We start from the raw sequence: 461373 nt of genomic DNA, 5'->3' as shown, positions 1-461373 counted from the left end.
ATTTACCTCGTGTGTTCTGTCAATTGACGCACCTGCAGGAAGCTCAATATTTACAAAGATGATCCCTCTGTCTTCATCAGGAACAAATCCGGTTTTTACAATAGAAGAAGACCACCATATTCCGGCTATAGCCAAAATAAAAATCAGCACAGTCACCCATTTATTACGGTACAAGAAATGTACTGAGCGCCCATAACGATTGATCGTAGCTTTAAAACCACGGTTGAAAGCATCAAAGAAACGCTGAAGGAAATTCTTTTTATGACCTTCGTCGTCGTCATGACCTTTTAAGAATAAAGCACAAAGCGCCGGACTCAAGGTTAACGCGTTGATCGCTGAAATTCCTATCGCAACAATAAGTGTGATACCAAACTGCTCATAGAAAACACCCGTAGGTCCTTGCACAAATGTAACCGGAATAAATACCGCCGCCATCACAAGGGTGATCGAGACGATTGCTCCAGATATTTCGTACATTGCAGTTGTTGTAGCTTTTTTAGCGCTTTTCTCACCTTCATCTAGTTTTGCATGAACAGCCTCGACAACAACGATCGCATCATCCACCACAATACCAATTGCGAGAACAAGAGCGAACAATGTTAAGAGGTTGATAGAATATCCGAATAAATTCAGGAAGAAAAATGTACCTACAATAGATACAGGTACCGCGATCGCCGGGATCAATGTTGATCTAAAATCTTGCAAGAAGATAAATACAACGATAAACACAAGAATAAATGCCTCTATAAGTGTGTGAACTACTTTATCAATAGATGCATTTAAGAAGTTATTTGTGTCATATGGTATAAAGATCTCTACACCTTCTGGTAGATTAGCACGCACATCTTCAAGCTCAGTTTTAATGGCGTCAATGATCTCTTGTGCATTAGAACCTTTAGTTTGAAAGATACCCATGTTTACTGCTGGATATCCATTTGTATTAGAAGAACCTGAATATGACTGCGCTCCCAGCTCGATCTCTGCAACGTCTTTTAATCTTAAAAATTGACCTTCGCCCAGTGCTTTGATGACAATGTCGCTATATTGATCTTCAGTTTTAAAACGACCACCATATTTTATAGTGTATGAAAAAGATTCACCATCATTTTCTCCTAGAGAACCTGCGGCAGCTTCTAAACTTTGTTCATTTAAAGCAGCTGTAACATCAGAGGGTATAAGATCATAAGCGGCGAGTTTTTGTGGATCTAGCCAAATACGCATCGCGTAATCTTTAGACCCAAAGACATTCACATTACCTACACCGTTTACACGCTGTATTTCTGGAATTACGTTGATCTTTAAATAGTTCTGAAGAAAGGTGTCATCATAATCTTCATTAGTGCTATAAAAAGACATGAACATCAGCGCACTGGTCTGTTGTTTTTGTGTGGTTACACCCGTCTGGATCACTGCCTGTGGTAAAAGCGAATTTGCTCTGGCAACTCGGTTTTGCACGTTTACTGCGGCAATGTCAGGATCAACCTCTTGATCAAAGAAAACGGTAATTGCTGCTGTACCATTATTAGTTGCTGTAGAAGTAAGATACGTCATTCCTTCTACACCGTTAATTTGCTCTTCAAGAGGTATTATTACACTCTCAAGAATAGTTTCTGCATTCGCCCCTGGATATGTTGCGCTTACCTGTATAGTAGGCGGCGCGATATCTGGATATTGAGTAATAGGCAAAGAAGTAAGACCTAAAACTCCCAGAATAACAACGATTATGGAAATAACCGTTGAGAGAACGGGGCGTTCTATAAATTTTTGTAACATGATATTTCTTGTTTGGTCAGGGGTTTATCTAAAGACTTTGTTTAGCGGTTGCGCAATGCTATCAAAAGGTTTTTCCTGCGGTTGGATCTTTGTCTGTCCACGCAGTGAACTCACACCTTGAGCAACGATCTTATCACCTTCTTTAATCCCAGAAGTCACCACATATAGATTATCTACATCACCAGCTATTGTGATTTTTGCAGCGGTTGCTGTGTTAGTTTGATCAAGTTTGTAGACATAAATACTTCCTTGTTGATCATAAGTAGATTCTTTAGGTACAACTACAGCATCAGTATATACTTTTGGGATTTGGATCTTTCCGCTGTTACCGTTTGTAAGAATGCGCGAAGGGTTGTCAAAAACAGCTCTAAAAGAAACAGAACCAGTATGCTCATTTACCTGTGAGTTTATGGTTTCAATTTTACCTTTCTGGCTGTATTCGCGACCGTTTGCAAGTAGTAAACCTACTTGCGGCATTTTCTCGATCTTTTCTTCAATGGTTGCGCCATCGGCGTTTTGGATAAAATCCAAATACTCCTTCTCATTCATTGAGAAATACGCATAAACTTCGCTAATGTCTGAAACTGTCGTTAAAGGTTCCTGACTTGATGGACTTACTAAAGAACCAGAACGCAGATTGATAGATCCTACATAACCATCTACCGGACTTTTTATCGTCCCATAACTGATGTTTGCAGCAACACTATTGTAAGAACTTTGTGCCTGCTGTAGTCTTGCTTTTGCAGTTTCAAGTTGTACTTCGCTGATGATGTTTTTTGCAACAAGAGGTTTTAATTTATCAACTTCTACTTGTGCTGCGTTCACATTAGCTTTCGCAGCAGCGGCATCCTCAGTAAGCGATTGTGTTTCTAGTTTAAAAAGGATCTGGCCTTTGTTCACATGTTGCCCTTCATCTACAAGCACATCTGTGATATAACCAGAAATTTTAGCATAAACTTCAGCATTTACAACACCTTCTATTTTTGCAGGATAAGAAGTGTTTCCTGTTATTGTTTTAGTGGGCAAAGTCACAACCGGTAGGCTAGGAGCTTGCGCGGCTTGCGGTTGTTTTGCTTCGCTTTCACCGCAAGAAGTGGTGATAAGGCTTACGCCAAAAATCGCCGGGAGTATATAAAGAAAGATTCTAGTTTTCATTTAAGGGATTTTTTAATTGTTTTTTGATTGTTCTATTAGTTTTTCGCGCAAGCGCTGAATCGTTTCGCTCGCTTGATCTAAAAAGGTTAAATATTCAGTATGGTAAACAAGGTCAAATTGCGGTTGCTCGCCTTCTGGCAAACTTTCGTTAACTAACTTTTTAAAGCAGGTAACCTCCAGATGTAATTGGCGCTCTTCCTCCCAGTTGCGCAACATCTCATCCACCTTGAGTAAAGTTGCATTAGGGTTTAGAATAAAGTACTTCTTACGATCGCCACACACTGTGTAATACGTGATCTTCTGCTGAGTTTGCAAGGTGTTGAGGTGGGTAGAAACAGTACTTTTGCTAGCCTGCAGACTCTCTACAAGATCGTCAAAGGTGCAACCTCTATTTCCACTAAGTATCAACGAAGAAAGTAAACGTGCCGCCACAGGTGCGATCTGGTCTTTTTGTTCAAGGTGAACGCCCAGACGCTCTATTAAACGCTCTTTTTTCTTAAGCAAAGTATCATCCATAAAGAAAATTTAAGCGGCAAAATTACGTTTGGTTCGGAATTAACCGAACTAATCAAAATTAAAGTTTTGTTAAATAAAATAACTTAACTTCACTAAAAGGTTTGCGATGGCTAAAAAAGCAATAATTCTAGGAATAACAGGGCTTGTGGGAGATGCGCTTTCGCGAAAGCTACTCAAAGACGATAACTATAGCGAAGTCATTAGCGTGCATCGCCGTAAGTCAAAAATAGATCATCCTAAACTCACAGAGATGATAGGTTCTATAGATGCTCTTGAAGAACCGCTGAATGCAGATGTGGTTTTTTGCTGCATCGGGACAACGCAACAAAAGACGAGCGATAAAGAGCAATATCGCGCCATAGATTATGGAATTCCGCTACAAGCGGCGCAATATTGCAAAGCACAAAATATCCCGACACTTATTGTAATTTCGGCACTGGGTGCAAATCCAGACAGCAATGCTTTTTACATGCGATTAAAAGGCGAAATGGAACGCGATGTGCTCAAAGTGGGCGTGAAAAACACGTATTTTATGCAGCCTTCATTGATCGCCGGTGATCGTGAAGAGAAACGTTTTTTAGAAAAAATGGGAGTTGTTCTCATGAAGATCATGAATCCGTTTATGTGGGGGCCGTTAAAAAAATACAGAAGCATCCATCCAGATGCGATCGCTGCAGCGATGATCGCCGTAGATAAAAACGGGTATGAAAAAGCAAGAATACCCTCAGACCAAATACAAAAATTAGCAGATGTCACTTATTGAGATAGAGAGAAAATATTTAGTCAAAAACACAGATTTTAAGGCTTTCGCCAAAAGTAAAATAGAGATACAGCAAGGTTATCTTAATAGCGATCCGGCGCGCACTGTGCGTGTGCGAACCTATGGCGAGGAGAACTTTCTTACCATAAAAGGAAAATCTAACGCCACCGGCACAACCCGCTTTGAATGGGAAAAACCCGTGGAGCGCACCGAAGCTAAAGCGCTTCTTGAAATTTGTGAAAAAGGCGTGATCCAGAAAAACAGATATCTTGTTCCTGCGGGCAAACACACCTTTGAAGTTGATGAATTTTTTGGTGAGAATGAAGGCTTGATCATCGCCGAAATTGAACTCAACGATGAGCATGAAACTTTTGAAAAACCAGATTGGCTTGGCGAAGAAGTTACAGGTGACAGCCGGTACTACAATTCGCAGCTCAGTCAAAAACCCTATACGTCATGGTAAAACGAGTATTTTTTATTTTGACTTTAAGCCAAATGCTATTCACTGCGTGTAAAGAAGATAAAACACTAGAAAATGAGCCGCCCGCGCTGGTAAAAAAAAACGGTACACAGGTGGAGAAAGAAAGTTATGCTGCTCTTTCTAAACGATTGAAGGACGACGGTTTTGAGATCTTCACCTATTTTGATGAAGCGGTGGGAGACACGGTCGTGATGCAGCAATATTTTATTGCGTTCTTAAAAAATGGACCAGATCGTACGCAAAGTAAAGCGGTGGCAGATAGTTTGCAGGAGCTGCATCTTGCGCACTTAGGCAGGATGTATGAGGCGGGCTATGCAGATATTTCTGGACCTTTTGGCGATGATGGCGACATTCGCGGTATCACAATTTATAACGTGCCTACTCAAGCAATGGCAGATAGTCTGGCAAATATGGATCCTATGGTAAAAGCAGGAAGATTAAAGATCGAAATTCACCCGTGGTGGGCTGCAAAGGGATTTCCGTTGCGATAATCAGGAATCCTAACTTGTAGATATCTCGATCATTTGAGCAATTTCATTGCCCTCTTCATCCACGACGGTGAGTTTATATTTGCCCGGTTCAGGTTGTATCGCAAGCTCATGAAATGTTTCAGTCTCACCGATAAAAGTATCGTCTAAATACCAATATACTTTTGTTTCTGTATCGCGGTGCGCCAGTTTAAAAACCACCTCGTTGATCTCTTCATCAAAATTCTTGGGTAATACAATCGCTTCATTTTTCTTTGGGAAAATAAACTCCATAAGTTGTTCATTTTCTCTAGCGCAACCTGACTTAAATGGTGGCAATGGCTCATATTCTGGGTGCAAAGGCGCATAATAATATTCCATTGCTGGGGGCAACGAGAACCACTGTTTTGCCTTCATTTGCGCTAGTGGATAGCAAGAATTATTCACTCTAAAATTTTCTTCAGCATCCATAAAGATCTGCTGATGATACGGGCAAACATTGGTTTTTACACCTTCATTTGGGATCCATTGCGTTGTTGTGCTTTCGCAAAAAGGACCTGCTAGATGTCCACTTTTTGAGCAAATCTCTGCTTCTTTTAATTCGTCATAAGGCATGGCAAACCAGTTGCCAGAATCTGGTAACACATTTAAAACATCAAACAGAACCGGCGCAGCACTATCTACTCCTGAAAGTCCCGGGCGGCCCTCGCCATCTGCATTTCCTGCCCATACACCTATGGCGTATTTTGGCGTTACTCCCACAGCCCACGCATCTTTAAAACCAAAACTTGTCCCTGTCTTCCAAGCGATGGGTTTAGCATTTTCAAAGAAATTCCAGTTGAGCTCCCCCGTAGGTCTATTCACTTTTCGCATCGCCTCAAAAGTTTCATAGATCGCACCGGCGTCATATAATTTTGATCGGTTTACGATCTTTCCAGGTTTGTAGATTTCGCTTTCGCGAAAAATACTTTCACCATATTCATCGGTTCTGTATTCACTTGACGAAGAATTGAAAAAATTTAGCGACGAAGCCATTCCGGCGTAAGCCTGAGTAATCTCAAGCAAAGAACTCTCGCCGCCGCCTAAGATCATTGAAAGCCCATAATAATCTGCCGGATTTTTGAGTCCGTCGAGACCCAAAGATTTTAATTTGTCATAAAACCGTTCTAAACCGTGTTGCTGCAACATGCGAACCGCCGGAATATTCAAGGAACGAGCAAGCGCTTCAGACGCAGGAACTGCACCGTTGAATTGTTTGTCAAAGTTCTCAGGATTGTACCCATTTACCGTTAAAGGCGTGTCTGCAACAAGCGCATCTGGGAGCATTTCGCCATCATCAAGCATCGCCGCATAAAGAAAGGGTTTGAGAACGCTTCCCGTACTGCGATAAGACTCGATGAGGTTCACATAGTTTTGATGCGCAGAAGTCGTGGGAGCATTTGCTGTGTAGGCTAATACTTTGTGTGTTTCTACATCAATAACTAAGACCGCAAGATTGTGAATCTGGTTCTGGCTAAGCAAACGATGATGATCTGCCACAATACTATTTACACGTTGCTGAAGGCGATAATTGATCGTGCTTTCAAAGTATTCTCCTTTATGCGATCTTCTGATCTTCTCAGTAAGATGCGGAGTATGATCTGGCAACGGAAAAGGCTTTCCTGGCAACTCTTCATCTAGCGCAAGATCTAGTGTTTGCTGATCTATGATCTGATTAGCAAACAATTTATTCAGTAGAAAATCACGCTTGTTTTTGAAGATTTCTTCATTCTTCCCAGGGAAAATCAACGCAGGAGCATTAGGTAAAACTGCAAGTGCAGAGGCTTGTCCCCAGCTCAATTCTTCTGCAGGAATACCAAAATACCTCCAAGAAGCCGTTTGTAATCCAACTACATTTCCGCCGAAAGGCGCATGAGAAGCATACAGCGCTAATATCTCATCTTTAGAATATGCGGCTTCTAACCGCGTAGCTTGAAATATCTCAACGAGTTTTTCTAGGTAGGTGCGTTTTTGATTTTTTCGCGAAAGCCTTATTACTTGCTGCGTTAATGTACTACCACCACGGCGCGAATCGCTATTGATATTTTGCCAAACGGCCTTAACGATCGAGACTGGATTGAAGCCCGGATGGCTGTAAAAATACTCGTCCTCAAAGTTTAAAATACATTGCTGAAATCTGTGAGGAACGCTGTCCATTTCTGGGAAGCGCCACTGCCCGTCATCTGCGATACGAGCGCCAAGCATAACACCTTCTTTACTCGTCACGACCGTAGCCGTGGGATCTTTAAAAAGTGTAGATGGCAGACAAAAAATCCAGATCACAAAGGTTAAAAACGCCAGTGTGAACGAGATTTTTTGCTTTCGCGAAAGCGAAATAGACCTACCTAAAATCTTCACTTATTCTACCACTTTGATCCATCTGCCTTTGTTGCGAGCAAAATAGTTGTCGTCATACATCGCCTCAGCTTGTGAACCCGGTAAATAGTAAGTTCCCAAGTAAGAAGCGTTGAGTTTTACAGTGAATGTAACTGATTTTTTTGCATCAAGATCAAAGAAGAAATTGGCTCTGTCATCTCTAATATCAATATAATCTGCCTGGCCTGTGGTGGTCGTGTTGAGGTCTGTAAAACTTGTATTCACGATCTCCCAGCCGCTAGGGAATATTTGGCTTAAAGCCAAATTATCTATGTCGTTTGCCGTGGTGTTTGTCACGACAATTTTTGCAGTAAAGCTAGAGCCTTGACGCAATGTCGAAACATCCATCGCGTTATCGCCGCCATCTAAAAATTGCGTGGAAACCGTTAAAGATTTTTGAGAAGCCAACTCTTCGCCCACGGGTAATTTCCCTTTTTGAGTGAGGGTGACATACACTTTGTTATCCTTGCTGTTTTTTATAGCGATCGTTGCTGTTTCTTTGTCCACTTCCAGATCACGGATCGCTAAGGCTTGCGGAGTTTCGATCTTAACTTCTTTGCCGTTTATGGTGTAGCTCAATTGCATAGATTTGCCGCCATTTGCCTCAACCATCTTAGAAATTGAAAGTAATGCATACGACGTTTCTTGCGTGCTTAACCATTGCGTTGATGATAATCTCGTTGCTAAAGATTCTGCTACTGTAAGCATTTTGTCATCCTTCAAGATCACCATGGTTTCAAGCGCCATCGCTTGATTTCTAAATACAGAACCATAGGTGTAACGGTCGTTTTCTGAGCTGGTAAAGTCAATATTTGCATTTTGTGCCAGACTCGCCGCAACATCTTTTTTGCCAGCCAAAGCATAAGCCGCAGCCAGTCTCCATCTAGCCTGGTTGCTTAAATTGCTCGACTCACGAAGGCGGTTCATCGCTGCTAATTCTGGTTGGCCAGCAAGCGCTAACGTATACAATCTATATGCCTGCGTATGGCTCGTATTATAAGGTCGCGCATTGTTGCGCCACTGGCGAGCAGCATTCTTCTGATAACGCAGCCAATTGCTTAAAAATGTCAGTGGCAGCGAATATCCTTTTTGCTTTGCTTCAAGCATAAAATGTCCGGCGTAGGTTGTTCCCCATTCGTCTGGAGTGCTTTGTCCGGGCCAGTAACTCAAGCCACCGGCAGGAATTTGAAAATCACTCAAGCGTTGGATCGTTGCTTTTACGTTCTTTTCTATTTTTTGCTTTTCAGCGAAAGTGAGATCAACAATATCTCTTAAGAACAACTGCGGGAAGGCGCTAGAAGTAGTTTGCTCAACGCAACCGTAAGGATAATTCATCAAATATTCCAGTCTCGCAGAAAGATCCATTGGTGGAATAGTAGAGAACTCTAAAGTTGCCTCGTTTGTTCCTGCTACGCCAAAGGGTTCATAAACCATTTGTAAATCGCCATTTTCAGCAAGGGTTTTACTGGTTTTGTTTATCGAGATCGGATTTGGGTTTTCCACATCAACTTCTAGATCGTAAGAAGCAGATTCTCCATTGCCATTTGCCGTGATGGCGATGGTTTGAAATTCATCTGTTTCTTGAACTTCATATTTAAAATTCACGATCTGCTCACCCGGCCCATTAAAGCTTATCTGCTGACTAGTATTGCCCACAGGTTTTAAAGCTTTACTGGTTTTTACAGTGATTTTAGCCGACTTCACTTTGTCTTCCATAGCAAAAACAGTAACCGGTAAAGTCACGGTCTCGCCTGGCGATAGCTTTTGTGGAAGCGATGCTAATACCATTAATGGTGTTCTTACAGGCGTGGTTTCTTCGGTTTTGCCATAAGCGCCTTTTGAGTTATCACCTGCAATGACCATCGTACGCACAGAGCCCACATAATTAGGCATTGTAATAGTATGTGTTTGGCTTTCGCCGGAAGGCAACTCAAACGGACCTAAAAATTTAACGACAGGTTTAAAGCGATCTGCTTTTCTGTTTTTTGCGCCGGCAGCCACGTCACCACCACCTACGGCATAAATATTATCCACCTTGCCGCCATACGCACCGATGACATAATCAAAAACGTCATAGGTTTTAACGCCCAGCGCTTCTGGTGTGTAAAACGCGTTGTGAATATCTGGAGTCGCAAAGCGCGTGAGATCAAGTAAACCTTCGTCAACCACAGCCAGCGTGTAGGTCATGGGTTTATTATCTTTTTCAGAAACGGTGACGTTAAAATCTTTTTCTGGTTTGAGGACTTTTGGCATTTTTATTTCAGGATGAAGAACCGTCGCCGGGTTCTCTACCGCCAGCGGAATAACACCATATAATCGAATAGGCAGATCATTTTTTGTCTGCTCGTGTGGTTGCAATAGTGAGATGTTCACAAAGGCATTAGGCGCCATAATATCAGTGATCTTGATCTTTGCGCTGGTCTCACCTTTATGTGTATCGATCCATTGCATGTCTAGCACTTCTGTACCATTTTCTATACTAACTAAGGCTTTGCCATCGCTTCCAGAAGGGAAAGTAACAATGGCTTCGTCGCCCACTTTGTAACTTTCTTTGTCTGCAGAGAAAACCAGCATTTGAGCATTTTCTGCTCCGCTTTCGCCAGGCGTTTTCCACCAGTTGCGATAAAAATATGCTGTACGCCCAGTAGCGTGACCAGATTTTTTATCGATCACACGCACTAGATAACGGCCGCCATCATCATCAGGAATATTGATGTCAAAATTTGCTTTACCATCACCAGAAGTTGTTAAAGAAAATTCTTTATATGGCTTGTATACTGCGCTATTCTCATAGCGAGAAAGGTTGTCTCTGCTGCGATTCCACCACCAGCGCCACTCGATCTTAAATACTTTTACTTCAACCTCGCGATTGCCTGCAGGTTTACCTTGAGCATCAACAGTAACTACATCAAAATTTGTTTTTTCATCTGTGTAAAACGAGCCATAACGATGTGTTTCAGGAGAACGCAGACCTACAAAATGACTATACGGCGCTAGCTTTTTCGTGAAAACGTCCATACTAAAATCGCCTCCTCCTTCATAGACTTTCGTCAAAAAGACTGCTTCTAGCATTCCTGGTGCTTTGCTATTAATGTCTAGTTTTTGCGAGAACGGTAAACTTCCCTGCGCTGAAAGTTCTTTTTTGATAATAGGAACTGTAGAACCATAGAAAATGCGAACAGGATCTGTAAAATCATAGTTTTTGTAATCGTCAAAAGCCGAGTTTGCATTGCGCAGCGTTACTTCCATCTCAGCATCTAGATTGCGGGCTGGCGCGCCGTGTAACCAAGTACTGCTAATTGTTCCTGCAATGGGTTTTGAAGCATCAAGAATCTCATCTTTAAAATCAAGTTTGATCTTTAGACGATTAGGTTTTACGGTTGCGACGCGCAAGGTTTTTGTGAATTGCGCTCCGCCCAGGCTTACAGTTGCTCGCCATCCACCAGTGGGATCAGTGGCTTTTGTGGGAATTGGGAAGTAGAAAAAGTTGTTCTTAGCTTTTGAGCTATTATCATCCATGTTGATGATCTTTCTTTCTACAAGTTTGCCACGGGCGTCGTTTACTTCTAGTTTTAAAGGATGTCCTTCTGGTAGTGGATTTGCCTCATCATTCAATGCAAACGTCAAATGAATGGTGTCGCCTGGTCTGTGAACACCTCTTTCAGTATATAAAAAGCCTTTAAGTCCGCGTTGTAAATACTTCCCTGAAACGTCAAATTTGCTCATAGAAAGCGCATTGCCATCACCTAATTTAGCGTAAGCATAATCATTTCTCTTTTCTGCGACAGCAAAGGCGATTTTGTTTTTACTGTCATAATACGCAATACCATCAGCATCTGTAGTTGTGGTTTGTATAAGCTGCTGCTGATAATTGTAAAGGTGAACTTTAGTAAAAGGTTCTGGCTTTGCTGTAAGTAGATTTGTGGTCGCAAACGAGTAACTTTTATTGTCTCCTTCTTTAACTATAAGTCCAAGATCTGACGCAAGAATATTTGTGGTAACTACACGATCTTCATTAAAAAAAGCATCATGACAAGGATTGTTGCGCTGTTGCCAATTGTATGTGTAGTCGCGCCATTCGTACAACTCATTGTCCCAATATTGCTCTTCTAGTGCATCTTCTTCTAGCGCGGTAAGATCACTTTCATCAGCATATAAAAGTTCATTATCCTGCGCCGACTCTAGTGCTTCATCATCGCAAGCGTAGGTGCTGTAGCCTTTTTTAAAGCTCAATTCTACACGGTAGATCGCGCCTTTTTCAGCATTAAAGATCTCCGAAAGATCCAGCGCATGTGCACGCCATGCACTATTATCTGTAATACCATCTTTTTTAAGCGGGATCGTTTTTTTTGCGATGCGTCGTCCTACCTCACGGATGTAGTAATTATTTGTTGTGTTAAGGTCGTTGTCTTGTAAAAACTGCAAAACATTATCTTCAAAGATCTGGATGACGCGCACATCTACAGCGTTGAGATTTACAGTTTCAAAATAAAGCGGAGTATTCTTAGCATTAGGCAAGATCACACCTTTAGAGATCATTCTTACCTCTGGTTTTAATTGATCAAAAGACAGCGTCTCGCTAAAAGTCTTTTTTAGGCTGTAGCCAAAATCACTCTTCAACCCTTGAAAAACACTGATCAGTTTATCGCCCATAACTCGCGAAGAAGGATAAACCCTTAGCACGTTTCCTTCGGGTTCAAAGCGTAAGTCAGTTTGTCCTTCAATAGTTACAAGACCATTAAAATCTTGATCTTCTTTAATAGGATCAGAAAAATTGATCGTGAGCACAGATTGTGGCTCAATGCGGGTTGTAACATCCACGATGGCAAAAGTGTTCTTCCCGGGTATATTAAGTTCACGTTCTCCTTTATTTTCGGCATTAATGGCTTCGCCGTCCCATTGTACTGTGATTTTAGAATCTTCAACCTTGCGTGCAATACTGTCAATAGTAAAGGTGAAATATTTAGCCGTTTCCTCAGTTTCTGGCCATACTATAGATAGTTCTTTTCCCTCTTGTTCTGTTTTCAGGAGTTTTTTGGCTGCAGCCAAATCAATAAAATCTGCAGTCTCGATGCTTCCCTCGATGTATTGCCACTCTTTGCTGTACGACTGTAAATTGCTAAGGTTTACTTTGAAATTTGGCGTTATGGTTTTAAAACCAAAGGTGTATGTTCTGTAATCCTTAGGTAGATTTTCATAAAACCTGTGAAGCATCAAAGTTACTGTGTACTCAGTATCTGGCTCCAGATTCTCACTGGGCTGAAAGGTTAGCGTTCTACCGTTTTCGATAATAAGTTTTCCCTCAGTTTTTGGGCTGATCTTAATGAAGTTTTCTGGCAATTCTTGCGTTAGTTCGTATTGCTCTGCAGTTTTTGCAAGACCTATTTTAATGGGCGTAGTAACAGACTTCGTACCGTATGTGTTATAGCTTAGGTAATCTTTGTATTTAAAAAGATTATCTGTTTCTTTCTTTTTTGAGCAGGACGATACAGCCAGCGCGATGACCAGTAAAAGGAGTAGTGTTTTCTTCATTATCTTAATTAAAACGGAGTGGGAGGGTTAGAACTTTAACGCAGTTTAAGTTACAATTCTTGTGTTGATTTCTAAAGATTAAATTTCGCCAAATTCATACTCACGTTCTACATGGCAAATCCTTATTTTATAATACTTGTACCATTCAGATCTTCCTTTGATCTGCGCAAATTGATGCTCTGCATTTTCCTTCCAGTTTTTGATGCTTTGTAGATCCTTCCAATAAGAAATAGTGATACCTACTTCTTCGCGGGCATGTTCTAGATCAAGAAAGCCCGGCTGCTGCCGGGCAAGTTCTTCCATTCTTTTGGCCATTGAGCCATAACCAGAAATATCTTCTTTTTGAATACTGGTGAAGATCACCGCATAATAACTACTCATTGTCCTTATATATTCCCAAAGTTAAATTGCCATCTGCGTCCATGTGTGCGCGATACATTCCTGCGGTGTTAAACTCCATTGAGACGTTACCATCGTGGTCAAGGCTTACCACGCCGCCGGTTCCGCCCATTTTGGTCAATTTTTCTTGTATTACATTTTGTGTGGCTTCCGCCAAAGTCTTACCTGCATATTCCATTTGTGCAGAGATGTCGTAGGCTACTTGGCCTCTTATAAAATACTCGCCCCATCCCGTTGAAGAAACTCCGCAAGTTGCATTGTTTGCATACGTTCCAGAACCTATAATTGGTGAATCACCTATTCTGTTCCATCTTTTGTTTGTCATACCACCGGTAGAAGTTCCTGCGGCAATGTTTCCGTTTTTATCTAGTGCTACACAACCTACGGTTCCAAACTTTTGATCTTTAATAAAAGGATCTACAAAAGCGGTGCTCGCATCGTGATCTAATTCGGTTTTTTCTTGTTCAAGGATACGTTGTAAAGATTGGTATCTTCTCTCTGTGTAGAAATAAGAAGGATCAACGATCTCTAAACCATGATCTGCGGCAAACTCTTCTGCGCCTTTACCACTTAGAAGTACGTGTTCGCTATTTACCATTACTTCATACGCCAGATCAATAGGATTTTTAACTGTAGTAACGCCGGCAACAGCTCCGGCATTAAGATTAGATCCGTCCATTATAGAAGCGTCTAGTTCATTTTTGCCTTCATGAGTAAATACAGCTCCTTTAGCAGAGTTGAATAGCTCTGAATTTTCCATGACATTTATGGTCTTTCTCACGGCTTCAAGGCTAGTTCCGCCATTTTTAAGGATCTCGTGTCCGGTTTCAATGGCTTCAGTAAGTATGGTTTTGTATGCTTGTTCTAGAGAATCTGTCATGTTCTCTTTTAAAATGGTTCCTGCTCCTCCGTGAAGTACTATTCCAAAGGTAGGTTCATCTGTTTTTGCGCTTTCTTTTGTTGCAGTTTCTGCTTGTTTATCAGACTGCTTTTCGGCGCAAGCCAAACATAATAAAATGAGTAATAGCGTAGTAAGGGTTTTTTTCATGATCGTGTGTTGGTTTTGAATATATGAAAGTACTAAATGTTCTTAAAAGTCCACTTGTGCTCAATTAAGATTATATAATGGAGTTATGTGCTAAACTTCTGGTTCTTAATTATATAAAATGTAATATTTCAAAAGATATTATTTGTAGGAATAACGATTAATTACCAATTAAAATCGACGAAATGCATAAATTGATTTAGTAGGGTGTTTTTAAACTGCAAAAAATATGTTAATAAACATCGATGAAATGCACTAAAACACGCTATAAGTGTTAAATTTTACTGTGTAATCGATGAAATGCACAAATTTTACGCTGAAGTGCTTGTGAGAATAAATTATTCTCTTCATATTTGCCCTGTACATAACTCATAAACCCCAAATTATGAAACTGATTATAACCAAGGCTTTCGTAGCCATAGCTTTCCTTTGCCTTTTTGCAAGCTGCTCACAAGACGAGCTAGAGGTAACTCCCACTGAAAAAGAAAACGTTGAAATTTCTGCTGATCTAGTTGTAGAAAATGGATTCGCACAAGAAGTCCTTGCAGAGATCAATAACTACAGATCTTCTATAGGTCTTAAATCACTAGCGATGAACACTGACCCTAAAGTTCAAGCGCTAAACCACACAAAATACATGGCTTCTAAAAACAAAATAAGCCATGACAATTTCTTCGAGCGTTCTGATTATCTTAAAGCTAAAGGTGCTATCACTGTTAGCGAGAATGTAGCCTTTGGTTACTACACTGCAGAAGACGTTGTTAAAGCTTGGCTTAACAGCCCAAGTCACAAAAAAGCTATTGAAGGAGACTTTACCCATACAGGTCTTTCAGTAGTTGAGAATGAAAGAGGAGTTCCATACTTTACACAGATCTTTATTAAGAAATAATTACTCAAAATATTCTGTAATATCTCATAACCAGTTTACCAACTTATAACAAAGATCTCAGTTTTTTACAATTGAGGTTATGAGAGTTACACTTAAACAGCAGGCGGGGGCCTGCTGTTTTATTTTTAGGACTTTTTTTGGCGAAAGCTATATTGTAACTTTACTATAAACAAGAAAACTATGGCGATTGCAAAACCTTTTAACCTTAATAAATGGCTTGATGAAAACCGCGACAAGCTAAAACCACCCGTTGGTAACAAGAACTTATATAAGGACGCAGATGATTATATCGTGATGGTCGTTGCTGGTCCCAATGCTCGCAAGGATTATCACTACAATGAGACCGAAGAACTTTTTTATCAGCTAGAGGGCGAGATCGAAGTTCATGTGCAGGATGAAGGTGAGAAAAAAACCATGAAACTAGGTCCTGGTGACATGTACTTGCATCCGGCGAAGGTGCCGCATTCACCAGTAAGAAAGGAAAATTCAATAGGTCTTGTGGTTGAGCGCAAGCGTGCAGACCTAGGTGCAAAAGATGGCCTGCTGTGGTTTTGCGACAATTGTAACCATAAATTATATGAAGTGTACTTCCCGCTTGAGGATATAGAGCAGGATTTCTTGAAGCACTTTAAGCACTTTTATGGTAGCGAAGAACTAAGAACGTGTGACAACTGCGGCACCGTGATGGAAGCCGATGAGCGTTTTGTGGGTTAAACCCAAATGCAAAATAATATTGATAATACTAAAGCCGAAGCATGTAAAAAGCATCGGCTTTTTTTATATTCGTGAGCAAACGATACATTTTTTACTAATACTTCAAAAATTATGGCTGCATCTACTGCCTTTAATATACAAGAAGTGCTTACCGCACTTGAGATAGATCCTTTAAATCATGGTACTTCTACCGGGAGCAAAACCTATGGAGCTGGCGATGAGCTGGCTTCTAATTCGCCGGTAGATGGTAAGGGTATTGCAAAAGTTACGCACACCACCGCCCAAGAATACGAGACCGTGGTACAAACTGCTGCCGAAGCTTTTAAGACTTGGCGCCTTATGCCCGCGCCACAACGCGGCGAGATCGTACGCCAGTTTAACGAAGAACTGCGCAGATTAAAGGAACCTCTGGGCAAGCTTGTATCCTATGAGATGGGTAAAAGCTACCAAGAAGGTCTGGGCGAGGTGCAGGAGATGATAGACATTTGTGACTTTGCCGTGGGACTTTCACGCCAGTTGCACGGACTTACCATGCACAGTGAGCGCCCGGGGCATCGTATGTATGAGCAATACCATCCGCTGGGGATCGTGGGGATCATCTCTGCCTTTAACTTCCCGGTTGCGGTGTGGAGCTGGAACACTGCCCTAGCATGGGTATGTGGCGACGTGTGCATCTGGAAACCTTCTGAGAAAACACCGCTTACCGGTATCGCATGCCAAAAAATAGCCGCCCGTGTCTTTGCACAAAACAACCTGCCAGAGGGCATCAGTTGTTTAGTAAATGGTGATTTTCGCGTAGGCGAAATGATGACAAAAGACGAGCGAGTGCCGCTTGTTTCTGCCACGGGATCTACGCGTATGGGTAAGGAGGTTGCAAAAACTGTTGCCGGTCGTCTGGGCAAAACATTGCTAGAACTGGGTGGTAACAACGCCATCATCGTGACGCCAGATGCTGATATTAAAATGACGGTGATAGGAGCGGTCTTTGGTGCGGTGGGCACCTGCGGGCAGCGTTGTACCTCTACCCGCCGCCTCATCGTGCATGAAAGTATGTATGACAAGGTGAAGGATGCCGTGGTTGATGCTTATAAGCAGCTGCGCATAGGCAATCCGCTGGATGAGAACAACCACGTGGGGCCGCTAATTGATACTGATGCAGTAAAAATGTACAGTGATGCATTGCAAAAGGTACAGCAAGAAGGCGGTAACATCATCGTGCCTGGCGGAGTGCTAGAGGGCGAGGGTTACGAGAGCGGTTGCTATGTGAAGCCCGCGATCGCAGAGGCAAAAAACGAATATGACATCGTGCAGCACGAGACCTTTGCGCCCATACTGTATCTTATTAAGTACAGCGGCGATGTAGATGATGCGCTGGCGTTGCAAAACGGAGTGCGACAGGGGCTCTCTAGCGCCATCATGACAAACAATCTGCGTGAGGCAGAGCGCTTCTTAAGTGTGGCGGGCAGCGATTGCGGCATCGCTAACGTTAATATAGGTACTAGCGGTGCAGAGATCGGGGGTGCCTTTGGCGGCGAAAAGGAAACCGGCGGTGGCCGCGAAAGCGGTAGCGATGCCTGGAAGATCTACATGCGTCGCCAGACCAACACGATAAACTACACTACAGAGCTTCCGCTGGCACAGGGGATTAAATTTGACTTATAATTTTTTGGCTTAAAGCCAAAGAAAAACACATTGCATAGGTATGTCCACATCACGGCATGCCTATGTTGTTTTAGGGAGTTGGGCAACTCTATGTAGAATGTTGCGCAAGACTTCACAGAGAGTTGCGCAACTCTTTTTAATTTAATGCATATGATTTTTTAAAATGATGCGGTAGAACTTTCAGAGTGATAGGGATGTTTTGATGATTGAATAGTAATATGTGGGCTATTTATAAACATTCAATGGTTTGGGGTATAGGTAATTAGTGTGTAGATGAGTATTTTTGGCTTTAAGCCAAATAGCTATAAACCAAAATATTACTACCCACTGATGAATGATCTTACCCGTATTAAGGAACAATTGCAAAGCATTGCGGCGGTGCTTCGCAAGCCAGAAACTGATTACTATGAGCTGAAAAATGCATTGACAGTCTATGAAGAGATCGTGCTGAGATTGGCAGGTGTAGACTATGCGCAGGAGGATAATCGCACTGATATACATTGTGAGAATGGCAAGGCGCTGGGTACGACCTGGGCGGCGATGTGCATACAGGATTTAGTACGTACTAAGGTTTTTGTAAAAGGGTTGTTTGAGGCGGTTGAAGATGTGCGGCGTAAGAAGCCGGGTGCTGTGCATGTGCTGTATGCGGGCACGGGGCCTTTTGCTACTTTGGCACTGCCGCTTATGGCTACGCTTGCGCCACAACAGGTAAAATTTACGCTGCTAGAGATCAACAAGCAGAGCTTTGACTGTGCAAAACGAGTGGTAGAAACACTGGGGTATGGCGATCATGTGGTGCAAATGCTGTGTGCAGATGCCACTACTGTTGCTTTGCCTGATGCGCATTCTTATGATATTTTGCTAAGTGAGACCATGCAGCATGCGTTAAAGAAGGAGCAACAAGTGCCTATTGTGTTGCATCTTTTGGGGCAATTGCGGGAGGACGCTATTTTGATTCCGCAGTGTATACAGTTGGACGCTGCCTTATTAGATATAAAAGATGCAACTATAGATTTGCCTTCTTTTAGTGAAGAAAATTGCAAACGGTTGGGTTCGTTTTTTCAATTGAACCGCGAAAATTTGCCTGCTCTTGCGCAGCATACGCTGCATAATGGCGCAATACATTATGATAAGCACACGTACAAAATACCAGCAGATGCGCTGAAAGAATTTAATACCGTGGCGGTACTTACCGAGATACAGGTATATAAAGAAAACAGGATACACCTCAACGCCAGCGGACTCACCATACCGTATATATTGACCATGGCTACCGCAAGTGATGATGATGCCGTATTGGATATAAATTACATGGTATCTGAAGAGCCAGGAATAGTTTTTGAGCTTAAAAAACAAACCATAGCCTTATGAAATATTATGTTCTCTTTCTATTCTCTCTACTTATCTTATCATGCAAAGATGGGGGTAAGAATGTTGACACTTCCGCGAAAAATACACAGCCAGAACCTATTACTGATGAAGCGCCCGCTCAGAGATCTGGCGACACTTTGCTTAATGATGATCGTTATTTGATACTTAGTAAAAAGGATGGTGAGGTGCTTGTGCTTTCAGCATCAGCTGCAGAAGATCATATAGAGCTAGAGATTTTAGCCATGTATGGTGATGAGGTAGTTTTGGGTAGCGGGTTGACTTATGAAGACGTGACGGTGTATCGCAAGTACACCCCTGCTAAAAAATTTGAAGACTTCCCAGCAGCGCTGTATACAGGGCCGCTTGCCGAGCCAGACTTTAGCAGTAATGCGTTTGCAAGACAGTTTAAAACCCGCATAACCGAAGGTTGTGAGGCGGGTATTAATTATGCAGGTCAATATACTTTAGTGACATGGGGATGCGGTTCGCCCTGCCAGGTCGGGGTGGTTGTAGATCGTAAAACCGGTAAGATATACGAGGGGCATCAAACTTCATTAGGCTCAGAATTTAAAAAAGATAGTAAGCTTATAATTCGCAATATTGGCGCGCTTGACAAAGACACCGGCCTTATTGAGCCATGTTCGTACTGTGAAGTAACGCAAGCCGTGTGGACTGGAGAAGGCTTTGAGGAGGTGGAGTAAATGGAGTGTAATTTTTCCTTCTATCCCGCAAACAGATAAAACAATACAAAGAATAGGATCACGGCCAGTACTGCAAAGTATTTCTTTTAAAGAAGATAGTGAGCAAATATTTAGTTCTACGGCAGTAACACAATAGGAAATACGGCAATTGCCGTATGGTCATAATTATAATGTAATAAGACATTTACTTAAAAATTATGATCATGAAGAAACTGGTGTATTTAGTCGTTGCGTTTTTAATGTTTAGTTGTTCAAGTGATGATCCTATGAGTGACCTACCAGATGAGGAGCAGGTGCGCGGTGAGAACAATGGCAACCCTAATGGTTTAAAAGAAGTAGACCGCACCGCAGATGTGTGGACGGTGGTAAAAGACAGCAGAATAGGCCCTATTGCAGATACACACCACTCAAGAGTGTGGCAAGCCGGTTTGCTAGATGGGCAGAGAATACACCGTGTAGGCATTAGCACAGGGTATCAATACACAGAAGACTTGATGTTCTTTAATGATAATACGTGGTCTAAATTTATACCTACACACGGATATATTTATGGGATGGATGCTTCTGCAGGCGTGTTTGGTGCGGGGGTACGAGGTAAACGCTTGTCTACAGGATTACCAGAGAAGATGTTTGCCAGAGAATATAATAGCGCTACAAAGAAGTTTGACGAGTATGAACAAGAGGGATTAGGCAAGACTTGGTCTGATATTGAAGTGCTTTATGCGCAAGGCGCATGGCATGCACTTGTTCATGATATGGAAACGCATGATATATTTGATTATGTATGGGATACAAACACCAAGCTATGGACTGAAAAAGCACAGCTTACTCCCACTACCAGATTGATTCCTGATTTTGCTGCAATTGTGGGGCAAAACGGCGAGATCATCATTACAGGTAAAGAGAATACTAATGAAACAGCATACAATCAGGTAGCATATCTTTATAAAGGAGGTGAGTTTACCGAGTTTTATAGAGAAGATAATTTCTTGCCAGGCCGGGCAGACAATCGCCCTTGGCATATGGTCTGGGTAAATAATGAGTATTACGTTGTAAGTGCAGGAGGTATAACAAATGTTGCAACGGGGGAAAGCTTTGGCGGTAATGTTATGGCTCATACAGTTACAAATGGCAAACTAGTTGTTCTTTATGGTACTTTAGGTGCGCTAGATACTACCACGATCACCGGAGTTTCAGTATTTGATTTTGCATCAAAGGAGCATATTGTCTTAGGTGTAGAAAATGATGGTAGTCATTTAGACAGCCGGGTAGGAGAACCACAAGACCCACGCGGTTGGTCTTTTTATATAGAGGGCAATGAATTACATATGATAGCAAATACCAATCAAGGAGTGGGTGGTGCAACAGGAAGAATCGTCACAGATGCCTATCATTACAAGATTTCGCTTTAAGCGAAAAGGACTCTTATAAAAGAACCCACTTCAATGGTTTTATGAAGTGGGTTCTTTATTATTAATACTGTGCCAGAATGAGCTGTGATCTTAGCGTTTAGTTCTATCCCGCAAACAGATAAAACAGTACAAAGAATAGGATCACGGCCAGCACCGCAAAGAATATCTTCCAGAAAGAATACGGCCGCTTCCCAGAAAGGTGACCGTTCTCACCATTGACAAAAAAGCTATAATCTTTGCCTTTATAGCGATAACTGCTTATATAAACCGGCAGTAGGATGTGCTTAAAGGTCTCATTTTCTAGCTGCATATTGAGACTACTTACGCGTTGCTCGTCACCACCTATGTCGCGTCTCGCCCATACATGAGCGATGTTGCGCATCTCTTCCTGAGATTCTAGGTGTCCGTTGTTAAGCGGTATGGTATATTTCTCTGTCACAAAGCCAGAAAGAAAACTACTCTGAAAGGGTTGCAGCTTAGAGAGATTCCATTGAGCGATGCCCTGCGGTATCTTCCCTGTGTGCTGTTTTGAGGCATTGATAAGTGTATCATCTACAAAGCCGCTTACGCTTCCGCTGGCGGGCGTCCATCGTGTACGGCGTTCTTGCCTTGTGCGGGTGTTACCCTTGCTGTCGCGGTAGGTTTGATTTACATAATAATAGTCGCCACGTTGACCACGGTATTGCGCATAAAGATTAGCATCAAACGTCCAGTATGGTAAATACAGTCCTTTAGTAGATTGCGGTTTTAAGGTTGCTTTCTTAAGGTCATTAGGCGCCCACCAGAGTTTACTTACCCATTTTTTGAAGATCTGTAAGGCTTCTTTTTGCGTAAGCTGAAAGGGTAATACCGCGCCGGGTAATATCCATTCTTCTGTGGTGGCGTCTTCTTTAATAAGCGGTTCGCCGCAATACACACAGTTTAGCGACTTGTAGTTTTCTTCCACATGCTGATTGGCACCGCAATTCTTACAGTGAAGAATACTTATCTCTTCGCTATTAGCCTGCGCGCCCTTCTCTTGCAAAAACTGGCGTAAAGGCAACTCCTTAATAGGGTCTACCTCAAGACTTATCTTCTCCTCGTGCCCGCAATACTCGCAGGTTACAGAAGTAGTGCCGGGTTTGTACTTGAGTTCTGCACCACAATTAGCGCATGCCTTTTTAATTTCAGATTTATGAATGGTAGATTCCTGCAAGATGTGGACTTTGCTTTATACTTCCGTGAAAACGTTTACCGCCAGATTACTGTGGTGGTAGTGGCGGTGGCGTGTTACCTCCTAAGAAGGATTTAAGCTCCTCAACCTCAGAGAGCGGTTTCCACTCGGCCATGCCTTGTTTCCACACCAGTGAATTGCGGTTAATGGTGCGCGAAGCAAAAAGTGATTGCATCTGCTCAAAGCTAGCCGGCCCTTGCTGTGCGCCGTTCACGGCATAAAAATATTGTACTGCGGCAGGCATAGGTGGTGGCGTGGCATCTGCCGGCTGTTGTGGCTGTGCTGCGCGGGTAACCTGTTGCGGTTGCGCCATTGCTGCGCCCATTTGCTGCGCCATGGCAAAGCCCATACCCATACCCATTCCTGCGCCAGCGGTACCACCTTCGCTATTTGCAGCGGCCTCGATAGCTTTTGCAGTCTTGAATTTGGTCAATTTATCCAGGTCAAGTTTGTCAAGACGGCTGTATTCAAAGATCTCTTTCTTAAGTTCTTCGGGCATGGAGACGTTCTCGATAAAGAAACGCTCAAGCGAGATACCCACACCTTGAAACTCTGGCTGCATCACTTCCTTGCAGGTGTCAGAAAGTTCGGTGGTGTTTGCCGCGTATAATTCTATAGGAAGATTTGCCTCGCCCACAGTATCAGTAAAGCGGGTTGCGATAAGGCTTTTAAGATGTTCGTTGATCTCAAAGTTTGTAAACGTGCCATCAGTTCCTACAATGTCTTTGATGAATTTTCCGGCGTCGCTTACGCGAAAAGCATACGTACCAAATGCACGGATCTCAACAAGACCAAAACGGTCGTCGCTAAGCGTGATAGGATTTTTTGTTCCCCATTTCTCATCTGTAAAAAGGCGGGTGTTCACAAAATAAACCTCAGCCTTAAACGGACTGTCAAAACCGTACTTCCATCCCTTAAGTGTAGATAGAATAGGAAGGTTTTGCGTACTTAATGTATACGTTCCTGGTCCAAAAACGTCAGCCAACTGGCCTTCGTTGATAAAAACAGCCGTTTGCCCCTCGCGAACGATGAGCTTTGCGTTGTTCTTTATTTCGTTCTGGTAACGTTCAAAACGGTGGACAATGGTATCATCTGTGTAGTCCAGCCACTCGATGATATCAATAAATTCATGACTTAATTTCTCTTTGATCTTATCAAATATTCCCATGTTTTGAAGTTTAGATTACGTTTATATGTAGCAGCTTAATCGGTTTTGTTTCAATAACAACGAAAAAAAATTAAACTAACTAGGATAAATTTCGGGTACTTTATTGTCTTGTACAACACTTAATTCATAGATTTTTTCTTTTGGCGAAAGCCAAAAAAAGCGATGACTAGCACCGCTTGATATTTTTTTAATTTCTGCCATTTTCATCTGGGTAGAGTTCATTTACAGGATCGCTTTGCCAGTATTCTTTAGTATCAACGTCAATAATAGACAACGGATTTTTATAAGCGGCGCCGGTGTCAACATTCCATACGTTCATCATTTGCGTGGGTACAGATCGCCCTATGCGCGTGAGTGGTGTATGACCAATATACATTTCATCAAAAATGGTTAAACGCTTTGGGTAAAGTGGATCATCAGGACTTAGATTTTTATCGGTGGCACAAGCAAGTTCCCACAGCGTTCTATCCCAATAATACGTGATCTCATGGTATTCATGCTCGGGACCTTTAATGTTTTGAAATCCCGCATGCGCGAAAAATTTATTGCTAGGTAAGATGATGTAATTATCTAATGATTCAAAAAAGCGTTTGTGGATCTCTATATGCGCTTTAGAATATCCTTCATAAGATTGTACTGTTGCTTTACCACCATGAAAAAGCCAACTTTCATTGTGTTTTCTTTCTGTGAGCCATTGGTAAGCAAGATCATCGTGATTACCGCGAAGCAATGTGATGTTATGAGTACTTTTTAGTTCGATAAGAAAGTCGATCACCTGGGCGCTTTCACTCCAGCCGTCTACATAATCTCCTAAAAATATGATATGATCTTCGGGTGTTACTTTGGCTTTAGCCAAAACCTGTTTTAATGCTTTTAGAGCTCCATGAATATCGCCTACTGCGAGTGTTCTACCCATTTAATTGTATTTAACTTTTCTAAGGATTCGCATGTTGTCTTTAAACGAATCATAAAATTTTTGACCTAAACTTTTTAAGTATGGTTTGCTTTCTTCAAGCTTGTTTATTGCTTGCTCAAAACCGTTGAGATAGCAAATAAGATAGGTGGAAGATAGATTATCTAGATCTTGCCATTCACCTTTGTTCAGCGTTTTTTTCGCCTTGAGCTTTTTTAAGATCGTATTGTTGTTGTTATAAATATGATGCAGCAACTTCTTATCAAATTGTGGCGGCTCAAAAACAAGTTTACTGTCAATTTTATAATTGCCATTGTCATGAAAATTGATCTGCAGTTCTTCTAGCGGATAGTATTTGTAATTGCCCTGCAAGCCCAGATGAACATATTCAAGAATCTTGAAATGATCATCGTTATACTCAATGCTCACTTCGTCTAAAGCTGAGTAAAATAGACGCACTTGCTCGTTGATCAATTCAATATCTACCCTGCTGTAATACATGCTTTCTTTGACGCGTTTTGGGATTCCTGCCCAGCAAACCACAAATTGTTCTTTAAAGACTTTATAAGAGGTAAAAAGATCATTGTGGCGATGGTTAATAAAATCGATCACACCATCTAGAGTGAGTTCGATATTATTGCGGGCATGTTTTTCAATCTGAGCAACGGTCTCGCTATTTACATCCTCGATCTCAATATCAAAAACCTTAGACATTGAGATACTTCCATCTCTAAAAAATACGCTGCCACCCCAGTATTTCCAGATGTTTTTGCGCAGCGAGGTAAGTTTACCTGTAGGTCTTATGGTTACTAAACCCACTACCATATCTGGCGACAGATGCGGAAACGGGATATTCTCATAAGATATTAACGGCGGATTATTGAGATATGCGTTGACTAAATTCTGTATCCTGCTGTCATCAAAAAACGGGACTCCGATGATCTCATTGGTATCATCTTGCACGCCAACTACAATAAAACTATTGTTCTTAGGATTGCTGTTTGAAAGGGCACAAATGTGCTTTAGAAATTTTGCTTTGCCTTCTTTATTACTTATATCGATCTTAAGTTTCTTATCGTAAAAACTGTTCTCGTCATTATGTGCGAGTAAGTTTTTGATAAGAAGCCGTTTGTTGATCAAAGCTTATTTCTATTAGTATTGTTATTATTAAGAGGTTCTAATCAAATTTATAACCTTTCTTCTCGGACTTCTTTAAGTAAGTGATAAATTTTCCTATTTGATCTATTAACTCTTGAGTTTTAAAGTAAAGCTTATCAAATTCATCTTGAGAAATATATTCTCTATCTAAACATCTCATTAATTGAGACTGTGTTTCGCAGCAAGAACCTTTTGCGATACCTAAGAAATTGATAAATTCTCTATTGCCTCCTCGTCCAAAACCTTCTGCAATATTATCCATTACAGAACCTGAAGAGCGGTTAATTTGCTTTCTTAGTTCAAAGTCGGTTTTAAGGCGTGTATTATTAATAATTGACCATATTTCTTTTGAGATGCTTCTTGATAGAATAAAAATATCAAGTTCCTGAAAATTATTATAGTGAGCCATTGAGATAAGAATAACAATAGCAATAAAAATAATAATATTTATTCTTTGTTAACCACCGTTGAACTTGCTTGATCAGTACACATAACCACTAGGTCTGCGATGTTCACGTGATAAGGGCGTGTTACCACAAAATGAATGATGTCTGCAATATCCTCCGCTTTAAGCGGTGTAAAACCTTGGTAAACCTTATCGGCTTTTTCTTTATCGCCTTTAAAACGCACTTCGCTGAACTCTGTTTCTACCATTCCTGGGTGTATTGCACCCACTCTAATGTTGGTCCCATTTAAGTCAATGCGCATTCCTTGATTTATTGCATCAACGGCATGCTTGCTGGCGCAGTACACATTTCCTTTTGGGTAAACTTCTTTTGCTGCTGTTGAGCCTATGTTTATAATATGACCTGCGTTGCGCTCTTTCATTTGTGGCAAGATCGCTTTTGTAACATAGAGCAATCCTTTTACGTTGATATCAAGCATAGCATCAAAGTCATCTAAAGTCGCATCTTGAAAAGTATCCAACCCATGCGCATTACCAGCATTGTTGATAAGGATATCTATCTGCGAGAAATCTTCCGGTAGAGATGCTATTGCAGTGTTTACTTCCTGTTTGTTTCTCACGTCAAAGTTTAACGTGTGCACTTCAGTTAATGAAGCTAATTCATCTTTCAAAGCATCTAATCTTTCTTGGCGTCTACCACAAAGTATCAAACGGATTTTATGCTTTGCAAAATATTTGGCTGTAGCCATACCTATACCACTACTTGCTCCAGTAATGAGTGCTGTTTTTCTTTTCATAGTTAAATATATTAAGGGGTTTTAACGATTTGCTAAGTTAAAAACTCACAAGCTTAGTTAAGCTTAGTTAACGAATTTGTTTGTAAGAGAAGTTGGGTGCCATATTTGCCAAACCAAATTATTAATGAACTAATTTATACTACGATGAAAAAACTATTTGTAATGTTTGTTGCAGGAGCGATGGGACTAGGTCTTACAAGCTGTAGCGATGATAACGATAATAACAATTCTACTCAGGGAACTTCTAGAATGTCTGTAAAGCTTGTAGATGCTCCTGGAGACTATGATGAGGTTAATATTGATGTTGAGGATGTTGTGATTAAATATGAAACGGCTGTTGATCTAGATGGTGAAGTTGAATATGAAGAAAACGAGATCGCAATAGGGGATGTAAACGCAGGTGTTTACAATATGCTAGAACTAACAGGTGGTGAGTTCGTACTACTTACTGATGATGAAGTGCCAGCAGGGAGAATTAGCCAAATAAGATTGATCTTAGGTTCTGATAACACAGTAGTTGTTGACGGTCAAACGTATCCTCTTGATACACCAAGCGCACAGCAATCTGGTCTTAAGCTTAACGTAAATCAAAATCTTGAAGCTAACACAGCTTATGCTTTTACACTGGATTTTGATGTAGATGCATCAGTTGTTGCAAAAGGTAACGGTGGTTATTCACTTAAACCAGTAATAAGAACGTATGCAGATGAAGTTAGTGGTCAGATCACTGGTACACTTTTAGGAATTCGTCAAGCGACTGTAACAGCTGTTAACTCGGCTGGTCAAGAGTTTACGTCTTATACAAACGAAATGGGTAACTTCATGATAGGTGGTCTTCCAGATGGAACTTATGACGTGATGATCAATGCTGAGATCGCTGTAGGAATCAATACAACACTAAATATTGATGATGTAGTTGTAGCTGATGGAGAAGTAACTAGCTTAGGAGAAATTACAGTAGAAGAGTAATTCAATCCATAAAAAATTAATTATTAAAAGGGTAGCCGTAAGGTTACCCTTTTTTTCTTTGGCTTAAAGCCAAAAAATACATAATTGATCAATTTTTTTTGCTTCATCTTGCAACATTGTAAATCGAGGTTCGTCTTTGAGCTGGAAGCTCAGTCTTTGAGTGGTGCAACACCCCGAAATAAACTTGAATATTAGCCGTTGGTTTGCTAATTTCCGCATTCTTAATTTTCAAAGGAAGATAAGTAACCACGGGACGGGAAGATTGCCCAGAGATTAAGATACAAGACACATTAAAAAACTTTTTTAAGAAATAATACTATGGAAGGAACACAATCTAGTGTGGATATAGGTGCCATAAATGAAAAAATACAACAGGAGAGTGCTTTTGTAAAGATCCTCACCATGGAGATGAACAAGGTGATCGTGGGTCAAAAGCACATGGTAGAACGATTGCTTATAGGGCTTTTAGGACGTGGTCATATTCTTCTAGAAGGTGTGCCAGGACTTGCAAAAACACTTGCGATCAATACACTTTCTAAAGCAGTTCATGGATCTTTCAGTCGTGTACAGTTTACACCAGACTTACTTCCTGCTGATGTTGTGGGTACTTTGATCTACAACATGAAAGACAATGACTTTAGCATAAAGAAAGGACCTATTTTTGCAAACTTCGTTTTAGCAGATGAGATCAACCGTGCGCCTGCAAAAGTGCAGAGTGCTTTGCTAGAGGCGATGCAAGAGCGTCAGGTTACCATAGGTGATGAAACTTTTAAGCTTGAAGAGCCATTTCTTGTAATGGCAACACAAAACCCGGTAGAGCAAGAAGGTACGTATCCACTTCCAGAAGCGCAGGTAGACCGTTTTATGCTTAAAACGGTAATAGATTATCCAAAGCAGGCAGAAGAGCAAATGATCATTAGAGCAAACCTTAAAGGTTCTTTTGAGAAAGTGAATCCGGTAGTTACTATTGAGCAGATCTTAAGAGCTCAATCTGCAGTGCGTGAGGTGTACATGGATGAGAAGATCGAGAAATATATTCTTGACATCATTTTTGCAACTCGTTATCCAGAGAATTACAAACTAGAGAATCTTAAACCGTTGATCAGTTTTGGTGCTTCTCCTCGTGGTAGTATAAACCTTGCACTTGCGTCAAAATGTTTTGCGTTCATTAAAGGGCGTGGATATGTAATTCCAGAAGATGTGCGTGCCGTTGTGCATGACGTATTGCGTCACCGTATCGGGATCACGTATGAAGCAGAAGCCGAAAATATCACTACAGAAGAGATCATCAATAAGATCGTTAACGAGATCGAGGTGCCGTAGACATGCATTCAGAAACAAGTTGTCGGGTAATCGACAATCGCAAACTGCAAACTGTTAACTGAAAAGATGGATACAAAAGAGCTTTTAAAAAAAGTACGTAAGATAGAGATCAAGACACGTCGTTTGTCTGATCATATTTTTGGGGGAGAATATCATTCTACCTTTAAGGGGCGTGGTATGACCTTTAGTGAGGTGCGTCAATATCAGTTTGGTGATGATGTAAGAAATATTGATTGGAATGTGACCGCGCGCTACAACGAACCATACATTAAGGTTTTTGAAGAAGAGCGCGAACTTACCATGATGTTAGTTGCAGATGTGTCAGGGTCAGAGTTCTTTGGTACAGATGAGCAATTTAAATCTGAGATCGTTACAGAGATCGCTGCTACTCTTTCTTTCTCTGCGATGCAAAACAATGATAAGATCGGGTTGATCTTGTTTAGCGATCAGATAGAGCTTTTCATTCCGCCGAAAAAAGGTAAATCTCACGTGTTACGCATAATTCGCGAGTTGCTAGAATTTGAGCCAAAAAGCAAGAAAACAGACATCTCGCAAGCGATTAAATTTCTCTCAAACGTGATGAAGAAAAAAGCCATTGTTTTTGTGCTTTCAGACTTTATCGCAGATGATTATAAAGACACCCTTAAGATCGCCGCAAATAAGCATGACATCACAGGCATACGAGTTTACGACCGCCGTGAGGAAGAAATACCCAGTCTGGGCGTAGTGCAAATGCAAGATGAAGAAACGGGCGAGTTACTGTTAGTAAACACCGGTTCTAAGAAGGTGAGGAATAATTATGCTAAGTTCTACAAAGAGAAAGTAGATTATTTTAACGAGAGCTTTCAGCGCAGTGGCGCCGGTGTTATAAGCGTGCGCACAGATGAGAGCTATGTAAAAAAATTGTTGGGTTACTTTAAAAGAAGGGGCTAGAAAAAGAAAATGAATAAACACAACAGCTACATAAAAAACTTCAGGAAGCAGGTGTTTCCGGTGGTGGCTATGCTTTTTATTTTTTTGGCTACAGCCAAAAGAACACAAGCGCAACAAGTAGCCGCATCCATAGATTCTACCAGCATTAAGATAGGTGAGCAGATCAATTATACGATAGAGGTTGAAGCAGACACCACAGATCTTGTGATGTTTCCAGAGGGTCAAACCTTCTCGCCACTTGAGGTGATCGAGTCCTATGGCGTAGATACTTCTTTCGCTGCAGCGAAATATAAACTCATAAAAAAATACGGGCTAACGCAATTTGACAGTGGGTCGTACACCATCCCAAGGCAGCGCATTATCATCAATGAAAAACCATTCATGACAGATAGTATGCGTGTTGAGGTGGCTAATGTGCAAATAGACACCACAAAGCAAAAACTCTATGATATCAAGAATATCATTGAAGTAGAGAAAGCATCTGGAGCATGGGTAGAGTATTTGCTTTGGATCTTAGGAATACTTCTAGTGATCGGTCTTTTCTTATTCTTGATCATTCGTCGTAGCAAGAAAAAAGCTGAAGCTGAGCGCAAGTTGCCACCATTTGAGCAAGCGATCACTTCGCTTCACATGCTTGATGAAGAATACAAAACTCCGGGAGCAAACGATGATCCTGTAGTTACAAAAACATACTATTCTAAGTTGACAGACATTGTGCGCCGCTACCTTGTAGAAGAACATGTGTATGACCGCTCAATGGAGAGTACATCTGCAGAGTTGATAGAGCGTTTACATGAAGAGCGTGCAGAAGGTAAAATAGAGTTGAGTCGAGAGACGATTAATAAACTAGAAGAAGTCTTACGTCGTGCCGACTTAACAAAATTCGCTAGAACCTTACCGCGCGAAGGTCAAGCACAAGCAGACCGTCTAGCCATGGAGCAGGTGGTAAAAGAAACTAAAGAATCTTTACCAGAACCTACAGAAGAAGAACTGTTGCTAGATGAAGAATATCGCAAAGCTAAAGAGGCAAAACGCAAGCGTAAACTAATAATCACCGGTATTGTAGGTACAATGGGAATTTTAGTGATCGCGCTGGGAGTGCTTATCGCTATTAAAGGCTTTGATTATGTAAAAGATAATTTAATAGGACATCCATCTAAAGAATTGCTAGAAGGAGACTGGGTTCGCAGTGAATATGGTGTGCCGCCAATGATCATTTCTACGCCTAAGGTTCTTAATCGTGTAGATTTGCCATTGCCAGCGCAAATGCAGGGTAAAGCAGAGATGACATCATTTATGTACGGCAGTATGTATGGGAAGTTTTATATCATGCAATCTACCACGCGCTATGGCGGTGATCAAGAGGTTGACCCGCAGGTTGTGGTAAATGGTAGCATATCAATGATGGAAGCTCAAGGCGCAAAAAACATGCTTGTGAAGAGTGAGAAATTCACAACGCCTAACGGTGCTGAAGGAGTTAAAACTTTTGGTTCTGCAGAGTTCCCAGATGAGCTTGATAAAGAAAAGTACGAAGAAGGCGAGTACACGATATTAACCTTCACCGCAAAAGGCGTTCTGCAACAATTAGTGATCATGCACAAAGAGGGTGATCAATATGCGCAGCAAATCGCAGACAGAATTATAACTAGTGTTGAACTTCAAAATAAAAAGAACTAATGTTTGACAATTTTGAATTCATGCATCCACAGTTTTTCTGGTTATTACTGGTGTTGCCGGTTGCGGCGGCATGGTATTTCTGGAAACGCAATAAAATTACTCCAGAGGTAAAACTTTCAAGTTTAAAGGGATTTAAAACGGGTTCTGGCTTGTTAGCCAAAATGCGTCCGCTACTTTTTGTGATACGTCTTTTGGCTCTAGCCTTATTAATAACAGCTCTTGCAAGACCGCGCACAGTAGATGAATCTACACGAACAAAAACCACAAGAGGTATTGATATCGTGATCTCAATTGACGTTTCGGCGAGTATGCTTGCGCGAGATTTGAGGCCTAATCGCCTAGAAGCGCTTAAAGAAGTTGCATCTCAATTTATTTTAGAACGTCCTAATGATCGTATAGGTCTGGTAGAATATGCTGGCGAAAGTTACACTCGCACGCCTATTACCAGTGACAAAAGTATTGTGCTAAGTTCGCTAGAAGATATTAAGTACAACAGTATTATAGAAGGCGGTACAGCGATCGGGATGGGACTTGCAACTTCTGTGAATCGTTTAAAAGATAGTAAGGCAAAAAGCAAAGTGATCATCTTGATGACAGATGGTGTTAACAATGCTGGTTTTATTGATCCGGTGACGGCGAGTGAACTTGCGGTAGAATTTGGCATCAAAGTGTACACTATTGGTCTGGGAACAAACGGGACTGCGCTTTCGCCTATTGCTTTGCGCCCTGATGGTGGTTTTCAATATGGAAACATCAAAGTGGAGATCGATGAAAAACTACTAGAAGAGATCGCAGAAAAAACCGGCGGACTCTACTTTAGAGCGACAGACAATCAAAGTCTGGAAGAGATCTACGACGAGATCAATAAATTAGAAAAAACTGACGTTGAAGAATTTAAGTATACTAATCATGAAGAAAAATTCAGACCTTTTGTAATTCTCGCCGGTCTGTTATTGCTTTTTGAATTGTTATTGAGATATACTGTATTTAGATCATTTGTATAGCATGGGATATTTGTTTGAAGATAAGATTTGGTTTTGGGCATTCCTGGTAATACCGGCGGTTTTACTACTGTATTTTGCTGTGGTGATCTGGAAGCGTAGCGCACAAAAGCGTTTTGCGAGCAAGCACCTCATGGGCAAATTAGCTCCTGCGCAATCTAAATTTAAATCGCTTTTAAAGGTTATTGTTATTTGTCTTGCGCTGGCGTGCATCACAATGGGCTTAGTAAACCCTAAGGTGGGAACAAAACTAGAAACGGTAAAACGTGAAGGCGTTGATGTTGTTTTTGCAGTGGATGTCTCCAAAAGTATGCTGGCCGAAGATATCGCGCCTAGCCGCATAGAAAAGGCAAAACAATTGGTCTCGCAGATCATAAACAATCTGGGGAGCGACCGCGTAGGGATCATTGCGTATGCCGGTAGCGCGTTTCCGCAATTGCCTATTACAACAGATTATAGTAGCGCAAAAATGTTCCTAAGTTCGATGAATACAGATATGCTTTCTAGTCAGGGAACAGCGATCAGAGAAGCTATTGAACTTGCAAAAACATATTACAATGACGAGGAGCAAACTAATCGCGTGCTTGTCATTATTTCTGACGGTGAAGATCATGAAGGCGATGCAGCTTCGGTGGCAGAACAAGCCTCAGAAGAAGGGATCAAGATCTTTACCATAGGTGTGGGAACAGAAAAAGGTGAACGTATTCCGCTTAAGCGAAATGGAATCGTGCAGTCTTATAAAAAAGATCAGAATGGCGAGACCGTGATCACAAAACTCAATGAAGAAACCTTAAAGACCATCGCATCTGAAGCAAACGGTGAATACATTAATGGTAACAACACCCAAAACGTTGTTGACACCATGAAAGATTACCTCAATAAGATGGATAAAAAAGAGTTTGAAGCAAAGCAATTTGCAGATTTTGAGGATCAGTTTCAGTGGTTTATATGCGCGGCATTATTATTGTTATTTTTAGATGTATTTCTACTGGAGAGAAAGACTGCGTGGTTGCGTAAGCTTAATCTCTTTAACGAGAATAAAGATGATGAGAAGTAAAAAAATGATGAAGATAGAGCGCATGAACAAGCAGGTGAAAATCATTTTTTCAACGCTTTTGCTCTTATGTGCAGGAAATCTTTTTGCACAGGATGAAGATAAAAAACCAGACCCGGCAATTGCTGAGGCAAAGAACTTTGTAGCAGAGGGTAACGAGCAGTTTACAGAGAAAGAATTTTCTTTGGCGGAAGCCTCATACAGAAAAGCTGTAGCAAAAGATCCTGCGAATGTTTCTGCAAAGTATAACATGGGTAATAATTATTACCGCAATAAGAAATTTGACGAGAGTTTGCAGCGCTATTTGCAAGCCGCTCAAGTTGCACAAACAAAGACTGAGAAGCATAAGGCATTTCATAATTTAGGAAACGCATACTTTCAACAAAAGGATTTTAAGCAGGCAGTAGAGGCTTACAAAAATGCACTTCGCAATGACCCTACTGATGATGAGACGCGTTATAATTTGGCTTTAGCCAAAAAAGAAGAAGAGAAAAACGGCGGCGGTGGCGGTGATGATCAAAATCAAGATCAGGACAAGAACAAAGACGAAAACAAGGATCAGAATAACGAGGGCGACGGCGATCAAAAAGAAAATGAGGACGGCAAGCCTAAGGAAAATGACGAAGGTGAAGGCGACGAGAACGAGGATAAAAAAGATGAAGGCGAAGATCAGCAGGATAAAGGAAAGCCTAAAGATGAGCAAGGCGATAATAAAAAGCCAGAAGGCGAAGGTGATGAGAAGCAGCAGCCTCAACAGCCGCAGCAAGGTCAATTATCTCCTCAGCAGGTTAAAAACTTGCTAGAAGCGATGAAGAATGAAGAGAATAAAACTCAGGATAAAATAAACGCTAAGAAGGTAAAAGGCGCAAAAGTCAAGACAGATAAAGATTGGTAAATTTGAGTTGTAAAACACATAGATCCACGATGATGAAGTTGAAGTTTGGATTTTTAATGGTATTGCTTTTTACAGGGCTCAATGTGTTGGGTCAGGTAAAATTTGACGCTGTTGTGAGCAAGAAAACACTGGGCGTTAATGAGCGCTTGCGGGTAGATTTTGAGATGAATCAAGATGGTGATGATTTTAGACCGCCGTCGTTTCAGGGATTTACCGTTGTAGGCGGGCCTAACCAGAGTGTGAGCCGTCAATGGGTTAATGGTAAAAGCAGTTTCTCAAAAGTATTTTCGTATTTCTTACAACCTAATACACGAGGTAAACTTACTATCGCTCAAGCGGAAATTACCATAGATGGTGAAGTGTATAAAACCTTGCCAGTAACGGTAGATGTTACTGCGGCGGTTAATAATCCCACAGATGAAAATAATGAGGATTTCACGGTTTCTGACGCGGTGCATGTAGTTGCCGAAGTTTCTAAAGCAAATCCTTATCTCAACGAAGCGTTTACTGTAACCTACAAATTATTTGTCTCTCGTAGCACGGGTGTAAATGGCTGGAATGTTATTGATGAACCCAAGTACGCCGACTTCTGGAGTCAGAGTATAGACGAGAAGCAGTTTAAAGTTTATGACGGCAGTTATAAAGGCGAGCCTTATCGCTACGTCATCTTAAGAAGAACGCTGCTGTATCCTCAAAAAACTGGCGAACTCAATATTGAACCCATCACCTTAAATATCAATGTAGATGTACCTACAACTAGAAGAGATATTTTTGGGATGGCGGTTACAAGACCTAAGCAAATCACAGTTGCTGCAAATAATCAAAAGATCAATGTAAAAGAGTTACCTCAAGAAGGTAAACCAGCAGATTTTACAGGTGCTGTGGGAGATCTAGATTTTAATGTTGAGGCAAGCAAAACTACGCTAGACGCTGGCGAAGCGCTAGATCTTGAGATTTCTGCAAATGGTAATGGTAACCTTAAACTTTTTAAATTACCAAAGCCTAACCTGCCTAAGTCTCTTGAAGTTTACGAGCCAGAACACGGCGAAGATGTGCGTACTAATTATACAGGAATGAGCGGTAATATTCAAGATCGTTACACCGTTGTACCGCAGAGTAAAGGTAAATATCCTATTCCGCCTATTTCATTTTCATATTTCAACCCAAAGACTGAAAAATATGAAACCATTTCATCTGAAGAAATACTTATAGATGTAGAGAATGGCCCGATGAATGCTGTTGCTTCTAACGACGGTAATAAATCGCCAGTAACTTCTGGAGATCAATTTAAATACATCGCAACCAGCACAGACCTTGAGCCTGTTTCGCAAGAAACGTTCTTTGGTTCTAAGACATTTTGGGGTATGGTTGCAGCGCCATTATTTGTGATTCCGCTATTCATATTTGTGGGTAGAAGACGCAAAGCGTATCAAGCAGATGTTGTGGGTAATAGATTGAGAAGAGCAGATAAGCTTGCGCGAAAATTTCTCAGCGAGGCTAAAAAGAATCTTGGTGATCAGAAGGCATTTTATCTCGCCCTTGAAAGATCGTTGCACAACTATCTCAAAGCAAAACTCAATATCCAAACAAGTGATATGAGCAAAGAGCGTATAAGCAAGTTACTTGCAGAGCGTGGCGGTGAAGAAGCATCGATAGAGGCGTTTGTCAAACTGCTAGAAAGCTGCGAATTTGCAAGATATACACCTGCAAGTACAGTCACCATGCAAGAGGATTACAATAAAGCCTCACAAACAATTTCAGATCTTGATAAGCAATTATAATGATGATGAGTAGAAAGAAGATTGCTTCGGTTTTTATCCTGCTTTTGATAAGTAGTTTTGCGCTGTTTGCTCAGAGTCCGCAGCAGTATTTTGAGCAAGGTAATGACGCGTATTCAAAACAAGATTTTCAAGGCGCGGTAGACAATTATAACAAAGTGCTAGATGCAGATGTGCATAGTGCTGAGGTCTATTTTAATTTGGCGAATGCCTACTACAAATTAAATAGGATCGCGCCTAGTATTTACAATTATGAAAAGGCCTTAGAGCTTGATCCAGGCAATGCTGATATAAAAAATAATCTTGCTTTTGCAGAGAATATGAAGATCGATGCGATCTCAACTTTGCCGCAAGGTGTTTTTAAAAGGTGGTACAATGCGCTGCTCAAAACCTTTAGTCTAGATGGATGGGCAATTCTCACGGTAAGCCTTATTCTGCTGGCGATGGTGAGCTTTATTTTGTATTATTTTACCTATGCCACTGGTCGCAAGCGTTTGTTTTTTACATCAAGTTTTATCGCGCTTGGTCTGGGAATTTTTGCATTATTTATGGCTTTTAATTTTCAGGCTAGAAGCCAAAAGGACCAATTTGCTATCGTTTTTTCTAAAGAAGCACAAGTTAAGAGCGGCCCTAATCTTGCCAGTGAAGAAGCTTTTATTTTACACGAAGGAACAAAAGTGGGCGTTATTGAGGCAGACGGCGACTGGAAGCGTATCAAACTTGCTGATGGCTCTGAAGGCTGGATTCCTGCTAGCGATATTAGAGAATTATAGAAATTTTTATAGATTATACCGTAGTTGACAACATTTTTGTTAATTTGGCTTTCTCAAACGATTGAATAGTGAAATTTAAACAACTTCTTTTTCTATTCACCTTTGTTGCTTTCTTGGCGACACCTGCTGTTATGCAGTTAATTCAAGATGAAGATGACATCAAGATATCGTCTATCATCGAGGATGAAAAAGGAGAAGATGTTTCAATTGAACTTAAAGAGCAAATAGATCTATTTTCTAAGCATGATCTTTTTGCATCCATATTACTACACAGTGAAGAAGAGAATGTGATCATTGGTTTTTTAGAATTAAAAACTAATGGTTTTCATGATCCTCTATTTCAACCTCCCAGAACAATTTAATCCAGATTGTTTTATTCTTTTTACGTAAGAGTCTACCTTTAATCGACTCTTAAATCATTATTTAATTTAAAAACATACTTATGATTACTACTGCAATAGACAAGGTAGAACAGGATAAATTGCGTCCAGATGCTGTGCTTAAGGATCTTATGGAAGGTAATGAGCGATTTGTGAATGGTGCAATGCTAGAGAGAGACTTTTCGGCTCAAATTGAACAAACAACGGGTGGGCAATGGCCTAAGGCTGTTATACTAAGCTGTATAGATAGTAGAGTGCCTGTAGAGACCGTTTTTGATCAGGGAATAGGAGATATTTTTGTGGCTAGAGTAGCAGGTAATTTTGAAAATACAGACATACTAGGAAGTATGGAGTATGGCTGCAAAGTGGCAGGAAGTAAACTTATTCTTGTGCTAGGTCATGAAGCTTGTGGTGCTGTTAAAGCTGCTTGTGATGGTGTAGAACTTGGTAATATCACGCCTATGCTTGCAAACATAGAATCTGCCGTGCGTACAGTGCAAACAGATGGTGAGCGCAATTCTACAAACGGAGCTTTCGTTGCTGATGTTGTTGAAGAGAATGTAAAGCAAACCATTCAACGTATTTATGATAAAAGTATCATCTTAAGAAAGATGGTCGAAAAAGAAGAAATTAAGATCGTAGGTGGTGTTTACTCTATCAAAACTGGTAAAGTGACATTGCTAGACTAAAAATTCGTATTGCTACTAATAAACTTTTAAAACCTTAATCAATGTTCAAGAATATAAAATCAGATTTTCCTGCTAGTGTAGTTGTCTTTTTTGTGGCTATACCATTATGTTTAGGAATTGCATTAGCCAGTGGAGCACCGCTCTTTTCTGGATTAATAGCCGGTATTGTAGGTGGTATTGTAGTTGGAGCATTAAGTGGATCTAGCCTAGGTGTAAGTGGTCCTGCTGCTGGTCTTTCGGCAATTGTGCTTACGGCGATCACAGCATTGGGAGGTTATGAAAATTTATTAGTAGCAATTGTTATTGCCGGTGCGATCCAGATTCTTTTTGGAGTTTTAAAAGCCGGTATCATTGGGTATTATTTTCCGTCGTCTGTGATTAAGGGAATGCTTACTGGTATTGGTATCATTATTATTTTAAAACAAATACCGCATTTTTTTGGTTACGATGCAGATCCAGAAGGTGACTGGGCATTTTTTCAGATGGATGGTGAGAACACCTTTTCTGAGCTAGGAGCTATGCTAGGAAATATCAGTGCTGGAGCAACACTTATCGCTTGTATAGGTATGGCAATTCTTATTCTGTGGGAAGCTGTTTTATCAAAAAAAGGAAAATTCTTTAAACTCGTGCAAGGTCCTCTTGTTGCTGTAGTAGCAGGTATAGTTTACTATGTTTTTACACAAGACACAGAACTAGGAATTGCAAAAGAGCATCTTGTTGCTGTACCAGTTCCAGAAGGTATTGACTCTTTCTTGGCGCAATTCACATTTCCTAATTTTAGTATAATAGGCAGTGGTCAAGTTTGGGTAACGGCATTTACTATTGCGCTTGTAGCAAGTTTAGAAACGCTGCTTTGTGTTGAGGCGACAGATAAATTAGACCCGCATAAACGCGTTACTCCTACTAACCGAGAATTATTCGCGCAAGGAGCTGGGAATATGGTTTCTGGTTTAATAGGTGGTTTACCAGTGACTCAAGTAATTGTGCGTAGTTCTGCAAATATTCAATCTGGGGGACAAACAAAAATGTCTGCTATTATTCATGGACTTTTACTGTTGATCTCAGTAATTCTCGCTCCTAATGTGCTAAATCTTATTCCACTTTCAGTGCTGGCGGCGATATTGTTCTTAGTGGGTTATAAGTTAGCAAAGCCTGCACTTTTCGTGAAAATGTATAAGCTAGGATGGAAGCAGTTCATACCTTTTGTAGTTACTGTGGCAGGTATTGTGTTTGCTGATCTTTTAATTGGTATCAGTTTAGGTCTTGCTGTAGGAATTGTAGTTATATTGATAAAAAGCTATCAAAACTCTCACTTCTTACATATCGTGAAAGGTGAAAATGGCGCAGATGTTACAAATATGACTCTTGCAGAAGAGGTTACTTTTATCAATAAAGGTGCGATCATTAAAGAACTTGATAAGCTAGAAAAAGACAGCTTTGTAGAAATAGATGTGCGAAAAACCAGATATCTTGATAATGATATTATTGAGATCTTTGATGATTTTGCCATCAAGGCAAAAGAGAAAAACATCAATGTTAAGATCATCTCGGAACGTGGTGAAATTGACAACCCTGAAGATTACGCATCATTTTTTAAACAGGATAAAGTCCCTGAGTTAGAAATGAAAAAACCGTATCTCGATAATAAAGCTGGATCTTAATCCAGCTTTATTTTTTTAAATGCTTTGCTCTTCGTAAGCCGGTTCTTCTTCTTGCTCGTCATAATTGTATTCTTCTACCTCTTTTAAAATATTAGGTAATACAAGTGGAGCAACATTTTGCACATATGGATAAAGAACAGATTCTTCCTTTGTTTCTTCGTCTAGAAATGAAATGCTGTTGTGAAGCGAGTTAATAAACATGATTATTACGCTTAGAATAAAGGCAGTTTTCAAAATGCCAAACAGCGCTCCTAAAATTTTATTGAGCATCCCTAGCATCGCCATATCAGCGATTTTTGTGAGTACTTTTCCCGCAAGGGTAATAACAACTACTATAATTATAAATGTAATTGCAAATGCTGCAAGGTTGATTGTTGCCGCGCTCCAGTTTACCTTCTCACTGAGATAATCTACAGCGTAATATGAAAAATGGATCGCACCATAAATTCCGGCGATCAATGCGATGAGAGAAGCTAGTTCAACAAAAAAACCATTTTTTAGTCCGCGGAAGAGTCCCCAGAGCAATAAAATAGCGAGAATGATATCTATGTAGTTCATGCGTTAAATATAACGCTTTCCTAAACAAGCATATTATCTTTGTCGCATGACAAGAGATGAAGATTTAAAGAAAAGGTGGGAGGATGTTGTCACCTTACTTTCAGATAGGTTTGCAGATGGTGATCGTCTGGATCTGGATGCGATCATATATTTAATAGGTGTGCAGGAGTTTGGGAAATTTGATCGCAAGTTTAAAAAAGACGACAAGATCAATCTTATGCATATTGCGATCTGTAGATTGCTAGAGCCTTATGGGTATTATGAATTTGACTTTCAGGATGAAGATGGCTGGCCGCATTATAAAATGCTAGAGCAATTGCCGCCGTTAAAAGCAGGAGAACAATCTGTGTTAATGAAGCAGGCGATCGTAAATTATTTTCTAGATAAAGAAGTTATACGCTAATACTTTGTAATGTGCTATCCAGCTTAAGCCTTTTACTTCAAAACTTCCCTAACGACAGCGGGCCGATCTATAAAGAAACCATCGCAGGAAGACTGCCGGTAGAGCCATTTAATACCTTCAGCAATCTTATTTTTCTGTTTATTGTGATCTACTTTGGCCGCAAGGTTTATAAAGATTATCGCAATCATAGATTTCTGGCTTTTGTGCTGCCTGTAATTGCGTTGAGCTACGTAGGCGGTACGATCTATCACGGTACACGATCGCATGAATTTTGGCTTAAGCTAGATTATTTACCCATACTTTTTTTAAGCCTGGCGGCGGTGTTCTACTTTGTTTACAAATGGCTAGACAAATGGTCATCTCGTATAGTTTTATTCCTTGTGATGCTGGGGTTGTTTTTTGGCTTGCGGGCGCTGCCCTTGCCAAAAGGACTACAAATCACCTTGGGCTATCTTATAATTGCAGCAACGTTAATTATTCCGGTGTTGGGCTTTTTGGTGAAAACCAAATGGAAAAATACAACATACGTGATCGTAGCATTTACTGTCTTTTTTATCGCGGTATTATTCAGATTTCTTGACAAAAGGATAGAGCTCGATTTTTTCTGGATGGGAACACACTGGTTGTGGCACTTGCTGGGCGGAGTAGCGGTCTTCTTCTTAATACTATATATTTTTAAGGACAAGCAACAACAAGCCACAGGGAATGCTTAAATTTGCGCTTTGAGAAAAAGATAGCCATGCTTGAAAAGATCAAGGAACTAATTGCCGAAGCAGATGCTTTTAACGCAAAAACCCTCGATGAGGTTGAGAAGTTTAGAATTAAGTTTTTAGGGAAGAAGGGTCTTCTTAATGAATACTTTGCTGAGTTTAAAAATGTGCCTAACGAACTAAAAAAGGAGTATGGGCAAACCATTAATAAACTTAAATCTACTGCTCAGGATAAAGTAAATGCTTTAAAAGATTCTTTAGAGTCGCAAGACGACAAAGGAGGATATGGAGATTTAACGCGTCCTGGTGAGCCTATTTCTTTAGGTTCTCGTCACCCTATATCGCAGGTAAAAAATCAGATTATTGATATTTTTTCAAGAATAGGTTTTAATGTGTCTGAGGGTCCAGAGATCGAAGACGACTGGCATAACTTCACCGCATTAAATTTACCCGAATATCACCCAGCACGTGATATGCAGGATACCTTTTTTATTCAGACAGATCCAGATATCTTATTGCGTACGCATACTTCTTCTGTGCAAGTGCGCTATATGGAAAATAACAAACCGCCCATTCGTACCATTTCTCCAGGACGTGTGTATAGAAATGAGGCGATCTCTGCACGTTCGCACTGCTTTTTCCATCAGGTAGAAGGATTGTATATTGATAAAGACGTTTCGTTTGCAGATCTTAAGCAAACGCTTCAATATTTTACAAAAGAACTTTTTGGCAAAAGCAAAATTCGCCTGCGCCCGTCCTATTTCCCGTTTACTGAGCCTAGTGCAGAGGTAGATGTGTATTGGGGTCTTGAGACAGAAACCGATTACCGAATGACAAAAGGAACCGGCTGGTTAGAGATCATGGGCTGCGGAATGGTAGATCCTAACGTTCTTAAAAACTGCGGTATCGATCCAGAAGAATACAGTGGTTTTGCCTTTGGTATGGGTATAGATCGTATCGCATTATTGCTGCATCAAATCCCAGATATTCGCTTGCTTAGCGAAAACGACATTAGATTCTTAGAACAATTTCAAGGCATATGAAAAAGTACCTCGTCATCGCAATCCTACTCATCGTTTTAGCGATCGTAGCGTATCTCACGTTTATCATCGCGGCTATCAAGATCATCATAGGTAGCATATTTTTAGGAATAGGAGCGCTGGCGTTGATCGCACTTTGGATCATGTGGAAGGTTCACGATTAATGAAAAAAGATATTGAAATCCCGCAGGTAGAGAACGTTCATGTAGCGGCCGTACGACAGTTTAACAAAGAACATCGCACACATGACTGGAATGCCTATATCATCAACAACACTGGCGCACCGCTAGAAACGATTTTAATACGTTCTAAGGGGCTTTCTAAGACTAAAGTCACAAGTGAGCTTAGGCACAAATTAGAGCTTCTTCCGGCTAAGGCTTACGCCAAAATCGAGTTTATAGAAGACAGTGTCCTTGCCTTAGACAATACATTTCAAGTCACCTTTTTTCAAGACGGAAAATTGTTTGACAAGAAATTTGTCTTTAAAGCAGGAAGCATCAAAGAAGCAAAAACTGTCGAACTCCCGGTAATTCCAGAAGCTGGTATCCTAGCTGAATAATTTTTTACTTAATCTAACTTCTCAGTAAGTTTTGAGAAGGTCTTTTTAGGATCTTTTCCTTTGTATAAGACGTTATAAACGGCGTTGAGAATAGGTGTTTTTGCGCCTAGTTTTTCATTGAGCTCAAAAACGCATTTTGCGGCATAATACCCTTCGGCAACCATGCTCATCTCCATCATGGCGCTTTTTACGGTATAGCCTTTTCCTATCATATTACCGAACATTCGGTTTCTACTGAAGATAGAATAACCTGTTACAAGCAGATCTCCTAGGTAAGCAGAGTCGTTTATATTTCGCTTAAGCTTATGTGTCTTTTTAATGAATTTCTTCATTTCGCGGATAGCGTTACTCATAAGCACACTCTGGAAGTTATCTCCGTAGCCTAAACCGTGAGCGATACCACAAGCGATGGCATAGATATTTTTAAGCGTTGCGGCATATTCTGTACCTATGGTGTCGTCACTTATTGTAGTGCGAATGTATTCGCTGCTTAGATGCTTTGCCACGATCTTTGCTTGCTCTTCGTCTGTACAGGCGATGGTAAGGTAAGAAAGTCGCTCAAGCGCTACTTCTTCTGCATGGCAAGGCCCAGTGATCACGCCTATATCGTCAAAGGGTATTTCATACTTCTCATGAAAGTGATGACCTACGATAAGTCCGCTTTCTGGCACAATACCTTTAATGGCCGAAAATAACTTTTTACCTTGAAGTGAAACAGTGACTTTCTCTAACTCCTGGCCTACAAAAGCAGATGGAATGGCAAAGATCAAGTAGTCTGCATACTCGATGATCTCATTGATATCGTTACTAAGTTTAAGGTTATCTGGCTTAAACTCAACCGCGCTAAGATAATTAGGGTTATGAAACTCTTTCTTGATGTGCTCTATGGCATATGTACTACGCATATACCAGGCAACCTCTTCAAGATTTTCTGTAAGCATCTTTACGATCGCTGTGGCCCAACTTCCGCCGCCAATGACACCAAATTTTATCGCCATCGATGTAGTCTTTGTCTATTTTTTTCAAAATTACCCTTTTTCTTGGGTTAATTAAAACACTGTTAATCAGGTTTATGAATTTTTTGGCACGTCGTTTGGTTACTGTAAAATGTAATTGTCCGGTATGTTACCCTTTTGAGAATCCTTTTGGCGCAAGCCAAAACATTTTTTAAAGCGTTTTTAAAATGATTATGAACTTAAAAATTAACGCGTATGAAACCTAAAAGACTACTCTCGATATTTTTTCTTTTTTCAATTGTTTTATCGTCTTGTACGGTAGACTTTTATGACGAAAGTTACCCGCCAGATGCTCCTAATTTTTCTTTGTATGATGTGATGACATCTTATGAATTATGGTATCTAGATGTTGATCAAACCAGCGGCGGTGCTTACATCCCATTTATGGAGAAGGCATTTACGTTATCATTTAGAGGTGATGATGTGTGGGCAAATAATAATCTGGCTGGCATAGGTGATCAAGGCAACGGCTACGGGATTCCGGTAGGATTTTTTGACACCTTTGACTATGATCTGGACATTGATCATGATATAGATGGCTTTTACAGCTTTGAGGTAACTGTTCTAAATTCTAGCACGATTGAGCTGTATAATAGAGCTGGTAACACTTCTTATATTTTAAAAGGCTACCAGCGCAATGACTTTGATTATGACAGATTGTTCTATGACAACATTCATTATTTCTTACAAGAATATGTGGCTTGGGAGAAGATCTCAACTAGCGTAGAAGGCGCTTTTAATGAATTTGACTCAGAGAATTATTTACAGTTCTTGCCAGCAGGATCTGGCAGCAATTTTCAAAGTTCTCAAGACAAAAACGGTATGTCTGCAAATATGGTGTATTGGGATTATTCAGGTATTTATGATATAGATAATGTGCCAGGAAATCCGCTGTTGAAGAGGCTTACGTTAGATTATGACTATTTTGACAATGAGTTTTTTGAGCTTACTATAATAAATGATAATACAATAGAGTTATATCATTCCTCGTCGGGTACTTCTTATCGCTTTCGCGGAAGAAACTACATACAGTACAAGCTTGCTGATGAAGGTAAACCCAGAGAGAAAAATGCAGTTATAGACGCTAAGATCGAAGATTTAAAGGCGTCTAAGAAATAAAGACTTTTGGTTGGTTATTTAGTTAAGAAACCGCTCGCTGATTTTTAGTGTTAATTAGTAGGGCGGTTTCTTTTTGCATAAAATTTTTCACGATTCTTTAGTAAAGTTTTGGCGTATAGATAAGATAGTGCGGCTGCGCACTTTTGTAATTTGCCATGCTAATCAACTAAATTTTATGCTATGAGTTTATTTTCATTTATAAAAAATGCCGGAGAGAAGATCTTTGGCTCTTCATCAGAAAGTAAGAAAAAAGAAGCCGCCGCCGAAGCTGAAAATGCTGCAGAGGCAATCGCAGAAGCAAATAAAAAAGCAGCTGCAAGAATTGAAGAGACAATTGCAGATCTAGGCCTTGAAGTAGAGAATTTAAAGGTTGTGATCAATGGTGAAACGGCAACGATCACCGGTCTTGCAAAAGATCAACCTACGAAAGAAAAGGCCGTGTTACTTACTGGTAACGTAGAAGGGATCTCTGAGGTTGATGATCTTCTTGAAGTTAAAGAAACCGGTCCGCAAGCACAATTCTACACTGTAGTTTCGGGTGATTCTTTGAGTAAGATCGCTAAGAAATATTACGGCAATGCGATGAAGTATCCTGTAATTTTTGAAGCCAATAAGCCTATGTTGTCTGATCCAGATAAGATCTACCCTGGTCAGGTTTTAAGAATTCCAGAATTGTAAGAGAGATGGTGTAGGATTACTTTTTGCCGTATGGCGAAAAAAACAATTACCTGTAAAAGTTCATCTCATCAATGTATTGCCACGCTTCTTCTGTAAGTAGTGGCTTTACATTTTTACCTGCTTTGATAGCCTTGCGTATAGCTGTCGCCGAAATTTCAATAATTGGTGCGTCAACAACGTGTTTGATCTTAGGGTGATCTTTAAATTGATGTTCTACCTCACCTTCTGAAACCCTGGGATAAACATAAATATCATGGAGTTCTAAGATAACCTCATGATTTTTCCATTTATGAAAGGACTTCAAGTTGTCTTCTCCCATAATGAGGCTAAACTCCTTATCAGGATATTTTTCTTGAAGATAGATGAGCGTGTCTGAAGTATAATTGGGTTGGGGTAAGTTAAACTCAATGGTGCTGGGCTCGATCTTATCATAATCTTCTAGCGCGCGCTGCACCAGTTGGTAGCGATGATGATTATCGAGTAAAGTCTTTTTCTTCTTAAAAGGATTATGCGGAGTGATAACAACCCAAATCTTATCTAGATCGCTAAACTCTACCATGTGATTTGCAATGATGAGATGCCCTATGTGTATGGGATTAAATGTCCCGAAGTACAACCCTATCTTCATATTGCAATTTTATTTTTCAAGCACAAAATTTGATACTAGATCGTATGCTTCATTAAGCGCGGTATCAAGATCGTTGTTCTCTATAATGTGATCAAATTGTGGCGCAGTTGCAAGTTCTATACTTGCTTTAGCGATGCGCATATTGATGCGATCTTCGCTTTCGGTTTTGCGTTTTTTGAGTCTGATCTTGAGCTCTTCAATACTTGGTGGTTTCACAAAAACAGCAAGCGTACGCTCTGGAAAGAGCTTTTTAATATCAAGGCCACCCACAACGTCAATATCAAAAATAACGTGTTTGCCGTGGCTCCAGATGCGCTCTACCTCGCTCTTTAATGTGCCGTAAAAATTATCGCGGTACACTTCTTCCCATTCAAGAAAATTTTCATCCTTGATATTTTGTTTAAAGTCTTTAAGCGATAAAAAATAATAATCCTGACCATGAACTTCGTTCTCGCGAGGATCGCGAGAAGTCGCCGAAATACTGAACTCAAGGTTAAGTTCTTCTTTGGCTAAAAGCCATCTTACAATTGTGGTTTTGCCACTTCCTGACGGTGCTGAAAAAACTAAAAGCTTACCGTTTCCTTCCATTAAAGTACGTTTAGAAGTTGTTCTTTGATCTTTTCTAACTCATCTTTCATGCGCACTACTACACGTTGCATAGGCGCATAATTAGACTTTGATCCTATGGTATTGATCTCGCGACCTATCTCCTGACTTATAAAGGCTAATTTCTTACCATTACTTTCAGGTGAAGTGAGCGTTTTTTTAAAGTAAGTAAGGTGATTGCGCAGTCTTACTTTTTCTTCGTTTATGTCGTACTTCTCAAGATAATAGGTCAACTCTTGCTCAAAACGATTTTGATCAACCTCTACCTTAAGATCTGCGACGGCTTTATTAAGCTTTTCGCGTAAGCCAGAGATTCTTTCTTCATCAAGAGTCTCAACTTCCTCTAGCGCATTTGCGATGTTGTCAACATGTAGTTCAAAATCTTGCTCTAGCGCTTTGCCTTCTTCAATTCTAAAATTTTCAATAGCTTCTAGCGCCTCGTTAAGACCAGAGAGTATGCTGTTGTATTCTTCTTCATCCAGTTCTTCACGCTCAGTTTTAAGCGCATCTGGAAGGCGAATTGCCATTTTAAGCAATTCAATTTCATCTGCATTTACAATTTTGCCTAGTTGTTGCATATAGGTTTTAACCGCAGCTTCGTTGATAGAAGAGCTGGTTTCTTCACCATTAAGCTCAACATAAAGACCTAGATCTACCTTACCGCGTCCTAGTTTTTTTGCGACGATGTTACGCATTTCTAATTCCTTCTCACGATAGGTAGAAGGGATCCTGGCGTTAAGATCCAGGTTTTTACTGTTAAGACTTTTTACTTCTACAGTAATTTTTTTGCTAGGTAGCTGGGTAACGGATTTCCCAAAACCGGTCATCGACTTGATCATTCGGCAAAATTTATAAGTGGCAAAGATAGCAATTACAAAAGGTATTGTGGCTGTTTCGCTTTCGCGGAAGCTACTAAAAGAAAAAACCGCTATAAAAGCGGTTTTCTTATGTTGTTTTTTTAGAAATTAATCTTCTAATTCTCTTAGCCAGATATTTCTAAAACTTACGGTATTGCCGTGATCCTGAAGGATGATAGGTCCATCTTCATGAGGCTTAACCTGTGGGTGACCTATGTATTCTGTAGTTCCCTCAAGTTCTATATGATCTTGAACAAGAACACCATTGTGAATTACAGTCACGGTTCCTTTTTTAGTGCGCTCGCCATTTGCATCATATTTAGGCTCGTGAAAAATGATGTCATAGGTTTGCCATTCTTTAGTAGGCTTTGTTGCATTTGCAAGCGGAATGTGTTGCTTGTAAAGTGAAGAAGCCTGCCCGTTAGAATATGTTCTATTCTCGTAGCTGTCTAGCACTTGCACTTCATAAAGCCCTTGTAAAAAGATACCGCTGTTACCACGACCTTGACCTTCGCCTTCTACCTTTTGTGGCGCTTGCCACTCAACGTGAAGTTGAAAACTGTCAAAATTATCTTTTGTGCGAATTGCTCCTTTGCCTGGCGCTACAGTAAGACTACCGTCACCATTCACCGTCCATGCAGCTTCTGCATTCTCGTCTGAATCGCTTTGCCATGCACTAAGGTCTTTACCATTAAAAAGCACAGTTGCATCTGATGGAACACCGTTTTCATCAAGCGTTACAACCGCTGGTTCTGGTTCCCAAACTTCAGTTACCTTAGGATCTGTAATTTTTTCTTCCTGCTGCTTTTCTGCCACTTGGGTAGAATCGCTCATCGCTTCGCCTTCAGTTGCTTCTTTTTTATCATCAGCCTTTTCTGCGCAAGCAAAAATTGAGAAAGCTGCTGCTAGGGTTAGAATTGTTTTTTTCATTATTAAAGTTCTTTGATTTTTATGTTTTTAAACGAAACCTGACCGCCGTGATCCTGAAGAGCTATGTGGCCAGTTTCAACTTTTGCAAAATCTCCCCAGTTTCTAAACTTACTGTTTTTTACAAGCGTGTCCCATTCTTCACCTTTTACAGGGAAAGTCACAACCTGAGTACCATTCATCTCTATGATGCCTTCGTTTGTGTCATAGTTAATAGTGATCTCATAATGGTTCCACTCGCCAGCTGGATTTGCTTTTTCTGAAGCTCCTATGATATCATATAAAGCACCAGACTGGTGTGATCTTCCATTTTTACCATCAGGGTGACCATCGTCATCTAGAATCTGAATTTCTGGTCCTGTTGCGTATGGCTCATGAAATTCTGGTTTTTCTTGTACAGCCCACATGAAACCGCTGTTTCCACCTTGTGCGATCTTCCAGTCAAAAGCGATTTTGAAGTTTCTAAACTCCTGCTTAGTGATCAAGTTTTCTGAATGTCTGCGATCTTCTCTAGGTGTAAAAACCATTACATCGCCTTCAATCTTCCATTGATCAGAAAGTTCTTCTTTGTTGTATGCTTTAAATGCATCAAGGTTAGACCCGTCAAAAAGCGTGATCCATTTTCCGCCTTTTGAGCCGGTGGTGCTTTTGCTGCTATTGCAACTTACAAGTGCAAGGCTAAGAACAATAGCGCCTACTATTAATTTTTTCATTTTTGGTGGTTTATTTAAGTCCTAAGATTCTTTTTAGTTTAGCATCATCAATGGCTGCTCCTGCAAAGTCGTCAAACTTCTTATCAGTAGCTTGGATAATGTGGCTGGCGATAAATGGTGCTCCTTGCTGCGCTCCTTGTTCTGGAGATTTAATGCAGCATTCCCATTCCATCACAGCCCATACATCACAACCATACTCTGTGAGCTTTGTAAAGATAGTTTTAAAATCTACCTGACCATCACCCGGATGACGATAACGACCTGCGCGGTCTATCCAATCACCGTATCCACCAAAAGCTCCTTTTTTCCCCGTAGGTTTAAACTCTGCATCCTTAACATGGAACATCTTAATGAACTCATGATAATGATCTATATACTCGATATAATCTAATTGCTGTAAAACAAAGTGGCTAGGATCATAAAGAATATTTACGCGTTTATGATTACCTGTTGCTTCTCTAAAACGCTCAAAGGTAACACCATCATGCACATCTTCTCCTGGGTGAACCTCATAACAAAGATCTACACCTTGATCTTCATATACATCAAGAATAGGCTTCCAGCGGTTTGCTAGTTCTTCAAAACCCATCTCAACTAGACCTGGAGGTCTTTGTGGCCATGGATGAAAAGTATGCCACAATAATGATCCACTAAAAGTTCCTGAAACATCGATCCCAAGATTACGAGAAGCTTTAGCAGCATTTTTTACTTGCTCTACCGCCCACTCTGTTCTTTTCTTAGGATTGTTTTTGCATTCATCTGGAGCAAAATTGTCAAACATCTCATCATATGCAGGATGTACCGCTACAAGTTGCCCTTGTAAGTGCGTACATAATTCTGTGATCTCAAGACCATAGCTGTTTACTTTGCCTTTAAGTTCGTCGCAATATGTTTTGCTTTCTGCGGCTTTCGCCAAATCTATTAGTCGAGTTTCCCAAGTGGGGATCTGAATACCTTTATATCCTAAGCTGCTGGCCCATTTACAAAGCCCATCAAGAGAATTAAAAGGCTCTTTATCGTCCATAAATTGCGCCAGAAATACTGCTGGGCCTTTAATGGTTTTCATAAGTTGATTGGTTTTTGGTTATTTTGGGTTTAACCCAAAAAAATTATTCTATTAAAGAGACCCAAGCTGCGTTGTTATCGCTAGAAGCTACTGCACCATAAATAAACTGCATGCCTCTTAAACCGTCTACTACGGTAGGGAAATCTAGCTCCTCTGAAACTGGATTACCTTCTTTAACGCTAAGAACCTCTCTAGCAAAGTTATTGTATAAAGTTGCAAAAGCCTCAAAATATCCCTCTGGATGTCCTGATGGTACTCGTGTGTATCGTGTAGACTCTTCATAAGTGCCATAGCCTCCCGGAGTGTAAATTTCCTTAGGACGATCTACCCATTTTGCGATAAGCTCTGTGGGTTTTTCTTGATGCCATTCTAAGCTTCCTTTAGTTCCATAAACTTTAAAAGAGAAGGCATTTTCTTCACCAGTGGCTATTTGAGAATAAGAGATTATCCCTTTTCCGCCGTTTTCTAGTCGTATAAGAATGTTGCCGTCGTCGTCTAATTGTCTGTTTTTACCAAAGCCAGTAAGATCTGCAGCGATCTCAGAAATTCTGAGTCCGGTAACTTCTTCAACCATATTTGCGGCATGCGTACCTACATCTCCAAGTGAACCACCAATTCCTGATTTATTAGGGTCTGAGCGCCATCCAGATTCATTAGTGTTAATGTAATCTTCTGTAGACATCCAGCCTTGCAGGTAGTTTACAACCACTTTACGGATGTCACCAAGGTCGCCTTTTTTGACCATTTCTTTAGCCTGGCGAACAATGGGATAACCCGTGTAAGTGTGTGTAAGGCAAAGCACTTTGCCACTTTTTTCGGTGATCTTTACTAGATCATACGCTTCTTCAAGCGTAAGCGTGATAGGTTTATCACAAACCACATGAAAACCATTTTCCAGCGCCATTTTTGCCGGTGGAAAATGCATGTGGTTTGGTGTAATGATAGTTACAAAATCCATGCGCTCATCTTCGCTGAGCTGGGATTCTTTTTCTATCATTTCTTTATAATCAGCGTAGCTTCTTTTTGGCGAAAGCCCAAGATACTCTGCTGTTTTTAAACTTTTTTCTGGGTTACTGCTAAATGCGCCGCAAACTAACTCTATCTTATCATCAAATGCAGCGGCCTTGCGGTGTACGTCGCCCATAAAGGCGTCGAGGCCACCGCCTACCATTCCCATTTTAAGTTTTTTCATTGACTATACTTTTTCTCCTTTGTATTCTATTTTTTCATTTTTGAAAGCAAGAAGGAAGAAAACAAATACTACTGCGGCAAAAATCGCAGGGTAAATCCAGATCTTCTCCCAGTTGTGCAATTCGCCTACAAGATAGTTATCGGTGATTTGGCCTGCAACCCAAAATCCTATTAACATTCCTACTCCATAAGTAGCAAGTGTAATTAGACCTTGTGCGGCACTTTTGTTTCCTGCGCCGGCTTTTGAGTCTGTATAGATCTGACCAGACACAAAGAAGAAGTCATAACAAATACCGTGAAGTGCAATACCTACTAATAACATAAATGAAAGCTCGTCTGCATTACCGTATGCGAACAGTAGATAACGCACCGCCCATGCGATCATACCAAAAAGTAAGGTTTTCTTGATCCCAAAACGCAATAAGAATACAGGAAGTAATAACATAAATAGAACTTCTGAAAGCTGACCTATTGCTTGTTTTGCGGTTGCGTTTGTCATTCCTATTTCTGTAAGGAATGGGTTTGCATTTTGATAATAGAAAGCTAGTGGAATACAGATCAAAATTGATGATACAAAGAAGATCAGGAAGTTTTTGTTCTTAAGCAATGTAATTGCAGAAAGACCAGTTTTTTCCATAATAGATGCATTCTCGCCAGATTTGTTAGGTGGAGTTTTAGGCAAGAAGAAGCTAAATAACCCAAGAAATGCTGAAGCTACTGCTGTCATCAAGAAGGTGTTTTTAAGTAAACCTTCTGTAAGACCTTCTTGAGAATCCCAACCTAAGAAGCTGATCAAAATTCCTGCAAGAATCCATCCTATTGTTCCAAACACACGAATGAACCCAAAATCTTTTGATGGATTTTTCATTTGTCTAAATGCAACAGAGTTTACTAGCGCAAGCGTTGGCATGTACGCGATCATATACCCTAGAACATAAGGATAGAAAGCGCCAAAATCTTCGGCGTAAGCCATCTTATACATTAAAAATGCTCCAACTAAGTGAAGCACACCAAGAATTCGTTCTGCATTAAAATATTTGTCTGCAATAAGACCTATTATAAAAGGCGCAATGATCGCACCCCAAGATTGTGTAGAAAAGGCCATTGCACTTTGTGCACCTGTTGCTTCAAGGTTTGTTCCTAAAAAAGTACCTAAGGTCACAAACCATCCTCCCCAAATAAAAAATTCAAGGAACATCATTAAGGAGAGTTGAATTCTAACTAGTGGTTTCATGTATCTATTTTGAGTTTATTGTTTAGTTTACGTTTTGAGCGTCTTTGATTAAAAGTTCTTTGGTGCGCATGATCCCTTCTTCTGGTTCTAGGTTGCTACCTTCATATTCTATACCTACGTAGCCATCATAACCAGCGTCTTTTACCAGTTGAAGCATGCGTGTAAAATCAATTTTTGTCTCCTCACCATCTTCATCAAAGTTGTATGCTTTTGCGCTTACGCCAAAAGCCTTCGGCATCATCTCCTCAACACCTTTGTACATATCGTACTCATCCTCGCATCCATTTGCGGTATACGTCATACAAAAGTTACCAAAGTCTGGCAGAGTACCAACATTATCTTTGTCAACTCCATTAATAACTTCCATAAGCTTCTCGCCGTCAGAACTGAAGCCTCCGTGATTTTCTACGATCACATTGATATTTTTTGTAGCCGCATAGTCTGCAAGTGCGCTAAGCCCTGCGATAGAAGCCTCTTTCCATGCTTCAGGTTCTTTGGCTCCAGCCAAATTTACACGAATAGAATGACAACCTAGGTATGCTGCGGCATCAACCCATTTTTTATGATTGTTAACGGCCTCTGTGCGTTTTGCCTCATCTTCTGATGAAAGATCTCCCTCTGCATCAACCATGATCAAAACATTTTGAATACCATATTCATCTGTTTTTGCTTTCATTTTAGGAAGAATAGAATCTAAGGCCTCTTCTGGCGAGTCAAACTCATTCATCATAGGAGTATACAGTTGACTAACGTATTCTATACCAGTAAAACCCATTTCTTTTGCTTTTTTGGCAAAGTCAAGTGGATTCATTTTACCACTACGTATAGGTTCTTGTAAAGACCATTGAGCAAGCGAAATTTTGAAGAAAGGTTCCTTCATTTCGCTTTCCATTGCTTCATTTTGAGACTTTTCTTCTTGAGGTTTTGTATCGTTTTTACACGAAAACATTAAAAAAACGGTTAGAACCGTTAAAATCAATTTCAATTTCATGATGGCTAAGTTTCTTATTTTGTGGCTATAACGTTATAGAATGATTCTAAATATTGCCAAATATTGAATGTCTAAATTATACTTTTTTTATTTCCTAAAAAAAATAACATAGAATTTATATATTTGAGAACATACCTTAATAGAAATTAACAAAAACATAATTTACGTGAACACACAACCTGAAGAGATGTACGACGCTATCGTTGTAGGTACAGGAATAAGCGGCGGATGGGCCGCTAAAGAGCTATGCGAAGCTGGTCTTAAAACCCTGGTTCTAGAACGTGGGCGCATGGTTAAGCACATTGAGGATTATCCTACGGCCAATATGGATCCATGGGATTTTAAATTCAAAGGACAACAAACCCGTGAAGAGGCTGCTAAACAATTTAAGCAAGCCCGCACAGGGTATACTACTAACAAGGCGCACAGTCACTTTTTTGTGAATGACCTGGATCATCCGTATAATGAGACTAAGCGTTTTGACTGGATGCGTGGGTATCACGTAGGAGGTAGAAGTATTATGTGGGGAAGACAAAGTTACCGTTGGAGTGATTTTGACTTTGAAGCTAATAAGAAAGAAGGAGTAGCTGTAGACTGGCCAGTGCGTTATAAGGATATCGCACCATGGTATGATAAAGTTGAAGAATATATAGGTGTAAGTGGTTCTAATGATGGTTTACCACAATTACCTGATGGTAAATTTGGTCCTCCTATGGCGATGAACTGTGTGGAGGAGGAAATGAAAAAGAACATTGCACAGAACTATAAAGATAGAATAGTTACAATAGGTCGTGCTGCGCATATTACAGGAACAAAATCCTTTGAAGGGCGTTCTAGTTGCCAGTATCGAAACCGTTGTATGAGAGGTTGTCCGTTTGGGGCATACTTTAGTAGTAACTCATCTACATTGCCTGCTGCAGAGCGTACAGGTAATATGACACTTAGACCATTTAGTATCGTTCATGAAGTAGTTTATGATGATGCAACAGGTCTTGCTACAGGAGTAAAAGTTATTGATGCAGAAACTAACGAGAAGTTAGAATTTAAATCTAAAGTTGTTTTCTTATGTGCTTCTGCGATCGCATCTGCTTCTATCTTGATGCAATCTAAGTCAGATCGTTTTCCTAATGGTTTAGGAAATGATAGCGGTGAGCTAGGTCATAACATTATGGACCACCACTTCCGTGTGGGTGCTTCTGGTAAATACAATGGCTTTGAAGACAAATATTATAAAGGAAGACGTGCAAACGGTATCTACATTCCACGTTTTAGAAACTTAGGAGGTGATACAGATATGCCAAACTTCAAGCGTGGTTACGGTTATCAAGGTTCTGCTAGTCGCGGTGACTGGACAGAAGCTGTTGCAGAGCTAGGTTATGGACCAGAGCTTAAAGAAGCCATAGGTAAACCAGGTGGATGGACCATTGGTATTACTGCTTTTGGCGAATGCCTACCATACCATGAGAACAAGATGACGCTAGACTATGATAAAAAGGATAAGTGGGGCTTACCTACAATTACCTTTGATGCAGGATGGAAAGAGAATGAGTGGGAAATGCGTAAGGATATGAAACAACAGGCAGTTGATATGCTAGAAAAGGCAGGTTGTACTGATGTTTATGCGTATGACGCTCCAGGTGCTCCAGGTCTTGGTATTCACGAGATGGGAACTGCTCGTATGGGTAGCGATCCTAAAACATCTGTTGTGAACAAGAACAACCAAGTGCATACAGTGCCTAACGTATATGTTACAGATGGTGCGTTCATGACTTCAGCAAGTTGTGTGAACCCATCACTTACATATATGGCCTTTACTGCAAGAGCAGCAGCACACGCAGCAGAACAATTAAAGAACGGTAAATTTTCGGCATAATGATGAATAGAAGACAAGTTTTAAAGAATCTAGGTTTAGGAGCTGGTTATGTTGTTGCAGCACCCACTGTTTTAAGCCTTTTACAAAGCTGTAAAAATGAGCCTGGCTTTGAGTGGGAACCCGTTTTTCTTACTCCGGCTAATGGTTATGCGCTTCAACAAGTTTTAGAAGTCATTATTCCAAAAACAGATACTCCAGGAGCTACAGATGTTAATATTGCACAATTTATTGATGCATACCTTGACGAAGTTGCAGGAGAGCAAGAGCAAAAAGATTTTAAAGCTGGTGCAGATGCATTTGCAATAAACTTTAAAAGCAACTTTAATAAATCTGTAGACGAAGGCGAGCCAGAAGATTTTGAGAAGGCTGTTGCGATGTACTTAGGTGCAGAAAAAGAGAAGAGAGATGATTATGTAAAAAGACTATCTGCTACGCAAGATCCAGAGGCGCCAGAAGGAGCTGAGATCGATACAGAAGCTTCATCATACGGTTATCTTGAGAATGTGAGAAATCGTGCGATCTGGGCTTGGAAGAACAGCGAAGCGGTAGGAGAGAATGTGCTTTGGTACGATCCTGTACCAGGACAACTTATCGGCTGTATTGACCTGGGCGAAGCAGGAAATAACGGTAAGACGATGTCTTTATAATGAAAAGACGAGATTTTATACAAAAAGGAACCCTTGGGGGTTCCTTTTTAGCTTTTGGTGGGGCGCATGCCTTTTCGCTTAAAGCGAAAAGTGATTTGCCAGAACATAGTTTTAAACTCAAGTACGCTCCGCATTTAGGAATGTTCAAGAACATGGCGGGAGAAGACCCAATAGATCAGCTAAACTTTATGGCAGATCAAGGTTTTACTGCCTTTGAAGATAACGAGATGCGCAACCGAAGCATTGATCTTCAAAATAAAATGGCTGCAACAATGCAAAAGCGAGGCATTGAAATGGGTGTTTTTGTAGCGCATAAAATTTACTGGACAGAGCCCAGCCTTACCAGTGGAAAGCTGGATAAACGCGAAGAATTCTTGTCTGAGATCAAAGCGAGTGTTGAGGTTGCAAAGCGAGTGAATGCAAAATGGATCACTGTTGTACCTGGTTATGTAGATCAAAAACAGAATCTCGCATATCAAACCGCACATGTTGTAGAAAGTCTTAAACAAGCTGCGGAAATTCTTGAGCCACATGAAATAACAATGGTGCTAGAACCACTTAATTTTTACAATCATCCTGGCTTGTTCTTAAAAGAATCTCCACAAGCTTACGAGATCTGCAAAGCTGTAGATAGCCCTTCGTGTAAGATCTTATTTGATATTTATCATCAGCAAATTCAAGAAGGTAATTTGATACCTAACATTGAAAAATGCTGGGATGAGATCGGGTATTTTCAAGTGGGGGATAATCCTGGAAGAAATGAGCCTACCACCGGAGAGATAAACTATGAGAATGTATTCAAGTTTATTTATGATAAAGGATATACCGGTATCGTAGGGATGGAACACGGCAACTCAAAAGCTGGTAAAACTGGCGAGCAGGCTGTAATTGATGCATACAAAAAAGTGGATATCGATTAAGATATCCACTTTTATTTTTTGGCTTTAAGCCAAATATTAATTCTTCTTAAGGTCCATATATACGCCATTTGTCCACCCGAAACCGTCTTGAGTAGGGTATTCACCACCACCGGCAACAAGGGTTGTATCCATAACGTTATATTTCTCTAGCATCTTACCAGTGCGTTTATAAACTTGCTCGTTAAGTCTTAACCAGCGCATTTTAATAGCATCTGCAAGATTATTAAGGTTGTGTTTTTCAAGACCTCTTATGGCTAGCCATTGATGCGGCGGCCAACCGTTAGGGCTATCCCATTGCTGCCCATTGTCAACAAGAGAAGTTACTAGTCCGCCAGGTTTTAAAAAGTCTTTTTTAAGCTCAGCAGCCACGCCATTTGCTTGCTCTTCTGAAGCTAAATCAAAATACACAGGATATACCATCGCAAGAGATTTCACAGAAGTGAAACCTGTATTGTCCAGATCATAATCTTTATAAACTTGCTCTTTAGCATCCCATAAATAGCGGTTAATCGCAAGTTCACGAGCACGAGCAGCCTCAGTCATTTCTTGAGATTTTAGCTCGTCGCCTGTACTTTTGTAGGCTTTCGCCAAAGTAACTTCGAGATTATACATTAGCGCATTAAGATCTACAGGAAGAATTCTTGTGGTCTTAATAGTCGCAAGATTTTGAGGGTCTTCAAACCATCTACTGCTAAAATCCCAGCCACTCTCACAAGCCGCCGAAATATTGAGATACACATCTTTTGCATCTCGTCCCTCAGCTTCTTGAGCGGTCAAGATATCTTCGCGATAGCTCTCTGCTCTAGGCGTGCTTGTGTTGCTGAAGTAACGGTTAAGAATACTGCCGTCTGCTAATTTTACAACACGAGCGTTTTGATCACCATCAGCAAGATTTTCAGAGCCCTTCATCCAGAAATCGTATTCTTTTTGCAGTGCGTCTTTATATCTAGAATAAACGGCTGTATCACCATTAACTCCGGCAAGTAGATTTACCATCTCTGCAAAGAATGGTGGCTGACTTCTACCTTTGTAATACGTACGGTTACCGTTAGGGATAAAACCTATTGTATTGATCTGATACGCAAAATTATCAAGTATATTCTCTATCAATTCATTCTCACCAGCTTCTTGCAGACCTAGAAGTATAAAGTAGCTATCCCAGTAATATACTTCTCTAAATCTGCCGCCTGGCACGATATAAGAATTGGGAAGTGCTATTCTAGAACCTGTTTCGTGTTCATCTGCGTCACGCATAAGATATGGCCACAGCGCAGTGATGTGTTCTGCCACAGATCTTGTAGTGTCGCTATGAAAGCCGCTGGTAGGCGTATCTGGGAGTTCAAAATTCTCTGTGATGAACTCCCTAAGATTTACCTTAATATCAGATTGTTTTTTTGCTTCTTGATACCATTTTAAGATAGAGTCTGCAGGGTGCTTAGGATCACTATCTACAAATGTTTTACCATCAGCAAAAATATGTTGCATTTGTACGTCTTCAAGCAGTTCGCCATAACGATCTATGGGATCTTCAGACTTTTTAGGAAATTGTTCTTCTTCGGCAGGTAAGTTTGTGTTGTTCTCCTTACCGTCGTTTTTACAGGAAGATACTATCACTAGAAATAAAAATGCAATTAAAAAATGGGGTTTTCTCATAGGGGTAGATTTCGCGTAAGCTTACTCTACAATAAACTTGCCGTTCATCATGCTGTAGTGACCTGGGAAGCTACAGATAAAAGTATATTCTCCTGCTTCTGGAGCGTCAAAAGTGATTGTAGTCTCCTGACCACCACCTATCATTTTTGTGTGAGCGATAACTGCATCAGTTCCTTCTGGGATGTAGTTGTTATCTCTTGCAGTAGCTGCTTTTGCTGCAAACTCAGACATCTGTGTGTCTTGTGTAAGAAGTACAAAGTTATGACCCATAACTTCTACCGGCTGCTTACCAGTGTGTCTTAGAACAATTTTTACTTGTTTTCCTGCTGGTACTTTGATCTCTTTTGTGTTAAACTGCATCTGGTCGTTAGCAAGTAGCACAACTTCAGTTACGTTAGGATCTTCTTTTTTTGTAGTTGTAGAAGAGCTTGTTTTAAGTTTTACTTCTTCTTTTTGATCATCTTTCTTGTCACCGCCACCGCAGCTGATAAAAAGTACTGTTAATGCAGAAAGGGCAATTGTTTTTAGAATTTTCATTGTTGTGAATTTTGTTTTGGCTTAAAGCCAAATGAAATGTTTGTAGTGTGTTTTAAATAATAGTTTTCTCTTTTTTAACAGGGCAAAAAAGGAAGCGGTAATATACGAACGATTTTATGCGACTGCAATTAAAAATATGTTAGCGTAAAAACTCTAGCGCCCGTTCTTCGTTGTAATAAAATGGTGTGCGCTTTACAAAACCTACATGGCCGCCAGTCTCTGGCAACTCTAAGAAAAGATTGCTATTTGCTTCGGCTTGTTTGTGTGGGTAGCAATTGCCGCTCATAAAGGTGTCGTCTTTAGCGTTGATAAGCAGCGTAGGTTGCTGTATGTTTTGCAGAAATTGCGCGCTGCTACTTTTGGCATAATAATCCATTGCGTCTTTAAAACCGTGTGCTGGCGCGGTGTACAGATTGTCAAAAGCTTCAAAGGTCTTTATCTTTTTAATTTGCTTAGGATCAAGGTCTGTTTCAAATTTTGCGAGTTTGTTTTTAAACTTACTGCGCATGGTAAGCAAAAAGTTGAAGCGGTACAGTAGATTGATATTTTGATTTAAACAATCTAAAGATTCTTTAAGGTCCACCGGTGTTGAGATCGCTACTCCTTTATTGATCGTAGCAGGTAGTTTCCTGTCTTCTCCCAGATATTTTAAAATAAGATTACCGCCCAGACTAAATCCTACAAGATCAATGGTGCGGTATTTATCTTTCTGTAAAACGTGATTTACGATCGCTTCTACATCATCTGTTGCGCCGCTGTGATAGGTTTTGTAACTCAGGTTTTCTTCGCCACTGCAGCCACGAAGATTTACAGAAACATTGTCAAAGCCATTTTGATTCAGGATTTTTGCCATGCCCAGAACGTATGGTCTTTTTGAGTTGCCTTCAAGCCCGTGAAAGATCACCGCAACTTTGTCTGATTTTTTTTCGCCATGAGCGAAACTCCAATCTACATCAAGAAAATCACCATCATCAAGCCATAGTCTTTCTCGCTCATGTATCACGCCGGTAACTCTTCTAAACTGCGACGCGTAAATGGTGTTTACATGCGGGTTTCTAAAAGTTCTAGGAGCTTTGTATGAAGAATTGATGATAGGCATTGATGAATTTTGAAACTAAAGTATGATGCAAAGATGGTTCTTACAACCGTTTTAACTGTTATGCGTGCATAATATTTGTAATTTTGATGAAAACTTCAATTTTATGTTCACAAAACAGTTTGAAATTCGCTGGAGCGATATCGACGCAAACAGACACCTTGCAAATAGCGCTTACATAAGTTTTATGAGCCATACGCGCATGAGCTATCTTATGGAAATAGGTTTTGGCCAGCTAGAACTTAATGAGCAAGACCTTGGGCCGGTGGCATTTTATGAGCATATTTTTTACTTCAGAGAGGTTTTTCCGGGTAAACCTATCACGGTTTCTTTGCAATTGCGTGGACTATCAGAAGACGGGATGTTCTTTGAATTTGCCCATAATTTTTATGATTATAAAGGCAGGAATTTTGCTTCATGCGAAATGATGGGCGCCTGGATCAATTTGCAAGATCGCAAGCTTGTGGGCTTGCCAGAAGAAATGCTTGAGCGCTTTAGAGAGCTAGAAAAAACCGAAGATTTTAAGGTGCTTACTAAAGAAGATACGCGCCGCTTTAACAAAAAGCCAAAAGACCTTACGCTTTAATTTTTTTAGGCTTGCGCGTTGATAGATAAACGCCTGTGAAAATAAATGCAGCAGCGATTATCCTGATCATGCTAAGGCTGTCTGCGCCTACGATCACTGCAAAAAGTACTGCGATCAACGGTTGCAAGTAGATAAATGCACCAATGGTTGATGCTTTAAGCGTTTTGAGCGCGTAGATGTTTAGTAAATAGGTCATAAACGTCGTTCCCAGAACTACAAACCCCATGATAAGCATAACGTCTGTGCTAAGAGAACTCCATTGTACCGTCGTAAATTCTTGAATAGTAAACGGAAAATTGATCACAACTCCTATGAGAAAAAGCCACTTCATCAAGGTGATGGTGCTGTATTTTTTGGTAAGCGGTTTTACTAATATCAAATACACCGCATAAGCCGTCGCATTTACAATAAAAAGCAAATTTCCTAGCGCGATATTTGGAGCGTTTTGTTGTTGGCTTTCGCCAAAAAGTATCAAAACCAAAGCCCCGATCAAACCCATTGCAATACCTACGATCTTTACCCAACCTATCTTTTCTTTTAAAAATAGCGCTGAAAGTAACAACAGCATTACAGGAGAAATGGTGATTACAACAGAGCTGTTAATAGGCGTTGAAAGTTGCAAACCTTTAAAGAAGGCAAGCATATTAATCGCCATACCAAAAACAGCACAACCCAATAGACGTGGCCAGTCTTTACGGTCTATTTTTTCGTTTTTAGTAAAAATACTAGCGATCCAGAATAATATACTCGCACCTAAAACGCGTAGAAATATAAACCCAAACGGCTGAATGTGCGTGGGCATTATATCCTTTGCAAGCGTATGGTTTATACCATAAATAAAGCTGGCAGTCGTTGCTGCGGCTAATGCGAGGTAACGTTTATTCATGTATGGATTATTATCCGTTTATCGCTTCGTTTGCAGCGGCAACGGTTTTCTTGCTGTTACCTACAAAGATTTGATCATCGTTTAAGATCACAGGACGCTTTAAAAAAGTATAATGATCTAGCAATAGATCTTTAAAATCTGCTTCTTGAAGTTCTTGAGTGTTCAAGCCACGTTCTCTATATAATCTTGCTCTTTTGTTAAAAAGGGCTTCGTAGCTATCAGTTAGTGCATAAAGTTCATCTAACTCAGTTGCGGTGATAGGATTTTCTTTGATCTCACGACGTTCAAAACTTGCAGGAAGATCTAGCTCTTTTAAGATTCTAGAGCAAGTATCACAGGTAGATAGATAGAAAACTTTTTGCATCATTTTATTTTTTGAGTTGCAAAGGTACTTCACCTTATTTCAATAACCCATATCACTTACAAAAACGGTATTTTTGTTACAAATCAAACAATAGATCATGATCGACTTTGCAATAGACGGAACGCTTAAAAATAGATTGGCTTTTAAAAAATATCTGGACGATCTAAGCCTTGAGCAATTAAACAAAATCCCAGAAGGATTTAATAACAATATCATCTGGAATATTGCGCATACAATGGTAACGCAGCAATTGCTGGTTTATAAGTTAAGCGGACAAAAACCTCTTGTAAATGATGAGATGATCGCTGCTTACAAAAAAGGTTCTAAGCCAGAGCGTGACGTTACTCAAGAAGAAGTTGATGAGATCAAAAAACTACTTTTTTCTACTATTGAGCAAACAGAGGTAGATTACAAAAAAGGGATTTTCAAAGATTTTCAGTCGTATAGTACATCTGTGGGCGTGACGCTAGAAAATGTAGACCACGCGATCTCTTTTAATCTATTTCATGAAGGTTTGCACAGAGGTTCTGTTCTTGCGTTGCTTCACGTTATAGATTAACAGCAAGTAAGTCTTTAATTTCGTTGAGCTCAATGCGTAGCTCGATAATCCCTTCCGCGTAAGCGGCAACCTCATAAGGATTGTAGATCAAGACGATCTCATTATCTTGAAATCCTATGTTTTCGGGTAATGCGAACACGTCGTCTTCAAACATATAACCGGTGTAATTAATGTATTGATCTGCGGGTATATCTTGTTGCGCTCTGAATTTTTTTTCGGCTATAGCCAAAAAAGCCTTTTTGTCTTTAAAGAGTGCATCGTTTGCTAATTGCTTGCCCGTTTCTTTATTAAAATTTAAAAAAGAAGTGCTGCCATAACCATGCGCACCGCCCCAGTAGCTGTAGCTCTCGATCGCTAGAGAAAGTAAAGCGGCAGATTGATAAGAAACAGAAGTGGTGGCTTCCATTTCATAGCCTGTTTCCGTTTCGGGGAAGTCGGTTTTAAAATCTCTGAAGTCTTTTATAAAGCTGTCAATTCCTTGATCTAGCGTTTCAACTTGATCTTCTTCTTCAGGAGACATGATAAAATAGGCGGTCAACCTTTTGTTCAAAGCATCATTAACGGTTTTTGAGAGGTTAGAATCTCCTTTCGCCGTAAGGCTATTGATATTAATTGTAGGGCAGAGTGAGTCTTTGCACTGTTCTAGAGAACTTTTGTCTATGGCCGTTTTCTCAAAGCTCATCATCACCGGTTCTTCCTTCTCTTCTGGCTTTGAGTCTTCTTTACAACTTATAAATAGAGCGAAAATGATCGCTGTGTATCCTATGCTAAAAAATCGTCTTGTGTTAATCATGGCATAAAGGTAGGAGCATTTTTGGCAATAGCTCTCGAGCTTTCTATTTTTACTTAATCTTTAACACTGCAAATTAAGCGTATGAAATTCAACACAAAGACCATTCACGGAAATCATAAAGAAGTAGATCCTGCATACAACAGTGTGATGCCGCCTATTTATCAAACGTCAACCTATGCACAATCTACGCCGGGCGGTCATAAAGGTTTTGAATATTCGCGAAGCGGTAATCCTACTCGCGCCATTCTTGAAGATACGTTGGCAAGTATTGAGAATGGTGAATTTGGACTAGCCTTTGGTTCTGGTCTTGCGGCGATTGACGCTGTGATGAAGCTCTTTAAACCGGGCGATGAGATCATTTCCACAAACGATCTTTATGGTGGCTCATATCGTTTGTTCACGAAGATCTTTGAAGATTTCGGACTCAAATTTCATTTTGTCCCAATGGATGATGCGTCTAAAATTGAGTCCTACATCAATGAGAATACAAAACTCATCTGGGTAGAAACGCCTACTAACCCGATGATGAATATAATTGATATAAGGGCGGTTTCGGCTGTAGCCAAAAAGCATAATTTGCTATTGGCGGTAGACAACACCTTTGCTACGCCATATTTGCAACAGCCGCTGGAACTTGGCGCAGATATCGTGATGCATAGCGCTACAAAATACATAGGAGGTCACAGTGATCTTGTGATGGGTGCACTTGTTATTAAAGAAAAAGAACTTGCAGATAAACTCTACTTTATTCAAAATGCGAGCGGTGCCGTTTGCGGGCCGCAGGATAGTTTTCTCGCTTTACGCGGAATAAAAACACTGCACGTACGCATGCAACGTCATTGTGAGAATGGTCGTGCTGTCGCAGAATTTTTAAAAGAACATCCTAAGGTTGATAAAGTGTACTGGCCAGGTTTTGAAGATCATCCTAATCATGCGACCGCTAAAGATCAAATGAAAGATTTTGGAGGGATGGTATCTTTCACCACAAAAGAAGATTCTCTTCAAGGTGCAGTGCAAGTTGTAGAAAAGCTTAAAGTCTTTACCCTCGCTGAAAGTTTGGGTGGTGTAGAAAGTCTTGCTGGTCATCCTGCAAGTATGACGCATGCAAGTATACCTGCTGAAGAGCGTGCAAAAACAGGAATTAAAGATTCTTTGATTCGCTTAAGCGTAGGAATAGAGGATATTGAAGATCTGCTAGAAGATCTTAAAAGCGCTTTAGCTTAATAATTAAGGTAAATAATATAACCTACCATCAACCACATGATAGAGTCGTCAAATTTGTTTGGTGGGTAAAATTGTGGGTCAGGATTAAGGCCATCTACCCAGTTTGAGAAATATTTGTGGTAGCGCAACTCAAGTAAGATGTCGTTAAGTTGACCAACTTTAAAACGCAATCCGCCACTGGCAGTTACAGCCCAAGTGTTTTGTCTTGTATCATCAAGACCACCCAAGATCCCATCGCCCACTAAAAAAGCATTGTAATAAATATCTTCTGGTGTGGCTCCCGGAACGTCTTGTATTGATGAGAAGTCTGGTTTGAAATTCACGTAGTGTGCGCCAATACCAACGTAAGGATGAACAAAAGAGGCTCCAGCATTAAAATCTCTAATACTAAAAGGATGAAACTCAATTTGCGCACCAGCTTCAAAAACGTTGCTTTTACCCATGTGATCTCTAAGGTCGCGACCTTCATCTGTATCTTTTTCAGATAACGGACCTTCATGCGTAAGATTTGTAATATGGTAGTCTAACTCTACTCTTACCATAAAGTGATCATTAAAATAGCGATCTCTACTATAGCAATCACAGTCAGCACGATAAGCAAAGTTGAAGTAATGAAAAACACCTACACCAAGACCTAGGTTGCTAACGTTTGTGTCAAAGTTATTTCTTAAACCAAAGTCTGATTGAAAAAGCAGCGGACCAGCAAGAACACCCACTTCACTGGAGAACATTGATTGTGCCCTTGTTACCATAGGTTTAAGGGCAAGAACCAATACTATAAGTAGGATTCTGGTTTTCATACGTCTGGGGCAAAAACTTGCGGGCAAAGATAGAAAATCTCATTAATCAACCCTCTTAAAATATTAGGTTAAATTCATCTTAACATACATTGGCAAAATCACCTCTTTATAATTAAAGATTCTTTAAAAAAACATATATAAAATTCAAGATAATGTATATTTGCACCGCAAAATAAGGCTTAAAATTTCAACTATATAAAACGTTTGCGAAATGACTGAAAGCGTAAAGAAGTTTGTTGATTCTGTTGAAAAACGAAATCCAAATGAACCTGAGTTCCTTCAGGCGGTAAGAGAGGTTGCAGAAACTGTAATTCCTTTTATTGAAGAAAACCCTAAATATCAGGATGCTAAGTTGCTTGAGCGTATGGCAGAGCCAGAGCGAGTGATATTGTTTCGTGTGCCTTGGGTAGACGACAGTGGAGAAATTCAGATTAATAAAGGGTACCGTGTAGAATTTAATTCTGCAATAGGTCCATATAAAGGTGGTTTAAGATTTCACCCATCAGTAAATCTAAGTATTCTTAAATTCCTTGGTTTTGAGCAAGTGTTTAAGAATAGCCTTACCTCATTACCTATGGGTGGAGGTAAAGGTGGATCAGATTTTAATCCACGTGGTAAAAGCGATGCAGAAGTTATGCGTTTTTGCCAAAGCTTTATGACAGAGTTATATCGTCATATTGGCCCTAACACAGATGTACCAGCAGGAGACATAGGTGTAGGTGGTCGTGAGATCGGGTATATGTTTGGTCAATACAAGAGAATTAAGAATGAATTTACAGGTGTTCTTACCGGTAAAGGTCTTTCTTACGGTGGTTCTAAGATCCGCCCTGAAGCTACAGGATATGGTAACGTGTACTTCACAAAGTATATGTTGAAGACTCGCGGCGAAAAGATCTCTGGTAAAACTATCGTGATCTCAGGTTCTGGTAACGTAGCACAATATGCGGCTGAAAAAGCAATGCAACTAGATGGTAAAGTGGTTACACTTTCAGATAGTGGTGGTTACATTTATGATAAAGACGGTCTAAACAAAGAGAAACTTGCCTTTGTTATGGAACTTAAAAATGAGCGTCGTGGTCGTATTAAAGAATATGTAGACCAATATCCAGATGCAGAATATCATGAAGGTAAAGCGCCATGGGATGTAAAATGCGATATCGCATTACCATGTGCAACACAAAACGAACTTGATAAAGCTGATGCTGAATTGCTTGTTAAAAATGGAGTGATGAGCGTAGGTGAAGGTGCAAACATGCCTTGTACACCAGAAGCTGTTGAGGTATTCATCGCAAATAAGATCTTGTTCTCACCAGGTAAAGCGTCTAATGCTGGTGGTGTAGCAACTTCTGGTCTAGAGATGTCTCAAAACAGTTTACGTTACAACTGGAGTGCAGAAGAAGTAGATCAAAAGCTGCATGAGATCATGTACGATATTCACAATGCGTGTATGGAGCATGGTAAGCAAGAAGATGGATTTATAGACTATGTAAAAGGTGCAAACATCGCAGGCTTCGTTAAAGTTGCAGATGCTATGCTAGCACAAGGTGTGGTATAAAACACGCACAACATAATATTATGATGAGCCTCTGCAATAGCAGGGGCTTTTCTTTTACAATAATTGTACTTTTGGGCGTTATAGGTTTAGCCCTAAGTATATGCTTAAAAAACTGTCACTTATCCTCATTTTGCTTTTTTGCCTTTCGGCGAAAGCACAGGATTTTTCAGATAGCTGGAAGGGGTATTTCTCATACACAACCATTGAGCATGTGGCTTATGGCAACGATCTTATTTTCGCTGCAGCGAAAAACAGCATTTTTGCTTACGATCTCGTAACAGATAAAACCACAGAATTCTCTACAATACAAGGCTTGATGGGTGAAGAGATCTCTGCTATTTATTACAGCCAAAGCATAAACGCCCTATTTGTAGGCTACGTTTCTGGGAAGTTTGATGTGGTGCGCGAAGATGAAAATGTACTTACCGTCGTAGATATTAGTAACAAGCAAACCATTTTACCGCAGGCAAGGCGCATCAATCATTTTATGGAATATGACGGCTTTGTCTATATTTCATCAGGTTTTGGGATTTCACTTTTTGATCTTGCTCGCTTAGAGTTTGATGATTCTTACTTTATTGGTGATGCCGGCGAATCACTTACTATCAATCAAACCGCTGTTGTGGGCGATTATATTTACGCTGCTACGGCGGCAAATGGCATTCGCAGGGCGCTGGTGCAAAATGATGATCTTATAGATTTTGCAAACTGGTCTCAGGTTGCTGGCGGTAGTTGGTATGGCGTCGCAAATCTTAACGAGCAGCTGTATGCGATCAATACTTCTAATCAGTTGCAGCGTTATGATGGCAATACTTTTGTCTCGGTTGCGAGTTTCTCTGGGAGTTATAGAGATTTTATGCCTTTCGGCGAAAGCCTAACAATTACGTTCAATAACACAGTCTATATTTTTAATGCTTCTGGATCGCAGATCGCGAGCGTACCCGTTTTACCAGAATATGATGCGACTTACAATACAGGTATTGCGGTAAATGAAACGATCTATCTAGGAACAAACGACAACGGACTCCTAATTAGCAGCACAACAAATCCCACGCAAGCTTTGCAAGTTGTGCCAGATGGTCCGTTGCGCAATGATCCTTTTAATATTGAGGCGCATCCTGGTGGTTTGTATGTGGTTTATGGTGATTATTCTAATACGTACAACCCTTTTCCATTAAAGCGCCGCGGATTAAGTCATTTGCATATTGATAGTACTTGGGTAAATATCTCTTATGACGAGGCTTTGCAGGCAAATAATTTAACGAATATCACTATTGATCCAGAAGATAATGATCATGTTTTTGTGAGTTCGTATAACTCTGGTTTGTTAGAAATTCAGGATGATGTGCCGGTGGCGCTTAGCGATGAAACAAATAGCGGCCTTAGCGATATACAAATCAATCCTACAGATGTGCGAATCAATGCGGCGGCTTATGATCGTGACGGTAATCTATGGATGACAAACAGCCTTGTAGATAATGGTATCGCTCGCAAAAGCGGCGGAAATATTCAGGGAATAGACGTGAGCGATATTCTTGATGGGCCGGCAACTAACTATAGTTCGCTAGTTGTAGATCGCGCGGGTAATGTGTTTTTTGGGACACATAATTATGGTCTTGCGGCATACAATCCTAGTAGCGGAGCGTTTGTTTTGCTTACAGAAGAAGGCAATAATCTGCCGTCAAAGAGAATAAGATCTCTCGCTATTGATAACAACGGTGTACTCTGGATCGGTACAGAATTAGGCTTACGATTGTTATACGGGCCAGCGCAGGTTTTTGATAACCCAGATGTGCAAACCCAACCTATAATTATTTTGCAAGATGGCCTTGCGGCGGAATTACTCAATGAGCAATTTATTTACCACATTGAGGTAGATGGTTCTAATAACAAATGGATAGGGACATTAAACAGCGGAGCATTCTACTTTTCTTCAAGCGGGCAGGAAACGCTGGCGCAATTTGATCAATCCAATTCTCCCTTGCCATCTAATAACGTTCAAGATATAAGCATAGATTCTGAAAGTGGTGAAGTGTATTTTGCGACTCCGCTTGGGTTGGTTTCTTTTAGCGGCACAGCGGTAGATCCATCAGATGATCTAGAACAAGTGCGTGCTTACCCTAACCCCGTTCGGCCAGATTTTCGTGGCAACGTAATTATAGATGGTCTTACTGCGAGAGCAAATGTAAAGATCACAGATATTACTGGTAATCTTGTGCATGAAGAAGTGGCAGTGGGTGGAAGCATACAGTGGGATACAATAGCTTTTGGGAAATATAGAGTGGCCTCTGGAGTGTATTTAATTCTAGTGACCAGCAGCGATGCCAGCGAAACGAAGGTTGCAAAACTTATGATCATTCGCTAATGCTGGTTAAAACAAAAGCCATAGTGATCTCGGCAATAAAGTATGGTGAGGCAGACCTTATTGCAAAACTATACACAGAGAGCGACGGACTCAAATCGTACTTGCTGCGCGGTGTTTTAAAGTCTCGTAAAGGCAAATTACGCACTGCGATGTTTCAGCCGGCTACGCAGCTAGAAATTGAAGCAAATCATAAGAATAAAGGTAATCTTGAGAATATAAGAGACGCTAAGGTTTTGCATCCGTATGTGAGTTTGCATACAGATTTTTCTAAAACAGGGATCGTTATGTTTTTAAGTGAATTGCTTAAAGGAGCGATACAAGAAGAGGAAGCAAACCCTGCGCTTTTTGCTTATCTAGAACATGCTTTTCTTTGGCTTGACCATCATGATAAAGTCGCTAATTTCCACCTGCTTTTTATGCTGAAGCTTACGCGGTTTTTAGGCTTTTATCCAGATGAGAATCATGAGGAGTTATCCTATTTTAATTTAGAGACAGGGATGTTTCAAGCGTATGAAGAGCATTATTGTATTGAAGGACAACCGTTGCTTTTGCTCAAAGATCTGCTCGAGACAAGTTTTGAAACTTTAGCAGCGCTTAAACTCAACAAAGAGCGTCGCACCTCATTTTTAGAAACCTTGTTATTATACTATGATTTACATTTGCAAGGATTCAGAAGGCCACGATCGTTAGAAGTTCTAAGTAGCCTTTTTTAAAAACCCCTAAAGTTCAAAAAGCATTTATGAGAAAATTTCTCTTCATTCTCACTTTTTTCATTTGCAAAATCGGTTTAGCGCAGGAGGTCACGATCTTAGATCAATCTAGCGGTAACCCAATTGCTGAAGCTACTTTGGTGAATACAGACCAGAGCAAATCGGCCATCACAAATGCAAATGGTGTTGCAGATATTACCGCTTTTAGTGATGATGAGGCGATCACGATTTCTCATGTTTCGCATGAAGCGAAAAAAACAACCAAAGCTAAGATCCTCGCCTCAGGAGGTATTATCTTCTTGCAAACTGGCGAACTAGAGACAGTGGTTTTAAGCGTTTCAGGGTTTGAGCAGTATGATCGCGAAGTTTCTCAAAAGGTATTGAGACTTAAACCAGAGGATGTTGCTTTTCGCAATCCGCAGACCGCTGCAGACATGTTGCAGGGAAGCGGCGAAGTGTATGTTCAAAGAAGTCAGTTGGGCGGCGGTAGCCCTATGATCCGTGGGTTTTCTACTAATAGATTGCTTATCACGGTAGACGGTGTGCGCATGAATACAGCGATCTTTAGAAGTGGTAACCTGCAAAATGTGATCAATGTAGATCCTTTTGCGTTAGAAAATACAGAGGTTATTCTTGGGCCAGGTTCTGTGGTTTATGGTAGCGATGCGATAGGTGGTGTGATGAATTTTTATACTAAAAAACCTGTGTTCTCTTTTCAAGATGGTATTGCTTTTAGCGGTAACGCGATAACAAGATATTCTACCGCAAATAATGAGAAAACAGCACATGCCGACTTTAATATAGGTCTTAAGCAATGGGCTTTTTTAACCAGCGTGAGCTATTCAGATTATGATGATCTTAAAATGGGGAGCCAAGGGCCAGACGATTATTTGCGTCCCACTTACGTGAAAAGGATAAACGGCGAAGATGTTGAGGTTAACAATGATGATCCTAAAGTGCAAAAATTTACCGGGTTTAACATGCTTAACCTGATGCAGAAAGTGCGCTTTATGCCTAACGAAACCTGGGATTTTAATCTAGGTGTGATCTATAGCACGACTTCAGATTATCCGCGATATGATCGTTTAACGCGTACGCGAAATGGACAATTACGCGCTGCCGAGTGGTATTACGGTCCACAGAATTGGTTCTCAACTAACCTCCAAGTCACTAAAAAGGGATATGAAAATCTCTATGACGAAGCCAAATTTACAGCGGCTTTTCAGGCATTTGAGGAAAGTAGACACGATAGAGATTTTGGATCAGATATTCTGTTCAACACCAGCGAGAAAGTAAACGCATATTCACTAGGACTCGATTTAAAGAAAGACTTTGGCGAAAATCATCTTTTTTACGGTTTAGAATACGTTCTTAACACCGTAGCTTCAGATGGTGATCAACTCAATATTATCAATGTTGAAACTGCGCCTACCGCAAGTCGTTATCCTGATGGTGCGACCTGGCAAAGCATGGCGGCGTATGCTAGTGGTAATTTCCGCGTAAGCGAAACAACAACCCTTAATACAGGACTGCGCTATAACCAGGTGATGCTCAATGCCGAATTTGACGATACGTTTTATGATTTTCCATTTAGTGAGGCAGATATCAACACGGGGAACTTAAACGGTTCTGTGGGACTGAATTACCAGCCCAGCAATTTCTTTACCGGTAGAGTAAATCTTTCTACCGCGTTTAGAGCGCCTAATGTGGATGATGTGGGTAAGATATTTGACAGCGAGCCGGGTAGTGTGGTTGTGCCTAATCCTGATCTTAAGGTAGAGTATGCGTACAACGCAGATGTAGATCTGTTGTTCAATTTTAATGATATGGTACGTCTGGATGTCGCGGCTTTTTATACCAAGCTAGACAATGCATTGGTGCGTCGCGATTATAGCCTTAACGGCGAAACGACTATAGATTATCAAGGAGAACCTAGCAACGTGCAGGCGATACAAAATGCAGCGCAGGCAGAGTTATACGGTTTTGAACTGGGCGCAGAGATCGTGTTTTGCGAGAGTATGTATTTGCGCAGTCAGCTTAACTGGATCAATGGTAGCGAAGAATTAGACGATGGTACAGAAGCGCCTGTGCGTCATGCAGCGCCGCTGTTTGGTAATACGCATCTGGTTTTTGAACAAGGTAAATTTAAGGTTGACGCTTTCGCGGAATATAACGGTCAGTTTGATTATGATGATCTGGCGCCATCGCAGCAAGGCAATGCATATTTGTATGCGCTAGACGGTAATGGTAACCCTTATGCGCCGTCATGGTACACGTTAAATCTTTCAACACAATACACTTTAAGTGAAACATGGAGTTTTACTGCTGCACTAGAAAATATTACAGATCAGCGTTACCGCCCGTATTCTTCTGGGATCTCTGCACCGGGTAGAAATCTTATCTTGGGTGTGAGGTATGGGTTTTAGTTTTTTGATAAGACATTGTTCTTTATTACATGATAGGCTTTAATTCCTAGTATAATTTGTAATAAAAGAATAAAAACAACCATCGAGACAATAAGTGTCAAATACAATTCAGACTTAACCTTATTGAAGTAAAGAAACCCAATTAGAATAATAGCCATAAAAGCAAATGATCTTTTATTTGGATAAGGGATCATTTTTTTTAATGTTCTATTTTCAAATTTCAATAGGAAATACGGAGAATAATATTCTGTGTAGTTTCCCGGTTTATAACAAATTATATATTCATTTTCTTTTTTCCACCTTGTCGAGATTGATGAGCCATTTTTTAAAAACACTTTTTTAGTTTCTCCGAATTGTGAAGGTTTAAATTCTTTTGAAATAGGCGAGTACAAGTAATTAACCATTGTCATTATTGGATTAATACTTAATCATTAATCATTAATTTCTTTTACACTATAAACTTTGTGCCCTAAAGTTAAATAACTAATTCTCTGGAGCTTTCCACTTTCATTATGTTCAAACCTTTTGTAAAAAAGGTCATTATAAGACTCATTTTCCCCATTCATTATTTTCAAGTCAGGTTCAATCTGGTTATTTGTTTTACTTAGGTTCAGGGTGTAGTCAAATGTGTACCAATTATTGGTTGAAAAGTGACCAAATTCATATAGCTTTTGATCCTGATAATACAATTCAAAAATTCGATGACCGTATTCATTATCAATTCCCGATAGTTTTTTCCCATCAGCAAAAATTGTATTACCGCTATTTTGATTCACAACTTTAAAATCATTTATATTTAGGCTTGAATCAACTTTTAATTTAAAGGAATTAAAGTCAAAAATTTGCGAAGATATTATGGTTGCAATACTGTACTCATCTTTTACTTTTTCAGCATAATGCATAAAAACGATGTAGCATGATAACAGGGCTATTAGAATTAATAGTGATCTTTGGTTTTTCTTCATGTGTTGACTTTGCAAATTGCAATGGTTTTTCTGTCTGATAAAAGATAGAGGTAATAGACTTTGTCATACTTGTTATCCGTAATTAATGATTGGGCCATATTAATTATATAGAGGTCATTTTCGTAGATGTAATCTTTTAACTCAATGTTGAAGTAAAATGTACCTTCTTTAAAATTGTCATTTGTCAATACCGAATTTTCCAAGCTTCGGAAATCAGATGTATCTACCGTAAAGAGGCTGTATTCAGCCATTGGTTCAAGAAAGCCACTTTCCTTTCCTGATTTAATTAAAGTCAGTTCATAGTCTCTATCAAACTCAGCTATTTTATTTACATCATCAAAAAGCTCGGTCTCTGTTTGACAACTTATAAATAATAGCGAGGCTAATATGAAGAGAAGTCGGTTCATTTTAATGCTTTAAAAAGATCTCGTATAACCGTCAGTTGCGGTTTTCTTTTTTTCTTCATAAGTGCCTAGATAATCTTCAATTGCCTGTTTGTTATTTAGGTCAACAGTTTTGCTAAGGTTCCAGTCTTGAAGCAATAAGTTCCATTTCTTCCCTATTTCATGAAGACATTCAGAAAGCTTTTTTCTGTCTATACTCCAATGATTTGTCATCCAAATGCCTTGCACAATTTCGTCTTTAAAGTCATAGTATATTGCCGAATAGTCCTTACCGAAAGCGATACAATCCTTATGTAGTTTGCGATAAGTTTGTCCGTAACCCGTTATTACGTTTTGCAACCTTTCAAATCCAAGAATTTCAAGTTTGTGCTCTAGATCATTTGGTTTTATTGATCGCTGCTTTAATTCAATTTTGTTGTCATCACTCCGCACATAAATGTCTGTATAACCTGAGCCGTCAAAATGTTCATTGGCAAAGTCATTCACCTTTTTTGATTCTTCTTCCAAAATAGCAAGGTTGTCATTCGGGACAATCTCAACTTGTCTGTAATCATCTTCATGATAAAAGATTGTAAGGCCTTCGATTGTTGATTCGTGGTCATTAGGTCGAGTAGACTTCTTGTTTTTAAATATGTCGAAAAGCCCCATTTTTTAATCGGTTTTAACGGTTTGGCTATGCTTCCGTTGCATGAAAATCCGCTAGTCCATATAGTAATCGGGATTATGCCAGACTTAAAGATAGTAAAGTTGCCTAAATAAACTGTTGGGAAAACCACAGCAATGAATTGTAGTGGGTGTTGGCTTTTACACACCCTTTTTTTTAGAATCAAACCTATGAATTATTAGCAGCTTTGATGCGCAGTAGATACTAAAAAAACCACTACTTACAGATTTTTAAAATTCGGAAATATCCTCTTTCCTTTAAAATATTGACTTGTGTAACTGCTAATATTTTTATTGTTATTTCAATCTGTAAAATAGAATTGCCCAAATCACAATTTCGAGATGATTTTTTTATTTTTGGTCAGATTACAGAAAACAATTTTGACTGCGCTTTTATTACTTTATTTCCTTAAGTCCGATTTGTTTTAAATAGGTATATGTTTCGTCATAAAACTTGGATTCTCTTGTTAAATCTTTTTTTGATCCCTCGGGAATATATATAATCATGCCTTGTCTCGCTCTTGTTAGTAAAACTCGATATGTATTTTTTAAATATTCTTTTGAAACTTCTTGTTTGATGTTTTGCCATTTAGTCCCTTTGAAATTTTGATAATACCATTCATTATTATTTAAATAGAAATTAGCTCCCCATGCTAAGCAAGTCCAATCAATTTCAAGGCCTTGAATGTCAAATTCAGTGGCAATTTCTTCTAGGAAATAAGAAGATCGTATGTCATTCTTATCATTTAAAAACCAATTGGGTGCAGAAATTTCATTTTTAACGTCAATACCTAAAGCTCTTAATCTTCTTGCTCCTGAGGAAGCCACAATTCCAATTCTCTCGCTTCCTTTTGCTTTTGCATTCAGCCATTGTTTAGCTGATTTAAGATTTCTAGTTACTACTATTGGGTAAACTGTATTTATTTGGCTGTATAAGTGAAAAGCTTCTTCAACTTTCAACTCAAGTAGATTATGAATGAACTCAGCGAGTTTTTCTGATCTAAAAGACCTAACAGAAACAGAAAGATGTAATTCTCCTTCAGAGTTTGCATTATGATTTAACCAATTTCGTGTTTCAAGGGTTTTCATATAATTGCTGTTGCTGGAGATTGAACTGGAAAAATAAATATCCCAATTTGAATAGCTTTTCTTTAGTGAGTTGATCCATTCTTCTAGACCTGCTTCACCTGTATTTATTTCCTGACCACCGCCAATTAAACAAATAATTGAGCACCAATCATCATGTCTGTCCATTACATCTATCAAAAACTCTGGCTCTGACATATTGAAATTTTCTATACCTTTTTTACGCCTCATGAATGAGCTAACTTGACTTTCATTCCAAGCTCTTTGGGCTTCATCAAAAACAACTACTTTTTCTGTCGGTTTTTTGGCATGTTTTAAGTATTCATCTCTAAAATGGTGAATGTTTTGAATAAAAGCACTTGTCTCTCTTTGCGCAGATTTTTTGGTTATTGGACTTCCTTCTAGTTTTGAACTTAACACTAAGTCTCTCGCAAGGGCTTCCCTTAAAACATCTACTAAAGGACCATTGCCTGAAAGAAAAACAGCATGTTCGTCTTCATCGGCTTTCATCCTATCATTAGCAATATTTAATCCTGCAAGAGTTTTACCCGCTCCTGGAACACCAGTAACAAAGCAAATGGCTTTTCTCTTATTGATTTTAGCATTTTCAATTATTGAGTTTAAGCAATTTGCTGTTTTAGATAAGTTTATTGCTCCTGAATCTGATCTTGATATTTCTTCAACCTTGTGACCTTTATATAAGGCTCTTGCGGCTTCTACTATAGTTGGTGTAGGTTTGTAAATAGAGGTTCCCCATTTATGATGGTCAAAAGAATATTCTTTTTGATCTAAAAAATTAAAGAGTATTTCTCGTAAGTTTTCCTTGTTAGATTTTGCTACTTTTTTGTGATCAAGAATGTCATTGATTGAATTATAAACCTTTTCAGCATTTGTTGCAATTAGAACTGGAATCAAAATTTCATTGTGACTTCCTTCATGGAAATTCTGCAAATCAAGTGTATAATCGAGAACTTGTTCTTGGTCATGAAAACTATAATTTTGGCTCCCAACTTTGAATTCTAATAGAAAAATTTTGTCTTCTAGTATTACGACATTATCAACTCTTTTACCCATTCTTGGGATTGCAAATTCAAAATATATCTGGCCGGACAAACTTTTGAGTTGGTCTTTTAATATGTCAATTTGCTTTAGCCAAGCATTTTTTTGAAGATCCTCAAGTTGTCTATTTGTGTGGTTAATGCTCAGTTTTCCAAGAATCGAATTTCTATCTTCAAGTATAAAACTTGATATTGAATTTTTGTAATATGCTCGATTCATTTATTGGGTTTATTTTTTTGTATTGTAAAGCGCATCAACACACTTCAGTCAATTCAAGATCTTACTGCTCACTAATATACACATATCCCTTAAATACAAGCATTTTCATTTTATTCAATTATTTACAACCATTTGTAAACGACTATAAACGAAAGTAAATCGGTAACTACCGGCTATCGCTTGCATGCCGCCACATCTTTGCAGTGTATCAATTGTTTAACGATAAAATTTAAAACTATGAGTACGCTAAGAAACAAAGTACAGTTGATTGGAAATTTGGGCAACGACCCAGAAATTGTAAATCTTGATTCAGGTAAAAAGCTGGCAAAATTTAGTATCGCCACAAATGAATCTTACAAGAATAACAAAGGTGAGCGCGTCACAGATACGCAATGGCACAATGTTGTGGCTTGGGGTAAGACCGCTGGCATTATTGAGAGTTACGTGACAAAGGGTAAAGAAGTGGCTATAGAAGGTAGACTTACTTCTCGCAGTTATGAAACTAAAGAAGGCGAGAAGCGATACATCACAGAGATCGTATGCGATGAACTCCTGATGTTAGGTAAATAAAATGGTATTTTTGTACGTAAACAAAGCAAGCACTGCGCTTATGATAAGCTGTGCTTGCTTTGTCTTTTATATTAATTATATCTTGTGCATTAAGGCAAAACCCCATGACTATGAATGAAACTGTACTCCTGCAATTACTGAAAAAACATTTTGGTTTTTCTGGTTTTCTTGCTGGTCAGCAGGCTATCATTAACGATGTTATGGCTGGGAAAGATACCCTCGCGATTATGCCTACCGGTGCGGGTAAATCGTTGTGTTATCAGTTACCAGCATTAGCGTTAGAAGGAACCGCCATTGTAGTCTCGCCGCTAATTGCGTTAATGAAAGATCAGGTAGATGCGTTGCGCGCTAATGGTATTTCGGCAGCGTATTATAATAGTACACAGCCGGCCTCTGAACAGCAGGAAATAATAGATAAAGTGCGAACTGATGCGCTTGATCTTATCTATGTAGCGCCAGAGAGTTTGTCGCTTTTACAACCGGTTCTTCAGGAAGTAAAACTTAATCTTATCGCCATAGATGAGGCGCATTGTATCTCATCATGGGGACATGATTTTAGACCAGCCTACACACAGTTAGCTTACCTTAAAAATGTTTTTCCCGGCATTCCTGTCATTGCGCTTACTGCAACAGCCGATAAGCCTACGCAAGAGGATATAAAAGTGCAATTGAACATTCCGCAAGCTGGGGTGCATTTGTCTTCTTTTGACAGGAAAAATATTTATCTAGAAGTTCGCCCAGGGCAAAACAGGATCAATCAGATTCTCAATTTCATCAAAAAAAGACCTACCGAAAGCGGTATTATATACTGTTTGAGCCGCAAAGGCACAGAAAAATTAGCTGATAAATTAACGGCAAAAGGCTATGCCGCGGCGGCTTACCATGCCGGGCTTTCGCCGGAAGAGCGTGCAACGATACAAGAGGATTTCATCAACGATCGTACACCTATTGTTGTGGCTACGATCGCCTTTGGGATGGGTATAGACAAGAGCAACGTGCGCTGGGTGATCCATTATAATATGCCGAAGAACATCGAAGGCTATTATCAAGAAATAGGTCGTGGTGGTCGTGACGGTTTGCCTTCTACGTCGCTTATGTTTTACAGCTATGCAGATGTTGTGCAGCTCAGTCAGTTTGCGATGGGTAGCGCAAAAGAAGAATACCAGTTGGCCAAGCTAGAACGCATGAAGCAGTTTGCTGAAGCGTTGAATTGCCGCCGGAGAATGTTACTCGGTTATTTTGGTGAACACGTGTATCAAGATTGTGGTAACTGTGATAATTGTAAAACGCCTCCGCAGTATTTTGACGGCACGATAATAGCTCAAAAAGTATGTTCTGCAGTAGCTAGACTTAAGGAGCAAGAGTCTATCACAATGGTTGTAGATGTACTTCGTGGATCTAATAATGCTCAGGTTTTTGAGAAAGGTTATCAGCAAGTAAAGACCTTTGGAGCGGCAAAAGATATTGCTTGGCTCGATTTGCAGCAGTATATCATTCAGTTGATCAATCAAGGAGTGTTAGAAATTCATTTTCATGAAAATGGTAGACTCACGCTCACGCCGCTAGCGAGTAAAATTCTGTATGAGGGTAAAAATGTGCAACTGGCAACACTTGTAAAAGAAGATGCAAAAGCTGAAAAATTTATAAGAGAAACAGAGCCCGAAAGCGCGGTGCTTGATACGCTTAAAAAACTGCGATACACTATCGCAAAAGAAGATGGTATCCCAGCGTATGTGATTTTTAGTGATGCATCATTAAAAGCGTTAGAGAAACAAGTTCCGCATACGCTAGAAGAATTTGCAGATATCAAAGGTGTGGGTGAGGCTAAACTCGAGAAATATGGTGAGCGATTCTTAGAAGTGCTCAAAGAATTTGACCAACCCAAAGCTCCGGTAAAAAAGAGCAAACCAAAAGCAAAAAAATCTAAATCCACCGCTCAAAAAACAGCAGAACTCTACAACAACGGACTCAATCTTGAGCAAATTGCAGAGGAGCGATCACTGGCGGTGAGTACTGTTTTCAGTCATTTGATACAGCTTTCAGAAGCGGGAGAAGACATTGACTTTTCTGGATTGATAGATCAAGAAGATCTTGACAAGATCGCCGATGCACAAGACAAAGTAGAAGACGGCACAAAACTTAGGTCATATTTTGAGTATTTCAACGAGGAGATCCCTTACTGGAAGTTGAGATTAGCCCTTCATTTACTCGCTGATTCTGCTTAGAGGGTTTTGGCTTTAAGCCAAAAAGTGTTTCTCAAAATTCTAGCATAATTTCCTAGTAAGATTTAAACGCCTATCTTTTATGCTGTTTACTATCTTTAATCTATGACTAGACTTCTTAAAACCTTGCTTCTGGCTGTGCTTTTTGTTTTTGGCGCATGCCAAAAGGAAACAAAACTTGAAAAACAAGCTGCTCTTTACAACCATTATTGCGCTTCTTGCCACATCGCCCCGCAGATAGATGAACTGCCCGCGGCCACATGGCAAAAATATGTGCTACCAGATATGGCGGCTCGTATGGGGATCAAGATCCACGATTACAACCCGTATGAAAAGATGAGCAACTCTGAGATGGAAGCGCGCATGCGTAGCAATGTGTATCCTGCGCAGCCGCTCATTAGCAAAGAAGATTGGGATCTTATAGAAGATTATGTTGTGTCGCAAGCACCAGACTCGCTGCCGGCTATTGAACAGCCAGCGTTAACCATGAATATTCCCGGTTTTGAACCGCGGCCTGTCGCTTTTGATGAGCAGCCGGGCGCGTTGATCACTTATTTGGGTTTTGATAAAGATGCTGGCAAGATCATGACTGGCGACATGCAAGGCAATTTTGTAAGCTATGATGCAAAAAATAATATGGCTTCCGCCAAAAATCTTCAAGGTTCACCCATTGTAGATCATGATAAAACCGCTCAAGGCGAAATGCTCACACGCATCGGCATTATGAATCCTGCTGAAAGGCCTGAAGGTGTTTTAGAACTTCTAGAAGACGAAAAAACTTTAGTTGATAGTATGCATCGCCCGGTGAATACGCTTGTCACAGATCTTAATAATGACGGTAACGAAGAATATATTGTGAGTGAATTTGGCCATCTTACCGGCCAGTTAACGCTCATTCAAAAAACCGATTCTACTTACAAAAAACGCAGCATTTTATATCAACCGGGATTGATGCGCGTTTTAGATCGTGATATGAATGGCGACGGTAAACTTGATCTTATCGCGCTCACAACTCAAGGCGATGAGAGTATCACCGTTTTATATCAAGAAGAAGATTTGCAGTTTAGAGCAGAAAAAATATTGCGCTTTAGCCCTGTGTGGGGAAGCAGTTGGTTTGAACTAGTAGACTATGATGGCGATGGTGATCAGGATATCATCACTGCGCACGGCGACAATGCAGACAAGAGTATTATTACAAAACCATATCACGGCATACGTATTTATCTTAATGATGATGGGCGCTTTCGCGAAAGCTACTTTTACCCAATGCATGGTGCGACGCGTGTGATGGCTCGTGATTTTGATAAAGATGGCGACATTGATCTTGCGGCGGTAAGTACATTTCCTGATTATGAGAATAATGCAGACCGCAGTTTTGTGTTTTTACAAAACCAAGGCGATGATACTTTTAAAACCTATACCTTCCCGCAGGTGCAGGATGCTAATTGGTTTCTTGTGGACGCGGCAGATGTAGATAATGATGGTGATGAAGATATTGTTTTGAGTACTTTTTCATACGTTTTTGTTCCGGTTCCTGAAGAAATACAAGAGCGCTGGTCACAGCATAATATTGATATTATGGTGCTTAAAAACACTTTGAACGATTCCAAATAGGCGTCTGAAGTTGCAAAACCCATTAATTTTGAGCAATATTTGCCGCATCATGAACAAAACTTTAATGCATAACATTCCATTTCTGCGTGTGCAGATAGGTTACGGGTCAGCAAAAACTGACTGGTATGGGGCGTTATGTATTCATGATTTAAGAGGATTGATGTAGATTTTACAACATATGTGAATAGATAACGCCCTGCAAAACAAATTGCAGGGCGTTTTTTTTTAATCAAAGATCAATAGGAAGTTTTTTTGATCACATAGCGACCCAAGTTCAAAAACCATTGACTATCAAGTTGGTGAAAATAGAACGAAAATCCGCAATAAACGGACAGGAAATCTATTGTCTTAAAATTAATTAAGTTATTGATTATCAATAAAATAAATTTAAAAAATTGTTTGTGGAATTAAAAAATGTGTTCATCTTTGCACCGCATTCAACACAATGCAAAACAACAATTAGAAATCATTAATAACGAAGCGATGTTTTATACAAAACCTTTAGGATGGATTGCGCAACGCGATCTTCATAGCGACCAGCTTCGGTATTTTTCTTAGATAGCATTATCTTCATGAAAAATCCGGAGCATAGATAAAGTTCCGGATTTTTTTATGCCCTTTCGGCACGGCAGCAACCGCTGTCACATGATCTGGAACGTAGCAAAAAACTTTTGGCGAAAGCCATAACAATAAACGTAACAGATTGTGGAAACAATACAAAATACATATTTGATCAAGGCGCTTGCGGCCTATCCTTACGAGCTTGAAGAAGCGGTAGAATCCTTGAATTATGCGTTGTCCTATGACGCAAATAATGTGCAGGCGCTTTGCTTGATGGGCAGGATCTATAGCGATCATTTGCGCGATGTGGCTACAGCCAAAGAATATTATGCGGCGGCCATGGCTAGTAATATGGAGTATGCGGCACTTTACCCAGCGTATGGGCGTGTGCTTATCATAAATGATGACTTTGATGAGGTGAAGAAGTTGATTGATTTTGGCTTGACCATCAAGGGCGCAGATAAGGCAGCATTGCATTTAGTGCAAGGTCAGGCGTATGAAGCGCAAGGGCTTTATGAGCAGGCGAAAGCTTCATTTAAAACGGCAAAACGAGAAGGCTTGAACAATGATTTTATCTCTTTTGTAGAAAATGAGTTGGCTCGAGTCAAGAAAAAAATGCCAAAAAAGAAGAAGTCAAAAAAATCCCGAAAGAAGAAAAAATAGGGGGTGAAGTAGGTGCTGTAGTTCAAAGGCTAGAACATTTGCCAGCGGCGAAAGGGTGAGGGTTCGAGTCCCTCCTGCACCTACTTCTAAACAGGAACAATAGCAAAGGCGGTCAATGCGCCAGACTGAAAATCTGGAGATAAAGGTTCGATTCCTTTTTGTTCCACTTTAAGCGGCCCTGTGAGGTGTATCTGTATTGCACCCTTGCATAAAATGCTGCCCGTGGGTATGGTGTTTTTATGTTCAGCGGTTTAAAGGATTTTAGGGTGTTTTATCCATAAAAAGCATCCGCAAACATTGAGTGTCGCGGGTTCGAATCCCGCTCCCAGAGTAATTCCTGGGATAGTTCAGTTAGGTAGAACATCAATAATCAAGTGCGCAGGTTCGACTCCTGCAGAACCCTTTTAAGGTTCTCTACTGGTTAGAGCGGCAAGCTGGGGCATCTTATAAAACTGCTCCACCATGAGACAGACCGTAACTCTGTTCCCGCAAGGGAGAATTTGCAAAAACAATGCGCGGTGCGTCGGTTTTTATTTGGCTTTCGCCAAAAGTAAACACTTGTTGCACAGCCTTGAATCTTTGACAATTCTGAATGTGCAAGGCAACTTTCAATGAATAGGATTTTAAGCTCTCGAACTTAAAAATCTGAAAGTGAAAAGTTTCTGGAAGATTCAGGATCCTTGAGGGTTCCGCCGTAAGGCAAGGATGCGTCGTGGCATTGTTTTATTAAGAAGTAATTATTTAAAAATAAACTTTTGCGAGTGGCCGGCATTTTCGCAGAAGCGATAAAAGGAGAAATCCATAGTGTTTAATTTAAAGTTGAAAATCATGTTTAAAAGAGTACAAGTAAGGGCCGGTACCGTGGGATTGGTCTTTAAAAAAGGAGAATACAAGCGCGTGTTGACTGAAGGTATGCATTGGGTAGGCCTTACAGAACATGTGGTTGAAAAGAGCATGGCCTTGCAGTTTACTGCTGGTATTGCAAATGAAGTTTTATTGCGTGACAAAAAGCTCGCAGCAATGCTAGAAGTTATACGCGTGAGCGATGGCGAGATGGTGCTTGTTTTTAAGAACGGAGTTTTTGTGAACTTGCTACAAGCTGGAGAATATATGTTTTTTAAAGGTCTGATAGCATGGAGCTTTACCCGTGTTGACAAAAGCAAGATTTACATCACAGAGAGCATCAATCCTATACTGTTCAAGAACTTTATCTTGAGTCAGCAAATCAGGGTTTTTGAAGTAGCTGCTCATGAAAAGGGTCTGCTTATGGTAAACGATGAATTTGTAAAAATCCTTGAAGGAGGTACGTACAGATTTTGGCAAAATGAGAAGACTGTAAAAGTCTTGAAAGCAGATATGCGTCAAGTTCAAACCGAAGTGCCTGGTCAAGAATTATTGACTAAGGATAAGGCTTCAATCAGGGTAAACTTTGACATCACTTACCAAGTGGTGAATATAAAGCAAGCCTTGCTAGAAAACAGCAACTTCACGAAGCAGTTGTATGTGATGGTTCAGTTGGCTTTGAGGAAATTCATAGGTCAAATGACGCTTGACGAATTGCTTGAGAACAAAGTTGAGGTTGCTCAAGAAGTTTTTGAGCAAACAAAACTGGAGGCTGAAGTTTTAGGTGTAACCTTGAAGCAATGCGGTATGAGAGACGTTATCCTTACCGGTGAAATGAAACAGATCATGAACCAGGTTTTGATAGCACAAAAGAAGGCTCAGGCTAACGTCATCACCCGTAGGGAAGAGACGGCCAGCATAAGGAGCTTGCTCAACACTGCAAAGTTGATGGAAGAGAACGAGATGCTTTTCAAATTGAAAGAAATGGAATTTGTGGAGCAGATCGCAGATAAGATTGGCGAAATAACCTTGACCGGTAACGGCGGGATGTTAAATCAATTGAAGGAGATATTTACCGCTGGTAAATAAGTAAACCGCTCAGGTGATGGGCGGTTTTTCTTTTGGCTTTAAGCCAAAAAAATACCCCTCTAAAAAGAAGGGTATTTACTATATAATATTTGTTTGATCTATCTCTTTGCAGAAGATTTTAAATACTCGCGGTTCATACGCGCGATGTTCTCAAGGCTAATACCTTTAGGACATTCTATCTCACAAGCACCTGTATTTGTACAGTTACCAAAACCTTCTAGATCCATCTGGCGCACCATGTTCATAACACGTTCTGGAGCCTCGATCTGACCTTGTGGTAACAAAGCAAATTGAGAAACCTTAGCAGATGTAAATAGCATTGCACTTGCGTTTTTACAAGCGGCAACACAAGCACCACAACCTATACAAGTAGCAGCATCAAAGGCAAGATCTGCATTCTCCTTGCGCACTGGGATGTTATTTGCATCCTGAGTGTTACCAGAAGTGTTTACAGATACATAACCACCAGCTTGTTGAATACGGTCAAAAGATGAGCGGTCTACAACAAGATCCTTTATTACAGGAAACGCCGTCGCACGGAATGGTTCAATAGTGATGGTGTCACCATCGTTAAACATACGCATGTGCAATTGGCAAGTAGTCACAAGACGGTCTGGACCATGTGGCTCACCGTTGATCTGCAAGCTACAGCTACCGCAAATACCTTCGCGACAGTCATGATCAAAAACCACAGGTTCTTCACCTTTATTGATAAGTTCTTCATTAAGAACATCAAGCATTTCTAAGAAAGACATGTCACCGTCAATATTGTCAATTGGGTAATCTACCATTTTACCCTTTGCGGTTGCGCTTTCTTGACGCCAAATTTTAAGTGTAAGTCTCATATATCAATGAGTTTTATTTAATGCATTTTGGCTTAAAGCCAAAATGACTTATTTGTAACTTCTGGTTTTAACTTCGATGTTTTCAAAATTAAGATCCTCTTTGTGAAGCACTGCTTCTCTAGGATTCCCTACAAACTCCCATGCAGCTGCATAGGTAAAGTTTTCATCGTCTCTTAATGCTTCACCTTCTTCGGTTTGATACTCTTCTCTAAAGTGACCACCACAAGATTCGTTACGGTGAAGTGCATCTTTAGCAAAAAGTTCTCCAAGTTCTAGGAAGTCTGCTACACGACCTGCTTTTTCAAGTTCTGGGTTCATGCCTGCTTCTGCTCCAGGTACTTTTACATTTTCCCAGAAATCTTTGCGCAGTTCAGCGATCTCTTCCATTGCTTCTTGTAAGCCTTGAGCGTTACGAGCCATACCACACTTGTTCCACATGATCTTACCAAGTTTCTTGTGGTAATAATCTACAGAGTGCTTTCCTTTTGCGCTGGTAAGTTTTTCTATACGCTCGCGTACAGCTTTCTCAGCAGCGTCAAATTCTGGTAATTCTGTTGAGATCTCACCTGTTCTAATATCTTTAGAAAGGTAATCACCTATTGTGTATGGAAGTACAAAATAACCATCAGCAAGACCTTGCATCAATGCAGATGCTCCCAGACGGTTTGCACCGTGATCAGAGAAGTTTGCTTCTCCTGCTGCGTAGCAACCAGGAATTGTAGTTTGCAGGTTATAATCTACCCAAAGTCCACCCATAGTATAGTGTACCGCAGGATAGATCTTCATAGGTGTTTTGTATGGATTCTCATCTGTGATCTTCTCATACATCTGGAAGAGGTTACCGTATTTTGCTTCTACGATATCTTCTCCTAGTTTTCTTATTTGTGCGTCAGATGGATTGTGAATACCAGAAGTGTGCGCTTTTTCTTTACCATAACGCATGATCGCGCTGCTAAAGTCTAAGAATACAGCTTCTCCTGTTTTGTTCACACCATAACCAGCATCGCAACGCTCTTTTGCAGCACGTGATGCAACATCACGAGGTACAAGGTTACCAAATGCAGGATAACGACGCTCTAAGTAATAATCTCTATCTTCTTCTTTGATGTCAACCGGTTTAAGCTTTCCAGCTCTTATGGCTTCAACATCTTCCATTTTCTTAGGAACCCAAATTCTACCATCGTTACGTAGTGACTCAGACATCAAAGTTAATTTTGACTGATGATCACCAGAAACAGGAATACAAGTAGGGTGAATTTGAGTAAAGCAAGGATTTGCAAAATATGCACCACGACGGTGTGCTCTCCATGCTGCCATAACGTTACTTCCCATTGCATTTGTAGAAAGGAAGAAAACATTACCATAACCTCCAGAAGCGATCACAACAGCGTGAGCAGAGTGACGCTCTATCTCGCCAGTTACAAGATCACGAGCGATAATACCACGAGCTTTGCCATCTACAAGTACAAGATCTAACATCTCATGACGGTTGTAAGACTCGATCTTACCACGGTTGATCTGGCGGTTCATTGCAGAGTAGGCACCTAATAAAAGCTGCTGCCCTGTCTGACCTTTAGCGTAAAATGTTCTTGATACAAGTACACCACCAAAGGAACGGTTGTCTAACAAACCACCATATTCACGTGCAAAAGGAACACCTTGAGCAACGCACTGGTCAATAATGTTTGCAGATACTTCAGCAAGACGATAAACATTTGCTTCACGAGAGCGGTAGTCACCACCTTTTACTGTATCATAAAAAAGACGGTAAACAGAGTCACCATCTCCTTGATAGTTCTTTGCTGCGTTGATACCACCTTGAGCGGCAATAGAGTGCGCGCGACGAGGAGAATCTTGGTAGCAAAATGTCTTTACGTTATAACCTAGTTCTGCAAGTGTTGCAGCAGCACTACCTCCTGCAAGACCAGTTCCCACAACGATAACATCAATGTTACGCTTGTTTGCTGGATTAACCAGATTAATATCGTTTTTATGTTGAGTCCACTTATCTTTAAGTGGGCCTTTTGGTATTTTAGAATCTAGGATTGCCATACGATTAATGCAATTGATTAAAATGGTGATAGAGTGCGATAAACACGAATCCTGCAGGAATTACAATAGCGTAGATTCGGGCTGCTTTAGTCCAAACGTCCTTAGCGTAGGCACTTTTCCATCCCATAGATTGAAATGATGATGCAAACCCATGGTAAAGGTGCAATGCAAGAAACACAAATGAGATCACATAAAGACCTGTTCTTACAGGACTTTCAAACTTGTGAACTAATTCTTCAAAATAGCGTGTTTCTACAGGTGGGTTAGCTTCTACATATTTGTAAATGATTTCTGGTACCCAGAAGTCATAAAAGTGTAGTGCTAAGAATCCTAAAACAACAAGACCAGTGTAGATCATGTTGCGAGATACCCACATACTGTTTTTGTTTCCTTTAAAGTTCTTGTACTTCACAGCACGCGCTTTGTTGTTACGAGCCTCAAGGATGAAACCCATTACAAAGTGAAAAATCACACCAAAGATCAATACCGGTTGTAAAACCGCTTGTACAAGGATGTTGGTTCCCATGAAGTGAGACCATTCATTAAAAGTATCAGGGCTTAAAACTGATGAAAAGTTAATGGTAAAGTGCTGACCAAGAAATAGAACCAAAAACAAACCAGAAAGTGCCATTGATACCTTTCTAGCGATCGAAGAGGAATTTACTCCCATTTAAATGTTTTTTTGATTTACGGAGAGCAAAAATACGGCTCAGGCTCGGGTTTCCCAAACTTTGGGAAGGTTTTGCTTCTTATTTAAAATAAGTTTAAGCAAGCATGCGATAATGGTTGCGAAATACCATTTTTTACTAAAAGCTTTTACGTGTTTATGGCTTTCGCCAAAAGGCAAATATTAACCCTCCATGCTTTTAAGTTGTACCTCTAGCGCTTGTGTAGAAAGTCGCACTTCTATGAGCAAAATGATGAGCGATACAACAAGAAATATTAGGCTTACGCCAAAAATAATATTGGCAAAAACCATCATCTCAACATAGATCAGGAACATACATACCGCAGCCAGCAGAAAGCTTAAAATGGCTGCGGTTTGCATTCCTTTAATGTATGATAATCTTTTGCGCAAAAGATAGATTTGCTGCTTTAATGGCGATGCTGAAGTTTCTTCAAACTGTTTATGTAACTGCCTGATGAGTGAGGCGATGGCCAGATAGCGCGCATTATACGCTAACATCGTAAGTGATATCGCCGGAAAAAGCAATGCGGGTATACTTAAGGTTAGCTGCATATTTTGTTAGTCTATTTCTACGCTTCCTGGTACTGGCATTCTAGCCCAACCGCGACTCTCGGTTATTTTGAGTGTTGTTTTGGTGGTTTTGCCAGCCATCTCAATTTTTACGGTGTATTCGCCTACTGGTAAATAATGTTTGCCGTTACCGGTTTTGTTTGATATTTCTTTTTCTTCTGTGTTCTCCAGATGATATTCGGCGAAGTTTAAACCTTTATCTGCTTCTACTTCCCATGTGCTTTGAGTTTTTCCTTCACTGTCTGAAACTGTGATGGTAGCTGTGCCACTTTGTGGAGCGTAAAAACTTATTTCGGTTTCTGGTTCAAAGGCGTCATACCACGATCCCCAGCTTGATCCCCAGCGTGGTGAGAAACGTACTTCTTCTATATCAAATACTTGAAATTGTTTTTGATCGCTTTTCGCGAAAGCGTGAATAGTCTCAAGATCTGCGATATAAATAGAGCGGCCGTGCGTACCCACGACAAGGTCATTCTCTTCTTCTTGTATCACAAGATCGTGAACCGCTACGCGTGGCAATCCATTTTTAAACGACTCCCAACTAGTGCCATGATCAAAGCTAACGTACACTCCGTTGTCTGTACCTACGTAAAGAATTGAAGGGTTTTTAGGGTCTTCTTTGATTACATTAACCGGGCTCAATGGCAGATTGCTGCTGATGTCTTTCCAGGTTTTACCCATATCGTCGCTCATGTAAACGTATGGTGTGAAATCGTCCCAGCGGTAGCCGTTAAGTGAAGCGTAAACGCGATCTTTTTTATGTTGAGAAGCAACAAGGCGACTTACCCAAAGATTCTTTGGCAAACTTGCAGAGATCTTTTGCCAGTTTGCGCCGCCGTCTTTTGTCACGCTAATGAGGCCATCGTCACTACCGGTGTAAATTAAGCCAAATTGAAATGGAGATTCGCTTATAGTGGTAAGTGTGCCATACGCTACATTTCCCTTTTTACCGCCATAGGTAAGATCATCAGAAATTGTTTCCCAATCGTCACCTTGATTAAATGAGCGATGCAATTTGTTCCCACCAAAATAAAGAATGTCTTGATTGTGTGAAGAAAGCAAAATAGGTGTTTGCCAGTTAAAACGGTATGGCGATTCGCCCAGATTATGCTTAGGCTGAATGTATTTTCTATCGCCAGTTTTAAGGTTAATTCTAGAATAACTACCAAACTGCGATCCTGTGTAAATAATATCAGAATCTCTAGAATCTATCTGTACTTGCATGCCATCACCGCCAGCAAGTTCCTTCCACGGGTATTCGCCTTCACTTTGCCATCTTGTGTTCATCTCGGCATTGTGCGCTCCTTTCCAAACTCCGTTGTCTTGCAGCCCGCCATACACATTGTAAGGCTTTTCATTGTCAACATTGATGTAATAAAACTGCCCTACAGAAGGTGTGTTGTTTTTAATCCAAGTTTCGCCATCGTCATAAGAAATGTTCACGCCACCGTCGTTACCATTAATGATATGGCCGGGTAAATTGGGATCAACCCAAATAGAGTGATGGTCAGAGTGCATATTGTCACCGCTTATCAACTTCCAGGTTTTACCTGCATCGTCAGAACGGATAAGCGGCACACCGCCTGTATAAATTTTGTCTTTATTGCTAGGATCTACAGCGATCTGAGCAAAGTAATAACCATAGCTATAGAAAAGTCCATCAATATACTCTTCGTTCATTTTTTTCCAAGTCGTGCCGCCATCGTCGCTGCGGTAAACTTCTGCGCCTATTACCGGCGTGTCAAACATTACCGAGTTTGCATCCTCAAGATATTTTACAAGATCAAGCGGTGTGATCTCTTCATCTTTAACCATTTGCTTTACATTCTCAGCCTTGTATTTAGATTGAAAACCATTTTGTCTCAAATAAGCTTCAACTTTTTTATCATCAAGCGCTAAGAATTGCTTTGATTTCATTGTTCTAAGATCATCCTTTGTAAGAATGTCTTTGTCTTCATCATCTTCCTTTTTTTCTTCCTTACGGTGAAATTGACTATCGTGAATCGCATAAATGGTGTTGCTGTCAAACATTGCAAGACCAATACGTCCTACGCCTTCGCCAGTAGGAAAGCCACTGTCTTTTGTGCTAACGACCTTCCAGGTTTTACCAGCATCAGTACTTTTGTAAATACCTGAAGTAGCACCATTACCTTTAAAATTCCATGCTTTGCGATCCTTTTGCCAGGTAGCCGCAAACATGGTGTTGTAATCATCAGGTGAAGCAACTAGTTCTATAACGCCAGTAGCATCATCAATAAAAAGTGTTTTTTCCCAAGTTGCGCCGCCATCTGTACTACGGTAAATACCGCGCGCTTCGTTGCGAGAGTAAAGATGACCTACTGCTCCTACAATAACTTCGTCTGCATTATCTGGATTAACCAGAATGCGACCTATGTGGTGTGAGTCTGGCAGGCCAATGTTTTGCCAAGATTCACCATGATCTGTAGATTTTAAAATACCAATACCGGCATAAGAAGAACGAGAAGAATTGTTTTCACCAGTTCCTACGTAGATCGTTCCAGAAGGCCAGTGCACATCAATGTCGCCCACATTTTGCGTAGGCGCGTTGTCCATTAATGGCGTGAATGATGTTCCGTTATTTTTTGTGTGCCACACTCCAGCGGTAGAATATGCTACATAAAATTCAGTTGGATTTTCTGGATTTACAGCAATATCCACAACACGGCCGCTCATGATAGTAGGGCCTACGTTTTTAAACTTTACATTTTTAACGATAGAGTTTTCTTCAAGCTTAGCTTGTGTCTCAAGCGATTGGATCACTTTTTTAGCGTCTGTAGCTGGAGTAAGATCTGTTTTCTGGGCATTTGCTTCCGCGAAAGCGATAAGGGAAACAACAGCAAAGGGGAGAATGCTTTTTAATTTCATTTTTTTGACGGTCAATTTGTGCTCATGAAAATAGCAAATTAATTCTACATAGGCGTGGCAGGGTTTAACAGGATTATAGCAGCATTTGCGGGGTATCTTTGTATTTTTGGCGAAAGCCAAATAAACACAATGAAATACGACTTAATAGACAGAGAGTTATTTATTAAAAACCGAAAGAATTTTATGGCGCAGATGAAGCCTAATAGTCTGGCGGTGTTTAATTCTAACGACATTTATCCTATAGGTGCAGATAGCACAATGCCTTTTCAGCAGAATAGGGATCTTTTTTATCTGAGCGGCGTAGATCAAGAAAACAGTATTCTTGTGGTTTTTCCTGATTGCCCAAAAGAGAAACACCGCGAGGTGCTTTTTCTTACTGAAACTAACGATCACATCGCTGTGTGGGAAGGTGAGAAACTCACTAAGGAAAAGGCAGAAGAGGTGAGTGGTGTAAAAACCGTTTACTGGAAACAGGATTTTGAGAAGATCTTTTATGAAATGATGTCTCAGGCTGAGAACATCTATATCAATACAAATGAGCATTACCGTGCAAATGTGGAAACCGAAACTCGTGAGGCACGTTTTAATAAATGGGTGCGCGAGCAATATCCGGCTCATGCTGTTGCAAAAAGTAATCCTATCATGCAACGTCTGCGCTCTGTAAAAGATCAGATCGAGATAGACATCATGCAGCAAGCATGTAATATCACCGAAAAAGGTTTTAAACGCGTACTGCAGTTCACTAAACCTGGAGTTTGGGAATACGAGATCGAAGCAGAATTTATGCATGAATTCTTGCGTAACCGCAGCCGCGGATTTGCATATACGCCTATTGTTGCCAGTGGTAATAACGCAAATGTGCTACACTATGTAGTGAACAATCAGCAGTTGCAGGCAGGTGATCTTATGTTGCTAGATGTAGGTGCAGAATATGCAAATTACAGCAGCGATATGACGAGAACCATTCCGGTTTCTGGGAAGTTTACAGATCGCCAGAAGGATGTGTACAACGCTGTTTTACGCGTGAAGAAAGAAGCTACTAAGATGCTTACACCTGGTAATCTTTGGGCAGATTTTCATGTGGAAGTTGGTAAACTAATGACGTCTGAATTGCTTGGTCTTGGATTACTAGACAAAGCAGATGTGAAAAATGAGAATCCTGATTGGCCAGCGTACAAAAAGTATTTTATGCACGGTACATCGCACCACATAGGTCTTGATACGCATGACTACGGCTTATTACACGAGCCAATGCAGGTGAACAATGTTTTTACCGTTGAGCCAGGAATTTATATCCCTGATGAAGGTTTTGGTATTCGTCTAGAAGATGATGTTGTGATCCAGGAGAGTGGAGAGCCATTCAACTTAATGCGCAACATTCCGCTAGAAGTTGAGGAGATAGAAGAGTGGATGAATAAGTAGTTTTTTGGCTTTAAGCCAAAAAATAAAAGCAATAAAAAAGCCTCGCATTTGCGAGGCTTTTATTTTATTAGAACCATGCTGACCACGGAATTCTACTTAACAAGCACAAAAGCGCAAGTGTGTAAAAGATCGAAAGGATCTTGAATTTAGGTCTGCTGGTTAATTTCTTCTTTTGCTTACTGTAACCTATGGTCACAAGTGTGATCGTGATGATCATCATAAGTGGATGCTCAATTACATAAAGGCGCAATGTATCATTACTCATCACTTCGCTCATGCCTACTTCGCTAATCGCATCTATGGTGTATGGAGAAACGAAGTAAAGAACAATACCTATCAACAATTGGATATGCGTACAGATCAAAGTGAATAATGCAAGCCTGAAGTCCTTAGGCGCAAACTCTCTATCGCTAAAATAGCCTATTAAAGAATTGATCGTTGTGATGACCATCACGGCCAAAACTAGATATGCCCAGTAAGAATGTATGAATTGAACAGTGCTATACATATAGGTTGATTTTTCAGCAAATTTAGATTATTCCCATGTATTTTCAGCAGCCTGGCCACCCCAAATAAGAGTCGCAAGGTATGGGTTGTCAATAAATGGGTTTCTGTCTCCCTGAGCACCTTCTATCACTGCGTTGCGTTGCTTTTCAAAGTCAGAAACAGGATCTTCTCTATTCCATTTTAAGAAAAGTTCAAGCGTTCCCACTTTTTCAAACGTTTCGCCATAGCGCACATTAAGATACATCACCATACGCGCTACATCGCCTCTCCACTCATCACCCGGATACCAAGTGTTGCCATTAATTTTTTGATATGTACCAGAACCATCAACAAAAGGATAATTAGAACGTTGACCATTCACTTGATCGTCTGCAGATCTAAGATGGTGCAGATCTGTAACGGCATCTTCTGTAGCAAGTTTTGATTGAGGGTAGATGTGCTCTGTATTAAAAGTTTGCGGAGTGTGAGAGTTGCTGCCAGAAGTATACTCTCTTTTGTCGCGGCTTTCGCCAGAATACATAAGGATCACGTTTGCGGCATTACTAAGATCTGCATCTGCATCATAAAGATAGTTGTGACGCTGACCATAAGTAAGAATTGTGGTGTGACTTGCGATCGTAAGTTCTCTTATCACATCAAAGTTTGAATCTTCATCTGTTGTAAGCGGAATATTTCCGTAGTAATACTCAAGCTCTGATGGAATGTTGAATGAAATAGGTTCTACAACTTCAACAGTAACTACAGCTGAAGAACAAGTAGGCGTTTCATCATCATCGCAAATAGTGTAAGAGAAGCTGTCTGTTCCTACAAAACCAGTTGTTGGAATATAGGTCACAGTACCATTCGCGTTAAGCGTTACACTACCAGTGGTTGAAGAATTATCTATAGAAGTTATTGCAGCATCATCTACAACAACATCATTATCTAGAAGGTTGCTTATCTCAATTTGATTGTCTTTACTTACTACAATTTTATCATCCTTTGCTTCTGGAGAGCCTTCATCAATTACTGTAATAGTTATTGTTGCTGTTGCGCAAGTAGGCGTTTCATCATCATCACAAATGGTATAAGTAAAGATGTCTTCACCAGCAAAACCATTAGGAGCGGTATATGTGATTGATCCATTTTCATTAAGGACAGCAGTACCTTTAAGATCGCTGGTTTCTATTGAACTAATATCTGAATTGTCTAGAAGTTGATCATTCTCAAGGTAATTGTTTATTTGAAAAACGGTGTTTTCCTGAACATCATAAGAATCATTGGTAGCTACAGGTCCAGATTCAGTCACAGTAATAGTAACTGTACCTTCTGAGCAATTTGCTGGTATCTCAGCATCACATAGCGTGTATGTAAATGTATCTTCACCTATAAAGTTAGAAGCCGGAGTATACGTGTAAGTTCCATCACGATTATCTTCTATGGTACCACCTTGAGAAGATTGCGAGTCAATATCTGTGATTCTCCCATAATCATAGATGGTGTCATTTTCAAGAAAGTCATCAATAGTAATGGCTTCATTTTCTCCTGTTGTGTAAGAATCGGCAGTAGCTACCGGTGCTTTTACTTCTGGATCTGGATCAGGTTCTGGTGTTGTGTTGCTGTCGTCACCGCTACTACATCCTAGCATAAAGATTGCTAAAGCGAAGTTTAGAAATTTGATGCTTTTCATTTTAAATAATTTCTTTTTCATTGTAATAATAATTGCATTTCAATATAGCTATAGAAAAGAAAACCTCCTACGGGATGTAGGAGGTTTAACTTATAATCTATTCGATAATTACTGCATTACCCAATCTCCGTCAGTTTTTATAACTAGGAATGTTTCAGTAGTATTTGATCCATTATAGATATCAAATGTTACAGCATATTTTTGTCCATTCTCTGAAGATCCATCGATCTCATTAAGAAGCAAGTTTAGTGCTTCAAGGATCATATCATCACTCCAGTATGCGTCATTACCTGTACGTCTATCAAGGTTGTTGTAACGCAACATACTTGATGTTTGGTTAGGGTATTTAGCCTCAAGTTGAGCACCAATGAAGGTGTAATCTGCTAAAGAAAGCGTATACGCAATAGTGTTATCTGGAACCCAAGTTGTACCATCATGACCAAATTGTAATGAATTTTCAACAACGCTAGGAATGTTTACAAAACTTCCATTCTTGAATATAAAGTTTGCATATTCAGTAGATACAGAACCATCGTAAAAAGCATATGCTACAGTTGCGAAATCTCCTTCTTGAGCGTATGGAAACTCTCTTCCTAGGAAGATTTGAAGTTTATAAATAGCCTCATCTTCATCATCAAAGTTAGGATAAGATTGTCCCATTGCAGTATAATCTTCAGTCTCTAGCATGAATGGAGCATTCCATGTGCCATTTGCGTAAGCATATACAGAAGAAGTTTCAATTACAGATATAGATGCATTGGTATCTACGATGTAAGAATCACCTTGTTTTACAACAGAAATTACTTCCTCGCCAGCAGAACCTGTGTATACATCGTAAGTAATCTCAAATTTAGCACCTTCTGCTGCATCTGGATATTTTTCACCTAGAAGAAAGTTTACTGCTTCAAGAATCATTGCGTCACTCCAGTAAGCATCGTCATCAGTTCTACGCTCAAAGTTATCAAACTCAATAGCACTAGCCGCTGGTTCTGGATAAGTTGTAGCAAATTCATTACCAATTTGAATAAACTCATCATCTGAGATTTCAAAAGCAGTTCCGCCTACAGCAACGTATGCATTTCCATTAAATTGAACAGTCATGCTATCAGCACCACCTGAACCATTATAAGTTGCGTAAGAAACACTATATTTTTGGTTAGTAACATTGTCGAAATTATCACTTAAAGCAATGTTGATTGCTTCAAGAATCATTTCTTCAGACCAGTAACTATCTCTTGTGTCTCTTATTTCAAAGCTGCTATATTGCGCTGCATTTGAAGCTGGGTCTGGATACTTAGTGGCAAGTTCTTCACCAATTAAATCAAAATCATCAGCGTCTAAAGTATACTGAATTTCGTCAGCAAGTACTTTGTAAGTGAGATTTACATAATCACCGTTTTCTGCTTGTGGATATTTAAAATCAAGAATGTCTTGAATATCACCAAGGCCTGCCGCGTATGAAGTAGAAAGACCAGCAGAAGCATAATCTGCATCAACTACTGAATAATTTACAACACGAATAGGATCGTAGATTTTAAAAGTTACATTAGCTAAAGATCCCTCTCCTAGTACTGGGAAGTTATCATTAAGAACTTGTGGGATTAAAGCTTTAGCATCATCCACACTACTAAAGTTCCCAAAAGATAGCTCTAAAGCCTCGTAATCATCGTCAGTAAGCGTGTAATCTAAAACTGTACTGATTCCTGGCTCGTTTGCTGCTAACTGATCATTAATATCCTCTACAGGATCACAGCTAGCTACTAAACCAGCCGCAAAAAGCGCGGAAAATAAATAGTTTAATTTTTTCATTTCAATTTTTTTTAGAAATTAATTTTTGCTCCGATAGTATAAGTTCTACCGGCACCATAATACACTAATGCAGTTTCAGCAACAGAGTTGTTACCATCTTGTGCATCAGAGATGTATTCAGTGTTCAACACGTTAAATACGTTAGCGTTGATCTGAGCGTCAAATCCTCCAAAAGTAAATTTGTGAGTTAAACCAAGATCTAAAAGACCATAAGCTGGCATTTCCCAAGTTTGTGGTAAACCTTGTGCACTACGACCAGTTGGGTCATAATCTGCATAATAGTCAGATGCGTAGTTAAATGAAGCTCTTACAGAAGTAGAAGAGAATAACGCATAATCAGCACCTAAAGCAAATGTAGTTTGCGCAGAGTTACCCACTTTTACACCATCAAGGTAGATGTTGATTGGGTCACCAATAGGGTTTTGCTGATCGTCAAATACTTGAACGTCATTTACATCATTTGCAAATTGCCAGTCACCTATAGAAGCCATACCAGTAAGAGTAAGTGCTTCAATTGGGCGGTAAGACATTTCAAGTTCAACACCTTGGTGATTTTGGTTAATACCTAAGATGTTAGCAACATATTGTATGTTGTCAGCTGTTCTTGTGATGGTATAAGATCTATCCATCCACTGAGTACGGTAAACGTTAAGGTCAACTTTAAAGTTATCACCTCTAAAACCGTATCCAACTTCTGCACTAAAGATCTTTTGGTTTTCAGCATCTTCGTTTGCTACGTTACGGTTGTTAAGGAAAACAGCATCATTAAACGGTGCACGCTCAAAGTAACCTACGTTAGCAAAAACGTTGTGAGATTCGTTAAGACGATAGTTTACACCACCTTTAGTACTGAATGCTGCAAAGTTTACCCAGTCAGTTTCTCTTAATGGATCATCTGGAGTATACTTATAAAGGTCTTCTCTCTTGTAAGCAGTGTTGTTAGCCGCTACAGAAACTACTGCAGAAAGTGCGTCTTTGTTATATTCCGCTTGTGCGAAAAGACCTGCCCAGTTAGTATATCCAAAGTCATAGTAGTTATACTTGTCACCTTCTTTTACAATTTTGTTAGGATTGTTTACGTCATTGTTGTCAACGTAGAATGAAGCTCCTAATAGATCAGTAAGTTCTGTGTAGTGCTCTCCTTTGTAAAAACGAAGATCAAGACCAGCTGTAAGATCGATATATTCTGAAAGTTCAGTATTGAAAGTTGAAAGAGCGCCATACCAAGTGTGGTTGTTTCTTGAAGCTCTTAAGAAAGTCTCAGCGCTAGCTGCTTGTCCTAAAGCTTTGTTCTCTTCAACGATTTTGTCAAGGTTTACTGGGCCAAATACTTCATCACGATAGTTTGTATCGTATTTTCCGAATTTGTTCACACCAGCAGTACCACCACCTCCACCAGTACCAAATGAATAGTACACAGCAGTTGTAAGTGAAGAAACGTCGTTAATAGTCCAATAGTGGTTAAGCGACATTTGTGGTTTGTGGTAGAAGTTATCTTCTATGTTCACTAACTGGCCATTTTTATAACCATAGTCAGTGTTTGTGCGAATACCGCGCTCACTTCTTCTGTAATCATCAATAAGAAGTCTGTTTTGACGCTGTCCGTGACGTTGTGGAGCACCAAATGCAGTGAAAGATAATTCGTGATTCTCGTTAATTCTTTTTGCAACGTTAACGAAGTAAGAATAAGCATCAATTGTAGTAGCATCTACAAATTGCTCACCTGTAGTTCTTGAAAGGCTTACAGTAGCAGCCCAATCGTTTTCCATTAAACCTGTAGAAAGTGTGAAGCCATACTTAGTGTAACCATCGTTACCAGTAGCCATCATCACGTTACCACCTTGATCAATGTCAGTAGATTTTGTAACAACGTTTACAGTACCACCTATAGAAGGAAGACCAATCATCGCTGCACCAAGACCTCTTTGTACCTGCATGCTACTTGCTACATCAGCAAGACCAGCCCAGTTAGACCAATAAACACGACCATTTTCCATGTCGTTTACAGGAACACCGTTAATCATTACAGCAACGTTTTGAGAGTTAAAACCACGAATACGTAGTTCTGCATCTCCAAAACCACCACCACCACGTGTTACATAAACACCAGGTGTAGTTTTAAGAATTTCAGGAAATTCCTGGCTACCAAGTTCTGTTTCAATTTGCTCAGCTCTTACAGTTGATACTGCAACAGGAGTTTTTCTATCAATTGCAAGAGAGTACCCTTTTACAATAACCTCATCAAGAGAGTTAGAGTCCATCGCAAGAGTGATAGTACCTAGATCTGTTTTACCATTTGCAACGTCAAAAGCAACATTTTGAGTTACAAATCCTACGTAAGAAACTCTCAAAGATCCAGTGTTTTCTTTAGCCTGGATTTTGAAAAAACCATCAAAGTCTGTAGTAACTCCAGTGGTAGTTCCTTCAATAATAACATTTACTCCTGGTAGAGGTGTGTTGTTTTCACCGTCTACAACCTTACCTGTTATAGTTCCTTGTCCGAAGCTTACTGCTGAAGTAAGAACAAAAAACGCTACAACTAGTAGTCTGGAAACATTTTTCATTAGTGAGTGTTTAGAATTAGATTTTGCGGCAAAAGTCTTACTATCTGCCAAAATAAATATTAAGGCAATGTTAAGAATAACATCTAAAACAAACACTATGTATAATCGGCTTTAACGTGCTAAAACGTTGTCGATAAAAGCTTTAACATTTTAACGAAAAATGTTAAATGTTAATTATTTCTTATATCTTTTTAAAAGTGAAGTAGTTGAAGAATCGTGCTCGCTGATCTCTTTTGAAGTAATATCTGTTAAAATATTCTTCGCAAGTTGTTTTCCGAGCTCCACACCCCATTGATCATAGCTATAAACATTCCATATTATACCTTGAACAAAGATCTTATGCTCGTACATTGAGATAAGAGCGCCTAGAGATTTTGGCGTAAGCTTATCTATAAGTAAGGTGTTTGTAGGTTTGTTTCCTTCAAAGACTTTAAAAGGAGCTAATTTTTCTATGGCTTTCGCCGAAAGGCCATCTTGCACAAGCTCGGCTTTAACTTCATCAGTAGTTTTACCATTCATTAAGGCCTCTGTTTGCGCAAAGAAGTTGGCCATTAATTTATCATGATGATCCTGCTCGCCGTGCAGTGAGTGCTTATAACCGATGAAATCTGTAGGGATCAATTTTGTTCCTTGATGGATCAATTGAAAGAACGCATGCTGAGAATTTGTTCCTGGTTCTCCCCAAACGATCGTTCCGGTTTGATAGGTTACAGGCTCGCCGTTGCGGTCTACGCTTTTACCATTACTCTCCATAAAAGCCTGCTCTAGATAAGCAGAAAAACGGTGTAAATATTGCGTGTACGGAATCAAAGCTTCGCTCTCTGCGCCGTGGAAGTTGTTATACCAAACGCTGATCATCGCAAGGATAACCGGGATATTTTCGCCGAAAGGCGTATTCTTAAAATGCTCATCCATCTCATGAGCACCTTCTAGAAGTTTTTCAAAATTATTAGGCCCAACTGAAAGTGCGATGCTCAATCCTACAGCGCTCCACAGAGAAAAACGACCGCCTACCCAATCCCACATCGGGAAGATGTTTTCGCTCGCGATACCAAAGTCTGCCACAGCTTCAAGATTTGTTGAAACGGCAACAAAATGTTTAGCGATCGCTTCTTTGCTTGCATCATCTGCAAGTGCAGCTTTTTCTAAAAACCATTTTCTTGCTGTCTTAGCATTTGTGATGGTTTCTTGTGTGGTGAAGGTTTTAGAAACAATTACAAAAAGCGTTGTTTCTGAGTTAAGATCTTTAAGTTTCTCTTGAGAATGATCACCGTCAACATTTGAGATAAAATGAACTTTAAGGTGATTTTTATAATATTCTAGAGCTTCAGTAACCATCGCCGGCCCAAGATCAGACCCGCCAATACCTATATTTACAATGTCTGTGATCGCTTTGCCGGTAAAACCTTTGTGCTCACCGCTTATAACCGTATTGCTAAATCTTGCGATCTTAGCTTTAACATCAGTAACCTCGCTCACCACATTCTCGCCGTCAACCATTGCAGTCGCTGTACTTGGCAAACGCAAAGCAGTATGCATTACTGCGCGATCTTCAGTTTCGTTGATATGGCTTCCGCCAAAATAGTCCTTAATCGCTTCATCTAGCTTCATTTCTTCAGCCAGTTCTAATAGCAATTGTACAGTGTCTTCTGTGATGAGGTTTTTGGAGTAATCCACATAAAAATCTTCCCACTCCTGCGAAAATTTTGAAGCGCGATTGCCATCTTTAAAAAGCTCACGCATATTAAGACCTTGAGAAGCCTTAAAGTGTTCTTCTAGTTTTTTCCAGGTTGTTGTAGTGGTTGGATTTATGTTTTGCATGGTTATAAGATTTCCTCAAAGTTAAGACTGTCTAGTCTATTTTTCAGTGGATTTATTGTATTATAAAATTCTGGTCTTAATGCTTCTTCTAGCGGCTCACTATCTGGAAGATCTTGTTTAAATGGATCTACTTGCTCACCATTTTTCCAGAAACGGTAACAAACGTGTGGGCCACTGGTATTTCCTGTCATCCCGATGTATCCTATCACATCGCCTTGACGCACATAATCGCCCACTTTTACTGCGCGCTTGCTCATGTGCAAATACTGTGTTTCATAAGTGCTATTGTGGCGCACTTTTACATAATTACCGTTACCGCCACGATATTCACTTTTTATAACGGTACCATCTGCAGTTGTCATGATAGGAGTTCCTACAGCGCCAGCAAAGTCTGTACCACGGTGAGGACGTATTTTATTACCGTAATATGCGATGCGTCTTTTAAGATTGTAGCGCGAAGAAACACGGTTAAACTTAAGCGGACCTTTTAAGAAAGCACGTCTTAAGTTGTTTGCCTCTTCATCATAAAAGTCGATGGCATTAGGTAAGCTGTCATTTTGATATCTAAAGGCATACACAGGTTTGCCTTTGTGCTCAAACCAACTCGCCTTGATCTGGTCTATACCAGCTGGGATGGTGTCATTGATATATTTCTCAGTATAAATTACCTTGAATTTATCTCCTGCTTGCAGGTGGAAGAAGTCAATAGTCCAGGCATAAATATCTGCGATCTTGTACGAAAGTACAACGCTAAGTCCTAGCTCATCAAAGGTAGAAGACATGTTATCGTTTATAACGCCGTGCGCAGTTTTTTCAACGATGGTTACAGGCTTCTTTTTTGCTTCCACTTTAAGTGAATCCTGAAAATCTACTACAACATAATCTATCTTATTTTGCTCGTAGATAAAAACCTTTGCTTTGTCTGTAGTGTCTTTTGCTTTAAGCAAAACGTATGGTTTACCTATATCAATTTTGCGCGTGTCAAAAACAGCTAAAGAAGAATCTGTAATATGCTGAATGGTGCCGTAGTCAATACCGTTGTCAAAAAGTATTTTCCCGAAGCTATCGCCACTCTTAACGGTGTCTCTCACAACGTTGTAGTTGTCAAAGACATACCCGTATTCTTTATTGATCTTAGGCTTAGTCTCTAGTTTTGGAGTTGGTTTTTCTTGTTTCGTTTCGTCATCAGCACACGATAGGATCGCAAGTGCCGCCAGCATCAGAAGAAATTTTTTCAATTTAGGGATTTTTGTGCTTTGCTAATACGTTAATTAAACATGCTCGCCCCAGCTATCACGCTCTTCTTTAGACCATAAATCAGGAAAGAAAATACGTTTTTGATACTTGGGATGCATATATTTTACCCAGTCGCTGCCTCCAGTAGCCTCCATAGGTTCTTCGCCTTGATTTAGGTAATACTTTGCAGCCCTAAAGTGAGACATGACCCATTTAATATTGACCGTATGGTCATAATGACGCATCGCATCGCGCAATGTTGCATCATTTTGATCCTTTTCTGGAAGCGTTTTAAAACGGGCGTACAAATTTAAATTTTTAAACTTAACTAGAAAACGCAGAAAATCCTCCTTATATTTTAGTTCAAATTCAGAAAGTGTGTATGATTTCTTGCCGGTTTTAAAATCCTTGCCGGCCGCTTGCCAGTATAACATTTCAAAGGCTTCATCCAGAGACATCTGGTCAGTGTACTTTTCGCGAAAGCGAGCATCTATAAGATTTACAAGATCTGTGCTGCCAAATTCAATAAGACGATATTGCGCGCTTTGAAAACCGCTCGCAGGACTTAGCGTAAGTCTAAATTTAAGATATTGCTCCATCTCCATGCCTTCGCGCATAATGGTAAACGAGCCCGTGAGCATGTCAAAGTATCTGCTTATTCTTTGCAGCCTTTCGGCGAAAAACTGTGCGGTAAGTTCTTGTTTTGTTGCAACCTGCTCGATCTCCCAGAGGATCATTTTAAATAGCAACTCATTAACCTGATGGTACATGATAAACACCATCTCATCAGGATACATCGTGCGTTGCACTTGCAAATTGAGCAAAGCATCCGTCTGAATATAATCCCAATAATTCATGGGTTTTGCATGTAAAAAACCTTCCAAATGTGATGAAAGGTCATGCCCCATGGCATCAAATTTTTGTGCAAGTTTATCTATCTGTTCCCGTGCGTCGTCTGGGATTTTGCTCATTAATCTATAATTATCTGAAACGGATTTGCTAAGCCTTTAAAGGCGTCAATATCTGCCTTTAGCGAACCCACAGCAAGACTGGCCTTGAGTCGCAAAGGTATTTTATTTTTATCATCACTTACCCAGATGGTAAGGCTTTCTTTTTCTTTAAAAACGCGTCCCGCTTGTACATAAGGTCTAAACTTTAGCGCTTTGATCTTTCCTAGTTTTGTGTCGATCACTTCTCTACCCAGAAATTTAAGCTTGAACTTAAAATTCTCTTCGTCAAAAAACATATTAAGCACCGTCTCATCGCCCACTCGTAGATTTTCGGTATCAATTTTATCTCTTAGGTAGAAGAAAGAAGAGATAAAATCATGCACCTGCGCCTCTGTGGTATGGGTTGATTTTTTGTTATGCTTCTTATCGTTTACATAAGCCTTGTTTGCCGCTTGATCAAAGTCAATGACTTTATCTTTTGTGTGGCCGCCTTCATCGATCTTTCTTATAAAACGATATGGCAAGATGGTATTTTTATCTACATAGGATTCATAGTAATCTTCCACATTAAAAAATAATGCAGATAGACCGGTAGTTTCGCCATAGCCTTTAAGATGGTAAACAGGTTTGCCGTTAAGCACCTCGCTATCCACATCTAGCGTTGCATATCCTGCAGTCACAAGACCGTAATGAATGCGAAATTTGAACCACTCACCATCTTTAAATGCACGGGTTTGCGCTTTCGCGGAAGCGATAAAAACCAGAGCGATCAATATTGTATAAATCTTTTTCATAGCTGTAATAATTAGGCTTACGCCAAAGTAATTACAAGATGTGTTCCAAAATTAGCCAAAACGATTTAATAGCCTTTTCTTAAAGCACAAAAAAACCCATCTCGATCTTAAACGAAATGGGTTTTATTTAATTGCGATTTTTTAATAATTAAAGCGTTCCTCTTAAAGCCTGCTCACGCTCGATAGATTCAAAAAGGGCTTTGAAGTTTCCTGCGCCAAAACCTTTAGCACCCATACGCTGAATGATCTCAAAAAATAGCGTAGGTCTGTCTTGTAATGGTTTTGTGAAAATCTGCAGCAAATAGCCTTCTTCATCAGCATCCACAAGGATTGAGAGTTCTTGAAGTCTCTTAAGGTCTTCTTTCATCTTGTCCATGTGTGTGCCTAATCTTCTTGGGATATCGTCATAATACGCTTGTGGAGGTGGAGGTAAAAATTCTACTCCGCGTGCTTTTAAAGCGGCAACGGTTTTTACAATATCATCTGTGGCCACGGCGAGATGTTGCACGCCCGGACCTTCATAAAAATCAAGATATTCTTCGATTTGAGATTTTTTGATTCCTTCAGCAGGTTCGTTGATTGGGAATTTGATCCTTCCGTTGCCATTGCTCATCACTTTACTCATCAAAGCAGAATATTCTGTGGTGATCTGCTTGTCGTCAAAAGTGAGAAAGTTTACAAATCCCATTACTTCTTCATACCATTTTACCCATGTGTTCATTTCGCCCCAGCCTACATTACCTACCATGTGGTCTATGTATTTTAATCCGGTAGGCTCAGGGTTATAATCTGAGATCCATTGGCGAAAGCCAGGTAAAAATTGACCGTTATAATTTTTGCGCTCTACAAACATGTGAACGGTCTCGCCATAGGTATAAATCCCAGAGCGAACGACCTCGCCATGTTCATCATTTTCAACCTTGGGCTCCATAAATGGTTTTGCGCCGCGTTTTGTGGTTTCTTCAAAAGCGCTACGGGCATCTTCTACCCAAAGCGCAACAACCTTCACACCGTCGCCATGCTTTACAATATGGTCATTAATGGGAGAATCGCTGTTGAGCGGCGAAGTCAAAACCAGTCTGATCTTATCTTGTTTGAGCACATAACTCACGCGGTCTTTTTGACCGGTTTCTAGTCCGCTATAGGCGAAGGATTGAAAACCAAAAGCTGTCTTGTAAAAATGCGCTGCCTGCTTTGCATTACCTACATAAAATTCAACATAATCTGTACCTAGAAGCGGCAAGAAATCCTGCGCTCCATCAAATATTTTTTCTAGTCCGTAGTCAACGGATTTTAAATCTTCTTTCATGATTTTTCAATTACTCGATTATCGATTAATCAATTGAGCTAATTAGCAAATTCGATAATTAGCGAATGACTTTATTTTAAATTTCTTTTACTTGTGCCTATTATGCTATTCAGCAATTTTATAATCCCGCTAAGTTTGGTAATTAGGCTTTCACATTCTGGATAAGAGTCTATGTTTTGACATAAAAATAACCAGTATTCTGTCTCATCAGCTTCTTTAGAAGCAATTTTCATTTTATGAACAAAATCAGCTTTACTCTCAGCATTCTGTGCTTCTTTAACATTAGCTCCTATTGAAGTTGCTGATCTTAAAAGTTGTCTTGCTATGACAAATTTCTTTTTGCTTTCAAGTTCTTCAGCATACTTAACTGCTTCAATCGAAAATTCAAACGTCAGCCTTAGTATGGCATTATCCTTATATTTTTCGCTTAAGCTAAATTTCATTCTCATGAATTTGTTGAATTAGCTAATTTGCTCATTTTCAAATTCACTAATTATTTATTCAAGCCACGATTTATAATACGTTTCGTCTGCAATTTCCATGGCGTCTTCACAAACCATAAGCGGTTTAAAAGTGTCTACCATAACTGCGAGTTCTTCTGTTTCTGTTTTACCTATGCTGCGCTCTACCGTGCCGGGATGTGGCCCGTGCGGAATACCCGCTGGATGCAACGAAATATGTCCTGCCTCGATATCATTGCGGCTCATAAAATCACCGTCTACATAGTATAGAACTTCGTCGCTATCAATGTTGCTATGGTTGTAAGGCGCCGGGATACTTTCCGGGTGATAATCATATTTACGCGGACAAAAACTACATACCACAAAAGCATCTGTTTCAAAGGTTTGATGCACCGGTGGCGGCTGATGAATGCGGCCCGTGATAGGTTCAAAATCATGAATTGAAAATGCATACGGATAATTATAGCCATCATAACCCACAACATCAAAGGGATGCGTGGCATAAACCATATCAAAGATTTCATCCTGCTTTTTGATTTTCATCAAAAAATCTCCCGTCTCGTCATTTGTTTCTAGCTCGTATGGTCTTCTCAAATCACGTTCGCAAAACGGCGAATGTTCTAGCAATTGACCAAACCAGTTGCGATAGCGCTTAGGCGTGTAAATAGGTCGGCGGGATTCTACGATGAACAAACGGTTGTCGTCTGTGTCAAAATCCATTTTATAGATCACACCACGCGGGATCAATAAATAATCTCCGTATTTAAAATCTAAATTTCCCAGATGCGTACGCAACTTACCACTGCCGCGATGCACAAAAATAAGTTCGTCTGCATCGCTGTTTTTATAAAAATATTCTTGCGTTTTATCCTGTGGCGCGGCAAGAATTATGGTGCAGTCGCTATTAGTCAAAATAGGTTTGCGGCTGTCTAAATAATCCTTTTCAGGCTTGACCTGAAAACCTTTAAAGCGGTAAGACTGTATGTGGTTTTTCTTGGCGATTTTTGGTGATGCATCACGGCTTCCGCGTATTTCTTTTACTTGCGTGGGGCGGTGCTCATGATACATATTTGTGTACATGCCATCAAAACCTATGGTGCCAAAAAGCTGCTCGTAATACAAGTCTCCATTGGGTTTTCTAAAAATGGTATGTCGCTTGTGCGGGATTTTTCCCAGTTTATGATAAAAGGGCATGGGGTTTTATTTTTTTGGCTTTAAGCCAAATTAATCCAACTCTAATTGAAGCATTCTCATTTTTTTGAGCAATCTCTTACCAAATATCGTAAAATTGAAACGGTTTTAGATCAATATTTTCTTAAAACCAAAATCCTAGGCTGAAATGCCAGTGCGTTTCATCAATTTCTGGAGAATAGGTGACGCGTGTTTGTAGCGGACCAAGAAAAGTCTCCAGACCATAACCTATGTAATAGCCGGTATAATCTGGCGTGCTGAGCCAGTTGCCGGTGCTAAAAAGATCATCCTCAAAATTGGCAATGTTCGCTCCAAAGGTGAGGTGGTTTTTACCATAAAAATTATAGTCAAAATCTAGCGTGGTCATCACATAGGAGTTGGCAATATTACTCACAAAATCATAGCCATAAAACGGGATGAGATTATTCACAGGATTATTACCCCAACCGCCCAGAATAAAGTCTAGCGATTTTGTCTGATTACCGCCTAATTTAAAGCCGCCTTCATTGCTTATAACTGCCGAAAAATCTTTGAGAGGAGAAAAAGCATATTTAAATTTTGCTTTACCTATTGAGAACTCTTCAAAGTCGTTAAAGCGATCGCTAGATAAAAGATAAAGGTGAAAATCTCCATTAAAATAAACACCGCTAGTAGGGAAGTATTTATCATCAAAGGTGTCTAACTCTAATTTTCCGTATGCGCTGAAATAATGGTTGTCTTCAAAAACAAAATCTTTGTCTGCTTCGTCAGATCTCAGCGTTTGGGTTTCAACGGCGAGGTAGTTATGCTCAATACCCAGATCAAGTGAGAATTGCTTTTCAAAAAGGGTTTGCAAGTAAAACTGATTGTTAAACGTAGAATATTCTACATCCACGCTGTTAAGGTTAGAAAGTGAAGTCTCTAGAAGTTGATCTACAAAATCTGCATCTATTCTTTTCTCAAAACTGTTGTAAGAAGATCTAATCCCAAAACCTAGGTAAAAACCGTTATCGCTAAAGTAGTCTATGTTATATCTTATATTATCGCCCACCACAAAATCTACTGAAAGCTCGTCATTGCGAAAAAGCAATCTCTTTTTTGTGAAGTTCACTAGAGCAGCACTTTTATAAAGATCATCATAATGCAGCGCAGCACTTATAGAAGTTGTGCTTTTACTTTCTCTTACATTTAGTCCTAGGTGATATGAGTCGTCATCATATTCTTCTAAGCTATAATTAATGCGTTTAAAATTTCCTGTGGCGCTTAGGTTGTTTATTCCCTGATAAAGTTTGTCGTAAGTTGTAGTTGTGGGAGTTCTTAATTTAAGTTTTCCTAAGATGTATGATCTGGTGTAATATTCGTTACCATTAGTTGCGATAGATTTTAAGGTGATGCTATCCTTTGATGCGATCTTTAATTTAGGCTTCTTGTAAAAGGCATATTGGCTTTGAGCTACTTTTTCTAGTGCAGCTTTGCACAATTGGGCTTTCTTTTCGCCACAAGCGATAATATCATTTCCTTTTTCAAAATCTACGACCGAGTAATCGTCAATATCTGGCCTGATGTAAATGTCTGTGAGTTTGATCTTTTCTTTCATCGCCTCAATGGTGCGATAATTATTTACCTGCACAAGAATTTCGGGCGCGCTGCCTAGCTCTTCGCGTGTTTTAAGATCATCTTGAACATCTACACCTATGATGAAATTCGCACCGCGTTTTCTCAATTCTTCCACCGGGTAATTATCAAGCACACCGCCATCTATAAGTAAACGGCCATCCATATCAATAGGACTAAATAACGATGGCAAAGCGCCACTGGCTGTGATCGCTTCAGGTAGAGCGCCGCTGTCTAAAACTATCGCCTGACCTTTTACCACATCTGTTGCGATACAAAAAAATGGTACTGGAAGTTTACTGAAGTCTCTCGTATCCTTCACATGCATGGTGAGTTTTGCTAGCAAATTATACATGTTCTGACCCTTTGACAAAGCAGAAGGAATTGATACTTTAAAATTATCAAACGGAAGCGTTATCGCATAACGCTCAGAATTCTTCTTCTCATTAAAGCTTTTAGAACTTCGCGGTAGTTGATCTTGAATCAATTTTTGGAAGTCGATCGCATGAAAAATAGAATCAAGCTGAGAAGCTGTGTAGCCAGAAGCATAAAGGCCACCCACGATCGCGCCCATGCTTGTACCGCCTATGTAATCTATCTCGATTCCGGCTTTTTCAATCTCTTTTAAAACACCAATGTGTGCCAGACCTTTTGCCCCACCACCGCTTAAAACCAGACCAATTTTAAGGTCGTCACCCTTTGGGATATTGCTAAGATCTATGTCAATAATATCCTGAGCTTTTACGCTTAAAGCGAAAAGAACAAAAACGAGAGCTATGTGTTTTTTAAGTGTCACTTTTATGGTAATGGTCATGTATGATCCTTGCGCGCGATGGGCCGACAATTTCAGAAAGACTTTCTAAAGAGGCTTCTTTGATGCGTTTTACAGATCTAAATTGTTTTAATAATTCTACTACCGTTTTTTCTCCTATTCCTGAGATTTCTTCAAGTTCTGTATTTAATGCAGAACTGCTGCGTTTATTTCTATGAAATGTGATCCCAAAACGGTGGGCTTCATTCCTTAGTTGCTGAATGATCTTTAAACTTTCACTTTTTTTATCTAAATATAACGGAATACTGTCTCCCGGATAAAAAATCTCTTCCAGACGCTTTGCAATGCCTATGATGGCGACCTTTCCGCGTAAGCCTAATCGCTCAAGAGCTTTTACTCCAGAAGAGAGCTGACCTTTACCACCATCTACGATAATAAGCTGTGGAAGATCTTCGCCTTCATTAAGTAAACGCCTGTATCTGCGGTGAACTACCTCTTCCATAGACGCAAAATCATTGGGCCCTGTGACAGTCTTGATATTAAATTTACGATAATCCTTCTTGCTGGGTTTGCCGTTTTTAAAGACAACACAAGCCGCAACAGGATTTGTACCTTGAATGTTTGAGTTGTCAAAACATTCTATGTGGCGCGGTTCTTCGCTAAGACGTAGATCTGCCTTCATCTGCGCCATGATACGGTTTGTATGGCGGTCTGGGTCTACGATCTTTACTTGCTTAAAGCGCTCCATCCTGAAGTACTTTGCATTGCGCTCACTTAGTTCTACAATGCGTTTTTTGTCGCCCAGCTTAGGTACGGTAACTCTAATTTCTTCGCCTATGTCAACCTCAAACGGCACATAGATCTCAGGAGATTGTGAAGTAAATCGCTGCCTGATCTCAATGATCCCGATCTCAAGTAATTCTTTGTCGCTCTCGTCTAATTTTTTCTTGAGTTCTAATGTGTGCGAACGAATGATCGCCCCGTGCGAAAGTTGGAGGAAATTTACATATCCATAGCCTTCATCACTTACAATACTAAAGACGTCAACATTGTTGATCTTAGGATTTACAACAGTACTTTTTGACTGGTAATTCTCAAGGATCTCAACTTTATCTTTAATGCGTTGTGCGTCTTCAAACTCTAGATTTTCGGCGTGTTCTTTCATCTTTTGTTTAAAACGCACGAGAGAATCTTTGAAGTTTCCTTTTACTATTTCGCGTATAGCGTCAATGTTCTCATGATACGTTTCTGCAGAGATCAGATCTTCGCACGGGCCTAAACAGTTGCCTAGATGATATTCTAAACAAACTTTGTATTTGCCGTTCTCGATTTTCTCAGCCGAAAGGTCATAATTACACGTGCGCAGAGGATACAGGCTTTTTATAAGATCTAGCAACGTGTGCACGGTTTTCATGCTGGTGAACGGCCCATAATATTCGCTGCCGTCTTTAATAAGCCTGCGCGTAGGAAAAACTCTAGGGAAGCGTTCATTCTTAATGCAGATCCAAGGATAACTCTTGTCATCCTTAAGCATCACATTATAGCGCGGCTGATATTTTTTTATCAAGTTGTTCTCTAGTAAGAGCGCATCTGTCTCACTATTTACAACAATGTGGCGTATCTCTTTGATCTTTTTGACAAGCAAGTGCGTGCGCGCATTGTCATGATGCTTTGTGAAATAGGATGAAACGCGTTTTTTTAGATTTTTTGCTTTACCTACATAAAGCAATTTCCCGTTCTTATCATAATATTGATAAACACCAGGACTATTGGGAAGAGTTTGTAATTGTACGCTAATTTCAGGAAGCTTCATCGCTCAAATTTACCCAGAATTGTGCGTATCTAAAATGGCTTTTTAAATACTTTAATAGATATTTTTTAACTTTTAAAAAGTAATGCGCCGTTAAGCATTTTAAGCATACTTTAGCGCCCGTTTTAACAAAGGCTAGTGGCTTTTTATTAAATTGCATATTGTGGAAAAAAAGATAATAGGCAGGACAGACAAAGTAGACTTCCCAAAATTGGGTTTTGAAGACATTGATGTCAAGATCGATACAGGTGCTTACACCTCGTCTATACACTGTGCGCACATTAGAGAAGAAGATGATGAGTTGCACTGTACTTTTTTAGATCCACAACACCCCAATTATAACGGCAAACCCATGGTCTTTAAAGATTATGATATCACTGCCGTGAAAAGTAGCAATGGAGAAGTGCAGTATCGCTATGTTGTGCAAAGCAACATTCGTATTTTTGGTAAGATCTTTAAGATCACCCTTACCTTAAGTTCTAGAGAAGATATGCGTTTTCCGGTTTTGCTGGGGCGAAAATTTCTCACAAAAAAACTTATCGTAGACACAGAACTCACAGATGTTTCCTACAACCTTAAGCTAAATGAAAATAAAGATATTATCCAGAAATAGCCATCTATATTCAACCGCAAGACTTATAGAAGCGGCTAAAAAAAGGAAACATGACGTAGAAGTAATAGATCCATTAAAGTGTGATCTTATTATAGAAAAACGTAAACCCACCATTTATTATAAAGGTCGTTACCTTAACGATACAGATGCTATCATTCCTAGAATTGGAGCTTCAATTACCTATTACGGTACAGCAGTTGTGCGTCAATTTGAGATGATGGGGTGTTTTACAACAACCGAGTCTCAAGCGCTTGTAAGAAGCCGAGATAAACTAAGAAGTCTGCAGATCCTATCCAGAGCACGTTTGGGTTTACCCAAAACAGTTTTTACAAACTACTCGCGTGATGTTTCTGAGATCATTGATCACGTAGGCGGTGCACCATTGATCATAAAATTGTTAGAGGGAACACAGGGATTAGGCGTTGTACTTGCCGAAACTAAGAACGCTGCCGAAAGTGTGATAGAAGCCTTTAATGGTTTGCAAGCTCGTGTGATCGTTCAAGAATTTATTAAAGAAGCAAAAGGTGCAGATATTCGCGCATTTATAGTTGATGGTCAAGTTGTGGGAGCGATGAAGCGTCAAGGTAAAGAAGGAGAATTTAGAAGTAACCTTCACCGCGGCGGTTCTGCAAGTATCATTCAGCTTACTGATGAAGAAGAAAATGCAGCGATCAAAGCAGCAAAAGCGATGGGCTTAGGAGTTGCTGGTGTTGATATGCTACAAAGTGACCGCGGACCGTTAATTCTTGAGGTGAACTCATCGCCAGGTCTTGAAGGGATCGAGGCAGCAACAGGCAAGGATATCGCAAAAAGCATCATCCGTTATATTGAAAGAGGAATCTAATCATGTCTTGGATAGACGATAATAATATCCTTCATATTCTAGGAGAGAAAATTCCGCCAGGAGGTAAGCGCACCATAAATTTCAATATGGCGCGTCTTTATACTACCACTTCCGTGGAAGTGCCTATCGTCATAAACCGATCAAAAAAACCAGGTCCTTGCATACTTTTTACAGCAGGAATTCACGGCGATGAGATTGGCGGCGTAGAGATCGTACGTCAAATAATCGCAAAAAAGATCAATAAGCCAGCCCGCGGAACTATTATTTGTATCCCAGTGCTTAATATTTTTGGCTTCTTGAATATGACACGAGAATTTCCTGATGGGCGCGATCTTAATCGTGTTTTTCCAGGATCAAAGCATGGTTCTTTAGCAAGTAGATTTGCCTATCAATTTGTAGATAAGATCTTGCCAGCTGCAGATTTTTGTATAGACTTTCATACTGGCGGCGGTAGTAGATACAATGTTTCGCAAATAAGAGTAGAAAATGGTGATGACGAACTGTATAAATACGCTGCGATCTTTAGCGCGCCGTTTATATTGTATTCTAGAAACATCCCAAAATCCTATCGATCTACCTGCGCAAAAATGGGTAAACCTATTCTCCTTTTTGAAGGTGGAATGTCTAAAGTGAGTGATAAAGAGATTGCAAGAGAAGGCGTGCAAGGCGCCATGCGAATTTTAGATCATTTTAACATGCTTAACAAAGAGTATGATGTACCAGCTTCACGCGAAAAAATGGTGCTTGTGCATGACAGTAGATGGATACGAGCAAAATACAGTGGCTTATTGCATCTGCGTAGTTCTTGCGGAGATTATGTGGAGAAAAATCAGGTCATAGCAAGAATTACAGATCCTTATGGTAGCTTTAGTCACAAGGTAAAAGCGCCGCACGATGGTTATATCATCAATGCAAATGAGGCCTCTTTGGTCTATCAAGGCGATGCGATTTTTCATATTTCAATAAGTGATGACCTTACTGATGACAAAGGCACAATTACGAGCTAAATATAAAGGTCTTCGGGATAGCCTTTCGGCGAAAGCCATAGAAGAACAAAGCATCGCGATCGCAAATAATGCGCTTAAGCTTGACATCTGGAATCACGAAAATTACCACATATTCTTACCTATTGAAGGAAAAAAGGAAGTGAATACAGAGTTTCTCTTAAGTGTTTTAAACGGTAAGGATAAAAACGTTATTTTGCCAAAGAGTGATTTTGAGCAAAACACGATGACGCATCACTTGCTTTCTGATAATACCAGACTTAAAGTGAATGCCTGGGGAATTCCTGAACCGCAAAATGGTTTAACGGTTGATCCTAAGCAAATTGATGTGGTTTTTATTCCTTTACTGGCTTATGATAAAACCGGTGGCAGGTTGGGTTATGGCAAAGGTTTTTATGATAGATTTTTGAGCGATTGTAAGGTTGAGGTGCTTAAAATAGGACTAAGTTTTTTTGAGCCAGAAGAAAAATTGCCTGCTGATAGTCATGATATTCCGCTAACCCATTGTATCACAGCTGCTGAAATTTATAAGTTTTGAGCGCATAAAGTATATATTTATTATCTTCGTTGTCCCCATTTAAGAACCTATATGTAGTATGACCACTCAAAAACGAGGTCGATTACTCTCGATATTCGGTAATTCTCAAGAACCTCAAACTGACAATAAGCAGGAAAAATTCTTTTATGAGCAGCTAGCCATGATGGCGGGTGCAGGCGGTTTTGTTATAAACTTTGAAGAGAAATCTACCTATTACGATCGTCAGCTAAGAAATATTATTGAAGTTCCTAGTAGTTATAGACCTTCTTTTAAACACACATTGCACTTCTTTGATATGGATTCTCACGAGACCATTATTGAAGATTTTGAGAAACTTAAAAAAGGAGTTTCTTATCAGCATGATGTGAAGATGGTTACTTATAAAAATCGCACCTTCTGGGCGAGGATCGTTGCAAAACCTATGCTTGACAAAAAAGGCAATGTAAGCGGTTTGCGCGGTGTGATCATGGATGTAGATGATTTGCGTAAAAAAGAAAAAGCGTTAGAGAAGTCTAATTCTGTCATTGAGTCTAACAATAACCGACTTTTTAAATTTGCCAATTACGTTTCTCAGGATCTTAAATCGCAGGTTAATAATCTAGAGCTTACTTCACAATTAGTTGATGAGCGCAGACTTGTAGATGATCACAAAGATCTTTTTAAGAATTATGAGCAAATCGCTGCAGGTTTAGGACGCACGGTGAGACAGCTTAATGAGGTGGTTTCTATACAAAACAGAGCTAATGAGAAGCGAGAAGCCGTGATCTTAGAAGAGCTTCTTGAAGAATGTGTTGGCGAATTACAACATCTTATCAATAAAGAAGAGGCGTATGTATATTCAGATTTTTCTGAGGTGCCTTCTGTAGAGTATATTGAAGATTTTCTACATAACATATTCTACACGCTTATCAAAAACGGTATTCTAAGCAAGAACGCAGGTAGAAAACCAGAGATCAAAGCATACAGCATTAATGAAGATGGTAAGGACAAAATTATCATAGAAGATAACGGCGGCGGCATGGATCTTCAGAATGATAGTGACAGGATCTTCCACATGACAAAGTCTGTAGAAAACGACGGTTATAACCAGTCGGTTGGGTTATTTATTGTAAAAAATCAAGTTGAAGCTCTAGGTGGATCAATAGCAGTTGTGAGCAAACTAGGGTATGGTACAAAGTTTATAATCACGGTTTAAACTCTTGGGTTATGGAAAAAGCTACTTCAAAAAAAGTTAAACAGATCTGCTTAATTGACGACGATCCTATTTTTACTAAAATGCTGCAAAGGCTAATTACTTTGCACGATTTTTCGTCAGATTTTATATCATTTAACAACGGTAAAAAAGCGATGGACTTTTATCTGGAAGCACAAGCAGAAGCTCCAGATATGATCTTGTTAGATCTTAATATGCCGGTGATGGATGGATGGCAATTTCTTGATGCGCTTACCGCGAAAAACATTCACAAACTGTCTAAGACGCCTATCTATGTTGTTACCTCTTCAGTACATTCAGTAGATGTTGAGAGAGCTGCAGCGATCAATAGAGTGAAAGAATATGTAGTAAAGCCTATTACCTTAGAAAACTTGGTTAAGCTACTTCAAACTACATTTCTAGATAACGGTAAGAATATAGCTTAAGCAGTCTCAGTACTTTCTTTAGACTCGATAGCTTCTGTGGGTTCATCTTTGGCGAAAGCCTTCTTATTAAAAACAAGAAGTAAACCTACTCCCACGCTGATCGCTGTATCTGCAATATTAAAAACGGCATTGAAAAATGTAAACTTCTCACCCTCATAAATAGGGAAGTAAAGCATGTCTACCACCTTGCCGTGAAACCACGTGCCATAACCACCTTCTTCAGGAAACATTGTCGCAACCTGACCTTCGCTACCGTTAAAGATCACACCATAAAAAATAGAATCTATAATGTTGCCAAAGGCACCAGCAAAGATCAAAGAAATAGCAACGATAAGGATTTTTGGGCTGTTTTTTCTAACGCTATCATAAAGCCAATACCCAATTATAGGAAGAATACAAATTCTAAAAACAGTAAGAATGATCTTGCCGTAATCTCCAGGAATTTTAGTTCCCCAGGCCATTCCTTCGTTTTCTACAAAGAGTATTTTAAACCAACTAAAGACTTCTACATCTTCGCCAAGAATAAAATTTGTTTTGATATATATTTTACTGATCTGATCGATCAATAGGATAAGAACGATAATACCTATTGCCTTCTTTAACGACATCGCAAGTTTTTAAAAACAGAATGGCAAAAATAACTAAATTATTTAGACCGTATTACTTTAATATCGCCATCAATAGACCTCAGTTTCAAAGTGGCAGTAGTAGTGGTCGTTTCTGCAATATCTAGTTTGCCGTTTCTCGTGCTGGCTTCAATAGCTTGATCAAAAATATGAGCGATAATATTACCGCGCTCAGTATTTACAATACCGCTTCCGCGGAAGGTTTTTAAAAAGCAATTACCGCTCGAAAGATTAAAGTTCACATAGTTATAATTACCACTCGCTGTCACCGAAGCCAGGGCTGAGGCAACTTCGATATTAAGATTTTCGGGGATGGTAAGATGTAGGATAATTGAGAGTACTTTATGCGCAGCGAGCTTATCATCTATCTTTTTAAATGAAGGTGATCTAGCTGTATGAATTTCTAGGATTCCGTTTTTAATTTCTGTTTGGATCAGTAAAGTGTCAAAGGTTTCACCTTCTACTTCCGTATGGATCTTTATATCATCAGCTGTTCTTTCAGTTTCAATTTTAATGTCAAAAACAAGGTCTGTATCGATAAATATCCCTTCTATCCCAGATGCAGGAATTTGCTTCTCCAGAGTTTTTTGGCTTAAAGCCAAATGACTCCAAAGACAAATCATAACAACGCTTACAATTCTTAAAATCTGCATATTATTTATAAAACAAAAAACGCTCCAGGACATGCCCGAAGCGTTAAATATAATTTTAAAGTAATGGTGTTCTGCTTATTTCTGCATGTTTTTTGCCTCGATGCTCAATGTAGCGTGAGGTACAAGTTTTAGCCTTTCTTTATTGATAAGCTTACCTGTAACACGGCAAATACCATAGGTTTTGTTCTGTATTCTTACTAGAGCGTTCTTAAGGTCTCTAATAAATTTTTCTTGACGTATGGCTAGTGCAGAGTTTGCTTCTTTGCTCATCGTTTCGCTACCTTCTTCAAAGGCTTTAAACGTAGGCGAAGTGTCATCAGTACCATTATTACCGTTATTCATATAAGCACTTTTAATAAGATCTAGATCAGACTGAGCCTTATCGATCTTTGCTTGAATAAGTGCGCGGAATTCTTCTAATTCTGCGTCGCTGTACCTTTCTTTAGTGTCTGTAGCCATAATACATCAATGTTTAGTGATAGAAAGCCTTGTCTCTACATCGTCAAAGGCAATTTCTATGCCATTATCAACAGTTTCTGCAAGGTCAAGGGTTGCAGTAAGTGTTTCACTCTTAATATACTCAAGATTGCTATTAACGGCATCCTCGACCTTGCCGTCTTTTTGTATCGCAACATTAATCTTGTCAGTCACTTCAAAACCAGAATCCTTACGTAGGTTTTGAATACGATTCACTAATTCTCTGGCTATACCTTCAGATTTTAGCTCATCAGTAAGAGTAACATCAAGGGCAACCGTTAAACCAGCATTGCTTGCAACAAGCCATCCCTCAATATCTTGTGAAGATATTTCTACATCTTCAAGGCCCAAAATAACGCTTTTTCCATTAATGTCAAGCGTGTAAGCGCCCTCTTTTTCAAGGGTTTTTATATCACTTGCTTCAAAGGTATTTATGGCACTGGCTATCAGCTTCATATCTTTGCCAAAACGTGGGCCTAATGCTTTAAAATTAGGTTTTATCGTCTTAACTAAAATCCCTGAAGCATCGTCAATTAGCTCAATTTCTTTCACATTAACCTCAGATTTGATCAAATCCTGCACGGCAAGAATCTCTTTTCCTTGCTCTTCGTCAAGAATAGGGATCATAATGCGTTGCAACGGTTGACGCACCTTTATTTTTTCTTTCGCTCTAAGCGAAAGGGTTAAAGACGCAATTTCCTGAGCTTTCTGCATCTTGCTTTCTAGCTTGGTGTCAATAAACTTAGGATCACTCACTGGGAAATCTGCAATATGAACACTTTCAGCCGAATCTTTTTGCACAAGACCGTTAAGATCGCGGTACAAACGCTCTGCAAAAAATGGAGCTACGGGCGCCATTAATTTGGCTACAGCCAGAAGACAGTCAAACAATGTTTGATATGCTGAAAGTTTATCTGGGCCATACTCGCCCTTCCAGTAACGTCTTCTGCTCAAGCGAACAAACCAGTTACTCAAATTCTCTTGCACAAAGTCTGAAATCGCGCGTGTCGCCTTTGTAGGCTCATAATCTGCGTAGAATTCATCAACCTTGCTGATAAGCGTATGCAGTTCTGAAAGTATCCAGCGATCGATCTCGGGGCGATTTTCATAAGGAACTTCAGCCTCGCTATAATTAAATCCGTCTAGGTTTGCATACAAGGCAAAGAACGAATAGGTGTTGTACAACGTACCGAAGAACTTGCGCTGCACCTCTGTGATACCGTCAAGGTCAAACTTGAGGTTATCCCATGGGTTTGCATTGCTTATCATGTACCAGCGAGTCGCATCTGGACCAAAGGTATTAAGCGTTGTAAATGGATCTACAGCATTGCCAAGACGCTTAGACATTTTCTGCCCGTTCTTGTCAAGCACAAGTCCGTTAGAAACCACGTTTTTATACGCAACATCGTCAAAAGTCATGGTTGCGATAGCGTGCAGCGTGTAGAACCAACCGCGCGTTTGGTCAACGCCCTCCGCGATAAAGTCGGCTTTGCGCCAGGTTTTTTCAACCATTTCTTTATTCTCAAACGGGTAGTGCCACTGTGCATACGGCATGCTTCCGCTATCAAACCAAACGTCAATAAGATCAGCTTCGCGTTTCATAGGTTTGCCTTGCGGCGAAACCAACACAACTTGATCCACCACGTTTTTATGAAGGTCGATCTTGTCATAGTTCTCATCGCTAAAATCACCAGCTACAAAACCTTCAAATGGACTTTTGTCCATAAATCCGGCCTCGATGGATTTTGCGATCTCTGCTTGCAGCTCTTCAACCGAACCGATGATAATTTCTTCTTTGCGATCTTCTGTTCTCCAGATAGGCAACGGAATTCCCCAATAGCGCGAACGCGAAAGGTTCCAGTCGTTTGCATTGGCAAGCCAGTTGCCAAAACGGCCTTCTCCGGTTGCTTTTGGTTTCCAGTTGATGCCTTGGTTAAGTTCATGCATGCGGTCACGCACGTCAGTCACTTTGATAAACCAAGAATCCAATGGATAATACAAAATAGGTTTATCTGTTCTCCAGCAATTAGGGTAGCTGTGAACGTATTTCTCAACCTTAAAGGCTTTGTTTTCTATTTTTAATTTGATTGCGATCTCAACGTCTATTGACTTTTCAGGAGCTTCGCCATCATCGTAATATTCATTCTTAACGTATTTGCCTCCAAATTCCTTAAGCTCTGGTCTAAATTTACCTTGCAGGTCCACCAGCGGAACAAGATTATCGTTCTCATCTTTTACCAGCATCGGCGGAATTTCAGGCGTAGCCTGTTTCGCTACAAGCGCATCATCTGCACCAAAGGTAGGCGCGGTGTGCACGATACCTGTACCATCTTCAGTGGTTACAAAATCTCCAGAAATGATTCTAAAAGCATTCTCAGGATTGTCGTGCGGCTGCACATAATCTATCAATTGCTCATAACGCAAACCTACCAGTTCGCTACCCTTGCATTCTGCTAGGATCTCGTATGGGATTTTTTTGTCGTTTTCGCTGTAGCTTTCAAAAGCGGTTTCATCTTCAGCAACAAAATATTTCTTGCCAAATTGCTTCGCAACAAGCGGCTTTGCGATAACAACCTTGATAGGTTCAAAGGTATATTGATTAAACGTGCGAATCAGCACATAATCAATTTTGTTCCCCACGGTAAGCGCCGTGTTAGAAGGCAGCGTCCATGGTGTGGTCGTCCAGGCTAGGAAATATACATCGCCTGCGCCTTTATGGCTTTCGCCGAAAGGTGAACTCTTAAACGCGTCATTCTCCACAGCCTTAAACTGTGCTGTCACTGTGGAGTCAGTCACATCTTGATATGTTCCTGGTTGGTTCAACTCGTGTGAACTCAGGCCAGTTCCCGCTTTAGGAGAATACGGCTGAATGGTGTAACCCTTGTAGATCAGGTCTTGCTTGTAGATATTCTTAAGCAACCACCATACAGTTTCCATGTATTTTGGCTTGTAAGTGATGTAAGGATCTTCCATATCCACCCAATATCCCATTTGCTCTGTGAGGTTGTTCCACACATCAGTGTAGCGCATCACGGCATTACGACAAGCTTCGTTATATTCTTCAACGGTAATTTTCTTACCGATGTCTTCTTTTGTGATACCAAGTTCTTTCTCAACACCCAGTTCTACGGGTAGTCCGTGCGTATCCCAACCCGCTTTACGCTTAACCTGAAACCCTTTTTGCGTTTGAAAACGACAAAAAATATCCTTGATGGCACGTGCCATAACGTGGTGAATTCCCGGCATTCCATTTGCAGATGGCGGGCCTTCAAAAAAGATATATGGGTCCTTGCCCTCACGGCTCGAAATACTTTTTTCAAAGATTTCATTTTCTTTCCAGTAAGACAGGATTTCTTGTGCTACGTTTGGCAGGTCAAGCCCTTTGTATTCAGGGAACTTTGCGCTCATGGTATGCTTTTTTAATAAGAGGTGCGAAATTAAGCATTTTTGAGCAGAAAAACGCTCTTAAAATCTGCAGGGATTAAAGCAGGCGACTTCCCTGTTTTTGAAGTACTTTTATTTACATAACGCTTTCGCGGAAAGGACTCGTAAACTTGAAAATTTTTTATTTAAACTGATGAGTTTTGGCGAAAGCCAAACCTTAGCGATAAATTTTAAAGTGGCCGTTGTTTAGTTCCTCTAAAATTGATTATCTCAATTTGCTTATTGTCGAGATTTAAGCGGTAGATAATGTAGTTATTCTTATCTACAAAACCTTTGTGGAGATTTGAAAAATGCTGCGTAGTAGGACAGATTTCGGGGTGTTTGCTTATATGCTTTAGAAGTTCTTTGAGGTTGTGTTCAAGATTTAAAATTTCATTGATAGTCCATTCTTCCTCAAGGTAGTTTAAGACATTTTGTAGTCCTTGGTTTGCTTGAGGAGTCCAGACAATCTTTAATGCCATTTTTCAAAATGATTCATGATGGTTTCATTGTCTATAAGCTCACTTTCGTTTGCTTGTTCAAGACCTTTTTTAACTTCCTGTTGCTCTTCTTGTGACATCTCGTCAAACCAGTCTGTATGCTCTTCTTCAAAAACTTTTTTAAGCTTGTTCAAGACACTCTTTTTCTCAGTTTTGAGTAAAAGATTCATCAGCTCTAATTTTGTGGCTTCTATGTTCATCACCAATTTTTTAACACTAACAAAGATAGCTTTTTCTTGGTAATTTATTATTGATCCGGTGCGTGTTGTTTTATAAATGAAGAGTAGCTTTTGTTATAAAAATCAATAAATTGGCTTTTGCGAAAAGGACTAAAACATGGAACATTTAAAATATCCCATCGGTAAATTCACCGCGCCAGAAATGATCACTCCAGCCGATATAAAAGCCTGGACAGAAACTATAAAAACCTTTCCAGAAAAAGTTAGGGCAAAGGTTGAAAATTTGGCGGAAGCCGATTTACAAAAAACCTATCGCCCCGGTGGGTGGACGTTGCGCCAACTCGTGCATCACTGCGCAGATAGTCACATGAATGCGTTTATACGGTTTAAACTTGCGCTCACTGAAGATACGCCGGTGATCAAACCGTATGACGAAGCAAGCTGGGCAGAAATGCTAGATTATCTAGAAATGCCTATTGAAACTTCCCTGAAAATTCTTGAAGGTTTGCATGCGCGCTGGGCATTTTTATTAGAGAATTTGACGGAAGATCAATTTCAAAAGCAGTACACGCACCCTGAACATGGTAAGAGTTTTACATTAGCTTTTACTGTGGGCATGTATTCTTGGCATTGTAACCACCATTTAGCACATATGGATCTTGCTATTGAGAATTAATAAATTGATTTTTATTATTTTAGACAAAAGTCAAAATAAAAAATGAACAAGGCTTGTCCAGAATGTGGAGAGAAGATCATAGGTCGTGCCGACAAGAAATTCTGCAGTGACTCTTGTCGTAATTCGCATAATAATCGCAACAATCGTGATAGCAAAAATCTCATGCGCAACATCAATAATAAGTTGCGTAAGAATTACCGTGTTCTTGAGGCGTTGAACCCAGAGGATAAGACAAAAGTTCCGCTTGCAAAACTAGCAGATGCTGGTTTTGACTTTAATTACTTCACAAGCATTTATACCACAAAAAAAGGAACGATCTATTATTTTGTGTATGATCAGGGTTATTTGCCGTTAGAAGGTGATTTTTATGCGCTTGTAAAAAGAAAATAGACTTACTTCCAGGTTTGCCCTTTGAGATTCAATGCGGCTTTTAGCACATCTTTTTGACTTATTTGTCCTATTAATTTCCCGTTTTCTACGATTGGGAAACGACGGTGCTTTTTCTCGATAAATAGTTTTGCCGCGTCAAAAACATTCATTTCGCCATCAATTGTATCTACATGGCAATTCATGTTTTTTTCTACCGTAGCTTCATTCATGGGCATATTGTAGTAGCGGCTATCGCTAATTTGTTTCATACAATCGCCCTCACTAATGATGCCTAGCAATTCGTTGTTTTCATTAACCACAGGACCTCCTGAGATACGATGTTTTATAAGTTGTTCCATAACCTCAAAGACGTGTTGATCTGGCCTGAAGGTGATCAACTTGCGAGACATATAATCTGAAACTCTAATGTTTGTGGGCGCTTCCACAACGGTGGATCGCTTTCCCATAAAGCTTTTAATACCCATATACTTGATTTTTTGGCTCCTATAAGTTAACATAATTTTCCGAAAACGTTTGAAGTTCTCCCAGAATTTAACGTAAACATCAATTGTAGTTTGTGTATGCCGTTACTTCCTGCTACCTTTAATCACATCAATACATGTATATGAAAAAACATGCTGCTTCTGCATTATCGCTGCTATTCATCATAGGTTTGGTAGCGTTTACTTTTTATACCTCAAAGCCTCAATCTATAAGTGTAGAAGACACTCCGGCTGATCAATTCTCAACCGCAAGAGCATTTGATTATCTCAAGAATATCAGCGCAAAACCACATGCTGTGGGCACAGAAGGCCATGATGAGATCCGTGATTATATCGCTGGCGAATTAGAAAAAATGGGTCTTGAAGTTGAGCTTCAAGAAGGTTTGGGCTATAAACCGGGCTGGGGAGCAATGAGTGAAGCGACAAATATAATCGCTCGCATTAAAGGCTCAGAAGATGATAAAGCTGTGCTGCTAATGTCGCATTACGATAGCGCTCCGCACACGGCAAGTTATGGAGCGAGTGACGCCGGTAGTGGTGTGGCTGCGGTTTTAGAAACGGTGCGCGCATTTTTGGCGAAAGCCAAAACCCCAAAAAACGATATCATAATATTATTTACAGATGCCGAAGAATTAGGTCTTAACGGCGCATCGATCTTTGTAGATGAACACCCGTGGGCAAAAAATGTGGGCGTTGCGCTCAACTTTGAAGCGCGTGGTAGCGGCGGTCCATCAAGTATGATCGTTGAGACTAATGGCGGTAATGAAAAGTTGATAAAAGCTTTTGCAGATGCGGGCCTTTCTCATCCATACGCAAACTCGCTAATGTATAGTATTTATAAGCTGTTGCCTAATGATACAGATTCAACAGTATTGCGCGAAAATGGTGATATCGATGGATTTTTCTTTGCCTTCATAGGTGATCATTTTGACTATCACACGGCGATGGATCGATACGATAGACTTGATCCAGAATCGTTAGAGCATCAAGGTAGATACGCCAGTACGCTGCTTACTTATTTTGCAGATGCAGACGTGGATCTTAAGAGCGATACAGATTATATTTACTTTAATGTCCCGGTGCTAAAGATGATCTATTTTCCGTTCTGGATGATCTGGCCGCTGGTTATTGGTGCATGGATCCTGTATGTTTTAGTTATCGCTTACGCGAAAAGGAAACAGCATTTTTCTTGGGGTGAAGTAGGTCGTGGATTTTTACCATTTCTAATTTCCTTGATCGGTTGCGGACTGATAACGTATTTTGGTTGGGCGCTGATCGAAAGTTTTCATCCCGCCTATGAAGATATTTTGCAAGGATTCACGTATAATGGCTATATCTACATTTCGGCATTTATTGCTTTAAATCTTGCCTTTTGCTTCTGGATCTATAAGCTTTTTCAAAAACCGCAACAAGCAGCAAGTCTCACGATCGCACCATTATTTTTCTGGCTAGTAATTTCAACGTTGATGGCTTTGTATTTGCCAGGAGCAGCGTTTTTCGTGATTCCGGTTTATTTTGGGATTTTGTGTGTTTATCTCATTGCGTCTGGTCGCATGAAAAATCTTTTTGGACTGACACTTTTATGCGCGCCAGCGATCTTTATTTTAGCGCTTTATATTAAAGAATTTCCTGTTGGTCTAGGGTTAAAAATGCTTGTAGCTAGTGCGATATTTTTGGTTTTACTTTTTGGTCTTTTACTACCTGTTTTTGGTTTTTACCGCTTCCGCGGAAGACTAGCAGCGATCTTTGCGCTCGTTGCGATAGGCTGTTTTGCTTCAGCTGAAAGTAAAGCAGATTTTAATGAAGAACGACCATTTCCTACAAGTCTTAATTATGTGTATGATGTAGATTCAGATCAAACGTATTGGGTAACGACAAATACGGTTTTAGACAATTGGCTCAAGAGTATTTTGGGCGAAGACCCAAAAAGCGCAGCAAGCTTTTTTGAAGGAGAAGGAACCGGTAAATACGGCACAGGGTATAGTTTTGCAAAAGAAGCCGAAAAACGTGCCGTTGCACCGTCTAGTGTTTATGTTGCGAGAGATACTGTGATGGGTGATGTGCGCGAATTGCATTTTACCATTTATCCGCAGCGGGCTGTGGGCGATATGATATTAGAGGCAGACGTTAAAACGCAGTTTAGAAAATTAATATTTAATGGTAAAGAGGTAGAAAAGGAAGCTTCGGCAGATCATGTTTTTGAAGGTAGAACGAGTAAAAGATTGCTTTCTTACAGAGTGTCAGACCGCGCTCCGCTAGATGTGATTGCAGTGGTTGATAAAGATGCAGATGTGCAATTTGAACTTAGAGATTACAGCTATGATCTGATGGAGAATAGAGATTTTGGCCTTGAGCCAAGACCGGCAACTAGCATCCCGATGCCCTTTGTAAATACAGACGCCATTATCACAAAACAAACGATACAATTTGAGTAATACGATAGCAATTGCAGGAATGGGTTGGCTAGGAATGCCACTGTACACCCGCTTAAAGAATTTGGGTTTTACGGTAAAAGGTTCAGTCACTACAGATGCAAAAAAGACTGATTTAAAGAAAAAGGGTTTTGATGTTTATAAAGTCCTAATTACAGAAAATGAGGTGCAGGGAGATGTGAAGGATTTTTTGGCTTCCGCCAAAATTCTCTTTGTGCTTATCCCACCAGGTTTGCGTCGTGGCACGGGACATAATCATGCCTTGCGCATGGCAAGATTTCTTCAAGAAGTTGAAAGTTCTTCAGTAGAAAAAGTAGTGCTCATCAGTAGTACGGGAGTTTACGCTGATCATCAAGGCAAAGTGACTGAAAAAGATATTCCGCAGCCGGAGACAGAGTCTGGAAGGCAGTTGCTAGAAGTAGAGCAAATATTCTTCAGGTCATCGCTAGAGTGTACGGTTGTGCGTTTTGGTGGTCTTTTTGGCGGAAGCCGAAACCCAGTGCGTTTTCTTGCAGGAAGAAAAAATCTTAGCAATGGTGATGCGCCAGTAAACCTGATTCACAGAGAAGATTGCCTGAATATTCTAACGGCGATCTTAATGAAAAATGCCTACGGACATATTATCAATGCCGTTATACCGCAACACCCATCAAAAAAAGAATATTACACCGCAGAGGCTGATAGGCTAGGCCTTGAACATCCAGATTATAGTGAGAATACAGATGAGGTTTTTAAACAAATAGACAGCGTTATACTTGATGAAGTGCTGGGTTATGAGTTTCAAAATCATTTACTTTAAAATAACAAAAACCCGGCTGGTGGGGCCGGGTTTTTTGATCTGCCTCAAGACAGATAATTCTAACACTAACTAACAAAGTTTAAACCAACGCTTCACTCAATTGAAAAAGTTGCTGGTTAAGGTATCTCAAGGCATTTACCTTCTCGCTAGTGGGAACAAGAAGGGAAATATTGTTATTGCTTCCACCGTATGATATCATACGCACAGGAAGATTATTAAGTAAACCAAATGCTTTATAAGAGGTTTGATCTTCAATAAGATTTTCTCCTACGATACAAATGATACTATGGTCTTTTTCTACCGTGATCTCTGCGATCACTGAAAGTTCTGTTACAATGGCATCCAGTTGAGAATCGTCATCAATAGTAAGTGAGATCGCAACCTCACTAGTGGTGATCATATCTATGCTGGTCTCGTGACGGTCAAAGACTTCGAAGATCGTTCTTAAAAATCCGTGTGCTCCTAGCATGCGATTACTACGAATCTTGATCGCTGTGATTCCGTCTTTTGCTGAGATCGCTTTTAAACCACGGTTGTGATACTCATTAGAAATCTGTGTACCGTGCGCTTGTGGGTCAAATGTATTTTTTAACCACACCGGGATATCTCTGTCAATTACTGGAGCAACCGTTTGTGGATGCAGGATCTTTGCGCCAAAATAAGCAAGCTCTGCAGCTTCGTTATAAGTAAGGTGGTCAATAGGTCTTGTTTGATCTACATAACGTGGATCATTATTATGCAGCCCATCAATATCTGTCCAGATCTGTACTTCAGCAGCGTTGATCGCGGCACCAATTATAGTTGCTGTAAAATCGCTACCGCCGCGTTTAAGCGTAGATATAGTTCCCATCTCATTGCGGCATACAAATCCTTGTGTGATGTATATTTCAGATGGATTTTTATCTAAAATAGGTTGTAGTCTTTTACCCACTTCAGCGATGTCTGGATTCTCAACGCTACCTACAAACATGAAGTCTTTCGCGTTAAGCAAAACATTATTTATACCCTGCTGATTGAAAAACTCTGAGATCATCGCAGTGCTCATGCTTTCGCCAATGGTCACTATCTCTGCATAGCTAGACGGCGTCGCAGTGCCATAAGCTAGTTCGCTAAGTTGATCAAGATAATCATCTATTGCAAGCAAGATCTTACTTGCAGTTTGCGAAGATTTAAAAAGTTGACTTACGGCGTCAAAGTGTTTTCTTCTTATCGCTTCGATACCGTTGCGTATCTGCTCTTCATTCTGTTGAACTTGCCCTTCATAAATCTGTACCAGTAAGTTGGTCACACCGCTCATTGCACTTAGTACAACGATCTTAGCACCTTCTGTCTGGTTAAGAATTTCTCCCACACGCTGAATGTTATCTGCGCTTCCTACTGATGTTCCTCCAAATTTAAATACTTGCATTGCGATAATTTTTTTGCATAATTACTTCAGGCTTAACACTAAATGAAATAACTCAACAATTTTATATAAATTTGCACAAATTGTTAAATATATAACAATGCGTACGATTTCATCATGTGTAGAGGATCTGATAAAACATCAGCCTTTTGTAGAAGACGCGCTTTCGCGAAAAATAATCAACTTCAGTGCCCTGGCAGAAGACTTTCAGCCGCGGGTGGAAGAAATGGTGGGGAAGAAGGTAAACGTAGGAAGTATCGTAATGGCCTTGCGCAGGTATTTTCCGCAGAAGCGTCTTAGTGAAAAAATGGTGCGTAATCTGGGAGATGTTACTGTGCGCAGTGGTATTACAGAATTCACTTATTTAAATAGCGCATTGATATTAGATAGTCAATCACGATTGCTAGAGGAAGTAAAAAGCATCCCGAAGGCTTATTTTACATACTCGAGTACTTTTCACGAAAGTAATATTCTTGTTTCTAACGATCTTACAGAGATCGTAGAGCGTTGCTTTGCCAGCGAAAATAAGATCACCGTTAAAGCTGATCTTTCTTCAATTTCTATAGAGTTGCCTGAAAATAACTCAAAAACCGTGGGTCTTTATTTTTACATTTTTAAGCTGCTGGCGTACGAGGGAATTCCGGTTTTTGAGGTGATCTCAACGTCTAATTATTTTACCCTTTTTCTTGAAAAAGAATACGTGAATCAAGCTTTTGCGCTTATTAACGAAATAAAGGATTAATAAAAAAGCCCCTGCGATTTGCAGAGGCTTTAGTTTGGTTATTCTTTGGTTATTACCAAATTCTCACACGTTGCTCTTCTGGGATAAACATGCTGTCTCCTTCTTTAATACCAAATGCATCATAGAACGCATCGATGTTTTGAAGTGGTACATAAGCTCTGTACATTCCTGGTGAGTGTGGATCTGTTTTAATACGTGTGCGAAGTGCATCTTCACGCATTTTTGTTCTCCAGATCGTTGCCCAAGAGATAAAAAATCTCTGCTCTGCAGTAAGACCATCTATTTTTTCTGGATGACCGTGCTCTTCATAATATTTTTGAAGACCTACGTAAGCAGCAGTTAAACCACCAAGGTCACCAATGTTTTCACCTAATGTGAATTTACCGTTGATGTAAACGCTATCAAGAACTTCAATGCTGCTGTATTGCTCAGCAAGTGCATCACCACGTTTTGTGAATGACTCAAGGTCAGCGTCTGTCCACCAGTTTTTAAGGTTACCATCACCATCATAACGCGCACCGCTATCATCAAAAGCGTGAGAGATCTCGTGACCTATTACAGCGCCTATACCACCATAGTTCACAGCTTCGTCAGCTTTGTAGTTGTAAAATGGAGGCTGAAGAATCGCTGCTGGGAATACGATCTCGTTATAAGATGGGTTAAAGTATGCATTAACCGTTTGTGGAGACATACCCCAAGTAGTTTTGTCTACTGGCTGGCCATAGTCTGCAAGATTATCTGCACGACCCCATTTTCTTACCGCTTGAAGATTCTCATAGTAAGAGTTTCCTTCTTTGATCTCAACATCAGAGTAGTCTTCCCATTTGTCTGGGTAACCTATCTTCACAGTAAACTTGTTTAGTTTATCAATAGCTTTAGCTTTAGTTGAGTCTGTCATCCAAGCAAGACCATTGATACGATCTTTAAAAGCATCCTTGATATTGTCTATCATTTCTACTGCTTTTTCTTTTGCTTCTGGTGGGAATTTCTCGTCTACATAAACCTGACCAATAGCTTCACCCATCGCTCTATCTACAGTTGCAAGCGCACGCTCATCTGCTGGTTTTGGTTTAGGAGTACCATTTAAGTAGTTATTGTAGAACTTCCAGTCTGCGTGCTCCATCTCTGTTGTAAGAGAACCTGCAGCGCTGTTTAAAGTTGCCCACTTAACTAATGTTTTAAGATCTTCAATGCTACTAGAAGCAATTACATTTTGAAGTTCTTTCATGTATTCTGGTTGAAGAACGATCACTGTGTCAACCTCTTGCTTAAGGCCTATGTCGCTAAACATTTTCTTCCAGTCTATTGCTGGAGTTAATGCTTGCAATTCTTTAACGCTCATTGGGTTATTCATCTTGCGAGCATCACGACGCTCAACTTTAGTAAGCATAGATTCTGCTAGTTGAGTCTCGATCTTAAGGATTTGCTCTGCCTCACTTTTGGCGGAAGCCTCATCCTCACCAATATATTGAAGCATATTTGTGATGTGCTCAACATATTTTTGTCTGATCTCTTGAGATTTTGCATCCTGATCTGTGTAGTAATCACGATCTGGAAGACCTAATCTCCCTGGGCTAATGTAACCCGCGTTCATGTTACTGTCTGTAAAATCTGCGCGTACATAAAAACCTGCAAAAGGATTAGAAACAGCGCTATTTGCAGAGGTTACTGTTTGTAACTCTAGCGTGTTGCTGATGCCTGCAATAGCGTCTAATGCTGGTTGTAATGGTGTGATGCCAGCCTCGTTTCTTGCAACAGTATCAAGTTCTGATTTGTAAAGGGCGATAGCTTTACCTTGATCAGAATTGATATCGTATTTGTTTGTTTCTTGAGCGTTGTTCACGATCTCAAGAACGTCATCTACTGTAGATTTACGCAAAACACTAAAACCACCCCAAGTAGATTCTTCTTCTGGGATTTCAGTGTTTTTCATCCAGTTTCCATTTACGTAGTTGTAAAAGTCATCCTGTGGACGCACCAATGTGTCCATGTTTGCCAGGTCAAGACCTGGAGCAGCAGTAGCCTGGGCTTTATCATCAGCGCCATCTTTACAGCCTACCACTGTAGCTGCAGCAACAGTCATTACTGCAAGAGATTTAAAAATAATTTTCATGTTGTAATTAGGGATTAAAAAATTCTAGTTGTTTGTTTGATGAAACGGCAAAACGTTACTGTTTTGCTCTTAATTCTTTGATCATTTTTTCATCAAAATCTTTCTTGATCTTCACAACCGCATCTACATCAGCATTAGGTATCGCGATCGAAAGTACATAATGGGTGATCTTCCACTCACCATCTTTTTTGAGTAAAACTCCGCTGCCACGACAAATACCCATTTGCGTGTCTAGCAACTCATCAAACCAAGCGGTTTTTTTATGTTGGCCTACATAAATATTGCGTTCTAAAGTGGTAAAAGACCAAGCTTTGCCTTTATCAAAATACGGTTTTGAAAACGCTTTAAAATCTTTGTTCTGCCAGTTTTCAGAGGCGTCTGTGCCTATAAAGACACTGTTTTTTGTCATTAGACCAAAGTAAGCGTCAAAGTCTGCATCAGCGGCTGCTTTATGCCAAGCTTCAAGTTGTGTGTTTATGGCTTCTTTTTCGTTTTGAGCAGATATATTTTGGCTTAAAGCCAAAAAACTAAAGATCAAAATAACGTACTTCATGATCATGATTTTTTAATAGAGTCAACCTTTTTTAATTGTTGAGGTCTGGCAGATTGTGGGATGTTTTGTGAGTTTGGGATCTCTTGCCTTTTAAGCGGAGCTTGTGGTCTGCTGAATTGCGGGATCACCGAAGTTGTATCATTTGCGTCCTCACGATATTCTTCTAGCAACTCCTCAACCGACTTTTGAAACTGTATGTTGATCCTGGTCTTAAGATGCTGAAAAGCTTCACTAAGTTCTGTAGCTTCATTAAAAACCATGGCGGTGTCAACTTCATCTTTTTTTGCTTCTTGAACAAGTGAGCCGGCTTTAGTTTCTAGAACTACGAGTCTAGATTTTATTGCAACGTTATCTAAACTGTCTGGTAGATTGATGCGCATTTTTTTGATCTCTTTGATCCACTGTATGCCTTCTTGTTTTATGTAAGCGATCTTGACCTTGCCTAACGTTTCGATCTCTTGAGCGGTTTCAACAAAACCGGGCCACTCTGTTGTTATTTTTTCGCCTTCAGGCAAAAGTTGCACCTTGTTAACGGGATGTGTGAACGCGATCTCTAACGTGTCAGTCGCTTTTGTGGGATCTTCTTGCACTGCTTTTTTTTCTTCGCAAGAGGAAAAAAGGATTGTGATAAGTAAAAATATATAGAAGCTGTTCTTCATTACTGCTTTAAAGTTCCAAATGTAAGCAAAGAAAAAAACAAAAAAAGCCTTCATGAATACTCATGAAGGCTTTTATGATGGGAAAGGGATAAATTTTATGAATTCTCTTTTGAAGCCATTGAGTTTATAGTTTTGTTGAGGTCATCAAAAGCATCTAGAATCTCATTTATATGTCTTTGAGCAACACGCTCCTGCAGTTCTGTTTTTTCAATTTTTGCATAGAAGTCTGTTACTTGACTGTCAATTTTTTGTATTCTTTCTTCTACTTCTTCATTTTGCAAAGTTTCTGGGATTTGCACGCCCATAGCTTCTACGTTGTTTATCATAACAGGCATTAGGTTCAAAGAATTTAGTGCGTTTGTGTTACTCACAGTTGCTAAATTCTTATACAGCTTGTTATAGGCTGTCCAGTTTTGTACTTCTTGTTTTGCCTTAGGATTTAAGGGTTCAACTTTATTAACGGTCAACTCTAGATTTGAAGTAGAATTGTGTTTTTCAGAGCATGATCCTAAAATCATTACAGTAAGCAAAACCATGATCAATCTTTTCATCGTGGTTTAAAATTTGGGGTTTGTAATGACAAAATTACCATGAATGCTATAATGTGATGACATAGAGAGATTTAAACTTTATATAAAGTTTCTTGAGATTTTAAGAAGCTAATCCATTAACTCAAAAAAAAACTTTAAAATTTTCTAAAAATGGCAAAAAAAAAGTGCCGCAAGTGCGGCACTTTAATAGTGTTAATAAGTTGACTAAAGTCTTATTACATATTTGTTTTAGCCTCTGCTTTTGCTTCCATCTTTTTAGATTTCTGCTTAATTGTTTCGTTGATCTCCTCGTTAAGGTCATCATACGCTTCAATAAGCTCTTCTACTTGACGGTCTATTTCATTTTCGTTTACACCTTCTTTGTCAAGTATCGCTTTAAGATCAGCAACCTCTTCATTAATATCTTTAATGTCTTCCTCAACTTCTTCAGTCATTAATAATTGTGGAATGGTGTTCTTAAGATTTGCAGCTTCTGTTACTAGACGGTCACCATAGGTTGGGATATCTGCTTCAGGAACTTCAATTTCTTCCATTGTAACGTTGATGGTATTAAGCTCTTCCCAAGATTGGATCTCTGCACGCACTTCTGGGTCTACTTCATACTCATCATAATCCATAGATTTAAAGTCAATGGCATAACTCTGCTCTAGACTTGCGTCTGCATACTGCATCTCATCAGGATTTTTTTCTCCTGTGGTTGTGTTCACTTCTAGATTGTCTTCTGCCTGCGCTTCTTTGTCTGATGCGTTATCCTTACATCCTACAAGTAAAAGTCCGGCTGCTATAAATGTCAATGTTATCTTTTTCATAATGATTCAATTTTAAAATATTGAATGACAAATGTAGCAGGAGAATTAAGCGGCGTTGCAAAGTTTTTGGCCAAAATATTGCTAAACTTCATCTAGTTTTTTAAGAAAAAGATTGCGTTTTGTTAAACCTAAATCCTTAGCTGTTAAGGTTCTTTGAAAATTGCTGTTATGGCACGTGAGTAGTGGTAGTTTTTTTCTTTTGGCTACAGCCAAAAAACGAGAAAAAAGTATCTTTGACGCATGAGAAAAACTATGAAAAAAGGTATCCTGATCCTGGGAGCTTGCGGTCAGATAGGTACAGAGCTTACGCAGTCTTTAAGAAAGCGATTTGGCAACGAGCGCGTTATTGCCAGCGATATTCGTTGTGGTAATAGCAGCTTTGTGAATGATGGTCCTTTTGAGATCATTGATGCGATGGATTATGAAGCGATCGAGGATGTGATCTTTAGATATAATGTAGATACGGTTTATCTCATGGCTGCGATGCTTAGCGCTGTTGCAGAAAAATTCCCAGAGAAGGCATGGAATCTTAATATGAACTCTCTCTTTAATGTGCTAAATCTTGCTAAAGAAGGTAAGATCTCTAAAGTGTTCTGGCCATCTAGTATTGCTGTTTTTGGTCCTACTACGCCGCGAGTAAATACACCACAGGTGACAGTGATGGAGCCAACCACTGTTTATGGGATAAGTAAACAAACCGGTGAGCGCTGGTGTGAATATTACAATAAGAAATTTGGTGTAGATGTACGAAGCATACGTTACCCTGGTCTTATAAGTTACGCTACGGAGCCGGGCGGTGGTACAACAGATTATGCCGTTGAGATCTTTCATAGAGCTTTAAAACATGGTAACTATCGTTGTTTTCTTAACGAAGAGACAACTTTACCTATGATGTTTATGGATGATGCTATTAGAGCAACTATAGACATTATGGATGCTGAAGAAGAAGACATAAAAATAAGAAGTAGCTACAATCTTGCAGGAATTAGCTTTAATCCAGAAGAAATTTCTGAAAGTATTAAGAAGCATTTACCTGATTTTGAGATATCTTATGAGCCAGATTTTAGACAGGAAATTGCAGATACCTGGCCACAATCTATAGACGATAGCAAAGCGCAAGAAGATTGGGGATGGGAAAACAAGTTTAGCCTGGATAATATCACGCAAATAATGTTAGATAGCTTAAAGCCAAAATATGAAAACTGATTTTACAGAAAGAGAACTGGATAGAATTATTGAAATGGCGTGGGAAGATCGCACGACCTTTGAAGCGATTGAATTTCAGTTTGGTATTTCTGAAGATGAAGTTATAAAAATAATGGCTCGTGAGATGAAGCCTTCCAGCTTTAGAATGTGGCGCAAGCGCGTGCAAGGAAGAGCTACAAAGCATGAGAAATTGAGAGATTTTAAAAAGGGAACTTTTAAAAGCAGTAGACAAAAGCATATCTCTCAAAACAAAATAGCAAAACGCTAAAAATATAAAAGCCACTCATTTGAGTGGCTTTTTAATACTGTTTAAATGATAATGTGTACTTAATCGTTGCTCACAACTGGCTCAGTGATCTTCCATGTGCTTACATTAGTGATCTCTGAGTTGTTATAATCAACTTCTTTAAGAGTTTCTTCAGACCAGAAGAACCATTTTCCTTCTTTTTCACCGTTGTTGTATTGAGCAACAGCGATCTTCTTACCGTCAGTATCAAAACTCTTCCAAGTACCGTGTAGGTTTCCGGCCTTGTTATAATAGCCAGTTTGACTTACTTCTCCATTATCATAGTAAAAAGTTGCCTTAATAAGTTTACCTTCTTTTTCATAAGTAGGCTTAGGCTTGTCTTGCGCATTAGCAAACATCATTCCTCCAATAAGAGCACAGATAACTAGTAAATTTTTCATGATATACAGGGTTTCAGTTAAACATTACGTTACAAATATAACTATTATTTAAATATGACGTAACATTCAGGTAACATTAAATTAACATTGAAATTATAATTAGCTATAATTCAGTTAATTAAATGTTTTTTATTTGTAAACATTTAAGATTACACGCAGTGTCAAAAGGCTTTGAATGCCTATTTTTAAGAAGCAGAAGAGATATAGATAACTTTCGGTTAACATACATGCAGAAAATATATCTCAAATTTGCTGACTAAATTTGATAACCATTAATGGACAATATTTATCTTATTATGCTGATCGCGCTGGCTATACTTGCCATCGCAGATTTAGTGGTGGGAGTGAGTAATGATGCTGTAAACTTTCTTAACTCAGCCATTGGCTCAAAGGCCGTTTCTTTTAAAACCATTATGATCGTCGCCAGTGTCGGGATCATCTTTGGCGCACTTGCTTCTAGCGGTATGATGGAAGTAGCCAGAAAAGGAATCTTCGTCCCGGGTCAGTTCTATTTTGACGAGATCATGGTCATTTTTATGGCGGTCATGCTCACAGATATTCTTCTTCTAGATTTCTTTAATACGCTTGGGATGCCAACATCAACAACGGTTTCTATCGTTTTTGAGTTGCTTGGTGCCGCATGTTGTATGACTTTTATAAAACTCGCTGGTAGCGACGATACTTTACTTCAATTAGGTAATTATATCAACTCAGATAAAGCGATAGAGATCATTCTAGGTATTTTACTTTCAGTGGTTATTGCCTTTACGGTAGGAGCTTTAGTTCAGTTTATATCAAGACTCTTCCTTACTTTTCACTATGAGAAAAAGGCTAAATGGGCTGCGGCTGTTTTTGGCGGGATCGCAATTGCTGCGATCAGTTATTTCATAATCATTAAAGGACTTAAAAGCGCCAGTTTCATTGAAGGCGCTTTCTTAGATTGGGCAAATAATAACGTGTGGCAGTTTATAGGATTAAGTGTCATCGCATGGACGCTTATTTCATACGTTCTTGATGCCATTTTTAAGATCAATATTTATATCGTGGTTATCGTTCTCGGGACGTTTGCGCTAGCTATGGCTTTCGCCGGAAATGACCTTGTGAACTTCATTGGTGTACCAATGGCCGCTTACAACTCATATGAGATCTGGTCTGCCAGTGGTGTAGCTGCTTCAGAATTCACCATGGAATCTCTTGCTGAAAAAGTGCCAACACAACCTATGCTGTTACTTCTTGCAGGTATTGTAATGATACTTACGCTTTGGTTCTCTAAAAAAGCAAGACGCGTAGTAAAAACATCTGTAGATCTATCAAGACAGGATGAAGGTGCAGAGCGTTTTAAACCAAATACGATCTCAAGACTTTTAGTACGCGGAGCGATCCAGCTAAACTATGCTGTGATGAAACTTGTTCCTAAATCTACACAAGAAAAGATGAACAAGCGCTTTGAGAAAAAGGTTCACACACGTGTTGCAGCAATTGATCTACCAGCATTTGACCTTGTGCGTGCGGCAGTAAATCTTATGATCGCCAGTGTTCTTATTTCTGTGGCTACTTCAATGAAATTACCACTTTCAACAACCTATGTTACTTTCATGGTAGCAATGGGTTCTTCTCTGGCAGATAGAGCTTGGGGAAGTGAAAGCGCGGTTTATCGTGTTGCCGGTGTGCTTAACGTGATCGGTGGTTGGTTCCTTACTGCGATCTGTGCATTTACAGCGGCTGCTTTAATGGCATTTATCCTTTATCAAGGAGGTACACTAGCATTATTCTTATTGTTTGCAGCTGCAATAGGTATTTTAGTACGTAACTATGTAAATCATACAAAACGTTCTAAGGCAGAGGCAGAAGAAGGAAGACTACTTCGTGCGGTAAGTAACAGTATTCAAGGGATCATTAACGAGAGTACTACTAATGTTGCAAACGCTTTTAAAAGAGGTAATAAAGTTTACAACGGTACGATAGAAGGTCTAGCAAAAGTTGATCTTTCGCGACTGCGAAAAAGCAAAAAAGGAATTACAAAACTTAACGCAGAGGTTGAAGAACTGCGTAGCAACCTGTATTATTTTATCAAGAATCTTGATGAGAGTCACGTGCAGGCAAGTAGATTTTATATTGATGTTTTGGGGTATTTGCAAGACGTTACACAAAGTATAGACTTTGTTACTTCGTCTAGCTTTAATCACCTTAACAACAATCACAAAGGACTTAAATTCACGCAGCTTAAAGACCTTAAGGAACTTGAGCATAAGATCGGGGAGCTTTTTGATAAGATCGAAGAAACGTTTAAAAACAAGAAATTCGATCAGATCGTAGATATCATTGAAGAAAAAGAAAGCCTTCTAGGTAGCATCTCTTCTAAGATCGAGAAGCAAGTAGAGCGCACGCGCAATACAGATTCTAGTCCTAAAAATACCATGCTTTACTTCAGTCTTCTTCAAGAGACAGAAGATCTTGTAAAAGCTACAATGAATCTTTTAGAGCATTACTACGTAGAGCATAAGAAGCATTTGTAACGCTTTCGCGAAAAGCATAAAAACAGAATAAAGCAGTCTCGCAAGGGCTGCTTTTTTATTTTTCTGCCAGCAATATCAAAGAGTATCATTAACACTTCTTTGGCTGAAAAGCCATACAGAGCATAGTATATTTAACATTACAATTTTAAATACTACAACGATGTCTCTATTTGGCAAGGTGAAGCAAACCCTTAAACTTTTAAAAACCGTAGATCTTGAAGCGATAAATAAGCTTTCGCAAAAAGTGGATCTCCCTGAAGTAATGGCCGCAGTAGGTAATCTAGATGATAGCCAACTTAAAGGGTTGATGAAAATGCTAAATCACAGAGCTAAAAAAGGCCAACACAAATTGCCACCCATTGATGGAGATTTTTATGATCTAAGTTTAAAGTTGACTAAAGAAGAACGCGAGATCCAATTAAAGATCCGCAACTTCATGGAAAAAGAAGTTGATCCCATCGCAAACAAATATTGGAATCGCGCCGAATTCCCTCATGAGATCATCCCTAAGTTAGCAGAGCTTAACGTTTGTGGTATTGCTTACAAAGGCTACGGTTGCCCTAATCAGTCATTTTTAATGGAAGGGATCTTAGCGATGGAGATCGCAAGAATAGATGTTTCTATTTCTACGTTTTTTGGTGTGCATAGTGGTCTTGCAATGGGTTCTATTTATTTATGCGGAAGCGAAGAGCAAAAGCAAGAATGGTTGCCAAAAATGCAAAAATTCGAGAAAATCGGTGCCTTTGGTCTTACTGAGCCAGAAGTAGGTTCTGGTGCAGCTGGTGGTCTGGGAACAACGTGTAAGAGAGAAGGAGATGAGTGGGTTCTTAACGGTCAGAAAAAATGGATTGGTAATGCAACATTTAGTGATATTACCATTATCTGGGCACGCGATGTAGATTCTAATCAGGTTAAAGGTTTTATAGTGCGCAAAGAAAATCCTGGCTTCAAGGCTGAGAAAATGGAAAATAAAATGGCGTTGCGTACGGTGCAAAATGCATTGATCACGCTTACAGATTGCCGCGTGCCAGAAAGCGACAGACTGCAAAATGCAAACTCGTTTAAAGACACTGCAAAAGTGCTTCAAATGACGCGTGCAGGTGTTGCGTGGCAAGCTGTGGGTTGTTCACGTGGTGCTTATGAAAATGCCGTAAAATACACTAAGAAGCGTGAGCAATTTGGTAAACCTATCGCAAGCTTTCAGCTGGTGCAAAATCACCTTGTGGAAATGCTTTCAAACCTTACTGCGATGCAAACGCTTTGTTTTCGCTTAAGCGAAATGCAAGACGCCGGAATTCTTAAAGACGAGCACGCATCGCTGGCTAAGGTGTTCTGCTCACTGCGCACACGCGATGTTGTGAGTCAGGCGCGAGAAGTGATGGGCGGTAACGGTATTTTGCTAGAATATGACGTGGCTCGCTTTGTGGCTGATGCAGAGGCGATCTATTCTTATGAAGGTACAAAAGAGATCAATTCGCTTATCGTGGGCCGCGCGATCACGGGTTACAGCGCTTTTGTGGGGTAATTAATAAGCCGAGTAAGAAGTGGGATACAAATAGGTGCTGGTAATGTGATTTACCGTGTCTTGATATTCTGCTTCTGCGCTTAATTTTTTCCAAACTGGCGAGCTGCCAAATGCCTGCCAATGCGCATCGCGTTCTGCTTCGTTCTCAAAAGTCACCATGTAAACAAGGTTTGGCATTTCTGGACCTATGATCGCTTCGCTATAAAAAACCGCGTTAAAACCTAAAGCGTCAAAAAGTTTTATTTCGCCGCCAGCGTTAAACATTTTCACCTTGCGAGCAAAGTAATCTTCTGTGGGCGATTGGTAACTGCGCAGCTCATAAATACGATTCTCACGCGGGCCGGTAACTTGCGACGGTTGCATCACGGGCATATCTTCAAAGGCTTTTAAAAGTGTAGAAGAGATACGAGCGTAAGGCGCATTATCTGCTTTTGCATTGAGGTAGTTTTTACCGCTTTCGCGAAAGCTACTAAGACCTGATAACTTATCCTGCAACGAGGTAAATTCTTCTAGTGAATCAAAAGGCAAAAGAACATAAAGCTGTTGCAAACTATCTGAGATTTTCACAGGTTTAAAAACACCTACTGGGCCAATTCCTATTTCTTTTAAAGCTGGTAAATAGGCGTTTTCAAGAAAATTTTCGGTGGTTTTAAGTTGCTCATCAGTGTTGAAAGTGTACGTTTTTAACTCATAATATTGTTGAGCGGTTTGCGCATTTGCGTTGATCATCACAAGTGTAAAAAGCGCAGCGACAAAAAATATTTTTGAATTCATAATTAGGGTTTTTAAGTCTGATCTGTGGTGTGATTTTTCTTTTGGATTCATCCAAAAAGATATTCTACAACATCGTTTACTTTAGCAACTCTCACGATCTGGATGGCGTAAGATTGCTTAGGTAATTTGCAATATTTTGAAATTATTATTGTCCCGAATCCGAGTTTTTCGGCTTCAAGGATGCGTTGATCAACTCTTGTAACGGGTCTGATCTCACCGGCTAAACCAATTTCGGCAGCAAAGCAAATGTCTTTCGCAATAGCGATATCTTCATTACTTGAAAGTATTGCGGCGATCACAGCAAGATCAATCGCAGGATCGTCAACTGAAATTCCGCCAGTGATGTTGAGAAAAACATCTTTTGCGCCCAGTCTAAAGCCGGCTCTTTTTTCGAGAACGGCAAGAAGCATGTTTAAGCGTTTTGCGTTGTAACCCGTTGCGCTTCTCTGCGGCGTTCCATAAACCGCAGTGCTCACCAGCGCCTGAATCTCAATCATAAGCGGGCGCATACCTTCTAAAGTCGCAGAGATCGCAGTACCGCTAAGGTCTTCGTCATTTTTAGAGATCAAGATCTCAGATGGATTTGATACTTCTCTTAAACCAGCACCTTGCATCTCATAAATTCCAAGTTCATTTGTGCTTCCAAAACGGTTTTTATGTGCGCGTAAAATGCGATATACATGATTGCGGTCGCCTTCAAACTGCAGCACGGTGTCAACCATATGTTCCAAGATCTTGGGTCCGGCGATGGTTCCATCTTTTGTAATGTGACCTATAAGAATTACCGGTGTCGCGGTTTCTTTAGCAAATTTTATAAGCTCTGTAGTGGTCTCGCGAATTTGCGAAATACTACCAGCGCTGCTCTCAATATAATCTGTATGCAGTGTCTGGATTGAGTCTATCACGACAATGTCTGGCTCAATTTCTTCAATCTGTCTGAAGATGTTTTGCGTTTTTGTTTCGGTAAGAATGAGGCAGTTTGCAGCTGATGGATTGATACGGTCAGCGCGCATTTTAATTTGTTGAGCACTTTCTTCACCAGAAACATAAAGCGTTTGATAGGGCAAACTAAGCGCGATCTGTAGCATCAAAGTACTTTTGCCAATTCCTGGTTCACCGCCTAGAAGCGTTAAAGATCCTGGGACGAGGCCACCGCCTAATACACGATCAAGTTCATTATTGCTGGTTTGTAGTCTAGCTTCAGAAGTTGAGGCGATCTCACGAATGGGAACTGGTTTCGCAACCTTTTTGGCGGAAGCCGTATTAGACTGTTTCCAGTCTTTTGTATCTTTTTTTTCTACAACTTCTTCTGCAATGGTGTTCCATTGTTTACAAGCGTTGCATTGTCCTTGCCATTTACTGTATTGAGCGCCACAGTTTTGGCAATAAAAGGTGGTTTTAACTTTGGCCATAGCCAAAAATAGCTATTTAATCGTATCCAAGAGCTCTTTTAAGTCTTGAGGCTCTCATTTGTAAAAGATCTTCTGAAATTCCGCCGATCTCGTTCATGGGATAAGCGCTTTCATAGGTTTTAAGCGCTTTTTTCTTTTCGCCAAGACCTTCTTGAGCTAGGCCAATGTAGTAATATCCCAGATTTGCTCCTGGGTATTCATCTTGTGCTAATTTGCCTAGTTTGAGCAAATCTTCCCAATTTGATTTCTTCTCGAGCGCTTGAGAAATGGCTAGAAAATCATTAACTCTGATGGTTTCTCTAAGTTCAAAAAGATCTTCAATGGTTTTGTATTTTTCTTCTAGATAGTCGTAAGCTGAGCCATCTAAGTTCAAAATAACATCTTGATATTCTTCTCGAGTGATAGGTTTAAAAACAGAGAAAATATTTTCTAGCGCACGCGGAATCGCTCTTGTTGCAAGGGTGTAATGATTTGCGCCTTCAAGGTTTTCAAAGTAATATTTAAAGTTAGGTTTGTCTAAGCTTTTTAATCGTGTATTTAGCGCCTCAATTCCCTTTTTTAAATTGCCTAGATCACCGCTAGCCGTGGCTTGATAGTAAAATATCTTACTTTCAGAATTACCTATGTTTATGGTAAGCCACTCTGGCATTTCTTCAACCAGATCAGGGCTTAACGAGATGTAAGCGTTAAATAAAGGGTTGTCTTTTAAAAGGTAATAGTTGGCAAAATTTGCTGTGATATCATGGCCCACGACCATGTTGAAATTTGAAATTCTATAATTTTCTGAGATGTAAGCATAAAGATCTAAGCCCACAAATTCAAAAAAAGCTGCGCCTTCCTCAATAGGTAAATGCGTGTCTGGCGAATATTTTGTGTCTTCCTGGCGGTTGTCGTGCACAACTCCCACAACGATAGCCTCTGGCATATCTTCCCAGTAACTAAAATAATCTACGTTGCCAGCAACCGGTTCAAAAAGATAATTACCGTCTAGAACAACAATTAAAGGATACGTTTTTTTTGTATTGCTGTTGTAGCTGCGTGGTAGTTGCAGCTTGATTTTTCTAGGTTCGTTATATCTGGGAGAGGGAATTTCTAGGTACTCTACTTGTGCTTGGCTTACGCCAAAAAACAACAAAAGCAAAAGCAGCGAGCAAACACGTTTCATACGTTAGGTTCTTGTTAGTGTGGCTAAAGTATGGAAATTTACCGATGCGTCAGAGGATTAACTGTCGCTTTTCATTTTGTTCTTACCATTTAAAATAGGAAGAAATACAAATGAAAGTCCGCCGAGAACCAGTACAAGTAGCGTTTGTGTGCTCCAAACAAGCCAGCCAAAAGCTTCACCAGCTTCGCGTGTAAAATTAAAGAAAATAAACAGCGCACCAATGGCCCAAGGATAACTCCCAATACCACCGTTTGTAATAGAAATAGCAAAAGAACCAATCACAAACGCCGCGAGAATGATGCTAAAATCTGCTTCAGAGATCACGGGAATAGTAAATTTCACCACCCAGAACATCAGCACATACATTACCCAGATAAAGATGGTGTGAAAAATAAATGCTGCTTTATTTTTCATGGTGAGAATACTTTTCATCCCGTCAACAAGACCTTTGATGAAGTTGCTCACTTTTTGAATAAAAGCGTTTTTTGATCTTTTTATTATTTTGGCGAAAGCCAAAGTGAGGATCACAAGACCGGCAAGAATAGCAAGCGTGTAAAATGGATTTATGTCTTTAGAAGCAAAGTAGCTATAAAACTCAGAGGTGTTCATGACAAGCGCGGCGCCTATCACGACAAGCAACATAAAAAAATCTGCAATTCGCTCTGAAATGATAGATCCAAAACCTTTCTCAAGCGGAATGTTCTCATAGGTTGTGAGCGTTGCTGCGCGCAAGACTTCTCCAGAACGAGGGATGCCCAGATTTGCAAGATACGCCACCATCACGGCCATAAATCTATTTGCAAAGGTGGTTTTATACCCCATTGCGTTGAGCATAAACTTCCAGCGATATGCTCTTGAGAGATGGCTTAAAGCGCCAAAAACGCAAGACAGAATAAGAAAACGTGGGTCAGCATTTTTAATGTGATTCCATAAAGTTTCTTGCTCTGCAGGCGTTAGTGTTGCCAGCATATACCAGATGAGGCCAAGTCCTAAAAGTAACGGGATTACCGTTTTTAAGATCTTTATGGTTTTTTTACTGGCCAAGCTTATTTAAGCAGGTTTGTTTCTTCATCAGGAAACACAAGTGTAGGCTTAAATTGTTTTGCTTCTTCAACACTCATAAAAGCATAAACAATAAGAATAAGGGTGTCTCCTTTTGCAACTCTGCGGGCAGCGGCACCGTTAAGCGTGATTTCTCCGCTTTTTCTAGGGCCGGGAATTGCGTATGTTTCCAGACGCTCGCCATTAGTTACATTTACTATTTGTACGCGTTCTCCTTCAATGATGTTTGCGGCTTCCATAAGTTCTTCATCTATAGTGATGCTACCTATGTAATGAAGCTCTGCTCCTGTACATTTAACGCGATGTATTTTTGATTTTACTACGTTGACTAACATGGGGTAAAGTTATGCTTTTTTAGTTTAGGCGTAGATTGTCTATAAGCCTTACGTCTCCTGCAAAAACTGCAATAAACGCTCTGTAGGTTTTATTATTATCTATGGTGTGCGCTGTGTTAAGCGTTTCTTCATCTGCGATCTCGATATATTCTAGCTCGAGTTCTTCTTGATCTTCAAACTGCGCTTCTGCCCATTGTTTGAGTTCTTTTGGCGAAAGCCAAACAAACTTCTCTTTAAGAGTGGTGAGCGTTTTAAAAATAAATGGAGCTACTGCTCTTTGTGCTGGTGTGAGGCGGGTATTTCTTGAGCTTAGCGCCAAACCGTCTTCTGCACGGCTTATGGGACACGGAATGATCTGTGTGTTTATTTGCTCAATTTCTACCAGTTTTTTTACGATCTGCAACTGCTGAAAGTCTTTTTCGCCAAAAAATGCTTTGTTTGGCGTTACGATCTCAAAAAGGTGTTTAAGAACAGTGCCTACACCATCAAAATGTCCTGGTCTAAACTTGCCTTCCATCTTATTTTCTAGCTCTCCGAAGTTAAAATGCAACGATTTTACCTCGTCGCCATACACTTCTTTTGCATCAGGAATAAAAATGATTAGGCTGTTGCCAAAGGGTTGCAAAAAATCTATATCTGCCTGAGTATTGCGAGGATATTTCTCAAGATCATCTGCATTATTAAATTGCGTAGGATTTACAAAAATACCTACTACAACCCTGTCGCACTGGGCGATGGCTTGATCAACCAGGCTGCCGTGACCGGTGTGCAATGCACCCATGGTGGGCACGTAGCCTACGGTAAGATTATTTTTGCGCCAGTTTGCAACTTGCGTTTTTATTTCACGTCTTTGGGTAAATACCTGCATACAACATTATGCTAAATGGGGCGCAAAATTAGTATTTAACTGGCAATCTGCATAAATTTTAGTAATTTTGCGTGTTTTTTAGCCTAATCGTTTTAAAAGGATTTTATGAAAGATAAGAGGATATTGTACGTATCATCTGAAGTTATACCTTATTTACCAGAAACAGAAATTGCTTCTATGTCGTTTGATGCACCACAAATGGTGAACTCAAAGGGAGGGCAAATCAGGATCTTCATGCCGCGGTACGGCAATATCAATGAGCGAAGACATCAACTTCATGAAGTTATTAGGCTTTCTGGGATGAATCTTGTTATTAACGACTTTGATATGCCGTTAATAATTAAAGTAGCTTCAATACCCAAAGAGCGTATACAGGTATACTTTATTGATAATGAAGAATACTTTAAGCGCAAAGCTACCTTTACTGATGAGAAGGGTAATTTGTTTGAGGATAATGACGAGAGAGCGATATTTTTTGCAAAAGGGGTTGTTGAGACCGTTAAAAAATTGAACTGGGCTCCAGATATCATTCACGTTCATGGATGGCTCGCATCGTTACTACCGCTATATCTTAAGCAGTATTATGCAAGTGAACCTTTATTTAAAGAGAGTAAGATTGTTACTTCGGTTTACAATTCTGGCTACGAAGGCACGTTAAACAATGAGATGATCGATAAGATCGCTTTTGACGGTGTAGATAAAGGAGATATCGCAGAGCTTGCAGAACCTACTTATCCTAATCTTATGAAAGTGGCTATTAAAAATAGTGATGCCGCGATCATAGGTTCTCAGGAGTTAGATGATGAGATAGTGAATTACCTTAATACAACAAAAATACCAGTCCTTCCATTCAAGAAAAAGGAAGAGTTTGCACAAGCTTACGAAGAATTCTACAACGAAAAAGTGCTTGACTAATTTTAAACATTGTAATGAGATTGAAGAACTTGGTGTTAAGGACGCTTAGCGTATTATTTTTACTTACCGCGTTAGTTTCCTGTGATGAGGATTTTCAGCCTATAGGCGAAGATCTAGTGGGAGATATTAATTTTAAATCTGATAGTATTCTTCAGCCGGTTAGGGCGTATACTAAAAGACTTTTTGGGATTCAAGGAGTTCAGACTAATGGACTTACCAGTGGTGCTTTAGGTATCTACACAGATCCTATTTATGGTACTACTAGAGCTTCTCATTTGTCTCAGGTTTTTCTAAGTAGAAATGATCCTGCCTTTGGAGAAGGAAATGTTGTGATGGATAGTGTGGTTTTTAATTTACCATATTATTCTACTGGTGGTGTTGATGAAGAAGGTGCAACGGTTTATGAATTAGATTCTGTTTACGGTCAGGATCCTATTAAACTTAGTGTTTACAGATCTAACTATTATTTGAGTGGAAGTAATCCGCCAGATATAACGGACGGGGCTAGATATTACAGTAATCAATTGGAGAACTTTAGCGGGATAGAAGGTGATCTTCTTTTTCAAGTTGATCAGTTTGTGCCGTCTAATGAGGCTGTAATAACTACTGTTCCTGGTGCTACAGAAGAAGATGAGGATGTAGCGACTTCTAGTGCTCCAGCATTAAGATTGGTTGATGCTAGTGCTGAAGGTCTAGCATATTGGAAACAAGCAATTATTGATAGAGAAGGCGAAGAAGTACTTTTTAATGATAACACCTTTAAAGATTACTTCAGAGGTGTTTATATTAAGGCAGAAGCTTCAAGTGGAGATGATGAGAATTACTTTCTTTTTAATAGATCAGGAACTAACATAACCATATATTATCGCTATGATAATACTGCAGGTAATCAAATAGATGGTAGTCTTGCTCTTAACTTTTATGGAACTAGTGAGAGCACTCCAAACCCAATTGGTTTCACAGGGTTTACTAATGATTTTAATCAAGCGATCACTGATGAATTAGATCCTGCTAGCATTGACATGGTTAATGGGGAAGAAAATATCTTCTTGCGAGGAGGACAAGGAGCTACAGGTGTTATTGAGCTTTTTGATCCTATTGACGATGATGGTGATGGTATTCCTGATGGGCTTAATGATCTTAGAGAAAGAAATATTCTTGTAAGAGAAGCTAATCTTACTTTTTATGTAGATCAAGAAAAAGTATCAGAATATTACCCAGGAGTGACATTTGCAGGTCCAGAGCGTGTTTATCTTTATAATCTTGAAACAAATGCACCTTTAACAGATTATACGGGTGATGCATCAAGTATAGCGAGCACTGCAGTTGGGTCTAAAGTGATTCACTTAGGGCCGCTTCAAAAGGATGGTGATGGTTATGGAGTAAGCTATAAAATTAGACTTACTGAGTACTTCAAGAATCTGTTGAATGAAGATAATGAAGATCCTGCAACTACTTTGGGGATCAATGTTACTAGCAATGTAAATCGCGTAGGTATTCAGAATATTCAGAATACTACAGATAGCGATTTACCTAACTCGGTATCTTCGGGTAGCGTTTTATATCAAGAAGGAACAATACTTCATGGTAATTTAAGTTCTGATGTTAGTAAAAGACTTGTTCTTAGAATTTACTACACAGAATTAGAAGACTAAATATTTGTTGAAATGTGCGGAATTGTAGGTTATATAGGAAAACGCGAAGCGTATCCTATAATCCTTAAAGGTCTGCGGCGTCTGGAATATAGAGGTTATGACAGCGCTGGCTTGGCTCTTTATGATGGTGAGGAAATACAACTATGTAAAACTAAAGGTAAAGTAGAAGACCTTAGAGCAAAATGCGAATCTTCTATTGATACCGCTGGTTCTCTCGGGATAGGCCACACTCGTTGGGCTACTCACGGTGTGCCAAATGACGTAAACTCACATCCACATTTCTCTAATAGTGGCGATTTGGTGATCATTCATAATGGGATCATTGAAAATTATGAGTCCATAAAAAAAGAATTGATCAATCGGGGGTATACTTTTCAATCTGATACAGATACAGAAGTTTTGGTCAACCTAATTGAAGAGATCAAAACTAATGAGAAAACAAAGCTTGGTAAGGCGGTTCAGATCGCTTTAAATCAAACGGTAGGCGCTTATGCTATCGCTGTTTTTGATAAGAAAAAACCTAACGAAATTGTAGTCGCTCGCCTTGGTAGCCCACTTGCTATAGGTGTGGGTGAAGACGAATTCTTCATCGCTTCAGATGCTTCTCCTTTTATAGAATACACCACAAACGCGATCTATCTAGAAGATGGAGAGATGGCGGTTGTGCGTCGTGGTAAAGATGTGAAAGTCTTTAATATTAAAGATGATCGCCACGTAAATCCGTATGTTCAAGAATTGCAGATCAATCTTGAGCAGATAGAAAAAGGCGGTTACGATCATTTTATGCTCAAGGAGATCTATGAGCAGCCGCAAGCCATTCGTGATACGTTTAGAGGGCGCTTACGCGAAATGGAAGGCATCGTGAAAATGGCGGGTATAGATGATAACTTAGAGCGTTTTCTTAATGCAAAAAGGATCATTATCGTCGCTTGTGGTACTTCTTGGCACGCTGGCCTGGTAGCCGAATACATTTTTGAAGATTACATGCGTATTCCTGTTGAGGTTGAATACGCGTCAGAATTTAGATATCGCAATCCTGTGATATCTGAAGACGATGTAGTGATCGCTATTTCACAAAGTGGTGAGACGGCAGATACAATGGCTGCTATGAAGTTGGCTAAAGAAAATGGTGCGTTCGTTTTTGGCGTTTGCAACGTTGTAGGTTCTTCTATTTCGCGACTTGCCGATGCAGGTGCATACACTCATGCCGGCCCAGAAATTGGCGTAGCTTCTACAAAAGCATTTACTACGCAGATCACTGTGCTTATGCTTATCGCACTTAAGCTAGCAAAAGAAAAAGGAAAATTATCAAATTCTGTTTTTCATAGACTGCTTCAAGAAATGCAGCAAATACCTGAGAAGGTTGAAAAAATGCTCGAGTCTAATGAGCATGTAAAACAAGTTGCTGAGGTTTATAAGAATGCTAAAAACTGCCTGTATCTAGGTCGTGGATATAACTTCCCAGTGGCGCTAGAAGGCGCGCTTAAGCTTAAAGAGATCTCATACATTCATGCAGAGGGTTATCCTGCGGCAGAGATGAAACATGGGCCTATCGCACTTATTGATGAGCAAATGCCAGTGATCGTAATTGCAACACGTAAAGGGCACTATGAGAAGGTGGTAAGCAATATTCAAGAAATAAAATCCAGAAAAGGAAAGATCATAGGTATTGTTTCAGAAGGTGATGTTACGGTTAAGGAACTTGCAGATCACGTGATCGAGGTTCCAGAAACTTCAGATTCTCTATCGCCTCTGTTAACTACTATACCGTTACAATTGTTGTCATATCATATTGCAGTGATGCTGGGTAAAAATGTAGATCAACCGCGCAATCTAGCAAAATCTGTTACTGTAGAATAATCAATTTTTCTTAGCATTTCCCATCCATCCCATGTGGGTGTTGTGAAAGCTATCAGCATATTTTAGTCCGTATCCCCACATTCTGTCAAAGGCAGAATGTGCCAAAAACGTGAGACTGATGACTTGCAATGCTTCAATATTTTGCCAGAAGCTTAAAGCGAAAACTACTGCAAAGAAACCTTGATGATGCAAAAGATTATAAGCGATCGTGCCTAATTTTTTATTTATTGCATATCCCACAAAACTTAGATCTGGCGCGAAGAATAGGATGAAAAACCATTTCATCTCATAATTCAGGTAGATATATGCCAGCAAAAACAATAGGAATAGACCCAATCCTTCCAGTTGTAATTGCAGTTTCATAGACTTTTTCATCGGGAGGTTTCTTTTAATTCTTACTCAGGTTTTTTTGATTTTTTGCTTAACGCAAAAAGTACTGTTAAAGATAGTATTTAAGGTGGATGAGACCTTTTCGCGAAAGCGAAAAATGCAGCTTTAAAACACTAAGATAAAATCAATTAATTCATAATTAGTTTTTTTGATATTAAAGACTATCTTTGCACGACGAAAAAACCGGGGGTTTTGACAGCCCGTGTAAAGGTTTTTAAGTATGTATTTTGCTAAACATTAAATAGTTAAAAATGTCAAAAGTTACAGGTAAAGTTGCCCAGATTATAGGCCCTGTTGTAGACGTAGCGTTTGCGGACGGTGCAGAACTACCCAAAATTTATGATTCTTTAGAGATTGCTAAAGAGGATGGTTCAAAACTGGTACTAGAGGTTCAATCTCACATAGGCGAGAGTTCTGTGCGTACGATCTCGATGGACTCAACTGATGGTCTTAGTCGCGGTGTTGATGTTGTTGCTACCGGTAATCCTATCCAGATGCCAATAGGCGAGGATGTGTATGGTAGACTGTTTAATGTGATCGGTGATGCTATTGATGGTATCGGCGAGTTGCCAAAATCTGGTGAAAATGGTCTTCCTATTCACCGTGAGGCACCAAAATTTGAAGATCTATCAACTTCTACAGAAGTTTTATTCACAGGTATCAAAGTAATTGACCTTATCGAGCCTTATGCAAAAGGTGGTAAGATCGGTCTTTTTGGTGGTGCAGGTGTAGGTAAAACTGTATTGATCCAGGAGTTGATTAACAATATTGCAAAAGGTCACGGTGGTCTTTCTGTATTTGCTGGAGTGGGTGAGCGTACTCGTGAAGGTAATGACTTGCTTCGTGAGATGCTTGAGTCTGGTATTATTAAATACGGTGAAGACTTCATGCACTCTATGGAAGAAGGCGGATGGGATCTTACTAAAGTAGACAAAGAAGCGATGAAGGAGTCAAAAGCGACTTTCGTTTTTGGACAGATGAACGAGCCACCAGGAGCACGTGCACGTGTAGCACTTTCTGGTCTTACTATCGCTGAGTACTTCCGTGATGGAGCAGGAGATGGTCAGGGTAAAGACGTTCTTTTCTTCGTTGATAACATCTTCCGTTTTACACAAGCAGGTTCTGAGGTATCTGCACTTCTAGGTCGTATGCCATCTGCGGTAGGTTACCAGCCTACACTTGCAACTGAGATGGGTGCGATGCAAGAGCGTATTACTTCAACTAAGAAAGGTTCTATTACATCTGTACAGGCGGTTTATGTACCTGCGGATGACCTTACTGACCCGGCACCAGCAACAACGTTTGCTCACCTTGATGCAACTACAGTATTATCTCGTAAGATCGCAGAGCTTGGTATTTACCCAGCGGTAGATCCTCTAGATTCTACATCTCGTATTCTTACTGCAGATATCTTAGGTGATGAGCACTATAACTGTGCACAACGCGTTAAGGAGCTTCTTCAGCGTTATAAAGAGCTACAGGATATTATTGCGATTCTTGGTATGGAAGAATTGAGTGAAGAAGATAAACTAGCAGTATCGCGCGCACGTCGTGTACAGCGTTTCCTTTCTCAGCCTTTCCACGTGGCAGAGCAGTTTACAGGTATCCCAGGAGTTCTTGTAGATATTAAAGAAACAATCAAAGGCTTTAACATGATCATGGATGGTGAGTTAGATCACCTGCCAGAAGCTGCCTTCAACCTTAAAGGTACTATTGAAGAAGCGATCGAAGCTGGAGAGAAAATGCTTGCTGAAGCGTAATTTTAGTAGGCAGTTTTAAGTAGCAGTTATCAGTAACTGCATAACAGCGAACTGCAAACTGCAAACTGATCGATATGCATTTAGAAATAGTAAGTCCAGAAGCAACATTATTTAGCGGCGAAGCAACATCTGTTACCGTTCCTGGTACAGATGGTACTTTTCAAGTATTAAATAATCACGCAGCTATCGTTTCACTTTTAGAAAAAGGAACTGTGAAGTTTACAACCTCATCAGCATTGACAGAGGATTTCGCAGCAAAATTCAATAAAGGTAAAGACAGTGGCGAGTGGACCATAGATATTACATCTGGTACAATAGAAGTTAAAGAAAACAAAGCTATTGTTCTGGTAGACTAAAGTTTAAAAGCTTTACAAATTATTTAAAACCCGGTTTAATTAAGCCGGGTTTTTTTATGGCTTTCGCCAAAGGTTCTCTCATTCACTTTCCGTTAAAATCTTAGGTTATTGACAATCAATAATCCCGGCGGTGATAAATTTTACATGTAGTAAATCGTATTATTAAAATCTATTTTATATTTTAGTCAAACATAACGATCTAAATCAACCAATCATGAACGCCCCCAAACTTTTAAAGTATTTGGGGGCTTTCTTCTTTTTGGGCTATTAATTCTTTTGGCTTTAAGCCAAAAAACAAAACCGCATCTAGGGTTAATTCCCCTTTAAATACTGGTTTTCATAGAAATAATTTTCTTCCTTGTATTGATAGATAGCTCCCGGAGGTTGTGTTACTAATTTGCGGTAAGTAACAACATAACAATCTCTTATCATGAAAAAATTCTTATTTGTATTCGCATTTCTTTTTCTAGCAGTTTCATTTTCGGCGGAAGCCCAAAGCTGTAGTCAGGGTAAACAAATTGCTCAACATGAGTGGTCAAAATTTGGTCCTTGGTCGCCTAACATTTCATTGATCCCTTTTAAAAACGGAGTAAAAAAGATCAAAAATGCATGGAACTGGATCTCATCAAACAGCAGCGCAAATATTGGCCCGCGCTATCTTGAGATGGACGGCGGTAATGAAGAAGGAACAGTAATGGGGCAAACGCAGCGCACATTTGTAACGCCGCCATCATTTAATAACACAGTAAAAGTAACCTTAAACAAATACGACGGTCGTGCAGAGACTAAGGTGCTTATTTGCTCTCATGGTGATGATGGTATCACTAGAACGTTGAAGGAATATACCTTTGAAAATAACAAAAATGGTCAGACAAAGGTTTTTACACTTACTGGTGTAAAGGGTAAGATCATTAGCATTGCGATAAAGAATAAATCTGTGGGTAATAAATTTAAATACCGCATTAACGCAAAATAGTATTGGCTAATTTGTTTTTCTAAACCGGCGTGATCTACAAAATCATGCCGGTTTTTTTGTTGTAGGAAATGTGATATTTATCGTCGTGCCTTGTCCAGGGTTTGTGTCCCAATTAATATCACCTTCAAGAAATGTTACTCTACTGTTTATATTCTCAAGACCTAGACCAGATTTTGAGATCGCTTCATCATAGTTAAAACCTTTACCATCATCCTCTATTATGATGTAAGCCGTGTTGTCATGCCCCATGAGTTGGATAAAAATGCTTCTAGCCTCGGCGTGTTTTTTGATGTTGGCGATCACTTCCTGCACAAGTCTGTAAACAAAAACCTCATGTGTTTGCGACAGCTTTGGGAAATGCTGAAACTCCAAAGAAACATCATAACCTTCTAACTTAAGTCGCTCTGCGATGTCGCGTATTCCTTCTTCAAGACCCGAAATAGTTAGCGCGTGCGGCATCATGTTATGAGAGATCCTGCGCACATCTTCGCAAGCACGATCTATAAGTTCTTTAGTGGTTTTTTCAAGTGGCGTTTCTTCTGTGCTATCGCTTTTTACCACGGCTTCAAAATGTGATCTTACTGAGCTTAGCAAACTGCCTAAACCGTCATGTAGATCTTTTGCAATGCGACTGCGTTCTTTTTCTTGACCTTCTATCATGCTATTCATGGTGCTGAGTTTATTTTTTTGACTCAACTCTGTGATCTCTTGTTGGCGTATCTCATCCTTTTGCTGTGTGATGGTTTTTTGATACTTAAGTCGTTTTAAGAAAAACAGTAAAAGTGTAAAAGCAAATAGACCCAAAAATATCGCGCCGGCTATCCAGATCTTTTTTTGTTTTTGTTGCTCTTCTATCGCTATTTTTTGTTCTGCTTCGCGCTTGTCAAAGTCGTATTGCATGGCGAGGCGCGTCATTTTACGCACGTTCTTTTCATTAAAAAATGAATCTTTCAGTTGTACGTAACGCTCATAATTTTCAAGCGAAGAACCGTTATTCCCTAAGTCACGCTCTACTTTATACAAAGTATTGCTGGCGTTCATGATGGTTTCGGTGTCTTGATTTTTTTTGGCTAAAGCCAAAGCATTCTTAGCGTCATCTAGTGCTTGCTCTAGATTGCCCAGTTCATAGTTAAGGTCACCTCTTAACCAAAGCGCAAGCATAATCCCGTTTGAATAATTGTTTGCTCGGCTGGCTTCAAGCGCCTCGTTTAAATATTGCATCGATTCTTGCTTGTCACCCATTTTTCCCAGAATAGAAGCTATGTTAATGTTAGAAGTGATCACAAATCGCTGCGGAAGTTGATATTTAACCTTCATGTCGCGAGCCTCTATAGACGTTTCTAGCGCTTCCTGATAATTGCCCATTCTAGACAACAATTCACCTTGATTACTCAGCACAACAGAGGCATTTGCTGGCGTGTTCATCTGCATTGCAATGTCAAAGGCTTCTTTATAAAATTCTAATGCTTTGTCATTGTCTTCTGTCTTGAGATAGAGGTTAGCAAGACTATTGCTAAGAACCAATTGCTTGCCGCGAAACTGCGTCATTTCTTGCGGACTGGCAATTGTGGTTGTGTCAATAGCATCAAGAATTGCTTGCGCTTCAAGGTTTGTTGTGATGGCGAGTAAGACGTCGCCTGTGCGGTTGTAAATTCCGCCGCGGGTAGAGAGTACAGAGGCTTGCAAAAGCGCATCGGGAGTTTTTTTAAGATTTTCATCAGCTAGATCTAGTGCGGCAAGCGAAGAATCTATTTGTGATGCATAGAAGTAAAAATTACCCAGCGAATAGTAAGAATTTGCAAAAAGAAGTGGGTTATTTTCTTTTTTGGCTATAGCCAAAGCGCGCTCTATATAATGCTTTGCATCTGGCGTGTAGCGCATCTTTGCAGCTTCTTGAACCAGCGTTATCACTTGGTCTTTTTTTGACGCATTGATCGCGATAATAGAATCTATATTTTGTGTGTGATCTGGCTGTTGCCCAAAGGAAAAATGAAAGCAGAACGCAGCAAGAATAAGTAGCGCCGGTTGAAGCGATTGAGAGGTTTTCAAGAAGGTTAGGTTTTAAATACGTGTTGAAAATAAAAAAATCTAGAGATTAGTTGTTGAGCCTTAGGGTGTTTTTCCTGATAAAATCAATGAATTCTAGTATTTAAAATTGCTGTATGTAATCTTTTATAGTGCTGAGTTTTTTGGCTAGTTACTTTACACATCCATCAACACTAACCGTAATTCTCATGAAAAACCTCCTTCCTCTTTTAAGCCTTTTACTCCTAATTTCTTGCGTTTCAGAGGGTGAGCAAGCTTCTCTAGATAACGTTGCTAATTTTTATCACACAAAAGCGTCTTACTCAAAGGGTATGCGCACAGCAGAGGGAAAAGTTCAAAAGAATTTTGGGGTAAAAGTTGATGCAGCTCCTATGATAGATTCTTTAAACTGGGATCTCGTTTCTTCTAACATTGCCCTGATGGTTTATGAAGGCATGAGCGCAGACGAACGCGCGTCTTATGACGAGATCGCTATTGAGAAAAATGAGGAAGACGCAGAGAAAACCTTCTTTAAAACAGCTTCTTTAGCCAGCGGCCTTGAGCAAAGCGAGCTGTTTACACGTTTTTCAAAAGATGTTCTTGCGCACGATTTTGATAAGATCGTTCAAGATCTAGATCCGGCATATCAGTCGGCTGAGTTAGCTGGTAATCTAGGCCGATTTTTTGACAAGATCACTGCCGTACACGGTGCGCCTAAAGATTTTATGCGCACAGGTTTTGGCGTGATGACCACAGATGATGGCGAGCAGCTTTTTCATTATTCAGGATTTTTGGCTTTTGAAGACGGTCATAATCAGCCTTATTTTGTGACTACAGATATGGACGAGAGCGTAGATTATTACGCTGGTTTGAGCCTTCAGCAATTAAATTAGGTGCCCAATACTTTATTTATAGTTTCTAATAATGCTCAGTTTGCTGAGCATTATTTAATTTAGAGATTATATTCGTTTCGCTTTCGCGGAAGCAATACCCACAACATCCCAACCAAAACTGAAATATGATACGTGTTTTTATTGTAGACGACCACAAGATGGTCATAGAAGGCTTTAAACTACTTCTTGAAAATGAGCCAGAAATACAAGTCACGGGTCATGCGCTTAATGGTAAAGAAGGCATAAATGCGATAAAACAAGAGCAGCCAGATGTGGTTTTGCTAGACATCAATATGCCAGAGCTAGATGGGATGGAAGCGTGTAAAAAGATTCTTGCCAGTTGGCCAGATATTAAGATCATCGCGATCACAATGCATAAAGAAGGCAGCTTGATCAAAAAAATGCTTAGCAACGGCGCAAAAGGTTATGTACTTAAAAATGCCGGCAAAGATGAACTTGTTAATGCGATAAAAACCGTGTACAGCGGCAACCCTTATCTTGATAATGCCACAAAAGAAATTGTGATCAATAGTATGACCAGCTCGCATAAAGCAGAGACAGAAGCGCAGATGTTTCCTAAGTTGTCTCGCCGTGAGAAAGACGTGTTGCGTCTTATTCTTGATGAGCATACTACACAAGAGATCGCAGATAAGCTTTTTATAAGTTTTGGCACGGTAGAAACGCACCGTAGGAACATGCTTATCAAAACCGGAACACGCAATACAGCAGGTTTAGTTCGCGTGGCATTAGAGTATGAATTGCACAATTAAATATCCTTAAAGGGGAAAAACCCCTAACGTTTCATAGAATTCCCATAGATTGAATTGCTGTAAGTTTTTGTAGAGGTGATTGCAAATGCATCAAGGTATACTTGTATGTAGAATAAATCATAACCTCAATTACTCATGAAACGCTCAAACTTCTTATCTCTTGCCTTGTTGCTGTTTTTTGTAGCAACGCTTTGCGCTCAGACTTCGCCTAATTTTGCTAACGAAGGTCGCGATTGGTACATCAGTCAGACTACAGGTTCTGGTCAACTGGGAACTAAAGAGAGACCTGCAAAAGACATGGCAAATATTTTGCATCATCTTAAACCCAATGACCGCATACATATCGCCGAAGGTACTTACATGAGTAAAGGACAACGCGGCGCAGATGAGATCAACGTTCCTGTGCAGATCTATGGTGGTTATGACGTTAATTTCACCACGCGCGACCCTTGGGATACGCACAAAACGATCTTCACCGGTACAAATGAGTACATGAAACTCACTACACCCAGAATTTATATTAGAACAGATCAGCAACGTGAGAGCAATGGTCAGAAGTCGCAAGGCGGACTCATAGTTGTAGACGGGATCATTGTAGACAACGGGCCACGTAACCGTTATCATCTTAATCAAGATCTTGCCTTACGGCGAAAAGCAAGCCCAAAGGACAACATCAACGCATCACCAGAGTCTGGCGGAATTGTAATTGTTGCTAGCAAATTCACAAATGTTGTTGTGCAAAACAATGTAGTGATGAATACCGCTCCCACAGAAGGTGCAGTTTCTGTACGCATTTTTCAGGGCGCAAAAGGAGTTATTAAAAATAACTTTGTGATCAATAATACAGGTTATGGTATTCACGCTCGCACAGGATATATGGGCACAGACGAGAGCTTGATCCCACAATTTGAAATCAGTCACAACACCGTTCTTTTTACCTGGAAGCATGATCCTATTGCCAGTTATGGCGGCGATGCGATCGCCTTTGATCAAAACTTAACAGCAACAGTTGAGAACAACGCTTTCGCCTTTGGTCACATGGGCGGGATGTATAACAAAGGCGCAAAACTTAAATTGAACAATAACTTATTTACAGGTAATAGTAAATATGATTACAAAGAGATCAATGATAAAATGTCTGTAGATAACATCCTTGATGAAGCCATGCATATTGATCCTTACAGCGACGGAAATCAAAGTTTACTCATCAAGATCGCTGTGGCAGAACGCTGGGCAAAAATTTATGGCGACCGCGACGAGATCAGTAGAGAAGAGGTAGATGCATCAGTCACTGTTGCAAATACAGGCGCAAATCAGCTGCGCAGCATGTTAGGATTAAACGTGCAAGGCAGCAGCGCGGGCGGCGATGCAGAGATCTTTTTACCTAAGATCACGATAGAAGAAGCATTGCCAGCCGGCTTATACCCATGGAATGGCATGGGCTGCAATATCCTAAAATCACAACAGTAAATACCTTTTGCTCCAAATAAAAAAAACCGCTTCGATCATGAAGCGGTGTTTTGTTTTTCTTTATTTGGCTTTAAGCCAAATTTCTCTAGCCTTGACAGCTTTTTTAGAAGAGCTATCGTCAATGCTTATCGTGTATGTGGGATCAAAACTTAAAGTAACCTCAGTTGCCATTGTCTTGCCGAAGCGAGTGAAATTTACTTTTACTGTATCGCCTACTTTATGATTCTTAATAAGCGTGGTAAAAACATCAGTAGAAGTTAATTTCTCACCATCTACCGAAAGTAAAACATCGCCAGCGTCAAGACCTGCTTCGTAAGCCGGAGAACCTTTAGTTGTCGTTCTACTGATCTCTAGACCGCTTTCGGTTGTGCTAAGTGATGCGCCAAAAAATGCCTTCTCTTTGTCTTGTTCCATTTTAAGGCCTACGGTTTCAAAAAGGGTTGCGTAGTCTGGCATTTTGCTTTCATAAATGTATTGTGCAAAGAAGTTTTTGGCGAAAGCCTCACCCGCATATTCGCCTAGTGTTTCTTCAATATCTGTATAATCATAAGCTACTTCTGGCTTACCATATTTTTTCCACATCATTTTCATGAAATCGTCTAGGCTATGTTCGCCTTCTTCAGCTCTAAGCGAAAGATCTAGCGCAAGTCCCAAAATGCTTCCATACGAATAATACGAAATGAACGTGTTGCCACGATTCACAGGATCTACCGAGGTTGCAGCGTCTACAAACGGCGCTTGATAACTCATCTCGATAGGATTAAAATACTCGTGCGCTGGAGAATTCCACACATAATTGAAAGTCCCGTTAAGGCTTTTTACGTATTGCTCTGGCGTGTAAATGTCTGCACGCTCAAGAATCAATGTGGTGTAATAGCTTGTAAAACCTTCAGCAAACCAAAGTTCGCCAGCCATGTTTGCTCCAGTGAAATCAAACGGTTCTAGATCATCTGGACGGATGCGTTCTACATTCCAAGAGTGAAAATACTCATGAGAAACGGTGCCAATGTTGTTGTCATAGCCGCCATTGGCAAGCCCTTCAGTATCTGTAAGGATGGTACTGTTTCTATGTTCCATCCCGTCGCCTGACGCGTTAGGCATGTAGCAAGCAAGAAATGTGTATTTGCCGTAGTCGTATTTTGGCAATTCGCCAAAAACAGCTTTCTCCTGTTTCACGATCGCCTCGACATTTTTAAAGTATTTGTCAAAAAGCTCTGGCGTGGCAGAATCATCATGAAGCACAAACTGAATGGTTTGTCCATCAAGCGTGAATTCTTTCATTTTAAAATCTGCGATCTCAGTAGGACTATCCATAAAATATTGCAGATCTGGAGCGCTATAAGTATTGTTAGATTCCTGCTTTAACTGGGTTGCAACCTTCCAATTAAGATCCTTGCGCGCCTCAAAAGTGACCTCAATAGGACGATGATTTAAACCTTCAACAAACATGAACGTTGCAGGCATATTAAGATGTGCATGCGTGTCATCAATTTGAGAATATGTACCATCACCACGATTTGCAAACAATATATATTCAATATTCACCGTGCCGTCATGACCAGTGATTTCCCAAGAATAAGGATCTGGGCGGGTTGCTGTAAGCGGCTCTCCTTTTGAGTTAGTGACTTTTACTGCATATACGTTTTTTGCAAATTCGTGCAGCGCGTATCGCCCGGGGCTCGTGCGCGACACTCTTGCTACTACCGTTCCGGTTTTGATATCCGTAAAACTCGCCTTTACCACGGCCTCGTGATGTGCTGAGTTTTCAAAAGAGATAGAATATGTGTTTTTAGCTTGCGCCAAAATTTCCGCGGAAGCGAAAAGAAATAGAAAAGCAATTAGAAGTTTTTTGATCATCATGGGTGTTAGATTTCAAGTATGGCTAAAACTACAAAAGTTTGCTAGTTTTTAAACTGGGCAACTACTTTTTTAGTGTCAATTGACTTTTCTTTTACCTTTGTTTTATGATACCCATAGGCCTTCAAAAAAAACTGGATGCGCGTATTAAAGAAAATGCGTTGCGCACGTTAAAACCACAGAGTGAGTTAGTTGACTTTTCTTCTAATGACTATCTGGGTTTTTCTAAAGAAGTGGGCATTTATGAAGAAGCGCATGAGATTGTTAAACGTCATGATCTTGTGCAAAATGGCAGTACAGGCTCTCGTTTACTTTCGGGCAATCATGCTTTGTTCGCTTCCGCGGAAGCGAAACTGGCAAAGACCTACAACTCAGAAGATGCCTTGATCTTTAACTCAGGATATGATGCAAATGTGGGTTTTTTCTCTAGCGTTCCTGGGCGGCTTGACACAATACTTTATGACGAATATGTGCACGCTAGCATACGCGATGGGATACAGATGTCTCATGCGCGATCTATAAAATTTAAGCATAACGATCTGGATGATCTGCAATATCAGATCGATAAACTTTTGCAGTTGCTTGCCGGTCATATTTATGTTGTTACAGAGTCGGTTTTTTCAATGGATGGTGACTCGCCAGATTTGCGTAAAATGGCCAGAATTTGTCGCAGAGGTTTCACACATTTGGTCGTTGATGAAGCACATGCTGTAGGAGTATTGGGTCAGGGTTATGGTTTGGTAGAAGATTTGGCTTTAAGCCAAAAAGTGCTTGCCCGCATAGTGACTTTTGGGAAGGCGATGGGATGCCACGGAGCCGCTGTTTTGTGCAGCGAAGCCTTAAAATCGTATTTGGTTAATTTCTCCAGAAGCTTGATCTATACCACCGCGATGCCACCACACGGTGTTGCGACGATACAAGCGAGTCATGAAGTGCTGGGGGCGTATAAAAATACAGACGATCCGCGGCCGTTAGAAGAAGTTGAAACACTTCAAAAAAACATTAAATTCTTTAAAAAAGAATACGAAAAACTGAATCTTCAAGAATTCTTCATCCCTAGTGAAACGGCGATTCAGTCTGCTGTGATTAGCGGTAACGAGCGTGTAAAAGAGGTTTCTGAAAAGTTAAAACTTGCAGGGTTCTCTGTGTTGCCAATCTTATCGCCCACGGTGCCAGCCGGCGAGGAGCGATTGCGCTTTTGTCTGCACACGTACAATTCGCAGGAAGAAATGAAAACTGTTTTAGCGCTCTTGGCTAAATTTGTAGCATGAGCAAGCCGTATAAAATTGTAAGGACTTTTGAATATTCATCAGAAGCACAGATCTTAAAAGGTAGACTTCTTGCGGAAGGTGTTGATGCATTTTTATTGGATCAACACACGATTGATACAGATCCTTTAATGAGTGTTGCTATAGGTGGAGTTAAGCTTGCTGTACTAGAGCAGGATTATGAGAAGGCTATTGCTATTCTTGATGAGATCCCTAAATATTCATTAGACGATGAGGGCGAAGCTATAAGTTGTCCCAATTGTGGAAGTACAAATGTGGACTATTTTACGACTATAAACAGCGCAAGAGCGCTAGTTAGTTTTATAGTTGGCTGCATATTTTCGGTATTTCCCTTCTATACAAAATACGCATACCGCTGCTCTAATTGTAAAAAGCAATTTAATCTAGATGAGTAAAAAGCACGTTTTTTTTATCACCGGTATAGGTACTGAAGTTGGTAAAACCATCGCTTCGGCTATTGTTACAGAAGCATTGCAAGCCGACTACTGGAAGCCTATTCAAGCTGGTGATCTCGATAATTCTGATTCACATAAAGTGAAAGCGCTGGTTTCAAATAATAAGACTGTTTTTCATGAAAATGCCTTTGCGCTAAACACGCCTATGAGTCCGCACGCTGCCGCAGAAATTGATGGCATTGAGGTAACGGCTGCAAAGATAAAAGAACCCCAAACCAATAATAATCTTGTTATAGAAGGCGCCGGTGGATTGCTAGTTCCCATCAATGATACTGAGACTATTTTAGACTTGATCCAGCCGCATCACAAGGTGATCGTCGTGTCTCGTCATTATTTAGGAAGTATCAATCACACGTTGCTCACGATCGAAAAATTAAAGCAAGCCGGGAAGCAAATTCACGGGATTATATTTAACGGCAACGAACATCCCACAACAGAATCTATCATCAAGAAAATGACAAATGTTCCTGTTTTAGGAAGAATAGATGATGAGCCGTATTTTGACGAGCATGTGGTGCGTGAGTATGCTGAGAAGCTAGATTTGAGTAGTTAGTTATTAGAATTGAGATGTCAGTTTAAGTGTCTGCAGCAGGCGGATGTATCGAGAACTATTCAAATCTAGAAAATAGAAAATTGAATAAAGAGAAAAGAGATTGCCTTTGGATAAATCAAATTTTTCTAAAGAATTAGAAGAGAAAAGAAAGCAAGAGCCACTTACTTTAAAAGAATGGTTGCTGTTTTTTATCTTTCCATTTTTCACTCCAAGACCAAGGTATCGAGAAGATCACTTTTCAATTTCAGAGTTTGAGCGTTTCAAAAAATATGGCTACGAAACAAAATTAAAACAGGCTAAAGAGGTGAAAATTATAGGGTTTATATTCTGGTTTATTACTATATTACTGGTAGCTGTTTTGGCTTCCGCCAAATAGACCTTAAATCAATTCCTATAGCTATGATCAAATACGTTTTTACCATTCTCTTTTTATTTTTATTAAGCTGCTTAAAAGCACAAGAAATTGTCAAGTTTCCAAATTTTCAAAACAATACGTTAGAAGACGTGCTTGATAATGATGATTGGGAAGTTTTAAAGCGAGCTGATGGAGATCTAAACAACGATTCTCAAGATGATGTGGCTTTAGTTTTGCAGTCAAAAGATAGCGTTTATGAAAAACGTTGCGAGAGTTGTAAACTCAATTCAAGTAAAGCCCGAATTCTTCTGGTTTTTGTTTCAAAAGATGATTCTCAAAACGTGATTTCTCAAAATAATGATTTTATCCTTAGAGGCGATGAAGGAGGAATGAGTCCTTATATCGAACCTGAGATTTCAATTGATGGAGGTGTTTTAAAAATTGATAACGAATTCACGAGATCTAGAATAGGGTATGGTGCAAAATTTATAGATGACGAGTTTGTGATTTTTTCTGTCTCATCATCTGGAACAACCGCCGCAACAGGCGCTTTTGAAAATTATGAAATTGACTTTGAAAAGGGAATAATTCATGAAACCAAAGGTTTTATTAATAAAGAAGAATCTGAAGAAAAAACCTTGCCTTTAAGTGCAAATCCTAAAAAGCTTTCGGAGTTTAGTGAAATGATGAATTGGGAAATAGCTCCGGATATTTTTATTTAAAGAATTTACTAGTTGAACATTACAGAAAAAGACAAAAAATACATCTGGCATCCATTAACGCAGCATAAGCTAACTCCAGAAACGTTGCCTATAAAAAAGGCAAAAGGAGCGTTGCTTTGGGATGAAGATGGTAAAGAATACGTTGACGGGATCTCATCTTGGTACACCGCGGTTTATGGCCATTGCAATGACTTTATCATCAAGCGTGCTCAACAACAAATGGAGCAGCTAGACCAAGTAGTTTTTAGTGGTTTTACACATCAGCCTGCGGTTGACCTTGCCGAAAAGCTGATTTCCATTTTGCCAGAAGGTCAGCAAAAGGTTTTCTACAACGACAACGGCTCCACAGCGACTGAAATCGGGATTAAAATGGCGCTGCAGTATCATTTTAATCAAGGGAAACCACGCAAACGCATGCTCGCTTTTGAAGATGGTTTTCATGGCGATACGCTAGGCGCGATGTCTGCTTCTGGGCTTTCTGTGTATAACGGTCCGTTTGAGGATTTCTTTATAGATTTTAAACGCATTCCGTTGCCTGATGCAGAGAATCTGGATGCGATTAAATCGAAAATCAAGCAGTTTCACGAGGAAGAAAATATTGCGGGTTTTATCTACGAACCTTTAGTTCAAGGAGCGGCCGGCATGCATATGTATTCCGCGGAAGCGTTAAATGAAGTATTAGAATTTTGCCGTTCGCTAGGCATTATTCTCGTGGCTGATGAGGTGATGACGGGTTTTGGTAAAACCGGTAAAAACTTCGCTTCAGAGTTTGTTGACACAAAACCCGATGTGATTTGTTTGTCAAAGGCACTCAGCGCTGGCCTTGTGCCTATGGGCGCTACGACCTGCACACAGGCGGTTTATGATGCATTCTATTCTGATGATATAGGCAAGGGACTTTTTCATGGGCACACATATTCTGGGAATCCTATTGCTTGTGCTACAGCGCTGGCGGGTCTCGATTTATTGACTTCCGCAGCAATGCAAGAAAATATCACTAATGTGGTTTCCTGGCATGAGGCTTTCGCCAAAGAAATGCAGGCAGAATCTCGTGTGGAAAATGTGCGCCAACTAGGGACGATCATCGCTCTAGAGTTAAAACTTCCCATGGAGCGCTACGGTAATTTGCGCTATCAGATCTTTAATTTCTGTTTAGAAAATGGAGCATTTCTACGTCCGCTGGGAGCAACGATGTACATCGCAGCGCCGTATGTGACCAATCGTGAGGAGATGGAGCGGTTGTATGAAACCATCCGCAAGGTGATAAAACGATTTTGTTAGTGGCATCATAATTGAGTTGGTTTTTTTTGAAACCTAATCCAATTATGAGGAAAATTACGCTTCTTTTGCTTGTGTGTCTTTTCGCTTCATGCGAAAAGGATAAAACTTCCATTGTTTTAAAAGACTTCTTAACTGTTCCTCAACCTGAGGAGCAGATATTTGAACTTCGTAATGACACGGTCAACTTTATTGAAGGAAAATTTGGCACAGAGATTACACTAAATCCTCAGGATTTGGATGGTTTAAACACTGGTAAAAGCCTAAAGCTTGAACTTATAGAATTGACCACTAAGGAAGCCCTTGTAAAGTACAATGCTCAGACCACTTCTGATGGAAAGTGGCTTATTTCTGGAGGTGCATATAATATCCAAGTGAAGAACGGTGATAAATATTTAGAATTAAAGTCAGGAAAAACTATTCAAGTTTCATTTCCACAATTATCCACAGAAGCCATGAAAATTTTTGAAGGTATTCATGATGATTCTGGTAATATGAATTGGAGTCTTACTGATAAGAATCTTGAGGAAAAAGTATATCCGTGGATATTTTTAAAAGATACAATCGTACTGGATGAGGAGATGACCAGAATTAATAGAGTAGACAAGTACAGAATTGCATCTAAAACTGTTTTTAAGGATTCAGGTTCGTTTTCTGAATTTGAAAAAGATGAAAGGGTTTTGGTTAGTGATACCACGTTTTTTAAAAATGACACTCTTTATTCACAAATTAAATTAAAGATAGCGACTGAAGACGCTTCTGATGAAATTTTCTTTGACTCAACAGATGCAAGCCTACTGAAAGAATACAATAATCTGATTTACCAGCGGAACAACACTTTAAGATTATATCAAGAGATTGAGATTGCAAAACTTGGCTGGATCAATGTTGATAGATTTTATCCAGAAAATTTAGAAAGGGCAGAACTCACAATTGAGTCGGCATCTGCAATGGGTGAAAACGTCGCAATATATATTGTAGATAGAAGCAATATGACAGTGTTGAATGTATATGAATCTAATATTAGTTTGACATTAAATAAAACATTTGACCTCTTGGCTTTTGATGTTTCAGCGCAAGGTTTCAAAGCTGCTAAAACTCAAATACGGCTCTCTAAAAATCGTTAAGTTGAATTAAAATTAAAAGAGGTAAGTGAAGAAAAACTTCAAGAATTACTCAAGTTCAATTGATTTTTCTGGCCTCAAATCCAGCACTAGCGTATCGCCAATTGTAACCTCAAAGGTGTCGTAGATCTTAGCTTCGCCTTTGCCGTGACTTTTTATGTATGCGTGGCCTGAGCCATTAGGACCTTTGATCGGGAAATTAGCTTCTGCTTTTCTAAAACCATTGCTAGTCGAAACATTAAAACTTCCAAAACCATCTTTCTCAATAGGTTCGCCAAGATATTCTATAACACTTTCATTTTGTTGAATAAGTGTCATCGCATCGTCGCTACCGCTTTCTTCATTTATAAAATTAAAGAAGCTAAACGCTGCAGAACCTATCAATAAAATTAAAAGGATAATAAGACCTAAGCAACCCGATGGAACAACCCACTTCCAGTTACGTTTCCACCAGCTTTTTTTAGGCGCTTCATAGTTATTTTGAGATTGAGGGTGTTGTTCCATGCATTATTGAATTATAAAGAGTAAAGTAAGTAAAATAGTTTTGGCTGCAGCCAAAACGCTAAAGATAATTAGCTTTTTTATGGTTTAAATCGTTGTCTTTTAGCTTTTAATCGAATTTTTCAGAAAAGTTAAGGAAATACTAATATATTACATCGATCATTTTTTTGAGCGTCCCCTTATACCCGTTCTATGATCAGAAACTCCCCCTAAGTTAAAAAAGTTTTTAAGCGCAAGTTGTGTAGAAGTATTCTATTCTGCTATAACCTGTTTGAGAACTTGTTTGTATTTGAATTTTAACCATTCTAAATATTTTACTTATGAAAAATGCAATTTTAGTTGCGGGAGCGCTTCTCTGTGGAGGCGTTTTATTAGCCCAGGACAATGAGGGCACAGTAGCCCAAAAGGGAACAAATCTTACAGGTAACATCCATCAAATAGGTGTGGAAAATGACGCGCTTGTAGATCAAAAAGGATTATCTAACACCGGTTTGGTTCATCAAAATGGGGAATATAATGAGGCAACCATTAATCAAATGGCTTTATCCGCCTACAATACGGCTACCATAGATCAATTAGGTATAAGCGGTGAATCAACAACGACTCAATCTGGTATTTCAAACACTTCTAGTGTTTTGCAAAAGAATACTGCTGTAAGTAACTTTTCAGATAATACACAAGAAGGTGTAGGTAACACATTCTCATCAGAACAAGAAGGAGGATTTGATAATTCTATTTGGATGAGTCAAGTAGGTGTTAGTAACAATGCAGAGATTGCACAAAATGGATCTAATAACACTACAATTGATGGTTCTGTGCAAAGCGGATCTAATAATCATCTTTATATTGATCAAATAGGAGACGGTAACTCTACTTTAACTATACAATCAGGAGGCGCTTTGGGTAACACCATTGATATAGATCAAGAGGGTAACAATAATGAATCTTATAATTTACAAAGCGGTGGCCTTGCTTGGAGTGCAGGAGGTGCTTATGAGCCACCACTTATTCATTTTCCAACAAATTCTTTTGCTTCTAATAATGATGTTACAACAAGACAAGAAGGAGAGTCTAATATGTCTTTAACTCAACAAGCAGGAGACGGTAATAATATCGTTCAATCGCAATTAGGAAGCGGTTCTGAGGATAACTTCTCTGGTATCGTTCAAGATGGTGTTGATAACACTGCTACAGATTACCAAATGGGTGATGAGAACTACGCAGCTACTAATCAATATGGTACTAACAGCTCAAGTGCGACAACTCAGCTAGGTGTTAGCCATTACAGCGCTACACTACAAAGCGGAGCTAACCACACAGCTACTGTACTTCAGGAGAACTAAGATTATTAATAACCAGCCAATTGTAAAAGCAACGCCTAGGCGTTGCTTTTTTCTTTTTAAACTAGTTCTCTAATCTTTCTTAAGATGTACTCTATGACGTATTTTTGCATCTAGAATTCTATTCTTTTGAAAACAAAAATTGCAGTCACGGGAATAAGTGCTATTTCTGCTTTAGGAGCACATAAAAATAACTTCCTGTTCACGCCAGATCATAACTTAAAATTTGATGTTGATTTAAAAGCGTGGATAGGTAAACTGCCTACTGAGCTTGCGCAAGAGATCAACCTTATACGTGATGAAAATAGAAATTATCAATCACTAGATCCTACGGTGCTTTTTGCCCTATACACAAGTAGAATAGCTGCAAAAAATGCAGGTTGGAAGCATGGTGATAGTTTTGGTATCAACATAGGTTCATCACGTGGTGCCACGCAACTTTTTGAGAAATATTATTCCACTTTCGCCAAAAATAAACAGACAGAAACCCTTGCGTCTCCTACAACCACCTTGGGTAATATTTCGTCATGGGTGGCTCAAGATCTGCAAAATGATGGACCAGAAATTTCTCATTCCATAACATGTTCAACGGCTTTGCATGCTTTGTTAAACGGTGTTGCATGGTTACGCTCAGGGATGTGTGATAAGTTCTTAGTGGGTGGTAGTGAAGCCGCACTAACAGATTTTACCATCGCGCAAATGCGTTCTATGAAAACGTATAGCAGAGCAGATGAAAATGCAGAGTACCCATGTAGAGCCTTAGATCCTGATAAAAAGGAAAACACGATGGTGCTGGGTGAGGGCGCAGCGAGCGTTTGTCTTGAAGTTGGTGAGCAAGAAAATGCCCTCGCATATATTTCTGGTGTGGGTTATGCTACAGAGAGGTTGATCCATGCAGTTTCGGTAACGGCAGAGGCTGAGTGTTTTCAAAAATCGATGAAAATGGCGCTGGGAGAAACATCACCAGAAGAAGTTGATGCCATTGTGATGCATGCGCCAGGAACAATGCTAGGCGACAGCAGTGAGGTAAAGGCCATTGAGAAGGTTTTTGGCTTTAAGCCAAATAAAGAAAATGAAAATTACCCGTTATTAACAACGAATAAATGGAAGTTGGGGCACACCTTTGGCGCCAGCGGACTGTTAAATCTTGATCTCGCAATAGCAATGCTGCAGGATCAAAAAATACTTAAAATTCCTTTTGTTAGCCCCCAAGTACAAGGCATAAAGGAGTCAAATAAAAATAGAGCAATTAAAAATGTGATGGTTAATGCTGTGGGTTTTGGCGGAAATGCTGTTAGTATTTTAGTCACTAAACCCTAGCTTTTGCAAGCGTTATAAACATCTTATTTAGTACATTTACTACTTAGACCAAGCGATTATGAGACACGACTGGACAAAAGAAGAAATCCTTGAAATTTACAATAAACCCCTGATGGAGCTGCTTTATGAAGCGGCTACCGTGCATAGAGAATTTCACGATCCTAACACGGTTCAGGTTTCAACTTTATTATCGATAAAAACTGGTGGCTGCCCAGAAGATTGTGGGTATTGCCCGCAGGCTGCGCGTTATCATACAGATATTGAAGGTAACGACCTTATGACGGTAAATCATGTAAAAGCGCAAGCATTAAGAGCAAAAGCTTCTGGAAGTTCGCGCGTTTGTATGGGTGCCGCTTGGCGTAATGTTAAGGATGGTGAAGAGTTTGATCAAGTGTTAGAGATGGTGCGCACCATTAACAAACTGGATATGGAAGTTTGTTGTACCCTTGGTATGCTTACCGAAAATCAAGCGCAGCGTCTTGCTGAAGCTGGTCTTTATGCATACAACCATAATCTAGATACATCAGAAGATTATTATAAAGATGTGATCTCTACAAGAGCATATCAAGACCGTCTGGATACCATAGGCAACGTTCGTAAGACTAATGTTACGGTTTGTAGTGGTGGTATCATCGGGATGGGAGAAAAGCTTGCAGACAGAGCTGGGATGCTTGTTGCGCTGGCAACATTGAGTCCGCAGCCAGAGAGTGTGCCTATTAATGCTTTAGTTGCTGTTGAAGGTACACCAATGGAAGATATTGAGCCTATTTCTATCTGGGAAATGGTTCGCATGGTAGCAACAACACGTATTGTTATGCCACAAACACAAGTACGACTAAGTGCAGGTCGTACACAAATGAGCAGAGAAGGACAAGCAATGTGCTTTTTCGCAGGAGCGAACTCGATCTTTGCAGGAGATAAGCTTTTAACTACGCCTAATCCAGATGTAAACGAGGATATGGAAATGTTTAAAATGCTAGGTCTTAATCCGCAAAAACCATTTGTAAAAAAGGCGCAACCAGAAACTGTAGAAGCTACAGATTCTAAACATATGCCTCTTGGCGAAAAACCAAAATGGACACGTCCTGGGCATAGCATTCCGCGTAATGAAGAAGCTAAGGCTAAAGCCAAAGCGTAAAAAAGAGGAGGATTTTTATTGAAATTTCAAGAGATACATAGAGTTAAAACAATCTCTAAAAAAGAGTTTGTACGCGATTATTTGAAGCCACAACGTCCTGTTGTGATAGAGAATCTAATTGAAGATTGGCCTGCGTTTGATAAATGGGATCTGGATTACATCAAGCAAGTAGCTGGAGATAAAACAGTACCGTTGTATGATGACAGGCCGGTAACTCATGAAGATGGCTTTAATCAGGCTCATGCCAAAATGAAAATGGATGCGTATATCGATCTGCTAAAAAGTAAGCCAACGAACTTCAGGATTTTCTTGTATAACTTGATGAAAGAAGTTCCTTCTTTAAAGGAGGATTTTAAATTTCCTAAAGTTGGTTTACGCCTTATCAAGCAAATCCCGATGCTATTCTTTGGTGGAGAAGGAAGTAAGGTTTTTATGCATCATGATATAGACTGGGCAAACATTCTTCACTTTCATTTTCATGGTGAGAAGCAATGTATATTGTTTCCGCCATCGCAAACACCTAATCTTTACAAAGTACCACATTCACTTATAACACGAGAGGATATCGATTTTGATAATCCTGATTATGAGAAATTCCCGGTGCTTAAAAAAGCTGAAGGTTATATCACGCATTTAAAGCACGGTGAAACCTTGTACATGCCAGAAGGCTGGTGGCATTATATGAAGTATGTAACTCCCGGTTTCAGTATGAGTTTGCGTGCGCTTCCGCGAAAGCCTAAACATCTCGCTCAAGCAGTTTACAATGTATTTATCATGCGCTATTTTGATAACTTCATGCGCCGTCGCAAAGGTCAAGCGTGGATAGATGAGAAAAATGAGCGTGCTATTGCAGAGACTCACAAGCTTCATAGTATTTCCTAGACAATTTTATTTTTATTCTATTAATTGATTTTCAACCTATTAATTGGTAAAAAGTTTATGTTCAAATTTTTTATTTATAATTAGTCTAATTTAGCTTGTTTAGAAGTAGCTGACGTTCTATTTTTGCGCCTGTTTAAAATCATTCTAAATTGTTTTTAAGAAGGCAGCTTAAGGTTTATTTGATACTATTCACTTTGTTAAGTAGATTAGTAAGTGTGGCGCAGACACAAAAGACAGGTTCAGTAAGTGGTATTGTAACCTCTGAGAATTCAAATCTCGAAGGTGTAAATGTTATAATAAGAGCATTATCTGTAGGAACTGCCACTGATGCTTCAGGTTTCTTTCAGTTAAAGAATATTCCTCAAGGGAAATATACAATTGAGGTTTCTTCTTTAGGTTTTGTAAAACAAGAGAAGGATATTAATATAATTGCAGGAGAGAACCTTGAATTAAAAATTGAACTTGAGAATTCTTCCTATGAGATCGATGAGGTTCAATTAACAGGAAAGTCTAAGGTTCGTTTACTTAATGAACAGGCATATTCTGTAACTTCAGTTTCTACTAAAGATCTTTTAAATAGTACTGCAGATGCGCAGCAAGTGCTTGATCGAGTTCCTGGTGTAAGAATACTTCAAGATGCCGGATTAGGTTCTAACTATACCTTTTCACTAAATGGATTTAGTGGCAATCAAATCAAGTTTTTCCTTAACGGAATTCCCATGGATAGTTTTGGGTCGTCATTCAACCTTTCTAATATTCCGGTTAATTCTATTGAGCGTGTAGATGTTTATAATGGTGTTGTGCCTGTTTGGTTAGGTACAGATGCTTTGGGCGGAGCGGTGAATATCATCACAAATCAAAAAGATGATTATCTAGATGTTTCTTATTCTGTAGGATCTTTTAATACGCACAAAGCTTCAATTAATGGTGCGCATACAAACAATAAAACAGGTTTCACTGTACGTGGAAATCTAAACTATAATTATTCAGATAACAACTATGATGTTTTTGTAGACATCTTTGATAGCAATGGTAATCTGGAAGAAGAGAATGTAGAAGTTGAGCGTTTTCATGATGCGTATAGGTCAACAACTGCGCAGGTTGAAACTGGCTTTGTAGACAGGTCATTTGCAGATCAATTACTAATCGGAGTTCTTGTTTCTGGCGATGATAATGATGTGCAAACTGGCGCGACAATGGCCACTGTCTTTGGCGCCATTAAAACCGAAAGTTCTTCAGTGATCCCGACACTTAAATATAAAAAACAGAACTTGTTTGTGGAGGGTTTTGACGTAAGTCTAAACACCTCTTACAACATTACACAAACTAAAAATATTGACACGCTTACTGGTGTGCGATACAATTGGTATGGAGAAACGTATGCTACAAGTTCAGAATCAAATGGAGAGCAAGGGGAAGCCAATTTGCTAGAACTGGATGATCATGAATTCTCTACGCAACTTAATTTGAGTTATCTGGTAAATGAGAAGCATTCACTCTCATTTAATCATGCGTTTCAACATTTTAATAGAGATGAATACGATAGTGTAAATCTAGATCGCAATCAATATTTCTTCCCAAAATCGCTGGACAAGAATATATTTTCACTTTCGTATAAATATCAAATCAATAAAAACTGGACGGCAACCGTTTTTGTAAAAGCATACACACTTAATGTTGCTACAGCGGCGCAAGAAGATAATACTGTAGAGTCTACCGCTTCACGCGAAATAGAGAGCAGCGATGTGGGATACGGATTTGCAAGTTCTTACTTCTTATCGAAAGATCTTCAGGTAAAGGCCTCTTTTGAAAAAGCCTTTAGATTGCCTACGGCTCAGGAGTTTTTTGGAGATGGATTGGTGGTCCTGGCAAACCCTGATCTAAGACCAGAGCAAAGCAATAATTATAATATAGGAGCAAATTATAATTACACTATAGATAGCGCAAATTCGCTAGAAGTGGGTGGTACTTTTATCTACAGAGATACCAAAGATTTGATCTACAATATTGTGACGGTATCTGGGCCAACCACAACAAATGGTAACCTGACCGAAACAAGAGCTATAGGTGTGCAAGGAGCGCTTGCGTATCGATATAAAAATCTATTTAATTTATCTGCAAATGTAACTTATCAGGATATTACTGATCAAGCAGATTTGATCTACAATGACTATTCTGGTTATCAAGAGAACTTTAATAAAGGCGCTAGAATTCCTAATACTCCTTATCTATTTGGCGGTGCAACCGCTGGATTTAATTTTCAAGATGTAGGAGTAGATAATAGCCTGTTATTTTTCAATTACTATTACAGGTTTACGCAAGAATATTTCTTGTCTTCAGACAGGTTTGGAAGTCGTGATAGTAAGGCCATTATTCCGCAACAATCTTCGCATAGTGCAGAAATAGGTTACAGTCTAGAAAACGGAAAATACAACGTCTCCTTTGAGTGTAGAAACTTTACAAATGAGGCACTTTACGATAAGTTCAGGTTACAAAAACCGGGCAGAGCCTTTTATTTAAAACTCAGATATAATTTATAAAATCATAATAAATCCCTTACCATGAATACTAAAGCTTTAAGTTTTAAAAAAGTTTTTACTCTTTCCATATTTGCCACTTGCATGGCATTGTTCACTATCTCGTGTACTTCAGATGATGATGCTATTGATAATCCAGGCGAATCTGAAGATTTCGATCCATATGTGTTATCTCTTGCGATACAAGCGACAGATGGTAGCTTTTCTTACTATACTGTTACTTATGATGATATCATGTCTGGCACTTTAACTGCAGAAGGTCAAGGTATCGAGCAGCCAGGTTATTACGACTTCACAATGATCGATAATACGATTTATAGTATAGGAGGTCTTGATGATGATAATGTAGTAGCGATCAATAAAGATGAGGAGTCACAAACCTTGAAATTAACAGGAAATGTTTCTTTCCCTAATAGTCTTTCAGATCTTGTGAAGGCAGATGATAACACACTTGTTTCTGTTACAATGTCTGCAGCTTCAGATGTTGTTACTTTCCGTAAATTCAATCCTAGCACCGTGGCGGTTCTAGAAACTGTAGAAATTCAAGCGTCAGAATTAACAACAACTTTTGGTCCTGCCTATTCTGGTATGGTTGTAAGTGGCGATCACCTGTTTTTAAGCTATTATGTGTCTGATCCAAATACCTATGACACTCCATCTACAGACCAAGCTCAAGTTGCTGTATTTTCTTATCCAGAGCTAGCGCTCGAAAAAGTGATCACAGACGATCGTGTAGGTCCTATAGGTGGTTTTAATACAAAATCTGGATTAGTGAAGGATGCTGCTGGTAACGTATATGCGCTGTCGCATTCTAATCCTGCTAATGGTTACAGTCAATCTACAAGACCTAGCGGAGTTTTAAAGATCAAAAGCGGTGAGACAACATTTGATCAAGATTATTTCTTTGATATCGAGAATGTTTCAGGAGGCAATATTGTGTATTCACAATTTCTTGAAAACGGTAAGGCTTTCGCCGAAATTAACACAGAAGACAGAGCTTCTCAAGCAAGATGGAGTGATGGCCCGCTAGAGTCTGCAATCGTGGATTTTGAAAATCAAACAGTAGATTTTATAAGCGGTGTTCCTAGTCATGGTGGTGATGGTAGAAGAATGGCTGCCTTTGAAGAAGATAACAATTTTTACATCACTATCCCTGAAGATGGCGGAATCTATGTTTACCAGATCAACACGCAAAATCTAAGCGTAACAAAAGGAGCTAAAGTACAAGCGAGCTTCATCGCTGGTCTTTACAAACTATAAGAATTTAATTACTAGCCGGCACAGTTTGCATTATCGTGAACTGATGCTGGTTTTTTTATTTCGGTATGAAAGGCAATAAGAAAAAAAACAAAAAAAGTCTTCTAAGAAAATTTAGCGATTGGCTGCATTTGTGGCTTGGGCTTGTTTCTGGTATAGTGGTGTTTATTGTGAGCATTACTGGCTGTTTTTATGCTTTTCAACAAGAAATAAAAGATGCTATGGAGCCTTGGCGATTTGTTGAGGTTCAGGATAAAGCGTTTGTTCCGCCTTCTCAGATTCTTGATACGGCAAGTGAACACATGCCAGATCAAAAACCTACAGGATTAACGTATAGCAATAAAGAAGGCGCGGCAGCAGTTGGGTATAGTTCTTTTAATAACGGAAAGAGAAGTTTTACCGCAATATTTGTAAATCCCTATACGGGAGAATTCTTAAAGAAGCAACAGCTTCTAGGAGCGGGGAATTTTGATTTCTTCAGATTTATGATAGATGGGCACCGCGCGCTGTGGCTTCCTTATGAAATAGGAAGACCTATTGTAGGTGTTTGTACGCTTATATTTGTCGTTCTATTGATCACGGGATTGGTGATCTGGTGGCCAAAAAACCTAAAGAAAAGCAACGTTAATAAGAGCTTTAAAATTAAGTGGAAAGGAAGTTTTAAGCGTGTGAATTATGATTTGCACAATGTTCTGGGCTTCTACAGTCTTATTCTGGCTTTTGTGCTTGCTGTTACAGGATTAGTGTGGAGTTTTCAATGGTTTGGTGACGGACTGTATTACATTACATCTGGAGGAGAGAGTAAGCCAGAGCATCATCACCCACACTCAGATATTGCCAATAAGGGTTTAATAGAAAATGATACTATTTCTCCGTTAGATAAAGCTTGGTATAAAACCATTGAGCAAGAACCAGATGTACAAGGAATGTACATGACTCCCATAATAGCTGATGATGACGATCCTATTGAGATCGTCGCTTATCAAGATCATGGTTCTTTTTATAATAAAAATGAGTATTACTTTGATCGATACACTTTAGAGGAGTTAAGAATGAAAGGTGATCGATATTCTGAGGCAGATTTTGCAGACCAACTCTCAGCTTTAAATTATGATATGCATATTGGGGCGGTTTTCGGTTTTCCCGGTAAGCTTCTGGCCTTTTTTATAAGCTTGATCTGTGCAAGTTTGCCAGTTACTGGTTTTCTAGTATGGTGGAATAAAGGCCGAAAGCTTAAGCCTTAAAGCAGTTGCGCGAGATTGATTTTTACTTTATTATCAATGACTAGGTCTACGGGATAAGCTCTTTAGCTTTCTCATAGATCCAATCACTGGGCCAGCCGCGGTAAAGCAAGTAGTCAGCTAGTTTCTTGCGCTTTTTGTATTTGTTAGGCTCTTTGTTTATCTGTGCGAGTCGCTTTCGCGAAAGCGTATCAAAAACCTCATAATATTTCTTGTCTTCAATCTCTGTGAGTGCGGCGTCTATATTGAATTTTGAGATGTCTCGCATTTTGAGTTCGCGTATGATGCGATTTTTGCCCCATTGTTTTTGATTGAATTTACTACGGGCAAATGTGCGTGCAAAGCGCTCTTCGTTAAGGTAATTGTTTGTGAGGAGGTGATACAAGATTTGATCTACCGCTTCTGGGATCAAATTCATCTCTCGTAGCTTTTCTTCTACTTGTTTGTGGCAACGGTCTTCCATTGCGCAATAACGCTCTAGTCGTACTCTGGCTTCGTCTACTGTATAAGTGCGGTGTGGTTGTTGCATGAGCTGCAAAATTAAAACAAAAAAACCCCCACCGAATGCACGATGGGGGTTTCCTAATATTATCTAATCTCTTTACCGTCTTTATCTGTAAAACGGTATTCAAGATACGTGTAAGCATCTCTGGGCATTATTCGTACCCATTTTTTATGCTCCAGGAACCACTTGGAGCGTATAGATGGAAAGCCTTTCATTAAAAAGGCTGCTATAAAAGGATGCGTGTGTAACGTTATCTTTTTATAGTCTTTCTTTAATAGTTTGATAAGATCAGTCTGAATACGGTTTACAACACTGATAGGCGCTTCTATCTCGCCTTCTCCGTTAGGATTTTTCTCGCGTGTTTTAATATTCATTTCTGGTCTTACGCGTTGCCTTGTGATCTGGATGAGTCCAAATTTACTAGGCGGTAAAATTTTATGCTTAGCCCGATCATCGCTCATCTCTTCCCTAAGGTGGTTAAAGAGTTTTCTGCGATTTTCTGACTTGTTCATATCAATAAAGTCTATCACTATGATACCTCCCATATCCCTAAGCCTAAGCTGTCGGGCTATTTCAGTAGCTGCGATCATGTTAACCTCAAGAGCTGTTTCTTCTTGGCTTTTTGCCTTGTTACTGCGATTGCCACTATTCACATCTATTACGTGAAGGGCTTCTGTATGTTCTATAACAAGATAGGCGCCACGGCTCATTGAGACGGTTTTACCGAAGGAAGTCTTGATCTGTCGCTCTATACCGTATTTTTCAAATATAGGGATGTTGCTTTGGTAAAGCTTTACGATATTTTCTTTGTGTGGTGCAATTTCTTGCAGATAATCTTTTAGTTGATAATACAATGTCTCGTCATCTACACAAATTCCGGTAAAGGAGTCGTTAAAAATGTCTCTTAAAATAGAAGAGGCACGGTTCATTTCTCCTAATACTTTGCTTGGTAAATGGGCATTGTGAAGCTTTTTGCACATGGCGTTCCAGCGATCCTGTAAATTCTGAAGGTCACGATCCAGTTCTGCAACCTTTTTGCCTTCAGCAACAGTGCGTACGATAACGCCAAACCCTTTTGGGCGAATGCTTTGTACAAGTCTTTTAAGCCTTGCTTTTTCTTCACGAGATTCAATTTTTTGAGAAATCGAAATCCTGTCTGAAAAAGGTACAAGTACCACATAACGTCCAGCGATAGAAAGTTCGCTGCTTATACGCGGTCCTTTTGTACTAATAGGCTCTTTTACAACCTGTACTAAAATTGATTGGTTAGACTTAAGAACATCAGAGATTTTACCATTCTTATTGATGTCTTGGTCTTTAGGAAAGTCTTTAAGACTATAGTCCTTGAGTTTACCTGTGCTTACACGTTTTACAAATTTTAACAGGGTAGAGAGTTGCGGTCCTAGATCATGATAATGGAGAAATCCATCTTTTTCATAACCTACGTTCACAAACGCAGCATTAAGACCGGAAACGGTCTTACGTATTTTGGCAATAAAAATATCACCTACGCTAAATTTACTGTCTTCTTTATCCCTGTGTAGTTCAATTAATTTTCCATCCTTTAATAAGGCAAAATCAACGGACGTGGAACCAGATCTAATAATTAACTCGTTGTTCACGTTACGTTAAATTTATAGAGTAGATCTTCTACTGGTTAGGAGAAGATCACAAAGGATTAAACAATTTGTTTTTCACAGGTTTAATTGTGTAACGGTAGATATAAAAAATTACTGCCCTAAGGTATGTGGGCGATTTTTTAATATCCGGATGTCAAAGAACGTAAGATTTACTTCAAACAAGTAAAACAAAAAGAAAAAGTAGCCTAGACTACTTTTTCTTTTTGTGACGGTTCGCTCTACGTCTCTTTTTACGCTTATGCGTTGCTACCTTATGTCTTTTTCTTTTTTTACCACTTGGCATAAGTGCGTATTTTTAAGGATTAGTAATTTATTTGTCCTCAACGGCTACGTTAGACTTAACACCTTCTACAAAAACCTTAGCTGGTTTAAATGCAGGAATGTTGTGTGCAGGAATCTTGATCGTGGTATTTTTAGAAATGTTACGACCAGTTTTCTCAGCACGTGTTTTGATAATAAAGCTACCAAAACCTCTAAGGTAAACGTTGTCGCCGCTCTCAAGAGAGTTTTTTACTTCGCTCATGAAAGACTCAACAGTTGCCTGTACATCATTCTTTTCAATTCCAAGTTTCTCAGAAATCCTTGCAACGATATCTGCTTTTGTCATTACGTATTATTTTTAGGGGTTAAAAATTTTTAAGGGTGCAAATATAAGTATTAATAAATCAATTTTTCAAACGTAATCGATTAAAATATAAATACATAAACTCATATTTTCGAGAAATGGTATTTTCAACACATATTTTTTCTAAAAAACTCATTAACTGGTACTTAGAAAACAAGAGAAACCTGCCTTGGAGGCAAACACGTGACCCATATCGCATTTGGCTCTCAGAAATTATTTTACAACAAACGCGAGTAGAGCAAGGAAAACCGTATTATTTCAGCTTTACAGAGACATATCCTACTGTTTTTGATTTGGCTGCAGCCAAAGAAGACGAAGTAATGCGATTATGGCAAGGTTTAGGCTATTATAGTAGAGCAAGAAACCTGCACGCAACCGCAAAAATGGTAGCGTACGCGATGGATGGGAAGTTCCCTGACACCTATAAAGGTTTAAAACAACTTAAGGGCGTGGGCGATTACACCGCAAGCGCCATCGCATCTATTTGCTTTGACGAAGCGCAAGCTGTTGTAGATGGTAATGTGTATAGAGTGCTCTCGCGTATATATGGTATAGAAGAAGAGATAAATACCACCACGGGACAAAGGATCTTTAAAGAACTTGCTCAGAAGTTGATCGATAAGAAAGACCCTGCAACTTTCAATCAGGCGATAATGGAGTTTGGTGCGACGCATTGCAAACCTAAAAATCCATATTGTCTGCATTGTCCTTTCAACGAGAAGTGCGTTGCCCTGGCAACAAATAAGATTGATGAGTTACCTAAGAAAAAAGGAAAGATCAAAGTAAAAGACAGGTTTTTTCATTTTATGCTTTTCCGCGAAAGCGATAAGATCGCCCTGATGCGTCGCGAGGGAAAAGGCATTTGGCATGGTTTGTATCAATTTCCGTTGCTGGAGCTTGATAAAAATATGCCCGAAGAAAATGTAGTACAACATATTGAGGCTAGTGTTTTAAATGGTGATCTCTCTAGATTTATTTTCGCTTTAAGCGAAAAGGCCGCCGAAACGCCTGCTCCATATATTAAGAAGCTTAACGAAACGCCTGTGCTGCACAAGCTCTCGCATCAAAATCTGTATATTGATTTTTATGAGATGCAAGTTGAGCAAATTGATCCAAAATTTGCTGTAGCGATCGAAGCGCTTGATTCTTATGCGCTTCCTCGTGCGATAGACCGTTTCTTAGAAAAGTATAAGTTTTAGGTCTGACGGATTTTAATTACTTTTGATTTAAAATTTAAAGAAAGAGTTCAATGTCTGGTACGTTAAATAAAGTGATGCTAATAGGGCATACGGGAGATGAGGTGAAGATGCATTATTTTGAAGGAGGTGGTTGTATAGGCCGTTTTCCTGTGGCGACAAACGAGACATATACTAATAGGACTACAGGCGAGCGCGTATCTAATACAGAGTGGCACAATATTGTGGTGCGTAACAAAGGCGCTGAGATCTGTGAGAAATATTTAAAGAAAGGCGATAAAGTTTATATAGAAGGAAGAATTAAAACACGCAAATGGCAAGACGATTCTGGTAATGAGCGTTACAGTACAGAGATACAATGTACAGATTTTACCTTCTTAACGCCTAAAGAGCAAACTGGTCAATCTATGCCGGGAGCGAGCCAAGCTCAACCTGTGCAGCATCAGCAACCACAGGCTTCAAGGCCGGTGCAACAGCAAAGCAGTGAACCTGCAAGCAGCTATGAAGATGATGACGATTTGCCATTTTAATACAAATAATCTAACTCAATTATAAAGATTGGATCCTGACCCTTCCAGTTTACTTTTAATAGAAAACAGTTTTTCTGTGGCGACAATCCTTGGGTTGATCGCCGTTTTGGTTTTATTAGTCTGTTCTGCGCTTATTAGTGGTACAGAGGTGGCTTTCTTTTCACTTACACCAGCAGATCTTGAACTAGATCCAGAAAAACAATCCAGAAAACAAGCTATTGTAATTCGTTTGCTCGAGAAGCCAAAAAAGCTTCTCGCAACCATACTTGTAGCTAATAACTTTATCAATATCGCGATCGTTTTGATCTTCTCTAGCGTGAGTGATGTATTCTTCTCTGGTCTTGAAGAGATCAAGATCTGGGTTACAGATTTGCGTTTCTTGTTAGAAGTTGTTGCAGTAACATTCTTGATATTGATGTTTGGCGAAATTTTACCTAAGGTTTATGCGAGTCGTAACAAAGAGTCATTCTCTAATATGATGGCATATCCCATGGCTGTGCTAGATTTTATTTTTGCGCCTATAAGTATGCCTATGCGCTCAGTTACGCTCTTTGTGCATAATAGATTTGGTAAACAAAAAGGAAACATCAGTGTTGATCAGCTTTCGCAAGCTTTAGAGCTTACAAGTGAAGAAGACACCTCTATAGAAGAGCAAAAGATCCTACAAGGTATTGTGAGCTTTGGTAATACAGACACAAAGCAGGTGATGAAGCCGCGTATGGATATTTTTGCTTTGAATGAAGATTGGCCTTTCGGCGAAATAATCCCTCTTATTGTTGAGAATGGCTATTCTAGAGTGCCTGTTTACAAAGAGAATGTAGACAACATCAGCGGTATTCTTTATGTGAAAGATCTACTGCCACATATTGATGAAACAGACTTTAATTGGACTGCACTTTTGCGCGACGCATACTTTGTGCCTGAAAATAAAAAGCTAGATGATCTTCTTACCGAGTTTAAGAACAAAAGAAATCACCTGGCGATTGTTGTTGATGAGTACGGTGGTACCAGCGGCTTGATCTCTCTTGAAGATATTATTGAGGAGATCGTGGGAGACATAAGCGATGAGTTTGATGATGAAGATATCGTGTTCTCTAAGTTAGACGATAACAACTACGTTTTTGAAGGTAAAACATCGTTGAAGGATTTTTACCGTGTGATCAAGTTAGAAGATCCTACCGAGTTTGAAGAAAACAAAGGCGAAGCTGAAACACTTGCTGGTTTCTTGCTTGAGGTTGCTAAAGGCTTCCCACGTAAGAACGAAATAATAAACTTTAATCAATACTCGTTTACCATTGAAGCTATTGATCGCAAGCGTATAAAGCAGATCAAGCTTACCATTGGCGATTAAAGCCGTCGCAAAATCTTCCTGTTTTGAGAATTAAAATTTTACTTGTTGCTCTTGTTTTAGGTTTTGCTGTTTCTTGTGGAGATGAAACTTTGCCAAAGCCTGCTGCCCAACTTGCATTACAGTATAAAACGCCTGCATACAAGGCGTGGAGTTATGGTGGTTGTCCTTACACTTTTATGAAAAATACAGATGCGCGAGTAGAATATGATGGTAACTGCTCAGCTATTTTGCATTACCCTAAAATGAACGGCGCTTTATATTTAACCTATCGCCCTGTAGAAGGTAATTTGCGACAATTATTAGGCGATGCGCAGAAGTTAACATACGAGCATGTGATCAAAGCAGATGAGATTTTCAATCAGCCGTATGTGGATGAAATGAACGGTGTTTATGGTATGTTCTATGATGTTTCTGGTAATGCGGCTTCTCAATCTCAATTCTACGTTACAGATAGTTTAAATAACTTTCTTACGGGTTCTATCTATTTCAATACAGAGCCTAATTACGACAGTATTCTTCCGGCGGCAGCCTATTTAAAAAAAGATATTAAGCGCATTCTTGAGACGTTACGCTGGCGCGAAAAGAAATAAAAAAGGACTCCCAGAGGAGCCCTTTTCGTGTTAAACGTAATAAAGAAATATCTACTCAAAATCTGAAGCTGATAGCTCAGGATTGATCTCGATTTTTGAAACGTTGAAGTCAAAATTCTGCGGCCCGAAACTTTGGCTGATCGTAAATGGAAATTTGATTCCCTCTACTTCTTGATAGTTGCTAAAGTTTGTAACCTGCTCTATAGATTGCGGTCCCATGTTGATAACAGCTTTCTTTCTCAATTTTAGGCCTGTTTCTATGTCAAAATAAAGTGTTTCGCCATTTGCCATGTCAACAACATATGCTGGTTTACCGTCTACTTTTTCTGCGCCTACAAGCTTAACTTCAGGATTTTCTACCTGCGCTAATTCTGGGAAGGGTACAGAAGCAGCTTTAAGTCTGTCGTATTGCTCACCTTGCACTGGTATTTTTTGTCCTTGCTGAACCGCAAAAGCATTATCACCATTAAGTACTTGCTTGCTCATTACATTACCAGCCATTGCTAGCGTTTGTAAAAACTTATTGTCTGTAGTGTTTACCATTACCAGCTCAAGTGATTGCCCTTGTATTGATGCGCTTGCCTCCATTGAGACTGCATTTACATTCTCAAGATTACCTACGCCGCCTATTGCTTCTAGGTAATTTGCTAGAACTTTAAACGAGTTCATTCCTTCTGGGATCTCGATCTTGTATTCTGGTCTTGGTACATCGTTACCTTGCTTATCAAAGTAATTTACAGGAATCGTTTTGCCGTTAAAGTTTACTTTTTCAAGATTATCAAGAACCTCGCTGCCTTTACCAGCAACAATAATTCTTGCGTTATCTACCATAAAGTATTTTTTAGCAACACGCTGTACATCTTCAATAGTTACTGCTTCTAGCTTAGTAAGATAATCTTTGTAAAAATCATCATCTAGATTCTCGGTTTCAATGTTAAGAGCAAAAGTCGCAAGCGTTGATTGTTGCTCTAATGATCTTACAAATGAGCCAGTATATTTCGCTTTAGCGTTCTTAAGATCTTCTTTGCTTACAGGTTTGTCTCTAAAGTTTTTGATCTCGTCAAGAAATGCCACAACAGCGCTATCTGTCACTTCGTTTCTTACACTCGCTGAGGCGCGAAAAGTTGTCGCCCCGTATTTATCGTTACCTATTGAAGAGTATGCGCCATACGTGTAGCCTTTGTCTTCACGCAGATTTAGGAAAAGTCTCCCTTCGCCACCGCCACCTAAGATTTGGTTTGCAATGATCACTGGGAAGTAGTCTGCATCTTTCATCTTAAGATCTACTAGATTGAGCACAATGATCTCTGATTGTACCGCGTTAGGCATGTCTACAAAGTCAATCTCTGTATCAGCAACATTCTCTGGAGTAGCGTTTGTGTTTTTAAGCGCAGCGCCTTCCTTCCAGTCGCCAAAGTATTTCTTAACCTGCTTTTTTACATCTTTATATTTTACATCACCTATTACAACTAAGTAAGCATTATTCGGGATGAACACTTTTTTGTAAAACTGCTGCATGTCTTGCATTGTAACTTTTTCAAGTTTTTCAGCAGTAAGAATTTCTCCTTTAGAGTTGTTTTCGCCATAAGCGAGAACATTAGCCAACTTTGAAGCGGCTTGTCCTACGTTTTTCTCGTTGCTTTTAAGATTCTCAAGAATGATATTTTTTTCTTTGTCAAATTCTTTTTGCGAGAAATTAGGATGTAACGCAGCATCTGCCATTAATTGGATGATGCGTTCGCTGTATTTTGATAATCCATTTGCAAATGCGCTAGAAGAACCAAAATTTATAGAAGCTCCCATATAATCTACTTCTTCATAAAATGCGTCTTTGTCAATAGATTTAGAACCTTTGCCAAGCATGCTGCTCAACATATCAGAAACTCCAATGGCGTCACCTTCTTTTACTGGTGGATTATCTGTTTGTAGTGAATAAACCACACGTGGTAGTTTGTGATCTTCTACAACAATTACCTGCAGGCCATTGCTTAGGTCAAAGGTGCGTGGCTCTTGAATATTTATTTCGGGGGCTGGTCCTGCTGTAGGCTGCACAGATCTATCTACTTGTGCAACTGCAGTAAGCCCGGTGAGTAATAGTAAGCTTAATATTAATTTTTTCATTGCTGAATTTTTTTACTGTTGTTCTTTTGGTAGATATTCTAAAGTAAGTCGTTGACTAGGCTTTAGGTATTTTTTTGCTACTTCTTGAATTTCTTCTCTTGTAATGGTTCTGTAAATTTCAATTTCAGAATTTATAAGATCTGTATTGTCATATAGCATGTAATATCTCGCAAGCGAATTTGCTATTCCTGAGATGCTAGAGTTGCTGTTTACAAAATCAGTTTCAGCGTTGTTTTGTAGTTTTTTAAAATCTCTTTCAGAAATTAATTCTGTGCGTAGTTTTTCAATTTCGGCCTCAATTTCTGTAGAAAGTGTTTCAAGAGAAGTTTCGCCAAGAGGCAATGAGAAAATAAGATACATCCCATAATCTTCCTGCTCTAAGTTAAAAGCTCCAACTTGAGCTGCAAGTTTTTTGGTGTCAACTAACTTCTTATAAAGCACAGAGCTTTTACCGCTGCTTAAATACGTGCTGATCATGTTTAGCACATAAGCGTCGCGCTCGCCATAGCCTGGCGTTCTGTATGCTGTGATATTTGCTGGCAATTGTATGTTTGCGTCATACGCCTTTGCCGTGCGCTCTGCTGTGATAGGAGATTCGGAAGGGTAAGATCTTGTGATCTCTTTTCCTTTTGGGATGTCTCCAAAATAATCCTTGATCAAATCCTTAGTCTCGTCAATTTCAATATCTCCTGCAACAACAAGCACTGCGTTGTTAGGAACATAATATTTATTGAAATAATCTTTGAATTCGTCAAGAGTTGCAGCGTCCAGATCTTCCATGTAGCCTACATTGGGATCTTTGTACGGGTGATTGTCAAAGAGGTTTTCGCTTATAGCGAAAATCATTTGCCCATAAGGTGAGTTGTCATAACGCATGCGGCGCTCTTCTTTTACAACTTCGTTTTGTGTGTCTACACCACCTTGCTCAATTACCGGGTGAAGCATACGCTCAGACTCCATCCATAGGCCAAGTTCTAAATTATTACTCGGGAAAACTTCATAATAATAGGTACGGTCTTGTGAAGTGTTTGCATTGTTTGTCCCGCCGTTAGAACTTACTATCTCAAACCATTTACCGTTTTCAATGTTTTCTGTTCCTTCAAAAAGGAGGTGTTCAAAAAAGTGAGCAAAACCTGTTCTTCCTTCTTCACGGTCTTTACCGCCCACATGATACATTACCGATGTTGTCACCACGGGAGCTGCATTGTCTTTGTGAAGGATAACGTGAAGACCGTTGTCCAGATCATACTCTTCATAATCTACCTGTTGCGCAGTGGCGCCAAGGGAACAGGTAAATAAAGCGAAAGCTAAAATTTTTCTCTTCATTTAATATGGTTTTTAATATTCTGGTAAGTGTGCGAAATCTGTAATTTGTTACAGGCTATCCCGCTAATTTTTGTAAAAATAATTAGTAAATATTGCAAAAATCGTTAAAAATTCAACTTTATAATGCGTTGCAACATCAACTTTAACAGTGCCTTAAGTTGGTTCAAGAGGTTAATTCTCGAACTTTATGAGATAACATTTTAAAAACCCCCGAAGATATGCCTAAGATAACATTGCCCTTACGATACGGAATTGCAATAGCCGCAGGCTTAATTGCATACTTCCTTTTTTTAGCACTATTCAAGTTGCATACTAATCCGCTGTTTAGTCTTGCAAATGGACTTATAACTGGTTACGGTATTTATGAAGCTATCAAGCATTATAAATTAAAGAAAATAGGAGAGATGGATTATGGTGACGGTTTCTCAGTAGGCGTCGTTACTGGTTTTATAGCAACACTTCTTTTTACAGCCTTTTTTGCTTTATACGCTGGTAATATTAATCCTGAGTATATAAATAAGCTGATCACGAGTTGGTCTACCACTTATAAAACTGGTATAGGAACAGTGATTTTTATGGTTGCTTTAATGGGATTCTCAACCTCAGTGGTTCTAACGCTTTCGTTTATGCAACTCTTTAAAAGAAGCTGGAATACCCGCAACACAAAGAAAGAAATGAAGCAGCGTCAGGAAAACATAGGTAAAACTGCGCCGCAACATTCTTAAAACTAATTTTCTATATAGTTGTATATTAGCATTTAATAATGTTTGTATTTTATTGAAATAGGTGTATATTTGCGCCCGCTTAAGCGAGAAGCTTTTGCGCCTTTTAAAAACATTATTTTTTTAACAACAACGCTATGTACGCAATTGTAGAGATAGCAGGGCAGCAATTTAAAGTTGCAAAAGACCAAAAGATCTACGTTAACCGTCTTGCAGAAGATGAAGGAGCTGAAGTAAGCTTTGACAAAGTTCTTCTTACAGGAGATGGAGATAACGTAACTCTTGGCGCCCCGGCTATAGAAGGAGCACTAGTAGGTGCCAAGGTGGTAAAACATCTTAAAGGAGATAAAGTAATTATCTTCAAAAAGAAAAGACGTAAAGGTTACAAGAAGAAAAACGGTCACAGACAGTACCTTACTCAACTTGAGATTCTTGACATCACTCTTGATGGTAAAAAATCTAGCAAAAAAGCTGAGTCTAAGAAAGCTGAACCTGCAAAAGAAGCAAAGGCTGAGCCTGCAGCTTCAGAAGACCTAAGTTCACACACTGTTGCAGAACTTAGAGAAATGGCCAAAGAAAGAGGTCTTGAGGGATACTCTTCAATGAAAAAAGCTGAATTAATTGAGTTACTAAGCAAATAAGAGCTCACAAAACTTTATATCATGGCACACAAAAAAGGAGTAGGTAGTTCGAAGAACGGTAGAGAATCAGAATCGAAACGACTTGGTGTTAAGATCTTTGGTGGACAAGAAGCCATCGCTGGTAACATCATCGTAAGACAAAGAGGAAATACACACCATCCAGGTGAGAATGTATATGGTGGTAAAGACCACACGCTTCACGCTAAAGTAGACGGTACAGTTAAGTTTACTAAAAAAGCTGGCGGTAAATCTTTCGTTTCGATCGTACCTAAAGCAGAGGCTTAATCAGTTAAGTTCTTTGTTTCAAGATAAAAAAAGCTCTTCAGGATTCTGGAGAGCTTTTTTATTTGTGATAACCTAGAGTTAAGGCAACTCCTACGCCTAATGAAGAATATTTTGAAGCTGCTCCAAATATTTTTGCCCTCATACCTATGCCAAATTTATCTGGCTTGCGCATAAAAAGGTCAAATGAAGCTTCAAATGGGATTGTAAAATAAGCTTCATACGTTCTATAATTATTGTCTTCTGTATAGATGTAGTCATAAAAAAATCCTACTCCAGGTCCTGCCGCAATTGTCCATGATTTGTTGTCGTTTACAAACCTTTTACCGTAAACTAAACCTGATACATTATTTACGTGATCTAGATTGATCGTGAAATAAGGTAAAATTACAAACGGCGCTGCAACAGCTGCCTCGCCTTGTACTCCGATATTGGTCGTATTAAAATAGCGTAGGCCTATTAGATCACTTTTCTTAAAATTATAATTGAGCCCAGCACCCACTGAAATTCCGCCACCGTTACCAAATTGTATTGCAGATGGCATTAGCTCTAAATAAAGTACAGGGTATTTGTCTTTTTTATTTTGGCTTAAAGCCAAAAAACTATAAAGTGAAAAAAGGATTAGTAATCGATATCTCATATTCTATAAGATGAAGGCTATAGCAAATGGTTGCGCGAAAGTGGTGAAATAAAAAAGCCCCGCAATTTGCGAGGCTTCTTAATCTATAGAAACAGATTTCTTAGTATCTGTAGTATTCTGGCTTAAATGGGCCTTCAACTTCAACGCCAATGTATGCCGCTTGTTCTTGATCTAGCTTTGTTAACTCAACGCCTATTTTCTCAAGGTGTAGAGCAGCTACTTTCTCATCAAGATGCTTAGGAAGCATATAAACCTTGTTCTCGTACTGATCTGTATTGTTCCAAAGTTCAATTTGTGCAAGCGTCTGGTTTGTGAATGAGTTACTCATTACAAAACTAGGGTGACCTGTAGCACAACCTAGGTTTACAAGACGACCTTCAGCAAGAAGAATAATGTCTTTGCCATTCACAGTATACTTGTCTACTTGTGGTTTGATCTCAACTTTAGAATCACCAAAGTTCTCGTTTAACCATGCAACTTGAATTTCGTTATCAAAGTGGCCTATGTTACAAACGATGGTTTTGTCTTTCATCGCTTCAAAGTGCTCACCGCGCACGATATCTTTATTTCCTGTAGTTGTGATCACGATATCTGCTTTCTCAACCAAAGTTTCAAGACGTTTTACCTCAAAACCGTCCATTGCAGCTTGTAGTGCACAAATTGGGTCAATTTCAGTCACAGTAACAATAGAACCCGCACCACGGAAAGATGCAGCGGTACCTTTACCTACATCTCCATAACCGCAAACAACAACGCGTTTACCAGCGAGCATCACATCTGTAGCACGACGTATCGCATCAACAGCGCTTTCGCGACAGCCAAATTTATTATCAAACTTAGACTTAGTCACACTATCATTAACGTTGATCGCAGGCATAGGAAGTGTTCCATTTTTCATGCGCTCATAAAGACGGTGTACACCAGTTGTAGTTTCTTCAGATAGGCCTTTTACACCCTTAGCAAGCTCTGGGTATTTGTCAAGAACCATATTTGTAAGATCACCACCATCATCAAGGATCATGTTAAGTGGTTCACGGCTTTCGCCAAAGAAAAGCGTTTGCTCGATACACCAGTCAAACTCTTCTTCGTTCATACCCTTCCAGGCATAAACTGGGATTCCTGCAGCGGCGATCGCAGCAGCAGCATGATCTTGAGTAGAGAAGATGTTGCAAGAACTCCAAGTAACATCTGCACCTAGCGCAACAAGGGTTTCAATTAAAACCGCTGTTTGAATGGTCATGTGTAAACATCCAGCGATGCGTGCACCTTTAAGGGGTTGCTCTTTTCCATACTCTTCGCGCAAGGCCATAAGCCCTGGCATTTCAGCCTCTGCAAGCTCTATTTCTCTTCTTCCGTATTCAGCAAGAGCGATGTCTCTAACTTTATATGGTACGTAAGGCAATGTTTCTGTTGACATATTGCTATCTTTACAATTCTTGATTTTGGGGCAAAATTACGCATAATCCTTTATTTAACGTGCCACTTTACAAAACAATAGCAGTTTCTCAACAGACCACGGTTTACATCTGGAAGGTGACCGAGAGTCTTAACAATCTTATGCACGACATCAAGTTGAGGGAACACTGCCAGGATCGTATGGCGCGTATGAAGTCTGAAATTCATAAAAGAGGATTTGCGAGTATCAGGCATCTTTTGGCGAAAGCCGGATACACAGATCACGATCTTTATTACGATGAGGTAGGGAAACCACATTTAAGAGACGGTAAATTTATCTCCATAACACACTCGCACAATTTTACCGGTATCATCGTGAGTGATGATAAAAAAGTAGGTATCGATATTGAGATGCAACGCGATAAGATTTTGCGCATTGCGAGCAAATTCACGCCTATTAAAGAATATCGCACGCTTGCTAATGATGAGGCTGTGATGAGAAAACTTACGATCGTTTGGGGAGCAAAAGAGTCTTTATACAAGATCTATGGCACGCAAGGTGTAAGTTTCTTGCAGCATATCAACGTGACCGATTTTGATATGGACGAGACGGCTACCACGGCAAAGATCAATTATCATGGCAAGGAGAGTTGGTATGACGTCAATTTCCTAGAATTTGAGGGATTTACCTGCGTTTACGCGCTAGAAAATGAGTAATCTTTTGAAAGTAAAATCGCAACGTTCTCAACACGTTTTCTCGCAAATGCTTAAGGCTATTGAGGCGGGTAAAAAGCTTTTTGCGATTCTCATAGATCCAGAAGATTTTGATTTGGCTGCAGCCAAAGAAACCCTCACACGTTTACCTGATTTTACCACACATATTTTTGTGGGCGGGAGTACCGCTTGCGCAAAAAGTACACAGGCAACCGTACAAGCGATAAAAAAATATACAGAATTACCAGTTTTGCTATTTCCGGGGGATCATGAGCAGATCACTGCTGAAGCTGATGCGTTGCTCTTCTTGTCATTGATCTCTGGCGATAACCCTGAATATCTAATTCATCAGCAAGTTAAAGCGGTAGAGAAATTAAAAGATCTCGATCTTGAAATTATACCTACGGGTTATGTGCTGATAGATGGTGGTAATGAAACCGCTGTTCAGCGCGTGAGTAAAACCTTGCCCATAGCTCAAGATGAGATCGCTAGAATTGTAAATACAGCGCTAGCGGGAGAATACACCGGCAAAAAGATGATCTATCTTGAAGCCGGCAGCGGAGCGAAATTTGCTGTAAATACATCGATCGTAAAAGCCGTGAAAGCTGAAGTTTCAATCCCGGTAATCGTAGGCGGCGGAATAAGAAACCGTAAGCAAATCAAGGAGATTTATAATGCAGGTGCAGATCTTATCGTGGTAGGAACTGCTTTTGAAAATGATCAATTTTCTGGTTAGAACTGTATATGGATGCATTTATAGATTTTTTCTTCACGCAGTATTCAGAGTATGAAACAATAGATATTGTCTTAGAAATTCTGGGGTCTATTTTCGGTTTGCTCTCTGTTTATTATTCTATGAAAAATAATGTACTTGTATTTCCTACTGGGATCATCAGTACGTCTATTTACGTTTACATTCTGCTAAAATGGGGTTTACTGGGCGATACGCTTATTAATTTTTATTATACCATTATGTCCATTTACGGTTGGTGGATCTGGACACGCAAAGTAGACAGCGATCACGTGACGCCCATCACAGCAACCACTTCAAGAGAACATATATATTCTGTGCTAATATTTTTCGCGACAGCGATAGGTGTATTTGCGATCTATGAATATTTTGACAAATGGCAAAGTTGGGTGAGTTACGTAGATATCCTTACCACTGCCATATTTTTTGTAGGGATGTGGCTCATGGCCAAAAGAAAACTAGAGAACTGGATTTACTGGATCATAGGAGATATTATTACGGTTCCGTTATATTTTCACAAAGGCCTAACATTTAGTAGTTTTCAGTATCTTATTTTTACCATCCTAGCAATCTACGGCTACAAGCATTGGAAGAACAACTTAAACAACAACCTGCTCGCTGCAAACGCATAGTCCTTTATGGACCAGAAAGCACAGGCAAAACCACTCTAGCACAAAAACTTGCAGAACATTATGACGCCCCATGGGTAGCAGAATTTGCAAGAGAATATCTACAAGAAAAATGGGATAAAGAGCAGAAGATTTGCGAGCCGCATGATCTGCTTCCTATCGCCGTGGGCCAGATGAAACTTGAGAATGATGCTGCTGCAAAAAGTGATGATTTTATTTTTTGCGACACGAACTTACTTACCACAAAAGTGTACAGTGAAGCATACTATAATGGGTGGTGTGATCCACTTCTAGAGAAGTTTGCACTTAAAAATCAGTATGATGTATATTTTTTGCTCTATATTGATACACCGTGGGAAGAAGATGATCTAAGAGACAGACCAGATCAAAGGGAAGAAATGTTTGCCGCATTTAAAAACGCGCTAGAAGAAAACAATAAACCATACATACTATTAGACGGAGATCTGGAAACTAGACTTCGCAAAGCAATTAACCACATAAATCAACTAAATTGAACTTTACTGACGCTGACATCAAAGAAATTACCGCTCATGGACTAACACCAGAACAGGTGGATGAGCAGGTAGACCTATTTATTAACGGAGTTCCCAATGTGGTCTTAGAAGATGCCGCAACTACTAAAAAAGGTATTTTAAAGCTAAACAAAGACCAGAAGGCACGATACATAAAACTATACAAAGACTACAAAGAAGAACTAGACGTGATAAAATTCACGCCGGCGTCTGGTGCAGCTTCTCGTATGTTTAAGAGTGTGTATCAATTTCTTGCAGATTATGATCCTAAAAAGGAGAAATTAAAAGATTATCTAAAGGGAAAAGACAGCAAATTCTTAGACAGATTCTTTGATAAGTACAAAGACTTCCCATTTTACAAGGAAGTTATGTCTCGCGTTAAAGAGAAGTACAGTAAAGAGCAGCTAGACGATAAAAGCTTTAAAAAATATGCTTTTGTAGAAACGATGATGGCGAGCGATGAGTTTGATTTTGGTAGCGATCCTAAGGGGCTTTTGCCATTTCACAACTATGATGGCACACTGGTTACAGCTTTTGAAGAACATCTTTATGAAGCTGCGGCTTATGCACAGCAGCATAAACATGCCAAGCTACATTTTACAGTTTCTCCAGAGCATAAAGAAGGTTTTGAGAAGCTTTTCAGCGAAATTGAATCAAGAGTATCAGAAGCCACCGGAACAAAATTTCATGTTTCGTATTCTTTTCAAAAGCCAGAAACAGATACCGTAGCGGTAACTGAAGATAATAAACTATATCGTAAGCCAGACGGAAAGTTACTTTTTAGACCTGGCGGCCACGGCGCGCTTATCAATAACCTCAACGATATTGATGCAGATATCATTTTCATTAAAAATATAGACAACGTACTCACACAAGACAATCTTGACTCACTGTCTAGAAATAAGAAAATGCTTGCCGGAATTTTGCTTGAACTTCAAGAGCAAGTTTTTGAATACGCAGAGCTTTTAAGTAAAGACAAGATCACGCCGGCACAGATAGAGAAACTTAAGATCTTCCTAGAGAACGGTTTCAGTTTAGGATTGCGAGAAGATTATGAAAGGCTTTCGCCAAAGGAGAAAAAAGAATATCTCTTTGATCTTATCAATAGACCTATTCGTGTTTGCGGTATGGTGAAGAATGAAGGAGAACCAGGCGGTGGACCTTTCTTTGTAAAAGATAAAAACGGCAAAGTAAGCCTGCAGATCATTGAAAGTGCTCAGGTAAACTTTGACGATAAACAACAAGGTGAGATATTTAAACAATCTACACACTTTAATCCGGTAGATGTTGTTGCTGGTGTAAGAGACTTTAAAAGAGATAAATTTGATCTTGAGAAATTTGTAAATCCTGATCTTGCCTTTATTGCGAGTAAAACGGATAACGGTACGCCTATTAAAGCGCTAGAGCTTCCAGGTTTATGGAATGGCGCAATGGCAAAATGGAATACCATTTTTGTAGAAGTTCCTGTAAAGACTTTTAACCCTGTTAAGACCATTAACGATTTGCTTAAACCTTCTCACCAGGCGTAGTGAACAAAGAGCAACTCATTGAAGAATGCAGCTTTTCTGCAGTGCGCAGTAGCGGTCCTGGAGGTCAGAATGTAAATAAGACAGCCACAAAAGTGGTGCTCACTTGGGATTTTGCAAACTCACAAGCGTTTAATGAAGATCAAAAAGAGCGCATTTGCGAAAAGCTAGCAAACAAGATCACAAAAGAAGAAGTTCTTATTTTAACTGATTCACAAAGTAGAAGTCAGCATAAGAATAAGCAGAATGTGATCGCAAGGTTTTTTACTTTGCTAGAGTATGCCATCCAGAAACCGAAGCCCAGAAAGAAAACAAAACCTTCTGCAGCGGCAAAAAGAAAACGGCTGGAGTCAAAAAAACGACAAGCAGAGAAAAAGGCGAATCGCAAGCCTCCTAAATTATAAGTTTGAAAATGTAAAAAGTGTGGATTTATTCCACACTTTTTTGTTTCATTCCACACTTCTACACAATTTCTACACTTTTGGCGAAAGCCACATAAAAATCATAAACAACTGTTTTAAAGTTAATTACTGGTAATTTAGTTAACCATTATTGTTCTGGTACGATTTTGCTACTTACTTAAGCGAGTGTTTAGAGAAACTAACACAATCAAAAAATTTGAATTAGTAAAATTAGAAACAATGAAAAAGTTAATAATGTCAGTAGCTGCTGCAACAGCACTACTATTCGCAACACAAACCGCATCTGCTCAAGAAAAAACTGAGGAAGTAGCGATGAATAAAACTGAAGTACAAGCACCTGTTCAAGATGGTTTTGAAGCTATAGAAGTTTCAGCATTACCAGAAACGGTTTTAGAAGCTGTAGCAGCTGATAAGGCTGGAACAAAGATCGCTGAAGCTGGTTTTAACGCAGACAAAGAGCTGTACAAATTAGAACTAACTGCTGAAGGTGTTGAGCCAGAAACGGCATATATCACAGCAGATGGTACATGGGTAAAGCCTAAGAAATAAGGCACTCATGAAAATGAATAAATCCATGATTTGATAGATTTTTCATATTGTAGTAGAGGTTAATAATGACTTCAGGTTATGGTGAGAAAGCCTGGCGCGACAAGCGTCAGGCTTTCTTGTTTTATTTTAAGATTTCTTTGTGCGTTAGAGCATATCACTATCTATAATTTTAACGTTTTTAAAAGCGCATGGCAAAAGTTTTACTCATAGAAGATGATGTTCCGTTTTGTAAAATGCTTGAGGCATTTTTAAAGCGTCAGGATTTTGAAGTGGCAACAGCATTCACCGCTGCAGCTGGTTTTGAGATCATTGATGATCAAGAGCTAGATCTGCTAATCACAGACGTGCGTTTGCCAGATCAAGATGGTTTAGAGATTTTGGCTTTCGCCAAAAAGAAAAATCCGCAGCTTCCCGTGATCCTAATGACCGGTTATGCCGAAGTTTCAATGGCCGTTGAAGCGATGAAAAAAGGTGCTTTTGATTATATCTCAAAACCCTTCAGGCCCAATGACGTTTTAGACAAGATCCAAGCTGCGATCAATACAGAGATCGCACAAGATCCGCTTCCGCGAAAGCGAGAAAAAGAATCAAAACCCACTGAAAAACAGGAGCAAATTCAACCGGAAACTTCTAATTCATTTTTAAAAGGATTGAGTGATGCCTCTGCAAAATTGAATCAATATGTAGATCTGGTTGCGCCTACAAATATGTCTGTTTTGATCATAGGCGATAGCGGCACGGGTAAGGAATATGTTGCAAAAAGCATTCATGAAAAAAGCAAGCGTGTAGGCAAACCTTTTATTCCTGTAGATTGTGGCGCGATCCCCAAGGAAATTGCAAGTAGCGAATTTTTTGGGCATAAAAAAGGTTCTTTTACTGGAGCGCTAGATGATAAAGTGGGGCATTTTGAAGAGGCAAATGGCGGTACACTTTTTCTGGATGAGATAGGCAATTTGAGCTACGAATTGCAAGTGCAATTGCTGCGTGCTTTGCAGGAACGCATGATCAAACCGGTGGGAAGTAGTAAAGAGATTCCTGTAGATATTCGTGTGATCGCAGCGACTAACGAAGATCTTGAGAAAGCTGCAAATGAGGGAGATTTTAGAGAAGATCTGTATCATAGATTAAACGAGTTTTCTATACAGGTGCCGCAGTTAAAGGATCGCGGCGATGATCTTATGTTGTTTGCTAATCTCTTTCTTAAAAATGCGAATGCTGAGCTGCAAAAGGAGGTTTTAGACTTTGACGACAAAGTGGTTGAGGTTTTTAAAAGTTACGCCTGGCCAGGTAATTTGCGCGAGATGAAAAACTTGATAAAACGACTGGTTTTATTGACCGAAGATTCAACGGTTGCTGCTGATATCTTACCAGAAAAAATGTTCGAAAATACGGCGCAATCCACTCAAGATGGCGGACTTTTTAATAGCGAGAATGAGAAGGAAATGATCATAAACGCTCTCGAAAAAACAAACGGAAACAAGAGCAAAGCCGCACGATTACTCAAGATCGATCGTAAAACGCTTTACAATAAATTAGATCTTTATGAGATCAATGCTTGATCTCTTGCTCAAGCTTAGGTAGTAATTCTTCAAACTTATTCTTGAGGATTTTAAACAGCGAATCCCAAACCACGCCAGAAGACTTTTCAAATTCTGGTTTTTCCATTTTGTCTAAAATGCTGATGATCTCTGAGGTTTGTAATTGTCGGCACATAGGCAGCATTTTGTGCGCTACGCGATTTACATTTTTAATGTCTCTTTTTGCGATCGCTTTTCTCAAATCTGCCAGATTGCTTTTTGAACTTTCAATAAATGCGGTGATAACAGGCGCTATACTTTCTGGGTCTTCGCCCAAAAATTGCTTTATCTCATTCAAAGAATATGCTTCGTTTGAATTTTCTGCATTTTGGTGAGCAATAGCTTTCTTTTCTATCTGAAGGATTTCTTCTAGAATTTCTTGTAGATCTTGCTGGTCGTAGGGTTTTTTCAAGCTTTTTAAGAATCCCAGATCTTTATAATCATCAACGCTCATTGCTTCATTCCCCGAAAGGGCAACAACAGGAATTTGCTTCTCAGATCGCTGAATTTCCTTTTGTAAACTCACGCCGTCCATAACAGGCATTTGGATGTCTGTAAGTACAAGATCAATGTTATTTTTTGTGATGATCTCTAGCGCTTGTTTGCCATTTTTAGCTTTTAGAAAATCAATATCTAGTTTGCTTAAGAATGCTCCTAGAAGCATCAATTGCGCTTCTTCATCATCAACGATAAGAACTTTTTTCTTTGCAAGAGTTATGCTTGTAACTTCTGACTTTTCTTGTTTTAAAGGTTTCGTTTCACTCGTCTTTTTTGCGGGGATTTTTAAGGTAAATGTGCTTCCTGTTCCCAGTTTACTTTCTAGCGAGATCTTGCCTTGAAGTAGTTTAGCCAACTTCTGTGAGATCGCAAGACCTAGTCCAAATCCGCCATATTTTTTCTCAATAGAATCTTCGGCCTGCGCAAATTCTTTAAAAATGAGATGTTGTTTTTCGCGAGCGATTCCCGTTCCTGTGTCTTCTACTGCAAATTGCAGAGTGTTATTCTCAGTTTTTACAGTGATTTTAATGTGACCTTCATCAGTGAATTTGTACGCATTTGTGATGAGATTTGTCAAGATTTGCTTGATGCGAAAAGGATCACTCAAGAAGTACGATTCAGCCTGCGTCTCGATCGCAGTTTTGATCGAAAGCTCAGGCTTAAGCTGCGAAGGAAGTGCTGTTGCAAGAACGTCTTCAATAAGATTTTCTGGATTAAAAGGTACATTCTCTATCTTGATATGTCCGGCTTCTAATTTTGAAAAATCTAAAAGATCATTCACAAGCGTGAGCATATACTCGCCAGATTTTTCTACGTTATTCAGGTATTTTTTTTGCGTGTCATTAACGCTGGTTTTTTGAAGCAAATCTGTAAAACCCATCAGCGTGTGCAATGGCGATCGCATGTCATGCGTAATGGTTGTCATTAACTGCTCTCTGCTTTTTAGCAAAGATTGAGCGCGTTTATTACTTTTTTCAAGACTTTGATTATACCGCTGACTTTTTGAAACGTCTCTAAATATCAAGATTACAAAACCTAGCATTAGCGCTAAGCACAAAATCCCAGCGATGCGCAGGGCATCTGAGATATCATCTAGTTGGGCGGTGAGTTCTTTTTGGCGCTCAGCCAGACCTTGATTGTTTTCGCGCTCTAGCGTACTAAGCAATTCTCGTATTTTTATGTTTATCGTGCGATCGTTGCTTAATAATTGATTTTCTTGAGCGATGATATTTTTCTCAAGTTTACGTTTACGCTCTTCGATTTTTGCAAGTGTTTCGCGCACGGTTTGCGCCATAGTGCCTAGATCTTGCGTTGACGCATTATCATCACGAATATAGTTAAGCCAATCTACGATCACCTTTTTTGTATACGGATCTACAGAGTCTAACCGCGGATCATTCTCATAATCCTCAAAGTAAATATCCTCTTTAGAGAGTTCGTTAATCGCCTCGTCATAATAGCTGCGAGAGTTTTGCTCCTGCCGCAGATCTACCATCGCCTGGATGTTTTGCGTTTTGTTTTTAAGCAAGATCTCAATGCTGTCTATCTGCACAACTTGCTCATTTTTATTAGTAATTGCGCCCAGCGAATCTAGCTCTCGGCTTATGTTGCCTATTGCGATTTTATACGCTTTAAATTGTTGTTGAGAGCCTGTTGCCATTGCAGTTCGGCCTATGGTCTCGGCTTCATAGAGGTAGCTTAAAGCATTACTTGTGAAGGTTAATTTCTTATTGGTAACACGTTCTTCTTTGCGTGGTTTCAAGAAATTTTTGATCTCTGGATAGATAAAATAAAACGCACCGATCACTAGCCCGACGATAAGTAAATATCCCAGTAAAACTTTAAATGTGATGGATCTTTTTGTGTTGCGCATCGCTTTATTTGCCTTCCGGCTAAAATTACTCTAATACAACGCCGTAGTGTTTTAAAGCTTTGCTAAAACAGGTTTTTGTTTGAGGTATTTTGGCTTTAAGCCAAAAGAAAAATCACTTTATGAAATGGAAATAAAACTAAAATTTTACATTTGCCGCCTAATCTCAAAGGGGTGTCCGGAAGTAAAATTCTAGACTGAGATCATACCCATTGAACCTGGGCGGGTAATGCTGCCAAGGGACGGTAATACAGGCTGCCTATCACAGGTATGCCATTTTTTAATCAAATTTTAATCAAGAATAACTGCCCCTTTTATTCGTAAAACTTTTACGAATGAAACTTTTATTCACAACAGTGGCGGCCCTGCTAGCTGGCGGCCTCTACGCGCAGCAAACACCTGCGCAAGACAGTACAGATGTAGAAAAACTAGACGAAGTACTGGTAAAATCTGTGCGAGTTAATGCACAATCTCCCATCACATTTAGCAATGTTGAAAAAGAAGAGATCGAGGAGCGCAATCTGGGTCAGGATCTTCCTGTGCTTTTAAATTATTTGCCTAACCTGGTTTCAACATCTGATGCGGGTGCTGGTATAGGTTACACCGGTTTTAGAGTGCGAGGTACCGGTAATCAAGGGATCAATGTTACGATAAACGGGATCCCGTATAACGATGCTGAAAGTCTGGGGACTTTCTTTGTGAACCTTCAGGATTTTAGTTCATCTATCCAAAGTTTGCAGTTGCAACGCGGTGTTGGGACGAGTTCTAATGGTGGCGCAGCTTTTGGCGCAAGCCTTAATATTCTTACAGATGCGGTAGATGATAACGCTTACGCGGAAGTAGGTGCGTCTGTGGGGTCGTTTAATACCCGAAGAGCCAATGTGAAATTTGGCACGGGATTGCTTAATAATCACTTTAGTTTTTCAGGAAGGTTATCTACCATAAAATCTGACGGATTTATAGATCGCTCAGCGTCTGATCTTAAATCTTACTTCTTGCAAGGGTCGTATAAAGATGAAACGACGTTGATCAAGTTGATCAGTTTTGGCGGTAAAGAGATCACGCAACAAGCGTGGAATGGTATTGATCCACAAACGCTGGAGCAGGAGGGAAGACGTTACAATCCTATAGGTTTTCAATATGATGCTGATGGTAATTTTACTGGTTATTATGGCGATCAGGTGGATAATTACGCACAAGATCACATACAGTTGCACTGGAATCAAAGATACGGTGGTGGCTGGTCTACTAATGTGAGTTTAAACTACACGTACGGCCGCGGATTCTTTGAAGAGTATGTAGATGATTACTACTATTCAAACATTTTATACAGCGGTGATTCTTCTTTTGATTTTATAGGTTGGCAGCCGTATATGGTAAATGGCGAACTTGTAGAATCTACAGATTTGATACGTCGTCGCTGGCTAGATAATGATTATTACACGGCAAGTGCAAATTTGAATTACAAAGACGAAAAGCTAGATTTTAATGCGGGAGTTTTTGGAAGTATTTACGGTGGTGATCACTTTGGCGAGATTACTTGGGCGCGCTATTTTGATCAAGATGCAGAAAAAGGATATCGTTATTATCAAGGAACTGGTGATAAAAATGAATTCACAACTTTTGCAAAAGCGACTTACAGACTTGACGAGCAGTGGAGCTTTTTTGGAGATCTTCAAGGAAGATTCATTACTTACAAAACTGACGGTATAAATAGCGATGTAGAAGAATTTATAGTTGATGAAAGCTATTCATTCTTTAACCCTAAGGCTGGTTTAACGTACAGCATAGATGATCAGAATGATCTGTATGCATCGTATGCAAGAGCAAATCGTGAGCCTAACCGCACAGATTTTGAAAACGGAGATCCAGAGCCAGAACGTCTTAACGATTTTGAGTTAGGGTATCGTTTTAATTCGCCACAAGCGCGTTTTTATGCAAACGCTTATTACATGGATTATCGCAATCAATTAGTGCTTACGGGAGCGATTGACGACGTAGGAGCGCCTATTCGTGCAAATAGCGGTAACAGTTATCGTCTAGGGATCGAGCTTGAGGCTGGTTTACAATTAAGCCGTATGCTTGCGATCTATCCTAATGTGTCTTTAAGTACAAATAAGAATAAGGATTTCTTCTTTCAGCGTGATGGAGAATTGCAAAACCTAGGAAGTACAAACATCTCGTATTCGCCAAATATCGTTGCAGGTAACCGCTTCGATTTTATGCCTTTTGAGAACTTCCGCGTAAGCTTATTGAGTAAATATGTTGGCGAGCAGTACTTAGGTAATATTGATGCCGATCTTTCAAAGTTAGAGGCATATTTTGTGAATGATATCAATATTCAGTATACGTTAAATGATGTGGCTTTCGCCAAATCTATTACCATCACTGCGCTGATAAATAATATTTTAAATGAGAAGTATATCTCAAACGGTTATTTCTACACCTTTGATGATGATTATAGTGTGCCGGGAGAGATCACAACTATTGAAGGCGTGGGGTATTATCCACAAGCAACGACTAACTTTTTAGTAGGTGCGACAGTAAGATTTTAGGGGGATTTTGGCTTTAAGCCAAAAAATCAATTGCAAAGGTCCTGAGTGATCAGGGCCTTTTTTAGTTTGAAATAGTGATAATATTACCGCTCACCGACGTTCTGTAAGCAAGCAATGGATATTGAAGATCTTCTTCTACGACCAATCCTGTGTAAAGATTATAAGTGTGATCTTCACAAGGGCAAGTAACTTCTATACCATTAAGTTCCATCGTAGAGCAATTAGAAGGTGCGTGATTAGGGTCGCTGGCTTCCCAAGCTAAAATACCAGAACCGGTGTTTACCACAAAAGCTCCGCGTATGCCTACACTGTTTACATAAACGGCATTACCAGGAAATTGCAAATTGCTGTATTTCGGCAAATTTGTGTTTATGCTTGCGCTAAATCCTATCGCAGGCAAAAACGGGTTTCCTATTCTTGCATCGTCAGATGAACATGAAAATAAACAGATTGCAATAGCAGTGATAAAAAGCTTTTTCATCATGGTACTTAGGGAGTTTCAGATTGTGAATTTATAACAATTAAAGCGGGATAATTATAAAATTCGTATATTAGCATTATGAAATCCCGTTAAAAAATGGGATTTTTTGTGTTTATACCACAGCGCCTTATTTTTCATTAAGGCGAGCAAAAATCACAAAGTCAAAACGAATTTACTAAGCACCTAATTGTGCTATAAAAATATTGAAGTTATGAGCAAAGTATCTTACTACACGGCAGAAGGATTAAAGAAATTGAAAGACGAGCTCAATCATCTTAAAGATGTAGAACGTCCTAGAGCATCGCAAGCTATCGCAGATGCAAGAGATAAGGGAGACCTTAGTGAAAATGCAGAATATGATGCTGCAAAAGAAGCTCAAGGAATGCTTGAGATGCGTATTTCTAAATTAGAAGAAACCGTTGCAAATGCTCGTATCATAGACGAGAGTCAATTAGATACTAGCAAAGTGCTTGTGCATAGTACAGTAAAGATCAAAAATCAGACTAACGGTATGCAAATGACCTATAAGTTAGTTGCACAAAGTGAGGCTGATCTTAAATCTGGTAAGATCTCAGTAGACTCGCCTATTGGTAAAGGGTTACTTGGTAAACAAGTGGGTGATGTGGCAGAGATAAGCGTGCCAAACGGTACAATGAAATTTGATATTCTAGAGATCTCAAGAGATTAATTATGGCTTCAATATTTACAAAGATCATTAATAAGGAGATCCCAGGGCATATCGTTGCAGAAGACGATAAGCATATCGCGATCCTAGATATTAACCCTAATGCAAAAGGTCATACGCTTTGTATCCCTAAGCAAGAGGTTGATAAGATATTTGATCTTCCAGAAGATGATTATACAGCACTAATGCAATTTTCTCGCAAGGTTGCGCTTGCGCTGAAAAAAACTGTGGAATGTAAACGCATAGGTGTTTCTGTGATTGGTCTTGAAGTGCCACATGTGCACGTTCATCTTATTCCTTTAACTACAATGGAAGATGCGAGATTTCTCAATAAAACTTCAATGACACAAGAAGAGCTAAGTGATCTTGCTAAAGAGATCAACGCTAATCTATAAGTTACTGCATTTTATAAATAACCACTGCAGCTGCGATACTCGCAAGCGCAAGGCCTAAGAATATAAAACCTGTAAGCGGTTTAAAATGATAATAGGGTTTAGGTAACTCTGCAAGTTTGTAGTTGTAATCATAAACCCTTTCAATATCATCTGTCCATTGACTAGGATAGATCTGATTATTACAAACACTACAATGTAATTCTGACTTAACGTCCTTTGTAGAACGCTTAATAAAGGCGTTCTCATCATGCTTTTGCATGAAGCTAAATGTCAATCCGGTATTAGAAAAGCACTCCGGGCAGTTGTTGTTAAGTTGGCCTTCCCAGTATTTCTTGTAAGAAGATTTCATCAGGATAAAATTAGCTTAAGTAAAACGTACTTTATTTATAAGAATTGTTAATTCTCAAAAATATTGAGAGCTGCATATTGCAATAACAGCAGTGTTTTTGCGTCTTTGATGCGATTTTCTTGCATCATTTTTTTGATTTCATCAAAGGTAAATTCTACTACTTTGATGTCTTCGTTTTCTTCGGCGAGTCCGCCGCCTTTGGACTTTTTATCTTCGTCACGGTACGAGGCTACGAAACCATAGACTTTTTCTGTCATTGCACCAGGACTGCTATATACTTCGTAGATTTTTTTGGCTGCAGCCAAATGATAACCTGTTTCTTCCTCGATCTCTCGCAACATGGCTCCTTCTGCAGTTTCATCTTCTAGAATTCCGGCGCAAGCCTCAAGAATAAAAGCGTCATCTTTGTTTGATAAATACACCGGCATCCTGAATTGCTGCGTGAGGATCACGGTCTTTTTTACTGTGTTATAAAGTAGGCAAGCAACAGCATTAGGTCTGCAATAGGCTTCTCTGTCCATGTGATTCCAGGAGCCATCCATGTTTTGATAGTCAAACATCAATTTTTTAAGCGGTACCCAATCGTCTGCGAGGATCTCTTCTTTTATGTTCTTTATTTGATACGTCATTGTTCAATTAATTTTAAAGAAACCTGAAATGTGCTTCCTTTGCCTTGCTCGCTTTTTAAGACTTTTATATTCCCGTTGTGGTATTTGTCTATAATACGTTTTGCGAGAGATAAGCCTAAGCCCCAGCCACGTGTTTTGGTAGTATAACCTGGCTCAAAAACCTTTTTAAAATTCTTTTTCGGGATTCCCTTACCGGTGTCAGATACTTGGATAAGCGCATTGCGGGTATCGCGTTTGATCACGATAGAGATGGTGCCTTTTCCTTTCATGGCATCTATGCCGTTTTTCACAAGGTTTTCTATCGTCCAGCTGTACAACTCATGATTGAGCATCACCTGCAATTCTCCTTGTGGCACGTCTATATTAAACTTCACCAGTTTAGAGCTTCGCTTTGCGAGATATTCAAAGGTGGTTTGCGTTTCATGAATAATATCATGTTGCTTTAAAACAGGAATACTGCCTATTTTGCTAAAACGACCTGTGATGGTCTTTAACCTATCAATGTCTTTATTGATCTCGTCGATGTAATCTGGATCTACATTTTCGGTCTTAAGGATCTCTGTCCACCCCACGAGAGAAGACAACGGTGTGCCGATTTGATGCGCGGTTTCTTTTGCCATACCAGCCCAAAGCAGGTTTTGCTCACTAGCCTTTGATGAGGTGTACACAAAATAGATCACTGCGGCAAAAAGTACCATTACAATTATGAGCGCCACTGGAAAAAATACTAATTGCGTGATAATCGTAGAATCGCTGTAAAATGCCATCTGCGTTTCATCTTCAAAAACCTGAATAGGAACAGGAGCATTTTCAGCAGCCATTTCTTTAAGTAAGTGACGTACTTTCAGAGAGTCTTTTAAAGTTTCTTGAGGAATGTTAAGGTGATTGATGATCGTTCCTTGACCGTCTGTAACAATAATGGGTATGGAGGTGTTTTTTTGGCTTATAAGCCCAATGAGATCATTATTTGCGGTAAAGTCACCCTCTAGCGGAATTTCATTCAAAGCCTTTAAAGACGAGGCCCAAATTTCCATGCGGTCACGCTCTGATTTCTTGAGATGATCGAAGAAAATAGAGACATTCCACAGGATCAATCCTGTAATGATAATTGCCGAGATTATGATAAACCATCGCGAGAATCGCTGGCCTGGACGAAACTTCATTGTGTTTCCTTATTTCATGTAAAATAATGAATTTCTAAGCAAATTATTGTTTGCCTAGCCGTTTAAAGTACGTCATCATATGATTACCTTTGCCAAAAGTTCAGACACCATGTTGACAATAGACCCCAAAGAAGTTTCTACCGGCAGAATTCATCACTATTTGTTAGGATCTGTAGGTCCGCGACCTATATGTTTTGCGAGCACTGTAGATCTTCAGGGTAATGCAAATTTGTCTCCGTATAGCTTTTTTAATTGCTTTAGTGCAAATCCGCCTATTTTAGTTTTTTCGGTGGCGAGACGCGTGCGTAACAACACGACAAAACACACCTTGCAAAACATAAAAGATACTGGCGAAGTTGTGGTTAATATTGTAAATTACAGTATTGTACAGCAAATGTCGCTTTCTAGTACAGAGTATGCTCAAGGTGTTGATGAGTTTGTAAAATCTGGTTTAAATAAAGTAAAATCAGATATCGTGAAGCCTTACCGAGTGAAAGAATCTCCTGTGCAAATGGAGTGCAAAGTAAGAGATGTGATCTCTATGGGTGATGAAGGCGGAGCAGGAAATCTTATTATTTGTGAGGTTGTAAAAATGCACATTGATGAAGCTGTGCTAGACGATGAGAAAAATATAGATCAACATAAAATTGATCAAGTTGCGCGCATGGGCGGTAACTGGTACACACGTGCTAATCAAGGAATGTTTGAAGTGCCAAAACCTTTATATAATTTAGGAATAGGTGTAGATAAGATCCCTGATGAGATACGATTAAGCACGATCTTAACCGGTAATGATCTGGGTAAATTAGGTAATGTAGAAAGCCTGCCAGAAGAAGAAGCGATCAAAGAGTTCATGAAAGAAAAATGGGAAGAACTTGATATGGTAGCTACTGGAGATAGACAACGTGTACACCGTCGCGCTCAAGAATATTTACATGAAGATAGAATTGCCGATGCATGGATGTTGCTCATGGCAAAAAAATAAAACAAGATTATAATTAAGAAAAGAAGATAATGGAAGTACAAGGAAAGATCAAGGTAAAAGGAGAAACGCAAAGCTTTGGAAGTAATGGTTTTCGCAAACGCGAATTAGTGATCACTACAGAAGAACAGTATCCTCAATTTTTAAATATTGAATTTGTACAAGACAAAACAGATTTGCTTGATAGCTTTCAAGTAGGGCAAACGGTAAAAGTAGGGATCAACCTTCGCGGTAGAGAATGGGTAAGCCCACAAGGCGAGACTAAATACTTTAACAGCATTCAAGGATGGCGAATAGAAGCTGTGCAACAAGGCGGTTCTGGGCAAGGTATGCCACCTGTGCCACCAGCAGATCAGTTTGAGCCAGCATCAGACTTTAATGATGAAGATCACGACGATCTACCATTCTAAGAATAATAAGACAAGAATTACCAGCCCGAATGAGAATATCTTCGGGCTTTTTTGTTCTCAAGGTTTAGAAAAAGAAAAAAGCTCTTTTGCGTAAGCAAAAAAGCTTTTTAATTGGTTTTAGGTTAACCCATTCAATAACTAAAAAAAGCAATGATGAACAAAAATTATTTTAAATAGGTTACTTTAAATTTCAATAAAAAAATTCTAAAACGCTACCATAATTTTACTTTTAACAGATTAAAGATCAAGTAACAAATGCCTATTTATCGCCTTCATCATTCAGATATTAGCTTCCCGTCGCCGGCAGATGCAGACGATGATGGTTTGTTAGCTTTTGGCGGTGATCTTAGTGTAAATAGACTTTTGCAAGCTTATAAAAGTGGGATTTTTCCGTGGTACAGCGATGGCGAACCGATCTTATGGTGGTCGCCAGATCCTAGAATGGTGCTTTATCCTGATGAGGTAAAAGTCTCAAAATCTATGCGCAAAATTCTTAGAGATGATTATTTTAAAGTGACTTTTAATACTCATTTTTTAGAAGTGATTCTCAATTGTCGCCGCATTAAAAGAGATGGTCAAGCCGGCACTTGGATCACAGATGAGATGCTTCAGGCGTATGTAGATCTTCATGAAAAAGGGCATGCGCAAAGCGTTGAGGTGTGGTTTGACGATGAATTAGTAGGTGGATTATACGGTGTTGACCTCCCAGAAAATAAAGTGTTCTGTGGCGAGAGTATGTTTGCTAAAATGAGCAATGCAAGCAAAGTCGCGTTAATAGCGCTTTCGCGAAAGCTACAAAAACAAGATTACAAGTTGATCGACTGCCAAGTCTATACTTCGCATCTTGAAAGTATGGGAGCACAAGAAATTTCCCGAGAGGAATTTTTAGCATCGCTAGTTTAGATCTTGTAGATCGCAGATGTGCTAATTAAGATCCGTTCACTTTTTTCGTTTAAATAATTCTCAAAACGGTACTCAAGGCCTAGTTGTAATTTTAATTGCTCTGTGATTTGCTTTCCTAGCGTTGTTGTAAATCGCTGATCAAGTTCTGGACTCATTTTCGCCGAAAGGCTATACAAAACCTCTGCGCTTAAACTGCCATAAAATTCTTTGTGATTAAGAGAAGCGCCCTGCAGCGGGAAGTCTGCTGCAAATCGATATCTGCCGCGGTAAACCGTGTTGCCTGTGTAATATCGCTGCTCTGTGCGCAATCTGTGGCTAAGGCGCAAAGCGTTGTATTTTTTTGCAAAGCTATATTGTTCTGTAACTCTGTATTCATCGCTATTTTCTGGGTTGAACCAGTCTTTATTGCGATACATCACGCCCAGACTTACCTTACTGTAAAAGCCGCTTTCATAACTGGTAAAATGTGAAAATTCTAATTGTTGCGCCTCTAGAAAATGCGCTCCATCTTTAATCACAAGATTGCGATTTGCGAGTTGAAAATTAAATGACCATCTGTTTTTTGGGCTGTGATTTACAGATATTTCTGGTTGAAAATATACATCTGTTTGTGCTTGACAAACGGTTGCAAAAAATAAAAAGAGCCAAAAAAATCTAGAAGAGAATAAAGTCATACGAGCGTCTTAATACTTTTCTGGAGTTAACAAAATTGCCATTCTTATCGTAAGTAATTTCTAGATTTGAGAGTTTGTTTTCCTTGTTTTTAGTAGCCACGATCAGTTCGTAACCATCTGGATTTTGTGATGAGAATGCCTGCTGCCACAGCGTTGAGGAGAATTGTTTCTGTAGTTTTTCGATCTTATGGCGCTCAAATCTTGCTTTAAGATCTTGCTCAATTAAGCCCGCGATCTGTGGGTCAATCTCATCAAGATCATAAGCGATCTCTATATCCTGCAGTTCGCCAGAGGTAGAAAATTCTACACTGTATTTGTGTTTGTTGAATTTAAATTTTGCCTCAAAACTTTCATTGTCGCCGTCGCTTTCAAAATAATATTTAACGCGATTTTCAATGGGCATTTCTTGTAGCAATGCTAGCGCAGGTGCTGGCATTTCTTCAGCATTTATGCGTTTTTCTACCTCGTTTTTTGTGTTTTGGCTTAAAGCCAAAAAAGGAAAGATTAACCCTATGAATAGTAATCTAAGCTTCACTTGCGGCAGCTTTTATTTCGCTATAGCGAAAACAATTAACCTCATGATCATTGACCATGCCAGTGGCTTGCATGTGCGCATAAACCACCGTTGAGCCCACAAATTTGAATCCTTTTTTCTTGAGATCTTTGCTCAATTTGTCGCTCAGGGCGGTGGTGGCGGGAGCTTCTTTATAAAACGCCACCGCATTTTGAATGGGTTTGTGATCTACAAAGCTCCAGATGTATTTTGAGAAACTGCCGTATTCTTCTTGGATTTTCATAAAAGCTTGAGCGTTTGTAACCGCCGCGCGCACTTTTAATTTATTGCGAATGATGCCAGGATTGGCAAGCAATTCTTGAATCTTGTCTTCGTCGTATTTAGCGATCTTTTTGTAGTCAAAATCATCAAAAGCAGTTCTGAAGTTTTCTCTTTTTCTCAAGATCGTGATCCAGCTTAATCCCGCCTGAAAAGTCTCAAGAATTAAAAACTCAAACAACGTCTTGTCGTCTTTAACTGGTACGCCCCATTCTGTGTCGTGATACGCCTCATACAACGGGTCGCCCACGCACCATCCACACCTGTGCTTTGTCATTTTTTCATGCTTTTATAGGTTAAAGATATACTTTTGAAAGCAGAGAAAAAGAAAGATGGAGCATCATAATTTATTAGAAATTCAGGAGCAGATCGCGGCAGCTTTTGCAGATGGTATGACGTATGCTGAGTATCATGTGCTTGTAAAAAAACATGCCGAAACATTTACCAGCACTGGTCATAATCCGCCAGAATCGTATGCCGAATATACTGTGTTAAATCACAGAAGGATGAAGCGCTGGGATAAGGTTTTTAAACTCACAGATGAGCAAAAGGCGGTTCTTGAAAATCTGAAAACCGAGTATAATTTCACGGTGATCACAGAGAGTTGGTGTGGTGATGCGCCACCATCTGTAGCGGTGATGAATAGTATTGCTCAGGCTTGCGCCAAAATTGATCTGCGCGTTATTCTACGTGACGACCATCCTGAAATTATGGATGCTGTGGCTGTAAATGGTATTCACTCAATACCAAAGCTGATCATTCAAGAGAAGGAAACAGGGAAGATCGTTACCATTTGGGGTTCTAGACCGGCGATTTTGCAACAAATGTTTGAAGATTTTAAAGCAGAACACGGTAATATCACAGCAGAATTTAGAGAGGAAATTCAGCAGTGGTATAACAAAGATAAAGGCAAAACCATAGCCGCAGAATTGATCGATATTCTATCTGCTTTCAATTGATTTACTTTTTGAAAGTTTAAGATCGTTAGCTCAAATTGCTGATTTTGATTGTTTCCGGTAATTTAGTTTTACTAAGTTTAATAGATTAGCTAAAAAATGTAAAAAGTACACTTGTTTCGATAAAAGTTTACACTTATCGATTACCTTTAATACTTTTCAATACATTATATGTGCTATAAATTAAGTTTAGCAAAGTCAGAATTACAGATTAAACAACAGTTATTTAATTCATTTTCTCTAGACATAAATAAGATTCAAGACTACGAGTCTTATTTTCACAGAAGTGCTGACACAGGCCAAAATCTCTTTATCATAAAGGGAGATAATCTCAACGAAGTCTTACCCGCGACCTGGACGCTTTTGCCAGAAAAGAACATTAAAGGTTTAGCTGAAGGCGAGGAGATGCATTTTGAACACAGATTGTCTAACATCAAGAAAGATGATCTGTTTAATGACGAACTCCTAAAAGACGGAATGCAGCAGCGCAGATGTCTTATTCTTGCAGATGGTTTTTTTGAACATTTGATCATCAATGAAGTTGCGCAACCAGTTTACCTCTACAAAGAACATCGAAAGTTGTTCTGTTTTGTTGGGGTGTACACGCAAGTTGCAAAAGATATGTATACATGCAGCCTGATCGTTACTCCGGTGGATGGTGAAAATCCTAGTCAGCGATTTTTTAAAAATCAATTTAAAATGGAGTATCTGCCGTTAATAATTGATCCAGTGTATATAAAGATGTGGCTTGAAGCCAAAACTACTCCACAACAGCTGCAAACGCTTTTAAACAATGGTTTTTCTAAGGATAGACTGAACGTGCATGCGGTGAGCGATCAAATAAGCGACAACAAAGCGTACAATAAACCAGATGCGATAGAAGCTGTAGATTGCCCAGAGCTTAACTTATGCTCTGAAACGCTTTAAGTATCAAAGGAATCTTATGAAATGTAAAAAGCCTCTTTGCATTTGCAAAAAGGCTTTTGTACTCGGGACGGGACTTGAACCCGTACGGCCTAATGGCCATTGGATTTTAAGTCCAACGTGTCTACCAATTCCACCACCCGAGCCGGACTTCAATTTCAAAATAAAAAACCTTCCAAACATTTGCTTAGAAGGCTCAGAGCGAAAGACGGGATTTGAACCCGCGACCCTCACCTTGGCAAGGTGATGCTCTACCCCTGAGCTACTTTCGCATTAACATTAATACCTATCGTTTAATGCGGATGCAAATTTACAAGAATTCTATAATCTGCAAACATTTTTTTGCAAAAATTCTGTCAGATTTTTTTTCGCGTAAGCAAAACACTAGCTCACATTGCTTTTCTTGCTGCGTATGAGCATACGTTTTATCTCATTAAGTTTCATGAGCGCTTCCACAGGCGTGAGCGTATCTATATCAGTATGAAGTATTTCTTCTTTGATTTCTTCAAGCAAGGGATCGTCTAGATTAAAAAAGCTTAGTTGCATCTCATCTTCAGAGGCATTTTTCAACGCATCTTGAGTATCTTCATTTGCATGCGATTTTTCTAGATGTTGTAGCATTTTATTTGCTCTGTGAAGCACTTGTTGTGGCATTCCGGCCATTTTTGCTACATGGATACCAAAGCTATGCGCGCTACCTCCAGGCACAAGTTTGCGCAAGAAAAGCACATTGTCCTTAAGCTCTTTTACAGAAACATTGTAATTCTTGATGCGCTCAAAGGTTTCGCACATCTCATTAAGTTCATGGTAATGCGTTGCAAAAAGCGTTTTTGGTCTTGCAGGATGCTCGTGTAAATATTCACTGATCGCCCATGCTATAGAGATCCCGTCATATGTGCTGGTTCCACGGCCTATCTCGTCAAGAAGCACAAGGCTACGATCAGAAATATTGTTCAGGATATTTGCGGTCTCGTTCATCTCTACCATAAAAGTAGATTCGCCCATCGAGATATTATCGCTGGCACCCACGCGCGTAAAGATCTTATCTACAGTGCCTATTCTTGCGGCTTTCGCCGGAACAAAACTTCCCATCTGTGCAAGTAGAACGATAAGCGCGGTTTGCCTCAAAATAGCCGACTTACCAGACATGTTTGGCCCAGTGATCATGATGGTCTGTTGATTATCGCGATCTAGATACACATCATTTGTGATATAAGCCTCACCCAGCGGAAGTTGTTTTTCGATCACAGGATGACGACCATCTTTTATGTCAAGGTCAAACGATTCATCCATTTCTGGTTTAGTGTAACCGTTTTCTTTAGCAAGACAGGCAAAAGAGCACAAGCAATCTAATTTTGCGATAGTTTGTGCATTAGCTTGCACCTGCTCGATAAATTGCGTCATCCAATTTACCAGTTGGCCAAAAAGTTGCTGCTCTATCGCTAAAATGCGTTCTTCTGCGCCTAAGATCTTAGACTCATATTCCTTAAGTTCTTCAGTGATGTAACGCTCTGCATTTACAAGCGTTTGCTTGCGTATCCACTCTTCTGGTACTTTATCTCTATGCGTGTTTCGCACCTCGATATAGTACCCAAAAACATTATTAGAAGCGATCTTAAGCGAAGTAATTCCCGTTCTTTCGGTTTCTCGCTGCAGCATTTTGTCAAGATAATCTTTGCTCGTGTGTGCAAGACCTCTTAACTCATCAAGTTCATCATGAAAGCCAGTAGCAATGGTTTGCCCTTTTAAAATATTTACCGGCGCTTCTTCATTAAGCGTTTCTTTAATCTTTGCTCTTAGATGCTCTAAGGTGTTTAGGCTTTCGCCCAAAATTTGTAAAGCTTCATTATTCGTTTCTTGAGCGATAGATTTTATGGGTGTCATCGCTTCTAGAGAATTCTTAAGTTGAATGACTTCTCTAGGGCAGATCTTAGTTGTCGCCACTTTAGAAATAAGACGTTCTACATCGCCCATTTTCTTTATGTGACCAGTAAATTTTTGCCAGATGTCTTGTTCATCAAGCAAAAACTGAACAACCTCGTGTCGCTGTTTTATGGGTGCGATATCTTTTAGCGGAAGCGCTAACCAACGCTTTAACAAGCGTCCGCCCATTGGCGAGATGGTCTTATCTATCACATCAAGAAGCGTGATAGATTGATGGCTCGTGCCTTGATACAATTCTAAGTTGCGCACGGTAAAGCGATCCATCCACACATAAGATTCTTCAGCGATACGACTTATAGAAGAGATATGTTGCAGGTTTTTATGCTGTGTCTCGCTAAGGTAATGTAAGATCGCACCAGAGGCGATCACGCCTTCTTCCAGATGATCTACACCAAAGCCTTTAAGTGATTTTGTGTTGAAATGTTTGTTTAAAGACTCGTATGCATAATCTACTTGATACACCCAATCTTCTAGATAGAAAACGTGCATATCTGACACAAAATCGTCTTTAAAACTCTTTTTGCAAGATTTACTGATCAGGATTTCGCTGGGCGCGAAATTTTGTAGCAATTTATCAATATGGTCTTTATTGCCTTGAGCGGTAAGAAACTCACCAGTAGAAACATCAAGAAAAGAAACGCCAAGTTGTTTCTTGCCATAATGTACAGCCGCTAAAAAGTTGTTGTGTTTGCTGTGAAGAACTTCGTCGTTTAGCGCAACGCCAGGAGTTACAAGTTCTGTAACGCCTCGTTTTACAATGCTTTTAGTCGCTTTAGGATCTTCTAGCTGATCACAAATAGCAACACGGCAACCGGCTTTTACAAGTTTTGGTAAATAGGTGTTTAAAGAATGATGCGGAAAACCTGCAAGTTCTGTACGCTCGCTTCCGTTGTTACGATTAGTTTGTACAATACCTAGAATCTGTGATGCTTTTACTGCATCTTCACCAAAGGTTTCATAAAAATCACCCACTCTAAAGAGCAACATCGCATCAGGATATTTTGCCTTGATGCTGTTGTATTGCTGCATTAGCGGCGTGACTTTCTTTGCTTTTTTTGCTCCCATTTTTGCCCAGATTCTTAGTGCACTAATTTACAAAATGAGGTAGGAGTAGCTTTCGCGAAAGCGAATGACTTATTGATTTTTTTCAACAGTAAATTGCTAGAGAAATGCCACCGATTTTTGAGAATAGATACATTAATTTTGCCGCCATGAGAGATAGAAAACTTAAGAATAGCGAACTAGAGAGAAAGACGGTTGAAGAATTTACTGAGGCAAGAAAAACGCCCATTTCTATTGTGCTAGATAATGTGCGAAGCCTTAATAATGTGGGTTCTGTGTTTAGAACGGCTGATGCATTTTTAATAAAAAAGATCTATCTGTGTGGGATCACAGCGCAACCGCCACATAAAGATATTACTAAAACAGCGCTGGGCGCTACCGAAACCGTTGAGTGGGAACATAATAAAAGCACAGCAGAGGTCGTTAATAATTTGAAACGGCAAAATGTGCAAGTACTTTCAATCGAGCAGACCGAAGGTGCTGTGATGTTAAATGATTTTAAGATCGATCCTGAAGCAGAATATGCTATCGTTTTTGGTAATGAAGTGAAGGGTGTTGCGCAAGATGTTGTGGATCTATCTGATCAAGTGATTGAAATACCACAAATTGGCACAAAACATTCGCTTAATATTTCAGTAAGTGTAGGTGTTGTGACTTGGGATTTATTTTCAAAAATGAGTAGATAATTATTTTTAAAAATAATATAAGTCGGTTTAATTTCTAAAAATTATATTAAACCTATCTTAATTGGCAATTATTAACCTGTAATAATAAAATATATAAAGCACCTTTACTTCGACCAATTTAAATATCCAACTAGATGAAACCTAAATTTGATTATCCTTCTTATAGAATAGGAGAACGTTACGGGAAGCGGTTAGGACTTTTAATGGGATTAGTAATAGGAGCAATCGCTTTGCTGATTCTGTTTGTCTTTAAGACTATTTAAGCCCAACTTACTACTCACAGATCATCTCAAGAATATTGAGGTAATCTGTTCTGTTTTCTACAAAGTTAAGGTCAGACACATCAATGATCTTGAACTTTTTACCAACCTTAGATTTGATATAATTCATGTATCCAGAATTGATCTTCTCTAGATATTCTGGGCTAATGTCTTTCTCATAATCCCTGCCGCGTTTTTTGATGTTTTGCAGAAGACGCTCAGTGTCTTGATGCAAATAGATATAAAGATCTGGCTGCTGAATTTCTTTGTACATAATACTGTGAAGCTTCTTGTACAAATTATATTCGTCTTCATTAAGTGTAACTCGGGCAAAGATCAGCGATTTGTGACTGTCATAATCTGAGATCATGAAATTCTTAAAAAGATCATACTGCCCCAGATCATCTAGTAGTTGTTGATATCTATCAGCTAAAAAAGACATTTCTAGCGGGAATGCATATCGCGATTGATCCTTATAAAACTTGGGTAAAAAAGGATTGTCTTTAAAGCGTTCTAAGATCAACTTTCCGTCAAAATCTTCAGCGATCATGGTAGATAATGTGGTCTTCCCGGCGCCTATATTTCCTTCAATGGTAAGAAAATCAAATGCATTAAAATCTAATCCTGCTGCAGGATCTTTAAGCCATCTGTTTATTTTTTTGGCTGCAGCCAAATCTTCACAAACCGCAACAAGCTCATGAACTTCTTTATTTAAAACGGGATGTTTAACCTTTGACGCAATGTCATTGAGCGGTAACAAGACAAAACCTCGTTTTTGCATCAAAGGATGTGGAAGCGTCAATGCTTCATCATTCATGATCTCGTCTTCATAGAAAACAATATCGATATCAATAGGCCTGTTTTGATAGGTTTTTACCTGATCGTTGCGATCGCGACCCATCTTTTGCTCGATAGATAAACAAGCTGCGAGAAGTTCTTTTGGCGAAAGCCTAGTGCTTACCTGCACTGCACAATTGAGAAAATCGTTGCCTTCAAATCCCCACGCAGGTGTTGCGTAAACAGGAGAGATCTTTTTTATAAATCCTGCTTTCTTAAAAATAAGATCAATGGCAGTTTGAAGATTTTCAAACGGGTCTCCTAGATTGCTGCCCAGTGATAAGTATGTGTTTTTTAAGGAATTGATAGCGATTTTGCTTGAGATATTTTAAGAGCAATTTAAGTAAAACATATGGACAAACTTCTAATTTTGAGTGATTGAAAACCGTTAAAATAAAGGCTTTGGAGCAACTCCCACGAACACAGAAAGATGCTAAGTGGGCATTTATAATTTATATGATCTTAGGAGCGCTGTTTATTTGCTCTCTTGTTGTGTCTAACCTTATTTTTCAGAAGTTCTTTTACTGGGATTTCTTTGGGTACACTTTTGAGATCTCTGTAGGTATACTGCCGTATCCCATCACATTTTTGATCACAGATCTTATAAGCGAGATCTATGGTAAGAAAAGGGCAAATCAGGTTGTAACCGCTGGAGTTTTTGCGTCGTTCTTCTCATTGCTTATCGTTACGGTTGCTGATAAAGTGCCGGCCACGGGATGGTCGCCCATTGATGATTCGTTATTTACTACAGTTTTTGGCGCGACGGCTATCGCGGTTTTGGCTTCAATGCTGGCGTATCTTTTTGCACAATACCTGGATATACAATTGTTTCATTTCTGGAAGAAGTTGACAAAAGGTAAGCACCTCTGGCTGCGTAACAATTTCTCAACCTTCTTGAGTCAGTTTGTAGATACAGCGACCGTGCTGTTGCTTTTATGCAGTTTTGGTAAGATAGAATGGGAGCTTTTTACCGGATTATTAATTTCTGGATTTTTGTTTAAAGTGCTCATTGCGGCTTGCGACACGCCATTTTTATACGCCGGAGTTTTTGGGTTTAGAAGATGGTTTGGCCTTAAAGCCGGAGAAGAACTTAAAATTGAATTTCAATCACAAGTTGAAAAAGAAACTATATGAAAAAGATATTTAAAATCGTGGGCATCATACTCGTGGTACTCATCATAGGATTGATCCTTGCGCCTGTTTTATTTAGAGGTCAGCTTGAGGATCTGCTAAAAAAGACGATCAATAAAAACCTCAACGCCACGGTAACTTGGGAAGAATTAGACCTTAGTTTGTTTAAGAGTTTTCCGCAGGCGGCGCTGACGGTGAAGGATTTTAGTGTGGTAAATAAAGCACCTTTTGAGGGCGATACACTGGCAAAAGGAGCAGAGCTGCGACTGGATATGGGGATAAAGCAACTCTTTAAAGGTGGTAATGCGCCTATTAAAATTGATCAATTTATTCTTAATGATGCGCTCATAAATATTAAAGTAGACAGCACAGGTCAGGCCAATTATGACATTGCTATAAAAAGCGATGCAGAGCAAGCAGATGTCGCTTCCGCGAAAGATACTACGGGAGGATTTCAATTTGATATGCAACATTACGAGATCAATAATAGCCGCGTGAATTATCTGGATGAAAGTACAAATACATTCATCAGACTCACTGAAGTAAACCACGAAGGAACGGGTGATTTTGCCGCAGATATTTCAAATCTTGAAACACATACTGAAGGTATTGCTTCACTAGATATTGATGGCGAGAATTATTTAAATGGGCACACCTTAAAGCTAGATGCAGATTTTGAAATGGACCTAGAGAATCAGCGCTATACTTTTAAAGAAAATGAAGCTTTTGTAAATCAGTTGCCATTAGTTTTTGAAGGTTGGGTGCAAGTGAATGAAAACGATAATGACATAGACCTTTCATTTAAAACGCCAGATAGTGATTTTAAGAATTTTCTTGCCATAATTCCAGAGACGTATGCAAAGAATTTGGATGGTGTAGAGACTACAGGCGATTTCCGCGTAAGCGGTATAATTAAAGGAAAAGTTGATGAAGAACATATCCCAACGCTAGATATAAGTATTGCTTCAAACAACGCTGCATTTAAATATCCAGATCTGCCTAAACGAGTTGAAAATATTGTGATTGATGCACAGGTAATGAACGAAACTGGTCTTGTAGATGATACATATTTGCGATTAGGTAATGTGACTTTTAAGATTGATCAAGATGTATTTGCTGCAAATGGTCGTATTGATAGACTTACAACAAATCCGCTGATCGATCTTGCATTAAAAGGTAGATTGAATCTCGCAAATCTTGAGAAGGCGTATCCATTAGAATTAGATCAAGATTTCAACGGAATGCTGAATGTAGATATGACGGCGAATTTTGATATGGAAAGCGTAGAAAAAGAGCGCTATGAAAATATCAAAACTACGGGTAAAGCCAACTTAAAAGACTTTAATTATGCTTCGCCAGAATTGCCAAAACCGCTAAGTATCGCTGAGGCTGATATTACTTTTAATCCCGGGACGATCACGCTAAATACCATGCAAGCGCAAATAGGGAACACAGATTTGCAAGCTGCCGGGAAGATAGATAATCTTATTCCGTTTATAGTTTCAGATAAAGATCTGCAAGGACGTTTTACGGTAAACAGCAATACTATAAATCTTAATGATTTTATGGTTGCAGAAACTAAGACCGTTAAAGATGAAAGCACTGCTAGTGGCACAAAAGAAGTGACGACCGGCGATGAAGCAATAAAGATCCCTTCGTTTCTGGATGCCGAGTTGAGCTTTAAAGCAAATAAAGTGATCTACGATGATCTTGTGCTTAATAATGCGTCTGGTAGTTTAAGTGTTAAAGATGAGGCGGCGACAATTACAAATATTCAGTCTGATATTTTTGGTGGTAAAATCGCTCTTAACGGTAATGTGAGTACAAAGAGTGATGTTCCTACTTTTGGGATGCAGCTTAATCTTAGCGATATAGATATTGATCAATCTTTTGAAGGTCTTGAATTATTGCAAGGTCTTGCGCCAATTGCAAAAGCACTGCAAGGAGCGCTAAACACTACGATAAACTTAAAGGGTAGTCTTAATAATGATCTTACGCCAGTGCTTACAAGTATCGCTGGTGATGCTTTTGCGCAATTGCTTACCGCAGAAATTGAAAAAGATAAAATGCCGCTCATGGCACTTCTTGATAGCAAACTAGATTTTATAAATCTAGATAAGCTAGATCTTAGTAAGCTTAAAGCAAATCTCACTTTTAACGATGGCCTTGTAAGTGTGAAGCCCTTTGACTTTAATGTAAAAGGCATCAACATTAAGGTAAGCGGTTCTCATAGTTTGCAAAATGAGATGAATTATAATCTAGCGCTTGATCTTCCTGGTAAATATTTAGGAAGTAAAGTTGGCGGAACATTAGCGCAGCTCAATAATATTGATCTTGATAAATTCACGGTAGAATTGCCTGTAAGTATTTCGGGGAATTTGAATAGTCCTAAGGTAGCTGTGAATACACAACAGGCCGTTACAGAACTTACGCAGAACATCGTTGCAAATCAAAAAGATCAACTTAAGCAAAAGGGCGAAGAAAAAGTTACAGAAGCTTTAGGTAAATTACTTGGTAATAAGACCACGACAGACACCACACAAACCAGCGGTTCTACTCAAAAGAAAGACACGCTGTCGCAAACGCAAACAACTCAAAAGATCGTAAAAGATGTACTAGGAGGCTTGCTTAATAGGAATAAGAAGAAGCAAGATTCCACAGGGAATTAAATAAAAAAGGGAGCTAAAATTTAGCTCCCTTTTTTAATCTCTTTAATCTTCTTGAGGCGGGGTGGATTTTAATTGCTCGCCACTTATGCTTGTTACAATAAACTCAGATCTACGGTTTAATTGATGCTCTTCTTCAGTACAATCTACACCGTTGCTGCACTCATTTATTAATTGGCTTTCGCCAAAACCTATACCAGAGATTCGCTCACGTTCTATACCGCGACTTACAATATAATCTGCGGTAGATCTTGCCCTTTTATCTGAAAGGATAAGGTTGTATCTATCATTACCGCGGCTATCAGTATGTGATCTAATTTCAACCACCATACCTGGATTTGTTTCCATCACAGCAATAACTTTTACAAGTTCGATAGCTGCATCTGGTCTAATGTTGAATCTATCAAAATCAAAGTAAATAGGTTTCAGTTCTAGCAGTTTTGCGAGGTCATCACCTTCATTCACTCTTGTAATTCTAGGATCAAGTAAAAGTTCAACTTCTTTTATCTCATTATTTCTTTTCGTGACAACGTGCTCCTCAGCAGAGAAGTATTCTGGCTCGTCTGCTCTCACTATTTTCTCAACATTACAATCTGTAGTTATTCGTACTTTTCCGTTTGCATCAACCTTTAAGGTTTGCTGTACACTTGCGTTGCCATCCATTAGAACCACAGTTGCATTAGGTAAAGGTTCTAGCGTCTCGCTATCTTTTACAACAATATCAAGTATCGTGTTGCAAACAGGTTCAGGTTTTGGTTCGCGAGTAAAACTGAAAATATCATCGCTTCCCATACCAAAGTTGCGATTAGATGAGAAATAGCCTTTGTTTTGGAACTCATCAACGATAAAGGCAAAATCATCCTGCGGACTGTTTACTGGCTTACCTAAATTGATAACATAAGAGATGTTGCCATTCTTGTCTTTTGCAGCGACATAAACATCAAGACCACCCAAGCCCGGACGACCATCTGATGAGAAATAAAGATTTCCTTTTTTACTTAAAAATGGGAAATTCTCTCTTCCTTCTGTGTTAACTGTATTTCCAAGATTTTGAGGTTCGCCGTACTCGTCTTCACCAATGATATCTACATACCAGATGTCAGATAAGCCAAGACTTCCTTCCATATCAGATGAGAAATAGAGTTTCTTGCCATCTGGACTTAAAGCCGGGTGAGAGATCGAATACTCATCGCTGCTAAAGGGAAGTTCTTTTTCAGAGCTCCAACCATTACCTCTTTTCACGGCAGTGTAGATCTTAAGACGCGTGGTCCCGCCTGCGTCTTTTCTTTTTACACCGTGGTTGTAATTGTTTCTTGTAAAATATACTCGGTTACCGTCTGCAGTAAAAACCGCTGAAGATTCATGAAACGGCGTGTTGAGGTCTTTTAAAAACTTTTCAGGTTTTCCTATATCACCGGTTTCTTGATCTATGGGCGCGGCATAAAAATCTAGAAATGGCTCGTAATTCCAAGTGTGTATTTTTTTAGAATAATTACCAGTGTCACGTGAGGATGCAAAAACCAATTGGTTCTCATAGATGGTGGTTCCAAAATCAGAAAAACGGGAGTTCATCCATCTTAAGTTCTCAACATCATATTCGCTGTCAGTATAACTTATACCTTCTAGATAATCTGGCTCTTCTTCAAAGAGATCAGCTCTAAGATCTTCGCCTTTTAGTGCCATGAATTTCTCCATGATCTTATCAGATCGATCGTAGTCTTTAGTCGCTTTTAAAGTCTGTGCGTATCTAAAGTAATATTCAGGTTCGGTTTCTTCTGGATAAAGTTCTACAAGCTTTCCATACCATTTTGCGCCTTCTTCATAAAGGCCATTAAAGTAGTACGAATCTCCTAGTTTTCTAAAAAGTTCTGGAGAAGTCTCGCCTTCTTCAGCGAGTTTTAGATAGATGCGTTGCGCATCGATAAAAGCATATTGCTTAAACTTTTTATTCGCCTTCTCTAAGTCTTTATTTTGTGCAAAAGATGAGGTAGAATAAGAAAATGCCAGGATTATAACCAGAAATAATCTAGAGATAATTCTCATTAGGTTTATGGGCTTAAAGATGAGTCAATTAAAGGCCAAATATATGAAAAGGAAGTTTTCAAAATCTACACCTTATAATTTTAACGCAAGAATGGGGGAAAACCCCCTATTTTTCACATGTGCTTTTTTATTTCAAATAAACGCAAAGCCACAACTGGCGCGGAAAGTTTTACTTTTTTATATTTACTAAAACTAACGTTATGAAACACCTTTTTGACCATATTAAAGGCCGTAGATCCATCTATCCTGAGCAATATCTTGATGAACCTATAGAAAAAGAGATCATTCATAGGCTACTTGAGGCGGCAAACTGGGCGCCTACGCACAAGAAAACAGAGCCGTGGAGATTTAAAATCTTTATGGATGACGCGCTAAATTCTTTGAGTGACGCTTTCGCGGAAGCGTACACAAAAACAACACCTGCAGATAAGTTTTCTGACTTTAAAATGAAGAAACTCACCTCAAAACCTACAATGTCTGGAGCTGTGATCGCCATCTGTATGCAACGCGATCCTAAAGAAAGTTTGCCAGAATGGGAAGAAGTTGCAGCCGTATCAATGGCCGTGCAAAACATGTGGCTTATGGCAAGTTCGCTTGATCTGGGATCTTATTGGAGCTCACCGGGATTGATGTCTGAAATGGGAGATTTTCTTAAACTCGCTCCTGGCGAAAAATGTCTGGGCTTTTTCTATCTAGGTTATTATGATATCGAAAAACCCAAAGGCAAAAGAGGCTCAATAGATGATAAAATAGAGTGGGTGTAAGATCACACGCTGCATCTTTTGCCTTTCGGCGAAAATCTTGATCCTTGAATTTATCCTAAAAATTCAAGGATTTTTTTTGTAATAAAGTCTATTTGCTCATCATCAAGCTCTGTGTGCATAGGAAGCGAGATCACTTCTTTACAAAGTCTATTTGTAACTGTAAAATCTGCTTCATTATAGCGCTCATCCTTGTATGCTTTTTGCAAGTGCAATGGGATAGGGTAATACACTCCGCATGGGATGCCTTCAGCGTTAAGATGTTTTACTAATGCGTCACGATCTGTGTCTTTAAGTACTAAAGTGTATTGGTGAAAAACATGACTGTCTTCTTCTCCTAAAATCTCAGGAGTAATAATATTAGGATGATCTTTTAAACGCTCAGTATATTTTTTGGCGGAAGCCCTACGCTTCTCATTATACGTATCAAGGTGTGGAAGTTTTGCTCTTAAAACCGCAGCTTGCAAAGAATCTAGTCTACTGTTTACACCCACAACATCGTGATGGTAGCGCTCGTACATACCGTGGTTTACGATACCTCTAATGGTGTGCGCAAGCTCATCATCATTTGTGAAGATCGCTCCACCATCACCATAGCAGCCCAAGTTCTTAGAAGGGAAAAATGAGGTGCTAGCAACATGGCCTATGGTCCCAGTTTTTGATTTAGAACCGTCTGCATGTTGATAATTAGCGCCAATACCTTGTGCATTATCTTCTATTACATAAAGATCGTGCTCTTTTGCAACAGCCATGATCTCATCCATATTTGCCGGTTGCCCAAAAAGATGCACAGGAACGATCGCTTTTGTGTTCGGCGTAATAGCATTTTTTATAGCCTCAATATCAATATTAAAAGAAACCGGATCAACGTCTATAAGCACAGGTGTAAGTTGTAAAAGTGCGATCACCTCTACCGTTGCGGCAAAAGTAAAATCTGCAGTGATCACTTCGTCGCCAGGTTTAAGACCTAGACCCATCATCGCGATTTGCAATGCGTCTGTACCATTTGCGCATGGGATCACATTTTTTACATCAAGATACGTCTCAAGCTCTTTTTGAAAATTTTGAACTTCTGGACCGTTAATAAAAGCGGCATTCTCCAGAACTTCGTTAAAAGAAGTGTTTATTTGATCTTTTATGCTTGCATATTGACCTACAAGGTCAACCATTTGTATTTTTTTCATCTGAAAATATTGAGCCCAAAAACTTAATTGTCAACTTCATAAAACCATATTGGGCTTGATTTGTAGAATATGGTGTACAGTGATCAAAATTACAAAATAACCCGCTATTGCCAAGGCAGTTTTTATTATAGTGAAAAGCCTAATTTTGCCACATGCGAAGCATTTATTCCCTTGCCATAAAAGCCTTTGAAAAAGTCCTGCCGCTCACCGGTAAAATGAGTGATAAAATGCACGATTTTGTGCAGGGAAGAAAGGATGTTTTTAAAACTTTAGAAGCGCAGATCAAACCCATAGATAAAGTTATTTGGTTTCATACAGCTTCACTTGGCGAATACGAGCAGGCTGTTCCTGTAATCACTGAAGTCAAGAAAAAATATCCTGCGCATAAAATTCTGGTTACTTTTTTTTCGCCGTCTGGCTACAACAATAAGATCAAAAATAATCTTGCTGATGTGGTGACGTATTTGCCAATAGATACGCCTAAGAATGCAGCCCGATTTTTAGAGCTTGTTCATCCAGAACTCGTGTTTTTTGTGAAGTATGAATTTTGGCCCAATTTGTTGTTTTCGCTTAAAGCGAAAAGCATAAGAACATTTCTTATATCGGGAGTTTTTAGAGAAAGTCAGCAGTTTTTTAAATGGTATGGCGGTTTTATGAAAGAGGCGTTAAATTCCTTTGAATATTTCTTTTTACAGGATAGATCATCGCTAGAGAATCTAAATAGTTTAGGTTTTGAAAATGCTGTAATTAGTGGAGATACACGATTTGATCGAGTTTCGCGACAGCTGGAAATGGATAATAAAGTTGATTTTCTTGAAGAATTCACCGCTGGAAAAACAACCCTTGTTTGTGGAAGCACTTGGCCAGAAGATGAAGAACTTCTCATTGAATTTTTAAATGATTGCGGGGCTCATGATGTAAAAGTCATCATTGCGCCTCATGAGATCAAAGAAGAGAAGATCAAGAGTCTGATGGCAAAACTAGGAGATTCTGTTGTACGCTTTTCAGCGAAAGATGGACAAAACTTATCTCTCGCGACTTTCTTTATTCTGGATACTGTGGGATTTTTAGGTAGAGCGTATCATTATGCAGACATTGCGCATGTGGGTGGAGCTGCAGGAACTACAGGATTACATAATATATTGGAAGCAGCGACTTTTGGTTTGCCTATCATCACAGGTGAAAATATCCAGAAATTTCCTGAGGCGATACGACTTAGATCCCTCGCCGGACTTTATACAGTAAGCTCTTCCGCGGAAGCGAAAGAAATATTAACACGCTTAGTTGATGATAGAAAATTTAGAGAACAAACCGGGATGATCTCTGGGCATTTTGTTGCTTCAAACACTGGCGCAACTCGCGCAATTCTGGACTATCTGGCTTAAACCGTTGTCGCCTGATTGAGGTATTTTCTAAACGGCAACATCTTCTTATAAACTTCTACCACATGCTCATCAAAATCTGGTTGCATAATGCGCTCTGGCGTTAAAGTGTGCATGGCGGCAAAGGTTTTCATGCGCAATAGATCTATGTGCTCATGTTCTTGTGTGAAGCCTTTTGGCGCGGTTACAAGACTATCGCCATCGTCAATAAATTCAAAGGTGTCTTTAAAAGACTTTTTATTGAGTATCTTCTTGAGATCTTCACCATTATAATCTATCGCCTCCCGGATACTTTTTAAGATCTTAGAACCGGGTTTGTAATAGCCGCCAGCAAGAATGCTGTTGTTTACACCTATCTGTATGTAAAAATCACCTTGCTTAGAAACTTGGTCTAGGCCTGCGCCAAAATGATCCTTATAAATAGGCTTATTAGGATGATAAAGTAGATTGTTGTTTATTCTGTTTAAAGCTTTGCGTGCGTCTGTATGTGTGTAATTAGGATCAACTTTAGCAAGTTTAAGATCTATGGTCTCTAGCCATTTAATGAAAGAATCTCTAACCTTTTTATAGCGCTTTCTATTCTCATCCATCCACTCTTTATTATTGTTCTCTTGCAGCTCATTTAGAAAGTCAAAAAGTTCCTTCCAGTCCATTATCTCGCTAGTTTTTAATCGTTAAGCATTGATATTTAACGATTTATTTGCATTATTTATGAATACTTTACAAATCAAAATTACAATAGATAAACTTTATGCTATTACATTTGCCATATAAATAATTGAAAAATGAAAAAAACAATTTTTGCAGCACTAGTTGTAATGATTTCAGCGGTAAGCTTAACTTCTTGTAGAGAAGAGCCTAAGGAAACAACCACCACCGTGATAAAAGAGGTAGAAGTAGAGAAGGAAGCAGATAATGAAGGAATTCTTGAACGTACCGCTAAGAAAGTTGATCAAGAAGTAAACAAAGAGATCAATCAAGAGATCGACAATATAGGTGACGATAACTAAGGTATTTTTTTGGCCCTAAAAAATTGCTATGAAAAGGGATTATAAAAATATAACAGCTATGAAAACATATTTTAAAATAGGATTACTGATCATGACACTTTCTTTTTCTCTTACTTCATGTAGAGAACAAAGCGAGAAAGAAAAGTTAATCGAAGAAATGGAATCTAACGGCGCCGAGATCAAAGAGAAAACTGACGGAGACGAAAGTAAACTCAAAATGGAAACCGAAAATAAAGAGGTGAAAATTAAAGAAGAAGACGGCGAAACTAAGATCAAAGTAGAAGAGGATAATAAATAAAAGTAAAGTACCCCTTTTTAAAGCCCCCTAATAATCCATCCGCAGCCCAGCGGATGGATTTTTTTATGCAAGTCTGTTTACTTGCTTTTTAAGATCTTCCATAGATTGTTGCAATTCGCGCAACAAATTACTCTCTGACGGTGAGTCTAAGTGAAAAGTGAGTTTACTATTTACTTGCCATAATTCTTGTACATCACTTACACTTACCTCAAATGGTAAATACTCTTGATTAAGAGAGATAAGAAGTACTTTAGTAGGATCTGGTAATTTCTGGAGTTTTTTTACAACCACGCTATCTTGCATCACAACAACATAAACTCTGTTATTGTCAGCTTCATCCATGCTGGTTATCGCTTTTCCTAAAACCCAATCATCTGGTTGGAAGTTTGGTGTCATACTATCTCCTTCTATCTGAAAACCACGATACGTTGCGTTGCGATATTGTGGTAATGGGAAGTCAAAAGCCGGTAATTGTTTGTACCATTCTACGTCCTGAACGTTATGCGGATATCCAGCGGCAGCTTTTTGGTTAACCAAAACAAGATTTTCATTATCCATCTCGTCTACAGTTACAACCTTAGGGCTTACATCACCTTTACCTGCTTTTAGGTATTTTTGATTGCTGTAGCCAAAAACCCAAAGCGGATTAATATTGTACAACCGCAAGAGTTCTGTAACCACATGGCCAGAGAGTTTTGTGCGGCCGCGCTCAATATCTGCAGTAGAATTTTTAATCCCTAAAGCCTCTGCAAACTCGGTTTGAGTAAGATCTAATTCTTCTCTAACCTGCTTAAATCTTCGGATGTCTCCTGATACATCATTTATTCCCATATAGTAAAAATACCAATTTTTGGAAATTATCCAAACATTATGATGGATATATTCCATAATATAGGAAAATTGCCTTATTTTGTATCGCTATGAATTTTGAAAGAATAAAAGAAAAACTCAACATTCTTGCCGATGCGGCAAAGTATGATGTTTCCTGCTCCAGCAGCGGGAGCAAGCGCACAAATACTTCTAAAGGCCTGGGAAATAGTAGTGGTATGGGCATTTGCCATAGCTATACAGAAGATGGTAGATGTGTGTCTCTTTTAAAAATATTATTGACTAATCATTGCATTTTTGACTGTGCATATTGCGTGAGCAGGAGAAGTAATGATATAAAACGTGCGGCATTTAAAATTCAGGAAGTGGTAGATCTCACGATCAATTTCTACCGCCGCAATTACATCGAGGGGCTTTTTCTAAGTAGCGGGATCTTTCACACGCCAGATTATACGATGGAGCGTCTTGTGGCTGTCGCCAAAAAGCTTCGGCTAGAAGAGAATTTTAATGGCTACATTCATCTTAAATCCATACCAGGCTGCAGTGACGAACTTATGCATGAAGCAGGGCTTTACGCCGACAGGCTATCTGTAAATATTGAGATCCCAACAGTTTCTGGTTTAAAATTACTTGCACCTGAAAAGGATCATAAGGATTTTATTAAACCGATGGAAAAGGTGAAAAATCAAATCCAGATCTATAACTCAGAGCGAAAGATCATGAAAAACACTCCTAAGTATGCTCCGGCTGGTCAAAGCACACAAATGATCGTAGGCGCAACGGGAGAAAGCGATAAAGATATTATGTACAGCGCGGTGCATTATTATGCTAATTATCGCATGAAGCGTGTGTATTATTCGGGTTATGTGCCGGTTTTAGAAGATTCTAGATTGCCTGCGTTAAATACAGAAGTTCCTATGCTGCGCGAGAATCGATTGTATCAAACAGATTGGCTGTTGCGCTTTTATGGTTTTGATGTGCGCGAATTGCTGAATAATGATCACCCTAATCTTGATGTAGATATTGATCCAAAGTTGAGTTGGGCTTTGCGCAACATGCAAAACTTCCCGGTAGATATTAATAAAGCAGATAAGAGGATGCTGGCGAGAATACCAGGTCTTGGGATGAAGTCAGTAAACAAGATCATCAATGCGCGTCGTTACCGCAGGCTCAATTGGGAGAATTTAAAAACCATAGGAGTTGCGCTCAATAGAGCAAAATTCTTTATCACCTGCGACTCTAGAGAATGGGAGCGTCGAGACCTCACGCCAGATAAGATCAAGGGGATGATCTTGCAAAGTTCGGCGAGTAAGTACAATAAATTTTATAACAATCAATTGACGTTGTTTTGACCTCACAATTAATATATGATGGGAGTTTTGAGGGATTTCTCACTGCGGTTTTTTCTATTTATGAGCTAAAGCTAAAAGATGTCACGATCGTTCCCGACCATAACATACAGCCGGGACTTTTTTCTGAAGAAATACATGTGATCACCGAAACTGAAAAAGCTGATCGCGTATGGATGGGACTAGCGCCTTTTAAGGTTTTTAGGAAGAATATTTATTGGTCATATTTTAGTGAAATAACCGGTCATGAAGATGTGATGTTTCAAGCGATAAAATATGTTTTTGAAACAAAGAATGATCAAGATTATGGTCAAGAACATGTTTTAAAAGTTGCCCAAGTTGCAAAAATGGTAGGTCGTGAGAAGCATCGCATGGATGCTTTTATTCGATTTGAACTTACTAAAGACGCAATCTATTTTGCACGCGTTGAGCCAGATTTTAATGTGCTTCCGTTATTGATAAAACATTTTCAGGATCGCTATGCAGATCAGCACTGGATCATTTATGATATGAAGCGCGATTATGGGATTTCTTATGACATGTTCGGGGTAAAATTCATCCATCTTGAATTTTATGAAGATCCACGTGCGGATCGTTTCCACGAAAGTGAAGCCGACTATAGCGAGTTGTGGCAAGAGTATTTTTCTAGCACGAATATTAAATCTCGCAAAAACCTAAAATTGCATACACGTCATGTGCCTCGCCGTTATTGGAAATATTTAAATGAAAAACGCCCCCGTTGATCAATATTTTCTAACTTTAGTTTAAGCTAAACCTTAAAACAAAAATCATGAAAAAAGTATTGATGACCGCTGCAACTTTATTATTAATGATATCTGTAAGCGCTTGCCGCGAAAGCACTGTAGAGAAAACAAATGACGCCGCTGAAGCAATTGGTGAAGACATTGAAGATGCTGCTGAAGACGCTGGCGATGCGATTAAGGAAGGAGCAGATGAACTTAATGATGAGATCCAAGGGAATGATGATATGTAACGTTTGAAGTCAATTTTTTGATTTTTAACCAAATACACATATCTGTTAATAATATTGTAAAATATCTTAAAATATTCTTCACTTCTTGCGGATATACTGTTAATTTATATACTTTTGGTCCACGATTAACACTAATAAAAATCTAGAACAAATGAAAAAATTAATGTACAGTGCATTCGCACTATTTTTCGCAGTATCAATTACTTCATGTCGTGAAACTACTGCAGAACAAGCAGCAGATGATATGGAAGATGCAATGGATGACGCAGGAGATGCGCTAGAAAATGCAGCTGACGAAACTGGAGAAGCAATTGACAATGCTGCTCAAGAAGTAGAAGATGAAGTAGAAGGAAACGACGATATGTAATTTATCACGTTCTCAACGTATATGTAAACCCGTTAGCCTAGGCTAACGGGTTTATTTTTTTATACTGTTGCGCTCTCAGTTGCTGCGCTACGGTCTATTTTCTTCACAAGACCTTGTAGTACTTTACCAGGACCCACTTCTGTAAAATGTGAAGCGCCGTCTGCAAGCATGTTTTGTACAGATTGCGTCCATTTTACTGGAGCTGTTAATTGAAAAAGTAAGTTTTCTTTGATCTTAGCTGGATCTGTAACAGCATCTGTACTTACATTTTGATAGATTGGGCAAGTAGGAGTATTAAATGTTGTTGCCTCGATCGCAGCTGCAAGCTCTTCACGAGCAGGCTCCATTAACGGACTGTGAAATGCTCCGCCCACAGGAAGTACAAGCGCTCTTTTTGCGCCACGCTCTTTAAGACGCTCGCAAGCTTCTTTTACAGCTTCAATTTCTCCAGAAATAATTAATTGTCCAGGGCAGTTATAATTTGCTGCTACAACTGTACCTTCAACATCAGCACAAACAGCCTCAACGATATCGTCTTCAAGACCAAGGATTGCTGCCATGGTAGAAGGTTGTGAGTCACATGCTTTTTGCATTGCTTCAGCACGCTGAGAAACTAATTTTAAACCGTCTTCAAAGTTTAAAACACCATTTGCTACAAGGGCAGAGATCTCACCAAGAGAGTGACCAGCAACCATATCTGGTTTTACATCGCCCAGCGCTTTGAACAAAGCAACCGAATGTAAGAAAATAGCCGGTTGAGTAACTCTAGTCTCTTTAAGTTCTTCATCAGAACCGGTGAACATGATGTTTGTGATATTAAATCCTAAGATCTCGTTAGCCTGGTCAAAAAGTTTTTTAGCTTCTTCGCTAGCATTGTAAACGTCTTTACCCATGCCGCTAAATTGAGCTCCTTGTCCAGGAAAAATATATGCTTTCATAATTAATATGGTTTCAAAATTTAATAGTGCAAAAATAGGTTATTGTAAAAGATTCTTCTAACCATTGAAAAAGGCCATGAATTTCTTCACAGCCCGTTTCTCTTTTTCACGCAATTTTACTTTTATAATATTGTCTTAGACCGTTAATGTGCCAGTCTCGCCAATGTCTTCTTTTTCGCCAGTAATGGCACCTTTTGCCATTTTGAATAAGGTGACAAATTTGTTGTTTTTAGGCTCCCAATATCTAGCTTGTAGTGGTGTAACTTTAAGAACAGTAACGTTTGGATCATTCACTCCGTCAAAATAAGTGTCATCCGTTTTACCGTACAATTCTTCAATAAGCGCTTTATCTTGACTTATCGCAGCGTCTGCATAAATGCTCAAAAACTCCATATTACCGGGTTTTGAGTAAATAAGCTGCACAAAAGAATCATGTTTAATATTTGCATTATGCTCGCTATCTGCACCGCTTAAGAAGTAGATGTTTCCCGCTTCGTCCACCTTTTTTGTGCTCATCGGTATCACATCTACTGGCTTAGCGCCAATGTTTGTTGCAAGCATGCAAAAGTCTATATCTTCAGCCAGTTCCTTAATTTTCTTTCTGGCATCGTCCTCTGTCAAATTTTTAATACTCATGGCTTTTAATTTTTTAATAAAAATAGCCATAAAACCATCATGCCTATTTCAAAGGATTCACAATAAATGCGTGCTAAAACCTAAAGTTTGTTAAGGCTAGCTGTATTGTTTTAGTATCGCTTTCGCGGAAGCGAGATAAGAACGCCCAAAAAGATTAAGATGCACCAATATATAATAAAGTTGCCACAACTTGATGCGACCTTGCCAGCCATCCAGAAGCGGAAAAGTCGCATTGTATGCTGAAAATAATTGAGGTTCAAAACCACCAAAAAGATGCATCATTGCGATGTCCATTTCTCGCGGTGCATAAGCCACGGCAGGATCGATCAAGCAAGGATCTCCGTGTTGATTCACTATATAATTGCCACTCCACAGGTCGCCATGAACAAGCGCTGGAGGTTCTTTAGGGATGATTGTTTTGAGTTTTTTATAAAAATCTTCGAGTACATTAAAAGTAAATCCGTTTTGTTTTGCGAGTGCTAATTGTGGTTTGAGACGTTGATCTATATAAAATTCGCCAGCAGTATTTGATTGCGCATTGTATTGCGGCAAACTGCCTATGTAGTTATTTTGGCTATAGCCAAATGTCGCATTGCTTTGTTTATGAAGCTGGGCCAACTGCTCACCGAAGCGCGTCCAGAATTTCGGATCCTTTTTGGCGGAAGCCTTATATTCTAAAAGCAAATAACTAAGATCTTGAAATTCTCCTATGGCGATAGGTTTAGGAACGTCGATCACTTTTGGTGCGCGCAAGGTTTCGAGTCCGGCTTTTTCTGCAGCGAACATCCTGGGATAGCGTTTAGCATCGTTTACTTTTATTACTAGTTTTTTTGTGCTAGTTTCTAGTAAATAAACAGCATTGATGTCGCCGCCTGTTAGCGCAGTGGCTTGCTTTATATTTATTTTATGCGTGTTTTGTATGTGAGCTTTGAGCTCAGCGTCTAGCATACGTCAGGTAAGTAAATGCGTAGTCGTGACGTTCATCTTTGGGATGAAATTCGTCTTTAAGAAGTTGCCATTTTGCTTCATCGATCTCTGGGAAAAAAGCATCAGCCTCAAACTCGCCATGCACACGTGTAAGTTCAATATGTGTAGCGTGATCTATGCCCAGTTTGTAAATCTCGCCACCGCCTATGATAAATGCATTCTCATCATTTTTTGCAATGTCAAGAGCTCCCTCAATACTGTGAACAACAATGGCGCCTTCAGGATTGTAATCTTCTTGTCTGGTAATAACCACGTGGGTGCGATTAGGCAATGGTTTGGGGAAAGATTCAAAAGTTTTTCTCCCCATTATAATATGATGACCCGTGGTGAGTTTTTTAAATCTTTTAAAATCATCTGGAAGATGCCAAACGAGATCATTGTCTTTTCCTAGTGCGTTATTTTCGGCGGCAGCCGCAATCATTGTGATCATTTTCACCTTAAGGATTTAGGGGTTCGTTAGGTTTTGTGTAGGTGCTTTTTTGCTCTTGAGGTAGCGGATATTCTTGCTCAACTTGCTTTTGCATTTTTGCGATCTTGTCTTTTTGTTTCGCGACAAGCTTATCCATCTGTTCATTTTGCCAGCGCTTGTTCATAAAAGCATTTACAAGAGAAACATTAAGTGTGTGAATTAAAAATACAAATAACCAAACCAAGATCGCAGCAACAAACCAGTCTGCGCCAAAGGGTTTAAAATCTTTACCAAGATTTAAAGCAACGTTTAAAATAATAAGCAAAACGGCGCCGGCCAGAAAAACAATAAAATGTCTAAAAAGATTTTTTTTCTGTGCGATGCGTGCTCTTGCATAATCATACATTTCTCGCTGCTCAGCATCAATTTTAGGCGTATCTTTCTTCTTTGAAAACATCTTGGTTTAAATTAGTTCAAAACCAAATTTACAAGTTTTAACAGCCATTTCCTCCCATGAAAAACTTAAAAAAGGAATTTCCCGTTACAGCGCAGTATACACATTTAAACACGGCCGGTTGCGGTCTTATGTCAGAGACCTTGCTAGATTGGAGACATGATCATGATCTAGATTATCTCATTATGGGAAGCAAGCTAAAGGATAAACAAGAAACGTTCATTAAGAAGTTGCGCGCAAAGATCGGGCAGTTTTTTAATGTAGATCCAGAGAAACTGGCGCTTGTGCCTAATTTTAGTTTTGGCATCAATATTTATCTTGATTCTTTAAAGCGGGACACAAAATTCTTGCTGCTTTCTAATGATTATCCGTCTATCAATTGGCCTGTAGAAGAGCGTAAATTTGAGGTTTGTTATGCCGAAATAAACGAACATCTAGAACAAAATATTCTTAAAAAGGTAGAAGAAGAAAAACCAGACGTTTTGGCCTTGAGCCTAGTGCAATATCTCAACGGCGTGATGATAGATCTGGATTTTTTAAAGACGCTTAAAGCGAAATTCCCTCAGCTGCTGATCATCGCAGATGGCACGCAATTTCTAGGTACACAAGAATTTGATTTTCAAAATAGCGGTATTGACGTGCTGGGCGCCAGTTGTTACAAATGGATGAACGCTGGCTACGGCAACGGACTTTTTCTTTTTAAAGAAACCACCGCACAGCAATTGCCCGAAACGCTGGGTTATGGCAGTGTGCGCGGTAGAGGTGATGACAAGCAAAACTTCATCGGGAGATTTGAGCCCGGTCATCTAGATACGTTGACAATGGGAAGCATTGGCGCGGCGATAGATCTTATCAAGAAAGTAGGTTTTGAGAACATAGAAAATCACATAAAGCTATTGAGCGATAAGGCTATGCAGGCTTTCGCCAAGAGAGATCTTCTGGAAGATTATATCCCAAAGCGTAAGCAACATTCTTCGATCTTTAATATTAAAGGAGACGAGAAACTGTATAATAAATTGAAAGAACACGATATAATCACTACGCCTCGAGGAAGCGGAATTAGAGTGAGTTTCCATTATTTTAATACAGAAAAGGATCTTGAGAAGCTTCTAAAGGTAATTTAGAATGTAATAGAAGCGATTTTGCAGAATGGCTAATTCTTAAAAATTTTAAAGAATATTTAGAAACAACGTTTTCGTATTTACTTATTTTTCAAATAGATAGCTGTTTAATGTGTATTTCGAAAAAATAGTCTTATTGTGTTGATTTTGTGAGTTTTATTAAAAAATGAACTATACATTTGTTATTCAAAAAAATAAACTATGCCTTTTACAAAACAATATCTTAAGTCAAAACCAGAGTGTAAGGTTACTTTTTCTTTTCCTGCAAAAGAAGCTTCTTCTGTTGCAGTAGCAGGAGATTTTAACGAGTGGGAAAAAGAAGAATTGAAAAAGCTTAAAAACGGAACTTTCAAAGGAACCGTTAACGTGCCGATAGATAGCGAATATGAATTCAAATATTTGGTAGACGGCGAGTGGAAAAACGACACAGAAGCAGACAGCTATAAATGGAATGATTTTGCTGCTAGCGAGAACAGCGTAGTAGCGATCTAAAAATATAAAAGGGAAGCGATAGCTTCCCTTTTTTTATGCTTTTCGCCGAAAGGCATAATCTGCAAAACATTTACCAGCGTCTGTAAATCGCTGTATGACTTCAAGCCCAGACTGGCTTGAGAGCCACTCTACAATACTGTCGTCATATTTTTGCGAGATCTCTGTGTGGATGCTTTCCCATTGGTCAAAATGTACAGTGAGATCAATGCTGTTTATGTTTACATCTTGAGCGGTTTTGCTTACTAAGAAGCTTTTTGTAGTTCCAGATTCTGGATCGTATGTAGGCCAATGCATGAAATTGTCGATGTCAAAATTGGCGTCCATTTCCTTATTAATGCGCAACAACAAATTCTTATTAAAAGCCTCTGTCACACCTTGCGAATCGTTATAAGCAGCAAGGATTTTTCCGGGTTCTTTTTTAAGGTCAAAACCCATAAAAAGAAGATCGCCTTCTCGCATTGATTTTGTGATGTTTGACAGAAACTCTACAGCCTTTGCGTGTGGCAAATTGCCAATATTTGATCCTAATACAAAGATCACTTTCTTGCGTTTGTTATAAGCTGCGAGTTGGCTTAAGACCTTAAAATACGTGCCCTGCTGAGGTTTGATATTCAGCGATGGCCATTTGTCTTTTATGGTAGATTCTAGCTCGTTTAAAACATCCTGACTTATGTCTACGGGTAAATAGGTGAAGTCTTTTTTTGTCTTGGTCAATTCTTCTAGCAATACCTTCGTTTTCTTGCCATCGCCAGCGCCTAGTTCTATTAATTCAAATCCGTCTTTCGACGAAAATAAATCTGCGATCTCAGATTTGTGTTCATCTAAAATTGAATATTCGCAGCCAGTGAGATAATATTCTGGCAGTTCCATGATCTGCTGAAAAAGCTTATCGCCTTTGCTGTCATAGAAATATTTTGACGAAAGATATTTTGGGAAAGCCGTAAGGCCTTCATGAACTTCCTCTTCAAAGGAGTTTTTAAATGTAGTTTTTGCCTTTGTTTCCATTAAAGAAGAAAATTATTTTACTAAACGAAGACCTGTGAATTGCCAGCGTAATCCCGGCTGAAAGAAATTGCGGTATGTATGGCGCGTGTGATTGCTAGAAGTAGCAACAGAGCCGCCACGCAACGTTTTTTGACTCACCATGAATTTACCGTTGTATTCACCTAAAGCTCCGGGAGCTTTTTTGTAATTGGGATAAGGCAGGTATGCGCTCTCTGTCCACTCCCAACGTTGTCCCCATTCAAAATGTTTTTGTGCAATCTCCCACTCAAACTCTGTGGGAAGTCTCATGCCTTTATATTGAGCAAAGGCAAACGCTTCATAATATGAGATATGTGCAACTGGCGCAGAGCTGTCTAGATCCTGGAGGCCGGCAAGTGTGTATTGCTTCCAGCTTCCATCTATTTTGTGCCAATACAGCGGGTGTTTGATGTTGTTAGTTTGTACCCAATCCCAACCTTCAGCATGCCAGAGCAAAACCTGTTCATAGCCGCCGTCTTTAACAAACTCTAGGAATTCGCCATTAGTGATCAGTTTATTTGAGATCTCAAAATCATGCAGATAAACTTTATGTCTTCCTAGTTCATTATCATAGCAAAAACCTTCACCTTCATAGCCTATTTCATAAACGCCTTCGGGGATCTTGATCCACTGCTGTGAAAAGTCTTGCGGTGTTGACTCTTTAAAATTTTTGGCGTAAGCCGGCAAAAGAGGATTATTACCTAAGATATATTTAATGTCTGTAAGCAGTAATTCTTGATGCTGTTTCTCATGATGACAGCCTATCTCAACAAGCGATTCAATTTCTTGATCGATGCCTTCTTGAAGCATTTCGCTAAGATGTTCTGTCACATATTTTCTGTACGCATAGACTTGCTCTACCGTGGGGCGAGAAAGATTGCCGCGATCTGTGCGCACAACTCTAGCGCCCACGCTTTCATAATAACTATTAAAGACAAAGGCAAATTGCTCATCAAAGAGTTTGTAGCCGGATTTGTGAGGCTTTAAAATAAACTCTTCAAAAAACCATGTTGTGTGGCCTAGGTGCCATTTAGGGGGAGAGACATCTACGATAGGTTGCACCACATAATCTTCAATTTGCAAGGGTTTGCAAATCATCTCTGTATCTGATCTTGTTTGTGAAAAAAGCTCAGATAAAATAGAAGTTTGTATGATCATAATTTGAGTGCAACCGTGGGTTATACTCAAATTTACAATTTAAAACCTTTGTGATTCAGTGCTCTAAGTTAACCTCGTGTTAAAAGGTAAATGGCACAGTGTATTTGGTGGCTCTAGGTTTTCCGCCGGCGTTACCTGGTGTCATTTCTGGGATGAGCATAATGTTACGTTTTGCTTCATCTTGTAACACTTTTGTGCCGCCAGTAACTTTTAAGATCTGTGGTTTGCCTTCAGTATTAATGATAAATTCTACAGTTACTTTTTGCTTAGTTCCATCACTTTTATACCCTTCAGGAAATTTAAAGTTGCTGCTAATATGCTCTGAGAGTTTTGTGCTAAAACAAGATCTTAGTTCATTACTTTTACCTTCACAACCGGGCCAAGTAGGTGGTGTAGTTTTAATTGTAAGTGTGTTGCCTGTAAGTTTTACACCTTCTTGGGCAAAGGTTGTACCTGCAATGAGAAGCATTGCTAGGATAAGTAGGTTTTTCATAAAAATGGGGTTTTATATTAAATCGCAACGGCGCCTTTGATAAGTGGGTGTGGGTCATACCCAACTAATTCAAAATCGTCGTAAGTGAACTCAAAAATATCTTTGATCTCTGGGTTCATCTTCATTGTAGGTAATTTACGGAAATCTCTCGTAAGCTGAAGTTTCACCTGATCAATATGATTTTTATAAATATGCACATCACCAAACGAGTGCACAAAATCACCGTAAGCATAATCACAAACCTGTGCCATCATCATGGTAAGCAGTGCGTAACTTGCGATATTAAAAGGCACTCCTAAAAATACATCAGCGCTACGCTGATATAATTGGCAGCTTAATTTTGGTCTTTTATCATCTGCATTTTCATCGCCCGGCATAACATAAAACTGAAAAAACGCATGACATGGTGGAAGCGCGGCTTTACCATTTGCAACGTTCTCTGAGAAAGAAACAGAAGTGTCTGGCATCACACTAGGATTCCAGGCTGAAACTAGCATGCGACGACTATTAGGATTGCCTTTAAGAGTCTCGATAACTTCTTTGATCTGGTCAATGCCTTCGCTGTTCCAGTTACGCCATTGATGACCATAAACAGGACCTAGATCTCCATTTTCGTCGGCCCATTCATTCCAGATCCTAACACCGTTTTCTTGAAGATATTTAATGTTAGTATCGCCTTTTAAGAACCAAAGCAGTTCATGAATAATAGACTTAAGGTGAAGCTTCTTTGTGGTTACCATAGGGAAGCCTTCGCTGAGATCAAAACGCATTTGATGCCCAAATAAACTCAAAGTCCCTGTGCCGGTACGGTCGCCTTTTTCGGCGCCATTTTTCAGAATATTTCTTAGTAGATCGTGGTACTGCTTCATCTTAAAATCATCATTTTATCTATAACAAATTTATGATCTTAAGATTGTGTGAGGTAGAAAATGATAAACAAGTTATTCAGAAAATATCAAGATTCTTTGAGCTAGCATTTTCATAAAAATATTAGCTGTTCGGTCTGTTTTCTTTTGGGTTAAACCCAAAAGAAATAAAACAAAAGAAGTAGTTAAATCTGAAAATTAACCCATTAACATCCCGGCGATCGTGGCCGTAAGAAGCGCAGCAACTGTACCGCCTATCAATGCTTTGATACCAAAGGCAGCAAGCGTAGATCTCTGGCTAGGAGCCAAAGCGCCAATTCCACCAATTTGAATCCCGATAGACGCAAAATTCGCAAAACCACAAAGCGTGTAAGTCGCAATGACAATAGATCGCGCATTGGTAAGCACACCAGAAGCTTTAAGATCTCTCAAAGACCCGTAAGCGTAGAATTCGTTAAGAATAGTTTTCTCTCCTAGAAGTTGGCCTACAACAGTGATATCTTCTGTGGGAACGCCAATTAACCATGCAACTGGAGCGAAGATCACGCCTAAGATGTATTGCATTGATAAGCCAGAGTAGCGACCATCAGTATTTTCGGCGATGTTGTCATTTACGCCAAGAGCAGCACCAACCATATCCTCAGTAAACCAGTTAAGAACCGCCATAAGCGCAGTAAAAACAAGAAGCATTGCACCTACGTTTACAGCAAGTTTAAGTCCGTCTACGGTTCCTTTTGAAATCGCATCTAGAACATTAGATCCCGCTTTATCTCTTGAAATGTCTAGCTTTCTATCTATTTCTTCAGTTTCTGGATATAGCATTTTTGCTATAATTATGGCTGCCGGAGCAGACATGATCGATGCGGTGAGTAAGTGTTTTGCAAAAATCACTCGTTGTGCTTCGCTATCACCACCTAGAAATGAAATGTAAGCTGCAAGTACGCCACCAGCAAGTGTTGCCATACCGCCCACCATTAGACAAAGCATTTCTGATTTGGTCATTTTCTCCAAGTATGGTTTTACCACAAGGGGAGCTTCAGTCTGACCTATAAATACGTTTGCGGCTGCCGCCAAACTCTCTGCGCCCGAAAGTTGCATGGTCTTACTCATTACCCAAGCAAAGCCTTTTACAACCAGTTGAAGAACTCCTAGATAATACATCAAAGAAGTAAATGCGGAGAAGAAAATTATAGTAGGTAATACTTGAAAAGCAAATATGTAACCGAATGTGTCTTGATCTGTAACAAGACCGCCAAAGATAAACTCTGCACCGCTTTGGCTAAAGCCTAAAAAGGTTACCACTTGTTGTGAAACCCAATCAAAAGCAACTGCTATAAAGTCTACTTTAAAGATCAAAATGGCAAAAACCAATTGAAGTATAAGGCCTATACCTACAAGACGCCAATTGATTTTTCTTCTATTGCTACTAAGTAAATAACAGATCCCGATAAGAAAAACCATCCCGAGTAAACCACGACCAATACTTGTTGTAGTAATGCCTTCACCCATTTCTAGCGCTGTGCCTACGGGTTGTTGAGTTTCTTGTGCAATTGAACTGAACATGGGAAAAATAAGGAGCAGTAGGGTAAAAACTTTTTGCATGAGCGGGGTTAATTACGTTTAGAGATTTCATCCCTTACCTTAGCTGCGGTTTCATAATCTTCTTGAGCTACGGCTTTGTCTAATAAGTTGTGCAATTCATTAAGAGATAGATCTCTGTAATCTGAACTTGTTGCTGTGGTTTCTTCTTCATCTTCTACCACAAGTTCATCTACAAATAGGCTCTCTTCTTCATCCTCTTCTTTCTCCTCGTGAGTTCCTTTTAAGAATATCCCAGCTTTATCTAGAATATTCTTGTAAGTAAAAATAGGAGCGTTAAAACGAAGTGCCAGAGAGATCGCATCGCTTGTACGCGCATCAATGATCTCTTCAGTGTTTTCTCTTTCGCATATAATGCTACTATAGAATACACCGTCTACCAGTTTGTGGATGATAACCTGTTTTATCACGATATGAAAGCGATCTGCAAAGTTCTTGAACAGATCATGTGTTAAAGGTCGCGGTGGGCTTATCTCTTTTTCTAGAGCAATAGCAATAGATTGTGCCTCAAACGCACCTATGACGATAGGTAGCTTGCGGTCACCGTCTACTTCGCTAAGTATCAAAGCATATGCCCCGTTCTGGGTCTGGCTATATGAAATACCTTTAATGTTAAGGCGCACTAAACTCATGTTGCAAAAATATAAAAAGGCTGTTTTAAAAAAGGCTTTACGCCTAAATTAAAACAGCCTTTTGTTAAGGAGTCTTAAAATTCTATGAATTTTGTGCTTTAAATTCCTTTAATTTCTCATTGAGTTTAGGCACTACTTCAAAGGCGTCACCTACAACTCCATAGTCTGCGGCTTTAAAAAATGGAGCCTCAGGATCATTGTTAATAACTACCTTAGTTTTTGAAGCATTTATACCGGCAAGATGCTGAATTGCACCACTTATTCCTACTGCGATATAAAGATTAGAAGCTACTGGTTTACCGGTTTGCCCCACGTGTTCGCTGTGTGGTCTCCATCCCATATCGCTCACAGGTTTAGAACAAGCTGTTGCTGCACCTAGAATGTCTGCCATTTCTTCGATCATTCCCCAGTTTTCTGGACCTTTAAGTCCGCGACCACCAGAAACTACAATCTCTGCATCTGCAATGGTAACCTTATCTGTGGCTTTATCTATAGATTTTACATCTGCGCTAAATGCATCACTTGCAATTTCTGGAGCAAAGCCTTCAACTTCTGGAGTTACCTCTTTTTCTTTAAGTCCGTATGCATTTTTAGAAAGACCTAAGATTCTCTTATCTGTAGTGATCTCTGTTACATTAAATGCTTTGTTTGTAAATGCTGTACGCTTTACTTTAAATGGTGAAGTACTTTCAGGAAGTGCGACGATATTTGAAGCATAGCCAGCACCCATTGCTACTGCAAGTAATGGTGCAAGATATTTCGCATTTGCACTGCTGCTTAATATGATCGTAGTATTTTCTCCTTTTTCTGCTGCTTGTTTTATCGCTTCCGCGAAAGCGGCTGCCTTAAATTTTGCGAACTTCTCATCTGTTACATTAAGCACCTTGTTTACACCATATTTTCCTAGTGCTTCTGGCTCATCTGCATGAAAAGTAATTGCGGTTACGGTATGGCCCAGCGCTTCTGCAACGCCACTTGCGTAACTCGCAACTTCAAAAGCTGTCTTCTTAAATTTTCCTTCTTCTGCTTCTGTATATACTAAAACTGACATGTTTTTCTTTTTTTAGAGTTAGACTAAACTGTTTCTTCTGTTTAAGAATACTAGATCACTTTTGCCTCGTTGTGCAATAAGTTGATCAGCTCATCCAGATTGTCTGGAGAAACAAGTTTTACATCACCTTTAGGAGCTGGTTTTTCAAACTTCACAGCTTGAGTTTCGCTGCCAGCGCCACTAGGCTCTACTACATTTAATGGCTTTTTTCTTGCCATCATGATACCACGCATATTTGGGATGCGTAGGTCACTCTCTTCTACAATACCTTTTTGGCCAGCAACAACTAGTGGTAATTTAAAACCTAAGGTTTCTTTACCGCCATCAATTTCTCTTGTCGCAGTTGCGGTGTCACCTTCAACTTCAAGACCGATACAAGTATTTACAAAATTCGCATCGAGCAATCCGGCTAACATACCTGGTACCATACCGCCATTGTAATCAATAGATTCACGACCAGCGATGATAAGATCATATTCTCCTTTCTTTGCGATCTCGCTAAGCTCTTTAGCTACTTGATATCCATCTTTCGCTTCAGCGTTAACGCGTATTGCAGTATCTGCGCCTATGGCAAGACACTTACGCAAAGTTGGTTCTGTTACTGCTCCACCTACATTCACTACATCTACAGATGCGCCTTGCTTTTCTTTAAACCACATTGCGCGGGTAAGACCAAACTCGTCATTAGGGTTGATCACAAATTGAACACCGTTAGTATCAAATTTTGTATCTCCATCAGTAAAGTTGATCTTTGAAGTCGTATCTGGTACATGACTTATACAAACAAGTATTTTCATTATATCTAGATTTTTATTCTAACTATTTCGTTTTCGATACGAAAATACGCATTAATAAGTGAAAAATACTATGCATGCATAACAAATTTTCGTTAAAACGTGTTTTCATACAGTGAATTTAATTCCTATTTTTGCCATCCGCCATGAATGGCGAATTTTTAACGGAATATTTCAGCTGAAATTACCATATCATTCAATGAAGACAATACAATTTAGAGAGGCAGTTTGTGAAGCGATGAGCGAAGAGATGCGTCGCGATGAGTCCATCTACTTAATGGGTGAAGAAGTTGCCGAATATAACGGGGCTTATAAAGCTTCTAAGGGAATGCTAGATGAATTTGGCCCAGACCGTGTAATTGATACTCCTATTGCGGAGTTAGGTTTTGCAGGTATAGGTGTAGGTAGCGCGATGGGAGGTAACCGTCCTATCATCGAGTTTATGACCTTTAACTTCTCACTTGTGGGAATTGACCAGATCATTAACAACGCAGCAAAGATCCGCCAGATGAGTGGTGGTCAGTTTAACTGTCCTATCGTTTTTCGTGGTCCTACAGCATCTGCAGGTCAACTAGGAGCAACACACTCTCAAGCTTTTGAGAGCTGGTTTGCAAATTGTCCTGGTCTTAAGGTTGTAGTTCCATCTAATCCAGCTGATGCTAAAGGTCTTCTTAAAGCAGCTATACGTGATGACGATCCAGTAATTTTTATGGAGAGTGAGCAAATGTATGGTGATAAAGGAGAAGTGCCAGAAGGAGAATACCTTATTCCACTAGGTGTTGCAGACATCAAGCGTGAAGGTACAGATGTAACTATCGTTTCTTTTGGTAAGATCATTAAAGAAGCTTACAAAGCTGCAGAGCAATTAGAAAAAGAAGGTATTTCTTGCGAGATCGTTGATCTTAGAACTGTGCGTCCTATGGATCATAAAACGATCCTAGAGTCAGTTAAGAAAACTAATCGTCTTGTGATTCTTGAAGAAGCGTGGCCATTTGGTAACGTAGCGACAGAGATCACATATCAAGTACAAGCACAAGCTTTTGATTACCTTGATGCGCCTATCGTTAAGATAAACACGGCAGACACTCCAGCACCATATTCACCTGTTCTTCTAGAAGAATGGTTGCCTAATAGTGAAGATGTTGTTAAAGCTGTTAAAAAGGTTATGTATAAATAATAGTATACAACTATATTTGAGGCTTCACAACAGCGTTGTGAAGCCTTTTTTGTTTTAAATGAGCATCTTAAGCTCAGTCTATCACTGCCTATGAAGCATTTTCTTGCACTAATCTCTTGCTTTCTTTTTCCCTTTTTGGCTTTAAGCCAAACTAAAGCTGGCGGTGTGGTAAGCGATTCTCAGGGTAATCCTGTGCCATTTGCAAATGTGATCTACGTAGATTCTAACGATGGTACCATCACAGATGAAAACGGTAGATTCTATCTTGAGACAGACGAAAGTTATAAGCAACTACGTGTAACATTTATAGGCTTTGCGCCAAAAATAATCGACCTCGCCGGCCGTGTAAACTATGATCTAGAGATCGAGCTGGAAGAAGAAGCCGAGCAAATGGCAGAGGTTGTGGTGTACAGCGGGAAACAACCGAAGAAGAATAACCCAGCTATAGATATTCTTAAAAAGATCTGGGCAAATAAGCGCGAAAACGGACTAAAACAATTCAAGCAATATGCTTACGATAAGTATGAGAAGGTAGAATTTGACCTTAATACTATTGACAGTACTTTAATAAAACGCAAGATCTTTAACGGGATGGAGTTCATCTTTGATCAGATGGATACATCTCGCATTACAGGAAAAACCTATCTGCCCGTTTTTATCAATGAAGCTAGCAGCGAGGTGTATGGTGATAATATTTTAGGTAAAGAAAAAGAAGAACTTAAAGGAAACCGCAACAGTGGTTTTAATACAAACCAGACGATGATCTCCTTTATCAATGAGATGTATCCTGAGTTTAATATTTATGACAATTACCTGAAGTTTTTTGATAAAAGCTTTGTGAGTCCACTATCTACCACGGGCGTGAATACCTATAATTACGTCCTTGCAGATAGCACCTATATTGATGATAAGTGGTGTTACAATATCATTTATTACCCACGCAGAAGCAATGAACTTACCTTTAAAGGAGACTTCTGGGTGAATGATACAACGTGGGCGATCAAAGAAATTAACCTCACCGTTAATAAAAGCGCAAACATCAACTGGGTAAAAGAGATTTATGCAGAGCAGGAATATGAGGTTTTAAACGATAGCGTTTTCCTCATCACCCGCGATTATTTTATGTCAGACTTTGCTTTGAATAAAAAGGAAGAAAGCAAAGGGATTTATGGTAAGCGTACTACGCTTTTTAATAATTATGTCTTTGACGAAAAGAAGCCTGAGGAGTTTTACAAAAACCGCATTACCGCTTACGATAAGTCAATTTATACTCAGGATGATAGCTTCTGGGAGAAAAACCGCATGGAAGCCTTAAGCAAAGATGAAAAAGGCATTTATGACATGCTAGATACGTTGCAGAATGTACCAAAATTCCAGCGTTTGTATGACATGGGTTCTGTGCTCGTCTCAGGATATTATGAGTGGGATCAAGCGAACTTAGATATTGGTCCGGTTTTCTCGGCTTTTGGGTTTAATGATGTAGAAGGTTTACGTTTGCGCGGCGGTGCTAGAACCTATTTTGATCAAAATGATCCTTGGCGATTAGAAGGTTATCTTGCTTATGGATTTAAGGATGATAAATTCAAATTTGGGATCTCTGGTAAGGTATTGCTAGATAATGAAACCAGACTTATCGCATCTGCCGGTTATAGAAGAGATGTAGAGCAAACGGGCGCAAGTCTTACACAATCTACAGATGTTCTGGGTAGAAGTTTAGCTTCGTCTTCGTTAGTGACTGTGGGTTCTAATAACCAACTTACAAATATTAAACTAGGTAATTTTGCCATAGAAGCAGAACCTATTAAGAACCTTATCTTTCGTTCTGATTTTTCATACAGAACGTTAGAGAGTGCTTCGCCTGCATTTAATCTGAATTATTATACAGATGAAGCACGTACACAAACCACAGGAGCAGTAGAGCAAGCTGAGTTTATGCTTAGCGCAATTTTTGAGCCTGGTAAACGCACATCAGGTTTTGGTGTAGAGCGCACCACAACAAATGAGTGGTTCCCGACGATTTTTATGGGTTACACTAATGGAGTGAGCGATATTTTTAATAGCGATTTTGATTACAAAAGATTGCAATTTAGCTATCGTCAACCTTGGCGCGTAGGCGGTCTTGGTGTTTTTACTTCAGTTATTGAGGCTGGTAAAACCTTTGGCGAAGTGCCGTTGAGCTTATTACATGTTATCCCAGGTAATCAGAACCTGTTCTCGATCTATGGTACATTCCCGCAGCTCAATTATTATGAGTTTGTGACAGATACTTACGTCACTACGCATCTTGAGCATAACTTTGGCGGTCGTCTATTTGCGCGAGTTCCTTTCTTAAAGAAGCTTAACCTTAGAGAGATCATCGGGTTTAGAGCGGCTTATGGTTCAATTTCAGAAGAGAACCAGTTGCTCAATGCCACTGGTAAGATGTATCTGGCTCCAGAGAACGAGCCGTATTATGAATACAGTTTTGGTATTGGTAACCTCTTCAAGATCTTACGTTTTGACTTTCACTTTCGTGGAAACTACAATGACCTTCCAGATGCGAGAAAATTTGGAGTTACCGGTCAGTTAGAATTCGCATTTTAAGCGCATATTTTTAAGGATATGAGTAGTTCTTTGGCTTTAAGCCAAAAAACTTTACATCACGAAAACGTTTACTTGTAAATATTATCAATTTATTGACACTCTTTTCTTGCCTGCCGGTTTGATTAACGGTATTTTTGCACCCCTGAAATTGATGAATTTAATACCAAATAATAAAAGCAATGACAGCTGAAAAAATCAAATCCTTTGACGTCTTAGTTGAAATACCAAAGGGTAGCAGAAACAAGTATGAGTATGATTTTAAGCTGAAGAAAATACGTTACGACCGTATGATATTTTCTTCAATGATGTATCCTGCAGATTATGGTTTTATGCCAGAGACGCTTGCACTAGATGGTGATCCATTAGATGTACTTGTTCTTGTAACAGAACCTACATTTCCTGGCTGTGTGATTGAGGTTTATCCTATAGGCGTTTTTCATATGACAGATGAGAAGGGTCCTGATGAAAAAGTGATCTGTGTGCCTGTAAGTGATCCTATAGGTAGCGCTGTAAAAGATCTAAGTGATCTTAACCCGCATCTTATTAAAGAGATCGAGCACTTCTTCCAGGTTTATAAAGATCTTGAGAAAAAGAAGGTAGACGTAGGTGGCTGGGGTGATGCAGCAGAGGCTAAAGAGATCGTTAGCCAGTGTATCAACCGTTATCAAGACAGTGATGTACCAGTAGAAGAAGTGAGTATCAAATAAGTGATATTTTCTTATAAAATTTATAAAGGCCGCAATTTTGCGGCCTTTTTTATGACATAATCTTAGGTATTTATTATTGTGTTTAAATTCCTTCAATTTTGTTACATTAGCAAGTCTATAATCAAATCCTAATATTTTATGGAAAGTAATATGATCTGGGTACCAATTGGATTGGCCATCCTCGGGCTAATTTTTATGTTCATGAAAATGGCTTGGGTAAAAAAACAAGCTGCCGGCAGCGAAAAAATGCAATCGATTTCGAAGAGTATAAAAGAAGGCGCACTTGCCTTTCTCTCTGCAGAATATAAGTTGCTTCTCATCTTTGTTGTGATCGCGGCTGTCTTGCTTTACATCGTTTCAACTATTGTAGATACCACTAGCTGGATGATCGTTCCGGCATTTATTGTAGGAGCTTTTTTCTCTGCACTTGCAGGAAATATAGGTATGCGCATCGCTACAGAAGCAAATGCCCGTACCGCCGAAGCTGCCAAAACAAGTTTACCACAAGCGCTTAAAGTAAGTTTTGGTGGAGGTACAGTTATGGGACTAGGTGTTGCCGGTCTTGCGGTTCTGGGTTTAAGTTTATTTTTTGTTGTTTTTGTAGCACAATTTGTTACTGGTGGTGCAGATTTTTATGATGAGATGACGATGGTGCTAGAGGCGCTGGCTGGTTTTTCGCTTGGCGCAGAAAGTATTGCGCTATTCGCACGTGTGGGTGGAGGTATTTATACTAAAGCTGCAGATGTAGGTGCAGACCTTGTAGGTAAAGTAGAAGCCGGAATACCGGAAGATGATCCTCGTAACCCTGCAACTATTGCAGATAACGTGGGAGATAATGTAGGTGATGTTGCTGGTATGGGTGCAGACCTTTTTGGTAGTTATGTGGCGACTGTACTTGCGGCAATGGTTCTGGGTAATTATGTGATTAGAGATATGAGTGTTGATAGTCCGTTTACTGATGCATTCGGTAATATGGGGCCTATTTTACTTCCTATTGTAATTGCGGGAGTTGGAGTGTTAGCTTCAATCTTAGGAACTTTCTTAGTTAAGATCTCTAGCAATGATGCTAAAGAATCTCAAGTGCAAAAAGCTTTAGATCTTGGTAACTGGGTTGCTATTGGGTTGACGCTGGTGGCGAGTTATTTCTTGATACAGTATATGTTACCAGAGAATCTTGAGATGTTTTATTTTGGCGAAAGCCAAGCCCGTATAATCCCATCTATGAATGTGTTCTGGTCTGCTTGTATTGGTCTGGCTGTGGGCGCTTTGATATCTTGGGTGACGGCGCATTATACAAGTCTGGGTAAAGGACCTGTTCTTGATATCGTTAAAAATTCTTCTACTGGTGCGGCGACTAATATTATCGCTGGTCTTGCTGTGGGGATGAAATCTACCTTTGGTTCTGTGTTGCTTTTCGCGGCAGCGATATATGGTTCTTATGAGCTGGCTGGTTTTTACGGTGTGGCACTTGCTGCATCTGCGATGATGGCTACAACGGCTATGCAACTTGCAATCGATGCTTTTGGACCAATTGCTGATAATGCAGGTGGTGTTGCAGAGATGAGCGAACTAGAAGATCATGTGCGTGAGCGTACAGATATTCTGGATTCTGTGGGTAATACTACTGCGGCTGTAGGTAAAGGTTTTGCGATCGCTTCGGCGGCACTTACAGCTTTGGCATTATTTGCGGCTTACGTGACTTTCACAGGTATTGATGGTATTAATATTTTTAAAGCAGATGTGCTTGCTGCACTCTTTGTAGGTGGAATGATCCCTGTGATCTTCTCTGCGCTAGCCATGCAATCTGTAGGTAAAGCCGCGATGGAAATGGTACAGGAAGTACGTAGACAGTTTAAGGAAATTCCGGGAATTTTAGAAGGTACTGGGCAACCGCAATATGGTAAATGTGTAGAAATTTCTACTCGTGCCGCTTTACGCGAAATGTTATTACCAGGGTTGATCACGATCGTAACGCCTATTCTTGTTGGACTGATTTTTGGACCTGAGCCACTAGGTGGATACATGGCTGGAGTTTGTGTGTCTGGCGTGATGTGGGCGATCTTCCAGAATAATGCTGGCGGAGCATGGGATAATGCTAAGAAATCTTTTGAAGCCGGTGTGGAGATTGATGGTAAGATAGAATATAAAGGAAGTGATGCGCATAAAGCTGCCGTTACGGGCGACACTGTGGGTGATCCTTTTAAAGATACTTCTGGTCCATCGATGAATATTTTAATCAAACTTACTTGTCTGGTAGGTCTGGTGATCGCACCTATTTTAGCCGGTCATGGTGAAGGAGAAACGATGCTTGCTTTAGATGAGAAAAATTTTTCTGAAGAATTAGTAGTTACATCTGGAGAGCAAGATATTGCTTCAAAAAACGTGTCTATTACAGCAAGTGGAACAGAGGAGAACTATAAAGCTTTTGTGGATAAGGAGACTGTGATGAAAGATGGGAAGTCTATCCATGAGTATGTAACATTTAAAGGTACTCAGGATGAGGTCTTAACTAAAGTAGAATCTTTTAAACTACAGCCTTCTGTTAAAATAGATTAAAAGAGTCCTGTTAAATTAATAGAAGTTAAACCCCGCCTCAAAGCGGGGTTTTCTTTTTGGCGAAAGCCTCGTTAATTAAGATAAGTTTATAATTCAATTAAAATTCAAGTTCGGCGATATTGTATAATTTGAGTTCTATGCTGAAAACTCTACTTCAAAAATTGCGTTTACACGAAAAAGACCCTTTGCAGATCCATGGGTATCAAACCTATGGCACAGATTCTCACCTTTATTTAATAGGCCGCGCGCTTGAAGAAGAAGGTGTGAATCTTGATAAAAAAGGAGTTTTAAGCGCGTTTAAAAATGCATATTATCAATTTAAAAGCGACGAGTTGCCGCATGTAAAATTGCGTATTCGATTACCAGATGATCGTGTGTTTTATGTCACCACAGGGCCAGAAGGATATTACAAATTTGATGAAAAGGTAGAAGGTCTGGATGACTTAACAAATGAGGAAGGATGGTTACCGCTTGAAGTCGCTTTTGACGAACCGCGCAAAGACAGAGTAATCATAAATGATAACCGTTTCCCGGCGCAAATGCTGGTGCCTTCTAAAAATGCTGAATACGGCGTTATTAGCGATGTAGACGATACGATCTTACAAACAGGAGTTGTCTCTTTGCTTAAATGGCGTGTTATTTTAAATACGGTTTTTAGAGGTGTGGGTAAGCGTTTTCCGCTTAAGGGCGCGCCCGAATTGTATCAAAAATTCCATCTTGGGAAATCTGGTAAAGCGGCTAATCCCATTTTTTATGTGAGCAATAGCCCATGGAATTTATACCACTATCTTGAAGCTTTTATCAAGAACAACGACTTCCCAAAAGGGCCTATTTTATTGCGTAACATTCGTGGACCTTTTGATAAATCACCTAAGCCTGAAAAACCGCATAAGCAAAAAGAGATTCGCAATATTCTTAAGACCTATCCGCATTTGCAATTTGTATTAATAGGCGATAGCGGCGAGCACGACGCAGATATTTATATTGAGATCGCAGAAGAATTTCCTGAGCGTATTAAAGCAATCTATTTACGCAGCGTTAATCACGATAAGCGTGTTTTTCGCGTACGCGGACTCCTAGAAAAATTCAAGACTACGCCAGCCATGCTAGTTAAAGAAAGCACAGCGGCAGAAAAGCATGCTCGCGAAATGGGTTTGATAAAGTAAAACTCTAGAAAAGACCGTGAAGCTCTGCGTCAATACGGTTTATAATGTTACCTAGATCTTCAGGATTGTCTACAAAGTTTACATTATCAACATCAATGATCAGTAGATTTCCTTTGTCATAACCATGGATCCACGCTTCATAGCGCTCGTTAAGTCGGCTTAGATAATCAATAGAAATTGAGTTCTCATAATCTCTACCGCGCTTGTGTATTTGCTTCACAAGATTAGGAATTGTGCTGCGTAGATAGATAAGAAGATCTGGACCTTTAGTAACACGTTCCATAAGTTCAAAAAGCGATTTGTAGTTCTCATAATCGCGATTTGTAAGCAATCCCATCGCATGCAGGTTTGGCGCAAAAATATATGCGTCCTCATAGATCGTCCTGTCCTGGATGGTGTTTTTACCGCTTTCGCGAAGTTCTAACAACTGGCGGAAACGACTATTTAAGAAATAGATCTGCAGGTTAAAACTCCATCGCTCCATAGAGTTATAAAAATCGTCTAGATAAGGATTGTCTACTACGTCCTCAAATTGTGGATGCCAATTGTAATGCTTAGCGAGTAATCTTGTAAGGGTGGTTTTTCCGGCGCCAATATTACCGGCAATTGCAACGTGCATAATCTTAATTTTTGGGTAGGATAATCCTGTTGAACGACACAAAATCGAGGGTGTAAAGATACAGGTTTCCGCCATTCAAATAAAACTGTTTTAAGCCTTGAACGTTATCTTTTATAATTCTCCATGATTTTTGATTTTTCACTCGCACAACCAGATTATTATCTTTAATCGCGTACATATTTTCATCCACCACTTGCAAATCCTGCACTCCATAAATTTTCTCTCTACTCAGCAAACTTCCATAGCGATTGTAATGCAGCAACTCGTCTTCTGTAAGTATCCAGCAATTATTAAAATCACTCGCCATCTCAATTGCGTTTTTGCCTTGCGGCGAAAAAGTTTGCACTACTTTATTTAATCGATAGTCAAATAATTCTAACTGCTGAAGATCAATATTAAAGACCCATAATTTTCTGTCAGCCGCAGTTCTCGCATGGCTGATGTTGCGGTAATTTTCCAGGCGATTAAAATCTATGCGAGTGATCTCACTAAGCGTGTTGTCAAGAATGATCGCAGTATTAAACTCTTTATAAAAAACCGTGATCCGTAGCGGATTCAAAATGTCTACAGAGGTTATTTCGCCCAACTGGATGTCGCTAAATTGCAGATCTTCCTTATGATTCTTTTTATGAAGAATAGCGCCATCTACAAAATAAACATGCGTGTCAACACCTATAAAATCTTTATTCTTGAGTTGAAAAATGGTGTCTAGCGGCGAGATAGTAATATTTTGGCTTAAAGCCAAAAAAGGAAACAACAGAAAAACCCATACCAATTGCATAGCTGAAATTTAGTCATTTTTTTGAAAGGCAAAAGACGAAAGAGTAAATACGAAATGTGAAAGTTGAAAATCACCAGTCACTCACTAATTGACAAATTGAATAATTAGTTTCAATCCGTCAATTTATAGCCAAATCCTCTAACGTTTATGATTTGCAAAGAAGGGTCTTTTGCTAACTTCTTCCGGAGTTTTGATATGTAAACATCCATGCTGCGGGCGGCAAAAAAATCATCGTTATTCCACAATTTGTTAAGCACAACAGATCGATCTAACACCTGATTTTTATTCTTGATCAGGTGAAAAAGCAAATGCGCTTCGCGATGCGTGAGCATTTCGGCATCTGCATTTTTATATTCTAGTGTTTGCTTTGGGAAATCAAAAATGTAATCGCCCACTTCAAGCTTCTCGCTTTTTTGTTGCGTTTTCTTGCGCTGCAGCAAATTGTGAATGCGCACAATAAGCTCCTCCATACTGAAGGGTTTTTTAAGATAATCATTGCCGCCTATGGTAAAACCTTCTACAACATCGCTGGTCTGGCTTTTTGCCGTGAGAAAAATAATTGGGATGCTATCATCTTCTTTCCTGATCTCTTTTGCGAGTGTAAACCCATCTTTTTTTGGCATCATTACATCAAGCACAAGCAATTCTGGTTGTTGCTCACGATACATTTGCAGGGCTTTTTCGCCATCTGTGGCGAGATGAACTATAAAATCACGAGTCTCCAGACTTTCTTGCACGATCTGTCCCAGTGCGGGTTCGTCTTCGGCGAGGAGTATATTTATTTTTTCAGCCATGAGGAAGTGTGATTATAAAGTTAGTCGAATTCTTAAGCGCAACCGCAATGGTGCCTTGATGTCCTTCAATGATCTTTTTTGTGTAGTACAACCCGATCCCAAAACCTTTTACATCATGTTGATTGCCTTTTGGTACGCGATAAAACTTTTCAAATATTTGTTTCGCTTGCGCGGAAGTAAGGTTCTTTCCGTTGTCTTCAATGGTTAAGATCACTTGGTTTTTATCTGTGGTAAGTGTGGTTTTTATTGTATTTCCACCATATTTTACGGCGTTATCTAGCACATTGTTAAGCGCATTTTCCAGATGAAAAACATCAGCTGTGATCCACACGTTTTCGCGTAAAGCGGAAAAATCAAACTGCTTATCTGTAGCCAGTGCTTTGTGACGCTCTATAAGATTTTGAAGCAGGTCAACGAGGTTGATCTCTTCTTTATTAAGCGTAAGGATCTCACTGTCTAGCGTGGCAGTTTCTAGCAATTTCTCAACCATAAGATTGAGTTTGCTGAGTTGCACACTAGAGGTTTGCACATATTTTTTTGTCTTCTCAGGGTCGTTTGCTTTGTTGAAATTCTCAATACCCTCTAGCGCCACGCCTATGGTCGCGATGGGCGTTTTAAACTCATGGGTGATGTTGCTTATGAGATCATTTTTCATCTCGGCAATTTGTTTTTGTTTGTTAATGATCTTTAGCAAGAACAGTAAACAAGCGATGACGGCGATCATTAAGATGGTTGATAGTAAAATACCCATCATGTTTCTTTTGAGAACCGTTGCGGTGATATTTGTGAAGTAAAGATTTAATTCACTCTCGTCTGGAAGCAATTCTGAATTTGATGAGATTTTTAAAAATTTTTCATCAACAAAATCGGGATGTACAATTTGAGAAGCTTCGGTGTTAGTGGTTAATTTTAATCCGTAATCAACGTCAAGGTTTTTACGTTCAAGGTCAAGGGAGAAAAGACTATCAATGATATCAACATCAATAAAATCTGATTTAGAAGTAATTATTATGCTCGAGAATTCTGTCTTTTTTCCTTTTATATCGGCGAACAAAGAGTCATGCAGTCGGCGAGAGTTCTCAGCAAAATTTGAATTTCTTGCAATTGTTTTTTGCAGCGAATCAAACAGCTTTTCTTTTTTCTCTAAACGAGATTTTAGTTCTTTTAATGCTTTTTTTGCAGAATCAGATTCTTCGGTTTCTTTATATGTTATGGAGCTTTTAGTAAGTTGTATGTTCTTTTTATTTATTCCTTGAAAGCTATCAACGCTTTTTTGCCCGCGTAAAATCACAATGCCAGGAGCTCTTTTGATACTAATGCTATCTAAATTTTTTAACGAAAATCCATTAGAAGGTATGTTTTTCCCTATACTATCGAGAAAATTTGAGATGTCTCCAGTAGAACTTGTTGAACTATCTCTAAACAGTCCAATGGTGCTATTTTTTGCAACTGTAGCAAAATAATTGTTTACAGATTGGTCTAGGCTAATCTGCATGTCGTTTACCAGCCTTTGCTTTTCAGATCTATAATTTTTTACGTTCCAGTAAAACTGTATCGCCAGTGTAACCAGCACAACGCCAGCAACAAAGTAGATCATTGATTGATATTTGTTATTTTTCATATTCCAAATGTAGATTGAAAAATTAAGGCCTTCTCGACCGCTTAACACACGTTAACACTGGTTAACCTTTCTGCCGGTTTGTAACATAGACATTTGTGACATCAAATTACAAAAACACATAGTATGAAAAGAATACTCCTTATTAGTCTTATTTTTTTCGCTTTCGCGGAAGCGAAACTTACAGCTCAAGATTTTACTGGCGTTGCAACTTACAAATCGCGCAGAGCAGTAGACATCAAGATGGGCGGCAACATGAGCGATGAGATGAAAAAACAGATGGAAGAGCAAATGAAAAAACAGTTTGAAAAAGAATTTACTCTAACCTTCAACGCGTCTGAATCGCTTTACACTGAGAATGAAAAACTAGACGCGCCATCAATGCCTTCTAGCAACGGGATGGTGATAAAAGTTATCGAAAGTAGAGATGTGCTTTATAAAAATACACGTCTGGGAACTTTTGTAAATCAACAGGATCTTATGGGTAAGCAATTTTTAGTTCAAGATAGTTTGTCAAATGATAAATGGACGCTAGAGAAAGAAACAAAAAACATAGGTGATTATCTGTGCTACAAAGCCACGATGGAAAAAACCTATACCACAATGGAGTTTAACTCAGAGGATGAAGACAGTGATGGTCTCAAAGAAATTGAGAAAACAAAAACGATCACGGTGTGGTACACTCCGCAAATTCCTGTGAATAATGGTCCGTCTACATATTATGGTTTGCCAGGATTAATTCTAGAAGTTCAGGATGATAAGCTAAGCCTTCTATGCAGTAGTGTGGTTTTAAACCCAAAAGAAAAACCAGAGATCATTGCACCAGATAAAGGTAAAAAGGTAAGTCAGGATGAGTTTAAAAAGATCCAGAAAGAGAAAATGGAAGAAATGACTGCTAGGATGAAGTCTAACAGAAAATCTGGTAACGGAGAATCAATAGAAATAAGAATAGGAGGTTAATTTTCTGAAATACATTAAACTATTTTCTTTTTTTGTAGTCATATCGTTAAACATTTAAGAAATGAAGAGAATAGTTATAGCCCTTGTTATTGCACTTCTTGGTGGTGCAGTTAATGCACAGGATTTTAAAGGTGTCGCTACGTATCAAACTAAAACTACGCTAGACATGAACGGTTTTGGCGGTAGAGAGATGAGCGAGCAAATGAAAAAACAGATCGCAGAGCGTATGAAGTCTATGTTAGAAAAAACATACACGCTTAGTTTTAATAAAACCGAATCTGTTTATGAAGAAGAAGCTAAGTTAGAAACACCCGGTGCTGGCGGTATGCGTTTTATGGGCGGTGGTTTTAGTCAAGGGCCGGTTTATAAAAATGTTGTAGAAAACCTTTATTCTCGTGAAAACGAACTTATGGGGAAGCAATTCTTAGTAAAAGATTCGCTGCCTAATTTAGACTGGAAGCTAGAGAAAGAAAGTAAAATGATAGGTCAGTATGCCGCTTTTAAAGCAACAGCAACAAAATCTAGCGAAGGAACCTTTAGATTCAGACCTCGCAGAGAACAAGACTCTACAGAAAATGACGAACCAAAAACTGAACTAGTTACCGTGTGGTACACTCCGCAAATTCCGGTAAATCAAGGTCCGGATGAATACTGGGGATTACCAGGATTGATCCTTGAAGTTCAATTTGGTAACACTGTGATCATTTGCAATAAGATCGTACTTAATCCTAAAGAAGAGATCACGATCACAAAGCCTAAAAAAGGCGAAGAAGTAACCCGTGAGGAATACGCACAAACGGTAAAAGAAAAAACCGAAGAAATGCGCGAGCGTTACAGCGGCGGCCGTAATCGCGGCGGATTTCACCGTGGCGGACAATAATTCTCTTTAAGGGGACCATTCATCATCCGGCGATTGCCGGGCATAATCAACCAAATTTTATGAAAAAACTATATGTAATTTTCATGTTCATTGGCATGCTCGCCAGTGCGCAAAACATTAAAGTTTCAGGTACAGTTAAAGACTCAATAGGTACGCCGCTTGAGCTTGCAAACGTCATCGCGACAAAGACAGATGGCAGCATGGAGTCTTATTCTATTTCTAACACAGAAGGTAGATATCAAATGAGTTTGCCTTTCGGCGAAAGCTACACACTCACAGCTAGTTTTCTTGGGTTACAGGCTACGCAAAAAGAGTTAGACCTTACCACAAATGAAGAAGACAGAACGCTAGATTTTAATCTTAATCCGCTAGCAAATCAACTAGACGATGTGGAGCTGGTTTATGAAATGCCAGTTGTAGTGCGTGGTGATACCATTGTTTATAACACAGATTCATTTACAAACGGTACAGAGCGTAAGCTAGAGGATGTTCTTAAAAAATTACCTGGTGTTGAGATCACAGATGATGGCGGTATTCAAGTAGAAGGTAAATCTGTAGGTAAGGTGATGGTAGAGGGTAAGGACTTCTTTGATGGAGACACAAAACTTGCGACAAAGAACATTCCGGCGGATGCCTTAGAAAAAGTTGAGGTGCTTAAAAACTACAACGAAGTTGATCAAATGCGCGGCCTAGGAAATGATCAAGATAATGTTGCGATCAACTTAAAATTAAAAGAAGGAAAAAAGAACTTCTGGTTTGGTGAGATACAAGGCGGTATAGGCGATGGCGAGAGAACGCGATATAAGGGAAGCACAAAACTATTTTACTACACGCCTAAGGGAAGTGTGAACATCATTGGTAATTCTAACGACATAGGCGATGTGCCTTTTACCTTTAGAGATTATTTCAACTTTACTGGTGGTTTTAGAAATTTTAATCGCGGTGGCGGTACATCTTTCAATATCAGTGATAGTGGATTGGGCTTTCTTGTAACTCAAAATAATCGTGCAAACGAGATCAAGACAAACTTTGGTGCAGCAAACTTTAGTTATGAGATGGCGCAGGGTCTTGATGTGAGTGGTTTTACACTTTTTAGTGACAACAAAACAAACTTTATAAACAGATCGCTACGTCAGTACATCACAAACAACGCTACTGAAAATAGCACGTCTAATAGCGAGCAAAGTAATCAGTTGGCTATGGCCAAATTCAGCGCGACGTATAAACCTAGCGCTAGTTTGCAGATCGATTATGACGTGATCGCAAAAAAATCGAAGCAAGACGAGTTTACTGATGCGCTTTCGATCTTCACGGCAGATGGCGAGACTACAAATAACACGGTAAATGAGATGAAAGAGAATGAACCTTTCAGTCTTAATCAAAACGTGAATGCATATTACACGCTTAATGAGAAGAACATTTTTGCAGGTTATGCTCAGCATTTGTATCAAAATGAAGATCCGTTTTACAATGCCGCCGTTGCTGCCCAGCCCTTTGAAGGTATTTTACCTTTAGATGAAAATCAGAGTGTTTTTGATGTAAATCAAGACAAAATGATAAAGTCTAATAAGCTTGACGCAAAATTAGATTACTGGTGGGTGATCAATGATAAAAGTAACATCAACTTTAGCTTGGGTTCTACCTTAAGCCGTCAGGATTTTAATACTTCTATCTTCCAGATGCTTGACAATGGAGATAGAAATAATTTTACTGACGATGCATTTAATAATGACGTGCAGTACAATTTTTCTGATTGGTATGTTGCAGCGCATTATAAATTTAAAACCGGGATCTTTACTTTTACCCCAGGGTTGAATTTGCATAATTATAATGTAAAAACAGATCAGTTAGGCTCTACAACTTCAGATAATCTTACCATGTTATTGCCAGATGTTTTTGCGCTGGCGCAGTTTAAACAAAGCGAAAGTTTGCGTTTAAATTACAGTATGACGGCTAGCTTTAGCGACGTGAATGATTATGCTGAAGCGTATGTTTTTAATAATTACAACAGACTTTCTCAGGGTAATCGTTACCTAGAAAATGGTGTTTTTCATAGCGTGAATTTAAATTACTTCAACTTTAATATGTTCAATTTTACGAACATGAACTTTGGTGTAAACTATACGAAGAGAATTGACGCGATCAAGAACTTTGCAAGCATTGTGACCAGCGATAACAGTCAGGTAATTAACCAGGTTTCTTCGCCTATTAACAGTGATGAAGTTGATGAGGTGATTAGCGGTAATGGTAGATTTCAGAAGACTTTTAGAAAATTTAAGTTGAACACTAGCGCTAATGTTTCTTACAGTTCGCTGTACAACATTAACAATGGCGACTACCGTCAATCAGAGAATTTCACGCAAAACTATCAAGCAAGTTTTGAAACCAACTTTAAGAACGCGCCAAACTTTGAAATAGGCTACAACCGCAGCATAAATGAGTATATGACCGGCGCTGTGACTTCTAAATTTTTTACAGACAGACCATTTGCAAACTTTGAGGTTAATTTCTTAAAAGGTTTCACCTTCACGGCAGACTGGAGTTATTATAACTACACTAATGCAGATGACACGGTGCAAAACGAGTATTCGTTCTTAGAAGCGAGTTTATTTTACCGCGGCGAAGACAGCAAATGGGAGTTTAGATTAGACGGCTCAAACCTGCTTAACGTAGACTCTTTAAACCGCGACAGTTTTGTAGAAAACCTAAGCACAACCACAACAGAATTCTTTGTGATGCCACGCATCGTGATGTTCTCGGTTTTGTACAACCTATAATTTCCGCAACTGCGAAATTCTGGCAGCAGCGGGAATTTCGCGTAAGCGGAATACGATTTGAACCCTATGAGCTTTGCTTGTAGGGTTTTTTGATTTGAGATATTTTATATATTTAACCGTATGAAAAATGTATTGGTTTTACTTCTTACGGTTTTTGTTTGCCTTACGGCGAAAAGTCAACAAATAGACATGGGTGTTTATGCTGGTGCTTCTGCATTTAGAAACAAGTCTTTTGATGATAATTTTTTTGGAGATGTTGAGGTTGGTGTAAGTTTTTTAAACAAGTTTTGGCTTTCGCCAGAAGTAAGTGCGGGTTACACCTTTGGTGATCTAAACGATTTTGATTCCTACGACACTCAAGATCCTAATTTTGTAAATGAAAGGGTAGAAACCTCTTATAAAGGTACTTTTTATTCTCTAGGAGGAAGGTTGCGCGTCACAAAGCGAGAAGATGTCTGGTTAATTTTGACGCCTAAATATGTGCTTGGTAATTATAAATTTAACTCTAACTATTATGAACGTCAGAATGAGAATAATTATCTAACATTAACTGAAACCGCTAGTAACAGGAGCAGTTTTAGCTATTTTAATTTTGGTGCAGGTATAGAAGGTTATCTAGATAGTGAAGAAAAATTGCTGGCTTCTTTCTCAATTTTGTACACAACACGCTATCTCAAAGATGAGTTTGACAAATTAAGTTTTGAAAACACAAACCGCTCTACCGGCTCAGCCAGTGGAGTGACAATAGGTGTAGGTGTGAAGTTTCAATATTGTTTGTTTTAAAATAATTACATTATGAAAAAGACCTCACAGGTTTTCAAAACCTGTGAGGTCTAATATTTCTTATTTTTTAGATTTCAGAAGCCGAATTTGTATTGATCAACAAGTCGGTATGATAAGTATTTTTATCAATATCCTCGCTTCCGCGAAACACTATTTTTTAATTTTTCTCCGCGCTGCATGCGTTTGTAGTTTTCTGCAACTTGGGATGCAAGCGCCCGTGGACTGCTAATACTCGCCGTATGCGGAGTTACAAAAACATCAGGGTGACTCCAGAACGGATGTTCTTTAGGCAAAGGTTCGGTTTTAAAAACATCTAGGGTTGCGCCTTTTAGATTGCCATTTTCAATTGCAGGGATGAGGTCTTCTTCTTTAAGATGACCGCCACGACCTACATTGATGAGGTAAGCGTCTTCAGGAAGTTTGGCAAACAAGTCGGCATTAAGGATATCTTTTGTGTTCTCGTTGAGTGGTAAAAGGCAAATAAGGATTTGGCTTTGCGCCAAAAATTCATCCATTTCATCACTCGTATAACTTTTAATGCCCGGTACTTCTTTTCGCGAATGCGAATACCCGATGACTTTAAAATCATTCTTTTGAAGCAATTTACCCACATGTTGACCTAACGTTCCAAAACCTAAAATTCCCACAGTCACATCTTGCGGTTGTGGATATTTATAGCGCTGCCAGTTTTCATCAGCTTGCTGATTGAAAAACCTATCAAAAAACCGAATAGCATTAAGACAAGCGGTCAACACGAATACGCCCATGTCTTCCGCGAGTTTGTTGTCCACAATTCTGGCAAGTGGGATTTCTTCGGCGATACTATCGTCTTCTAAAAGATGATCAGCACCGGCGCCCATAGAGCCTATGGCTTTAAGATTAGGATATTCCGCGTAAGCGCCTTGCGGAGCTTTCCACGAAAGTGCAAACGTGATCTCACTTTTATCTTTTACCGTTTCTGGAGTGTACACCGGTATTTCTGGAGCCGCACTATTGAGTGCTTTTAACCAAGCGTTATAGTTGCTGTCGTCTCTAAGAAGAATAATTGCCATAGGGGTAAAATAATTCTGTCACCCTGAACTTGATTCAGGGTCTCATGAGGGTAACTAAAATAATAAGATTCCGGAACAAGTCCGGAATGACCTTAAGCGGCTTTATAATTATAGGTTAAATGCTTCCTTAACTTGGTCTACATAATCTAGTTTTTCCCAAGTGAAGAGCTCAACTTCTTTTGTGATTTTTCCGCTATACGGACTCTCAAAAACCTTTGTGATGATTTGTGGAGTTTTACCCATGTGACCATAAGCTGCGGTCTCACGATAAATAGGATTGCGCAATTTTAGTCTGTCTTCAATCGCTGCAGGACGCAGGTCAAAAAGTTGGCGAACCTTTGCGGCGATCTCTCCATCGCTTAAACCTACTTTGTTTGTTCCATACGTTTCTACAAAAATAGATGTAGGCTCAACTACACCAATTGCGTAAGAAACTTGCACTAAAGCCTCGTCAGCCACACCAGCAGCAACTAGGTTTTTTGCAATGTGTCTTGCAGCATATGCTGCAGAGCGGTCTACTTTACTTGGATCTTTACCAGAAAAAGCTCCACCACCGTGCGCACCTTTACCACCATAAGTATCTACGATGATCTTTCTTCCTGTAAGTCCGGCATCACCATGTGGCCCACCGATCACGAATTTTCCGGTAGGGTTGATATGGTAAACGATATCATCGTTAAAAAGTTTAGCCAACTCTTCTGGCAAAGCATTTTTAACGCGTGGAATCAAAATTTTCACGATATCCTCACGGATCTTGGCTAGCATTTTTTCATCTTCATCAAAAGGGTCATGCTGCGTAGAAACCACGATTGCTACGATCTTTTGCGGTACGTTATCGTCGCTGTATTCTATGGTTACCTGTGCTTTTGCATCAGGGCGTAGATAGGTGATCTCATCATTCTCACGACGCAATTTTGCGATCTCTAGCATGATGCGGTGAGAAATATCTAGCGCAAGCGGCATGTAATTTTCGGTCTCTTTTGTAGCATAACCAAACATCATCCCTTGGTCACCAGCGCCTTGCTCTTCCTTGCTCTCACGGTCAACACCTTGGTTAATATCTTGTGATTGCTCGTGGATCAAAGAGATCACACCACAGCTATCACCGCTAAATTGATAAGCACCTTTAGTATATCCTATTTCGTTGATAACATCTCTAGCGATGGTTTGCACGTCAAGATAAGTGTCGCTTTTTACCTCGCCAGCAAGTACTACTTGACCGGTAGTTACAAGAGTTTCACAAGCTACCTTTGACTCAGGGTCAAAAGCTAAAAAGTTATCGAGAAGCGCATCGCTAATCTGGTCTGCGATTTTGTCTGGGTGTCCTTCAGAAACACTTTCAGATGTAAATTGATAAGCCATTCAAGCCGATTTTAAAATTCAAAAAAATGGGGCGATTTGACTTGAAAAAACCAAAAAAGGTAGAAGATACTGCCTTTAGCATTTTTTAGCGGTCTTAAGACCTAGAGGTTGCAATCAGTCAAATCTTTCCTCTTTTGCGGGGCAAATGTAGGCATTTGCAGAATATTAAAAAACGGAAATCGATTTCTTATGAAAATTTATGATTTGTGAATCAATTTGCGATTTACTTGTGATTATTTAGACCGTTTGATCTTTATGGGATTTTGGCGGGTGTCAAAAACGTCAACAATTTCAATGCGACTTTTTACCTCATTCAGCCAATAGATGATTTTATAATTTGAATAGATCAAATACCTGAAGTTTTCTTCTCGTGCGATTAAAAGCTCCTCGATTTGCCCTAATTGGGGTTGAAGTCTTAATAATTTTGATTCAGAAACGATGCCGACTATAATTTTCTTGGCAACCTGACTACTAGCTTTCTCTTTGTAATAGGCATATATTTCGGCCAGTTGGTTTTTAGCAAACGCTGTCCAAAATACATCTAGCTCCATGAGTCTATTTCTTTCTCAAGATCTTTTGTAGAAATTATATTGTCTTGCTTAGAGTCATGCATAGACGCATCGATTCTTGCATTAAACTCTTCTTCTGTCATTGGGTCAAACTTCTTATTGTCAAGATTTTTTCGCTCAACATTAAGAATTTTTTCAAGCTGCAGGATTACATCTTCCTGTTGTACTTTCAGGAATTCTTTGATCAATTCTAATTTTCGGGTTTGTAAATCCATCGTCCTAGCTTTCTCTTTATCAAAGATAACAATTTATGACGTGTTTGTTTTTTTGGCTGCAGCCAAAATATCCTCAAAAGAATCTCATCACAAAAAGTTTGCATATTCTAAAAACGTTTTGCAATCTTTGCACTCGCAACGTTCAGCAATTTACTGAAAACTGTTATCAAGAAAGGCGGAGGGAATAGACCCTATGAAGCCTTAGCAACCCTCCTCCCGGAGAAGGTGCTACATTCTATCTGCCTTTCGGCGGAATAGATAACGAGAAGGAATTTTCCTCATGTCTTTTTGTAACGGTTTTTAATTTTTTTCGCCATTGAGCGAACAAGAAATTTTATATGTTACAAAAACTCGAAATACACGATTACACCACATTTTCTGGCTATACTTTAGAGTTGCCATTAAGCTATGAGACCTTTGGTCAACCCTTAGGCAAAGCGCCTGTGATTCTTGTGAATCATGCCCTTACGGGAAATTCGCACGTCTCTGGTGATGGCGGCTGGTGGAGCGACCTTATCGGTCCCGGAAAATGTATCGATACTACAAAAAACACGGTAATTTCCTTTAACATTCCCGGTAATGGTTATGACGGATTTCTCATCGAGAATTTTAAAGAATTCACTGCGCGTGATGTTGCGGCGATTTTTTTAAAAGGACTAGAAAAACTAGAGGTAGGTGAGCTTTTTGCTATTATCGGGGGTTCGCTGGGTGGCGGTATCGCTTGGGAAATGGTCGCCCTTAACCCAAAGATTACAAAGCATCTTATACCTGTAGCTTCAGACTGGAAATCGACGGACTGGTTAATCGCAAATTGCCAGATTCAGGAGCAGATTTTAAATAACAGTTCGCAGCCGGTGCATGATGCTCGCATGCATGCGATGTTGTGTTACCGCACGCCAGAGTCGTTTAAGAAGAAATTTGGCAGAAGCCAAAACGAAGAACTCCAACTTTTTAATGTTGAGAGTTGGCTAGACCATCACGGCAACAAGTTGAAAGACCGTTTTCAATTGTCTGCTTACAAATTGATGAATCAGCTTTTGCGTACCATTGACGTAACTCGCAGTCGCGAAAGTTTCAATGAAGTGCTGGAGCAGGTGGATGCAAATATTCACATCATAGGTGTGGATAGCGACCTGTTTTTTACGCCTGTTGAAAACCGTGAAACGTACAAGCAACTTGCGCAGGTGAAGAGTAAAGTGACCTATGGCGAGATTACTAGCGAGCACGGTCACGATGCGTTTTTGATAGAATTTGAGCAGCTTGAAAAATTGCTGCAACCCGTTTTTCAGGGAGACGATAGAGGGATTAAAGTGCTGAAATTTGGAGGTAAATCTTTGAGCAATGGTCAAGGGTTAGATACTGTTGTAAAAATCATTCAAGATAAAGTCGCTCATGGCGAAAGAATCGCTGTTGTGCTTTCTGCACGTGGTGGCGCTACTGATGAACTAGAAGCGATTCTAGAAGCGGCGGCATCTAATCAAGAATATCAGCATCAATTTGAAGCGTTTAGAAAATATCAGCAAGAAGGTTTTGAGGTTGATTTAACCGAAGAATTTGAGCAACTGCAGCGCCTCTTTGAAGGTGTCGCTTTGCTAGGCGATTACAGCACAAGAGTAAAAGATGAGATTCTTTCGTATGGCGAAGTAATTTCGGTAAAAGCTGTGACGCACTTATTACAGCAAAAAGGCGTGAATGCACAATTTGCTGATTCGCGTAAGCTGATAAAAACAAATGACGTTTTTGGCAATGCGCAGCCTATTGACAAGCTTAGCAAAGAAAATATAGTAAGACATTTTGCTGAGCACAACGGCGATACCGTGAATATCATGACAGGTTTCATAGGTAGCAATGCAAAAGGGCAAACCACCACCCTAGGTCGTAACGGCAGCAATTATTCTGCGGCGCTTCTTGCAAATTATCTGGATGCGGCAGAGTCACAAAACTACACGCACGTTGACGGAATTTACACCGCAAACCCAGAGCTGGTTGCTGATGCGCAAAAGATTGAAAAACTTAGTTATAGCGAAGCAAATGAGTTGGCGAATTTTGGAACTTCTATTTTACATGCGAAGACCATTATTCCGCTGATTGAGAAGAATATCCCGCTGCGTATTTTAAATACGTTCAACGCTGGCGATAAAGGAACATTGATTACTGCAAATGAACCAGAAGACGGCATCAGGTCGCTTTCGGTTTTAAATGATATGGCGCTAATCAACCTTGAGGGCCGCGGACTTCTGGGTAAAGTGGGTGTTGACGCGCGAATCTTCCGTGCGCTGGGCAACAGCGGCATTAGCGTGAGCATTATTTCGCAAGGTTCTTCAGAGCGCGGTATCGGTCTTGTGGTGAGTCTTAAAGAAGCTCAAAAAGCGGTAAAAGCGCTCCAGTTTGAGTTTGAAAGTGATTACCAGAATCAAGATGTAAATAATATAGATATTATTGATGAAGTTTCGGTGATTAGCATCGTGGGGCAGGATTTGAGCAGCTTCCACAAGCCGTATAGCGAACTCATCAAAAACGGAATCGTACCGTTATTGTTCAACAACACGGTGACCGGTAAAAACGTGAGTGTCGTGGTGCGCAAGAATCAGTTGCACAAAGCGCTTAACGTGATGCACGGTGAGATTTTTGGGATTTCTAAGAAAATCAACATCGCCATTTTCGGTAAAGGAACTGTGGGCGGCACACTCATTGACCAGATTTTGGCTTCCGCCAAAAGTATCGAAGAAAGAAAAAGCATTAAGCTGAACATTTTTGCGATAGCAAACAGTAAAAGCGTCTTGCTTAACCGCGACGGCGCTACTGAAAATTGGGCAACAGATTTAGAAAATGTAACCCAACTAGGCGGCGTTGATGAGGCAATCGCTTTCGCGAAAGCGAATCATCTAGCAAATCTTGTGGCGGTGGATAACACGGCGAGTTCAGCGTTTATTGAGAATTATACGAAGTTGGCTAAAAACGGTTTTGACCTCGTTTCTTCAAACAAAATAGCAAATACCGTTGGTTTTGATTTTTATCAAAACCTGCGTGATGTTCTTGAGAAAAACCAGAAGCAATATTTGTATGAAACCAATGTAGGTGCAGGGTTACCGCTGATTGATACCATTAGATTACTGCATCTTTCTGGTGATAATATCACGAGAATCAAAGGTGTTTTTTCTGGTTCGTTGAGTTATTTGTTCAACACATTCTCGGTGAATGACAAAGCATTTTCAGATGTGCTTCAGGAGGCGATTGATGCCGGATTTACTGAGCCAGACCCGCGTGAGGATTTGAGTGGTAATGATGTGGGACGAAAATTGTTGATTCTTGCCCGTGAACTGGACTTGCACAAAGAATTCAGTGATGTGGAAATAGAGAATTTGATTCCGGAGCAATTTCGCGAAAGCGAGAAATCACATTTTCTCAATAGTTTAAAAGACCTGGATTCTATTTTTGCCGAACGAAAAAAACAACTAAAATCAGGACAAGTTCTGCGATATGTTGGCGACCTTTACGGTGACCTTTCGCAGGATGATGGCGGTAAGCTTGAGGTAAAACTTGTGGCTGTTTCGCAAGATTCGGCGTTAGGACAAGTTAAGGGCAGCGACAGTATTTTTGAGATTTATACTGAGAGTTATGGCGAAAATCCGCTCGTGATTCAAGGTGCCGGTGCTGGAGCTGCGGTGACTGCTCGCGGGGTTTTTGGAGACATCCTTAAACTGGCCGAGCGTAATATTTAAAACAAGAAAAATGAAAGTTACTTTAGAACGTAAAAACAGCGAATTCTTATTTGAGGCAAAAGGTGCCAGCGGGATTCCTGTGATGATTGATAACAAGACGGTAGACGAGGTGAAGGGCAGTAGCCCGATGGAGCTTTTGCTCATGGGTGTGGGTGGTTGCAGCGCGATTGATATCATCTCGATTTTAAAGAAACAAAAGCAGGAAATCGCTGCATATAATGTTGAGGTAGAGGGCGAGCGTAAGGAAGTGGGCCAGGCAAAACCGTTTGAATTTATCACGGTAAAAGTTTTGCTCGAGGGCGAAATTGACCCTAAAAAGGCCATTCGCGCAGCGCAATTGAGCTTTAATAAATATTGCTCGGTTTCCATAACGTTGGAGCCTAGCGTGACCATCACGTATGAAGTTTACCTTAACGGAGAAAAATTAGAAGATTACGCTTAAAGCCAAAATTGAATTCCATGGAAAAACATTTTGAAACCGAAGCAATTCGTAGTCAATTAAACCGCACAGAGTTTTTAGAACATTCAGTGCCATTATACCTTACCTCAAGTTTTGTTTTTGAAGATGCTGAAGATATGCGAGCATCTTTTACAGAAGAAAAAGAGCGTAACATTTACAGCCGTTTTACAAACCCGAATACAACTGAGTTTGTAGAAAAAATGTGCAAACTAGAAGGAGCTGAGAGCGGTTATGCCTTTGCTACTGGTATGGCAGCGGTTTTCTCGACCTTTGCAGCATTGCTAGAAAGTGGGGACCATATAGTATCGTGTCGCTCGGTTTTTGGGTCCACCCATAGCATGTTTACCAAGTTTTTACCAAAATGGAATATCACGACCTCCTACTTTAAAGCTGATGAGGTTGATATCGTGGAAAGCCTGATAAAACCGGAAACTAAAATTCTTTATCTAGAGTCGCCTACCAACCCTGCGGTTGATGTTCTTGATTTAGAATTGATGGGCAAAATCGCAAAAAAACACAACTTGATTTTTATCGTGGATAACTGTTTTGCGACGCCATATTTGCAGCAGCCTATAAAATTTGGAGCTGACATCGTGATTCACTCGGCGACAAAGATGATTGACGGTCAAGGTCGTGTTCTTGGCGGAGTAGCGGTTGGTCCATCAGACTTGATTAGAGAGATTTATTTGTTTGCACGAAATACAGGCCCGGCACTTTCTCCTTTTAACGCGTGGGTGCTTTCTAAAAGTTTAGAGACATTGCCAGTGCGTGCAGAAAAGCATTGTGAAAATGCCATCAAAGTAGCCGAATTTCTTGAGGCCCACGATAAAGTGAATTTTGTGAAGCATCCGTTCTTAAAGTCGCATCCGCAATATGAAGTGGCTAAAAAGCAAATGAAATTAGGCGGAAACATCGTCGCTTTTGAAATAAAAGGCGGAGTAGAAGCCGGCCGAAAATTTCTTGATGCAATTAAAATGTGTTCGCTCTCTGCAAACTTGGGCGATACCAGAACCATTGTTACGCATCCAGCGTCAACCACACATAGCAAGTTGAGCGAAGAAGATAGGCTAGAAGTGGGTATAAGTGATGGTCTTGTGCGTTGTTCTGTAGGTCTTGAGCATGTAGATGATATCATTGCAGACCTAGACCAGGCGCTTAATGCGTAGAATTGGTTAGATTTTTGGTATTTTTAGCACATGCTATCCAAAAAGACAAAATACGGTTTAAAGGCTTTGACCTATGTTGCTAAGCAAGAAGGTAAAGACCCTGTGCAAATAGGTGCTATCGCTAAGAGCGAAAATATCTCTCAAAAGTTTCTTGAAAGCATTATGCTTAGTCTGCGTAAAGCCGGATTTCTGGGTTCTAAAAAAGGCAAAGGCGGAGGGTATTACCTTCGCCGTAAGGCTGAAGATATCAAGATGGTAGAAGTGATGCGTGTTCTTGAAGGACCAGTTTCTATGGTGCCTTGCGTGAGCTTAAACTTCTATGAAAAGTGTGATGACTGTGTTGATGAAGTTACTTGTTCTGTACACAACTTGATGATTCAGCTACGAGATGCAAACTTAGGCGTCCTGAATAACAATACCCTTGCAGATGTGGTCGCAAAATCTGACCAAGCTTGAAAAATTTGAAAATCAGGTTAAATAAATTAAAAAACATTTGGTCACTAAAGCTCAAGATATTAGTTTTGTTCTATAATCCTAGTAAATCGATAGGAAATAAGTTTTTTAATTATGTACAACGATCAGTTAACATATATCAAAGCAAATATTGATGAGTTTAATAGGTTTTTGAGAAATCAATCTCCAGATAAAATTATCAAGTTTATTTTGAGTACGGCTTCAAGACCAGTTTTGACAAGTAACTTTGGCCCTTATAGTGCCAGTCTAATTCATGCAGTTTCTGTGCAAAAGGAAGGTATTCCTCTAATATGGTGTGATACAGGTTTTAATACTCCTGAGACAAGGAACTACGCCGCCAAGTTGAATAATGAATTGCCTTTTGATTTGAAGATATATAGGCCTGCCGGCGAAAAGAACTATCTATTTGCTCCATCTCCAGAGGACAGTGCCTTTGAACAATTTGTAGAACGTGTAAAATTAGAGCCTTTTGGTCGCGCAATGGATGAGCACAAACCAGATGTATGGTTTACAAATATTAGAAAAGGGCAAACTGCACACAGGGATAAGCTAGATGTTTTGAGTCTTACAAATTATGGTATTTTAAAAGTTAGTCCTTTTTATCATTTTTCAGAAACTGATATTCAAGATTACTTAAGGCAACATAGTTTGCCTAATGAGTTTAATTATTATGACCCTACTAAACCGCAGGCCAATATGGAATGTGGACTCCAACTTAGATAAACTATATTTTTTTGAAATATAATCCTAGTAAATCCATAGGAAAATAGATTTTATATATGCAAAGTTTTAGAACCGAAATAGAAAACCCAGTTGTTGAACGCGATATTCTTGAGTTAGAGAAAAAGATTCGCCTGTTCAAAGAAGGAAAAGTAGATGAGGAGCGTTTTCGTAGTCTGCGTCTTGCGCGTGGTGTTTATGGCCAGCGTCAGCAAGGTGTGCAGATGATTCGTATAAAACTACCTTATGGTAAAGTGCGTGGCGAGCAATTGCTTCGTATTGCAGATGTTTCTGATGAATATTCAACTGGGCGACTGCATATCACGACGCGTCAGGATATCCAGATACATTATGTGAGTCTTGATAGAACTCCAGAACTTTGGGCGCAGCTAGAAAAAGATGATGTTACTCTTCGTGAAGCGTGTGGTAACACTGTGCGTAACGTTACGGCTTCCGCTTTCGCGGGAATTGACCCAGAAGAGCCTTTTGATGTTACGCCGTATGCACATGCGACGTTTCAGTTCTTTCTGAGAAATCCTATCTGTCAAGAAATGGGAAGGAAATTCAAGATGTCCTTTTCGTCGTCAGACAAAGACTCTGCGCTTGCATTTATGCATGATTTGGGTTTTATCCCAAAAATCAAAAACGGTGAGCGTGGCTTTAAAGTGATGTTAGGTGGTGGTCTGGGTTCTCAGCCACGTCAAGCAGACTTGCTATATGATTTCCTTCCGGCGAATAAAATCATCCCGGTAACCGAAGCTGTTTTGAGAGTTTTTGACCGTCATGGTGAGCGTGCTAGAAGACTGAAGGCACGTATGAAATTCTTGATAAAAGACATCGGTCTGGATGCGTTTAAAGAACTTATTGAAGAGCAGCATAAGGCCCTTTCGACCACAACTTATGAAATTGACACAACCGCTTTTGATACATCGGCTCAATTTAATGATGCTGCTATTCCTGCCGTTGAAATAAAGGATGAGAAAGCTTTCCAAATTTGGAAAAAAACAAATGTGATTCCGCAAAAGCAAGACGGACTCTTTGCAATAGGAATCAAGGTTAAGCTTGGCGATTTTTACACAGACCAGGCTAGAGTGCTTGCTGGTTTGATTAAAAAATATGCAGCAAATGAGTTGCGATTAAGCTTGCGCCAAAATATAATCTTACGTGACATCCGTGAGGAAGCGATACCGTTTTTCTATAGCGAGTTAGAAAAGCTCGGTCTTGTTGACCCCGGATTCAATTCGCTGATAGATATCACCGCTTGCCCAGGGACAGACACCTGTAATCTGGGTATTGCGAGCAGCACGGGTATCGCGGCAAAGCTTGAAGAAGTTTTACAGGAAGAGTATCCAGATGTTGTAGAAAATAAAGATTTGACGATAAAGATAAGCGGCTGTATGAATGCTTGTGGACAGCACAATATGGCGCATATCGGTTTTCAAGGTATGAGTGTTCGCACGCCAGAGAAGTTGGTTGCTCCTGCGCTGCAGGTATTACTTGGCGGCGGAATTCTAGGCGATGGTCAAGGGCGTTTTGCAGATAAGGTTATAAAAGTGCCTAGCAAACGTGGTCCTCAAGCTTTACGCGAAATTCTCAATGATTTTAAAGCAAATGGCAACGGGCTAGACTTTTTAAGCTACTACGACCAGCAAGGACAAAAATATTTCTACGATTTTCTAAAGCCTCTTTCAGATACAGATAATCTTACTGAAGACGATTTTGTGGATTGGGGAAATGAAGAAAAATATATTCAGGAAGTTGGGGTAGGAGAATGTGCCGGTGTTGTGATTGACCTTGTACAAACGCTTTTGCTTGAAGCGAAAGAAAAACTTGCTTCATCCATTGAATCTTTTGAAGATGAGCGCTGGGCAGATAGCATTTACCACACCTACACTGGGCTTGTAAATGGCGCAAAAGCATTACTTGTAGCTGAAGATATCAAAACCAATACACAAGCCAATATCATCAAATTATTCGATGAGAATTTCGGTGAAATTGAAGCCGTTTCTGGCGGAGTTAATTTCCCTGAGCTTGTAAATCAAATCAATCAAAACGAACCTTCTAAAGCTTTTGCAGAAGATTATTTGGCGCAAGCCAATGCATTCTTCAACCGCGTAGATGCGTACAGAAAAGAACAGTTAAGCCATGCAGAATAAATCACCAAAACTTACCGTAGTAGGCGCTGGTCCTGGTGATGCAGAGCTTATTACTTTAAAAGGAATTCGTGCGCTTCGAGAAGCAGATGTCGTTTTATACGATGCGCTTATTAATGAAGAATTATTAGAGTACGTTTCGGCGAAAGCCGAATTGATTTTCGTGGGTAAACGCCGCGGATGTTACGCATATCAACAAGAACAAATCAATGAACTCATCGTCGCAAGGGCGCATAGTCACGGTCATGTGGTCAGGCTCAAAGGAGGTGATCCATTTATTTTTGGCAGGGGTGCTGAAGAGATGGAGTATGCGGCCTCGCACGGTGTAGAAACTGCTGTAGTTCCCGGAATTTCATCATCGCTTGCCGTGCCAGCCATGCAAAATGTGCCCCTCACCAAGCGCGGTAGTTCTGAGAGTTTCTGGGTAATTACCGGTACTACTAAAGAGCATAAAATTTCTAAAGATGTTGAATTGGCTGCCCGCTCCACGGCGACAGTGGTAATTCTCATGGGGATGGGAAAGTTAAGAGGTATCATGGAACTTTTTGAACAAAATGGTAAGCATGACACCCCTGTGGCGATAATCCAGAATGGGACGACGCCGGAGGAACGTTGTGGAGTTGGGACAGTCAGTACAATTGAGCAGGTTATTGCAGAGCAAGGTCTTGCAAACCCTGCCATTATCGTGATTGGCGAGGTGGTAAAACATCGTGAGCAACTGCAAGAAGTACAGCGTCAATATGATAAAAGTCATGTGCTATGCTAGCAGAGCGCAATAATTTGTACCCGGTATTCCTCAAAGTGCGTAATCTGCAAATCCTTATTGTAGGAGGTGGAAATGTAGCGCATGAGAAGTTAACGTTCTTGACAAAGTCCAGTCCTGATGCGCAGGTTGAGATGATAGCTCCTTTTTTTAGAGAAGAGACTTTGGCTTTAGCCAAAGAATTCAATGTGAAAATAACAGAGGGAAGCTATGAAAAATCCCAGTTGGAAAAACGTCATGTCGTTATCGCAACGACGGATAGTCCTGAGGTAAACAAGCAAGTTTATGAAGACGCTCGCGAGCGTTTTTTACTCTGTAATATCGCAGATGTACCTGAGTTGTGTGACTTCTATATGGGTGGAATCGTAACAAAAGGAAACGTGAAAATCGCTATTTCCACAAATGGTAAATCACCCACTATGGCAAAGCGTTTGCGTCAATTTTTTGAGGAAGTGATTCCTGATAATATTGATGAGCTGGTTCAAAATCTCAATAAATATCGCAAGACTTTAAAAGGAGATTTTGAAGAAAAAGTTGACCAACTCAACGAGTTCACAAAAAGTATAGTAGAAAAGTAAAATAAGAGTGAAGATGAGATGCTGAGTCAAGCTCAGCATGACAATACCTTCACCCTGAATTTATTTCAGGGTCTCATGAGAATAAGAATAGAAACAAGAATACATATAATGATCAAGACAGATATTCTAATCATCGGTGCAGGGCCCACGGGGCTATTTACAGTTTTTGAAGCAGGATTGCTTAAACTGAAATGTCATATAATTGACGCCTTGCCACAGCCTGGAGGGCAGCTTGCAGAAATTTATCCTAAAAAACCTATCTATGATATTCCTGGTTTTCCTGAGGTTTTAGCGGGCGATTTAGTTGATAATCTTTTAGAACAAGGCAAGCAGTTTCAACCTGGTTTTACGCTGGGTGAACGCGCAGAAACCATTGAAAAATTAGAAGACGGTAGTTTTATCGTCACCACAAATAAAGGCACTCAGCACCATGCGCCAGTGGTTGCAATTGCTGGCGGACTGGGAAGTTTTGAGCCTAGAAAACCGCCTATCCCAAATATCGCTCAGTTTGAAGACAAAGGTGTGGCATATATGATTAAAGACCCAGAGCAGTATCGCGGCAAAAAAGTGGTAATTGCTGGTGGTGGAGATTCTGCGTTAGACTGGAGTATTTTTCTCGCTGAAATCGCAGAAGAGGTAACCTTGATTCACCGTAGAAATGAATTTCGTGGAGCGCTTGATAGCGTAGAAAAAGTGCGCGAGCTTAAATTGCTTGGGAAGATAAACCTTATTACTCCTGCAGAGGTTATTGGGCTTGCCGGTACAGAAGAACTTAACGGTGTTGTCGTTCAGCAGGGAGATGAAGAATTCCAGATTGATGCTGATGCATTTATTCCTCTTTTTGGGCTTTCTCCAAAATTAGGTCCAATCGCTGGCTGGGGATTAGACATCGAGAAGAATGCTATAAAAGTGGACAACACTTTAGATTATCAAACTAACATTCCTGGGATTTTTGCCATTGGTGATGTGAATACGTATCCAGGAAAATTAAAACTGATTCTTTGTGGTTTTCATGAAGCGACATTAATGTGTCAGGCTGCATATCAAATCATTAATCCGGGTAAACGTTATGTTTTAAAATATACTACGGTATCTGGTGTGGATGGTTTTGACGGAAGTCGTAAAGAGGCAGAAAAAGCTGTTGTACAGGCTATAAATTAAAATTTATTAGTGAAGTGTAAATGGGCCTTGTTCTTAGTGAGCGGGGCCTATTTTTATTATGCTTGTCACCTTCTGGATTGCTTCTCTAGATAATGGTTTCTCGCAATAGTCAATCACGACATCTGCATATTCTTTCATCCTTTCTTTGTCAAAAGCACTTGTGCTGCTCGTGCAAATAGCAACTTTAGAAGTTGACTCTATTGTGCGCATCCTGTTTAAGAATTCCCAGCCTGTCATCTCGGGCATGTTAAGATCAAGTAAGATAAGATCAGGATTGATCTCTTTAATAGCGTCCAGAGCATCTAGCGGATTTGTAAAATCATAGACATCATCAGATATGCTGCTAACCTCGATCAACTTCTTGTTGATGAAGTTTGCGATGCCTTGATCATCTACTAAGAATATTATGGGACTATCTTTCTGCATGCTTAAGCATTGAAAATTGAATATTCTGTCATTTCTTTTTCTGTTTTGATGATGATCTCTCTCAATGTTTGATCCATATCTTTTACAGAGATTTTCATCCTCTCCAGAATCTCAGTTTTAAATTCTATCTCGTCAATAGTTTCTGCAAGATTCATCAACCCCATGATCCTGGTAAGTGGCTCTCGCAAGTTATGAGCATTAAGGGTTGAGAATTCCATTAACTTCTCATTTTTTCTCTTGATCTCTTTTGTTCTCTGCTCTATGATCTTGAGTTGATCTTCAATGATCTCTTCAATACGCTGATTTTTATTCTCAATTTCCTTTACAGCGCGTTGCAACCTTTTGTTCTTATCAGCCAGTTCAAATTGCAAATAGATCTGCTGATATTTGATAACAAAGCTTTCAATCAGCAAATGTAAAATTTCCATATCCGCACGCGAAAACTTCTTCACATCATCAGTAAGTAATGAGATTGTTACATCAATATCTTCATAGCCTTGATACCATCCCCATAATTTTGGAGACTTAAGTTTATCAAATGCAATGATGTCTTCAAATTTATGCTCAAACTCATCCTTTAAAAAAGGCTGTTGACTCTTCACAAGATCCCATTCATAAGCCATGATATTCTTTTTAAATTTTTCAATTTTAAAGTCATTGCCATGAAAAGTAAAAATAGTAGGCTTTCCATTTCTTATCATACTTATTCTAAAAATCCTGTAGTCAAAGAAATACTTAACGTGTTTGCGCACCACTTTTGCTAAGTCATCAAAAGTTTTTGTCTTGCCTAGCTTACTTGAGAACTTAGAAAAAGCTTCATAAGCAATTCTGTACTTAGCAGAAATGGGGTCAAATTGTTGCATCAATAATGTTTAATTAAGCTTCAGCCTCAACCAGTTCGTTGTCAATTTGAATACCACTTACATCAGCAAGAGTATTTAGCATATTAACAAGATCTGCCTGTGCCATCAATTCTTGAATTTCTTCATTATCAAAACCTACATTTCTAAGTTCTTCAAAATCATCTTCAGTAATTTCAGATGCGTTTAATGCTGCTTTAGTAACAACTTTAAGCGCGGTTTTGTAACTATCAGGAATAAGAGGTGAATCTAAGTTGTCTGTAGCTTTAAAACCTGGTTCTTCAGAGATCATACCACTCATACTATCTGCAAAAATACCATGAGCTTTAGAACAATATTTACAATCTCTTATCTTAGAAACATTATAGATGATCAATTGTTTCAAGACATTAGGAACATCGCCTAGAACAAGCGTATTTTTTAATTTCACCCAGTTGCCTTCTAGCAAAGTTGCGTTAGACCCTTGACACTTAAACCAGTTAAGAACAAATGGTAATTGAAAGGTTTTCATAGTGTCATCATAGATAGCTTTCACTTCAGCAGAAGCGTCATCATATTCTACGATTTTGTAACGGGGGTTTACAATTGTAGAGTTATTCATAAGAGGGAAAAATTTATAGGTCTAAAAGTCGGTAAATATATTGATTTTTGATAATTAAAATCGGATAGAATACCACTTTCCGGCGTTGAATGACGCTTTTTTGTCGATATAACTTGTAAAATTTAACGACTATGCAGAAAAACACTAAGATGATTCTTGCAAATTACTAGCTTCTAAGTATTTTTTATAGCATTATTATGCTATCTAATTCTAAATTCAGATATTTGCCCAGTTCTTTGCAAACTGAAGTTATCAAGAAAGGCGGAGGGAATAGACCCGGTGAAGCCTTAGCAACCCTGCGCTTGCAGAAGGTGCTACATTCTATTCGCCTTTTGGCGAAATAGATAACGCCATGAGTTTTTTATAAAATTCACTCACATACTTTCTTGACATACTATTTTTGCGGCTTATCCTTTGGGGTGAGATTGTCCTTTTCGCTACAGCGAAAAACAAAAAAGAACCACAATCGTGATGATAATATGGCTTACGCCAAATGGATTGATCGAGATTAGAAAATGACAAGAGAAGAGAGAATTAAATCATTGTATGCTGCATTAAACGAGCGAATCCTTGTGCTTGATGGCGCGATGGGAACGATGTTGCAGCGGTATAAATTCACCGAAGAAAATTTTCGTGGTGAGCGTTTTGCAGATTGGCAATTCCCTGTGCAGGGAAATAATGATATGTTGAGCATCACGCAACCGCACGCAATTGCAGATGTGCACAGGTTGTATTTTGAAGCAGGTGCAGATATCGTGGAGACAAATACCTTTAGCGGTACTACGATTGCCATGGCCGATTATAAAATGGAGGGATTTGTGTACGAACTCAATTATGAGTCGGCTAAAATCGCCCGCAAAGTTGCTGATTATATCACCGCAAAAGAACCTCATAAACCTCGTTTTGTCGCTGGTGCCATGGGGCCAACGAATAAGACCGCAAGCATGTCGCCAGATGTGAATGACCCAGGTTTTCGTGCGATTTCTTTTGACGAATTAAGAACTGCTTACAAGCAACAAGCCGAAGCTTTGCTAGATGGTGGCGTTGATATTCTTCTTGTAGAAACTATTTTTGACACGCTTAACGCAAAAGCCGCGCTTTATGCGATTGAAGAAATTAAGGATGAACGAAATATCGAGATTCCCATCATGGTGAGCGGCACGATTACAGATGCTTCTGGGCGTACCCTTTCTGGTCAAACCGCTGAAGCATTCCTGATTTCTGTGGGACATATGCCTTTGCTTTCGGTAGGGTTTAATTGTGCGCTTGGCGCGAAACAGTTAACGCCATATCTGGAAACAGTTTCCTCAAAATCAGATTTTGCGATTTCGGCTTATCCTAACGCCGGTTTGCCCAATGCCTTTGGAGAATATGATGAAACTCCGACAGAAATGGCAAGTCAGGTAAAAACGTATCTTGACAAAAGCCTCATAAATATTGTAGGCGGATGTTGCGGTACAACTCCAGAGCATATTAAAGCTATTGCAGATTTAGTTAAGAATTACAAGCCGAGAAGGCTGAATAATTTAGTTTCAAATTGATACTAGAACCTTTAGATAAAGAAAAATTAAAATTCCGTCCGCTGCGATTAAGTGGACTGGAACCGCTTATCGTAACCAAAGACAGCAACTTCGTCAATGTGGGCGAGCGTACTAATGTCGCTGGGTCGCGAAAATTTCTCCGCCTCGTTAAAGAAGAGCAATTTGACGAAGCGCTCGACATTGCCAGAGACCAGGTAGAAGGCGGTGCGCAAATCATTGACATCAATATGGATGACGGACTCATCGATGGTAAGGAAGCCATGGTGAAGTTCCTTAATCTTATCGCTGCAGAGCCAGATATCGCCCGAGTGCCTATCATGATAGATAGTTCAAAGTGGGATATTATTGAAGCTGGTCTTCAGGTGGTGCAAGGTAAATGCGTGGTGAATTCTATCAGCCTTAAAGAAGGTGAGGAAGAGTTTATAAATCACGCCAAAAAAATAAAAAGATACGGTGCGGCTGTTATCGTGATGGCATTTGATGAAGTGGGCCAAGCAGATAATTATGACCGCCGCATCGAGATTGCAAAACGCAGTTATGATATTTTGGTCAATCAGGTAAAACTTCCGCCAGAGGATATCATTTTTGACCTTAATATTTTTCCCGTAGCAACGGGGATGGATGAGCACCGTTTAAATGCTATAGATTTTATCAGGGCGACAAAATGGGTTCGGGAAAATCTTCCGTATGCTAGCGTGAGCGGTGGTGTGAGTAATGTTTCTTTTAGCTTTCGCGGAAACAACGCTGTAAGGGAAGCCATGCACTCTGTCTTTCTATACCATGCGATAAAGTGCGGAATGAACATGGGTATTGTAAATCCTACGATGCTTGAAGTGTATGATGATATCCCGAAGGATTTGTTAGAGCATGTTGAGGACGTAATTCTTGACCGTCGCGATGATGCTACTGAGCGCTTGCTAGATTTTGCCGAAACGGTTAAAGGTACAGCAAAAGAAAAAACAGTTGATTTAAGTTGGCGTGAAGAGCCACTTCAAGACAGAATTACACGTGCACTTGTAAAAGGTATTGACGCATATATTGAGCAAGATGTTGAAGAAGCGCGTCAACAAGCGGAAAAGCCTTTGCATGTGATAGAAGGTCATTTAATGACCGGGATGAATGTTGTGGGAGACCTTTTTGGTAGCGGTAAAATGTTCTTGCCACAGGTGGTAAAATCTGCCCGCGTGATGAAAAAAGCGGTGGCATATTTACTTCCTTATATAGAAGAAGAAAAACTTAAAAATCCACCCGAAGAAGATAAAGGAAACGGGAAAATCCTCATGGCCACCGTAAAAGGCGATGTTCATGACATTGGTAAAAATATTGTGAGCGTGGTGCTTGCCTGCAACAATTACGAGATTGTTGACTTGGGCGTAATGGTTCCGCCAGAAAAAATTATCGCTTCTGCGAAAGAGCATAATGTTGACATCATCGGCCTTAGCGGATTGATTACCCCGTCGCTGGATGAGATGGTTTTTCTTGCAAAAGAGATGAAGCGCCAGGATTTTGAAGTTCCATTATTGATAGGTGGGGCGACAACCAGCAAGGCGCACACAGCCGTAAAAATTGACCCAGAATATGAGCACGCTGTAGTTCATGTAAATGATGCATCGCGCGCTGTTACTGTGGTTGGTGACCTGTTAAATCCCGTGAGTTCTAAGAATTATGTTTCTGGTATTAAGAGCGATTATGCAGATTTCAGAGAGAAATTTTTATCGCGCGGTAAGAAGAAAGAATACCTTACAATCGAGCAGGCTCGTGAAAATAAATGGCTGCTAGATTGGGAGAATTTTGAGGCTTCAACGCCAAAAAATCTAGGAATTCAAGTCATCGAAAATCAAGATTTACGCGAGTTAGTTGATTATATTGACTGGTCTCCGTTTTTCAGAAGTTGGGATTTACACGGCAAATATCCTGAGATTTTGAGCGATGAGGTTGTGGGCAATCAAGCCAGCGAACTTTTCGCGGATGCGCAACATATGCTCAATAAAATCTTGGATGAGAAAAGCCTTTCGGCGAAAGCCATATTTGGGGTTTTTGAGGCAAATACGGTAAATGACGACGATATTGAGATTAGCGCTCAAGGCGAAAAGTACACCTTTAGAACCTTGCGTCAACAGAGTAAAAAAGCAGTGGGCAGACCAAACATCGCACTAGCAGATTTCGTCGCTCCGAAGAATTCTGGAAAGAAAGATTACATGGGCTGTTTTTGTGTAACTGCAGGTTTTGGAACACAAGAATTGGCTAAGAAATACGAGGAAAATCTAGACGATTATAACAGTATTATGGTAAAGGCTTTGGCAGACCGTTTTGCTGAGGCGTTTGCAGAATTCCTGCATGAAAAAGTGCGTAAGGAAGAGTGGGGTTATGCCGCAGATGAGAATTTAAAAAATGATGAATTAATAAAAGAATCCTATCGCGGGATTCGTCCTGCACCGGGATACCCTGCGTGCCCAGACCATTTAGAGAAATTGACGATTTGGGATGTGCTAGATGTTAATGATAACATAGGTGTTGAACTTACAGATAGTTTAGCCATGTGGCCAGCAGCTTCGGTTTCTGGGTATTATTTTGCGAATCCTGAAGCGCGTTACTTTGGTGTAGGTAAAATAAAAATGGACCAAGTTGAGGACTTTGCAAATCGCAAGAATATAGATTTGGCGAAAGCCGAAAAATGGTTGAATCCTAACATCGCAGATGATTAAATGGGTTGCGTCACGCTGAACTTGATTCAGGGTCACAGTTGAGTGAGTTTAGAACAAGATTATGATGAGATGCCGAATCAAGTTCGGCATGACGTTTTAAAATAGATAAATGAAAGCTCGTCACCCTAAACTTGATTCAGGGTCTCGACCGAGTGAGTTTAGAACAAGAACATGATGAGGCCCCGAATCAACAGTGGCATGACGTTTAAAATAGGTAAATGAAGGCTCATCCCCTTAGACTCGATTAAGGGTCTCGACTGAGTGAGTTTAGAACAAGAGCATGATGAGATGCCGAATCAAGTTCGGCATGACGTTTAAAATAGAGTAATGAAGGTCGTCACCCTGAACTTGATTCAGGGTCTCATAAAGAGAGGAGATGAAAACAAGTTATGTTTATATAGTAACTAACAAATATAGAACCACTCTTTATGTAGGAATGACCAGTAATCTGGCAAAAAGAATAACACAGCATGCAAATGGCGAAGGTTCTGTTTTTACTAAAAAATATAATCTGACAGATTTAATTTATTACGAAGAGTTTTTAGATATAAATCAAGCAATTGCAAGAGAAAAACAGTTGAAAAACTGGAAGAGAGAATGGAAAATGGATTTGATTAAAGCTAAAAATCCAAAACTTGAAACTATAAAATTACTAGGATGAGATGCCGAATCAAGTTCGGCATGACGTTGAAAATAGATAAATGAAAGCTCGTCACCCTAAACTTGATTCAGGGTCTTGACCGAGTGAACTTTTGAAATAAATATAATGAGATGCTGAGTCAAGCTCAGCATGACAAATCAATTTACTAATAAATAACCATTCCCTTTTCTTTTAGAGAGGGCTAGGTAAAGGAATATGAAAATCACCGAACACTTAAAAAAAGCAGAAGGTAAAACGCTGTTTTCTTTTGAAATTATCCCGCCAAAAAAAGGTAACAATATTCAGGAATTGTATGACAATATTGACCCTTTGATGGAGTTTAAACCGCCATTTATTGATGTAACGACTTCTCGCGAGGAGTCAATTTACATTGAAAAAGATGGTCTGCTTGATAAGAAAATCACACGTATGCGCCCAGGAACTTTAGGGATTTGTGCGTCTATTAAACATAAGTATGATGTGGACACTGTGCCGCATGTTTTGTGTGGTGGTTTTACAAAAGAAGAGACTGAGTATCTGCTGGTAGATTGTCATTATCTAGGTATTGAGAATGTGATGGCGTTGCGTGGTGATGCGATGAAAGAAGAGCAATATTTTCAACCTACAAAAGGTGGTCATAATTACGCGACCGGGCTTGTGAGTCAAATTGCCGACTTAAACAAAGGGCGCTATCTTAACAATGTTATCGAGACTGAAAACTGCTCTGATTTTTGCATCGGCGTGGCGGGTTATCCTGAAAAACACCTTGAAGCTCCATCTTTAAAATCAGATTTAAAACGTTTAAAAGAAAAGGTTGATGCGGGTGCAGATTATGTTGTGACGCAGATGTTTTTTGATAATCAAAAATACTTTGAGTTCGTTAAGCTAGTGCGCGATTCAGGTATTGATGTGCCTATCATCCCTGGGATTAAACCCATCGCCGTGAAGCGCCATTTGCAGCTGCTTCCGCAAGTTTTTAAAATCGATATTCCGCAGGATTTAATTGATTCTATTGAAGATTGTAAAGACAATAAAGCTGTGCGTCAAGTGGGGATTGAATGGGCGATTCAGCAGTCTAAAGAGTTGATGGATTTTGGCGTGCCGGTGTTACATTATTACAGTATGGGCAAGAGCGATAATGTTCAGGCAATCGCATCCCAATTATTTTGATACATTTGCCATTCACGTTGCTTGAATGAAGAAAAATCTGCTTGCTGTCTTGCTTTTGATGTGTTGTTTTTTGGCTCAAGGCCAAAATGACAAATACGAAAGCATCGATGCTAATTTCTTTTATGGTTCTATCTTAGAACATAATAAGGACCTTGCGCATCTTATAACAAACCATCCCACGGGAATCATCCTGAGTTACAATAGAAAAACTTCTAGTGATGATGAGTGGGCAAGCCGATTCAATTATCCAGATTGGGGATTTTCATTTGTTCATCAGGGGAATAAAAATGAAACCTTAGGCAACAACTACGGACTTTATGGTCATTTTAATTTTTACTTCTTAAATAGAAAATTGATGGCACGCGTAGGTCAAGGTGTGGCCTACAACACAAATCCTTTTGACCTTCAAGACAATTACCGAAACAATGCGTACGGTTCGCACTTGTTAAGTTCCACGTTTTTGATGTTTAATTATCATCAACCTAATATCATTGATAAAATAGGTTTGAACGCCGGGATTTCTTTTGTGCATTATAGTAATGCGAATTTGCGGGCGCCAAATACAAGTACAAATACCTTAGCTTTTAACCTGGGTCTTAATTATGACCTTGATGAAGAAGAACCAGAGCGCGGTCCTAAGATAAAATCAAGATATACAGAGCCTTTAAAATTCAATTTTGCTTTACGCACAGGCTTAAATGAGAGCGATTATATCGGCTTAGGCCAAAGACCTTTTCTTGTAGTTTCTTCATTTATTGATAAGCGGGTTACTCACAAAAGCAGTTTTCAACTTGGGGCAGATTTATTCTTATCACCCTTTTTAAAAGATCAGATCAGGCACGAAGCTATCAGCTTGCCGCAACGTGATGCAAGTTTAGATCAAGATTGGAAGCGCGTAGGTGTTTTTGCAGGTCATGAGTTGCATTTCAATAAGATTGCGGTGGTTTCTCAGTTGGGTTATTATGTGTATTACCCGTATGATTTTGAGGGTAGGGCGTATTTTAGAATCGGCTTGAAAAGATATTTTGGCAAGCGCTTTTTCGCGGCAGCGACATTGCATTCTCACGGGGCAAAAGCAGAAGCGGTTGAATTTGGAGCAGGAATCAGATTATGAAAAAGGGATTAAAAATAGCATTGATATTTTCGCTGGTTTTGTTTTTAGGCTGCAGTACGAAGTTTGAAGACTGTTTTCAGGGTACGGGAGATATTATTGAGCAGGAATATGATCTAGAAGTTTTCACGAAAGTGCGTGCCGAGCGTGGCGTGAAAATGATCATAAAACAAGGCTCGGAGCAAAAGGTAGTTTTACAAGCTGGAGAAAACCTTATTGATGATATTACCGTACAGATTGTTGACGGCGTTTTGAGCGTTCGCGATAACAATACCTGTAATTTAGGTCGGGATTATGGTACGACAACAGTTTTTGTAACCGTGCCAGATCTAACCGAAATACGCAATGCATCTGGTTTTGAGGTAAGTAGTGATGGTGTTCTTAATTTTGAAAACTTGTTGCTTGTTGCCGATACTTCAGTGAAAATTTTAAACCCAAAGAAAGACGGAACTTTTACCTTAGATTTAAATGTTACAAACTTAATAGTTAGGTCTAATGGATTGGCTGAGTTCAATCTTCGGGGAAGCGCTGAAGTTCTTAATTTGAGGTTTTTTAACGAGGCGCCTCGACTTAACGGTCGTAATTTAGTTGTGCAAAACGCAACGCTTGACCATCGTGGGGGAAATGATGCTATCTTTGACGTGCGTCAAAGTATCTCTGGTATCATTCGCGGGGTGGGCAATGTCATTTGTCCTACACAACCGCCCAGCGTGGATGTTGAAACGCTAAGCAAGGGCAAACTCATTTTTGAAGATTAATTTATGAAACAGTTTTTTTCGGTTATCGCGATGTTAATAGTTGTCTTTTGCACAGCTCAAGAAACCGAAAAAAAAACTGTAACTATCGACGCTTCGTATTTCTACGGAAGTATCTTAGAGCATAATCCAGATATCAATCATTTAATCACTGGGCATCCCACGGGCATTCTTTTAAGCTACAACCGCAAAACGTATGGGTACAATGAGTGGGAGCGCCGTTATGGTTATCCAGATTGGGGTTTTAGTGCGGCGTATCAAGATTTGCACAATGAATATCTGGGGAAGAATATTAGCTTCTACGGTCATTTCAATTTTTACTTTTTAAATAGAAATGCCTATTTCCGCATCGGGCAAGGAATAGGGATTGCAGGTAAACCCTACGACCCAGAAACTAATTACATCAACAATGCTTACGGCACAAAACTGTTAAGTTCAACGTATATCGCGGCGCAGTATTCAAAGCAAAATCTGTTTGAAGGTTTTGGCGTAAACGCAGGTTTTACCATTATTCATTACAGTAATGCGAACCTGAGAGCGCCTAACAACAGCACAAATACATTTGCTTTTACGGTGGGCGCCAACTATACTTTTGACCACGAAGAAGGCATTCCTGAGTTTATTGAGCGTGAAGCGGAAGATTACAAATACACAGAGCCTATTCACTATAATTTTGTGCTGCGCGGCGGCCTTAATGAAAGTGACATTGTAGGTTCTGGGCAATATCCTTTTTATGTGGTTTCGGCGTTTGCAGATAAGCGTATCAGCCATAAAAGTACGCTGCTTGCGGGAGTAGATTTTTTTGCGGCAACGTTCTTAAAAGAGCTTATAAAACTGCAATCTACTTCATTTCCAGAGTTAGAAGTTGACCCAGATACAGACTGGAAACGCGTTGGGGTTTTTGTAGGTCACGAACTACGTTTTAACAAAGTTGCCTTTGTTTCGCACGTGGGGTATTATGTGTATTGGCCGGTAGAATTTGAAAACCGAATCTATAATCGTCTGGGCCTCAAGCGCTATTTTACAGATGATATATTTGCCGGAGTCACGGTAAAAGCCCATGGCGCAAAGGCTGAGGGCGTAGAATTTAGCGTGGGATACCGTTTGTAAAACTTTCTGCTTAAAATCGTATTTTTCCACGATTGAAATTCAATACTATTAAGCAAATCCTCACATATTGTCTAATTGCCGCGCTCGCTGTCGCCTGCAAGGATATCGAGACCAAGAAAATCTCGTCAGAAGATTTTTTGCAAGAAGACCTCAAGGAAATCGACATGCGCAATGTAGATGATTTTCCCACCTTTGTGAGTTGTGATTCGCTTTCGCGAAAAGAACAAAAATGGGATTGCTTTCAGCGAAAGTTAGCCCAGAACTTTCAAGAAAGCTTAAAGCGAAGGGTAATCGTGGTTGAGGAAGAAATTCAAGATACCGTATGGTTGCAACTTGCCGTAGACGCTGAAGGAAAACCATCTATTGAGAAGTTTGACATCCCTGAAAAAGTAGAAGAAAATCTACCGCAACTCAAAACCTGGCTCACTAAAAGTCTGGATTCACTACCCAAAATTCACTCAGCTATCAAGCGCTCAATACCTGTAAAGACTTCGTTTAAAGTGCCAGTGGTTGTGAGAGTGGAGTAGGATTTTAATGTTTTTAGAAATTTTACTGTCGACTGAGAATTTTCAATAATTTATTAGGGTCTTGCCGGTTATCCCAAAAAGCTATTACGACAATTTCAGTGTCGTCCACTTTATAGAAAATACTGTAGTGTTTCATCGCAGAAACCCGAGAGTTTGGAAAAATAGATTCAGGGCTTCTTAGCGGATTTAGAACTATTCCTTTTAAGTTTTCTTCTACCTGATTTAGAAGTTTGAGAGAATAAGTGTTGGATTTATTATTTTCAATCCAGAATTCTAGGATTGTTCTCAATTGAAGGCTCGCAATTTTTGTCCATATTATTTTGCGTTCAGCCATTCTCGCTCTCTTTTAAAAAGCTCTTCTTGAGAAATTACATTTCCTTCTTTTATATCTTTTTCACTCATTTCGAGCATTAAAATTTGCTCTTCGGTAAGCTCTACTTTTTGATTTTTTGAAGAAGAATTCACAAGGTCTTCAATTGCAGTAAGAATGCTCTTGTCCTTAATAGTCAAAATCTTGCTTATCAAAGAATTTCTAATATTATCAACTGCAGCCATTGTTTAAGAATTTGATTATAAAAATACTGAATTTATTTATTTCCTAAACATCCTATCCTTCCACACAAAACTTCCTAATTGACTTCGCACTGCAACCCAAACGGTAAAAAACGGATAAAATACTGCCGTGGGAATAAAATACAACAAAGCTTTTTGCTGCTTTAGAAGATTTGCTGTGAGTGCGATTAACACAAAATCGATGATGATTTTTGGCAAAAGCAAAATATAGATTTCAGGGAAAAACAGCACGGTGATACACGCTAAATTGCCAAAGAAAACCAGAAGCCCAATCAGCAAAGCTTCGGGGTTTTTATAAGCGCTTGCCTTCGCCGCCCAGCGCACGCGTTGTTGTATTAAAGCTTTCCAGCTTGTTTGAGCAGCGGTTTCTACAGTAGCTTGTGATGCGTTGTGATAGACTACTTTTTTATCGGTTTTAAGAAATTTATGCATCAGGAAAACATCGTCGCCACTCGCCAAGTGATTGGTCATTGCATAACCGCCCACTTCCTCAAAAGTTGATTTTTTAAAAGCGAGATTAGCACCGTTACACATAAATGGTTTCTGGATGCCAAAACTTCCCATGGTTGCGCCTTGCAGCGATAAAAAGTCTAGTTTTTGAAAAGCGTTTAAAAATCCTTTACCATCAAAGAAAATCACCGGAGCTGCTATGAAATCGGCATGATTTGCGGTGATTTCTGTGTGAAAATGTTTTAGCCAGTTGGCTGGCAATTTGCAATCGGCGTCTGTGGTGGCAATCCACTCAAAGTTGGCATGAGTAATGGCTTTGGTCAGGGCGTCTTTTTTCGGTGAGCCGGAAAATCTTTCATTTTCCAGGATGCGGAGTTTGAGATTCATTTTCGCCGAAAGGCTATTTATAATCTCCACAGAAGCATCAGTAGAATCATCGTTTACTAGGATGACTTCGAATAATTCTTTAGGGTAATCTAATTGAGAAAGTGAAACGAGCAATAGCTCCAGATTTTCAGCTTCGTTGCGAAAGGGAATCACAATGCTAAACCGCGTGGTAAATGGACCTAGAAAATGCTTTTGCAGTCGGCGAACTTTTGGCGCAAGCCTTAAAAATCCCACACAAAGTAGCGCGATGAGGGCGGTGTAAAGGATTAAGACGACTTTGATGATAAGCACGCGTAGATTGATTAGTTTTGTGGTGACTTCAAAGATGTGAAATTTTAGTTTGAGCACAGAAAAAATAATATTGGGGATTGACCCGGGGACGACCATTATGGGTTTTGGCCTTATTAAAGTGGTCAATAAAAAGATGGAGTTTTTGCAGCTCAACGAGTTGCAGCTCAAGAAATATAACGACCCGTATATTAAACTCAGGCTGATTTTTGAACGCACGATTGAACTTATCGACACGTATCATCCTGACGAAATCGCCCTTGAAGCGCCGTTTTATGGCAAGAACGTGCAAAGTATGTTAAAGCTAGGCAGAGCGCAGGGCGTGGCGATGGCTGCTGGACTTTCGCGACAAATTCCCGTGACAGAGTACATGCCAAAAAAGATTAAAATGGCGATTACAGGCAACGGTAATGCGAGCAAAGAACAGGTTGCAAAAATGCTTCAAAGCCTGCTAAAATTAAAAACACTGCCTAAAAATCTGGATAGTACAGATGGTCTCGCCGCGGCGGTGTGTCATCATTTTAACAGCGGTAAAGAAATCGCGGGCAAGAGTTACAGTGGCTGGGATGCTTTTGTAAAGCAAAATGAGAAGCGCGTAGTTAAGAAATAACATGTCTAGTTTATACATCCACATCCCGTTTTGCAAGCAGGCGTGCCATTATTGCGACTTTCATTTTTCTACTTCTGTGAAAAAGAAACCACAACTTGTAGATGCGCTTTGCAGCGAAATAAAGCTTCGCAAGACCGAAATAGGCAACACGCTTGAAACTATTTATTTTGGTGGAGGAACGCCCAGTTTGCTTACCGCAGAAGAGCTGAAGCAGATTTTTGATTGTATCAATGAGCATTTTAAAGTTGTCGCTGACGCGGAAATTACGCTGGAGGCAAATCCGGATGATTTAAACGAAGATGTCTTAAAAATGCTAGCGTCTTCTCCCATTAACCGACTCAGCATTGGTGTGCAATCTTTTTACAACGAAGATTTAAAGTTGATGAACCGCGCGCACAACAGTGGCGAGGCGTTGCAAAGTATCAAGTTAGCTTTAGCCTATTTTGAGAATATCTCAATCGACCTGATTTATGGAATTCCAGAGATGAGTAATTTGCGCTGGCGCGAAAATCTAAAAATTGCGCTTGAACTTGGCGTGCCGCATATTTCAAGCTATGCGTTGACCGTGGAGCCTAATACAGCCTTGAAGAAATTCATTGAAAAAGGTGTTATCAAACCTGTGGATGATGAGGTTGCGCAGCAGCATTACAAGATTTTGCTAGACGTGATGGAAGCGAATGGTTTTGAGAATTATGAGTTTTCAAACTTTGGAAAACCAGGATTTTACTCACGTAACAACACGGCATACTGGACGCAAAAACCGTATCTGGGCATTGGTCCTTCAGCGCACAGTTATGACGGTAACTCCCGCAGTTGGAATGTCGCAAACAACACCATTTACATCAAAAAAATTGAAGCTGGCAAGCTTCCGCTAGAGCGAGAAACGCTTTCTACCACAGATAAATACAACGAGTATGTGATGACCGGTTTGCGTACAAAATGGGGTGTTTCGTTGCAACGTGTTGAAAATGAATTCGGTAAAAAATATGCAGAATACCTTTTAATTCAGGCAAAAGAGCATCTGGAAGATGGGTTTCTTTTTCGCGCCGTGTCTGCCGACAGGCAGGAAAGCGACCGAATAGTTGTCACAAAAAAAGGCAAATTCCTTAGCGACGGACTGGCAAGTGACCTGTTTTTGGTAAATTTGGAGTAATCCAAAAAAAGATATGCTAGCACACATTCATCATCAAGGGGAGACCTTTCAGGTTGACCTTTCGCAGCCTTTAGATATTTCTATTCCTATGAAATCTGACGCGGGAAGTCCCGTGGCATGGTACATTGAGCCGCCTAAAATTGAGCCTGTGGTTGAGAAAAACATGAAGGCTTTAGTGAGCGAAGGCTCTGTGATAAATTTTCAAAATATTCATTTTAATCCGCATGGTCACGGTACGCATACCGAGTGTGTGGGCCATATTACTGAAGAAATTTATTCGGTAAATGACGTCTTGACCGAGTTTTTCTTTACCGCAGAGGTGATTACCGTAGCGCCCGAAATGCGTGGCGAAGACCAGGTCATCACGCTAGTACAAATCCAGAATTCGTTGCTGGGCAAAAATCCAGAAGCGGTGGTGATAAGAACGCTTCCCAATGGTCGCGAAAAGCAGACAAAAAATTGGTCTAATACAAACTGGCCTTATTTGTTGAGCGAAGCAGCGATTTTCTTGCGCGAGATAGGTGTAAAACATCTTTTGATTGATTTGCCCAGCGTGGACCGCGAGCGTGACGAAGGTGAACTAGCAAGCCACAAAGCTTTCTGGAATGTGAAGCCAAAACAGCAACCACGCATGGATGCAACCATTACAGAAATGATATTTGTGCCGCATCACGTGAAGGATGGTAGCTATCTCCTCAATCTACAAATCGCTTCTTTTGACAATGATGCGTCGCCCAGTAAACCCGTTTTGTACAAGATTGTAAAAGACGCGCAATAATCCCATTTTGATACCTATCTTTATCTAATGGAATATCTGTTTATAGGTCTTGCGGCCGGCAGCATTGTCGCTTATTTTGTTTTTTCGCGCTTCAGCAAAAGCCAGAAAAATGCTAGGGCAAACACCCAGAGCGTTGTGCTTATGGAGAAGATTAGAAGCGTGTGTAAATTTATCACGGTAGAAGGTGATTTCTCTGAGATTTACCATTATACTAACGTGAAAGATAAGTGGATGAATTTATTGCTTGGCAGCAAAAAGGCGCTGATACTAATTGATGCAAAAGCGTATGTAGGTTTTGATTTGACTAAAATCAAAATGCATCCAGAAAATGGCAAGAAGACCATTCATCTTACCGGTTTTCCGGAACCTGAGCTGTTGAGCATTGAGACCGACTTTAAGTATTATGATAAAAAAGAAGGTTGGGCGAATCCATTTACTTCCTCAGATTTAACCGAAATTAACCGAGAGGCAAAACAGCACATCGTTGATAAAGTACCACAAAGCGGCTTGTACGATGAAGCCAGAAAACAGGCGTTAGAAACCGTAGCGCTGATGCAATCTGTTGTAGAAACCATCGGTTGGAAATTAGATTATACCGCGCTTGAAGAAGCCACTGCAAAAGAATTACCTCATGAAAAACAAGCTTGAGATGGTTGCCGTGCCGTTGCACGAGAAATACCGCATTCAGGAATTGGCAAACCGTATCTGGCCACCCAGTTTTAAAGATATTTTATCGCCAGCGCAGATTGAATACATGATGAACATGATGTACAGCGATGCAGCGCTTGAGGAGCAAATAGGGCAAAAGGGTCATGAATTTTTCATTTTGGAAATTGATGGCAAACCATCAGGCTATCTTTCTTTAGAGCATGGCGAAAATCAGCGTAGTAAAGTGCAGAAGATTTATTTGAGCCACGATTGTCATGGCCTTGGTGCTGGTAGATTTATGATGGATTTCGCTTCCGCGGAAGCGAAAAAAAACGACTCACAAACCCTTTATCTCAACGTCAACCGCTTTAATGCTGCGGTGAAATTCTATGAGCACTACGGCCTCAAAGTGGTAAAAGTAGAAGACAACGACATCGGGAACGGGTATTTGATGGAAGATTATGTGATGGAGAAATCGCTTTTTTAAAGTTACCAAATTTTGGTAACTTTGATAAAAAGCATCTGCAATGGGAAAAAACACATCGATTTCTTTAGGAAGCCATTTTGAAGAATTCATTAAGGCTGAAGTTAAGTCCGGTAAATATGGTTCTGTAAGCGAGGTTGTTCGCTCTGCATTGCGATTGCTAGAAAGCGAGAAGCGCAAAGAAGATGAGCTTATTAAAGCGCTAGAAAAGGGAGAAAGTAGCGGGTTTATTGAAGATTTTGATTCTAAAAATCACTTAAAAAGACTTCATGCTAAACACCTGTGAGAAGTTCTAAATATCATATCAGTAAGCACGCGCTTTTAGATATTGAAGACATTTGGATATATACTTTTCACAAATGGTCAAAAGAGCAGGCGGATAGATATTATCAGTTGATTTTTTCTGAAATTGATTTTATCGCAGAGAATTTTATCGCAGAGAATTTCATGGCAGGAAAATCAATTGAGCATATAAGAAAAGGGTACAGGGTTTCTAAAGTTAAATCGCATCTTATTTTTTATAGGAAGAATGTTGATGAGGTTGTAGAAATTATAAGAGTGCTACACCAGCGAATGGATGTTAAAACGAGATTAAGATAAATGCACGCCGAAGAAATACGCCAATATTGTATCGCAAAACCAGCGGTGACCGAGAGTTTTCCGTTTGATAATGACACGCTTGTTTTTAAGGTGATGAACAAGATGTTTGCGTTGCTCAGTCTTGAGAAATTTGAGCAGGGCGGTGGAAGTGTCAACTTAAAATGCGACCCTGATTGGGCTGAGGAATTGCGAGGTGAACATCCAGATGATATTTTGCCGGGTTTTCACATGAACAAAAAACACTGGAACACGGTGCAGGTAAATGGTGAGCTTTCGCCAAAATTTATCATCGAACTCATCGACCACAGTTACGGCCTCATTGTAAAAGGTCTTCCTAAAAAACTGAAACAACAACTCGAAAACGGCGACTACTAAGCATGCCCAATCCACAAGAATTTTACCAGGAAAATCTCAACGTCTATCAAGCAAAACATGCGGAAATCAAGAAGAAACTTGGCGTAAGCAGCACGCTGCGATTACTGGTTTTTCTTGCAATTATCGCTGTTTTTTATTTTTTATGGAGCTATACGCAGGTAATGATCGCGGTGGTTGTTGTGCTGGCCGTTTTCTTTGGTTTTTTAGTAAAACGACATACAAATCTGCAGTATAAACGGGATTTTTTACAGCAATTATTATCGCTCAACGAGACAGAAATTAAAGTCTTGCATCGTGATTTTTATGATTTGCCTTCCGGCGAAAAGTTCAAAGACGACACGCATTTCTACAGCATGGATGTTGACCTTTTTGGGCGTGGTTCGTTCTTTCAATATCTTAATCGTACCAGTCTGGAGAGCGGGGCAAAAAAGCTTTCAGAGCTGCTGAAAGCAAATGACATCACGCGCATTGAAGATAAGCAGAAAGCGATACAAGAACTTTCCGCGAAAGCGAAATGGAGACAAGAATTTAATGCCACTGCTGCACTCGCCAAGTCAGAAATGTCTGCAGAAGAAATCACCGGCTGGTTAAAGTCGTACACCTTTTTTGTCCCAAAAATCATGAAGGTTGTACCGCTTATTTTTTCGGTGTTTTCTATTGCGATTGTCGTGCTTGCATACTTTAGTATTGTTCCTGAAATGATTGTGGTTACCTGGCTTTTTCTGGGATTGGGAATTACGGGTTCTTACATCAAGAAAGTCATGGTTTTGGCTGATAAGACAGAAAAAGCTGCGAGTACTTTTCAGCAGTATTATAAGCTTATTCTGATGCTTGAAGAAGAGCATTTTGAATCTAGTTTACTTATTGAAGAGCTTACTAAAATTAAAAGTAGCGAACAGGAAAAAGCCTCACTAAAAATCAAGAAATTCTCTAAAATCCTTGATTCCCTTAACCAGCGTAACAACATGTTGGTGGGGATTTTCATCAACGGATTTTTCCTCAATGACCTTCGGCAGTCATACAATTTTGAGCGCTGGATCGAGGCGCATGCTGCTGATGTTGAGGCTTGGTTTGATGTGATTCACTTCTTTGATGCGTACAACAGTCTTGGTAATTTCAGCTTCAATCACCCAGGTTACGCTTTCGCGGAAGTGAAACAAAGTGGAGCAATACTAGATGCAAAAAACCTAGCTCATCCTTTGCTAGACCCTGCAAAAGCCGTGACAAATGATTTCGCTATAGCGGAAGAAAATTTCTTCATTATCACCGGCGCGAACATGGCTGGGAAAAGTACATTTTTAAGAACGGTTTCTTTGTCTATCGTGATGAGCAATATGGGTCTGCCCATTTTTGGGAAAGAGGTAAAATACAATCCTATTAAACTTATCACAAGCATGCGTACGAGTGATTCACTTACTGATGATGAATCGTATTTCTTTTCTGAGCTAAAACGCTTGCAAACCATTGTGAATGCCATCAATACCGACCGCTATTTTATCATTCTCGACGAAATTTTAAAGGGCACAAACAGCGAGGACAAGGCAAAAGGATCTAAGAAATTTGTGGAGAAACTGGTTGCTTCAAATTCTACCGGGATTATTGCCACGCATGATTTGAGTTTGTGTGAAATTGAGCAAGAATTAGAACCAGTTTCAAATTATTATTTTGACGCTCAAATCATCGATGGCGAACTCTACTTTGACTACACGTTTAAACCTGGTATTTGCCAGAATATGAACGCTTCTTTTTTACTTCAAAAGATGGGAATTATTTAAATATTTCTGAATTGAATATTTTATACAAGTAATTACTTTGAAAAATGCATAATCATAAAGCATTTCTATTGCAGATTTGATGATTTAGTGTCGTATGTCGCTTATTTTTAGTTGTTAATCGAACTAAGAATCTAAATTATCATCGATGTTTAAGAAAATTACTACTGCTTTTTTGCTTGTGTTTTTCTGCATCATTCATGCTAACGCACAGGTAGGAATAGGAACAAGCAACCCAGATCCTTCTTCTATTCTAGATATGAATTCTACTAGCGCAGGGATGCTTGCGCCTAGGATGACTACGACCCAGCGTAATGCTATTTCTTCTCCTGCTACGGGACTTCTGGTTTATGATCTTACAGAGTCGGCTTTTTATTTTTATGATGCTGGCTGGCAGCCAATAGGCTCCGTTCAAGCGGCAGAAACAAGAGATAACTACAAGCTTGTTAAGAATATTTCAGATCTAAGTGATGAACTTACCGCAGGAGGTGGATCGCTGTATCAACTCAATACAGATTATTTATATGAGATCAATGGTACGATCGTTTTTGATCATCCGGTAGATCTTAATGGAGCTTATGTTGAGGGTGTAGATGTGGGTGAAGATATTCTTGTAAATGCTAGTGGTGGTACATTTTTTACAGGTTCAACCGCTGGGAGTTTGCGAAATGTTACTATTAGCGGTGGAGGTCAGCAAATCTTTAATTTGTCTGGAGGAACGTTAGTCGTGAATAATTCAATTTTTGCAGGAGCTTCATCTTTAGGTTCTTTAACCGGTTTAGATCTTGTTTTTATGAGTGTAACGCAATATGTAAGCAATGCTAATGGTTATACGATTACTGGCTGCGATAGTTTTTTTATGAATAATCTTTTCTGGGAGCCTTCAAACACAGGAACTTTTATAGATTTTAACGGTGCTTTTGAAAATGTACAATTGGCTAATGGTCGCGTAATAACAGAGAGTGGAGAGACTGGTATAGATGTCGCAAGTAATCCTACGATATCAAATTCGGCAGCTATGAGCAATATAAGTTTCTCAGGAGCTGGTACGCGTGTACGCAAGTATACAACTGGTACATATACAAATTATAACTTCAGTACTGCATGGGATGTAAACTGTGAAGGTATCCCTGTTGAGACAGATGCAAATGCTACAGGTAATTTTTATTTTAATGGCTCACTTACCTCAGGATTTGTACAGTTAGTTAGTAGTTCTACACCAGTATTGATTCAAGGGTCAGGTATTTTTACAACTTCCGGTCTGTTTAGATTTACTTCAAATTTAACAGGAAATAGGCTGGAATATGAAGGAGTTAAAGCGAGGGATTTTCAAATTAATGCAAGTTTATCTGTGAGAGTTACAGATGCAAATAATGATTTTTATGCGTTTATATTTGCTAAAAACGGAGTTTTAATTAATCAATCTAATGCGGTTGTAAAAATTGATAATGCATCACAAATTCAAAATGTTAACCTTACAGCGGTTACCAATTTAGAGAACGGCGATTATATAGAAATTTATGTTCAGCGCCTTTCTGGTGGAGGGATTGATACAATGGCCATATTTTCAGAAAACCTCAGTCTTAAATAGCTTTCATTTTATTCGTTGAATGAATTATTTTATCTGTTAAAGAGTTACTTTTTAATTTAAGAGAGAACTCTTTTTTTATGCCTTTCGGCGAAAGCTACTCTGTCAAGATCCATTAATCTTCATATTTTTTAATTGCTTCATATTTTGTGAAATAACATCTAACATCTTTACTTATTAGATATTTACAAGTGAAAAACGTCATGAATAATTAAACAATTTTTTTGGTAAAACGATATTTTTTATACAAAAATTGACACAGGTCAATTTTTGTGTTTTTGTAAGTTAATGGTTACTAATTATTTGTAAAATTTAAGTTTGATCTTTTTTGCGATTTTATACTAGTACTTAATTTTAAGTTCCCAAATCACACCTGCTTAAAACCCTAATGCTATGTACAATAAACTAGTTATTGTCCTTGGCCTATTTATGCTTTTATGCACACCGCTATTTGCACAGGTAGGCATAGGTACAACAACTCCAGATCCATCTGCAATTCTGGATGTCAATTCTGCAACTGGTGGGATGTTGACTCCTAGAATGACTTCTGCGCAACGTCAAGCGATAAGTGATCCGGCACAAGGGCTTATTGTTTTTGATACAGATCAGGATTCTTTTTATTTCTACACAGGCGGAAGTTGGGATACTCTAGATAGTGAATCACGAGCAAATCATAAAATCATTAAATCTGTAGCAGATCTTGCTGATGAGTTATCAGCAGGCGGTGGCAGTTCATATCTTCTAGATGCAAATACACTTTATGAAGTAAACGGCGTGATTTCATTAGCAGTGCCTATTGATCTTAATAACTCATATATCTTTGGTAAAAACTCTGGTCAGGATAGGTTAGAAGCCACTGGCGGTACAGTTTTTCAAAGCACAAAAGGCGGTACTGTAAGACGTCTTACCATTAGCGCAATAGGTGGTATTATTTATGATTTTAACGCATCAAATGGTGGCGCTCTAGTTGTTAAAGATTGTTTTTTAAATGGATCTAATTCTGTAGGTACAGTTAATGGTTTTGACTTTATCTTTTTTAGAGCTGTTATTTACAGCAACAATAATGATGGTATCACTATTTCAAACATTGACAACGTGTATGTTGCTGGTCAAGGTTGGGATGCTACAAATAATGGAACCTATAAAACATTCTCAGGAGTTTTTAATTCTATCCAGAAAGAAGGAGGTTTTATGGAAGTTTCTAGCGGCGATGGAGCTGTAGGTATTGATATCACTGGTATTACCTCAATAGCAGGGAGCGCACAGCTTAAAGGTGTTAACTTCTACGGAGGCGGAACCTACGTTGTCGGCAATTCTCCTTATTCAGGTTATAATTTCACGAATGATTGGTATGTGGCTTGTCCAGGATTACCATTAGAAACAGATGATACAGCTACTGGTAACGTTAATTTAAATTACCCAATTGGCTTCGGTGCAGAGACAACGTTCTCAGGAAGAGGAACCTCAAGTAGAACAAAAGTGGTGGGTGACACAGACTCAGACAACCTTTTTAGATTTACATCCACAGGAGATAATCGCTTGATCTATGATGGTACAAAAACGCGTTTCTTTAATGTTACTACCAGTTTGTCTTATCAGGGTGATAATAACAATGCGATATTTATATTTTATCTAGCAAAAGGGACTAGCGGTTCTGGTACCGCTACAGTTCTTGAAAAAACAAGAGTATACAAACAGAACAACGGTAGTAATGACCTTGGTGCTGTTTCGATCGTGGGAACTGTTGAGCTTTCGCCTGGAGATTATATCGAGGTTTGGGCAGAAAGATACAGCGGCGGCGGTGACCTGCTCACTGTATCTCTTAATATGACTGCACAATAAATTAGAGCAATCTGCTCTGTCTCTTGTAAAAAGAATCTTGCTGACGTTTCATAAGTTCGCGAGCCATTTTCTTTTTGTAATCATAAAGCTCATCTTCTTCTGTAAGATCACCATAAACCTTGTCGTTAACCACATTATCTGCATCCACAAGATTTTTGCGTTGGTTGGCTTTTTGCGTTGCCCAAGATTTAAGTTCGCCCTCTGCGTCGGCTAGTTTGATGTCATATTCCCCTTTCGGCGAAATCAATTTTGCGAAAATAGGTGTGGTCTCAATAGCCAGAAATAACAGTAAAATAAAGAATGACGGAAGCCAAGGAAGTTCATCTAAAGCATCTACACGCGCCATGAGTCCATCAAAATTATCAATAATGGGTTGTGCATCTGCCACAGCAGTATCATACTGAGAAGCAAGTTCCACTTTTTGACTTTCAAGCGCTGCGATCTTCTCTGCGTTTGTTTTTTTAAGTTCTGCTAATTCAGCTAAAGCAGCATCGTGCTTCTCGCGTTTTTCTTTATAAACAGGACCTTTGCCTATTCGTTCAGTTCCGGCGCGTCCTTCCGCTTCAGCGATATAGGTTTCATAAAGCGCATTTACTTCATTTTCCTTTGCCTCAGTTTCTGCTTTGATCTTTGTGATTTCATTATCGATGGCCTGTGTCGCCGGAGTATATTGTTCTGCAATCTGATTTTGATTAGCCAGCGTGAGATCATTCTTCTGCTCTAGTAAAACACGATCTATTTCCTTCTCAAAGATCTTAAGCTCTAGAGGTTTTGAAATTACAATGGCGATAATGATAGCGAGTATAATTCGCGGAAGCGCCTGTAAAAACTCATCCATAAAGCTGTCGCGTTTCTTAATGGTAGAAACGATAAAACGGTCTAGATTGAAGATCAAAAGTCCCCAAACAAGCCCAAAACCAACAGCAACAGGAATGCTGTCAAATACTGTATAAAGTGCGTAACCAGCGGCTATAAAAGCCATTAGCGCAGTGAAGAAAACGGTGGCGCCAATGCCTACATATTTTGTTTGTTCTCCTTCTGCGCAGTTATCCAGTAGTTTAGAGTCTGCGCCAGAGCAAAGAATAAAAAAGCGTTTTAGCATAACTTAAAAATTGATTGATGAATGGGGTTAAGTTACTAAAACGCTCTTTGTTATATTGATATTGTATGCATTTTATGCACCATTACCATTGCGATCAATGTATTGTGTTTGATCCTTATGAAGGCTAATACCTAAGGTTTTCTAGTAAGTGCTTTTTAAATCAGCAAGCGTGATTTTACTGCCAGATTTTTTTACACCTATTTTAAAATCATCTATGTTACCTGGTCTATTGTCCTTTTTTCTCAGCTATTGTTAGAATTTTCTTTCCTGAGTTGTTGTTCAACATGATGTTATATTGATCAGCATTTTTAAACAGTTTTGATGCTTCGTCCTTAGAAATCTTTTTTCCATTATAGTAGATGTCTTCAGCACTTTCTATCATTTGCTTAGGAGAAGGCGGTGGCGGAGGTGGTGCTGGATGACCTATTACAGCCTTTTCATATTTCACGCTATTAATTTTAAAGGCTTCTAAAACATCCCAAAGTTCTTTAGTTCTTTTATCATCTACGCCGGGTAATTGATAAACGAGTAATGCTCTACGTTTACTTTTTTCCTTCACCCAATCTGAAAAGTTATCCCTGATGTAATCATTAATTCTTTCTAGAGATATATTGTCTTCTTTGCCCATCATTATTTTATCTGGGCCTAGAACTATTTTGAGAACATGAAAATCACTAGTATCAAACGGACCTTCTGGAGCCGGAGCTGGTGGTGGTGGTGGATTGTCACCCATCTTTGAGGCAGCATGTGCTGGTGGTGGCGGAGGTGGCGGTAATAACTGTCTTGGGCTAATTTTGTAAAGTGCTGTTTTCTTAAACTGCTCTTGAAGCTTTGCCCAATCAAAAGATTTAGAATCTGTTACTCTAAAATGAACGCTGTAATTCTTTTTTTCTTCTTCTGTCCAAGCTTTAGTGAGATTGTCTACTTCATTAGTAAAATCGTCTAGTTTAACTAATTTCCCATTCAGCCAGAGGCTTTTGTCAGTTACGGTAATATTTAGGACTTTTTCTTTTTGGAGAAATTGCTTTTCCATTTCTTTCCAGTCCTCAGTCTTTGTGAAGTTTACAAAACTCTCCAATGCAGAAGTAGTTATTAAATTAACCCTATAAGTATATTCACCATAGTTTTTAGCATTTTTCTCAAGTTTGCTTACTAGATAGCTACTGTATTGCTGACCATCTCGTAGATCTTTATTTCGAATGCGCTTACCATCTACCTAAACTCCATATTTAGCAGCATCCTTCCACTCCTTTATTTGTGATTGTGTGGGAGACTTTTTCTCTAAAATTCTATACTTAGGATTTTTGGAAATTTGATTAAGCTCTGCTTGAGTGATTACTTCAGGCTTTTTTGCTTCCTGACTTGCGGAGATGTTTACATTATTTACACCTTCTTTTCTCAAAATATCTTTAACATCTGTAAACAGACCCATTGGGGCGTCTTCGTCAATTTTTACTTTGGCAGAAACATTCTTTGAATTAGTTGAATTTGCTTTTAAAAACTCTTGAATTTTATCTTGTAGTTTTTCAACAGATGTTGCTTCTCCCATAAAATAGAGCTTTCCATTTTTGGTAACTTTAATTTCTAATACTTTGCTTTCGCTAGAAATTGTTCCTTGGGAAGTGGTTGCCATTCCACTTTCAGTAAAAACAGGCTTTGCCACGATCTCCTCGTTAAAAAGATAAGCGCAAAGCGCCAGTACGGGCAGCAAGAGTCCTAGCCGCAGTGCTAGTTTTCTTGCAGAGAATTTATTTGATAACATAATAATTCGCTTTTTAGTTAATGAATAATTAAGTGAACTCGCTAATGCAGTGTGATCAGTACCGCCAGAGTATCTAAACAATTGATGTACGTAAGCATCAATATTTTTATAATTTTTTATTGTGGCTCTATCGGCCAAAAACTCATGGTTAAGTGCAATGCTTTTTTTGTAAAAATGTATCAGCGGATTAAACCAAAACACAACTCGAAAAAACTCAATAAGCAGAATATCCCAACTGTGTTTTTGCTCAACATGAGCGCGTTCGTGCGCTAAAACTTCAGGCGCAATCGTATGATCTTTAAATTCTTGTTTGGGTAAGAAAATATATTTTAAGAATGAATGTGGTGTAATTTTTTGATGCAATAAAACATTCACATGCGTGGATTCTTTTATCTGCTCGTTATGATTGATCTTGCTGTTGATCCCTAGTAGATTTCGCGTAAAGCGAAAACCAAATAACAACACACCCGCTCCATAGATCGCCCAGAGTACAATTGACCAATTAAAGGGCTTCTCTTGCGACACAACTTCTTGCGCAGTTACAAGATCATTTTCTACCACCTGAAGGTTTTGCAGCACTGGTTGAGGTTCTACCTCTATGGCATAAGTTATCGTTATGAGCGGCAAGATCGCTGCGATAAACAGACTGGAAAGCAGATAATAACGCTTAAATCGATGTGCAGAAACCTGCTCTAGCGCTATCTTATAAAACGCCCAAAGTACAAGTAAGCACAAGATTGATTTTAAGATATAATCGATCATTTTTCTTGAGATTTGATGCGTTCGTCAATCAGTTTTTTTAAGTCTTCTAGCTCTTTTTGACTCAAGTCTGTTTCTTGGGTAAAGAAGGATGCAAACTGTGCTGCAGAGTTGTTGAAAAACGATTTTATCATCCCGTTCATCTGCTTTGAGAAGTAGTCTTTTTTCTTCACGAGAGGGTAATATTCGCGAGACCTTCCTGTTTTTTCATAATCTACAAAACCTTTGTCTTGCATGCGTTTTAGCAATGTAGCCACCGTTGTTGTTGCAGGTTTTGGCTCAGGATAACCAGCGATTAGATCCTTCATGACCGCTTTTTTGTGCGACCATAATATTTGCATAAGTTGTTCTTCGGCGTTACTAAGTTGCATGACTTTAGATTTTGTTTCTACAAATGTAGAATATTATTTTAATTCTACAAGTGTAGAGTAATATTTTTTGGCTACAGCCCAAAAATGATAACCACAAATTAGCCTTATCTTTGCCCGAAAATCTACTACAATGAGCCTAGAACAAGAACTTTTTGCCCGCGGTGAAAACGCATGTGAACTTTGTAAAAGTCAAGACGATCTACAGATTTATGAAGTTCCTGAAGCGCCAGAAAGTGGTTCTGCAGGAAGTATTCTTGTATGCGGCACATGCGCAGATCAACTTAATGATCCAGAAAAAATAGAGCCTAATCACTGGCGCTGTTTAAATGATAGTATGTGGAGCACTGAGCCTGCTGTGCAAGTTGTGGCGTATAGAATGTTGAACAAATTAAAAGCTGAAGGCTGGCCGCAAGATCTGCTAGATATGATGTATATGGAGCCGGCTACAGAAGAGTGGGCGAAGGCTGGTATAGTTGCATCTGCTCCTGCTGGGATCGTGCACCGCGATAGTAACGGTAATACTCTTGAAGCGGGAGATTCTGTTGTGTTGATCAAAGATCTTAAGGTTAAAGGCAGCAGTATGATCGCAAAGCAAGGCACGGCCGTGCGTCGCATTTCGCTAGATCACGAGAACGAAAAATACATCGAGGGAAAAGTGGATGGTCAACACATTGTGATCATCACAGATTATGTAAAAAAGATCTAAAATTTTCACTCATTATGAATGTGTTAAGTCAAATATAACATCGCATTAATAGCGCCATTTACTGCCTTGCAGTAATTTGGAGCTATGACTAACAAAAAAGAAAAACTTGCCAGATTTGGTATCGCGGCAAAGGGTGCTGTCTATGCACTCATCGGACTTCTAACTGCTCTTGCGGCCTTTAATCTGGGCGGCTCTATGAGCGGCAACACAAATGCACTTCAATTTATCGCATCGCAACCTTTTGGGAGGATTTTGCTGGCTATTTTAGGTATCGGTCTCTTTGGGTATTCTTTTTACAGACTGTATGAAGCTATCAAAGGTTCAGGGAAAAAGTGGAGTGAATTTAAGGGTTTTGTAAAGCGCGCTGGTTTTGTGGTGAGCGCTTTTTTTTATGGAACTTTAGGTTTCACTGCCGTGAAAATGACGCTGGGAAAATCAAGCGGTTCAGGCGGTGATAGCATGGTGCAAACCATTATGAGCAAGCCTTATGGGCCATATTTGCTAGGCTTTGTAGCCATTTGCCTCGCCGGAAAATCTTTTTATCAATTCTATAAAGGTTTTACAGGAAAATACCGTCATGATGTTGAAGAACACAAACTTTCTTCAAAAGTGAAAAAAACACTTTTGCGTGCAGGAGCTGTAGGATTTACTGCTCGTGGCATTGTTTCTGGGATCGTGGCGTATTTACTTTTTAAAGTTGCCATCACGCACCAAGGCTCAGCCAGTGGTAAAGTTGCAGCTTTTGAGTTTCTGCAAAATTCTCTAGGAGCCTCGGTGATGGGCTTAGTTGCATTAGGGCTTGTTGCCTATGCGGTTTTTATGTTTGTGCAAGCAAAATATGCTGACGTACGCTTCTAAGATTCTTTAAATAAGCGTGTGAACTCATGATAAAAATGCGGGATGGTCTGTATTCCTTTTAAGAAATTCCAGATCCCGAAATGCTCATTAGGCGAGTGAATGGCGTCGCTATTAAGGCCAAAGCCCATTAAAATGGTTTTGCTTCCTAATTCTTTTTCAAATAACGCAACAATAGGAATACTTCCGCCGCTAAATTGTGGTACCGGAGTTTTGCCAAATGTTTTTTCGTAGGCGATCTCTGCCGCTTTGTAGCCTATATTATCTAGTGGCGTTACATACGCTTGCCCACCGTGGTGTGGAGTCACTTTTACTTTTACACCTTCAGGCGCAAGACTTATAAAATGCTTCTTGAATAATTCAGTGATCTCCTTCCAGTCTTGATCGGACACAAGTCTCATGCTAATTTTGGCGTAAGCCTTACTTGCAATTACAGTTTTTGCGCCTTCTCCTATATAACCACCCCAGATACCGTTTACATCTAGCGTAGGTCTTATTCCTGTGCGCTCATTTGTGGTGTAATCCTTCTCGCCGTGCACATCTGCAATATCTAGCGCTTCTTTATATTCGTCAAGCGAAAAGGGCGCTTCTGCCATCTTTTCGCGCTCAGCGGGAGTAAGTTCTAATACGTTATCATAAAATCCTGGGATGGTAATATGATTATTTTCGTCGTGCAATTGAGAGATCATATCACACAGGATGTTGATGGGGTTTGCAACCGCGCCGCCATAAAGTCCGCTGTGAAGGTCACGATTAGGTCCGGTAACTTCTACTTCAACATAGCTTAAGCCGCGTAAGCCGGTTGTTATGCTTGGTACATCGTTAGCGATCATCCCAGTGTCAGAGATCAAGATCACATCGTTGCTAAGTTTTTCTTGATTGCGCTTAATGAACCATTCAAGATTTTCACTTCCTACTTCTTCTTCACCTTCAATCATGAATTTTACGTTGCATGGAAGATCATCTTGCGCGAGCATGTATTCTACCGCTTTAACGTGCATGTACATTTGCCCTTTGTCGTCACAAGCGCCACGAGCAAAGATCGCTCCTTGCGGATGTTTAAGCGTTTCTTTGATCACTGGCTCAAATGGCGGACTGTCCCATAACTCAACAGGATCTGGTGGTTGCACGTCATAATGACCATAAACTAGAACCGTGGGAAGATCAGGATTAAGGATTTTTTCGGCATAAACCACAGGATTGCCCGGTGTCTCACAAACTTCTACAGCGGTGCAACCTATTTTATTAAGATTGTTTGCAATACTTTCAGCAGCTTTGATCACGTCATTTTTGTACGCAGAGTCTGCGCTAATTGACGGTATTTTAAGTAGTTCGATTAACTCTTCGAGAAAACGATCTTTGTTCTCTTTTATATAAAGTTGAATGTCTTTCATGGTAAAAATTATATAGCTGTAAATTTAATGAATATGAAGATGAAATTTTTTTCAAAAAAATGATTTCGCAATCAAAAATCTTTTCTATATTTGCAGCCCATTACAACAAAATGCGGATGTGATGGAATTGGTAGACATGCCAGACTTAGGATCTGGTGCCGCAAGGCGTGGGGGTTCGACTCCCTTCATCCGCACCAATTTTGAATCCCTGACCAGAACGGTCGGGGATTTTTTTTGCTTCATACTTTTCCTCTTTTTATTTCTTGTTTGAATTTTCAATTGCCAGATCTTCTGGTGCTTTTTCTTACTCAAATTTCATTTCAAATCCAGTTAAAATTGGGTGGCATTTTTTGGCTTTAAGCCAATAAATAAATCACTTCTTCAGCCTGCTGCAAAAACATCTAAAACTCATTATTTCTGATAATCAATTTTAAGATAAAATTGGGCTTTTATACTTCTTTTAAGTTGATTGCGTATTCGTTGAATTAATCAAAGTAAAAGCTGTAAAATTTTGAATATGTGCTAAAATTTTACAGATAAAGTGGCTCTGTAACACATTTTTTACAGGATAGACTACAAATTTTATAGTGGTACCAAGGGCATCTCAGTAAAATTGTTGAGCAAATTTTCACAAAATCTTAAGAGTTAGATTTTGAATCAATAATCAAAGGCACATAACGCTCAGAACTTTGCCTTATAAAACAAGTTCTTTCATGATTAAAAACTACAAGTATCATCTAATTAAAAATCGACCTCCAAAAAACGTTGATGCTATTATTAAAGATAATGGCGGTGGACGATCAAAAAGGGCTCCTCTCTATTTATTTATTTTATACATCGTTTTAGCTGCGCAAACGACAGTGGCGGCAACTCCTGCTATGCTCTTTCAAGACAGGATCACAGTAAAGGGTATTGTGCGCGATGAACTGGGTCAACCTATGATAGGTGTGACCGTGATAGAAGATGGAACTTCAAACGGAACACAAACAGATTTTGACGGTAATTTTACCTTATCTGTAAACGAAGATTCAAAACTGAAATTCACTTTTGTGGGTTACAAACCGCAATTGTATAGTGATTTTAGTGCTGACACGCCCGTAGAAATAGGTATGGAGCTGGATGTTGCCAGCCTTGAAGAAGTGGTAATTGTAGGTTATGGTGAGCAAAAGAAAGAAAGTGTTGTTGCTGCCATCTCACAAGTAGATGGAGAAGAAGTTTTAAAAACGGGAGCAACCACAAATGTATCAGAGTCTTTGCAAGGTCTTGCACCGGGTGTAACTGTTGTAAATAGTGACGGTTTACCTGGTAAAGGAGCAAACGGAATACAAATTCGTGGCGTTGGGACCTGGGCAAATACAGATCCGCTAATTATAGTAGATGGTATTGAGCGAGGTTTTAACCAGATAGATCCTAGTGAGATAGAAACGATCTCAATACTTAAGGATGCATCGGCAACCGCTGTTTATGGGGTGCGAGGTGCAAATGGTGTTATACTTATTACTACAAAACGCGGTAGAACAGGAGATCCAACATTTAATTTTTCTTCAAATTTTGGTTTCAAATTCCCTACGCGAAATAAGCAAAATACAGATTGGGTTACCACCATGCAGATGTATAATGAGGCTGCGGCCAATGACAGACTTTGGGAAAATCAAATACCACAATCTGAGATACAAGCATGGATAGACAATGCAGGTCAAGCAGGACCTTATAATCCATATTTCCCACAAATTGACTGGTGGGATGAGGTTGTAAGAGACTTTGGTTTCCAGCAACAATACAACCTGAATGTGAGCGGTGGTACTGAAACCATGAAGTATTTTGGTTCTTTGGGATATGTTAAAGATGGTGACATCTTTAATACAACACTTAATGAGAGTTCAGATTTTGATCCAGATTTTGGTTTTGAACGTTACAACTGGAGATTTAATCTTGATTTTGATATTACTAAAACCACACAGTTCTCGATCAACTTTGCGGGTAACTTTAGAAATAGACTGCAGCCATTCTTTGGGCCAAGCGATGCTTCTATTTATAGTAAGGTACACACATTACCTACTAACAGCTTCCCTATAAAATATCCTGATGGTGAGTGGGGAGATTCCGCTGCTGGTGGACAAAACTTTATCGTTCTTCTTAACGAAGGTGGGCAGGAAATTCATAAGTCTTATCAAGGTTTCTATGATGCAAAACTGAATCAGAAACTTGATTTTGTGACGAAGGGTCTTTCCGCGGAAGCGAAAATAGCCTTTACCTCAAACTCGAGCTACTTTAGTGCTTTGAGAAGAGATAGATCAACTTTTGGTAATGCGAGTTTAGGTGCAGAAGTGCGTTATTACAGAGATTATGATATTACAAATCCTATTTACAATGAGGATGGGACAGTAGATTATCCGTTACTTTCAGAAATTCGCTGGCCTACCAGTGAATATCAAGGCGGTAAACCTATCGTGACAAATTATGATCAGTTTCAAAATTATGGTAGGAGATTATTCTATCAGTTCTCTACAAACTATAAGAGAACCTTTGGTAAGCACGCGGTAACTGGTCTTGCATTGATGAACAGACAGACCAATGTAGATGCGAATTCTTCTGCTGTTTTTGATTTTCCATCGTATCGTGAAGACTGGGTAGGAAGGGTTACTTATGCTTATGATAGCAAATATCTTCTTGAATTAAACGGGGCTTACACAGGTTCTGAAAAATTTGCCAGAGGTAAGCGCTTCGGGTTTTTCCCATCGTTTGCTGTAGGATGGGTACTTACTAATGAAGATTTCTTTAATAAGCTCACAGGTGACGCTATTGATTTCTTCAAAGTGCGTTACTCTCAAGGAGAAATGGGTAGTGATCTAGGAGCTCCAAGATTCGCTTATGTTCAGACATATTCTTCTGGTGGTAATGTGCCTTTTGGTTACGACAACCGTACAAATTATGGTCCGTTGTATCAAGAAGGTAAAGCGGCTAGCCCTGATGCTAGTTGGGAGACTGCGCTAAAGCGAAATCTAGGTTTTGAACTTAAACTCTTCAATAAAAGATTAAATGCTAATCTAGATCTATACACAGAGAATCGTATGGGGATCTTGATGGATTATCAAACCATTCCTGCATGGTTTGGAGCAAATGAGCCATCAGCAAACATAGGTGAAGCAAAAAATAGAGGTTATGAACTAGCCTTGACCTGGAGAGATCAAATTGGTAAAAACTTCAATTACCGAATAGGTGGAGATATCTCACAGTTTGAAAACCGCATTGTTTTTCAAGATGATCCTAGAATGCAGGATGATTATTTAAAAAGTGCAGGTAAGCCAATACGCTGGACAAATCAAGGGCCTCGTGTAATAAACTCTGGGTATTATCAATCATTAGATGACATTTATAATTATGCGCCTCCTGGTTTAGGGATCTCAGTAAATAATCTGGTTCCTGGAGATCTGCTGTTTGTAGATTATAACGCAGATGGTGTTGTAGATGTTCAAGATCAAGTTGTGATGAAGCAACAGTTGTATCCTAGAATGATTTACGGATTCAACATGGGCTTTGATTATAAGAACTTTAGCTTCCAGGCGCGTTTTTATGGAGTATCAGATATAGGACGTAATAAAGGAGATAGATTGACTTGGGATTTCCTTGACGGCGAAATAATGGCGCAGAATGATGTCTTAACTCGCTGGACGCCTGAAACTGCTGGCACTGCACAAAAACCTTCTCTACACATAGGAAGTAACATACTGCACAACAACAGTATCAGTACATATAATTATACAGACGGTGACTATCTAAGATTGAAAAGTGTTGAGATGTCTTACACTTTTAAAAATGGCCTAGAGAAATTTGGAATGAACAAACTTCAAATTTATGGTAACGCAAACAATCTTATTACTTGGTCTAAGAATAGCTGGGGTACAGACCCTGAAGCTTTTGCGGGTAACACTTACCCTATCGTAAAAAGATATAACGTAGGTCTTCGTCTCACTTTTTAAAAAAGCAGTTATGAAATTAAGAATACTAAGCATTACATTATTATTTATAACACTCACGGGCTGCGAGGATTATCTTGAGAAGTCGCCAGATCTGGGACTTACTGAAGATGATGTTTTTCAGGAATATGAGTCGGCGAGAGGTTTTCTAGATCAGAATTATTCAATGTTAGAAGACTTTCATATTTGGAGTAGTCAGGGACTTTTTAACCTGAATTATACTTCAATCTCTGATGAGACAGCTTTAATTATTGACGATCTTAACTTAACACGTTTTGTTATCGCTGGGCAATGGAAGGATTTCCCAAACAAAGGAGAAATAGGCTGGAATGGTTGCTGCGGTAATCAATCTCCTATCATGGGTCGTGCCTTTAGAGGATTGAGAATTACAAACAAGATCATTGCAAATGTAGAGACAGTTCCAGATCTGTCTCAAGATCAAATTAATGAACTTCTAGGGCAAGCCTACTTTTTACGTGCTTGGTGGTATTTTAATATTATCACAAGATGGGGCGGGATGCCAATCTTTGATAAAGTATACAAACCTACAGAAGATCTTGATCTTCCTAGATTAACGTATCAAGAGTCTACCCAGTGGTTAATTACAGATCTAGAAAAAGCGATAGAATTATTACCACATCAGTGGGATGATGCTGAGGCAGGAAGAGCAACAAAAGGTGCTGCTTACGGTCTTAAATCTATGGCTGCGCTTTATGCTGCTAGTCCGTTAATGAATAATGATCTTAATACGATTCAGAATAACGGTTATAATACTGAGTGGGCAAAAATGGCCGCTCGTTATGCTAAAGATGCTATAGACTATGTGAATAGCGGTGCTGCTGGTAGACCACGATTAATGGGCGGTGATGAGTATGAGCATATTTTTTATCATGACAATTTTGTGGGAGATGAAGATCTATGGTATCGTGCTGATGTGGGCCGACATAATGATAGAGATCTACGATCGCTTTATATCCCTAAGCGTATAAATAACGATGGTGGTCAGGGATTCTCTGCAATGAATTATGCAAACCCTACTCAAAACTCTGTTGATAGATTTGAGATGAATAACGGTTTGCCTATTGATGATCCTAACTCTGGTTATGATCCGGCTCGCCCTTTTGAAAATCGTGATCCTAGATTTTATAACAACATTTTTGTTCCTGGTGAGCAATGGGGCGTTAATGCTGCAAACAGACCTCTATACTTAGAAACTTATGTAGGCGGTAGAGATTATAAACTTGCGGCTAATGTAAACGTGACTTCAAACCGAATGATCACGGGCTATGCAAACAAGAAGTTTATTTGGACAGAGGCTAATGGTTTCACCCGCAACTATGGTTTGTACAACTATAACATGGTTTACATACGTGTTTCTCAATTGTATCTCGATTTCGCGGAAGCGATGAACGAAGCATATGGACCTAATAGTGATCCTGAAGGATTAGGGATGACTTCTGTGCAAGCGATAAACATGATACGTAACAGAGTGGGCATGCCAAATGTGTTACCACAATTTACGGGATCTAAGGACGCTTTTCGCGGAAGGGTGAGAAATGAGCGCTCTGTAGAATTGATGTTTGAGCATCCTCATAGATGGAACGATATAAGAAGATGGATGATCGCTGAAGAGATTTTCTCTGAGCCACTAGAAGGCGTGAGAGCATACCCAACTACTTCTGGGAATGCGCCGCAGGATTTTACATATGAATTTATCCCGCTTATCACAGAGCAAAGAAACTTTGAAACAAAGCACTACTGGTATCCGGTTCCGCCAGATCATGTAGACAACTTATTTAATTTTTCTCAAAACCCTGGGTGGTAATATCAACCGAATTAAACCAACAAAATGACAAAGAAATCATATTTATCTTTTCTCATCCTATTGGCCGTTTTATGTAGTTCGGTTAGTATGCATGCACAGAAAAAGAAAAAAGAAAAAGTTACCGTAGAGTCGACCATCGTGGATGAAAGTGGTAACCCTATCCCAAAAGTAAAAGTAACACTGGGAGAAGGCAAAATTGAAAAACTCACTGATGAAAAAGGTCGTTTTTCTATAAAAACAGATCTCGATGGTCAATTGCTTATTGAAGCAAATGGTTATGAAAGTCAATGGATAGGTCTTAAAAAGATCACTCCAGAGATCGTGCTTGTTAAAAGTTTATTGTTCTCTGGCGCAGATGACAGTGTAAATCTTCCGCTGGGGCTAGAAACTACACAACGTAAGTTAACCGGAGCGGTAAGCGGTATTGATGCAGCAGAACTAGAAAGCTATCCAGATCTTAGTATAACAAATGCACTGCAAGGTAGGATCTTAGGATTACAAGCAAGAAAAACGCTTAATGGCCTAGGGAATAACGGTGCGGCTTTAAGCATTAGAGGCCTTCATCGCGGTGGCGGTAACGGTGTTATCGTTCTTGTAGATGGTATTGAACGGAGTTTAAATACGCTTAATCCTCAAGAGATCGCTCGCATAGAAGTAATGAAGGATGCGACCAGTAAAGTGCTTTATGGTCCACGAGCTGCAAACGGTATTGTTTTGGTTACAACCAAAAAAGGAAAACCCAATACCCGCGTACTTAAGTTAGGTGTAGAATATGGTGCATCAATGATCACCAGAACACCAGAATATCTTAATAGTTATGAGTATGCAACACTTTATAATGAAGCTAGAGCAAATGACGGATTATCTCCGTTCTATACGCAACAGGACCTTGATGGATATTTAAACAGTACCGGTGAGAACGATCAGCGTTATCCTGATGCAGATTATTATGATTATTTCATGAATGAAGCTGCAGCTTTTAAAAGAGCAACGGTAGAATATTCGGGAGGTAATGATAAAAGTCAATACGCACTTGTGCTAGGTTATATTGGCGCAAATGGTTTTGAAAAAGTAGGAGAGCAACCATCTCGTCACAGATTTAATCTTCGTGGTAACATGAACTTTGAGGTGAGTGATTTTCTTAGCGTGAATCTAGGAACCGCGGGTTATGTAGAGACAGAGCGACCTACAAGAAATAATGGTTCTGTTATCTCGGCTTTAACTTCACACAGACCTAATGAATATCCTTTTTTACTTACCGATCCAGAATTACAAAGTGAAGACGCAGACTTCCCGCCACTAGGTGGAAGTTTTCAAAGGCCTAATAGTTTATATGCAGATATGCTTTATGGCGGTTTTAGCGAATCTCAGGCATTTTACGGTCAGGCGAATCTGGGTATTGATCTTGATTTTAGCGATATCATTACAGAGGGCCTTTCGGCGAAAGCCTATTATACAACAGACAATTACCAGTATTTCTCAAACGGTAAAAGCGAAACTGCACCCACATTTGCACAACGCTGGTTAGAGACTGACGAAGGTGAGGAAATTGTGTATTACCAGTTGAGAAACCGTGTGATCAACGATAATCAGCAACGTCTTAATGAAGATTATACAAACAACAGCGGTTTTTATGCTAATGTAGCTTATGAAAATTCTTTTGGAGAGCACGATCTAGGCGCAAGCTTCAATCATATTTATTATCACAACGATGATGATGATGTGGTGCAGGATCTGCGTTTTACAAATACCGTTTTAAAACTTAATTACAGTTTTAAAGACAAGATCTATGCAGAAGCGTCAATGGCGTATATGGGTAGTGATAAATTAGCTAGAGATCAGCGTTATGAAGTTTTCCCAACGGTAGGTTTAGGTTGGATACTTTCAGAAGAGAATTTCCTTAAAGATTCACAGACCATAGATTTCCTTAAGTTGAAAAGTAGCTTCGGGATCATAGGTTATGATGGGTCAATGGCATACAATCTATATGTTACCCGCTGGAATACGAACGGTGCAGTACAGTTTAATGAGCGAAACAATACAAACGTTTCAAGAACGATACTTCAGCAAACAGGTAATCCAGATCTTACTTGGGAAAAATCTAGAGAATACAACATAGGTGTAGAAGGATTGATGTTTGACAATAGGCTTCAATTTGAGATGAATTATTTCAATGAGTTTAGATACGATATAATCCAGACGCCGGCGTATAGATATTCTGTTACAGCAGGAGATCTTTTTGCTCAGGAGAATAGAGGAGAAGTTCTTAACCGTGGGTTTGAGGCACAGGTAAACTGGTCTGATGTTATTGGAGATCTTAATTACTCTGTAGGTGGTCTTGTGCTTTTCAGCAAAAACAAGATCGTTACCACAAATGAGATAGACTACCCGGCAGAGCAAGAGTTCTATCAGCAAACGGGCATGCCTTCAGACTCTATGTTAGGTTTTGTAGCTGAAGGTCTTTTTACAAGTCAGGAACAGGTAGATAATCATCCTGTGCAACGCTTTGGACCTTATGGTGTGGGTAATATTGCTTATAAAGATCTTAACGGCGATGGCTATGTAGATAACCTAGACAGAGCCAGAATAGGTAATAGCTTCCCCAGAACATCTTTTGGTGTAAACCTAAAACTAGATTACAAGAGATTCTCGCTCTTTATGCTAGGTACAGCAGAAGTAGGTGTTGACAATTTTACAAACAACAGCTATTACTGGAACTATGGCGAGCGCAAATACTCTGTGCAAGCGAGCAACAGATATCATCCGCAGAATAATCCACAAGGCACGTATCCAGCGCTTACCACTACTAATGGTCTAAATGACTTTAGAAACTCAACCTATTGGTTAGAAGATGCTTCATTCTTCAGACTTAAGAATGTAGAATTGAGCTATACATTGCCATCAGAGCGTGTGGCAAAGTCGTATAGATTTCATTTAAGAGGAACTAACCTTTTTGTTCTTTCGAGCAACAAGGATCTAGACCCTGAGGTGCCTAACGCTGGTGTAGATAACTATCCTGTTCTTAGAACTGTTACGGGAGGTGTGACAGTAAACTTTTAATCCATGAAAACATTTAGCATGAAAAGTAAAAATACATATCTCTTTTTATTCATTTTCATAGCAGGTCTTACCGTTTCCTGTGATCTTGATCCCACGGCGGTAAACACCTTTGATGATGAAGCAACCTGGAGTTTTCCGGATTATGCAGAAGGCGTTTTAATGAATGCGTATGCAAATATTCCGCAGCGAGTTACAAACTACAACGACAATTTTCTAGATGTTGCTACAGATAACGCAGTTACTAATAGTTATGGAACTGGAATATACGAAGTGGCCGTAGGCGGTATTAGTCCTACTCTTAATCCCGTAGGAAGATGGAACACGGCTTATGATCAGTTTAGAAATATTCACTTATTTCTAGATCGTGGTCTAAGTGAGAATGTCACTTATAATCTTACAGATTCTGTTGCAGATGCAGAATACAGATCTAGACTTAAAGGTGAAGCTTATTTCTTAAGAGCATACTGGGGTTTTCAGTTGTTGCAAGAATATGGTGGTAAAGCAAATAATGGAAAAGCTTTGGGTTATCCTATCACAACCAGAACACCTACAGACGAAGAACTGAACAATCCACAAAACACAACAAGAAATACATATCTGGAGTGCGTACAACAAATCTCAGACGATCTTGACACTGCAATGGTTTACTTGCCGGTACGATATTCTGGTAGTAGTACAATTACTGGTGTTAGCGGTTTGGGTAGAGGTGATGATCAGATCGCGCTTGCGCTAAAATCACGCTTAATGCTCTACGCTGCGAGCCCAGCATATCAAGATGATAGTGTTACATCTTTGGACGGAATGGGAAGCTTTACCGTTCTAGACGAAGGTTTCTATAATGCAAGATGGATCATGGCAGCTCAAGCAGCACAAGAAGCGCTTGATATAATAGGTAATGTTCCTGGATTAAAAGAAAGTGATTTTAACCCAAATAACACACCGGGAGAATATATCTGGAGAAAGTATCATAACGATCGTGTGCTTGAGAATCAAAACTTCCCTCCGGTAGATTTTGGTAATGGTAATACGAGTCCGTCGCAAAATTTAGTAGATGCCTTCCCGGCACAAAATGGTTTCCCTATTACAGATGCGCGATCTAATTATGATCCTGCAGATCCTTATGCAAATCGTGACCCTAGATTTTACTTAAATATCATGTATAACGGTAGAGATTTCTTAGGAGATCCTCTAGAGACTTTTGAAGGTGGTGTTGACTCAAGAGCCGAAAGTCCTAACGCGACAAGAACAGGATACTATTTGAGAAAATGGTTAGCGTTACAAGATCTTTTAAATAGACAGAATCCTTCAACAGCGCACCATTATCATGCATTGATACGCCGCACAGAAGTGTTGCTAAATTTCGCGGAAGCGTCAAACGAAGCTTGGGGTCCTAGCGCGGTAGGTCCAGGAATGAGCATGTCTGCACTAGATGCGATCAAAAAAGTGAGAAGCAATGCGGGTATTTCTGATGCCACTTACGTGGAAGAAGTTGCGGCGATGGGTAAAGCAGACTTTAGAACGCTACTACAAAACGAGCGTAGAATAGAGCTTGCGTTTGAAAATCATAGATTCTTTGACATGAGAAGATGGTTCTTGCCGCTTGATACACAGGTACAGGGAATTAAGATCACAGAGCAGCAAGACGGTTCTTTAAATTATGAAAAATACAATGTTGAAGAACGCGGATTTAAAGATTTGAGAGATTACTATTTACCGTTACCATATGAGGAGCAGATAAAGAGTGATCTTATAAATAACATGGGTTGGTAAAATAAAATTAATGAGAATGAAGATTAGATTTTTAATAGTAGTTAGCGCTTTTGTCCTGATGATCACAGGATGTGAGAAGTATGACGAATACATCAAGGATTATAAATATTCTGCGGTTTACTTTGCCACTCAAAAACCTCTTAGAACTATTGTGTCTTACGACGAAATGCAGTTTAAAGTAGGTGTTGCTCTGGGAGGAAAACGCAATAACTCAGAAGGCGAGTCGGCTAAATTTGAGATAGACGCAGCCTTACTGGATGATGAGGAATTGACAAACGGTAATGACTTTATGCTGTTGCCACAAAATTATTATTCACTGTCAGATGATAATACAATGAATATCCCTTCCGGGGAATTTATTGGCGATGTAACTGTTACTTTAAACAAAGAGACTTTTACGGCAGATCCTCTTTCTACGCAGAATAATTATGCGCTTCCTATACGCATTACTGAAACATCAACAGACAGTATTCTGAACGGTAAAGGTTATACCATTTTAGTAGTAAAATATATCAGTGCTTATCACGGTACATATTACCATAAAGGCGAGCAAACTGAGGTAGATGGTACAGGAGCAGTAGTAGAGCAAACAGTTTATAATGATGAAGATCTTATAAATAATGAAACTTGGGCTGTAGGTACAGTAGATGCTACAACTATTAGCACGCCAGCGGCAGGAACATTTGCAAATGGCACATTGCTTCTTAGTGTTAATGAAGATAATTATGATGTTACCATAACATCAGACAATACAAATGTTGAGATCACATCAGAAACCGGAACGTACAATCTAGAAGATCGCGAATTCTATCTTGAATATGCGTTTACTCGTGATAGTAAAATGTATCAGGTAAAAGATACTCTTGTGCTAAGACAAGCACCAGAAAGAGATCTTTATTTTGAGGAGTGGTAGTAAGATTTTGGTTTTCAATTTTTGATCAAAAATATTAATGAGCATAAAGAGATCGTATCGTTTTTTATTAGTAGTTAGTTTTCTATTTTTTCAGGTAGTTCATTCCCAGACAGAAAAGCCGAATATCCTATTGATCCTTGCAGATGATATGGGGTATTCGGATCTGGGATGCTATGGCGGAGAAGTACAAACGCCAAACATTAACAAACTTGCCAGTAACGGCATACGATACAAACAATTTTATAATGCGGCCCGGTGTTGTCCCACTCGGGCCGCACTTATGACCGGTCTTTACCCGCATCAAGCTGGGATGGGCTGGATGGCCGCTGCAGATATGGGCACGCCAGAATATCAAGGCAATCTCAACAACACCAGCGTTACCATTGCAGAAGTTCTCAAGACCGCCGGTTACAGTACATACATGACGGGTAAATGGCATCTTACAAATGACCGAAAAACGCAAGGAGGCGTTCAGGATAATTGGCCCATGCAGCGTGGTTTTGATCAATATTTTGGTATCGTTCCTGGTGGTTCTAATTATTTTACACCCACAATTTACAGCGGTAATGAGCGCTATCCTGCACCAGATGATTTTTACCTTACTAATGCTATTAGCGATACTTCGGTGGCGTATTTAGATGAGCATTTTAAGAAGAAAAAAGACGATCCATTCTTTATGTATGTGGCTTATACTGCGCCACACTGGCCGCTTCATGCATTGCAAAACGATATCGAGAAATACAAAGAAGCCTATAAAATTGGTTGGGATAGCATCCGTAAAAGCAGATTTAAAAAACAAAAGGAGTTAGGACTTTTTGGCGAAAGCGTAAAAATGAATCCCCGCGATGAGGAGATACCGGCTTGGGACGAGATCCCTGATGATAAAAAGGATGAAATGGCGATGCGAATGGCCATCTACGCGGCACAGATCGACATAATGGATCAGGGCGTGGGTAGGATCATTAATGCAATTAAGAAAAACGGAGAGTTAGAGAATACACTTATATTTTTCTTGAGTGATAATGGCGCTTGCGCGGAATTCATTAGCAGCGGAGAAAGCAAGGAAGTTACAGGTAAAGAAAACACCTTTGAAAGTTACCGCATCAATTGGGCGAACGTCAGCAGCACACCTTTTAAAGAGTACAAGCACTACACATACGAAGGCGGTATTGCGACACCATTTATCGTGCACTGGCCAGCCAAAATGAAAAAATCTCTTGAAGGTGAATTTGTAGATAATTATGGTGAGATCATGGATGTGATGGCAACCTGCGTTGAGGTTTCGGGGGCGCAATATCATGAAGAATATAATGGCAATACGATCACACCTTTGCAGGGAAAAAGTTTATTACCTGTGATAAAGGGCGAACCTTTAAATCGTGGTAAGATCTTCTGGGAACATGAGGCAAATATCGCCATGCGTGATGGCAAATGGAAGTTAGTCGCAAAGACTGAAATGGCAGAGAAATTTGATAAAGCTTCCTTGCACTTATACGATATAGAAAATGATCCTACAGAGATGAATGATCTCGCAGCGCAATATCCTGAGCGACTTAAGGCGATGTTTGACGAGTGGCATGAATGGGGAGAAAGTATCAATGCTTTTCCTATGAATACTGAAGGTTATGGCGAGCGCATGACGCTTTTTCGCAGAAGCATAAATGGAGAATTTGATGATTATCTAGGCGGCTGGAATTTGCAACAGAATAAAGTAGTGGATGCAACCGTCACGACAGATCATACTTCTAAGATCAAAGGGAAAAACGCACTTTATGTAAAGATGAATAAACCTAATGATAAGTCGGCAGGTCTAATGATGAACTGGGGTTTTCCTGCAGAGAAAGGGGAACATTATGAAGTAAGCATTTCTGGTTTGAGTAAGACAAAAACTGCTTTTACATTGCGTGTTGAAAGTCTTAAAAAAGGAGAGAAACCACTTCTTGAAAAAGTGATAAATGTGGGAGAAAATATTCAGACGTATAATTTTAAAACTCCTTCAGTAGAAGAAGCCGGCCGATACCGAGTAGCACTTTATCTAGGTTCGCTTAAAAAAGGTGATGAAGTCTGGATCGATAGCATTGCATTAAACCCCAAGCAATAATTAAAGAATGATGATGAACTTAAAAAGAATACTTTCAACTGCCGTTGTTGTGCTTATTGGTGCGGGCGTAGTTTTTTTCGCGGAAGCGTTTACCAATAAACCTGCTGAGAAAACCATCACCATAAAAAAGGATAAAAAACCCAATGTGGTTATTATCATGGCAGATGATCTAGATAGCCGAGAATTGAGCTGTTATGGTGGTCAAAATCTAAACACTGTTAACATCGATGCGCTGGCAGAAGAAGGTATGCGTTTTGACAATATGATCTGCTCTGAGGCGATGTGTGTGCCTACCAGAGCTTCACTATTTACGGGGCTTTACCCTTCGCGTCACGGGTCTTATCAAAACCATAAACGCGTTTATGATAGTCTTGATATTAAAAGCGTACCGCATTATCTGGGCGATCTGGGTTATCGTGTTGCCCTTACGGGAAAAGATCACAGCACCAAGCCCAAGGAGGTTTTTCCTTTTGAAATTATTGAAGGTTTTAAGAAAGGATGTACCGCAAGAACAGATGAATATTCTTTAGATCAAATTCAGGAATTTACACAGACTTCTGAAGATCCATTTTGTCTTTTTGTGATGAGTATAAATCCGCATGCGCCTTGGACGGTGGGCGATCCTACAGAATTTGATCCTGATATACTTGTGCTTCCGCCTAGTTATGTTGATACGCCTACAACTAGAAAGGAATACACAAAATATCTGGCTGAGGTGAGAAGACTGGATGATCAGGTAGGTGATGTTGTAAAAATGCTTAAAGAGACCGGGCAGTATGATGATACGATAATAATTTTTCTTGGGGAACAAGGGCCACAAATGCCGGGTGGTAAATGGTCGCTTTGGGATCTGGGACAAAAAAGCTCAATGGTCGTGAAGTGGAACAAAACTGTAAAGCCAGGTTCTACCACAGATGCTATCGTGCAGTATGAAGATATTGTGCCTACGCTTATTGATATCGCAGGCGGTAAAACTATTGATAACCTTGACGGCAAAAGTTTTCTGCCGGTATTGAATGGTAAATCTGCTACAAGTCGTAAATATGCGTACGGCATTCATAACAACGTGCCAGAAGGTCCACCATATCCTATAAGAAGTATTCGTGACGAGCGATACAAGTTGGTCGAAAATCTAACGCCAGAAAAAGAATACTATCTTAAATGGCTGATGAATCCTAACAACAATAGCAGCGTGTGGTTCTCATGGTTAGATAAAGCAAAAACCTCAAAAGAAGCTCAAGAACTTAGTGATCGTATTTCAGATAGGCCAGCAATAGAATTCTATGATCTTAAGAATGATCCTTACGAGATAAATAATCTTGCAGAAGATCCTCAATATAAAGCTAAGATCGCACAATACGATGCAGAACTTAAGCAATGGATGAAAGATCAAAACGACGGCGGAGTGCTGTATGATCAACCAAGAGGTAAGAAAAAGTAAACAATGAAAAAATACATTCTACAAACGTTGATCTTGGGGCTGCTCTTTACGCATGTGGCAGTAGCTCAAGACGCTAAGAAACCTAATATTGTGATCATCCTTGCTGATGATCTGGGATGGGGCGACGTAGGTTTTCACGGCAGTGAAATAAAAACACCTAATCTTGATCAACTAGCAAAAGAAGGTGTCATTTTAAGTCACTTTTATACAGCGCCGGTTTGCTCACCCACACGCGCGGGTTTGCTCACGGGGCGTTATCCTAACCGTTTTGGGTTGCGTGAGACTGTGGTGCCGCCTTGGTGTGAATTTGGCGTAGACCTAGAAGAAAAATTATTGCCAGAATATCTAGTAGATAGCGGTTATGAGAATAGAACAATTCTGGGTAAATGGCATTTGGGTCATGCCCAAAAGCGCTTTCTTCCCCTAGCAAGAGGCTTCACCCATTTTTACGGCCATTATAATGGGGCCATAGACTATTTCACGCATTTAAGAGAAGGAGAATTAGACTGGCATAACGACTGGGACACCAGTAGAGATGAAGGATATAGCACAGATCTTATAAGCGATGAAGCGGTAAAGAATATTAAAGAATATGCCGGAAAGCCATTTATGCTATATGTTGCTTACAATGCGCCTCACGGACCATTGCAAGCCAAACAAGAAGACTTGTTAGAATATGGTTTTGATGAAAGTAAACCGCTTTTTAATAAAAATACAGAAGGGTATGGCGGTCAAGGTAAAGGCAATACTAAGCGCCAAACATATTCTGCCATGGTGACTAATATGGATCGCGGTATCGGTAAGATCCTGCAAACCATAAAAGAGGCCGGAATAGAAGATAATACGCTTGTGCTTTTTTTTAGCGACAATGGCGCAGCGCCAGGCGAAGGTAGTTCTAGTGGAGAACTCAAAGGAAGCAAGTTCACAGAGTGGGATGGCGGTGTGCGTTCTCCCGCGATCATCCGCTGGCCAGAAGGCTTTAAAGGTGGCAGAACTGTAGATCAAGTAATGGGTTATATTGATGTTTTACCTACGGTAGTCAATGCCGCTGGTGCAAGAAGTGATTCTCCTAAGCCTCTAGATGGTATCAATATGCTTCCGGTGTTGCAAGGCGATGTACAAACCATAGAGCGTGATATGTATCTAGGTTATGGAAGCATTGTAAATAATCAATGGAAGCTGGTCGAAACTAACAACGGTAATCCTAGAATGAACAATAAAACTGATGTTCTCTTTGATATCATGAAAGATCCTAGCGAAACGAATAACGTTAGGAAAGATCACGTGAAAGCGTATCAAGAACTTAAAAAACGACTAAGCGTTTATGAAGCGATAAAACCAGAAAAATCTGTTCCGCCGTATGGCGAAGGAAGAAAAGGTTTTGTTGCTCCTAAAGATTGGCTAATAACAGAAGATTAGCTTTTTGCAAACTTGTTAATGTCTGTGTTTGCGCCATAAACAACGATGATGTCACCCTTTTCTAAAACCAAGTCTGGGGTGGCAACACTTTGTACATCTGCTATCATTTTAGATCTTCCCACTCTTGAAGAAACCTTTGCATTTTTGATCGTGGTAAGAACAAGAAGATTAAACTTTTCTCTAAACTGAACTTCTTGAATAGTTTTACCTTCAAACTTTTCAGGTGTTTTGATCTCTACGATACTAAAGTAGTGATTAAGCTCAAACGAGTCTACAACACCACGTAGGCATAGCTTTTTTGCCCAGCGCTCGGCTGTTTCTTCTTCAGGATGTACGATCTCATCCACGCCTATAGCGTTAAGGATTTGCTCGTGTAAAGAAGCAACCGCTCTACTGATGAGTTTTTTTGCGCCCAAGTTTTTAAGAAGCGCGGTCGCCATCACATTAGCACCGCTATTTTCTCCTATCGCCACGATCACAATATCAGTATCTTTAAGAGGCAAGCCTTTTACCGTATATTCGTCAGTTGCATCTAGGCAAATAGTGTGCGAGATCTGCTCTTTGAACTCCTCAACTTTTGCCATTTCTATATCTACACCTATAACTTCATTTCCTTGCTGCGTTAGCTTTTTAGCTAAAGAAGCACCAAAGTTTCCTAAACCAACGATTATGTATTTCATGATAATTTAATTGATAAGAATTTCTTCACTAGGGTAGCGATACGCTGTGTATTTCGCTTTATGAAAAATAGCGATCATAATTGATAGCATACTCACTCTACCCACAAACATTACAATAATTAAAACACCTTTTCCTACGCTACTCAAACCTGCGGTAATGCCCAGCGATAAACCCACGGTACTATATGCTGAGAAACACTCAAAGGCGATGCTAAGCAAACTCAATTCACTGTCAGAAATTGAGATCGTGATCACCGCAAAACCTATTACAACCAGTGAAAGCGACATGATCGCAAATGCTCTTTTTACCGAGATATCTGCGACTTCACGGCGATAAACCTCGATGCGTGTTTTACCGCGAGACAAACTCAAGAAATTAAGCGTAGCGATCGCAAAAGTACTCGTCTTGATACCACCACCGGTAGACGCAGGAGAAGCCCCGATCCACATTAAAAAGATAATAAGCATCACCGTAGAAAAATGAAGTTCATCCATCGGTAAGCTATTAAAACCAGCCGTTCTAGGAGTTGCTGCACCAAAGAGCGCATGAACCCATTTCCCCATTCCGCCATGAGCGGCAAGCGTATTGCTATATTCTGCGATATAAAAAACGATCGTTCCCACAATGGTAAGAGAAACGGTCGTGATAAGCGTAATGCGGCTATTAAGACTAAGCACCCACGGTTGTGTGGTTTTACGCCTTTCGGCGAAAAAGTAAATAGCTTTATACTTCAGGTATTTTATCAAGTTCATCACAATAGGAAAACCCAGTCCGCCCAAAACGAATAAAGCAATTATGAGGATTTGAAAGGTGTAATTATACCTAAAATCTATATCGTACAAACTGTTTGAAAGCGTAGAAAACCCAGCATTACAAAAAGATGAAATACTATGAAAAACTGAAAAAACCAGTCGGTCGCTAACATCTGCGATCGCTTCTTTCGGGATGCTGAAGAATATGGTGATCGCACCAATGGCTTCTATTGAGAATGTGATTAAAAGAATACGTTTGAGCGTTGAATATACTTCTCCTATTTTCTGAGAATTAGTAATATCACTCAGCATTACCTGGTTTTCATAGGTTGACCCGCCTTTAAAAAAGTAGCTAAAATAACTGGCGAAAGTAAGAATCCCCAGTCCGCCTAGCTGTATCAACAGCAAGATCACGCTTTGGCCGAAAGGCGTAAAAAAAGTCCCGGTATCCACAACAACGAGTCCCGTAACGCAAACCGCGCTTGTTGAGGTAAACAACGCATCCAGAAAATGTATGCCTTCATACGACGCCTTAGGAAGCATAAGCAGGCATGCGCCAAATAAAATAATCCCCAGAAAACTCAAGATAAACACCTGCGCCGGATTAAAATACGTGCGTTTTAAATTGATGTTTTGTTCTGCAAATTCTCTGATGAATGTAAGTAAAATGGCAAATTTCACCCAGTTGTCGTTATAAAGTACACTAAGATGTTTGTGCGCTTCAAGCGAAAAAAAGTGAATACCCATAATGTAGAGCGTCACCAGTATACTTATGGCGTCAAAGACAATTACAGAGGTGCTTAACTTCTTTCTTCGGGAAAAATATCTAAGCAAAGTCGCCGCGATACCAACTATAAGAATTACCAGATAATAAAAATTAAGCGCGTGCTGTATGCCTTCAGATTGGTCAAAACCAAAATCAACAATAAACGCCAAAACCCCTATAAAACTTAGAATAAAGGCTGTCTTAAAAATTATCTTGAGATACCGTGCATTTAAAATAAAGTCGCTCAAACCTAGGTAGATTTAAGGTCTGCAGGTGAGAAAAGAGAGATCGCATCGCAGAACTTATAATATGCCGCAAGGTAAATGTTCTATGCAAGTCAGCAATGACAATATCTTTTAAATAAATCTTAACGTGCCGCAGTATTTTTTTGGCTGGGACGCCAAAAGTTTTAAAACGCTGATCATTTGATAATCAATTACCTCAAATTTTAAGGAATTAAACATATAACCTTATCTTTAATGAGTTTAACCAAAGAAATAAATCGATTTTTTATCAATTTAATTTCTGAATAACCACCAATCAACCATGAGTAATAACAGAAGATCTTTTATCAAAAAAGCCAGCATGGCCGGAGTAGGAGCTGTAGTAGCTCCATCTTTTTATAATGATGCTAATGCAGAAGTAAGGCAAATGCATAGGAAGTTATCTCCGTTTTATGAAAAGGAACTTAAGATCGCGCTCATAGGTGCTGGCGGTATGGGAACCGCAGATACAAAAACAGCTTTAACTGTAGACGGAGTTGAACTTGTTGCTGTTTGTGATCTTTATGACGGTAGGTTGGACGATGCAAAAGCCCTGTGGGGAAATAACATTTTTACTACAAAAGATTATAAAGATATTCTTAAGCGGGATGATATTGATGCAGTGATCATCGGGACGCCAGATCATTGGCATAAGCAAATAAGCGTAGATGCGCTTAACGCAGGAAAAAATGTGTACTGCGAAAAACCCATGGTACATTCCATTGATGAAGGTAAGGAAGTGATCGATGCCTGGAAGAAATCAGGAAAGATCTTTCAAGTTGGGAGTCAGGGCATGTCTTCTCTAGGAAACGAAAAAGCTAAAGAACTCATAGCAGCCGGTGAAATAGGCGAAATAAATTTTGCAGAAGGCTTCTGGGCAAGAAATTCACCTACGGGAGCATGGCAATATCCTATTCCGGCAGATGCGTCTGCAAAGACAGTAGACTGGCAAAAATTCATAGCAAACACAACTAAAAGACCTTTTGATGCCACCCGCTTTTTCAGGTGGAGAAACTATACAGATTACGGTACCGGCATGGCGGGCGATCTTTTTGTACATCTTTTTTCTAGTTTGCATTTTATCACAAATTCTATGGGGCCAGAGCGTATTGCGGCAACTGGCGGACTGAGATTTTGGGAAGACGGCCGCGAAGTGCCAGATGTTTTGATCGGGATGTTTGATTACCCTAAAAATGAACGTCACCCTGGTTTTAACTTGTCTCTGCGATGCAACTTTGTAGATGGCACAAGCGGCAGCACATATTTGCGTATCGTGGGTAGCAAAGGCTCAATGAATGTAGAGTGGGAGCGTGTTACAGTTAAGAAAAATGAGGCGCAAGTAAGCGACGATCCCTTTTTTGCAGAAAAGAATAAAGAAGCTGGCGGAAGTTTAAGCAACCGTAAAAAAATGACTGGCCCGCTAGAAACGGTTTACACAGCACAAGACGGTTATAAAGGCGCGCATTATGATCATTTCAATAACTTTTTTACCGCAATAAGAAATAACGGCTCAGTTGCCGAAGATCCACTTTTTGGCCTTAGAGCCGCAGCACCGGCATTGTTATGTAACGAGAGCTATCGCGAAAATAAATTCATTCATTGGGATCCCGTGAATCTAAAAATCAAATAAGCTAACCATCAAAATTTAATCAAAATGAAAAAGTATATCGCAGTCTTTTTGGCTTTAAGCCTATGGGCATGTAAAGAAAATAAAGAGGAGAAAAAAGAGGATATGGCTGTCGCCGAAAAGGAAACAGAAACCGCAGCAGATGACTCATGGACAGATCTCCTTGCTGATGAAAATATCTCACACTGGCGAGGCTATAATGAAGAAGGTTTACCGAAGGGTTGGACCGTTGAAGACGGTGTGTTGATGTCATCAGGTGAAGGTGGAGATATAGGCGGAGACATTATTTATGATGCAGAAGAATATGAAGAGTTTGAGCTTTCGCTAGAATGGAAGTTGGCCCCAGAGGGCAACAGCGGAATTTTCTATCATGTCATTGAGGATGAAAAATACCATGCGCCTTATGAGATCGCGCCAGAGTATCAAATTATTGATCAACTTGGTTTTCCTCAAGAGTTAGAAGATTGGCAATCTATAGGTGCAGACTACGCCATGTACACACCAGATTATAAAGACGAAGATCTTAAGCCCATGGGTGAGTGGAACACTGCAAAAATTGTTTTTACAAACGAGAAGGCGGCCTATTATCTCAATGGTAAAAAAACAGTAGAATTTATACCATATTCAGAAGATTGGGAAAAACGCCGAAACTCTGGTAAGTGGGAAGATTACCCAGATTACGGCACTTCAAGAACTGGATTTATAGGCTTGCAGGATCACGGTAGTGAGATCGCTTTTAAGAATATTAAGATCAAAAAACTTTGAGATATTTAAATGTATTAAAGTCAGCAGCGATCGCATTGCTGCTGATTTCTTGTGCCGAAAAATCTGAAGGATCACAAGAAGCTACAGAGCAAAAAAAGCCAAATATCCTGTTCATTATGGCAGATGATCACGCCTATCAGGCAATCAGCGCTTATGATGACAAATTGATGCAAACGCCTAATATTGATAGGATCGCAAAAGGCGGGATGCTGTTTACAAATGCGAGTGTGACAAATTCGATCTGCGCACCGTCACGCGCCGTTATTCTTACCGGTAAGCATTCGCATATCAATGGTAAGATCGATAATCGCAGTCCGTTTGACACTACAAATGTGACTTTCCCGCAGTTGTTTCAAAAGGCGGGTTATCAAACAGCGATGTTCGGTAAGTTACACTTTGGGAATAACCCAAAAGGCGTTGATCAATTTATGATCCTACCAGGGCAAGGACATTATTATAACCCAAAATTCATCACAAAAGATGGCGACACCACGATCACTGGTTATGTCACAGATATTGTGACAGATCATGCGATCAGTTGGCTAGATAAAGAGCGAGACAAGCAAAAACCATTTTTGTTGATGTATTTTCAGAAAGCTCCGCATCGCCCATGGAGACCGGCGCCCAGACATTTTAAAGAATTTACAAAAAAAGAGTTTCCGCTTCCGCGAAATTTATTTGACGATTATAAACGCGTATATGGGGAGAATTTACCAGATAGCGTTCCTGTTTACAGTACTGCAGCACGATCTGCCGAAATGAATATTCTCACCCACATGTCTTATGATCACGACACAAAGATCACCCCAGAAAATATAAAAGCTCTGGGAATTAAAGGACAACGTTTAGAAGATCCTAGATGGCGAATGAATGCAGAGCAAAAGGCAGCTTGGGATAGCGTTTATGGACCGATAAATCAGGATTTCCTAGAGCGATATCCTACCATGAATGATGAAGAACTCATGAAATGGAAATATCAGCGATACATGCAAGATTATCTAGGCAGTATTGCCGCTGTAGATGAAAATGTGGGTAGAGTTCTAGATTATCTAGAAGATAATGATCTTGAAGAAAACACGATTGTGATCTACACGTCAGATCAAGGTTTTTATCTGGGAGAGCATGGATGGTTTGACAAGCGATTTATGTACAACGAAAGTTTTAAAACTCCACTGCTAATTAAATGGCCCAACGTCATTACACCTAACACCACAGAGGATGAGATGGTTCAAAATCTAGATTTTGCACAAACATTTCTAGAGATCGCAGGTATCGAAGCGCCAGAAGATATGCAAGGCAAGAGTTTTGTACCCTTGCTAAAAGGTGAAGATGATACTTGGGATAGAGAAGCGATCTATTACCATTATTATGAATATCCTGCTGTACACATGGTAAAAAGACATTATGGTGTGGCGACTAAACGCTACAAGTTGATGCATTTTTACTACGATATTGACGAGTGGGAATTATACGATCTTAAGAATGATCCTGATGAGATGCACAACGTTTACTACGACAAAGATTATCAAGATATAGTGATAGATCTTAAGAGTAAACTCAAAGAACTTCGGGAGAAGTATAAAGATTCAGATAGTTTAGATCAGGAGTTTATTGCAAATTATAAATAAGCTACACTTTTAAAACGCATATAAAAATCCTCAGTTCGGCTGAGGATTTTTGTTTTGGCGCAAGCCATATTCTATATCTTCTCAAAAACTTAATTTTGCAAAAAAATAATTCATGAAGCCAGAACAAGCAGCAAAGCTAGAACTTCCAGAAGATGAGATGAGACAATACGGTCACAGCATCGTAGATAGGATCATTGAGCATAATCTTCATCAGCATGAAAAATTGCCAGTTGCAGTGGCAACACGTTCTGAGATGGACTCGGTTTTTCTTGAGGAAGCTCCAGAAAACGGCACCGAAGTGATGAAAGTGCTCGATTTTGTGATGCAACAAGTGGTGCCTTACAGCAACATCATGAGCCATCCCAAGTTCTACTCGTTTGTTCCTGGGCCCAGCAATTATGTGAGCGCCATGGCAGATGCGCTGGCAACGGGCTTCAATATTTTTTCTGGCGGTTGGGCAGCGGCTCCAGCGGCGGCAGAGCTAGAGATTGTTACGATAAACTGGCTGTTAAAGATCTTTGGCCTTCCGGCGAAAAGAGGTGGAGGGATTTTTACCAGCGGTGGAAGCATGGCAAACCTCACAGCGCTTGTTACCGCCCGAAGCATAAAATGTGGCGACGATTTTTCAAAAGCGGTGATCTACCTTTCAGATCAGGCGCACTCTTCAAATATTAAGGCGATACGTATTCTAGGTTTTAGAAAAGAACAAATACGCATCATCCCTACTGATATCGAATTCAAGTTTGCCATAAACAAACTGAAAAACGCGATAAACAAAGACCGTTTAGAAGGTTTGCAACCGTTTTGTTTGATCGCTTCTGCGGGAACGACAAACACGGGAACGGTTGATCCACTTTCTGAATTGGCGGCGATCTGTAAAAAAGAGAAACTCTGGTTTCATATTGACGGTGCGTATGGTGGCGCAGCGATTTTGGCGAAAGCCGGAAAAAAGATTTTAAAAGGCATAGAAAAAGCAGATTCTGTCACCGTAGACCCGCATAAATGGTTCTACCAACCGTATGAAATGGGTTGCTTGCTGGTGCGCGATCACAAATGGTTAAGCGGTACTTTTACCGAAAAACCCGAGTATCTCAAGGACGTAGAAGGCAACTCGTCTGAAATTAATTTCTACGACCACGGGATCCAGTTGACGCGCAGATTCAGGGCGCTTAAGTTTTACATGAGTGTCAAGACTTTTGGTCTGAAAGCCTTTAGAGAAGCGGTAGAATATAATTTCGCTTTAGCGGAAAAAACCGAAGCATTGCTACGCAAAAGTGCTAAATGGGAAGTGGTTTCCCCGGCGACGCTTGCGGTGATCAATTTTAGGTACAATCCCATCGACAAGAAATTAACCGAAGATGAGATTGATGACCTTAACCGCATGATCTCTAAAAAAGTGGTAGACTCTCGCGAGGCAATGCTGGTAACGACTTATCTCAACGGTATGGTTGTTTTGCGCATGTGTCTTATCAATCCGCGCACAACGCTTGATGATGTGCGCGATACGATAAATCTTTGTGAGAAATTCGCAGTAGAATAGGCTATTGCAAATCCATATTTCCGCGGTAATATTCTAAGACCTTAACGCGCAGCATGTATTCATAACGCACGTTAGCGAGGTTGATGCGGGCATTCTCCAGATTGTTTTTGCTCACGATATAATCCACGCTATTGGTAACGCCATTGTTGAAGCGTATTTCATTAATCCGGAAGGATTCTTCACTGGCTTCAACCTGTGCCTCCAGAGCATTGAAGCGTTGCAAAGCGGCTTGCATATCATAATACGCCTGCTTGATGTTTGTGCTCAGTTGGAGTTCAGTTTGTTCAAGGTTTGTTTGCGCCTGATCGCGTCTAATTTTTTCTAGTTGGACATTTTGTTTTGCACGCCATCCATTAAAAATAGGTACAGAGACATTCACGCCAATTGAAGAATTAAGGTTATTGTCAAACTGATCTCTGTAGCTTATTTGTTCTTCTGTAAATTGAGTGTTTTCAGTAAGCACAGGCAACACCTGACCGTCATAATTCACAAAAGCTCCTGTGTCTTCTACGAGCGTTCCATTTTCATTAAATAATCGTGCCGCGCTAGAATAGTTGGTATTAAGATTCGCAAAAAACGAAACTTCCGGTGTGTATTGCGCACGAGCGACAGCAACACCTTTTTGGGCGGCGGCCAACTGTAATTCGCGGGTTTTAAAAGTTGCAAGATTGTTCAGGGCGTCTTCATAGACTTCTTTTGGCGAAAGCCCATATTCTTCAAAATCCATAAGCAATGCGAGTGCATCTGGGTTGATCTCATAATCCACATTCATGAGCTGCGCGAGATCGAGCAGTGCGCTGGTTAACGAATTGCGAGAGGACACAAGACTGGCTTCATCGCTAGCGACTTGACCTTGCAAATCGCGATATTCAGAAGGATTGACGGATCCTTCTTCAAACATGGTTTTTAACCGCTTGGCTTGTTGACGAGTGTTTTCAATGCGGTTTTCGGCGAGTTTTAGCAATTCTCTGCTGTTCAAAGCCCGTAAGAATGCTAAGGTCACATCAAGCACTAGATTTTGCTTGGCTTCTTCCACCTGCATTTCGGCGGCCTGCATGTTGAGTTTCCCCTGTTTTAAAGAATTCAATAATCTAAAACCGTTAAAAACCGAAGCATTCAGCCCTAGACCAGCGCTGCTATATTCTAGGCGCTCGTTCACAAAATCGTTAGTGTATGGGTCTATGCTGCGTCCCTGCGAGATCCCGTAATTCCAATTTCCATTGATAGATGGTAAAAGCGCATTCCGATTACTCTTATAATTCACCGTTGAGGTTTCGGCGCTAAGTTTTGCGGTCTTCAGGTTAAGGTTGTTTTTCAGGGCAATGTCTATGCATTCATTAAGTGTGAGATCTTGATTGTTTTGGCTTAAAGCCAAAAGAGAAAAAAGTAAAGTGATGATTGATGAAATGGTGGTCTTCATGATGCGAATTATTGTGCGATGCTGCCGTCTAGCAAATGGATCGTGCGGCTGCCGTATGCGGCGTTTGACTCTGAGTGCGTCGCCTGAATTATGGTGACGCCGTCTTCTTCATTGAGTTGTTTAAAAAGTTGCATGATCTCGTCGCTTTGTTTTGAGTTGAGGTTACCGGTGGGCTCATCTGCGAGAATGACGCTGGGCTTTGCGATCAAGGCGCGGGCAACGCCCACAAGTTGTTGCTGACCGCCACTCAATTGTGTGGGGAAAAGGTCTTTTTTACCCACGATGTTAAATCGATCTAGAATATCAGCGACCATGGCCTTGCGCTCAGAACCTTTTATTTTTTTGTACAAAAGTGGCGTCTCGATGTTCTCATAAACAGTGAGTTCATCAATGAGATGATACGCTTGGAAAACAAATCCCATATTGTCTTTAAACAATTTTGCGCGCTGCTTTTCTTTGAGTTGGTGTACAGGTTCGCCATCAAAATTATAAGCACCTTCGTCAAAAGAATCGAGCATGCCTATGACGTTGAGCAAGGTGGATTTTCCCGACCCAGAAGGTCCCATGATCGAGATAAATTCGCCTTTTTCTACCTGTAAACTAAGGTCGTTAAGAAGAAATGTTCTTTTACCGGCTGTGGTCACCCACTTGTAAATATGATTGAGTTCTAGAAGCATGATTTTATTGCTGTTTCTGTTGTTATTTTATTCTGTTCTCAGGCTTTTTATGGGGTTTTGCATCGCTGCCTTGATGCTTTTAAAACTTATGGTCGCAAATGCGATGAATAAGGTGATTATGGCTGCCGCCAAAACGAGCCAGACGCTTATCTCGATGCGATACGCAAAATCCTGAAGCCATTGATGCATGAGGTAATAGCCCAGCGGCAAAGCAATGACGAAAGAAATAAGGATAAGTTTCAGGAAATCTTTAGTGAGCATGGCCACGATTTGCGTCACGCTAGAGCCCAAAACCTTGCGCACGCCTATTTCTTTAAAACGCTGTTCAGCGGTGTAGGTCACAAGACCAAAAAGTCCTAAACAAGCTACAAAAATGGTAAGCAGGGCAAAGACAAGTAAAACGGTGCCCATCTTTTGTTCCTTCTGATAATTTTGCTCAAAAGACTCATCTAAGAACACATAATCAAAGGAGCCACTGTCGTCAAACTTTTGCCACAGCGCGCTCACGTCGCTTAGCGTTTTTGCGATATTGTCGCTGTTTACTTTTAAGATGAGTCCGCCGTAAGGTTGATTCACCATCACAAGTGGCTCGATTTTCTTGTGAAGCGATTCAAAATTAAAATCGTCTATCACGCCAATAACCGTAAGCGTTTTCTTGCCATTATTATCATCCATTTGAAACTGCTTCCCTAGCGGATCATCAGCAATTCCCAGTACTTTTGCGGCTTCTTTGTTGATGATGGCTTTGTCGCTTTCTACGCCGGTAACGTCATTAAAATTGCGACCTGAGGTAAGACGCATTCCCAGCGTGGACAGATATTGCGAATCAACATTGTAGAAAAAGAATTTACGCAGGTAATTGCTATTTTTAAAAATCCCGCGCACGTTATTGTCGCTTTCGCCGGCAGGCAAATACGCCGACTGTGTAATGCTTTTTACAGTGCTGTTTTGGGCAAGTTCATTTTTAAGGGATTGCATTGCGGTGTTGTCCATCATTGCGGCATCACGAATTACCAAAACCTGCTCTTTGTTATACCCCAAATCCTTATTCAGGATAAAATCGAGTTGCTTGTAAACCACCAAAGTCGCGAGAATTAATCCCGCCGAAATCACAAATTGAAACACCACCAGACCGCTGCGCAGCGACGTAGTTTTTCGGCTGCTGAATTTGCTTTTCAATGCCGTAATAGGTTTAAATCCAGAGAGAAAAAATGCGGGATACGCTCCTGCCAAAACCGTGATCGTAAGTGCAAGCGCCGCGAGTGTCAACGCAAACTTGAGGTTTATGATTTGGCTAAAGGCAAATGTTTTCCCCGTAAGGGAATTAAAGAAAGGCAGTGCCAGATAACACACCGCGATAGCCAGCGTAATCGCGATTACCACCGAAATAAAAACCTCTGTGATAAACTGAACAATGAGCTGTTTTTTGTTAGAACCCAGCACTTTTCTGATGCCCACTTCGCGCGCACGTTTTGTAGCGGTTGCGGTAGAAATATTCATGAAATTGATGCAGGCGATGATGAGCATAAAAACCGCGATTACGCTAAAAATGTATACGTATTTGATGTCGCCTCCATTTTCAAATTCGGTTTTGTTTGAGAAATCAGATTTTAAGTGAATATCGAGCAGCGGCTGTAGGTAAATCCCAAACGCATTTTGAGCCTTAAACTCTGAGTAAGAAACGCCAATCGCCTCCTGAATTTGCGGTCCCATATATTTCTCTAGCATTCCCGGGAATTGCTTCTCAACTTCGGTAAAATCTGCACCTTCTTTAAGTAAAACATAGGTCGCAAAACCAGAATTTACCCAAGAAGTGCTTTTTGCTTCATTGTTTCCGTTCATGGAGACAAACGCATCAAAATGAAAGTGCGAAGTTTTAGGAATGTCTTTGATTAGCGCAGTGACTTCCTGCTGATTTCCATTGATGAAAATGGTTTTGCCAATGGCATTTTCTTCGCCAAAAAGATGCTTCGCTTCCTGCTCTGTAATCACAACCGCATTAGGGTTTTCCAGCGGATTTGTAGCATTGCCTTTTACAACGGGCAAAGTGAAAAAATCCAGCAGATTGGCATCGGCATATGCGACTTTGAGATTTTCAAAAGTCTCATTGTTATATTTTACTTCCGGGTCGTAGAATTTTGCGATTCGCGTAGCATTTTCTACCTGCGGTAAATCCTGTTTTAAAGAAACACCAATGGGCGCTCCCACAACGGCTTCCTTAAGTTCCTCGCCATTGATGTTTGCCTTTAGAACCACACGGTACATCCTGTCAGCATGCTCATTGTAGCGGTCATAACTAAGCTCATCAACCACAAAAATCCCTATGAGCAGACAGCTGGCGATTCCCAGCGTCAATCCCAAGATATTAATGCCAAACATCGTCCTGTTTTTCAGGATATTTCGCCACGCGATTTTAAAATAGTTACTAAGCATGATTTTATTTTTTGATGATGATGTCTATTCTGTTCTCAGGCTTTTTACAGGGTTTTTCATGGCTGTCGCCAAAGTTCTTATGCTCATAATGATCAGGGCAAGAGCTATCATTCCTATTCCGCTTAAAGCGAAAACCCACCACGAGAGTCCGGTTCTGTACGCAAAATCCTGAAGCCAATCGTTGAGCAACCAGGCTGCGATAGGAGCCGCAATAACAAAAGCGATAAGCACTAATACCAAGAAATCTTTACACAGTAAAATATTGAGTTGGGCGAGTGAAGCGCCCAGCACTTTTCGTATTCCTATTTCTTTTGTCCTTCTGTTTGTGGTGTAGATCACAAGGCCAAGCAAACCAAGGCAGCTTATTAAAACCGAAAGTCCCATCGCCCAATTCAGTAGAGTAGAAAGGCGATTTTCGCTTTGGTAAAATCTTTTGATAGACTCATCTACAAAGCGCATCTCAAAGGTCTCGCCAGGAAATATTTCGCTATAAGCGTCTTCTACTTTAGCAATCGTATTTTGTAGTTCCCCAGAATTTGCACTAGGCAAGGTCATATGAATGTTTCTAAACTGCGTCCAATCTTTGCGATACGTGTCGCCAGTAAAAGCCATAGGATTAATGCCAGATCGCAGCGATCGTTGATTAAAATCTTTCATGACGCCCACAACTCTGTGCTCATCTTCTACTTTTAAGGTTTTCCCGAGAATATCTTCTGGATTTTGATAACCCAGTGTGTGTAATGCAGTCTCGTTAATGACAAATTCTTTGATCGTGTCATTAAGTGGAGCTCTTCCCGCTATTAGCGGAATTTCATAAATATCCATGTATTGCAAGTCGCCATATAGAAACTCAATTTCTGTATTGATCTCTTGATCACCGTTCATGAATTTAAGTCCAGAAGAATGTGTGCTGAATGAAGCCGGAGGCATCCCACCAATACTAATTTTTTCAATAGAAGGAATGCTTTTTAGTTTGTTATAAAGAACCAGATTTTTATCAACGCCTCTATACGACCATGGCGCTTGAACATAACCTATAGACTGCGTTTCAAAACCCATATCAGCGCGCATCAGGAATTTTGTTTGCTTGCTCACAAGTAACGTAGCAATAAGAAAACCTTGAGCGATCGTGAATTGAAAAACGGTAAGGAATTTTCTCAAGCCCACTTTTCCAGGAGCTGCGGTGACTTGGTTTTTGAGAACTCTCACGGTTTTAAAACGCGTTAAAACGAGAGATGGATAAAACCCAGAAAGCAAAGCGACAATCCCAATAAGGACTACACAACATAGCAGGACTAAAGGCTCTTTAAAAGCAGAGAATGACAAACCTTCTGGAGCGAAATCTGCAAAAACCTTAAGAAGCCAGTAAGACAAAAGAACAGAAATGAGAGCAGCGGTAATTGTAAGCAGTAAAGTCTCGCCCATGAACTGCGTGATCAGTTGCTTTTTAGAACTTCCTAATGTTTTTCTTATGCCTATTTCTTTAGCACGTTGATTGGCCTGCGCAGTATTAAGATTTATAAAATTCACGCAACCCAGAAGTAGCAAAAAGGCAGCGATAATACAAAGACCATAAAGTGCAGATTTGTTTGCTGTGTAATCTGTAAAACTGAAGATCCCAACCTGCTGATCAAAATGCATTTCTTTGAGCGGTTGTAATTTAAATCTTCGCTTACGGTTCATTTGTAAATCATACTCAGACTCATGTGCAGCGGCTGTTTCATCCAGTTGCTTTTGTAGCAAAGCAGGATCTTGCTCGTTGAGTTTTACAAACAATTGCGAACTATTGCTTGTGCTTCCCCAATCTTCATTGAATGCCTGGCGAGCCATTTCTGTATTTTTTGCTGTTTCCAGCGAAAGGAACTCTTCAAAGATCAAATCTGTACGTTTTGAAAAATTCTCTACAATACCTGTGACTTTTACCAACACAGAATCATTATAAGCAAGTTGCTTGCCTATGATCTCATCAGGTTTATGATCAGGAAAATATTTACTTGCTCTAGACGCTGTAAGAACAACTTGGTTTGGCGCACTAAGTGCAGTTCGTGATGAGCCTGCAAGCCAGTTGTACTCAAAGATCTCAAAGTATTCAGGCTCTGTGAAAGCAGTAAATTCTGGGTCTTTAAAAATGTTGCCGTTTTCAGTGTTTTTTACATTCACAAAACCACCTGTGAAAATAGTCGCAGCTTCTTCAATATTCGCGATATCTTCTTTTACAAAAGTGTGTAGCGGGATACTTACTCCGGCATTTCCATAGGTTTCTTCTGGAGCAATAAACTGGGTTGTGATCCTATAGATTTTGTCACTATTTCGATGAAAATCGTCAAAAGTAAAATCATAATACACCATCAGTCCTATCACAAACGATGCGCTAAAACCTATCGCCAGACTTATGATATTGATAGCCGAAAACAGTTTGTTTTTCCAGATGTTGCGCCAAGCGATCTTAAAATAATTCTTCAGCATTTTATTCGTTTCTTAGGCTTTTAATTGGATTGGCAATGGCTGCGCGTATGGTTTCAAAACCTACGGTAAGTATCGTGATGAGTAATGTGATAGCTCCTGCAAGTGCAAAAACATACCATTCTATCTGGGTTTTGTATGTGAAATCTTGTAGCCAATCATGCATAAAATACCATGCGATAGGCGAGGCGATAAGTATGGCTATAAAAACCAACTTTAAAAAGCTTACTGACAGTAAAGATGTAATTTGATACACTGAAGCACCCAAGACTTTGCGAATACCTATTTCTTTGATCTTTTGCTGAGCTGTAAACGTTGCCAGGCCAAAAAGCCCCATACCCGCAATCACAAAAGTGAGCATGATAAAAATGTTGAAGATATACGCCAAGCGTTGCTCAGACCTAAAGGTTGCGTCAAAAGCATCATCCATAAACTCATATTCAAAAGGGGTTTCTTTATCATATTGAGCATAGATGTCCTCAATTTTTGAAAGCATGTTTTGTAAATCGGTTTTAGGGGTAAATCGCACGTACATACAACCGCCACGTTCGCCTAATAACTTTGTATTTGCATTCGCTTCAGTAGTTGTAAAAAGTGCAAGTGGTTTAATGGGTGTATCCAGGCTAGAGAAATTGAAATCTTCAGTCACGCCCACGATTTCATAATCTTCTACGCCCATGCTTATCTTTTCTCCTATTGGATTTGGCGAAAGCCGAAACTCCTTGATCGTGGTGCTATTTATGGCAATCGTTTTGTCGCCGCTGAGTCTTGTAAGGTCCTCGGGTTTGATTTTCCATTGTACTTCTAGCGTGTTAAGAAAGTGCTCATCTATTGAGAAAATAGGTAAGGCAACATTGTCTTCTTTGCCATCAGAGCTTGCGAAATACATATCATAACCCCTGTACATGACTTGCCTAGATACTGCGGTTTGCTCGACTTCGGGGAGGCTGGCAACTTCATTTCTAAAGGCTGTACTGTTTGTGCCAATTGTATTTTGCAGCGGCAACATCAAAAGGTTTGAGCGGTTGAGGCCTATATCAACCTTGCGCATAAAATTGATCTGTTGCTGTATGATAAGTCCGCTAATGATGAGCGCTACGGCGATAACAAACTGAACTACGGTGCAGGTTTGTCTCAGTGTGATTCCGCCTGTCTTTTTTGAAAATTTCTTGCGCAGATTATCTATAGGATTGAATGATGACATCAAAACCGCAGGATACAATCCCGTTAAAATCACGGTGAGGACAAAGAGGCCGCTTAAGGTTAAAAGGAATTTGCCGTTAAGAAAGAATGAAGCATCGATTTTAATGTTCAGCAAATTGAAAAAATAAGATTGCAAGGCGGCTGTCAAGGCAATTGCGAGCAAAAAAGCAAGAATCACATAGAGTGTGGATTCTACATAAAATTGCAGCGCAACGCTTTTTCTGCTGGCGCCATTTACTTTGCGCACGCCTATTTCTTTTGCTCTGAGCGAGGCCCTGGCGGTTGACAAACTCAGGTAATTTATGAGTGCCAAAAAGAGAATGAGAAGCGCGATAAGCGGGAAGATCTTGAGGTATTTTGCCTTTCCTTCAGAGCTTTCCTGAAAGTGCTTTTTAGTAATATTCATCAAGCTGTAGGTCTCGTTAGATTCTTTGTCTGCTTGTTTACTAAGCTCTTCAGTAGTTTTTAAAACCTGGGCTTCAGTGCCCGTTTCCTTAAGTTTTACAAACGTGGGGAAACTTCCTCCCCTAAAAATGGAATATTCAAAATCGCGGTCAAATTTCTTGATCGTGCGCATGCTGTTTAACGAGGCGATAAAATCTGTATGCACGGTAGAATTTGAGTGAGAATTTTCGGCGATACCAGTGATGGTAAATGTGTAAACGCTATCAATTTTTACATTTAGGGTTTTTCCTAGAGGTTGGCTTTCGCCAAAATACTTCTCAGCCATTTCCTGTGAGATCACCAAAGAGTAAGGCTTTGTCAGAACGTTGTCCTTTTTGCCCTGAGCGAGATCAAAAGAGAAGAAATCAAAGAAATTCTCATCAGCAAAACTGAAGTTTCTCTCAGAATGTTTAGCATCCTTAAACGTGGGATTTGCGACAACAACCGGTTCGTACATATTATTCATGCGCACGGTAGCCTCGACCACAGGGCTGTTTTCTTCGAGCATTTCACCCACAACCGAGTTGAATGCCTGAATATTCATGGTTTGCTCGCCCATTTTAAAACTGGCACGTAAAGAGAAAATACGGTCAGCATCCTTGTGAAAGGTGTCGTAGCTATTTTCGTGGCCCACGAAAAAGAGAATCAAGAAACAGGCACAAAGCCCCAGCGCCAGCCCACCGATATTGATGAAACTGTAGAGCTTGTTTCTCTGTAAGTTGCGCCAGGCGATTTTGATATAGTTCTTAAGCATGTTTTTTGATTGATGTGATGAATTATTCGGTGCGTAAACTTTTAATAGGGTTAGCGACGGCGGCTTTTAGCGCTTGTAAGCTCACAGTGGCAACCGCTATGAAAACAGCAAAAAGACCAGCAATGGCATAGATCCACCAACTTATATTTATGCGATATGCAAAATCTTGTAGCCAACTGTGCATGCCCCACCAAGCTAACGGTACAGCGATGACAAATGCGATGATGACTAGTTTGAGAAAGTCTTTTGACAACAGAGTAACCACACCTTGCGACGAAGCTCCTAGCACCTTGCGAATACCTATTTCTTTTTTGCGCTGCTCTGCGATAAATGCGGCAAGCCCAAAAAGCCCAAGACATGCGATAAAAATGGCTAAGACAGAAAATAGCAGAGCGATCTGGCCCACGCGCTGCTCACCGCTGTACATTGTATTAAAAGCTTCATCTAGAAAGCGATAGTTAAAAGGCATGCCGCCAGCAAGATCGTCCCATTTATTTTTGATCTGTGGTATAAGTGTGCTGATGTTTGAAGTATTTACTTTAAACGAAGCAATACCAATGTTTTCAGAAAGTTGAAGACTTACAGGGCCTATCTTTTGTTTAACAGATTCAAAATTAAAATCCTTCACAATACCAATAACCGTGTGCGCTTCTGTGCCATCACCGCCATGCGTGTAAATGGTTTTTGAGAGCGGATCGCCGCCCAGCATTTTTGCGGCGGTTTCATTAATGATGATCGCGCTAGAGTCTGACGGGAAGTCTTTAGAGAAGTTTCGGCCAGAATGCATCTCCATGCCCATCGTCGGGATGTAATTTTCATCCACACGCCAGCGTTGCATCTGTATGCTGTTGCTGCTATTCATAACCGCCTCAGTAGAATATGAACTGTCGCTGCGAGAAGAACTACTTATGGGTAGAAATCCGCTTAACGTTCCATTAGAAACTCCTGCAAGTTGTTGCACTTCTTGCTTAAAAGTCTGTGCATTATCACGTAAAAAATAGGTGTTATCTACCAGTAAAACTTGGTCTTTGCTAAAGCCCAGATTTGTGTCTCGTATAAATTGTAGTTGCTGATAAACAACGATCGTACCTATGATCAAAACAATAGAAGTTATAAACTGAAAGACCACAAGAGAGCTGCGAAGACCTAGGGTTTTACTGCTTTTAGTCAGTTTGCCTTTTAAAACCATTATGGGTTTAAATGCAGATAGAAAAAATGCGGGATAGGCTCCTGCCAAAAATCCTACCACAGGAACTACAAGAATAATGACAAGCAATACCGGCCCAGAAAATATGTCGCTAAAAGAAAGTTCTTTAAAAGCGATATCATTAAAAAACGGAAGCGCCAGATAAGTAAAACCTAAAGCGATCACCAGAGAAATAAAGACAAGCAACATAGATTCTACCAAGAATTGACCTACCAAGAAATTTTTTGAAGTGCCCAGTACTTTTCTAATCCCCACTTCTTTTGCACGGTTAGAAGATCGTGCAGTGGTAAGATTCATAAAGTTGATACACGCGATGAGTAATATAAATATGGCTACAGCCAAAAAGATATAGATGTACTGAATATTGTTAGGCGGCATCAATTCAAACTGACGATCAGAATGTAAATGGATCTTAGTCAAAGGCATTAGAGAATATTGAATGCTATTACCAGAGTTTTTAAACTCTTCCATACTTTCAAGCTCCATAAATTGACGCGCGCTAGGAAAAACATATTCTTCAATATATTCAGGAAAATGTTTTTCAAAATCTTCTGCTTTTACCGAAGGTTTAAGAACTAAATACGTGAAGAAATTATGGTTAGTTAATGCACCCCAATTGTAGTTCACATTTTGCATTGAGAAGAACATTTCAAAATCAAAGTGTGATTCCTTCGGTACATCTTCAACTACTGCATTGATTTTAAATAATACAGGTTCATTCTCTTTAACTTCAAGTTCTTTGCCTATTACGTTTGTAGTGCCAAAATACTTTTCTGCAACACTTCTAGTGATCACAACAGAATTTGGCTCAGCCAAAGCATTATCAGTATTTCCTTCAATGGCAGGTAAAGTAAAAACCTTAAAGAAGGTAGAGTCTACGTGAGCTACTTTACTTTCATTGATAAACTCGTTTCCTTTTTTAATCAGTTTTGGGCCGTTAGAATTATAGATCCTTGTATAATTCTCTACCTCAGGATAATCTTTCATGAGCAGTTCGCCCATCATGTCTGAAGTTGTTGCTAGCACAAGATCAGAGCTTCCTATGGTGATATCAGAATTTACGCGGTAAATACGATCTGCCTTGTCATTGTATTTATCATAGCTTAACTCACTAAAAACATACAACGCAATGAGTAAAAAACAGCAAAGACCTATCGCAAGTCCAGCGATGTTTATAAGCGAATAGGTCTTATGCTTTCTAAGATTTCTCCAGGCGATTTTAAAATAATTCTTAAGCATGATGATTTGATTGATTGATGAATGGCCCCTGTTTTATTGAACCTGCAGATTTCCCTTGTATTCTGATAATATGTTCTCTGTTACTTTTTGTCCGTCTAGCATTCTAATGATGCGATGGCTGTATTTTGCATCGTGCTCACTGTGGGTCACCATGATGATCGTGGTTCCGGCTTCGTTGAGCTCTGTGAGTAGGTCCATCACTTCGTTACCGTTGCTACTATCCAGATTCCCGGTAGGTTCATCAGCAAGAATAAGTTTAGGATTATTGATCACGGCACGAGCAACGGCAACACGTTGTTGCTGCCCGCCAGATAATTGCTGCGGGAAGTGTTTTCTTCTGTGCATGATCTGCATTTTTTCAAGCACTTCGTCCACGCGTTTTTTACGCTCGGCTGGTTTTACGCCGGTGTATATTAATGGCAATTCTACATTTTCAAAAACGGTAAGCTCGTCGATGAGGTTAAAGCTTTGAAATACAAAACCAATGTTATGTTTGCGCAAATGCGATCGCTTACGCTCGTTATATCCTGCAACTTCGATCCCGTCAAAAAGAAAACTTCCGCCATCTGGATCATCCAGCAATCCTAGAATATTTAGCAATGTAGATTTACCACAGCCTGATGGTCCCATCACGGCCACAAATTCACCTTCTCTTACTTCAAAAGACAGTTTGTTCAAGGCAATGGTGCGCACCTCTTCGGTGGTGTAGTATTTTTCAAGGTCAGTAATTTTTATCATGATGTATTTTTTTACTGTTCGTTTTTGTTGATTTTTCTTTTTGGCTTTAAGCCAAATTACTCTTTAAGCAATAGTTCTTGTACATCACCATAGTTGTCATAACTGCTGGTAATGACCTTGTCGCCGGGTTGTAATCCGCTGAGTACTTCATAATATTCTGTGTTCTGGCTACCCAAAGTAATTTCGGTTTTATAAGCCACATCGCCATTCTCACTCACTTTAAAGATCCAGTTGCCGCCAGTTTCCTGAAAAAATCCGCCTTTTGGGATCAAGAGGGCTTGTTTCTCATCGCTCAGGGCAATGCGCATTTGCACGGTTTGCCCACGACGAATACCTTCTGGAATATCTTCAGAAAATTCCATATCCACTTGAAAGCGGCCTTCTTTAACTTGCGTGTATACTTTTTTGATCACCAGCGAGTAGCGTTTTCCGTTAAATGGGAAACTTCCGGTTTGTCCTGTGTAAATTCTTGAGATATAGTGCTCGTCAATATCTGCGCGCACTTTGTAACCGCTCAAAACATCGATCTGGCCCAAGCGCACGCCTTTACCTTTTGATTCTCCTATTTCGGCATCCAGAGAAGTGAGCTGGCCGTCCACCGGAGCGCGAACGACAAGATCATTTACCTTTTGACGCATAAGTTGCAGCGCATTTTGTGTGCGTGCATAGCTATTGCGAGCCTGTTGACTTTCTTGTTTTGTAGAAAGCGAATCCTGCGCTAAGATTTGCCTTGTAAGATTCATACGCTCTTTTTGATACTTATAATCATTCTCAGATTTTATATAATCCTGCTGGGCTAACGCTCCTTTTTCAAACAGCTTTTTATTGAGTTCGTATTGGCGGCGAGCTTCTATCAAACTGTTCTCTACATCAGTATATTGATTGAGTTTTGAAATGGTGTTTTGACGCGCATTGTTCTGCGAGATCTGCATTTGCGTTAGCAGATTGTAAACCTGTGTTTCTTGATTTACAAGACTAAGCTCTAGATCTGTATTACTTAGTCTCAGGATAGGCTCGCCTTTTTTCATCACGGCGCCGTCTTCAACAAATTTTTCTTCTACGCGACCACCTTCAAGCGCATCAAGATATATGGTAGAAATAGGCAAAACAGCACCATTCACAGGAATATTCTCCTGAAATGTGTTTTGCTGCACCGTGGCGATTGAGATTCTTTCCTTTTCCACATTGAGTTTAGAAGCACCCGTGGTAGAAAAGATCACATAAATAATTAAGATTAGAATGAGCGCGCTTCCTGATATCATCAGGATATTCTTAGTGTTAAAGCGCTTTTTTTCTAAAGGTATGTCCATTTTTTGATTGATTTCGGCTAGATATAAAGCATTATCGTGCCAAAAAATTAAATAACTGTAAATCAATATTTTGTGCATTTTGGCTTTTGCCAAAGTGTTCGGTTTTGATACACTGGGTGTGCGATGCTGTAACAGTTTTTTAACAACGCAAAATTTGGGTCGTGAGAGGCGCTTTCGCGGAAGCGAAATTTTATAATATTGTAAGTATGCTGCTTAAAAATGCCAGAATATTGATCATTGATGACGATGAGGATGTGCTCATTGCGTTGCGGCTGTTGCTAAAATCAAAAGTGAAAGAGGTGGTGACGGCAAAGAATCCTAATCAGATTTTAAGTTTGATGCAGGAGCAAAAATTTGATGCGATCATTCTGGATATGAACTTCAACGGACTCGTAAATACAGGTAATGAAGGTATTTTTTGGCTCAATAAAATAAAGCGCCAAGACGAGGATGTTGATGTTATACTTATCACTGCTTATGGCGATATTGACCTCGCGATAAGGTCGCTTAAAGAGGGTGCTTCTGACTTTATCGTGAAGCCATGGAAGAATGAAAAAATCCTGAGCGCGGTGCAAGAACTGGTTGAGAAAAAGAAGAAAAGCAAGCGCGAACCCATCCTCGCAGGGCCCGAAACGCAGATTATTGGCGAAAGCCCAGCAATGCACGATGTTTTTGTAAAACTCAAGAAAGTTGCGCCTACAGATGCCAATATTTTGATATTGGGCGAGAATGGTACGGGTAAAGATCTTATCGCTCGTGCGATGCATGAAAATTCGTTGAGAAAAGACAGTCCATTTGTAAAAGTGGACGTCGGCTCATTGACCGAAAGTCTTTTTGAAAGTGAACTTTTCGGTTATGTAAAAGGTGCTTTTACTGATGCGCGCGAGGATAGAAAAGGCAGATTTGAGTCGGCAAATGGCGGCACGCTTTTTCTTGATGAAATAGGCAATATCACGCCGCGCCAGCAAGTGCGATTGCTCACGGTTTTGCAAAACCGGGTGGTAACGCCGCTGGGCAGTAATAAAGCGATTCCTGTTGATATAAGGTTGATTTGCGCCACAAATCTGGATTTGGGTCAGTTGGCTGATGAAGGTCGCTTTAGAAAGGATTTAATCTACCGCATAAATACTGTTGATATCACCATGCCGCCGCTTAAACAGCGAGGTAATGATGTCACGCTTCTCGCGAAATATTTCATCGAGCGGTATGCTGAGAAGTATGGCAAGGGCAATCTTACTATGGATATTGGTTTCACTTCAAAACTGAAATCGCATTCCTTTCCAGGAAATATACGCGAACTGCAATACGCTATAGAACGTGCGGTTATCATGGCAGAAACTGATGTTCTAATGGCAGAGGATCTCGTTTTTTCGGCAATTGAAAAAACAGAGAACATAGCGATTTCTACAACGACAAACCTTGAAGATCTTGAGAAAAATACCATCCTCAGCGTCATCGAGAAGAACAACGGTAATATTTCACAATCGGCTAAAGAACTAGGAATAACTCGCACGGCTTTGTACCGCAGACTCAATAAATATGACCTTTAAAAGCTACGGAATAGCGCTTTTTCTCAGGGTTTTGTTCTTGGGATGTGCTCTGGCTGCGCTTTCCTATGGTGTGGTAAAACCGTCAATTTATATAGCGGTTTGTGGTGGCTTTCTTACGCTTGTGGGTTTTGTGAATCTGTACCGCTATGTGCATAAAAGATTTACAGAAGTTGCAGATTTTTTTGAGTCGGTTAAGTATCGTGATTTTTCTCGCTGGTTTAGCGAAACTCACGGTACAAAGGACATGCAAGAACTTCACAAGGGCTTTAACCTTGTCAACGCCACCATAAAATCGATCAATAGCGAGCGGCAGGCGCAATTGGTTTATTTGCAAAAGATCCTAGAGATGGTTGATGTTGGGATTTTAGCCTATAATCTCAATAGCGGCGATGTGTTGTGGATTAATGAGAGCATGTTACAAATTCTGGATTTGCCCCGATTTAAAAATATAGGTTTCGTCGAAAGACGTCGCTCAAAAATGTATGACGAACTTTTTGATACTTATCATAACACGGCGGTTTCAGTAAAGCTTGAGGTTCATAAAGAGACGATAAAAACGCTTATTTCAGACACGGTTTTTCAAGTCGAGGAGCAATCTTTTAAGCTCATCGTACTGCAAAATATTGAAGAAACCCTTAACCGTAACGAGAGCGAAGCCTGGAAGAAACTGCTTAGCGTGATGACCCACGAGATCATGAACAGCATCGCGCCGATCACATCACTCGCAGAAACATTGCAAGGTCAGGTGGAAGAAGCCATTGAGAGTCCACAAAATACAATAGAACTAGAAGACCTAGGCGACGGAATAAAAAGCATCAAAAAACGCAGCGAAGGCTTGATGAAGTTTGCGCAGACTTACAGAAGTCTCAACAAAGTCACCAGGCTCAACCGCAGCACGATTAAATCACAGGAACTTTTTGAGAACATAAGCATTCTTATGCAACCTTCATTGCAGCAGCGCGATATCGAGTTGGTTTTTAAAACCGCCCAGCCAGACGTTGAACTCGATATTGACGTTTACCTTCTTGAGCAAGTGTTAATCAATTTGATCCTTAATGCCATTGACGCTTGCGCCGAAAATCCAGAAGGTAAAGTAGAAGTTTTTTCTGGCTTAAGCCAAAATAACCATCCTCAGATCACTGTAGTGGATAACGGCAAAGGTATTCCTGCAGAAATTATGGATACCATCTTTGTGCCTTTTTACAGTACAAAAAAGACCGGTAGTGGAATAGGTCTAAGCCTTTGTAAACAGATCATGACACTCCACGGCGGAAAAGTGCAAGTGCAAAGCGAAGAAGGCGAGGGGGCGATCATGAAATTGATTTTTTAAGCCGCTGTAACTTCTTTGTTTTTAGGTCGTATTTTATTGTAGCCAATCAAAATACACTAACCAATGATCACCAAAAACAAACCGCTTTTCAGGTTTCTTTTCCTGTTTTTTGGACTTTACATCTTCCCGTTTCCTTTAAACAATATCCCTCTTTTAGCCTATTTGGCGCAATGGTACAGTAAAGGTGTTGAGGCTTTAGCTGTCTGGGTAGGTAACAACATTTTTATGATGGAAACTGCTGCTCCGCCTTTATCCGGTAGCGGTGATAAACAAATAGATTATGTGACTGTCTTAATGTTTTTTTGCATTGCGGTTTTAGGTAGTTTGATCTGGACTTTGATAGAGAGAAAACAGCGCGATTACAAGAAAATAAATTATTGGTTTTGGGTTTGGTTAAGGTATTATTTGGCTGTAATGCTTTTAGGTTATGGCCTGGTAAAAGTATTCCCGCTGCAGATGCCACAGCCAGGTTTAAGCCGTATGATCACGGAGTATGGCAGTTTTTCTCCCATGGGCGTTGCGTGGAGTTTCATAGGGCAGTCTACTGGATATTCTATATTTTCTGGCCTTGCCGAAACGATTGCTGGGTTATTGCTTTTTCACCGCCGTACCACTTTGCTTGGCGGACTCATGGCAATCGGTGTGATGAGCAATGTCGTAGCGCTTAATTTTTTCTATGACATTCCAGTGAAATTGTTTTCAACCACATTATTGCTTATTGCGGTTTTGATCGTGTCGCCTCAAATAGGCAAATTATTTCAGTTGATGTTTGGCTCAAAAAAAGTCGAGCCTTATCGTATTTATGATCCTTTGGCTGCAGCCAAATGGAAAAAAGCTCGAGTAATAGGCAAATGGGTGATCATTGTATTTTTTGTGCTCTCTCAGGTTTATGATAATTATGAAAGTTTATATGCACGAGGACCTTTGGCTCCCAAGCCACCACTTTATGGACTTTATGAGATCGAAGAATTTAAAGTGGATGGTGATGTGCGCCCACCTTTGCTGGAAGATAGTTTGCGATGGCGCTATGTGATCTTTGAATTTCCTGAAAGTATGCAGGTGTACACAATGAAAAAGGAGAAAAAATGGATGAAAGTGCAGGTGGATACAAGCGAGCAAAAGCTACAATTTCATGAGTATTATGACACACTAAAGAAGTATGATTTTAAATATGAAAAGGCTGATTCTTCTTTAATTATGCAAGGTGAATATTATGGCCAAGATATTTATTTTAAAGCAAAGCGCCTGACAAAGGAAGATTTTCCATTATATAAACGACCCTTTAATTGGGTTCAGGAATATCCTTATAATAGATAAAAAAAGCTCCGCCAATCGCGGAGCTTTTTGCTATTCATTTATTTTATGAGCGATGTCTTTAAAAGTGACTTTTGCATTTGCTCCTTTAGTGCCGGCGACAAGCGCGCCCAGCGCACAAGCAAATTCAAGCGCTTCATCTGGAGAATTTTCTTCTTGATACAATTGATAGATCAAACCTGCTAAAAATGAATCGCCAGCGCCCACAGTGTCTACAACCTTTGTTGAAAATCCTGAGTGAGAGAAAAGCGTGTCATCTTTAAAAAGCACTGCGCCTTCTGCGCCACAAGTCACGCAGATAGCTTCACAGTTGATGAGTTCGTTAAGCGCTTTAAGTTGATCTTCCATATTTTGCTCTTTGATCTGTAAATGAGCGATGATCTCATCAAGTTCTTCATCATTCATCTTCACAAACTGAGCTTGTTTCATGAAATTATAAACCTGCTCTAAAGTATAGTGAGGTGCTCTTAGATTTACATCAAAAACAGCAAAATCAGATGTTGAGAGCAATGCATTAAGCGTTGCTCTTGAAGTTTCATTACGAGCTACCAGCGAACCAAAAAGAAAAATATCTGCTTCCTTAACAGCGGCCTTGTTTTGATCTGTAAGTTCAATAGCGTCCCAAGCCACAGGTTGATTTATGACGTAAGATGCACTGCCGGTTTCATCAAGCGTTACAGTTACTTGACCAGTTTCTAGAGTTTCATCCGTCTGAATAAGTTCTAGGTCAAGATTAAGTTCGCTAACAAGCTTAAGTGTTTCATTAGCAAGTGGATCATCACCCAGTTTACTAATGATCCTTGTTTCTGCTCCCAATGAAGCCAATCTAGCTGCAATGTTAAGCGGTGCGCCACCCAATGCCTTCCTATCAGGAAAAACATCCCATAAAATTTCGCCGAAGCTTACAACCTTAAGGTCCTTCATTAATCCAATAACTTTTCTTCTAGTTCTTCTAGCGTCATTCCTTTAGTTTCTGGCATCATGAATTTTGTGTACAATAATTGTAGCACCATCATACCCGCAAAGAATGCAAAAATTGGCCAAGGGTTATCTTTGAAGATTCCTTCATCGCTATCTAAGAAAATAGGCGTGAGAAGTGTGATCAATGCTGCAAAAACCCAGTGAGTTCCTGTTCCCCAAGATTGTCCGTAAGCACGTACTTTGTTCGGGAAGATCTCTGAGATGAAAACCCAGATCACCGCTCCTTGTCCTACCGCGTGAGATGCGATAAAAATACAGATGAACGTAAGCAGTAACTCAGAACTTGCACCACTATAGAAGCAGTATGCCACGGTTACAAGACTTATGATATATCCTATAGAACCTATGTACATCAGTTGGCGTCTTCCTAATCTGTCGATCAAAGCAAGCCCCACAAATGTGAAAATTAAGTTTACAACACCTAACGCAATAGAGCTAAAAAGTGAATCCTGCTCTGCAAGACCAGCTCTTTCAAGAATTTCTGGAGCGTAATACAATACGAAGTTAATACCAGATAGTTGGTTAAAGAAAGCGATCAAGAACGCCAGAATAAGCGGCTTTTTAAAACGCTTCTGGAAGATGTTTGCTTTGCTTGTGTCTTTATTAAGATCGGCTTCAATTTCTTCAAGTTTAGCTTGTGCAACTGCTGGTTCATGAACACGACCCAAGATCTCAAGTGCTTGCTGCTTTGCACCTTTTTTATACAATAACCATCTTGGACTTTTTGGCACACTAAGAACCATAACAGTATAAAGAATTGCAGGAATTGCCTCTACACCCAGCATCCAGCGCCAATCGTTCGCTCCACCTACACCTTGTAACATAGCGTTAGATAAGAAAGCGATCAAAATACCTAGCACTAAGAAAAACTGGTACAATGCCGTTAATTTACCTCTGTTCTTTGCAGAAGATATCTCTGAAATATACATAGGAGCAGCAACAGTAGAAGCACCTACACCCAGACCACCTATGAATCTAAAGAACGAGAAAGAATATGGATCTGGAGCAAGACCAGAACCTATTGCCGAAACCGTAAATAAAATACCGATCCAGATCAATGAAACTTTACGACCAAAACGGTCTGCTGGTATCCCGCCAAAAAGAGATCCCAAAACCGTTCCCCACAAAGCCATACTCATGATAAAAAAGCCATGAAAGGCAGGAGAAGTGTCCCAAAGTTCTTTAATAGGTTGATTAGCACCAGAAATCACGACAGTATCAAAGCCAAAAAGAAAACCGGCAAGTGCTGTGGTTAAAGCCCATTTAGTTGTTGAATTCATGTAAGAATTTTTGATTTATTCCCAGATGCCCGGTACAGGCGCCAGAGAAAGATTGGTTAGATTATTTTCTGTTGTTATATTAAAAAAGTTGTAAGCCTCATTCGGGAAAAACTGTACACTCATCACCGTCGCACCACCATCTACAAAAAATTCCATGGCAGATTGATCTACATATAAAGTGAAATCTACAGTGTCACCTTCTGCAAAAACTGAAGGAGCGATCAAGTCCTTATCTGCAAACTTATCAGAAAAGTCTGTAACTCCACTTTTACTACGATCTACTTTAAACATTTTTTCAGCAGCGACATAACGTAGACTAAGCGTGTCGCCAGCATTATTTCCCATTGTGTATTCAAAGTCCTTCAGAGGTTGCTCTAGCGTAAATTTAATTTGCGATTGTTGTACTGCTTTATCTTTTACAGGTAGATCTTCGGCAGTATAACTTTTTGCTGTTAGCCTTTCGGCGAAAGCCTTAATAGGATAATTGCGCACCACGTAGTTACCGTCTATATTCGTTAAAGAGAGTTTTCGCGGAAGCGTCATAGAGCTGCGCCATTTTTCTGTGGGTGTTTCCTGGCCGTAATCCCAGTTGCTCATCCACCCGATGAAAATACGATCTTCTGAAGGTGTGTTATTATAAGTCACACCGGCATAATTGTCTGGTCCCCAGTCCAGCCATTTTGCTTCGGTTTGATCTGTGGTGAATTGTTTACCATCAAATTCCCCTACAAAATATTGTGTGCCGCTACCGCCGTTAGGCGCACCGGGATTAATATTAATGATAAGTACCCATTTTTCTTCTTTGCCATCATCTACAGGAAGTTTAAAAAGATCTGGACATTCCCAGACGCCACCGTGCGCGCCAACTTCTAGGCCAAAGTCGCTCATTTTTTCCCAGTTCTTAAGATCCTTAGATTCATAAAAACTTGAGTGATCCAACACTGAAAGTATTAAAACCCATTTTTCTTCTGGTTCGTACCAAAAAACTTTCGGGTCTCTGAAGTCTTTTATCTTTTCGTCGTTAGGCACCACAGGGTTGCCCTCGTATTTTGTGAAAGTCTCACCGTTGTCAAGGCTGTATGCGATGGCTTGATATTGATAATCATCTTTACCTTCTTCTGCGCCTTTGGGCTCGTGATAGGTGTACATCGCAATAAGCGGCGCATTGTCATCTGTACCAAATCCTGAAGTGTTGCGCTCATCTATTACTGCACTTCCGCTAAAAATATAACCAAGCGAATCTGGATAAAGTGCGATAGGCTTATTCTCCCAATGGATGAGATCTTCGCTTGTTGCGTGGCCCCAGTGCATAGGGCCCCATTTTGTATCTTCTGGATAATATTGATAAAAAAGGTGATAAATACCGTCGTTGTAAACAAGACCATTGGGATCGTTCATCCAGTTTGCAGGTGGAGAAAAATGGTATTGAAGCCTGTACGGCTCATTATAGGATTGCGCCGTAGGTTCAGATTTTGCTTCTTCCTTTTGCTGTTCTTTACAGGCAAAAAGCAAGAGCGAAAGCACCATGGGGAGGAAGTACTTTTTCATCGTATTGCGTGTTTATGTACAGGTTTAGTTAAAAAATGTGGAAATTAAAATAAATTATTCATAATATAACGTTTTCGTTTAATTGATTTGTGGAATAAGCCTTGTTAAATTCCATATGCCACGTTTAATATTTTAATTTTACAGCTGTTTTAGTATACCATGAAGAGAAAACTGACATTAAAATTAATAGCCAAGGAACTTAACGTTTCGATTTCAACAGTATCAAAAGCGCTTCGCGACAGCTCAGAGATTAGTGAGGAGACAAGAGAGAAGATCAAGGCTTTTGCTAAACTGTACAATTACAAACCTAATAACATTGCCTTAAGTCTTAAGAACCGTAAGACTAATACTATTGGGATCATTATACCTCAAATCGTGCATCACTTTTTTACGACAGTGATACGCGGGATAGAGCAGGCAGCGAGAGATCATAATTATAATGTGATCATTTGCTTGTCTAATAATGATTTTGATAAAGAGGTTCTTAATATGGAACTTCTGGCTAACGGTAGTACAGATGGTTTTATCCTATCTGTTGCTAAGGAGACGATGGATAAAGAAGATTATCACCATATCAATGAGGTGATAGATCAAGGGATGCCGGTGGTGATGTTTGACCGTGTTGTAGAAGGTATTGCTTGTGATCGTGTTCTTATCGATGATAAAGAAGGAGCTCGCAAAGGTGTAGCTCACATGCTAAAAACAGGATGTCGCAAAGTGGGAATTATTTCTACGTTAGACAATTTTACTGTGGGTAGCCTTCGTACTGAAGGATATATAGCGGCGCATGAAGAGTTTGGTTTGCCTGTAGATGAGAAAAAGATCTTGAAGCTAGACAACATTGATGAACTTGATGATGCTTCTAAGCAAAAGATCAAGAACTTCATCAAGGATAACGATCTTGACGGGATTTTTACCGTTAATGAATTATACGCTGTTGAAGCTGCTCGTGTGATCACAGGTATTGGTAAAAACATACCAGATGATTATTCTATAGTGTGTTTTACAAATGGTAACTTATCACAGCATTTTATACCTAGTCTAACGGCTGTAAGTCAGCATGGTGAAGAAATGGGTCGTGCTGCTGCAGAATTACTGATAAAGAAACTAGAACGTCCAGAAGATGAGGACGTAGATGAAAAGACAGAAACGGTTTATATAGACACCAGTCTTATAGCTCGTGAGTCTACAAAAAGCTTATAAATCAATTCATTTTAATGGCAAGAAAAGGAATAATATTTGATCTCGATGGTGTGATTGTTGACACTGCCGGGTTTCATTATTTAGCGTGGAAGAGCCTTGCAAACGAGTTGGGGTTTGAATTCACCGAAGAGCAAAACGAAAGATTTAAGGGAGTAAGCCGTGTGCGATCTCTTGAAATATTACTAGAAATAGGCGGTATTGAAGCTGAGCAAGCAGAAAAAGATGTTTGGCTACAGCAAAAAAATGAAGAATATCTAAGTTATATAGATAATATGACGGCAGATGACATTCTTCCTGGAGTTAAGCCTATTCTTGATTTTCTGGTAGAAAATGAAGTGCCTATCGCATTAGGCTCTGCTAGTAAAAATGCGAAACCCATTTTAAAGAAAGTTGGTCTTCTACCCATCTTTCAATCTATTGTAGATGGCACGCATGTAAAGAAAGCAAAACCAGATCCAGAAGTCTTTTTAATAGGCGCAAAAGAGCTAGGTCTTGCAAATGAAGATACCATTGTTTTTGAAGATTCTATCGCTGGTATACAAGCTGCAAATATCGCAGGCATGACTAGCATAGGCATAGGCGATGCAGAGATTTTACATGAGGCAGATCATAACTTCCAAGATTTTACACAAATAAGCATACCATTTTTAGCTAACCTATTGAAAATATAAAAGATGAATCAGGATTATATTGTGCCATCGGCATGGTCTATTATTGAAGAAGGATTTGAAAAAGACCGGGTAAAATCCTCAGAGAGTCTTTTTAGTATAGGAAATGGTGTCATGGGCCAACGCGCCAACTTTGAAGAAGAATACTCAGGTAAGACTTTTCAAGGAAGTTATATAGGCGGAGTTTACTATCCTGATAAAACGCGTGTAGGCTGGTGGAAAAACGGCTATCCTGAATATTTTGCAAAGGTTATCAATGCACCTAGCTGGATCGGTATTAAGGTAAAAGTAGATGGAGAATCTTTAGATCTTAACGCTTGCGCGGAAGTGAAAAATTTTCGCCGTGAGCTTAATATGAAAGAAGGTTGGTTAGGCCGAAGCTTTGAAGCAAAATTGCAAAATGGTACAGAACTTAAAGTAAAAGCAAAACGCTTTTTAAGCCTTGATCTAGACGAACTAGGCGCGATAAAATATGAAGTAACACCGCTTAATAAAGATGTGAGCATAAGCTATGAACCATATCTAGATAGCGGCATTACAAATGAAGATACAAACTGGGACGACAAGTTCTGGAACACGCTTTCAGTAAGAGAAGACGGTAATCGTGCATTTATTGAGGCGCATACAATGAAGACTTTTTTTCACGTATGTACGGCGATGACAAATGCCTTTACTGTAGATGGTAAAGAGATCTCGCTTTCGCTGAAAAGCAATAAAACTGAAACGTATATAGGTCATGTTTATGAGACCGATATTCGTGAAGGTGAAACGTTTGCAATTCACAAATTTGCGGGTTACATCACTTCTTTTAACCATGATAAGGAAGAATTGTACAATGCGGCAAATGATGTTCTTGATAAAGCTGTAGAAAAAGGTTTTGAGCAAATGCTCGAAGATCAGAAGCAGGCTTGGGCAGACATCTGGGCAATGGCCGATATCACTATAGACGGTGATGTAAAAGCACAACAAGGTATTCGTTTTAATATTCTACAACTTAACCAGACCTATTCTGGTAGAGATGCGAGATTAAATATCGGTCCTAAAGGGTTTACTGGCGAGAAATACGGTGGTTCTACCTATTGGGATACAGAGGCATATTGTATTCCGTTTTACATGGCGACAAAAGATCAACAAGTTGCCAGAAATCTTCTTACCTATCGTTACAATCAGCTTGATAACGCGATTGAAAATGCAGAGAAATTAGGCTTTACAAACGGTGCGGCACTTTACCCGATGGTAACGATGAACGGTGAAGAGTGTCACAACGAGTGGGAGATCACTTTTGAAGAAATTCACCGTAATGGGGCGATGCTTTTTGCGATCTATAATTACGTACGTTACACCGGCGATTATTCATACATCCCAGAAAAAGGATTGGAAGTAATGATAGGCGTGGCTCGCTTCTGGAAACAGCGCGCGACATGGTCTGGCCAAAAAGAAAAATATGTTATCCTAGGCGTTACAGGTCCTAACGAATATGAGAATAACGTAAACAACAATTTTTACACCAACTACATCGCGCAGTGGTGTTTAAATTTCGCTTCCGCGGAAGCGAAAAAAGTAGCTCAGGATCATGCTAGCGATTACAGTAGAATTGCAGAAAAAACAAATCTCACAGAAGCTGAAGTACAAGAATGGGCAGATGTCGCTTCAAAAATGTATTTCCCGTATTCTGAAGAAAAAGGAGTGTATTTGCAGCAAGATGGTTTCTTAGATAAAGAACTTGTTACCGTTGCAAACCTTGATAAGTCGGAAAGACCTATTAATCAAAAATGGTCTTGGGATCGCATTTTGCGCTCGCCATATATCAAGCAGGCAGATACTTTACAAGGGTTTTACTTTTTTGAAGATCAATTCTCAACAGAGGAGCTTGAGAAGCACTTTGATTTCTATGAGCCATTCACAGTGCATGAGTCTTCTTTGAGCCCATGTGTGCATTCTATACAAGCAGCAAAGCTAGATAGAATGGAGCAAGCATATACGTTCTATTTGCGCACAAGTCGTCTGGATCTTGATGATTATAACAAAGAAGTTCATGAAGGGTTGCATATCACCAGTATGGCCGGTACATGGATGAGTGTTGTAGAAGGTTTTGGAGGTATGCGAGTAAAAGACGGCAAACTTTCATTTGAGCCTAAACTTCCAGATGCATGGGACGGATTCTCATTTAAGATCAACTTTAGAAATCAAATTCTTAAAGTAAGCATCAAGAAGGGCGAAAATAGCTTTAGCCTTGATAGCGGTGATGATCTTGAGATCTTAGTGAATAATAAACCAGTAACGGTAAGCGCAGAAGGTGTAACCGTTGCTTAGTGAGCGATCACACCATAAATTAAAAAGGCCAGCATTTGCTGGCCTTTTTTAGTTTTTAGGGATGTAAACCGTCGCGCTCCAGTTTTCTGCATTGGTATCAACCAGCGGACTGTTGTGATACACTTCTATGATGGTGTCGCTTACTTTCTCACCCTTTTGTTTTATCTGGCTTTGCATCTCTGCCCATTGTCTATGCGAGAATTTGTAATTACCATTATACGTCGCACCATAAGCTTCAAAGTCTGGTATATTCTCAAAAGTAGTATTTCGCGTAAGCGCTAAACTATCGCTCATTTTTAATGGGAAACAGAACTTAAATTTGATGTGTTCTTCATCATGATCCCATTTTTCCATAATAAGCAAAGGGTCGCCCGTAGGCTTCACATTATTCTCGTAAAAGAAATAATCTAGAATGCTAAGCTGATCTAGCATGTTGTGCGCCTTAAAATTGATCTTGGCCTCACTAAACGTGCACACGCAGGTCTTACCAGTAAAGATTGTTTCTTGCAATTCTTGATCAATGCGATACTTTTTCTGTTTCTCGTCCATCAACCAGTTATATTCCTTAAAATAGCTCTTAAGTTGCGTCACATAATCGCTATTAAAAGGGTTTAAAACATTTAGCCTTGCGGCGAAAGGGTGTGAGCTTTCCTTGATATTCACCGTTACTTGAGTGGTAGAATCTGTATTTTTCTCAAAGTTCCACTCAAATAAAAAAGTAGTATCGCCTAGAATTGATCTTTGTTCAAGCTGAGAATATTTTATGGAAGAAAGCAGCGTATCCCGATTGATCTCTTGCGCATCATAAAAGTCATAATAAATGGCAGAAGGACCGTATTTTGTTTTAAAACTGATTTGATAATCAAATTTTTTTACAAAAAGATACCAGCCTAATGCAAGGATCACCAGGCTTAAAAGTACAATACCTATTTTCTTCATTTCGCGGAAGCTACTTGCTCGTTCTCTTTTACAAGTTGTAGATTTTGAATAACATAATTACCCAAGTTTCTACCTTGTTTTAATCCTACTTCAATCGCAGCGCGGTAGTGAATGCCACCATACATACGGCTTATGGCTGCTTCTGCAGAAGCATCATTAAAAGAATCAAAACTACGCACAGGAAGACCATAAGGAACCTCTGTATCGTCATCAAACTGGAAGTTGTCACCAAAGAAATCTGTAAGTACGATACCCGCAGCACCAGACACAACAGAATGTCCACTGGTGTATTCTGGGAATGGTGGCGTTTGTAAAACAGGTAGCCAGTTCTCATCAATGAATTTGTTGATCACTGTTTCTGGTCTTATTAAATTACTGCGGTATTTCTCATCCCAACAGCTTATAAAACCATCTGCTATCGCAAGGCTGGCCTGTGTGTAAGCAGCAACTGTTTTTTCAAAATCAGCATTTGTTTTACGGCAAGCGATCTTTGTGATCCCGATCCAGTGACCACCTGGAGTGATCTTTTTTGTGGCAAACATAAGATGCCCTTTGTGTGTAGATACATAAGGGTTACAATCCCAAAATTTTGCGATCTCTAGTTTTTCTTTAGCGCTTTCATCTTTTCTTAGGTCATTACCAGTATTGTAAACTTCCATTAACTCTTCATGAAATTTACTGCCTTCTTCCATAGAATATTCTGGTGGAGGTGGAGGCATAAACTGGTCTGCACGTCTTATTACAAATGGTCTGATCTTGCTCCAGTGTGGCTCAATACCATCCATATAAGCAGGTGGAGTAGGTTGCCAGCGGCCTTCTTCTTCTGTGCGCACGGTGAACTTAGGCATTGTACGCGTTTGCGCATAATTGTCTTTGCTCATCCATTGCTTTACATGATTTGCAACAGCAACACCATAATCTTTAGACTTTTTAAAAGTTTCTGGATCTATTTCTTCCCAACTCATATAAAGACTATCTCTAAAGGTTGTAATACGAGCTTCTGAGAAAAGTAGCGTTTGTGCGATCTCATAATACGCAACGATACCTGCAACACGATTGTTGAAGTTGGTCGTGTCTGCTAGCTTAGGCGCATCGCTATAATCATTTATCTGACCAGCAAGCGGCAGATAATTTTCTTCATTGGGTCGCATTGCTTCATAAGCTGCAATGTTTGTGTACGCAAAGATTCGGCTGGCAACGGGAGGTGAGAAAATATCGTGAATTTGTACCTCAATAACTTTGTCTACAGCAGCGTGATAATCTTCAGCTGTAACTTCTATTGTGTTAGGACCATTTTCGCATGAAGCGAAAAAAAGTGCTACTACTGAACTTAATAAAGTGATCTTTTTGATCATTAGTCTTCTAATTTATAGAGTTCGCATTTACGGTTGTTAATGGTAACCAGTAAATAAGTTTTGTTTTTAATGGTAATGATATTTAGGTTTTTGACCATTTTATTAAATAGGTCAAGCCCCAGATCATGGGTTTGTAAGCGTTGGGTTTTGCTCTTAAGTAAAATGCCGTTAAGCGCATCAAACCTACCATGATATGGCGTAACGCCAAAATAATTTCCGGCAATTAAAACTTCACTTTTGCCGTCGTTGTCAAAGTCATGTTTAAGCATTGCTCGCACTGGTGCAACTTGCAACTCTTGTGCAAACGGAACAAATGTAAAATGATTGTTAACGTTTTCCAAATATCCTGATGCAAGGTTTTGTATTTCAAATTTTTCTGCTGCATCAAGTTTGTCTTTCCCCACTATTTCTTCGGCGGTTTTTCCTGCAAAATCACTGTATTTAGTGAACTTCTTGCGCAGTGAAATAAGCTGAGAAAAAAGCAGGTCAAGGTCATTGATCAAATAATAGTTGCCGTCTCTTTCTTGCGATATGAGCGTTTCTTTTAATCCATTGCCGTCAAAGTCTGCATGATACATCACCAGTGGCGCTTTCGCGGAAGCATGTAGTTTAGAATTCAATCCCCAGTTGCCCAATAAATAATCTTCATCGCCATCACCATCTATGTCAAACGGAAGGATCTTTTGATACAAGCCGTTGATGTTTCCGTCAGTTGCAGCGGTATCTTCCGTAAAGTTGCCGTTATTGTTTTTTAGAAATTTTGGAGACATCCACTCGCCAACAACAATAAGATCCTCGTCGCCGTCGCCGTCATAATCTGAGAAAATAGCGTCTGTAAGCATGCCCAGTTCTTTAAAAACCGCGTCAGCACTTGCTTTAAAATTACCGTTTGAGTTGATAAGCAATTGCGAATCAGGTTGCGCTCCATAATCAATATTCACGCCGTTTGAACCCAAGAAAACATCCAGATCTCCGTCGCCATCTACATCGGCAAGCCGCACGATAGCTGAGTTTGTTTTTGTAGCGGGTAGATTTTCATCAGCGGTAAAGTTGCCTTTGCTGTCGCTTAGATACAATTTGTCCTTTAAATAATCACTGCGAATGGACTCACCATCACCGGTGGCAAAAACTAAGTCTGGATTGCTGTCGCCGTTAAGGTCTGCAATCGCGATGCCATTTTCTTCGCTGGGCAAAATGTTGTTAAACGCTTCGCCAGCGTATCTCGTAAATCCTGTGTTGTTTTGAAAATAAACAGCGAGGGTGTCAAAACGAGAACTTCCAAAGACTACATCATCCAGGCCATCACCATTGATGTCACCCACGGCAATTCCCGGCCCTTGGTCAGACATCTTGTGCAGCAGTAACTTCTGCACATTAAAATCTGTGTAGTCATTTTCTTTATGCGCATAATCCAGCCCGAGATTGTCCTCAACTTTGGTAAAAAGTTGTTTTGGCTTGCGCCAAAATTCAATCTTTCCAGTTGCGGTTTCTCTGTTTTCTGAGGGTTTTAGCACTAGTGTTTGACCTAGTTGCACATCGCGAATAACCTCAAAAGTATTGTCTGGCCAGAAGATTTTAAGTGAATCGACAGCGTTGTTTTGGCGAAAGCCAAAATGTATTAATGGCTCTGAAGAAGACTGCCATCCCTTTGTGGTGTAAAGCTGTCTTATCATAAGGCTGTCTCCTTGATAAGCGATAACCTTTGTGCCGATGCCCATGGTGTTTTCACTTTTTGGGCGAGGATAAATCTTTAAATAATTCTTGCCGTTTGTGGTGTTCTCATAGATGGTTGCCGGCTGGTTAACGTTGTTTGTCACTACGTCAAGGTCGCCGTCGTTGTCAAGGTCGCCATAGGCAATCCCGGTAGAGATGATGTTGTCGTTTTCTGCCCATTGCGCTTGATGTTTAAATGCCAACTCAGGTGCGCCGCTAAACATATAGTTGCTCACGGCGCCGCTTGGCATCTTCTCAATAGCTTCTTTGTCGATGCTTTTTGAACTTTCAAGCTTTTGCTGTACATCCTCATTTGAGGTGTATTTAATATAGTCAAGGTCGTTAGGACGATGCGGAATACCATTGCTCACAAAAAGGTCCTGGTAGCCGTCTTCATCAAAATCTGCAAAAACCGCTCCCCAACTCCAGTCGCTGGCGGCCACGCCAGCCATGAGTCCGGTTTCTATGAAGTAGTCGCCGCCTTGATTAAGCTGCAACATGTTGCGGGTAAATTGCGGCTGATATCCTAGATTATTGGTACGCAGCTCGTATGTCGCAACATTGTCGTCACCCATGGATGATTTTAAAATGGTTTCATCTTCTGGGAGCATGTCAAGCGTGATAAGGTCTACATAACCATCGTTGTTGATATCTGCGGCGTCGCTGCCCATACTAAAGCGCGAGATATGCCCGAACTCGTCTTTAAGCTTTTCACTAAAAGTGCCATCCTGATTATTGATGTAGTAATAATCGTCCTCATGAAAATCATTACTCACATAGATGTCTGTGTAGCCATCATTGTTAAAATCTGCAGTGGCGATGCCCAGGCCATAACTGTTTGCTCCGCCAAAAATCCCCGCTTCTTCACTACGGTCTACAAAAGTGCCACCCTCGTTTATCATGAGTTTGTCGCCACTTTCTTCTACGCGGGTATTGCGAATTTTAGAAGGCCCAAAGCTATTTGTGGTATGCACCGCGTGATTGAGCAAATACATATCCAGGTCGCCGTCATTATCTGCATCAAAGAACGCCGCATGCGTTGTGTAATCCTCAAACGCGAGATTGTACTCTTCTGACTTTTCAGTAAAGGTGAGGTCGCCGTTGTTTATGAATAATTCATTGTGACCAGTAAAACCATTGATGCCCACCACCGCCGAAACATAAATATCCAGCAGCCCATCACCGTTTACATCAGCCATGGTTGTGCCGGTGTTCCAGGTGGAGTTTCCGGCAACGCCAGCTTGTGCCGTGATGTCCTCAAACTGTAGATTACCTTTGTTGAGGTACAGCTTATTCTTGACTTGATTACCTGTAAAATAAAGGTCTGGCAGGCCATCATTATTAATATCGCCTATGCTCACACCGCCGCCATTGTAAAAATAGAGGTAGTCTAAGATGTTCTGCTCTGGCGTATTAGTAAGCGTATTTGTAAAGTCTATATGGCTTTCGCCAAAAGGCTTCTTAGCAAATAACCTGCTTACCGTTTCTTCCTTGTCTTTTGTACAGGAAGTGAACGATAAAACTAGAGCGAGAATAAGGATGATATTACTGCGCAGTAACTTCAAAAATGCGGGGTTTTTGATTGTTAATAGCGGTTACAACATATTTTCTGCCGTTCTTATCACGAATGGTCTTCAAGAATTTTACCTCGTTGCGCACATTAAAGCCACTTTGCTCATAGTTCTGCCAAGTAAAGTTCATCTTACCATCGCCCAGCAACACGTTACCAAAACTCGCATCCTGACTGCTAAACTGTGGTTTTAATTCAAAGTTGTTACCTGCCATCACAAGGTCAAGAAAACCATCGTTGTTCACATCCTCACAGCTTATGCCGCAAACGCATGAGAACTGCACACGGGGCGGAAGTTCTTTGATTTCAAAGTTTCCGTTGCCGTTGTTGATAGCAACCACTGAGGCCTCGGTATTAACTTCACGCATGATCGCACGCTCTACTTTTGCTTTTTCAAACAACTGCGCTACTGGTCGCTGTGCATAATCAGAAGCTTTAAGGTTGTTTTTCTTTAAGAATGGTAACTGCGAAGTGATTTCCTTCTTCATATGTATAGGATAATCATCGCCGTCCTCACGCACTGTTACTATCTGTTCTATCGTGCCGTTGTCATCATAATCATTGATCCACATGCGCACGGGTTTGTCTTTTGACGCTTGGTAAGGGATGTTTTGCCCTTTGTTACCTAATACAAGATCAAGGTCACCATCATTATCAAGGTCTGCTGCTTCTACTGTATTCCACCAGCCGCCATATTGGTCTAGGGTAGATTCCATTTTTGTGAGGTTGCCGCCGGTGTTCTTGTAGATCTTTGTGGTGTTCCAGTCTGCTGTTACGATAAGGTCTTTAGTACCATCACCATCCATATCTTCCCAGATAGCATCGGTTATCATGCCTGCTTTCTTAACGTTTGCAGCATGTTTTTGTGTAGCGTCAATAAATGAACCATTACCTGTGTTCTCTAACATCATGTGTTTTGGGTCAACCCCAAAAACACCCGGCATACTCCTTGACCCCACAAATAGGTCTATGTCGCCGTCATTGTCGTAGTCAAATGGAGCAATGGTGCTTATGTTTTGATGCATTGTAGGCGGTTGTTGCGCCGAAGCTATGAAGTTACCTTTACCATCATTAAGGTAGATGCGCGCCATATAATACATCTGCATGTCTACTTCATTACCACCAGACCCTATAACAAGGTCAAGGTCTCCATCACCGTCAATGTCTGCAAAGGCAGCTGCTGTGTCTTCAAAGAGATTGTCGAGCTTTAGTTTAGGTTGATCCTTAAGGGTGAATTTACCACCGCCTAGGTTCATATAGATGTTTCCGGCTTGTCCTTTTGCACCACCTATGAAGAAATCTTCATTACCATCGCCGTCTACATCGCCCACTGCCATCGCTGGTCCTTCTTGTGATAGCTTACCATATATAAGACCCTCGTAGTCAAAATCAGAATATTGATTCTCCTCGTGAGCCGCCATGAAGTTGTTATCTATCTCGTTAAGGATTTGATTTTTCTTATTGCCGTGGTTATACTGGTACGTGTCAGTAGCATCAGCGAGTTTCAGGGATAGTGTCTGATTCGTTTTCACGGAAGTGAAAAACTGCGTCTTATTATTAGGCCAAATAACTCTCAACGAGTCTAAGGTCTCAATTTCTCCCAGACCAAAAAGCAACTTATAGTCCATTGAAGACTGGAAGCCGCGCGACGGATTTTGCTCTTGCATGAACACTTTGTCGCCGGCATACGCCAAAAGCTTTGTGCCAATGGCAAACTTATTCTTGCTGTCGCCTTCTAACTGGATGGTTAAAGAGTGTGCCTTGTCGTTCTTGTCGCTATTGTTTTTATAAACAAACGAGGTCATGTTAACGTTATTTACCACAAGGTCAAGGTCGCCATCGTTATCAAGGTCACCATACGCACAACCATTTGAAAGACTTGGGATGCCCAGACCCCAGTCTTGTGCCATGTTCTTGAATTTAAAGTCACCTTGATTCATAAAGGCGTGGTTTGCAAGTTTTGTAACTGGCATCTTGTTTATGATACTATCTATGGCTTCTTTTTTACCATTGAGCACCATCTTCTGGATAATTTCATTGGCAAAGAACTCAACAAAGTCAATATCTGTAAGGTCGTGGTTAATACCGTTTGTGACATATATATCGCGCATTCCGTCGTTATCCATGTCAAAGATGAGTCCGGCCCAGCTCCAGTCTGTCGCTTCTACGCCGCTATAATGTGCAATTTCAGAGAAGGTACCGTTACCGTTGTTAAGCTGTAGTGTATTGTGTATATACTGCTGGTAAAAATCTTTGCTCTGCTTAAGTTTAAAAACATTGTATCCTTCAAACTCCATCACAGACTTCACCCTTTTGTTTGTCTCTGGTAACATGTCTGTAATAAAGATATCGCCGTGACCATCGTTGTTGATGTCTGCCATATCTACACCCATTGCAGATAGGCAAAGGTGCTGTGTGTAATCTTCTATACTCTCAGTAAACGTGCCGTCTTGATTGTTTATGTAGAGGTAATCGCGCTCATAAAAGTCGTTAGACACATAGATATCTGGATAAAGGTCTTCGTTAAAATCGCTTACCATAACGCCCAGACCAAAACCTATGAGGCTTCCATAAATACCAGCTTCCTGGCTCACGTCTGTGAATACTCCGTTGTCATTTCGCAAAAGCATATCACCCACACCTCTAAACTGCTCAGAAACACCTTCCCAGTCTTGCGCTCTTACCTCGCGCTGTGCCGCATACCCCAAGCTACTTACCGGGATGTTGCTATTGTTTAATATGTATGCGTCCAGGTCGCCATCCTTATCATAGTCAAAGAACGATGCGTGCGTGCTAAATCCTGTCTTTGCCAAATTATATTCTGCCGCCTTCTCAGTAAAAGTAAGGTCGCCATTATTGATATAAAGGTCATTGTCGTGGTTGTTGCCTTCTAGGTTACCGGCGTTGCTCACATAGATATCAAGCAGTCCGTCCTGGTTGATGTCTACCATATTCACTCCCGTAGACCAGGGTTTGTTACCCTCAACACCTGCAGACTTTGAGATATCTTCAAACTCAAAGTTGCCTTTGTTAAGGTAAAGTTTGTTAGGAGCCATATTCCCCGTAAGGTAAATATCTGGCAAACCGTCATTGTTGATATCGCCTATCGCTACGCCACCACCGTTGTAAAAGTTACGGTATTTAAAGATGTTGAAGTCTGGCTGATTCTCAACTGTATTCACAAAATCAACACCTGTTTCCTCAGGAGCCATAAGGGTAAACAGCGGGTCTGTGCTCGCTTGTTCTTCCTTCTTGTCCTTATCACACGAAACAATGGTAGTGATAGCTATTCCTAAAAAAATCAATCTCAAGTAATTCATTCCCTGTTCAATTTTAGAAAAATGGGCTTTTCGCCGTTTCTTGTAATTATAAAATACGTATCATTTTTAATCTGCACGGTATCAATGTCTCGAGCCGCGCCTTTGAAATCTAAAACTCTTGCCGATGATTTTGTAAAATCATGCTTATCATTTATCAAAATCATGCCTATCATTCCGTCAAGTCTTCCCAGCTGTGTGCTCACCTCATAGTCATTGCCCGCAATAAGCACGTCTATCGCCCCATCATTATTAAAGTCATACGGGTACATCGCATGCACAGGCGCTGTTTGCGCCGCCAGCGGTAGTCGCTTTTTTACAAAGCCTTTATCACCCTGATTCTCAAAATAACAACTAGCCAACTCCTCAACTTCTTTATGAACGGCCATTTTAAGCTTATCGCCTGGTAGCACATCCTCAAACGAAGCCTGCGCATACGAAGCATAATTAGGGAATTTCTTTTTAAGAAAAGGCATTTGCTTCACTAATTCGTCATACGAAGAAAACGCCGTTTCTTCCCCCTTATAAAAGTAAGTCACCACCGGGTCTACCGTGCCGTTTGCGTCATAATCATACGCATAAAGCTTCACCGGTTTTTCAGGCGACGCTGTGAATCGAGAATTCAACCCCCAGTTGCCCGCCATAATATCCATATCACCATCACCGTCAAAGTCCTCAACTACCACGCTATTCCACCAGCCGCGGGTGTTTTCTAGCTGCTCAACGCTTAGTTTACCGCCTTTATTATGCACAATGCTAATGGGCATCCAGTGGCCCACCGCCACCGCCATACTGCCATCTGCAGACCATTGCAGATCCTGCACATTGGTCAGTTTTTCAACCATGTCGTTTAGCGTATCGTCCACTGCAAATGTTCCATTGTTATTAAGCAGGATGTGTTGTTTAGGGCTTGCGCCAAAATCATTTGCAGCGCTGTTTGCCGTGATGCACAAATCTTGCCAACCGTCGCCATTCACGTCCATAGCTTTTACACCCGAAGCATTGATAGGAAGAAGAGGTAATGTGGTAGTCGCTTTCGCGAAAGCGCCTCCTGTATTTTGATACAGCCGTGGCTGCAGTGCTTCGCCGTTTGTAAACTCATTACCACCGCTCACAACCAGAATATCTAGGTCGTTGTCTTTGTCATGATCCAACAGCAATATTGCCGTGTCTTCGTTAATAGCATCAGCATCAAAAGCGGAAGATTCGCTCATCATAAACGAGCCGTCTGCCTGCTGTAAGTGCACCTGAAGCGGTTGTGCCTTACCACCGCCAAAAACGATGTCTTGCAGCCCATCGCCATTAAGGTCGCCCGTCGCCACCGGTGGCCCCTGATTAGAATACGCAAACGGAATAAGCGGCATTTTGTTAAACTCAAGCGTTGCCGGTTCACGGTGAGAATACCCCACAACCGAGTCAACAACGGTGAGTAGAGCGGGAGGGATGCTGCGAGAAGACAGTCCCGTTTCTGACGCATTTGCCGCATCAAGAATTAAAGTTTGGTTTGCCGTGATACCCTTTAACACCTGAGTTTTGCCCGCCGGCCAGCGTACCACCACAGAATCTATGGTGTTGTCAATGCCCAGCCCAAAGTGCAATCCCGGCGCGACACTAGAGAGATATCCACGGGTGAGGTAATGCTCTTGCGTGAATTTGCCCTGCTGGGTGTAGACTTCTACCTTAGTGCCTATCGCTGTCTTGTTTGCGTTATTTCCGCGCAAGCGAAAGTCAATATAATCATTACCGCCAGTGTTGTTCTTAAAGATAAAGGCCGGCGCGTCTGTGTTGTTCGTGATGATATCTAGGTCGCCGTCATTATCAAGGTCAGCATACGCCACCCCCTGACTTAGCGATGGCTGGTGGTTGATCCACTCACCGTTCTCATTAGTAAAAGTGAGGTCGCCGTTGTTCTTAAAAATATAGTTAGGAACTTTTTTTTGAGGCAGTTTGTCTATCAAAGCGTCGTAGTTGCTAAAGTCGCCTGCACTGAGTTTCTTTTGTATTTCGTCGTTAGCAACATAGCTTATGAAGTCCATGTCATTGGTAGCTCCTTTGATGCCGTTGCTTATATAAATGTCTTTGTTGCCGTCATTGTCAAAGTCGGCTGCAAGAACTCCCCATGACCATTCAGTTGCGGCGATGCCACTCATGTAAGCAGTCTCAGAGAAGTTGAGGTCGCCCATGTTGTAATGCAGGGTGTTTTGCATGTATTGAGGCGCGTAGCCATTGCGTAGGTAGTTTGCGTACGTTTGGTAAGGATACTCTAAACCTGAGGTTTTATAAGTCTCAAGATTTTCGGGTAGCATGTCAAGCGATACGATATCCAGATTACCATCATTGTTGAGATCGGCGATCTCGTTACCCATTGAGAAGTGCGAAGAATGCCCTAGTTTTTCAGGAGCAGTGGTATTAAGTTCAATAAACGATGCCCCCGCCTGATTGATGTACAGATAGTCGTTCTCAAAAAAGTCGTTACCGATGTAAATATCCGGGAAGCCATCATTGTTAAGATCTCCCACAGAAATACCCAATCCATAGCCAGTTCTCCCTTGAAAGATGCCCATCTCTTTGCTCACATCTGTAAATGTGTTGCCGTCATTGCGGTAAAGACGGTCGCCAGCCTTCTCGTCAAAGCTCATACGCGCACGCCCAGAGCCGTAGTTGCTATTGGGATATAATGAGTGATTGAGCAGGTACATGTCAAGATCTCCATCCTGATCATAATCTAAAAATGCCGCTTGAGTAGAGAAACCCGCAAAGTCCAGATTATAGTCGGCAGCTTGCTCTTTAAATTGAGGTAACCCATTTTCATCTGGCCCCTGGTTTACATATAATAAATTGTGACCATCAAGTCCCAGATGCCCGCTTACCTGACAGATGTAAATATCCAGTAAACCATCGTTATTGATGTCTACATTGCTTATTCCGGTAGTCCAGGAATTGAATTCTGGATTAGGGAATGGTGTTTTTTCAAACTTGAAGTTTCCTTTGTTGAGGTAGAGAATGTTTTCATTTTGGTTTGCACCAAAAAGTATATCGATGAGTCCATCATTGTTATAATCACCTGTGGCAAGACCAGCGCCATTGTAGTAGTACAAATAGCTGAAGATATTAAGTCCTTTAGAGTCATCTAGCACATTGCTAAAATCTACCCCAGAATCTGAAGAAGCTACTTGCTCAAACATGAGATTCTCTGGCTCATGCTGGCAGCTACTAACTAGGAGTAGCAGAAGTAGTGGCAGGGTGGTTTTCGCTTTAAGCGATAGATTGATGAACATTGTAGGAGTATTGCTAGCTTATTTGGGTTAGTGTAAAGCTAATAATAAAAGAAGAGGGCTTTTCATAAGAATAGCCCTCTTCCTGGATATATTCAAAATTTAATTTCTAGTACCCTGGGTTCTGAGTAAGATTAGGGTTAAGAATTAACTGACTAGCAGGGATTGGGAACAGATTTCTGTTTGCATTACCTACTTCAGAGCTAGCTTTAAGCTCCCAGTTTCTTGTGTATTGCCCGAAACGGATCATATCGTTTCTTCTCCAGAACTCAGCATAAAGCTCTCTACCACGTTCTGCAAGCATGTCATCCTCAGTAACAGAGTTTAATGCAGAAGCACCTCTTGTTGTTCTTAGAGTATTAACCATTGCAGTTGCATCTTGACCAAGTCTCATCATAGCTTCAGCTTTCATTAAGTAAGCATCTGCATATCTAAAGAAGATCTCATGCTCAGTAAAACCACCGTAACGAGGGTTGTACTTCATCATACGTATACCAGTAGATTCGCTGTTGTTGATAAGGCTTGAGTTACCGTTACCATCAGTGAACGCTTTCTTAAAGGTAAGTGGGTTAGCACCACGATCATTAAGTAAAGAACCATCATAATCATATTGCTGACCAACTAGGAAACCAAAACCAACGTTTGACCCATCAGCATAGCCATCATCATTGCCATCAGTACCGCCTTCAACCTGACCTACAGGAAGACCTGAAGTAGGAACATAACCTCTACGCTCTTCTTGACCATTACCTGGTTCGTTGTTGTTAGGATCTCCCTCGAACATATCGTAGTATTCAGCTAGAGTAGAGAAACCATTCCAACCACCACCAGCGATCTCTGGAGCTTGGTTGTAGTGAAGACCGTTCCACATTCTGTTACCTACAGAAGTAGGGATGAACCAGATAGTTTCGCTGTCAAGCTCATTTCTAAAGATGTCAAAGTAATCGCTTTCTAAAGCATAACCCTTAGCAGTAATAGCATCTACAAGAGATACCACTTGAGTAAGATCTGCTTGATCTGGCTGAGTTCCTAAATAAATGTGCTTATTCAAAAGAACTTTAGCTAATAGATACTGAGCAGCTTCTTTAGTTGCTCTTGCATGAGTAGAGCTACTTGTACCTACACCGCTTCCAGGACCAGAAGAAGGAAGGTTAGCGATAGCTGAATTAAGATCAGAAACCATTAGATCTACAGCAGCTTGACCAGTTAATACTTCTGGGTTATCTAACAAAGATGCTTCTGGATCTCTTACAGGCACTTGACCAAAGTTGTCAAGAACAAAGAATACACCAAGAGCTCTTAAGAAAGAAGCATGAGCAGCTTGAACAGCGCTAGGTCCAGAAAGATCTGATAAAACCTGAGTTGCAGCAAACTGAGTTTGGTTCCACTGGTTGAAAGTGTTTGTGATATACTGGTGGTCAGTTCTCCAGTCGTGCTGGTGAAGCTGTCTCCAGATACCGTTATCACCCCAGTCAGAACCTCTAGTAGGTACTAATTGAGCGTCAGTAGTAACTTCGCTTAACGCGTAAAGGTTAGCTTGATCACCTATCTGACCATTTAAGCTATTGTAGATACCGCTAATAAATAGGTCTACATCACCCACCCCCTGGAAGCCAGGAGATTGTTTTGAATCTGTTTCTTCAATTTCAAGGTCAGAGCAGGATACCATGAGACCTACTGAGCAAACTCCCACGAAAAGCCTTGACCAGATGAATTTTGAGTTTAAGTATTTTCTCATTTTCATTTTATTTTTTGTTAAAATCTTGCGTTAATTCCAAAGGTTACAGTAAGCGGCTTTGGATATGCTGCATAGTCGATACCTGCACTTGGAATAGCTGATGAGTTAAGAGAACCAGTGTTAGTAGCAACTTCTGGGTCTAGACCGCTATATCCAGTGAATAGTAATAAGTTTTGACCAGTAAGAGAGAATCTGATTCTATCAACTAGAGAACCTTCTTGAAGTGTCCAGTTGTAACCAAGACTCATAGTTTGTAATCTTACAAAGTCTGCTCTTTCTAGGAAGCGAGTTGATACTGCTACTGTAGAACCAGGAGCTTCACCGCTTGAAAGAACATCTTCAGTTACGTTCTTAGCTATAGTAATACCACCTGCATTGAAGAATGCGTTATCTGTAGCATTATATACTGAGAATCCAAACTGACCATTGAAATATGTTGCAAGGTCAAAGTTCTTATATCTTAGGTTAAGAGAAAGACCAGCAGTTACATCAGGAATAGCATTCTCTCCAACGAATTTTTTATCTGCATCTGGGTCACCAACACCGTTTCCGTCAACATCTACATACGTAGGGTTACCATCTGCATCAAATCCTGTGAACTCTGCCATATAGTAAGAGAAAAGAGGCTGACCTGCTTGTAGTCTTTGGGCGAAAGCCCCAGTAAGACCGTTACCGTTAATAGGTGCAGTGTCAATTACTCTATCAGTTCCTTCTACCATGTTGTCGTTATAAGCAACGTTGAAAGAAGCTCCGAAATCCCAATCTTCTGTCTCAACGAATCCATAATCAAGAGCAAGTTCTATACCTTGGTTGATTACAGTACCATCAGTAAGGTTTTGGAAGATAGTCTCGATTCCTGGAACCTGTGGAGCAGCTAATGTACTTCTTAAAAGAAGATCGTTAGTCTCTTTACGGTAAAGGTTAATCGAACCGTTTAATCTATCTGCGTTGAAACCAAAGTCAAGACCAACGTTGAAGTCTGTAGTAGACTCCCACTTAAGTTCTGGGTTGTTGTTACCTACAACTACAGTACCTGGATCTGTGATAGTAAGGTTGTCTGTAATACCTATATCAGAGAAACGAGTTCTTCTTAGGAAGTTACCATAACCTAGACCTTCTTGGTTACCTACAACACCAGCACCTAATCTAAGTTTAAGAGTAGAAATGTTGTCTCCTACGAAGTCTTCTTTGTGTAATTGCCATGCAAATGCTCCAGAAGGGAAGTAACCGTAACGGTTATCAGCACCAAAAGTAGAAGAACCATCAGCTCTGAATGTACCAGTTACTAAGAATTTATCATTGATCGTTAAGTTAACACGAGTGAAGTAAGACTGAAGTTCGTCGTAGTTATCAAAGGTGTTACCATAAAAAGCAGTAAAGTACTCAGTGAAGTTACGAGTTAGATCGTTTGTCACGAAAGAGTTTTCAAATGCTTGATCAAAAAGGATACGGTTTACGTAAGCACGGTTTTGATCATAACCAAAGTTTTGGAAACCACCGTTGATCGCTCCAGCGATAGCGTCATACTGATCTTCAAAGTTCTGAGCAGCTGTATCAAAATCAGGATCAAGTACGATACCCCCAGCATTGAAACCGTTTCTGTCAAACTTTTGGTAAGAGTAACCTACTAATGCATCCACAGAGATGTTATCAAAATCTTTCTTGAAGTTTAAAGTAGCTTCAAGAAGTGTGTTTGTTTGATCAAAAGTAGAGTAGCTACCTTGACCATTTCCTGATACTCTGTTAAGACCTACAACATTAGGAGAGAAAATAGTGATAGTTTGAGCATCACTAGTATCATAACCTCCAGTTACTTTAACACTCAATGGATCGATGATCTGGTATTCTGCTGAAAGGTTAGCAAGAAAACGGTTTGTATTAGAGTTACTCTGGTAGTTGTTTAACAAGTTAACTGGGTTAAGCAAGTTACTTCCAGGGTTGAACTCTGGATCGATAGGCCAAGTAGGGTTTGCTGTAATAGATGCACCAATAAGGTCACCAGTAGAACCAGCGCTACCAGATATAGGAGCAGCCTCATCATTTACTCGAGATAAAGTACCTTGGAAAGAAAGCGTCAATTTATCATCAAATAATCTTTGAGTTGCATTAAGACGTCCAGTGATACGCTCTTGTCCAGTATTCTTTACAACACCTTGCTGATCGTTGTAACCAAATGATGCTCTAATGTTACCAGTATTATAGCTACGAGAATAGCTTAAGTTGTTAGAAACGCTAATCGCTTCTCTAGTATAGAAATCTTGGAAATCTGAGTTAGAACCAAAATCCAAAGCAGATGGGTTACCACCATAATCTGGTAGAGCGCTTAAGTACTGCTGACGATCAAGAAGATTATATCTGCTTGCTGGAGTAGCGATACTTGTAGAAGTGTTCAATTCAAACTGTCCACCAGTTCCTCTACCACCTTTAGTTTGGATAATTACAACACCATTTGCTCCACGAGAACCATAGATCGCTGTAGCAGAAGCATCTTTCAAGATACTGATACTCTCAATGTCACTTGGGTTAAGGAAACTTAATGGGTTTCTTCCTGAACCTCCTCCAAAAGCAAGGTCACCAGGAGCAGGAGTTCCTGCAGAAGTTAATGGCACACCATCAATTACGAATAAAGGGTTGTTCCCTGAACGGATAGAGTTTGAACCCCTAATACGTACATTGATACCAGCACCAGGCTCACCAGAAGTTTCAGAGATCTGTACACCAGAAGTTTTACCTTGGATAAGTTGCTCAGGAGAAGCAATCACACCTTGGTTGAAATCTTCAGCAGTTACAGATGCAACAGAACCGGTTGCGTCACGCACTGTAGTTTGACCATAACCAATAAGAACAACTTCATCTAGCGTATTATCGTCTTCTTGAAGCGCGATATTCACTGTCGTTCTTCCGTTAACGGCAACTTCTAATGTAGCAAAGCCCACGTAGCTTACAACTAATGTTGCATTACTAGGAACATTGTTTAAGGTGTAGTTACCATCAAAATCTGTAGTGGCACCATTTGTGGTACCTTTAACTAAAACGTTTGCGCCTGGGAGCGGGCCATTAGGCTCGGTCACCGTACCGCTAACAGTCGTTTGGGCATAGGTAATCGTTGCTAAAAACGATGCACAAACAAACAATACGCTTCGTATGAATTGTTGTTTCATAGTTTAATTTTTAAAAATTGATTTTACGTTTAGCCAAGGGCATTTTGAGTGCTAAATTAGATAAAAATTAGTTTATGAAAACGTTGTAATTGGGCGTGACACTTGTGTTATTATAAATGTAAGTTATACGTTTATAGGCTTTTGGTTTTTTTTAATTTTAGAATATTTCATCATATTCAAAGAATCGTTAGAAGATAGATTTGTTAATTCGATTTAGTAATCATAATTATTCTGAATAATGCAATGAAAACTGAAAAAGGATGCTCTGTGATGGAGCATCCCTTTTCCTAATTAAATGTTAATAACTTTACTAAATTAATTTGATTTTAACATTTAAATCTTTCAAAAGGGTTGATTTTACTACTGTTTTCAAAGTTGACTAAATTCTTTTAGTCGGTTTACAGCTTGGGAGAATTGTAGTACAAAACGTCAAGTTTGTCCAATTTTTTCAGTTGAAATTTCAAACGACTTTTAAATCCTTCCCAATCTTTTTTCTCTGCTTGCGACCATCCTATTTCGGCATAAGCCAAAAGACGAGGAAAAACCATGTACTCAATATCTTTTGTAGTTTCTATTGTTTCTGTCCATAATGGAGCTTCAATGCCTATGATCTGATCATCTGTGATGTCTTGAACATAGTTAGAAGGATCCCAATTGTAAGCGTCATCTAATTCTATATATCCGGCCCACTTTAAACCTAGTTTCGTTATAGAGTCATATTTCATGTCCATATACATCTTGCTCGCTGGCGAAAAAAGTAATTTGTTGCCCTTTGCGGTAGCGCCTTTTGCATTTTCTTCGCTTGCCCAGAATTGTGCTACGGTATTACTATCAATAGAAGCCAATTGCACTTCATCCCAACCTATCATGGTTTTATTGTACTTGCTAACGATCTTTTGCACGCTGTCAACAAATTTGATATAGTCTTTTTCTTCAGTAGCATGAGATTCGTCGCCACCTGCGTGAAAATACTTCCCAGGCGTTATTGCGCTAATCTCTCTTACAACATCATCGATAAACTTATAAGTAACAGGCTTGTCTACGCAAAAGCTGCTAAAACCTACTTCAATACCTGTATAAAGCTCTGTGGCTTTATCATCACAGTTTAACTCGGTATAAGAAGCCAGTGCCGCATTAGTATGACCTGGCATATCAATTTCTGGAACCACAGTGATATATCTTTCAGCTGCATATGCTACGATCTCCTTATAATCCTCTTGTGTGTAGAAACCGCCTTCTCCACCACCTACTTCTGTACTTCCACCCACTTTAGTAAGCTCTGGCCAGGATTTGATCTCAATACGCCAACCTTGATCATCACTTAGGTGTAAATGCAAGTGATTAAATTTATATGGAGTTAAAAGATCTATATAATGTTTTACTTGGTCTACCGTAAAAAAATGTCTAGATACATCCAGCATACTACCTCTGTAATCAAATCTAGGCTTGTCATTTATCTCACCAGCACCTACGGCCCATCTCTCATTATCCTTTGTGCCATCAAGTAATTGTATCAAAGTTTGGATTCCAAAGAAGACTCCTGCTTCACTAGGGCTAGAAATTTCAATATTCTCTGAGCTTATTTCTATTGTATATGCTTCCGCGGAAGCGAATGCCGCATCATCTTTTAGCTGTAGCGAAATAGTATTCTTAGATTCTTCGCTGCTTTCTTTTGGCGAAAGCCCAGTTCTGCTATTAATCGCTTTTGCAAGATAATCTGAAACAAATGCTAATGATTCATCACTGGATACGATTGAAACTTCTTCGTTTACCTCAAAATAGCCGTTGCCTTGATTTACCTCAACAGGTGCAGGAATTAAACTAGCTTCTGAGAGTTTAATGAATGGCGGTGGAGTTTTTGATTCGCCGCAACTTACAAAAACGAATAAAAAAGAAAGAAAAATGAGTCTTAAGGGTTTAAGTACATTTTTTTGGGAAAGGTTGATCATGGCAGATGCATTTTTAATAAAACGTTTAAATATCTGAAAAATCTATTAATGAATAGGAATTATGGCTTGTGATTTTAAAATAGAAGCAAAAAAAAAACGGGGCCTAAGCCCCGTTTTCCAACTTTCAAAAATTAATCTGCTATAATTAATATTGTGGATTTTGTGTAAGCACATTTTGACTAAGATCTATTGCATCCTGAGGGATAGGTAAGATCTTCATATGCGCTTGAAAAGATTTAGTCTTAGGACCAAAGTTTGAAATTGTTCTAGTTTCGTCTTGCACGTATTCGTTAAGAACTTGAGATGCTACACCCCAACGCGCAAGGTCAAAGAATCTATGACCTTCCATAGCTAGCTCAAGTCTTCTCTCAAAACGTACAGCTTTGCGAGCATACTCAACGCTTCCGAATGATGGATATGGCTCTACATCATAATTTGCTGCAGGTCCTGAACCGTCTTCTGCTTGTTCTGGGGTCATGTTCTTAGCTCTGTTTCTTACTCTGTTCACGTAATTTAGAGCTAATGGTAAATCTGGGTTTGTCTTCTCAACAGCAGCTTCAGCAGCCATTAATAAAACATCAGAGAAACGTATGATGTTATAGTTCACACCAGAGTGTTGCTGTCCCCAGCCACCTGTACCCATGTTAGCTCCTTCGCCAGCATAGTAAATGTTCTTTTTAGGTAAATAAGGTCCTGAGATATCAGAAAAACCAACTCTCACCCAATCTTTACCTGGGTTTTCACCAAAGTTATTATAGTCAATACCACGGCGTCCTACAGTATAGTCAACACGAGGATCTAAAGGATCACTTTCAATTGTGAAAGACTCATCGCTATTAATTCCGTAATCATTCGCTACATCACTGTCTCCAAAAGTATCCAGTAGAGGAAGTCCGCTACCATCCACTTGGAAAGCGTTAACTAAGTTTTGAGTAGGAACATAAAAACCACAACAAGAGTTGAAAGGTCCTCCACCAGGGAAGTTAAGTGTTCCACCTACGTTACCGTTAAAAGATTGTGCATCATCAGCAGCAAATTGAATCGCAAATATTGATTCTGGACTATTTTCACCTGCAAGGGTAAAATTGTCTACAAATTCTGCATTAAGTGAATATGGTCCTTGATCGATCACTGTTTGAAGTAAAGTCAAGGCTTCACCATATTCTCCTTGGTATAGATGAACTTTACCCTTCATTGACATTGCCGCCCATGAAGTAGCTCTACCAGGCAGGTCTTGAGCTGCAGGAAGATTGTCAATTGCAAATTGAAAATCTGCTTCTATCTGATCCCAGATAGGTCCAGGATTAGGTTGGTTAAACTCAGTGTTTACATAGTTATCTTCAGAGATATAAGGAACATTACCCCATATTTTCTGAAGTTCAAAATTGAAGAAACCTCTTAAGAATCTTGCTTCAGCAAGCTTCGCAGAAAAATCATCTCCTTCTAGTGAAGCGATCAAAGAAATAACAGCATTAGATCTGTTTACACCTGCAAACAATGCTGACCATCTACCTAGGAAGTATTCATTGTTAGTTTGCCAGTCATATGTTTCAACTTGGAAGAGTGGCAACTGGTCACCATCTGTACTTCCTTTATGTGCATCGTCTGATATTACATCAAACCACCAGTTGTCGCTACTTACTGCAAAACCATTACCCGAAAGGTCATTTCTTTGCCCATCAAGTACTGAATATGCAGCTGTAAGTTTAAGGTCTACACCCTGAGCATTCGCTAATTGATCGTTGCTCAGTGTGCCTAGGGGTGTAAGTTCTGTGAATTCCTCACCACATGAAACTGTCAAGCCCAGGATACCGGTTAAAAGGTAAATAAACTTCTTTTTCATTTTTTTAAAATTTTAGGTTTACACCAATTGTATATACTTGTGCCAATGGGTAAACATTGTCATCAATACCAATTTCTAAGTTGTTTGGAGTTCCATCATTATTTAGACGCGGTCTGATCTCTGGATCAAATCCTGTGTAATCTGTGATCGTAAATATGTTAGTACCTTGAAGGTAAACTCTAAGGTTAGATAACCCTAAAGTGTCTAACATGTCTTTAGAGAAATTATATCCTACCTGAAGGTTTTTAAGTCTTAAATAAGATCCATCTTCTACGAAATAAGTGTTAGGTCCTGCCTCATTGTTTGTGATAACACTGCTTAATTGAGGTAGAGATGCTCCTGTATTAGTAGGGGTCCATGAATCTAAAACTCTTACACTTCTATTTCCATTAAAGAAAGTAGGGAAGTCTGTATAGATCTTCTCATAGTTATAGATATCGTTACCCTGAGAACCTTGGAAGAATGCCGAAATATCAAATCCTTTATATTCAGCATTAAGATTCATACCGTAAGTAAAGTCGGGGTGAGGAGAACCTATGAAAGTTCTATCATCTGCATCTATATTTTCATCACCATCTATATTACGGTATCTAAATCTACCTACACCATCGGCTGGACTACCAAAACCTTGATCTGGAGCACTTGCAACTTCTTCTTCAGACTGGAAGATGCCTTCTACAACATAACCATAGAATGAAGATATAGGCTGACCTACTTGTGTGCGAGTTAGGTTACCAACTCTTGATGCTCCGTTAGAATAGAATGCACTGATCAGATCAGTTACCTCATTTTTATACTGAGATATATTAGCATTGATTCCATAGCTTAAACCATATTTAGTCGTGTGGTTATAACCAATTGTAAAGTCAAAACCTGTATTTTCTACAGCACCAAGGTTTCTAAAAGGAGCGAAGGCATCAATTGCAGTTGTACTGATCAAGCTATTATCTCTTGATATAAGGCCATCAGTCTTGATCTTAAAGAATTCTAGCCCTATCGAAAGATCGCTATCAAAAAGATCTGCTTCAACACCAAAGTTTGTAGTTTGGCTAGTTTCCCAACGAATATTAGGGTTACCTACTTGATTAAGCGCAGCACCTACTGAAATTCCTGAGTTTCCATTAAAAACGTAGTATGAGTTAGACTCATTAAGGCTAGAAAGATCAGTTTGTGGATATGCGATAGGTAATGTTTGGTTACCTAGCTCACCATAAGATGCTTTAAACTTTAATCTATTTACAACTCCGTCTGATGGGAAGAAATTTTCTTTACTTACAACCCAACCAGCACTTACAGAAGGGAAAACATCGCTCTTGTTTTCTCCAACAAAGCGTGAAGACTTATCACGACGCAGAGTACCTGTAACAAAATATTTGCCAGCATAGTCATAGTTTACGGTACCAAAGATTGAATAAAGCGTAGAAAGTGATTCAGACGCATAGCTTACTACTGCAGCTCCAGCACCATTGCTTAGGTTATAATAGTTAGGATCTTCAAAAAGATAGTCATTACGGAAGATATCCTTTCCTTTAAAATGTTGGTTTAAGGCTTCAACACCCACAAGGGCATTTAAGTTATGATCGCCAAATGTTCTCTGGAAATTCAAGGTGTTGTTCCATAGCCACTCGTCTCTTACGAAGTCTTGCTCATAAAGTGTGTTTACTGAGCGAGCCTCACTGTGCTCTGGGTTTACAGCAAGAAATCTTCTGTCATTATAGTTACGAATATCTGCAGCAAGGTTAGTTTTGATAGTTAAACCATCAATGATCTCGTAAGATGCGTAAACATCTCCAAAAACTCTAAAAGAGTGGCGATAATCATCTCTTGCTCTAATAAGGTTTGCAACTGGGTTTGTAGGGTTTGATAATCCAGCTGCTGCTGTATATGTACCCGCAAAATCTCCGTTGTCATCATAAACTGGTACAAGTGGAGAAGATCTTAATGCGTTATCTGTTTCACCACCAGTACGTGTGTCAGAATAAGAGATATTCACGTGCTCTCCTATCTTTAATTTTGAATCAAGAAGTCTAAACTCTGAGTTGATTCTTGAAGTTGCACGCTTATATCCAGTTTCTATCATAATACCATCTCTTTTAAGGTATCCAGCAGAGAAAAGATATTTGCCATTTTCATTACCATTAGATAATGTCATAGACACACTGCTTGTAGGCGCAGTAGTGAAAACTTGGTCTAACCAATTTGTTCCGTTAGGATTTACGGTCACAGGAACACTTACGCCCTGTAGCATATCTGGAACTACAGGATCAGGTCCACTACCATACTGAGGGTGTTGCACTGCAGCACCATCATTTCTTAAACTCTGAAAGATCATCTCACCATGCTGCTGAGCATTCAATAGAGTAGGCAAGTTAGTAGCTGTTGATACACCAGTGTAAGCATCAACAGATATTGTAGCTTTTGCCTGGTTGTAACCTCCAGATTTTGTGGTGATGATAACAACCCCGTTTGATGCTCTTGCACCATAAATAGCAGCAGCACCATCTTTAAGAACGTTCATCTGTGCGATGTCGTTAGGATTGATAGAGTTAAGGATGCTAGGATCATCAGATTGTACCCCGTCAATAATATATAAAGGGTCGTTACTGTTTGTAGAACCAAAACCTCTAATACGTACTACAGGAGTTGATCCTGGGTTACCGTTATTAGTAACTGTAACACCAGTAGCTCTACCTTGTAAAGCTTCTGCAGCACTTACAATAGGTTGTTTTGTTGCTTCCTCAACATCTACAGACGCCACAGAACCTGTAACATCTCCTCTTGTTTGAGCCGCATACCCCAAAACAACTACCTCTTCAAGTGCACTTGCTTCTTCGGCGAGTGATACATTAATTTGTGTTTGAGTGCCTACTGCAACTGTTTTTGTGGTAAAGCCTACGTAGCTGAAAACTAACGACTCGCTTGGCGCGACATCGATAGAGTAATTACCGTCAAAATCAGCGGAGGTACCCCGTGTTGTTCCTTGAACAAGAACATTCACACCTGGGATAGGTGAACCTGACTCATCAGTTATTGTACCGGTTACTGTTTTGGTTTGTCCATAAGACAAGCCAGTAAGCAAAAGGCAAAGAACCAATAAGAATCTTTGAATAGTTAATTGCTTCATGATCAATTTTTAGTTTGCTTGATTGTTTTCGTGAGAGTTAAAAATATGTAAATAAAAGGTTAAAATCCGGTTACTATAACGTTTGAAATTTCGAAATCGATTTCGCAAAAATTGTAATGTTTCAATGTCAAATATTAATCTTTCAAAAAATCATATTGATTTTACGAAACCGTTGTAGTTTTTCTATTGATTTACCGAGATAGGTGAATATTTTCTAACGCTAAAAGGTTTTATAATGCCTAATATTTTCACTAAAAAAAATGTTTTAGCCTCAAAATCAAGCCTTACTAAATCGATTTTACATTTTTTTAAACGTCCATTTTTTTTGTTAATTCTTCTAGCAAACCCAATTTTTGAGTTTGTAGTTGAGTAAGTTTTTTGGCTTAAAGCCAAAAAATAACCGCCTTAATATCTCTTAGAATTATAATCTGAAAGGACAATCTTATCTTTGCGCACTATGAACTTCAATGTAATAATAGTAGGTGGTGGTGCAGCCGGATTTTTTAACGCTATAAATATGGCAAAAATGTGTCCAGATCTTAGCATCGCGATCTTAGAACGTGGTGGTGAGTTTCTTAGCAAAGTGCGTATTTCTGGTGGTGGAAGATGCAATGTCACTCATGCCGAATTTATCCCGAAACCGCTTACTGAGCATTATCCTCGCGGTGAGAAAGAATTGCTTGGGCCTTTTCATAAATTCATGACAGGCGACGTGATGCAATGGTTTGAGGATAGGGGAGTTGATCTTAAGATTGAAGAGGATAATAGAATCTTTCCGGTTTCAGATTCTTCTGAGACGATTATAGATTGTTTTTTGGCAGAAGCCAAAAAATACAATATTAATTTGTTCACAAAAACCGCTATCGCTGAGATTGAACGCAATGAGGATAGATGGTTTTTAAAAAGTAAGACAGAGCATTTTATTTGTGATGATCTTGTGATCTGTACCGGTAGTAATCCTAAAATGTGGAAACTTCTAGAACAGTTGGGTCATAAAACGATCGCTCCGGTTCCTTCGCTTTTTACCTTTAATATTAAAGATAATAGAATTATGGGTCTTCCTGGTGTGGCGACGCAGGGTTCAATTAAGTTATTAGACCTTAATGGTGACGCGCTTCAAATTCCTGGAGCGAATGGTGATGAAAGTTCTGGTCCTATTCTGATAACGCATTGGGGTATAAGTGGGCCGGCGGTTTTAAAACTTTCGGCGATCGCGGCGCGCGTCTTGCATGCAATGGAATATAATTTCTTGGCGCAGGTAAATTGGTTAGATCATTTTAGCTTTAATGAGGCGGTTGAGATCATGAAAGATTTTAAGCTCGCTTCCGCGAAACAAACGGTGATAAAACGCAACCCGTTTGATCTTCCTAAACGCCTGTGGAATAATCTTGTTCTTAGTTCGCAAGTTTCAGAGAATGTGATCTGGGCAGACATAAATAAGCAGCAAATTGAGCATATTGCGCAGAGTTTGACGCAGTGTACTTTTCGCGTAAGCGGTAAAAGCACATTTAAAGATGAGTTTACCACGGCTGGCGGCGTAGATCTGACAGAGGTTGATTTTACCACTTTTGCGAGTAAGATCTGTCCTGATCTGTATTTGGCGGGCGAAGTGCTCAATATTGATGCGGTTACGGGTGGGTTTAATTTTCAAAATGCGTGGACGGGCGGCTATCTCGCCGCAGAAGCTATTGCAAAAAAATATAACGCATGAAAACACACATCGCCTTATTGCGCGGCATTAATGTAAGCGGACAGAAAAAGATCAAAATGGCCGACTTGCGCACGGCGCTTGCAAACGCTGGCCTTACTGATGTTGCGACGTATATACAGAGCGGGAATGTGATTTTTAAGGCTTCCGCCAAAAGTGCTGCGCTGCAAAAATTAATAGCTCAAGTGATCATGAAATCCTTCGGGTTTGAAGTTGAAGTGCTTGTAATTGAGCCAGATTTTATCAAAGAGGTCGTATCTAATAAACCGTATGACGCTACGGGTAAGGAATATTTTATTTTACTTTTTGATGAGCCTTCCGGCGAAAATCTATCAAATTTAAAGGCTATTGATTTCTCTCCAGAAGAGTGGGCCTATGCTCCTGGCTGTATTTATTTGCATTTACCCAATGGTGCCGGAAGAACAAAACTGAGCAATAACTTCTTTGAAAATAAACTGAAAGTAAGAGCAACTACACGCAATTTAAATACCTTAAATAAATTGATCGATCTGGCAGGATCTTAGTTAAGTCTAAGAATTTGAAAAAGGATAAATGCGATAAAGCCTATCCATATAATATAAGGTATAAGTAAAATGCCGGCGATCTTTTCTACGATCGCAAACCATTTAAACGTAAAGATCAGTAGAATAAAAAGTCCTAAACAACAGATCAATCCTAGAATTAGTGATTTTGCTCCAAAGGTCACTAAGAAGAATGTCGCATTAATGATGATCTGAAAAACAAAATGATAAAGCGCTGTTTTTACCCATTTGTGATAAAAACCTTTGTTCCACACAAAACCGGCGGCAACACCCATAGTGATAAAGATAAACAGCCATACCCAAACAAAGAAGTTGTGACTAGGTGTGTAAGACGGCTTGTTGAGATCTGCATACCATGTATTAATACTAGCTTGGTATGAGATATGAGCAAAGAATCCCAGAATGAGGCAAAAGCCTACAGATGTGATGATTCTTAAAATTAATTTGTTGCCCATTCTTTATTATCTAGACTACTAAAATATAAAAAATGCGTTGAGTTCCTGTCTTTGAAAAACTTTTGAACAGGCGAGAATTTAAAATGCTCTTATATTTGCAGCATGATTGAAACTGATTTTTTGCCATTACCACTGGCAACTTTACCCGAAGCAGGATTTACTGAAGCTGAAGCGCCCAGCAATATTGCACTTATAAAATACTGGGGAAAACACGGAACTCAGCTGCCTAAAAACCCATCTATAAGTTTTACACTTGATGCTTGTAATACAAGAACAAAACTGTATTACACAAAGAAGGAAGCTGGTAAACCTGAATTTGATTTTAAAGTTTTTCTAGACGGTGAGCATAAACCTCAGTTTGAACCTAAGATCGCTCAGTTTTTTGAACTTATACAAGACTACGTTCCATTTGTGAAGGAGTATAGTTTTAAGATCGAGACGTCTAATACTTTTCCGCATGGTAGCGGTATTGCCTCTTCTGCAAGTGGGATGTGCGCGCTGGCGTATTGTCTTGTGCAGTTAGAAGCAGAAGTTTCTCAAGAGATGTCTGTTGAGATGATCGAGCAAAAAACTTCGTTTTTGGCACGTTTAGGCAGTGGTAGTGCGTGTCGCAGTGTACGCGGACCGATGATGGTTTGGGGAAAATCAGAGAGTGTAGAAGGAAGTGATGATCTTTACGGGAAGGTTTTTTCTGATGAATTGCATCCTGTTTTTGAGAACTTTCAAGATATCATCTTGCTGGTAGATCAGGGCGAGAAACCTGTGAGCAGCACTGTGGGTCATAACCTGATGAATAATCATCCTTTCGCGGCAGGAAGGTTTGAGCAGGCGCATGAGAATATGCGCGAGATGATCCGTATTCTTAAGGAAGGCGATCTAGAAGGTTTTGTAAAACTTACAGAGAATGAAGCGTTGACACTTCATGCGATGATGATGACGAGCGATCCTTATTTCATTTTAATGAAACCTAATACGCTTAAGATCATTGATGCGATTTGGGAATTCCGTAGAAAGACTGGCGTGCCGGCTTGCTTTACATTAGACGCTGGTGCTAATGTGCATTTACTTTTCCCCGAAAGGGAAAAAGACAAAGTTTTAGAATTTGTTAAGACTAATGTGGTTGCTTACTGTCAACAAGGACGTTATATTTGTGATAGCGTGGGCAGCGGAGTGAAAAAACCGTAACTTTGCAACCGCCTGATAATTATAGTATGAAAGGACCTTTATTTTATTCTAAAATCCTACTCTTTGGTGAATATGGTATCATCAAGGACTCTAAGGGCTTATCTATACCTTATAACTTCTATAAGGGTGCACTTAAAGTAGAAAAAGATCTGGATGAAAAGGCAAAAAGGTCTAATCAAAATTTAAAGGCTTACGCTACTTATCTTGAGAAACTTCAGGAAGAAGAGCCAGAACTGGTGACTTTTGATATCGCACGTCTTAAGGCAGATATCGAGAGCGGAATGTACTTTGACAGTACCATACCAGAAGGTTATGGCGTGGGAAGTAGCGGTGCTCTTGTAGCTTCTATCTACGATAAATATGCTACAGATAAGATCACGATCTTAGAAAATCTTACCAGAGAAAAACTGCTAGAACTGAAAAAGATCTTTGGGCAGATGGAATCCTTTTTTCATGGTAAATCCTCTGGTCTTGATCCATTAAATAGTTATCTAAGCCTGCCTATTCTTATCAATAGTAAAGACAATATTGAGCCTGCAGGTATTCCTTCTCAAACGCCAGATGGCAAAGGAGCTGTTTTTCTTTTAGATAGTGGTATCATAGGTGAAACTGCACCTATGGTTAACATTTTCATGGAAAACATGAAGCAAGAAGGTTTCCGTAATATGCTGAAAGATCAGTTTATTAAACATACAGATGCTTGTGTTGACGACTTTTTAAAAGGTGATGTGAAGTCGCTTTTTAAGAATGTGAAGGTGTTGTCTAAAACAGTTTTAAGCAACTTCAAGCCGATGATCCCTGCAAAATTTCATGAACTTTGGCAAAACGGTCTTGAAAGTAATGATTATTACTTGAAGCTTTGTGGTTCTGGAGGCGGCGGTTATATCTTAGGCTTTACAGAAAACATTGATAAAGCGCGCGAAGCTCTTAAAGAGCATAAACTAGAGGTGGTCTACAGCTTCTAGAAACGCTTTCTTAATCTTGCGGTCATGGCCCTCATCAGCCGAAAAAACAGACTATTATTACTCAAATTCCTGAGTTTATTCTCAGTGGTACGTGGTTATAATATTCTCATTATTGTGATCGCTCAGTATCTTACATCTATTTACATCTTAGCACCAGATCTTCCGGTTAAGGATGTGCTTTTTGATCCCAATCTTTTTCTTTTGATCCTAGCATCTTCAATGGTGATCGCTGGCGGATATATCATAAATAGTTTTTATGATAGTGAGAAGGATTTGATCAATAGACCCACAAAAACTAAACTTGATCATTTAATAAGTCAGAAGAAGATCTTAGCACTATATTTTGTGCTTAATTTCTTGTCAGTAATCGTGGCGAGTTATGTATCGTTTAGAGCGGTTTTGTTTTTCTCTATCTACATTTTTGGCATTTGGTTTTACAGTCATAAGCTTAAGAAAATCCCGTTGCTGGGTAACATAACCTCAGCGATTTTATCTATCACTCCGTTTTTTGTGGTTTTTATCTATTATGGCAATTTTCAGCAGGTGATCTTTGTGCACGCCATGTTCTTGTTTTTAATACTCTCAATGCGAGAGATCATTAAAGATCTAGAGAATATTAAAGGCGATCTTGCGCTTAATTATAGAACGATACCTGTAGTCTGGGGAGAAAAATGGGCAAAATTAAATATCACAGGATTGTTACTTCTCACAGCAGTGCCCATCTACTTATTGGTGAATTATTATGATGTGGGGCACATGATCTACTATTTTTATCTGAGTATAATTCTCCTAGTAGTCTTTCTGTTTATGGTGTGGAAATCTCGAGAAAAACTACATTATCTCGTGTTGCACAACATTTTAAAATTCATCATCGTTTTCGGCGTTTTTTGTATTCTTTTCATTGATATGGATACGGTGATCAATAGGATTTTTTAAGTTTTTTGGCTTGAAGCCAAAAAATAAATCACGCAACTTATTGTATTTAAGAGGTTAATATATTTATTGATGCGTTTTTACTTTGATAAAAAATACCAAAATCAATTCAGTACCTTTGCAAAAAATTAAAAGACGCCATGAGCAGACATCAAGGGAGTAAAAGAGGAGGAAAATCTTCTGGTAGAGGATTTAAAAATAAGCGTAGCGAGAGTCAAAGCAGAGGGAATGCTCCAGTGAAAAAAGCTGCTGCAAATAGCAGCCGTGGTGAAACTAAAGCAGAGAACAAAGGCGGGATACGTCTTAATAAATATATCGCAAATAGTGGTATTTGCTCTCGTCGTGAGGCAGATCTTTATATTTCTACAGGTCAGGTTACTGTAAACGGTAAGGTGATCAATGAGATGGGGTATAAAGTAAATCTTACTGATGATGTTCGTTTTGACGGTAGAAGGATCAATCCAGAACCTATGAGTTATGTGTTACTTAATAAGCCTAAGGGTTTTGCAACTACTACAAGTAATGCAAAGGGAATGACCGTTATGGATCTTGTGGCAAATGCTACAACGGCAGCTATCAAGCCCGTGGGAAGATTGGGTCGCAACGCTACTGGTCTTTTACTTTTTACAAACGATACTCAGCTTACAAATAAGCTTCTGAATTCTAAAGCTGGTTTACCTAGACTTTTTCATGTAGGTCTTGATAAAAACCTTAAAGGTGATGATCTTGATAAAATTAAAGCTGGTTTTAATCTTGAAGGTAAGGATATCATTGTTGACGAAATAAGCTACGTAGACGGTGCGCCACATACAGAGGTGGGCTTGCGTATTAAAAACACCGGTAACGGAATCATAAGACAGATTTTTGAGCACTTCAATTATCAAGTAGTGCGTGTAGATTGTGTTACTATGGGTAATCTTACTAAAAAAGATCTTCCACGTGGTAAGTATCGCATCCTTACGCAACTAGAGATCAATACTCTTAAAATGCTCTAGAAAATTTTTTCTAGGGTATTGCATATTAATTTTTTTTATCTCTCATTTGTGGTGTAATTATAGCTTTCGCGAAAGCGGAATAGATAAATGACCAAAACACCTCAAAATATAGGCTTTATGCCCTTCTTTAACTCAATCCTGAGTTGAAAAAATCGTCGCATCCATACACGAAGGTTTGCGACTTCTTGATTGATTTTTACATTTTTCACAAATTCTTAATACCTTTTTAAGGCTAAAAACAAATAGCTTTAGATAATTTTCAGCTTTATAGCAATCAATGAATACTAAATACATAGACTTAATTGACCAGTCTTTTTACTTCCCAACCGAAGAATTTAAACTGGATGAGAACAAATTACAGTTTCATGGTATTGACCTCATGGAACTCATTAAAGAGTACGGAGCGCCGTTAAAGTTTAGCTACCTGCCTAAGATCTCAGAGAACATCAATCGTGCAAAAAAATGGTTTGCAGATGCGATCGAGAAACATGATTACAAAGGCTCGTATAACTATTGTTATTGCACAAAAAGTTCACACTTTAAACATGTGCTTGATGAGGCTTTGAAGAACGATATACATATCGAGACTTCTTCTGCCTTTGATATCAATATTGTGCAAAAGCTTAAGGAAACAGGCAAGATCAGTGATAAAACATATGTGATTTGCAACGGTTTTAAGCGTGATCAATACATCAAGAATATTGCTGGCCTTATCAATGGTGGGCATCAAAACTGCGTTCCTATCATCGATAACTATGAGGAGCTAGATTTGCTTAGCAGCGAAATAAACTCTGACTTTAAAGTAGGAATTCGCATTGCATCTGAAGAAGAGCCAAAGTTTGAGTTCTACACCTCTAGGTTAGGAATAGGGTATAAAAACATTGTTCCTTTTTATGAAGACCAGATCAAGAATAATGATCAGGTAGAGCTGAAGATGCTTCACTTTTTTATCAATACGGGTATTCGTGATAACGCGTATTACTGGAACGAATTGATAAAATGTCTTAAGGTGTACACACGCCTTAAGAAGATCTGTCCTACTCTAGATAGTTTGAACATTGGTGGTGGTTTCCCTATTAAAAACTCATTAGCGTTTGATTACGATTACGCATACATGGTAGATGAGATCTTAAATCAGATCAAGATCACTTGTGAAGAAGCTGAGGTTCCTGTTCCGCATATTTTTACTGAGTTCGGGAGTTTTACCGTAGGTGAGAGTGGAGGTGCGATCTATGAAGTGTTGTATCAAAAACAACAGAACGATCGTGAGAAGTGGAATATGATAAACAGTAGTTTTATCACGACACTTCCAGATACTTGGGCAATCTCAAAACGCTTTATCATGCTACCGGTTAACCGCTGGGATGAAGAATATGAGCGCGTACTTCTAGGCGGTCTTACTTGCGATAGTGATGATTATTACAATAGTGAGCAACATAGTAACGCGATCTATTTACCTAGATATAAAAAAGAAAAACCATTGTATATAGGCTTTTTTAATACAGGAGCTTATCAAGAAACAATAGGTGGTTATGGTGGTTTACAACACTGCCTGATCCCGCAACCTAAACACATTCTTATTGATAAGGATGATGATGGAAATATCACAACACAAATATTTAACGAACAACAAAAAGCAGAAGATTTGCTTAAAATCTTAGGTTATGAGTACAACTAAAAACTTTGCTGGCATTCCGGATGAGTTTGCCAAGTTAGACAATGCGAAAATCGTATTGATCCCAGTTCCTTATGATGGGACAAGTACATGGCAAAAAGGTGCAGACAAAGGCCCACAGGCGTTTTTGCATGCAGCCGAGAACATGGAGCTTTATGATATCGAGACCGATACAGAGGTTTACCAGCAGGGCGTATTTTTGGCGGAAGCCATAAAAGAAAATGCATCTCCAGAAGCAATGGTTGATGCGGTACACAAAACCACAAAACAATACATTAAGCGCAATAAATTCGTGACGCTTTTTGGTGGTGAGCATTCTATTTCAATAGGCAGTATTCGCGCGTTTAGTGAACTGTTTGATGATCTTACCGTGTTGCATATAGATGCGCATGCCGATCTTCGTAAAGAGTACGAGGGTTCTTCTTGCAATCACGCTTGTGCTGTTTATGAAGCAAGCCAAACTACAAACCTTATTCAGGTAGGAATTCGTAGTATGGATGTGCTTGAGAAAACTGTGATGGATGAGGATAAAACCTTTTTTGCACACGAGATGGCGTCAGATGAATATTGGGTTGATAATGTGATCGATCTTTGTACTGATAATGTTTTTATCACCTTTGATCTAGATGCTTTTGATCCATCAATTTTGCCTTCTACCGGTACGCCAGAGCCAGGCGGACTGTTCTGGTATGAGACGATGGATTTCTTAAAGCGTGTGTTTGAGGAGAAAAACGTGGTAGGGTTCGATATTGTTGAACTTTGCCCTAACGAGGTTGATAAATCTTCAGATTTCCTTGCGGCGAAATTGTATTACAAAATGCTAAGCTATAAGTTTCAAGGAGAAGAAATAGAAGACGATTATGATAACAGCTATGTGTCAAAATCAGGAAAAACTAATGTGTCAAAATTTGATCTAAATGACGAAGACTAAAGGAAGTATTTCACAATTTATAGAAAAATATTACCTGCATTTTAACGCAGCAAGCGTTGTGGATGCAGCAAAAGCATACGAAGAACAATTAGAGAGCGGTGCAAAGATGCTTGTGTCTCTTGCGGGAGCGATGAGTACTGCAGAACTGGGTAAGATCTTTGCAGAGATGATACGCCAGGATAAAGTACAGATCATTTCTTGTACAGGGGCAAATCTTGAAGAAGATATCATGAATCTTGTGGCGCATTCACATTACAAGCGCGTGCCAAACTATCGTGATCTTACGCCTCAGGAAGAGTGGGAATTGCTTGAAAAGGGTTTAAACCGTGTTACAGATACATGTATTCCTGAGGAAGAAGCATTCCGTCGTTTACAACAGCATATCTTCAAGATCTGGAAAGACGCAGAGGATGCTGGTGAGCGCTATTTTCCGCATGAGTTTATGTACAAGATGTTGTTAAGTGGTGTTCTTGAAGAATACTACGAGATCGATCTTAAGGATTCTTGGATGTACGCTGCCGCGGAAAAAAATCTACCTATCGTAGTTCCTGGTTGGGAAGACAGTACAATGGGTAACATTTTTGCTTCTTATGTGCTCAAAGGCGAACTTAAAGCAAGCACAATGAAGTCTGGTATTGAATACATGACTTTTCTTGCAGATTGGTATACAGATAATTCTAAAAACGGAATAGGATTCTTCCAAATAGGTGGTGGTATCGCAGGAGATTTCCCTATTTGTGTAGTGCCAATGTTATATCAAGATATGGAGCGTGAGGATACACCATTTTGGAGTTATTTCTGCCAGATATCAGATTCTACCACAAGTTATGGATCATATTCAGGTGCAGTGCCTAATGAAAAGATCACTTGGGGTAAATTAGATATTGATACTCCTAAATTTATTATAGAAAGTGACGCTACCATCGTAGCGCCGTTGATCTTCGCATATCTTCTAGATATGTAATTAGAGATCGTATAAAAAAGAAAAACCTCATTAGCAATGATGAGGTTTTTTGTTTTTGTGAGTTATTTTCCGACGCCACGTATTATAACTTCGCCTTCTGATTTTTCTTTTTCGGTGTCTTTAGTTTCTATCATTATGATCTTAAAATCGCTTTTAATATTCTCAAAAGTCGTGCTCTCTTCATAAGCGATCGTTTTTAAAAGACTTTTGTCAAAGACCACTTCAGACGGCTTGTTTATAGGCTTACCATTGATTAAGAAAAGCGCATTACTACCATTAATGTCATTTTCTTGCGAAAGCTGAATAAGATTTACAAACGTAACAGCGTCTTTTGTTGTTATAAAGATTTGACCATTATCAGTGTTTTTCTTCACGCTAACGTCAATGATGTTTTCTGTGTTTATAAATGATTTTCCCATTTCTATTTTCTCACCGTTCAAAAAATATTCTGGTAGATTTTTGTCATGAGTTTCCTGACCTAGTATGATAGCCGGAAACAGCATCAGTAATAATACGATCTTGTGCATGCGATGTGATTTAAATGATTGATAATCTTAAAGATATTGCTTTTTGTTGGTTCGTGTGTCTTTTTTTGGCTTAAAGCCAAAATATCTTTACCCGCATCCTGTTTGTAAAAAACGTACTTTTGCGGTTTTCAAATAAAGGCATGTCGTATCAACTCACGGTAATTGTTCCCGTACATAATGAAGAAGAAAACCTCCCAAGGGTTGAAAAAGCGTTTTTAAACTTTTTTGAGGTTGCTTTGCTGCCCACAAAGGTGCTTTTTGTGAATGATGGTTCTACAGATACAAGTCAGCAGCTTATTGAAGAGATCTGTAAGCGTAGTGCCGGCTTTGAATATGTTTCTTTTAAAGAAAATAGAGGTCTTAGCGCAGCGATCAAAGCAGGTTTTGATCATGTTGACACTGCCTTTACGGGTTATATTGATAGTGACTTGCAGACCACTCCTGATGATTTTAATAAACTTATTCCTTCTATTGGTGAGTATGACTTAGTAACTGGTCATCGGGCTGATCGTAAGGATAGTTTTGTGAAAAATATGAGCAGTCGTATCGCAAATGGTATACGTCGTGCGTTTACGCATGATGGTATGGATGATACGGGTTGCCCGCTTAAGATCATTAAAACAGACTATGCAAAGCGCATCCCAATGTTTAAAGGCTTGCACCGCTTTTTACCAGCGATGATCATGTTGCAAGAAGGTAAAGTTTTGCAAGTGCCTATTAGGCATTTTCCTAGAGTGGCGGGTAAAGCGCACTTCGGGGTTTGGAATAGGCTGCTAGGTCCTTTAATGGACTGTTTTGCGTATCTATGGATGAAGAAAAAATACATTAACTATACGGTAGCAAAAAAGTCTGATGACTAGTGCCTGGTGGATATATGTTATAGGTTTTCTTGCCCAGATACTCTTTAGCGGGAGATTGATCCTTCAATGGATTCTCTCTGAAAAATCTAAAAAGGTTTTAACGCCGGCCAATTTCTGGTGGTTAAGTCTGGGAGCTTCTTTCTTACTTTTTGTTTATGGATATCTGCGCGAAGATTTTGCGATCATGCTGGGGCAGACGCTTACGTATTTTATTTACATAAGAAATTTGCAACTGCAAGGGCAATGGGCACGTAACCCTAAGGTGATCCAATATTTCCTATGGATCTTTCCGGTCTTGATCATTATTTATTCTTACAACAACGGCGCTTACGATATTGATAAATTGTTCAGGAATGAGAATATCCCGTTGTGGTTATTGCTGCTGGGTATTATTGCGCAAGTAGTATTTACTTGTCGTTTTATCTATCAATGGATTTATTCTGAAAGAAGAAAAAAATCATCATTGCCGCTAGGCTTCTGGATGCTTAGTTTGATAGGCGCGGTAATGATTTTGGCGTATGCCATAATACGTAAAGATCCCGTGTTATTTATAGGACACCTCATGGGATCGATCATTTACACAAGAAATATTAGGTTGTCCTTTGGTGAAGATAAATGATCCTAGTCCCCGAAAAATATCATATTCCGCTTTTGCTTCTTGTTTGTTTGTGCATCTTTTTCCCGCATCTGGGAGTGATGTATGAAAACATTATGGAAGCGCGCAATTTTGTGACTGCACGCGATATGGCAGAGCGTGGCAACTGGATATTTACCACGATCAATGGTGTGCCGCGCTATCAAAAACCACCTATGCCCACGTGGTTTACAGCTGCGTTCGGGATGATATTTGGGTTTAGTAAAATTTGGGCGTTGCGTTTACCCGCAGCGTTAATGGCGACACTGCTTACGGTTTCTGGTTACAAAGTGGGTAAAGAGATCTTTAAAGATGCCGCTCAGGCACTTACCGGAGCATTGATATTGGCGACTTCATTTTATATTGTTTTTGCTGGACGCAATGGTACTTGGGATATTTATTGTCATGCATTTACAGTGATGGGAATTTACTGTTTATGGCATTTCTTAAAAGGTAATAAAGTGTATGCTAATGCGGCTTGCGCCGGAATTTTCATCGGGTTCTCCTTTCTCAGCAAAGGGCCAGTTTCTCACTATGCATTGCTACTGCCTTTTATTATCGCGTATATCGCGGTGTATCGCCCAAAATTCAATCGTAAAAAAGGACTGCCGCTTACGGTTTTGATCTTGATGGCGCTCATCGTGGGATTGTCTTGGGGATTAATAGTTTACTTTTTTGATCACGATACGCTTACTAAAGTCCTTGCGCAAGAGGCTGCTGCACGAGGTAATCGCAATGTGAGACCATTTTATTATTATTGGTCGTTCTTCACTCAAAGCGGTATCTGGACGATTCCGGCATTTGTGAGTTTGTTATATCCTTATTTAAAAACTAAAGTGAAGGATCTGCAAGCTTATAAATTCACCTTGTGGTGGACGCTCGCCGCTGTGGTTTTGCTATCGATCATTCCAGATAAAAAATCTCGATATCTCATGCCAGTGTTGATTCCGCTGGCCTTAAATACCAGTTTTTACATCAAATATATCATTGAGAACTTTCAGGATTTTACAAATAAGTTTGAGAAGCTTCCGGTGTATTTTAATTTTATTGTGATCGCCGGTGCCGGCCTCTTAGCTGGCGTTGCGGGAATGTTTTTTCTCGATCTTAACGGACTTTGGGTTTGGTACGTTCTTTTGGCCTTGAGCCTTATTATTGTTGCAGTTTTAATGCTACGTGGCTTGCGCCAAAAAAATATCGCTCGCGTCTTCTGGTGTGTGATCGCATTTCTTTGCTGTGTGGTAGTTTTTGGATTTCCGGTGATGCGCGTGACGTATACAAATCCAGATTTTGATAGGCTTGCGCCAAAAATAACAGCGCTGCAACAACAAGGTGAAACGGTGTATGTGTATGATAATGGTTCGCCAGAATTGCTGTGGGATCTTGGTCAACCTTTACCGTCAATTGAAGGTGTAAACGGAATAGAGATCCCAGCAGAAAATGAATTTATTTTACTTCTAGATCATGCTAGAATTGAAGATTTTGAAGCCACTTTTAAGGACTATACCATTGAAAATCTTGAAATTATAGATGGTAATGTTTTACCTGCCACAAATCGAAATCATAAAGATAGACGGGTGGCGCATATGTATAAGGTGAGCAAAAAATAAATAAGCGTATTCTTTACGTGAAATTAAGTTTAAGATAACTTAGGCTTAAACTTCAAGCTGTTAATCAAGGTTAATTTTAGAGCCTAACTAATCTTAAACAAACAGTTTATGAAAAAACTCTACTCATTTTTTCTACTTTCTCTAATATCTATTGTTGCTTTTGGGCAGAGCGCTTTGATAACGGGTTATGTAGATAGTACTTGTCCTAGCGCAAACGGGCGCGTTCTTGAAATTTATATTGACGGCAAGATCGATCTTAGCGGTTGGGCTGTTCAAAGAATGGCAAATGGAGGTGGTTTTGGTAGCGATATCGACCTTTCTTCTTTAGGAGAAGTTGAAGATGCCTTTATTTATATCACCAATAATCAAACAGTTTTTGAAGGCGAGTTTGGTGTAAAAGATAATCTTATCCAGAGCGGAACGATCTCTAGTAATGGTGATGATGGCTTCCAGATCATTGATGCATCTTCTAATGTTATTGATCGTTTTGGGGGAGAAGGTAAAGACGGTTCTGGTGAAAGCTGGGAACATGTAGATGGTTATTATCTGCGTAACAGCGGTTCTGTTGCTAATGGTGGTAATTTTGATGTGTCAGAATTTACTATTTCTGCTATTGACGCGCTTGATGGTCAAGGAACATGTAACAGCGGTACTTCATTTTCTACTATTGTAGCTTTAGGATCTTTTACTGCTGCTACTGTGGCTAACCCTGTGATCGATTTTAAAGAAGAATCTACAGTGGTAAATGAAGGTGAGAACGCTTCAATAGTCGTTATGATCTCTGAAGCTCCATCTGCAGATGTTACTGTAGATATTAAAGTGGTTTATCCAAGCATTGGCGGTGAGATCACAGATAAAACCATCACATTTACTCCGGCAGGAGATCTTGAGCAAACAGTGGATTTTACTTTTGCAGATAACGCAGTTGCGGCTCCAGATATGTTATATGGTTTTGAACTTTCAAACGCGGCGAATGCTACAATAGGAGATGATAGCGCGCATGCGATCTATGTGCTAGACGACGAGGCACATGCTCCTGTGGGTACTGCGGCGTTGGGGATAAATTTTGGCGTAAGCTATAAAATTACAGGAGATAATCCTGGCTCTGAGATCGTGGCGCACGATGCGGCGACAGAGCGTCTTTTTGTGATGAATAGCGGCAATGCTTCTATTGAAGTTTTAGACTTTTCAGATCCTTTAAATATCACTGCTTTTTCTACCATCGATCTTTCTACTTATGGGGATTCTGGGACGAGTGTTGCTGTGATGAATGGCGTTGTAGCAGCAACTGCGGTTCCTGATGATAAAAATCTTAATGGTAACGTAGTTTTCTTTGATACTGATGGAAACTTCTTGAGCGCTGTTGAGGTTGGTTCGCTGCCAGATATGGTGGTTTTTACTCCAGATGGTACAAAAGTGCTAACAGCAAATGAGGGCGAGCCTAATAGTGATTATACCATTGATCCAGAAGGTACGGTTTCGGTAATTGATATTTCTGGCGGAGTGGCTAATCTAACTGCTGCAAATGTTACGACTTTAAACTTCAATATTTTTGATGATAAGAAAGAAGAACTTATTGCAGGCGGAATACGCATTTTTGGTCCTGGAGCTACAGTTTCACAAGATCTAGAGCCAGAATACATCGCAGTGTCGGCTGACTCAGAATTTGCTTGGGTAACCTTGCAAGAGAACAATGCTGTGGCGGTTATAGGCCTTGATGCATTGCAGATGAACACGCTTCTTCCACTGGGTTACAAAGACCATAGCTTACCTGAAAATACGCTAGATGCGTCAAATAAATCTGATATGATCTTTATGGCAAACTGGCCTATTTATGGGATGTATCAGCCAGATGCTATCGCAACGTATAATGTAGGCGGAGTAAACTATTTTGTAACGGCAAATGAAGGCGATGCACGTGAGTATGATCCGCTTGAAGAAGAGGTTGATCTAGGAGATATTACTTTAGATCCTAAGGCATTTCCTAACGCAGATCTTCTCGCTGAGTCGTGGAATCTAGGTAAACTTAAATTCACTGACCAAAACGGCGATACAGACGGCGATGGCGATTATGATAAGTTGTATGCCTTTGGCGGTAGATCATTTAGCATTTATAATCAAAACACTGGGAAGATGGTTTATGATAGCGGCGACGATTTTGAGCGTATCATAGCAGAAGACCCTACATGGAATCCTATTTTTAACGCTACAGATGATGAGAACGAATTCAAGAACCGAAGCGATAATAAAGGTCCAGAACCAGAGGCTGTGATCGTTAAAGAGATTGAAGGTAAATGGTATGCATTTGTAGGTCTTGAGCGCGTAGGCGGATTTGTGGTTTATGATATTACAGACCCACAGAGCCCAATTTTTGAGGGATATTACAACAACCGTAGCACAGCGCCTGGCGAAGATATCACAGGAGACCTTGCTCCAGAAGGCATCGTGTATGTTAAGCCAGAAGAGAACAGCTTAGAAAAAGGTCTTGTGGTGATCGCAAATGAGGTGAGCGCTACGATCAGTGTTTATACTTTAGACAACGTTACGATGAGTGTTAATGATTTCGCTGTTGCGAAAAATACTTTTAAAGTATATCCCAACCCAGCTTCAGGAAATCATGTTTTCTTTGCAAAACCTACCACTTATAAATTATACGATATTCAAGGAAGGATGCTTAAAAATGCTGAAAATGCGGTAAGCGTTGAGGTTGGCTCCTTAAATCCTGGAACCTATATTTTGACTAACGAAAGTGGTCAAACCAATAAAGTTATCATTCAGTAGATCAACTTTTTTTATTGAGTCGTCCTAAAATAGGTTGACAGTTTTTAATAATTTAAATCAATCCCTTGGAGCTAACTTCAAGGGATTTTTTGTTGTGTATAAAATTAGGTGTTTTGTAGTTAAGGCTTAGATGTGGTCTTTGATTATTATAAGTTTTAATAGACTGCTGAACTAGCAGGCTGAGTTCTTTGCCTGTATTGCATTTGTTTATTAAGAACTCACTCTTCAATATCCCGTTAATTCGTTCTGCTAATGCATTTTGATAACAGTCATATCCATCTGTCATTGAAGGTATCGCATTTGATCGCTTCAATTGAGTTTGATACAACGAAGAACAATACTGCAAGCCTCTGTCAGAATGGTGTATTACCTCGCTTGATGTGGTTCTACTCTTATTAGCCATTTTCATTGCTTTAACTACATTTTCTGCACTCATGTCATCACTTAGATGATAGCCCATTATTTTTCTGCTAAAAGCGTCTGTCACCAAGGAAAGATAATGTGTCCTTTCTCTACTCTTGATGTAAGTAATATCGCTTACAAAGTATTGCTCTGGTCTTACGGGTGTAACATCTTTCATTAGGTTAGGGTGTTTTTTTAGCCAATGCCGAGAGTCTGTTGTCCTTGTGTAATTCTTTCTTGGTTTTATAAGCATTGATTCTGACCTGAGATAATCAAATAAGGCGTCCCTGCCTATTTTAACTCCCATCTTTTCAAACTCAACGTTGAGTAAATAATACAGTTTACGAGTACCTAGTCTTGGCATTTGCTGGCGCACCCTTAAAATCAGCGGTTTGATCAAGGCAAGTTCATCAGCTCTTGTCCTTTCTCGCATTTCTGCTTGATAGACAGCCTGTCTGCTTATCCCAAACAATCTGCAACAACGTGACAGGCTTAGTCGGTGTTCTTGCCGGATTCGTTGGATTGATTGGGCAAATACTTTTTTCGAATAGAAGTTCCGTATTGCTGATCTGAGATATCGATCATTGTGTTGAGAATCTTATTCTTAAGCTTCTCATCTGACAGCTCTTTTTCAAGCCTCTTGATCTTTTGAGCAGGTGTTTCCTTCATTGTATTACAGGTAAGTCTTGTCTTTGGTTTACTCCAGTCTAAGGTACCGTGTTTGCGCAACCAAACCAAAACAGTACTCCTTCCTTGAATACCGTACGCTTTTTGGGCTTGCTTATAAGTCATTTCGCCCTTTTCTACCTGAGATACAACCGCCAATTTAAAGCCTAAATTGTAATCACGCTGAGTCCGTTTCTGCTCAGCTCCTTCTGAGTCTTTCATAAATAAGTCGAATTTGTGTCAACTTATTTCAGGACGAGACATATACTCTAAATAAGCCTTCGAGATTTTCTTGGGGGCTTTTTCTTTTTCTTTTTCTTTTGGCTGCAGCCAAAAAATCTCATAAAGCATAAATAAAACCACCGAACCATATTCTAAGCCTAATAGCCAGTAATTTTCTTTAACTTCTTCAACGCCGTAAGCATAATAACTAAGCATTACAGTTCCTGCCCATAATAAAGGAAATCTGTAGCGTGTGAAAAGACAAAGCAAAAGTGGTGTCGCCGCATACCAAGGATGAACGGTAGTTGATAATAAGAAATAGAAAAAGATGCTAAAAACCATCGTCGCAATGAGAGGTTTTAAGCGTACACCTTTGCCAAAAATCGACAACCCAACCACAAATAAAAATGTGATTGTCGCCAGATAAGGCGTTACTTTAGTGAGCACATTATATCCTTTAATAGAAAACCCGATCTCGCGTATGATGTAAAAAATGCTCGCATTAAACTCAAACTTCTGAAACCATAAAGCAACACTCTGCGCAAAATTATCTACCAGAAATCCTGTGAGAAATGGCATAAAGGTGAGAAAAACAGAAAGCGCAACCGTGACATAAAAACCTAGGAGCTTAAATATGGAAGTCTTTGAGGGTTTTAATTTGTTTGTTTTACGCTCTTTGATGAGGAATTTCCAGAGTAGTGGTAAAAATATCAGCGGGATCAATTTTACGCTTATAGAAACTCCGATCAATAATGCCGCATAAAACCAGCGACCGTGATATAACATATAAATTCCGCTGAGCAGGAAGAACAACATCATGCCTTCAAAGTGAATATTACCAGCAAACTCAATGATCACAAAAGGATTAAGAAAATACCAGAATATTCTGTGTTCAGGAAGTTTAAGGTCTTCTAATAATTTTCTACCAATGATCACAATGCCCAGATCTGCAAAAATGAGCAGTATACGATAAGCGATCAGCGTGCCGCTGATAGATTCCCAACCTATCATCGCACCCATGGCAAAGAACAATTGATTAATAGGAGGGTAGTTTGTAAAATGACTAGCATTAAGCGCGCCCATGCCATCCACGAGTTGTTGTCCTTGAGCAAAATAATAATCACTAGTAACCGCCCATTGAGCTGGCGTGCTGAGATAGGGATTTTCGCCAGAGATCAACATGCGTCCATCCCAAATAAAACGGTAAAAATCCTGCGATAGATTAGGCATCGCAAATAGAAAAACGAACCTAAATAGCACACCGATGATCACCAGTGTGGTAAAGTTCACTTTCATAAGCTGTATGAGTTTGTAGCTTAAAAAAGTGAGCCCGGCATAAAGTGTAATGAGTTTTACAAAATCTGCACGTTCTAGATCGTAGGCAAAAGTGCAATACATCGCTAGAATTCCTAAAACGATCAGAATCTGAAATTTATAAAGCTTCAGGAATTTTATCATTGCGCGTACCATTTTTTCATTACCGCTTCTGCAGGTTTTCCTTGTGGGGTAAAGCGATTATTTTCTTGCTGTATGGTGCGATCATGATCATGAAACCACTTCCAGGAAAAACCACCGGCAAACCAAGGTTCTCCCCAAAATGTTTCAAAAAGCGCTTCGTATAGATTTTCTTGTGCTTCGGTGTTCATTTTACCATCATGGCGTTCGCTCGTCCATGGTTCACGGCCTGCAAAGTCAGAACTTCTGTAACCATATTCGGTAAAAAGAATGGGTTTGTTGCGCTTCCGCGAAAGCGAGGCTAATAGTTCTTTATGCGTTTTCCAACCTTTTTTTGCATCAGCGATCGTAGGTGTTTGCATCATTGATACCGGGAAATATGCATCTGCGCCAATATAATCCAGATATTCCCAAAATTGTACTTTATCCACTTTATCCCAGTTTTCGGCATAGGTGATCTTTCCTTTGTAAACTTCACGAACATCTTTTATGAGCTTGCGCCAGAATGCTGGTCGCGCATTTGTGAAGTTGTAGAGTTCTGTGCCAATGCATAAGATTTCTACATTTTCTTCCTGAGCTAATTTCGCGTAAAGCAAAATATACGCAGCATAACTATCTTCAAATTGCTTCCAGGCGACTTCACTAGGCAACAGCATATCGCCTGTAAATTCGCCACGCCAAATCCATAAATGCGGCTTGAGCATCACTTTAATATTGTTGTTATGCAACTGCTCAATAGCTTGTTTTACACCTTCTCTACGCTCGCCATACCATTGTCTTTCGGTATTAAAAATAACCTCAGGATTTGCTGTGTCGCGTATAAAACCATAAGGGATCACAGCGGTATGCGTCGCGTTGATCTTAAGTAGCGGATCTATGTGATTTTGAGCGATCGTGTCGTGTGAAGCCACATAACTCACACCTTTAATTTTTTCTTGAACCACAGGACTCGCATAGCACGAGACCAGAAGCATGGCGGGTAATAAAAGCAACAGGAAAAGGGGGCTTTTCTTCATAGGTTCAATTTACTCATTTAACTCGAAGCGCAATAGCGATCTGCAAATCTCAGCCTAGATTTTACCAAAAATTTAGAGCTATTCTAAATCCTGCGCCCACTTTAAGTTTATATCTTTAAAATCTACCTAATCTCACATTTGCTATGGAGCACGTTGTCATCATAGGCAATGGCATCGCCGGCGTTACCGCGGCACGTCACATCAGGAAAAACTCAGATAAGCGCATCACTATAATCTCTGGTGAGGCAGATCATTTTTTCTCACGCACGGCTTTGATGTATGTGTACATGGGCCATATGCGCTGGCAGGATATTAAGCCGTATGAAGATTGGTTCTGGGAGAAAAACAGGATCGAACTTAAGAAGGCTTGGGTAGAAAAAGTAGATGTTGAGAACAAGCGATTGATTTTCGCTCAAGGCGAAAAGTTCTCTTACGATACCTTGATAATAGCTTCTGGTAGCCTTACGGCGAAATATAATTGGCCAGGTCAAGATCTCAACGGAGTTCAGGGATTGGTAACAAAGCAAGACCTCGAACTGCTAGAAAAAAATGCACCGAATAACAAAGAATGCAAACACGCCGTCATCATAGGCGGCGGCTTGATAGGCGTAGAACTCGCCGAAATGCTCCACACCCGTAAAATTCCAGTTACGATGCTGGTGCGCGAAGAAGGATTCTGGAGTAGTGTTTTGCCCATGGGCGAAGCTTCAATGATCTCACGACACATAAAATCGCATGGCATAGATTTGCGTCACGGCGAAGAACTTGATACGATTATTGACGACGGCGATGGCAATGTAAAAGCGATCATCACAAAAAAAGGTGAAGAAATCATTTGTGACCTCGTTGGGATCACTACAGGAGTGAAGCCTAATATCAGTTTTCTTGAAAATTCAGGGATTGAATGTGGTAAGGGAATTCTAGTTGATGAACATCTACAAACTAATGTTGACAGTGTGTATGCCATTGGCGATTGTGCGCAATTAAGAAATGCGCCATCGCACCGCAAATCTATAGAAGCAGTTTGGTATGTAGGTAGGATGATGGGTGAGACCGTTGCGCAAAACATTTGTGGAAAAACCTTTAAATATAAACCGGGACATTGGTTTAACAGTGCTAAGTTTTTTGACATAGAATATCAAACCTACGGTCAGGTTTCAAGCGAGAAGAACAAACCTGAAAATGAAGCACATTTTCACTGGAAGCATGACGATGACACAAAATGGGTAACAATAGCGTATGATAAGAATTCAAATCAATTTCTGGGCATAAACACCTTCGGGATTAGGATGCGTCACGAGGTTCTTGATAGATGGCTGTCTGAAAAAGTAAGCATTGATCATGTGGTAGAAAATTTGGCGAAAGCCAACTTTGATCCAGAATTCTTCACACGCCTTGAACCACAGATTTTAAAAGCTTTTAATTTAAAACAGCCAGACCTCACAGGTTTCCAAAACCTGTGAGGTCTTGAAATAAAAATATGAATACAAATTTTAAAAGCATGTCGCTAGCGGTCGAACCGCCCAAAGCAATCTCAAAAAAACAGCGCATTGCGGTTTTTATAGGAGTTCTGGGCTTGTTCATTTTAGCGCTAGCGTTATTTAACGTCAACTTCCCGAACAAAACAGTGTTTTTGTCACTTGCAATTGGGTTGATTACTGTGGGGACGATCTTGTTTTCAAACAGGTTGTATCTGGGTAAACACGCCGGGATAAAAAACGACGGAGTCTATTTTAAATCCATGTCGAGCAAAGGGATTCTAGGCTGGGTCACGGGAATCGTTTTGACACTTTTTTACGTGGTTTTGTACTGGTTTCCGCAATACTTAGGATTAAATGCAGAGGGAGAAAACACCGGGCTTATTGCACTTTTTGATCCGTTGAGCAAATTGCTCAATGGCGGTCCTGCAAGTCAGTGGTTTGTGTATGGAACGCTGTACACTGTGGCGATTCTTGTTTTTGGATACAAGTTCATTTTAAAGTACAGACACAATCGTTACGAGCAAATTCGTACCGTTTCGGTAATGTTTTTTCAGTTGGCTTTTGCCTTTATCATCCCAGAAATCTTGGTGCGATTAAATCAGCCGTATTATGATTTTAAAAATGTTTGGCCGTTAAATTATGACCTGTTTGCAGGCTACAGGATTTCAGAATCCTTGAGTGCTGGTGGTGTGGGATTGGCAATGTTGATCTTTGGTGTGCTGAGTATTTTTGTGATAACACCTATTCTAACTTATAAATTTGGTAAACGTTGGTATTGCTCATGGGTTTGTGGTTGCGGCGGACTTGCCGAAACTGCTGGTGATCCTTATCGTCATCTTTCAGATAAACGAATGTCTGCCTGGAAGGTAGAGCGCTGGGTGATTCATAGCGTGGTGGTTTTTGTCACGGTGATGACCATTGCGGTGGTGTATTCTTTTTTGGCTGGCGCCGAAAGTTCATCAATAAGCAAATGGTCGCAGTTGCAGGATAAGGTTGTAATTATGAGCGAGCCTGGAGACAAACCCGTTATTGACCGTATCGCTGCCGCGGAAGAAGCCGGCGCAAAAGCAGTGGTATTTGTGAATAAAACTGAGGAAGCGATCATGCTACCTGATAGCGAGACCGCGAATATTGATTACATCGTGGTCAATGAAGGTCAAAATAAAGAAGCCTTAAAAAATATTGAGCAGGGCAACGGCGGAATATTGATCAACGCCGAAGGTGGCGATAACATGGAAATCGCAGCAAATCAAGAATACCAGAAGTTTGACCATGTCTGGCTTACAAAAGATCTATTTGTCTTTCTTGTCGCGCTTTTGCTTACTGCCGTTTTTACTTGGGTAATGGTTTTTCGTAGAAATAGGTTAGCAAAAGATGCTAAAAAGGGCGCCATCATCTATTTTTCGGTGGTGATGGGTATTTTGCTTGTTACTTATTTTGCAGGGATGAACCTGTTTTTCTTCAATAGCTATCAGTTGCGTTCTACTTATGGTTTTGTGATAGGCTCAATGTTTAGCGGCGTTATTGGCGTGGGTTTTTATCCCATTTTTGGAAGCCGAGTTTGGTGCCGTTTTGGTTGTCCCATGGCAGCGATTTTAGGTTTCCAGCAGCGACTTTTTTCTAAATTTAGGATTACTACAAATGGCGGTCAATGTATTTCTTGCGGTAACTGCTCAACCTATTGTGAGATGGGTATTGATGTTAGGGCTTACGCCCAAAAAGGAGAAAACATCGTGCGTAGCTCATGCGTAGGCTGTGGAGTTTGCTCGGCGGTCTGCCCACGTGGCGTGCTTAAATTAGAAAATGACAATCGCAAAAACCGAATCAACAGCAACGAGATACTTTTAGGTAACGATATTGATTTAATGGATTATGTGAATAACGGTAAAGCTTAAGAAATTTTATTAAATTGGGCATCTAACCACTAATTAAAAAAGTATGTTCTTAGGAATGATCGGCCCTTGGCAAATAATATTAATATTCGTTACTATTTTCGGATTGATCTTGCCGCTTATTGCCTTGATCGATATCATTCGCAGTGAATTTGAAGGTAACAATAAACTTATTTGGGTGCTGATCGTGATCTTTCTAAGCATCCTTGGAGCATTACTTTATTTTGCTATTGGACGTAAGCAAAAAATCAACAAAGCTTAAAGACCTCGTCAGGTAAAAAGATTATATGCGTCTAAACGCTGAAGAAAGGCTATTTTTGCCCAAATTTTCAGCAGATTAACGCAAAGCAAGCTCATATCAAGGTTATCATTCCGGCTTTTAATGAAGCAGACTCCATCGCGCTTGTGGTGGGCGATATTCCTGATTTTGTTGATGAGGTTATCGTGGTGAGCAATGCTTCTACAGACGCCACCGAAATTAATGCCGCAAGCGCAGGCGCTACCGTGCTTACAGAAAATCGCCCGGGTTATGGCAATGCTTGTCTCAAAGGCATGCAATATGTCGCGCAGCAAAACCCTAAACCTGATATCATCGTATTTCTTGATGGAGATTATAGCGACTTCCCTGAGCAGATGAACGAACTCGTGGCACCTATTATCAATGACGAAGTCGACTTTGTCATTGGAGCACGTGTGAGTCGCTTTCGCGAAAGCGGTAGCATGACTTTCCCGCAGCGTTTTGGGAACTGGCTTGCCACCTCATTAATGCGTTTGTTTTTTGGTGCACGATTTACAGATTTAGGTCCGTTTAGGGCGATAAAATATGACAAGTTGCTGCATTTAAAAATGGAAGACAAAACCTATGGCTGGACGGTAGAAATGCAACTCAAAGCCATAAAACAAAAACTGCGATACACTGAAATTCCTGTAAAATACCGCAATCGCATAGGCGTCTCAAAAGTATCTGGCACGGTGAAAGGCGCTATCTTTGCAGGAGTAAAAATCCTGGGATGGATTTTTAAATACAGCTTTAAATGAACACGTTTGTTATCATAATTTACTCACTCGCGCTGCTGCTTATTTTCTTGTACAGCGTGGCGCAATTACAGTTGTTAGTGAATTATTTGCGTGCAAAAAAGCAGGATGACGCTTCCGCGAAATGGAATCTTACAGACGAAAAGCAAGTTCCTTTTGTAACCGTACAATTGCCGTTATACAACGAGTTGTACGTGGTAGAACGTTTGCTTGAGAATATCGCCAAACTTGATTATCCCAAAGATAAACTCGAAATTCAAGTGCTGGACGACAGCACAGATGAAAGTCTGGAAACTACGGGAAAAAAGGTAGAACAACTTCAAAAAAACGGACTTGATATACAACACATCACGCGCACAGACCGTAGCGGTTTTAAGGCCGGTGCGCTTAAAGAAGGTTTAAAAATCGCAAAAGGCGAGTTCATCGCCATTTTTGATTCAGATTTTATGCCTAAGCCAGACTGGTTGCGTAAAACAGTTCCTTATTTTAAGGATGAAAAAATAGGCGTGGTGCAAACCCGCTGGGGACATCTCAATCGCAATTTTTCTTTGTTGACCAAAATTCAGGCGTTTGCTCTCGATTTTCATTTTGTGTTAGAACAAGTGGGAAGAAACTTTGGTAACCATTTTATAAACTTCAATGGTACAGCGGGGATTTGGCGAAAGCAAACTATTCTTGATGCCGGAAACTGGAGTGGAGATACTTTGACAGAAGATCTTGATCTGAGCTATCGCGCCCAACTGAAAAAATGGAAGTTCAAATATCTTGAAAGCGTTGAAACTCCCGCAGAACTTCCTGTTGCTATAAGTGCAGCGCGCTCGCAACAATTTAGGTGGAATAAAGGCGCTGCGGAGAATTTTCAAAAAATTTATAGCAAGGTTTTAAAGGATGATTCGGTTTCTTTTGGGACCAAGTTTCATGGCTTTTTTCACCTGTTGAACAGCAGTATGTTTTTGCTGGTTTTGCTCATTGCAGTGTTGAGTGTTCCGGTTTTGTACATTCAGCAGACGGATGCAGATTTTAGTTGGTATCTCAATTTTGTCGCGTTTTTTGGCGTAAGCACAATCATATTTTTTGTTTGTTATTGGGTGGCGTATCGCAGGATTCATGGCGGTGGCGTGAAGAATTTCTTCAAGTTTGTGGGAATGTTTTTCTTGTTCTTTTCTGTTGCGATGGGCTTTAGCGTTCATAATTCGCTAGCGGTTCTTGAGGGGCATTTTGGTAAAAAATCTGAATTTATACGTACGCCAAAATTCAACATCAGCGACTTAAAAAAAGGCTGGAAGAGCAATCAATATCTTTCTAAGAAGCTTCCGCTAAATACGATCATTGAGCTGGTGCTTTTTGGATATTTTGGGTTCGCAATTTATTATGGGATTTCTCAGCAAGCGTACGGCATGCTTATCTTTCATATCATGCTTTTTGCTGGCTTTGGTTTTGTGGCTTTTAAGTCGCTTGCTGCCCGGCTTTAAAAGGCTAAACTCTTCTTAATTCACAAGAGTTTAAGGGAAAGAGATATGGGTTTTGAGTACTTTTCGTGAAAACGAAAAAACTAACAAAATGTCTATTTTACTTATTCTAATTACTATCTTATTACCGCCACTTGCTGTTGCTATGAAGCAAGGCATTGGGACGGCTTTTCTTGTAAATATTTTGCTTACGCTTCTTGGCTGGTTGCCGGGTGTGATCCACGCTTTTTATGTGAACAGTAAAGGAGCTTAATTACTCACCAGTTACGGCTTCTGGAGATTTTTTTAATGCACTAGAATTACGCTTATTGCGAATGTTATTCACGTAATATTGATGCAATTCTTCTGCGTCTGCGCCCATCCATTTTTTTACATAAATGCTCCAGAAGTGGTACTGCAAATACCATATTCCTTTTTCTTCATAGAGTCTGGCAGAGGTGGTTAACCACTCTTGAATAACCACAAATTTCTTGCGAGCATATAGTTCGTTGATCAAAATATTGTCTTCATAGATCACAAAAGTTTCATCATAACCGCCTATTTCATCAAATAGTTCTCTGGTTATAAATTGACTTTGATCGCCGCCGCGACAGGCTCGCCAAGAGAATTTTGTAAGCCATCCAGCAAGACGCAGCCACCAGTGGTTGTTGTCGAATTTCATTTTAAAACAACCTGCAGGATTGCCCTTCTTCACTTGCTCTTGTATTAAAGAGTCAAAGCCTTTCGGCGGAGTAGAGTCTGCATGCAGAAAGTAAAGAATTTCACCACTTGAAGCATCTGCGCCAGCATTCATCTGTTTTGCGCGGCCTCGATTTGAGTGAATAACTTTAATGGAAGTTACTGGAGAACTTTTGGCGAAAGCTAAAACAATATCTACGGTGTTGTCATCACTACCGCCATCTACCACAAGAATCTCGCAATCTTCTTTGTGGTGAAGATGCGAGGTTATCTTTGTGAGTGCATTAGCGATGTTGCTAGCCTCGTTTAAAACGGGTATAATTATGCTGAGCATCGCCTAAACATACGGAATATTCTCAATTATAGATTTATTCTCGGTAATTATTGTTTGTTTAAGTTCCAGTCGTAGTCTTTATAACTTAAGGTCGCGCTTGTGTTGATCTGCGTTTTACTGAATTTGTTGATGTAATCAATTACCTTGGGAGCTTCGTCTGTAATAAAATCTTTTTTGTACCAATCAAATATCGAAGAAACCTTAGGGCTGTTTTTTGAAATATCGTTCTTGTCAGAATTCACAAATTCTTCAGAAGCCTTTTGTAATTGTTCATTAATTGATGCAGCGGTGTAAGCTTCATTCATCAATTTTGGGCAAGACATAGATGCGCAGTTTATGGCAAAATGAATTCTAGGTTCATTCATTTTTCTTAGAATTCCGTTTTCAATTCCTCCTAGCGAAAGTTTCTTGCCTCTTACAGGAACGATGGCTTTAGTCCAAGCGCCGTCAATATCTTTTATGCTTTTTACATTAGGATTATCTAGTATCAACTTAACCGTGTATGCGTTATACAAATTGATGTAATATGCTAACAATTCTTGAACGCTCCAGTCATTATCAGGATCTTGAGAAGATAGATAATCTAGATATTCTTGCAGTGCTGCTTTATCACTTGCAAAACCTTTATAGTCTACTAAACCAGCATTGCTCACATGTTTTTTAAGCAAAGTAGTCCAGTCGCTGTGATCAAGGTTTACAGCGCTATTTGCCGTGGTTGATGTAAGATCGCCAGTAACCTCTTTAGTAGGTTGACCTTGGCTAGAAATACCCGCCGCCGAAAGTAAGTTGCAACTCTGCGTGGTGCATAAAAATGTAAGAATAATAGCAATAGTAAGGTAACGTTTCATGGTGTGCTTTTGTATCATTTACGTAAGATACATACTCGTGGTTGTATAAAAACGACATTAACAGCAAGCTTAACATAATTGGTAAAACCTTGTGAGTTTAGAGGTTTTTTGATAAGAATTTCGCTTTCGCGAAAAGGAATCTCACATAAAAAATCACAATAAAAATAACAATGCTATAACAACAAGAATAATAGTAATTTTGCAGCATTCCGCAACAGCGGTATAAAATGATATAATATGAGCATTGTAGCGATCGTAGGAAGACCTAATGTAGGAAAGTCAACATTCTTTAACCGTTTGATCCAGCGCCGTGAGGCCATTGTTGATTCGGTGAGTGGTGTTACCAGAGACAGACATTATGGTAAGACAGATTGGAATGGAAGAGAGTTTTCTGTAATTGATACTGGCGGTTATGTGCGCGGTAGTGATGACGTTTTTGAAGCAGAGATCGATAAACAGGTAGAACTTGCCATAGATGAAGCAGACGCTATAATCTTTGTTGTAGATGTAGAAAGTGGCGTTACCGGCATGGATGAAGACGTTGCAAATTTGCTTCGCCGTGTAGATAAACCTGTTTTTCTTGCAGTGAATAAGGTTGATAACGCTATGCGCGAAAATGACGCCGTTGAGTTTTATAGTCTAGGTCTAGGAGAATATTATACTATCGCTGGTATGAGCGGTAGCGGTACAGGAGAATTGCTTGATGCTGTTGTAGAAGCTCTACCAGAAAAGGAAGAAAAAGTAGAGGAAACTTTACCTCGTTTTGCCGTTGTAGGAAGACCTAATGCTGGTAAATCTAGTTTTATCAATGCACTTATAGGTGAAGATCGCTATATCGTGACAGATGTTGCTGGTACAACGCGTGATGCTATTGATACGAAGTATAACCGTTTTGGTTTTGAGTTTAATTTAATTGATACTGCTGGTATTCGCCGTAAGGCAAAAGTTAAGGAAGACATTGAATTCTATAGCGTAATGCGTAGTGTGCGTGCGATCGAGAATTGTGATGTTGTAATGCTAGTGGTAGATGCGACTCGTGGTTTTGATGGACAGGTGCAAAATATCTTTTGGTTAGCCCAAAGAAACAATAAAGGTATTGTCATCCTTGTGAACAAATGGGATCTTGTTGAGAAAGAAAGCAAGACCATGAAGCAGTTTGAAAAATATATAAAAGAACAGATCGAGCCTTTTACAGATGTGCCAATTGTGTTTATATCTGCACTTACAAAGCAGCGTGTTTACAAAGCGATCGAAACTGCAGTAGCTGTTCATGAAAATAGAAGCAAACGTATTAAAACGCGTGTGCTTAATGATTATATGCTGCCTGTGATACAAGCTACTCCACCGCCAGCATATAAAGGGAAATATGTAAAGATCAAGTACTGCATGCAATTGCCTACAATGTATCCACAGTTTGCATTTTTCTGTAATCTGCCGCAATATCTTAAAGATCCATATAAACGTTTCTTAGAAAATAAACTGCGTAAAGAATACGATTTTACAGGAGTTCCTATTACGATCTTCTTCAGGAAGAAGTAGTGTTAAAGTTTTCTTAAATCGATTTAGTCGTTTCTTATTGGGATGAAAATTGTGGTATTTCGTATACCAATCAAGAAACGTATGAAATACAATTATTATTTGTTGCTCATCTTTATGAGTTTGACAAGTATTGCCTCTGCGCAACAATTTAGCATCTCGGGTAGATTAGTAGATGCAGAAAACAAATCTCCATTAGAAGCAGCCACGGTATTTGCAGAGACTGTTACAGACAGTTCAATGGTAACTTACACCATATCAGATGCTGATGGAAAATTTGAACTCAAAGGACGCTCAGGTCACGATGTTTTAAACGTTTACGTGAGTTTTGTGGGATACACTCCTTTTGAGAAAAAAGTAGACCTTTCAAAAAGCAAAGAAATTGTTTTAAACGACATTCCTTTAGAGTTACAGATAGAATCTCTGGGTGATGTGATCATTAAAGCAAGAAGGCCTCCAGTAAGAATTAAAAAGGATACATTAGAATTTAATGCAGATTCTTTTAAAACTGCTCAAGGAGCAAATGTTGAAGATCTTCTTAAAGAATTGCCTGGTGTAGATATTGATCCTGATGGTCAAATTACCATAAATGGTAAACCGGTAAATGAGATCCTTGTAAACGGAAAACCATTTTTCTCTGGCGATCCTACCGTAACTACAAGAACGCTTACTAAAGAAATGGTAGATAAGATCCAGGTGAGCGATACAAAATCTAAATCTGAAGCTTTTACCGGCGAGATGAGTGATGGTCAAAACAAGTCTATCAATATCACCATAAAAAAAGAGCGAAGTCGAGGAGTCTTTGGTAGAGCAACGCTAGGCGGCGGTACAGATAAACGTTTTGAATACGCAGGTCTTTTTACGTATATGGACTTTAGTAGCGGCTTGCAATTAAGTGCACTGGGAGCGGGTAATAACATTAATGTTCCAGGTTTTAGCTATGGCGAAATAGAGAAAATGTTCGGGAATGCTCGTAACGTCAATTTTGGCGGTGGACAAGGAATTACAAACTCCAGAACAGGTGGTTTTAATTATGGTGACGATTACGGAAAGAATACAGAGATAAGTACAGATTATTTGTATTCTGCAGGTAATTCTTATAATGATAGTTACTCACAAAGAGAAAATATCCTTCCAACGAATCGCTATTTTTCAGAGTCTTCATCTTCTTCAGTGAATTCTAATGATAATCATCGTGTGAATACCCGTTTTGAAACAAAGATCGATTCTACTTGGTTTATTGAAGTACGACCAGAATTTAGTTATAACGAGCGATATTCACGTTATAATAGGGAAGAAGAAACAAGAGATGAAAATAGAGATTTAACTAACGAGAGTACCTCTAATTCTAATGGATACAATACCGGCCGAAACTTTTCAAACGACTTAAATATTACAAGAAATTATGGAAGTAAGGGTGGTTTTTTTCGCGTAAGCATAGATAACAGGATCAATGAAGATCGCAACGATGGCTATAATAATTCTGTAACAGAGATCTATGGTGATGAGCCAGAAACAATAGTGCGCGATCAATATACTGATGGTGAAAGTGGCTCGATGAATTACAGTCTTAACGGGCAATGGCGCATTCCTGTAATTGCAGAAAAATTGTTTGTGAGCGCTGAGTATAGATTTAGAAAAAATAGGCAGGAAGATCAGCAAAGTGTTTATGATTTTGATACAGATGCTAATGGATATACGATCTTTAATCCTGATCAAAGTACAGACTTTACAAATACAAATCAGACCTCTAGACCAGAGTTAGGAATTCAATATACAGATAGAGAAAGTGATATGCGAATTAGAGCTAATGTCGCTTATCTCAATATTAAGTTGGATAGTGATGATGCAATTCGTAATATTCAATTTGACAATACCTTTGATGCGATCGAAGCGCGTGCGAACATAAGAAAGCGCTTTAGTGAGAAAGCGAGTATTTATGCAGATTATAACCTGAGAAATGATGCGCCAAGTGTTTATCAACTTTCGCCATTTGTAAATATTTCTAATCCGCTTAATATTAGAACTGGTAACCCTAATCTGGTGCCAGAGTCGTCGCACTCTATGTACTTTTATTTTAATAATTATGACTGGCAAGCGCGTTCTGGATTTAACATAGGTCTTAATGCAGAATTCAATAACAACTCAGTTATCTCTAAGAGTACGATAGATCCAAATACCTTTGAGAGAACCACAACATATACTAACGTTGACGGTAGATCTAGAATGGGTGCTTATGGTGGTTATTCAAAGAACATTGAGCTAGACACCGTGAGAAGCTTGCGCGTTAGTCTTAACATGAGCGCAAGTACAAATAGAAATATAAACTTCAATAACGAGGTGCTTTATGCAAGTAGAACAACCTCATATTCTCCAAGTCTTAATGTAGACTTCACATGGAGGGATGTAATGGAGTTTAGACCTAATTATAATGTGTCTTTTTCTAAGAATAGTTTTGACCTTGAGTCTAGAGCAGATCAAAGATTTGTGCGTCATGAGTTAGGACTTTCGACAAGTACAACAATTCCAAAAAGCCTTGAGTGGCGTAACGATATTCGGTATATCACAAACCCTAACGTTGCTGCAGGATTTAATAAAAGCGCAGTCTTCTGGAATGCTTCTTTAACCTACACATTCTTTAAAGAAAATGCACTTGCAACGCTTAAAGTGTATGACCTTTTAAAGCAAAACACAAACGCTCGCAGAATGGCGACTCAGGATTATATAGAAGACGTTCAAAGTACCGTTTTGCAGCAGTATTTTATGTTCAGTCTTACATATAAGTTCAACACTTTGGGGCAAAAAGGAGAAGTGAGAGAATCTCGATGGCGCAGATATTAATTATCTGGCTTTCGCCAAATAAAATAAAAAAAGGATCACCTGTGCGTGATCCTTTTTTTATTTTATTCGTTTTTACCATCCGCCGGAAGCGCCGCCCCCACCGAAGCCTCCACCACCGAAGCCACCGCCAAAGCCGCCACCGCCGCCAAAACTTCCGCCACCACCAAAGCTGCCGCCGCCGCCGCCAAAACCGCCGCGTCCTAAGCTACTTAAAATGATAACATCAAGCAATGAACCGCCGCCACCGCCGCGACTTCCCGGGCCGCCACGATTGTTTCTAGCGCCTATGAAGAAGAATACGATTATGATGAAAATAAGAACAGGAATGATCTTGCTCAGCTTGCTTCCTTTGCTTACAGGTTCACCTTTGTAATTCCCTTGAAGCATTTCAATTAAAACATCTGTGCCGTTATCTAGGCCAGCATAATAATTGCCGCTTTTAAACTGAGGGATTATCACACGGTTGATAACCTGTTCTGCCATGCGATCTGTTACGATGGTTTCAATGCCATAACCGGTATTGATGTCAACCTTGCGATCGTTTACAGCAAGTGTGATAAGAATGCCGTTGTCTTTTCCTTTTTGACCGATGCCCCATTTTTGTCCCCATTTTGCACCCAGAAAACTAATGTCTTCTCCCTTTGTACTTGGGATGATCACCACAACTATTTGCGTTGAGGTAGTATCAGCATAACTGGTAAGCTTCTGTTCTAATGAGCGCCTTTCAGCTGTGCTTAAAACATTAGTGTCGTATTCATAAACACTGGTTTCTTTGCTAGGAACATCTGGTATGTCATATTGCGCAGTAGCTTTCGCCGAAAGGCATATAACAAAGATTACACTTGCTAGGACGGTTCTGTAAATGTGATTTGAAATTTTCAAGAAGTTGAGATTTCGTCAGGTAGTTCATTAATGTCATCAGTATCCCATGGGAAGAATTTTTTAAGTTGAATTCCCGCAGAATTAATGCCTTCTACCAGGCCGGTCTTAAATTTTTGTGATTTAAAATGTGATTGCATCACATCGCGTGTGCTTTGCCAGAAGTTATCAGGAACTACGGCATTGATGCCTGTGTCGCCACAAATGGCAAACTTTTTATCTTCTATAGCCACATAGATCAACACGCCGTTTTTCTCCTTTGTATTGTCCATTTTAAGCTCATGGAAGATCACTTTAGCACGCTCTAGAGCTTCGCTAACGGAGCACTTTTTTTCAAGATGCACACGTATTTCTCCAGAGGTTTGCAGCTCTGCCTCGCGGATGGCGGCAACGATCTCCTGCTCTTCATCGGCGGTTAAGAAGTCTTCTACTTTTGAAGCCATAAGGCGCTTTTTAAAATTCTACAGTAGGAGCTTCGCTAGCGCTTTCATCTGCCTTAAAATATCCTTTGCGCTCAAAGCCTAACATGCCAGCAAAGATGTTCTTAGGAAATTTTCTGATGTATGTGTTGTAATCTTGAGCTGCGCCATTAAAGCGATTACGCTCAACGTTGATACGATTTTCGGTACGCTCTAGTTCGTTAATAAGCTCTTTAAAATTCTCGTTTGCTTTCAAGTTAGGATATTGCTCAAATGTTGCCAATAATCTTGAAAGCGCAGAGGTAAGTCCGCCTTGTGCTTGTTGAAAAGCAGCGATATTTTCTGGTGTAATGTTGCTGGCGTCAATGTTTACCGAAGTAGCTTTGGCTCTAGCTTCAATAACCTGCGTAAGCGTTTCTTTTTCAAACTCGGCATAACCTTTTGCGGTGTTCACGATGTTTGGGATAAGATCTGCACGACGCTGATAGCTACTTTCAACATTTGCCCATTGGCCAGTTGCAGCTTCGTCTTTTTCTACCATGGTGTTGTTTATACTTCCCACGTAGAGTGCGCCAAGAATTATGACGCCAACGATGATTATAATTGCTATTATTCCTTTTTTCATTGCTTTATTTGGTTGTTATAGATTTTCTTTTAGTTCGTTGAGTTGGGCTTTAATGCCTTCTAATTTTCTTATGAGTTCAAATTTATCTAGCGTAGGTTTTTTATGCTCTTTAAGATGTGTTTTTGCACCTTCAAGAGTGAAACCTCGCTCTTTTACTAAATGATAAATAAACTCCAGATTTTTGATGTCTTCTGGGGTGAACTTGCGATTACCCTTTGCGTTTTTCTTAGGTTGAATTACATCAAATTCCTTCTCCCAAAAACGGATAAGTGATGTGTTGACGTTAAACGCTTTTGCGACTTCGCCAATACTATAATATAGTTTTTCAGGAAGGTTTACGTGCATTAATCCAGCGATTGGTTCTCAAGTTGAGCACGTTCTAATATAACGTCAAACTCTTCTGGAGAAAGATTACCGTAATAGAAGTTAATAGGGTTAATGCGCTGGTCATCTTTAAAGATCTCGTAATGCAAGTGAGGCGCTTCAGAGCGGCCTGTACTTCCCACAAAACCTATAAGATCACCACGTTTTACCTTTTGACCTTTGCGTACATTGTATTTTGATAAATGCGCATACAGACTAACATAACCATACCCATGTTCTACACGAATGTGATTACCATAACCTGTTGCATTATTATCTGCACGAATCACTTCGCCATCACCAGTTGCATAGACGGGAGTTCCTCGAGGAGAGGTGAAATCCATACCCCAGTGCATTTTGCGTTGTTTTGTAAAAGGGTCTGTTCTAAATCCGTAACCAGATGCGATTCTTGTAAGATCTTTATTTGCTACGGGTTGAATTGCGGGTATCGCAGCGAGAAAAGCTTCTTTCTCTTCTGCAAGAATAGCAACTTCATCTAGCGATTTACTTTGTACAACAAGTTGTTTTGTAAGAATGTCAAGTCTTTTATGAGCTTCAACGATCATTTTAGAGTTGTCAAAACCTTCTAAACTTGCGTATCTGTTAACCCCACCAAAACCTGCTTTGCGTTGCTCATCAGGAATGGGGTTTGCCTCAAAATATAATCTGTAAATGTTGTTGTCGCGCTGTTCTACTTCATCAAGAACTACTTCTACTTGGTCCATTTTTTTGTTCAGGACGTTGTATTGTAATTTCATGTTTTGAAGCTCGCGTCTTAATGCTTTTTCTCGTGGAGTCTCAATATTAGGTATATTGAGGTAAACGATAAGTAGCAAGAAACCTGCTAAGAAAGCACCTAGAATAGACAGTACGGCAATGCCTAACCGGCGCCCTTTTTTGCGCTCTATTTTTCGGTAACTCAGCGTCTCGCTGTCGTAATAATATTTAACCTTAGACATAAGTTGAAAAATCCTATTTTTGCCATGTAAAAAATTGCAGTAAGCTGCTATTTTCAAAGGGAAAACGAACAAATATATAAAATAGTTTGTCGTTTTTGACTACATGTCAAATTCCACAATAATATCCATTGATGAAAAGCCAAGAAATACGTAATACATTCCTATCTTTTTTTGAATCTAAAAAGCATGAGATCGTGTCATCTGCACCTATGGTGATCAAGGACGATCCTACACTTATGTTCACCAATGCTGGGATGAACCAGTTTAAAGAATATTTTTTAGGAAATACCGTGCCAAAGAACTCGCGTGTGACAGATACGCAGAAGTGTCTTCGCGTAAGCGGTAAACATAATGACCTTGAAGAAGTGGGTAAGGATACTTACCACCACACCATGTTTGAGATGCTGGGCAACTGGAGCTTTGGTGATTACTTTAAAAAAGAGGCGATTTCTTGGGCGTGGGAACTTTTGACGGAAGTCTACAAAATAGATAAATCTAAGTTATATGTAACCATTTTTGAAGGTGACGCGTCAGAAGATCTAGAACGTGACACAGAGGCTTATGATTTCTGGAAAGAATTGATAGATGAAGACCGTATTCTTAACGGGAATAAGAAGGATAATTTCTGGGAAATGGGTGATCAAGGACCTTGCGGACCTTGTTCTGAGATTCACGTAGACCTGCGTTCTGACGAAGAAAAAGCTAAAATACCTGGTAAAGATCTTGTAAATGCAGATCACCCACAGGTGGTTGAGATCTGGAATCTTGTATTCATTCAATTTAACCGTAAGGCAAACGGAAGTCTAGAGAATCTACCGGCAAAACATATTGATACCGGGATGGGTTTTGAACGTCTTTGTATGGTGCTTCAAGGCAAAACATCAAACTATGATACAGATGTTTTTATGCCGCTCATCAACGAGATAAAAACGATCACTAATAGCGAATATGGCGTTACAGAAGAAACTGATATTGCCATACGTGTGATCGCAGATCACGTGCGTGCGGTTTCATTTAGCATCGCAGATGGGCAATTGCCTAGCAACACGGGTGCTGGTTATGTGATTCGCCGTATTTTGCGTCGTGCGATTCGTTATGGATTTACATTTTTAGAAACTAAAGAACCATTCATTTTTAAGTTGGTTAACGTGCTTGTCAGCGAAATGGGCAAAGCCTTCCCAGAGCTTAAAAAGCAGCAAAACTTAATTCAGAATGTGATCAAAGAAGAAGAGATCTCTTTTCTTAAAACATTAGATCAAGGTCTTGTTCTTCTAGAAAATATTATACAGCAAACCAGCGGAAAAGAAGTGAGCGGTGACAAGGCGTTTGAGCTTTATGACACTTATGGTTTCCCTATTGATCTTACTGCGTTGATCCTTTCAGAGCGTGGTTTTTCGCTTGACGAAAAAGGCTTCCATGAGCAGTTGCAAAAACAGAAAGAGCGTTCACGCGCTGCGACTAAAGTTGAGACAGACGATTGGGTTGAGCTGCACCACGACACAGACGAAGAATTTATAGGCTATGATAGCCTTACGGCGAAAGTAAAGATCACTCGATACCGCAAATTCACGACAAAAAAGGATGGCGATCAGTACCAACTGGTGTTCAATCTTACCCCATTTTATCCAGAAGGCGGTGGCCAGGTAGGAGACAAGGGATATCTTGAAGCGTCTAATGGCGATGTGGTTTACATCATCGATACGAAGAAAGAGAACAATCTTATCATCCACATTGTGAAGAACCTGCCAAAAAATCCGCAGGAAACCTTTGATGCGGTTGTAGACGAGAAACAGCGCGGTCGCACGGCTGCAAACCATACCGCGACTCACCTTTTGCATCAAGCGTTGAGAACCATTCTAGGGACGCACGTTGAGCAAAAGGGAAGCATGGTGCACAGCGGTTATTTACGATTTGACTTTTCTCACTTTGCTAAAATGACAGCAGATGAGATCAAAGATGTTGAACAGTTTGTAAACGCCCGCATCCGTGAGCAATTGCCGCTTGAGGAGCAACGCAATATCGCTTATGCAGAAGCGCTTGAGCAAGGAGCCATTGCGCTTTTTGGTGAGAAATATGGCGACAGTGTTCGTGCCATCCGCTTTGGGAAATCCATGGAATTATGCGGTGGAACGCACGTGGCAAACACAGCAGATATTTGGTATTTCAAGATCAAGTCTGAAGGTGCCGTTGCAGCTGGTGTACGCAGGATTGAAGCGATCACAGGCGATGCCGTGATGAATTATTTTGCAGATCAAGATGAGCAGATGATCCAGATAAAATCGGCTTTAAACAATACTAAAGAACCTGCAAAAGCCATTGAGAATCTTCAGGAGGAAAACAACAGCCTTAAAAAGCAAATAGAGGTTTTACTTCAAGAGAAAGCCATGAACGTTAAAGGCGAACTCAAGAATGAAGTTGAAACTGTAAACGGAGTTAATTTCCTTGCAAAAGAAGTTGACCTTGACGCTGCCGGAATGAAGGATCTTGCTTTTCAGTTGGGTGGCGAGATTGACGATTTGTTCTTGCTTTTGGCTTCAAGCCAAGGCGGCAAAGCTTTGTTGAGCTGCTATATTTCTAAAGATTTGGCTACAGCCAAAAACCTAAACGCAGGAACCATTGTACGAGAGCTTGGTAAATTTATCCAAGGTGGTGGTGGCGGTCAGCCGTTCTTTGCAACTGCCGGTGGTAAAAACCCAGACGGAATTGCGCAAGCGCTGGCTGAGGCTAAGAATTACATTTCATAAGAAGCAAGTAGATAATTTGAAACTTCAAACGACAATCCCATTAAAGCCTTCAGGAATCGAGATTGATTACGATTCGCAGGTTTTAATGTTAGGTTCTTGTTTTATTGAAAATATTGGGTCGAAGCTTAGCGAACATAAATTTCAGGTTGAAGTGAATCCTTTTGGGATTCTATTTCATCCGTTTGCGATAGGCAGATTTGTTGATTTTGTTGTCAAGAATCATCGCTTTACAAAAGATGATCTGTGGTTTGTGAACGAGCGTTATCACTGCGCATTTGCGCATAGTGATTTTAGCGATGCTGACGCAGAAAAGGTAGTTGACAGCTTAAATACAGCAATTGAAAACACAACGACTTTTCTTAAAAATACCACGCATGTGATATTGACCCTGGGCACCGCCTGGGGTTATCGTTTTAAAGAAAGTGGTGAGATCGTAGCCAACTGTCATAAAGTGCCACAAGCTGCGTTTAATAAGGAGTTGGCCACGGTTGAAGAAATCAAACTTTCGCTAAAAACCACTATTGAAAACCTCAAAATCCTCAACCCAGCGCTTGAGGTTATCGTCACCGTTTCTCCCGTGAGACACATTAAAGACGGCTTTGTTGAGAATCAGCGTAGCAAAGCGCATCTCATTGCTGCCGTGCATGAGCTGATAGAAAAAGAAGCGCTTGCAACCTATTTTCCCGCATATGAAATTATGATGGATGAATTGCGTGATTATCGTTTTTATGACCGTGATCTAGTGCATCCCAATGCTTTGGCGATAGACTACATCTGGGAAAAATTTATTGAAGTTCACCTTTCGGCGAAAGCCAAAGAAATCCTCCCTGAAGTGATCGCCATCTTGCGCGATATGCAGCACAAACCCTTCAATCCTGCATCTACAGCACATCAAAAATTTCTGCGTAAGCTAGATGAGAAAAAATCTTCATTGCTTAAAAAAGTTCCGCATATTACGTTTTAAAATTCTATTTGTGAGTTAAATAGGGCAACTGCCCTATGTTTTGGTTTGTGATCTCGAGATACTTTTATCCTCAGAAATCAATAACCAAATCAAAATGAAATTTTCAAGTAAAATAATGATCGTACTTATGGTATTTGCCGCGGCATTTACCTCGTGCAAAAGTGATGACGATGGCGGTACAAGCGCATCTGCAAATGGAACATTAACTGCAAAAGTTGACGGGCAATCTTATGAATCTATGTCTGCCGCAACCACTGCTGAAGAAAGCAATAGTGGTGGCGTAAGCACGCTGGCGATCACTGGTGGAAGCGCAGATAGCGAGAACATCCAGTTTATTCTTGTGGGCTTTGACGGCGAGGGAACGTATCAATTAAACAACATTAATTTAGGGACTTATACGTATTTAGAAAATCCGTCAGATTTTAATAGTGTGATGCTCTACAGCACGGTGACAGACGGTTCTACAAATGGTGAGATCAAGATATCTTCATACACGCCGGGTGACAATGTGCAGGGAACTTTCAGTTTTACCGGTTACAACAACCAGAACATTAGCGATTCTAAAGTGATAAGCGAAGGCTCTTTCAATGTAGACATTCGCAATTAAGACATTTAAGATCTCATATGTTGAGGTTTTTACATGGAGTCGGCTTGAGTTTTTATTCATGCCGGCTCTTTTTATTTGGCTTTAAGCCAAAAAGATAACCTCATATTTTTTTAAAGAATACGGCATAAATACGGCAATTGCCCTATTGATAAAAAAATGACATCTCACCACATTTGTCATGTACATAAAAACCTCAGATTATGAAAAATACATTACTAATTCTTGCGCTTATGATAAGCACTTCTTGTGTGTTTGCGCAAAAGGCTGAAGCTCCAGATTACACTTATAATGTGGGAGCAAATATTAATGATATGACGCTTACACTTGCGGGAACGCTTGTGGTTTCTACAAATGATGGTCTGGTAGGAATTAAACCAGGAAGCAATGAGCTGGTTTTTAATTTCACTGATTATGGCAAGGTAAAGCCAGAGGAAGTTCAATACATTCCTAATTCTCCATATCTAATGGTAGATCAGGGAGGTGTTGCCGGTATTAAAGCGCTTGCATCTATGTCTAGCAAAAAGGCGCTTATAGATTATATCTCTGGTGAGGTGATCTTTAGTACAGAAAAAAACGACTGGAAGACTGTGCAAACTGCAGATGTGATCATGCCAGATAATAAACTTGTTATTAGCGGACTTCAAAAAGGTGGAAACATGGCAGAGAACAACACAGTGAAGATCGCTGTTTATGATCTGTTAAGCGGTAAGTTAGATTATTCGTTTTTTATCAATGAGCCGGGTAAAACTACTGCTCGTGTTTGGGTAGTGACAGGAACTCCGCTATTGCTTAAAGACAAAATGCTTATCCCAACTTCTCAAGGGATCGTGGCAAAAACACATGATGGTAAAACGCTTTGGGAAAATAAAGTGAAAAACGCACAGTGGATGACAACAAACATGGATGAAAAAGACATCTATGCTTTTGAAACAAATCCTAATAAAACCAATACAGAGATCTACAAAATAGGAACCGATGGCGCAGAAGTTTGGAAGGACGCAGCAAAAGTTCAAGGTGTGGTTTCAAAGTTTGAGATCTTGCCTCAAGGTCTTGTTGTGGTAAGTGATAAAGATACTTCTGGTAAATCAATTCTTGCAGGAAGATCAGAGTCTAAGATCATGCTTTTTAGTGCTACAAACGGAGAAGATCTTTGGGATAAAGCACCAAAAACTAAAGGTTTTGTGCAGCATTTTTACACCATGGATGATGGTATTCTTTTCGGGATCTATGAAGGCGGGATCAACAAAGTTTCTTACGATGGGAATGCATTATTTAAAAAGCCATTAAAGACAGGAGAAAATATTCTTACTATGGCTGAGACGCCAAAAGGTCTGATCTACATCACTAGCGAAGATGCGAATATTGTAGATCTTAATACAGGAGATCAAGTCTGGAAGAAACCAATCAAATACAAAAAAGCTGCTTCGGTTACTAGTGGTTATGATGCTAAAAACGGAAGATATCTTATCAATGCAGACGATGAATTATTAGCGATAGATGAAAATTCTAGCGAAGTAACAACGCTTGCAAAAGTAAAATTTGATGAAAAGGAAAACCCAACAACGCTTCAAATACGCGATGGCGGAATCTTCTTAGGTAGTGACCAGAATGCCGCGCTTGTAGGTTTTGATGGAGATGTAGCTTGGCAGGAATATTACAAATCTCCAGGAAGAAGCACAGCAGGAAAGATCTTTGGTGGGATCATGGCTGTAGCATCTACGGCAATGCTGGTTGCTTCATCAGCACAGGCAGGAGCAAACCGTACTGGTTATGATATGAATGATCTAGATTCTTATAATGAAACTGGTAAGCAAGCAAAAATGGCTTCAGATATGTTTGGCGGTATTGCTAACGCATCTTTTGAATATTTATCTACTCGCTTTAAAGCAAGTGCTGCGACAGAGAATGCACAGTTTACACTTACTAAACTTGATGACGGTGTTGGCCTTGTAAAACTTAATAAAGACAGCGGTGCAGTAGAAAAAGAAATTGTTCTTAAAGATAAAAAGCCAGAATATGAAGTAGATGAAGTAGGTGGTGTGCTGTATTACATGGCTGATAATAAAACTATTTATGCATATGATTTAACCAAATAATTAAGGGAATTATTTGGCTTACAAAATGGCTGCACTGATTTAGGGGGAAGTGCGGCCATTTTAATTTTCAAGAAAATGATAAAAGAAATTTTTAGACCGACAGGAGATAATACTACAGTATATCTTAATGCTCTTTTTTTACTAATGCTTCTTGTGATAGGTGCCGCAGATGCATTTATGATCGTGATCACATATTTTTTAGAAACTGTGATCATCGGGTTGATCCATGTGGTAAAACTTTTTCTAACTGTAAAACATGGTAAACCACCAAAACCAGATTCTAAAGGTTTTAACGGGTATGGCATAATACCCTTTTTTATATTTCATTATGGGATTTTCGTGGGTGTGCAGTCAGCTTTTGTGTTTGGTTTTTTTGGGATCGATACACTTTCATCGCAGGGAGTTTTTGATGCATATTGGGAAGCATTGCTTAGTCCAGGTATGTTAATGGCGTTAGCATCTATCTTGTTTACCAATCTATCCTATTTTTTCACCAATTTCTGGAAACCTAAGAAATACAAAGATTACGGCCCAGATGAGATATTCATGAAACCTTATCTGCGCATCATCATTCAGCAATTTGTGGTGATTATAGCTGCATTCTTCCTTGTGGTGCTTAACGCGGGGCTTGCAGCAGCAATATTACTGATCGTTTTGAGACTCGCTGTAGATCTTATTATAATAGGTATTAAATCAGATTCTACCTTGCTTAAAAAGTTGGCTATTAAAATCGCGAAAGATCCAGAAGAGATCCTACAGATCGAAAAATCGCTTGAGCAATTTACAGAATAGGGCATTTGCCTTATTCTGTAAATGGTCAATGTGTTGTAACTATGTGACTGTAAAAATCTTAATCATGAAAAAAATTCTACTACTAGCAGTTTTAGCTATTACATTTTTTGCTTGTTCTAATTATGGTGACAAGGTCGTTTATGATGGCACAGAGGTGTACTATAAAGATCCAGCCTTAAAAGGAAAAGCAGAAGCCACAGGCGAGTTTCTACAAGAAATTCAATTTACAGATGGCACTACAAAATCTATACAAGTCACTAAAGACAGCGTGTATAATTTCAGGATGGTCGCCATTCCAGAAAAAGTGAATGATCCAGAAATGGAAGTGAGTTTTCAAGCGCTGGGCATGTTGCTTTCTAACGATGTTTTTGACGGCGAGGCAATCAACTTTCAGTTGTGTGATGAGGTTTTTAAAACCGTGCGAACGATCTACATTGAAGGTGAAACGGGTAGTGAAGCGATGGCTCAATAAAACTGTTTTTTGGCTTTAAGCCAAAAGATCACTCACGCCGTTTTTAAGATGAAAAATTTTCTTCTTTATACAGATTTTGGGTATTTGTTGCTCATTCCGTTTTTGTTGAGTTATGTGCTTTTTTTTCTGTTTTATTTGGCTGTAGCCAAAATCACTCGCAGAATGCAAAGCCATAAGACAAGATTGGGTGTTTATGCGGTCACGGCTACGCTCTTTAGTCTGCTTGCAATATTTTTTGCATTGGGTGGTGCGGGATACATTAATTTGCTATTAACGCTCCCAGTGGGGCTGGTGGCAATTTTTATCACACGATTAATGTGGCGTGAACGTCCCGGACATTGGCTGGCAAAAAGCAATTATTTTTTTCTTCTTCTTGTAATTATTCTTTTGGTTCTGCCAGAGTTTGGTTACGATTTATTTGTATAAAAATTTGATTTGTTGATTTTTAGATTATTTTTATTACAAGTTAAAACCTAACCCATGTTACAAGCTTTTAAGGAGAAATCGTCTGTGGCGATTCTCGTTGCGGCAATGCTTTTTTCTATTACAACTGTATTTGCTCAAAAAACCACTGATGCGCAAATACGCGAAATTCAAAAGCTATATAAAGAATCTTACCCGCTTTTTACAAAGGGCGATAGCGCAGCGCTACCTTTCGCCGAAAGGCTAAAAAAGATCGCAGCCACCGCTGACGAATCTATTGTGAGTAGATATGCAACCCTACGAGCAGGACATATATTGCGACCTTTAGATCAATATGCAGCAAGAGATTATTTTGAGAAAAATCTAGAGAAGTTTGAGCAAGAGCAAGATACCATCTTAGCAGATGCCTATTCTTTTTATTCTCGTATTGTAACAAGCATGGGCGAATATCCGCCAGCTTTGAAGTACATGTTAGACGCTGTAGAATTAGATAGAGCGTTAAATGATACATATCGTGAAGTGCGAGATCTAGCTTCTGTGGGTTACATACATGATAGGATGTATGAGTTTAGAGAATCTATAAAGTGGAGTAAAGAAGCACTGGAGATCGCGCTTGCAAATGATGATCTTGATGGGCAGTCTGACGCTTACAATAATCTGGGTATCGCTTATGATGAGCTCGCTGAGCGCAATGGCTTTGACCGAGTTCTCTTTGACAGCGCGTTGTATTATAACAAAAAATCGCTTGCCATTCTAGAGCTTAAGAAGGATTATGGCGGTATGCGCGTGGATTATTCTAATATTGGTAATTCATATAGCAAGCTAGGTGACTACAAAATGGCTGAAGAGTATACTTTAAAAAGCCTTAATGTTCCTGGTTTTGAAGATCGCAAAGGGGTTACACTGGTGAATCTGGGTAAAATTTATCTAGAGACTGGAAGGTATGATGAAGCTCGAAAAATTTTAGATAGTGCCATGCGCAATACAATTGCATACGGTAATAAGAAATATCAGTTTGAGGCATACTACCGCATGCACGAGTTAGACATTAAACTTGGTAATTATAAAAGCGCTCTTGAAAATTATATCGCTTACAAAAGCATAGAAGATTCTCTACTTAATGATCGCAAAAATCAGCAGGTAGTAGAGATGAATACACGTTTTAAAACTGCGCAAAAAGAGCGTGATCTTGCACAAACAAGAGCAGATCTTGTAGAGCGTGATATAGAAGTAAAACGCAAGAATAATATGCTTTATGGCAGCATTGCGCTCATCGTTATTCTAGGAGTTTTAGGGTATCTGGTTTACAATCAGCAGAAGCTTAAGAACCGCCAACTCAAAAAAGAAAGTGAACTTAAAGAAGCGCTTGCAAGATTAGAGACTCAAAACAGGCTAGAAGAGCAGCGTTTGCGCATAAGTAGAGATCTTCATGATAATATTGGTTCGCAGCTTACATTTATAATTTCAGCAATAGGTAACCTGAAGTTTGCACTTAAAGATGATTTGAAAATCACAAGCAAGCTGGATGAAATAGGTGATTTTACAAAGCGTACAATTAATGAGCTGCGCGATACGATCTGGGCGATGAACAAAACCAGCATAACTTGGGAAGAGCTTCAACCGCGTATCGCAGATTTTATTAATAGCGCAAAACGATCTACTGAAGATATTGACTTTCAATACAACTTAAGCGATAAGATCCCGGCAGAGTATACATTTACTTCTGTAGAAGGTATTAATGTGTATCGCATCATTCAGGAGGCGGTAAACAATAGCATGAAGTATGCAAGCCCTAACGTGATAGAACTGTATATCGCACAGCCATCAGAGATGTTTTTAGTGCAGATCAAAGATGACGGTAATGGCTTTGATACTGAGAATTACATGCCCGGTAACGGTATAAAAAACATGAAAAAGCGTGCGCAAGAGATCAATGCAGATTTTGCGTTATTCAGCTCAATAAATGGCGGCACAAGAATAGAATTAAGACTGGGCGGTCTAGGGCAAGAATAGGTCAGTTGCCCTATGTATTTGCGTAGTTTAAAATCTCAATTTTGTTAAATAACAAAAATGAAGATCAAACTATGCAAGCAGTGTTCTGGTTTCTGGGCGTGAGCAACGCATTCAGTTTTTTAGCATTTATCACAGCTTTGGTATTTGTGATTTTATGCTTAATGGGCTGGTATTATGCGCGTAATTTTGGTTTAAAAAAAGAGCATGCGCAAGTAGTTTTTTCGCTTAAAGCGAAATTTACTCTGCATCAACAACAAATAGCAAAACGCAAAGCAGGTCTTGACACCTACGATCTTTTAAAATACAATCTCAAAGAAGCACTTGTAGTGCAAAACAACATCTCACTGAAACCTCCCAATTAATGAAAATAAAATTTGCCTTTCTATTTCTTCTCATAAGTTTTTTCGCGGCAGCGCAAGACCCAGTAAAACTTATAGATAGTCTTAAAACAGAACTTGCAAAAAATCCTGCTGATGAGCAAAAGGCAAAAATCTACGCAGATCTTACCTGGTATTCTGCTTTTGTATCTACAGACAGCGCCATGGTTTATGGCGAGAAAGCTATTGAGTTAGCAAAAAAGTTAGAAGATTCTGTGCTTTTGGCGCAAGCCTTAAACGATTATGGTACAGTAAATTTTGTGCGTGGTGAGTATAACGAGTCTAATGCAAAATTTAGGCAAGCATTGATGCTTAGAAAACTCCTGAAAGATACCGTGGGACAAGCAGCGCTTTACTCAAAAATGGGCAATAATTTTTACCGTAAAGCCCAATTTGATAGTACGATGATGTATTATGATAAGGGTCTTAGGATTTTTGAAGAAAAAGGCGTGGTGCGGGATGCGGCGATTTTAAGAAGTAATATCGCATCGCTTTTTATGGAGATGAAAGACTATAAAAAGGCGCTTGAGTACAATGAAGAATGTATCGCTTTTTTTAGAAAAAATGGTCTTGTAGAACCAGAGGCAAATTCTATAATCAATAAGGGAATTGCATATTTATTTTTAAAAGATACTGCAACAGCAGAGCAAAATTTTGAGAAAGCAGTTGCCCTGGCGACAGATATAAATGCTAGCAAACCACTGGGAGCGGCTTATAATAATCTCTCAAATATTTATGCATGGCGAGGAGATTATAAGGAGGCAAAAGTTGCGATACAGCGATCTATAGAAGAGCGTCAAAAATTGGGAATGTTGAGCTTGGTTGAGAGTTCGCGTATTTCTCTAGCTGAGATCGAGATCGGGCTGGGCAATTATAATACAGCGTATGATATTTTGCTTAACGCGAAAAAACGTATCAATGCTCAAGAATACAATGAGAAAATGCCTAATATTTACGCAGGTCTTATACAAGTTCATGCTGCAAAACGCGCGGTAGATAGTACAAGCTATTATATCACAAAGCTTAACACGATCTATACTGAAAAATCTGAACGACAAATTCAAGAAGTTACCGCAGAACTTGATGCAAAATACGAGTCAGAGAAAAAAGAAAATCAAATCTTAGAGCAACGCGCAGAGCTCGCCGAAAAAGAACTGCAGGTAAAACGTAAGAATGCCTTTATTTATGGCGGTTTTGGGCTGGCCGTGATCTTAGGTTTAATAGGGTATTTGCTTTACAATCAGCAGAAATTAAAGAACCGCCAACTCAAAAAAGAGAACGAACTTAAGATCGCTCTTGCTAAGATCGAGACACAAAATAGGCTACAAGAACAGCGTTTACGCATCAGTAGGGATCTTCATGATAACATTGGGTCGCAACTTACTTTTATCATTAGCAGCATAGATAATTTAAAGTTTGCTCTAGGCGATGCAGATGATAAGATCACAAATAGACTTACGTCGATTAGTGCATTTACAGCCACAACCATCAATGAGTTGAGAGACACGATCTGGGCGATGAACAAAGAGTCTATTTCTGTAGAAGATCTGCAAAATAGAATTTCAAATTACATAGAGCGCGCACAATCTTCGGCGCAAGAAGTTGATTTTAAATTTACCGTTGGCCATGGGATTAATAAAGAATTAATGCTAACCTCTGTAGAAGGTATCAACCTGTTTAGGATCATTCAAGAAGCGGTGAACAATGCGATAAAATATGCAAATCCTCAACATATTATTATTGCTTTTGAAAGAGTAGAGCAAACGTTAAAAGTGACGATCACAGATGATGGTGAAGGCTTTGATCTTGAGAATTATCTTCCGGGTAATGGTATTAGAAATATGAAAAAGAGAGCTTCAGAGATCAATGCGACTGTAGATGTTATAAGTAAAAAGGAAAATGGTACAAGTATCATTTTTAAAAATGACAATGTGTTGAGGTGAATTGTATGATTTCTTTTGGCTTAAAGCCAAAAGGTAAAAAAATCTAAGGCAGTTGCCTTATTTTTAAAGCCGTATAGATGTGCTAAGTTTATCTCGCCATAAAACTAACCGAACCGATGAAAATTAAAACCGCCATAGTTGACGATAATACTTTTTTGAGCAAAGCAGTAGCTGAGAAACTTTCATTCTTTGATGAATTTGATCTTAGATGCGCGGCGATGGATGGCGCAGAGTTGCTTAAGAAGTTAGAAGACAATCACAATATTGATGTGATCCTTATGGATATTGAGATGCCGGTTCTTAATGGTATTGAAACTACGCAGATCGTCAAGCAAAAATATCCACATATTAAGATCATCATGCTTACGGTTTTTGATAACGATGAAAACATTTTTAACGCGATCAAGGCGGGCGCAGATGGTTATTTGCTTAAAGACATTGCTCCAGATGTTTTGCATAAAGGCATTCATGAAACCTTAGCTGGTGGCGCAGCGATGAATCCTAGCATCGCGATGAAAACGCTAAAATTACTGCGCAATCCTGAGTCGATTGACAATGCAGCGAGTAGAGAAGAGATCTCATTATCTAGTCGTGAAGTTGATGTTTTAGAGCAATTAGCAAAAGGTTTGAGCTATACCGTGATCGCAGAACATCTGTTTTTATCGCCTAGCACCGTGCGCAAGCATATTGAAAATATTTACAAAAAACTACAAGTGCACAGCAAGATAGAAGCCGTGCAAAAGGCGAAAAGCCACAATATTATTTAAAATAATATTTTACTTTCTCTATTCTAATTTAGGATCATATTTCTTACCTTAGTAACCAGAAGTTTGCGTTATACTTAAGTATCACAAAAACTCAGGCCCCTAACATAGTTACTGATGAGAAAAATCCTGCTTGGCGCGATCGCGACCCTGCTCATTGTTTTTACCATAAATTTTGTGGTAAAAAAGTATGATGATTCTGATCAATTAACTCAAGAAACTCGCCTTATACAAGAGCAAATTTCTAACGTAGGCAAGCTCGTTGTTACAGAGGGGCACTTCTCACAAGTCTTCACGTATCAAGATTCTAAGAAATTTTATTTTGATGTCCTTTCGGCGAAAAAGAAAGCGCTTATCATAATCAATGCAGATGTTACTGTGGCTTATGATCTACACGCGCTAGAGACTGAAATAGATCAAGAAAATAAAGTTATCCGCATAACAAAAATTCCAGAGCCAGAGATCAAGATACATCCTGATATAGATTTCTACGATATTGAGCAGGATTATCTCAACCAATTTAAATCAGAAGATTATAATAAGATCAAGAAGCGCACAAATGCGATAATCGCAAAAAAGATAAAAGAATCTGGCCTTAAGGAGAATGCAAAAAATAGATTGATCACAGAACTGTCTAATATCTACCTGCTGTCTAAAACTTTAGGCTGGACATTAGCGTATAAAAATGAAACAATTTCTTCGCCCCAAACTATTGAAGAACTGTTATAAAATGTAATCCTTTTTATGAAAAACCTAGTTGATGAAAGATGTACTTGACATTACAGATCTATCTGTTTTTATCAGTGAACTTCCCATAGTCATGGCGCTGGTTGATCCTGCAACTGGCAAGATCAAAGCGCATTCAGACTTATGGAAAGATGAATTTGATGAAACTGATAATATCTATAAAGCACGCTATGTAGATCGCCTAGATTTCAATAAAGCCATAGATCGCGCATTTGCTCAAAGCGAGGCTTTTATTTTAGGAGAAGATGAGAGTCGCTCGCTAAGCTATAAATGGAAGCTTAGAAAATTTGGCGAAGATACCTTGTACATTCAATGGGTAACCATGTTGAGCGGGCAAGAATATAGATTGCATCACTTATGTGAAATGGCTAATCGTGTGGCTGATATAGGCTATTGGGAAGTAAATCTTCTTAATGATCAGATTCACTGGAGCACCGTAACACGACAAATACATCGTGTCCCTGAAGATTTTCAGCCAAATATGACAAATGCTTTAGCTTTTTATAAAGGTGAGAATAGAGCGATCATAGATGCGGCTGTTGGGCAAGCGATCGCCGAAAAAACGTCTTATAATGTAGATTTAGTAATAGAAGATTATACAGGCAACCAGGTAGATGTAAATGCAAGAGGACAAGCCGAATTTGTAAATGGGCAACCAGTAAGATTAGTAGGTACTTTTCAAGATATAACAGAAAGAAAGCAACGCAAACAATTGCTGCGAGATGCAAAAGAGCGTTATGAAAAAGTATTAGATAGTGCGCTAGTGGGCTTTGTTACAATGGATCTTAAGTCATATAAGATCCTAACTATAAATCGCCCTGTACAAGACATGTTTGAAGGTTCAAGTTCTGAGATTATTGACAAACAATTGCTGAGCTTTGTAAATAGAGAGGACAAATCTGTATTGGTTCAGGATTTTTATAAAGTTCTTAATAGTGAGAAGACAGGTGTTCAGCGGCAAGTCCCACTTTTTACACTCAAAGGAAAACCAATTTATGTTGATTGTTACCTCTATATTAACAGAGATAGAGATGATAATTCTCAAGAATTGGTAGTGCAATTAAACGACGTCACAGAACTTGTTGAGAGTACTAAGAAAAACGATCAGTACCTAGAAGCGCTAACAAAGCAAAATGATAGATTGATTAATTTTGCACACATTGTTTCGCATAACCTCAGGTCACATACAAGCAATATCTCTATGTTGCTTACGCTTATGGAGTTTGAAGATGATGAGGCTGAAAAAGAAAATCAATTGCAGATGCTTAAAAAAGCATCTGTTATGCTGGCAGAAACAATAGATCATCTTAATGAAGTGATCGCTGTAGATATTGAGGATAAAGAAAGAGAACGTGTTAACCTCAAAGCTAATATCGATAATGCGATAGAAGCGACAAAAGGATTGATCATCTCAAAGAATATCACTGTTAGAAACATGGTTGATAATGAGATAATAGTTAATGTCGTACCCGCATATCTTGATAGTATAATTCTTAACATGCTTACTAACGGGATAAAGTATTGTGACTTAGAAAAAAAATGTTTCATAAATTTCAGGTCAGAAAGGCAAGGCGACTCTGTAATTCTTTACGTTGAGGATAACGGTCTAGGAATTAACCTTGATCGCTATGGTGATAAAATGTTTAAAATGTACAAGACCTTTCATAATAATGAAGAGTCTAGAGGCTTAGGTCTTTATATGACGAAAAGTCAAATAGAAGTTATGGGTGGTTCCATAGGTGTAGAGAGCAAAGAAGGAAAAGGAACTACATTTAAAATTGAATTCGTATGACAAAGCTTAAAAAAGTTTGCGTGATTGACGACGATGAGATTTTTGTATTTGCATTTAAAAAAATCCTTCGTATTTCTGGTTTTTGTGAAGATGTAACCGTTTATTTTAATGGTAAAGAAGCAATAAATGGGATTACCAGCTCTAACGAAGATCTAGATCTTATCTTTCTAGATATCAACATGCCAGTGATGGATGGTTGGGGATTTTTAGAACAGTTAGAACAACAAAATATTGATCATTCAACGCCTATTTATCTTTTGACGAGTTCCATAGATCAGTATGATAAAATAAGAGCAGAGCAGTCTCGCCTAGTTTCAAAATATCTGGTGAAACCACTTTCAGTTGAGGATCTTACAAAACTAGAAGTTTAACGAGCAACGCCTTCAGTTATCAATTCTAAGCCATCTTCTATAAGGTGCGCGATCTTTGCTCGCTTGCCTTTAAACTGTTTTAGGTATGTTAATATTTCTTGCTGTTCGGTTTGATCACCTTTGGCGAAAGCCCACTCATAAAGTTCTAAGGCTAAGAGCCAGTCGTGAGGATGATCTTCTTGCAGGGTTTTTAATATGCCTTTCGGCGAAAAGTTCTCAGCATTCCCTTCTCTCTGATTTCTCACAGTAGCATACAGATCTTCTAATTGTTGGCGCTTTTCACTCTTTTTTGCCTTGATCGTATTTGTGCTCGAAACATGCGTGATAAGATCAAAAGAATTAAAATCTGCCGGCCCGGAAAAAGCAGAAGTGATCTTCTTGCCCACAGCCATATCATATTGTCCCCATTCTGGTTTGAAAAGAATCTTGTCGTTGTAAGTTACCGTGCAATCTGTAAAACTTATCAGCAGGATTTTACCTTTAAGATTTCGGGTGCCGGTTATGATCTTACCTTTTACAACAATGCCGCCCTCAAATTCTAAAGAGACTTGCTCACCTTCATAAATTTTGTAAGCCTTAAGATCACGCGGACTCATATCTTCAATAGCCAGATTGATGCCTTTGAGCTTGCCTAATGCCGTGCCGTAGCCTTTTGTGTGAATTTTAGTTCCGTGGCCTACTAATTCCTTTTCGCGATAAGCGAGCGCCGTTTTACCAGTGGTTTGTAAATAGGCAACCTTATTTTTATGCGTCACCATATCTGTAAACTCTCCCGAAATTTGAAGTCCTGTGCTTAATTCTACAGTGCCTAAGGCTTTAGAATTTATGAGTTTTTTCAGTCCGTCAGGGCCACCTGTTCTCAAGGCCATTGTATTTGCAAATTCTTCTAGCACTTGGCTTAAATATGCAAAATCTGGGGTTACGAATAACTGTGGTTGAGGTTTTGTGATGTCAAATTCTTGATCTGCTGCGGCTAGACTATATTCTAGTTTTTTAACCTCTTCTGTCATGCACCATTTGCTTTCACCTATTGAAGATAGCAATCCTGCGCCATAGATCTTTGGGTTTTCGGTTGTACCGATCAAGCCATACTCAACCGTCCACCAGTGCAAATTGCGAATACGCGCCATTTCGCTGGGTTCACCCATGTTATTTTGCAGGTGATTCACTTTTGCTTCAGCGGTATCAATTTCTTCTTGTGGCGTGTCTTCTGCCTCTTTTAAAATAGAGAGTTTGCGCACCGCTTCATACAATTCATAATCCTTTGCCGAAGAGATCGCTTTGCAGCCTATTTCGCCAAATCGACGTAGATATTCTGCATATTCAGGATTTGCGATAATAGGAGCGTGGCCAGCGCCTTCATGGATGATGTCCGGAGCGGGTGTGTACTCAATATGTTCTAACTGCCGAATATCTGATGCGATCACAAGCACATTATACGCCTGAAACTCCATAAATGCACCCGGTGGAATAAACCCATCAACGGCAACGGCCGCCCAGCCAATTTCTTTTAAAATACGATTCATCCCGTACATATTTGGGATGTGATCGATAGAAATACCCGTTTGCTTAAGGCCGTCTAGATAAGAATTGTGAGCAACTTTACTTAGATAATCTACATTTTTGCGCATCACATATCGCCACACCGCCTGATTTATAGGTGTGTAATCTTCATAGTTTTGCGGTTTAATGAATTGCTTTAAATGCGGTGGCAATCGGTCAATAAGTGGATTGCTTTTTATATTTTCATCAAGTAAATCAGCCATACTCAAAATTAGCAATATCTCTGTTAAGTTATATCGCTGCAAATATAAATTTCTTATATTTTGAATGGTATTTTTGAGAATTTAACATTGACTGTAAATTATTCAACATGAAAAATGAATATTCTGTAGATGTAGTGATAAAAAATAAGGTTGCTTGGTTAACCTTTGGAACTCCAGATCATAACGCTTTGCCTTCTTCCGCTTTAAGCGAAATAGAGCGAGCCTTCTTAGCGCTTAGCGAGAATAAGGATGTATTAGTGATCGTTTTAAAAAGTGCTGGTGATCGTACATTTTGTGCGGGAGCGTCTTTTAAAGAATTGATCGCAATAGAAGATGAAACTACAGGAAAGGCTTTTTTTATGGGTTTTGCCAAAGTGATCTTGGCGATGCGTAAATGTCCACAGTTGATCATAGGCCGCGTGCAAGGCAAAACCGTGGGCGGCGGTGTGGGACTTGCGGCTGCTACGGATTATTGTCTTGCGACGAAATTTGCTTCGGTAAAATTAAGTGAGATCAGCATAGGTATTGGTCCGTTTGTGATAGGTCCTGCGGTGCAGCGGAAAATGGGAGTTTCTGCTTTCTCACAACTTTCAATTGATGCGACCGAGTTTTATGGAGCAGACTGGGCGCATCAAAAAGGATTGTATACAGAAGTTTTTGCTGATGCAGAGGCGATGGATGCAGCTGTTACAACTTTGGCCGAAAGGCTTGCAACTTACAACCCTGAGGCTCTTATCGCTTTGAAAAAAATGTATTGGGAAGGAACAGAAAACTGGCTAGAAGTGCTGGAGAAGCGGGCGGAACAGAGTGGTACTTTGGTTTTGTCTAGTTTTACAAAAGAGGTTCTAGCTAAATATAAGTAAATAAAAAAGCTTCCATTTTAGTGGAAGCTTTTTTATTTGAGTTTCTTTTTAAAGAATTAGTTGCTGCTTAACATCTTAGGTGGATATTCTTGCATGATCTCATTTACGATCTCGCTAATTCTTTCTTCTTTGCGATCCATTTTGCTAGGAAGATATCCAGTGCCTTGACCTTGCCAAACGAGTTCTTTTTTGTTTGAATCGATCAAGTCGATGTACAAGGTTCCTTCTGTTGAGGTTGAAACTGAATTTGTGCTCATTCCCATTCCCCAAGGTCCCCATGCACCCCAGCCCCAGCCGTTGTTGTTATAAACATTAACGCGTTGCTCTGCGGTTGTAAAAATGCTTACAAGAAGTGCTGGATTTTCAGATTTTGTAAAACCTTTAGCTAGAAGTTCAGTCTCAATAGCTCTTAATATTCTTTTCTTGTCTAAGTCAGAAATTTCTGCTTTGTCGATGCCAGGCTTGAAGAATGCAAAAGTTTTGTAGTTATTGAAATTTGCATTTTGATCATAGTCAGATGCAACCCTTACAGAGCTGCATGAAGCTAGCAGGCCAACAGTAAATAAAAGTAAAAGTGTTCTCATTGCTCTCATATGCTTTGATTTAGTAGTTAAGATAAAATACCTTGAATTGATTTATTGTTTTGTTTTAAACACAATAATCATACCAAGGTTTAGTGATTATCCTTTTTAGGATCAAAGCCATAAGGGCAATGTCTACATCCGCTTTTGCAGCAATATCCACGTTTTAAATGATATTGTTCAGTAAAGCATCTGTACCCTTCAGGTGTAAGATAATAATCACCATCTTCGATCTCAATGTGTTTTTTAAATTGAGACATCTAAAAATTTACCAAAGATATATGAGCGTAAAAAGTTAATTATTTACCTATCGCTGTTTTAGAATTAGATTCAGAGCTATTAGCCTTTTCAGTAAGCATAGCCTTGATTTCCTCAATTGATGCTTCTAGACTATCGATTTTGCTATTCTGCCCATCAATGATCGCTTGCTGCTCTTTAATTGCGTTTACAAGAATAGGAATTAAATCAGTATAGTTTAATCCTAGCATTTTCTCAGGATCATCACCAACTTCTACTATTTCTGGAAGAAATTCTTGAACCTCTTGAGCTATGAAACCAAAACGATCACGTTTTTTCTTATCATTTATAAAGTTGTACTGATAAGAAGCCAATTTGTTCACTGTTTCGAGACCTAGGGAAAGAGGTTTTATGTTCTCTTTCAATCTTCTATCCGAATCATTTGCGGCACCATTATAATGAATGAAACCAACCCATGTGGTTCCCCAGCGACTTCCATCTGCTCCTAGTTGTTTTACTTGGTTGCTATTGGGATAAAATGAGTTTGTATTCATTATGTAGGTTGGTGTAGTAGTAGCGCCTAAAGTATAAAATACGGTTCCTGTGGATTTTAAATTGATATCATCTTGGACATTACTTCCTAAAACGTCATTTTGAATTCCTATTTCTAAAAGAGAGTTTTCATTGGTACTTCCAAAAGGACTTCCATCATCAGAGTATCTTATATAAGCGTAATCACTACCATTGTTAACAGCACTGGGGAAGACAATTGAAGATTCACCTAAGTTATTACCATGCCTAAGAACAAGAGATCCATTATTAGCTGAGGCCGCTGTCCCGGTTGCCTCATATATTCTCATAGCTCCCGTGCTCCCTGCAATATTAACAGTAGTATTATTACCTGAGAAATTGAGGTTGTTAGTACCCATGGTAACTGTTCTGTTACCGCCTAAAGTTCCGTTTGCGATGTAAAGATTGTTTTTCAAGTCGGCAATAGGTTCTTCGATAATGTTACCGCTAGCATCAACAGCTAAACCTCTTGTAGCTGTTCCTGCGATAGTACCAGAGCCATAACTTGCAAGACGCACATTTCCGTTTGTATAAATATTGTTATTTATGTTAGTTGCCGCAGCGTTTGTACTTTGATCATACCAGTCTTGATTCGCGGCAGCGTAAGCTGCTTGAGTATTTAATTCTACTACTCTTCCTGCCGCTGTCACTCCTAAGATTTGCGTAGGAGTTCCTAAAATACTTCCAGAACCATAAGCGCCAAGATCAATAGAGCGGTCAGCATTAACTCTTAAGCCTAGATTTCCTCCATTGCTTACGCTTAAGCTACTTCCATTTAAATTAATTGTTCTAGCACCTGTAAGTGCACCATCTATATTGTAAAGATTGTTCTTGTAACTAGCGATTGATTCTTCGATCAGATTTCCGCTGGCATCTACAGCTAAACCATATGTTGCTGTACCTGTGTTGCTCCCTGAGCCGTATGCGCCCAAAGCAAGAGAACGATTTGCGGCGTTAATTCGTAAACCTAAATTAGCTCCATTGCTGAAGCTTAAATTGTTGCCATTAAGATTTACAGTTCTTGCTCCAGTTAAGCTGCTATCACTATTGTAAAGGGTTGTCGCTGTGGTACTGTTATTTTGTAGCCTGTTCCATTGGTTGCTTGCCCAATAATAAAATCCAGGTGTAACTGCTGTAGAACCTGAACTAGCAGTAGCAGTGTTGAAAACAAGAAGTCCAGTGGGTACATCAGCTTGAGCTCCGTATATGGGAGCGCTATTGTTAGTAGCGGTTAATGCAACACGGTTGATCAAAATCCCTTTATTGGTTTGACCCATATCTATTGAAGCTCTCATGTTAGGAGCAGTGTTGGATATTCCTAAACCTCCAGAAGAAGCAATGTTTATATTATCTACATCATTGTCAGAGATACCAGTTCCATCATTTTGCACGCCTAAGGTCAAAAGACCATTCTCATTTGTTGATCCATTTGTAGAACCGTCGTCAGCAAAACTTAAATATCCATAATCGCTATTTGCATTAGAGGCACTAGGAAAAACAATAGAAGAAACTCCGCTACCATCATTTGTTTCGTGTTTTAAAACAAGTGAACCAGAATTAAATGCTGGGGGTGAACTTGCAGTAGTAAATGTTGCCATACGATTAGCATCAACTACAAACGCATCATCGGTGCCTATTGCAAGACCAAGTCCTGCACTTGTAGACCAATAATATTCGTTAGAATATAAACCTGCAGGCGAAAGAAACAAATAATCGTTATCTGTTGTGTTGTTTAAGAAACCAAAGATATTGTTATTGAGGTTTACTGTTCTAAATCCGGTGCCAGTAGTTACAGTCCCATCATTAGCGTACAAGCTAGTATCAGCATCATCTGCACCCGTAGTAAGTTTTACCCAAGCGCTACCACTCCAATAATAAAAACCTTTGTCAATACCAGGTGTAGAACTATTAATATTATATACTAGAAGACTCTCGGCCATCGTTCCTGCTATAGGTGCGCTACTACTTAAATTTGTGATCGCTACACGAGGAATTAAAAGACCTTTTGTACTTGCATCAATATCAAGCATAGAAGATTCAACGGGAGTGTCTGTACCTATACCTACCTGGGCAGTTGTTGTGATAGTAAACAGTAAAAATGCAAAAGAGCTTAGTAATAATTTTTTCATGGGGTGATGAAAGTTAGATGGCAAAAGTACTGGGTTATTTTAAATTAACTGTATTTTTTACTTGTATTTAACATTAAAATTGTAAGATATTATTGTAAGAAATCAATAAAATTCTATTAATATTCATTCTCAGGTCTTTATAAATGGTCCGTTGGTCTAGTTTTTTGGTTCCTAAGGGTTTTGCTGCAATTACCCTCTTTCCTTTTATCATCTTACGATCAGATACTTATAAAAATGATCAAAAACTTTTGTTGCATGAGCGCATTCATCTTGCTCAGCAAAAGGAGTTATTGGTCACTCCATTTTTTCTCATGTATAGTACGGAGTTTCTAGTGCGATTGGTTTTGTATAGATCAAGAAAAAAGGCATATCGTAATATTTCTTTTGAGCGAGAAGCATATGCAAACGAAACAAATCAGCAATATTTGCATTCTAGAAAACCATACAGTTTTTTTAAATATCTATGATCTTCAAAGAGCAGCATTCACAAACGCAATTTATCGCGCAGATCAACGGAGTCAATATTTCTCTTAAGCGAGAAGATATGCTGCATCCCGAGGTTTCTGGTAATAAATTCAGGAAGCTAAAATATAATTTGGCTGCAGCCAAAAATCTAAACAAAAACACACTGCTAACCTTTGGAGGTGCGTTCTCAAATCACATTGCGGCAACGGCCGCTGCGGCAAAGCTTGAAGGCCTAAAAAGTATAGGGATTATTCGCGGTGATGAGCTTGCAAAGGATATTGAGCTAACGCTTAAGCATAATAAAACATTAAGCGGAGCCTTTAAAAATGGGATGAAGCTCATTTTTATAGATCGAGAGACGTACCGCAAGAAAGAAGATTTAGATATCAGTGAATTACTTAAAGAAATGAGTTTTTGTAATGAAGATTTTGTTTCAGAGGTAGATGAGATCTTTGTCGTGCCAGAAGGTGGTACAAATGAACTTGCGGTTAAAGGTTGCACAGAGATCTTAGAAGAAACCGATTCAAATTTTAACTATGTTGCCTGCCCAGTAGGAACCGGTGGCACCATTGCAGGAATCATTAATTCTTCCGCCGAAAGGCAAAAAATACTGGGATTTCCTGCGCTTAAAAGTGATTTTCTCACTGCCGAGATCACAAAATTTACCACAAAAACTAACTGGGAACTTATCACAGATTTTCATTTTGGCGGCTATGGCAAGATCACAAATGAGCTTGTGACTTTTATGAACGATTTTAAGCAAACGCACAACATCTTGCTAGATCCGGTTTATACGGCAAAGATGCTTTTTGGGATATGGCATATGGCAGAGAATGGCTATTTTCGCAAAGATGATCACGTGCTTGCGATTCACACTGGCGGTTTGCAAGGAATTGAAGGTATGAATCATGTTTTGAGAAAAAAAGGGATGCAAACAATCATTCAATAATGAAAAAAATAGTTGTTTTAATCGTGTTAGCACTATTGCTGGCAAGTTGCGGTGGCGCAAAAAAGGCTAAGAAGAAACAGGTGGTTTTTAGACCGTCTAACAGCATGGAAAAATTAGACAAGCCGGCTGACGTGCCTAAGCAAACTGAGAAAGCTTTTGAGGCGGCGCCGTTTACAAGCGTAGAAGGTTATATAAACGCTTACGCGGAAGTTGCTAAGATAGAAATGAAAAACTACGGCATCCCGGCAAGTATCACCATGGCGCAGGCAATTTTAGAAAGTGGCGCGGGTCATGGCGAACTCACGATGAAAGCGAACAACCACTTCGGGATAAAATGTCACGACTGGAAGGGAGAATCTGTAACTCATGATGATGATGAGAAGGGAGAATGCTTCCGCAAGTACGATCACCCGATGGAGTCTTTTAAAGATCACTCAGAGTTTCTTGCAAATAGAAGTAGATATGCGTTTCTTTTTGATCTAGAGAAGAACGATTATGTGGCTTGGGCCAAAGGACTGCGTAAAGCAGGTTATGCAACAGATAGAAAATACCCTGAAAAGTTAATAGCACTTATTGAAAAATATGAGCTGTATAAATTTGATGAAGAAGTTACTGGTGAAGAATATGTAAAACCAGAAGTTATGGAGGCGCTAGCAGCTTATGATAACAGTTCTTCTAATTCAAGTGCAAACAAAGAAAACAAACATGTTGTTGTAAAAGGCGATACGCTGTATAGTATAAGTAGACGATACAATTTAAGTGTAGACGAGCTTAAGAAATACAACAATCTTAATGATAATACGATAAGCATCGGGCAGGTGCTTAAAATCTCAAAATAATCTTTTAATGTTATATAAAAGAAGCAGTGCGCTTTTTGCAGAAGCAAAAAAAGTAATCCCTGGCGGAGTGAATTCTCCCGTAAGAGCATTTAAAGCAGTAGGCGGTGATCCTATTTTTATAAAGAAGGCTAAAGGTGCTTATTTGTATGATGAGGATGATAACAAGTTGATAGATTATATCAATTCTTGGGGGCCAATGATCTTAGGTCATGCACATGACAAAGTTGTAGATGCGATTGTTGAGAGAACAAAACTTGGGACTTCTTTTGGTACGCCCACAGAACTTGAAACTAAGATCGCAGAGCTTGCGGTTTCAATGATCCCTAATGTAGATAAAATACGTTTTGTAAATAGCGGTACAGAGGCGTGTATGAGTGCTGTGCGTTTAGCACGTGGTTTTACTGGTAGAGACAAGATTATAAAATTTGCTGGTTGTTATCACGGCCATTCAGATTCTTTCTTGATCCAGGCGGGAAGTGGTGCGATGACCTTTGGTACGCCTAATAGTCCTGGAGTTACAAAAGGTACAGCACAAGACACGGTGCTTGCAGCTTATAATGATCTGGAGCAAGTTGCAGAGATCATGAGTAATAATCATGGTGAGATCGCTGCGATAATCCTTGAGCCAGTAGCTGGTAATATGGGATGTATTCCGCCGGCTGAAGGCTTTCTTGAAGGTCTGCGTAAACTATGTGATGAGCACGGTACTTTACTCATTTTTGATGAAGTGATGACAGGCTTTAGATTGGCAAGAGGTGGTGCGCAAGAACTTCTGGGTGTTAAGGCAGATATTGCAACATTTGGTAAAGTGATAGGCGGCGGTCTGCCAGTAGGAGCTTTTGCGGCAAGAAATGAGATTATGGATTATCTCGCTCCGCTAGGGCCGGTTTACCAAGCAGGAACTTTAAGTGGTAATCCGCTTGCGATGGCAGCTGGTTACGAAACGTTAATGATTTTGAACGAGGATGCTGAGATCTTTAACCGTCTAAAAAACAAAACCGAATATCTGCATAAAGGCATTGAGAACGCACTTACTCAAAATGGCGTTACACATACCATCAATAGAGTGGGATCAATGATCTCTGTGCATTTTGCAGAAGAGGCTGTGTCAGATTTTGGCTCGGCGGCCAAAGGTGATAACCCACAATTCAAGAAATTCTTTCATGGGTTGTTGGCTGAGGGAATTTACATTGCGCCCAGCGCATATGAAACATGGTTCTTAACAGACGCTTTAACCCAAGAAGATCTGGACAAAACAATAACAGCTATTGAAAAAGTAGCAAAAGAACTTTAAAAAAAATCCCCGTCCATCGACGGGGATTTTTTTTAGTTACGCGTTTTGTGACGTCTGTTATTCTTGAATCTTTCTTTCATCTCCATTGCGCGGTGGCTGCGCATTTTGCGCCACTGGTCAAACTGCTTCTCAGTAAGGATACCTTGCATTTTTTCTTGATGTGCGATCATTGCATCCATCATTGAAGTGCGCATCTCCTTACGCTGCTCTTCTGTAGGTTTTTCACCTGCTTTTCTAGCTTCTCTAAAAGCTTCCATCTTAGCTTTTCTGGTTTTAGCTTCAGCTAACTCAAGGTCATATACCTTTTTTTGTTGAGCATCATCTAATACTAGCGCAAGGGTAAGTTTCTTTGTTTGCATTTCTGCCATCTCTTCTGGAGTGGCGTTCATCATTTTATGATCTCCATCGCGATGACGTGGACCATCTTGAGCTGTCATAAATCCGCCGATCATTAACGCAGCGATTAAAAGCATTTTTTTCATATTCATCGTTTTTAAATTGTTTCTGCGAGTATGACCTGATGAAATAAAAAAGGTTTAGCTTTTTGCTGAAAAAAAAATAAAAATTTCTTTTTCCAACCTTGTTAAGTCTATAAAATTAAAAACCCGACTCACTGATTATAAGTCGGGTTTTTTTGTTTTTGTTCTTTTGGCGAAAGCCAAATATTACTCTACTAAAGAAACGATCAAAGCGTCATCTGTCTTAGTGACTTTAGCGATCTTTTGCTTGGTTAGACCTTTTATCGCCTTGTCCCATTTTTTGTTGCTTAGTCCAGATTGCTCTTTAAGTGTATCTAGCGGAAGCTCTTTTTGCTCCTTTAAGATCTTGAAGATCGCTTTTTCTTCTTCAGTGATTTCTAGAGGTTTTTTCTCTGGCTTCATCTGCGGGAAGAAAAGCACTTCTTGAATTGAAGAATTGTTTGTCATAAGCATCACAAGTCTATCGATCCCGATCCCGATTCCTGCTGTGGGAGGCATCCCGTATTCTAGTGAACGCAAGAAATCCTGATCGATGAACATCGCCTCGTCGTCGCCTTTTTCGCTTAAAGCGAGCTGCGCTTCAAAACGTTTTCTCTGCTCGATAGGATCATTAAGCTCAGAGTAGCAGTTTGCAACCTCTTTACCGTTTATCATAAGTTCAAAACGCTCTGTAAGATCTGGGTTCTCGCGGTGCTCTTTAGTAAGCGGACTCATCTCTTTAGGGTAATCTGTGATGAAGGTAGGCTGGATGTATTTGTGCTCACATTTTTCGCCAAAGATCTCATCAATAAGTTTACCTACACCCATCGTTGCGTCTGTCTCGATGTCTAGCTCTTTACAGATGGCTTTAAGCTCTTCTTCATTTTTACCAGCTACATCATAACCTGTGTGATCTTTTATGGCTTGTAAGATCGGCACACGAGGATATGGTGCTTTAAACTCAATCTCGTTGCTGCCTACGGCGATCTTGCTTTTTCCGGTAGCGTTAAGAGCGACTTTTTCAAGCAATTGCTCTGTCATGCTCATCATCCAGTTGTAATCTTTGTAAGCTACATAAAGCTCCATCACGGTAAACTCTGGATTGTGTGTGCGGTCCATACCTTCGTTACGGAAGTCTTTTGCAAACTCGTAAACTCCGTCAAAACCACCTACAATAAGTCTTTTAAGATAAAGCTCATTTGCGATCCTAAGGTATAATGGAATATCTAGCGCATTGTGATGTGTGATAAACGGTCTTGCCGAAGCACCACCAGGAATAGGTTGAAGAATAGGAGTTTCAACCTCAAGATATCCTTTGTCGTTAAAAAATTCTCTGATCGTATTTGTGATCTTAGTGCGCGCAATGAAAGTGTCTTTTACACTGCGATTTACAATAAGATCTACATAACGCTGGCGGTAACGTTGCTCGGCATCTGTAAATGCATCATGCACTTTACCCTCTGCATCTGTGCGTGGTTGTGGTAATGGGCGTAGAGATTTACTCAAGATTGAGAAGCCTTTTACCATTACCGTTTTTTCGCCCACTTGTGTTTTAAAAAGTTCACCTTCTATACCGATGATATCGCCTATGTCAAGTAACTTCTTATAAACATCGTTGTAAAGCGTTTTGTCTTCACCCGTGCAGATCTCATCACGGTTAAAATATATCTGTATGCGTCCTTCGCCGTCTTGTAACTCTGCAAAAGATGCTTTCCCTTGAATTCTGCGTGACATTAATCTACCTGCAAGAATTACTTTTTCTCCTTCTTTGTAATCCTTCTTGATCTGGGCAGTAGTATGTGTATAGTTAAATTCGTCTGCGGGATATGGGTCAATACCCATTTTGCGCAAAGCGGCAAGTTTTTCTCTTCTTACTATTTCCTGTTCTGAAAGTTGCATACAGCTCTTAATTTTAGCCCGCAAAGATAGTTACTCACAACGGACAAATCAATAATTGTAACATAAGCTTGCATATTGATACTTATAAGTATCATCAATCAATCAACAAAATGAGTTTTTTAAGAGCGTTAGTGGCTATTTTTTTGCCACCGTTATCCGTTTTAGACAAGGGCTGTGGCTCTGTTCTTCTAGTTACATTGCTGTGGTTTTGTGGCTGGATCCCTGGGGTTATCGCTGCACTTGTGATCGTGAATGGATCTAGGCGGTGAGGTTTTTTGGCTTAAAGCCAAAACAACTTAAACCTTATCAATTGTCGTATCTTTGTAGCATGAATAAGAAGATAGCTGTAGAAGATCTGGGACGTAAGGATTACAAGGAAACTTGGGATTATCAAGAAGAATTGTTCAAAGAAATTCTGGATATAAAGGTTAAGAACAGGAGGGAAGATGCCGGTTTAGAAACACCGAATCATTTTTTATTTGTTGAACATCCGCATGTGTATACTTTGGGTAAAAGCGGCGATGCTTCAAATCTTCTTGTAAATGAAGAACAGCTGGCTGAAAAAGGCGCGACTTTCTATAAGATCAATCGAGGTGGTGATATAACGTATCACGGTCCCGGTCAGATCGTGGGATATCCTATTCTTGATCTGGAGAATTTTTTTACAGATATTCATAAATACCTGCGTTTGCTAGAAGAGACCATAATTCTCACGTTAGCCGAATATGGTATAAAATCTGAACGTTCACCAGGTGAAACCGGAGTTTGGCTAGACGTAGGCACGCCATTTGCTCGAAAGATTTGTGCGATGGGTGTGCGTGCGAGTAGATGGGTAACGATGCACGGTTTTGCATTTAATGTAAATGCAGATCTAGGTTATTTTGATAACATCGTGCCTTGCGGAATACGTGATAAAACCGTGACATCTCTTAATGTTGAGCTAGGAAAGCCAGAAGTAGATATTGAAGAGGTAAAGCCGAAACTCTTGAAACACTTCAGCGACTTGTTTGAAGCAGAGTTACTACAACAAAAAACCGAGGCTTAAACCTCGGTTCTTACTAGACTAATTATTGAAATAACGATTAGTATAAGGGTCTTTTGAATTATCAATTCTAAAGCTCGTTAAAACTAGCCATTTTGATTTTCTCATGAATTAGGGGTTTTTCCCCTTTTTTTGATTTTGAATCATTGATCAAATTCTGTTAGGATGTTAACCCCAGCGATTGCGCCTTCGTTGTTGTATTCTATTTGTTTTACAAGTCCTATTCCTTCTGCGATCCATTGTTTTGCTGAGCCTTGGCCTTTTAAACCTTTTTCAAAAACAGTATCGTAAGTGATTACTTTGCAATTAAATGTTCCTGCGGGTGTGTGTAAAGTTTCGTTTGCTTCTACTGTTCTGTTTGTCATTTTATATTCTACTTTCATGACAATGGGCATTACTCGCACGTTCATTGTGATCTTTGCGTCTGGTAATTTTTCTCCTTCTTGTAGATCGTTAGGGATCTCAACTTCTGCGTCTACAACTTCGTAATCTAAGTTGCTAAATTTTTCCATCAAGAATCCTGGTAAGATGGATTTATAATTCAGTTTTATGCTGTTTTCTTCGGTGCATTCTAACTCTAAAACGGGTTCGCTGTTTTTGTTTTGTGTGCCGTCTTCAACAGTTGCGGCGATGATCGCTTTTTCACCTTTTGGCGTAAGCCAAACATCTTTAACCTCATAATTGCTTATCGCGATGAGGTTGTTGTCTGTGCCGTATGATCTGATCTCAAAAGCTGTATTTTCTTTAAATGGATAATAGCGGCTGCAGTTTTCTTGCGCTAATGCTCCAAGAGCAAAAAACAAAGCGAGCGTTACAAAAATTCCTTTCATGACAAAAGTGAATTTGTATGGTTAATAAGGGGAAATGTAATTGGGTTTTTAGGGAGAATGAGATAAGAAGGGATGCTTATCTTATGAAAACTCAATTATAACCGTCAAGAAACAGAAGAAAACAAGGTGTTGTAACCTTCTGATTATCAAATATAAAAATATAATCAATAGGTTGGTAAGAAAGTTTGCTTTTTATGTGTTGACTTTTAAGGATTTATCTGATAGAGCAAAATGGTGTTTTTCTCACCTTTTACCACGATACCTGGATTTTTGCCTTTTTGAAGATTGGCGATACTCGCTGCAGAGTTACCGTAAATAGGGAAATTAGGCAGTAATTCTCCTTTAGCACTAAAGAGATAAACTTGTTTAGATTGGTCATCTGTAAGTGAGATGTATTCTTTATTGCCAACTTTAAAAATGTTGAGACCCGTATAAAGTCCGAAGTCTAACTCTGATGTTTTGCCATTAATAGTGAGCATATTTCCTATTAAAGTAGCTTTTACCTTATCAGTTGTTTTATGCAGTATTTCGTTGCTTTCTACCGGCGGATCTTGTTTTATGTTGCCTTTTTCAGAGATTGTGATCAGGCTGCCTTTTGCGTCATATAATTTAAAATTCTTATCGCCTTCTTGCGTGCTTGTGCTACCAAAATCAAAAGTCTCAGCTACATCTACACGCACATCGCCCGTTCTGTCAAGAATTTTCAACTTGCCGTTACTCAATTGAACTACGATATAATCTTTTGTGCCAATTCTTATATGCTTGGGAGCAAAAAGTAGCGCGCTGCCAGCATCTGTGTATTTAAAGCCTTTTACGATCTTACCGTCTGTGTTATACATGAGCAGTTTATCGCCTTGCGTGATGATCATTCTATAATTGCGATTGCCGTCATAATCAAAAAGCGCCAGCGGCTGCGTAACTTGGTCTTCAAATTTTAATGGATACGGTTTTACGTCATTTCCTTCTCTGTCTATAATTCTAAGAGAAGAAGCTGTAGCAAAAGCCAACTGCAATCTGCCATTTTTATAAAGATCGATCTGTTTAATCTTGCCCAGAATCCTGTTGTCTAATTGCTTTTTCCAAAGGATTTTGCCTTTGTTGTTTATAAGATAAAGCACATTATTAACATCCTGAACGGCGATATCACTTCCTTCGGTGCGATGATTGCGTACTAGTTGTGGTGCAATGGCAAGATCAGCTTCTAGTTTAATAGAAGCGAGTTGAGAAACAGCGCCAGCCTCAGGTTTTATAGTGTTGCGCTCTGCAAGCGCATTTACATGCATAAAGCCATTTTCTTGTGTGAGTTGGATGATTCCAAAAGGATAATCGTCCAATTTTAACGCTTCAATGCTGGGTTTCGCTTCCGCGGAAACTGATTCTTTTACCTTTTCTAAAACCTGATCTGTGTTACCCAGAAGTTGTAGCGAAGTTCTGCCAGCAAGATGCGACCGGAAGGTTTCAAAATTAGATTGCTGCGCCAAATATGAGTTATTCTTCAGGTTGGTAATAAGCGTTTGAAGTAGGTTTTTACTTTTGGCGAAAGCCATATACTGCTCTGTGCGACACATGTAAGAAGCCGTTTCTGGAGCGATAATTTCTTTAAAAGACTTGGATAAAAAGGTGGAATCTGCAATTTTGAAGATCTCTACTTCTCTGAATGTTTCGTCTGTCTCTTGAATGGGTGCGATAAACTCAAGCGAAGCTTCAGTATCAGGAAATGCCAGTGCAGTTATTGAGCCGTCTGCCAAGTGAATTTTAGAGATTTCTGTGGCGTTTGCAAGCAGGTCTTCCTCCGGTAATTGCAAATCGGCCGGCTGAATGCCGCGATAGTTTGCGAGATTCTTTTTGTATTGATCCCAGTTTGTGTAATTCAAAGAAACCGCGCCAATTGCAGAAGACGGTAGAATTTCGGCGATTTTATTAGTCGCAGGTTTTACATCTTTAAGGAGTGAGAGTGTGGTTTTGTTTGTTGTTCCGGGTAGCAAAACTCCATTAAATTGCAGTGATGCGTTCTTGTCATAAAGATCAAGACCTATCCAGCTAAATTTGTTTTTTATAGTATTACGCTTTCGCGGAAATAACTCGTCAAAAAGACTTGAAGCGCCCTCGGCTGGCATAAAAATATTTGCGATCGCATCGTTGTCTGCGGTGCTTGCTATTTTGATAAATTCTTCGGGTAATAATTCTTTATTATTCTGATTGCGAATGGTGTTTTCTAGCAGTAACGGCGATGTGCTGGCGATCAACGTATTGTTCAGATTGATAAAGTGTAGGTCTTTGTTGTTTTCACTTAAAGTGGAAATAGCTACGTCTTCATAATTGCGAGTGGTAATGTTTTTTTGGCGTAAGCTATCTATTTTAAGATCTGAAGCGTTGTACTTTGTGATGAAAGCGAGGTCATATTCAGCTTTGCCAAGTGGCACAAAACACAGCCATACCGGTCCAGAAGGCGTTATGCTTGAGAGGTTTTTAGTGCTCTCAGAAAGGGTTTCATACGCAGGAGTGTGATTAAGCGCCGTGATGAGGTTGTTTGATTGCAAAGAATTTGATAATTCTTCCCAGTCGTTCACTTTTATGATCACCGTAGATTGAAGCGGAATAAAATTCTCTAAACCATTGCTATTGCTGGTTTCTTTAGAGCATGAGAGCATGCAGAATGCTGCTAAGATCGCCAAGAGAATTTTTTTCATGATCTGTGGTTTTGTGGCGAAATTAATAACGTGATACCTTTGAATAAAGCAATAACGGCATTATTAATAAGATATTTTTCAACAAATTATAGTGGCAATGAAAGTTGATCAGGAAGTTGCTTGAAGCTTTTTCTGTGATACGGCGATATGCCATGTTCTCTAATGGCAGCGCGGTGTTCTTTAGTAGGGTAACCTTTGTTTTTAACCCAGTTATAATACGGGAATTCTTCGTGAATTTGCTGCATATAGAAATCACGCTCAGTCTTTGCTAGTATTGACGCCGCTGCAATTGATAGGAATCTTCCATCACCTTTTACAAAGCATTCATGAGTACAGTCTAAATAGGTTTTAAAACGATTGCCGTCTACTATTATATGCTCTGGTTTTTGGCTAAGCAATTCAATAGCAAGATGCATAGCTTTAATAGAAGCGTTGAGAATATTTATCTTATCAATCTCTTCTGGAAATACATGTGCGATACCGTAACATATTGATTCTTCTTTAATTACATTTCTGAGAATAATACGTTGTTTGTGGCTAAGCTGCTTAGAATCATTGAGTGATGGGTTAGAAAATGAATCAGGAAGTATAACGGCAGCAGCAGTAACGGGGCCTGCGAGGCATCCTCTACCGGCTTCATCAGTGCCACATTCTTTAAGAAGGCTTTGGCTTTTAATTATCAAACTCATGTTAACGATTTCTTAATCTGGAGCTGTTATAATATTAATTCACTGTTAATTCTACAATTAAATGTTGCAAAAAATAAATTTAAGGAAATTTTAAGATAACGTATAACTTAGAATATTAACACTATTTGAGGTTTATTTAAAAAATAAATCGATTTAATTATTTTTTTATCATTAAAAACGTCTTTTTGTTGATTTTATATCAAAATAAAGTATTGAAATGCCGATGGGTTTAAGGATTTTTTTTGTTTTTGGGCTAAAAGTTTATGAAGTTTGCGACTGGCTAATTCAAATTAAATTACAATTTATGAAATCAAAACTTTTTTGGTTCTTGTCGTTGGGATTGCTGTTTTTTACACAGTTATCTCTAGCGCAAGAGAAATCAATCAGTGGTACCGTGACCGATGGGTCTGGCGTTCCACTACCTGGTGTGAACATTGTTGTTAAAGGGACAACAACAGGTACACAGACAGATTTTGATGGGATCTACACAATCTCTGCTTCTCAGGGAGATGTGCTAGTTTTCTCTTATGTAGGTTTTGCTTCACAGGAGTCTACTGTGGGTGCAGGTTCTACAATTGATGTTACACTACAACAAGGGGAAGCTCTTGAAGAAGTGGTGGTAACAGCATTAGGTATTTCTCGTGAGAAAAAATCTCTAGGTTATGCAACTCAGGAGGTAGATGGTGCGGCAGTTAGTACTGCAAAAGAGGGTAACTTTGTTAACTCGCTTTCTGGTAAGATATCAGGTCTTGATATTAAAAGAGCAACTACTATGGGTGGTTCTTCTAATGTTATTATCCGTGGGTACTCTTCTATTACTGGAAACAACCAAGCGCTTTTTGTTATTGATGGTGTGCCAGTTAACAACGATACTTTTAACACTAGCGGTCAGCAGAATGGTGGTGATGGTTATGATTACGGTAACGCTGCTTCAGACATCAACCCAGATGACATCGAAAGTGTAAACGTTCTTAAAGGTGCTGCTGCGACTGCACTTTATGGTTCTCGTGCTTCTAACGGTGCGATTATCATTACTACTAAAAAAGGTAAGAAAAATCAAGGTCTAGGTGTTACTGTGAGTACTACTGTAAACGTTAATAACTATGATCCTGATACTTTTGCTAAATTCCAAAATGAGTATGGACAAGGTTATGGTCCTTACTATGATGGTGGTCCTAATGGTCCTTATTTCTTAGATGCGGGAGGTTTTGGAAATGGTTCTTCAAACTATGTTGTTCCTGTGGGTGAAGATGCTTCATTCGGTGGACGTTTTGATCCTAGTATTATGGTTTATCAGTGGGATTCTTTTTATCCTGAATTAGATACTTACCAGCAAGCGACTCCTTGGACAGCTGCTGAGAATGGTCCTGAGTATATTTTCCGTACTGGTTATACCGATATTGAGAATGTAACTTTAAGTTCAGGAAGCGAGAATGCTACAGGGCGTATGAGTTATACCCGTTACAATGAAACAGGTATTCTTCCAAATAGTTCTATTGCTCGTCACACATTTGACTTAACGGGTACTTTAGATCTTAGTGAAAAATTACATGCAGTAGGTAAAGCTACTTACACTAAGAATGCTGGTCGTGGTCGTTTTGGATCAGGATACGATGCTGAAAACATCATGACTAACTTTAGACAATGGTGGGGTGTGAATGTTGATCTTAAAGAGCAAGAGCAAGCGTATAAGCAAACTGGTCAAAATATTACTTGGAACCCTTCAAGCACAACTAACACGTCTGCAAAATACTGGGATAACCCATATTTTACAAGATATGAGAACTACAACACAGATGAGAGAAACCGTCTTTTTGGTTATGCATCTCTTACTTATAACATGACAGATTGGTTAGATGTTATGGGTCGTGTGAGTGTGGATACTTATGATCAAATTCGTGAAGAACGTAACAACATTGGTAGTGTAGACCTTTCAGAATATTCTAGAAGAAACCTTAACTACAGTGAATTTAACTACGACTTGTTCTTGAATTTTGATAAAGATATTAGTGAGTCATTTGGTATTACAGGTACTTTAGGTAGTAACTATCGTCAAACTAAATTTAACGATATTTCAGCTTCTACTAACGGAGGTTTAGTTCTTGAAGGGCTTTATACTTTGAGTAACTCTGTTTCTCCAATTCAGTTTCCTGCGGAAACAGATTATGATGTTCGGGTTTTTGGTCTTTTCGGTCAGGCGAGTATAGATTATGATAATACAGTGTTTTTAGACGCTTCATTGCGTAACGATACTTTCTCTACACTTAAAGATGGTGAGAATAGCTTCTACTATCCTGCTATTTCATCAAGTGTTATTTTCTCTAACCTTTTTGAAAGTGATGCAATTACTTATGGTAAGGTGCGTGCAGGTTATGGTGAAGTAGGTAACGGTGCAGGTCCATACCAATTGATTAATACTTTTAATGCTGTTGCTGGCTTTAATGGTAACACTTTGTATTCTAATCCTGGTGATTCAAGAAATCCAGATCTAAAGGAAGAGCGTACTAATGAACTTGAGGTTGGTTTAGAAATGGCTTTCTTCTCGAGAAGATTAGGATTTGACATGTCTCTTTATAAGAAAGAAACAGAAAATCAAATTTTCCCAGTTGCTGTAACTCCAGCGACAGGATACACTTCTAGATATGTAAACTCTGGTACTGTGCAAAATAAAGGTTTAGAGCTTCAGCTTTATGGTTCTCCAGTAAGAACTGAAGACTTTGAGTGGAAGATCAACACTAACTTCTCTACTTATGAGAGTGAGGTTACTGCACTTTTTGAAGATTCTAAAAACTTATTGCTTACAAGCTTCTTTGGTGTAACTCTTAATGCGACACTAGGTCAGCCTTACGGTACTATTAAAGGTACTAACTATGAGTATGTAAATGGTGAAAGACTTGTGCTTCCTGATGGGCGTTATTCAAAAACTACTTCTAGACAAGAGGTTATTGGTGATATTAACCCAGACTGGAAAGCGGGTATCAGTAACTCTTTCAGATATAAGAACTGGAACCTTAGTTTCTTGATCGATATTCAAGAAGGTGGTAGCGTATTCAGTGGTGATATGTACTTTGGTCTTGCAACTGGTCTTTATGAAGAGACTGCAGGTCTTAACGACTTAGGTATGCCACTTCGTAACTCACTATCTAATGGTGGTGGTGTTGTGCTGGGAGGTGTACAAGCAGATGGTACTCCTAACACTGTGCGTGCTGACTTTACATCTTATGCAAACCCTTATGGTCGTTATGGTAATGCTCCTGACGCTCAGTTTGTATATGATGCTTCTTATGTGAAATTAAGAGAATTAACATTGTCTTATTCACTTCCGCAGGATATCCTAGAAAATCTTTTCCTTACTAATGTAACACTTACTGCTACAGGTCGTAACCTTTGGATTATCTCTAAAGATCTTCCTTATGCAGATCCAGAAGCTGGATTTAGTGCAGGTAATGTACAAGGTTTCCAGATTGGAGCATACCCTGCAACTAAGCAGTATGGTCTTAACGTTAAACTACAATTCTAAAAAATTAAGATATTATGAAGAAGTTATTAATCCTTGGCGTTCTAGTTGGGATTGTCGCTGTAAGTTGTACAAACGACATTACCGATTATAACGTTGACCCAAAACGTCCGTCAGAAGTTCCTGCCGCGACGACTTTCACAAATGCTGAGAAGAATCTTGGTGACCTTGTGACTACAATGAGTGTGGGTACAAATGTTTTTCGTCTATGGGCTCAGCACTGGACAGAAACAACCTACAATGATGAAGCAAATTACGATGTAATAGGTCGTGATCTATCAGCTGGATATTGGACAACTATTTATAACAATATCCTAAATGACCTTAACTCTTCTGTTGAGCTTATTAATAATGCTGAATACACAGATGAGCAAATGAGAACAAATCAACTTGCAGTTATAGAGATTGTAAAGGTTTATTCTTATCAGATGCTTGTTGATCTTAATGGTGATGTTCCTTATTCTGAAGCATTGAATATTAATGAGAATCTTTTCCCTGTATACGATGATGCTGAGACTATTTATTTAGATCTTATTGCTCGTGTGACTGCAGCGCAGCAAACGCTTAGCGCTGGTGGTGATAGCTTTGGTTCTGCTGATATTTATTATGGTGGTGATACTGCACTATGGAGAAAATTTGCAAACTCTCTTAAACTTAGATTAGGTATGAGATTAGCAGATTCTAATCCATCAGCGGCATCAACTGCGGTTTCTGAGGCATTTACAGCTGGGGTGTTAACAAGCTCTGACGATAGCGCGATTATCATGTATGAGGATGCTGCTCCAAACACTAATCCATTATACGATACTTTCGTATTAAGTGGTAGAGGTGAAGATTATATCGCAGGATCTACATCTGTAGATTACCTATTATCTGTAAATGATCCTCGTCTTGATGATTTTTATGATCAAAACCTTGGTGATGATACTTATGTAGGTGGTCCAATTGGAGGTAACAACTCTTACCCTGCTTACACGCATATTAAGCGTGATCTAGTCGAAGAACCAACGGCTACAGGTGCTATCCTCGAGTATTATGAAGTAGAATTCTTTTTGGCGGAAGCCGCAGAAAGAGGATTTATATCTGAAGTAGCAGAATCTCATTATGATGCTGCAATTACTGCTAGTATTCTTAGTTATGGTGGTACTCAGGCAGAAGTTGATGCTTATCTAGCTCAGCCTGATGTTGCTTATGCTACTGCTGCTGGTAACTATGAGCAGAAGATTGGTACTCAAAAATGGATCGCTCTATTTAATAGAGGGTTTGAGGCTTGGACTGAGTGGAGAAGATTAGACTATCCTAATTTCTTAGTATTAAGTGATCAATCTGGATTACCTGTTCCTACAAGAGTATTCTATCCTACTACTGAGCCTGCTGTTAACGGTGCTAACTATGATGCAGCCGTTGCTAAACAAGGCGGCGAGGATGATCTTTACGGAAAGATTTTCTGGGACGTACAGTAATTAAAGGTTGTTGAATTAAAAAGAAATTAAAATGAATAAAATTTTTAAACATATAGCGTTAGGCGTGGCTCTATCAGTTGCTTTTGTTTCTTGCGACGATGAAAGAGAAGTGCCAACGACTGGTATAGGAGGCTATGCATATTTATCAGAAACTTCAATAAGTAGTTTTGATGAAAATGCGAATCTTGATATCAAACTTATCACTAAAGACGGGGTTACTTTTAACTCTATTGAAGTAAGTACAGAAACTGCAAGTGAAATGGCAACAATCGCTTCAGATGAACTTGCAACTGTAAATACTGCTTTTCTAGGAACTTTGTCAGAGGATGCATATGAAGTATTTATTTCTTCAGAATTGTCTAATGGTAAAATGGCAGGAGACTACTTTACAATAAGTGTGGATAATCCTATCTCTATTAGTGAAGATAATCTTGCAGAGGCAACTTTGGATACTTTGCCAAATGTTGAAGTGGCTTATGAATTGTTTACAAACACGGCTAGCATTGATGATGTTATGCTTTCGCTAAAAAAGAACTCAGACGGCATCTATGCAGATAGTGGAGCGACTGGTCTTAGCACAGTGGATGGTGGTTCAGTATTATTAAGTGATACAAACTATCAAGCGCTTAATTTAGTAGTAAATGATACATTGTATTATAAGTTTACTGCTACAAGTGGATCTTTGTCTGCTGATGCTGAAGGGCAAATGGTAATTATTGAAGAAGACTAGATCTTCTAACGCAGCATAATGCTTAAAAGCCACCCAAACGGGTGGCTTTTTTATTTTAAACGGTTAATTGAAAATCCTGTTATTTACTGTCTAATCATATATCAGTGACGTTTTTTGAGGTGAGTGCTATTCTATATGTTAAATGTTGAAATCAATAAAGTGGAGATATTGTTTCAATATTAAGCAATAATAACGGTTTGCCGTAAGGTGAAAAAGAAGTGTAAGTGTTATAGAATCATTAAAATTTGACAATCTATGTAGTGTAATTTTGAAGTATTATTAGATTATTGTGCAACTAAATCGTTTTTACGAAAAAATTACAAATAAGCCCTTTCGATTAAAAATTCACTAGTATAAATAGTATTTCACTGAGAAACCTGCAAAATATTTTTGTTTTATAATAAAAAATTGAGGATGTTTGCGATTGGCTAATTCAAATTTAAAATGAAGTATGAAAACAAAGTTTCATTTACTACTAACGCTTTTGTTAACGTTAGTAGCGCAAGTAACTCTTGCGCAGAGTAAAACAATTACAGGAACGATAACAGATCAGGATGGGCTTCCTCTACCTGGTGTTAACGTAGCTGTACAGGGTACGAACGCTGGTACCCAAACTGATTTCGATGGTGTTTATTCTATCGAAGCTTCAGAAGGTGATGTTTTATCATTTACTTATGTGGGGTTTTCTTCACAGTCTATCACAGTAGGTGCAAGTAATGAGGTAAATATTACGATGGAAGCTGGTGAAACCTTAGATGAGGTTGTTGTTGTTGGTTATGGAACATCAACTAAACAAGCTTTTGCTGGTACAGCTGCAACAGTTAAAGCTGAGCAGATCGAGGCAAAATCTTATTCAAACGTTTCTCAATCTCTTGCAGGTGAGGTTGCGGGTGTAACCGTAATCAATACATCAGGTCAGCCTGGTACAACTTCTACTGTTAGGATTCGTGGTTTTGGATCTGTTAATGGTAACCGTGCTCCTTTATATGTTGTAGACGGTGTGCCTTTTTCAGGAGATCTTAACTCTATTAACCCCGCGGATATTGCTAGTACCACTGTTTTAAAGGATGCTACTGCAACAGCTATCTATGGTTCTCGTGGTGCTAACGGTGTTATCCTTATTACTACTAAAAAAGGTAAAGCTGGTCAAGATTATATCGAATTTGATATTAAATCTGGTGTAAACTCTCAGTTAATCCCACGTTATGATGTGATAAAGTCTCCTGAGACTTATATCGCAACAGTTTGGGAAGGTATTTATAATAGAGGGGTTATTAATGGTGTTGCTGATCCAGTAGCATATGCAAATTCAAATCTATTTACAGATAACTATATTCCTGCAGGTTATAACATGTGGAATGTAGCTGATGGAGGTGAGCTTATCGATCCTGTTACTCGTATGGTTAGACCTAGCGTATCAAGAAGATATTCTCCACAGAGATACGAAGATGCTGCTTTTGATTCAGCATTTAGAACTGAAGCTAACCTAAGAATGGGTGGTGGTAGTGACAAAACTCAATATTTTGTTTCTGCTGGTTATTTAGCTGATGATGGTTATGCTATCAATACAAGTTATGATAGAGCTACAACAAGATTAAATGTTACTTCGGATGTTCGTGACTGGTTGACTGTTGGTGCAAATATTGGTTATGCATATTCTGAAAGTGTAAACAATGGACAAACAAACGGATCTGAAAACTTATTTGAATTTTCAGATAAGATGGCTCCAATATTTCCAGTATTCTTAAGAGATGATAACTATCAGTTAGTTGATGATCCAATTTTTGGAGGTTATCAATATGACTATGGAACAGCTTCAGGTTTTAGAGCTCGTCCTAATGCAAACCAATTAAACCCTATTGGTTCTGCTCTTTATGACTTTGTTGGTACAGATCGTCACGAATTAAACGGAAGTTTCTCTTTAGATGTGAAGTTTACAGATCATCTTACATTTGAAACTCGTTTTGGTGCTCAGTACGCAATTAACCACTACAAATCTTACTCTAACCCATTTTATGGTGGAGCATCTTTGGATGAGGTAAAAGGATCTCTTTTTGTTTCAGATACAGAAACGATAACTAAGAACTTCCTTCAGTTATTAAGATATAAAAATCAGTTCGGTGATCACTCACTTGAAGTTTTAGCGGCGCATGAAAGCAATGATTATCATCTTTCAAATAGAACGGCTTCTAAGCAAACAGTAGTACTGCCAGGCTTATTAGAGCTTGATAACTTTATTAAAGATCCAGGTGTACCTGGAGGATATTCAAATGGACGTACAATTGAGTCTTACTTTTCTCAGATTAACTACGACTACTTAGATAAATATTACTTTACAGGTTCTGTAAGACGTGATGGTTCATCTCGTTTTGTGAATGATAAGTGGGGTACTTTTGGTTCTGTAGGTGCAGCTTGGGTTGTGTCTAATGAAGATTTTCTTAATAGTGATTTCTTAACTTTCTTCAAGTTAAAGGCTTCTTATGGTATTACAGGTGATCAAGCTGGTGTAGGATTCTACTCAGGTTATGATACGTTTAATACAGGGATCCTTGGAGGTACTTACTCTATTTCTGCAAGAGATAATGGTAACCCTAACTTAACTTGGGAAACTTCTAACATGCTTCAAGTTGGTGCTGAGTTCACACTTGGGAATATCATTGATGGTAGTATTGATTTTTATGATAAAATCACTGACAACCTTATTTTTGATCGTCGAGTAGCTCCTTCTCAAGGTATTGCTATAGTAACGGTAAATGACGGTGAGTTAAGAAACCAAGGTCTTGAGATTGATTTAACAGGTCACATTTTTAAGACTAATGATTTTATGTTAGATCTTAATGTAAATGGTACATTATTTAATAATGAGATAAAAACGATGCCTATTGATCCAACAACTGGTCTTCCTCGTATCATTGATGTTTCTCCAGGCTCTTATGCTTACTCTAAGGGTAGCTCTATTTATGATTTCTACATGAGAGAATGGGCTGGTGTTGATCCTTCAGATGGTGCTCCAATGTGGTATCAATATTTCAATGATGCTAACGGTAACCAGGTTCTGGATGCTAATGAAGATGCTATTGAGGATCTTACTTCTTACTTGATAGATAATGAAGATGCAACGGTAGAGAGACAAATAACTAAAACTTACTCTCAGGCAACTAATAAATATGTTGGTAAATCTAGTGTTCCTACTGTAAGAGGTGCTTTTAGACTATATGGTAAGTTTAAGAATTTTGACTTCTCAACTCAATTCCTTTATAGTTTAGGAGGATGGGCTTATGATGCTCAATATGCAGAATTGTTAAGTGATAGATTTGGTGCTGCCGGTAACAACTATCACAGAGATATCCTAAACAGATGGCAAAATCCAGGAGATATCACGGATGTTCCTCGCCTTTCAGATGGTATTGATCAAAACTCAATTTCTCAGTCTACACGTTTCTTAGTGAAATCAGATTATTTGGCATTGAACAATGCAAGAATCGGTTATACTTTCTCTCAAGATTTGCTTGGTTCTACTGGTATTGATGCTCTTAATCTTTTCGTTTCTGGTGATAACCTATTTATCAAAAGCGCAAGAGATGGATTCAATCCTACAACTAGTGAAACAGGTAACACAGGTCGTGGACTTTACGCTCCTTTGACAACTGTTACATTGGGAGCTCGTGTTAGATTTTAATTAAAAAAAATAGCTTTATGAAAAATATATTTAAAACTTCATTAATTGCTTTTTCAGTTGCCGCATTGGTAAGCTGTGGAGACGATTATCTAGAAGAAGAGCCTTCTGAATTCTTGACAATAGATCAAGTAGCAGAAGCTGCTGAAACAAATCCAGATGTAATTGCTGGTACTATGAACGGTATTTATGCTTTAACTGTTCAGACTGGAACAGGGGGTACTACTGGTCATGATGATTTCGGGCATAAAGGGTATGATATTTATGCTGATTTTTTATCAGGAGATATGGCTCTTTCTGTTAGTACATACGGTTGGTATAGAGCAAATATCACTGAATTTATTGCTCTTCAGGATTTTACCAATACTGATAATTACCAAGTATGGCGCTATTACTACCGTATTATACGTTCTTGTAATACGGTGATCGATGCATTAGGGGGTAATGACGTAGTACCTGAATTAGCCGCTAATAAGGCTATCATGGGGCAGGCTAAAGCTATGCGTGCTCATTCATATTTCTACCTTGCTCAGTATATGCAAAAAGAATATGTTGCAGGTGAAGAAATACTTCCTATATACACAAGCTTAAGTGGTGAGGCAGCTGCTAAGTCACCAGCATCTGAAGTTTATGGACTTATGGAGCAAGACCTTCTTGAAGCTATTGATTTATTAAATGGTTATCAGCGTGGTGCTAAGAGTGAAATTAACCAAAACGTTGCTAAGGGTATTTTAGCATATGTTTATGGAGCTATGGGTAGAGATGGTGATGCAGCAAGTTTAGCTAATCAAGTTGTCACTTCTGGAGAGTTCACTCTTATGAGTGATGAAGAAGTTACAGGAGGATTTAATGATCTATCTACTTCAGGATGGATGTGGGGTATTGACCTTACCAGTGATCTTGAGATAGACCTTGTGTCGTGGTGGGGGCAAATGGATGCTTTTTCTTATAGTTATGCTTGGGCTGGTGATGCTAAAGCTATAGACGCTGGGTTGTATGCTCAAATTCCTGATGATGACGTTCGTAAGGCGCAGTTTCAAGAACCAGAAGATGATTATTATGATCTAATGCCATTGAATAAGTTTTACGCTCCTGCACGAGTTATTGGAGGTCAGAGACCAATGATTACTGATTTAGTGTATTTAAGAGTTGCTGAAATGTATTTGTTGGCTGCTGAAGGCTCTGCAAAGAGTGGTGATGAAGGAACAGCTCGTACTAGACTTAAACAGTTAGTTAGCCAGCGTGTGCCTGATGCGTCTTATATAGATGGATTAAGTGGACAAGCTTTGCGTAATGAAATTTATCTTCAAACCAGAATTGAGTTATGGGGAGAAGGAAAATCTTATCTAGCACTTAAGCGAAATAAAGCTAACGTTGTTCGAGGAGCAAATCACCTTTCTTTTGTTGGTGAATCTATTCCTTATAATGATGAGAGACTCACCTTCGAAATACCTCAGTTAGAAATCCAGTTCAATCCACTGATTTCTTCTCAAAATGATTAATGAATAGTAGATAAATTATATTATCATGAAGAAAATTTTTATAGCATTAGTTGCAGCTGTAAGTTTAGTATTTACTGGTTGTGATTTGGAAGAGAAAGTGTATGAAGAGCCTAACTATATCACTTTTGATAGAACTAGTGAAGATGTGTCTGTTCCACAGGATGGAGCAACTAGTCTTGATTTGACTGTTTATATTTCAAATATGAGTGGTTCTAGTCGCACTTATGATTTAGTTGTGGAGGAATCATCCACTCTATCGGCTCAAGCTTTTGAAATACCGTCTAGTCTTACTGTTGATGGTGATTCTAATGAAGTGAGTTTCACCATTAATTTTACAGATTCTGGTATTAGTAACTCTGGTGATGTACTAGTTCTTGGGTTTAAACAAGGCGATGGTCTTTATGTTTCCGATCCTTTAGAGATTAGCGTGCTTAGGGATTGTCCTTCTGAGCTAGAAGGTACTTATTATTATGAGTCTATAGGTACTGGAACTCCTGTAGTTATTACCAATACGGGAGGTAAAAATTACAGCGTAAGTAGAGATAATCAATTTGGTACTGCATATGCATTTACCATAAGAGATGTGTGCGATAATATTACCGTAACAGGCGGAGATATTCCAGACAACTTTGATATTCCTAACTCTGGCTCAGGAACGGTAGATCCTAATACTGGTGAGATTACTATATACTATACTGTAGATGGTTATTTTTCAGATGCCGAAATGGTTCTGATTCCTATGCAATAATTTAATTTACAGATATTAAATATTTTTAATAAGCCCGATTTTAATCGGGCTTATTTTTTTGATCTTTATCAGGTTGTTAGGAATAAGATGTGACGTTTTATTGTTGATATGTGGCATCAAACCTGGGGTCAACTATATAGTCCATCCGGGCGATGTGATTTACTTCTATAGCAAGGGCATCATATTCTACTGTTACTTTTCCTCTAATTCGGTAAACTCCTTTGTCGTTAATTGAATATTTTCTAGCTACATTAGGGAAGTGAATAGTATCTATCCAATGGCCGGTTTGGTCTAAAAAGGTCCCAAAATGCATCTTATGTCCTTTTGAAGTATTTGTGTTTTTTGCGGTAACTAGATAGCCATAAATACTTATAATTTGATTGAGATAATTAGGTAGGTCACAAGTTAATAATTGGCTTGACGGAGGCGTGGCTAGCAATATAAAAGGATCATATAATGTAAATCCTAATAATTCTAATTGATCAAAAGCATTTTCTAAAGCTGTTATTCTAAAATCTGGAAGTGTAAAATCACTCATCGAGATCTTAAATAAGCTTTGTTGCTCTTCATTTAGTGGAGCATTGTTTTCTTTGTAATAGGCTTCCCATAGTAGACTTCTTTTATTTTTTTCTAGGTTTCTAAATGCATCAATGCGTATTAGAATATCCATTTGTTCAATACTTAGTGGAACGCGATCAATAAAATCATCTAATGAAACAAATGGATTATTAACGCGCGCATTAATGATTTGAATCATGCTCTTCTTTTCTAGGCTATGTAGATGTTGAAAGCCTAAATAAATTATTTTACCTAGAATGATTGTCTCTATCTGACTGGTGTTAATACACGGAGGCTCTATTTGTGCTCCTTTCATCCTGGCTTCGTGTATGTAAATTTCTGTTTTATAGAAGCCACCACCATTGTTTATGGTAGCAACCATATATTCTAAAGGGTAATAACATTTTAAATAAAGACTTTGATAGCTTTCAACGGCGTATGAGGCTGAGTGTCCTTTAGCAAAGGCATAACCGGCAAAGCTCTCTATTTGTCGCCATACATCGTTCACGACAGATTCGTTTTCGCCTCGAGCGATACAGTTATTCTTAAATTTTTCTTTTACTTCTTGAAATTCTTCTCGAGATCTAAACTTGCCACTCATGCCTCTACGAAGCACATCTGCTTCATCTAAGTCGAGTTTAGCATAATGGTGTGCAACTTTGATCACGTCTTCTTGGTAAACCATCA

The 461373-nt window shown here is 39.6% G+C and carries 398 protein-coding genes, 5 tRNA genes and 2 riboswitches (2 of these 405 running past the window's edge); of the genes, 225 read left to right on the top strand and 178 right to left on the bottom strand.

What is annotated here, in order from left to right; translation table 11 throughout:
• The 3 genes in view from ACZ5L8_RS13090 to ACZ5L8_RS13080 are tightly spaced (at most 24 nt apart) and all read right to left on the bottom strand, a layout consistent with a single transcriptional unit that may run on beyond the window.
• Nucleotides 1-1773, bottom strand: the 5' portion of a protein-coding gene (locus ACZ5L8_RS13090) for an efflux RND transporter permease subunit (protein ID WP_464438116.1). 1365 nt of this gene lie to the left of the window's left edge; only the first 1773 of its 3138 coding nucleotides appear in the window; its start codon is at nucleotides 1771-1773; its stop codon lies beyond the left edge, outside the window.
• A 24-nt stretch (nucleotides 1774-1797) separates the two neighbouring features.
• Complete coding sequence (locus tag ACZ5L8_RS13085) at nucleotides 1798-2928, bottom strand: efflux RND transporter periplasmic adaptor subunit (protein WP_464438115.1); 1131 nt, start codon at nucleotides 2926-2928, stop codon at nucleotides 1798-1800.
• Nucleotides 2929-2940: 12 nt separating this feature from the next.
• Nucleotides 2941-3444, bottom strand: coding sequence for a GbsR/MarR family transcriptional regulator (locus ACZ5L8_RS13080; protein WP_462600202.1), 504 nt, complete (start codon nucleotides 3442-3444; stop codon nucleotides 2941-2943).
• A 106-nt stretch (nucleotides 3445-3550) separates the two neighbouring features.
• On the opposite strand from ACZ5L8_RS13080, the gene ACZ5L8_RS13075 reads away from it, so the two are divergent.
• The 3 genes from ACZ5L8_RS13075 to ACZ5L8_RS13065 are packed head-to-tail and all read left to right on the top strand — an operon-like array spanning nucleotide 3551 to nucleotide 5176.
• Nucleotides 3551-4207, top strand: coding sequence for an NAD-dependent epimerase/dehydratase family protein (locus tag ACZ5L8_RS13075; RefSeq protein ID WP_464438112.1), 657 nt, complete (start codon nucleotides 3551-3553; stop codon nucleotides 4205-4207).
• The gene (locus ACZ5L8_RS13070) at nucleotides 4194-4667 is read left to right on the top strand and encodes a CYTH domain-containing protein (protein WP_464438111.1); all 474 of its coding nucleotides are present in this window, start codon (nucleotides 4194-4196) and stop codon (nucleotides 4665-4667) included. Before ACZ5L8_RS13075 ends, ACZ5L8_RS13070 begins: the two co-directional genes overlap by 14 nt.
• A complete protein-coding gene (locus ACZ5L8_RS13065) occupies nucleotides 4661-5176 on the top strand; it encodes a YciI family protein (RefSeq protein WP_464438110.1) in 516 nt (171 codons plus the stop codon). Before ACZ5L8_RS13070 ends, ACZ5L8_RS13065 begins: the two co-directional genes overlap by 7 nt.
• A gap of 9 nt (nucleotides 5177-5185) precedes the next feature.
• Here ACZ5L8_RS13065 and pbpC read toward each other — a convergent pair whose 3' ends face one another.
• From pbpC to ACZ5L8_RS13045, 4 genes are all read right to left on the bottom strand, one after another.
• On the bottom strand, nucleotides 5186-7396 hold the full coding sequence (pbpC, locus tag ACZ5L8_RS13060; protein WP_464440958.1) for a penicillin-binding protein 1C: 2211 nt from the start codon (nucleotides 7394-7396) through the stop codon (nucleotides 5186-5188).
• A 153-nt stretch (nucleotides 7397-7549) separates the two neighbouring features.
• Nucleotides 7550-13099, bottom strand: coding sequence for an alpha-2-macroglobulin family protein (locus ACZ5L8_RS13055; protein ID WP_464438109.1), 5550 nt, complete (start codon nucleotides 13097-13099; stop codon nucleotides 7550-7552).
• Between the two features lie 78 nt (nucleotides 13100-13177).
• Complete coding sequence (locus tag ACZ5L8_RS13050; protein WP_464438108.1) at nucleotides 13178-13480, bottom strand: antibiotic biosynthesis monooxygenase family protein; 303 nt, start codon at nucleotides 13478-13480, stop codon at nucleotides 13178-13180.
• Complete coding sequence (locus ACZ5L8_RS13045; RefSeq protein ID WP_464438107.1) at nucleotides 13473-14546, bottom strand: isoaspartyl peptidase/L-asparaginase family protein; 1074 nt, start codon at nucleotides 14544-14546, stop codon at nucleotides 13473-13475. Before ACZ5L8_RS13045 ends, ACZ5L8_RS13050 begins: the two co-directional genes overlap by 8 nt.
• Nucleotides 14547-14928: 382 nt before the next feature.
• Here ACZ5L8_RS13045 and ACZ5L8_RS13040 point away from each other — a divergent pair, with 382 nt between their 5' ends.
• The 6 genes from ACZ5L8_RS13040 to ACZ5L8_RS13015 all read left to right on the top strand — a co-directional run bounded on the left by ACZ5L8_RS13040 (nucleotide 14929) and on the right by ACZ5L8_RS13015 (nucleotide 21292).
• The gene (locus tag ACZ5L8_RS13040) at nucleotides 14929-15432 is read left to right on the top strand and encodes a CAP domain-containing protein (RefSeq protein WP_464438106.1); all 504 of its coding nucleotides are present in this window, start codon (nucleotides 14929-14931) and stop codon (nucleotides 15430-15432) included.
• A 180-nt stretch (nucleotides 15433-15612) separates the two neighbouring features.
• Entirely contained in the window at nucleotides 15613-16146 is a 534-nt protein-coding gene (locus ACZ5L8_RS13035) for a 3-hydroxyanthranilate 3,4-dioxygenase (protein WP_462600210.1), read from the top strand.
• Between the two features lie 111 nt (nucleotides 16147-16257).
• Complete coding sequence (gene amaB, locus ACZ5L8_RS13030; RefSeq protein ID WP_464438104.1) at nucleotides 16258-17808, top strand: L-piperidine-6-carboxylate dehydrogenase; 1551 nt, start codon at nucleotides 16258-16260, stop codon at nucleotides 17806-17808.
• A gap of 330 nt (nucleotides 17809-18138) precedes the next feature.
• The gene (locus ACZ5L8_RS13025; RefSeq protein WP_464438102.1) at nucleotides 18139-19179 is read left to right on the top strand and encodes an SAM-dependent methyltransferase; all 1041 of its coding nucleotides are present in this window, start codon (nucleotides 18139-18141) and stop codon (nucleotides 19177-19179) included.
• Nucleotides 19176-19880: a hypothetical protein gene (locus tag ACZ5L8_RS13020; RefSeq protein WP_464438100.1), complete on the top strand. Its 705-nt coding sequence runs from the start codon at nucleotides 19176-19178 to the stop codon at nucleotides 19878-19880. The genes ACZ5L8_RS13025 and ACZ5L8_RS13020 overlap by 4 nt, the downstream gene beginning before the upstream one ends.
• 203 nt (nucleotides 19881-20083) lie before the next feature.
• A complete protein-coding gene (locus ACZ5L8_RS13015; protein ID WP_464438099.1) occupies nucleotides 20084-21292 on the top strand; it encodes a hypothetical protein in 1209 nt (402 codons plus the stop codon).
• Nucleotides 21293-21395: 103 nt separating this feature from the next.
• Here ACZ5L8_RS13015 and ACZ5L8_RS13010 read toward each other — a convergent pair whose 3' ends face one another.
• The 7 genes from ACZ5L8_RS13010 to ACZ5L8_RS12980 all read right to left on the bottom strand — a co-directional run bounded on the left by ACZ5L8_RS13010 (nucleotide 21396) and on the right by ACZ5L8_RS12980 (nucleotide 26947).
• Nucleotides 21396-22487: a TFIIB-type zinc ribbon-containing protein gene (locus ACZ5L8_RS13010; protein ID WP_464438097.1), complete on the bottom strand. Its 1092-nt coding sequence runs from the start codon at nucleotides 22485-22487 to the stop codon at nucleotides 21396-21398.
• A gap of 46 nt (nucleotides 22488-22533) precedes the next feature.
• Nucleotides 22534-23673 carry an SPFH domain-containing protein gene (locus tag ACZ5L8_RS13005; RefSeq protein ID WP_464438096.1) on the bottom strand — a complete coding sequence of 380 codons (1140 nt, stop codon included), beginning with the start codon at nucleotides 23671-23673 and terminating at the stop codon, nucleotides 22534-22536.
• Nucleotides 23674-23748: 75 nt separating this feature from the next.
• Complete coding sequence (locus ACZ5L8_RS13000) at nucleotides 23749-23874, bottom strand: hypothetical protein (protein ID WP_464438094.1); 126 nt, start codon at nucleotides 23872-23874, stop codon at nucleotides 23749-23751.
• Entirely contained in the window at nucleotides 23861-24589 is a 729-nt protein-coding gene (locus ACZ5L8_RS12995; RefSeq protein ID WP_464438092.1) for a metallophosphoesterase family protein, read from the bottom strand. Before ACZ5L8_RS12995 ends, ACZ5L8_RS13000 begins: the two co-directional genes overlap by 14 nt.
• Nucleotides 24590-25726 (bottom strand): DUF5929 domain-containing protein, encoded by a 1137-nt coding sequence (locus tag ACZ5L8_RS12990; RefSeq protein ID WP_464438090.1) that lies wholly within the window; start codon nucleotides 25724-25726, stop codon nucleotides 24590-24592.
• 37 nt (nucleotides 25727-25763) lie between these two features.
• Nucleotides 25764-26153, bottom strand: a complete 390-nt coding sequence (locus ACZ5L8_RS12985) for a four helix bundle protein (RefSeq protein WP_464438088.1) — start codon at nucleotides 26151-26153, stop codon at nucleotides 25764-25766.
• Nucleotides 26154-26191: 38 nt separating this feature from the next.
• Nucleotides 26192-26947 (bottom strand): SDR family NAD(P)-dependent oxidoreductase, encoded by a 756-nt coding sequence (locus ACZ5L8_RS12980; RefSeq protein WP_464438087.1) that lies wholly within the window; start codon nucleotides 26945-26947, stop codon nucleotides 26192-26194.
• A gap of 144 nt (nucleotides 26948-27091) precedes the next feature.
• Here ACZ5L8_RS12980 and ACZ5L8_RS12975 point away from each other — a divergent pair, with 144 nt between their 5' ends.
• The 12 genes from ACZ5L8_RS12975 to ACZ5L8_RS12920 all read left to right on the top strand — a co-directional run bounded on the left by ACZ5L8_RS12975 (nucleotide 27092) and on the right by ACZ5L8_RS12920 (nucleotide 40080).
• A complete protein-coding gene (locus ACZ5L8_RS12975) occupies nucleotides 27092-27916 on the top strand; it encodes a DUF4382 domain-containing protein (protein WP_464438085.1) in 825 nt (274 codons plus the stop codon).
• A gap of 318 nt (nucleotides 27917-28234) precedes the next feature.
• Complete coding sequence (locus ACZ5L8_RS12970) at nucleotides 28235-29239, top strand: AAA family ATPase (RefSeq protein ID WP_464438084.1); 1005 nt, start codon at nucleotides 28235-28237, stop codon at nucleotides 29237-29239.
• A gap of 66 nt (nucleotides 29240-29305) precedes the next feature.
• Complete coding sequence (locus ACZ5L8_RS12965) at nucleotides 29306-30172, top strand: DUF58 domain-containing protein (RefSeq protein WP_464438083.1); 867 nt, start codon at nucleotides 29306-29308, stop codon at nucleotides 30170-30172.
• 9 nt (nucleotides 30173-30181) lie between these two features.
• Nucleotides 30182-31849 (top strand): BatD family protein, encoded by a 1668-nt coding sequence (locus ACZ5L8_RS12960; RefSeq protein WP_464438082.1) that lies wholly within the window; start codon nucleotides 30182-30184, stop codon nucleotides 31847-31849.
• The gene (locus ACZ5L8_RS12955; RefSeq protein WP_464438081.1) at nucleotides 31849-32853 is read left to right on the top strand and encodes a vWA domain-containing protein; all 1005 of its coding nucleotides are present in this window, start codon (nucleotides 31849-31851) and stop codon (nucleotides 32851-32853) included. The genes ACZ5L8_RS12960 and ACZ5L8_RS12955 overlap by 1 nt, the downstream gene beginning before the upstream one ends.
• Before the next feature lies 1 nt (nucleotide 32854).
• Nucleotides 32855-33907 (top strand): VWA domain-containing protein, encoded by a 1053-nt coding sequence (locus ACZ5L8_RS12950; RefSeq protein ID WP_464438079.1) that lies wholly within the window; start codon nucleotides 32855-32857, stop codon nucleotides 33905-33907.
• A 4-nt stretch (nucleotides 33908-33911) separates the two neighbouring features.
• Nucleotides 33912-34799, top strand: coding sequence for a tetratricopeptide repeat protein (locus tag ACZ5L8_RS12945; protein WP_464438077.1), 888 nt, complete (start codon nucleotides 33912-33914; stop codon nucleotides 34797-34799).
• Nucleotides 34800-34828: 29 nt separating this feature from the next.
• A complete protein-coding gene (locus ACZ5L8_RS12940; RefSeq protein ID WP_464438075.1) occupies nucleotides 34829-36580 on the top strand; it encodes a BatD family protein in 1752 nt (583 codons plus the stop codon).
• Between the two features lie 5 nt (nucleotides 36581-36585).
• A complete protein-coding gene (locus tag ACZ5L8_RS12935; RefSeq protein WP_464438074.1) occupies nucleotides 36586-37350 on the top strand; it encodes an SH3 domain-containing protein in 765 nt (254 codons plus the stop codon).
• Nucleotides 37351-37481: 131 nt separating this feature from the next.
• Nucleotides 37482-37712 (top strand): hypothetical protein, encoded by a 231-nt coding sequence (locus ACZ5L8_RS12930; RefSeq protein WP_464438072.1) that lies wholly within the window; start codon nucleotides 37482-37484, stop codon nucleotides 37710-37712.
• 80 nt (nucleotides 37713-37792) lie between these two features.
• Nucleotides 37793-38419: a carbonic anhydrase family protein gene (locus ACZ5L8_RS12925; RefSeq protein WP_464438071.1), complete on the top strand. Its 627-nt coding sequence runs from the start codon at nucleotides 37793-37795 to the stop codon at nucleotides 38417-38419.
• 41 nt (nucleotides 38420-38460) lie between these two features.
• Entirely contained in the window at nucleotides 38461-40080 is a 1620-nt protein-coding gene (locus tag ACZ5L8_RS12920) for a SulP family inorganic anion transporter (protein ID WP_464438070.1), read from the top strand.
• A gap of 15 nt (nucleotides 40081-40095) precedes the next feature.
• Here the strand turns inward: ACZ5L8_RS12920 and ACZ5L8_RS12915 are convergent, their stop codons facing one another.
• Entirely contained in the window at nucleotides 40096-40638 is a 543-nt protein-coding gene (locus ACZ5L8_RS12915; protein WP_464438068.1) for a CvpA family protein, read from the bottom strand.
• 46 nt (nucleotides 40639-40684) lie between these two features.
• Between ACZ5L8_RS12915 and ACZ5L8_RS12910 the strand changes: the two genes are divergently transcribed.
• From ACZ5L8_RS12910 to ACZ5L8_RS12890, 5 genes are read left to right on the top strand one after another with little or no spacing between them, the layout of a single operon-like run.
• Complete coding sequence (locus tag ACZ5L8_RS12910) at nucleotides 40685-41041, top strand: hypothetical protein (RefSeq protein ID WP_462600233.1); 357 nt, start codon at nucleotides 40685-40687, stop codon at nucleotides 41039-41041.
• An 11-nt stretch (nucleotides 41042-41052) separates the two neighbouring features.
• Nucleotides 41053-41754: a hypothetical protein gene (locus ACZ5L8_RS12905; RefSeq protein ID WP_464438067.1), complete on the top strand. Its 702-nt coding sequence runs from the start codon at nucleotides 41053-41055 to the stop codon at nucleotides 41752-41754.
• 26 nt (nucleotides 41755-41780) lie between these two features.
• Nucleotides 41781-42794, top strand: a complete 1014-nt coding sequence (gene pheS / locus ACZ5L8_RS12900) for a phenylalanine--tRNA ligase subunit alpha (protein ID WP_464438066.1) — start codon at nucleotides 41781-41783, stop codon at nucleotides 42792-42794.
• Nucleotides 42791-42955, top strand: a complete 165-nt coding sequence (locus tag ACZ5L8_RS12895) for a hypothetical protein (RefSeq protein ID WP_464438064.1) — start codon at nucleotides 42791-42793, stop codon at nucleotides 42953-42955. Before pheS ends, ACZ5L8_RS12895 begins: the two co-directional genes overlap by 4 nt.
• Nucleotides 42955-43350, top strand: coding sequence for a hypothetical protein (locus ACZ5L8_RS12890; RefSeq protein WP_464438063.1), 396 nt, complete (start codon nucleotides 42955-42957; stop codon nucleotides 43348-43350). Before ACZ5L8_RS12895 ends, ACZ5L8_RS12890 begins: the two co-directional genes overlap by 1 nt.
• An 8-nt stretch (nucleotides 43351-43358) precedes the next feature.
• Here ACZ5L8_RS12890 and ACZ5L8_RS12885 read toward each other — a convergent pair whose 3' ends face one another.
• A complete protein-coding gene (locus tag ACZ5L8_RS12885; RefSeq protein ID WP_464438062.1) occupies nucleotides 43359-44348 on the bottom strand; it encodes an NAD(P)H-dependent glycerol-3-phosphate dehydrogenase in 990 nt (329 codons plus the stop codon).
• A gap of 213 nt (nucleotides 44349-44561) precedes the next feature.
• Between ACZ5L8_RS12885 and ACZ5L8_RS12880 the strand changes: the two genes are divergently transcribed.
• Together ACZ5L8_RS12880 and lysM are read left to right on the top strand one after the other, a co-directional pair.
• Complete coding sequence (locus tag ACZ5L8_RS12880; protein ID WP_464438061.1) at nucleotides 44562-45485, top strand: nicotinic acid mononucleotide adenyltransferase; 924 nt, start codon at nucleotides 44562-44564, stop codon at nucleotides 45483-45485.
• Nucleotides 45486-45665: 180 nt separating this feature from the next.
• Complete coding sequence (lysM, locus tag ACZ5L8_RS12875; protein WP_464438059.1) at nucleotides 45666-46163, top strand: peptidoglycan-binding protein LysM; 498 nt, start codon at nucleotides 45666-45668, stop codon at nucleotides 46161-46163.
• Between the two features lie 46 nt (nucleotides 46164-46209).
• On the opposite strand, the gene nadD is transcribed toward lysM, so the two are convergent.
• From nadD to ACZ5L8_RS12830, 9 genes are all read right to left on the bottom strand, one after another.
• Entirely contained in the window at nucleotides 46210-46791 is a 582-nt protein-coding gene (gene nadD / locus ACZ5L8_RS12870; RefSeq protein WP_464438058.1) for a nicotinate (nicotinamide) nucleotide adenylyltransferase, read from the bottom strand.
• A gap of 9 nt (nucleotides 46792-46800) precedes the next feature.
• Nucleotides 46801-47379, bottom strand: coding sequence for a guanylate kinase (gene gmk / locus ACZ5L8_RS12865; RefSeq protein ID WP_464438056.1), 579 nt, complete (start codon nucleotides 47377-47379; stop codon nucleotides 46801-46803).
• Nucleotides 47379-48236, bottom strand: coding sequence for a YicC/YloC family endoribonuclease (locus ACZ5L8_RS12860; protein WP_462600243.1), 858 nt, complete (start codon nucleotides 48234-48236; stop codon nucleotides 47379-47381). The genes gmk and ACZ5L8_RS12860 overlap by 1 nt, the downstream gene beginning before the upstream one ends.
• A gap of 126 nt (nucleotides 48237-48362) precedes the next feature.
• Complete coding sequence (locus ACZ5L8_RS12855; RefSeq protein ID WP_464438055.1) at nucleotides 48363-49184, bottom strand: 3-keto-disaccharide hydrolase; 822 nt, start codon at nucleotides 49182-49184, stop codon at nucleotides 48363-48365.
• A gap of 2 nt (nucleotides 49185-49186) precedes the next feature.
• Nucleotides 49187-49894 carry a 3-keto-disaccharide hydrolase gene (locus ACZ5L8_RS12850; protein ID WP_464438054.1) on the bottom strand — a complete coding sequence of 236 codons (708 nt, stop codon included), beginning with the start codon at nucleotides 49892-49894 and terminating at the stop codon, nucleotides 49187-49189.
• Between the two features lie 10 nt (nucleotides 49895-49904).
• The gene (locus ACZ5L8_RS12845) at nucleotides 49905-50960 is read right to left on the bottom strand and encodes a sugar phosphate isomerase/epimerase family protein (RefSeq protein ID WP_464438052.1); all 1056 of its coding nucleotides are present in this window, start codon (nucleotides 50958-50960) and stop codon (nucleotides 49905-49907) included.
• Nucleotides 50961-51003: 43 nt separating this feature from the next.
• On the bottom strand, nucleotides 51004-52152 hold the full coding sequence (locus tag ACZ5L8_RS12840) for a Gfo/Idh/MocA family protein (RefSeq protein ID WP_462600247.1): 1149 nt from the start codon (nucleotides 52150-52152) through the stop codon (nucleotides 51004-51006).
• 3 nt (nucleotides 52153-52155) lie between these two features.
• On the bottom strand, nucleotides 52156-53385 hold the full coding sequence (locus tag ACZ5L8_RS12835; RefSeq protein ID WP_464438051.1) for a nucleoside permease: 1230 nt from the start codon (nucleotides 53383-53385) through the stop codon (nucleotides 52156-52158).
• Nucleotides 53386-53407: 22 nt separating this feature from the next.
• Nucleotides 53408-54376: a sugar phosphate isomerase/epimerase family protein gene (locus ACZ5L8_RS12830; protein ID WP_464438050.1), complete on the bottom strand. Its 969-nt coding sequence runs from the start codon at nucleotides 54374-54376 to the stop codon at nucleotides 53408-53410.
• A gap of 187 nt (nucleotides 54377-54563) precedes the next feature.
• Here ACZ5L8_RS12830 and ACZ5L8_RS12825 point away from each other — a divergent pair, with 187 nt between their 5' ends.
• From ACZ5L8_RS12825 to ACZ5L8_RS12815, 3 genes are read left to right on the top strand one after another with little or no spacing between them, the layout of a single operon-like run.
• Complete coding sequence (locus tag ACZ5L8_RS12825; RefSeq protein WP_464440957.1) at nucleotides 54564-56249, top strand: GMC oxidoreductase; 1686 nt, start codon at nucleotides 54564-54566, stop codon at nucleotides 56247-56249.
• Complete coding sequence (locus tag ACZ5L8_RS12820; protein ID WP_464438048.1) at nucleotides 56249-56896, top strand: gluconate 2-dehydrogenase subunit 3 family protein; 648 nt, start codon at nucleotides 56249-56251, stop codon at nucleotides 56894-56896. The genes ACZ5L8_RS12825 and ACZ5L8_RS12820 overlap by 1 nt, the downstream gene beginning before the upstream one ends.
• Nucleotides 56896-57816 (top strand): hydroxypyruvate isomerase family protein, encoded by a 921-nt coding sequence (locus tag ACZ5L8_RS12815; RefSeq protein ID WP_464438047.1) that lies wholly within the window; start codon nucleotides 56896-56898, stop codon nucleotides 57814-57816. Before ACZ5L8_RS12820 ends, ACZ5L8_RS12815 begins: the two co-directional genes overlap by 1 nt.
• 36 nt (nucleotides 57817-57852) lie before the next feature.
• Here ACZ5L8_RS12815 and treF read toward each other — a convergent pair whose 3' ends face one another.
• From treF to ACZ5L8_RS12800, 3 genes are all read right to left on the bottom strand, one after another.
• Entirely contained in the window at nucleotides 57853-59469 is a 1617-nt protein-coding gene (treF, locus tag ACZ5L8_RS12810; RefSeq protein ID WP_464438045.1) for an alpha,alpha-trehalase TreF, read from the bottom strand.
• Between the two features lie 21 nt (nucleotides 59470-59490).
• Complete coding sequence (gene azu, locus ACZ5L8_RS12805; RefSeq protein WP_462600253.1) at nucleotides 59491-60006, bottom strand: azurin; 516 nt, start codon at nucleotides 60004-60006, stop codon at nucleotides 59491-59493.
• A gap of 139 nt (nucleotides 60007-60145) precedes the next feature.
• Complete coding sequence (locus ACZ5L8_RS12800; RefSeq protein ID WP_464438044.1) at nucleotides 60146-61105, bottom strand: YheT family hydrolase; 960 nt, start codon at nucleotides 61103-61105, stop codon at nucleotides 60146-60148.
• Between the two features lie 103 nt (nucleotides 61106-61208).
• On the opposite strand from ACZ5L8_RS12800, the gene ACZ5L8_RS12795 reads away from it, so the two are divergent.
• Nucleotides 61209-61688, top strand: a complete 480-nt coding sequence (locus ACZ5L8_RS12795) for an acyl-CoA thioesterase (RefSeq protein WP_462600255.1) — start codon at nucleotides 61209-61211, stop codon at nucleotides 61686-61688.
• Here the strand turns inward: ACZ5L8_RS12795 and ACZ5L8_RS12790 are convergent.
• Both ACZ5L8_RS12790 and ACZ5L8_RS12785 read right to left on the bottom strand, forming a co-directional pair.
• Complete coding sequence (locus ACZ5L8_RS12790) at nucleotides 61678-62574, bottom strand: DMT family transporter (RefSeq protein ID WP_464438042.1); 897 nt, start codon at nucleotides 62572-62574, stop codon at nucleotides 61678-61680. The two genes, ACZ5L8_RS12795 and ACZ5L8_RS12790, sit on opposite strands and share 11 nt — an antisense overlap.
• A 10-nt stretch (nucleotides 62575-62584) precedes the next feature.
• Nucleotides 62585-62941, bottom strand: a complete 357-nt coding sequence (locus ACZ5L8_RS12785) for an arsenate reductase family protein (protein ID WP_464438040.1) — start codon at nucleotides 62939-62941, stop codon at nucleotides 62585-62587.
• A 94-nt stretch (nucleotides 62942-63035) separates the two neighbouring features.
• On the opposite strand from ACZ5L8_RS12785, the gene ACZ5L8_RS12780 reads away from it, so the two are divergent.
• Complete coding sequence (locus ACZ5L8_RS12780; RefSeq protein WP_464438038.1) at nucleotides 63036-63497, top strand: DinB family protein; 462 nt, start codon at nucleotides 63036-63038, stop codon at nucleotides 63495-63497.
• Here the strand turns inward: ACZ5L8_RS12780 and ACZ5L8_RS12775 are convergent.
• Nucleotides 63487-64290: a DUF3298 and DUF4163 domain-containing protein gene (locus tag ACZ5L8_RS12775; protein ID WP_464438036.1), complete on the bottom strand. Its 804-nt coding sequence runs from the start codon at nucleotides 64288-64290 to the stop codon at nucleotides 63487-63489. The two genes, ACZ5L8_RS12780 and ACZ5L8_RS12775, sit on opposite strands and share 11 nt — an antisense overlap.
• An 81-nt stretch (nucleotides 64291-64371) precedes the next feature.
• Here ACZ5L8_RS12775 and ACZ5L8_RS12770 point away from each other — a divergent pair, with 81 nt between their 5' ends.
• Nucleotides 64372-65514, top strand: a complete 1143-nt coding sequence (locus ACZ5L8_RS12770; RefSeq protein WP_464438034.1) for a trans-sulfuration enzyme family protein — start codon at nucleotides 64372-64374, stop codon at nucleotides 65512-65514.
• Here the strand turns inward: ACZ5L8_RS12770 and ACZ5L8_RS12765 are convergent.
• Nucleotides 65511-66314 carry a THC0290_0291 family protein gene (locus ACZ5L8_RS12765; RefSeq protein ID WP_464438032.1) on the bottom strand — a complete coding sequence of 268 codons (804 nt, stop codon included), beginning with the start codon at nucleotides 66312-66314 and terminating at the stop codon, nucleotides 65511-65513. The two genes, ACZ5L8_RS12770 and ACZ5L8_RS12765, sit on opposite strands and share 4 nt — an antisense overlap.
• A gap of 211 nt (nucleotides 66315-66525) precedes the next feature.
• Here ACZ5L8_RS12765 and gdhA point away from each other — a divergent pair, with 211 nt between their 5' ends.
• From gdhA to ACZ5L8_RS12745, 4 genes are all read left to right on the top strand, one after another.
• On the top strand, nucleotides 66526-67869 hold the full coding sequence (gene gdhA / locus ACZ5L8_RS12760; protein WP_464438030.1) for an NADP-specific glutamate dehydrogenase: 1344 nt from the start codon (nucleotides 66526-66528) through the stop codon (nucleotides 67867-67869).
• A 100-nt stretch (nucleotides 67870-67969) separates the two neighbouring features.
• Nucleotides 67970-70234, top strand: a complete 2265-nt coding sequence (porZ, locus tag ACZ5L8_RS12755) for a type IX secretion system anionic LPS delivery protein PorZ (RefSeq protein ID WP_464438028.1) — start codon at nucleotides 67970-67972, stop codon at nucleotides 70232-70234.
• Complete coding sequence (gene recO, locus ACZ5L8_RS12750) at nucleotides 70234-70947, top strand: DNA repair protein RecO (RefSeq protein WP_462600263.1); 714 nt, start codon at nucleotides 70234-70236, stop codon at nucleotides 70945-70947. The genes porZ and recO overlap by 1 nt, the downstream gene beginning before the upstream one ends.
• A gap of 26 nt (nucleotides 70948-70973) precedes the next feature.
• A complete protein-coding gene (locus ACZ5L8_RS12745) occupies nucleotides 70974-73370 on the top strand; it encodes a TonB-dependent receptor plug domain-containing protein (protein WP_464438026.1) in 2397 nt (798 codons plus the stop codon).
• A 431-nt stretch (nucleotides 73371-73801) separates the two neighbouring features.
• On the opposite strand, the gene ACZ5L8_RS12740 is transcribed toward ACZ5L8_RS12745, so the two are convergent.
• From ACZ5L8_RS12740 to ACZ5L8_RS12725, 4 genes are all read right to left on the bottom strand, one after another.
• Nucleotides 73802-74335: a hypothetical protein gene (locus ACZ5L8_RS12740; protein ID WP_464438024.1), complete on the bottom strand. Its 534-nt coding sequence runs from the start codon at nucleotides 74333-74335 to the stop codon at nucleotides 73802-73804.
• Nucleotides 74332-74742 carry a hypothetical protein gene (locus tag ACZ5L8_RS12735; protein ID WP_464438022.1) on the bottom strand — a complete coding sequence of 137 codons (411 nt, stop codon included), beginning with the start codon at nucleotides 74740-74742 and terminating at the stop codon, nucleotides 74332-74334. Before ACZ5L8_RS12735 ends, ACZ5L8_RS12740 begins: the two co-directional genes overlap by 4 nt.
• A 9-nt stretch (nucleotides 74743-74751) precedes the next feature.
• Entirely contained in the window at nucleotides 74752-75387 is a 636-nt protein-coding gene (locus ACZ5L8_RS12730) for a hypothetical protein (protein ID WP_464438020.1), read from the bottom strand.
• 411 nt (nucleotides 75388-75798) lie between these two features.
• Nucleotides 75799-77766 (bottom strand): DUF2075 domain-containing protein, encoded by a 1968-nt coding sequence (locus ACZ5L8_RS12725; RefSeq protein ID WP_464438017.1) that lies wholly within the window; start codon nucleotides 77764-77766, stop codon nucleotides 75799-75801.
• Nucleotides 77767-78003: 237 nt separating this feature from the next.
• On the opposite strand from ACZ5L8_RS12725, the gene ACZ5L8_RS12720 reads away from it, so the two are divergent.
• From ACZ5L8_RS12720 to ACZ5L8_RS12690, 7 genes are all read left to right on the top strand, one after another.
• Entirely contained in the window at nucleotides 78004-78336 is a 333-nt protein-coding gene (locus tag ACZ5L8_RS12720) for a single-stranded DNA-binding protein (RefSeq protein ID WP_462600273.1), read from the top strand.
• A 110-nt stretch (nucleotides 78337-78446) separates the two neighbouring features.
• A complete protein-coding gene (gene recQ, locus ACZ5L8_RS12715; RefSeq protein WP_464438015.1) occupies nucleotides 78447-80561 on the top strand; it encodes a DNA helicase RecQ in 2115 nt (704 codons plus the stop codon).
• Nucleotides 80562-80663: 102 nt separating this feature from the next.
• Nucleotides 80664-82172 carry an FG-GAP repeat domain-containing protein gene (locus tag ACZ5L8_RS12710; RefSeq protein WP_464438013.1) on the top strand — a complete coding sequence of 503 codons (1509 nt, stop codon included), beginning with the start codon at nucleotides 80664-80666 and terminating at the stop codon, nucleotides 82170-82172.
• A 705-nt stretch (nucleotides 82173-82877) separates the two neighbouring features.
• Nucleotides 82878-83396 (top strand): tetratricopeptide repeat protein, encoded by a 519-nt coding sequence (locus ACZ5L8_RS12705; protein WP_464438011.1) that lies wholly within the window; start codon nucleotides 82878-82880, stop codon nucleotides 83394-83396.
• Between the two features lie 11 nt (nucleotides 83397-83407).
• Nucleotides 83408-83478: transfer RNA gene (locus tag ACZ5L8_RS12700), tRNA-Ala, on the top strand.
• 11 nt (nucleotides 83479-83489) lie between these two features.
• Nucleotides 83490-83562, top strand: a tRNA-Phe gene (locus tag ACZ5L8_RS12695).
• A gap of 662 nt (nucleotides 83563-84224) precedes the next feature.
• Entirely contained in the window at nucleotides 84225-85328 is a 1104-nt protein-coding gene (locus ACZ5L8_RS12690; protein ID WP_464438009.1) for a slipin family protein, read from the top strand.
• Nucleotides 85329-85426: 98 nt separating this feature from the next.
• On the opposite strand, the gene ACZ5L8_RS12685 is transcribed toward ACZ5L8_RS12690, so the two are convergent.
• From ACZ5L8_RS12685 to ACZ5L8_RS12665, 5 genes are all read right to left on the bottom strand, one after another.
• Nucleotides 85427-86173, bottom strand: coding sequence for a succinate dehydrogenase/fumarate reductase iron-sulfur subunit (locus ACZ5L8_RS12685; RefSeq protein WP_462600278.1), 747 nt, complete (start codon nucleotides 86171-86173; stop codon nucleotides 85427-85429).
• Nucleotides 86174-86221: 48 nt separating this feature from the next.
• Nucleotides 86222-88225, bottom strand: a complete 2004-nt coding sequence (locus ACZ5L8_RS12680; RefSeq protein ID WP_462600279.1) for a fumarate reductase/succinate dehydrogenase flavoprotein subunit — start codon at nucleotides 88223-88225, stop codon at nucleotides 86222-86224.
• A 4-nt stretch (nucleotides 88226-88229) separates the two neighbouring features.
• Nucleotides 88230-88895: a succinate dehydrogenase cytochrome b subunit gene (locus tag ACZ5L8_RS12675; protein WP_462600280.1), complete on the bottom strand. Its 666-nt coding sequence runs from the start codon at nucleotides 88893-88895 to the stop codon at nucleotides 88230-88232.
• Nucleotides 88896-89075: 180 nt separating this feature from the next.
• The gene (locus ACZ5L8_RS12670) at nucleotides 89076-89465 is read right to left on the bottom strand and encodes a DUF2721 domain-containing protein (protein WP_464438007.1); all 390 of its coding nucleotides are present in this window, start codon (nucleotides 89463-89465) and stop codon (nucleotides 89076-89078) included.
• A gap of 6 nt (nucleotides 89466-89471) precedes the next feature.
• Nucleotides 89472-92369 carry a VPS10 domain-containing protein gene (locus ACZ5L8_RS12665; RefSeq protein ID WP_464438006.1) on the bottom strand — a complete coding sequence of 966 codons (2898 nt, stop codon included), beginning with the start codon at nucleotides 92367-92369 and terminating at the stop codon, nucleotides 89472-89474.
• 129 nt (nucleotides 92370-92498) lie between these two features.
• Here ACZ5L8_RS12665 and ACZ5L8_RS12660 point away from each other — a divergent pair, with 129 nt between their 5' ends.
• Nucleotides 92499-93791, top strand: a complete 1293-nt coding sequence (locus ACZ5L8_RS12660; protein WP_464438005.1) for an aminopeptidase P family protein — start codon at nucleotides 92499-92501, stop codon at nucleotides 93789-93791.
• A gap of 67 nt (nucleotides 93792-93858) precedes the next feature.
• Here the strand turns inward: ACZ5L8_RS12660 and ACZ5L8_RS12655 are convergent, their stop codons facing one another.
• From ACZ5L8_RS12655 to uvrC, 13 genes are all read right to left on the bottom strand, one after another.
• A complete protein-coding gene (locus tag ACZ5L8_RS12655; RefSeq protein ID WP_462600284.1) occupies nucleotides 93859-94299 on the bottom strand; it encodes a hypothetical protein in 441 nt (146 codons plus the stop codon).
• Between the two features lie 27 nt (nucleotides 94300-94326).
• Entirely contained in the window at nucleotides 94327-95967 is a 1641-nt protein-coding gene (locus ACZ5L8_RS12650; RefSeq protein ID WP_464438003.1) for an Ig-like domain-containing protein, read from the bottom strand.
• Nucleotides 95968-96075: 108 nt separating this feature from the next.
• A complete protein-coding gene (locus ACZ5L8_RS12645) occupies nucleotides 96076-97776 on the bottom strand; it encodes a hypothetical protein (RefSeq protein ID WP_464438002.1) in 1701 nt (566 codons plus the stop codon).
• 11 nt (nucleotides 97777-97787) lie between these two features.
• Nucleotides 97788-100340, bottom strand: a complete 2553-nt coding sequence (locus ACZ5L8_RS12640) for a TonB-dependent receptor (RefSeq protein WP_464438000.1) — start codon at nucleotides 100338-100340, stop codon at nucleotides 97788-97790.
• A 174-nt stretch (nucleotides 100341-100514) separates the two neighbouring features.
• Nucleotides 100515-102161 carry a glucose-6-phosphate isomerase gene (gene pgi / locus ACZ5L8_RS12635; RefSeq protein WP_464437999.1) on the bottom strand — a complete coding sequence of 549 codons (1647 nt, stop codon included), beginning with the start codon at nucleotides 102159-102161 and terminating at the stop codon, nucleotides 100515-100517.
• Nucleotides 102162-102163: 2 nt separating this feature from the next.
• Nucleotides 102164-103399 (bottom strand): peptidoglycan DD-metalloendopeptidase family protein, encoded by a 1236-nt coding sequence (locus ACZ5L8_RS12630; RefSeq protein ID WP_464437997.1) that lies wholly within the window; start codon nucleotides 103397-103399, stop codon nucleotides 102164-102166.
• Between the two features lie 33 nt (nucleotides 103400-103432).
• A complete protein-coding gene (locus ACZ5L8_RS12625; RefSeq protein ID WP_464437995.1) occupies nucleotides 103433-104368 on the bottom strand; it encodes a tryptophan 2,3-dioxygenase family protein in 936 nt (311 codons plus the stop codon).
• The gene (locus ACZ5L8_RS12620; protein WP_464437994.1) at nucleotides 104368-105141 is read right to left on the bottom strand and encodes a DUF3108 domain-containing protein; all 774 of its coding nucleotides are present in this window, start codon (nucleotides 105139-105141) and stop codon (nucleotides 104368-104370) included. The genes ACZ5L8_RS12625 and ACZ5L8_RS12620 overlap by 1 nt, the downstream gene beginning before the upstream one ends.
• A 148-nt stretch (nucleotides 105142-105289) precedes the next feature.
• Nucleotides 105290-106450, bottom strand: a complete 1161-nt coding sequence (gene hppD / locus ACZ5L8_RS12615; protein WP_464437992.1) for a 4-hydroxyphenylpyruvate dioxygenase — start codon at nucleotides 106448-106450, stop codon at nucleotides 105290-105292.
• Nucleotides 106451-106521: 71 nt separating this feature from the next.
• The gene (locus tag ACZ5L8_RS12610; protein WP_462600293.1) at nucleotides 106522-106893 is read right to left on the bottom strand and encodes a four helix bundle protein; all 372 of its coding nucleotides are present in this window, start codon (nucleotides 106891-106893) and stop codon (nucleotides 106522-106524) included.
• 54 nt (nucleotides 106894-106947) lie between these two features.
• On the bottom strand, nucleotides 106948-108105 hold the full coding sequence (locus ACZ5L8_RS12605) for a homogentisate 1,2-dioxygenase (protein WP_464437990.1): 1158 nt from the start codon (nucleotides 108103-108105) through the stop codon (nucleotides 106948-106950).
• A gap of 121 nt (nucleotides 108106-108226) precedes the next feature.
• The gene (locus ACZ5L8_RS12600; RefSeq protein WP_464437988.1) at nucleotides 108227-110509 is read right to left on the bottom strand and encodes a patatin-like phospholipase family protein; all 2283 of its coding nucleotides are present in this window, start codon (nucleotides 110507-110509) and stop codon (nucleotides 108227-108229) included.
• Nucleotides 110481-112280: an excinuclease ABC subunit UvrC gene (uvrC, locus tag ACZ5L8_RS12595; protein WP_464437986.1), complete on the bottom strand. Its 1800-nt coding sequence runs from the start codon at nucleotides 112278-112280 to the stop codon at nucleotides 110481-110483. The genes ACZ5L8_RS12600 and uvrC overlap by 29 nt, the downstream gene beginning before the upstream one ends.
• 160 nt (nucleotides 112281-112440) lie before the next feature.
• Between uvrC and ACZ5L8_RS12590 the strand changes: the two genes are divergently transcribed.
• From ACZ5L8_RS12590 to ACZ5L8_RS12565, 6 genes are read left to right on the top strand one after another with little or no spacing between them, the layout of a single operon-like run.
• A complete protein-coding gene (locus ACZ5L8_RS12590) occupies nucleotides 112441-112890 on the top strand; it encodes an ATP-dependent zinc protease family protein (RefSeq protein WP_464437984.1) in 450 nt (149 codons plus the stop codon).
• Nucleotides 112862-113734 carry a 30S ribosomal protein S6--L-glutamate ligase gene (gene rimK, locus ACZ5L8_RS12585; protein WP_464437983.1) on the top strand — a complete coding sequence of 291 codons (873 nt, stop codon included), beginning with the start codon at nucleotides 112862-112864 and terminating at the stop codon, nucleotides 113732-113734. The genes ACZ5L8_RS12590 and rimK overlap by 29 nt, the downstream gene beginning before the upstream one ends.
• A 2-nt stretch (nucleotides 113735-113736) precedes the next feature.
• Nucleotides 113737-114741 (top strand): succinylglutamate desuccinylase/aspartoacylase family protein, encoded by a 1005-nt coding sequence (locus ACZ5L8_RS12580; protein WP_464437982.1) that lies wholly within the window; start codon nucleotides 113737-113739, stop codon nucleotides 114739-114741.
• Entirely contained in the window at nucleotides 114716-115276 is a 561-nt protein-coding gene (locus ACZ5L8_RS12575; protein WP_464437981.1) for a 5-formyltetrahydrofolate cyclo-ligase, read from the top strand. The genes ACZ5L8_RS12580 and ACZ5L8_RS12575 overlap by 26 nt, the downstream gene beginning before the upstream one ends.
• A gap of 58 nt (nucleotides 115277-115334) precedes the next feature.
• Complete coding sequence (locus ACZ5L8_RS12570; RefSeq protein ID WP_464437979.1) at nucleotides 115335-116471, top strand: ATP-binding protein; 1137 nt, start codon at nucleotides 115335-115337, stop codon at nucleotides 116469-116471.
• Between the two features lie 11 nt (nucleotides 116472-116482).
• Nucleotides 116483-116914 carry a response regulator gene (locus ACZ5L8_RS12565; protein ID WP_464437977.1) on the top strand — a complete coding sequence of 144 codons (432 nt, stop codon included), beginning with the start codon at nucleotides 116483-116485 and terminating at the stop codon, nucleotides 116912-116914.
• Here the strand turns inward: ACZ5L8_RS12565 and ACZ5L8_RS12560 are convergent.
• The 6 genes from ACZ5L8_RS12560 to ACZ5L8_RS12535 form a co-directional block, all read right to left on the bottom strand.
• Complete coding sequence (locus tag ACZ5L8_RS12560; RefSeq protein ID WP_464437975.1) at nucleotides 116911-117522, bottom strand: lipoprotein signal peptidase; 612 nt, start codon at nucleotides 117520-117522, stop codon at nucleotides 116911-116913. The genes ACZ5L8_RS12565 and ACZ5L8_RS12560 overlap by 4 nt on opposite strands.
• A gap of 38 nt (nucleotides 117523-117560) precedes the next feature.
• On the bottom strand, nucleotides 117561-118193 hold the full coding sequence (locus ACZ5L8_RS12555; RefSeq protein ID WP_464437973.1) for a hypothetical protein: 633 nt from the start codon (nucleotides 118191-118193) through the stop codon (nucleotides 117561-117563).
• 75 nt (nucleotides 118194-118268) lie between these two features.
• Nucleotides 118269-118652 (bottom strand): TraR/DksA family transcriptional regulator, encoded by a 384-nt coding sequence (locus tag ACZ5L8_RS12550; protein ID WP_462600305.1) that lies wholly within the window; start codon nucleotides 118650-118652, stop codon nucleotides 118269-118271.
• Between the two features lie 6 nt (nucleotides 118653-118658).
• Nucleotides 118659-122078: an isoleucine--tRNA ligase gene (ileS, locus tag ACZ5L8_RS12545; RefSeq protein ID WP_464437972.1), complete on the bottom strand. Its 3420-nt coding sequence runs from the start codon at nucleotides 122076-122078 to the stop codon at nucleotides 118659-118661.
• Nucleotides 122079-122284: 206 nt separating this feature from the next.
• Nucleotides 122285-122575, bottom strand: a complete 291-nt coding sequence (locus tag ACZ5L8_RS12540; protein ID WP_464437971.1) for a type II toxin-antitoxin system RelE/ParE family toxin — start codon at nucleotides 122573-122575, stop codon at nucleotides 122285-122287.
• Nucleotides 122566-122763, bottom strand: a complete 198-nt coding sequence (locus tag ACZ5L8_RS12535) for a hypothetical protein (protein WP_464437970.1) — start codon at nucleotides 122761-122763, stop codon at nucleotides 122566-122568. The genes ACZ5L8_RS12540 and ACZ5L8_RS12535 overlap by 10 nt, the downstream gene beginning before the upstream one ends.
• Before the next feature lie 166 nt (nucleotides 122764-122929).
• Here ACZ5L8_RS12535 and ACZ5L8_RS12530 point away from each other — a divergent pair, with 166 nt between their 5' ends.
• Both ACZ5L8_RS12530 and ACZ5L8_RS12525 read left to right on the top strand, forming a co-directional pair.
• Nucleotides 122930-123448: a YfiT family bacillithiol transferase gene (locus ACZ5L8_RS12530; RefSeq protein WP_464437969.1), complete on the top strand. Its 519-nt coding sequence runs from the start codon at nucleotides 122930-122932 to the stop codon at nucleotides 123446-123448.
• 42 nt (nucleotides 123449-123490) lie between these two features.
• Nucleotides 123491-123838 carry a hypothetical protein gene (locus ACZ5L8_RS12525; RefSeq protein ID WP_464437967.1) on the top strand — a complete coding sequence of 116 codons (348 nt, stop codon included), beginning with the start codon at nucleotides 123491-123493 and terminating at the stop codon, nucleotides 123836-123838.
• A gap of 2 nt (nucleotides 123839-123840) precedes the next feature.
• Here the strand turns inward: ACZ5L8_RS12525 and ACZ5L8_RS12520 are convergent, their stop codons facing one another.
• Nucleotides 123841-124302 carry a CBS domain-containing protein gene (locus ACZ5L8_RS12520; RefSeq protein WP_462600312.1) on the bottom strand — a complete coding sequence of 154 codons (462 nt, stop codon included), beginning with the start codon at nucleotides 124300-124302 and terminating at the stop codon, nucleotides 123841-123843.
• A 140-nt stretch (nucleotides 124303-124442) separates the two neighbouring features.
• Between ACZ5L8_RS12520 and ACZ5L8_RS12515 the strand changes: the two genes are divergently transcribed.
• On the top strand, nucleotides 124443-126755 hold the full coding sequence (locus ACZ5L8_RS12515) for a M20/M25/M40 family metallo-hydrolase (protein WP_464437965.1): 2313 nt from the start codon (nucleotides 124443-124445) through the stop codon (nucleotides 126753-126755).
• On the top strand, nucleotides 126748-127551 hold the full coding sequence (locus ACZ5L8_RS12510; protein ID WP_464437963.1) for an NAD(P)H-binding protein: 804 nt from the start codon (nucleotides 126748-126750) through the stop codon (nucleotides 127549-127551). The genes ACZ5L8_RS12515 and ACZ5L8_RS12510 overlap by 8 nt, the downstream gene beginning before the upstream one ends.
• Before the next feature lie 79 nt (nucleotides 127552-127630).
• Here the strand turns inward: ACZ5L8_RS12510 and ACZ5L8_RS12505 are convergent, their stop codons facing one another.
• Nucleotides 127631-128959 carry an aspartate kinase gene (locus ACZ5L8_RS12505; RefSeq protein ID WP_464437962.1) on the bottom strand — a complete coding sequence of 443 codons (1329 nt, stop codon included), beginning with the start codon at nucleotides 128957-128959 and terminating at the stop codon, nucleotides 127631-127633.
• A 97-nt stretch (nucleotides 128960-129056) separates the two neighbouring features.
• Here ACZ5L8_RS12505 and ACZ5L8_RS12500 point away from each other — a divergent pair, with 97 nt between their 5' ends.
• Nucleotides 129057-129698, top strand: a complete 642-nt coding sequence (locus ACZ5L8_RS12500; protein WP_464437960.1) for a hypothetical protein — start codon at nucleotides 129057-129059, stop codon at nucleotides 129696-129698.
• Between the two features lie 52 nt (nucleotides 129699-129750).
• On the opposite strand, the gene ACZ5L8_RS12495 is transcribed toward ACZ5L8_RS12500, so the two are convergent.
• The 5 genes from ACZ5L8_RS12495 to ACZ5L8_RS12475 all read right to left on the bottom strand — a co-directional run bounded on the left by ACZ5L8_RS12495 (nucleotide 129751) and on the right by ACZ5L8_RS12475 (nucleotide 134383).
• On the bottom strand, nucleotides 129751-131811 hold the full coding sequence (locus tag ACZ5L8_RS12495; protein WP_464437958.1) for a M13 family metallopeptidase: 2061 nt from the start codon (nucleotides 131809-131811) through the stop codon (nucleotides 129751-129753).
• 55 nt (nucleotides 131812-131866) lie between these two features.
• Nucleotides 131867-132364 (bottom strand): nuclear transport factor 2 family protein, encoded by a 498-nt coding sequence (locus ACZ5L8_RS12490; protein WP_464437956.1) that lies wholly within the window; start codon nucleotides 132362-132364, stop codon nucleotides 131867-131869.
• Nucleotides 132365-132366: 2 nt separating this feature from the next.
• Entirely contained in the window at nucleotides 132367-133023 is a 657-nt protein-coding gene (locus tag ACZ5L8_RS12485; RefSeq protein ID WP_464437955.1) for a hypothetical protein, read from the bottom strand.
• 95 nt (nucleotides 133024-133118) lie between these two features.
• Entirely contained in the window at nucleotides 133119-133574 is a 456-nt protein-coding gene (locus ACZ5L8_RS12480) for a hypothetical protein (RefSeq protein ID WP_464437954.1), read from the bottom strand.
• A gap of 215 nt (nucleotides 133575-133789) precedes the next feature.
• Complete coding sequence (locus tag ACZ5L8_RS12475; protein WP_464437952.1) at nucleotides 133790-134383, bottom strand: hypothetical protein; 594 nt, start codon at nucleotides 134381-134383, stop codon at nucleotides 133790-133792.
• A 252-nt stretch (nucleotides 134384-134635) separates the two neighbouring features.
• Between ACZ5L8_RS12475 and ACZ5L8_RS12470 the strand changes: the two genes are divergently transcribed.
• Together ACZ5L8_RS12470 and ACZ5L8_RS12465 are read left to right on the top strand one after the other, a co-directional pair.
• Entirely contained in the window at nucleotides 134636-135589 is a 954-nt protein-coding gene (locus ACZ5L8_RS12470; protein ID WP_464440955.1) for an NAD-dependent epimerase/dehydratase family protein, read from the top strand.
• Nucleotides 135579-135857 carry a TIGR03643 family protein gene (locus tag ACZ5L8_RS12465; RefSeq protein WP_462600322.1) on the top strand — a complete coding sequence of 93 codons (279 nt, stop codon included), beginning with the start codon at nucleotides 135579-135581 and terminating at the stop codon, nucleotides 135855-135857. Before ACZ5L8_RS12470 ends, ACZ5L8_RS12465 begins: the two co-directional genes overlap by 11 nt.
• A 59-nt stretch (nucleotides 135858-135916) precedes the next feature.
• On the opposite strand, the gene ACZ5L8_RS12460 is transcribed toward ACZ5L8_RS12465, so the two are convergent.
• A complete protein-coding gene (locus ACZ5L8_RS12460) occupies nucleotides 135917-136276 on the bottom strand; it encodes a toxin-antitoxin system YwqK family antitoxin (protein ID WP_462600323.1) in 360 nt (119 codons plus the stop codon).
• Between the two features lie 275 nt (nucleotides 136277-136551).
• Between ACZ5L8_RS12460 and ACZ5L8_RS12455 the strand changes: the two genes are divergently transcribed.
• Nucleotides 136552-138792 carry an anion permease gene (locus tag ACZ5L8_RS12455; protein WP_464437950.1) on the top strand — a complete coding sequence of 747 codons (2241 nt, stop codon included), beginning with the start codon at nucleotides 136552-136554 and terminating at the stop codon, nucleotides 138790-138792.
• A 160-nt stretch (nucleotides 138793-138952) separates the two neighbouring features.
• Nucleotides 138953-140317: an acyl-CoA dehydrogenase family protein gene (locus ACZ5L8_RS12450; protein WP_464437949.1), complete on the top strand. Its 1365-nt coding sequence runs from the start codon at nucleotides 138953-138955 to the stop codon at nucleotides 140315-140317.
• Here ACZ5L8_RS12450 and ACZ5L8_RS12445 read toward each other — a convergent pair whose 3' ends face one another.
• Genes ACZ5L8_RS12445 through panC form a run of 6 tightly spaced genes read right to left on the bottom strand, consistent with a single transcriptional unit; the run spans nucleotide 140318 to nucleotide 145933 of the window.
• Nucleotides 140318-141091, bottom strand: a complete 774-nt coding sequence (locus ACZ5L8_RS12445) for an NIPSNAP family protein (RefSeq protein ID WP_464437948.1) — start codon at nucleotides 141089-141091, stop codon at nucleotides 140318-140320. It abuts the gene before it with no gap.
• Between the two features lie 47 nt (nucleotides 141092-141138).
• Nucleotides 141139-142503 carry a DNA repair protein RadA gene (gene radA / locus ACZ5L8_RS12440; RefSeq protein ID WP_464437947.1) on the bottom strand — a complete coding sequence of 455 codons (1365 nt, stop codon included), beginning with the start codon at nucleotides 142501-142503 and terminating at the stop codon, nucleotides 141139-141141.
• A 16-nt stretch (nucleotides 142504-142519) separates the two neighbouring features.
• Nucleotides 142520-143668, bottom strand: a complete 1149-nt coding sequence (locus tag ACZ5L8_RS12435; RefSeq protein WP_464437945.1) for an alpha/beta hydrolase — start codon at nucleotides 143666-143668, stop codon at nucleotides 142520-142522.
• A gap of 57 nt (nucleotides 143669-143725) precedes the next feature.
• Nucleotides 143726-144712: a lysylphosphatidylglycerol synthase transmembrane domain-containing protein gene (locus tag ACZ5L8_RS12430; protein WP_464437944.1), complete on the bottom strand. Its 987-nt coding sequence runs from the start codon at nucleotides 144710-144712 to the stop codon at nucleotides 143726-143728.
• A gap of 2 nt (nucleotides 144713-144714) precedes the next feature.
• Nucleotides 144715-145065 (bottom strand): aspartate 1-decarboxylase, encoded by a 351-nt coding sequence (panD, locus tag ACZ5L8_RS12425; RefSeq protein WP_462600331.1) that lies wholly within the window; start codon nucleotides 145063-145065, stop codon nucleotides 144715-144717.
• A gap of 19 nt (nucleotides 145066-145084) precedes the next feature.
• A complete protein-coding gene (panC, locus tag ACZ5L8_RS12420) occupies nucleotides 145085-145933 on the bottom strand; it encodes a pantoate--beta-alanine ligase (protein ID WP_464437943.1) in 849 nt (282 codons plus the stop codon).
• A gap of 105 nt (nucleotides 145934-146038) precedes the next feature.
• On the opposite strand from panC, the gene ACZ5L8_RS12415 reads away from it, so the two are divergent.
• From ACZ5L8_RS12415 to glmS, 3 genes are read left to right on the top strand one after another with little or no spacing between them, the layout of a single operon-like run.
• Nucleotides 146039-146848, top strand: coding sequence for a glycogen/starch synthase (locus ACZ5L8_RS12415; RefSeq protein WP_462600333.1), 810 nt, complete (start codon nucleotides 146039-146041; stop codon nucleotides 146846-146848).
• 14 nt (nucleotides 146849-146862) lie between these two features.
• Nucleotides 146863-148503: a DUF4270 domain-containing protein gene (locus ACZ5L8_RS12410; RefSeq protein ID WP_464437942.1), complete on the top strand. Its 1641-nt coding sequence runs from the start codon at nucleotides 146863-146865 to the stop codon at nucleotides 148501-148503.
• 12 nt (nucleotides 148504-148515) lie between these two features.
• Nucleotides 148516-150363 (top strand): glutamine--fructose-6-phosphate transaminase (isomerizing), encoded by a 1848-nt coding sequence (glmS, locus tag ACZ5L8_RS12405; RefSeq protein WP_464437941.1) that lies wholly within the window; start codon nucleotides 148516-148518, stop codon nucleotides 150361-150363.
• Here glmS and ACZ5L8_RS12400 read toward each other — a convergent pair whose 3' ends face one another.
• Complete coding sequence (locus ACZ5L8_RS12400; protein WP_464437939.1) at nucleotides 150364-150738, bottom strand: DUF4260 domain-containing protein; 375 nt, start codon at nucleotides 150736-150738, stop codon at nucleotides 150364-150366. It abuts the gene before it with no gap.
• 266 nt (nucleotides 150739-151004) lie between these two features.
• Here ACZ5L8_RS12400 and atpD point away from each other — a divergent pair, with 266 nt between their 5' ends.
• The 3 genes from atpD (at nucleotide 151005) to ACZ5L8_RS12385 (ending at nucleotide 153845) form a co-directional block, all read left to right on the top strand.
• Nucleotides 151005-152513 (top strand): F0F1 ATP synthase subunit beta, encoded by a 1509-nt coding sequence (gene atpD, locus ACZ5L8_RS12395; protein WP_462600337.1) that lies wholly within the window; start codon nucleotides 151005-151007, stop codon nucleotides 152511-152513.
• Nucleotides 152514-152587: 74 nt separating this feature from the next.
• On the top strand, nucleotides 152588-152869 hold the full coding sequence (locus ACZ5L8_RS12390; protein ID WP_462600338.1) for a F0F1 ATP synthase subunit delta/epsilon: 282 nt from the start codon (nucleotides 152588-152590) through the stop codon (nucleotides 152867-152869).
• Nucleotides 152870-153299: 430 nt separating this feature from the next.
• Nucleotides 153300-153845 carry a hypothetical protein gene (locus tag ACZ5L8_RS12385; RefSeq protein WP_464437937.1) on the top strand — a complete coding sequence of 182 codons (546 nt, stop codon included), beginning with the start codon at nucleotides 153300-153302 and terminating at the stop codon, nucleotides 153843-153845.
• 42 nt (nucleotides 153846-153887) lie between these two features.
• Here ACZ5L8_RS12385 and ACZ5L8_RS12380 read toward each other — a convergent pair whose 3' ends face one another.
• Nucleotides 153888-155894 (bottom strand): tetratricopeptide repeat-containing sensor histidine kinase, encoded by a 2007-nt coding sequence (locus ACZ5L8_RS12380; protein ID WP_464437936.1) that lies wholly within the window; start codon nucleotides 155892-155894, stop codon nucleotides 153888-153890.
• 185 nt (nucleotides 155895-156079) lie between these two features.
• Between ACZ5L8_RS12380 and ACZ5L8_RS12375 the strand changes: the two genes are divergently transcribed.
• From ACZ5L8_RS12375 to ACZ5L8_RS12365, 3 genes are all read left to right on the top strand, one after another.
• The gene (locus tag ACZ5L8_RS12375) at nucleotides 156080-156763 is read left to right on the top strand and encodes a hypothetical protein (protein WP_464437934.1); all 684 of its coding nucleotides are present in this window, start codon (nucleotides 156080-156082) and stop codon (nucleotides 156761-156763) included.
• Nucleotides 156764-156888: 125 nt separating this feature from the next.
• Entirely contained in the window at nucleotides 156889-157533 is a 645-nt protein-coding gene (locus tag ACZ5L8_RS12370) for a response regulator (protein WP_464437933.1), read from the top strand.
• Between the two features lie 135 nt (nucleotides 157534-157668).
• Complete coding sequence (locus ACZ5L8_RS12365; RefSeq protein ID WP_464437932.1) at nucleotides 157669-159003, top strand: hypothetical protein; 1335 nt, start codon at nucleotides 157669-157671, stop codon at nucleotides 159001-159003.
• Nucleotides 159004-159063: 60 nt separating this feature from the next.
• Here the strand turns inward: ACZ5L8_RS12365 and ACZ5L8_RS12360 are convergent, their stop codons facing one another.
• Nucleotides 159064-160863 (bottom strand): M61 family metallopeptidase, encoded by a 1800-nt coding sequence (locus ACZ5L8_RS12360; RefSeq protein ID WP_464437931.1) that lies wholly within the window; start codon nucleotides 160861-160863, stop codon nucleotides 159064-159066.
• Between the two features lie 104 nt (nucleotides 160864-160967).
• On the opposite strand from ACZ5L8_RS12360, the gene ACZ5L8_RS12355 reads away from it, so the two are divergent.
• The 7 genes from ACZ5L8_RS12355 (at nucleotide 160968) to ACZ5L8_RS12325 (ending at nucleotide 166639) form a co-directional block, all read left to right on the top strand.
• A complete protein-coding gene (locus ACZ5L8_RS12355; RefSeq protein WP_464437930.1) occupies nucleotides 160968-162131 on the top strand; it encodes an aminotransferase class I/II-fold pyridoxal phosphate-dependent enzyme in 1164 nt (387 codons plus the stop codon).
• On the top strand, nucleotides 162128-162544 hold the full coding sequence (locus tag ACZ5L8_RS12350; protein ID WP_464437929.1) for a putative signal transducing protein: 417 nt from the start codon (nucleotides 162128-162130) through the stop codon (nucleotides 162542-162544). Before ACZ5L8_RS12355 ends, ACZ5L8_RS12350 begins: the two co-directional genes overlap by 4 nt.
• A complete protein-coding gene (gene bioD / locus ACZ5L8_RS12345; RefSeq protein WP_464437928.1) occupies nucleotides 162537-163157 on the top strand; it encodes a dethiobiotin synthase in 621 nt (206 codons plus the stop codon). The genes ACZ5L8_RS12350 and bioD overlap by 8 nt, the downstream gene beginning before the upstream one ends.
• A gap of 106 nt (nucleotides 163158-163263) precedes the next feature.
• A complete protein-coding gene (locus ACZ5L8_RS12340; RefSeq protein WP_464437926.1) occupies nucleotides 163264-163533 on the top strand; it encodes a hypothetical protein in 270 nt (89 codons plus the stop codon).
• A 23-nt stretch (nucleotides 163534-163556) separates the two neighbouring features.
• The gene (locus ACZ5L8_RS12335) at nucleotides 163557-164234 is read left to right on the top strand and encodes a hypothetical protein (RefSeq protein ID WP_464437925.1); all 678 of its coding nucleotides are present in this window, start codon (nucleotides 163557-163559) and stop codon (nucleotides 164232-164234) included.
• Nucleotides 164235-164246: 12 nt separating this feature from the next.
• Entirely contained in the window at nucleotides 164247-165515 is a 1269-nt protein-coding gene (gene bioA / locus ACZ5L8_RS12330; protein ID WP_464437924.1) for an adenosylmethionine--8-amino-7-oxononanoate transaminase, read from the top strand.
• 44 nt (nucleotides 165516-165559) lie between these two features.
• Entirely contained in the window at nucleotides 165560-166639 is a 1080-nt protein-coding gene (locus ACZ5L8_RS12325) for a hypothetical protein (RefSeq protein ID WP_464437923.1), read from the top strand.
• A 45-nt stretch (nucleotides 166640-166684) separates the two neighbouring features.
• Here the strand turns inward: ACZ5L8_RS12325 and ACZ5L8_RS12320 are convergent, their stop codons facing one another.
• Complete coding sequence (locus tag ACZ5L8_RS12320; RefSeq protein ID WP_464437922.1) at nucleotides 166685-167140, bottom strand: cytochrome c oxidase assembly factor Coa1 family protein; 456 nt, start codon at nucleotides 167138-167140, stop codon at nucleotides 166685-166687.
• 317 nt (nucleotides 167141-167457) lie between these two features.
• Between ACZ5L8_RS12320 and ACZ5L8_RS12315 the strand changes: the two genes are divergently transcribed.
• The 7 genes from ACZ5L8_RS12315 to ACZ5L8_RS12285 all read left to right on the top strand — a co-directional run bounded on the left by ACZ5L8_RS12315 (nucleotide 167458) and on the right by ACZ5L8_RS12285 (nucleotide 176855).
• Nucleotides 167458-168480, top strand: a complete 1023-nt coding sequence (locus ACZ5L8_RS12315; RefSeq protein ID WP_464437921.1) for a hypothetical protein — start codon at nucleotides 167458-167460, stop codon at nucleotides 168478-168480.
• Nucleotides 168481-168606: 126 nt separating this feature from the next.
• Nucleotides 168607-169797, top strand: a complete 1191-nt coding sequence (locus ACZ5L8_RS12310) for a beta-ketoacyl synthase N-terminal-like domain-containing protein (protein WP_464437919.1) — start codon at nucleotides 168607-168609, stop codon at nucleotides 169795-169797.
• Between the two features lie 58 nt (nucleotides 169798-169855).
• Nucleotides 169856-170935 carry a biotin synthase BioB gene (gene bioB, locus ACZ5L8_RS12305; protein ID WP_464437918.1) on the top strand — a complete coding sequence of 360 codons (1080 nt, stop codon included), beginning with the start codon at nucleotides 169856-169858 and terminating at the stop codon, nucleotides 170933-170935.
• Nucleotides 170936-170953: 18 nt separating this feature from the next.
• Nucleotides 170954-171817 carry a cupin-like domain-containing protein gene (locus tag ACZ5L8_RS12300; protein ID WP_464437917.1) on the top strand — a complete coding sequence of 288 codons (864 nt, stop codon included), beginning with the start codon at nucleotides 170954-170956 and terminating at the stop codon, nucleotides 171815-171817.
• Between the two features lie 215 nt (nucleotides 171818-172032).
• Nucleotides 172033-174357 (top strand): TonB-dependent receptor, encoded by a 2325-nt coding sequence (locus tag ACZ5L8_RS12295; protein ID WP_464437916.1) that lies wholly within the window; start codon nucleotides 172033-172035, stop codon nucleotides 174355-174357.
• Nucleotides 174358-174378: 21 nt separating this feature from the next.
• Nucleotides 174379-175614, top strand: coding sequence for a DUF4374 domain-containing protein (locus ACZ5L8_RS12290; protein ID WP_464437915.1), 1236 nt, complete (start codon nucleotides 174379-174381; stop codon nucleotides 175612-175614).
• Between the two features lie 65 nt (nucleotides 175615-175679).
• Nucleotides 175680-176855, top strand: a complete 1176-nt coding sequence (locus tag ACZ5L8_RS12285; protein ID WP_464437914.1) for a PepSY-associated TM helix domain-containing protein — start codon at nucleotides 175680-175682, stop codon at nucleotides 176853-176855.
• A 46-nt stretch (nucleotides 176856-176901) separates the two neighbouring features.
• Here ACZ5L8_RS12285 and ACZ5L8_RS12280 read toward each other — a convergent pair whose 3' ends face one another.
• The 3 genes from ACZ5L8_RS12280 to ACZ5L8_RS12270 form a co-directional block, all read right to left on the bottom strand.
• Nucleotides 176902-177381: a regulatory protein RecX gene (locus ACZ5L8_RS12280; protein WP_464437912.1), complete on the bottom strand. Its 480-nt coding sequence runs from the start codon at nucleotides 177379-177381 to the stop codon at nucleotides 176902-176904.
• A gap of 59 nt (nucleotides 177382-177440) precedes the next feature.
• Complete coding sequence (locus tag ACZ5L8_RS12275; protein ID WP_464437911.1) at nucleotides 177441-178979, bottom strand: Rne/Rng family ribonuclease; 1539 nt, start codon at nucleotides 178977-178979, stop codon at nucleotides 177441-177443.
• A 328-nt stretch (nucleotides 178980-179307) separates the two neighbouring features.
• Nucleotides 179308-179604 (bottom strand): HU family DNA-binding protein, encoded by a 297-nt coding sequence (locus ACZ5L8_RS12270; protein ID WP_462600360.1) that lies wholly within the window; start codon nucleotides 179602-179604, stop codon nucleotides 179308-179310.
• 116 nt (nucleotides 179605-179720) lie between these two features.
• On the opposite strand from ACZ5L8_RS12270, the gene mutY reads away from it, so the two are divergent.
• Genes mutY through gldD form a run of 4 tightly spaced genes read left to right on the top strand, consistent with a single transcriptional unit; the run spans nucleotide 179721 to nucleotide 183289 of the window.
• On the top strand, nucleotides 179721-180821 hold the full coding sequence (mutY, locus tag ACZ5L8_RS12265) for an A/G-specific adenine glycosylase (protein WP_464437910.1): 1101 nt from the start codon (nucleotides 179721-179723) through the stop codon (nucleotides 180819-180821).
• A gap of 50 nt (nucleotides 180822-180871) precedes the next feature.
• Nucleotides 180872-181348: a single-stranded DNA-binding protein gene (locus tag ACZ5L8_RS12260; protein ID WP_464437908.1), complete on the top strand. Its 477-nt coding sequence runs from the start codon at nucleotides 180872-180874 to the stop codon at nucleotides 181346-181348.
• A 28-nt stretch (nucleotides 181349-181376) separates the two neighbouring features.
• Complete coding sequence (locus ACZ5L8_RS12255; protein WP_464437906.1) at nucleotides 181377-182699, top strand: gliding motility-associated protein GldE; 1323 nt, start codon at nucleotides 181377-181379, stop codon at nucleotides 182697-182699.
• A 23-nt stretch (nucleotides 182700-182722) separates the two neighbouring features.
• Nucleotides 182723-183289 (top strand): gliding motility lipoprotein GldD, encoded by a 567-nt coding sequence (gldD, locus tag ACZ5L8_RS12250; RefSeq protein WP_464437904.1) that lies wholly within the window; start codon nucleotides 182723-182725, stop codon nucleotides 183287-183289.
• A 51-nt stretch (nucleotides 183290-183340) separates the two neighbouring features.
• Here gldD and ACZ5L8_RS12245 read toward each other — a convergent pair whose 3' ends face one another.
• Both ACZ5L8_RS12245 and ACZ5L8_RS12240 read right to left on the bottom strand, forming a co-directional pair.
• Nucleotides 183341-185410, bottom strand: a complete 2070-nt coding sequence (locus ACZ5L8_RS12245) for a M16 family metallopeptidase (protein WP_464437901.1) — start codon at nucleotides 185408-185410, stop codon at nucleotides 183341-183343.
• 12 nt (nucleotides 185411-185422) lie between these two features.
• A complete protein-coding gene (locus ACZ5L8_RS12240; RefSeq protein ID WP_464437899.1) occupies nucleotides 185423-186736 on the bottom strand; it encodes a M16 family metallopeptidase in 1314 nt (437 codons plus the stop codon).
• Nucleotides 186737-186954: 218 nt separating this feature from the next.
• Between ACZ5L8_RS12240 and ACZ5L8_RS12235 the strand changes: the two genes are divergently transcribed.
• From ACZ5L8_RS12235 to rpmA, 3 genes are all read left to right on the top strand, one after another.
• A complete protein-coding gene (locus tag ACZ5L8_RS12235) occupies nucleotides 186955-187461 on the top strand; it encodes a DUF4199 domain-containing protein (protein WP_464437896.1) in 507 nt (168 codons plus the stop codon).
• 134 nt (nucleotides 187462-187595) lie between these two features.
• On the top strand, nucleotides 187596-188099 hold the full coding sequence (gene rplU / locus ACZ5L8_RS12230) for a 50S ribosomal protein L21 (RefSeq protein WP_464437894.1): 504 nt from the start codon (nucleotides 187596-187598) through the stop codon (nucleotides 188097-188099).
• A 21-nt stretch (nucleotides 188100-188120) separates the two neighbouring features.
• Nucleotides 188121-188384, top strand: a complete 264-nt coding sequence (gene rpmA / locus ACZ5L8_RS12225) for a 50S ribosomal protein L27 (protein ID WP_462600369.1) — start codon at nucleotides 188121-188123, stop codon at nucleotides 188382-188384.
• 58 nt (nucleotides 188385-188442) lie between these two features.
• Here the strand turns inward: rpmA and ACZ5L8_RS12220 are convergent, their stop codons facing one another.
• Nucleotides 188443-189021 carry a hypothetical protein gene (locus ACZ5L8_RS12220; RefSeq protein WP_464437891.1) on the bottom strand — a complete coding sequence of 193 codons (579 nt, stop codon included), beginning with the start codon at nucleotides 189019-189021 and terminating at the stop codon, nucleotides 188443-188445.
• Between the two features lie 100 nt (nucleotides 189022-189121).
• Nucleotides 189122-190438 carry an adenosylhomocysteinase gene (ahcY, locus tag ACZ5L8_RS12215; RefSeq protein ID WP_464437889.1) on the bottom strand — a complete coding sequence of 439 codons (1317 nt, stop codon included), beginning with the start codon at nucleotides 190436-190438 and terminating at the stop codon, nucleotides 189122-189124.
• A 59-nt stretch (nucleotides 190439-190497) separates the two neighbouring features.
• Here ahcY and ACZ5L8_RS12210 point away from each other — a divergent pair, with 59 nt between their 5' ends.
• The 8 genes from ACZ5L8_RS12210 (at nucleotide 190498) to ACZ5L8_RS12175 (ending at nucleotide 197099) form a co-directional block, all read left to right on the top strand.
• Entirely contained in the window at nucleotides 190498-191133 is a 636-nt protein-coding gene (locus ACZ5L8_RS12210) for a 4'-phosphopantetheinyl transferase family protein (RefSeq protein ID WP_464437886.1), read from the top strand.
• The gene (locus ACZ5L8_RS12205; RefSeq protein ID WP_464437883.1) at nucleotides 191126-191866 is read left to right on the top strand and encodes a phosphoglycerol geranylgeranyltransferase; all 741 of its coding nucleotides are present in this window, start codon (nucleotides 191126-191128) and stop codon (nucleotides 191864-191866) included. Before ACZ5L8_RS12210 ends, ACZ5L8_RS12205 begins: the two co-directional genes overlap by 8 nt.
• Before the next feature lie 8 nt (nucleotides 191867-191874).
• Entirely contained in the window at nucleotides 191875-192513 is a 639-nt protein-coding gene (pnuC, locus tag ACZ5L8_RS12200; RefSeq protein ID WP_464437880.1) for a nicotinamide riboside transporter PnuC, read from the top strand.
• Nucleotides 192468-193025: an AAA family ATPase gene (locus ACZ5L8_RS12195; RefSeq protein ID WP_462600375.1), complete on the top strand. Its 558-nt coding sequence runs from the start codon at nucleotides 192468-192470 to the stop codon at nucleotides 193023-193025. The genes pnuC and ACZ5L8_RS12195 overlap by 46 nt, the downstream gene beginning before the upstream one ends.
• Nucleotides 193022-194572 (top strand): DUF4301 family protein, encoded by a 1551-nt coding sequence (locus ACZ5L8_RS12190; protein ID WP_464437877.1) that lies wholly within the window; start codon nucleotides 193022-193024, stop codon nucleotides 194570-194572. The genes ACZ5L8_RS12195 and ACZ5L8_RS12190 overlap by 4 nt, the downstream gene beginning before the upstream one ends.
• Nucleotides 194572-194973 (top strand): alternative ribosome rescue aminoacyl-tRNA hydrolase ArfB, encoded by a 402-nt coding sequence (gene arfB, locus ACZ5L8_RS12185; protein ID WP_464437874.1) that lies wholly within the window; start codon nucleotides 194572-194574, stop codon nucleotides 194971-194973. Before ACZ5L8_RS12190 ends, arfB begins: the two co-directional genes overlap by 1 nt.
• Nucleotides 194974-195210: 237 nt before the next feature.
• Nucleotides 195211-195540 carry a hypothetical protein gene (locus ACZ5L8_RS12180; protein WP_464437871.1) on the top strand — a complete coding sequence of 110 codons (330 nt, stop codon included), beginning with the start codon at nucleotides 195211-195213 and terminating at the stop codon, nucleotides 195538-195540.
• A gap of 188 nt (nucleotides 195541-195728) precedes the next feature.
• Nucleotides 195729-197099, top strand: a complete 1371-nt coding sequence (locus ACZ5L8_RS12175; protein WP_464437869.1) for a sigma-54-dependent transcriptional regulator — start codon at nucleotides 195729-195731, stop codon at nucleotides 197097-197099.
• On the opposite strand, the gene ACZ5L8_RS12170 is transcribed toward ACZ5L8_RS12175, so the two are convergent.
• Nucleotides 197089-199488 carry a hybrid sensor histidine kinase/response regulator gene (locus ACZ5L8_RS12170; RefSeq protein WP_464437867.1) on the bottom strand — a complete coding sequence of 800 codons (2400 nt, stop codon included), beginning with the start codon at nucleotides 199486-199488 and terminating at the stop codon, nucleotides 197089-197091. The genes ACZ5L8_RS12175 and ACZ5L8_RS12170 overlap by 11 nt on opposite strands.
• A gap of 332 nt (nucleotides 199489-199820) precedes the next feature.
• On the opposite strand from ACZ5L8_RS12170, the gene ACZ5L8_RS12165 reads away from it, so the two are divergent.
• A complete protein-coding gene (locus ACZ5L8_RS12165; RefSeq protein ID WP_464437865.1) occupies nucleotides 199821-202040 on the top strand; it encodes a TonB-dependent receptor in 2220 nt (739 codons plus the stop codon).
• Nucleotides 202041-202101: 61 nt separating this feature from the next.
• Here the strand turns inward: ACZ5L8_RS12165 and ACZ5L8_RS12160 are convergent, their stop codons facing one another.
• Nucleotides 202102-202524, bottom strand: a complete 423-nt coding sequence (locus ACZ5L8_RS12160) for a Rieske (2Fe-2S) protein (RefSeq protein ID WP_464437863.1) — start codon at nucleotides 202522-202524, stop codon at nucleotides 202102-202104.
• 208 nt (nucleotides 202525-202732) lie between these two features.
• Between ACZ5L8_RS12160 and greA the strand changes: the two genes are divergently transcribed.
• Both greA and ACZ5L8_RS12150 read left to right on the top strand, forming a co-directional pair.
• Entirely contained in the window at nucleotides 202733-203209 is a 477-nt protein-coding gene (gene greA / locus ACZ5L8_RS12155) for a transcription elongation factor GreA (protein ID WP_462600383.1), read from the top strand.
• Nucleotides 203210-203211: 2 nt separating this feature from the next.
• A complete protein-coding gene (locus ACZ5L8_RS12150; RefSeq protein WP_464437861.1) occupies nucleotides 203212-203601 on the top strand; it encodes an HIT family protein in 390 nt (129 codons plus the stop codon).
• A 1-nt stretch (nucleotide 203602) separates the two neighbouring features.
• Here ACZ5L8_RS12150 and ACZ5L8_RS12145 read toward each other — a convergent pair whose 3' ends face one another.
• Genes ACZ5L8_RS12145 through ACZ5L8_RS12135 form a run of 3 tightly spaced genes read right to left on the bottom strand, consistent with a single transcriptional unit; the run spans nucleotide 203603 to nucleotide 205742 of the window.
• Complete coding sequence (locus ACZ5L8_RS12145; protein WP_462600385.1) at nucleotides 203603-203950, bottom strand: hypothetical protein; 348 nt, start codon at nucleotides 203948-203950, stop codon at nucleotides 203603-203605.
• A gap of 47 nt (nucleotides 203951-203997) precedes the next feature.
• Entirely contained in the window at nucleotides 203998-204579 is a 582-nt protein-coding gene (locus ACZ5L8_RS12140) for an NUDIX domain-containing protein (RefSeq protein ID WP_464437859.1), read from the bottom strand.
• On the bottom strand, nucleotides 204576-205742 hold the full coding sequence (locus ACZ5L8_RS12135) for a sensor histidine kinase (protein ID WP_464437858.1): 1167 nt from the start codon (nucleotides 205740-205742) through the stop codon (nucleotides 204576-204578). The genes ACZ5L8_RS12140 and ACZ5L8_RS12135 overlap by 4 nt, the downstream gene beginning before the upstream one ends.
• A 109-nt stretch (nucleotides 205743-205851) precedes the next feature.
• On the opposite strand from ACZ5L8_RS12135, the gene ACZ5L8_RS12130 reads away from it, so the two are divergent.
• From ACZ5L8_RS12130 to aat, 3 genes are all read left to right on the top strand, one after another.
• Nucleotides 205852-206727: a flavin reductase family protein gene (locus ACZ5L8_RS12130; RefSeq protein ID WP_462600388.1), complete on the top strand. Its 876-nt coding sequence runs from the start codon at nucleotides 205852-205854 to the stop codon at nucleotides 206725-206727.
• A gap of 29 nt (nucleotides 206728-206756) precedes the next feature.
• Complete coding sequence (locus ACZ5L8_RS12125) at nucleotides 206757-207134, top strand: DUF3127 domain-containing protein (protein ID WP_464437855.1); 378 nt, start codon at nucleotides 206757-206759, stop codon at nucleotides 207132-207134.
• A 255-nt stretch (nucleotides 207135-207389) separates the two neighbouring features.
• Nucleotides 207390-208037 carry a leucyl/phenylalanyl-tRNA--protein transferase gene (gene aat / locus ACZ5L8_RS12120; RefSeq protein WP_464437854.1) on the top strand — a complete coding sequence of 216 codons (648 nt, stop codon included), beginning with the start codon at nucleotides 207390-207392 and terminating at the stop codon, nucleotides 208035-208037.
• On the opposite strand, the gene ACZ5L8_RS12115 is transcribed toward aat, so the two are convergent.
• From ACZ5L8_RS12115 to ACZ5L8_RS12105, 3 genes are read right to left on the bottom strand one after another with little or no spacing between them, the layout of a single operon-like run.
• A complete protein-coding gene (locus ACZ5L8_RS12115) occupies nucleotides 208034-208711 on the bottom strand; it encodes a DUF2490 domain-containing protein (protein WP_464437852.1) in 678 nt (225 codons plus the stop codon). The genes aat and ACZ5L8_RS12115 overlap by 4 nt on opposite strands.
• A complete protein-coding gene (locus tag ACZ5L8_RS12110) occupies nucleotides 208692-209246 on the bottom strand; it encodes a hypothetical protein (RefSeq protein WP_464437850.1) in 555 nt (184 codons plus the stop codon). The genes ACZ5L8_RS12115 and ACZ5L8_RS12110 overlap by 20 nt, the downstream gene beginning before the upstream one ends.
• Nucleotides 209236-209820 carry a DNA-3-methyladenine glycosylase I gene (locus ACZ5L8_RS12105; RefSeq protein ID WP_464437848.1) on the bottom strand — a complete coding sequence of 195 codons (585 nt, stop codon included), beginning with the start codon at nucleotides 209818-209820 and terminating at the stop codon, nucleotides 209236-209238. Before ACZ5L8_RS12105 ends, ACZ5L8_RS12110 begins: the two co-directional genes overlap by 11 nt.
• A 55-nt stretch (nucleotides 209821-209875) precedes the next feature.
• Between ACZ5L8_RS12105 and ACZ5L8_RS12100 the strand changes: the two genes are divergently transcribed.
• Together ACZ5L8_RS12100 and ACZ5L8_RS12095 are read left to right on the top strand one after the other, a co-directional pair.
• The gene (locus ACZ5L8_RS12100) at nucleotides 209876-210502 is read left to right on the top strand and encodes a thioredoxin family protein (RefSeq protein ID WP_464437846.1); all 627 of its coding nucleotides are present in this window, start codon (nucleotides 209876-209878) and stop codon (nucleotides 210500-210502) included.
• Nucleotides 210503-210670: 168 nt separating this feature from the next.
• Complete coding sequence (locus ACZ5L8_RS12095) at nucleotides 210671-211426, top strand: SOS response-associated peptidase family protein (protein ID WP_464437844.1); 756 nt, start codon at nucleotides 210671-210673, stop codon at nucleotides 211424-211426.
• 59 nt (nucleotides 211427-211485) lie between these two features.
• Here the strand turns inward: ACZ5L8_RS12095 and ACZ5L8_RS12090 are convergent.
• From ACZ5L8_RS12090 to mutS, 3 genes are all read right to left on the bottom strand, one after another.
• A tRNA-Leu gene (locus ACZ5L8_RS12090) sits at nucleotides 211486-211569 on the bottom strand.
• 54 nt (nucleotides 211570-211623) lie between these two features.
• Nucleotides 211624-211695 (bottom strand) — tRNA-Gly (locus ACZ5L8_RS12085).
• Nucleotides 211696-211807: 112 nt separating this feature from the next.
• Nucleotides 211808-214432: a DNA mismatch repair protein MutS gene (gene mutS, locus ACZ5L8_RS12080; RefSeq protein WP_464437841.1), complete on the bottom strand. Its 2625-nt coding sequence runs from the start codon at nucleotides 214430-214432 to the stop codon at nucleotides 211808-211810.
• A gap of 104 nt (nucleotides 214433-214536) precedes the next feature.
• Between mutS and ACZ5L8_RS12075 the strand changes: the two genes are divergently transcribed.
• Nucleotides 214537-215115: an RNA methyltransferase gene (locus ACZ5L8_RS12075; RefSeq protein WP_464437839.1), complete on the top strand. Its 579-nt coding sequence runs from the start codon at nucleotides 214537-214539 to the stop codon at nucleotides 215113-215115.
• A gap of 273 nt (nucleotides 215116-215388) precedes the next feature.
• On the opposite strand, the gene folK is transcribed toward ACZ5L8_RS12075, so the two are convergent.
• Nucleotides 215389-216489 carry a 2-amino-4-hydroxy-6-hydroxymethyldihydropteridine diphosphokinase gene (folK, locus tag ACZ5L8_RS12070; RefSeq protein WP_464440954.1) on the bottom strand — a complete coding sequence of 367 codons (1101 nt, stop codon included), beginning with the start codon at nucleotides 216487-216489 and terminating at the stop codon, nucleotides 215389-215391.
• 179 nt (nucleotides 216490-216668) lie between these two features.
• Between folK and ACZ5L8_RS12065 the strand changes: the two genes are divergently transcribed.
• Together ACZ5L8_RS12065 and ACZ5L8_RS12060 are read left to right on the top strand one after the other, a co-directional pair.
• Nucleotides 216669-217346 carry a queuosine precursor transporter gene (locus ACZ5L8_RS12065; RefSeq protein ID WP_464440953.1) on the top strand — a complete coding sequence of 226 codons (678 nt, stop codon included), beginning with the start codon at nucleotides 216669-216671 and terminating at the stop codon, nucleotides 217344-217346.
• On the top strand, nucleotides 217343-220012 hold the full coding sequence (locus ACZ5L8_RS12060; RefSeq protein ID WP_464437836.1) for an AsmA family protein: 2670 nt from the start codon (nucleotides 217343-217345) through the stop codon (nucleotides 220010-220012). Before ACZ5L8_RS12065 ends, ACZ5L8_RS12060 begins: the two co-directional genes overlap by 4 nt.
• A 42-nt stretch (nucleotides 220013-220054) precedes the next feature.
• On the opposite strand, the gene ACZ5L8_RS12055 is transcribed toward ACZ5L8_RS12060, so the two are convergent.
• Nucleotides 220055-222052, bottom strand: coding sequence for an OmpA family protein (locus ACZ5L8_RS12055; RefSeq protein ID WP_464437833.1), 1998 nt, complete (start codon nucleotides 222050-222052; stop codon nucleotides 220055-220057).
• Between the two features lie 200 nt (nucleotides 222053-222252).
• On the opposite strand from ACZ5L8_RS12055, the gene ACZ5L8_RS12050 reads away from it, so the two are divergent.
• Nucleotides 222253-222816: a nitroreductase family protein gene (locus ACZ5L8_RS12050; RefSeq protein WP_464437831.1), complete on the top strand. Its 564-nt coding sequence runs from the start codon at nucleotides 222253-222255 to the stop codon at nucleotides 222814-222816.
• Nucleotides 222817-222866: 50 nt separating this feature from the next.
• On the opposite strand, the gene ACZ5L8_RS12045 is transcribed toward ACZ5L8_RS12050, so the two are convergent.
• The gene (locus ACZ5L8_RS12045) at nucleotides 222867-223997 is read right to left on the bottom strand and encodes a DegT/DnrJ/EryC1/StrS family aminotransferase (RefSeq protein WP_464437828.1); all 1131 of its coding nucleotides are present in this window, start codon (nucleotides 223995-223997) and stop codon (nucleotides 222867-222869) included.
• Between the two features lie 152 nt (nucleotides 223998-224149).
• Here ACZ5L8_RS12045 and ACZ5L8_RS12040 point away from each other — a divergent pair, with 152 nt between their 5' ends.
• Complete coding sequence (locus tag ACZ5L8_RS12040; protein ID WP_464437824.1) at nucleotides 224150-225382, top strand: 3-deoxy-D-manno-octulosonic acid transferase; 1233 nt, start codon at nucleotides 224150-224152, stop codon at nucleotides 225380-225382.
• Here ACZ5L8_RS12040 and ACZ5L8_RS12035 read toward each other — a convergent pair.
• Nucleotides 225379-226032 carry a DUF2461 domain-containing protein gene (locus ACZ5L8_RS12035; RefSeq protein WP_464437822.1) on the bottom strand — a complete coding sequence of 218 codons (654 nt, stop codon included), beginning with the start codon at nucleotides 226030-226032 and terminating at the stop codon, nucleotides 225379-225381. The genes ACZ5L8_RS12040 and ACZ5L8_RS12035 overlap by 4 nt on opposite strands.
• A 132-nt stretch (nucleotides 226033-226164) precedes the next feature.
• Here ACZ5L8_RS12035 and ACZ5L8_RS12030 point away from each other — a divergent pair, with 132 nt between their 5' ends.
• Both ACZ5L8_RS12030 and ACZ5L8_RS12025 read left to right on the top strand, forming a co-directional pair.
• A complete protein-coding gene (locus ACZ5L8_RS12030) occupies nucleotides 226165-226389 on the top strand; it encodes a hypothetical protein (RefSeq protein ID WP_464437819.1) in 225 nt (74 codons plus the stop codon).
• A gap of 58 nt (nucleotides 226390-226447) precedes the next feature.
• Complete coding sequence (locus ACZ5L8_RS12025) at nucleotides 226448-226687, top strand: hypothetical protein (RefSeq protein ID WP_464437818.1); 240 nt, start codon at nucleotides 226448-226450, stop codon at nucleotides 226685-226687.
• 63 nt (nucleotides 226688-226750) lie between these two features.
• Here the strand turns inward: ACZ5L8_RS12025 and ACZ5L8_RS12020 are convergent, their stop codons facing one another.
• Complete coding sequence (locus ACZ5L8_RS12020; protein ID WP_464437815.1) at nucleotides 226751-227518, bottom strand: LexA family transcriptional regulator; 768 nt, start codon at nucleotides 227516-227518, stop codon at nucleotides 226751-226753.
• Between the two features lie 89 nt (nucleotides 227519-227607).
• On the opposite strand from ACZ5L8_RS12020, the gene ACZ5L8_RS12015 reads away from it, so the two are divergent.
• The 4 genes from ACZ5L8_RS12015 to ACZ5L8_RS12000 all read left to right on the top strand — a co-directional run bounded on the left by ACZ5L8_RS12015 (nucleotide 227608) and on the right by ACZ5L8_RS12000 (nucleotide 230225).
• Entirely contained in the window at nucleotides 227608-228867 is a 1260-nt protein-coding gene (locus ACZ5L8_RS12015; RefSeq protein WP_464437813.1) for a putative DNA modification/repair radical SAM protein, read from the top strand.
• On the top strand, nucleotides 228864-229607 hold the full coding sequence (locus ACZ5L8_RS12010) for a TIGR03915 family putative DNA repair protein (protein ID WP_464437810.1): 744 nt from the start codon (nucleotides 228864-228866) through the stop codon (nucleotides 229605-229607). Before ACZ5L8_RS12015 ends, ACZ5L8_RS12010 begins: the two co-directional genes overlap by 4 nt.
• A 47-nt stretch (nucleotides 229608-229654) precedes the next feature.
• Nucleotides 229655-229858: a hypothetical protein gene (locus tag ACZ5L8_RS12005; protein ID WP_464437808.1), complete on the top strand. Its 204-nt coding sequence runs from the start codon at nucleotides 229655-229657 to the stop codon at nucleotides 229856-229858.
• Between the two features lie 151 nt (nucleotides 229859-230009).
• Complete coding sequence (locus ACZ5L8_RS12000) at nucleotides 230010-230225, top strand: hypothetical protein (RefSeq protein ID WP_464437806.1); 216 nt, start codon at nucleotides 230010-230012, stop codon at nucleotides 230223-230225.
• A gap of 59 nt (nucleotides 230226-230284) precedes the next feature.
• Here the strand turns inward: ACZ5L8_RS12000 and fabD are convergent, their stop codons facing one another.
• The 5 genes from fabD to ACZ5L8_RS11975 form a co-directional block, all read right to left on the bottom strand.
• The gene (fabD, locus tag ACZ5L8_RS11995; RefSeq protein WP_464437803.1) at nucleotides 230285-231163 is read right to left on the bottom strand and encodes an ACP S-malonyltransferase; all 879 of its coding nucleotides are present in this window, start codon (nucleotides 231161-231163) and stop codon (nucleotides 230285-230287) included.
• Nucleotides 231164-231298: 135 nt separating this feature from the next.
• Nucleotides 231299-231799, bottom strand: a complete 501-nt coding sequence (locus ACZ5L8_RS11990) for a pyridoxamine 5'-phosphate oxidase family protein (RefSeq protein ID WP_464437800.1) — start codon at nucleotides 231797-231799, stop codon at nucleotides 231299-231301.
• A gap of 96 nt (nucleotides 231800-231895) precedes the next feature.
• Nucleotides 231896-232747 carry a fructosamine kinase family protein gene (locus ACZ5L8_RS11985; RefSeq protein ID WP_464437799.1) on the bottom strand — a complete coding sequence of 284 codons (852 nt, stop codon included), beginning with the start codon at nucleotides 232745-232747 and terminating at the stop codon, nucleotides 231896-231898.
• The gene (locus ACZ5L8_RS11980) at nucleotides 232734-233216 is read right to left on the bottom strand and encodes a dihydrofolate reductase (RefSeq protein ID WP_464437796.1); all 483 of its coding nucleotides are present in this window, start codon (nucleotides 233214-233216) and stop codon (nucleotides 232734-232736) included. Before ACZ5L8_RS11980 ends, ACZ5L8_RS11985 begins: the two co-directional genes overlap by 14 nt.
• 7 nt (nucleotides 233217-233223) lie before the next feature.
• A complete protein-coding gene (locus tag ACZ5L8_RS11975) occupies nucleotides 233224-233652 on the bottom strand; it encodes a 2TM domain-containing protein (protein WP_464437793.1) in 429 nt (142 codons plus the stop codon).
• 56 nt (nucleotides 233653-233708) lie between these two features.
• Between ACZ5L8_RS11975 and ACZ5L8_RS11970 the strand changes: the two genes are divergently transcribed.
• Entirely contained in the window at nucleotides 233709-234773 is a 1065-nt protein-coding gene (locus ACZ5L8_RS11970; protein ID WP_464437792.1) for an aminotransferase class V-fold PLP-dependent enzyme, read from the top strand.
• A 198-nt stretch (nucleotides 234774-234971) separates the two neighbouring features.
• Nucleotides 234972-235262 carry an isoamylase early set domain-containing protein gene (locus ACZ5L8_RS11965; protein WP_462600417.1) on the top strand — a complete coding sequence of 97 codons (291 nt, stop codon included), beginning with the start codon at nucleotides 234972-234974 and terminating at the stop codon, nucleotides 235260-235262.
• Nucleotides 235263-235295: 33 nt separating this feature from the next.
• Here ACZ5L8_RS11965 and egtD read toward each other — a convergent pair whose 3' ends face one another.
• The 8 genes from egtD to ACZ5L8_RS11925 form a co-directional block, all read right to left on the bottom strand.
• Nucleotides 235296-236267 (bottom strand): L-histidine N(alpha)-methyltransferase, encoded by a 972-nt coding sequence (gene egtD / locus ACZ5L8_RS11960; RefSeq protein WP_464437790.1) that lies wholly within the window; start codon nucleotides 236265-236267, stop codon nucleotides 235296-235298.
• Between the two features lie 12 nt (nucleotides 236268-236279).
• A complete protein-coding gene (gene egtB, locus ACZ5L8_RS11955; RefSeq protein ID WP_464437788.1) occupies nucleotides 236280-237443 on the bottom strand; it encodes an ergothioneine biosynthesis protein EgtB in 1164 nt (387 codons plus the stop codon).
• Nucleotides 237444-237522: 79 nt separating this feature from the next.
• A complete protein-coding gene (locus ACZ5L8_RS11950; RefSeq protein WP_464437785.1) occupies nucleotides 237523-237936 on the bottom strand; it encodes an energy transducer TonB in 414 nt (137 codons plus the stop codon).
• Between the two features lie 17 nt (nucleotides 237937-237953).
• A complete protein-coding gene (locus ACZ5L8_RS11945) occupies nucleotides 237954-238805 on the bottom strand; it encodes a thymidylate synthase (RefSeq protein WP_464437783.1) in 852 nt (283 codons plus the stop codon).
• Between the two features lie 195 nt (nucleotides 238806-239000).
• Nucleotides 239001-240404 (bottom strand): NupC/NupG family nucleoside CNT transporter, encoded by a 1404-nt coding sequence (locus tag ACZ5L8_RS11940; RefSeq protein ID WP_464437781.1) that lies wholly within the window; start codon nucleotides 240402-240404, stop codon nucleotides 239001-239003.
• Nucleotides 240405-240412: 8 nt separating this feature from the next.
• On the bottom strand, nucleotides 240413-241033 hold the full coding sequence (locus ACZ5L8_RS11935) for a bifunctional nuclease family protein (protein WP_464437779.1): 621 nt from the start codon (nucleotides 241031-241033) through the stop codon (nucleotides 240413-240415).
• 82 nt (nucleotides 241034-241115) lie between these two features.
• A complete protein-coding gene (locus tag ACZ5L8_RS11930) occupies nucleotides 241116-242084 on the bottom strand; it encodes an electron transfer flavoprotein subunit alpha/FixB family protein (RefSeq protein ID WP_464437777.1) in 969 nt (322 codons plus the stop codon).
• A 50-nt stretch (nucleotides 242085-242134) separates the two neighbouring features.
• Entirely contained in the window at nucleotides 242135-242881 is a 747-nt protein-coding gene (locus ACZ5L8_RS11925; RefSeq protein ID WP_464437775.1) for an electron transfer flavoprotein subunit beta/FixA family protein, read from the bottom strand.
• 196 nt (nucleotides 242882-243077) lie between these two features.
• Between ACZ5L8_RS11925 and ACZ5L8_RS11920 the strand changes: the two genes are divergently transcribed.
• The 5 genes from ACZ5L8_RS11920 to ACZ5L8_RS11900 all read left to right on the top strand — a co-directional run bounded on the left by ACZ5L8_RS11920 (nucleotide 243078) and on the right by ACZ5L8_RS11900 (nucleotide 251067).
• Nucleotides 243078-244055, top strand: a complete 978-nt coding sequence (locus ACZ5L8_RS11920; RefSeq protein WP_464437774.1) for a pyruvate dehydrogenase complex E1 component subunit beta — start codon at nucleotides 243078-243080, stop codon at nucleotides 244053-244055.
• A 90-nt stretch (nucleotides 244056-244145) separates the two neighbouring features.
• Nucleotides 244146-246638: a DUF5686 family protein gene (locus ACZ5L8_RS11915; protein WP_464437772.1), complete on the top strand. Its 2493-nt coding sequence runs from the start codon at nucleotides 244146-244148 to the stop codon at nucleotides 246636-246638.
• A 179-nt stretch (nucleotides 246639-246817) separates the two neighbouring features.
• The gene (locus ACZ5L8_RS11910; RefSeq protein ID WP_464437769.1) at nucleotides 246818-247345 is read left to right on the top strand and encodes an inorganic diphosphatase; all 528 of its coding nucleotides are present in this window, start codon (nucleotides 246818-246820) and stop codon (nucleotides 247343-247345) included.
• 138 nt (nucleotides 247346-247483) lie between these two features.
• A complete protein-coding gene (locus tag ACZ5L8_RS11905) occupies nucleotides 247484-249901 on the top strand; it encodes a sodium-translocating pyrophosphatase (RefSeq protein WP_464437767.1) in 2418 nt (805 codons plus the stop codon).
• Nucleotides 249902-250038: 137 nt separating this feature from the next.
• Entirely contained in the window at nucleotides 250039-251067 is a 1029-nt protein-coding gene (locus tag ACZ5L8_RS11900) for an App1 family protein (protein ID WP_464437765.1), read from the top strand.
• Between the two features lie 4 nt (nucleotides 251068-251071).
• Here the strand turns inward: ACZ5L8_RS11900 and ACZ5L8_RS11895 are convergent, their stop codons facing one another.
• The 4 genes from ACZ5L8_RS11895 to ACZ5L8_RS11880 form a co-directional block, all read right to left on the bottom strand.
• Nucleotides 251072-251686 carry a deoxynucleoside kinase gene (locus ACZ5L8_RS11895; protein ID WP_462600434.1) on the bottom strand — a complete coding sequence of 205 codons (615 nt, stop codon included), beginning with the start codon at nucleotides 251684-251686 and terminating at the stop codon, nucleotides 251072-251074.
• Nucleotides 251687-251690: 4 nt separating this feature from the next.
• The gene (locus ACZ5L8_RS11890) at nucleotides 251691-252467 is read right to left on the bottom strand and encodes a hypothetical protein (RefSeq protein ID WP_464437763.1); all 777 of its coding nucleotides are present in this window, start codon (nucleotides 252465-252467) and stop codon (nucleotides 251691-251693) included.
• 110 nt (nucleotides 252468-252577) lie between these two features.
• Nucleotides 252578-253261: a response regulator transcription factor gene (locus ACZ5L8_RS11885; RefSeq protein ID WP_464437762.1), complete on the bottom strand. Its 684-nt coding sequence runs from the start codon at nucleotides 253259-253261 to the stop codon at nucleotides 252578-252580.
• Complete coding sequence (locus tag ACZ5L8_RS11880; protein ID WP_464437760.1) at nucleotides 253254-254882, bottom strand: sensor histidine kinase; 1629 nt, start codon at nucleotides 254880-254882, stop codon at nucleotides 253254-253256. Before ACZ5L8_RS11880 ends, ACZ5L8_RS11885 begins: the two co-directional genes overlap by 8 nt.
• A 123-nt stretch (nucleotides 254883-255005) precedes the next feature.
• Between ACZ5L8_RS11880 and ACZ5L8_RS11875 the strand changes: the two genes are divergently transcribed.
• From ACZ5L8_RS11875 to ACZ5L8_RS11860, 4 genes are all read left to right on the top strand, one after another.
• Nucleotides 255006-255839: a GLPGLI family protein gene (locus ACZ5L8_RS11875; protein ID WP_464437758.1), complete on the top strand. Its 834-nt coding sequence runs from the start codon at nucleotides 255006-255008 to the stop codon at nucleotides 255837-255839.
• A gap of 61 nt (nucleotides 255840-255900) precedes the next feature.
• Nucleotides 255901-256719: a GLPGLI family protein gene (locus ACZ5L8_RS11870; protein WP_464437757.1), complete on the top strand. Its 819-nt coding sequence runs from the start codon at nucleotides 255901-255903 to the stop codon at nucleotides 256717-256719.
• A 59-nt stretch (nucleotides 256720-256778) separates the two neighbouring features.
• The gene (locus ACZ5L8_RS11865; protein WP_464437755.1) at nucleotides 256779-259496 is read left to right on the top strand and encodes a carboxypeptidase regulatory-like domain-containing protein; all 2718 of its coding nucleotides are present in this window, start codon (nucleotides 256779-256781) and stop codon (nucleotides 259494-259496) included.
• 120 nt (nucleotides 259497-259616) lie between these two features.
• On the top strand, nucleotides 259617-260279 hold the full coding sequence (locus tag ACZ5L8_RS11860; RefSeq protein ID WP_464437754.1) for an outer membrane beta-barrel protein: 663 nt from the start codon (nucleotides 259617-259619) through the stop codon (nucleotides 260277-260279).
• A gap of 125 nt (nucleotides 260280-260404) precedes the next feature.
• On the opposite strand, the gene ACZ5L8_RS11855 is transcribed toward ACZ5L8_RS11860, so the two are convergent.
• From ACZ5L8_RS11855 to ACZ5L8_RS11840, 4 genes are all read right to left on the bottom strand, one after another.
• Entirely contained in the window at nucleotides 260405-261331 is a 927-nt protein-coding gene (locus ACZ5L8_RS11855) for a 2-hydroxyacid dehydrogenase (RefSeq protein WP_464437752.1), read from the bottom strand.
• 108 nt (nucleotides 261332-261439) lie between these two features.
• Nucleotides 261440-262693 carry a methionine adenosyltransferase gene (metK, locus tag ACZ5L8_RS11850; RefSeq protein ID WP_464437750.1) on the bottom strand — a complete coding sequence of 418 codons (1254 nt, stop codon included), beginning with the start codon at nucleotides 262691-262693 and terminating at the stop codon, nucleotides 261440-261442.
• 233 nt (nucleotides 262694-262926) lie between these two features.
• Nucleotides 262927-263244, bottom strand: a complete 318-nt coding sequence (locus ACZ5L8_RS11845; RefSeq protein WP_464437749.1) for a type II toxin-antitoxin system RelE/ParE family toxin — start codon at nucleotides 263242-263244, stop codon at nucleotides 262927-262929.
• Entirely contained in the window at nucleotides 263235-263477 is a 243-nt protein-coding gene (locus ACZ5L8_RS11840) for a hypothetical protein (RefSeq protein ID WP_464437748.1), read from the bottom strand. The genes ACZ5L8_RS11845 and ACZ5L8_RS11840 overlap by 10 nt, the downstream gene beginning before the upstream one ends.
• A 160-nt stretch (nucleotides 263478-263637) precedes the next feature.
• A riboswitch (SAM riboswitch) is annotated at nucleotides 263638-263742 on the top strand.
• A 73-nt stretch (nucleotides 263743-263815) separates the two neighbouring features.
• Here ACZ5L8_RS11840 and thrA point away from each other — a divergent pair.
• The 9 genes from thrA to ACZ5L8_RS11795 all read left to right on the top strand — a co-directional run bounded on the left by thrA (nucleotide 263816) and on the right by ACZ5L8_RS11795 (nucleotide 274674).
• Nucleotides 263816-267199 (top strand): bifunctional aspartate kinase/homoserine dehydrogenase I, encoded by a 3384-nt coding sequence (gene thrA, locus ACZ5L8_RS11835; protein ID WP_464437746.1) that lies wholly within the window; start codon nucleotides 263816-263818, stop codon nucleotides 267197-267199.
• A gap of 10 nt (nucleotides 267200-267209) precedes the next feature.
• Entirely contained in the window at nucleotides 267210-267641 is a 432-nt protein-coding gene (locus ACZ5L8_RS11830; RefSeq protein ID WP_464437744.1) for an OsmC family protein, read from the top strand.
• 17 nt (nucleotides 267642-267658) lie between these two features.
• Nucleotides 267659-268825: a trans-sulfuration enzyme family protein gene (locus tag ACZ5L8_RS11825; RefSeq protein ID WP_464437743.1), complete on the top strand. Its 1167-nt coding sequence runs from the start codon at nucleotides 267659-267661 to the stop codon at nucleotides 268823-268825.
• 30 nt (nucleotides 268826-268855) lie between these two features.
• Nucleotides 268856-269281, top strand: coding sequence for an RrF2 family transcriptional regulator (locus ACZ5L8_RS11820; protein ID WP_464437741.1), 426 nt, complete (start codon nucleotides 268856-268858; stop codon nucleotides 269279-269281).
• A gap of 111 nt (nucleotides 269282-269392) precedes the next feature.
• Nucleotides 269393-270022, top strand: coding sequence for a phosphoadenosine phosphosulfate reductase domain-containing protein (locus ACZ5L8_RS11815; protein WP_464437739.1), 630 nt, complete (start codon nucleotides 269393-269395; stop codon nucleotides 270020-270022).
• Between the two features lie 56 nt (nucleotides 270023-270078).
• Nucleotides 270079-272175 carry a HEPN domain-containing protein gene (locus tag ACZ5L8_RS11810; RefSeq protein ID WP_464437738.1) on the top strand — a complete coding sequence of 699 codons (2097 nt, stop codon included), beginning with the start codon at nucleotides 270079-270081 and terminating at the stop codon, nucleotides 272173-272175.
• The gene (gene cobA / locus ACZ5L8_RS11805; protein ID WP_464437737.1) at nucleotides 272165-272938 is read left to right on the top strand and encodes a uroporphyrinogen-III C-methyltransferase; all 774 of its coding nucleotides are present in this window, start codon (nucleotides 272165-272167) and stop codon (nucleotides 272936-272938) included. Before ACZ5L8_RS11810 ends, cobA begins: the two co-directional genes overlap by 11 nt.
• Entirely contained in the window at nucleotides 272932-273513 is a 582-nt protein-coding gene (locus ACZ5L8_RS11800; protein ID WP_464437736.1) for a precorrin-2 dehydrogenase/sirohydrochlorin ferrochelatase family protein, read from the top strand. Before cobA ends, ACZ5L8_RS11800 begins: the two co-directional genes overlap by 7 nt.
• Before the next feature lie 108 nt (nucleotides 273514-273621).
• Complete coding sequence (locus tag ACZ5L8_RS11795) at nucleotides 273622-274674, top strand: NAD(P)/FAD-dependent oxidoreductase (protein ID WP_464440952.1); 1053 nt, start codon at nucleotides 273622-273624, stop codon at nucleotides 274672-274674.
• 33 nt (nucleotides 274675-274707) lie between these two features.
• Here the strand turns inward: ACZ5L8_RS11795 and ACZ5L8_RS11790 are convergent, their stop codons facing one another.
• The 3 genes from ACZ5L8_RS11790 to ACZ5L8_RS11780 are packed head-to-tail and all read right to left on the bottom strand — an operon-like array spanning nucleotide 274708 to nucleotide 276561.
• Nucleotides 274708-275100: a response regulator gene (locus ACZ5L8_RS11790; RefSeq protein ID WP_464437734.1), complete on the bottom strand. Its 393-nt coding sequence runs from the start codon at nucleotides 275098-275100 to the stop codon at nucleotides 274708-274710.
• A 2-nt stretch (nucleotides 275101-275102) separates the two neighbouring features.
• On the bottom strand, nucleotides 275103-275963 hold the full coding sequence (locus ACZ5L8_RS11785; RefSeq protein WP_464437733.1) for a hypothetical protein: 861 nt from the start codon (nucleotides 275961-275963) through the stop codon (nucleotides 275103-275105).
• Between the two features lie 13 nt (nucleotides 275964-275976).
• On the bottom strand, nucleotides 275977-276561 hold the full coding sequence (locus tag ACZ5L8_RS11780; protein WP_464437730.1) for a carboxymuconolactone decarboxylase family protein: 585 nt from the start codon (nucleotides 276559-276561) through the stop codon (nucleotides 275977-275979).
• 246 nt (nucleotides 276562-276807) lie between these two features.
• A riboswitch (SAM riboswitch) is annotated at nucleotides 276808-276912 on the top strand.
• 164 nt (nucleotides 276913-277076) lie between these two features.
• On the opposite strand from ACZ5L8_RS11780, the gene ACZ5L8_RS11775 reads away from it, so the two are divergent.
• From ACZ5L8_RS11775 to ACZ5L8_RS11740, 8 genes are all read left to right on the top strand, one after another.
• On the top strand, nucleotides 277077-278102 hold the full coding sequence (locus ACZ5L8_RS11775; RefSeq protein ID WP_464437727.1) for a homocysteine S-methyltransferase family protein: 1026 nt from the start codon (nucleotides 277077-277079) through the stop codon (nucleotides 278100-278102).
• Nucleotides 278099-280807: a methionine synthase gene (gene metH, locus ACZ5L8_RS11770; protein WP_464437725.1), complete on the top strand. Its 2709-nt coding sequence runs from the start codon at nucleotides 278099-278101 to the stop codon at nucleotides 280805-280807. Before ACZ5L8_RS11775 ends, metH begins: the two co-directional genes overlap by 4 nt.
• A 376-nt stretch (nucleotides 280808-281183) precedes the next feature.
• Nucleotides 281184-281468, top strand: coding sequence for a GIY-YIG nuclease family protein (locus ACZ5L8_RS11765; protein ID WP_464437724.1), 285 nt, complete (start codon nucleotides 281184-281186; stop codon nucleotides 281466-281468).
• A gap of 195 nt (nucleotides 281469-281663) precedes the next feature.
• Nucleotides 281664-282617, top strand: a complete 954-nt coding sequence (gene metF, locus ACZ5L8_RS11760) for a methylenetetrahydrofolate reductase [NAD(P)H] (RefSeq protein WP_464437722.1) — start codon at nucleotides 281664-281666, stop codon at nucleotides 282615-282617.
• Between the two features lie 25 nt (nucleotides 282618-282642).
• Nucleotides 282643-283731 (top strand): acyloxyacyl hydrolase, encoded by a 1089-nt coding sequence (locus tag ACZ5L8_RS11755; protein WP_464437719.1) that lies wholly within the window; start codon nucleotides 282643-282645, stop codon nucleotides 283729-283731.
• Nucleotides 283728-284486: a head GIN domain-containing protein gene (locus ACZ5L8_RS11750; RefSeq protein WP_464437717.1), complete on the top strand. Its 759-nt coding sequence runs from the start codon at nucleotides 283728-283730 to the stop codon at nucleotides 284484-284486. The genes ACZ5L8_RS11755 and ACZ5L8_RS11750 overlap by 4 nt, the downstream gene beginning before the upstream one ends.
• Nucleotides 284487-284489: 3 nt before the next feature.
• On the top strand, nucleotides 284490-285593 hold the full coding sequence (locus ACZ5L8_RS11745) for an acyloxyacyl hydrolase (protein ID WP_464437715.1): 1104 nt from the start codon (nucleotides 284490-284492) through the stop codon (nucleotides 285591-285593).
• Nucleotides 285594-285625: 32 nt separating this feature from the next.
• Nucleotides 285626-286120 carry a hypothetical protein gene (locus tag ACZ5L8_RS11740; RefSeq protein ID WP_464437713.1) on the top strand — a complete coding sequence of 165 codons (495 nt, stop codon included), beginning with the start codon at nucleotides 285626-285628 and terminating at the stop codon, nucleotides 286118-286120.
• 22 nt (nucleotides 286121-286142) lie between these two features.
• Here the strand turns inward: ACZ5L8_RS11740 and ACZ5L8_RS11735 are convergent, their stop codons facing one another.
• Genes ACZ5L8_RS11735 through ACZ5L8_RS11725 form a run of 3 tightly spaced genes read right to left on the bottom strand, consistent with a single transcriptional unit; the run spans nucleotide 286143 to nucleotide 287917 of the window.
• The gene (locus ACZ5L8_RS11735) at nucleotides 286143-286454 is read right to left on the bottom strand and encodes a type II toxin-antitoxin system RelE/ParE family toxin (protein WP_464437710.1); all 312 of its coding nucleotides are present in this window, start codon (nucleotides 286452-286454) and stop codon (nucleotides 286143-286145) included.
• Nucleotides 286436-286675, bottom strand: a complete 240-nt coding sequence (locus tag ACZ5L8_RS11730) for a hypothetical protein (RefSeq protein WP_464437709.1) — start codon at nucleotides 286673-286675, stop codon at nucleotides 286436-286438. The genes ACZ5L8_RS11735 and ACZ5L8_RS11730 overlap by 19 nt, the downstream gene beginning before the upstream one ends.
• A 36-nt stretch (nucleotides 286676-286711) precedes the next feature.
• Nucleotides 286712-287917: a glycosyltransferase family 2 protein gene (locus tag ACZ5L8_RS11725; protein ID WP_464437706.1), complete on the bottom strand. Its 1206-nt coding sequence runs from the start codon at nucleotides 287915-287917 to the stop codon at nucleotides 286712-286714.
• On the opposite strand from ACZ5L8_RS11725, the gene ruvC reads away from it, so the two are divergent.
• The 11 genes from ruvC to ACZ5L8_RS11670 all read left to right on the top strand — a co-directional run bounded on the left by ruvC (nucleotide 287871) and on the right by ACZ5L8_RS11670 (nucleotide 297668).
• Nucleotides 287871-288428, top strand: coding sequence for a crossover junction endodeoxyribonuclease RuvC (gene ruvC / locus ACZ5L8_RS11720; protein ID WP_462597139.1), 558 nt, complete (start codon nucleotides 287871-287873; stop codon nucleotides 288426-288428). The two genes, ACZ5L8_RS11725 and ruvC, sit on opposite strands and share 47 nt — an antisense overlap.
• 1 nt (nucleotide 288429) lies before the next feature.
• Complete coding sequence (gene hemW, locus ACZ5L8_RS11715; RefSeq protein WP_464437705.1) at nucleotides 288430-289581, top strand: radical SAM family heme chaperone HemW; 1152 nt, start codon at nucleotides 288430-288432, stop codon at nucleotides 289579-289581.
• A gap of 13 nt (nucleotides 289582-289594) precedes the next feature.
• Nucleotides 289595-290359 (top strand): cyclase family protein, encoded by a 765-nt coding sequence (locus ACZ5L8_RS11710; protein WP_464437703.1) that lies wholly within the window; start codon nucleotides 289595-289597, stop codon nucleotides 290357-290359.
• A gap of 27 nt (nucleotides 290360-290386) precedes the next feature.
• Nucleotides 290387-291007, top strand: coding sequence for a DUF4230 domain-containing protein (locus tag ACZ5L8_RS11705; protein WP_464437701.1), 621 nt, complete (start codon nucleotides 290387-290389; stop codon nucleotides 291005-291007).
• Nucleotides 290991-291494, top strand: a complete 504-nt coding sequence (locus ACZ5L8_RS11700) for a GNAT family N-acetyltransferase (protein ID WP_464437698.1) — start codon at nucleotides 290991-290993, stop codon at nucleotides 291492-291494. Before ACZ5L8_RS11705 ends, ACZ5L8_RS11700 begins: the two co-directional genes overlap by 17 nt.
• Before the next feature lie 40 nt (nucleotides 291495-291534).
• Nucleotides 291535-291777 (top strand): type II toxin-antitoxin system ParD family antitoxin, encoded by a 243-nt coding sequence (locus tag ACZ5L8_RS11695; RefSeq protein WP_464437696.1) that lies wholly within the window; start codon nucleotides 291535-291537, stop codon nucleotides 291775-291777.
• Nucleotides 291774-292091, top strand: a complete 318-nt coding sequence (locus tag ACZ5L8_RS11690; protein ID WP_464437695.1) for a type II toxin-antitoxin system RelE/ParE family toxin — start codon at nucleotides 291774-291776, stop codon at nucleotides 292089-292091. The genes ACZ5L8_RS11695 and ACZ5L8_RS11690 overlap by 4 nt, the downstream gene beginning before the upstream one ends.
• Nucleotides 292092-292466: an MmcQ/YjbR family DNA-binding protein gene (locus ACZ5L8_RS11685; protein WP_464437692.1), complete on the top strand. Its 375-nt coding sequence runs from the start codon at nucleotides 292092-292094 to the stop codon at nucleotides 292464-292466.
• Between the two features lie 2 nt (nucleotides 292467-292468).
• A complete protein-coding gene (locus tag ACZ5L8_RS11680) occupies nucleotides 292469-294241 on the top strand; it encodes a MutS-related protein (RefSeq protein WP_464437690.1) in 1773 nt (590 codons plus the stop codon).
• Nucleotides 294242-294386: 145 nt separating this feature from the next.
• Nucleotides 294387-295829, top strand: a complete 1443-nt coding sequence (locus ACZ5L8_RS11675; protein ID WP_464437688.1) for a cell wall anchor protein — start codon at nucleotides 294387-294389, stop codon at nucleotides 295827-295829.
• Between the two features lie 390 nt (nucleotides 295830-296219).
• Complete coding sequence (locus ACZ5L8_RS11670) at nucleotides 296220-297668, top strand: hypothetical protein (RefSeq protein WP_464437686.1); 1449 nt, start codon at nucleotides 296220-296222, stop codon at nucleotides 297666-297668.
• A 1-nt stretch (nucleotide 297669) separates the two neighbouring features.
• On the opposite strand, the gene ACZ5L8_RS11665 is transcribed toward ACZ5L8_RS11670, so the two are convergent.
• The 4 genes from ACZ5L8_RS11665 to ACZ5L8_RS11650 all read right to left on the bottom strand — a co-directional run bounded on the left by ACZ5L8_RS11665 (nucleotide 297670) and on the right by ACZ5L8_RS11650 (nucleotide 301662).
• Nucleotides 297670-298770 carry a DUF4407 domain-containing protein gene (locus tag ACZ5L8_RS11665; protein WP_464437683.1) on the bottom strand — a complete coding sequence of 367 codons (1101 nt, stop codon included), beginning with the start codon at nucleotides 298768-298770 and terminating at the stop codon, nucleotides 297670-297672.
• 226 nt (nucleotides 298771-298996) lie between these two features.
• Complete coding sequence (locus ACZ5L8_RS11660) at nucleotides 298997-299848, bottom strand: hypothetical protein (RefSeq protein WP_464437681.1); 852 nt, start codon at nucleotides 299846-299848, stop codon at nucleotides 298997-298999.
• Between the two features lie 138 nt (nucleotides 299849-299986).
• On the bottom strand, nucleotides 299987-301294 hold the full coding sequence (locus tag ACZ5L8_RS11655) for a M56 family metallopeptidase (RefSeq protein ID WP_464437679.1): 1308 nt from the start codon (nucleotides 301292-301294) through the stop codon (nucleotides 299987-299989).
• Nucleotides 301291-301662: a BlaI/MecI/CopY family transcriptional regulator gene (locus ACZ5L8_RS11650; RefSeq protein ID WP_464437677.1), complete on the bottom strand. Its 372-nt coding sequence runs from the start codon at nucleotides 301660-301662 to the stop codon at nucleotides 301291-301293. Before ACZ5L8_RS11650 ends, ACZ5L8_RS11655 begins: the two co-directional genes overlap by 4 nt.
• Before the next feature lie 130 nt (nucleotides 301663-301792).
• On the opposite strand from ACZ5L8_RS11650, the gene ACZ5L8_RS11645 reads away from it, so the two are divergent.
• Nucleotides 301793-302368, top strand: a complete 576-nt coding sequence (locus tag ACZ5L8_RS11645) for a PhnA domain-containing protein (RefSeq protein ID WP_464437676.1) — start codon at nucleotides 301793-301795, stop codon at nucleotides 302366-302368.
• An 84-nt stretch (nucleotides 302369-302452) separates the two neighbouring features.
• Nucleotides 302453-303226, top strand: coding sequence for a DUF1206 domain-containing protein (locus tag ACZ5L8_RS11640; RefSeq protein ID WP_464437674.1), 774 nt, complete (start codon nucleotides 302453-302455; stop codon nucleotides 303224-303226).
• Here ACZ5L8_RS11640 and ACZ5L8_RS11635 read toward each other — a convergent pair.
• Nucleotides 303223-304617, bottom strand: a complete 1395-nt coding sequence (locus ACZ5L8_RS11635) for a dipeptidase (RefSeq protein WP_464437672.1) — start codon at nucleotides 304615-304617, stop codon at nucleotides 303223-303225. The genes ACZ5L8_RS11640 and ACZ5L8_RS11635 overlap by 4 nt on opposite strands.
• Before the next feature lie 112 nt (nucleotides 304618-304729).
• Between ACZ5L8_RS11635 and ACZ5L8_RS11630 the strand changes: the two genes are divergently transcribed.
• The 9 genes from ACZ5L8_RS11630 to ACZ5L8_RS11590 all read left to right on the top strand — a co-directional run bounded on the left by ACZ5L8_RS11630 (nucleotide 304730) and on the right by ACZ5L8_RS11590 (nucleotide 321123).
• Nucleotides 304730-304814: transfer RNA gene (locus tag ACZ5L8_RS11630), tRNA-Leu, on the top strand.
• Nucleotides 304815-305330: 516 nt separating this feature from the next.
• Nucleotides 305331-308597, top strand: a complete 3267-nt coding sequence (locus ACZ5L8_RS11625; RefSeq protein WP_464437671.1) for a SusC/RagA family TonB-linked outer membrane protein — start codon at nucleotides 305331-305333, stop codon at nucleotides 308595-308597.
• Between the two features lie 10 nt (nucleotides 308598-308607).
• On the top strand, nucleotides 308608-310419 hold the full coding sequence (locus ACZ5L8_RS11620) for a RagB/SusD family nutrient uptake outer membrane protein (RefSeq protein WP_464437668.1): 1812 nt from the start codon (nucleotides 308608-308610) through the stop codon (nucleotides 310417-310419).
• A gap of 24 nt (nucleotides 310420-310443) precedes the next feature.
• A complete protein-coding gene (locus ACZ5L8_RS11615; protein WP_464437666.1) occupies nucleotides 310444-313479 on the top strand; it encodes a SusC/RagA family TonB-linked outer membrane protein in 3036 nt (1011 codons plus the stop codon).
• Between the two features lie 18 nt (nucleotides 313480-313497).
• Nucleotides 313498-315249 (top strand): RagB/SusD family nutrient uptake outer membrane protein, encoded by a 1752-nt coding sequence (locus ACZ5L8_RS11610; protein ID WP_464437664.1) that lies wholly within the window; start codon nucleotides 313498-313500, stop codon nucleotides 315247-315249.
• Nucleotides 315250-315265: 16 nt separating this feature from the next.
• Nucleotides 315266-316162 carry a DUF1735 domain-containing protein gene (locus ACZ5L8_RS11605; RefSeq protein WP_464437661.1) on the top strand — a complete coding sequence of 299 codons (897 nt, stop codon included), beginning with the start codon at nucleotides 315266-315268 and terminating at the stop codon, nucleotides 316160-316162.
• Nucleotides 316163-316199: 37 nt separating this feature from the next.
• Complete coding sequence (locus ACZ5L8_RS11600; RefSeq protein WP_464437659.1) at nucleotides 316200-318263, top strand: arylsulfatase; 2064 nt, start codon at nucleotides 316200-316202, stop codon at nucleotides 318261-318263.
• A gap of 7 nt (nucleotides 318264-318270) precedes the next feature.
• Entirely contained in the window at nucleotides 318271-319704 is a 1434-nt protein-coding gene (locus ACZ5L8_RS11595) for a sulfatase family protein (RefSeq protein WP_464437657.1), read from the top strand.
• 3 nt (nucleotides 319705-319707) lie between these two features.
• Entirely contained in the window at nucleotides 319708-321123 is a 1416-nt protein-coding gene (locus ACZ5L8_RS11590) for an arylsulfatase B (protein ID WP_464437655.1), read from the top strand.
• Here the strand turns inward: ACZ5L8_RS11590 and ACZ5L8_RS11585 are convergent.
• Entirely contained in the window at nucleotides 321120-321803 is a 684-nt protein-coding gene (locus tag ACZ5L8_RS11585) for a potassium channel family protein (RefSeq protein WP_462597163.1), read from the bottom strand. The two genes, ACZ5L8_RS11590 and ACZ5L8_RS11585, sit on opposite strands and share 4 nt — an antisense overlap.
• A 6-nt stretch (nucleotides 321804-321809) precedes the next feature.
• The gene (locus ACZ5L8_RS11580; protein WP_464437653.1) at nucleotides 321810-323570 is read right to left on the bottom strand and encodes a TrkH family potassium uptake protein; all 1761 of its coding nucleotides are present in this window, start codon (nucleotides 323568-323570) and stop codon (nucleotides 321810-321812) included.
• 298 nt (nucleotides 323571-323868) lie between these two features.
• Here ACZ5L8_RS11580 and ACZ5L8_RS11575 point away from each other — a divergent pair, with 298 nt between their 5' ends.
• The 4 genes from ACZ5L8_RS11575 (at nucleotide 323869) to ACZ5L8_RS11560 (ending at nucleotide 329145) form a co-directional block, all read left to right on the top strand.
• Nucleotides 323869-325215: a Gfo/Idh/MocA family oxidoreductase gene (locus tag ACZ5L8_RS11575; RefSeq protein ID WP_464437651.1), complete on the top strand. Its 1347-nt coding sequence runs from the start codon at nucleotides 323869-323871 to the stop codon at nucleotides 325213-325215.
• Nucleotides 325216-325239: 24 nt separating this feature from the next.
• On the top strand, nucleotides 325240-325977 hold the full coding sequence (locus ACZ5L8_RS11570; RefSeq protein WP_464437649.1) for a 3-keto-disaccharide hydrolase: 738 nt from the start codon (nucleotides 325240-325242) through the stop codon (nucleotides 325975-325977).
• Nucleotides 325974-327605, top strand: a complete 1632-nt coding sequence (locus ACZ5L8_RS11565) for a sulfatase family protein (protein WP_464437647.1) — start codon at nucleotides 325974-325976, stop codon at nucleotides 327603-327605. Before ACZ5L8_RS11570 ends, ACZ5L8_RS11565 begins: the two co-directional genes overlap by 4 nt.
• Nucleotides 327606-327717: 112 nt before the next feature.
• Nucleotides 327718-329145 carry a pyridoxal phosphate-dependent decarboxylase family protein gene (locus tag ACZ5L8_RS11560; protein ID WP_464437645.1) on the top strand — a complete coding sequence of 476 codons (1428 nt, stop codon included), beginning with the start codon at nucleotides 327718-327720 and terminating at the stop codon, nucleotides 329143-329145.
• 1 nt (nucleotide 329146) lies between these two features.
• Here the strand turns inward: ACZ5L8_RS11560 and ACZ5L8_RS11555 are convergent, their stop codons facing one another.
• From ACZ5L8_RS11555 to ACZ5L8_RS11520, 8 genes are read right to left on the bottom strand one after another with little or no spacing between them, the layout of a single operon-like run.
• Nucleotides 329147-330565 (bottom strand): TolC family protein, encoded by a 1419-nt coding sequence (locus ACZ5L8_RS11555; protein ID WP_464437644.1) that lies wholly within the window; start codon nucleotides 330563-330565, stop codon nucleotides 329147-329149.
• Between the two features lie 8 nt (nucleotides 330566-330573).
• Nucleotides 330574-331242, bottom strand: coding sequence for an ABC transporter ATP-binding protein (locus tag ACZ5L8_RS11550; protein ID WP_462597170.1), 669 nt, complete (start codon nucleotides 331240-331242; stop codon nucleotides 330574-330576).
• 27 nt (nucleotides 331243-331269) lie between these two features.
• The gene (locus tag ACZ5L8_RS11545; RefSeq protein WP_464437643.1) at nucleotides 331270-333675 is read right to left on the bottom strand and encodes an ABC transporter permease; all 2406 of its coding nucleotides are present in this window, start codon (nucleotides 333673-333675) and stop codon (nucleotides 331270-331272) included.
• Nucleotides 333676-333699: 24 nt separating this feature from the next.
• Nucleotides 333700-336141, bottom strand: coding sequence for an FtsX-like permease family protein (locus tag ACZ5L8_RS11540; RefSeq protein WP_464437640.1), 2442 nt, complete (start codon nucleotides 336139-336141; stop codon nucleotides 333700-333702).
• Between the two features lies 1 nt (nucleotide 336142).
• Nucleotides 336143-338539, bottom strand: coding sequence for an ABC transporter permease (locus ACZ5L8_RS11535; RefSeq protein WP_464437637.1), 2397 nt, complete (start codon nucleotides 338537-338539; stop codon nucleotides 336143-336145).
• 22 nt (nucleotides 338540-338561) lie between these two features.
• Complete coding sequence (locus ACZ5L8_RS11530) at nucleotides 338562-340985, bottom strand: ABC transporter permease (RefSeq protein ID WP_464437635.1); 2424 nt, start codon at nucleotides 340983-340985, stop codon at nucleotides 338562-338564.
• Nucleotides 340986-341018: 33 nt separating this feature from the next.
• A complete protein-coding gene (locus tag ACZ5L8_RS11525) occupies nucleotides 341019-341723 on the bottom strand; it encodes an ABC transporter ATP-binding protein (protein WP_462597176.1) in 705 nt (234 codons plus the stop codon).
• A 56-nt stretch (nucleotides 341724-341779) separates the two neighbouring features.
• A complete protein-coding gene (locus ACZ5L8_RS11520; RefSeq protein ID WP_464437633.1) occupies nucleotides 341780-343033 on the bottom strand; it encodes an efflux RND transporter periplasmic adaptor subunit in 1254 nt (417 codons plus the stop codon).
• A gap of 206 nt (nucleotides 343034-343239) precedes the next feature.
• Here ACZ5L8_RS11520 and ACZ5L8_RS11515 point away from each other — a divergent pair, with 206 nt between their 5' ends.
• The 3 genes from ACZ5L8_RS11515 (at nucleotide 343240) to ACZ5L8_RS11505 (ending at nucleotide 347230) form a co-directional block, all read left to right on the top strand.
• Nucleotides 343240-344583 (top strand): sigma-54-dependent transcriptional regulator, encoded by a 1344-nt coding sequence (locus tag ACZ5L8_RS11515; protein ID WP_464440950.1) that lies wholly within the window; start codon nucleotides 343240-343242, stop codon nucleotides 344581-344583.
• Nucleotides 344573-345913 (top strand): sensor histidine kinase, encoded by a 1341-nt coding sequence (locus ACZ5L8_RS11510; RefSeq protein WP_464437632.1) that lies wholly within the window; start codon nucleotides 344573-344575, stop codon nucleotides 345911-345913. The genes ACZ5L8_RS11515 and ACZ5L8_RS11510 overlap by 11 nt, the downstream gene beginning before the upstream one ends.
• 63 nt (nucleotides 345914-345976) lie before the next feature.
• Nucleotides 345977-347230, top strand: a complete 1254-nt coding sequence (locus ACZ5L8_RS11505) for a hypothetical protein (protein ID WP_464437630.1) — start codon at nucleotides 345977-345979, stop codon at nucleotides 347228-347230.
• A gap of 30 nt (nucleotides 347231-347260) precedes the next feature.
• Here ACZ5L8_RS11505 and ACZ5L8_RS11500 read toward each other — a convergent pair whose 3' ends face one another.
• The 3 genes from ACZ5L8_RS11500 to ACZ5L8_RS11490 are packed head-to-tail and all read right to left on the bottom strand — an operon-like array spanning nucleotide 347261 to nucleotide 351036.
• Nucleotides 347261-348151 (bottom strand): carbohydrate kinase family protein, encoded by an 891-nt coding sequence (locus ACZ5L8_RS11500; RefSeq protein WP_464437629.1) that lies wholly within the window; start codon nucleotides 348149-348151, stop codon nucleotides 347261-347263.
• On the bottom strand, nucleotides 348151-349488 hold the full coding sequence (locus tag ACZ5L8_RS11495; RefSeq protein ID WP_464437627.1) for a sugar porter family MFS transporter: 1338 nt from the start codon (nucleotides 349486-349488) through the stop codon (nucleotides 348151-348153). The genes ACZ5L8_RS11500 and ACZ5L8_RS11495 overlap by 1 nt, the downstream gene beginning before the upstream one ends.
• A 15-nt stretch (nucleotides 349489-349503) precedes the next feature.
• Nucleotides 349504-351036, bottom strand: coding sequence for a glycoside hydrolase family 32 protein (locus ACZ5L8_RS11490; RefSeq protein WP_464437625.1), 1533 nt, complete (start codon nucleotides 351034-351036; stop codon nucleotides 349504-349506).
• Nucleotides 351037-351195: 159 nt separating this feature from the next.
• On the opposite strand from ACZ5L8_RS11490, the gene ACZ5L8_RS11485 reads away from it, so the two are divergent.
• The 3 genes from ACZ5L8_RS11485 to ACZ5L8_RS11475 are packed head-to-tail and all read left to right on the top strand — an operon-like array spanning nucleotide 351196 to nucleotide 355220.
• Complete coding sequence (locus tag ACZ5L8_RS11485; RefSeq protein ID WP_462597183.1) at nucleotides 351196-352239, top strand: LacI family DNA-binding transcriptional regulator; 1044 nt, start codon at nucleotides 351196-351198, stop codon at nucleotides 352237-352239.
• 14 nt (nucleotides 352240-352253) lie between these two features.
• Nucleotides 352254-352910 (top strand): beta-phosphoglucomutase, encoded by a 657-nt coding sequence (pgmB, locus tag ACZ5L8_RS11480; protein WP_464437624.1) that lies wholly within the window; start codon nucleotides 352254-352256, stop codon nucleotides 352908-352910.
• A gap of 3 nt (nucleotides 352911-352913) precedes the next feature.
• A complete protein-coding gene (locus ACZ5L8_RS11475; RefSeq protein WP_464437622.1) occupies nucleotides 352914-355220 on the top strand; it encodes a glycoside hydrolase family 65 protein in 2307 nt (768 codons plus the stop codon).
• A gap of 48 nt (nucleotides 355221-355268) precedes the next feature.
• Here the strand turns inward: ACZ5L8_RS11475 and ACZ5L8_RS11470 are convergent, their stop codons facing one another.
• The 10 genes from ACZ5L8_RS11470 to ACZ5L8_RS11425 all read right to left on the bottom strand — a co-directional run bounded on the left by ACZ5L8_RS11470 (nucleotide 355269) and on the right by ACZ5L8_RS11425 (nucleotide 379204).
• Nucleotides 355269-356159 carry a GyrI-like domain-containing protein gene (locus tag ACZ5L8_RS11470; RefSeq protein ID WP_464437619.1) on the bottom strand — a complete coding sequence of 297 codons (891 nt, stop codon included), beginning with the start codon at nucleotides 356157-356159 and terminating at the stop codon, nucleotides 355269-355271.
• On the bottom strand, nucleotides 356156-357514 hold the full coding sequence (locus ACZ5L8_RS11465; RefSeq protein ID WP_464437618.1) for a vanadium-dependent haloperoxidase: 1359 nt from the start codon (nucleotides 357512-357514) through the stop codon (nucleotides 356156-356158). Before ACZ5L8_RS11465 ends, ACZ5L8_RS11470 begins: the two co-directional genes overlap by 4 nt.
• Complete coding sequence (locus ACZ5L8_RS11460) at nucleotides 357514-360792, bottom strand: VCBS repeat-containing protein (RefSeq protein ID WP_464437616.1); 3279 nt, start codon at nucleotides 360790-360792, stop codon at nucleotides 357514-357516. Before ACZ5L8_RS11460 ends, ACZ5L8_RS11465 begins: the two co-directional genes overlap by 1 nt.
• The gene (locus ACZ5L8_RS11455; RefSeq protein ID WP_464437613.1) at nucleotides 360773-364117 is read right to left on the bottom strand and encodes a VCBS repeat-containing protein; all 3345 of its coding nucleotides are present in this window, start codon (nucleotides 364115-364117) and stop codon (nucleotides 360773-360775) included. Before ACZ5L8_RS11455 ends, ACZ5L8_RS11460 begins: the two co-directional genes overlap by 20 nt.
• Complete coding sequence (locus ACZ5L8_RS11450) at nucleotides 364114-367392, bottom strand: VCBS repeat-containing protein (RefSeq protein ID WP_464437612.1); 3279 nt, start codon at nucleotides 367390-367392, stop codon at nucleotides 364114-364116. The genes ACZ5L8_RS11455 and ACZ5L8_RS11450 overlap by 4 nt, the downstream gene beginning before the upstream one ends.
• A gap of 106 nt (nucleotides 367393-367498) precedes the next feature.
• Entirely contained in the window at nucleotides 367499-369127 is a 1629-nt protein-coding gene (locus ACZ5L8_RS11445; RefSeq protein WP_464437609.1) for a RagB/SusD family nutrient uptake outer membrane protein, read from the bottom strand.
• 17 nt (nucleotides 369128-369144) lie between these two features.
• A complete protein-coding gene (locus tag ACZ5L8_RS11440; protein WP_464437607.1) occupies nucleotides 369145-372288 on the bottom strand; it encodes a SusC/RagA family TonB-linked outer membrane protein in 3144 nt (1047 codons plus the stop codon).
• Nucleotides 372289-372686: 398 nt separating this feature from the next.
• The gene (locus ACZ5L8_RS11435) at nucleotides 372687-374237 is read right to left on the bottom strand and encodes a beta-N-acetylhexosaminidase (protein ID WP_464437606.1); all 1551 of its coding nucleotides are present in this window, start codon (nucleotides 374235-374237) and stop codon (nucleotides 372687-372689) included.
• A gap of 145 nt (nucleotides 374238-374382) precedes the next feature.
• On the bottom strand, nucleotides 374383-376080 hold the full coding sequence (locus ACZ5L8_RS11430; RefSeq protein WP_464437604.1) for a RagB/SusD family nutrient uptake outer membrane protein: 1698 nt from the start codon (nucleotides 376078-376080) through the stop codon (nucleotides 374383-374385).
• 4 nt (nucleotides 376081-376084) lie between these two features.
• On the bottom strand, nucleotides 376085-379204 hold the full coding sequence (locus tag ACZ5L8_RS11425; protein WP_464437602.1) for a SusC/RagA family TonB-linked outer membrane protein: 3120 nt from the start codon (nucleotides 379202-379204) through the stop codon (nucleotides 376085-376087).
• Nucleotides 379205-379661: 457 nt separating this feature from the next.
• On the opposite strand from ACZ5L8_RS11425, the gene ACZ5L8_RS11420 reads away from it, so the two are divergent.
• Entirely contained in the window at nucleotides 379662-380915 is a 1254-nt protein-coding gene (locus ACZ5L8_RS11420; RefSeq protein ID WP_464437599.1) for a BaiN/RdsA family NAD(P)/FAD-dependent oxidoreductase, read from the top strand.
• Nucleotides 380912-381436, top strand: coding sequence for a DUF1697 domain-containing protein (locus tag ACZ5L8_RS11415; protein WP_464437597.1), 525 nt, complete (start codon nucleotides 380912-380914; stop codon nucleotides 381434-381436). The genes ACZ5L8_RS11420 and ACZ5L8_RS11415 overlap by 4 nt, the downstream gene beginning before the upstream one ends.
• Here the strand turns inward: ACZ5L8_RS11415 and ACZ5L8_RS11410 are convergent.
• A complete protein-coding gene (locus tag ACZ5L8_RS11410) occupies nucleotides 381433-381909 on the bottom strand; it encodes a TspO/MBR family protein (RefSeq protein ID WP_462597198.1) in 477 nt (158 codons plus the stop codon). The two genes, ACZ5L8_RS11415 and ACZ5L8_RS11410, sit on opposite strands and share 4 nt — an antisense overlap.
• A 102-nt stretch (nucleotides 381910-382011) precedes the next feature.
• On the opposite strand from ACZ5L8_RS11410, the gene mvaD reads away from it, so the two are divergent.
• The 7 genes from mvaD to ACZ5L8_RS11375 all read left to right on the top strand — a co-directional run bounded on the left by mvaD (nucleotide 382012) and on the right by ACZ5L8_RS11375 (nucleotide 389557).
• Complete coding sequence (gene mvaD, locus ACZ5L8_RS11405) at nucleotides 382012-383094, top strand: diphosphomevalonate decarboxylase (protein WP_464437595.1); 1083 nt, start codon at nucleotides 382012-382014, stop codon at nucleotides 383092-383094.
• Nucleotides 383095-383120: 26 nt separating this feature from the next.
• The gene (locus tag ACZ5L8_RS11400) at nucleotides 383121-384059 is read left to right on the top strand and encodes a mevalonate kinase family protein (protein ID WP_464437592.1); all 939 of its coding nucleotides are present in this window, start codon (nucleotides 383121-383123) and stop codon (nucleotides 384057-384059) included.
• 24 nt (nucleotides 384060-384083) lie between these two features.
• Nucleotides 384084-384995 (top strand): geranylgeranylglycerol-phosphate geranylgeranyltransferase, encoded by a 912-nt coding sequence (locus ACZ5L8_RS11395; protein ID WP_464437590.1) that lies wholly within the window; start codon nucleotides 384084-384086, stop codon nucleotides 384993-384995.
• A 137-nt stretch (nucleotides 384996-385132) separates the two neighbouring features.
• Complete coding sequence (locus ACZ5L8_RS11390; protein ID WP_464437588.1) at nucleotides 385133-385987, top strand: pseudouridine synthase; 855 nt, start codon at nucleotides 385133-385135, stop codon at nucleotides 385985-385987.
• Between the two features lie 277 nt (nucleotides 385988-386264).
• Entirely contained in the window at nucleotides 386265-387665 is a 1401-nt protein-coding gene (locus tag ACZ5L8_RS11385; protein ID WP_464437586.1) for an arginine decarboxylase, read from the top strand.
• Nucleotides 387652-388593 (top strand): agmatinase, encoded by a 942-nt coding sequence (speB, locus tag ACZ5L8_RS11380; RefSeq protein ID WP_464437585.1) that lies wholly within the window; start codon nucleotides 387652-387654, stop codon nucleotides 388591-388593. Before ACZ5L8_RS11385 ends, speB begins: the two co-directional genes overlap by 14 nt.
• A complete protein-coding gene (locus ACZ5L8_RS11375) occupies nucleotides 388580-389557 on the top strand; it encodes a deoxyhypusine synthase family protein (protein ID WP_464437581.1) in 978 nt (325 codons plus the stop codon). The genes speB and ACZ5L8_RS11375 overlap by 14 nt, the downstream gene beginning before the upstream one ends.
• A 62-nt stretch (nucleotides 389558-389619) precedes the next feature.
• Here ACZ5L8_RS11375 and ACZ5L8_RS11370 read toward each other — a convergent pair whose 3' ends face one another.
• On the bottom strand, nucleotides 389620-390084 hold the full coding sequence (locus ACZ5L8_RS11370) for a hypothetical protein (protein ID WP_464437579.1): 465 nt from the start codon (nucleotides 390082-390084) through the stop codon (nucleotides 389620-389622).
• Between the two features lie 140 nt (nucleotides 390085-390224).
• Here ACZ5L8_RS11370 and ACZ5L8_RS11365 point away from each other — a divergent pair, with 140 nt between their 5' ends.
• The 4 genes from ACZ5L8_RS11365 to ACZ5L8_RS11350 all read left to right on the top strand — a co-directional run bounded on the left by ACZ5L8_RS11365 (nucleotide 390225) and on the right by ACZ5L8_RS11350 (nucleotide 395966).
• Nucleotides 390225-390944, top strand: a complete 720-nt coding sequence (locus ACZ5L8_RS11365) for a glycosyltransferase (RefSeq protein WP_464437577.1) — start codon at nucleotides 390225-390227, stop codon at nucleotides 390942-390944.
• On the top strand, nucleotides 390937-391563 hold the full coding sequence (locus ACZ5L8_RS11360; protein WP_462597208.1) for a lipid-A-disaccharide synthase N-terminal domain-containing protein: 627 nt from the start codon (nucleotides 390937-390939) through the stop codon (nucleotides 391561-391563). The genes ACZ5L8_RS11365 and ACZ5L8_RS11360 overlap by 8 nt, the downstream gene beginning before the upstream one ends.
• Nucleotides 391560-393185, top strand: a complete 1626-nt coding sequence (locus ACZ5L8_RS11355) for an ArnT family glycosyltransferase (protein WP_464437575.1) — start codon at nucleotides 391560-391562, stop codon at nucleotides 393183-393185. The genes ACZ5L8_RS11360 and ACZ5L8_RS11355 overlap by 4 nt, the downstream gene beginning before the upstream one ends.
• Nucleotides 393186-393293: 108 nt before the next feature.
• The gene (locus ACZ5L8_RS11350) at nucleotides 393294-395966 is read left to right on the top strand and encodes a choice-of-anchor I family protein (RefSeq protein WP_464437574.1); all 2673 of its coding nucleotides are present in this window, start codon (nucleotides 393294-393296) and stop codon (nucleotides 395964-395966) included.
• Between the two features lie 52 nt (nucleotides 395967-396018).
• Here ACZ5L8_RS11350 and ACZ5L8_RS11345 read toward each other — a convergent pair.
• From ACZ5L8_RS11345 to ACZ5L8_RS11335, 3 genes are all read right to left on the bottom strand, one after another.
• A protein-coding gene (locus ACZ5L8_RS11345; RefSeq protein WP_464437571.1) for an IS3 family transposase occupies nucleotides 396019-397256 on the bottom strand; the annotation gives its coding sequence in 2 pieces (ribosomal slippage) (nucleotides 396019-396896 and nucleotides 396896-397256; 1239 coding nt in all).
• An 18-nt stretch (nucleotides 397257-397274) separates the two neighbouring features.
• A complete protein-coding gene (locus ACZ5L8_RS11340; protein ID WP_464437569.1) occupies nucleotides 397275-398714 on the bottom strand; it encodes a mannosyltransferase in 1440 nt (479 codons plus the stop codon).
• Entirely contained in the window at nucleotides 398711-399727 is a 1017-nt protein-coding gene (locus ACZ5L8_RS11335) for a glycoside hydrolase family 113 (RefSeq protein ID WP_464437567.1), read from the bottom strand. Before ACZ5L8_RS11335 ends, ACZ5L8_RS11340 begins: the two co-directional genes overlap by 4 nt.
• Before the next feature lie 143 nt (nucleotides 399728-399870).
• On the opposite strand from ACZ5L8_RS11335, the gene ACZ5L8_RS11330 reads away from it, so the two are divergent.
• From ACZ5L8_RS11330 to ACZ5L8_RS11305, 6 genes are all read left to right on the top strand, one after another.
• Complete coding sequence (locus ACZ5L8_RS11330; RefSeq protein WP_464437566.1) at nucleotides 399871-401190, top strand: NAD(P)/FAD-dependent oxidoreductase; 1320 nt, start codon at nucleotides 399871-399873, stop codon at nucleotides 401188-401190.
• A gap of 38 nt (nucleotides 401191-401228) precedes the next feature.
• Entirely contained in the window at nucleotides 401229-403103 is a 1875-nt protein-coding gene (locus ACZ5L8_RS11325; protein WP_464437565.1) for a 4Fe-4S binding protein, read from the top strand.
• 43 nt (nucleotides 403104-403146) lie between these two features.
• Nucleotides 403147-403362, top strand: a complete 216-nt coding sequence (locus tag ACZ5L8_RS11320) for a PLDc N-terminal domain-containing protein (RefSeq protein WP_464437563.1) — start codon at nucleotides 403147-403149, stop codon at nucleotides 403360-403362.
• Nucleotides 403363-403436: 74 nt separating this feature from the next.
• Nucleotides 403437-404138 (top strand): glycosyltransferase family 2 protein, encoded by a 702-nt coding sequence (locus ACZ5L8_RS11315; RefSeq protein ID WP_464440948.1) that lies wholly within the window; start codon nucleotides 403437-403439, stop codon nucleotides 404136-404138.
• Nucleotides 404135-405607, top strand: a complete 1473-nt coding sequence (locus tag ACZ5L8_RS11310) for a cellulose synthase family protein (protein ID WP_464437562.1) — start codon at nucleotides 404135-404137, stop codon at nucleotides 405605-405607. The genes ACZ5L8_RS11315 and ACZ5L8_RS11310 overlap by 4 nt, the downstream gene beginning before the upstream one ends.
• Nucleotides 405608-405695: 88 nt before the next feature.
• Complete coding sequence (locus ACZ5L8_RS11305; RefSeq protein WP_462597217.1) at nucleotides 405696-405857, top strand: YqaE/Pmp3 family membrane protein; 162 nt, start codon at nucleotides 405696-405698, stop codon at nucleotides 405855-405857.
• Here ACZ5L8_RS11305 and ACZ5L8_RS11300 read toward each other — a convergent pair whose 3' ends face one another.
• A complete protein-coding gene (locus ACZ5L8_RS11300) occupies nucleotides 405858-406616 on the bottom strand; it encodes a TIGR04283 family arsenosugar biosynthesis glycosyltransferase (RefSeq protein WP_464437559.1) in 759 nt (252 codons plus the stop codon).
• Nucleotides 406617-406663: 47 nt separating this feature from the next.
• Complete coding sequence (locus tag ACZ5L8_RS11295; protein ID WP_464437557.1) at nucleotides 406664-407464, bottom strand: DUF547 domain-containing protein; 801 nt, start codon at nucleotides 407462-407464, stop codon at nucleotides 406664-406666.
• Nucleotides 407465-407701: 237 nt separating this feature from the next.
• On the opposite strand from ACZ5L8_RS11295, the gene der reads away from it, so the two are divergent.
• Nucleotides 407702-409003: a ribosome biogenesis GTPase Der gene (der, locus tag ACZ5L8_RS11290; protein WP_464437555.1), complete on the top strand. Its 1302-nt coding sequence runs from the start codon at nucleotides 407702-407704 to the stop codon at nucleotides 409001-409003.
• Between the two features lie 81 nt (nucleotides 409004-409084).
• Nucleotides 409085-411841 (top strand): outer membrane beta-barrel protein, encoded by a 2757-nt coding sequence (locus tag ACZ5L8_RS11285; RefSeq protein WP_464437553.1) that lies wholly within the window; start codon nucleotides 409085-409087, stop codon nucleotides 411839-411841.
• A gap of 72 nt (nucleotides 411842-411913) precedes the next feature.
• On the opposite strand, the gene ACZ5L8_RS11280 is transcribed toward ACZ5L8_RS11285, so the two are convergent.
• From ACZ5L8_RS11280 to ACZ5L8_RS11260, 5 genes are read right to left on the bottom strand one after another with little or no spacing between them, the layout of a single operon-like run.
• Entirely contained in the window at nucleotides 411914-412723 is an 810-nt protein-coding gene (locus ACZ5L8_RS11280) for a TPM domain-containing protein (RefSeq protein ID WP_464437552.1), read from the bottom strand.
• The gene (locus ACZ5L8_RS11275; protein WP_464437550.1) at nucleotides 412720-413163 is read right to left on the bottom strand and encodes a TPM domain-containing protein; all 444 of its coding nucleotides are present in this window, start codon (nucleotides 413161-413163) and stop codon (nucleotides 412720-412722) included. Before ACZ5L8_RS11275 ends, ACZ5L8_RS11280 begins: the two co-directional genes overlap by 4 nt.
• Nucleotides 413164-413173: 10 nt before the next feature.
• Entirely contained in the window at nucleotides 413174-413764 is a 591-nt protein-coding gene (locus tag ACZ5L8_RS11270) for a LemA family protein (RefSeq protein WP_464437548.1), read from the bottom strand.
• 15 nt (nucleotides 413765-413779) lie between these two features.
• Nucleotides 413780-414109 (bottom strand): MerR family transcriptional regulator, encoded by a 330-nt coding sequence (locus ACZ5L8_RS11265; RefSeq protein ID WP_462597225.1) that lies wholly within the window; start codon nucleotides 414107-414109, stop codon nucleotides 413780-413782.
• Nucleotides 414109-415086: a M23 family metallopeptidase gene (locus tag ACZ5L8_RS11260; protein ID WP_464437546.1), complete on the bottom strand. Its 978-nt coding sequence runs from the start codon at nucleotides 415084-415086 to the stop codon at nucleotides 414109-414111. Before ACZ5L8_RS11260 ends, ACZ5L8_RS11265 begins: the two co-directional genes overlap by 1 nt.
• A 131-nt stretch (nucleotides 415087-415217) precedes the next feature.
• On the opposite strand from ACZ5L8_RS11260, the gene alaS reads away from it, so the two are divergent.
• From alaS to ACZ5L8_RS11190, 14 genes are all read left to right on the top strand, one after another.
• Nucleotides 415218-417830, top strand: coding sequence for an alanine--tRNA ligase (gene alaS, locus ACZ5L8_RS11255; protein WP_464437544.1), 2613 nt, complete (start codon nucleotides 415218-415220; stop codon nucleotides 417828-417830).
• A 16-nt stretch (nucleotides 417831-417846) separates the two neighbouring features.
• Nucleotides 417847-418794: a GSCFA domain-containing protein gene (locus ACZ5L8_RS11250; RefSeq protein WP_464437542.1), complete on the top strand. Its 948-nt coding sequence runs from the start codon at nucleotides 417847-417849 to the stop codon at nucleotides 418792-418794.
• 94 nt (nucleotides 418795-418888) lie between these two features.
• On the top strand, nucleotides 418889-419401 hold the full coding sequence (locus ACZ5L8_RS11245; RefSeq protein WP_464437540.1) for a DUF6252 domain-containing protein: 513 nt from the start codon (nucleotides 418889-418891) through the stop codon (nucleotides 419399-419401).
• Between the two features lie 200 nt (nucleotides 419402-419601).
• Nucleotides 419602-421497 carry a PQQ-binding-like beta-propeller repeat protein gene (locus tag ACZ5L8_RS11240; protein ID WP_464437538.1) on the top strand — a complete coding sequence of 632 codons (1896 nt, stop codon included), beginning with the start codon at nucleotides 419602-419604 and terminating at the stop codon, nucleotides 421495-421497.
• A gap of 75 nt (nucleotides 421498-421572) precedes the next feature.
• On the top strand, nucleotides 421573-422289 hold the full coding sequence (locus ACZ5L8_RS11235; RefSeq protein WP_464437535.1) for a DUF6498-containing protein: 717 nt from the start codon (nucleotides 421573-421575) through the stop codon (nucleotides 422287-422289).
• A 64-nt stretch (nucleotides 422290-422353) separates the two neighbouring features.
• A complete protein-coding gene (locus ACZ5L8_RS11230) occupies nucleotides 422354-422761 on the top strand; it encodes a hypothetical protein (RefSeq protein WP_464437532.1) in 408 nt (135 codons plus the stop codon).
• A gap of 162 nt (nucleotides 422762-422923) precedes the next feature.
• On the top strand, nucleotides 422924-423187 hold the full coding sequence (locus ACZ5L8_RS11225) for a hypothetical protein (protein WP_464437530.1): 264 nt from the start codon (nucleotides 422924-422926) through the stop codon (nucleotides 423185-423187).
• A 54-nt stretch (nucleotides 423188-423241) separates the two neighbouring features.
• Nucleotides 423242-425197: a tetratricopeptide repeat-containing sensor histidine kinase gene (locus ACZ5L8_RS11220; RefSeq protein ID WP_464437528.1), complete on the top strand. Its 1956-nt coding sequence runs from the start codon at nucleotides 423242-423244 to the stop codon at nucleotides 425195-425197.
• A gap of 41 nt (nucleotides 425198-425238) precedes the next feature.
• Nucleotides 425239-425559 carry a hypothetical protein gene (locus tag ACZ5L8_RS11215; protein WP_464437526.1) on the top strand — a complete coding sequence of 107 codons (321 nt, stop codon included), beginning with the start codon at nucleotides 425239-425241 and terminating at the stop codon, nucleotides 425557-425559.
• Nucleotides 425559-427517 carry a tetratricopeptide repeat-containing sensor histidine kinase gene (locus tag ACZ5L8_RS11210; RefSeq protein ID WP_464437524.1) on the top strand — a complete coding sequence of 653 codons (1959 nt, stop codon included), beginning with the start codon at nucleotides 425559-425561 and terminating at the stop codon, nucleotides 427515-427517. Before ACZ5L8_RS11215 ends, ACZ5L8_RS11210 begins: the two co-directional genes overlap by 1 nt.
• A gap of 116 nt (nucleotides 427518-427633) precedes the next feature.
• A complete protein-coding gene (locus ACZ5L8_RS11205) occupies nucleotides 427634-428284 on the top strand; it encodes a response regulator (protein WP_464437522.1) in 651 nt (216 codons plus the stop codon).
• A gap of 114 nt (nucleotides 428285-428398) precedes the next feature.
• A complete protein-coding gene (locus tag ACZ5L8_RS11200) occupies nucleotides 428399-429010 on the top strand; it encodes a DUF4230 domain-containing protein (protein ID WP_462597238.1) in 612 nt (203 codons plus the stop codon).
• Nucleotides 429011-429041: 31 nt separating this feature from the next.
• Entirely contained in the window at nucleotides 429042-430820 is a 1779-nt protein-coding gene (locus ACZ5L8_RS11195) for a sensor histidine kinase (RefSeq protein WP_464437519.1), read from the top strand.
• Complete coding sequence (locus ACZ5L8_RS11190; protein WP_464437517.1) at nucleotides 430817-431191, top strand: response regulator; 375 nt, start codon at nucleotides 430817-430819, stop codon at nucleotides 431189-431191. Before ACZ5L8_RS11195 ends, ACZ5L8_RS11190 begins: the two co-directional genes overlap by 4 nt.
• Here ACZ5L8_RS11190 and ACZ5L8_RS11185 read toward each other — a convergent pair.
• A complete protein-coding gene (locus ACZ5L8_RS11185) occupies nucleotides 431188-432957 on the bottom strand; it encodes an aromatic amino acid hydroxylase (protein WP_464437515.1) in 1770 nt (589 codons plus the stop codon). The genes ACZ5L8_RS11190 and ACZ5L8_RS11185 overlap by 4 nt on opposite strands.
• A gap of 107 nt (nucleotides 432958-433064) precedes the next feature.
• Between ACZ5L8_RS11185 and ACZ5L8_RS11180 the strand changes: the two genes are divergently transcribed.
• Nucleotides 433065-433820, top strand: coding sequence for an enoyl-CoA hydratase/isomerase family protein (locus ACZ5L8_RS11180; RefSeq protein ID WP_464437512.1), 756 nt, complete (start codon nucleotides 433065-433067; stop codon nucleotides 433818-433820).
• Nucleotides 433821-433876: 56 nt separating this feature from the next.
• On the opposite strand, the gene ACZ5L8_RS11175 is transcribed toward ACZ5L8_RS11180, so the two are convergent.
• The 3 genes from ACZ5L8_RS11175 to ACZ5L8_RS11165 form a co-directional block, all read right to left on the bottom strand.
• On the bottom strand, nucleotides 433877-434413 hold the full coding sequence (locus ACZ5L8_RS11175) for a DUF4136 domain-containing protein (RefSeq protein ID WP_464437510.1): 537 nt from the start codon (nucleotides 434411-434413) through the stop codon (nucleotides 433877-433879).
• An 80-nt stretch (nucleotides 434414-434493) separates the two neighbouring features.
• Nucleotides 434494-434661 carry a DUF5522 domain-containing protein gene (locus ACZ5L8_RS11170; protein ID WP_464437509.1) on the bottom strand — a complete coding sequence of 56 codons (168 nt, stop codon included), beginning with the start codon at nucleotides 434659-434661 and terminating at the stop codon, nucleotides 434494-434496.
• 39 nt (nucleotides 434662-434700) lie between these two features.
• A complete protein-coding gene (locus ACZ5L8_RS11165; protein ID WP_464437507.1) occupies nucleotides 434701-437337 on the bottom strand; it encodes a tail fiber domain-containing protein in 2637 nt (878 codons plus the stop codon).
• A 463-nt stretch (nucleotides 437338-437800) separates the two neighbouring features.
• On the opposite strand from ACZ5L8_RS11165, the gene ACZ5L8_RS11160 reads away from it, so the two are divergent.
• From ACZ5L8_RS11160 to hemL, 3 genes are read left to right on the top strand one after another with little or no spacing between them, the layout of a single operon-like run.
• Nucleotides 437801-438751 (top strand): 1-aminocyclopropane-1-carboxylate deaminase/D-cysteine desulfhydrase, encoded by a 951-nt coding sequence (locus ACZ5L8_RS11160; RefSeq protein WP_464437506.1) that lies wholly within the window; start codon nucleotides 437801-437803, stop codon nucleotides 438749-438751.
• On the top strand, nucleotides 438751-439590 hold the full coding sequence (locus ACZ5L8_RS11155) for a glucosaminidase domain-containing protein (protein ID WP_464437504.1): 840 nt from the start codon (nucleotides 438751-438753) through the stop codon (nucleotides 439588-439590). Before ACZ5L8_RS11160 ends, ACZ5L8_RS11155 begins: the two co-directional genes overlap by 1 nt.
• Before the next feature lie 7 nt (nucleotides 439591-439597).
• On the top strand, nucleotides 439598-440884 hold the full coding sequence (gene hemL / locus ACZ5L8_RS11150) for a glutamate-1-semialdehyde 2,1-aminomutase (protein WP_464437502.1): 1287 nt from the start codon (nucleotides 439598-439600) through the stop codon (nucleotides 440882-440884).
• A gap of 32 nt (nucleotides 440885-440916) precedes the next feature.
• Here hemL and ACZ5L8_RS11145 read toward each other — a convergent pair whose 3' ends face one another.
• Together ACZ5L8_RS11145 and lysS are read right to left on the bottom strand one after the other, a co-directional pair.
• A complete protein-coding gene (locus tag ACZ5L8_RS11145) occupies nucleotides 440917-441366 on the bottom strand; it encodes a hypothetical protein (RefSeq protein ID WP_464437501.1) in 450 nt (149 codons plus the stop codon).
• A gap of 183 nt (nucleotides 441367-441549) precedes the next feature.
• The gene (gene lysS / locus ACZ5L8_RS11140; RefSeq protein ID WP_464437499.1) at nucleotides 441550-443241 is read right to left on the bottom strand and encodes a lysine--tRNA ligase; all 1692 of its coding nucleotides are present in this window, start codon (nucleotides 443239-443241) and stop codon (nucleotides 441550-441552) included.
• 110 nt (nucleotides 443242-443351) lie between these two features.
• Here lysS and ACZ5L8_RS11135 point away from each other — a divergent pair, with 110 nt between their 5' ends.
• Together ACZ5L8_RS11135 and lipB are read left to right on the top strand one after the other, a co-directional pair.
• Nucleotides 443352-443510 carry a YqaE/Pmp3 family membrane protein gene (locus ACZ5L8_RS11135; RefSeq protein WP_462597250.1) on the top strand — a complete coding sequence of 53 codons (159 nt, stop codon included), beginning with the start codon at nucleotides 443352-443354 and terminating at the stop codon, nucleotides 443508-443510.
• A gap of 59 nt (nucleotides 443511-443569) precedes the next feature.
• A complete protein-coding gene (lipB, locus tag ACZ5L8_RS11130) occupies nucleotides 443570-444286 on the top strand; it encodes a lipoyl(octanoyl) transferase LipB (RefSeq protein WP_464437496.1) in 717 nt (238 codons plus the stop codon).
• A 140-nt stretch (nucleotides 444287-444426) separates the two neighbouring features.
• Here the strand turns inward: lipB and ACZ5L8_RS11125 are convergent, their stop codons facing one another.
• From ACZ5L8_RS11125 to ACZ5L8_RS11115, 3 genes are all read right to left on the bottom strand, one after another.
• Nucleotides 444427-445113 carry a TapB family protein gene (locus ACZ5L8_RS11125; protein WP_464437494.1) on the bottom strand — a complete coding sequence of 229 codons (687 nt, stop codon included), beginning with the start codon at nucleotides 445111-445113 and terminating at the stop codon, nucleotides 444427-444429.
• Nucleotides 445114-445319: 206 nt separating this feature from the next.
• Nucleotides 445320-447803: a hypothetical protein gene (locus ACZ5L8_RS11120; RefSeq protein WP_464437493.1), complete on the bottom strand. Its 2484-nt coding sequence runs from the start codon at nucleotides 447801-447803 to the stop codon at nucleotides 445320-445322.
• An 86-nt stretch (nucleotides 447804-447889) separates the two neighbouring features.
• Nucleotides 447890-448492 carry a ribonuclease HII gene (locus ACZ5L8_RS11115; protein WP_464437491.1) on the bottom strand — a complete coding sequence of 201 codons (603 nt, stop codon included), beginning with the start codon at nucleotides 448490-448492 and terminating at the stop codon, nucleotides 447890-447892.
• A gap of 304 nt (nucleotides 448493-448796) precedes the next feature.
• On the opposite strand from ACZ5L8_RS11115, the gene ACZ5L8_RS11110 reads away from it, so the two are divergent.
• The 6 genes from ACZ5L8_RS11110 (at nucleotide 448797) to ACZ5L8_RS11085 (ending at nucleotide 460128) form a co-directional block, all read left to right on the top strand.
• Entirely contained in the window at nucleotides 448797-452012 is a 3216-nt protein-coding gene (locus tag ACZ5L8_RS11110; RefSeq protein WP_464437490.1) for a SusC/RagA family TonB-linked outer membrane protein, read from the top strand.
• A 14-nt stretch (nucleotides 452013-452026) separates the two neighbouring features.
• On the top strand, nucleotides 452027-453472 hold the full coding sequence (locus ACZ5L8_RS11105) for a SusD/RagB family nutrient-binding outer membrane lipoprotein (RefSeq protein WP_464437488.1): 1446 nt from the start codon (nucleotides 452027-452029) through the stop codon (nucleotides 453470-453472).
• A gap of 31 nt (nucleotides 453473-453503) precedes the next feature.
• Entirely contained in the window at nucleotides 453504-454202 is a 699-nt protein-coding gene (locus tag ACZ5L8_RS11100; RefSeq protein WP_464437485.1) for a hypothetical protein, read from the top strand.
• Between the two features lie 451 nt (nucleotides 454203-454653).
• Nucleotides 454654-457881, top strand: a complete 3228-nt coding sequence (locus ACZ5L8_RS11095) for a SusC/RagA family TonB-linked outer membrane protein (RefSeq protein ID WP_464437483.1) — start codon at nucleotides 454654-454656, stop codon at nucleotides 457879-457881.
• A gap of 17 nt (nucleotides 457882-457898) precedes the next feature.
• Nucleotides 457899-459380 (top strand): RagB/SusD family nutrient uptake outer membrane protein, encoded by a 1482-nt coding sequence (locus ACZ5L8_RS11090; protein WP_464437482.1) that lies wholly within the window; start codon nucleotides 457899-457901, stop codon nucleotides 459378-459380.
• Between the two features lie 85 nt (nucleotides 459381-459465).
• Complete coding sequence (locus tag ACZ5L8_RS11085) at nucleotides 459466-460128, top strand: hypothetical protein (protein WP_464437481.1); 663 nt, start codon at nucleotides 459466-459468, stop codon at nucleotides 460126-460128.
• Between the two features lie 97 nt (nucleotides 460129-460225).
• Here the strand turns inward: ACZ5L8_RS11085 and ACZ5L8_RS11080 are convergent, their stop codons facing one another.
• Nucleotides 460226-461373, bottom strand: the 3' end of a protein-coding gene (locus tag ACZ5L8_RS11080) for a DNA polymerase III subunit alpha (RefSeq protein WP_464437478.1). 1951 nt of this gene lie beyond the right edge of the window; only the last 1148 of its 3099 coding nucleotides appear in the window; the start codon falls outside the window, past its right edge; the stop codon is at nucleotides 460226-460228.

The organism is Leeuwenhoekiella obamensis, assembly GCF_055391795.1.
The sequence above is the reverse complement of the archived record's forward strand: the minus strand, read 5'-3'. Positions and strand labels throughout refer to the sequence as shown.

Excerpts from the sequence above, each read along its gene's own strand:
- ACZ5L8_RS13085 (WP_464438115.1), bottom strand. The coding sequence starts at position 2,928 with ATGAAAACTAGAATCTTTCTTTATATACTCCCGGCGATTTTTGGCGTA.
- ACZ5L8_RS13080 (WP_462600202.1), bottom strand. The coding sequence starts at position 3,444 with ATGGATGATACTTTGCTTAAGAAAAAAGAGCGTTTAATAGAGCGTCTG.
- ACZ5L8_RS13075 (WP_464438112.1), top strand. The coding sequence starts at position 3,551 with ATGGCTAAAAAAGCAATAATTCTAGGAATAACAGGGCTTGTGGGAGAT.
- ACZ5L8_RS13070 (WP_464438111.1), top strand. The coding sequence starts at position 4,194 with ATGTCACTTATTGAGATAGAGAGAAAATATTTAGTCAAAAACACAGAT.
- ACZ5L8_RS13065 (WP_464438110.1), top strand. The coding sequence starts at position 4,661 with ATGGTAAAACGAGTATTTTTTATTTTGACTTTAAGCCAAATGCTATTC.
- pbpC (WP_464440958.1), bottom strand. The coding sequence starts at position 7,396 with ATGCTTGGCGCTCGTATCGCAGATGACGGGCAGTGGCGCTTCCCAGAA.
- ACZ5L8_RS13055 (WP_464438109.1), bottom strand. The coding sequence starts at position 13,099 with ATGAAGAAAACACTACTCCTTTTACTGGTCATCGCGCTGGCTGTATCG.
- ACZ5L8_RS13050 (WP_464438108.1), bottom strand. The coding sequence starts at position 13,480 with ATGAGTAGTTATTATGCGGTGATCTTCACCAGTATTCAAAAAGAAGAT.
- ACZ5L8_RS13045 (WP_464438107.1), bottom strand. The coding sequence starts at position 14,546 with ATGAAAAAAACCCTTACTACGCTATTACTCATTTTATTATGTTTGGCT.
- ACZ5L8_RS13040 (WP_464438106.1), top strand. The coding sequence starts at position 14,929 with ATGAAACTGATTATAACCAAGGCTTTCGTAGCCATAGCTTTCCTTTGC.
- ACZ5L8_RS13035 (WP_462600210.1), top strand. The coding sequence starts at position 15,613 with ATGGCGATTGCAAAACCTTTTAACCTTAATAAATGGCTTGATGAAAAC.
- amaB (WP_464438104.1), top strand. The coding sequence starts at position 16,258 with ATGGCTGCATCTACTGCCTTTAATATACAAGAAGTGCTTACCGCACTT.
- ACZ5L8_RS13025 (WP_464438102.1), top strand. The coding sequence starts at position 18,139 with ATGAATGATCTTACCCGTATTAAGGAACAATTGCAAAGCATTGCGGCG.
- ACZ5L8_RS13020 (WP_464438100.1), top strand. The coding sequence starts at position 19,176 with ATGAAATATTATGTTCTCTTTCTATTCTCTCTACTTATCTTATCATGC.
- ACZ5L8_RS13015 (WP_464438099.1), top strand. The coding sequence starts at position 20,084 with ATGAAGAAACTGGTGTATTTAGTCGTTGCGTTTTTAATGTTTAGTTGT.
- ACZ5L8_RS13005 (WP_464438096.1), bottom strand. The coding sequence starts at position 23,673 with ATGGGAATATTTGATAAGATCAAAGAGAAATTAAGTCATGAATTTATT.
- ACZ5L8_RS13000 (WP_464438094.1), bottom strand. The coding sequence starts at position 23,874 with ATGGCAGAAATTAAAAAAATATCAAGCGGTGCTAGTCATCGCTTTTTT.
- ACZ5L8_RS12995 (WP_464438092.1), bottom strand. The coding sequence starts at position 24,589 with ATGGGTAGAACACTCGCAGTAGGCGATATTCATGGAGCTCTAAAAGCA.
- ACZ5L8_RS12985 (WP_464438088.1), bottom strand. The coding sequence starts at position 26,153 with ATGGCTCACTATAATAATTTTCAGGAACTTGATATTTTTATTCTATCA.
- ACZ5L8_RS12980 (WP_464438087.1), bottom strand. The coding sequence starts at position 26,947 with ATGAAAAGAAAAACAGCACTCATTACTGGAGCAAGTAGTGGTATAGGT.
- ACZ5L8_RS12975 (WP_464438085.1), top strand. The coding sequence starts at position 27,092 with ATGAAAAAACTATTTGTAATGTTTGTTGCAGGAGCGATGGGACTAGGT.
- ACZ5L8_RS12970 (WP_464438084.1), top strand. The coding sequence starts at position 28,235 with ATGGAAGGAACACAATCTAGTGTGGATATAGGTGCCATAAATGAAAAA.
- ACZ5L8_RS12965 (WP_464438083.1), top strand. The coding sequence starts at position 29,306 with ATGGATACAAAAGAGCTTTTAAAAAAAGTACGTAAGATAGAGATCAAG.
- ACZ5L8_RS12960 (WP_464438082.1), top strand. The coding sequence starts at position 30,182 with ATGAATAAACACAACAGCTACATAAAAAACTTCAGGAAGCAGGTGTTT.
- ACZ5L8_RS12955 (WP_464438081.1), top strand. The coding sequence starts at position 31,849 with ATGTTTGACAATTTTGAATTCATGCATCCACAGTTTTTCTGGTTATTA.
- ACZ5L8_RS12950 (WP_464438079.1), top strand. The coding sequence starts at position 32,855 with ATGGGATATTTGTTTGAAGATAAGATTTGGTTTTGGGCATTCCTGGTA.
- ACZ5L8_RS12945 (WP_464438077.1), top strand. The coding sequence starts at position 33,912 with ATGATGAAGATAGAGCGCATGAACAAGCAGGTGAAAATCATTTTTTCA.
- ACZ5L8_RS12940 (WP_464438075.1), top strand. The coding sequence starts at position 34,829 with ATGATGAAGTTGAAGTTTGGATTTTTAATGGTATTGCTTTTTACAGGG.
- ACZ5L8_RS12935 (WP_464438074.1), top strand. The coding sequence starts at position 36,586 with ATGAGTAGAAAGAAGATTGCTTCGGTTTTTATCCTGCTTTTGATAAGT.
- ACZ5L8_RS12930 (WP_464438072.1), top strand. The coding sequence starts at position 37,482 with ATGCAGTTAATTCAAGATGAAGATGACATCAAGATATCGTCTATCATC.
- ACZ5L8_RS12925 (WP_464438071.1), top strand. The coding sequence starts at position 37,793 with ATGATTACTACTGCAATAGACAAGGTAGAACAGGATAAATTGCGTCCA.
- ACZ5L8_RS12920 (WP_464438070.1), top strand. The coding sequence starts at position 38,461 with ATGTTCAAGAATATAAAATCAGATTTTCCTGCTAGTGTAGTTGTCTTT.
- ACZ5L8_RS12915 (WP_464438068.1), bottom strand. The coding sequence starts at position 40,638 with ATGAACTACATAGATATCATTCTCGCTATTTTATTGCTCTGGGGACTC.
- ACZ5L8_RS12910 (WP_462600233.1), top strand. The coding sequence starts at position 40,685 with ATGACAAGAGATGAAGATTTAAAGAAAAGGTGGGAGGATGTTGTCACC.
- pheS (WP_464438066.1), top strand. The coding sequence starts at position 41,781 with ATGCTTGAAAAGATCAAGGAACTAATTGCCGAAGCAGATGCTTTTAAC.
- ACZ5L8_RS12895 (WP_464438064.1), top strand. The coding sequence starts at position 42,791 with ATGAAAAAGTACCTCGTCATCGCAATCCTACTCATCGTTTTAGCGATC.
- ACZ5L8_RS12890 (WP_464438063.1), top strand. The coding sequence starts at position 42,955 with ATGAAAAAAGATATTGAAATCCCGCAGGTAGAGAACGTTCATGTAGCG.
- ACZ5L8_RS12885 (WP_464438062.1), bottom strand. The coding sequence starts at position 44,348 with ATGGCGATAAAATTTGGTGTCATTGGCGGCGGAAGTTGGGCCACAGCG.
- ACZ5L8_RS12880 (WP_464438061.1), top strand. The coding sequence starts at position 44,562 with ATGAAACCTAAAAGACTACTCTCGATATTTTTTCTTTTTTCAATTGTT.
- lysM (WP_464438059.1), top strand. The coding sequence starts at position 45,666 with ATGAGTTTATTTTCATTTATAAAAAATGCCGGAGAGAAGATCTTTGGC.
- nadD (WP_464438058.1), bottom strand. The coding sequence starts at position 46,791 with ATGAAGATAGGGTTGTACTTCGGGACATTTAATCCCATACACATAGGG.
- gmk (WP_464438056.1), bottom strand. The coding sequence starts at position 47,379 with ATGGAAGGAAACGGTAAGCTTTTAGTTTTTTCAGCACCGTCAGGAAGT.
- ACZ5L8_RS12860 (WP_462600243.1), bottom strand. The coding sequence starts at position 48,236 with ATGATCAAGTCGATGACCGGTTTTGGGAAATCCGTTACCCAGCTACCT.
- ACZ5L8_RS12855 (WP_464438055.1), bottom strand. The coding sequence starts at position 49,184 with ATGAAAAAAACAATTCTAACCCTAGCAGCAGCTTTCTCAATTTTTGCT.
- ACZ5L8_RS12850 (WP_464438054.1), bottom strand. The coding sequence starts at position 49,894 with ATGAAAAAATTAATAGTAGGCGCTATTGTTCTTAGCCTTGCACTTGTA.
- ACZ5L8_RS12845 (WP_464438052.1), bottom strand. The coding sequence starts at position 50,960 with ATGAAAACCATTAAAGGCCCAGCAGTATTTCTGGCGCAATTTATGGAC.
- ACZ5L8_RS12840 (WP_462600247.1), bottom strand. The coding sequence starts at position 52,152 with ATGAAAAAACTTAAAATGGGAATGGTAGGCGGTGGCCTCGACGCCTTT.
- ACZ5L8_RS12835 (WP_464438051.1), bottom strand. The coding sequence starts at position 53,385 with ATGAAACCACTAGTTAGAATTCAACTCTCCTTAATGATGTTCCTTGAA.
- ACZ5L8_RS12830 (WP_464438050.1), bottom strand. The coding sequence starts at position 54,376 with ATGAAATTGAAATTGATTTTAACGGTTCTAACCGTTTTTTTAATGTTT.
- ACZ5L8_RS12825 (WP_464440957.1), top strand. The coding sequence starts at position 54,564 with ATGTACGACGCTATCGTTGTAGGTACAGGAATAAGCGGCGGATGGGCC.
- ACZ5L8_RS12820 (WP_464438048.1), top strand. The coding sequence starts at position 56,249 with ATGATGAATAGAAGACAAGTTTTAAAGAATCTAGGTTTAGGAGCTGGT.
- ACZ5L8_RS12815 (WP_464438047.1), top strand. The coding sequence starts at position 56,896 with ATGAAAAGACGAGATTTTATACAAAAAGGAACCCTTGGGGGTTCCTTT.
- treF (WP_464438045.1), bottom strand. The coding sequence starts at position 59,469 with ATGAGAAAACCCCATTTTTTAATTGCATTTTTATTTCTAGTGATAGTA.
- azu (WP_462600253.1), bottom strand. The coding sequence starts at position 60,006 with ATGAAAATTCTAAAAACAATTGCCCTTTCTGCATTAACAGTACTTTTT.
- ACZ5L8_RS12800 (WP_464438044.1), bottom strand. The coding sequence starts at position 61,105 with ATGCCTATCATCAATTCTTCATACAAAGCTCCTAGAACTTTTAGAAAC.
- ACZ5L8_RS12795 (WP_462600255.1), top strand. The coding sequence starts at position 61,209 with ATGTTCACAAAACAGTTTGAAATTCGCTGGAGCGATATCGACGCAAAC.
- ACZ5L8_RS12790 (WP_464438042.1), bottom strand. The coding sequence starts at position 62,574 with ATGAATAAACGTTACCTCGCATTAGCCGCAGCAACGACTGCCAGCTTT.
- ACZ5L8_RS12785 (WP_464438040.1), bottom strand. The coding sequence starts at position 62,941 with ATGATGCAAAAAGTTTTCTATCTATCTACCTGTGATACTTGCTCTAGA.
- ACZ5L8_RS12780 (WP_464438038.1), top strand. The coding sequence starts at position 63,036 with ATGATCGACTTTGCAATAGACGGAACGCTTAAAAATAGATTGGCTTTT.
- ACZ5L8_RS12775 (WP_464438036.1), bottom strand. The coding sequence starts at position 64,290 with ATGATTAACACAAGACGATTTTTTAGCATAGGATACACAGCGATCATT.
- ACZ5L8_RS12770 (WP_464438034.1), top strand. The coding sequence starts at position 64,372 with ATGAAATTCAACACAAAGACCATTCACGGAAATCATAAAGAAGTAGAT.
- ACZ5L8_RS12765 (WP_464438032.1), bottom strand. The coding sequence starts at position 66,314 with ATGAAAACCAGAATCCTACTTATAGTATTGGTTCTTGCCCTTAAACCT.
- gdhA (WP_464438030.1), top strand. The coding sequence starts at position 66,526 with ATGACTGAAAGCGTAAAGAAGTTTGTTGATTCTGTTGAAAAACGAAAT.
- porZ (WP_464438028.1), top strand. The coding sequence starts at position 67,970 with ATGCTTAAAAAACTGTCACTTATCCTCATTTTGCTTTTTTGCCTTTCG.
- recO (WP_462600263.1), top strand. The coding sequence starts at position 70,234 with ATGCTGGTTAAAACAAAAGCCATAGTGATCTCGGCAATAAAGTATGGT.
- ACZ5L8_RS12745 (WP_464438026.1), top strand. The coding sequence starts at position 70,974 with ATGAGAAAATTTCTCTTCATTCTCACTTTTTTCATTTGCAAAATCGGT.
- ACZ5L8_RS12740 (WP_464438024.1), bottom strand. The coding sequence starts at position 74,335 with ATGAAGAAAAACCAAAGATCACTATTAATTCTAATAGCCCTGTTATCA.
- ACZ5L8_RS12735 (WP_464438022.1), bottom strand. The coding sequence starts at position 74,742 with ATGAACCGACTTCTCTTCATATTAGCCTCGCTATTATTTATAAGTTGT.
- ACZ5L8_RS12730 (WP_464438020.1), bottom strand. The coding sequence starts at position 75,387 with ATGGGGCTTTTCGACATATTTAAAAACAAGAAGTCTACTCGACCTAAT.
- ACZ5L8_RS12725 (WP_464438017.1), bottom strand. The coding sequence starts at position 77,766 with ATGAATCGAGCATATTACAAAAATTCAATATCAAGTTTTATACTTGAA.
- ACZ5L8_RS12720 (WP_462600273.1), top strand. The coding sequence starts at position 78,004 with ATGAGTACGCTAAGAAACAAAGTACAGTTGATTGGAAATTTGGGCAAC.
- recQ (WP_464438015.1), top strand. The coding sequence starts at position 78,447 with ATGAATGAAACTGTACTCCTGCAATTACTGAAAAAACATTTTGGTTTT.
- ACZ5L8_RS12710 (WP_464438013.1), top strand. The coding sequence starts at position 80,664 with ATGACTAGACTTCTTAAAACCTTGCTTCTGGCTGTGCTTTTTGTTTTT.
- ACZ5L8_RS12690 (WP_464438009.1), top strand. The coding sequence starts at position 84,225 with ATGTTTAAAAGAGTACAAGTAAGGGCCGGTACCGTGGGATTGGTCTTT.
- ACZ5L8_RS12685 (WP_462600278.1), bottom strand. The coding sequence starts at position 86,173 with ATGAGACTTACACTTAAAATTTGGCGTCAAGAAAGCGCAACCGCAAAG.
- ACZ5L8_RS12680 (WP_462600279.1), bottom strand. The coding sequence starts at position 88,225 with ATGGCAATCCTAGATTCTAAAATACCAAAAGGCCCACTTAAAGATAAG.
- ACZ5L8_RS12675 (WP_462600280.1), bottom strand. The coding sequence starts at position 88,895 with ATGGGAGTAAATTCCTCTTCGATCGCTAGAAAGGTATCAATGGCACTT.
- ACZ5L8_RS12670 (WP_464438007.1), bottom strand. The coding sequence starts at position 89,465 with ATGCAGCTAACCTTAAGTATACCCGCATTGCTTTTTCCGGCGATATCA.
- ACZ5L8_RS12665 (WP_464438006.1), bottom strand. The coding sequence starts at position 92,369 with ATGAAATTAAAAAGCATTCTCCCCTTTGCTGTTGTTTCCCTTATCGCT.
- ACZ5L8_RS12660 (WP_464438005.1), top strand. The coding sequence starts at position 92,499 with ATGAAATACGACTTAATAGACAGAGAGTTATTTATTAAAAACCGAAAG.
- ACZ5L8_RS12655 (WP_462600284.1), bottom strand. The coding sequence starts at position 94,299 with ATGTATAGCACTGTTCAATTCATACATTCTTACTGGGCATATCTAGTT.
- ACZ5L8_RS12650 (WP_464438003.1), bottom strand. The coding sequence starts at position 95,967 with ATGAAAAGCATCAAATTTCTAAACTTCGCTTTAGCAATCTTTATGCTA.
- ACZ5L8_RS12645 (WP_464438002.1), bottom strand. The coding sequence starts at position 97,776 with ATGAAAAAATTAAACTATTTATTTTCCGCGCTTTTTGCGGCTGGTTTA.
- ACZ5L8_RS12640 (WP_464438000.1), bottom strand. The coding sequence starts at position 100,340 with ATGAAAAATGTTTCCAGACTACTAGTTGTAGCGTTTTTTGTTCTTACT.
- pgi (WP_464437999.1), bottom strand. The coding sequence starts at position 102,161 with ATGCAAAACATAAATCCAACCACTACAACAACCTGGAAAAAACTAGAA.
- ACZ5L8_RS12625 (WP_464437995.1), bottom strand. The coding sequence starts at position 104,368 with ATGAGCAAAATCCCAGACGACGCACGGGAACAGATAGATAAACTTGCA.
- ACZ5L8_RS12620 (WP_464437994.1), bottom strand. The coding sequence starts at position 105,141 with ATGAAAAAGATTTATACAATATTGATCGCTCTGGTTTTTATCGCTTCC.
- hppD (WP_464437992.1), bottom strand. The coding sequence starts at position 106,450 with ATGAAAGAAGATTTAAAATCCGTTGACTACGGACTAGAAAAAATATTT.
- ACZ5L8_RS12610 (WP_462600293.1), bottom strand. The coding sequence starts at position 106,893 with ATGAAATTTAGCTTAAGCGAAAAATATAAGGATAATGCCATACTAAGG.
- ACZ5L8_RS12605 (WP_464437990.1), bottom strand. The coding sequence starts at position 108,105 with ATGCCCTTTTATCATAAACTGGGAAAAATCCCGCACAAGCGACATACC.
- ACZ5L8_RS12600 (WP_464437988.1), bottom strand. The coding sequence starts at position 110,509 with ATGACCATTACCATAAAAGTGACACTTAAAAAACACATAGCTCTCGTT.
- uvrC (WP_464437986.1), bottom strand. The coding sequence starts at position 112,280 with ATGAAGCTTCCTGAAATTAGCGTACAATTACAAACTCTTCCCAATAGT.
- rimK (WP_464437983.1), top strand. The coding sequence starts at position 112,862 with ATGAAAATAAAGATATTATCCAGAAATAGCCATCTATATTCAACCGCA.
- ACZ5L8_RS12580 (WP_464437982.1), top strand. The coding sequence starts at position 113,737 with ATGTCTTGGATAGACGATAATAATATCCTTCATATTCTAGGAGAGAAA.
- ACZ5L8_RS12575 (WP_464437981.1), top strand. The coding sequence starts at position 114,716 with ATGACAAAGGCACAATTACGAGCTAAATATAAAGGTCTTCGGGATAGC.
- ACZ5L8_RS12570 (WP_464437979.1), top strand. The coding sequence starts at position 115,335 with ATGACCACTCAAAAACGAGGTCGATTACTCTCGATATTCGGTAATTCT.
- ACZ5L8_RS12565 (WP_464437977.1), top strand. The coding sequence starts at position 116,483 with ATGGAAAAAGCTACTTCAAAAAAAGTTAAACAGATCTGCTTAATTGAC.
- ACZ5L8_RS12560 (WP_464437975.1), bottom strand. The coding sequence starts at position 117,522 with ATGTCGTTAAAGAAGGCAATAGGTATTATCGTTCTTATCCTATTGATC.
- ACZ5L8_RS12555 (WP_464437973.1), bottom strand. The coding sequence starts at position 118,193 with ATGCAGATTTTAAGAATTGTAAGCGTTGTTATGATTTGTCTTTGGAGT.
- ACZ5L8_RS12550 (WP_462600305.1), bottom strand. The coding sequence starts at position 118,652 with ATGGCTACAGACACTAAAGAAAGGTACAGCGACGCAGAATTAGAAGAA.
- ileS (WP_464437972.1), bottom strand. The coding sequence starts at position 122,078 with ATGAGCGCAAAGTTCCCTGAATACAAAGGGCTTGACCTGCCAAACGTA.
- ACZ5L8_RS12540 (WP_464437971.1), bottom strand. The coding sequence starts at position 122,575 with ATGGCATTAAAGATTGTCTGGACTCCTCAAGCAAACCAAGGACTACAA.
- ACZ5L8_RS12535 (WP_464437970.1), bottom strand. The coding sequence starts at position 122,763 with ATGAATCTTTTACTCAAAACTGAGAAAAAGAGTGTCTTGAACAAGCTT.
- ACZ5L8_RS12530 (WP_464437969.1), top strand. The coding sequence starts at position 122,930 with ATGGAACATTTAAAATATCCCATCGGTAAATTCACCGCGCCAGAAATG.
- ACZ5L8_RS12525 (WP_464437967.1), top strand. The coding sequence starts at position 123,491 with ATGAACAAGGCTTGTCCAGAATGTGGAGAGAAGATCATAGGTCGTGCC.
- ACZ5L8_RS12520 (WP_462600312.1), bottom strand. The coding sequence starts at position 124,302 with ATGGGTATTAAAAGCTTTATGGGAAAGCGATCCACCGTTGTGGAAGCG.
- ACZ5L8_RS12515 (WP_464437965.1), top strand. The coding sequence starts at position 124,443 with ATGAAAAAACATGCTGCTTCTGCATTATCGCTGCTATTCATCATAGGT.
- ACZ5L8_RS12505 (WP_464437962.1), bottom strand. The coding sequence starts at position 128,959 with ATGCAAGTATTTAAATTTGGAGGAACATCAGTAGGAAGCGCAGATAAC.
- ACZ5L8_RS12500 (WP_464437960.1), top strand. The coding sequence starts at position 129,057 with ATGCGTACGATTTCATCATGTGTAGAGGATCTGATAAAACATCAGCCT.
- ACZ5L8_RS12495 (WP_464437958.1), bottom strand. The coding sequence starts at position 131,811 with ATGAAAATTATTTTTAAATCTCTTGCAGTAATGACTGTTGCTGCAGCT.
- ACZ5L8_RS12490 (WP_464437956.1), bottom strand. The coding sequence starts at position 132,364 with ATGAAGTACGTTATTTTGATCTTTAGTTTTTTGGCTTTAAGCCAAAAT.
- ACZ5L8_RS12485 (WP_464437955.1), bottom strand. The coding sequence starts at position 133,023 with ATGAAGAACAGCTTCTATATATTTTTACTTATCACAATCCTTTTTTCC.
- ACZ5L8_RS12480 (WP_464437954.1), bottom strand. The coding sequence starts at position 133,574 with ATGAAAAGATTGATCATGGTTTTGCTTACTGTAATGATTTTAGGATCA.
- ACZ5L8_RS12475 (WP_464437952.1), bottom strand. The coding sequence starts at position 134,383 with ATGAAAAAGATAACATTGACATTTATAGCAGCCGGACTTTTACTTGTA.
- ACZ5L8_RS12470 (WP_464440955.1), top strand. The coding sequence starts at position 134,636 with ATGAAAAAAGGTATCCTGATCCTGGGAGCTTGCGGTCAGATAGGTACA.
- ACZ5L8_RS12465 (WP_462600322.1), top strand. The coding sequence starts at position 135,579 with ATGAAAACTGATTTTACAGAAAGAGAACTGGATAGAATTATTGAAATG.
- ACZ5L8_RS12460 (WP_462600323.1), bottom strand. The coding sequence starts at position 136,276 with ATGAAAAATTTACTAGTTATCTGTGCTCTTATTGGAGGAATGATGTTT.
- ACZ5L8_RS12455 (WP_464437950.1), top strand. The coding sequence starts at position 136,552 with ATGGACAATATTTATCTTATTATGCTGATCGCGCTGGCTATACTTGCC.
- ACZ5L8_RS12450 (WP_464437949.1), top strand. The coding sequence starts at position 138,953 with ATGTCTCTATTTGGCAAGGTGAAGCAAACCCTTAAACTTTTAAAAACC.
- ACZ5L8_RS12445 (WP_464437948.1), bottom strand. The coding sequence starts at position 141,091 with ATGAATTCAAAAATATTTTTTGTCGCTGCGCTTTTTACACTTGTGATG.
- radA (WP_464437947.1), bottom strand. The coding sequence starts at position 142,503 with ATGGCCAAAGTTAAAACCACCTTTTATTGCCAAAACTGTGGCGCTCAA.
- ACZ5L8_RS12435 (WP_464437945.1), bottom strand. The coding sequence starts at position 143,668 with ATGAAACGTGTTTGCTCGCTGCTTTTGCTTTTGTTGTTTTTTGGCGTA.
- panD (WP_462600331.1), bottom strand. The coding sequence starts at position 145,065 with ATGTTAGTCAACGTAGTAAAATCAAAAATACATCGCGTTAAATGTACA.
- panC (WP_464437943.1), bottom strand. The coding sequence starts at position 145,933 with ATGCAGGTATTTACCCAAAGACGTGAAATAAAAACGCAAGTTGCAAAC.
- ACZ5L8_RS12415 (WP_462600333.1), top strand. The coding sequence starts at position 146,039 with ATGAAAGATAAGAGGATATTGTACGTATCATCTGAAGTTATACCTTAT.
- ACZ5L8_RS12410 (WP_464437942.1), top strand. The coding sequence starts at position 146,863 with ATGAGATTGAAGAACTTGGTGTTAAGGACGCTTAGCGTATTATTTTTA.
- glmS (WP_464437941.1), top strand. The coding sequence starts at position 148,516 with ATGTGCGGAATTGTAGGTTATATAGGAAAACGCGAAGCGTATCCTATA.
- ACZ5L8_RS12400 (WP_464437939.1), bottom strand. The coding sequence starts at position 150,738 with ATGAAAAAGTCTATGAAACTGCAATTACAACTGGAAGGATTGGGTCTA.
- atpD (WP_462600337.1), top strand. The coding sequence starts at position 151,005 with ATGTCAAAAGTTACAGGTAAAGTTGCCCAGATTATAGGCCCTGTTGTA.
- ACZ5L8_RS12390 (WP_462600338.1), top strand. The coding sequence starts at position 152,588 with ATGCATTTAGAAATAGTAAGTCCAGAAGCAACATTATTTAGCGGCGAA.
- ACZ5L8_RS12385 (WP_464437937.1), top strand. The coding sequence starts at position 153,300 with ATGAAAAAATTCTTATTTGTATTCGCATTTCTTTTTCTAGCAGTTTCA.
- ACZ5L8_RS12375 (WP_464437934.1), top strand. The coding sequence starts at position 156,080 with ATGAAAAACCTCCTTCCTCTTTTAAGCCTTTTACTCCTAATTTCTTGC.
- ACZ5L8_RS12370 (WP_464437933.1), top strand. The coding sequence starts at position 156,889 with ATGATACGTGTTTTTATTGTAGACGACCACAAGATGGTCATAGAAGGC.
- ACZ5L8_RS12365 (WP_464437932.1), top strand. The coding sequence starts at position 157,669 with ATGAAACGCTCAAACTTCTTATCTCTTGCCTTGTTGCTGTTTTTTGTA.
- ACZ5L8_RS12360 (WP_464437931.1), bottom strand. The coding sequence starts at position 160,863 with ATGATGATCAAAAAACTTCTAATTGCTTTTCTATTTCTTTTCGCTTCC.
- ACZ5L8_RS12355 (WP_464437930.1), top strand. The coding sequence starts at position 160,968 with ATGATACCCATAGGCCTTCAAAAAAAACTGGATGCGCGTATTAAAGAA.
- ACZ5L8_RS12350 (WP_464437929.1), top strand. The coding sequence starts at position 162,128 with ATGAGCAAGCCGTATAAAATTGTAAGGACTTTTGAATATTCATCAGAA.
- bioD (WP_464437928.1), top strand. The coding sequence starts at position 162,537 with ATGAGTAAAAAGCACGTTTTTTTTATCACCGGTATAGGTACTGAAGTT.
- ACZ5L8_RS12335 (WP_464437925.1), top strand. The coding sequence starts at position 163,557 with ATGATCAAATACGTTTTTACCATTCTCTTTTTATTTTTATTAAGCTGC.
- ACZ5L8_RS12325 (WP_464437923.1), top strand. The coding sequence starts at position 165,560 with ATGAGGAAAATTACGCTTCTTTTGCTTGTGTGTCTTTTCGCTTCATGC.
- ACZ5L8_RS12320 (WP_464437922.1), bottom strand. The coding sequence starts at position 167,140 with ATGGAACAACACCCTCAATCTCAAAATAACTATGAAGCGCCTAAAAAA.
- ACZ5L8_RS12315 (WP_464437921.1), top strand. The coding sequence starts at position 167,458 with ATGAAAAATGCAATTTTAGTTGCGGGAGCGCTTCTCTGTGGAGGCGTT.
- bioB (WP_464437918.1), top strand. The coding sequence starts at position 169,856 with ATGAGACACGACTGGACAAAAGAAGAAATCCTTGAAATTTACAATAAA.
- ACZ5L8_RS12290 (WP_464437915.1), top strand. The coding sequence starts at position 174,379 with ATGAATACTAAAGCTTTAAGTTTTAAAAAAGTTTTTACTCTTTCCATA.
- ACZ5L8_RS12285 (WP_464437914.1), top strand. The coding sequence starts at position 175,680 with ATGAAAGGCAATAAGAAAAAAAACAAAAAAAGTCTTCTAAGAAAATTT.
- ACZ5L8_RS12280 (WP_464437912.1), bottom strand. The coding sequence starts at position 177,381 with ATGCAACAACCACACCGCACTTATACAGTAGACGAAGCCAGAGTACGA.
- ACZ5L8_RS12270 (WP_462600360.1), bottom strand. The coding sequence starts at position 179,604 with ATGACAAAAGCAGATATCGTTGCAAGGATTTCTGAGAAACTTGGAATT.
- mutY (WP_464437910.1), top strand. The coding sequence starts at position 179,721 with ATGGTATTTTCAACACATATTTTTTCTAAAAAACTCATTAACTGGTAC.
- ACZ5L8_RS12260 (WP_464437908.1), top strand. The coding sequence starts at position 180,872 with ATGTCTGGTACGTTAAATAAAGTGATGCTAATAGGGCATACGGGAGAT.
- ACZ5L8_RS12245 (WP_464437901.1), bottom strand. The coding sequence starts at position 185,410 with ATGAAAAAATTAATATTAAGCTTACTATTACTCACCGGGCTTACTGCA.
- ACZ5L8_RS12240 (WP_464437899.1), bottom strand. The coding sequence starts at position 186,736 with ATGAAGAGAAAAATTTTAGCTTTCGCTTTATTTACCTGTTCCCTTGGC.
- ACZ5L8_RS12235 (WP_464437896.1), top strand. The coding sequence starts at position 186,955 with ATGCCTAAGATAACATTGCCCTTACGATACGGAATTGCAATAGCCGCA.
- rplU (WP_464437894.1), top strand. The coding sequence starts at position 187,596 with ATGTACGCAATTGTAGAGATAGCAGGGCAGCAATTTAAAGTTGCAAAA.
- rpmA (WP_462600369.1), top strand. The coding sequence starts at position 188,121 with ATGGCACACAAAAAAGGAGTAGGTAGTTCGAAGAACGGTAGAGAATCA.
- ACZ5L8_RS12220 (WP_464437891.1), bottom strand. The coding sequence starts at position 189,021 with ATGAGATATCGATTACTAATCCTTTTTTCACTTTATAGTTTTTTGGCT.
- ahcY (WP_464437889.1), bottom strand. The coding sequence starts at position 190,438 with ATGTCAACAGAAACATTGCCTTACGTACCATATAAAGTTAGAGACATC.
- ACZ5L8_RS12205 (WP_464437883.1), top strand. The coding sequence starts at position 191,126 with ATGAGTAATCTTTTGAAAGTAAAATCGCAACGTTCTCAACACGTTTTC.
- pnuC (WP_464437880.1), top strand. The coding sequence starts at position 191,875 with ATGGATGCATTTATAGATTTTTTCTTCACGCAGTATTCAGAGTATGAA.
- ACZ5L8_RS12180 (WP_464437871.1), top strand. The coding sequence starts at position 195,211 with ATGAAAAAGTTAATAATGTCAGTAGCTGCTGCAACAGCACTACTATTC.
- ACZ5L8_RS12175 (WP_464437869.1), top strand. The coding sequence starts at position 195,729 with ATGGCAAAAGTTTTACTCATAGAAGATGATGTTCCGTTTTGTAAAATG.
- ACZ5L8_RS12170 (WP_464437867.1), bottom strand. The coding sequence starts at position 199,488 with ATGCGCAACACAAAAAGATCCATCACATTTAAAGTTTTACTGGGATAT.
- ACZ5L8_RS12165 (WP_464437865.1), top strand. The coding sequence starts at position 199,821 with ATGAAACTTTTATTCACAACAGTGGCGGCCCTGCTAGCTGGCGGCCTC.
- ACZ5L8_RS12160 (WP_464437863.1), bottom strand. The coding sequence starts at position 202,524 with ATGATGAAAAAGCTTTTTATCACTGCTATTGCAATCTGTTTATTTTCA.
- greA (WP_462600383.1), top strand. The coding sequence starts at position 202,733 with ATGAGCAAAGTATCTTACTACACGGCAGAAGGATTAAAGAAATTGAAA.
- ACZ5L8_RS12150 (WP_464437861.1), top strand. The coding sequence starts at position 203,212 with ATGGCTTCAATATTTACAAAGATCATTAATAAGGAGATCCCAGGGCAT.
- ACZ5L8_RS12145 (WP_462600385.1), bottom strand. The coding sequence starts at position 203,950 with ATGAAATCTTCTTACAAGAAATACTGGGAAGGCCAACTTAACAACAAC.
- ACZ5L8_RS12140 (WP_464437859.1), bottom strand. The coding sequence starts at position 204,579 with ATGACGTATCAAATAAAGAACATAAAAGAAGAGATCCTCGCAGACGAT.
- ACZ5L8_RS12135 (WP_464437858.1), bottom strand. The coding sequence starts at position 205,742 with ATGAAGTTTCGTCCAGGCCAGCGATTCTCGCGATGGTTTATCATAATC.
- ACZ5L8_RS12130 (WP_462600388.1), top strand. The coding sequence starts at position 205,852 with ATGTTGACAATAGACCCCAAAGAAGTTTCTACCGGCAGAATTCATCAC.
- ACZ5L8_RS12125 (WP_464437855.1), top strand. The coding sequence starts at position 206,757 with ATGGAAGTACAAGGAAAGATCAAGGTAAAAGGAGAAACGCAAAGCTTT.
- aat (WP_464437854.1), top strand. The coding sequence starts at position 207,390 with ATGCCTATTTATCGCCTTCATCATTCAGATATTAGCTTCCCGTCGCCG.
- ACZ5L8_RS12115 (WP_464437852.1), bottom strand. The coding sequence starts at position 208,711 with ATGACTTTATTCTCTTCTAGATTTTTTTGGCTCTTTTTATTTTTTGCA.
- ACZ5L8_RS12105 (WP_464437848.1), bottom strand. The coding sequence starts at position 209,820 with ATGACAAAGCACAGGTGTGGATGGTGCGTGGGCGACCCGTTGTATGAG.
- ACZ5L8_RS12100 (WP_464437846.1), top strand. The coding sequence starts at position 209,876 with ATGGAGCATCATAATTTATTAGAAATTCAGGAGCAGATCGCGGCAGCT.
- ACZ5L8_RS12095 (WP_464437844.1), top strand. The coding sequence starts at position 210,671 with ATGTGCTATAAATTAAGTTTAGCAAAGTCAGAATTACAGATTAAACAA.
- mutS (WP_464437841.1), bottom strand. The coding sequence starts at position 214,432 with ATGGGAGCAAAAAAAGCAAAGAAAGTCACGCCGCTAATGCAGCAATAC.
- ACZ5L8_RS12075 (WP_464437839.1), top strand. The coding sequence starts at position 214,537 with ATGCCACCGATTTTTGAGAATAGATACATTAATTTTGCCGCCATGAGA.
- ACZ5L8_RS12065 (WP_464440953.1), top strand. The coding sequence starts at position 216,669 with ATGATCTTAGGAGCGCTGTTTATTTGCTCTCTTGTTGTGTCTAACCTT.
- ACZ5L8_RS12060 (WP_464437836.1), top strand. The coding sequence starts at position 217,343 with ATGAAAAAGATATTTAAAATCGTGGGCATCATACTCGTGGTACTCATC.
- ACZ5L8_RS12055 (WP_464437833.1), bottom strand. The coding sequence starts at position 222,052 with ATGAGAATTATCTCTAGATTATTTCTGGTTATAATCCTGGCATTTTCT.
- ACZ5L8_RS12050 (WP_464437831.1), top strand. The coding sequence starts at position 222,253 with ATGAAACACCTTTTTGACCATATTAAAGGCCGTAGATCCATCTATCCT.
- ACZ5L8_RS12045 (WP_464437828.1), bottom strand. The coding sequence starts at position 223,997 with ATGAAAAAAATACAAATGGTTGACCTTGTAGGTCAATATGCAAGCATA.
- ACZ5L8_RS12040 (WP_464437824.1), top strand. The coding sequence starts at position 224,150 with ATGCGAAGCATTTATTCCCTTGCCATAAAAGCCTTTGAAAAAGTCCTG.
- ACZ5L8_RS12035 (WP_464437822.1), bottom strand. The coding sequence starts at position 226,032 with ATGGACTGGAAGGAACTTTTTGACTTTCTAAATGAGCTGCAAGAGAAC.
- ACZ5L8_RS12030 (WP_464437819.1), top strand. The coding sequence starts at position 226,165 with ATGAAAAAAACAATTTTTGCAGCACTAGTTGTAATGATTTCAGCGGTA.
- ACZ5L8_RS12025 (WP_464437818.1), top strand. The coding sequence starts at position 226,448 with ATGAAAACATATTTTAAAATAGGATTACTGATCATGACACTTTCTTTT.
- ACZ5L8_RS12020 (WP_464437815.1), bottom strand. The coding sequence starts at position 227,518 with ATGGGAATAAATGATGTATCAGGAGACATCCGAAGATTTAAGCAGGTT.
- ACZ5L8_RS12015 (WP_464437813.1), top strand. The coding sequence starts at position 227,608 with ATGAATTTTGAAAGAATAAAAGAAAAACTCAACATTCTTGCCGATGCG.
- ACZ5L8_RS12005 (WP_464437808.1), top strand. The coding sequence starts at position 229,655 with ATGAAAAAAGTATTGATGACCGCTGCAACTTTATTATTAATGATATCT.
- ACZ5L8_RS12000 (WP_464437806.1), top strand. The coding sequence starts at position 230,010 with ATGAAAAAATTAATGTACAGTGCATTCGCACTATTTTTCGCAGTATCA.
- fabD (WP_464437803.1), bottom strand. The coding sequence starts at position 231,163 with ATGAAAGCATATATTTTTCCTGGACAAGGAGCTCAATTTAGCGGCATG.
- ACZ5L8_RS11990 (WP_464437800.1), bottom strand. The coding sequence starts at position 231,799 with ATGAGTATTAAAAATTTGACAGAGGACGATGCCAGAAAGAAAATTAAG.
- ACZ5L8_RS11985 (WP_464437799.1), bottom strand. The coding sequence starts at position 232,747 with ATGCTAGACGCTGAGCTCAAAGCTCACATACAAAACACGCATAAAATA.
- ACZ5L8_RS11980 (WP_464437796.1), bottom strand. The coding sequence starts at position 233,216 with ATGATCACAATGATTGCGGCTGCCGCCGAAAATAACGCACTAGGAAAA.
- ACZ5L8_RS11975 (WP_464437793.1), bottom strand. The coding sequence starts at position 233,652 with ATGTTTTCAAAGAAGAAAGATACGCCTAAAATTGATGCTGAGCAGCGA.
- ACZ5L8_RS11970 (WP_464437792.1), top strand. The coding sequence starts at position 233,709 with ATGAAAAACTTAAAAAAGGAATTTCCCGTTACAGCGCAGTATACACAT.
- ACZ5L8_RS11965 (WP_462600417.1), top strand. The coding sequence starts at position 234,972 with ATGCCTTTTACAAAACAATATCTTAAGTCAAAACCAGAGTGTAAGGTT.
- egtD (WP_464437790.1), bottom strand. The coding sequence starts at position 236,267 with ATGGAAACAAAGGCAAAAACTACATTTAAAAACTCCTTTGAAGAGGAA.
- egtB (WP_464437788.1), bottom strand. The coding sequence starts at position 237,443 with ATGATCATACAAACTTCTATTTTATCTGAGCTTTTTTCACAAACAAGA.
- ACZ5L8_RS11950 (WP_464437785.1), bottom strand. The coding sequence starts at position 237,936 with ATGAAAAACCTACTTATCCTAGCAATGCTTCTCATTGCAGGTACAACC.
- ACZ5L8_RS11945 (WP_464437783.1), bottom strand. The coding sequence starts at position 238,805 with ATGAAGCAGTACCACGATCTACTAAGAAATATTCTGAAAAATGGCGCC.
- ACZ5L8_RS11940 (WP_464437781.1), bottom strand. The coding sequence starts at position 240,404 with ATGCAAAAAGTTTTTACCCTACTGCTCCTTATTTTTCCCATGTTCAGT.
- ACZ5L8_RS11935 (WP_464437779.1), bottom strand. The coding sequence starts at position 241,033 with ATGAGTTTAGTGCGCCTTAACATTAAAGGTATTTCATATAGCCAGACC.
- ACZ5L8_RS11930 (WP_464437777.1), bottom strand. The coding sequence starts at position 242,084 with ATGTCAGTTTTAGTATATACAGAAGCAGAAGAAGGAAAATTTAAGAAG.
- ACZ5L8_RS11925 (WP_464437775.1), bottom strand. The coding sequence starts at position 242,881 with ATGAAAATACTTGTTTGTATAAGTCATGTACCAGATACGACTTCAAAG.
- ACZ5L8_RS11920 (WP_464437774.1), top strand. The coding sequence starts at position 243,078 with ATGAAGACAATACAATTTAGAGAGGCAGTTTGTGAAGCGATGAGCGAA.
- ACZ5L8_RS11915 (WP_464437772.1), top strand. The coding sequence starts at position 244,146 with ATGAAGCATTTTCTTGCACTAATCTCTTGCTTTCTTTTTCCCTTTTTG.
- ACZ5L8_RS11910 (WP_464437769.1), top strand. The coding sequence starts at position 246,818 with ATGACAGCTGAAAAAATCAAATCCTTTGACGTCTTAGTTGAAATACCA.
- ACZ5L8_RS11905 (WP_464437767.1), top strand. The coding sequence starts at position 247,484 with ATGGAAAGTAATATGATCTGGGTACCAATTGGATTGGCCATCCTCGGG.
- ACZ5L8_RS11900 (WP_464437765.1), top strand. The coding sequence starts at position 250,039 with ATGCTGAAAACTCTACTTCAAAAATTGCGTTTACACGAAAAAGACCCT.
- ACZ5L8_RS11895 (WP_462600434.1), bottom strand. The coding sequence starts at position 251,686 with ATGCACGTTGCAATTGCCGGTAATATTGGCGCCGGAAAAACCACCCTT.
- ACZ5L8_RS11890 (WP_464437763.1), bottom strand. The coding sequence starts at position 252,467 with ATGCAATTGGTATGGGTTTTTCTGTTGTTTCCTTTTTTGGCTTTAAGC.
- ACZ5L8_RS11885 (WP_464437762.1), bottom strand. The coding sequence starts at position 253,261 with ATGGCTGAAAAAATAAATATACTCCTCGCCGAAGACGAACCCGCACTG.
- ACZ5L8_RS11880 (WP_464437760.1), bottom strand. The coding sequence starts at position 254,882 with ATGAAAAATAACAAATATCAATCAATGATCTACTTTGTTGCTGGCGTT.
- ACZ5L8_RS11875 (WP_464437758.1), top strand. The coding sequence starts at position 255,006 with ATGAAAAGAATACTCCTTATTAGTCTTATTTTTTTCGCTTTCGCGGAA.
- ACZ5L8_RS11870 (WP_464437757.1), top strand. The coding sequence starts at position 255,901 with ATGAAGAGAATAGTTATAGCCCTTGTTATTGCACTTCTTGGTGGTGCA.
- ACZ5L8_RS11865 (WP_464437755.1), top strand. The coding sequence starts at position 256,779 with ATGAAAAAACTATATGTAATTTTCATGTTCATTGGCATGCTCGCCAGT.
- ACZ5L8_RS11860 (WP_464437754.1), top strand. The coding sequence starts at position 259,617 with ATGAAAAATGTATTGGTTTTACTTCTTACGGTTTTTGTTTGCCTTACG.
- ACZ5L8_RS11855 (WP_464437752.1), bottom strand. The coding sequence starts at position 261,331 with ATGGCAATTATTCTTCTTAGAGACGACAGCAACTATAACGCTTGGTTA.
- metK (WP_464437750.1), bottom strand. The coding sequence starts at position 262,693 with ATGGCTTATCAATTTACATCTGAAAGTGTTTCTGAAGGACACCCAGAC.
- ACZ5L8_RS11845 (WP_464437749.1), bottom strand. The coding sequence starts at position 263,244 with ATGGAGCTAGATGTATTTTGGACAGCGTTTGCTAAAAACCAACTGGCC.
- ACZ5L8_RS11840 (WP_464437748.1), bottom strand. The coding sequence starts at position 263,477 with ATGGATTTACAAACCCGAAAATTAGAATTGATCAAAGAATTCCTGAAA.
- thrA (WP_464437746.1), top strand. The coding sequence starts at position 263,816 with ATGTTACAAAAACTCGAAATACACGATTACACCACATTTTCTGGCTAT.
- ACZ5L8_RS11830 (WP_464437744.1), top strand. The coding sequence starts at position 267,210 with ATGAAAGTTACTTTAGAACGTAAAAACAGCGAATTCTTATTTGAGGCA.
- ACZ5L8_RS11825 (WP_464437743.1), top strand. The coding sequence starts at position 267,659 with ATGGAAAAACATTTTGAAACCGAAGCAATTCGTAGTCAATTAAACCGC.
- ACZ5L8_RS11820 (WP_464437741.1), top strand. The coding sequence starts at position 268,856 with ATGCTATCCAAAAAGACAAAATACGGTTTAAAGGCTTTGACCTATGTT.
- ACZ5L8_RS11815 (WP_464437739.1), top strand. The coding sequence starts at position 269,393 with ATGTACAACGATCAGTTAACATATATCAAAGCAAATATTGATGAGTTT.
- ACZ5L8_RS11810 (WP_464437738.1), top strand. The coding sequence starts at position 270,079 with ATGCAAAGTTTTAGAACCGAAATAGAAAACCCAGTTGTTGAACGCGAT.
- cobA (WP_464437737.1), top strand. The coding sequence starts at position 272,165 with ATGCAGAATAAATCACCAAAACTTACCGTAGTAGGCGCTGGTCCTGGT.
- ACZ5L8_RS11800 (WP_464437736.1), top strand. The coding sequence starts at position 272,932 with ATGCTAGCAGAGCGCAATAATTTGTACCCGGTATTCCTCAAAGTGCGT.
- ACZ5L8_RS11795 (WP_464440952.1), top strand. The coding sequence starts at position 273,622 with ATGATCAAGACAGATATTCTAATCATCGGTGCAGGGCCCACGGGGCTA.
- ACZ5L8_RS11790 (WP_464437734.1), bottom strand. The coding sequence starts at position 275,100 with ATGCAGAAAGATAGTCCCATAATATTCTTAGTAGATGATCAAGGCATC.
- ACZ5L8_RS11785 (WP_464437733.1), bottom strand. The coding sequence starts at position 275,963 with ATGCAACAATTTGACCCCATTTCTGCTAAGTACAGAATTGCTTATGAA.
- ACZ5L8_RS11780 (WP_464437730.1), bottom strand. The coding sequence starts at position 276,561 with ATGAATAACTCTACAATTGTAAACCCCCGTTACAAAATCGTAGAATAT.
- ACZ5L8_RS11775 (WP_464437727.1), top strand. The coding sequence starts at position 277,077 with ATGACAAGAGAAGAGAGAATTAAATCATTGTATGCTGCATTAAACGAG.
- ACZ5L8_RS11765 (WP_464437724.1), top strand. The coding sequence starts at position 281,184 with ATGAAAACAAGTTATGTTTATATAGTAACTAACAAATATAGAACCACT.
- metF (WP_464437722.1), top strand. The coding sequence starts at position 281,664 with ATGAAAATCACCGAACACTTAAAAAAAGCAGAAGGTAAAACGCTGTTT.
- ACZ5L8_RS11755 (WP_464437719.1), top strand. The coding sequence starts at position 282,643 with ATGAAGAAAAATCTGCTTGCTGTCTTGCTTTTGATGTGTTGTTTTTTG.
- ACZ5L8_RS11750 (WP_464437717.1), top strand. The coding sequence starts at position 283,728 with ATGAAAAAGGGATTAAAAATAGCATTGATATTTTCGCTGGTTTTGTTT.
- ACZ5L8_RS11745 (WP_464437715.1), top strand. The coding sequence starts at position 284,490 with ATGAAACAGTTTTTTTCGGTTATCGCGATGTTAATAGTTGTCTTTTGC.
- ACZ5L8_RS11735 (WP_464437710.1), bottom strand. The coding sequence starts at position 286,454 with ATGGCTGAACGCAAAATAATATGGACAAAAATTGCGAGCCTTCAATTG.
- ACZ5L8_RS11730 (WP_464437709.1), bottom strand. The coding sequence starts at position 286,675 with ATGGCTGCAGTTGATAATATTAGAAATTCTTTGATAAGCAAGATTTTG.
- ACZ5L8_RS11725 (WP_464437706.1), bottom strand. The coding sequence starts at position 287,917 with ATGGTCGTCCCCGGGTCAATCCCCAATATTATTTTTTCTGTGCTCAAA.
- hemW (WP_464437705.1), top strand. The coding sequence starts at position 288,430 with ATGTCTAGTTTATACATCCACATCCCGTTTTGCAAGCAGGCGTGCCAT.
- ACZ5L8_RS11710 (WP_464437703.1), top strand. The coding sequence starts at position 289,595 with ATGCTAGCACACATTCATCATCAAGGGGAGACCTTTCAGGTTGACCTT.
- ACZ5L8_RS11705 (WP_464437701.1), top strand. The coding sequence starts at position 290,387 with ATGGAATATCTGTTTATAGGTCTTGCGGCCGGCAGCATTGTCGCTTAT.
- ACZ5L8_RS11700 (WP_464437698.1), top strand. The coding sequence starts at position 290,991 with ATGAAAAACAAGCTTGAGATGGTTGCCGTGCCGTTGCACGAGAAATAC.
- ACZ5L8_RS11695 (WP_464437696.1), top strand. The coding sequence starts at position 291,535 with ATGGGAAAAAACACATCGATTTCTTTAGGAAGCCATTTTGAAGAATTC.
- ACZ5L8_RS11685 (WP_464437692.1), top strand. The coding sequence starts at position 292,092 with ATGCACGCCGAAGAAATACGCCAATATTGTATCGCAAAACCAGCGGTG.
- ACZ5L8_RS11680 (WP_464437690.1), top strand. The coding sequence starts at position 292,469 with ATGCCCAATCCACAAGAATTTTACCAGGAAAATCTCAACGTCTATCAA.
- ACZ5L8_RS11675 (WP_464437688.1), top strand. The coding sequence starts at position 294,387 with ATGTTTAAGAAAATTACTACTGCTTTTTTGCTTGTGTTTTTCTGCATC.
- ACZ5L8_RS11670 (WP_464437686.1), top strand. The coding sequence starts at position 296,220 with ATGTACAATAAACTAGTTATTGTCCTTGGCCTATTTATGCTTTTATGC.
- ACZ5L8_RS11665 (WP_464437683.1), bottom strand. The coding sequence starts at position 298,770 with ATGCTAAAACGCTTTTTTATTCTTTGCTCTGGCGCAGACTCTAAACTA.
- ACZ5L8_RS11655 (WP_464437679.1), bottom strand. The coding sequence starts at position 301,294 with ATGATCGATTATATCTTAAAATCAATCTTGTGCTTACTTGTACTTTGG.
- ACZ5L8_RS11650 (WP_464437677.1), bottom strand. The coding sequence starts at position 301,662 with ATGCAACTTAGTAACGCCGAAGAACAACTTATGCAAATATTATGGTCG.
- ACZ5L8_RS11645 (WP_464437676.1), top strand. The coding sequence starts at position 301,793 with ATGAGCCTAGAACAAGAACTTTTTGCCCGCGGTGAAAACGCATGTGAA.
- ACZ5L8_RS11640 (WP_464437674.1), top strand. The coding sequence starts at position 302,453 with ATGACTAACAAAAAAGAAAAACTTGCCAGATTTGGTATCGCGGCAAAG.
- ACZ5L8_RS11635 (WP_464437672.1), bottom strand. The coding sequence starts at position 304,617 with ATGAAAGACATTCAACTTTATATAAAAGAGAACAAAGATCGTTTTCTC.
- ACZ5L8_RS11625 (WP_464437671.1), top strand. The coding sequence starts at position 305,331 with ATGATTAAAAACTACAAGTATCATCTAATTAAAAATCGACCTCCAAAA.
- ACZ5L8_RS11620 (WP_464437668.1), top strand. The coding sequence starts at position 308,608 with ATGAAATTAAGAATACTAAGCATTACATTATTATTTATAACACTCACG.
- ACZ5L8_RS11615 (WP_464437666.1), top strand. The coding sequence starts at position 310,444 with ATGACAAAGAAATCATATTTATCTTTTCTCATCCTATTGGCCGTTTTA.
- ACZ5L8_RS11610 (WP_464437664.1), top strand. The coding sequence starts at position 313,498 with ATGAAAAGTAAAAATACATATCTCTTTTTATTCATTTTCATAGCAGGT.
- ACZ5L8_RS11605 (WP_464437661.1), top strand. The coding sequence starts at position 315,266 with ATGAAGATTAGATTTTTAATAGTAGTTAGCGCTTTTGTCCTGATGATC.
- ACZ5L8_RS11600 (WP_464437659.1), top strand. The coding sequence starts at position 316,200 with ATGAGCATAAAGAGATCGTATCGTTTTTTATTAGTAGTTAGTTTTCTA.
- ACZ5L8_RS11595 (WP_464437657.1), top strand. The coding sequence starts at position 318,271 with ATGATGATGAACTTAAAAAGAATACTTTCAACTGCCGTTGTTGTGCTT.
- ACZ5L8_RS11590 (WP_464437655.1), top strand. The coding sequence starts at position 319,708 with ATGAAAAAATACATTCTACAAACGTTGATCTTGGGGCTGCTCTTTACG.
- ACZ5L8_RS11585 (WP_462597163.1), bottom strand. The coding sequence starts at position 321,803 with ATGAAATACATAATCGTTGGTTTAGGAAACTTTGGTGCTTCTTTAGCT.
- ACZ5L8_RS11575 (WP_464437651.1), top strand. The coding sequence starts at position 323,869 with ATGAGTAATAACAGAAGATCTTTTATCAAAAAAGCCAGCATGGCCGGA.
- ACZ5L8_RS11570 (WP_464437649.1), top strand. The coding sequence starts at position 325,240 with ATGAAAAAGTATATCGCAGTCTTTTTGGCTTTAAGCCTATGGGCATGT.
- ACZ5L8_RS11560 (WP_464437645.1), top strand. The coding sequence starts at position 327,718 with ATGAAGCCAGAACAAGCAGCAAAGCTAGAACTTCCAGAAGATGAGATG.
- ACZ5L8_RS11555 (WP_464437644.1), bottom strand. The coding sequence starts at position 330,565 with ATGAAGACCACCATTTCATCAATCATCACTTTACTTTTTTCTCTTTTG.
- ACZ5L8_RS11550 (WP_462597170.1), bottom strand. The coding sequence starts at position 331,242 with ATGCTTCTAGAACTCAATCATATTTACAAGTGGGTGACCACAGCCGGT.
- ACZ5L8_RS11545 (WP_464437643.1), bottom strand. The coding sequence starts at position 333,675 with ATGCTTAGTAACTATTTTAAAATCGCGTGGCGAAATATCCTGAAAAAC.
- ACZ5L8_RS11540 (WP_464437640.1), bottom strand. The coding sequence starts at position 336,141 with ATGCTGAAGAATTATTTTAAGATCGCTTGGCGCAACATCTGGAAAAAC.
- ACZ5L8_RS11535 (WP_464437637.1), bottom strand. The coding sequence starts at position 338,539 with ATGCTTAAGAACTATATCAAAATCGCCTGGCGCAACTTACAGAGAAAC.
- ACZ5L8_RS11530 (WP_464437635.1), bottom strand. The coding sequence starts at position 340,985 with ATGCTTAAGAATTATTTTAAAATCGCCTGGAGAAATCTTAGAAAGCAT.
- ACZ5L8_RS11525 (WP_462597176.1), bottom strand. The coding sequence starts at position 341,723 with ATGATAAAAATTACTGACCTTGAAAAATACTACACCACCGAAGAGGTG.
- ACZ5L8_RS11520 (WP_464437633.1), bottom strand. The coding sequence starts at position 343,033 with ATGGACATACCTTTAGAAAAAAAGCGCTTTAACACTAAGAATATCCTG.
- ACZ5L8_RS11515 (WP_464440950.1), top strand. The coding sequence starts at position 343,240 with ATGCTGCTTAAAAATGCCAGAATATTGATCATTGATGACGATGAGGAT.
- ACZ5L8_RS11510 (WP_464437632.1), top strand. The coding sequence starts at position 344,573 with ATGACCTTTAAAAGCTACGGAATAGCGCTTTTTCTCAGGGTTTTGTTC.
- ACZ5L8_RS11505 (WP_464437630.1), top strand. The coding sequence starts at position 345,977 with ATGATCACCAAAAACAAACCGCTTTTCAGGTTTCTTTTCCTGTTTTTT.
- ACZ5L8_RS11500 (WP_464437629.1), bottom strand. The coding sequence starts at position 348,151 with ATGAAGGACCTTAAGGTTGTAAGCTTCGGCGAAATTTTATGGGATGTT.
- ACZ5L8_RS11495 (WP_464437627.1), bottom strand. The coding sequence starts at position 349,488 with ATGAATTCAACAACTAAATGGGCTTTAACCACAGCACTTGCCGGTTTT.
- ACZ5L8_RS11490 (WP_464437625.1), bottom strand. The coding sequence starts at position 351,036 with ATGAAAAAGTACTTCCTCCCCATGGTGCTTTCGCTCTTGCTTTTTGCC.
- ACZ5L8_RS11485 (WP_462597183.1), top strand. The coding sequence starts at position 351,196 with ATGAAGAGAAAACTGACATTAAAATTAATAGCCAAGGAACTTAACGTT.
- pgmB (WP_464437624.1), top strand. The coding sequence starts at position 352,254 with ATGGCAAGAAAAGGAATAATATTTGATCTCGATGGTGTGATTGTTGAC.
- ACZ5L8_RS11475 (WP_464437622.1), top strand. The coding sequence starts at position 352,914 with ATGAATCAGGATTATATTGTGCCATCGGCATGGTCTATTATTGAAGAA.
- ACZ5L8_RS11470 (WP_464437619.1), bottom strand. The coding sequence starts at position 356,159 with ATGAAGAAAATAGGTATTGTACTTTTAAGCCTGGTGATCCTTGCATTA.
- ACZ5L8_RS11465 (WP_464437618.1), bottom strand. The coding sequence starts at position 357,514 with ATGATCAAAAAGATCACTTTATTAAGTTCAGTAGTAGCACTTTTTTTC.
- ACZ5L8_RS11455 (WP_464437613.1), bottom strand. The coding sequence starts at position 364,117 with ATGAATTACTTGAGATTGATTTTTTTAGGAATAGCTATCACTACCATT.
- ACZ5L8_RS11450 (WP_464437612.1), bottom strand. The coding sequence starts at position 367,392 with ATGTTCATCAATCTATCGCTTAAAGCGAAAACCACCCTGCCACTACTT.
- ACZ5L8_RS11445 (WP_464437609.1), bottom strand. The coding sequence starts at position 369,127 with ATGAGAAAATACTTAAACTCAAAATTCATCTGGTCAAGGCTTTTCGTG.
- ACZ5L8_RS11440 (WP_464437607.1), bottom strand. The coding sequence starts at position 372,288 with ATGAAACAACAATTCATACGAAGCGTATTGTTTGTTTGTGCATCGTTT.
- ACZ5L8_RS11435 (WP_464437606.1), bottom strand. The coding sequence starts at position 374,237 with ATGATCAACCTTTCCCAAAAAAATGTACTTAAACCCTTAAGACTCATT.
- ACZ5L8_RS11430 (WP_464437604.1), bottom strand. The coding sequence starts at position 376,080 with ATGAAAAAGAAGTTTATTTACCTTTTAACCGGTATCCTGGGCTTGACA.
- ACZ5L8_RS11425 (WP_464437602.1), bottom strand. The coding sequence starts at position 379,204 with ATGAAGCAATTAACTATTCAAAGATTCTTATTGGTTCTTTGCCTTTTG.
- ACZ5L8_RS11420 (WP_464437599.1), top strand. The coding sequence starts at position 379,662 with ATGAACTTCAATGTAATAATAGTAGGTGGTGGTGCAGCCGGATTTTTT.
- ACZ5L8_RS11415 (WP_464437597.1), top strand. The coding sequence starts at position 380,912 with ATGAAAACACACATCGCCTTATTGCGCGGCATTAATGTAAGCGGACAG.
- ACZ5L8_RS11410 (WP_462597198.1), bottom strand. The coding sequence starts at position 381,909 with ATGGGCAACAAATTAATTTTAAGAATCATCACATCTGTAGGCTTTTGC.
- mvaD (WP_464437595.1), top strand. The coding sequence starts at position 382,012 with ATGATTGAAACTGATTTTTTGCCATTACCACTGGCAACTTTACCCGAA.
- ACZ5L8_RS11400 (WP_464437592.1), top strand. The coding sequence starts at position 383,121 with ATGAAAGGACCTTTATTTTATTCTAAAATCCTACTCTTTGGTGAATAT.
- ACZ5L8_RS11395 (WP_464437590.1), top strand. The coding sequence starts at position 384,084 with ATGGCCCTCATCAGCCGAAAAAACAGACTATTATTACTCAAATTCCTG.
- ACZ5L8_RS11390 (WP_464437588.1), top strand. The coding sequence starts at position 385,133 with ATGAGCAGACATCAAGGGAGTAAAAGAGGAGGAAAATCTTCTGGTAGA.
- ACZ5L8_RS11385 (WP_464437586.1), top strand. The coding sequence starts at position 386,265 with ATGAATACTAAATACATAGACTTAATTGACCAGTCTTTTTACTTCCCA.
- speB (WP_464437585.1), top strand. The coding sequence starts at position 387,652 with ATGAGTACAACTAAAAACTTTGCTGGCATTCCGGATGAGTTTGCCAAG.
- ACZ5L8_RS11375 (WP_464437581.1), top strand. The coding sequence starts at position 388,580 with ATGACGAAGACTAAAGGAAGTATTTCACAATTTATAGAAAAATATTAC.
- ACZ5L8_RS11370 (WP_464437579.1), bottom strand. The coding sequence starts at position 390,084 with ATGCACAAGATCGTATTATTACTGATGCTGTTTCCGGCTATCATACTA.
- ACZ5L8_RS11365 (WP_464437577.1), top strand. The coding sequence starts at position 390,225 with ATGTCGTATCAACTCACGGTAATTGTTCCCGTACATAATGAAGAAGAA.
- ACZ5L8_RS11360 (WP_462597208.1), top strand. The coding sequence starts at position 390,937 with ATGACTAGTGCCTGGTGGATATATGTTATAGGTTTTCTTGCCCAGATA.
- ACZ5L8_RS11355 (WP_464437575.1), top strand. The coding sequence starts at position 391,560 with ATGATCCTAGTCCCCGAAAAATATCATATTCCGCTTTTGCTTCTTGTT.
- ACZ5L8_RS11350 (WP_464437574.1), top strand. The coding sequence starts at position 393,294 with ATGAAAAAACTCTACTCATTTTTTCTACTTTCTCTAATATCTATTGTT.
- ACZ5L8_RS11340 (WP_464437569.1), bottom strand. The coding sequence starts at position 398,714 with ATGATAAAATTCCTGAAGCTTTATAAATTTCAGATTCTGATCGTTTTA.
- ACZ5L8_RS11335 (WP_464437567.1), bottom strand. The coding sequence starts at position 399,727 with ATGAAGAAAAGCCCCCTTTTCCTGTTGCTTTTATTACCCGCCATGCTT.
- ACZ5L8_RS11330 (WP_464437566.1), top strand. The coding sequence starts at position 399,871 with ATGGAGCACGTTGTCATCATAGGCAATGGCATCGCCGGCGTTACCGCG.
- ACZ5L8_RS11325 (WP_464437565.1), top strand. The coding sequence starts at position 401,229 with ATGTCGCTAGCGGTCGAACCGCCCAAAGCAATCTCAAAAAAACAGCGC.
- ACZ5L8_RS11320 (WP_464437563.1), top strand. The coding sequence starts at position 403,147 with ATGTTCTTAGGAATGATCGGCCCTTGGCAAATAATATTAATATTCGTT.
- ACZ5L8_RS11310 (WP_464437562.1), top strand. The coding sequence starts at position 404,135 with ATGAACACGTTTGTTATCATAATTTACTCACTCGCGCTGCTGCTTATT.
- ACZ5L8_RS11305 (WP_462597217.1), top strand. The coding sequence starts at position 405,696 with ATGTCTATTTTACTTATTCTAATTACTATCTTATTACCGCCACTTGCT.
- ACZ5L8_RS11300 (WP_464437559.1), bottom strand. The coding sequence starts at position 406,616 with ATGCTCAGCATAATTATACCCGTTTTAAACGAGGCTAGCAACATCGCT.
- ACZ5L8_RS11295 (WP_464437557.1), bottom strand. The coding sequence starts at position 407,464 with ATGAAACGTTACCTTACTATTGCTATTATTCTTACATTTTTATGCACC.
- der (WP_464437555.1), top strand. The coding sequence starts at position 407,702 with ATGAGCATTGTAGCGATCGTAGGAAGACCTAATGTAGGAAAGTCAACA.
- ACZ5L8_RS11285 (WP_464437553.1), top strand. The coding sequence starts at position 409,085 with ATGAAATACAATTATTATTTGTTGCTCATCTTTATGAGTTTGACAAGT.
- ACZ5L8_RS11275 (WP_464437550.1), bottom strand. The coding sequence starts at position 413,163 with ATGGCTTCAAAAGTAGAAGACTTCTTAACCGCCGATGAAGAGCAGGAG.
- ACZ5L8_RS11270 (WP_464437548.1), bottom strand. The coding sequence starts at position 413,764 with ATGAAAAAAGGAATAATAGCAATTATAATCATCGTTGGCGTCATAATT.
- ACZ5L8_RS11265 (WP_462597225.1), bottom strand. The coding sequence starts at position 414,109 with ATGCACGTAAACCTTCCTGAAAAACTATATTATAGTATTGGCGAAGTC.
- ACZ5L8_RS11260 (WP_464437546.1), bottom strand. The coding sequence starts at position 415,086 with ATGTCTAAGGTTAAATATTATTACGACAGCGAGACGCTGAGTTACCGA.
- alaS (WP_464437544.1), top strand. The coding sequence starts at position 415,218 with ATGAAAAGCCAAGAAATACGTAATACATTCCTATCTTTTTTTGAATCT.
- ACZ5L8_RS11245 (WP_464437540.1), top strand. The coding sequence starts at position 418,889 with ATGAAATTTTCAAGTAAAATAATGATCGTACTTATGGTATTTGCCGCG.
- ACZ5L8_RS11240 (WP_464437538.1), top strand. The coding sequence starts at position 419,602 with ATGAAAAATACATTACTAATTCTTGCGCTTATGATAAGCACTTCTTGT.
- ACZ5L8_RS11235 (WP_464437535.1), top strand. The coding sequence starts at position 421,573 with ATGATAAAAGAAATTTTTAGACCGACAGGAGATAATACTACAGTATAT.
- ACZ5L8_RS11230 (WP_464437532.1), top strand. The coding sequence starts at position 422,354 with ATGAAAAAAATTCTACTACTAGCAGTTTTAGCTATTACATTTTTTGCT.
- ACZ5L8_RS11225 (WP_464437530.1), top strand. The coding sequence starts at position 422,924 with ATGCAAAGCCATAAGACAAGATTGGGTGTTTATGCGGTCACGGCTACG.
- ACZ5L8_RS11220 (WP_464437528.1), top strand. The coding sequence starts at position 423,242 with ATGTTACAAGCTTTTAAGGAGAAATCGTCTGTGGCGATTCTCGTTGCG.
- ACZ5L8_RS11210 (WP_464437524.1), top strand. The coding sequence starts at position 425,559 with ATGAAAATAAAATTTGCCTTTCTATTTCTTCTCATAAGTTTTTTCGCG.
- ACZ5L8_RS11205 (WP_464437522.1), top strand. The coding sequence starts at position 427,634 with ATGAAAATTAAAACCGCCATAGTTGACGATAATACTTTTTTGAGCAAA.
- ACZ5L8_RS11200 (WP_462597238.1), top strand. The coding sequence starts at position 428,399 with ATGAGAAAAATCCTGCTTGGCGCGATCGCGACCCTGCTCATTGTTTTT.
- ACZ5L8_RS11195 (WP_464437519.1), top strand. The coding sequence starts at position 429,042 with ATGAAAGATGTACTTGACATTACAGATCTATCTGTTTTTATCAGTGAA.
- ACZ5L8_RS11190 (WP_464437517.1), top strand. The coding sequence starts at position 430,817 with ATGACAAAGCTTAAAAAAGTTTGCGTGATTGACGACGATGAGATTTTT.
- ACZ5L8_RS11185 (WP_464437515.1), bottom strand. The coding sequence starts at position 432,957 with ATGGCTGATTTACTTGATGAAAATATAAAAAGCAATCCACTTATTGAC.
- ACZ5L8_RS11180 (WP_464437512.1), top strand. The coding sequence starts at position 433,065 with ATGAAAAATGAATATTCTGTAGATGTAGTGATAAAAAATAAGGTTGCT.
- ACZ5L8_RS11175 (WP_464437510.1), bottom strand. The coding sequence starts at position 434,413 with ATGAGAGCAATGAGAACACTTTTACTTTTATTTACTGTTGGCCTGCTA.
- ACZ5L8_RS11170 (WP_464437509.1), bottom strand. The coding sequence starts at position 434,661 with ATGTCTCAATTTAAAAAACACATTGAGATCGAAGATGGTGATTATTAT.
- ACZ5L8_RS11165 (WP_464437507.1), bottom strand. The coding sequence starts at position 437,337 with ATGAAAAAATTATTACTAAGCTCTTTTGCATTTTTACTGTTTACTATC.
- ACZ5L8_RS11160 (WP_464437506.1), top strand. The coding sequence starts at position 437,801 with ATGATCTTCAAAGAGCAGCATTCACAAACGCAATTTATCGCGCAGATC.
- ACZ5L8_RS11155 (WP_464437504.1), top strand. The coding sequence starts at position 438,751 with ATGAAAAAAATAGTTGTTTTAATCGTGTTAGCACTATTGCTGGCAAGT.
- hemL (WP_464437502.1), top strand. The coding sequence starts at position 439,598 with ATGTTATATAAAAGAAGCAGTGCGCTTTTTGCAGAAGCAAAAAAAGTA.
- ACZ5L8_RS11145 (WP_464437501.1), bottom strand. The coding sequence starts at position 441,366 with ATGAAAAAAATGCTTTTAATCGCTGCGTTAATGATCGGCGGATTTATG.
- lysS (WP_464437499.1), bottom strand. The coding sequence starts at position 443,241 with ATGCAACTTTCAGAACAGGAAATAGTAAGAAGAGAAAAACTTGCCGCT.
- ACZ5L8_RS11135 (WP_462597250.1), top strand. The coding sequence starts at position 443,352 with ATGAGTTTTTTAAGAGCGTTAGTGGCTATTTTTTTGCCACCGTTATCC.
- lipB (WP_464437496.1), top strand. The coding sequence starts at position 443,570 with ATGAATAAGAAGATAGCTGTAGAAGATCTGGGACGTAAGGATTACAAG.
- ACZ5L8_RS11125 (WP_464437494.1), bottom strand. The coding sequence starts at position 445,113 with ATGAAAGGAATTTTTGTAACGCTCGCTTTGTTTTTTGCTCTTGGAGCA.
- ACZ5L8_RS11120 (WP_464437493.1), bottom strand. The coding sequence starts at position 447,803 with ATGAAAAAAATTCTCTTGGCGATCTTAGCAGCATTCTGCATGCTCTCA.
- ACZ5L8_RS11115 (WP_464437491.1), bottom strand. The coding sequence starts at position 448,492 with ATGAGTTTGATAATTAAAAGCCAAAGCCTTCTTAAAGAATGTGGCACT.
- ACZ5L8_RS11110 (WP_464437490.1), top strand. The coding sequence starts at position 448,797 with ATGAAATCAAAACTTTTTTGGTTCTTGTCGTTGGGATTGCTGTTTTTT.
- ACZ5L8_RS11105 (WP_464437488.1), top strand. The coding sequence starts at position 452,027 with ATGAAGAAGTTATTAATCCTTGGCGTTCTAGTTGGGATTGTCGCTGTA.
- ACZ5L8_RS11100 (WP_464437485.1), top strand. The coding sequence starts at position 453,504 with ATGAATAAAATTTTTAAACATATAGCGTTAGGCGTGGCTCTATCAGTT.
- ACZ5L8_RS11095 (WP_464437483.1), top strand. The coding sequence starts at position 454,654 with ATGAAAACAAAGTTTCATTTACTACTAACGCTTTTGTTAACGTTAGTA.
- ACZ5L8_RS11090 (WP_464437482.1), top strand. The coding sequence starts at position 457,899 with ATGAAAAATATATTTAAAACTTCATTAATTGCTTTTTCAGTTGCCGCA.